General features: G+C 31.1%; 507 protein-coding genes, 25 tRNA genes, 3 rRNA genes, 1 other RNA gene, 2 pseudogenes, 1 riboswitch and 3 other annotated features (2 of these 542 only partly in view). Of the genes and pseudogenes, 475 read left to right on the top strand and 63 right to left on the bottom strand.

The window, feature by feature from the left end; genetic code table 11:
• From HYG84_RS10730 to HYG84_RS11085, 76 genes are all read left to right on the top strand, one after another.
• Positions 1 to 1602, top strand: the 3' portion of a protein-coding gene (locus HYG84_RS10730) for an insulinase family protein (protein WP_212376900.1). 1329 nt of this gene lie to the left of the window's left edge; the window shows 1602 of its 2931 coding nt (coding positions 1330-2931); its start codon lies off the left edge, out of view; the stop codon is at positions 1600 to 1602.
• 294 nt (positions 1603 to 1896) lie between these two features.
• Positions 1897 to 2850 carry an L-threonine 3-dehydrogenase gene (locus HYG84_RS10735; RefSeq protein ID WP_212376903.1) on the top strand — a complete coding sequence of 318 codons (954 nt, stop codon included), beginning with the start codon at positions 1897 to 1899 and terminating at the stop codon, positions 2848 to 2850.
• 188 nt (positions 2851 to 3038) lie between these two features.
• Positions 3039 to 3632 carry a 30S ribosomal protein S4 gene (gene rpsD / locus HYG84_RS10740; protein WP_212376906.1) on the top strand — a complete coding sequence of 198 codons (594 nt, stop codon included), beginning with the start codon at positions 3039 to 3041 and terminating at the stop codon, positions 3630 to 3632.
• A 69-nt stretch (positions 3633 to 3701) separates the two neighbouring features.
• Positions 3702 to 3899, top strand: a complete 198-nt coding sequence (locus HYG84_RS20875) for a relaxase/mobilization nuclease domain-containing protein (RefSeq protein WP_442860808.1) — start codon at positions 3702 to 3704, stop codon at positions 3897 to 3899.
• 132 nt (positions 3900 to 4031) lie between these two features.
• Complete coding sequence (locus tag HYG84_RS10750) at positions 4032 to 4208, top strand: aspartyl-phosphate phosphatase Spo0E family protein (RefSeq protein WP_212376912.1); 177 nt, start codon at positions 4032 to 4034, stop codon at positions 4206 to 4208.
• A 21-nt stretch (positions 4209 to 4229) separates the two neighbouring features.
• The gene (locus HYG84_RS10755) at positions 4230 to 4484 is read left to right on the top strand and encodes a hypothetical protein (protein WP_212376915.1); all 255 of its coding nucleotides are present in this window, start codon (positions 4230 to 4232) and stop codon (positions 4482 to 4484) included.
• A gap of 63 nt (positions 4485 to 4547) precedes the next feature.
• On the top strand, positions 4548 to 5084 hold the full coding sequence (locus HYG84_RS10760) for a helix-turn-helix domain-containing protein (RefSeq protein ID WP_212376916.1): 537 nt from the start codon (positions 4548 to 4550) through the stop codon (positions 5082 to 5084).
• 210 nt (positions 5085 to 5294) lie between these two features.
• Positions 5295 to 5441: a hypothetical protein gene (locus HYG84_RS10765; protein ID WP_212376919.1), complete on the top strand. Its 147-nt coding sequence runs from the start codon at positions 5295 to 5297 to the stop codon at positions 5439 to 5441.
• A 154-nt stretch (positions 5442 to 5595) separates the two neighbouring features.
• Entirely contained in the window at positions 5596 to 5967 is a 372-nt protein-coding gene (locus HYG84_RS10770; RefSeq protein WP_249168591.1) for a hypothetical protein, read from the top strand.
• Positions 5968 to 6106: 139 nt separating this feature from the next.
• Positions 6107 to 6196 carry a putative holin-like toxin gene (locus HYG84_RS20345; RefSeq protein WP_249168592.1) on the top strand — a complete coding sequence of 30 codons (90 nt, stop codon included), beginning with the start codon at positions 6107 to 6109 and terminating at the stop codon, positions 6194 to 6196.
• Between the two features lie 389 nt (positions 6197 to 6585).
• Positions 6586 to 7017: an N-acetyltransferase gene (locus HYG84_RS10775; RefSeq protein WP_330655434.1), complete on the top strand. Its 432-nt coding sequence runs from the start codon at positions 6586 to 6588 to the stop codon at positions 7015 to 7017.
• Between the two features lie 255 nt (positions 7018 to 7272).
• Entirely contained in the window at positions 7273 to 8079 is an 807-nt protein-coding gene (locus HYG84_RS10780; protein ID WP_212376922.1) for an MBL fold metallo-hydrolase, read from the top strand.
• A 363-nt stretch (positions 8080 to 8442) separates the two neighbouring features.
• The gene (locus HYG84_RS10785; RefSeq protein ID WP_212376925.1) at positions 8443 to 9255 is read left to right on the top strand and encodes an alpha/beta fold hydrolase; all 813 of its coding nucleotides are present in this window, start codon (positions 8443 to 8445) and stop codon (positions 9253 to 9255) included.
• 306 nt (positions 9256 to 9561) lie between these two features.
• The gene (locus HYG84_RS10790; protein ID WP_212376930.1) at positions 9562 to 9771 is read left to right on the top strand and encodes a hypothetical protein; all 210 of its coding nucleotides are present in this window, start codon (positions 9562 to 9564) and stop codon (positions 9769 to 9771) included.
• 74 nt (positions 9772 to 9845) lie between these two features.
• Positions 9846 to 10883, top strand: a complete 1038-nt coding sequence (locus tag HYG84_RS10795) for a S66 family peptidase (protein WP_212376933.1) — start codon at positions 9846 to 9848, stop codon at positions 10881 to 10883.
• 126 nt (positions 10884 to 11009) lie between these two features.
• On the top strand, positions 11010 to 11312 hold the full coding sequence (locus HYG84_RS10800; protein ID WP_212376938.1) for an LPS biosynthesis protein: 303 nt from the start codon (positions 11010 to 11012) through the stop codon (positions 11310 to 11312).
• A 414-nt stretch (positions 11313 to 11726) separates the two neighbouring features.
• Complete coding sequence (locus HYG84_RS10805) at positions 11727 to 12149, top strand: VOC family protein (protein WP_212376941.1); 423 nt, start codon at positions 11727 to 11729, stop codon at positions 12147 to 12149.
• A 116-nt stretch (positions 12150 to 12265) separates the two neighbouring features.
• Positions 12266 to 13189: an EamA family transporter gene (locus HYG84_RS10810; RefSeq protein ID WP_212376945.1), complete on the top strand. Its 924-nt coding sequence runs from the start codon at positions 12266 to 12268 to the stop codon at positions 13187 to 13189.
• 255 nt (positions 13190 to 13444) lie between these two features.
• Complete coding sequence (locus HYG84_RS10815) at positions 13445 to 14176, top strand: helix-turn-helix domain-containing protein (protein WP_212376965.1); 732 nt, start codon at positions 13445 to 13447, stop codon at positions 14174 to 14176.
• Positions 14177 to 14287: 111 nt separating this feature from the next.
• The gene (locus tag HYG84_RS10820; RefSeq protein ID WP_212376968.1) at positions 14288 to 14449 is read left to right on the top strand and encodes a hypothetical protein; all 162 of its coding nucleotides are present in this window, start codon (positions 14288 to 14290) and stop codon (positions 14447 to 14449) included.
• Between the two features lie 134 nt (positions 14450 to 14583).
• Positions 14584 to 14724 carry a hypothetical protein gene (locus HYG84_RS10825; RefSeq protein WP_212376971.1) on the top strand — a complete coding sequence of 47 codons (141 nt, stop codon included), beginning with the start codon at positions 14584 to 14586 and terminating at the stop codon, positions 14722 to 14724.
• Positions 14685 to 14909, top strand: coding sequence for a hypothetical protein (locus HYG84_RS10830; protein WP_330655435.1), 225 nt, complete (start codon positions 14685 to 14687; stop codon positions 14907 to 14909). Before HYG84_RS10825 ends, HYG84_RS10830 begins: the two co-directional genes overlap by 40 nt.
• A 464-nt stretch (positions 14910 to 15373) precedes the next feature.
• Positions 15374 to 16003 carry a hypothetical protein gene (locus HYG84_RS10835; RefSeq protein ID WP_212376974.1) on the top strand — a complete coding sequence of 210 codons (630 nt, stop codon included), beginning with the start codon at positions 15374 to 15376 and terminating at the stop codon, positions 16001 to 16003.
• Positions 16004 to 16711: 708 nt separating this feature from the next.
• Positions 16712 to 17104 (top strand): ArsR/SmtB family transcription factor, encoded by a 393-nt coding sequence (locus HYG84_RS10840; RefSeq protein WP_212376977.1) that lies wholly within the window; start codon positions 16712 to 16714, stop codon positions 17102 to 17104.
• Between the two features lie 13 nt (positions 17105 to 17117).
• Positions 17118 to 17909, top strand: a complete 792-nt coding sequence (gene arsM, locus HYG84_RS10845) for an arsenite methyltransferase (protein WP_442860795.1) — start codon at positions 17118 to 17120, stop codon at positions 17907 to 17909.
• A gap of 1043 nt (positions 17910 to 18952) precedes the next feature.
• A complete protein-coding gene (locus HYG84_RS10850) occupies positions 18953 to 19144 on the top strand; it encodes a hypothetical protein (protein ID WP_212376980.1) in 192 nt (63 codons plus the stop codon).
• A 171-nt stretch (positions 19145 to 19315) separates the two neighbouring features.
• Positions 19316 to 19780: a GNAT family N-acetyltransferase gene (locus HYG84_RS10855; RefSeq protein WP_212376983.1), complete on the top strand. Its 465-nt coding sequence runs from the start codon at positions 19316 to 19318 to the stop codon at positions 19778 to 19780.
• 120 nt (positions 19781 to 19900) lie between these two features.
• Positions 19901 to 20902, top strand: coding sequence for a phosphotransferase enzyme family protein (locus HYG84_RS10860; RefSeq protein WP_212376985.1), 1002 nt, complete (start codon positions 19901 to 19903; stop codon positions 20900 to 20902).
• A gap of 396 nt (positions 20903 to 21298) precedes the next feature.
• Positions 21299 to 21724 carry a hypothetical protein gene (locus HYG84_RS10865; protein ID WP_212376988.1) on the top strand — a complete coding sequence of 142 codons (426 nt, stop codon included), beginning with the start codon at positions 21299 to 21301 and terminating at the stop codon, positions 21722 to 21724.
• A gap of 68 nt (positions 21725 to 21792) precedes the next feature.
• Positions 21793 to 21972 (top strand): hypothetical protein, encoded by a 180-nt coding sequence (locus tag HYG84_RS10870; protein ID WP_212376991.1) that lies wholly within the window; start codon positions 21793 to 21795, stop codon positions 21970 to 21972.
• A 376-nt stretch (positions 21973 to 22348) separates the two neighbouring features.
• Complete coding sequence (locus tag HYG84_RS10875) at positions 22349 to 22531, top strand: hypothetical protein (protein WP_212376994.1); 183 nt, start codon at positions 22349 to 22351, stop codon at positions 22529 to 22531.
• Between the two features lie 33 nt (positions 22532 to 22564).
• On the top strand, positions 22565 to 22765 hold the full coding sequence (locus HYG84_RS10880; protein WP_212376998.1) for a hypothetical protein: 201 nt from the start codon (positions 22565 to 22567) through the stop codon (positions 22763 to 22765).
• Between the two features lie 131 nt (positions 22766 to 22896).
• The gene (locus tag HYG84_RS10885; RefSeq protein ID WP_212377001.1) at positions 22897 to 23055 is read left to right on the top strand and encodes a hypothetical protein; all 159 of its coding nucleotides are present in this window, start codon (positions 22897 to 22899) and stop codon (positions 23053 to 23055) included.
• 150 nt (positions 23056 to 23205) lie between these two features.
• Positions 23206 to 23772 (top strand): 2'-5' RNA ligase family protein, encoded by a 567-nt coding sequence (locus tag HYG84_RS10890; protein ID WP_212377004.1) that lies wholly within the window; start codon positions 23206 to 23208, stop codon positions 23770 to 23772.
• A 274-nt stretch (positions 23773 to 24046) separates the two neighbouring features.
• Complete coding sequence (locus HYG84_RS20660; protein ID WP_330655437.1) at positions 24047 to 24184, top strand: helix-turn-helix transcriptional regulator; 138 nt, start codon at positions 24047 to 24049, stop codon at positions 24182 to 24184.
• Entirely contained in the window at positions 24181 to 24402 is a 222-nt protein-coding gene (locus tag HYG84_RS20665) for a hypothetical protein (RefSeq protein ID WP_330655438.1), read from the top strand. The genes HYG84_RS20660 and HYG84_RS20665 overlap by 4 nt, the downstream gene beginning before the upstream one ends.
• Positions 24403 to 24752: 350 nt before the next feature.
• Positions 24753 to 24923: a hypothetical protein gene (locus HYG84_RS20880; RefSeq protein WP_442860809.1), complete on the top strand. Its 171-nt coding sequence runs from the start codon at positions 24753 to 24755 to the stop codon at positions 24921 to 24923.
• Positions 24924 to 25101: 178 nt separating this feature from the next.
• Positions 25102 to 25485, top strand: a complete 384-nt coding sequence (locus HYG84_RS10905) for a Rid family detoxifying hydrolase (RefSeq protein WP_212377007.1) — start codon at positions 25102 to 25104, stop codon at positions 25483 to 25485.
• A gap of 36 nt (positions 25486 to 25521) precedes the next feature.
• Positions 25522 to 25617 (top strand): GNAT family N-acetyltransferase, encoded by a 96-nt coding sequence (locus HYG84_RS20760; protein ID WP_249168759.1) that lies wholly within the window; start codon positions 25522 to 25524, stop codon positions 25615 to 25617.
• 1073 nt (positions 25618 to 26690) lie between these two features.
• On the top strand, positions 26691 to 28574 hold the full coding sequence (gene ltrA, locus HYG84_RS10915) for a group II intron reverse transcriptase/maturase (protein WP_212377011.1): 1884 nt from the start codon (positions 26691 to 26693) through the stop codon (positions 28572 to 28574).
• 280 nt (positions 28575 to 28854) lie between these two features.
• Positions 28855 to 29088, top strand: coding sequence for a hypothetical protein (locus HYG84_RS10920; protein WP_212377014.1), 234 nt, complete (start codon positions 28855 to 28857; stop codon positions 29086 to 29088).
• A gap of 97 nt (positions 29089 to 29185) precedes the next feature.
• Positions 29186 to 29539: a hypothetical protein gene (locus tag HYG84_RS10925; protein WP_212377017.1), complete on the top strand. Its 354-nt coding sequence runs from the start codon at positions 29186 to 29188 to the stop codon at positions 29537 to 29539.
• A 317-nt stretch (positions 29540 to 29856) separates the two neighbouring features.
• The gene (locus tag HYG84_RS10930) at positions 29857 to 30102 is read left to right on the top strand and encodes a hypothetical protein (protein WP_212377020.1); all 246 of its coding nucleotides are present in this window, start codon (positions 29857 to 29859) and stop codon (positions 30100 to 30102) included.
• Between the two features lie 944 nt (positions 30103 to 31046).
• The gene (locus tag HYG84_RS10935; protein WP_212377023.1) at positions 31047 to 31688 is read left to right on the top strand and encodes a lactate utilization protein; all 642 of its coding nucleotides are present in this window, start codon (positions 31047 to 31049) and stop codon (positions 31686 to 31688) included.
• A gap of 143 nt (positions 31689 to 31831) precedes the next feature.
• A complete protein-coding gene (locus HYG84_RS10940) occupies positions 31832 to 32299 on the top strand; it encodes a GNAT family N-acetyltransferase (protein ID WP_212377026.1) in 468 nt (155 codons plus the stop codon).
• Between the two features lie 141 nt (positions 32300 to 32440).
• Complete coding sequence (locus HYG84_RS10945) at positions 32441 to 32596, top strand: hypothetical protein (RefSeq protein WP_212377029.1); 156 nt, start codon at positions 32441 to 32443, stop codon at positions 32594 to 32596.
• A gap of 854 nt (positions 32597 to 33450) precedes the next feature.
• Entirely contained in the window at positions 33451 to 33939 is a 489-nt protein-coding gene (locus tag HYG84_RS10950) for a GNAT family N-acetyltransferase (protein ID WP_212377032.1), read from the top strand.
• 397 nt (positions 33940 to 34336) lie between these two features.
• Positions 34337 to 34627 carry a hypothetical protein gene (locus HYG84_RS10955; RefSeq protein ID WP_212377035.1) on the top strand — a complete coding sequence of 97 codons (291 nt, stop codon included), beginning with the start codon at positions 34337 to 34339 and terminating at the stop codon, positions 34625 to 34627.
• Between the two features lie 88 nt (positions 34628 to 34715).
• Positions 34716 to 35237, top strand: a complete 522-nt coding sequence (locus HYG84_RS10960; RefSeq protein ID WP_212377038.1) for a GNAT family N-acetyltransferase — start codon at positions 34716 to 34718, stop codon at positions 35235 to 35237.
• A gap of 49 nt (positions 35238 to 35286) precedes the next feature.
• Positions 35287 to 35919, top strand: a complete 633-nt coding sequence (locus HYG84_RS10965; protein ID WP_249168593.1) for a DUF998 domain-containing protein — start codon at positions 35287 to 35289, stop codon at positions 35917 to 35919.
• A 329-nt stretch (positions 35920 to 36248) separates the two neighbouring features.
• Positions 36249 to 37004 (top strand): hypothetical protein, encoded by a 756-nt coding sequence (locus HYG84_RS10970; protein ID WP_212377044.1) that lies wholly within the window; start codon positions 36249 to 36251, stop codon positions 37002 to 37004.
• Between the two features lie 343 nt (positions 37005 to 37347).
• Positions 37348 to 38349: a C45 family autoproteolytic acyltransferase/hydolase gene (locus HYG84_RS10975; protein WP_212377046.1), complete on the top strand. Its 1002-nt coding sequence runs from the start codon at positions 37348 to 37350 to the stop codon at positions 38347 to 38349.
• A gap of 305 nt (positions 38350 to 38654) precedes the next feature.
• Complete coding sequence (locus HYG84_RS20360; RefSeq protein WP_249168594.1) at positions 38655 to 38765, top strand: putative holin-like toxin; 111 nt, start codon at positions 38655 to 38657, stop codon at positions 38763 to 38765.
• A gap of 403 nt (positions 38766 to 39168) precedes the next feature.
• Entirely contained in the window at positions 39169 to 39372 is a 204-nt protein-coding gene (locus tag HYG84_RS10980) for a hypothetical protein (protein WP_212377049.1), read from the top strand.
• 1 nt (position 39373) lies between these two features.
• Positions 39374 to 39526, top strand: coding sequence for an ASCH domain-containing protein (locus tag HYG84_RS10985; protein ID WP_249168760.1), 153 nt, complete (start codon positions 39374 to 39376; stop codon positions 39524 to 39526).
• A gap of 930 nt (positions 39527 to 40456) precedes the next feature.
• The gene (gene ltrA / locus HYG84_RS10990; protein WP_212377011.1) at positions 40457 to 42340 is read left to right on the top strand and encodes a group II intron reverse transcriptase/maturase; all 1884 of its coding nucleotides are present in this window, start codon (positions 40457 to 40459) and stop codon (positions 42338 to 42340) included.
• A gap of 284 nt (positions 42341 to 42624) precedes the next feature.
• On the top strand, positions 42625 to 43107 hold the full coding sequence (locus tag HYG84_RS10995) for a GNAT family N-acetyltransferase (protein ID WP_212377052.1): 483 nt from the start codon (positions 42625 to 42627) through the stop codon (positions 43105 to 43107).
• A gap of 178 nt (positions 43108 to 43285) precedes the next feature.
• The gene (locus HYG84_RS11000) at positions 43286 to 43804 is read left to right on the top strand and encodes a hypothetical protein (RefSeq protein WP_212377056.1); all 519 of its coding nucleotides are present in this window, start codon (positions 43286 to 43288) and stop codon (positions 43802 to 43804) included.
• Between the two features lie 124 nt (positions 43805 to 43928).
• The gene (locus HYG84_RS11005; protein WP_212377059.1) at positions 43929 to 44135 is read left to right on the top strand and encodes a hypothetical protein; all 207 of its coding nucleotides are present in this window, start codon (positions 43929 to 43931) and stop codon (positions 44133 to 44135) included.
• A complete protein-coding gene (locus HYG84_RS11010; protein WP_212377062.1) occupies positions 44107 to 44349 on the top strand; it encodes a hypothetical protein in 243 nt (80 codons plus the stop codon). The genes HYG84_RS11005 and HYG84_RS11010 overlap by 29 nt, the downstream gene beginning before the upstream one ends.
• A gap of 210 nt (positions 44350 to 44559) precedes the next feature.
• The gene (locus tag HYG84_RS11015; RefSeq protein WP_212377065.1) at positions 44560 to 45015 is read left to right on the top strand and encodes an AraC family transcriptional regulator; all 456 of its coding nucleotides are present in this window, start codon (positions 44560 to 44562) and stop codon (positions 45013 to 45015) included.
• 420 nt (positions 45016 to 45435) lie between these two features.
• Positions 45436 to 46269, top strand: a complete 834-nt coding sequence (locus HYG84_RS11020; RefSeq protein WP_212377068.1) for a CPBP family intramembrane glutamic endopeptidase — start codon at positions 45436 to 45438, stop codon at positions 46267 to 46269.
• Between the two features lie 130 nt (positions 46270 to 46399).
• The gene (locus HYG84_RS11025; RefSeq protein WP_212377071.1) at positions 46400 to 46963 is read left to right on the top strand and encodes a histidine phosphatase family protein; all 564 of its coding nucleotides are present in this window, start codon (positions 46400 to 46402) and stop codon (positions 46961 to 46963) included.
• A gap of 323 nt (positions 46964 to 47286) precedes the next feature.
• The gene (locus HYG84_RS11030; RefSeq protein WP_212377073.1) at positions 47287 to 47760 is read left to right on the top strand and encodes an RNA polymerase sigma factor; all 474 of its coding nucleotides are present in this window, start codon (positions 47287 to 47289) and stop codon (positions 47758 to 47760) included.
• A complete protein-coding gene (locus tag HYG84_RS11035) occupies positions 47757 to 48944 on the top strand; it encodes an anti sigma factor C-terminal domain-containing protein (protein ID WP_212377076.1) in 1188 nt (395 codons plus the stop codon). The genes HYG84_RS11030 and HYG84_RS11035 overlap by 4 nt, the downstream gene beginning before the upstream one ends.
• A 556-nt stretch (positions 48945 to 49500) precedes the next feature.
• Positions 49501 to 50298 carry a hypothetical protein gene (locus HYG84_RS11040; protein WP_212377079.1) on the top strand — a complete coding sequence of 266 codons (798 nt, stop codon included), beginning with the start codon at positions 49501 to 49503 and terminating at the stop codon, positions 50296 to 50298.
• A gap of 674 nt (positions 50299 to 50972) precedes the next feature.
• Complete coding sequence (locus HYG84_RS11045; protein ID WP_249168595.1) at positions 50973 to 51524, top strand: type 1 glutamine amidotransferase family protein; 552 nt, start codon at positions 50973 to 50975, stop codon at positions 51522 to 51524.
• A gap of 381 nt (positions 51525 to 51905) precedes the next feature.
• On the top strand, positions 51906 to 52352 hold the full coding sequence (locus tag HYG84_RS11050; RefSeq protein WP_212377084.1) for a GNAT family N-acetyltransferase: 447 nt from the start codon (positions 51906 to 51908) through the stop codon (positions 52350 to 52352).
• 124 nt (positions 52353 to 52476) lie between these two features.
• Positions 52477 to 53328, top strand: coding sequence for a hypothetical protein (locus HYG84_RS11055; protein ID WP_212377087.1), 852 nt, complete (start codon positions 52477 to 52479; stop codon positions 53326 to 53328).
• A 302-nt stretch (positions 53329 to 53630) separates the two neighbouring features.
• Positions 53631 to 54110, top strand: coding sequence for a tetratricopeptide repeat protein (locus HYG84_RS11060; RefSeq protein ID WP_212377090.1), 480 nt, complete (start codon positions 53631 to 53633; stop codon positions 54108 to 54110).
• A gap of 81 nt (positions 54111 to 54191) precedes the next feature.
• Positions 54192 to 54380, top strand: coding sequence for a zeta toxin family protein (locus HYG84_RS20365; protein WP_249168596.1), 189 nt, complete (start codon positions 54192 to 54194; stop codon positions 54378 to 54380).
• A complete protein-coding gene (locus HYG84_RS11065; RefSeq protein WP_249168597.1) occupies positions 54371 to 54724 on the top strand; it encodes a hypothetical protein in 354 nt (117 codons plus the stop codon). The genes HYG84_RS20365 and HYG84_RS11065 overlap by 10 nt, the downstream gene beginning before the upstream one ends.
• Positions 54725 to 54813: 89 nt before the next feature.
• Positions 54814 to 55215, top strand: coding sequence for a hypothetical protein (locus HYG84_RS11070; protein WP_212377093.1), 402 nt, complete (start codon positions 54814 to 54816; stop codon positions 55213 to 55215).
• 74 nt (positions 55216 to 55289) lie between these two features.
• Positions 55290 to 56000, top strand: a complete 711-nt coding sequence (locus HYG84_RS11075; protein WP_212377096.1) for a 4Fe-4S double cluster binding domain-containing protein — start codon at positions 55290 to 55292, stop codon at positions 55998 to 56000.
• Between the two features lie 348 nt (positions 56001 to 56348).
• Positions 56349 to 56738, top strand: a complete 390-nt coding sequence (locus HYG84_RS11080; RefSeq protein ID WP_212377099.1) for a hypothetical protein — start codon at positions 56349 to 56351, stop codon at positions 56736 to 56738.
• Between the two features lie 79 nt (positions 56739 to 56817).
• Positions 56818 to 57201, top strand: a complete 384-nt coding sequence (locus HYG84_RS11085; protein WP_212377102.1) for a hypothetical protein — start codon at positions 56818 to 56820, stop codon at positions 57199 to 57201.
• Positions 57202 to 57289: 88 nt separating this feature from the next.
• Here HYG84_RS11085 and HYG84_RS11090 read toward each other — a convergent pair whose 3' ends face one another.
• Positions 57290 to 57526, bottom strand: a complete 237-nt coding sequence (locus HYG84_RS11090) for a superoxide dismutase family protein (RefSeq protein ID WP_330655626.1) — start codon at positions 57524 to 57526, stop codon at positions 57290 to 57292.
• Positions 57527 to 58083: 557 nt separating this feature from the next.
• Between HYG84_RS11090 and HYG84_RS11095 the strand changes: the two genes are divergently transcribed.
• From HYG84_RS11095 to HYG84_RS11210, 25 genes are all read left to right on the top strand, one after another.
• Positions 58084 to 60414: a restriction endonuclease gene (locus HYG84_RS11095; protein ID WP_212377105.1), complete on the top strand. Its 2331-nt coding sequence runs from the start codon at positions 58084 to 58086 to the stop codon at positions 60412 to 60414.
• 234 nt (positions 60415 to 60648) lie between these two features.
• Entirely contained in the window at positions 60649 to 61488 is an 840-nt protein-coding gene (locus tag HYG84_RS11100; protein ID WP_212377108.1) for a radical SAM protein, read from the top strand.
• A gap of 12 nt (positions 61489 to 61500) precedes the next feature.
• Positions 61501 to 61581: a hypothetical protein gene (locus HYG84_RS20885; protein WP_442860810.1), complete on the top strand. Its 81-nt coding sequence runs from the start codon at positions 61501 to 61503 to the stop codon at positions 61579 to 61581.
• A 225-nt stretch (positions 61582 to 61806) separates the two neighbouring features.
• On the top strand, positions 61807 to 62601 hold the full coding sequence (locus HYG84_RS11105) for a ParA family protein (RefSeq protein ID WP_212377111.1): 795 nt from the start codon (positions 61807 to 61809) through the stop codon (positions 62599 to 62601).
• Between the two features lie 2 nt (positions 62602 to 62603).
• Positions 62604 to 63593 carry a ParB/RepB/Spo0J family partition protein gene (locus HYG84_RS11110; protein WP_212377114.1) on the top strand — a complete coding sequence of 330 codons (990 nt, stop codon included), beginning with the start codon at positions 62604 to 62606 and terminating at the stop codon, positions 63591 to 63593.
• Positions 63594 to 63752: 159 nt separating this feature from the next.
• The gene (locus HYG84_RS11115; RefSeq protein ID WP_212377117.1) at positions 63753 to 64055 is read left to right on the top strand and encodes a hypothetical protein; all 303 of its coding nucleotides are present in this window, start codon (positions 63753 to 63755) and stop codon (positions 64053 to 64055) included.
• Between the two features lie 80 nt (positions 64056 to 64135).
• Positions 64136 to 64570 (top strand): DUF6075 family protein, encoded by a 435-nt coding sequence (locus tag HYG84_RS11120; protein WP_212377119.1) that lies wholly within the window; start codon positions 64136 to 64138, stop codon positions 64568 to 64570.
• An 81-nt stretch (positions 64571 to 64651) separates the two neighbouring features.
• Positions 64652 to 65638, top strand: a complete 987-nt coding sequence (locus HYG84_RS11125; protein ID WP_212377123.1) for a DUF3991 and toprim domain-containing protein — start codon at positions 64652 to 64654, stop codon at positions 65636 to 65638.
• A gap of 153 nt (positions 65639 to 65791) precedes the next feature.
• Positions 65792 to 66820, top strand: a complete 1029-nt coding sequence (locus HYG84_RS11130) for an ArdC family protein (protein WP_212377126.1) — start codon at positions 65792 to 65794, stop codon at positions 66818 to 66820.
• A gap of 42 nt (positions 66821 to 66862) precedes the next feature.
• Positions 66863 to 67027, top strand: a complete 165-nt coding sequence (locus HYG84_RS11135; RefSeq protein ID WP_212377129.1) for a hypothetical protein — start codon at positions 66863 to 66865, stop codon at positions 67025 to 67027.
• A 118-nt stretch (positions 67028 to 67145) separates the two neighbouring features.
• Positions 67146 to 67544, top strand: a complete 399-nt coding sequence (locus tag HYG84_RS11140) for a plasmid mobilization protein (RefSeq protein ID WP_249168598.1) — start codon at positions 67146 to 67148, stop codon at positions 67542 to 67544.
• Entirely contained in the window at positions 67493 to 68767 is a 1275-nt protein-coding gene (locus HYG84_RS11145) for a relaxase/mobilization nuclease domain-containing protein (RefSeq protein ID WP_212377132.1), read from the top strand. Before HYG84_RS11140 ends, HYG84_RS11145 begins: the two co-directional genes overlap by 52 nt.
• A complete protein-coding gene (locus HYG84_RS11150) occupies positions 68745 to 70466 on the top strand; it encodes a hypothetical protein (protein WP_212377136.1) in 1722 nt (573 codons plus the stop codon). Before HYG84_RS11145 ends, HYG84_RS11150 begins: the two co-directional genes overlap by 23 nt.
• The gene (locus HYG84_RS11155) at positions 70450 to 74205 is read left to right on the top strand and encodes a hypothetical protein (protein ID WP_212377139.1); all 3756 of its coding nucleotides are present in this window, start codon (positions 70450 to 70452) and stop codon (positions 74203 to 74205) included. The genes HYG84_RS11150 and HYG84_RS11155 overlap by 17 nt, the downstream gene beginning before the upstream one ends.
• 60 nt (positions 74206 to 74265) lie before the next feature.
• Entirely contained in the window at positions 74266 to 74787 is a 522-nt protein-coding gene (locus HYG84_RS11160) for a prepilin peptidase (protein ID WP_212377141.1), read from the top strand.
• Positions 74788 to 74885: 98 nt separating this feature from the next.
• Positions 74886 to 75242 carry a single-stranded DNA-binding protein gene (locus HYG84_RS11165; RefSeq protein WP_212377144.1) on the top strand — a complete coding sequence of 119 codons (357 nt, stop codon included), beginning with the start codon at positions 74886 to 74888 and terminating at the stop codon, positions 75240 to 75242.
• Between the two features lie 3 nt (positions 75243 to 75245).
• Positions 75246 to 75935 carry a hypothetical protein gene (locus HYG84_RS11170; protein WP_212377147.1) on the top strand — a complete coding sequence of 230 codons (690 nt, stop codon included), beginning with the start codon at positions 75246 to 75248 and terminating at the stop codon, positions 75933 to 75935.
• Positions 75935 to 77764 carry a VirB4 family type IV secretion system protein gene (locus tag HYG84_RS11175; protein ID WP_212377149.1) on the top strand — a complete coding sequence of 610 codons (1830 nt, stop codon included), beginning with the start codon at positions 75935 to 75937 and terminating at the stop codon, positions 77762 to 77764. Before HYG84_RS11170 ends, HYG84_RS11175 begins: the two co-directional genes overlap by 1 nt.
• A gap of 64 nt (positions 77765 to 77828) precedes the next feature.
• Positions 77829 to 79193, top strand: coding sequence for a hypothetical protein (locus HYG84_RS11180; protein ID WP_212377152.1), 1365 nt, complete (start codon positions 77829 to 77831; stop codon positions 79191 to 79193).
• A gap of 18 nt (positions 79194 to 79211) precedes the next feature.
• Positions 79212 to 79496 carry a hypothetical protein gene (locus tag HYG84_RS11185; protein WP_212377154.1) on the top strand — a complete coding sequence of 95 codons (285 nt, stop codon included), beginning with the start codon at positions 79212 to 79214 and terminating at the stop codon, positions 79494 to 79496.
• A 2-nt stretch (positions 79497 to 79498) separates the two neighbouring features.
• A complete protein-coding gene (locus HYG84_RS11190; protein ID WP_212377156.1) occupies positions 79499 to 79783 on the top strand; it encodes a hypothetical protein in 285 nt (94 codons plus the stop codon).
• Between the two features lie 231 nt (positions 79784 to 80014).
• On the top strand, positions 80015 to 81016 hold the full coding sequence (locus HYG84_RS11195) for a hypothetical protein (RefSeq protein WP_212377159.1): 1002 nt from the start codon (positions 80015 to 80017) through the stop codon (positions 81014 to 81016).
• 54 nt (positions 81017 to 81070) lie between these two features.
• The gene (locus HYG84_RS11200) at positions 81071 to 82300 is read left to right on the top strand and encodes a C39 family peptidase (protein WP_212377162.1); all 1230 of its coding nucleotides are present in this window, start codon (positions 81071 to 81073) and stop codon (positions 82298 to 82300) included.
• A gap of 142 nt (positions 82301 to 82442) precedes the next feature.
• Positions 82443 to 83576, top strand: a complete 1134-nt coding sequence (locus tag HYG84_RS11205) for a hypothetical protein (RefSeq protein WP_212377165.1) — start codon at positions 82443 to 82445, stop codon at positions 83574 to 83576.
• A gap of 5 nt (positions 83577 to 83581) precedes the next feature.
• Positions 83582 to 85303, top strand: a complete 1722-nt coding sequence (locus HYG84_RS11210; protein ID WP_212377168.1) for a hypothetical protein — start codon at positions 83582 to 83584, stop codon at positions 85301 to 85303.
• Between the two features lie 302 nt (positions 85304 to 85605).
• Here HYG84_RS11210 and HYG84_RS11215 read toward each other — a convergent pair whose 3' ends face one another.
• From HYG84_RS11215 to HYG84_RS11250, 8 genes are all read right to left on the bottom strand, one after another.
• A complete protein-coding gene (locus tag HYG84_RS11215; RefSeq protein ID WP_212377171.1) occupies positions 85606 to 86514 on the bottom strand; it encodes a hypothetical protein in 909 nt (302 codons plus the stop codon).
• 330 nt (positions 86515 to 86844) lie between these two features.
• Positions 86845 to 88593, bottom strand: a complete 1749-nt coding sequence (locus HYG84_RS11220; RefSeq protein WP_212377174.1) for an ATP-binding protein — start codon at positions 88591 to 88593, stop codon at positions 86845 to 86847.
• Positions 88586 to 89659 carry an SIR2 family protein gene (locus HYG84_RS11225; protein WP_212377176.1) on the bottom strand — a complete coding sequence of 358 codons (1074 nt, stop codon included), beginning with the start codon at positions 89657 to 89659 and terminating at the stop codon, positions 88586 to 88588. The genes HYG84_RS11220 and HYG84_RS11225 overlap by 8 nt, the downstream gene beginning before the upstream one ends.
• 128 nt (positions 89660 to 89787) lie before the next feature.
• Entirely contained in the window at positions 89788 to 90504 is a 717-nt protein-coding gene (locus HYG84_RS11230) for a hypothetical protein (protein WP_212377179.1), read from the bottom strand.
• A gap of 52 nt (positions 90505 to 90556) precedes the next feature.
• On the bottom strand, positions 90557 to 90673 hold the full coding sequence (locus tag HYG84_RS20890; RefSeq protein ID WP_212377181.1) for a hypothetical protein: 117 nt from the start codon (positions 90671 to 90673) through the stop codon (positions 90557 to 90559).
• A gap of 172 nt (positions 90674 to 90845) precedes the next feature.
• The gene (locus HYG84_RS11240; RefSeq protein WP_212377183.1) at positions 90846 to 91811 is read right to left on the bottom strand and encodes an FRG domain-containing protein; all 966 of its coding nucleotides are present in this window, start codon (positions 91809 to 91811) and stop codon (positions 90846 to 90848) included.
• Between the two features lie 84 nt (positions 91812 to 91895).
• Entirely contained in the window at positions 91896 to 93152 is a 1257-nt protein-coding gene (locus tag HYG84_RS11245; RefSeq protein ID WP_212377186.1) for a nuclease-related domain-containing protein, read from the bottom strand.
• 172 nt (positions 93153 to 93324) lie between these two features.
• On the bottom strand, positions 93325 to 93714 hold the full coding sequence (locus tag HYG84_RS11250) for a helix-turn-helix domain-containing protein (RefSeq protein ID WP_212377190.1): 390 nt from the start codon (positions 93712 to 93714) through the stop codon (positions 93325 to 93327).
• 205 nt (positions 93715 to 93919) lie between these two features.
• Between HYG84_RS11250 and HYG84_RS11255 the strand changes: the two genes are divergently transcribed.
• The 9 genes from HYG84_RS11255 to HYG84_RS11295 all read left to right on the top strand — a co-directional run bounded on the left by HYG84_RS11255 (position 93920) and on the right by HYG84_RS11295 (position 100481).
• Positions 93920 to 94093: a helix-turn-helix transcriptional regulator gene (locus HYG84_RS11255; RefSeq protein ID WP_212377193.1), complete on the top strand. Its 174-nt coding sequence runs from the start codon at positions 93920 to 93922 to the stop codon at positions 94091 to 94093.
• Between the two features lie 598 nt (positions 94094 to 94691).
• Positions 94692 to 94859, top strand: a complete 168-nt coding sequence (locus HYG84_RS11260) for an antitoxin VbhA family protein (protein ID WP_212377196.1) — start codon at positions 94692 to 94694, stop codon at positions 94857 to 94859.
• Positions 94860 to 94869: 10 nt separating this feature from the next.
• Positions 94870 to 95601, top strand: a complete 732-nt coding sequence (locus HYG84_RS11265; protein WP_212377198.1) for a Fic/DOC family protein — start codon at positions 94870 to 94872, stop codon at positions 95599 to 95601.
• Positions 95602 to 96051: 450 nt separating this feature from the next.
• Entirely contained in the window at positions 96052 to 96192 is a 141-nt protein-coding gene (locus tag HYG84_RS11270; RefSeq protein ID WP_212377201.1) for a hypothetical protein, read from the top strand.
• Positions 96179 to 97474: a group II intron reverse transcriptase/maturase gene (ltrA, locus tag HYG84_RS11275; RefSeq protein ID WP_212377204.1), complete on the top strand. Its 1296-nt coding sequence runs from the start codon at positions 96179 to 96181 to the stop codon at positions 97472 to 97474. The genes HYG84_RS11270 and ltrA (HYG84_RS11275) overlap by 14 nt, the downstream gene beginning before the upstream one ends.
• Positions 97475 to 97618: 144 nt before the next feature.
• On the top strand, positions 97619 to 98251 hold the full coding sequence (locus HYG84_RS11280) for a hypothetical protein (RefSeq protein WP_212377207.1): 633 nt from the start codon (positions 97619 to 97621) through the stop codon (positions 98249 to 98251).
• On the top strand, positions 98221 to 98451 hold the full coding sequence (locus HYG84_RS11285; RefSeq protein WP_212377210.1) for a hypothetical protein: 231 nt from the start codon (positions 98221 to 98223) through the stop codon (positions 98449 to 98451). The genes HYG84_RS11280 and HYG84_RS11285 overlap by 31 nt, the downstream gene beginning before the upstream one ends.
• 199 nt (positions 98452 to 98650) lie before the next feature.
• Positions 98651 to 98830 (top strand): hypothetical protein, encoded by a 180-nt coding sequence (locus HYG84_RS11290; RefSeq protein ID WP_212377213.1) that lies wholly within the window; start codon positions 98651 to 98653, stop codon positions 98828 to 98830.
• A gap of 61 nt (positions 98831 to 98891) precedes the next feature.
• Positions 98892 to 100481, top strand: coding sequence for a recombinase family protein (locus HYG84_RS11295; protein WP_212377216.1), 1590 nt, complete (start codon positions 98892 to 98894; stop codon positions 100479 to 100481).
• On the opposite strand, the gene HYG84_RS11300 is transcribed toward HYG84_RS11295, so the two are convergent.
• Positions 100458 to 100856, bottom strand: a complete 399-nt coding sequence (locus tag HYG84_RS11300) for a superoxide dismutase family protein (RefSeq protein WP_212377219.1) — start codon at positions 100854 to 100856, stop codon at positions 100458 to 100460. The genes HYG84_RS11295 and HYG84_RS11300 overlap by 24 nt on opposite strands.
• A gap of 237 nt (positions 100857 to 101093) precedes the next feature.
• Between HYG84_RS11300 and HYG84_RS11305 the strand changes: the two genes are divergently transcribed.
• From HYG84_RS11305 to HYG84_RS11365, 13 genes are all read left to right on the top strand, one after another.
• Positions 101094 to 101519 carry a nucleoside recognition domain-containing protein gene (locus HYG84_RS11305; RefSeq protein ID WP_212377222.1) on the top strand — a complete coding sequence of 142 codons (426 nt, stop codon included), beginning with the start codon at positions 101094 to 101096 and terminating at the stop codon, positions 101517 to 101519.
• On the top strand, positions 101516 to 101980 hold the full coding sequence (locus HYG84_RS11310; RefSeq protein WP_249168599.1) for a nucleoside recognition domain-containing protein: 465 nt from the start codon (positions 101516 to 101518) through the stop codon (positions 101978 to 101980). The genes HYG84_RS11305 and HYG84_RS11310 overlap by 4 nt, the downstream gene beginning before the upstream one ends.
• 141 nt (positions 101981 to 102121) lie before the next feature.
• Complete coding sequence (locus HYG84_RS11315; RefSeq protein ID WP_249168600.1) at positions 102122 to 102631, top strand: pyridoxamine 5'-phosphate oxidase family protein; 510 nt, start codon at positions 102122 to 102124, stop codon at positions 102629 to 102631.
• Between the two features lie 21 nt (positions 102632 to 102652).
• Positions 102653 to 103213 carry a rubrerythrin family protein gene (locus tag HYG84_RS11320; RefSeq protein ID WP_212377225.1) on the top strand — a complete coding sequence of 187 codons (561 nt, stop codon included), beginning with the start codon at positions 102653 to 102655 and terminating at the stop codon, positions 103211 to 103213.
• Between the two features lie 204 nt (positions 103214 to 103417).
• On the top strand, positions 103418 to 104656 hold the full coding sequence (locus HYG84_RS11325) for an NAD(P)/FAD-dependent oxidoreductase (RefSeq protein ID WP_330655440.1): 1239 nt from the start codon (positions 103418 to 103420) through the stop codon (positions 104654 to 104656).
• A gap of 35 nt (positions 104657 to 104691) precedes the next feature.
• A complete protein-coding gene (locus tag HYG84_RS11330; RefSeq protein WP_212377231.1) occupies positions 104692 to 106299 on the top strand; it encodes an NAD(P)/FAD-dependent oxidoreductase in 1608 nt (535 codons plus the stop codon).
• Positions 106300 to 106380: 81 nt separating this feature from the next.
• Positions 106381 to 107166: a L,D-transpeptidase family protein gene (locus HYG84_RS11335; protein ID WP_212377234.1), complete on the top strand. Its 786-nt coding sequence runs from the start codon at positions 106381 to 106383 to the stop codon at positions 107164 to 107166.
• A 187-nt stretch (positions 107167 to 107353) separates the two neighbouring features.
• Positions 107354 to 109162, top strand: a complete 1809-nt coding sequence (gene typA, locus HYG84_RS11340) for a translational GTPase TypA (RefSeq protein ID WP_212377237.1) — start codon at positions 107354 to 107356, stop codon at positions 109160 to 109162.
• A gap of 177 nt (positions 109163 to 109339) precedes the next feature.
• Positions 109340 to 109717, top strand: coding sequence for a hypothetical protein (locus HYG84_RS11345; RefSeq protein ID WP_212377239.1), 378 nt, complete (start codon positions 109340 to 109342; stop codon positions 109715 to 109717).
• Positions 109718 to 109972: 255 nt separating this feature from the next.
• Complete coding sequence (locus HYG84_RS11350; RefSeq protein WP_212377242.1) at positions 109973 to 112345, top strand: endonuclease MutS2; 2373 nt, start codon at positions 109973 to 109975, stop codon at positions 112343 to 112345.
• A gap of 26 nt (positions 112346 to 112371) precedes the next feature.
• Positions 112372 to 112833, top strand: a complete 462-nt coding sequence (locus HYG84_RS11355; RefSeq protein WP_212377244.1) for a DUF523 domain-containing protein — start codon at positions 112372 to 112374, stop codon at positions 112831 to 112833.
• A 163-nt stretch (positions 112834 to 112996) separates the two neighbouring features.
• Positions 112997 to 113210: a binding site (T-box leader), on the top strand.
• A 65-nt stretch (positions 113211 to 113275) separates the two neighbouring features.
• On the top strand, positions 113276 to 114976 hold the full coding sequence (argS, locus tag HYG84_RS11360; protein ID WP_305829044.1) for an arginine--tRNA ligase: 1701 nt from the start codon (positions 113276 to 113278) through the stop codon (positions 114974 to 114976).
• A gap of 114 nt (positions 114977 to 115090) precedes the next feature.
• Positions 115091 to 116248, top strand: coding sequence for a hypothetical protein (locus HYG84_RS11365; protein WP_212377247.1), 1158 nt, complete (start codon positions 115091 to 115093; stop codon positions 116246 to 116248).
• Between the two features lie 11 nt (positions 116249 to 116259).
• Here the strand turns inward: HYG84_RS11365 and HYG84_RS11370 are convergent, their stop codons facing one another.
• Both HYG84_RS11370 and HYG84_RS11375 read right to left on the bottom strand, forming a co-directional pair.
• On the bottom strand, positions 116260 to 116460 hold the full coding sequence (locus tag HYG84_RS11370) for a hypothetical protein (RefSeq protein WP_212377250.1): 201 nt from the start codon (positions 116458 to 116460) through the stop codon (positions 116260 to 116262).
• 179 nt (positions 116461 to 116639) lie between these two features.
• Positions 116640 to 117227, bottom strand: a complete 588-nt coding sequence (locus HYG84_RS11375) for a zinc dependent phospholipase C family protein (protein WP_212377253.1) — start codon at positions 117225 to 117227, stop codon at positions 116640 to 116642.
• 249 nt (positions 117228 to 117476) lie between these two features.
• On the opposite strand from HYG84_RS11375, the gene HYG84_RS11380 reads away from it, so the two are divergent.
• The 31 genes from HYG84_RS11380 to HYG84_RS11530 all read left to right on the top strand — a co-directional run bounded on the left by HYG84_RS11380 (position 117477) and on the right by HYG84_RS11530 (position 130420).
• Positions 117477 to 119246, top strand: coding sequence for a B12-binding domain-containing radical SAM protein (locus tag HYG84_RS11380; RefSeq protein ID WP_212377256.1), 1770 nt, complete (start codon positions 117477 to 117479; stop codon positions 119244 to 119246).
• Entirely contained in the window at positions 119239 to 120027 is a 789-nt protein-coding gene (locus HYG84_RS11385; protein ID WP_249168601.1) for a hypothetical protein, read from the top strand. The genes HYG84_RS11380 and HYG84_RS11385 overlap by 8 nt, the downstream gene beginning before the upstream one ends.
• Before the next feature lie 14 nt (positions 120028 to 120041).
• Positions 120042 to 121181 (top strand): tetratricopeptide repeat protein, encoded by a 1140-nt coding sequence (locus HYG84_RS11390; protein WP_212377259.1) that lies wholly within the window; start codon positions 120042 to 120044, stop codon positions 121179 to 121181.
• Positions 121182 to 121315: 134 nt separating this feature from the next.
• The gene (locus tag HYG84_RS11395) at positions 121316 to 122224 is read left to right on the top strand and encodes a bifunctional enoyl-CoA hydratase/phosphate acetyltransferase (protein WP_212377261.1); all 909 of its coding nucleotides are present in this window, start codon (positions 121316 to 121318) and stop codon (positions 122222 to 122224) included.
• 564 nt (positions 122225 to 122788) lie between these two features.
• Positions 122789 to 124415: ribosomal RNA gene (locus tag HYG84_RS11400) — 16S ribosomal RNA — on the top strand.
• Positions 124416 to 124483: 68 nt separating this feature from the next.
• A tRNA-Ala gene (locus HYG84_RS11405) sits at positions 124484 to 124559 on the top strand.
• A 221-nt stretch (positions 124560 to 124780) separates the two neighbouring features.
• Positions 124781 to 127717, top strand: a 23S ribosomal RNA gene (locus tag HYG84_RS11410).
• Between the two features lie 171 nt (positions 127718 to 127888).
• Positions 127889 to 128005 (top strand): 5S ribosomal RNA (rrf, locus tag HYG84_RS11415).
• Together the 16S, 23S and 5S rRNA genes with 24 tRNA genes alongside form the textbook arrangement of a ribosomal RNA operon.
• Before the next feature lie 5 nt (positions 128006 to 128010).
• A tRNA-Asn gene (locus HYG84_RS11420) sits at positions 128011 to 128085 on the top strand.
• A gap of 7 nt (positions 128086 to 128092) precedes the next feature.
• Positions 128093 to 128181 (top strand) — tRNA-Leu (locus tag HYG84_RS11425).
• A 75-nt stretch (positions 128182 to 128256) separates the two neighbouring features.
• Positions 128257 to 128332, top strand: a tRNA-Met gene (locus tag HYG84_RS11430).
• Between the two features lie 4 nt (positions 128333 to 128336).
• Positions 128337 to 128413: transfer RNA gene (locus HYG84_RS11435), tRNA-Met, on the top strand.
• 9 nt (positions 128414 to 128422) lie between these two features.
• Positions 128423 to 128497, top strand: a tRNA-Glu gene (locus tag HYG84_RS11440).
• 6 nt (positions 128498 to 128503) lie between these two features.
• Positions 128504 to 128579, top strand: a tRNA-Val gene (locus HYG84_RS11445).
• Between the two features lie 5 nt (positions 128580 to 128584).
• Positions 128585 to 128661, top strand: a tRNA-Asp gene (locus HYG84_RS11450).
• A gap of 84 nt (positions 128662 to 128745) precedes the next feature.
• Positions 128746 to 128822: transfer RNA gene (locus HYG84_RS11455), tRNA-Thr, on the top strand.
• A gap of 5 nt (positions 128823 to 128827) precedes the next feature.
• Positions 128828 to 128901 (top strand) — tRNA-Gly (locus HYG84_RS11460).
• Positions 128902 to 128920: 19 nt separating this feature from the next.
• A tRNA-Lys gene (locus HYG84_RS11465) sits at positions 128921 to 128996 on the top strand.
• A gap of 19 nt (positions 128997 to 129015) precedes the next feature.
• Positions 129016 to 129090 (top strand) — tRNA-Cys (locus tag HYG84_RS11470).
• 4 nt (positions 129091 to 129094) lie between these two features.
• A tRNA-Arg gene (locus tag HYG84_RS11475) sits at positions 129095 to 129171 on the top strand.
• A gap of 69 nt (positions 129172 to 129240) precedes the next feature.
• Positions 129241 to 129325, top strand: a tRNA-Tyr gene (locus tag HYG84_RS11480).
• A gap of 72 nt (positions 129326 to 129397) precedes the next feature.
• Positions 129398 to 129480 (top strand) — tRNA-Leu (locus HYG84_RS11485).
• 84 nt (positions 129481 to 129564) lie between these two features.
• Positions 129565 to 129639: transfer RNA gene (locus HYG84_RS11490), tRNA-Gly, on the top strand.
• 8 nt (positions 129640 to 129647) lie between these two features.
• A tRNA-His gene (locus tag HYG84_RS11495) sits at positions 129648 to 129723 on the top strand.
• A gap of 5 nt (positions 129724 to 129728) precedes the next feature.
• Positions 129729 to 129805: transfer RNA gene (locus tag HYG84_RS11500), tRNA-Gln, on the top strand.
• 4 nt (positions 129806 to 129809) lie between these two features.
• Positions 129810 to 129885: transfer RNA gene (locus tag HYG84_RS11505), tRNA-Lys, on the top strand.
• Positions 129886 to 129894: 9 nt separating this feature from the next.
• Positions 129895 to 129983, top strand: a tRNA-Ser gene (locus tag HYG84_RS11510).
• 51 nt (positions 129984 to 130034) lie between these two features.
• Positions 130035 to 130126, top strand: a tRNA-Ser gene (locus HYG84_RS11515).
• 8 nt (positions 130127 to 130134) lie between these two features.
• A tRNA-Pro gene (locus HYG84_RS11520) sits at positions 130135 to 130211 on the top strand.
• Positions 130212 to 130238: 27 nt separating this feature from the next.
• Positions 130239 to 130315 (top strand) — tRNA-Ile (locus tag HYG84_RS11525).
• A gap of 29 nt (positions 130316 to 130344) precedes the next feature.
• A tRNA-Phe gene (locus HYG84_RS11530) sits at positions 130345 to 130420 on the top strand.
• A 204-nt stretch (positions 130421 to 130624) separates the two neighbouring features.
• On the opposite strand, the gene HYG84_RS11535 is transcribed toward HYG84_RS11530, so the two are convergent.
• Positions 130625 to 131659 (bottom strand): ribonuclease H-like domain-containing protein, encoded by a 1035-nt coding sequence (locus HYG84_RS11535; RefSeq protein ID WP_212377264.1) that lies wholly within the window; start codon positions 131657 to 131659, stop codon positions 130625 to 130627.
• Positions 131660 to 131842: 183 nt separating this feature from the next.
• On the opposite strand from HYG84_RS11535, the gene HYG84_RS11540 reads away from it, so the two are divergent.
• Positions 131843 to 133252: an S-layer homology domain-containing protein gene (locus HYG84_RS11540; RefSeq protein ID WP_212377267.1), complete on the top strand. Its 1410-nt coding sequence runs from the start codon at positions 131843 to 131845 to the stop codon at positions 133250 to 133252.
• A gap of 67 nt (positions 133253 to 133319) precedes the next feature.
• Positions 133320 to 135356, top strand: coding sequence for an ATP-dependent helicase (locus HYG84_RS11545; protein ID WP_212377269.1), 2037 nt, complete (start codon positions 133320 to 133322; stop codon positions 135354 to 135356).
• A gap of 56 nt (positions 135357 to 135412) precedes the next feature.
• Here the strand turns inward: HYG84_RS11545 and HYG84_RS11550 are convergent, their stop codons facing one another.
• Complete coding sequence (locus HYG84_RS11550) at positions 135413 to 136405, bottom strand: asparaginase (protein WP_212377272.1); 993 nt, start codon at positions 136403 to 136405, stop codon at positions 135413 to 135415.
• A 364-nt stretch (positions 136406 to 136769) separates the two neighbouring features.
• On the opposite strand from HYG84_RS11550, the gene HYG84_RS11555 reads away from it, so the two are divergent.
• The 6 genes from HYG84_RS11555 to moaC all read left to right on the top strand — a co-directional run bounded on the left by HYG84_RS11555 (position 136770) and on the right by moaC (position 142890).
• Positions 136770 to 137381 carry a lactate utilization protein gene (locus HYG84_RS11555; RefSeq protein WP_212377275.1) on the top strand — a complete coding sequence of 204 codons (612 nt, stop codon included), beginning with the start codon at positions 136770 to 136772 and terminating at the stop codon, positions 137379 to 137381.
• Positions 137382 to 137558: 177 nt separating this feature from the next.
• Positions 137559 to 138377 carry a transporter substrate-binding domain-containing protein gene (locus tag HYG84_RS11560; RefSeq protein WP_212377278.1) on the top strand — a complete coding sequence of 273 codons (819 nt, stop codon included), beginning with the start codon at positions 137559 to 137561 and terminating at the stop codon, positions 138375 to 138377.
• A gap of 67 nt (positions 138378 to 138444) precedes the next feature.
• On the top strand, positions 138445 to 139788 hold the full coding sequence (locus tag HYG84_RS11565; RefSeq protein WP_212377281.1) for a cyclic 2,3-diphosphoglycerate synthase: 1344 nt from the start codon (positions 138445 to 138447) through the stop codon (positions 139786 to 139788).
• A 240-nt stretch (positions 139789 to 140028) separates the two neighbouring features.
• The gene (locus HYG84_RS11570; RefSeq protein WP_212377284.1) at positions 140029 to 141186 is read left to right on the top strand and encodes a cysteine desulfurase family protein; all 1158 of its coding nucleotides are present in this window, start codon (positions 140029 to 140031) and stop codon (positions 141184 to 141186) included.
• A gap of 7 nt (positions 141187 to 141193) precedes the next feature.
• Complete coding sequence (thiI, locus tag HYG84_RS11575) at positions 141194 to 142372, top strand: tRNA uracil 4-sulfurtransferase ThiI (protein ID WP_212377287.1); 1179 nt, start codon at positions 141194 to 141196, stop codon at positions 142370 to 142372.
• Between the two features lie 38 nt (positions 142373 to 142410).
• Positions 142411 to 142890 carry a cyclic pyranopterin monophosphate synthase MoaC gene (gene moaC / locus HYG84_RS11580; protein WP_212377290.1) on the top strand — a complete coding sequence of 160 codons (480 nt, stop codon included), beginning with the start codon at positions 142411 to 142413 and terminating at the stop codon, positions 142888 to 142890.
• Between the two features lie 64 nt (positions 142891 to 142954).
• Here moaC and HYG84_RS11585 read toward each other — a convergent pair whose 3' ends face one another.
• Positions 142955 to 143452 (bottom strand): MogA/MoaB family molybdenum cofactor biosynthesis protein, encoded by a 498-nt coding sequence (locus tag HYG84_RS11585; RefSeq protein WP_212377293.1) that lies wholly within the window; start codon positions 143450 to 143452, stop codon positions 142955 to 142957.
• A gap of 103 nt (positions 143453 to 143555) precedes the next feature.
• Here HYG84_RS11585 and HYG84_RS11590 point away from each other — a divergent pair, with 103 nt between their 5' ends.
• From HYG84_RS11590 to HYG84_RS11650, 13 genes are all read left to right on the top strand, one after another.
• A complete protein-coding gene (locus HYG84_RS11590) occupies positions 143556 to 143900 on the top strand; it encodes a phage holin family protein (RefSeq protein ID WP_212377296.1) in 345 nt (114 codons plus the stop codon).
• A 37-nt stretch (positions 143901 to 143937) separates the two neighbouring features.
• Complete coding sequence (locus HYG84_RS11595; protein WP_212377299.1) at positions 143938 to 144450, top strand: GNAT family N-acetyltransferase; 513 nt, start codon at positions 143938 to 143940, stop codon at positions 144448 to 144450.
• 210 nt (positions 144451 to 144660) lie between these two features.
• Entirely contained in the window at positions 144661 to 145218 is a 558-nt protein-coding gene (locus HYG84_RS11600; RefSeq protein ID WP_212377303.1) for a DNA-3-methyladenine glycosylase I, read from the top strand.
• A 288-nt stretch (positions 145219 to 145506) separates the two neighbouring features.
• A complete protein-coding gene (gene spoIIAA / locus HYG84_RS11605; RefSeq protein WP_212377306.1) occupies positions 145507 to 145842 on the top strand; it encodes an anti-sigma F factor antagonist in 336 nt (111 codons plus the stop codon).
• A gap of 14 nt (positions 145843 to 145856) precedes the next feature.
• Entirely contained in the window at positions 145857 to 146294 is a 438-nt protein-coding gene (spoIIAB, locus tag HYG84_RS11610) for an anti-sigma F factor (RefSeq protein ID WP_212377309.1), read from the top strand.
• A gap of 12 nt (positions 146295 to 146306) precedes the next feature.
• Positions 146307 to 147077 carry an RNA polymerase sporulation sigma factor SigF gene (sigF, locus tag HYG84_RS11615; protein WP_212377312.1) on the top strand — a complete coding sequence of 257 codons (771 nt, stop codon included), beginning with the start codon at positions 146307 to 146309 and terminating at the stop codon, positions 147075 to 147077.
• Positions 147078 to 147366: 289 nt separating this feature from the next.
• The gene (locus HYG84_RS11620) at positions 147367 to 147975 is read left to right on the top strand and encodes a stage V sporulation protein AA (RefSeq protein ID WP_212377315.1); all 609 of its coding nucleotides are present in this window, start codon (positions 147367 to 147369) and stop codon (positions 147973 to 147975) included.
• Positions 147976 to 147998: 23 nt separating this feature from the next.
• On the top strand, positions 147999 to 148412 hold the full coding sequence (locus tag HYG84_RS11625; protein WP_212377319.1) for a stage V sporulation protein AB: 414 nt from the start codon (positions 147999 to 148001) through the stop codon (positions 148410 to 148412).
• 14 nt (positions 148413 to 148426) lie between these two features.
• On the top strand, positions 148427 to 148585 hold the full coding sequence (locus HYG84_RS11630) for a hypothetical protein (RefSeq protein ID WP_212377322.1): 159 nt from the start codon (positions 148427 to 148429) through the stop codon (positions 148583 to 148585).
• 27 nt (positions 148586 to 148612) lie between these two features.
• On the top strand, positions 148613 to 149068 hold the full coding sequence (gene spoVAC / locus HYG84_RS11635; protein ID WP_212377325.1) for a stage V sporulation protein AC: 456 nt from the start codon (positions 148613 to 148615) through the stop codon (positions 149066 to 149068).
• A gap of 13 nt (positions 149069 to 149081) precedes the next feature.
• The gene (spoVAD, locus tag HYG84_RS11640; RefSeq protein ID WP_212377328.1) at positions 149082 to 150104 is read left to right on the top strand and encodes a stage V sporulation protein AD; all 1023 of its coding nucleotides are present in this window, start codon (positions 149082 to 149084) and stop codon (positions 150102 to 150104) included.
• 11 nt (positions 150105 to 150115) lie between these two features.
• On the top strand, positions 150116 to 150472 hold the full coding sequence (gene spoVAE / locus HYG84_RS11645; protein WP_212377331.1) for a stage V sporulation protein AE: 357 nt from the start codon (positions 150116 to 150118) through the stop codon (positions 150470 to 150472).
• An 11-nt stretch (positions 150473 to 150483) separates the two neighbouring features.
• Positions 150484 to 151080, top strand: coding sequence for a stage V sporulation protein AE (locus HYG84_RS11650; RefSeq protein ID WP_212377335.1), 597 nt, complete (start codon positions 150484 to 150486; stop codon positions 151078 to 151080).
• Between the two features lie 54 nt (positions 151081 to 151134).
• On the opposite strand, the gene HYG84_RS11655 is transcribed toward HYG84_RS11650, so the two are convergent.
• Entirely contained in the window at positions 151135 to 153717 is a 2583-nt protein-coding gene (locus HYG84_RS11655) for a transglycosylase domain-containing protein (RefSeq protein ID WP_212377338.1), read from the bottom strand.
• A gap of 296 nt (positions 153718 to 154013) precedes the next feature.
• On the opposite strand from HYG84_RS11655, the gene yunB reads away from it, so the two are divergent.
• From yunB to HYG84_RS11685, 6 genes are all read left to right on the top strand, one after another.
• Positions 154014 to 154691: a sporulation protein YunB gene (yunB, locus tag HYG84_RS11660; RefSeq protein WP_249168602.1), complete on the top strand. Its 678-nt coding sequence runs from the start codon at positions 154014 to 154016 to the stop codon at positions 154689 to 154691.
• A gap of 102 nt (positions 154692 to 154793) precedes the next feature.
• Positions 154794 to 156083 (top strand): GTPase HflX, encoded by a 1290-nt coding sequence (gene hflX, locus HYG84_RS11665; RefSeq protein WP_249168603.1) that lies wholly within the window; start codon positions 154794 to 154796, stop codon positions 156081 to 156083.
• 18 nt (positions 156084 to 156101) lie between these two features.
• A complete protein-coding gene (locus tag HYG84_RS11670; protein ID WP_212377344.1) occupies positions 156102 to 156779 on the top strand; it encodes a HEAT repeat domain-containing protein in 678 nt (225 codons plus the stop codon).
• Positions 156780 to 156908: 129 nt separating this feature from the next.
• On the top strand, positions 156909 to 157358 hold the full coding sequence (locus HYG84_RS11675) for an NUDIX hydrolase (protein ID WP_212377347.1): 450 nt from the start codon (positions 156909 to 156911) through the stop codon (positions 157356 to 157358).
• A 247-nt stretch (positions 157359 to 157605) separates the two neighbouring features.
• Entirely contained in the window at positions 157606 to 158256 is a 651-nt protein-coding gene (locus HYG84_RS11680) for a YigZ family protein (RefSeq protein ID WP_212377349.1), read from the top strand.
• A gap of 99 nt (positions 158257 to 158355) precedes the next feature.
• Positions 158356 to 158757, top strand: coding sequence for a CoA-binding protein (locus tag HYG84_RS11685; protein ID WP_212377352.1), 402 nt, complete (start codon positions 158356 to 158358; stop codon positions 158755 to 158757).
• 11 nt (positions 158758 to 158768) lie between these two features.
• Here HYG84_RS11685 and HYG84_RS11690 read toward each other — a convergent pair whose 3' ends face one another.
• A complete protein-coding gene (locus tag HYG84_RS11690; RefSeq protein WP_212377355.1) occupies positions 158769 to 159128 on the bottom strand; it encodes a sulfite exporter TauE/SafE family protein in 360 nt (119 codons plus the stop codon).
• Positions 159125 to 159490: a sulfite exporter TauE/SafE family protein gene (locus tag HYG84_RS11695; protein WP_212377358.1), complete on the bottom strand. Its 366-nt coding sequence runs from the start codon at positions 159488 to 159490 to the stop codon at positions 159125 to 159127. Before HYG84_RS11695 ends, HYG84_RS11690 begins: the two co-directional genes overlap by 4 nt.
• Before the next feature lie 242 nt (positions 159491 to 159732).
• Here HYG84_RS11695 and nadE point away from each other — a divergent pair, with 242 nt between their 5' ends.
• The 6 genes from nadE to HYG84_RS11725 all read left to right on the top strand — a co-directional run bounded on the left by nadE (position 159733) and on the right by HYG84_RS11725 (position 163020).
• Positions 159733 to 160488, top strand: a complete 756-nt coding sequence (gene nadE / locus HYG84_RS11700; protein WP_212377361.1) for an NAD(+) synthase — start codon at positions 159733 to 159735, stop codon at positions 160486 to 160488.
• Positions 160489 to 160586: 98 nt separating this feature from the next.
• Positions 160587 to 161306 (top strand): YebC/PmpR family DNA-binding transcriptional regulator, encoded by a 720-nt coding sequence (locus HYG84_RS11705; protein ID WP_212377364.1) that lies wholly within the window; start codon positions 160587 to 160589, stop codon positions 161304 to 161306.
• Positions 161307 to 161488: 182 nt separating this feature from the next.
• The gene (locus tag HYG84_RS11710; protein WP_212377366.1) at positions 161489 to 161644 is read left to right on the top strand and encodes a hypothetical protein; all 156 of its coding nucleotides are present in this window, start codon (positions 161489 to 161491) and stop codon (positions 161642 to 161644) included.
• Between the two features lie 161 nt (positions 161645 to 161805).
• Positions 161806 to 162252, top strand: a complete 447-nt coding sequence (locus tag HYG84_RS11715; RefSeq protein WP_212377368.1) for a GNAT family N-acetyltransferase — start codon at positions 161806 to 161808, stop codon at positions 162250 to 162252.
• A gap of 263 nt (positions 162253 to 162515) precedes the next feature.
• The gene (locus tag HYG84_RS11720) at positions 162516 to 162830 is read left to right on the top strand and encodes a hypothetical protein (protein WP_212377370.1); all 315 of its coding nucleotides are present in this window, start codon (positions 162516 to 162518) and stop codon (positions 162828 to 162830) included.
• Positions 162820 to 163020 (top strand): helix-turn-helix transcriptional regulator, encoded by a 201-nt coding sequence (locus HYG84_RS11725; RefSeq protein ID WP_305829045.1) that lies wholly within the window; start codon positions 162820 to 162822, stop codon positions 163018 to 163020. The genes HYG84_RS11720 and HYG84_RS11725 overlap by 11 nt, the downstream gene beginning before the upstream one ends.
• 193 nt (positions 163021 to 163213) lie before the next feature.
• Here HYG84_RS11725 and HYG84_RS11730 read toward each other — a convergent pair whose 3' ends face one another.
• Positions 163214 to 163495, bottom strand: coding sequence for a hypothetical protein (locus HYG84_RS11730; RefSeq protein WP_212377375.1), 282 nt, complete (start codon positions 163493 to 163495; stop codon positions 163214 to 163216).
• Positions 163496 to 163870: 375 nt separating this feature from the next.
• Here HYG84_RS11730 and HYG84_RS11735 point away from each other — a divergent pair, with 375 nt between their 5' ends.
• Both HYG84_RS11735 and HYG84_RS11740 read left to right on the top strand, forming a co-directional pair.
• On the top strand, positions 163871 to 164062 hold the full coding sequence (locus tag HYG84_RS11735; protein ID WP_249168604.1) for a YebC/PmpR family DNA-binding transcriptional regulator: 192 nt from the start codon (positions 163871 to 163873) through the stop codon (positions 164060 to 164062).
• A 207-nt stretch (positions 164063 to 164269) separates the two neighbouring features.
• Positions 164270 to 165391 carry a C40 family peptidase gene (locus HYG84_RS11740; RefSeq protein ID WP_212377377.1) on the top strand — a complete coding sequence of 374 codons (1122 nt, stop codon included), beginning with the start codon at positions 164270 to 164272 and terminating at the stop codon, positions 165389 to 165391.
• 88 nt (positions 165392 to 165479) lie between these two features.
• Here the strand turns inward: HYG84_RS11740 and HYG84_RS11745 are convergent, their stop codons facing one another.
• A complete protein-coding gene (locus tag HYG84_RS11745; protein ID WP_249168605.1) occupies positions 165480 to 166049 on the bottom strand; it encodes a lytic transglycosylase domain-containing protein in 570 nt (189 codons plus the stop codon).
• 162 nt (positions 166050 to 166211) lie between these two features.
• Here HYG84_RS11745 and HYG84_RS11750 point away from each other — a divergent pair, with 162 nt between their 5' ends.
• The 38 genes from HYG84_RS11750 to sdaAA all read left to right on the top strand — a co-directional run bounded on the left by HYG84_RS11750 (position 166212) and on the right by sdaAA (position 198403).
• Positions 166212 to 167114 carry a hypothetical protein gene (locus tag HYG84_RS11750; RefSeq protein WP_212377379.1) on the top strand — a complete coding sequence of 301 codons (903 nt, stop codon included), beginning with the start codon at positions 166212 to 166214 and terminating at the stop codon, positions 167112 to 167114.
• Positions 167115 to 167533: 419 nt separating this feature from the next.
• On the top strand, positions 167534 to 168862 hold the full coding sequence (gene rsxC, locus HYG84_RS11755) for an electron transport complex subunit RsxC (RefSeq protein ID WP_212377381.1): 1329 nt from the start codon (positions 167534 to 167536) through the stop codon (positions 168860 to 168862).
• 19 nt (positions 168863 to 168881) lie between these two features.
• Positions 168882 to 169823: an RnfABCDGE type electron transport complex subunit D gene (locus tag HYG84_RS11760; protein ID WP_212377383.1), complete on the top strand. Its 942-nt coding sequence runs from the start codon at positions 168882 to 168884 to the stop codon at positions 169821 to 169823.
• A gap of 3 nt (positions 169824 to 169826) precedes the next feature.
• Positions 169827 to 170369 carry an RnfABCDGE type electron transport complex subunit G gene (locus HYG84_RS11765; protein ID WP_212377385.1) on the top strand — a complete coding sequence of 181 codons (543 nt, stop codon included), beginning with the start codon at positions 169827 to 169829 and terminating at the stop codon, positions 170367 to 170369.
• Positions 170370 to 170404: 35 nt separating this feature from the next.
• Positions 170405 to 171004 carry an electron transport complex subunit RsxE gene (gene rsxE, locus HYG84_RS11770; RefSeq protein ID WP_212382231.1) on the top strand — a complete coding sequence of 200 codons (600 nt, stop codon included), beginning with the start codon at positions 170405 to 170407 and terminating at the stop codon, positions 171002 to 171004.
• A 16-nt stretch (positions 171005 to 171020) separates the two neighbouring features.
• Complete coding sequence (gene rsxA / locus HYG84_RS11775; protein WP_212377387.1) at positions 171021 to 171602, top strand: electron transport complex subunit RsxA; 582 nt, start codon at positions 171021 to 171023, stop codon at positions 171600 to 171602.
• A gap of 12 nt (positions 171603 to 171614) precedes the next feature.
• Positions 171615 to 172439, top strand: a complete 825-nt coding sequence (locus tag HYG84_RS11780; RefSeq protein WP_212377389.1) for an RnfABCDGE type electron transport complex subunit B — start codon at positions 171615 to 171617, stop codon at positions 172437 to 172439.
• 415 nt (positions 172440 to 172854) lie between these two features.
• Positions 172855 to 173376, top strand: a complete 522-nt coding sequence (locus HYG84_RS11785) for a Gx transporter family protein (protein WP_212377391.1) — start codon at positions 172855 to 172857, stop codon at positions 173374 to 173376.
• Between the two features lie 19 nt (positions 173377 to 173395).
• Positions 173396 to 173644 carry a DUF4321 domain-containing protein gene (locus HYG84_RS11790; RefSeq protein WP_212377393.1) on the top strand — a complete coding sequence of 83 codons (249 nt, stop codon included), beginning with the start codon at positions 173396 to 173398 and terminating at the stop codon, positions 173642 to 173644.
• Between the two features lie 8 nt (positions 173645 to 173652).
• Complete coding sequence (locus HYG84_RS11795) at positions 173653 to 174231, top strand: Maf family protein (RefSeq protein WP_212377395.1); 579 nt, start codon at positions 173653 to 173655, stop codon at positions 174229 to 174231.
• 58 nt (positions 174232 to 174289) lie between these two features.
• On the top strand, positions 174290 to 174952 hold the full coding sequence (radC, locus tag HYG84_RS11800) for a RadC family protein (RefSeq protein WP_212382234.1): 663 nt from the start codon (positions 174290 to 174292) through the stop codon (positions 174950 to 174952).
• A gap of 29 nt (positions 174953 to 174981) precedes the next feature.
• Positions 174982 to 176013 (top strand): rod shape-determining protein, encoded by a 1032-nt coding sequence (locus HYG84_RS11805; RefSeq protein ID WP_305829046.1) that lies wholly within the window; start codon positions 174982 to 174984, stop codon positions 176011 to 176013.
• A 14-nt stretch (positions 176014 to 176027) separates the two neighbouring features.
• Complete coding sequence (mreC, locus tag HYG84_RS11810; RefSeq protein ID WP_212377397.1) at positions 176028 to 176867, top strand: rod shape-determining protein MreC; 840 nt, start codon at positions 176028 to 176030, stop codon at positions 176865 to 176867.
• Positions 176868 to 176884: 17 nt separating this feature from the next.
• Positions 176885 to 177382, top strand: a complete 498-nt coding sequence (mreD, locus tag HYG84_RS11815) for a rod shape-determining protein MreD (RefSeq protein ID WP_212377399.1) — start codon at positions 176885 to 176887, stop codon at positions 177380 to 177382.
• Between the two features lie 15 nt (positions 177383 to 177397).
• Positions 177398 to 180202, top strand: a complete 2805-nt coding sequence (locus HYG84_RS11820) for a penicillin-binding transpeptidase domain-containing protein (protein WP_212377401.1) — start codon at positions 177398 to 177400, stop codon at positions 180200 to 180202.
• Between the two features lie 149 nt (positions 180203 to 180351).
• Entirely contained in the window at positions 180352 to 180990 is a 639-nt protein-coding gene (gene minC / locus HYG84_RS11825) for a septum site-determining protein MinC (protein ID WP_212377403.1), read from the top strand.
• Positions 180991 to 181041: 51 nt separating this feature from the next.
• Positions 181042 to 181839, top strand: coding sequence for a septum site-determining protein MinD (gene minD, locus HYG84_RS11830; RefSeq protein WP_212377405.1), 798 nt, complete (start codon positions 181042 to 181044; stop codon positions 181837 to 181839).
• Between the two features lie 23 nt (positions 181840 to 181862).
• The gene (gene minE / locus HYG84_RS11835) at positions 181863 to 182144 is read left to right on the top strand and encodes a cell division topological specificity factor MinE (RefSeq protein ID WP_212377407.1); all 282 of its coding nucleotides are present in this window, start codon (positions 181863 to 181865) and stop codon (positions 182142 to 182144) included.
• A gap of 392 nt (positions 182145 to 182536) precedes the next feature.
• On the top strand, positions 182537 to 183232 hold the full coding sequence (locus HYG84_RS11840) for a murein hydrolase activator EnvC family protein (protein ID WP_212377409.1): 696 nt from the start codon (positions 182537 to 182539) through the stop codon (positions 183230 to 183232).
• A 20-nt stretch (positions 183233 to 183252) separates the two neighbouring features.
• Positions 183253 to 184152, top strand: coding sequence for a site-2 protease family protein (locus HYG84_RS11845; RefSeq protein ID WP_212377411.1), 900 nt, complete (start codon positions 183253 to 183255; stop codon positions 184150 to 184152).
• Between the two features lie 82 nt (positions 184153 to 184234).
• Entirely contained in the window at positions 184235 to 186073 is a 1839-nt protein-coding gene (locus HYG84_RS11850; RefSeq protein WP_212377414.1) for a TIGR03960 family B12-binding radical SAM protein, read from the top strand.
• On the top strand, positions 186073 to 186813 hold the full coding sequence (locus HYG84_RS11855) for a TIGR03936 family radical SAM-associated protein (protein ID WP_212377416.1): 741 nt from the start codon (positions 186073 to 186075) through the stop codon (positions 186811 to 186813). Before HYG84_RS11850 ends, HYG84_RS11855 begins: the two co-directional genes overlap by 1 nt.
• Before the next feature lie 18 nt (positions 186814 to 186831).
• Positions 186832 to 188334, top strand: coding sequence for an Rne/Rng family ribonuclease (locus HYG84_RS11860; protein WP_212377418.1), 1503 nt, complete (start codon positions 186832 to 186834; stop codon positions 188332 to 188334).
• 117 nt (positions 188335 to 188451) lie between these two features.
• Positions 188452 to 188763 (top strand): 50S ribosomal protein L21, encoded by a 312-nt coding sequence (rplU, locus tag HYG84_RS11865; protein ID WP_212377420.1) that lies wholly within the window; start codon positions 188452 to 188454, stop codon positions 188761 to 188763.
• A gap of 13 nt (positions 188764 to 188776) precedes the next feature.
• Positions 188777 to 189109, top strand: a complete 333-nt coding sequence (locus HYG84_RS11870; protein WP_212377422.1) for a ribosomal-processing cysteine protease Prp — start codon at positions 188777 to 188779, stop codon at positions 189107 to 189109.
• A gap of 3 nt (positions 189110 to 189112) precedes the next feature.
• Complete coding sequence (gene rpmA / locus HYG84_RS11875) at positions 189113 to 189415, top strand: 50S ribosomal protein L27 (RefSeq protein WP_212377425.1); 303 nt, start codon at positions 189113 to 189115, stop codon at positions 189413 to 189415.
• Positions 189416 to 189651: 236 nt separating this feature from the next.
• On the top strand, positions 189652 to 190935 hold the full coding sequence (gene obgE, locus HYG84_RS11880; RefSeq protein WP_212377427.1) for a GTPase ObgE: 1284 nt from the start codon (positions 189652 to 189654) through the stop codon (positions 190933 to 190935).
• A 58-nt stretch (positions 190936 to 190993) separates the two neighbouring features.
• Positions 190994 to 191140, top strand: coding sequence for a hypothetical protein (locus HYG84_RS11885; RefSeq protein ID WP_249168606.1), 147 nt, complete (start codon positions 190994 to 190996; stop codon positions 191138 to 191140).
• A gap of 12 nt (positions 191141 to 191152) precedes the next feature.
• Positions 191153 to 191449, top strand: a complete 297-nt coding sequence (locus HYG84_RS11890; RefSeq protein WP_212377431.1) for a YhbY family RNA-binding protein — start codon at positions 191153 to 191155, stop codon at positions 191447 to 191449.
• Positions 191450 to 191507: 58 nt separating this feature from the next.
• Entirely contained in the window at positions 191508 to 192155 is a 648-nt protein-coding gene (nadD, locus tag HYG84_RS11895) for a nicotinate-nucleotide adenylyltransferase (protein ID WP_249168607.1), read from the top strand.
• A gap of 12 nt (positions 192156 to 192167) precedes the next feature.
• Positions 192168 to 192743, top strand: coding sequence for a bis(5'-nucleosyl)-tetraphosphatase (symmetrical) YqeK (yqeK, locus tag HYG84_RS11900; RefSeq protein ID WP_212377433.1), 576 nt, complete (start codon positions 192168 to 192170; stop codon positions 192741 to 192743).
• Positions 192744 to 192790: 47 nt separating this feature from the next.
• The gene (locus tag HYG84_RS11905) at positions 192791 to 193996 is read left to right on the top strand and encodes an LCP family protein (protein WP_212377435.1); all 1206 of its coding nucleotides are present in this window, start codon (positions 192791 to 192793) and stop codon (positions 193994 to 193996) included.
• Between the two features lie 181 nt (positions 193997 to 194177).
• Complete coding sequence (locus tag HYG84_RS11910) at positions 194178 to 195179, top strand: calcium/sodium antiporter (RefSeq protein WP_212377437.1); 1002 nt, start codon at positions 194178 to 194180, stop codon at positions 195177 to 195179.
• 21 nt (positions 195180 to 195200) lie between these two features.
• A complete protein-coding gene (gene rsfS, locus HYG84_RS11915; protein ID WP_212377438.1) occupies positions 195201 to 195554 on the top strand; it encodes a ribosome silencing factor in 354 nt (117 codons plus the stop codon).
• A 138-nt stretch (positions 195555 to 195692) separates the two neighbouring features.
• Entirely contained in the window at positions 195693 to 196340 is a 648-nt protein-coding gene (locus HYG84_RS11920) for a helix-turn-helix transcriptional regulator (protein WP_212377440.1), read from the top strand.
• 15 nt (positions 196341 to 196355) lie between these two features.
• The gene (locus HYG84_RS11925; protein WP_334301098.1) at positions 196356 to 196733 is read left to right on the top strand and encodes a RidA family protein; all 378 of its coding nucleotides are present in this window, start codon (positions 196356 to 196358) and stop codon (positions 196731 to 196733) included.
• Positions 196734 to 196834: 101 nt separating this feature from the next.
• The gene (gene sdaAB / locus HYG84_RS11930) at positions 196835 to 197506 is read left to right on the top strand and encodes an L-serine ammonia-lyase, iron-sulfur-dependent subunit beta (protein ID WP_212377444.1); all 672 of its coding nucleotides are present in this window, start codon (positions 196835 to 196837) and stop codon (positions 197504 to 197506) included.
• Positions 197507 to 197527: 21 nt separating this feature from the next.
• The gene (gene sdaAA, locus HYG84_RS11935) at positions 197528 to 198403 is read left to right on the top strand and encodes an L-serine ammonia-lyase, iron-sulfur-dependent, subunit alpha (RefSeq protein ID WP_212377446.1); all 876 of its coding nucleotides are present in this window, start codon (positions 197528 to 197530) and stop codon (positions 198401 to 198403) included.
• Positions 198404 to 198443: 40 nt separating this feature from the next.
• Here sdaAA and HYG84_RS11940 read toward each other — a convergent pair whose 3' ends face one another.
• Complete coding sequence (locus tag HYG84_RS11940; RefSeq protein ID WP_212377448.1) at positions 198444 to 199763, bottom strand: D-alanyl-D-alanine carboxypeptidase family protein; 1320 nt, start codon at positions 199761 to 199763, stop codon at positions 198444 to 198446.
• 180 nt (positions 199764 to 199943) lie between these two features.
• Here HYG84_RS11940 and HYG84_RS11945 point away from each other — a divergent pair, with 180 nt between their 5' ends.
• Both HYG84_RS11945 and selD read left to right on the top strand, forming a co-directional pair.
• A complete protein-coding gene (locus HYG84_RS11945; RefSeq protein ID WP_212377451.1) occupies positions 199944 to 200585 on the top strand; it encodes a helix-hairpin-helix domain-containing protein in 642 nt (213 codons plus the stop codon).
• 101 nt (positions 200586 to 200686) lie between these two features.
• Positions 200687 to 201727: a selenide, water dikinase SelD gene (gene selD / locus HYG84_RS11950; protein WP_212377452.1), complete on the top strand. Its 1041-nt coding sequence runs from the start codon at positions 200687 to 200689 to the stop codon at positions 201725 to 201727.
• A gap of 66 nt (positions 201728 to 201793) precedes the next feature.
• Here the strand turns inward: selD and HYG84_RS11955 are convergent, their stop codons facing one another.
• Positions 201794 to 203191 carry an alanine/glycine:cation symporter family protein gene (locus HYG84_RS11955; RefSeq protein ID WP_212377455.1) on the bottom strand — a complete coding sequence of 466 codons (1398 nt, stop codon included), beginning with the start codon at positions 203189 to 203191 and terminating at the stop codon, positions 201794 to 201796.
• A gap of 541 nt (positions 203192 to 203732) precedes the next feature.
• Here HYG84_RS11955 and selA point away from each other — a divergent pair.
• From selA to HYG84_RS12010, 11 genes are all read left to right on the top strand, one after another.
• Positions 203733 to 205136 carry an L-seryl-tRNA(Sec) selenium transferase gene (selA, locus tag HYG84_RS11960; protein WP_212377458.1) on the top strand — a complete coding sequence of 468 codons (1404 nt, stop codon included), beginning with the start codon at positions 203733 to 203735 and terminating at the stop codon, positions 205134 to 205136.
• A gap of 16 nt (positions 205137 to 205152) precedes the next feature.
• The gene (selB, locus tag HYG84_RS11965) at positions 205153 to 207048 is read left to right on the top strand and encodes a selenocysteine-specific translation elongation factor (protein ID WP_212377461.1); all 1896 of its coding nucleotides are present in this window, start codon (positions 205153 to 205155) and stop codon (positions 207046 to 207048) included.
• Positions 207049 to 207095: 47 nt separating this feature from the next.
• Positions 207096 to 207785 carry a response regulator transcription factor gene (locus tag HYG84_RS11970; protein WP_212377465.1) on the top strand — a complete coding sequence of 230 codons (690 nt, stop codon included), beginning with the start codon at positions 207096 to 207098 and terminating at the stop codon, positions 207783 to 207785.
• Positions 207760 to 209211: a sensor histidine kinase gene (locus tag HYG84_RS11975; protein ID WP_249168608.1), complete on the top strand. Its 1452-nt coding sequence runs from the start codon at positions 207760 to 207762 to the stop codon at positions 209209 to 209211. The genes HYG84_RS11970 and HYG84_RS11975 overlap by 26 nt, the downstream gene beginning before the upstream one ends.
• Before the next feature lie 13 nt (positions 209212 to 209224).
• Positions 209225 to 210130, top strand: a complete 906-nt coding sequence (locus HYG84_RS11980) for a GerMN domain-containing protein (RefSeq protein WP_212377468.1) — start codon at positions 209225 to 209227, stop codon at positions 210128 to 210130.
• 111 nt (positions 210131 to 210241) lie between these two features.
• The gene (gene rluF, locus HYG84_RS11985) at positions 210242 to 210931 is read left to right on the top strand and encodes a 23S rRNA pseudouridine(2604) synthase RluF (protein ID WP_212377471.1); all 690 of its coding nucleotides are present in this window, start codon (positions 210242 to 210244) and stop codon (positions 210929 to 210931) included.
• A gap of 161 nt (positions 210932 to 211092) precedes the next feature.
• The gene (locus HYG84_RS11990; RefSeq protein ID WP_212377474.1) at positions 211093 to 211644 is read left to right on the top strand and encodes a biotin transporter BioY; all 552 of its coding nucleotides are present in this window, start codon (positions 211093 to 211095) and stop codon (positions 211642 to 211644) included.
• Positions 211645 to 211763: 119 nt separating this feature from the next.
• A tRNA-Sec gene (locus tag HYG84_RS11995) sits at positions 211764 to 211860 on the top strand.
• 274 nt (positions 211861 to 212134) lie between these two features.
• Positions 212135 to 212602 (top strand): hypothetical protein, encoded by a 468-nt coding sequence (locus tag HYG84_RS12000; RefSeq protein ID WP_212377477.1) that lies wholly within the window; start codon positions 212135 to 212137, stop codon positions 212600 to 212602.
• Positions 212603 to 212692: 90 nt separating this feature from the next.
• Entirely contained in the window at positions 212693 to 212890 is a 198-nt protein-coding gene (locus tag HYG84_RS12005; RefSeq protein WP_212377479.1) for a hypothetical protein, read from the top strand.
• 312 nt (positions 212891 to 213202) lie between these two features.
• Positions 213203 to 213586 (top strand): DUF5050 domain-containing protein, encoded by a 384-nt coding sequence (locus tag HYG84_RS12010; RefSeq protein WP_249168761.1) that lies wholly within the window; start codon positions 213203 to 213205, stop codon positions 213584 to 213586.
• 771 nt (positions 213587 to 214357) lie between these two features.
• On the opposite strand, the gene HYG84_RS12015 is transcribed toward HYG84_RS12010, so the two are convergent.
• Positions 214358 to 214564 carry a DUF378 domain-containing protein gene (locus tag HYG84_RS12015; RefSeq protein WP_212377482.1) on the bottom strand — a complete coding sequence of 69 codons (207 nt, stop codon included), beginning with the start codon at positions 214562 to 214564 and terminating at the stop codon, positions 214358 to 214360.
• 169 nt (positions 214565 to 214733) lie between these two features.
• Here HYG84_RS12015 and HYG84_RS12020 point away from each other — a divergent pair, with 169 nt between their 5' ends.
• The 32 genes and pseudogenes from HYG84_RS12020 (at position 214734) to HYG84_RS12175 (ending at position 245416) form a co-directional block, all read left to right on the top strand.
• Complete coding sequence (locus HYG84_RS12020; protein WP_212377485.1) at positions 214734 to 215375, top strand: BofC C-terminal domain-containing protein; 642 nt, start codon at positions 214734 to 214736, stop codon at positions 215373 to 215375.
• 146 nt (positions 215376 to 215521) lie between these two features.
• On the top strand, positions 215522 to 216016 hold the full coding sequence (ruvC, locus tag HYG84_RS12025) for a crossover junction endodeoxyribonuclease RuvC (protein WP_212377488.1): 495 nt from the start codon (positions 215522 to 215524) through the stop codon (positions 216014 to 216016).
• 17 nt (positions 216017 to 216033) lie between these two features.
• Entirely contained in the window at positions 216034 to 216618 is a 585-nt protein-coding gene (gene ruvA, locus HYG84_RS12030) for a Holliday junction branch migration protein RuvA (protein WP_212377491.1), read from the top strand.
• Positions 216619 to 216638: 20 nt separating this feature from the next.
• Positions 216639 to 217649 carry a Holliday junction branch migration DNA helicase RuvB gene (gene ruvB, locus HYG84_RS12035; protein WP_212377494.1) on the top strand — a complete coding sequence of 337 codons (1011 nt, stop codon included), beginning with the start codon at positions 216639 to 216641 and terminating at the stop codon, positions 217647 to 217649.
• Positions 217650 to 217832: 183 nt separating this feature from the next.
• Complete coding sequence (locus tag HYG84_RS12040) at positions 217833 to 219506, top strand: SpoIID/LytB domain-containing protein (RefSeq protein ID WP_212377497.1); 1674 nt, start codon at positions 217833 to 217835, stop codon at positions 219504 to 219506.
• Between the two features lie 3 nt (positions 219507 to 219509).
• Positions 219510 to 220535, top strand: coding sequence for a tRNA preQ1(34) S-adenosylmethionine ribosyltransferase-isomerase QueA (queA, locus tag HYG84_RS12045; RefSeq protein WP_212377501.1), 1026 nt, complete (start codon positions 219510 to 219512; stop codon positions 220533 to 220535).
• An 18-nt stretch (positions 220536 to 220553) separates the two neighbouring features.
• Entirely contained in the window at positions 220554 to 221672 is a 1119-nt protein-coding gene (gene tgt / locus HYG84_RS12050) for a tRNA guanosine(34) transglycosylase Tgt (protein WP_212377504.1), read from the top strand.
• Positions 221673 to 221854: 182 nt separating this feature from the next.
• Entirely contained in the window at positions 221855 to 222133 is a 279-nt protein-coding gene (gene yajC, locus HYG84_RS12055) for a preprotein translocase subunit YajC (protein ID WP_212377507.1), read from the top strand.
• Positions 222134 to 222290: 157 nt separating this feature from the next.
• Positions 222291 to 222689, top strand: coding sequence for a TIGR04086 family membrane protein (locus HYG84_RS12060; RefSeq protein WP_212377510.1), 399 nt, complete (start codon positions 222291 to 222293; stop codon positions 222687 to 222689).
• Positions 222690 to 222761: 72 nt separating this feature from the next.
• Positions 222762 to 222902, top strand: a complete 141-nt coding sequence (gene scfA, locus HYG84_RS12065) for a six-cysteine ranthipeptide SCIFF (protein ID WP_212377514.1) — start codon at positions 222762 to 222764, stop codon at positions 222900 to 222902.
• 160 nt (positions 222903 to 223062) lie between these two features.
• Entirely contained in the window at positions 223063 to 224418 is a 1356-nt protein-coding gene (gene scfB / locus HYG84_RS12070) for a thioether cross-link-forming SCIFF peptide maturase (RefSeq protein ID WP_212377517.1), read from the top strand.
• Positions 224419 to 224420: 2 nt separating this feature from the next.
• The gene (locus HYG84_RS12075; RefSeq protein ID WP_212377521.1) at positions 224421 to 224933 is read left to right on the top strand and encodes a gamma carbonic anhydrase family protein; all 513 of its coding nucleotides are present in this window, start codon (positions 224421 to 224423) and stop codon (positions 224931 to 224933) included.
• Between the two features lie 171 nt (positions 224934 to 225104).
• Positions 225105 to 226358: a protein translocase subunit SecD gene (secD, locus tag HYG84_RS12080; RefSeq protein WP_212377524.1), complete on the top strand. Its 1254-nt coding sequence runs from the start codon at positions 225105 to 225107 to the stop codon at positions 226356 to 226358.
• Positions 226359 to 226373: 15 nt separating this feature from the next.
• Complete coding sequence (gene secF, locus HYG84_RS12085; RefSeq protein ID WP_212377529.1) at positions 226374 to 227243, top strand: protein translocase subunit SecF; 870 nt, start codon at positions 226374 to 226376, stop codon at positions 227241 to 227243.
• A 263-nt stretch (positions 227244 to 227506) separates the two neighbouring features.
• Positions 227507 to 230026 (top strand): single-stranded-DNA-specific exonuclease RecJ, encoded by a 2520-nt coding sequence (recJ, locus tag HYG84_RS12090; protein WP_212377532.1) that lies wholly within the window; start codon positions 227507 to 227509, stop codon positions 230024 to 230026.
• A 14-nt stretch (positions 230027 to 230040) separates the two neighbouring features.
• Entirely contained in the window at positions 230041 to 230559 is a 519-nt protein-coding gene (locus HYG84_RS12095; RefSeq protein WP_212377535.1) for an adenine phosphoribosyltransferase, read from the top strand.
• A gap of 115 nt (positions 230560 to 230674) precedes the next feature.
• The gene (locus tag HYG84_RS12100; RefSeq protein ID WP_212377538.1) at positions 230675 to 232846 is read left to right on the top strand and encodes a RelA/SpoT family protein; all 2172 of its coding nucleotides are present in this window, start codon (positions 230675 to 230677) and stop codon (positions 232844 to 232846) included.
• A gap of 13 nt (positions 232847 to 232859) precedes the next feature.
• A complete protein-coding gene (dtd, locus tag HYG84_RS12105; protein ID WP_212377542.1) occupies positions 232860 to 233309 on the top strand; it encodes a D-aminoacyl-tRNA deacylase in 450 nt (149 codons plus the stop codon).
• Between the two features lie 11 nt (positions 233310 to 233320).
• A complete protein-coding gene (locus tag HYG84_RS12110; RefSeq protein WP_212377545.1) occupies positions 233321 to 233941 on the top strand; it encodes an MBL fold metallo-hydrolase in 621 nt (206 codons plus the stop codon).
• A 10-nt stretch (positions 233942 to 233951) separates the two neighbouring features.
• Positions 233952 to 235454 carry a coproporphyrinogen dehydrogenase HemZ gene (gene hemZ / locus HYG84_RS12115; RefSeq protein WP_212382244.1) on the top strand — a complete coding sequence of 501 codons (1503 nt, stop codon included), beginning with the start codon at positions 233952 to 233954 and terminating at the stop codon, positions 235452 to 235454.
• A 31-nt stretch (positions 235455 to 235485) separates the two neighbouring features.
• Positions 235486 to 235693 (top strand) — a binding site (T-box leader).
• Between the two features lie 78 nt (positions 235694 to 235771).
• Positions 235772 to 237040, top strand: a complete 1269-nt coding sequence (hisS, locus tag HYG84_RS12120; protein WP_212377548.1) for a histidine--tRNA ligase — start codon at positions 235772 to 235774, stop codon at positions 237038 to 237040.
• 6 nt (positions 237041 to 237046) lie between these two features.
• Positions 237047 to 238813, top strand: coding sequence for an aspartate--tRNA ligase (gene aspS, locus HYG84_RS12125; protein ID WP_212377551.1), 1767 nt, complete (start codon positions 237047 to 237049; stop codon positions 238811 to 238813).
• Positions 238814 to 238937: 124 nt separating this feature from the next.
• A complete protein-coding gene (locus HYG84_RS12130; RefSeq protein ID WP_212377554.1) occupies positions 238938 to 239246 on the top strand; it encodes a DUF2325 domain-containing protein in 309 nt (102 codons plus the stop codon).
• Between the two features lie 60 nt (positions 239247 to 239306).
• Positions 239307 to 239487: non-coding RNA, 6S RNA (ssrS, locus tag HYG84_RS12135), on the top strand.
• A 141-nt stretch (positions 239488 to 239628) separates the two neighbouring features.
• The gene (locus tag HYG84_RS12140) at positions 239629 to 240384 is read left to right on the top strand and encodes a tRNA threonylcarbamoyladenosine dehydratase (protein ID WP_212377557.1); all 756 of its coding nucleotides are present in this window, start codon (positions 239629 to 239631) and stop codon (positions 240382 to 240384) included.
• A gap of 82 nt (positions 240385 to 240466) precedes the next feature.
• A complete protein-coding gene (locus HYG84_RS12145) occupies positions 240467 to 240895 on the top strand; it encodes a SoxR reducing system RseC family protein (RefSeq protein ID WP_212377560.1) in 429 nt (142 codons plus the stop codon).
• Positions 240896 to 241388: 493 nt separating this feature from the next.
• Positions 241389 to 241589, top strand: coding sequence for an N-6 DNA methylase (locus tag HYG84_RS20765; protein ID WP_334301099.1), 201 nt, complete (start codon positions 241389 to 241391; stop codon positions 241587 to 241589).
• A gap of 64 nt (positions 241590 to 241653) precedes the next feature.
• Entirely contained in the window at positions 241654 to 241851 is a 198-nt protein-coding gene (locus HYG84_RS12155; protein WP_212377564.1) for a hypothetical protein, read from the top strand.
• Positions 241844 to 242854 (top strand): caspase family protein, encoded by a 1011-nt coding sequence (locus HYG84_RS12160; RefSeq protein WP_212377567.1) that lies wholly within the window; start codon positions 241844 to 241846, stop codon positions 242852 to 242854. The genes HYG84_RS12155 and HYG84_RS12160 overlap by 8 nt, the downstream gene beginning before the upstream one ends.
• An 82-nt stretch (positions 242855 to 242936) precedes the next feature.
• Positions 242937 to 243008, top strand: a pseudogene (locus HYG84_RS20770) (SEC-C metal-binding domain-containing protein); the annotation flags it as partial.
• Between the two features lie 69 nt (positions 243009 to 243077).
• On the top strand, positions 243078 to 244052 hold the full coding sequence (locus HYG84_RS12170; RefSeq protein ID WP_212382384.1) for a hypothetical protein: 975 nt from the start codon (positions 243078 to 243080) through the stop codon (positions 244050 to 244052).
• A gap of 119 nt (positions 244053 to 244171) precedes the next feature.
• Positions 244172 to 245416: a hypothetical protein gene (locus tag HYG84_RS12175; RefSeq protein WP_212377570.1), complete on the top strand. Its 1245-nt coding sequence runs from the start codon at positions 244172 to 244174 to the stop codon at positions 245414 to 245416.
• Between the two features lie 127 nt (positions 245417 to 245543).
• Here HYG84_RS12175 and HYG84_RS20670 read toward each other — a convergent pair whose 3' ends face one another.
• The 5 genes from HYG84_RS20670 to HYG84_RS20685 form a co-directional block, all read right to left on the bottom strand.
• The gene (locus HYG84_RS20670; protein ID WP_330655446.1) at positions 245544 to 245858 is read right to left on the bottom strand and encodes a hypothetical protein; all 315 of its coding nucleotides are present in this window, start codon (positions 245856 to 245858) and stop codon (positions 245544 to 245546) included.
• A 138-nt stretch (positions 245859 to 245996) separates the two neighbouring features.
• The gene (locus HYG84_RS20675; protein ID WP_330655447.1) at positions 245997 to 246182 is read right to left on the bottom strand and encodes a hypothetical protein; all 186 of its coding nucleotides are present in this window, start codon (positions 246180 to 246182) and stop codon (positions 245997 to 245999) included.
• 112 nt (positions 246183 to 246294) lie between these two features.
• Positions 246295 to 247140 (bottom strand): recombinase family protein, encoded by an 846-nt coding sequence (locus HYG84_RS20680; RefSeq protein WP_330655448.1) that lies wholly within the window; start codon positions 247138 to 247140, stop codon positions 246295 to 246297.
• Entirely contained in the window at positions 247118 to 248482 is a 1365-nt protein-coding gene (locus tag HYG84_RS12185; RefSeq protein WP_212377573.1) for a recombinase family protein, read from the bottom strand. Before HYG84_RS12185 ends, HYG84_RS20680 begins: the two co-directional genes overlap by 23 nt.
• Positions 248483 to 248531: 49 nt before the next feature.
• On the bottom strand, positions 248532 to 248702 hold the full coding sequence (locus tag HYG84_RS20685) for an SHOCT domain-containing protein (protein WP_330655629.1): 171 nt from the start codon (positions 248700 to 248702) through the stop codon (positions 248532 to 248534).
• Positions 248703 to 248784: 82 nt separating this feature from the next.
• Between HYG84_RS20685 and HYG84_RS12195 the strand changes: the two genes are divergently transcribed.
• From HYG84_RS12195 to HYG84_RS12220, 6 genes are all read left to right on the top strand, one after another.
• Positions 248785 to 250695 (top strand): DEAD/DEAH box helicase family protein, encoded by a 1911-nt coding sequence (locus tag HYG84_RS12195; RefSeq protein WP_249168762.1) that lies wholly within the window; start codon positions 248785 to 248787, stop codon positions 250693 to 250695.
• Positions 250688 to 250960 carry a type I restriction-modification enzyme R subunit C-terminal domain-containing protein gene (locus HYG84_RS12200; protein WP_212382246.1) on the top strand — a complete coding sequence of 91 codons (273 nt, stop codon included), beginning with the start codon at positions 250688 to 250690 and terminating at the stop codon, positions 250958 to 250960. The genes HYG84_RS12195 and HYG84_RS12200 overlap by 8 nt, the downstream gene beginning before the upstream one ends.
• Positions 250961 to 251265: 305 nt before the next feature.
• Positions 251266 to 252687 (top strand): aminopeptidase, encoded by a 1422-nt coding sequence (locus HYG84_RS12205; protein WP_212377580.1) that lies wholly within the window; start codon positions 251266 to 251268, stop codon positions 252685 to 252687.
• 586 nt (positions 252688 to 253273) lie between these two features.
• Positions 253274 to 253708 carry an HNH endonuclease gene (locus tag HYG84_RS12210; protein WP_212377583.1) on the top strand — a complete coding sequence of 145 codons (435 nt, stop codon included), beginning with the start codon at positions 253274 to 253276 and terminating at the stop codon, positions 253706 to 253708.
• Positions 253709 to 254524: 816 nt separating this feature from the next.
• Positions 254525 to 254707 (top strand): hypothetical protein, encoded by a 183-nt coding sequence (locus tag HYG84_RS12215; RefSeq protein ID WP_212377586.1) that lies wholly within the window; start codon positions 254525 to 254527, stop codon positions 254705 to 254707.
• A gap of 87 nt (positions 254708 to 254794) precedes the next feature.
• The gene (locus tag HYG84_RS12220; protein ID WP_212377589.1) at positions 254795 to 255400 is read left to right on the top strand and encodes an HD domain-containing protein; all 606 of its coding nucleotides are present in this window, start codon (positions 254795 to 254797) and stop codon (positions 255398 to 255400) included.
• A gap of 452 nt (positions 255401 to 255852) precedes the next feature.
• Here HYG84_RS12220 and HYG84_RS12225 read toward each other — a convergent pair whose 3' ends face one another.
• The 3 genes from HYG84_RS12225 to HYG84_RS12235 are packed head-to-tail and all read right to left on the bottom strand — an operon-like array spanning position 255853 to position 256948.
• Positions 255853 to 256059, bottom strand: coding sequence for a cysteine-rich KTR domain-containing protein (locus HYG84_RS12225; protein WP_212377592.1), 207 nt, complete (start codon positions 256057 to 256059; stop codon positions 255853 to 255855).
• Between the two features lie 18 nt (positions 256060 to 256077).
• Positions 256078 to 256728, bottom strand: a complete 651-nt coding sequence (locus tag HYG84_RS12230; RefSeq protein ID WP_249168609.1) for a DUF998 domain-containing protein — start codon at positions 256726 to 256728, stop codon at positions 256078 to 256080.
• Complete coding sequence (locus HYG84_RS12235) at positions 256718 to 256948, bottom strand: AbrB/MazE/SpoVT family DNA-binding domain-containing protein (protein ID WP_212382250.1); 231 nt, start codon at positions 256946 to 256948, stop codon at positions 256718 to 256720. Before HYG84_RS12235 ends, HYG84_RS12230 begins: the two co-directional genes overlap by 11 nt.
• Positions 256949 to 257224: 276 nt before the next feature.
• Here HYG84_RS12235 and HYG84_RS12240 point away from each other — a divergent pair, with 276 nt between their 5' ends.
• Together HYG84_RS12240 and HYG84_RS12245 are read left to right on the top strand one after the other, a co-directional pair.
• Positions 257225 to 257800, top strand: coding sequence for a TetR/AcrR family transcriptional regulator (locus tag HYG84_RS12240; protein ID WP_212377595.1), 576 nt, complete (start codon positions 257225 to 257227; stop codon positions 257798 to 257800).
• An 18-nt stretch (positions 257801 to 257818) separates the two neighbouring features.
• On the top strand, positions 257819 to 258526 hold the full coding sequence (locus tag HYG84_RS12245; RefSeq protein ID WP_212377598.1) for a M23 family metallopeptidase: 708 nt from the start codon (positions 257819 to 257821) through the stop codon (positions 258524 to 258526).
• 66 nt (positions 258527 to 258592) lie between these two features.
• Here the strand turns inward: HYG84_RS12245 and HYG84_RS12250 are convergent, their stop codons facing one another.
• A complete protein-coding gene (locus HYG84_RS12250; RefSeq protein WP_249168610.1) occupies positions 258593 to 259036 on the bottom strand; it encodes a threonine/serine exporter family protein in 444 nt (147 codons plus the stop codon).
• Positions 259033 to 259839, bottom strand: coding sequence for a threonine/serine exporter family protein (locus HYG84_RS12255; RefSeq protein ID WP_212377602.1), 807 nt, complete (start codon positions 259837 to 259839; stop codon positions 259033 to 259035). The genes HYG84_RS12250 and HYG84_RS12255 overlap by 4 nt, the downstream gene beginning before the upstream one ends.
• Before the next feature lie 220 nt (positions 259840 to 260059).
• On the opposite strand from HYG84_RS12255, the gene glyA reads away from it, so the two are divergent.
• From glyA to HYG84_RS12300, 9 genes are all read left to right on the top strand, one after another.
• Positions 260060 to 261292, top strand: a complete 1233-nt coding sequence (glyA, locus tag HYG84_RS12260; protein WP_212377605.1) for a serine hydroxymethyltransferase — start codon at positions 260060 to 260062, stop codon at positions 261290 to 261292.
• A gap of 222 nt (positions 261293 to 261514) precedes the next feature.
• Positions 261515 to 262561: a 2,4-diaminopentanoate dehydrogenase gene (gene ord, locus HYG84_RS12265; RefSeq protein WP_212377608.1), complete on the top strand. Its 1047-nt coding sequence runs from the start codon at positions 261515 to 261517 to the stop codon at positions 262559 to 262561.
• A gap of 10 nt (positions 262562 to 262571) precedes the next feature.
• Complete coding sequence (gene ortA / locus HYG84_RS12270) at positions 262572 to 262880, top strand: 2-amino-4-oxopentanoate thiolase subunit OrtA (protein ID WP_212377611.1); 309 nt, start codon at positions 262572 to 262574, stop codon at positions 262878 to 262880.
• Positions 262873 to 264297: a 2-amino-4-oxopentanoate thiolase subunit OrtB gene (ortB, locus tag HYG84_RS12275; protein WP_212377614.1), complete on the top strand. Its 1425-nt coding sequence runs from the start codon at positions 262873 to 262875 to the stop codon at positions 264295 to 264297. The genes ortA and ortB overlap by 8 nt, the downstream gene beginning before the upstream one ends.
• A 25-nt stretch (positions 264298 to 264322) precedes the next feature.
• Positions 264323 to 264688, top strand: coding sequence for an ornithine aminomutase subunit alpha (locus tag HYG84_RS12280; RefSeq protein ID WP_212377617.1), 366 nt, complete (start codon positions 264323 to 264325; stop codon positions 264686 to 264688).
• Positions 264688 to 266895 (top strand): D-ornithine 4,5-aminomutase subunit OraE, encoded by a 2208-nt coding sequence (oraE, locus tag HYG84_RS12285; RefSeq protein WP_212377620.1) that lies wholly within the window; start codon positions 264688 to 264690, stop codon positions 266893 to 266895. The genes HYG84_RS12280 and oraE overlap by 1 nt, the downstream gene beginning before the upstream one ends.
• On the top strand, positions 266885 to 268243 hold the full coding sequence (locus HYG84_RS12290) for a GlmL-related ornithine degradation protein (RefSeq protein WP_212377623.1): 1359 nt from the start codon (positions 266885 to 266887) through the stop codon (positions 268241 to 268243). The genes oraE and HYG84_RS12290 overlap by 11 nt, the downstream gene beginning before the upstream one ends.
• Before the next feature lie 10 nt (positions 268244 to 268253).
• On the top strand, positions 268254 to 269321 hold the full coding sequence (gene orr / locus HYG84_RS12295; protein WP_212377628.1) for an ornithine racemase Orr: 1068 nt from the start codon (positions 268254 to 268256) through the stop codon (positions 269319 to 269321).
• A 179-nt stretch (positions 269322 to 269500) separates the two neighbouring features.
• Entirely contained in the window at positions 269501 to 270583 is a 1083-nt protein-coding gene (locus tag HYG84_RS12300) for a hypothetical protein (RefSeq protein ID WP_212377630.1), read from the top strand.
• 94 nt (positions 270584 to 270677) lie between these two features.
• Here HYG84_RS12300 and HYG84_RS12305 read toward each other — a convergent pair whose 3' ends face one another.
• Positions 270678 to 271088 (bottom strand): hypothetical protein, encoded by a 411-nt coding sequence (locus tag HYG84_RS12305; RefSeq protein WP_212377633.1) that lies wholly within the window; start codon positions 271086 to 271088, stop codon positions 270678 to 270680.
• Complete coding sequence (locus HYG84_RS12310; protein ID WP_212377636.1) at positions 271066 to 272124, bottom strand: hypothetical protein; 1059 nt, start codon at positions 272122 to 272124, stop codon at positions 271066 to 271068. Before HYG84_RS12310 ends, HYG84_RS12305 begins: the two co-directional genes overlap by 23 nt.
• 209 nt (positions 272125 to 272333) lie before the next feature.
• Between HYG84_RS12310 and HYG84_RS12315 the strand changes: the two genes are divergently transcribed.
• Positions 272334 to 273257, top strand: coding sequence for a hypothetical protein (locus HYG84_RS12315; RefSeq protein WP_212377639.1), 924 nt, complete (start codon positions 272334 to 272336; stop codon positions 273255 to 273257).
• A 49-nt stretch (positions 273258 to 273306) separates the two neighbouring features.
• Here HYG84_RS12315 and HYG84_RS12320 read toward each other — a convergent pair whose 3' ends face one another.
• The 3 genes from HYG84_RS12320 to HYG84_RS12330 all read right to left on the bottom strand — a co-directional run bounded on the left by HYG84_RS12320 (position 273307) and on the right by HYG84_RS12330 (position 275938).
• Positions 273307 to 274563 carry a replication-associated recombination protein A gene (locus tag HYG84_RS12320; RefSeq protein ID WP_212377642.1) on the bottom strand — a complete coding sequence of 419 codons (1257 nt, stop codon included), beginning with the start codon at positions 274561 to 274563 and terminating at the stop codon, positions 273307 to 273309.
• 42 nt (positions 274564 to 274605) lie between these two features.
• A complete protein-coding gene (locus tag HYG84_RS12325; RefSeq protein WP_212377646.1) occupies positions 274606 to 275583 on the bottom strand; it encodes a diaminopimelate dehydrogenase in 978 nt (325 codons plus the stop codon).
• A gap of 178 nt (positions 275584 to 275761) precedes the next feature.
• The gene (locus tag HYG84_RS12330; protein WP_212377649.1) at positions 275762 to 275938 is read right to left on the bottom strand and encodes an alpha/beta-type small acid-soluble spore protein; all 177 of its coding nucleotides are present in this window, start codon (positions 275936 to 275938) and stop codon (positions 275762 to 275764) included.
• A gap of 277 nt (positions 275939 to 276215) precedes the next feature.
• Between HYG84_RS12330 and HYG84_RS12335 the strand changes: the two genes are divergently transcribed.
• From HYG84_RS12335 to HYG84_RS12390, 12 genes are all read left to right on the top strand, one after another.
• Entirely contained in the window at positions 276216 to 276473 is a 258-nt protein-coding gene (locus HYG84_RS12335) for a hypothetical protein (RefSeq protein WP_212377652.1), read from the top strand.
• A 354-nt stretch (positions 276474 to 276827) separates the two neighbouring features.
• Positions 276828 to 277118, top strand: coding sequence for a hypothetical protein (locus tag HYG84_RS12340; protein WP_212377654.1), 291 nt, complete (start codon positions 276828 to 276830; stop codon positions 277116 to 277118).
• A 200-nt stretch (positions 277119 to 277318) separates the two neighbouring features.
• Complete coding sequence (locus HYG84_RS12345) at positions 277319 to 277861, top strand: hypothetical protein (RefSeq protein ID WP_212377657.1); 543 nt, start codon at positions 277319 to 277321, stop codon at positions 277859 to 277861.
• Positions 277862 to 278094: 233 nt separating this feature from the next.
• Positions 278095 to 278541: a GNAT family N-acetyltransferase gene (locus tag HYG84_RS12350; protein ID WP_212377660.1), complete on the top strand. Its 447-nt coding sequence runs from the start codon at positions 278095 to 278097 to the stop codon at positions 278539 to 278541.
• A gap of 733 nt (positions 278542 to 279274) precedes the next feature.
• Positions 279275 to 280123: an arginase family protein gene (locus HYG84_RS12355; protein ID WP_212377663.1), complete on the top strand. Its 849-nt coding sequence runs from the start codon at positions 279275 to 279277 to the stop codon at positions 280121 to 280123.
• Positions 280124 to 280616: 493 nt separating this feature from the next.
• On the top strand, positions 280617 to 280841 hold the full coding sequence (locus tag HYG84_RS12360; RefSeq protein WP_212377666.1) for a hypothetical protein: 225 nt from the start codon (positions 280617 to 280619) through the stop codon (positions 280839 to 280841).
• Between the two features lie 271 nt (positions 280842 to 281112).
• The gene (locus tag HYG84_RS12365; RefSeq protein WP_212377668.1) at positions 281113 to 281250 is read left to right on the top strand and encodes a hypothetical protein; all 138 of its coding nucleotides are present in this window, start codon (positions 281113 to 281115) and stop codon (positions 281248 to 281250) included.
• Positions 281251 to 281904: 654 nt separating this feature from the next.
• Positions 281905 to 282345 (top strand): hypothetical protein, encoded by a 441-nt coding sequence (locus HYG84_RS12370; RefSeq protein WP_212377670.1) that lies wholly within the window; start codon positions 281905 to 281907, stop codon positions 282343 to 282345.
• A 24-nt stretch (positions 282346 to 282369) separates the two neighbouring features.
• On the top strand, positions 282370 to 283161 hold the full coding sequence (locus HYG84_RS12375; protein WP_212377671.1) for a DUF6304 family protein: 792 nt from the start codon (positions 282370 to 282372) through the stop codon (positions 283159 to 283161).
• Between the two features lie 58 nt (positions 283162 to 283219).
• The gene (locus HYG84_RS12380) at positions 283220 to 283603 is read left to right on the top strand and encodes a hypothetical protein (RefSeq protein WP_212377673.1); all 384 of its coding nucleotides are present in this window, start codon (positions 283220 to 283222) and stop codon (positions 283601 to 283603) included.
• Between the two features lie 443 nt (positions 283604 to 284046).
• Positions 284047 to 286314 (top strand): ATP-binding cassette domain-containing protein, encoded by a 2268-nt coding sequence (locus tag HYG84_RS12385; protein WP_212377675.1) that lies wholly within the window; start codon positions 284047 to 284049, stop codon positions 286312 to 286314.
• Between the two features lie 11 nt (positions 286315 to 286325).
• Positions 286326 to 286745 carry a MarR family winged helix-turn-helix transcriptional regulator gene (locus HYG84_RS12390; RefSeq protein ID WP_212377677.1) on the top strand — a complete coding sequence of 140 codons (420 nt, stop codon included), beginning with the start codon at positions 286326 to 286328 and terminating at the stop codon, positions 286743 to 286745.
• A 311-nt stretch (positions 286746 to 287056) separates the two neighbouring features.
• On the opposite strand, the gene truA is transcribed toward HYG84_RS12390, so the two are convergent.
• Positions 287057 to 287794 carry a tRNA pseudouridine(38-40) synthase TruA gene (gene truA, locus HYG84_RS12395; RefSeq protein WP_212377679.1) on the bottom strand — a complete coding sequence of 246 codons (738 nt, stop codon included), beginning with the start codon at positions 287792 to 287794 and terminating at the stop codon, positions 287057 to 287059.
• 192 nt (positions 287795 to 287986) lie between these two features.
• Here truA and HYG84_RS12400 point away from each other — a divergent pair, with 192 nt between their 5' ends.
• The 4 genes from HYG84_RS12400 to HYG84_RS12415 all read left to right on the top strand — a co-directional run bounded on the left by HYG84_RS12400 (position 287987) and on the right by HYG84_RS12415 (position 291076).
• A complete protein-coding gene (locus HYG84_RS12400; protein ID WP_212377681.1) occupies positions 287987 to 288466 on the top strand; it encodes a DUF6530 family protein in 480 nt (159 codons plus the stop codon).
• A gap of 3 nt (positions 288467 to 288469) precedes the next feature.
• Complete coding sequence (locus HYG84_RS12405) at positions 288470 to 288820, top strand: GIY-YIG nuclease family protein (protein WP_212377683.1); 351 nt, start codon at positions 288470 to 288472, stop codon at positions 288818 to 288820.
• A 320-nt stretch (positions 288821 to 289140) separates the two neighbouring features.
• On the top strand, positions 289141 to 289524 hold the full coding sequence (locus HYG84_RS12410) for a BlaI/MecI/CopY family transcriptional regulator (protein ID WP_212377685.1): 384 nt from the start codon (positions 289141 to 289143) through the stop codon (positions 289522 to 289524).
• Entirely contained in the window at positions 289517 to 291076 is a 1560-nt protein-coding gene (locus HYG84_RS12415; RefSeq protein ID WP_212377687.1) for a M56 family metallopeptidase, read from the top strand. The genes HYG84_RS12410 and HYG84_RS12415 overlap by 8 nt, the downstream gene beginning before the upstream one ends.
• Positions 291077 to 291144: 68 nt before the next feature.
• On the opposite strand, the gene HYG84_RS12420 is transcribed toward HYG84_RS12415, so the two are convergent.
• Both HYG84_RS12420 and dinB read right to left on the bottom strand, forming a co-directional pair.
• Positions 291145 to 291330, bottom strand: coding sequence for a hypothetical protein (locus HYG84_RS12420; RefSeq protein WP_212377689.1), 186 nt, complete (start codon positions 291328 to 291330; stop codon positions 291145 to 291147).
• 199 nt (positions 291331 to 291529) lie between these two features.
• Complete coding sequence (dinB, locus tag HYG84_RS12425) at positions 291530 to 292702, bottom strand: DNA polymerase IV (RefSeq protein ID WP_212377691.1); 1173 nt, start codon at positions 292700 to 292702, stop codon at positions 291530 to 291532.
• A gap of 634 nt (positions 292703 to 293336) precedes the next feature.
• Here dinB and arsD point away from each other — a divergent pair.
• The 8 genes from arsD to HYG84_RS12465 all read left to right on the top strand — a co-directional run bounded on the left by arsD (position 293337) and on the right by HYG84_RS12465 (position 301227).
• On the top strand, positions 293337 to 293711 hold the full coding sequence (gene arsD / locus HYG84_RS12430; protein ID WP_212377693.1) for an arsenite efflux transporter metallochaperone ArsD: 375 nt from the start codon (positions 293337 to 293339) through the stop codon (positions 293709 to 293711).
• Positions 293712 to 293735: 24 nt separating this feature from the next.
• Positions 293736 to 295484, top strand: coding sequence for an arsenical pump-driving ATPase (gene arsA, locus HYG84_RS12435; protein ID WP_212377695.1), 1749 nt, complete (start codon positions 293736 to 293738; stop codon positions 295482 to 295484).
• Positions 295485 to 295661: 177 nt separating this feature from the next.
• Positions 295662 to 295979, top strand: coding sequence for an ArsR/SmtB family transcription factor (locus HYG84_RS12440; RefSeq protein WP_330655453.1), 318 nt, complete (start codon positions 295662 to 295664; stop codon positions 295977 to 295979).
• Between the two features lie 34 nt (positions 295980 to 296013).
• On the top strand, positions 296014 to 296415 hold the full coding sequence (locus HYG84_RS12445) for an arsenate reductase ArsC (RefSeq protein WP_212377697.1): 402 nt from the start codon (positions 296014 to 296016) through the stop codon (positions 296413 to 296415).
• Positions 296416 to 296484: 69 nt separating this feature from the next.
• Positions 296485 to 297558, top strand: a complete 1074-nt coding sequence (gene arsB, locus HYG84_RS12450) for an ACR3 family arsenite efflux transporter (protein WP_212377699.1) — start codon at positions 296485 to 296487, stop codon at positions 297556 to 297558.
• A 443-nt stretch (positions 297559 to 298001) separates the two neighbouring features.
• Complete coding sequence (locus tag HYG84_RS12455) at positions 298002 to 298688, top strand: helix-turn-helix domain-containing protein (RefSeq protein ID WP_212377701.1); 687 nt, start codon at positions 298002 to 298004, stop codon at positions 298686 to 298688.
• Positions 298689 to 298915: 227 nt separating this feature from the next.
• Entirely contained in the window at positions 298916 to 300796 is a 1881-nt protein-coding gene (gene htpG, locus HYG84_RS12460) for a molecular chaperone HtpG (RefSeq protein ID WP_212377703.1), read from the top strand.
• Between the two features lie 134 nt (positions 300797 to 300930).
• A complete protein-coding gene (locus tag HYG84_RS12465; RefSeq protein WP_212377705.1) occupies positions 300931 to 301227 on the top strand; it encodes a DUF3343 domain-containing protein in 297 nt (98 codons plus the stop codon).
• Between the two features lie 14 nt (positions 301228 to 301241).
• On the opposite strand, the gene HYG84_RS12470 is transcribed toward HYG84_RS12465, so the two are convergent.
• The gene (locus tag HYG84_RS12470; protein ID WP_212377707.1) at positions 301242 to 302669 is read right to left on the bottom strand and encodes a hypothetical protein; all 1428 of its coding nucleotides are present in this window, start codon (positions 302667 to 302669) and stop codon (positions 301242 to 301244) included.
• A 129-nt stretch (positions 302670 to 302798) separates the two neighbouring features.
• Here HYG84_RS12470 and HYG84_RS12475 point away from each other — a divergent pair, with 129 nt between their 5' ends.
• Entirely contained in the window at positions 302799 to 303464 is a 666-nt protein-coding gene (locus tag HYG84_RS12475; protein ID WP_212377709.1) for a hypothetical protein, read from the top strand.
• A gap of 60 nt (positions 303465 to 303524) precedes the next feature.
• Here the strand turns inward: HYG84_RS12475 and HYG84_RS12480 are convergent, their stop codons facing one another.
• Positions 303525 to 304295 carry a CAP domain-containing protein gene (locus tag HYG84_RS12480; RefSeq protein ID WP_212377711.1) on the bottom strand — a complete coding sequence of 257 codons (771 nt, stop codon included), beginning with the start codon at positions 304293 to 304295 and terminating at the stop codon, positions 303525 to 303527.
• Between the two features lie 178 nt (positions 304296 to 304473).
• Between HYG84_RS12480 and HYG84_RS12485 the strand changes: the two genes are divergently transcribed.
• The 25 genes from HYG84_RS12485 to HYG84_RS12605 all read left to right on the top strand — a co-directional run bounded on the left by HYG84_RS12485 (position 304474) and on the right by HYG84_RS12605 (position 328764).
• Positions 304474 to 305475 (top strand): glycosyltransferase family 4 protein, encoded by a 1002-nt coding sequence (locus tag HYG84_RS12485; RefSeq protein ID WP_212377713.1) that lies wholly within the window; start codon positions 304474 to 304476, stop codon positions 305473 to 305475.
• 123 nt (positions 305476 to 305598) lie between these two features.
• Positions 305599 to 306423, top strand: coding sequence for a dTDP-4-dehydrorhamnose reductase (gene rfbD / locus HYG84_RS12490; RefSeq protein WP_212377716.1), 825 nt, complete (start codon positions 305599 to 305601; stop codon positions 306421 to 306423).
• A gap of 90 nt (positions 306424 to 306513) precedes the next feature.
• Complete coding sequence (locus tag HYG84_RS12495; RefSeq protein ID WP_212377718.1) at positions 306514 to 306735, top strand: hypothetical protein; 222 nt, start codon at positions 306514 to 306516, stop codon at positions 306733 to 306735.
• Positions 306736 to 306936: 201 nt separating this feature from the next.
• Positions 306937 to 307386 (top strand): RrF2 family transcriptional regulator, encoded by a 450-nt coding sequence (locus tag HYG84_RS12500; RefSeq protein ID WP_212377721.1) that lies wholly within the window; start codon positions 306937 to 306939, stop codon positions 307384 to 307386.
• A gap of 70 nt (positions 307387 to 307456) precedes the next feature.
• Positions 307457 to 308638 carry a cysteine desulfurase NifS gene (gene nifS / locus HYG84_RS12505; protein WP_212377724.1) on the top strand — a complete coding sequence of 394 codons (1182 nt, stop codon included), beginning with the start codon at positions 307457 to 307459 and terminating at the stop codon, positions 308636 to 308638.
• Complete coding sequence (nifU, locus tag HYG84_RS12510; RefSeq protein WP_212382255.1) at positions 308635 to 309078, top strand: Fe-S cluster assembly scaffold protein NifU; 444 nt, start codon at positions 308635 to 308637, stop codon at positions 309076 to 309078. Before nifS ends, nifU begins: the two co-directional genes overlap by 4 nt.
• A 118-nt stretch (positions 309079 to 309196) precedes the next feature.
• Complete coding sequence (locus tag HYG84_RS12515) at positions 309197 to 309733, top strand: PRC-barrel domain-containing protein (RefSeq protein ID WP_212377727.1); 537 nt, start codon at positions 309197 to 309199, stop codon at positions 309731 to 309733.
• Between the two features lie 46 nt (positions 309734 to 309779).
• Positions 309780 to 309947: a YtxH domain-containing protein gene (locus tag HYG84_RS12520; RefSeq protein ID WP_212377730.1), complete on the top strand. Its 168-nt coding sequence runs from the start codon at positions 309780 to 309782 to the stop codon at positions 309945 to 309947.
• Positions 309948 to 310152: 205 nt separating this feature from the next.
• Positions 310153 to 311388 carry an AI-2E family transporter gene (locus tag HYG84_RS12525; RefSeq protein ID WP_212377733.1) on the top strand — a complete coding sequence of 412 codons (1236 nt, stop codon included), beginning with the start codon at positions 310153 to 310155 and terminating at the stop codon, positions 311386 to 311388.
• A 212-nt stretch (positions 311389 to 311600) separates the two neighbouring features.
• Complete coding sequence (locus tag HYG84_RS12530; RefSeq protein WP_249168611.1) at positions 311601 to 312140, top strand: ATP-dependent Clp protease proteolytic subunit; 540 nt, start codon at positions 311601 to 311603, stop codon at positions 312138 to 312140.
• A gap of 231 nt (positions 312141 to 312371) precedes the next feature.
• Positions 312372 to 312590 (top strand) — a binding site (T-box leader).
• Between the two features lie 79 nt (positions 312591 to 312669).
• On the top strand, positions 312670 to 315312 hold the full coding sequence (alaS, locus tag HYG84_RS12535; RefSeq protein WP_212377737.1) for an alanine--tRNA ligase: 2643 nt from the start codon (positions 312670 to 312672) through the stop codon (positions 315310 to 315312).
• A gap of 125 nt (positions 315313 to 315437) precedes the next feature.
• Positions 315438 to 315695, top strand: a complete 258-nt coding sequence (locus tag HYG84_RS12540; protein WP_212377739.1) for an IreB family regulatory phosphoprotein — start codon at positions 315438 to 315440, stop codon at positions 315693 to 315695.
• 11 nt (positions 315696 to 315706) lie between these two features.
• Positions 315707 to 317878, top strand: a complete 2172-nt coding sequence (locus HYG84_RS12545) for a hypothetical protein (RefSeq protein WP_212377741.1) — start codon at positions 315707 to 315709, stop codon at positions 317876 to 317878.
• A 39-nt stretch (positions 317879 to 317917) separates the two neighbouring features.
• Positions 317918 to 318877 carry an aldo/keto reductase gene (locus HYG84_RS12550; protein WP_330655457.1) on the top strand — a complete coding sequence of 320 codons (960 nt, stop codon included), beginning with the start codon at positions 317918 to 317920 and terminating at the stop codon, positions 318875 to 318877.
• A 14-nt stretch (positions 318878 to 318891) separates the two neighbouring features.
• Positions 318892 to 319311, top strand: a complete 420-nt coding sequence (gene ruvX / locus HYG84_RS12555) for a Holliday junction resolvase RuvX (protein ID WP_212377743.1) — start codon at positions 318892 to 318894, stop codon at positions 319309 to 319311.
• Positions 319312 to 319336: 25 nt separating this feature from the next.
• Positions 319337 to 319657 (top strand): DUF1292 domain-containing protein, encoded by a 321-nt coding sequence (locus HYG84_RS12560; protein ID WP_330655458.1) that lies wholly within the window; start codon positions 319337 to 319339, stop codon positions 319655 to 319657.
• 280 nt (positions 319658 to 319937) lie between these two features.
• Positions 319938 to 320372 carry a Fur family transcriptional regulator gene (locus HYG84_RS12565; protein WP_212382261.1) on the top strand — a complete coding sequence of 145 codons (435 nt, stop codon included), beginning with the start codon at positions 319938 to 319940 and terminating at the stop codon, positions 320370 to 320372.
• Between the two features lie 466 nt (positions 320373 to 320838).
• Positions 320839 to 322503 (top strand): ribonuclease J, encoded by a 1665-nt coding sequence (locus HYG84_RS12570; protein ID WP_305829048.1) that lies wholly within the window; start codon positions 320839 to 320841, stop codon positions 322501 to 322503.
• A gap of 108 nt (positions 322504 to 322611) precedes the next feature.
• Entirely contained in the window at positions 322612 to 322914 is a 303-nt protein-coding gene (locus tag HYG84_RS12575) for a DUF340 domain-containing protein (RefSeq protein WP_212377747.1), read from the top strand.
• Entirely contained in the window at positions 322904 to 323500 is a 597-nt protein-coding gene (locus tag HYG84_RS12580) for a lysine exporter LysO family protein (RefSeq protein WP_212377749.1), read from the top strand. Before HYG84_RS12575 ends, HYG84_RS12580 begins: the two co-directional genes overlap by 11 nt.
• Positions 323501 to 323847: 347 nt before the next feature.
• Positions 323848 to 324492, top strand: coding sequence for an O-methyltransferase (locus HYG84_RS12585; protein ID WP_212377751.1), 645 nt, complete (start codon positions 323848 to 323850; stop codon positions 324490 to 324492).
• Positions 324493 to 324512: 20 nt separating this feature from the next.
• Positions 324513 to 325751, top strand: a complete 1239-nt coding sequence (locus HYG84_RS12590; protein ID WP_212377753.1) for a peptidase U32 family protein — start codon at positions 324513 to 324515, stop codon at positions 325749 to 325751.
• Positions 325752 to 326411 (top strand): uridine kinase, encoded by a 660-nt coding sequence (gene udk / locus HYG84_RS12595; protein WP_212377755.1) that lies wholly within the window; start codon positions 325752 to 325754, stop codon positions 326409 to 326411.
• A gap of 79 nt (positions 326412 to 326490) precedes the next feature.
• Complete coding sequence (locus tag HYG84_RS12600) at positions 326491 to 328176, top strand: peptidoglycan D,D-transpeptidase FtsI family protein (RefSeq protein WP_212377757.1); 1686 nt, start codon at positions 326491 to 326493, stop codon at positions 328174 to 328176.
• A gap of 231 nt (positions 328177 to 328407) precedes the next feature.
• On the top strand, positions 328408 to 328764 hold the full coding sequence (locus tag HYG84_RS12605) for a sigma-70 family RNA polymerase sigma factor (protein WP_212377759.1): 357 nt from the start codon (positions 328408 to 328410) through the stop codon (positions 328762 to 328764).
• 8 nt (positions 328765 to 328772) lie between these two features.
• Here HYG84_RS12605 and HYG84_RS12610 read toward each other — a convergent pair whose 3' ends face one another.
• The gene (locus tag HYG84_RS12610) at positions 328773 to 330431 is read right to left on the bottom strand and encodes a recombinase family protein (protein WP_212377762.1); all 1659 of its coding nucleotides are present in this window, start codon (positions 330429 to 330431) and stop codon (positions 328773 to 328775) included.
• Positions 330432 to 330522: 91 nt separating this feature from the next.
• Positions 330523 to 331098 carry a DUF4878 domain-containing protein gene (locus HYG84_RS12615; RefSeq protein ID WP_212377764.1) on the bottom strand — a complete coding sequence of 192 codons (576 nt, stop codon included), beginning with the start codon at positions 331096 to 331098 and terminating at the stop codon, positions 330523 to 330525.
• A gap of 330 nt (positions 331099 to 331428) precedes the next feature.
• Here HYG84_RS12615 and HYG84_RS12620 point away from each other — a divergent pair, with 330 nt between their 5' ends.
• On the top strand, positions 331429 to 331632 hold the full coding sequence (locus HYG84_RS12620; RefSeq protein ID WP_212377766.1) for a hypothetical protein: 204 nt from the start codon (positions 331429 to 331431) through the stop codon (positions 331630 to 331632).
• 498 nt (positions 331633 to 332130) lie between these two features.
• Here HYG84_RS12620 and HYG84_RS12625 read toward each other — a convergent pair whose 3' ends face one another.
• Positions 332131 to 332643: an acetylglutamate kinase gene (locus HYG84_RS12625; RefSeq protein WP_249168612.1), complete on the bottom strand. Its 513-nt coding sequence runs from the start codon at positions 332641 to 332643 to the stop codon at positions 332131 to 332133.
• A 552-nt stretch (positions 332644 to 333195) separates the two neighbouring features.
• On the opposite strand from HYG84_RS12625, the gene HYG84_RS12630 reads away from it, so the two are divergent.
• The 4 genes from HYG84_RS12630 (at position 333196) to HYG84_RS12645 (ending at position 336282) form a co-directional block, all read left to right on the top strand.
• Positions 333196 to 334029, top strand: coding sequence for a CsxC family protein (locus HYG84_RS12630; RefSeq protein WP_212377768.1), 834 nt, complete (start codon positions 333196 to 333198; stop codon positions 334027 to 334029).
• 293 nt (positions 334030 to 334322) lie between these two features.
• Complete coding sequence (locus tag HYG84_RS12635) at positions 334323 to 334700, top strand: sigma-70 family RNA polymerase sigma factor (protein WP_256442532.1); 378 nt, start codon at positions 334323 to 334325, stop codon at positions 334698 to 334700.
• A 436-nt stretch (positions 334701 to 335136) separates the two neighbouring features.
• Entirely contained in the window at positions 335137 to 335442 is a 306-nt protein-coding gene (locus HYG84_RS12640; protein WP_334301100.1) for a GNAT family N-acetyltransferase, read from the top strand.
• Between the two features lie 246 nt (positions 335443 to 335688).
• On the top strand, positions 335689 to 336282 hold the full coding sequence (locus HYG84_RS12645) for a molybdenum cofactor guanylyltransferase (RefSeq protein WP_212377770.1): 594 nt from the start codon (positions 335689 to 335691) through the stop codon (positions 336280 to 336282).
• A 119-nt stretch (positions 336283 to 336401) separates the two neighbouring features.
• On the opposite strand, the gene HYG84_RS12650 is transcribed toward HYG84_RS12645, so the two are convergent.
• Together HYG84_RS12650 and HYG84_RS12660 are read right to left on the bottom strand one after the other, a co-directional pair.
• Entirely contained in the window at positions 336402 to 336569 is a 168-nt protein-coding gene (locus HYG84_RS12650; RefSeq protein WP_212377772.1) for a hypothetical protein, read from the bottom strand.
• A 232-nt stretch (positions 336570 to 336801) separates the two neighbouring features.
• A complete protein-coding gene (locus tag HYG84_RS12660) occupies positions 336802 to 336960 on the bottom strand; it encodes a hypothetical protein (RefSeq protein ID WP_212377774.1) in 159 nt (52 codons plus the stop codon).
• 271 nt (positions 336961 to 337231) lie between these two features.
• Between HYG84_RS12660 and HYG84_RS12665 the strand changes: the two genes are divergently transcribed.
• The 16 genes from HYG84_RS12665 to HYG84_RS12730 all read left to right on the top strand — a co-directional run bounded on the left by HYG84_RS12665 (position 337232) and on the right by HYG84_RS12730 (position 352371).
• The gene (locus HYG84_RS12665) at positions 337232 to 337951 is read left to right on the top strand and encodes a TorD/DmsD family molecular chaperone (protein ID WP_212377776.1); all 720 of its coding nucleotides are present in this window, start codon (positions 337232 to 337234) and stop codon (positions 337949 to 337951) included.
• The gene (locus HYG84_RS12670; protein ID WP_212377778.1) at positions 337948 to 340512 is read left to right on the top strand and encodes a molybdopterin-dependent oxidoreductase; all 2565 of its coding nucleotides are present in this window, start codon (positions 337948 to 337950) and stop codon (positions 340510 to 340512) included. The genes HYG84_RS12665 and HYG84_RS12670 overlap by 4 nt, the downstream gene beginning before the upstream one ends.
• A gap of 15 nt (positions 340513 to 340527) precedes the next feature.
• Positions 340528 to 341052 carry a 4Fe-4S dicluster domain-containing protein gene (locus tag HYG84_RS12675; protein ID WP_212377780.1) on the top strand — a complete coding sequence of 175 codons (525 nt, stop codon included), beginning with the start codon at positions 340528 to 340530 and terminating at the stop codon, positions 341050 to 341052.
• A 118-nt stretch (positions 341053 to 341170) separates the two neighbouring features.
• On the top strand, positions 341171 to 341440 hold the full coding sequence (locus tag HYG84_RS20370) for a molybdopterin-binding protein (RefSeq protein WP_249168614.1): 270 nt from the start codon (positions 341171 to 341173) through the stop codon (positions 341438 to 341440).
• An 83-nt stretch (positions 341441 to 341523) separates the two neighbouring features.
• Complete coding sequence (locus HYG84_RS20375; RefSeq protein ID WP_249168615.1) at positions 341524 to 341790, top strand: hypothetical protein; 267 nt, start codon at positions 341524 to 341526, stop codon at positions 341788 to 341790.
• Between the two features lie 74 nt (positions 341791 to 341864).
• On the top strand, positions 341865 to 341990 hold the full coding sequence (locus tag HYG84_RS20530; protein ID WP_256442534.1) for a hypothetical protein: 126 nt from the start codon (positions 341865 to 341867) through the stop codon (positions 341988 to 341990).
• Between the two features lie 233 nt (positions 341991 to 342223).
• On the top strand, positions 342224 to 344137 hold the full coding sequence (gene abc-f, locus HYG84_RS12685) for a ribosomal protection-like ABC-F family protein (RefSeq protein ID WP_212377782.1): 1914 nt from the start codon (positions 342224 to 342226) through the stop codon (positions 344135 to 344137).
• A 182-nt stretch (positions 344138 to 344319) separates the two neighbouring features.
• Positions 344320 to 344973, top strand: a complete 654-nt coding sequence (locus HYG84_RS12690; protein ID WP_212377784.1) for a M48 family metallopeptidase — start codon at positions 344320 to 344322, stop codon at positions 344971 to 344973.
• 108 nt (positions 344974 to 345081) lie between these two features.
• Positions 345082 to 345126: riboswitch (PreQ1 riboswitch) on the top strand.
• 157 nt (positions 345127 to 345283) lie between these two features.
• Positions 345284 to 346261 carry a nucleoside hydrolase gene (locus tag HYG84_RS12695; RefSeq protein ID WP_212377786.1) on the top strand — a complete coding sequence of 326 codons (978 nt, stop codon included), beginning with the start codon at positions 345284 to 345286 and terminating at the stop codon, positions 346259 to 346261.
• 11 nt (positions 346262 to 346272) lie between these two features.
• Positions 346273 to 346848, top strand: coding sequence for an ECF transporter S component (locus HYG84_RS12700; protein ID WP_212377788.1), 576 nt, complete (start codon positions 346273 to 346275; stop codon positions 346846 to 346848).
• Positions 346835 to 347524, top strand: a complete 690-nt coding sequence (locus tag HYG84_RS12705; protein ID WP_212377790.1) for a radical SAM protein — start codon at positions 346835 to 346837, stop codon at positions 347522 to 347524. The genes HYG84_RS12700 and HYG84_RS12705 overlap by 14 nt, the downstream gene beginning before the upstream one ends.
• Before the next feature lie 116 nt (positions 347525 to 347640).
• A complete protein-coding gene (locus HYG84_RS12710; RefSeq protein ID WP_212377792.1) occupies positions 347641 to 348075 on the top strand; it encodes a DUF2383 domain-containing protein in 435 nt (144 codons plus the stop codon).
• Between the two features lie 226 nt (positions 348076 to 348301).
• A complete protein-coding gene (locus HYG84_RS20380; protein ID WP_249168616.1) occupies positions 348302 to 350113 on the top strand; it encodes a Wadjet anti-phage system protein JetA family protein in 1812 nt (603 codons plus the stop codon).
• Between the two features lie 89 nt (positions 350114 to 350202).
• Complete coding sequence (locus tag HYG84_RS12720) at positions 350203 to 350853, top strand: hypothetical protein (RefSeq protein WP_212377794.1); 651 nt, start codon at positions 350203 to 350205, stop codon at positions 350851 to 350853.
• A 298-nt stretch (positions 350854 to 351151) separates the two neighbouring features.
• On the top strand, positions 351152 to 351793 hold the full coding sequence (locus tag HYG84_RS12725; protein WP_212377796.1) for a DUF4309 domain-containing protein: 642 nt from the start codon (positions 351152 to 351154) through the stop codon (positions 351791 to 351793).
• Positions 351794 to 352164: 371 nt separating this feature from the next.
• Positions 352165 to 352371, top strand: coding sequence for a hypothetical protein (locus tag HYG84_RS12730; RefSeq protein ID WP_212377798.1), 207 nt, complete (start codon positions 352165 to 352167; stop codon positions 352369 to 352371).
• Positions 352372 to 352615: 244 nt separating this feature from the next.
• On the opposite strand, the gene HYG84_RS12735 is transcribed toward HYG84_RS12730, so the two are convergent.
• A complete protein-coding gene (locus tag HYG84_RS12735) occupies positions 352616 to 352780 on the bottom strand; it encodes an alpha/beta-type small acid-soluble spore protein (RefSeq protein ID WP_249168617.1) in 165 nt (54 codons plus the stop codon).
• A gap of 479 nt (positions 352781 to 353259) precedes the next feature.
• On the opposite strand from HYG84_RS12735, the gene HYG84_RS12740 reads away from it, so the two are divergent.
• A complete protein-coding gene (locus HYG84_RS12740; RefSeq protein WP_212377803.1) occupies positions 353260 to 353472 on the top strand; it encodes a hypothetical protein in 213 nt (70 codons plus the stop codon).
• A 33-nt stretch (positions 353473 to 353505) separates the two neighbouring features.
• Entirely contained in the window at positions 353506 to 353925 is a 420-nt protein-coding gene (locus HYG84_RS12745; RefSeq protein WP_330655461.1) for a GyrI-like domain-containing protein, read from the top strand.
• A 540-nt stretch (positions 353926 to 354465) separates the two neighbouring features.
• Here HYG84_RS12745 and HYG84_RS12750 read toward each other — a convergent pair.
• The 5 genes and pseudogenes from HYG84_RS12750 to HYG84_RS12765 all read right to left on the bottom strand — a co-directional run bounded on the left by HYG84_RS12750 (position 354466) and on the right by HYG84_RS12765 (position 356235).
• Positions 354466 to 354711, bottom strand: coding sequence for a DUF5320 domain-containing protein (locus HYG84_RS12750; protein WP_212377805.1), 246 nt, complete (start codon positions 354709 to 354711; stop codon positions 354466 to 354468).
• Between the two features lie 155 nt (positions 354712 to 354866).
• Positions 354867 to 355190 (bottom strand): annotated as a pseudogene (locus tag HYG84_RS20690) (DUF421 domain-containing protein).
• Between the two features lie 98 nt (positions 355191 to 355288).
• Positions 355289 to 355738, bottom strand: coding sequence for an integrase core domain-containing protein (locus HYG84_RS12760; protein WP_249168620.1), 450 nt, complete (start codon positions 355736 to 355738; stop codon positions 355289 to 355291).
• A complete protein-coding gene (locus tag HYG84_RS20395; protein WP_249168621.1) occupies positions 355728 to 355880 on the bottom strand; it encodes a hypothetical protein in 153 nt (50 codons plus the stop codon). Before HYG84_RS20395 ends, HYG84_RS12760 begins: the two co-directional genes overlap by 11 nt.
• An 82-nt stretch (positions 355881 to 355962) precedes the next feature.
• Positions 355963 to 356235: a transposase gene (locus HYG84_RS12765; protein ID WP_212377807.1), complete on the bottom strand. Its 273-nt coding sequence runs from the start codon at positions 356233 to 356235 to the stop codon at positions 355963 to 355965.
• A 673-nt stretch (positions 356236 to 356908) separates the two neighbouring features.
• Between HYG84_RS12765 and HYG84_RS12775 the strand changes: the two genes are divergently transcribed.
• From HYG84_RS12775 to HYG84_RS12825, 11 genes are all read left to right on the top strand, one after another.
• Positions 356909 to 357286 (top strand): PH domain-containing protein, encoded by a 378-nt coding sequence (locus HYG84_RS12775; RefSeq protein WP_212377811.1) that lies wholly within the window; start codon positions 356909 to 356911, stop codon positions 357284 to 357286.
• 302 nt (positions 357287 to 357588) lie between these two features.
• A complete protein-coding gene (locus HYG84_RS12780; protein ID WP_212377813.1) occupies positions 357589 to 357894 on the top strand; it encodes a hypothetical protein in 306 nt (101 codons plus the stop codon).
• A 229-nt stretch (positions 357895 to 358123) separates the two neighbouring features.
• Positions 358124 to 359038: a S8 family serine peptidase gene (locus tag HYG84_RS12785; protein WP_212377816.1), complete on the top strand. Its 915-nt coding sequence runs from the start codon at positions 358124 to 358126 to the stop codon at positions 359036 to 359038.
• 34 nt (positions 359039 to 359072) lie between these two features.
• Entirely contained in the window at positions 359073 to 359507 is a 435-nt protein-coding gene (locus HYG84_RS12790; RefSeq protein ID WP_212377818.1) for a DNA polymerase beta superfamily protein, read from the top strand.
• A gap of 587 nt (positions 359508 to 360094) precedes the next feature.
• Complete coding sequence (locus HYG84_RS12795; RefSeq protein ID WP_212377820.1) at positions 360095 to 361006, top strand: reverse transcriptase domain-containing protein; 912 nt, start codon at positions 360095 to 360097, stop codon at positions 361004 to 361006.
• Positions 361007 to 361521: 515 nt separating this feature from the next.
• The gene (ltrA, locus tag HYG84_RS12800; RefSeq protein ID WP_212376060.1) at positions 361522 to 362766 is read left to right on the top strand and encodes a group II intron reverse transcriptase/maturase; all 1245 of its coding nucleotides are present in this window, start codon (positions 361522 to 361524) and stop codon (positions 362764 to 362766) included.
• 145 nt (positions 362767 to 362911) lie between these two features.
• Positions 362912 to 363403 carry a group II intron maturase-specific domain-containing protein gene (locus HYG84_RS12805; protein ID WP_249168622.1) on the top strand — a complete coding sequence of 164 codons (492 nt, stop codon included), beginning with the start codon at positions 362912 to 362914 and terminating at the stop codon, positions 363401 to 363403.
• A 115-nt stretch (positions 363404 to 363518) separates the two neighbouring features.
• Complete coding sequence (locus HYG84_RS12810; protein ID WP_212377822.1) at positions 363519 to 364379, top strand: group II intron reverse transcriptase; 861 nt, start codon at positions 363519 to 363521, stop codon at positions 364377 to 364379.
• Positions 364380 to 364561: 182 nt separating this feature from the next.
• Complete coding sequence (locus tag HYG84_RS12815) at positions 364562 to 364921, top strand: hypothetical protein (RefSeq protein ID WP_330655463.1); 360 nt, start codon at positions 364562 to 364564, stop codon at positions 364919 to 364921.
• Positions 364918 to 366252 (top strand): CCA tRNA nucleotidyltransferase, encoded by a 1335-nt coding sequence (locus HYG84_RS12820; RefSeq protein WP_212377824.1) that lies wholly within the window; start codon positions 364918 to 364920, stop codon positions 366250 to 366252. Before HYG84_RS12815 ends, HYG84_RS12820 begins: the two co-directional genes overlap by 4 nt.
• A 185-nt stretch (positions 366253 to 366437) precedes the next feature.
• Positions 366438 to 366719 carry an N-acetylmuramoyl-L-alanine amidase gene (locus HYG84_RS12825; RefSeq protein ID WP_212377826.1) on the top strand — a complete coding sequence of 94 codons (282 nt, stop codon included), beginning with the start codon at positions 366438 to 366440 and terminating at the stop codon, positions 366717 to 366719.
• 44 nt (positions 366720 to 366763) lie between these two features.
• Here HYG84_RS12825 and HYG84_RS12830 read toward each other — a convergent pair whose 3' ends face one another.
• On the bottom strand, positions 366764 to 367144 hold the full coding sequence (locus HYG84_RS12830; RefSeq protein WP_212377828.1) for a hypothetical protein: 381 nt from the start codon (positions 367142 to 367144) through the stop codon (positions 366764 to 366766).
• A gap of 269 nt (positions 367145 to 367413) precedes the next feature.
• On the opposite strand from HYG84_RS12830, the gene HYG84_RS12835 reads away from it, so the two are divergent.
• The 52 genes from HYG84_RS12835 (at position 367414) to spo0A (ending at position 409456) form a co-directional block, all read left to right on the top strand.
• Entirely contained in the window at positions 367414 to 367716 is a 303-nt protein-coding gene (locus tag HYG84_RS12835) for a hypothetical protein (protein ID WP_212382387.1), read from the top strand.
• A gap of 281 nt (positions 367717 to 367997) precedes the next feature.
• A complete protein-coding gene (locus tag HYG84_RS12840) occupies positions 367998 to 368357 on the top strand; it encodes a spore coat protein (RefSeq protein WP_212377830.1) in 360 nt (119 codons plus the stop codon).
• Between the two features lie 169 nt (positions 368358 to 368526).
• On the top strand, positions 368527 to 368772 hold the full coding sequence (locus HYG84_RS12845; RefSeq protein WP_212377832.1) for a hypothetical protein: 246 nt from the start codon (positions 368527 to 368529) through the stop codon (positions 368770 to 368772).
• Positions 368762 to 368875: a hypothetical protein gene (locus HYG84_RS20895; protein WP_212377834.1), complete on the top strand. Its 114-nt coding sequence runs from the start codon at positions 368762 to 368764 to the stop codon at positions 368873 to 368875. The genes HYG84_RS12845 and HYG84_RS20895 overlap by 11 nt, the downstream gene beginning before the upstream one ends.
• Positions 368876 to 369099: 224 nt before the next feature.
• On the top strand, positions 369100 to 369273 hold the full coding sequence (locus tag HYG84_RS20400; protein WP_249168623.1) for a sigma factor-like helix-turn-helix DNA-binding protein: 174 nt from the start codon (positions 369100 to 369102) through the stop codon (positions 369271 to 369273).
• 582 nt (positions 369274 to 369855) lie between these two features.
• On the top strand, positions 369856 to 370287 hold the full coding sequence (locus HYG84_RS12860) for a hypothetical protein (RefSeq protein ID WP_212377836.1): 432 nt from the start codon (positions 369856 to 369858) through the stop codon (positions 370285 to 370287).
• Between the two features lie 197 nt (positions 370288 to 370484).
• Positions 370485 to 370994 (top strand): YqeG family HAD IIIA-type phosphatase, encoded by a 510-nt coding sequence (locus HYG84_RS12865; RefSeq protein WP_212377838.1) that lies wholly within the window; start codon positions 370485 to 370487, stop codon positions 370992 to 370994.
• Positions 370995 to 371849, top strand: coding sequence for a shikimate dehydrogenase (gene aroE / locus HYG84_RS12870; protein WP_212377840.1), 855 nt, complete (start codon positions 370995 to 370997; stop codon positions 371847 to 371849).
• A 244-nt stretch (positions 371850 to 372093) separates the two neighbouring features.
• A complete protein-coding gene (locus HYG84_RS12875; protein WP_212377842.1) occupies positions 372094 to 373773 on the top strand; it encodes a GspE/PulE family protein in 1680 nt (559 codons plus the stop codon).
• A gap of 10 nt (positions 373774 to 373783) precedes the next feature.
• Entirely contained in the window at positions 373784 to 374839 is a 1056-nt protein-coding gene (locus HYG84_RS12880; RefSeq protein ID WP_212377844.1) for a type IV pilus twitching motility protein PilT, read from the top strand.
• A 42-nt stretch (positions 374840 to 374881) separates the two neighbouring features.
• Entirely contained in the window at positions 374882 to 376087 is a 1206-nt protein-coding gene (locus HYG84_RS12885) for a type II secretion system F family protein (RefSeq protein WP_212377846.1), read from the top strand.
• Positions 376088 to 376200: 113 nt separating this feature from the next.
• Positions 376201 to 376632, top strand: coding sequence for a type II secretion system protein (locus HYG84_RS20570; protein ID WP_305829049.1), 432 nt, complete (start codon positions 376201 to 376203; stop codon positions 376630 to 376632).
• A gap of 164 nt (positions 376633 to 376796) precedes the next feature.
• On the top strand, positions 376797 to 377231 hold the full coding sequence (locus HYG84_RS12895; RefSeq protein ID WP_212377848.1) for a pilus assembly PilX N-terminal domain-containing protein: 435 nt from the start codon (positions 376797 to 376799) through the stop codon (positions 377229 to 377231).
• A gap of 14 nt (positions 377232 to 377245) precedes the next feature.
• Entirely contained in the window at positions 377246 to 377584 is a 339-nt protein-coding gene (locus HYG84_RS12900) for a PilW family protein (RefSeq protein WP_212377850.1), read from the top strand.
• Positions 377585 to 377620: 36 nt separating this feature from the next.
• On the top strand, positions 377621 to 378892 hold the full coding sequence (locus tag HYG84_RS12905) for a prepilin-type N-terminal cleavage/methylation domain-containing protein (protein WP_212377852.1): 1272 nt from the start codon (positions 377621 to 377623) through the stop codon (positions 378890 to 378892).
• A 111-nt stretch (positions 378893 to 379003) separates the two neighbouring features.
• Entirely contained in the window at positions 379004 to 379759 is a 756-nt protein-coding gene (locus HYG84_RS12910; RefSeq protein WP_212377854.1) for a prepilin peptidase, read from the top strand.
• 24 nt (positions 379760 to 379783) lie between these two features.
• Positions 379784 to 380842 (top strand): type IV pilus assembly protein PilM, encoded by a 1059-nt coding sequence (gene pilM / locus HYG84_RS12915; protein ID WP_212377856.1) that lies wholly within the window; start codon positions 379784 to 379786, stop codon positions 380840 to 380842.
• Positions 380843 to 380854: 12 nt separating this feature from the next.
• Entirely contained in the window at positions 380855 to 381418 is a 564-nt protein-coding gene (locus tag HYG84_RS12920) for a PilN domain-containing protein (RefSeq protein WP_212377858.1), read from the top strand.
• Complete coding sequence (locus HYG84_RS12925) at positions 381405 to 382664, top strand: hypothetical protein (RefSeq protein ID WP_212377861.1); 1260 nt, start codon at positions 381405 to 381407, stop codon at positions 382662 to 382664. Before HYG84_RS12920 ends, HYG84_RS12925 begins: the two co-directional genes overlap by 14 nt.
• A 24-nt stretch (positions 382665 to 382688) precedes the next feature.
• On the top strand, positions 382689 to 382823 hold the full coding sequence (locus HYG84_RS12930) for a LysM peptidoglycan-binding domain-containing protein (RefSeq protein WP_212377863.1): 135 nt from the start codon (positions 382689 to 382691) through the stop codon (positions 382821 to 382823).
• A gap of 48 nt (positions 382824 to 382871) precedes the next feature.
• Entirely contained in the window at positions 382872 to 384626 is a 1755-nt protein-coding gene (locus tag HYG84_RS12935) for an S-layer homology domain-containing protein (RefSeq protein WP_212377865.1), read from the top strand.
• Positions 384627 to 384912: 286 nt separating this feature from the next.
• Positions 384913 to 385350 carry a type II secretion system protein gene (locus tag HYG84_RS12940; RefSeq protein ID WP_212377867.1) on the top strand — a complete coding sequence of 146 codons (438 nt, stop codon included), beginning with the start codon at positions 384913 to 384915 and terminating at the stop codon, positions 385348 to 385350.
• Between the two features lie 107 nt (positions 385351 to 385457).
• Entirely contained in the window at positions 385458 to 385805 is a 348-nt protein-coding gene (locus HYG84_RS12945; RefSeq protein WP_249168624.1) for a hypothetical protein, read from the top strand.
• Positions 385806 to 386033: 228 nt separating this feature from the next.
• Positions 386034 to 386375: a hypothetical protein gene (locus tag HYG84_RS12950; protein ID WP_249168625.1), complete on the top strand. Its 342-nt coding sequence runs from the start codon at positions 386034 to 386036 to the stop codon at positions 386373 to 386375.
• A 1-nt stretch (position 386376) separates the two neighbouring features.
• A complete protein-coding gene (locus tag HYG84_RS12955; protein WP_212377869.1) occupies positions 386377 to 386985 on the top strand; it encodes a hypothetical protein in 609 nt (202 codons plus the stop codon).
• 32 nt (positions 386986 to 387017) lie between these two features.
• Positions 387018 to 387299 (top strand): late competence development ComFB family protein, encoded by a 282-nt coding sequence (locus HYG84_RS12960; protein ID WP_249168626.1) that lies wholly within the window; start codon positions 387018 to 387020, stop codon positions 387297 to 387299.
• The gene (locus HYG84_RS12965; RefSeq protein WP_212377873.1) at positions 387299 to 387820 is read left to right on the top strand and encodes a shikimate kinase; all 522 of its coding nucleotides are present in this window, start codon (positions 387299 to 387301) and stop codon (positions 387818 to 387820) included. Before HYG84_RS12960 ends, HYG84_RS12965 begins: the two co-directional genes overlap by 1 nt.
• A 126-nt stretch (positions 387821 to 387946) precedes the next feature.
• Positions 387947 to 389014, top strand: coding sequence for a M24 family metallopeptidase (locus HYG84_RS12970; RefSeq protein ID WP_212377875.1), 1068 nt, complete (start codon positions 387947 to 387949; stop codon positions 389012 to 389014).
• 33 nt (positions 389015 to 389047) lie between these two features.
• On the top strand, positions 389048 to 389605 hold the full coding sequence (efp, locus tag HYG84_RS12975) for an elongation factor P (RefSeq protein ID WP_212377878.1): 558 nt from the start codon (positions 389048 to 389050) through the stop codon (positions 389603 to 389605).
• Positions 389606 to 389647: 42 nt separating this feature from the next.
• The gene (locus HYG84_RS12980; protein WP_212377880.1) at positions 389648 to 390076 is read left to right on the top strand and encodes a CD1247 N-terminal domain-containing protein; all 429 of its coding nucleotides are present in this window, start codon (positions 389648 to 389650) and stop codon (positions 390074 to 390076) included.
• A 120-nt stretch (positions 390077 to 390196) separates the two neighbouring features.
• Complete coding sequence (gene spoIIIAA / locus HYG84_RS12985) at positions 390197 to 391228, top strand: stage III sporulation protein AA (RefSeq protein WP_249168627.1); 1032 nt, start codon at positions 390197 to 390199, stop codon at positions 391226 to 391228.
• A 1-nt stretch (position 391229) separates the two neighbouring features.
• Positions 391230 to 391751: a stage III sporulation protein SpoIIIAB gene (gene spoIIIAB / locus HYG84_RS12990; RefSeq protein WP_212377882.1), complete on the top strand. Its 522-nt coding sequence runs from the start codon at positions 391230 to 391232 to the stop codon at positions 391749 to 391751.
• A 27-nt stretch (positions 391752 to 391778) separates the two neighbouring features.
• Positions 391779 to 391982 carry a stage III sporulation protein AC gene (spoIIIAC, locus tag HYG84_RS12995; protein WP_330655467.1) on the top strand — a complete coding sequence of 68 codons (204 nt, stop codon included), beginning with the start codon at positions 391779 to 391781 and terminating at the stop codon, positions 391980 to 391982.
• A gap of 12 nt (positions 391983 to 391994) precedes the next feature.
• On the top strand, positions 391995 to 392381 hold the full coding sequence (spoIIIAD, locus tag HYG84_RS13000; RefSeq protein WP_212377884.1) for a stage III sporulation protein AD: 387 nt from the start codon (positions 391995 to 391997) through the stop codon (positions 392379 to 392381).
• An 11-nt stretch (positions 392382 to 392392) separates the two neighbouring features.
• Positions 392393 to 393574: a stage III sporulation protein AE gene (gene spoIIIAE, locus HYG84_RS13005; protein WP_212377886.1), complete on the top strand. Its 1182-nt coding sequence runs from the start codon at positions 392393 to 392395 to the stop codon at positions 393572 to 393574.
• A gap of 8 nt (positions 393575 to 393582) precedes the next feature.
• Positions 393583 to 394212: a stage III sporulation protein AF gene (spoIIIAF, locus tag HYG84_RS13010; RefSeq protein WP_212377888.1), complete on the top strand. Its 630-nt coding sequence runs from the start codon at positions 393583 to 393585 to the stop codon at positions 394210 to 394212.
• Between the two features lie 20 nt (positions 394213 to 394232).
• Positions 394233 to 394823 carry a stage III sporulation protein AG gene (locus HYG84_RS13015; protein WP_212377890.1) on the top strand — a complete coding sequence of 197 codons (591 nt, stop codon included), beginning with the start codon at positions 394233 to 394235 and terminating at the stop codon, positions 394821 to 394823.
• Between the two features lie 65 nt (positions 394824 to 394888).
• Positions 394889 to 395650: a SpoIIIAH-like family protein gene (locus HYG84_RS13020; RefSeq protein ID WP_212377892.1), complete on the top strand. Its 762-nt coding sequence runs from the start codon at positions 394889 to 394891 to the stop codon at positions 395648 to 395650.
• A gap of 165 nt (positions 395651 to 395815) precedes the next feature.
• Positions 395816 to 396208 (top strand): Asp23/Gls24 family envelope stress response protein, encoded by a 393-nt coding sequence (locus HYG84_RS13025; protein ID WP_212377894.1) that lies wholly within the window; start codon positions 395816 to 395818, stop codon positions 396206 to 396208.
• 183 nt (positions 396209 to 396391) lie between these two features.
• Positions 396392 to 396808: a transcription antitermination factor NusB gene (gene nusB / locus HYG84_RS13030; protein WP_212377895.1), complete on the top strand. Its 417-nt coding sequence runs from the start codon at positions 396392 to 396394 to the stop codon at positions 396806 to 396808.
• The gene (locus HYG84_RS13035) at positions 396801 to 397772 is read left to right on the top strand and encodes a Kae1-like domain-containing protein (RefSeq protein WP_212377897.1); all 972 of its coding nucleotides are present in this window, start codon (positions 396801 to 396803) and stop codon (positions 397770 to 397772) included. The genes nusB and HYG84_RS13035 overlap by 8 nt, the downstream gene beginning before the upstream one ends.
• An 18-nt stretch (positions 397773 to 397790) precedes the next feature.
• Positions 397791 to 399017 (top strand): exodeoxyribonuclease VII large subunit, encoded by a 1227-nt coding sequence (gene xseA, locus HYG84_RS13040; RefSeq protein ID WP_212377899.1) that lies wholly within the window; start codon positions 397791 to 397793, stop codon positions 399015 to 399017.
• Complete coding sequence (locus tag HYG84_RS13045; RefSeq protein WP_212377900.1) at positions 399004 to 399234, top strand: exodeoxyribonuclease VII small subunit; 231 nt, start codon at positions 399004 to 399006, stop codon at positions 399232 to 399234. Before xseA ends, HYG84_RS13045 begins: the two co-directional genes overlap by 14 nt.
• On the top strand, positions 399235 to 400122 hold the full coding sequence (locus tag HYG84_RS13050; RefSeq protein WP_212377902.1) for a polyprenyl synthetase family protein: 888 nt from the start codon (positions 399235 to 399237) through the stop codon (positions 400120 to 400122).
• Between the two features lie 17 nt (positions 400123 to 400139).
• Complete coding sequence (locus HYG84_RS13055; RefSeq protein WP_212377904.1) at positions 400140 to 400589, top strand: divergent PAP2 family protein; 450 nt, start codon at positions 400140 to 400142, stop codon at positions 400587 to 400589.
• Positions 400590 to 401274: 685 nt separating this feature from the next.
• Positions 401275 to 401901 carry a hypothetical protein gene (locus tag HYG84_RS13060; protein ID WP_212377906.1) on the top strand — a complete coding sequence of 209 codons (627 nt, stop codon included), beginning with the start codon at positions 401275 to 401277 and terminating at the stop codon, positions 401899 to 401901.
• Positions 401902 to 401918: 17 nt separating this feature from the next.
• Positions 401919 to 403820, top strand: coding sequence for a 1-deoxy-D-xylulose-5-phosphate synthase (dxs, locus tag HYG84_RS13065; RefSeq protein WP_212377908.1), 1902 nt, complete (start codon positions 401919 to 401921; stop codon positions 403818 to 403820).
• Between the two features lie 14 nt (positions 403821 to 403834).
• Entirely contained in the window at positions 403835 to 404641 is an 807-nt protein-coding gene (locus HYG84_RS13070; RefSeq protein WP_212377910.1) for a TlyA family RNA methyltransferase, read from the top strand.
• A 188-nt stretch (positions 404642 to 404829) separates the two neighbouring features.
• Positions 404830 to 405279: an arginine repressor gene (locus tag HYG84_RS13075; protein WP_212377912.1), complete on the top strand. Its 450-nt coding sequence runs from the start codon at positions 404830 to 404832 to the stop codon at positions 405277 to 405279.
• Between the two features lie 14 nt (positions 405280 to 405293).
• Complete coding sequence (gene recN / locus HYG84_RS13080; protein WP_212377914.1) at positions 405294 to 407003, top strand: DNA repair protein RecN; 1710 nt, start codon at positions 405294 to 405296, stop codon at positions 407001 to 407003.
• Between the two features lie 160 nt (positions 407004 to 407163).
• On the top strand, positions 407164 to 408471 hold the full coding sequence (spoIVB, locus tag HYG84_RS13085) for a SpoIVB peptidase (protein ID WP_212377916.1): 1308 nt from the start codon (positions 407164 to 407166) through the stop codon (positions 408469 to 408471).
• Positions 408472 to 408646: 175 nt separating this feature from the next.
• Complete coding sequence (gene spo0A / locus HYG84_RS13090) at positions 408647 to 409456, top strand: sporulation transcription factor Spo0A (RefSeq protein ID WP_212377918.1); 810 nt, start codon at positions 408647 to 408649, stop codon at positions 409454 to 409456.
• Positions 409457 to 409977: 521 nt separating this feature from the next.
• Here spo0A and HYG84_RS13095 read toward each other — a convergent pair.
• Positions 409978 to 410787: an AraC family transcriptional regulator gene (locus HYG84_RS13095; RefSeq protein WP_212377920.1), complete on the bottom strand. Its 810-nt coding sequence runs from the start codon at positions 410785 to 410787 to the stop codon at positions 409978 to 409980.
• A gap of 615 nt (positions 410788 to 411402) precedes the next feature.
• On the opposite strand from HYG84_RS13095, the gene HYG84_RS13100 reads away from it, so the two are divergent.
• A complete protein-coding gene (locus HYG84_RS13100) occupies positions 411403 to 411948 on the top strand; it encodes a site-specific integrase (protein WP_212377922.1) in 546 nt (181 codons plus the stop codon).
• A gap of 200 nt (positions 411949 to 412148) precedes the next feature.
• Here the strand turns inward: HYG84_RS13100 and HYG84_RS13105 are convergent, their stop codons facing one another.
• Positions 412149 to 412979 carry a RecX family transcriptional regulator gene (locus HYG84_RS13105; protein ID WP_212377924.1) on the bottom strand — a complete coding sequence of 277 codons (831 nt, stop codon included), beginning with the start codon at positions 412977 to 412979 and terminating at the stop codon, positions 412149 to 412151.
• A gap of 242 nt (positions 412980 to 413221) precedes the next feature.
• Here HYG84_RS13105 and steA point away from each other — a divergent pair, with 242 nt between their 5' ends.
• The 16 genes from steA (at position 413222) to scpB (ending at position 428128) form a co-directional block, all read left to right on the top strand.
• A complete protein-coding gene (steA, locus tag HYG84_RS13110; protein ID WP_212377926.1) occupies positions 413222 to 414343 on the top strand; it encodes a putative cytokinetic ring protein SteA in 1122 nt (373 codons plus the stop codon).
• A 10-nt stretch (positions 414344 to 414353) separates the two neighbouring features.
• Entirely contained in the window at positions 414354 to 415253 is a 900-nt protein-coding gene (locus HYG84_RS13115; RefSeq protein ID WP_212377928.1) for a copper transporter, read from the top strand.
• Positions 415254 to 415264: 11 nt separating this feature from the next.
• On the top strand, positions 415265 to 415963 hold the full coding sequence (locus HYG84_RS13120) for a glycosyltransferase family 2 protein (RefSeq protein ID WP_212377930.1): 699 nt from the start codon (positions 415265 to 415267) through the stop codon (positions 415961 to 415963).
• Positions 415964 to 415967: 4 nt separating this feature from the next.
• The gene (locus HYG84_RS13125; protein ID WP_212377932.1) at positions 415968 to 416786 is read left to right on the top strand and encodes a glycosyltransferase; all 819 of its coding nucleotides are present in this window, start codon (positions 415968 to 415970) and stop codon (positions 416784 to 416786) included.
• Positions 416787 to 416831: 45 nt separating this feature from the next.
• Positions 416832 to 417911 carry a DUF3866 family protein gene (locus HYG84_RS13130; RefSeq protein ID WP_212377934.1) on the top strand — a complete coding sequence of 360 codons (1080 nt, stop codon included), beginning with the start codon at positions 416832 to 416834 and terminating at the stop codon, positions 417909 to 417911.
• A gap of 172 nt (positions 417912 to 418083) precedes the next feature.
• A complete protein-coding gene (locus HYG84_RS13135) occupies positions 418084 to 418623 on the top strand; it encodes an NUDIX hydrolase (RefSeq protein ID WP_212377936.1) in 540 nt (179 codons plus the stop codon).
• Between the two features lie 81 nt (positions 418624 to 418704).
• The gene (gene spoIIM / locus HYG84_RS13140; protein WP_249168628.1) at positions 418705 to 419370 is read left to right on the top strand and encodes a stage II sporulation protein M; all 666 of its coding nucleotides are present in this window, start codon (positions 418705 to 418707) and stop codon (positions 419368 to 419370) included.
• A gap of 106 nt (positions 419371 to 419476) precedes the next feature.
• Entirely contained in the window at positions 419477 to 420361 is an 885-nt protein-coding gene (gene xerD / locus HYG84_RS13145) for a site-specific tyrosine recombinase XerD (protein WP_212377938.1), read from the top strand.
• 200 nt (positions 420362 to 420561) lie between these two features.
• Positions 420562 to 421734 carry a phosphopentomutase gene (locus tag HYG84_RS13150; RefSeq protein ID WP_212377940.1) on the top strand — a complete coding sequence of 391 codons (1173 nt, stop codon included), beginning with the start codon at positions 420562 to 420564 and terminating at the stop codon, positions 421732 to 421734.
• A gap of 21 nt (positions 421735 to 421755) precedes the next feature.
• Positions 421756 to 422577 carry a purine-nucleoside phosphorylase gene (locus tag HYG84_RS13155; protein ID WP_212377942.1) on the top strand — a complete coding sequence of 274 codons (822 nt, stop codon included), beginning with the start codon at positions 421756 to 421758 and terminating at the stop codon, positions 422575 to 422577.
• A gap of 13 nt (positions 422578 to 422590) precedes the next feature.
• Positions 422591 to 423418 carry a purine-nucleoside phosphorylase gene (locus tag HYG84_RS13160; protein WP_249168629.1) on the top strand — a complete coding sequence of 276 codons (828 nt, stop codon included), beginning with the start codon at positions 422591 to 422593 and terminating at the stop codon, positions 423416 to 423418.
• Positions 423418 to 424743, top strand: coding sequence for a pyrimidine-nucleoside phosphorylase (locus HYG84_RS13165; protein WP_212377944.1), 1326 nt, complete (start codon positions 423418 to 423420; stop codon positions 424741 to 424743). Before HYG84_RS13160 ends, HYG84_RS13165 begins: the two co-directional genes overlap by 1 nt.
• Positions 424744 to 424847: 104 nt before the next feature.
• Positions 424848 to 426008, top strand: a complete 1161-nt coding sequence (locus tag HYG84_RS13170) for a D-alanyl-D-alanine carboxypeptidase family protein (RefSeq protein WP_212377946.1) — start codon at positions 424848 to 424850, stop codon at positions 426006 to 426008.
• A gap of 169 nt (positions 426009 to 426177) precedes the next feature.
• Positions 426178 to 426798: a site-2 protease family protein gene (locus tag HYG84_RS13175; protein WP_212377947.1), complete on the top strand. Its 621-nt coding sequence runs from the start codon at positions 426178 to 426180 to the stop codon at positions 426796 to 426798.
• 9 nt (positions 426799 to 426807) lie between these two features.
• The gene (locus tag HYG84_RS13180; protein WP_212377949.1) at positions 426808 to 427578 is read left to right on the top strand and encodes a segregation and condensation protein A; all 771 of its coding nucleotides are present in this window, start codon (positions 426808 to 426810) and stop codon (positions 427576 to 427578) included.
• On the top strand, positions 427571 to 428128 hold the full coding sequence (gene scpB / locus HYG84_RS13185) for an SMC-Scp complex subunit ScpB (protein ID WP_212377951.1): 558 nt from the start codon (positions 427571 to 427573) through the stop codon (positions 428126 to 428128). The genes HYG84_RS13180 and scpB overlap by 8 nt, the downstream gene beginning before the upstream one ends.
• Positions 428129 to 428189: 61 nt before the next feature.
• Here the strand turns inward: scpB and speB are convergent, their stop codons facing one another.
• The 4 genes from speB to HYG84_RS13205 form a co-directional block, all read right to left on the bottom strand.
• Positions 428190 to 429038, bottom strand: coding sequence for an agmatinase (gene speB, locus HYG84_RS13190; RefSeq protein WP_212377953.1), 849 nt, complete (start codon positions 429036 to 429038; stop codon positions 428190 to 428192).
• Positions 429025 to 429879, bottom strand: coding sequence for a polyamine aminopropyltransferase (speE, locus tag HYG84_RS13195; RefSeq protein WP_212377955.1), 855 nt, complete (start codon positions 429877 to 429879; stop codon positions 429025 to 429027). The genes speB and speE overlap by 14 nt, the downstream gene beginning before the upstream one ends.
• A 134-nt stretch (positions 429880 to 430013) precedes the next feature.
• Entirely contained in the window at positions 430014 to 430421 is a 408-nt protein-coding gene (gene speD / locus HYG84_RS13200; protein WP_212377957.1) for an adenosylmethionine decarboxylase, read from the bottom strand.
• A 17-nt stretch (positions 430422 to 430438) separates the two neighbouring features.
• The gene (locus HYG84_RS13205; protein WP_212377959.1) at positions 430439 to 430978 is read right to left on the bottom strand and encodes a helix-turn-helix domain-containing protein; all 540 of its coding nucleotides are present in this window, start codon (positions 430976 to 430978) and stop codon (positions 430439 to 430441) included.
• A gap of 251 nt (positions 430979 to 431229) precedes the next feature.
• Between HYG84_RS13205 and HYG84_RS13210 the strand changes: the two genes are divergently transcribed.
• The 10 genes from HYG84_RS13210 (at position 431230) to HYG84_RS13255 (ending at position 440035) form a co-directional block, all read left to right on the top strand.
• Entirely contained in the window at positions 431230 to 431868 is a 639-nt protein-coding gene (locus HYG84_RS13210) for a DUF2953 domain-containing protein (protein WP_212377961.1), read from the top strand.
• Positions 431861 to 432307 carry a GerW family sporulation protein gene (ytfJ, locus tag HYG84_RS13215; protein ID WP_212377963.1) on the top strand — a complete coding sequence of 149 codons (447 nt, stop codon included), beginning with the start codon at positions 431861 to 431863 and terminating at the stop codon, positions 432305 to 432307. The genes HYG84_RS13210 and ytfJ overlap by 8 nt, the downstream gene beginning before the upstream one ends.
• A 104-nt stretch (positions 432308 to 432411) precedes the next feature.
• Positions 432412 to 432810 (top strand): MazG nucleotide pyrophosphohydrolase domain-containing protein, encoded by a 399-nt coding sequence (locus HYG84_RS13220; protein WP_212377965.1) that lies wholly within the window; start codon positions 432412 to 432414, stop codon positions 432808 to 432810.
• 129 nt (positions 432811 to 432939) lie between these two features.
• Positions 432940 to 434055: a D-alanyl-D-alanine carboxypeptidase family protein gene (locus HYG84_RS13225; RefSeq protein ID WP_212377967.1), complete on the top strand. Its 1116-nt coding sequence runs from the start codon at positions 432940 to 432942 to the stop codon at positions 434053 to 434055.
• A 178-nt stretch (positions 434056 to 434233) separates the two neighbouring features.
• A complete protein-coding gene (locus tag HYG84_RS13230; protein ID WP_212377970.1) occupies positions 434234 to 435160 on the top strand; it encodes a sulfide/dihydroorotate dehydrogenase-like FAD/NAD-binding protein in 927 nt (308 codons plus the stop codon).
• Between the two features lie 19 nt (positions 435161 to 435179).
• Positions 435180 to 436460 (top strand): FAD-dependent oxidoreductase, encoded by a 1281-nt coding sequence (locus HYG84_RS13235; RefSeq protein WP_212377972.1) that lies wholly within the window; start codon positions 435180 to 435182, stop codon positions 436458 to 436460.
• A gap of 30 nt (positions 436461 to 436490) precedes the next feature.
• On the top strand, positions 436491 to 437195 hold the full coding sequence (locus HYG84_RS13240; RefSeq protein ID WP_212377974.1) for a pseudouridine synthase: 705 nt from the start codon (positions 436491 to 436493) through the stop codon (positions 437193 to 437195).
• 188 nt (positions 437196 to 437383) lie between these two features.
• Complete coding sequence (locus HYG84_RS13245; RefSeq protein ID WP_212377976.1) at positions 437384 to 437851, top strand: GNAT family N-acetyltransferase; 468 nt, start codon at positions 437384 to 437386, stop codon at positions 437849 to 437851.
• Between the two features lie 106 nt (positions 437852 to 437957).
• Positions 437958 to 438530, top strand: a complete 573-nt coding sequence (locus HYG84_RS13250; protein WP_212377978.1) for a class I SAM-dependent methyltransferase — start codon at positions 437958 to 437960, stop codon at positions 438528 to 438530.
• A 107-nt stretch (positions 438531 to 438637) separates the two neighbouring features.
• On the top strand, positions 438638 to 440035 hold the full coding sequence (locus HYG84_RS13255) for an oxaloacetate decarboxylase subunit alpha (protein WP_212377980.1): 1398 nt from the start codon (positions 438638 to 438640) through the stop codon (positions 440033 to 440035).
• Positions 440036 to 440195: 160 nt separating this feature from the next.
• Here the strand turns inward: HYG84_RS13255 and HYG84_RS13260 are convergent, their stop codons facing one another.
• Positions 440196 to 440837, bottom strand: coding sequence for a hypothetical protein (locus HYG84_RS13260; RefSeq protein WP_212377982.1), 642 nt, complete (start codon positions 440835 to 440837; stop codon positions 440196 to 440198).
• 163 nt (positions 440838 to 441000) lie between these two features.
• Here HYG84_RS13260 and surE point away from each other — a divergent pair, with 163 nt between their 5' ends.
• The 19 genes from surE (at position 441001) to HYG84_RS13355 (ending at position 456796) form a co-directional block, all read left to right on the top strand.
• On the top strand, positions 441001 to 441777 hold the full coding sequence (gene surE, locus HYG84_RS13265; protein ID WP_330655471.1) for a 5'/3'-nucleotidase SurE: 777 nt from the start codon (positions 441001 to 441003) through the stop codon (positions 441775 to 441777).
• Between the two features lie 189 nt (positions 441778 to 441966).
• Positions 441967 to 442182: a 4Fe-4S binding protein gene (locus HYG84_RS13270; RefSeq protein WP_212377983.1), complete on the top strand. Its 216-nt coding sequence runs from the start codon at positions 441967 to 441969 to the stop codon at positions 442180 to 442182.
• Positions 442172 to 443311 carry a 2-oxoacid:acceptor oxidoreductase subunit alpha gene (locus HYG84_RS13275; RefSeq protein ID WP_212377985.1) on the top strand — a complete coding sequence of 380 codons (1140 nt, stop codon included), beginning with the start codon at positions 442172 to 442174 and terminating at the stop codon, positions 443309 to 443311. Before HYG84_RS13270 ends, HYG84_RS13275 begins: the two co-directional genes overlap by 11 nt.
• 1 nt (position 443312) lies before the next feature.
• On the top strand, positions 443313 to 444134 hold the full coding sequence (locus tag HYG84_RS13280; protein WP_212377987.1) for a 2-oxoacid:ferredoxin oxidoreductase subunit beta: 822 nt from the start codon (positions 443313 to 443315) through the stop codon (positions 444132 to 444134).
• Position 444135: 1 nt separating this feature from the next.
• On the top strand, positions 444136 to 444669 hold the full coding sequence (locus HYG84_RS13285) for a 2-oxoacid:acceptor oxidoreductase family protein (protein WP_212377989.1): 534 nt from the start codon (positions 444136 to 444138) through the stop codon (positions 444667 to 444669).
• Between the two features lie 23 nt (positions 444670 to 444692).
• On the top strand, positions 444693 to 445568 hold the full coding sequence (locus HYG84_RS13290; protein ID WP_330655472.1) for a MurR/RpiR family transcriptional regulator: 876 nt from the start codon (positions 444693 to 444695) through the stop codon (positions 445566 to 445568).
• Between the two features lie 191 nt (positions 445569 to 445759).
• Positions 445760 to 446389: a histidine phosphatase family protein gene (locus HYG84_RS13295; RefSeq protein ID WP_249168630.1), complete on the top strand. Its 630-nt coding sequence runs from the start codon at positions 445760 to 445762 to the stop codon at positions 446387 to 446389.
• Between the two features lie 6 nt (positions 446390 to 446395).
• Positions 446396 to 447625 carry an NAD(P)/FAD-dependent oxidoreductase gene (locus tag HYG84_RS13300; RefSeq protein ID WP_212377991.1) on the top strand — a complete coding sequence of 410 codons (1230 nt, stop codon included), beginning with the start codon at positions 446396 to 446398 and terminating at the stop codon, positions 447623 to 447625.
• Between the two features lie 32 nt (positions 447626 to 447657).
• A complete protein-coding gene (locus HYG84_RS13305) occupies positions 447658 to 448110 on the top strand; it encodes a hypothetical protein (protein ID WP_212377993.1) in 453 nt (150 codons plus the stop codon).
• A gap of 66 nt (positions 448111 to 448176) precedes the next feature.
• The gene (gene aroH, locus HYG84_RS13310) at positions 448177 to 448545 is read left to right on the top strand and encodes a chorismate mutase (protein WP_212377995.1); all 369 of its coding nucleotides are present in this window, start codon (positions 448177 to 448179) and stop codon (positions 448543 to 448545) included.
• A 42-nt stretch (positions 448546 to 448587) separates the two neighbouring features.
• Positions 448588 to 449241: a (d)CMP kinase gene (gene cmk, locus HYG84_RS13315; RefSeq protein ID WP_212377997.1), complete on the top strand. Its 654-nt coding sequence runs from the start codon at positions 448588 to 448590 to the stop codon at positions 449239 to 449241.
• 7 nt (positions 449242 to 449248) lie between these two features.
• Positions 449249 to 449827: a lysophospholipid acyltransferase family protein gene (locus tag HYG84_RS13320; RefSeq protein ID WP_249168763.1), complete on the top strand. Its 579-nt coding sequence runs from the start codon at positions 449249 to 449251 to the stop codon at positions 449825 to 449827.
• A gap of 108 nt (positions 449828 to 449935) precedes the next feature.
• Complete coding sequence (locus tag HYG84_RS13325; protein WP_212378001.1) at positions 449936 to 450781, top strand: 4-hydroxy-3-methylbut-2-enyl diphosphate reductase; 846 nt, start codon at positions 449936 to 449938, stop codon at positions 450779 to 450781.
• Positions 450782 to 450805: 24 nt separating this feature from the next.
• The gene (gene rpsA, locus HYG84_RS13330) at positions 450806 to 451954 is read left to right on the top strand and encodes a 30S ribosomal protein S1 (RefSeq protein WP_212378003.1); all 1149 of its coding nucleotides are present in this window, start codon (positions 450806 to 450808) and stop codon (positions 451952 to 451954) included.
• Between the two features lie 94 nt (positions 451955 to 452048).
• The gene (locus HYG84_RS13335; RefSeq protein WP_212378005.1) at positions 452049 to 452831 is read left to right on the top strand and encodes a CheR family methyltransferase; all 783 of its coding nucleotides are present in this window, start codon (positions 452049 to 452051) and stop codon (positions 452829 to 452831) included.
• 110 nt (positions 452832 to 452941) lie between these two features.
• Positions 452942 to 453994, top strand: coding sequence for a M42 family metallopeptidase (locus HYG84_RS13340; RefSeq protein ID WP_212378007.1), 1053 nt, complete (start codon positions 452942 to 452944; stop codon positions 453992 to 453994).
• On the top strand, positions 453985 to 455007 hold the full coding sequence (locus HYG84_RS13345) for a M42 family metallopeptidase (protein ID WP_212378009.1): 1023 nt from the start codon (positions 453985 to 453987) through the stop codon (positions 455005 to 455007). Before HYG84_RS13340 ends, HYG84_RS13345 begins: the two co-directional genes overlap by 10 nt.
• Complete coding sequence (locus HYG84_RS13350) at positions 455007 to 456002, top strand: M42 family metallopeptidase (RefSeq protein ID WP_212378011.1); 996 nt, start codon at positions 455007 to 455009, stop codon at positions 456000 to 456002. Before HYG84_RS13345 ends, HYG84_RS13350 begins: the two co-directional genes overlap by 1 nt.
• Positions 456003 to 456184: 182 nt before the next feature.
• A complete protein-coding gene (locus tag HYG84_RS13355) occupies positions 456185 to 456796 on the top strand; it encodes a MerR family transcriptional regulator (protein WP_212378013.1) in 612 nt (203 codons plus the stop codon).
• 63 nt (positions 456797 to 456859) lie between these two features.
• Here HYG84_RS13355 and HYG84_RS13360 read toward each other — a convergent pair whose 3' ends face one another.
• A complete protein-coding gene (locus tag HYG84_RS13360) occupies positions 456860 to 458056 on the bottom strand; it encodes a pyridoxal phosphate-dependent aminotransferase (RefSeq protein ID WP_212378015.1) in 1197 nt (398 codons plus the stop codon).
• A 332-nt stretch (positions 458057 to 458388) separates the two neighbouring features.
• Between HYG84_RS13360 and HYG84_RS13365 the strand changes: the two genes are divergently transcribed.
• The 3 genes from HYG84_RS13365 to mutS all read left to right on the top strand — a co-directional run.
• The gene (locus HYG84_RS13365; protein ID WP_212378017.1) at positions 458389 to 459471 is read left to right on the top strand and encodes an HD-GYP domain-containing protein; all 1083 of its coding nucleotides are present in this window, start codon (positions 458389 to 458391) and stop codon (positions 459469 to 459471) included.
• Between the two features lie 50 nt (positions 459472 to 459521).
• Positions 459522 to 460934, top strand: a complete 1413-nt coding sequence (miaB, locus tag HYG84_RS13370) for a tRNA (N6-isopentenyl adenosine(37)-C2)-methylthiotransferase MiaB (RefSeq protein WP_212378019.1) — start codon at positions 459522 to 459524, stop codon at positions 460932 to 460934.
• A gap of 180 nt (positions 460935 to 461114) precedes the next feature.
• Positions 461115 to 461373 carry the start of a DNA mismatch repair protein MutS gene (gene mutS, locus HYG84_RS13375; RefSeq protein ID WP_442860811.1) on the top strand. Its footprint extends 2372 nt past the window's final position, so the window shows 259 of its 2631 coding nt (coding positions 1-259); it begins with the start codon at positions 461115 to 461117; the stop codon falls past the right edge of the window.

Below are 461373 nucleotides of genomic sequence, written 5' to 3' on the forward strand. Positions count from 1 at the left end.
AACTATTTTGAAAGACTAATAAAGGAGGATATACTTAACAACCTTCATACTAGTCTACTAATATTAAAGCCTAAAAAAGGACTTGCAAGTGAAAAGGATCAAAAAGAAGAAAAAAGACTACAAGAGTATAAGAAACAATTATCAGAAGATGAAGTTATTAAAATCGTAAAGCAGAAGGAAAACCTAGAAAAGTATCAGAATAGAATAGAAACAGATGAAGCATTAGCAACAATACCTCTACTGAGTAGAGAGGATATTAAAAGAGAAGTTGAAGATATACCTTTAATTAAGTTTGTTGAGAAGGATGTTAATATTTTACATCATTCAATTTTCACTAATGGTATTACATACGTCAATTTATTTTTTGATACAACATCGGTACCACAAGAATTAGTTCCATATACAGTGTTATTATCTAGTCTTTTAGGAAAGGTTAGAACAGAAAATCACGGCTATGAAGAACTATCAAACTTAATAAATATTAATACTGGCGGCATTTACGCTAAGGTAGAGACGTACTCGTTTAAATATAGTCATAAAGAATTTTTACCTAAATTTGTTCTTAGATCATCTGCATTAACTAGCAATATTAAAAGTTTATTTGTACTGTTAACTGAGCTTATAAATAGTACAAAATTTGATGAATCAAATAGAATTAAAGAAGTTATTGGTGAAACAAAGTCTCGATTAGAGATGGCTATTTTTGATCAAGGACATGTTATGGCAGCTAGAAGGGTTAATTCATATTTTTCTCCTATTGGCCAATATATAGAAAATACATATGGTATTTCTTATTACATGTTTATATCTAATTTAGATAGTGAGTTTGATGAAAAGCAAGAAGAAATATTGGAAAACTTAAAGAAAGTATATAATATGATTTTCAATAAGAATAATATGTTAATAAGTATTAGCTCAGACAAAGCAGACTTTGAAATTGTGAGAGAAGAAGCAGTATCCCTTATTGAAAGATTGCCTAATTGTAAATTTGAGAAATATAAATATTCTTTTGATTTTACTCCTAAAAATGAAGGTTTATTAACATCAAGCAAAGTACAATATGTAGCAAAAGGATATAATTTTAAAGAATTGGGATATGGATATTTAGGGCATATGCAAGTATTGAAAACAATAGTGAGTCTAGATTACCTTTGGAATAAAGTACGGGTAGCTGGTGGTGCTTATGGATCCTTAGCTAACTTTTCTAAAAGTGGAAATCTTATATTTAGTTCTTATCGAGATCCTAATTTAAAAGAGACACTTCATGTATACGATGATATGTCTAAGTACATAGAAGCTTTTGATGCAGATGAACGAGAAATGCGAAAATATATTATTGGTACAATCAGTAATATGGATACACCTTTAAGTCCATTTATGAAGGGAGATAAAGCTACTAGTTATTATATTAGTGGTATAACTTTAGATGAACTTCAAAGGGAGAGGGATGAAGTTTTAAATACAACTGTAGAAGATATAAGAAAATATTCTGCTTTATTAACGGATTCTATGAAGAAAAATTATTTGTGTGTTCTAGGAAATGAACGTAAGATAAAAGAGAGCAAAGAGCAATTTAATAATCTTGTTAAAGTGTTTCTATAATAAATAATGTAAATATTAATTATTGTTAATATTTTGACTAATGTACTTGTAAAAATTAGTATTTTAGGTTATTTTAAATATGTAGATCTTAATTTATAATATAAATGTAGTATAAGGTATTCTCACCATACTAATTATCATATTGTACAGTATAATTAACTTAATAGCTCACTATATTATGGGCATAATATTATATGCAATGCAAATTTTACTTGTGAATATCTTTCTATGTATTGTAGTGTATAAATTGGTAACAATTAATAATCTATTAATTAAATAATAGGAGGCGTTAGTATGAAAAAGATTTTAGTAACTGGAGCACTGGGACAAATAGGATCTGAACTAGTTATGAATTTAAGAGAAGCTTATGGTAATGATAATGTTATTGCCAGCGACATAAGCACGAAAGGCTCTCAAGAAGCTATAGAGTCTGGTCCTTTCGAAGTAATAGACGTTGTAGATGGGAAAAGAATCGATGAAGTAGTTAAAAAGTATAATGTAGATACAGTTTATCATTTAGCTGCACTTTTATCTGCAACAGGAGAAAAAAATCCTTCATTGGCATGGAATATTAACATGGGTGGACTATTCAATGTATTAGAAGTTGCAAGAGAAAATAATTGTGCAGTTTGTACACCAAGTTCAATTGCCGCTTTTGGACCATCTACACCAAAAGATAACACGCCTCAAGATACTTTAATGAGACCTACAACTATGTATGGAGTTACTAAAGTTGCAGGAGAGCTACTTTGTGATTACTACCATCAAAAATATAATATTGATACTAGAGGAGTTAGATTCCCAGGTTTAATTTCGTACAAGTCTTTACCTGGTGGTGGAACTACAGATTATGCAGTACATATATTCTATGAAGCAATAAAAAACAAAAAGTATGCATCTTTTATAGATAAAGGTACATTTATGGATATGATGTATATGCCAGATGCAATAGATGCATTAATTCAACTGATGGAAGCAGATCCATCTAAGTTAGTTCATAGAAATGCATTTAATATTACAGCAATGAGCTTTGATCCAGAAATGCTTGGTGCTGAAATTAAAAAGCATATTCCAGAATTTGTGCTAGAATATGATGTAAATCCTGATATACAAAAAATAGCAGATTCTTGGCCAAATTCATTAGATGATAGTGAAGCTCGTAAAGAATGGGGTTGGAATCCGAAGTATGATTTAGCAGCTATGACAAAGGATATGTTAGAGCAGCTTACTATTAAATTAAAAGGATAATATCTTAATTATAAGAAACTACCTTGGATAAGGTGGTTTCTTTGTTAGTTAAAGTAGAAAAATAAAAAACAATTAACATGATGATAATAATTATCATTTACAACATTTTATTTCTATGATACAATTTGTTTATACAAATTGTGTATTTACCGCGGCTAATTTAGGTATATATGCGAGGAGGAAATAATTTGGCAAAAATAATGGGACCAAGATTTAAACTAAGCAGAAGCTTAGGTGTAAATATTTATGGTCATCCAAAAGCAATGAATAGAGCAGGTAAAACACCTGGTAGAGCAAGTAGAAAACTTTCTAACTATGGACTACAATTATTAGAAAAACAAAAATTAAGAGCGTATTATGGTGTATTAGAAAAACAATTTATAAGATATGTAGATATGGCTATGAAGGCACCTGGTTTATCTGGAGAGGTTCTAATACAAAAGTTGGAATGTAGATTAGATAATATAGTGTATAGAATAGGACTGGCCAGTTCTATTAGAGAAGCAAGACAAATGGTAAATCATGGACACATTTTAGTTAACGGAAAGAAAGTGGATATACCATCATTTAGTATTAATCCTGAAGATATTATAGCTCTACGTGAAAAGTCACAAAAAATTGAAAAATATATAGAAAACATTCAAAATAGGAATTATGTAGTTGATTATGTAGAAGCAAATCCAGCTAGTTTTAGTGGAAAATTATTAAGATTACCAAATAGACAAGAAATACCTGTTGATGTTAATGAGCAACTAGTAATTGAATTTTACTCCAAAAGATAATTATATAAAAAAGAAGAATCTTCTTAATAGATTCTTCTTTTTTATATAATTAGTACTATTGATTGAATGATGGTTATTAAGAAAATATTTAATAGAGAAAAAGGAAGGCAATTTACAGATTTTGCACATTCATTTCATCGATGTGAAGACATAAGTCCTAGACTAGGTCACGAAATATCTTTTAAGCTTATAGAGAAAGGAAAATTCAAAAATTTTGAAATATTAGTCGCAACTCATATAGATAAAAATTATTTGTATACTCATTAAGCTGCTTTGAAGGTCAAGCTCTTAAAGAGAAAATTAAAGAAAAAGGCGAAGGTTTAGATTGGGAAAGATAGCTATTAACCAAATAGGCTAAAAAGTTAGTTCTTTTTTAGTTTTTATCAGGAGGGGATTTAAATGTCAGTAGAGGAAAGATTAGAAAATTTAAAAGAGGAGCTTAATTTAGCAATTGAAGATACGGAGCCTTTAACTAGCAAGGAAATAGTAAATCTAAGTCAGGAGCTAGATGAACTAATAGTTTTAGAATGTAGATTAAGGCTAGAGAAGTATAACTCTTCAAAAGAAGATATTTAAGAAAGAAGGTGATAGCATAATTTGCTATCAGGAGAAACTACTAATTTAAATATTCCAAAACTAAAAGATTGTGTAGAGAGCTTTATGTCTAGTAGACAGCGTTTAAAGCTCTTTTTATATTTTATAGCCTTTAATTTTCTAGTTAGTATAGGCTTTTATTTTTACAATGATAAGGCGTATCAAAGAAAATTTATTGAAGTAAAAAAACAGAATAGAATTTATATAATCAGCATAAAACAACGGATGCAACCAATGGTTGACAAAGTTCAAGCTTAAATTGGTAGACTGTAACCACTAAATTTACTATTATTATAAATATATTGAGAAGGAGATGGTAAAATGACGATAGGAGAAAAAATACAAATAAACAGAAAGTCATTGGGTCTTTCACAAGAGCAACTTGGAGAGAAGGTCGGAGTTTCAAGACAAGCCGTATCAAAATGGGAACAAGGTACTGCAATGCCAGAATTAGATAAAGTAATTACATTAAGTAAAGTGTTTTCCATTTCAACTGATGATTTATTGGGCAACACTGATGCTGAAACGGATAAGTACTCGAATAATGTATCTATTGAAAACAACGTAAATAACTCCGTTAATAATTTCAAAAATTTCTTAAGGAGAAACTGGTACCGCGGTGGATACTTATTTATAATTTGGGGTTGTTTAACTGTCGCAATGTCACTTGGAGTTGCCTCTTCATGGAGAAAAATGCACTTGCCTGGAATGATGCTTACTGGACAGGTAGTTGAAACAAATCTATTTTTTTATGCAATGAAACAACCACTTGTTCAGATTATTATACCTATTGGCATAATCGCTATTATTTTTGGTACAGTAGTTATAATTTATGGAACGATAAAAAATAAAAAGTAAATTAAAGTGTAAAATATATACTGTATGTTATGTGCATAACCCTTAGGATCAGTTAATACACATTGTTTGTAATATTATTAGCAAGAATAAGATTTTAAACCATCTATAATCTTCTACTATAAAATACGAATATTTTGTTTTAATACCGTATTATTCAGAAATGAATTTTACGGTATTTCTATGTTGCATTTCAAGTATTAAGCGAAAAAAGTGGAGGAACTTTCGGAAAATGCTATAGATAATCTTGAACAAGGTGAAATAATCTACTTAGATTGCTCTCACTACATCCATGCTATTGAATATAAGAAAATAGCGAAAGAATCAAAAAGATTTATAGAAAGTTTGAGATACGAATAAAGAGTTTGGTTTATTCTTAGATTTAATACATACCAATTAAGAAGGATTTAAGGAATTATGCAATTTAAGAATTATAGTTTTAAAGACATAATTTATGATATTTGGTATAATATCATAAATAGAGGGCGAGGGAATTAAAGGAGGTTTTTATAAAATGACTAATGAAGAGTTTCAAAAATTAATATTAGAGAAACTGGTGGGCATTGAAAAAGGACAAAGAAATCTTGAAAAAGTTCAGCTGGAAATCTCAGATAGAGTAATAGTACTAGAAGGAAATATTAATGCAATACAGGAACAAACTATAACTTTATCAGAATTTAGAGAAGAAACTAAAGAAAATTTTTCTGCTTTATTTAATAAAGTAGAAGGCATAGAAAATAAGTTAGATGATATTGAATCCAATAACGCAAATAGGCATTTAGATTTAGGAAGTGGTATGAATGCATTAAGAGAAGATTTAAATGCTATTGAAATAGTTACATCAAAAAATTGGAATGATATTGCAAAACTAAAAACAGTAAGATAATAACTAATTCTAGAAATCCAATTAGAATAAGATTATTGAAATAGAACCAATAGGTATGATATTATTAGGACAAGGTAATCGGAAAAGCAGGGTATGATTGCCACCTCATTTCATATAGAAAGAAAGGAGGTGGTGTGATATGGATACGTATCAAGCAATATCATTAATGATTGCGTTTGGAATGTTCGTTATATCACTTATCTCCTATTTAGATAGGGATAAAAAATAATCACCCTGCCCGCCAGCAGAGTGATTAAAGAAATAACTTAGTTTAGTTGTTTAAGGCAATCACATCTTTGCAGGTCCGATTACCTTATTAACATTATACCACAAACAATTTAAAAGTAAACATATACACTGTGTAATTTTACTTATATAATTAGATCTTTTTTATTAAACAGTTTTAAGCTGTTTTTTATTTTGCAAAAAACCAAATTTAGTTGCTTATATTTAAAAAATTATGACTCAATAATTACGCTTAAAGCAAAACAATGTTATTTAAAGATTAAGTAATAAGACTTAAAAATATTAATTACCAAAATTATGAAGTAGGTTGATATATATTTAATGAAATATGATATAATTCTTATTAAAGATAGTAAAAAGGGGTGATAAATAATGGAAATGATAAAAGAATTAGAAGTATCTAAAATAGATGATGTAATGAAAATTTGGCTTGAAGCAAATATTAAAGCTCATGATTTTATTTCAGAAAGTTACTGGATAGAAAATTATGATTTTGTAAAAAAAGCTTTGCCTCAATCCGAGGTTCTTGTTTATGAAGATGATGGAGAGATAAAGGGATTTATAGGTATTATAGACAAATCTTATATTGCAGGATTATTTATTTCAACTCAATATCAACATAGTGGAATAGGGAGTAAATTGATTGAAAAATGCAAGCAGTATTATCCAATTTTAAAATTAGATGTTTATGCTAAAAACTTGAAAGCTGTAAATTTTTATAAAAGGCATGGATTTAAAATAGAACAAGAAAACGAAAATTATGATACTAAGGAATCCGAGTATTCAATGGTATGGAAATTATAAAAACAATAGTAAAATTAAGGGTACTCGAAGACTTCTTAGTTTTTTAATATAGTGACTAATCATAAAAGGCGGATTTTACATTTACAATCTGAAGTAGGAATAATCTTCTTTGAAAACTGAATAATGCAGTATGATAAAATAGAAAATTGTTAAAGTAATATAGAAAATACTATATAATTTTCTTGTTAGATAAATTGGAGTAGTATTATTTTGTGAAGTTTATTCATATTAAGTATAGATAAAGGAGACAAAAAGATGAAGCTAAAAGTTTTAGTAGATAATAATACATACATTGACCAATACTACTGTGGCGAGCCTGCTGTTTCGTATTATATTGAAGATGATGATGTTAGCTTACTATTGGATGTAGGATATTCTGATTTATTTCTAAGAAACTCAACTGCATTAGGTGTAGATTTAGAAAATATAAGCACTATTGTTATTTCACATGGTCACGATGACCACACAAGAGGATTAAAATACTACTTTGAACAAAATAATAAAAATAATATTTCTATTATTGCTCATCCAGATGCATTTAAAGAAAAGTTAATAGATAATTTAAAAATTTGCTCTCCTATTTTAGAAGAAGAATTAAAAGAAAAATGCAATCTAATTCTTTCGAAAGAACCTATTAAAGTTAGCAAACATATAACTTTTTTAGGGGAAATACCTCAAATAAACGACTTCGAAAATAGAAAACCTATTGGTAAACAAATTGTTGGTGAAGCTCCAGTTGATGATTATGTAATAGATGATACAGCCCTTGTATATAAAAGTGAAAATGGCATTTATATTATTACAGGGTGTTCTCATAGTGGGATATGCAATATAATAGAATATGCAAAAGAAGTATGTAAAGATAATCGAGTATTAGGAGTTATAGGAGGATTTCATTTATTTGAAGTAACTGAACAGGTTAATAAAACTATCAATTATCTAAAACAGAACAATGTAAAGGAATTATATCCTTGCCATTGTACTTCATTTGCTGTTAGAGCAGAAATACATAAAACTTTGCCTGTAAAAGAAGTTGGGGTAGGTTTAGAAATAAACTGGTAAAAGTGTAAAAAATGAACCTATGTTATAGTTATATAATACATAATATTCTTATATAGGGAAATAGATTTATTAAATAAACAAACTAAGTATAATACTTAGTTTGTTTGATCTATATTCTTCATATAAGGCGTAATAACTGTAGAATCGAATAATTTCTTAAGATGCCGTATTATTCAGAAATGAATTTTACGGTATTTTTATGTCGTATTTCAAGTATGTTGGGTACTTTGGAGATATTGTGAAGTAAAGAATATTGTTTGAAAACTGAATAATACTGCATTTAAAAATCAGCTCAAGCATTCATAAACTTGTGTTTAGGTGAATAACATGTCAATATAGCTATTAATTATTGGGGGTATTTTGATGGGATACTATGTTAGAGTAGAGCCAGATGTAAAAATTTATGTAGAGGATCTTAATCCGGAGGGTCATAAGACAATTGTGTTTTTACATGGTTGGCCTGGAAGCCATAAATTATTTGAATATCAGTTTAATGAGCTCCCACAAAGTGGATATAGATGTATTGGAATAGATCAAAGAGGATTTGGTAAATCAGATAAGCCATGGAGAGGATATGGCTACAATCGGTTAGCTGACGATGTTAGATGTGTAGTTGAAGCGCTCAAATTACAAGATTTTATACTGGCAGGCCACTCAACAGGTGGGGCAATTGCTATTAGATATATGGCTAGGTATAATGGGTATGGGGTATCCAAACTTGCTCTTTTTGCAGCAGCAGCTCCTAGTCTTGTCAAACGTCCTAATTTTCCTTATGGCTTGGACAAGGAAACTGTAATCAAAATTATTGAGGGAACATACACTGATCGCCCTAAAATGTTGAGCGATTTTGGTGATATATTTTTCTTTCAGCATATAACAGAGCCATTCTCTGATTGGTTCTTACAATTGGGATTACAAGCAGCAGGGTGGTCAACAGCTGCTATTGCAAAGACTTGGTTACGTGAAGAACTATTTTGTGATTTAGGAACAATAAATGTTCCAACATTAATTATTCATGGCATTCACGACAAAGTTGTTCCATTCCAACTAGGTGAAATACAAAAACAAGGTATTAGAAATTCAAGGCTTATACCATTTCAATATAGTGGCCACGGATCGTTCTATGACCAGCGATGCAAATTTAATGAAGAATTGATGAATTTTATTAAGGAATAAAGTTTTTGCAATATAGAAGTTGCTAATAAAAATGTTAGAAACCAATAATTTATTTTAATACCGTATTATTCAGAAATGAATTTTACGGTATTTTTATGTCGCATTTCAAGTAAAGCACGGTATATGAAGAAAGCACGATGTAATTATTAAAATTTAAAATAAGAATAAGGTTCTTTGAAAACTGAATAATACAGGATTGAAAATTAGGAATCTGCTATAATAATGTAGAAAATATGGTATAATTTTCTTATTACATAAATCAGATTAGTGGATTATCTGCCACAAATATCATAGGAGGTGAATGTATTGAGAAATAATGGAATTGTAAAATTTTTAGTTATTTACTTTATTGCAAAAGCAATTAGTTTAATAACTGGCTTGTCCTACAATGTATTTAATGAAGAGTTTAATTTGATACGGCTTATAATGGACTTAACAATATGGTTAATTGCATACGTTGGAGTAAGTCTAGTTTTTTCTAAATTATTAAATAAACAAAAAAATGCAGTTGAGTAATATCGCATACTTTCTTTTTTAGACCCAACAGTAGGATATTGTGCAAAATTATTTATATTAGGGAGGTTAAATAAATGCTAAAACTAGTTAAACCACAAAGATTAAACCGAGGTGATAAGATAGCTACAGTAAGCCTATCATGGGGTGGTGCTGGTGATACAGATCTACTCTGGAGATATAATTTAGGGAAAAAGAGATTACAAGAGCAGTTTGGTTTAGAGGTTGTAGAAATGCCAAACACTTTAAAAGGGTCTGATTATTTATACTATCACCCAGAAAAGCGCGCGGAAGATTTAATGTCAGCTTTTTCTGACACATCTATAAAAGCAATTTTTTCCTGTATTGGTGGCAATGAAAGTATACGAATGTTGCCATATATTGATTTTGATATTATAAAAAATAATCCTAAAATATTTATAGGGTATTCTGATACAACTATTACACATTTTATGTGTCTTAAAGCAAATCTGTCAAGTTTCTATGGCGCATCTATTCTTGCAGAATTAGCGGAAAACATTAAAGTGTTTGACTATACTGCTTATTGGTTAGAAAAAGTTTTATTTGACCCTTCTCCAATTGGAGTAATACCAGCCACTAATGAATGGACTGGAGAAAGAATAGAATGGAGTGAAATCAATGCCTCCATCGCAAAAACTATGGTAAAAAATCAAGGATATGAATTTTTACAAGGCAACGGTGTGATTCAAGGGCATTTAATTGGTGGTTGCATTGAAGTAATGGAGATGATAAAAGGTACTTCGCTATGGCCATCCAATGATATATTTGAAGATGCTATTCTATTCTTTGAAACATCAGAAGAAATGCCAGAACCAAATTATATAGAATATTGGCTTAGAAATTATGGTAGCCAAGGTATATTGCAAAAATTAAAAGGAATAATTTTCGGGAAACCATATCAAGAAAGATATTATAAAGAATACAAGAATTCAATCATGAAGATTGTAACAGAATTAGGACTTTATAATTTACCCATTGTGTATAATATGTCCTTTGGTCATAACGAACCTATGATATGTTTACCCTATGGTGCAACGGCAGAAATTGATTGTGATAATAAAACTTTTTCCATACTTGAACCAGGGGTAGTATAGCTTATCGCTACTTATTCGTATTTTATTGAGAACAAGATAATCACTTATTTGAGGTTAATAAAGAGATGTTGTAAAATGTATTAAATGACTATGAATAAAAATTTATATTATACGGGGGGAGATATAATGATTATTGATAATAATCCAAAAGAAAAAGAAGCCATGGAGGCATTTCGCAGAGGCGAACGTTCACTTGGCTATAAACTTCAAGATGAATTTGTAGCAGAATTAAGAGAAAGTATAGGAAAAGTAGACCATTGCACCTGCCAGAAAGCATGTAAGTATCATGGAAAATGTATAGAATGTGTTGCTATACACAGAGCACACAGAGATCATCTTCCAAATTGCTTTAGAAGTTTGGTTAATGAAAGGATTGAAAAACTTTCTGAATTAACAGAACACAGCATTGTAGAACAAATAAAAAAATAGTGGATATAGAGAAAATAACATAATAGAAAGTCAATGTTAGCCACATTTTTCATATCATCTATAGTAAGAATAAAACATTAAATAACCTATAATTTTCTATTGTAAAATATAAAACACGAATATTTTACTTTAATGCCGTATTATTCAGAAATGAATTTTACGGCACTTTTATGTCATCTTTCAACAATATTGCGTATTTTAAGAAAAAGTGATGTAACTATTAAAAATTAAAGTAATAATGTTTTTTGAAAACTGAATTGCGATATTATAAAATAGAAATTTGCTATAACAACATAGGAAATATGGTATAATTTTCTTGTCAGACAAGTCGAATTAGTAAAATATTATGATGTAAAAATTGAAATAAAAATATGGATAGAATAAGAAAGTCCAAAATTAGGAGGAGTTGAGAAAATGGTTCAATCAATTATTCATATAGCCTTGGTTGTAAAAGATTATGATGAGGCAATAGAATTTTATACTAAGAAGCTTAATTTTACATTAATTGAAGATACTTATCAGCCGAAACAAGATAAACGTTGGGTAGTAGTATCTCCACCTGGTTCAGTCGGAACTACGATATTACTTGCAAAAGCCTCTAAACTTGAACAAGAGTCATTTATTGGTAACCAGTCAGGTGGTAGAGTTTTTCTATTTTTAAACACTGATGATTTTTGGAGAGATTATAATGAAATGATTTCAAGAGGAATAGAATTTGTGAGAGAGCCGAAAGACCAATCTTATGGAATAGTCGCAGTATTTAAGGATTTATATGGAAATCTATGGGACTTAGTAGAGTTGAAAGAAGGTCATCCAATTTTAGAACGAATTAAGTAGCTGGCTGAATAAATTCACAATAATTATAAAATATGTCTCATTCGTATTTTATTATGAATTATCAACGAGGTTATTAAGATATTACAGAAAGACATAGATAGAAGGGATGTAGATTTATGAATAGACGGGATTTAACACTTGCTTTATTAGTTGTAACAGTATGGGGAGCTAATTTCACAGTAATTAAGTTAGGGCTTAGTGGTATACCACCTATGTTGCTGGTTGCTTTACGATATACATTTGCTGCCATACCCGCAATAGCCTTTGTAAAACGTCCAGCAGTAGGGTGGCGTTACATTGTTGCTTATGGAATGACCGTTGGGGTTGGGCAATTTGCTTGTTTGTTCTATGCAATGAATATAGGAATGCCAGCTGGTGTTGCTTCCGTTGTCCTGCAATCTCAGGCTTTCTTTACACTTTTATTTGCTGCAATATTATTAAAGGAAACATTAAAAGGAATGCAAGTGATAGGTCTTTTAACAGCTGGACTTGGACTTTATTTTATAGGCGGAAATGTTGGGAGTAATAGATTATCCTCAATTCCTCTTGGACCATTTTTATTAACACTTCTTGGAGCTGCTTTTTGGGGGATTTCAAACATAATAGTAAGATATGCTTGGAAACAAAGTGAGTCCTGTGGGGAAAAGCTGGATATGTTGAGTCTGGTAGTATGGTCAAGTCTTGTACCTCCACTCCCCCTTATGGCTTTTGCTATGATGTTGGACACACCAAAAACATTATTGGATGCAGTGATTAATTTGAATGTCCTATCTGTATTTGCTGTGCTTTATCTGGCCTTTTGTGCAACATTATTTGGCTTTTACACATGGAGTATGCTGCTTGCAAAGTACCCTGCTGGCAAAGTAGCGCCACTTTCCCTTCTTGTTCCTATAACTGGACTTATTACATCACAGATTGTTCTTGGTGAACAACTTTCAAAAATGCAATGGTTAGGCGGTATTGTAATACTTCTGGGGTTAATAATATCTAATTTTGGAGGTTCGCTAATTCAGCGCATTTTTAAGACAAAAGGTGCATAATGTTTATATTATTTGTAGTAAAAATAAAACTTTAAACCACGTATAATCTTCTATTATAAACCGCGAGAATGTTGGTTATATCACTGAGCTCCTTTCAGAAAAGAGCAAAAAATACAGTTGCGCTTGATGTATTGGCAGATTGAAGAGTTGATATCGGGACATTATGGGTAAAAGATACCTAATATACAACAGTAAAGATGATTTTTATGTTATATTTAATTTAATGTATAGTCTATTATAGTAGGGAGTGGTATAATGGAAAATCTAAAAAATTTTCAATTTAGATATGCAGTATATGATAATGCTCTAAATATTCATAGCCATTCTTATGCACAGATGTTGTTTCCAATTGAGGGCAATCTTTATATAGAGACAGGAAAGCAGCGTATAAACCTGCAAGCGGAGGATATCTTTTTTTTACCACCTAATTGTCGACATATTTTTGCTGCTAATGGAGACAATACATTTTTAGTTCTGGATATCCCATTATATATGATTTATAGAGATGATATGAATAAGATAAATGGAGGAATACGTATTTTACCTAATGAAAAATGGAAGGCGATTAAATTCTTACTTTTAGATGAAATTAATGGAGAGAATGCTAGTCATCAATCCATTCTAGACTTATTTCGCTATTCTTACAACATGCTTTTAGTGGATACTCTTCCAAATTCAATTAGATATATACATGAACATTTTAATGAAATTATAAATTTAGATATTTTAGCTAAGATTGAAAATTACAGCATCGCTTACTACTGTGAATGGTTTAAGAAACAAACAGGGGTTACATTAACTAATTATATTAAGAAATTAAGAGTATCAAAGACAAAAGATTTATTATTAAATACAAATTATTCCATACTACAAATTGCTCAACAGGTTGGTTATGAGCATCATTCATCTTTAACAAGAGTATTTTTGGAATACGAGAAATTGACTCCTAAAGAATATAGGAAAAGTATCCAAAAACCTGTTAAGTAAATCCATAATTTAGGTAAAGAGTTAACTTTCTTAATACTATAGAATGACAGTATTAGGAAAGTTTTTTTATGCTCTATAGGGCTCAATCCTAAATTAGGGAGGTGATTGGAAATGAAAAAAGGAAATAAAGGTATGGGTATTGCTATAGTATTTATAATAGTTGTTATATTAATTATATTCATCTCGATTAATAGTATTAATAATCGAACAACACCAAATAATAACAGACCAATCCATGAGTTATGGGATACAAATAAACTTAATTCTTTATAAAATAATTTTGCTTTAATAACTAGAATAATAGAAATTTATTAAAAGTTTTTAGACACTGTAGTTGTAATTTAAATATTATTATTTATAATTTGTATTTAATACGTATATTAAAGCAGCTACATTAGGAGGAAAAAATGAAACTCACAAAAATAAATGATAAAGTATACTATATTCCAAATGCTACGAATATCGGCTGTATTTTAAATGGAGATGATGCTATTTTAATAGATACCGGTTGGAGGATCATACAGGAAGGAAAATATCTAATATTTTAGAAAAAGAAGGCATAATTGTAATAGGTGTTTTTCTGCCTTGCTATCTTGGTTATGAATTAGATAACTATGAAATTAACAATGGTTATATTACCGAAGCAATTCAAAAATGGATTGATATTATGTTTAACGAATTTGGGTACATAGAATTGAAGCCAATATTATGTCTAAAAATATACGCTCTTTAAGAGTGGTTGAAAAATTAGGATGTTATAACTAGGAATTAGCATATAAATAGTTATATAAAAAAGAAGAATCTATTAAGAAGATTCTTCTTTTTTATATGATTAGTACCATCTAATTACTCCACAAGCTAGCCTTTTACCTGAATTACTGGCAGGTTGTGTTCGATAATCATCGATATCAGGGAAACTCGATATTTTTTATTTTTAGATATGACATAACTCTACAAAATTTCTATGAAAGTTGATATATAATGTAGACTGACTCTAGCAGATACAAAGAAAGATTTAATTTATATGAATACAGCAAAGTGTTATAGCAGGGATTCAATCATGATGGCGAACCTCCTAAAACAGAGGAGCACATGCTTGATATAAAAAATAATTTTTCTGGACATCATGTAAATCTTAGATATAAGATAGCAGTTGTTGCACCGAATAGAGAATATGTTTCCTACTGGAGGTTGAAAATGAAACTTAAAATAAAAAAAGTTATGTTATATGGAAACAAAGAATTAAATATTTATATTCCTACTAAAGTTCCTAAACAATTGACAGCGGTAGATCCGATAGTTTGGGATAATGCTATATTAGGAAACTCAATTGCATATGAATTTTTAAAAAAGCTATTTGTTTTAGCGGCAAATCTTGAGTCAAAAGAAATAATATACATTCCAACACATTCTATGAAAATAAATGAATATAAAGATATATGGAAAGATGGAATATTTGATATGGATATAGTACTGTTAAATTATCATGCTACACAACTCAAAGCGAAAGAAATATTTAAAGCTATGAAAACAAAAAGTATCTTTACCGAACATATTAGAGAAGTGGTTATTGAAGATAATAATATAGTATATCCTGATTATTGGTTAACTGACAGAAAATTAAGTGCAAGACGTTTTAAAGACACCTTAATGATTTCCACTAATAGAGATGTATTTTTAATGCTTGCGTATGATGCTGGACGCATGACAGGCATAGAAGACACTGAAGAATATAATTTTGATTCTCATATTCATGAAGATTCAATAGGGACATCAGAAAATAATGGATTTAATTTTTTATATTATCATAAAAAAGATAATATATGACACTAGCTAACAACTTGGTTTTTACATTAGTTAATCTAAAATTAGAAATAAAAAACTGTTAAGAGAAATACTAAAGAATACAATATTAAACAAAAAAATAATCATCCTGATCGCAACAGGGTGATTTTATGCTAATTCGACTCTTCATCAAACAGAGAAAAGAGAAAAAGTATTTGTTTTCATATACATTTATAGCTATTTTTATAGGAGTGTTATATTTAAACACTTGGTTTGTTATAAAATGGTTATCTTGATAGTGGGGATAAACGCACTTATAATGTTGAAGACAAAATTCTATAGGAGTTCTATTATATGACACATTATAATACTGTTACACATAATATAAATTTAATGGAATACATGTTAAAATCGAATATTTTACTTTAATACCGTATTATTCAGAAATAAATATGCGGTATTTTTTATGTCGAATTACAAGAATTAGCTGCAACTAATGAAGATTAGACAAAGTAACAGGGGAAGGAATTATGTTTGAACAATTAAGTTATTTTCCTGATATGAGGCTATTATGAAGTGAATTATAAATAAAAAAGTATTCTTTGAAAATTGAATAATGTGGTGTTAGAAAATAAGAACATTTCATATGAATTATAAAATTGATTATTGACAATTTAAATTAATAATCATAGTATATGAGTATAAGTGAATATAATCATAAAAGCATATAAAATTATGAGGAGATAGGAAATGGATATAGTACAAGTGCTGAAAACATTAGGTGACGAAAATAGAATTAGAATATTAAACATATTAAAAGATGGACAATTATGTGTATGTGAAATTGAATATATATTAGGAATTACACAATCAAACGCTTCAAGACATCTCACTAAGTTAAGTATACTTAAGATTGTGGTATATGAGAAAAAAGCTCAATGGATATATTATAAATTAAATAAAGAAACTTTGGAGCAATTTCCATTTATAAAAGAACTTCTAGAGAATGAACTAAATAAAATAGACATATGTAAGCAAGATATAGAAAACTTAATTGAATATAAAAAGAGTGGAATGACTTGTGAAAATCTGAGAGATTATAAACATAATAGTGAAAATAGCTATAAATGTAAAAATAATTAAGGAGGTAAAAGAGATGAGCGATTTTAAAAAGGTAGATGTTAGAAATGTTGTTCGTAATAGTTATAGTAAAATAGCTATCGGAAATGTAAAAGAGGATGGCTGTTGTGGAGGAGGTATTAAGCTTAAGAAATCTTCAATAGAGATATCACGTAAAATTGGATATTCTAATGAAGAAATATCAACTGCTCCAGAGGAAGCTAATATGGGGTTAGGTTGTGGAAACCCCCAATTAATAGCTAATCTTAAAGAAGGCGAAACTGTTATAGATCTTGGAAGTGGAGGAGGATTTGACTGTTTTTTAGCTTCAAAAAAAGTTGGAATTAAGGGATATATTATTGGAGTCGACATGACTCCAGAGATGATTAATAAATCAAGAGCTATATCTAAAAAATATAGATATAGGAATGTAGACTTTAGACTAGGAGAAATTGAAAATCTTCCTATAGCAGATAATACTGCGGATATCATTATTTCAAACTGTGTTATAAATTTATCTCCAAATAAACAAAGGGTATATAATGAGGCTTATCGTGTATTAAAAAAGGGCGGTAGAGTTGCTATTTCTGATATAGTTCTTATCAGAGAATTAACAGAGGAAATGAAACAAGATGAGAACCTTTATTGTGGATGAGTTACTGGGGCATCTTCAGTTGAAGAATTAAAATTATATTTAGAAAAGGCTGGTTTTAGTGATATTAGCATTGAAACCCAAGAAGTATCAAAGGAATATGCTGAAAAATGGGCACATAATTTAAAAGTTGGAGAATATATTATGTCTGCATCAATAAAAGCAATAAAATTATAGAACTTATGTTATTATTTTATTTAGCATAATGACTAAAAACTGAATGATTTATTTGAACACCGCATTATTCATAAATTGAATTTTGGGGTGTTTTTTATGTCGCAATTTAAGAATTATAGGAGGTTTTTAGATATTATAAATTGGATTGCAGGTAGTAAAATTATGGGAATAGATTAGTAATTTGATATAATAATATAGAAAGTATGGTATAATTTTCTTGTTAAATAAATCATATTAGTAGAAAAATATGTAATCATATTTAAATTTAGGAGGTATTGTAATGATTAGTTTTCTTATGTTTGGTAGCTTGGTACTTGGCTTAATTGCGTGGATATTTCCTGCCATTAACCTCATGCAATTCAAAAAACATGAGAATAGGAATTTTACCCTATACGGAATACGCTTTCACATGTTGGATCAAAGCCCAAAATTCGGATGAACCTAAAACAATTTGATTTAATATCCTCGTTACTGACATCAAAGAAACATTTTCAAAGGCTATTAGTATGGGCTATACTGAGGTGCAATCGGTGACTGAAATGCCTGATTACGGAGTGTCAAATGCCATATTTAGCGACGCTTTCGGGTATCAATGGAGGTTGCATCAAATACATAAAGAAGTGAGCTTTGAAGAACGAACACGACTTTGGGAGGAAAAAAGGGATAACTAGCAATTGTCGTATGATAATCATAATATAAAGTAAATTTTTACTTATTCTCTATAATTTGTGAAAGAAGTAGATCGATGACTATTTTAGATTATCTTTTAGTACATAATAGATGAGTATTATGAAATATCAGCTTTGATACGCATAAGAAATAATTGAGAAGAAAAGGGGTGAGTTTTAGTGAGGGGTAGGCACTTATTATACTCTTTCACTAATTATAAGAAATGAAATTTGAACTATTGTGCATTGATATGTTTCAGACATTAGTAAATGTCAATACAAGAATACCATTTATCTGGAGAAGGATATTAAGAGACAAGTATAATGAAACATTAGCGCTTGAATGTGCCAAATCAGTTAATAAGAATGTAATTAATGAATTTTATCAAAATGGCCTCAAGCAATATAGAATTTATCAATTTAAAAACTATGTTTAGACCTTTTTTTAAGAATATACTTGAAGAAATGAATATATTATTTGATGCAGAAGAAGCAGTTAAAATATTTATGGATGAACATTCTAACGCAACACCTTATGATGATGTTGAAAGTTTTTTTCTTTATTAGGCAATATATTACCAATATGTTTAGTAACTGATGCAGATTGTGAAATGGTATTACCACTATTGAGAAAATATAATTTTAATGAAGTATTTATATCTGAAAGAGTAATGTCATACAAAAACGATCCCAATAGTAAAATTATATGCATTGATCTATTTAAGAGGAGGATTATATATGAGCAATTTTGAATTTATAAATGGGAATATAGAATTACTTGATTTAGTACAACCTTTATGGGAAAAATTAAATAAACATCATGAACTTACCTCAAATTATTTTTCTGATAAGTTCAGAAATTTGAATTTTGAAGTTAGAAAAAATAAGTTTGTTAACGATAAAACTTTAGAGATTAAAATAGATTTAATTAAAGATAAGAACAAGGAGTTATATATTGGTTATTGTATCAGTACAATAAATAAAGACTTAGTGGGAGAAGTTGACTCTCTTTTTATTGAGAAAGAATACCGGAAGTATGGTTTAGGTGATAAGTTAATGAATAGGGCATTAGAGTGGTTGGATAGCAATCAAGTAAAAACAAAAATAATAGGAGTAGCAGAAGGCAACGAGAATGTATTAGAATTTTATAAAAAGTATGGTTTTTATAAAAGAAAAGTAATTTTAGAACAGATAAATGAATAAATCTTATTGCACATTCTTCTTAAAATGCAACATAACTATTAAATAATTTTTTTGTTAGATAAATCGGATTAGCAGAAAATGTGAACTAAAAATATTTCAAAAAATGAGGTGAAAGTCTGAATGAAAACGATGGATCAATCTGTTAGACAAATATTAGAGAAAGCAGAAAGCATATACAATGCCAAAACTGTAAATAAAAATCCATTAGGAAACTCGGCTAATATGATATTTGAACTTTCAACGAAAGATAATCTAATTATTCTAAGAATTTCCGAGTGTTCAGAGTATAAGGAAAAACATATTGATTTTGAATTAAAGTGGTTAAAGTATCTTTCGGAGCAAATTGGAGAAGTCATAAATCCTATCTTAAGCAGAAACGGGAAGTTATACGAAATAGTCAGTATAGACGGAGAGTCGTACATATTATGTGCTTTTGATAAAGCGCCAGGACGACTTGTAAATCAGAATAATCTTGATGAATGGAATGAAACTCTATTTTATAAATTAGGTTCGATTATGGGTAATATCCACAAATGTTCAAAGCAGTATATACTTGATAGAAAACCAAAATTATGTTTTGAATGGAATGATGATTTTGCATTTTCAACTGAATTTAGTTCACTTGATGATGATGTACTTAAAATATGGGATGAGATAATTTTTGAACTTGAAAAATTGCCCAGAACGGTAGATTCATATGGTATAATACACAATGATCTGCACCAATTAAATTTCTTTATTGATGGTGATAAAGTAAAGGTATTTGATTTTGATGATTGTATTTGCAGCTGGTATTCGTTGGATATAGCTTTAACACTGTTTCAGTTTGTTTCTGCAATTTCATATAAAGAAACTCAAGCTCGAAATATTTTCGCTGAAAAATTTATTTATTCTTTTTTAAAAGGATATAGAACTCAAAACAGTATAGAAAGTTTTTGGATTGACAAATTTGATTTATTCTTAAAGTATCGTAGAATATGCACATATAAATTTATCAAAGAGATATTTTCAAAGAAAGATGTCAATCCTCATGCTGAATATTTAGCCTGGCTGAGAGAGGAAATTATTGATGATAAACCATTTATTAAAATTAGTTATCAAAAACTATCTGAAAGTTTATAGTATTTACCAATATTATTAGAGTAATATAAAATATTGTTTTATTTGCAAATTTTATATTAAACGTCATGATTATTAAAACTAAATATTTCATTGAGTTACCGTATTATTCAGAAATGAATTTGCGGTATTTTTTATGTCGTATTACAAGATTTAGCTGCAATCAATTAAGAAAATGTGACGTAACTATTAAAATCTAAAGCATTAATAATGATCTTCGAGAACTGAATAGTACGGTGTTAAAAAATAGAAAACTACTACAACAATATAGAAAATATGGTATAATCTTCTTGTTGGATAAGTTGGATTATATCTAAAAGGCTCAACAAGGTTTATATTAGTTGCATCGTACTTTTAAAAATAAGAGAACAAGATTATTTATAGAATTGGAGGAATAGTATGGATATTATAAAAGTTATGAAAGGAATGGCTTGTGGTGTCATTTATGTTTCATCGTTCTTTTGGACTATGGTTTTGACATTCATATATATTGATAACTCTTTTGGTATTATACTTTTATCGGCTATTTTAACAAATATTATAGTGGGTCTATTAATAGCATCAAAAAGTCATCTCTATGCATTTTATAAATGGTTAATTTCTTTACCGGTAGGAATAATAACTTTTTTGGTATATAGAGAAACAGATTTTGTATATTATTGGCTGAATAAAATAATGCGGGGGTACGGAAATTTATCAGCTGGTGGTAGTTTTGCTTTGTTATTCTATATGATATTTTATCTCTTGAGTTTTTTGATTGCAATTATTACGTCTGTTTACTTTACAAATCAAAGAATAAAAAAAACTTATTCAAATGAATTGTGAGAATAATCTTCATTATATTTATGTTGTATTCTCTTTTTTAGACACAACAAGTGAAAGGGGAGTTAATTATGAAATTGTTAGGGATTATTAATGAACTAATTCCAAAGAAATTAATGATAATAGGATTAATTCTAGGTGCAGTGATATTATTCATAGTAGGTCTAATATATGATCTTTATGCTGCAGTAGCTGCAGTAGCTATGATAATTGCTATATTTAAATATGAAATAATTGATAAATTAAAATAGTTCACTTTTTAAAGTCTGTTGCGCAACATCTTTTTTAGGCTAAACAGTTATAAAACGTGAAGGAAGGATTGCTTATATTAGTTAGCAGGAATTAAATATGCAAATTCATATATGGGGATTTTTATTGGGCATTACTTTCAAATTGGGAATAGATATTGTAAAGTGGATTAAACACAAAAATAAGTAAGCTATTGAATATTATTCTTAATTAAGTTATGTCGCATCAGTAAATATTACGTCTTATTATTACATAAAAAGCATTGAGAAAGGGGAAGAAGATTGAGAAAGAAAATTTTTTTTATGTTTCTGATTTGCATAGCACTTTTAATTGGTTGTTCAAAAGAAGAAACATTTGAGAAATTTTTTTCACACAACTATGGATGAAATGTATAAAGGAGAAGAGGATTATTTTTATTCACTTATTCATAAGGGAATGAATGTTGTGCATAAAGATGATGCTATTGCAATTTTTAAAGAGGAGAATTTGCAGAAAGAACAAATTTTTATCGCATATTTTGAAAAAGAAAACGATAAGTGGAAATGGAGACAAACAAGATGAGCAAAATGGGATTCACGTCATAAATGGTCTTCAATGAACCAAGTTCCATATATTTATTCAGGAGCAATTAGTAATAAAACTATTTCAGAAGTATATGTAGGTGAAGAACCAGCGAAAATTATCGAGGTTGAAGGTGACAAAGGGTTTTGGTATGCAATCAGTGATATCAAAGATGTACAAGTGAAGATTGTAAAAAATGGTGGTACCCAAGAAATAATAGAAGAATTTGAATAAAACCTTTAAGAGATTTGAATAAAATGAACTATTCATATTTTGCTACACAATATTTATATTAGACATGATAGATGGATTATGTACAGCTAGTACTGTTAATTAATTGATTCCTTGTAAAGGAGGACAAAATTATGGAATATATTCAATTGAATTTAGTAGTATTAGTGACATTATTTGTATATACAGCAGTTATAGGTATTTGGATGAAAGTTGCAAATTATGTAGGTGAAAAGCTAGGGATAGGAAGATTTTTTATAAACTTATGGATGAAAACAAGAAGATACAAATAGAGGTAGCTAAGCATCTACTATAGTTATTTAATTTTAAATATTTACATTAATTACATAAGGAAAAGACTCTAATATTTTAAGTGAAGATAAAAGGTAGGTAAGTTTTTGGAAAAATTATTATCAAAATACTTTAGTTTGGAGGTTTCATAAATGAAGGCATGTTTTGCTTTACTTGTTGATAACGAGATACACAACTATTCAAGAAAATTAGCATTTGATTTCGATATAAAATATAATACTGGTTTTATATCTGCTAGGCTTCCTCAACATATTACTTTAGGTCCAGTATTTGATGTTAAGAATCTTGAAGAAGTTGAGAAGTACTTTCATTATTTGGCAGAAAGCGTAAAACCATTTGAAGTTTTAATTAAAGATATCGAGTTAAAGATATTTGGTGACGCTGAGGTAGGTTTCCCTGTTTTATGGATGGCTATTGAAGAAGGTAAAGAATTAAGAGAGTTGCATAATGAAATTTATAAATATATTGCTGAAAATTCATGGGATACAGATAATAATGAAAAATACTACTTCCATTCAACAATAGCATTGGGTGAACAGCCTGCAAGTGTATATAAAGAAATATTCAAGAGCATTCCTGATAAAGAAATTAATCATAATTGTATTGTAAACGAGATAGCACTATTTTGTACTACAGATAGTGAAAGTAAAAAAGGAACCTATATTACTTACAAAATACTAAAATTAAAAAATAGCTAAGAAATAGTAAAGGGGAAAAGCATATGTTAGACAGTAAAGGCTTTGATAATTGGGCTGGAGATTATGATGAGTCCATAGCAAAATGATTTTATTGCTATATAAATCAAATAGGTGGAATAGTACTAGTAAAACATTATTTATCTAATTTCGGTACACATTAAAATGTTAAGTTTAGTTGACAAATTTCCAGCTCTACTTGATAGAAAAGGTTTTTAGTGTTTAGTATACTGTAGTTACAGGTTAACTTGAAATAGAGGAAAGGCTGGTTATAATTATGTCATTAGGCAAAAAATTATTATATTTGCGTAAACAGGCAGGTTTATCGCAGGAAGATGTTGCTGAAAAATTAGGTGTATCTCGACAAACAGTAAGTAAATGGGAAACAGATCAAACCTCACTAGTATTGAAATGATAGTTGATGAAATCGACTGGACAAGTGCATGGAGTAAAAAGTATCCGATTTTATCTGCATATCAAGGTATAAAAGGAATAGATACCTATAGTGAGAAGATATCTGAGTTATATGATGCTTTTAAAAATGAATTTGAATTTAACGATTCAGACACTGTTTTGGTTTTAAAGGATATTCTTTATCAAAAATATAAAATAGCAAAAAAGAAAACTAAGTAAAATGAGCATAATCTATGGTAATTTTACTTCGCAATTTTCATATTATTTGTAGTAATAATAAAACCTTAGATAACCTATAATTTTCTTTTAAACTTAGCTATGCTTTAAATGGAAGTTGAAAATCGATATATAGTTATAGAATAAGGTGATTATACACAAGGAGGGGAACAATGAAGTTCTCAAATCCATTGATAGTTGTTTCGAATATGGAAAAGTCAAAGTGATTTTACTATGAAGTGCTTGGTTTAGAAGTTGTTGTTGATTTTGGTGCAAATGTAACTTTAACAGGTGGTATTGCATTACAAACAAAAAATACTTGATCAACTTTTATTCAAAAACATGATAATGAAATTGTTTTTGGAGAAAATGTAGCAGAGTTATATTTTGAAGAAGATGATTTTGATGGTTTTATTCAAAAGATAAACGACATTGAAGGTATTAACTATGTGCATACCATGGTAGAACATTCTTGGGGACAACGCGTTGTTCGTTTCTATGATCCTGATAAGCATATTATTTAATTAAGGGAAGTTAAAACTGACTTCTCCTAAAATACATAACAATCAACACTATAGTTCATTAGCTCTTGTTAGATATCTTAAAAATTATAAATAAACTCTTCATTGACATGTTTAAGTATATTATGAGAAAATGGCTTTAATATACTACTTAAATAGTAATTTTAAGGGGGACAGTGTTATGTCAAAAAAACAAGTTATATCCACTAACGAATCTATGAAACCTACAGGTCCTTATTCTCAAGGTGTTGTATATGATTCTTTAGTTTTTGTGGCAGGTCAAACAGGGATTAATCCTTCAACAGGTCAGCTTGTAGAAGGAGGTATAGAAGCCGAAACTAGACAGACTTTGGCTAATGTAAAAGCCATTCTAGAATCTGGAGGCAGTTCATTGGATAAAGTACTTAAAGTTAATGTTTATTTAAAAGATATTAATGATTTTGATACAGTTAATAATATTTACAAAGAGTATTTTACAGAAGAATATCCAATTCGCACATGTCTTCAAGTTGTAGCAATGCCTAAAGGAGCTTGTATTGAAATTGAAGCAATTGCTCATAAATAGTTATATATAAACACTAAGAGAGTTACTGCTGAAATTATTTCGGTTGAAGAAAAATATCATGGAAAAGGATACGGGAGAGCTATATTGAATCATTTAATAGAAACTGTTTTTCAAAATTACAACATTGAATAGATAGAATTGATTGTTAACGGAGATAATAAAATTGCAATTTTATTTTGTTTATGTATATGAGCAGAATATGCAGGGTATAGGATTCTATAAGCATATGGGATTCGACATATTTAAAAAGTCAGAACTTGATGAATAAGGAAATCCATTTCCTATACTTCATATGAAATTAAAGTAAGTATATTGGAGTCATAATTTTCTTAGTAGATGCAATAATTATAAAACGAATAACTATTTAAAATACCGCATTATTCAGAAATGAATTTTCGGTATTTTTTATGTCACATTACAGGAATTAGCTGCAGCTAATGAAGATTATGCGAGTGCGTCCTGTTGTCTGACAATCTCCTAAGTAATTAGGAATAAAACAGGCGGAAATGGAACGAAGGAGTCCATAACTAACTGTACTGGTGATTATTCAAGGGTGAGATTCCTTTGACAAGTCTGGTGAGCTTGAAAAAGCCTAATACTCCGACTAGCATGGATTGATACCACATGAAATGTTAGTAGCTCGGTGAAGTCGCCCAAAATATTACCTAAGTCATTCTGATACGGAAATAGAAGTAGGCGGGGTGCTAGAAAATGAGTAGCGTTGAGAATGTTCCGAAGGAACTGACGAAATCTCGAATGTACGGGTCGTGAATTTTGAAATACAGAAATGTATTTAGTCCTTACGGGATATTTAGAAGTGGGAAGGTCATTTCGCATTGCCCAACCTGCATAACTCCTTTTGATAGGGTTGGAATACACGAGGAAATCACTAATATATACAATCGTGTATATGTCTAAACGGCTTAGAGAGAAAGACGAACCTCATAAATGAAAAGCTAATCAGTGTGGAACAGGAGAAACGAGAAAGAGTGCTTTAACGTTGGTATACGTACTCTAAGGATATAAGATAAGTTATCGAAATTCCTGTATTCTCGTGGCAGTAGGGGTATAGTACCTAAGAAACTATGATAATAAGTAGTGGAGGGAAGACCCCAAGTCTAACCAATAAATAAAAAATATAATTAACGGTTTTTGGAGCAGGTAAGCGAAAATGACGTAGTCACGTATTGTTAACCCTAAAGGAGATGACAAAACGGTTGATACAACAACAAAAACTACTGAAATCGGACAACGATCTGAGGGCAATGCAAGATCGCTTTTATGAAAAATCCAAGAATAATGAAAACTTTAAATTTCACTCATTAGTCGAAAAGGCAATGTCAATTCCAACGATTATGACTGCGATTCATAATCTTAAAGCTAACAAAGGAAGTAAAACAGCAGGAATTGATAAATATACTATCAGAAAATATCTTGAACAGGATTATGATAAAACAATATCGGAAGTACAACAAGCTTTCATGAACTACAAGGCACAAAGTGTAAGGCGAGTATGGATTCCAAAGGTAGGCAAAGATGAATTCAGACCGTTAGGAATTCCAACTATCATAGACCGAATTGTTCAAGAATGTATACGAATAGTGATAGAGCCAATATGTGAGGGAAGGTTTTTCGAACATAGTTATGGATTCAGACCTATGAGAAATACGCACCACGCATTGGAAAGACTAACAAGTCTGGTGCATAAAACAGGATACCATTGGATTGTCGAAGGGGATATATCAAAGTTCTTCGATAAGGTAAATCATCAAATTTTAATTAGAGAACTATACAACATGGGAATCGCTGATAAGAGACTATTGATGATAATTAAACAAATGCTTAAAGCAGGAATAATGAATGAAACAATGGTTAGTGAACTTGGCACACCACAAGGTGGGATATTATCTCCCCTACTAGCAAATGTTTACTTAAATAAATTTGATAGATTCATTGATAATAGCTGGAAAAAGTTCAAAACTAGACATCAGTATTGTTCAGACGGAAGTAAATTACGTCAGCTAAGAGATACTTGCAAACTAAAACCTGCATTTTTGGTGAGGTATGCCGATGACTGGTGTTTAATAACTGACAGTTATGAAAATGCAGTTAAGTGGAAATTTGCTATCGAAAAGTGGCTAAGAAAGCACCTTAAATTAGAGCTGTCTAAGGACAAAACTCTCATAACAAATGTTAGGAAAAAGAAAATATCATTTCTTGGATTTACATTCAAAGTTAAAAAGAGCGGAAATGCACGAAAGGGATTTGTAACTCATACTGAACCCGATAGGGTAAGAATTCAACTCAAGAGAAAAGAATTAATGAAAAAGGCAAAAGAGTTACGAAGTAGTAGAGATATAAACGACCTATTGAATAATATCAACATATACAACAGTACAATACGTGGAATAATCAACTACTACGCACCTGCCACACACGTATTCGTGGAGCTTAGAAAATTAACCTTTAACCTACATTATGCTTCATACAAATCGCTAAAGAGATTCGGAGGTAAATGGATTAGAGCTAGTGAAGTGTCTAACTTAAAATCGATACACGAAAATTATGATACAAAAATCCCTGCTGTTCGATATAAAGACAAATGGGTAGGGGTAACATCAACGAATTTTAGTAAATGGATTAAAACTAAATTGAAAAATCAAATTGAAACCCCCTATAGTCTTGAAGGTAGAAATCTTCATCACAAAATAACAGGGAAAAAGCCCCTTAAAACAAGGGCTGACGAATTACTTTCACTAACATTATCCGATTTAATAGCAAAAGGTTTAACAGGAATAAAGTATAACTTTGAGTATCACCTAAATAGACCCTATGTATTTAATGTAGACAAAGGTAAGTGTAGAATATGTAGAAATGACCTACACAAAGATAATGTACACATACATCATGTTAGACCGTACTTGCTACTTGACGAAATTAACAAAGTCAAAAATTTAGCTACAGTATGTGTATCTTGTCACAAGATGATTCACAATAACAATGACTATTCAGGAGTCATTAATACAAAACAACTCAGAAAGCTTAACGAATATAGGGAAAAATTAATTATATTACAAATAAATGATTAGATGGAACGCCGTATACGGTGATAAATCGTACGTACGGTGTGGAACGGGGGAAAAGGGAGTCTGACTGTTTATACAAATAAAAGATTACCCTTACCTATCGTTATCATAGCCATTAAGATTAAAAATATGGATAGTGTTCTTTGAAAACTGAATAATACGGTATTGAATATGAATAACTTTTATAACAATATAGAAAATATGGTATAATCTTCTTATGTGATAAGTCAGATTAGTAAAATAATATGTAGTAGAAAGATAAGGGTAGGAAGAGGTGGACAATATGCTCGAAAGGTTAAATATTATTTTAAATTCTGTAATTGGATCATTTATTGGCGTATTTATAGGTTATTGCATATATAGATATTTTGACTATACAAATCATCCTCATTTATATGAAATTGAGTCAGCACCTTGGTATACAAGCATTCAAATATATGGATTAGCTGTTGCATTGATTGTATTTATTGCTATTATTATCAAATTCTTAATAAAAAAGAAAATGCGAAGTATTTAGTCATGAGTTCATAAGCTTATACGACGCATCATTTAAAAATAAAGTCGCAGTCGTTTATTAGGATGAAATAAATACAATACAGGAGGAATTAATAAAAGTGAAAAAAACTATAGTTGGAATCATAGTTATTGCTATTGTTTTTGTTATAGGAATTTATTCGGATTTTGGTTATTCAGGGTCTATTAGAAGAAATATTACGTCTAAAGAAAGCGCAAATTCTGAAGTAACTTTTGATGGAAAAAAAGGAGATACTATTAAATTTGTCTGTAATTCTTCTATTAAAGAAGGTAATTTAAAATTAACATTAACTAATTCAAATGGTAAAGTAATAAAAAACTTTAGAACTAATAAAAATTACTCTGAACAAGTATCTTTAGATAAGGATGGAGAATATATACTTTCGGCAACTTATGATAATTTTATTGGAAATTTTCATATTAAATGTAGATAAATAATTTGCAATGTTTCTATTTAATACAACAACCAAAAATCAATGATTTACTTGAACACCGTGTAATTTGAAGCTGAATTTTACGGTGTTTTTACGTCGTAATCCAAGAATTATCTGCAACCAATGAAGAAAATCCGACATAACTATTAAAATTTAAAGTACTAACAATACTCTTTGAAAACTGAATAATACAGTATTAAAAAATTAGGAATTTGATATAGCAATATAGAAAATATGGTATAATTTTCTTGTTAGATAAATCAGATTAAATGCATAGGACGAAGTAATCATATATAAGGGGAAATGAGGTGGAGTATATGAACAAGTTATATAAAGGCATTATAGCAATGGTTGCTTTTTATATTTTTAACATGTTTATAATGCAAATAATAGGAAATTTTATTTTTATAGGAGATTCATTTACTATATCATATCATATGTTTACTTATACTGGCTTGATGACTTTATGTGGGGTAATCGTAGTATGTACTTATATAATAGTGGGAAAATTAAATGAAGTTAAAGACTTATTAGGTAAATCAGATAACCAAAAGGATGAATAAATCATTAAGCCTTATTCTAAAACTGTTAAACTATCATTTAATAAGGGTTATACTCCAAATGGTGTTGCTGAAAAAGTTTTTCATCTCCATGTTAGATTTTTGGGAGATTGGAATGAATTATATTTCAGAGATTATCTTTTAATTCATAAAAAATTGCTGAAGAATATGGAAAACTAAAGCAATAACTAAAAGAGAAATACATGCATGATAGAGATGGATACAATGATGATAAAACTGAATTCATTTTGAAATATACAAAGATAGCAAGAAAAGAGTTTGGCGATAGATATTTGCCAGGATTAAGAGATTAAACATTAGTTGTTTCACAATATTCTTATTGGATTAATAATACGCATTAGTATATTATTATGATAGTTATAAGCATATTAAAAGGGGGCATATTTGTGGATTTAACTCGTACTGGAGCTTTTTATGTGAGTTTTTTTATTATGATTTTTAATTGGTTAATAAGACTTGTTGCTATATATACGATGTATCTGGCTATAAAGGCTTTTAAAATCTACATAAAGAAAAATTCATAATATTTAAGCATAGTATGTTTTATTCTTGTTTATTATTTAATTTGTTATTTTTATTTTAGATGGAATAACGATAAAAATGGATAATTATTTAAAATACCGTATTATTCAAAACTGAATTTTCGGTATTTTTTATGTTGCAATTCAAGATTATAACGTAATTTAAATATTATACGACGTAACTATTAAAATCTAAGGACTAATAATGTTCTTTGAAAACCAGATGATACAGTATTGACTATCAAAACTATAAGGTGGATTAACATATATTTAGCGCAATATGATATAATTTTCTTTAAAAGATAATTCGTGATTGTAAAATTATGTGATACATAATTGATTTATTATTTGTTGGTAAGATAAAAGCATAAATTAAAATCTTAGGATAAAAGGAAGTGTATTTCAGTGGATAATAGTGTTTTGTGGTATATAGAAAAACAAATTGATAGAACAATAGATAATTTAAGAAAACGTAATATGAAAGGTTTCTTTGTAAAAAATGAGATTGAATTGATCGCACTGTTGAAAGAGCTTATTTCTGAAAACTCTGTAGTTGGTGTAGGAGATTCAATGACACTTTTTGAAGCAGGTGTAATAGATTTGCTTCGTAGTGGTAATTACATTTTTTTAGATAAATATAAAGATGGAATTACAAGCGAAGAAAAGAAACAAATTTATATTAAAAACTTTTCTGCTGATACTTTTCTTTGTAGTACAAATGCCTTAACTGAAAATGGTGAACTTTATAATATAGATGGTAACGGAAGTAGAGTTGCACCAATGATATATGGTCCTAAACAGGTTATTTTAGTAACTGGAATCAATAAGATTGTTAAGGATATAGAAGAAGCAGAAAAAAGGGTCAGAAATTACTCTGCTCCAATTGACGCAAAAAGATTAGGTAAAAACACTCCATGCACTACTTTGGGTTATTGTGTTGATTGTAAAAGCCCTAATCGAATTTGCAATGATTTTACAATTATTAGAGGACAGTTTATTAAGGATAGAATAAAGGTAATCATTGTAGGAAAAGAGTTAGGATATTAGTATTTTAATTTATATTTAAAAACTGAATAATATGGTATTTTAAAATAGACGGTTTTCTAATTATATAGAAAATATGGTATGGTTTTCTTGCTAGGTAGATTGGATTAGTAGTGTATTATGAGCATAGTAATGGAGGAATTAAAGTGTATATAGACTATTTATATAATCATCCCGAACATATTAATACCGTGGCAAATTGGATTTATAGTGAGTTTGTTGTGAAAGCAAGCGGTACTTTAAGTTTAGATAAAGTTCTTGAGTATCTTGCAAATACAAAATTAACGTCTTTTCCAATTACACTTATTGCAGTGATAGATGGTGAGTGTGCGGGGACAGTTTCTATATTTGAAAATGATTTAAAAACTCAAAGGGATTTAACTCCTTGGTTAGCTTCATTGTATGTAAATCCATATTATAGAGGCAAAGGGATAGCAAGGGAGTTAATTAATAAAGTTCAGCAAGTTGTAAAAGAGTTGGGGTTTAACGAACTATATTTAAGAACAGAGCATACTTCTGAATATTACAGAGGATTAGGTTGGGAGTTTGTTTATAAAACACATGATGAAAGAGGACAGGAAACCGAGGTTTTTAAGATATTTATAAATAATTAGGAACATGTTTTATATTGGGTTAGGAGGAAGTGTATTGATCATTTAACTTTAGGACTTATTATATTATCAGGATTTCTAGTATGGAACACAATTTCAGATTTAAAAAGAGAAAATAGGGAGCTAAAAAATCGATTAGATAGATTGGTAGATGCAGCAGGACACAAAGAATTATCTAGTAGTTTTGTCAATGAATCTTTGAAGTCTGAATTATTGGTATTGAAAAACAAAGGAGAAAATATCAGAGCAATTAAGTTGCTCAGATCTAATACGGGTATGGATTTATTAAATGCAAAATAATATATTGATGCTCTAGAGTAAAATAACAAGTATAATTTCTAGTTTGATAAGGATATATTCTTCTTATAGGACGTAAAAATTATATAATTAAATAATTTATTTATAATATTGTACTATTCAACGTGAATATGCGGTATTTTTGTTTTACAATTCGAGATTTAGCTGCAACTAATGAAGAGAATACGAAATAACTATTAAAATTTGAAATAAGAATAATGTTCTATCATTTGGAGTAGGAATCATCCAATGGGTATTTATGGGAAGGTAATTTGGTTGATTGCGTCTTCTATCATAATTGGTATAGGGCATTTAGGAATACACATTCAGCATTTATTGCTTATATTGAAGAAATAATAACATAGTTATCAAAATCTAAAGTAAGAATAGTGTTATTTGAAAACTAAATAGTACGTTATTATAAAACAGAACTTTATACAAGAATATAGGAAACATGGTATAATACTTTTGATAGATAAATCTGACTAGTAAAATATTGTGCCATAGTTCATTTACAAGGGAGAAGAACATAATGAAAAAAGATATAAATATAAAGAAATTATATTTGTTCACATTTCTATCTTTTATTTTAATCTTATTATTTCTTTGCTTATTTTCACAGACAGCTCCATATTTTTATACGGGATTCGATTACCATACAACACCAAATAGATTAAGCAACCTTGCAAACTTCACATTTTTACTTTTAATTCTGCTTAACTTTATATGCGTAATATTATCTGTTTTTTATTCAATAAAAACACTATTTAATAAAATCAAGTGATAGTCTAACTTAGATTGTTCTATATCAACTAATTCACAAAATTATTATTTTTAAACAAAAGGAGATTAGTGTAATGGATATTAAAATTAGAAGAATATCTATAGAAGACTTAGATGCGGTAGCAGAAGTGGAAGCAAGATGCTTTCCAGAGGAAGAGGCTGCTACGAAGGTATCATTCGAACAACGAATTAAGACATTTCCAGAAAGTTTTTTTGTAGCAGAAATTGAAGGAGAAATAATTGGGTTTATCAATGGGTGCATAATCAATGAAACTGCTATCTATGATGAACTATTTAATGATGCTACACTACATGTTCCAGATGGAGATTACCAGACTATTTTTGGACTTGATGTTATACCAGAGTATCGTAATCAAGGAATTGCTGCACAATTAATGAATCATATGATAGAAGCATCAAGATTAGAGGGGCGCAAAGGCGTTATTCTAACGTGTAAAGAGAAACTTATTCATTATTATACAAAGTTTGGGTACGTAAATAAAGGTATATCTAAGTCAGCACATGGCGGGTCTAAATGGTATGATATGATTTTAGTGTTTTAAATGTATATTTTATATAACAGCATATTATAATTAAAAATCATGAACAAATTGAATTTATAATTAAATAATTTATTTATAATACCGTACTATTCAACGTGAATATGCGGTATTTTTGTTTTATAATTCAAGATTTAGCTGCAACTAATGAAGAAAATATGATGTAACTATTAAAGTTTAAAGCCAGGATGATGTTTTTCGAAAATTGAATAATATAGTATTAAAGAATTAGAAATTTGATATAACAATGTAAAAAATATGGTATAATTTTCTTGTTAGATGAGTGGGACTAGATGGACAATTAAGGAATTAATTGAATTAGGTTATGGAAAATAGATTGATTTTTATTTTGGTTAGCTATAGAAGAAAAATTTTTATTAAATTTTGAGGTGAATAAGAATTGCAAAAAACGAAATTAACAAAAGTAATTAAGATCATTACTATTATTACTAGTATAGTAACTGTCTTGTATCTAGGATTTAGATTTTTGATACCGATATATTTGTCCTATAGATTAAATATAGAAGCAAATAAAGTAGATTCTATAGGAATTATGGGTGGTGCAGATGGGGCAACAACTATTTTTCTTACGAGTGTATCTTCTCCTGCAAATTCTATTATTATAATCTGTGCATTGTTTTCAATGGCTGGAATTGCATATTTGGTTTTTAATAGGAAAGTTATGAAATAGATCTAGCATGTAGAAAATACGGTATAACTTTCTTGTTAAATAAATCATATTAGTATTTTACCGCGAACTAACTATAGGGGGAATAAATATGAAACGAGTTGAAGAAAAGTCTAATTTAATAGTTTTAAGAAATACGCGAGAAGATGATTTGGATTTTGTAGTAAATTCTGAACAAGAACCTGTCAATGCTAAATATGTAAGTCAATGGACAAGAGAACAACATAGGAATGCCCTATACGAGGAAGATATTTTGCATTTAATTGTTGAAGATAGAACAAGCCAAAAGCCTGCTGGATATGTAATTATAGCAGGTGTAACGAATCTAAATAGAAATATTGAGTTTATGAGAGTTGTAATATCAAGCAAAGGTAAGGGTTTCGGAAGAGAAACTCTAAAATTAGTAAAGAAAATTACCTTTGAAAATTTAAATGCACATAGGCTGTGGCTTGATGTTAGATATAAAAATCAAATAGCGCAAAACCTTTATAAATCTGAGGGATTTATTGAAGAGGGTATCTTAAGAGAATGTATTTTGTATGATGGGAACTACGAATCTTTAATTGTGATGTCTATCTTAAAAAATGAGTATATTGGCAATCTTGATTCATAACATTAAGATTAGCCACAACAGTAGTATAATACGAATAAGGAGGGTATTTGTGAAACAAATCAAAGCCAGTTTCTCGCTTGGGATGGTAAGTGCTGTCGTGTACATGACACACGTTTTTTTAGGTCAGCTTTTATGGCATGAATATAATCCAATCACCACTGATATTAGTTCTCTCACTGCCGATGGTGCGCCCCACTCAAATTTTCTACGTGTGTTAACTACTATTTATGGAATATGTTTTTTAGTTTTTGTAGTATCTTTACTGCTCCATTCTATAAAACACTACCACATAATTACTAGCGTAGGATATGGAATCATGTCAGCTATGGCACTTTCAACAACAATAGGATATAGTTTGTTTCCACTTACAGCAGACAAAGCAGAAATGAATTTTCAAAATACCATGCATATCCTTGTGACAGTAGTAGTTGTATTTACGACAATTGCTTCTTTGTTTACACTTGCTTTGGGTTATTGGAAAAAAGAAAAACAGAAAAACTTAGGTTTATTCTGTTTGATTTTTGGAATTCTAATATTCATATTTGGTGCAACAAATCCTATTGGAATAGCTCTAAATCTTAACATTTTAGGTCTTACCGAAAGACTTGTCATATTCATACTACAAGCCTTTATATTTATTTGGTCATTCTTATATACGTTCAAAATTAAAATAGTATCGTAGTATTTTTAACTTACTCTCTTAGATGTAATGATTACAAAATCAAATAATTATTTAATATACTGTATTATTCAAAACTGAATTTTGCGGTGTTTTTATGCCGTAATTCAAGTAGAATAGGTCAATGAAATGATAGAAACAGAGAAACAGCAATCTGAGTAGTTAATATAGATATTAAGATTAAAAGTATGAAAAATGTTTTTCAAAGCTGAATAATATGGTATTAAAATCAGAAAATCACTACAATAACATAGAAAAAATAGTATAAATTTCTTGTTGGATAAATCAAATTAGATGAATATTCTGATTCAGAAAAAAGGGGGGGATGCCAAATGTTTACATTAGATCATTTTGTAATAAATATAGATGAGGGTTATCAGCGTAATCCTAAAATAATTGAACAAATCATAAATGCAGGATTTCCGTATAAGCCGAGTTGGGGGAAGGGAACAAAAGGGTTTAAGGCATCGAATTTATGGATTGGAAGTGAATATTTTGAGATGATAAACATCTTAAAGCATAATGGTGGAGGGTGGAAAGAGGATTGGGTTAAGCTATATAACCAAGGGCATAGAGGGTTGATTTGTCTGATGTTAGATACTGTGGATTTAGATAGAGTTTATGAACAATTAAAGAAAAAAGACATTGAAGTTACCGTTCCTGAATATCTAGAGTTTAAGTGGTTTTTTAATTTGTTTACTCGAACAATGCCATGGAGAAATAGTTATATTTCTTTTTTTAAAGGCATTCCTTTGCAAATTGGAATACAACAAATGAAGGATCAGAAATCTCGGGAATTTATGAACGAATACATGGTGCCCAATAGCAGGGAGAACAATATCATAGGAGTAAATAAAGTAGTGGTTAAGGGTAATCTTACTAAGGAAGATATAAAATTAATAAATTATATATTTGATGGGTATATTGTAGAGAACAACCCAATCACGATTAAGTTAAATAAAGGACAGACCTTAATATTCGAAGAAAATAAGACCTATCATGTAGAGGTCTTTACTCAATGTAGCAATGAAACTTTTAATAATAAAAATATAACTATAGAAAATGTGACTATATATAATGGGATTTGATATTAGAGTTTTTTGAGCTTCTTACATTATATTCATATTAGACATAATAACTACAAAATAGAATAATTATTTAAAATACTGTATTATTCAAAACTGAATTTTATGGTATTTTTTATATTGAAATACAAGTATATAACTCAATTTAAAGAAAATATTGCACAGATATTAAAATTTAAAATAAAAACAATGTTTCTCGAAAACTGAATAATACAGTATTAATAATCAATATTTAATTTAATATTTATTGGGTTAAAATGGAATAATAATATAGTTGTTGCATTAAAAATTTTATTCATTTACTATGGATGTATGAGGTGGTACCAACTCTTAGGAGAGTGACCTTATGTATCATTCAAGATGGAAAGGTTGTCACTATGAAGCAGGACTACGTTATGGCAATATGTTTTATAAAAATGGAGTAAATCCAATGAGTAGTATTTCAATAAGCAATGAAAGAAAAGAGTTTACGGTAAAATGTATTCCAATTTATGAGAAATTTTATCCAGAAATAGTTGAAGAAATAAAAGGAATGGCTGATGGACTAAAAATAAACTATATAGATGTCGCAAGTTTTATTTTTACTATGTATTGTTTTACATTCGATAATAAATGTTCATGTCTAGCTATTTCAAATGAAGGAAAAATATTCTTTGCTCGAAATAGTGACTTTATTGTGAGTATAGAAAAATTATGTGATAGTGCTTATTATAAACTTAATAATGCATATTCATTTATTGGAAATACAACTGCGTGGACAGAAATGGAAGATGGTATCAACGAACATGGACTAGCGGTTGGTTTAACTTTTATTTATCCTATAAAAATAAAACCTGGTCTTAATGCAGGGATGCTTGTTAGATATATTTTAGAGAAATGTAAAACAACAGATGAAGCAATATTGGTATTAAAAAAACTTCCGATTGCTTCACCTCAAACAATTACGCTAGCAGATAAGTTAGGTAATATTGTAGTTGTAGAATGTAATTGTGACAAAGTTATTGTCTTAGCTCCTCAACAAGGAAAAGATTATGTGTTTACAACAAATCATTTTGTATCTGAAGAAATGCAAGAATATCAATTTAATGGTGTTGACGATATATATTCTCATGAACGATATAAAACATTAGTAAATGCTTTTTCCAATACCCAAGAACGTTCGATAGATTTTATAAAAAATATTTTATCTGGGAATATGGGATTTATGTGTCAATATGATAGAAAAAAGGGAATTGATACAGTTTGGTCATCAATATATGATTTAACGGATGGTACAATTTTTAGAGTTGAAGGAAATCCTTCAAGAAAATTATTCAATCAGGATAAAAGGCTTGTGCTTAAAAAATAAGAGTTATATCTGATAAATTAATTTAAATGCCGTATTATTCAGAAATGAATTTGCGGTATTTTTTATGTCATATTTCAAGTAAAATACGTCAATAAAATGATAAAAATAGAGAAATAGCAATCTGAGTAGTTAATACAGATATTATAGATTATTTGGAAAAAATAAATAAGATTCGAGATAATAAAGATTAGAAATAGATCAGATTATTGATATAGTATAATTGTGTATGATATTATTAAAATAGGGTAATCAGGTAAAAGCAGGTGTGGTTGCCGCCTTACTTTCAGATGAAAGGAGGTGGAGCGATGGATACATATCAAGCTATATCTTTAATGATGATGTTTGGCATGCTATTGATATCGCTAATCTCCTTAATTGTTAGCCTAGTAAAGGACAACAACAAAGGAAAAAAATAATCACCCTGCGCGCCATGCAGAGTGATTAAAATAGATTAATCCCTGGGTGGTAATCGCATTATGCAAATCCGATTACCTTTTTTATTATTATACCACAAAGACTTTAAAAGTAAACACATACATTGTGTAAATGGCATCTATACAATTAGATTTTTTATTAAACAGCTTTAATGTTGTTTTTTATTTTGTAAAAAATTTTAATTGCTTACATTCAAGATAATGTGACACAAGGATTAAAATTTAATGAGAGAAATGTTCTTTAAAAACTGAATAATACAGTACTAAAATCAGAAAATCACCATAATAACACAGGAAACATGGTATAATTTTCTTGTTAGATAAATTAGATTAGTTTTATTATGTGAAGCAAGTATGATTTAGCTAATCTAAAGGAGGTGCAGGTATGAAGTATATACCAGGAAAAGATATTAATCTCGGTTTGATATTTACTGTATTATTTGGAATTACAATAGTTGGTGGATTTGTCAAATGGCCTTTATTTATTCTTGCTGGAATTTTTCTACTTTCCTATATTGTACTAGATAGGAACAGATTAAAATGTCCAAATTGCGGTAACAATTATTCCATTTTCAGATATTACTTATGATATTTGTAAGCGTGGGGGTGAAGATGATACATTGGAATCATGGCGTGCAGGACATATTAATTTCTTCAGGGAAGAAGGAAATAAACTTGGATATGAGTTTAGGAATGATATGCCAGTGATTTTTGAAGATTTTGAAGTAGTATATCAAGTATAGATTTTATAGGCAAAACAAACTAATCTGTAATATCATAGTTGAGACAGAACATTTATATTAAATGTCATGATTATAAAACTAAATATTCAAACAAAATACCGTATTATTCAGAAATGAATTTTACGGCATTTTTTATGCAGGATTACAAGATTATAACGTAACTTGAAGATAATGCGAGTGCGTCCTGTTGTCTGACAATCTCCTAAGTAATTAGGAATAAAACAGGCGGAAATGGAACGAAGGAGTCCATAACTAACTGTACTGGTGATTATTCAAGGGTGAGATTCCTTTGACAAGTCTGGTGAGCTTGAAAAAGCCTAATACTCCGACTAGCATGGATTGATACCACATGAAATGTTAGTAGCTCGGTGAAGTCGCCCAAAATATTACCTAAGTCATTCTGATACGGAAATAGAAGTAGGCGGGGTGCTAGAAAATGAGTAGCGTTGAGAATGTTCCGAAGGAACTGACGAAATCTCGAATGTACGGGTCGTGAATTTTGAAATACAGAAATGTATTTAGTCCTTACGGGATATTTAGAAGTGGGAAGGTCATTTCGCATTGCCCAACCTGCATAACTCCTTTTGATAGGGTTGGAATACACGAGGAAATCACTAATATATACAATCGTGTATATGTCTAAACGGCTTAGAGAGAAAGACGAACCTCATAAATGAAAAGCTAATCAGTGTGGAACAGGAGAAACGAGAAAGAGTGCTTTAACGTTGGTATACGTACTCTAAGGATATAAGATAAGTTATCGAAATTCCTGTATTCTCGTGGCAGTAGGGGTATAGTACCTAAGAAACTATGATAATAAGTAGTGGAGGGAAGACCCCAAGTCTAACCAATAAATAAAAAATATAATTAACGGTTTTTGGAGCAGGTAAGCGAAAATGACGTAGTCACGTATTGTTAACCCTAAAGGAGATGACAAAACGGTTGATACAACAACAAAAACTACTGAAATCGGACAACGATCTGAGGGCAATGCAAGATCGCTTTTATGAAAAATCCAAGAATAATGAAAACTTTAAATTTCACTCATTAGTCGAAAAGGCAATGTCAATTCCAACGATTATGACTGCGATTCATAATCTTAAAGCTAACAAAGGAAGTAAAACAGCAGGAATTGATAAATATACTATCAGAAAATATCTTGAACAGGATTATGATAAAACAATATCGGAAGTACAACAAGCTTTCATGAACTACAAGGCACAAAGTGTAAGGCGAGTATGGATTCCAAAGGTAGGCAAAGATGAATTCAGACCGTTAGGAATTCCAACTATCATAGACCGAATTGTTCAAGAATGTATACGAATAGTGATAGAGCCAATATGTGAGGGAAGGTTTTTCGAACATAGTTATGGATTCAGACCTATGAGAAATACGCACCACGCATTGGAAAGACTAACAAGTCTGGTGCATAAAACAGGATACCATTGGATTGTCGAAGGGGATATATCAAAGTTCTTCGATAAGGTAAATCATCAAATTTTAATTAGAGAACTATACAACATGGGAATCGCTGATAAGAGACTATTGATGATAATTAAACAAATGCTTAAAGCAGGAATAATGAATGAAACAATGGTTAGTGAACTTGGCACACCACAAGGTGGGATATTATCTCCCCTACTAGCAAATGTTTACTTAAATAAATTTGATAGATTCATTGATAATAGCTGGAAAAAGTTCAAAACTAGACATCAGTATTGTTCAGACGGAAGTAAATTACGTCAGCTAAGAGATACTTGCAAACTAAAACCTGCATTTTTGGTGAGGTATGCCGATGACTGGTGTTTAATAACTGACAGTTATGAAAATGCAGTTAAGTGGAAATTTGCTATCGAAAAGTGGCTAAGAAAGCACCTTAAATTAGAGCTGTCTAAGGACAAAACTCTCATAACAAATGTTAGGAAAAAGAAAATATCATTTCTTGGATTTACATTCAAAGTTAAAAAGAGCGGAAATGCACGAAAGGGATTTGTAACTCATACTGAACCCGATAGGGTAAGAATTCAACTCAAGAGAAAAGAATTAATGAAAAAGGCAAAAGAGTTACGAAGTAGTAGAGATATAAACGACCTATTGAATAATATCAACATATACAACAGTACAATACGTGGAATAATCAACTACTACGCACCTGCCACACACGTATTCGTGGAGCTTAGAAAATTAACCTTTAACCTACATTATGCTTCATACAAATCGCTAAAGAGATTCGGAGGTAAATGGATTAGAGCTAGTGAAGTGTCTAACTTAAAATCGATACACGAAAATTATGATACAAAAATCCCTGCTGTTCGATATAAAGACAAATGGGTAGGGGTAACATCAACGAATTTTAGTAAATGGATTAAAACTAAATTGAAAAATCAAATTGAAACCCCCTATAGTCTTGAAGGTAGAAATCTTCATCACAAAATAACAGGGAAAAAGCCCCTTAAAACAAGGGCTGACGAATTACTTTCACTAACATTATCCGATTTAATAGCAAAAGGTTTAACAGGAATAAAGTATAACTTTGAGTATCACCTAAATAGACCCTATGTATTTAATGTAGACAAAGGTAAGTGTAGAATATGTAGAAATGACCTACACAAAGATAATGTACACATACATCATGTTAGACCGTACTTGCTACTTGACGAAATTAACAAAGTCAAAAATTTAGCTACAGTATGTGTATCTTGTCACAAGATGATTCACAATAACAATGACTATTCAGGAGTCATTAATACAAAACAACTCAGAAAGCTTAACGAATATAGGGAAAAATTAATTATATTACAAATAAATGATTAGATGGAACGCCGTATACGGTGATAAATCGTACGTACGGTGTGGAACGGGGGAAAAGGGAGTCTGACTGTTTATACAAATAAAAGATTACCCTTACCTATCGTTATCGTAACTATTAAGATTAAAAATACGAGTAATGTTCTTTGAAAACTGAATAATACGGTATTGAAAAATTAAAAACTTACTATAATAATATAGAAAATATGGTATAGTTTACTTATTAAATCAGTCAGATTTGTAGAAAAGGGTGCACTAAAGTTATTTAGGTTGTTAAGGAGGATATAACGTTGGAAAATCTATTATTGAAAACACGTACAGTTGAACATGTAAAAATCTTTTGGGAAAAGTCCCAGGATAAAGAGTTAGAGAGGTTATTTCCATTTAATAGAGTTGCATTAGGGGATGCAATTAAATTATATGAGGAATCATTAAAACCTGGAGCAAGGAGCTTCGGTAAGATTATAGATATAGACGGTAGATATATAGGAGATGTTTGGTGCTATGGGATAGATGAAGCTAATGAAAAGCAGGCATTCGTAAGTATAGTCATATTTGATAAAAAATACTGGGGTAAGGAAATTGGCAAGCATGCGTTAGCACAATTCTGCCATCTTGTATTTGAAAAATATGCTATCAGTAAGTTATGTGCTTTTACTTATAAATCTAATAAAAAATCCATAGGTATGCTCGAAAGTGTAGGGTTTAAGAAGATTGAGGACTTCGAAGAAGATGGTGTGATTTCTTGTTATTATGAATTATTAAGGCTGTGAGAAAATCTATAAATAAAATGGAAAGTCTGCTGATTATTAAGAATATAACTTCGTAATTTTTATATTAAACGTCATGATCACAAAACTAAATATTCAAACAAGATACCGTATTATTTAGAAATGGATTTTACGGTATTTTTTATGTCGCATTACAAAAATATACGAAGAAGTGAAAAGAATGGATGATAAAGAAGTTAAAAAGTTAATTGCTGAAGCACCAGATGAACGTCCTATTAATGGATTACGAAAATGTACAAGTTATTTAATTGATGGCAATGTAGCTTACCTAACCAATCCTGCTTATGATGCATATACACTACCCGAATATGATGCTAAAACAGGTGAATTTTATAGGATTAAATATGATATGGATGATGACTTTAGAATGGATGATGAATGCTTGTGCAATATAGATGATTTAATATACAGAGAAGATTTTGAAGAAATTAAAAGATTTTATAATATACAGGATAAATTAGTAATCAAGCTAGAGGATGAACTTGGTATACATAGTTTATTAGTGAATAGAGATTGTGTTTGGAAATGTGAATCATGCGGTGAAGAAGTTAATGTTGGGGAGAAACATCTTAATGAGAATAGGAATGTAATTTCTCCAAATTGTCCTATGTGCAAGGAAAAAATGAGATTTAGATATTGGGTAGATAATCAAGAGCAGTTACACATCACAAGATCATAGTTGTAACTAATGAAAAAAGTAAGCTTTAGATATTAAATTTTAAAGCAAAAAGATGTTCTTTGAAAACTGAATAATACGAATTACTGATACTACCAAATAAATCTATCTAAAGGAGTGATATGTTGTGAGAAGTAATTACATTATCTTGGGTATTATCTTAATTATTTGCACTAGTTTCTTTTTTGTAGGGTGTAGTAATGAAGAAAATAAGGAATTAAGTTATGAAATAATTTCCTTTGAAAATGCCCCAAAAGAAGTTCAAGATAGGATGATGCTATCAGAGAATCATAATAAACATCTTAATGAAGACTATGATTCAGGTGGGGGGTGATTTAGGTAAGGAAAGATATGTATTTTTTATAACAAATGAAGGTAGTACACCTAAAATTCTAGGAATTGCCCCAGATAAAACTTATGGCAGAGGAATAATGATTAAATATACTATTGAAAACAAAGAAAATGCAAAATTCCCTGATACTTCAGCTATAATAAGGCTAAATAAATATTATGGCGAAATTACAAAAACCTATATAAGTCATCCATAAATTAACTCCTTCAAAATATTTAGACATTATTTATATCGCATTATCTTTTTTAGACGTAACAGTAAGACAATACAACATATGAGCAATGTAAATAACTCAATAAATTGAAATTTAAGAATTTTAAAAAATATATTGTTTTCTATTTTAAAGCGTAGTAATCTTGTAATGAAGAAATTATTTATTCTTTAAAGGAGGCAAAGAAAACAGATTATGAATATTATGATTGAGAAGATGCCAACATATCGAATTGCTTACATAAGGAAGAGTGGCCCTTATGGAACTAACAATGTACAAACAATGGAAGAATTAAAAGAATGGGCAAAATTTAACCATTTATTTAACGATGAATCCATAATTCTTGGAATTGCTCAGGATAATCCTGAAACTACTAAACCTGAAAACTGTCGTTATGATACTTGTATTGTTGTTTCAAACGACTATTCAGTAACTGACGGCTATGTAAGAGAAGGTAATATTGTTGGAGGAAAATATGCTATTTTTAAAATTAATCATACAGCAGAAGCAGTTCAGAAAGCATGGATTGATATTTTTCCAGAATTATCAAGGCAAGGATATCAATTTGATGAAACAAGACCAATCATCGAAAGGTATATAGTCCAAATGGTTAATAATCATCATTGCGAAATTTGTGTACCCATATATTAAAGTAGTAATTGGATAATTCAAATTTGTAAAGTTGAATTAACATAATTTTAAGTTCAGTTATGTCGTATCTTTCTTATTAGACGTAATAACTACAAAATCAAATAATTATTTAAGATATCGCATTATTCAGAAATGAATTTTACGGTATTTTTTATGTCGTAATACAAGAATTAGCTACAACTAATGAAGATTATGTAACGTAAGTATTGAAATTTAACGTAATAACTTAATGCTCTTTGAAAATTGAATAATATGGTATTATAAAATAGAAATTTAATATAACAATATAGAAAATATGGTATAATTTTCTTATTAGATAGACCAGATTAGAAGTGATAAACGACAGTAAAATTAGACATTATTATCGACTATGGTTAGATCTTAGTATTAATATTAGATTCTTGATATGGAGGGCTAATTATGAAGAATACCCAAGAAATAAATTTAAAAGCTTTAAATCGTGATCTAATATTTATTATATTTGGATATGTTTGTTTATATTTTTATAAGATGCATGAGCCAAGTTATAGTAGCCCTATGTTGATGTCAGGTGCTGTAGCTATTTTACTTATTATAATTCATATATTTTCTACAAGTGAGAAAGAAAATAAAAATATATATGAAAATAGAAAAGCAATTATTCCGTTTATTGCCATATATGTACTTTTGCTTACTGTAATTTTTACCTTTAATACTTTATTAAAATTAAACAATTTAACTGTACATAATTTTGATAGGAGCTATATTATACTCTTGGAAGTATGTATTTCATTAGCAATATTTATTTGTCATATTTTTAAGATAGGTCTTAAAAACTTTAATTGGAACATGTCAATTAAATTCTTTACTTTAGTAATTATATTATGCATAGTTTATGGTCTTATCTTGAATTATAATAGAATTTTTGATTACACAAGTTATACTAGAAATATCTTTAATATTGCTTTTATATTGGACTTTATCATTAAAACAATCAGAATGTCACTATATCCTGGTTTTTTTGAAGAAGTTTTATTTAGAGGTTTTTTAATTTCAGGACTAAAAGGATTTGGATTAAGTGATGATCGCTGTAATGTTTTTCAAGCTATAATTTTTGGGGTTGGCCATGTAATGAGTTGGGGAATGCCATCTTGGATATTTTTATTAGCCATGACTTGGCAATCAATGTTAGGTTACGTATTAGGAAAGCTATATTTTAAGACTAATTCTTTATTACCATGTATTTTATTTCATGGATTTTTAAATGCAATATAAAGTGTATAAATAGCTAGAAAAAATAAAAAAATTTTATGAAGGGTTTATTTCTATATATAGCAGATAAATTATGTGTAATAAATTTGTATTAAATGCTCAAAGAAAATAATGTATTTTTAGGAGGGCTACTATGGCAAAAGTATTTTTTGTGCGTCATGCAAAACCAGATTTTTCAATAAAGGATGATTTAATACGTCCACTTACTGAAGAAGGAACAAATGATTGTAAAAAGGTAACAGAGTTCTTATTAAATAAAAATATTACTAAGATCTTTTCGAGCCCATACAAAAGAGCTGTTGACACTATAAAAGATTTTGCAGAAACATTAGATTTGAAGATTAATATTATTGATGATTTTAGAGAAAGAAAAGTAGATAGTGCATGGATAGAAGACTTTGATAAATTTGCAAAAGAACAATGGGATAATTCTGATTATAAATTATCTGACGGAGAAAGTTTAAATGAGGTCCAAAAGAGGAATATAGCAGCCCTACGGTATGTATTAAAAGAACATAAAAATGAAAACATCGTCATAGGTACTCATGGTACAGCATTAAGTACAATTATAAATTATTACGATAAAAATTTTAATTACAATGAATTTGAGAGAATCAAGAACTTTATGCCTTTTATTGTGTGTATTAATTTTGATGGAGAAAATGCAATAAAAATAGAAGAATTTAGGATGAAATAAAATTATATAATAAGAATAGATTATTATGCATATATAGGTGTCCAAAGGTCACCTGCGATGCGATACATTGTCTTTTTTATGCAGAACAAATATATACACTGTTTTAGTAGTTAAAGCTAATGAAAAATAAAGTAAAAAATGTACTGTTATTAGAATTATAACAGTATATTTTTTATTGCAGTTATTAATGCATTTTATCTTTTTGTATTTCTCAAGTGAGCCCATTATAATTGTATGAGAATTTTTTTAGCTTTAAAAGTGTAACCTAAATCCTTATAATTCGTTTATATAGTGAAAGGGGTGTCAATGTGTTATATAACCAGATGGAAAAATTATATATTAAATACTATAGAGAACTTTATTTATATGCATTTTCACTGTGTAAGAACCATCATTTAGCACAGGATTTGACTAGTGACACTTTTTTCAAAGCTTATTTAGCTCTTGATGATGATGTAGAATACTTTAAGTATTGGATTTTTAGAGTTTGTAAAAATTTATATTTTGATTTTATTAGAAAAGAAAAAAAGTACAGCAGTGAAAATGAATTAGAAAATATTTTGATTAGCGAAGAAAGTTCATTAGATAAGATCATTGAGACAAATGAAAATAGAAGGCTGTACAATTTAATTCTAGATCTTCCTGAGTCCTATAGAGAAATTCTAATCCTTTATTATTATTGTGAGTTTTCACTTAAGGAAATAAGTATATCAAAAGATATGACAGAGGGAGCTGCAAAAACAATGCTCTTTAGGGCCAGAAGAAAGCTAAAAAATGCATTGGAGGGACAAAAATGAAATATAAAGAATTATTGAATCTGTATAAAGAAGGTTTAGTTAATGAAGAAGAAAAACATCATATTGAGCAAGAAATAGAAAAGTACGAAGCATTAGAAGAATATTTATCAGGGATTATAGAAGAGGAGTTTGATGAAGTAGTTAGATTACCTAGAAATGAAAAGTATGCTGAAGAAACTATTAAACTGAAGAAAAGTGTAAATAAAAGGCTGAGAAAAGTAATTTATACATCTGTAGCTGTAGTAATTGCTTTAGTAGTTAGTATATTTCTTATAATTTCACCATTAGTTGATTCTCTATATTATAATCCAAATAAAATTACGGTTAGCAAAGCAAGAAGTGATATTAATTTTGATGTACATGCTATTTTGGAGTTAAATATGCCTGGTTTAAGTCCGAGTACTGTGTTAGTCGACAAGCAAGGATTTGGTAAATATAACGTCGAGTATTCATATAGAAACTTGTTTACTGATGAAATTTATGATGTCAGTCATAAAATACAGCGTGGTGAGATAGTATCTAGTTACAAAGATCCTATTTTAAGCACAGGTATGTTTATAAACATTAGATATCCATACTCTAATGAGAATTATATTAAGGAGAAAAAACAGAATGTAATAAACCATCTTAAACAGCTAAATCCAATTTCTTATGTTTCATCGTCAATACTTTTTGAGAAGGATTTGACTATGGAAGAATTATTTAATCTAGAATCGAAGTATCCAAACATTGAATTTATCTGGGCTGGTATAAGAACAGCGTCACCAGATGAAGAAGTCCGTTCATTATTAGGGATACAATTAATGAAAAGCAATAGTGTTCTATTAGCTGATAAACATATAGGAAATAAATACCCTGCATTTTTTATATGGGATTGGCTTGTCAATCCTGTAGGCTTAGAAAATTCTAATTCTCGTATTGAAGCACAGGCATATAAACATCATTATATGAGTCTACTTCAATACGTTGTGGATAGAGAAGTTGCAGTAAATGTTCTAGAACATAGGACGGGAAAAGATAAATATTATCAGTCAGCCTTAGATTATGCAAAAGAAAATGGAGTAAAAACTTACGGTGTTCTTGTTTTTGCTGAGGCTAAGGATCTGCTCAATATGCTTGATAATGAAGAAATAAAAGGATTAGAATTCAACCAAGCGTTAGTCTCAAAGAAAAATATTTATTAGGTTTTATTATAAAAAAGCATGTTTTTATCCTATGCGGATAAGTTTTGTTATAGGGATGAAGGGCCAGGTACCTTATCCCTTTTAAATTTAGTTTTTTAATTAATAGAGATATTGAAGGTATTTTGTGTGATACAAAGAATTATTTATAATAGTAGTTAATAGGATTTTGAGGTGAGAAGGGTTAGATATAGGAACGTTATTAAATAAACATATTATGAATTGATTAAAGCGTCTATGTTGACGTATTTCAAAACAAAATTATTTAGTGTAGGGTGGTGAAATTATGCTTAAAGGCACTACAATTAAGGGATTTTTATTTGGATTGATATCTTATTTTGTAGTAACTACGATATTAAGTTTCTTTGGCAGAAATACACAAGTGATGAGATCTATAAGCTTTGTGACTATAATGCTGATAGCTTATTTTATCATTCCGTTTTACAAGAAGAATAGGTCGTAATATCTTTTTTAGGCGCAACAGATGAAAAATGCGAACTTAGTGTAAGTGACACAACTTTAAGTTAAAGCAAATAATAATCTAGGGAAGGAAGATAGGATGATTGGCAATATATTGGATGAAAAGATATATGAAAAATATGATGAAAAATTAAAACAAGTTTTTAAATTTCACAAGATAGTAAGGGTTATTGATAATTCATTAGAAAAACTGTATCCAGTAGCGATAGTTGAGGATAATAATTATATATTATTTGACCTAGATAAAGCTAAGAAGAAGTATATCTTTATCAAGGCCCATCCTATTAAAATGAAAGTACCTAAAGGTATAATAGCAGCTATGGATTTAGATTTCTATGACTACAAACTAGCGGCTGTCATATCATCTGAGGTATTAGATGATATTGAGGGATATGCATTGCTTTTTCACGAATTTGTACATTGTCACCAATTTTATAAATGTGAATTAGAGTTAAAAAAAGGCTTAAAAATATATGATGAAGCTATGAAGAAAAAGGATTATATGTGGGAATTAAATCATCCATTTCCATATACAGATCCATTCTTTGTTAAATATACTTTAGAAATAGACAAGCATTTCAAAATGAATGAATATCAAAAAGTAAAAGAGTATTATTTTCATATGAAGGATTATTTAAATAGGATTGATTTTGAATATATGATTTGGCAGCAATGGAAAGAAGGATTTGCAAGGTTTATTGAAAACAAAACAAGAGAGAACCTTAAACTAGTAACAAATTACCAGAATATAAAACAACCATTTAATCGGGTTAGTTTTTATGAAATTGGGAGTAGATACATAAATTTAATAAAATCTAATAGTGAAGAGCAGAAATATGATATAGAAGATTTATTTTATGAAATGTTAGCTAGATAGGCGTAAATTGACATCAGTTGTTAGTTAGATATTAGACTATATTTTTTGGAAATTAAAACTTGATACAACTTTAGTTCTACTATTTGCATTATTATAGGATTTGGATTTATAAAGTTGATATAGCACTCAAAAATAAATTTGAAGGTAAAAAAATGAGTCTAATCCTTAGATGTCATATGACAGATAATTCTTATATTGTTAAGAAGTAAAACTGATATTTATGTTGCATCATCCCTTTAAAGCGTAATAACTAAAAAATAAAATATTTTATTTTAATACCGCATTATTCAGAAATGGATAAGCGGTATTTTTTATGTCGCATTACAAGTATTATCTGCAACTAATGAAGAAAATGCGAATTAAAATGTTCTTTGAAAATTTAATAATGCGATATTTACAAAATATGTTATAATTGATTCATGATAGTAAGAGAAGGTTAAGTAAAGATTATTTATATGACATACAGATAAATAGGAATTTGGAACATAGATTAAAAAATGCTATTTCACAAGAATGTCTTGTGTATATATATCTTATTGTTAAGGAAGGAGATGATACATATGAAGTTATATAAAATTATACATCTTAAAAACATGAGGAGGGTGACTATATTTTAGCCTTCCTAAAGACAGGAGGATATGATGAATAATATTAAAAATGAAGTACTGATTGTATTGACAGAACGATGGAATGATTGGGAAGCAAGTTATGCCATTGCAGTTGCCAATTCTTTTTCAGATTATGTGGTTAAAACAATTGCAGTTGATGATGTTCCGAAGACATCAATGGGCGGCATCAATGCGTCTATTGACTACAATATAAATGATTATCAGAATTTCAATAACCTTGCCATGGTTATTCTCCCAGGTGGTCTTTCGTGGGAAGAAAATGATTATAGGGAAATTGCAGAGTTTATTAAGAAGCTCATGGAATTACACATTCCTATAGCCGCTATTTGTGGATCAACTACTTTCTTATGCAAGCATGGGTTACTTGATAATGTAAAGCATACAGGAGACAGCCTAGAATTATTTCAAAAACAAAAAGGATATAGGGGAGAAGCGTTTTATATCCATGCGCAGGTGGTTGTTGACAATAAAGTTATCACTGCAAATGAAACTGCTGCTGTTGAATTTGCTTATGAAATTTTTAAAATATTAGAGATTGACAGTGACGAAGAAATGGCGCAATGGTATGATAACTTTAAAAATGGTGCAATTCGCTAGAATGTGAGTAAAATCATATCGACAAATTCCAATTTATCTAAGAAATTAGATAAAATTTAATATGAATAATTTTAATATTTAACGTCGCAAGTGAAAAAATGAACAACTTATAAAAATGCCGTATTATTCAGAAATGGATTTTGCGGTATTTTTATGTCACATTTCAAGATTTAGCTGTAATTAATGAAGAAAATGTGACGTAATTAATAAGATTAAAAATGTGAATAATGTTCTTTGAAGACTGAATAATACGGTATTAAAATCAGAAAAATACTACAATAATATAGAAAATATGGTATAATTTCCTTGTCAGATAAATCGGATTAGATGAATTATGCTCAGCTAAGACTGTACATAAAACAATAAGGGGGGAGGTAACGAGTGGGATATAGTTTGCGGCCAATTACTGTTGACGATAAGAACTTTATTTATGATGTCAAAAAATCCTCTAATTATGAGTATATTAATCGCATATGGGGATGGGATGAGGATTATCAAAGAAGAGACTTTGATTCGGATTTCAATGACAATTTTAACGATTTTTGTATTATATGTGTTAATGGTTCTGATGTTGGATTTCTACAAACAAATACTACAATTAACAGTGTTAATATTACTGAAATACATATCATCCCCACATTTCAGGGAAAAAGAATAGGCAAAAATATTTTACAAGATATAATTTCAAAAGCATTATCAGAGGATAAGACCATAACGATAGGTTGTTTTAAAGAAAATGAAGGCGGTAAAAGATTATATCTACAATTAGGATTTAGTATAATAAAAACAACTGCTACTCATTATGAATTTCAGTACATAGAAAAATGAGGATTTTTTTATAATTTTAGTAGATTCGTACAATCTTTTTTAGACGCAACAGTAAAAAATTATGTACTAAATGCGAATAAACTAAACATAAATTTAAGGATTAATACCAAAGGAGATATAAACAATGATAAAAACAATTCAAAGATTAGATGAAGTAATGGATTTTGCATGGGAGTTGAGTCAGAATAAATTGCATGCCAGTTATCCGAGGTTAAATTCAATAGAGAGGATTAAAGAAGAGCTTGAAAAAGCCATCAATTTGGAGAACCGTAATATAATAGCCTATTATCATCAAGATGTACTATGCGGAGTTTGTTTTTATTTTTGGATAAGTGATGAAAAATATGCACAAACATCAGGATTTTTAATAAGGGAGAATTATGACCAAATTGCAGATGAGTTTATTAATCATATAAGTAAGCAGTTGCCAGGATATGAACTATTCATAGGTGTACCATTTACTAATAAAAATGCAAATGAATATTTTAAGGAAAAGAATATTGAGTGTGAAAATAGTCTTGTTACAAGAATATGTAATTTAGAGCCTCGTACAAATCAAAGATATGATTGTATAGAGGAAATTAACAAAAACAATTTTGAAGAATATGCTGTATTCCATGACAAATATGCCATCCCTACAGGGACATATTTTAATAGTAAAAATTTGCGAAAGGAAATAGAACGCTTTCGAATATTTGCCTTTAGACAAGATGGGGAGATACATGGTAGTATTTTTGTTAAAGCAGGTAAAGATATTTCGGATGTAATTGGATTATTTATTGATGAGGAATATAAAAATAAAGGTATTGAAAGTATCTTAATAAATGAAATGCTGACGCAATTATACAATGAATTTGGTGCAATAAAGGAAATTTTATATTTTATCGATGAAGATTCTACTGATGAATTTAATTTGGCATTAATTGCAGGCTTTGAGATTAAAGAAAAGTATAGATTGTATAAATGTATACTTTAGTTCGTAACTTTTATATTAGATGTAATAAGGATAAAAACACGAATAACTATTTAAAGTACCGTATTACTCAGAAATGAATTGTGCGGTATTTTTTATGTCGCATTTTAAGATTTAACTGCCACTAATGAAGAAAATACGACATAGATATTAAATTTTAACTGGAAGTAATGTTCTTTGAAAACTGAATAATACGGTATTATGAAGTGAAAATGTAATATAATAATACGGAAAATATGGTATAATTTTCTTGTTAGATAGATCAGATTAGTAGAATATTACGTAACACTAAGGGGCGATTAATTTTGAAGCAATTAGAAATAGCAATTGAATTAAGGAAAGAAGGAAAACTACAAGAATCAAATGAAATTTTAATAAATCTTGCAAATGCACATCCCAACGATTCAATAATTAACTATCAGTGTGCATGGAGTTTTGATGCTTTGGGTTTAGAGAAAAATGCAGTACTGTATTATGAAAAAGCTATTTCGATTGGACTGCCTGATAAGGAACTGCGGGATGCCTTTTTAGGTTTAGGAAGTACATATAGAGTACTAGGGCAATATAAAAAATCAAAAGAGGTATTTGAGAAAGGTTTGGCTAAGTTTACACAAGATAGAGCTATTAAAGTTTTCTATGCAATGACTTTATACAACTTAAATGAATATTCTAGAGCAATGGAAATTTTACTATATAATTTAGCTCAAACATCTTCAGACGATAACATAAAGAATTATAAAAAAGCAATAGAATTTTATTCTAATAAGCTAGATGAAATATGGTAATTTTAATAAACATTATATTTTTTAGACGTAACAGTAGAATATGACGAATTAGTGAATTACAAAACACTATGGAGGGTTGATATGGAAAAGGCAATATATGTAATTACTGGTGTTATGGCTTCTGGAAAATCAACTATTGCTGAAGCTTTGGCAAAAAGTCTAGACAAATGTGTTCATCTACGAGGCGATGTTTTTAGGAAGATGATTATTACTGGTAGAGAGGAATGTGTGAGTATCCAAATAAAGAGGCTTTACATCAATTGGATATGAGATATTCTATTACCGCAAAAGTAGCCATAGAGTATTATAATAATGGTTTTTCTGTTGTTGTACAGGGCAATTTCCTTGGAGAAAAGCTTTTATACTTTATAGAACTTTTAAAGGAGTACCCGGCTTATGTTATTGTATTAAATCCTGATATTAAATCTATTGAGCAACGTGAACAAAAGAGAGACAAAAAAGGATATGTCGGTTTTACAGTTGAAAGTCTATACAATATTTTCATTGAAGAAACACCTAAAATTGGTCTTTGGTTAGACACTACGAATATGTCTATAGAAGAAGCAGTTAATGAAATCCTAACAAGAGCTGATAATGAAGCGAAATATAAATAATTTATGCTTAGCTGCTACGTATTATTATTATATTGTTCATCAGTAAAATATAGTGAACAAGGATAAGTAAATAAAGGGTGGTGAGAGAAATGAAATTTGGTAACTTTGATATAGATTGTGATATTGTAGCTACACAAAAATATCGTGACTATTACAATGAAAAATGCGAATGCGAAGAATGTGGCTATTTTAGAAATAATTTTAATATATACTATCCTAAGATTGTTGAAATTCTTTCGTGGTTTGGTATTGATATTATGTATCCGTTGGAAATAATGGATTTGGGAATAGACAGAGATAAAAACAAAATAGAATATAGCGTATATTATTCGGTAAAAGGGAAACTTCCAATTGATAAGATTGAACATATAGATGATGAAGTATCTTTTATCTTAAGGAATTGGAATATAGCGAGTGAATCATATTCTAATACAGGAATGATAGCACCATATTTTATTGTGGAAGTGTCAAATATCTTTTTACCTTATTAATTCACATTATTGCAAATTAAGCGTCATAATTATTCAAATCCAATAATTAATTATAGATGAAATGGGGGATACGAGTGGATTACTTAAGCACAGAAATCAGAAAAAGGCTTATTGAAAAAGGTGCCTCAATGGTAGGATTTGCGGACTTAAAAGACATTCCTGAAAACCAAAGAGAGGGTTATAGGTATGGAATCTCAATTGCAGTAGCATTGGATCCATCTATAATTGCTGGAATAGGGAATGGACCAACAAAAGATTATTATGATGAATATATAAGGAAAAATAACCTTCTAGATGAACTTGATGAATATGCAGCGGAGATTATAAAATCCAATGGATTTAGAGCGATACCTAAGGTAAGGAAAAGTGTAACCACAGATGAAACAATCTTAAAAACTACTTTACCGCATAAAACAGTAGCAACTAGAGCAGGAATTGGATGGATTGGAAAGTGTGCTTTACTTGTTACAAAAGAGTTTGGTTCAGCTGTAAGGTTGTCCAGTGTGTTAACTGATGCAGAATTAGAGGTGGGATTACCAATAAATGAATCAAAATGCGGGGCTTGCAATATGTGTGAAAATTTATGTCCAGCTAATGCCGTGTTAGGAGTTAATTGGAATGTAAATATGGATAGAGATAACTATTTTAATGCTTTTAAGTGCAGAAATGAAGCGGGAAAAAGAAGTGATAAACTTGGAGTAACGGAAACAATTTGTGGAAAGTGCATATTGGTCTGTCCTTGGACACAGAGATATTTAAAGCTAAAAGAAAATAAATCAGTATAAAAAAATTAAGAATATATACATCATAGCAAACTTATTTATGAGTATAAAGGTTTTACTCTATGATTAGCTTAAAAACAATACTTATATTAAACTTCATGATTATAAAACTAAATATTCAAACAAAATACCGTATCATTCAGAACTGAATATGCGGTATTTTTTATGTCGCATTACAAGATTTAGATGCAACTAATGAAGATATCGTGAATTAAATAATGTTATTTGAAAACTGAATAATAAGGTATTTAAAAGCTAAGAATTTGCTATAGCAATGTAGAAAATATGGTATAATTTTCTTGCGAGATAAATCAGATTAAGTAGAAAAATTTCAAAATAGGAGGTTATTAATTGCTCAAGAATGGATTTTTTATAAAAATATCTATACTTATATTAACAATAATCTTATTCATTATTATGATTATGATATCAAATTTTATTGTTTTCTATCAGAGATACAGTGATAGTCAAAATTTAGCATCAATGTTATTTGGAGGTATATTAGGAACCCTTTTAGGATTGATTGTAAGAATTGGACTAACATTAATGTTTTGGTATCTGTATAAGATTAAGTATCCAGATGAGAAGTGTAACCAAAGAATCGGGAAAAAGATAGTAGCTTCTTTCTTATTTTTAAGTATTACGTCAGCAGTGTATTTGAGTGCTGGAATGCCATTAATATTCATTATTTGTACTCTAGTAATGATAATAAGAGAACAAAAAAAGTGCTATGTAGCGTAGAAAAAAGAGATAAGAATATTATACGTCGTTTGATATAATGTTTGTAGAAAAAAATGAAATATTTTAGGAGGTGAAAATATTGCTTAAAATCAAACTAGAAGACTTCATAAAGATATTAAGTAGTGATGTTTTAAAAAGTAATTCTTGTATTGAAATGAACTTTTGCATTGATAATGCTGTAGAGTATGAAGATTGCTGGATGGGCAAAATGCCGGATAATGATACTATCAATAAAGAAATATATTGGTATGGGTTGGTTGAAGATGGCTCACAATCGTATAATTATGCTTGCTTTGAAGAGATTTTAAATGCAAAAGTATTTAATAATAAGAGCATATGCGATATTTGGGAAAGAGTTACATGGTACTCATTAGATGGATGTAATATAGAAGAAATGCTACAATATTACATTGATGATGATTTGGGAAGACCAATAAGGTCTGCACCTAAAGGTATTAAGTAGAAATAAGTAAACTACTTCTAGTATTGCATTAAAGAAATAATTTCTTTGATGCAATACTAGAAGTAATAGATTCTTCTTTTTTATATAATTAGTACCATCTAATTACTCCACAAGCCAATCTTTTACCCGAATTACCAGCAGGCTGTGTCCGATAGTCATCGGGACTTTCGTGAATTATAACTGTTTTTCCTACAACATCTGCTACATTAAATTTATTAGTATAAAACCACATTCTTGCTACCCCATCATTGGAAAATAAGACTGGGAAGTCTCCTGCATGATTTCCATGAGGGAGTGTATACTCATTGGAGGATATATTATATATATTTACTTAGAGTTTTAATATCGAGGAGATTCGGTATTTTTTATTTTATGATATCGCATAATTCGACAAAATATATATGGAAATTGATGTATAATGTAGGTAATTTAAGAACTTTGTTGTGTAATATTTAATAATATAAAAACAATCTAATACTCAAAATGTAAACACAGATAACTAAGAAATTAATTTTATAATATATTTTAGAATGATGAAAAAGTATTATATTAATCTACAATATAAGTAAATATTTAGAAATTTGGGTTTGTGAGTAGTAACAAATATTATATATAAAGTGAACTTGGTGTCGGTAATGAAATGTTAGGTGTCATATCAATATGAGTAGGGATCTGGAGTTTTAGTTCGTTATAATTATAAATTACAAACTATTGAAGTAAAGCATAATAATCAGAATATCAAACTGCAGAGTATAGCAATAATGATAAGCTAAAATCTATTTTTCGCCCTAGCATTTTATTAAAAATTAAAGAATCAGAAGAAAAATACATCATGATAATGGTACATAGAATTGGGGGGGCAGAATGTATAATTATTATAATTTGAATGACGTAGAATTTGAAGCCCTATGTAAAGATGTGATGGAAAAAAAACTGTCAACAAATTTGCGCTTATTTGCTAAAGGTCGCGATGGCGGCATTGATCTTACTAATAATGCAATTACGCATGACTTTATTATTCAGGTAAAACACTATATAGGAAGTAAATTTTCCAATCTTAGGATTACTTTAAAAAACGAAATTAACAATGTCCAAAAATGGAAACCAAAACAATATTATGTTTGCTGTGGCATGCACCTTACTGATGCCAATATTAGTGAAATCTATAATATGTTTTCTGAATTTATGGATTCAGACAAAAATATTATTTCCCTAAGAGAAATAGATGAATTCCTACAAAAGCCCGAAAATATTGACGTTGTAAGAAAGCATTATAAGTTGTGGTTATATGCTTCAAATATATTGAATGAAATATTTAACCAAAACATTTTTATTGATTGTGAAGCACTTTTTAATGACATTGAGGAAGAAAGTAAATATTTTGTGCAAACTGAAATATATAATCAATGCTTGGAGCACTTGGATAAAAATGGACTATTAATGATAACGGGCGGCCCTGGCGTTGGAAAAACCACTACCTCAAAAATGTTGGTTTTATATTTTTCTGTACAAGGGTACAGAGTAAGATACACCACTAATGGAGATATGACCGACATTAAAAATTCTTTGTCAAGTGATAAAGATTCCAAAGAAATTGTCTTGCTAGATGATTGCCTAGGCCAGCATTATTTTAATATGAAAAATACCCAAGAGGGTGAATTGCTTTCATTGATAAAGTTCGTAAAATTATTTAAAAATAAGAAAATAATATTAAACTCAAGAATTACAATTTTTAATGAAGCTAAAGATAGATCTTATGAGTTTAAGATGTTTTTTCAAGAGAAAAAAATTAGAAATCATACTATTAATATGGAGGATATAACTCCTCTAGAAAAAGCAAAAATTTTCTATAATCATTTAATTTATAAACGTATACCAAAGGAATATTATGAGGCTATCAAAAGAAACAAAAAATATTTTAAAATAGTGCATCACAGTAATTATACTCCACGAATAATAGAGCATGTCACTTATAGAACTAATTATTTAAAAGTGGCTCCAGAGAGCTATTTTGACTACATATTCGAAAGTTTATCCCACCCGCATGATATATGGAAAAATGAATTTGAGAGACGGCTTAAAGAAGTGGATAGGGCATTTATTTCTACATTGTATTCTTTGACCGACACCACAGTTCAATATAGTGTACTAAAAGAATGCTTTGATGAACGCTTATTAAAAATGAAGAATGTAGATTATACAATAAATAATTATGAATCTATATTGACCCGTTTAAACCAATCAATAATAAACCTAGTTGACAATAAAAGAACAATGCATGTAGGCGTAATTAATCCTTCTGTAAATGATTATATGAAGACTGTATTTAGCGATAATATGCTGGAACTAAATGAAGTGAGGGATTCAATTAAACACTTTAGTCAATTTGAACGTTGCTATGCAAAAGAGGATTTACCTAACATTTTCTTTCAGCTTATAGCCAGTGAAGAAATATTTAGCATTGAGTTCTTCTCTCAAGATGAGAAGAACTATTTTATAGTAGCAAATATTTGCCAATATGAAATAAGGCAACAGCACTATAAACAAACCATTATTGATTATTTAAATAATGCATATGGATATTACTATCTGCCATCTAGTGAATGGTTACCGCATATTAAAACTTTAGAAATTTTACTTAATGATAATCTATATTCGTATTACTCATTGTCTTCATTTATTTCAGATGAATGCTGCATTAACAATCTTTTTATGGATTTAGACCTAAATGAATTAATTGCTACCATAAATCTTTTGTCCCAATGCTATCGAAGAAATGATATTGAAGTTTCGTGGTTTAAACCGTTATGCAAAATAGCAATAACTAATGCTATTGCTTCACAGGTGGAGAATGTAGATGCTAGTGAATACTGTGAAAATTATGACATTCAAGATTTGGTTAACGAAAATACTAAAATGTACTATTACGGAGATCACGAAGATATGGAAATTGATAGAGATGCAATCACACAGACATTGGAAAAATGGGTAGCGGAAGATATAGAAAATGAAATAATAGAAAAGCTTTCGGAATTAGACGAAACAATTTCCATTCATACAGATAAACTGATTAAAAAAAATCTTAGTTTGGATGGGTTTGATAGTATTATAGATTCTTGCTTTGAACCTGATTACGATTACGATGAATATCATGGTAGCGATGGAACTGGACAGGAATATATTTCTGATATTGAGGCAGTATTTGAAAGATAACTGGAACTGAAGTGGCTAGTTGGGAACCTAGTATCATTTGACATACTAATAATCAAATCCGACATTCATGTATCAAGTAATAGGTTTTTAAAATATATATACAATATATGTATTATATGTGATATTTTATAAATTATGTTATAATGAGTGTTATCTGAAAGCTATATCAAAATGAGATGAAAAAATTATTTATATTTGATGTACAGAACTATTATAAGCATGAGGGGAGAATAAATGGATATAAAAGAGAAAATTATACAAGTTAAGGACTTTCTAACAAAATCCAATTTACCTGCAAGTGATTATGTTATCAATCCTTATATTGGGTGTCCACATGCTTGTAAATACTGCTATGCTTGTTTTATGAAGCGATTTACAGGGCATATGGAAAAATGGGGAACATTTGTTGATATTAAACAGTGTGATAAGCCCATAAGTCTGAAAAAGTTGCAAAATAAATCTGTTTTTCTTTCTTCTGTGACAGATTGCTATAATTGTTTTGAAGAAAAATATTTAGTTACGAGAAAAATATTAGAACAATTAATACATATAGAATGCTCCATTGGAATTGCTACAAAATCCCAACTTATTCTAAGAGATATTGATTTGTTAAAAAAGTGCAAAGATTTAAAGGTGTCTATCTCTATAAATACATTGGATGAAAATTTTAAAGATGATATGGATAATGCAAGTAGCATTAGCGACAGGCTTCACACATTAAAAGAATTACATAATCAAGGAATTTATACAGTATTATTTATGTCACCAATCTTTCCGTATATTACAGATTTTAAAAGGATTATAGAAAAAACCCATACTTATGTTGATGAATATTGGTTTGAAAATCTAAACCTGAGAGGGGAATATAAGCAAAAAATATTAGACTATATTGATGTAAACTATCCAAACCTATATAGTGAATATGAAAAAATATATATTAAGAGTGAGAAAAAATACTGGAGAGATTTATCTATAGAAATAGAAAATTATTGCAATAAAAATGGCATAAAATACATTAATTATTTTTATCATGAAGAATTAGTTAAAGAGAAGCTACATAATCAACGTGCATAATATAATGAGTATATTGAATCATGGTATAACAGAAAAAGGATTCATAGTTCACTAAATTATTTGACTCCAGAAGCAGTACATAGTGTTGCTTAAGTGGATCAAAAAAAGTTAAACTTTTTGTGTCTATGATATTGACCTAAGTCCACGGAACTGTCTCAAAACGAATATTTATAAATTTTAAATGAATAAAAACCATATATAAAAGAAGAGTTAAACTTCTTTTATATATGGTTTTTATATAAACAGGCTGTCTTATGCATTAGGAGATAGCCCCTTTTTTATTTATTGAAATACAGATTACAAAAGGAGGAAATCAAATTGAAAAACAAAATAACTGCAATAGTAAACCAGAAGGGCGGAGTTGGAAAAACAACTACCGCCCTTAATTTATCGTATGCACTATCAGAAGAAGGAAAGAAAGTACTGCTTATAGATTTTGATCCACAAGCTAGTTTAACAGTAGCATTAGGGCATAACGGAGAAAATATCTGTAATATACAAACTTTGATGGCAGGAGAAATCGAAGAATCTAAGGTTGAAGGGGAGTATGTTATAAAAATCAAAGATAACTTAGATCTTATTCCAGGAACTTTAGATTTAGCAGGAATAGAAATATCTTTAGTAAATGTAATGAGCAGAGAAATGATTTTAAAACAAGTAATTAAGAAGATAGAAAATGATTACGATTATATTATAATAGATTGTTCTCCTAGCCTTGGTATGCTTACTATAAATGCGCTGGCAGCTTGCAACAGTATTATTATACCAGTAACTCCTGAATATCTTTCAGCCAAAGGATTGGGGCTTCTGATCAGCAGTATAAACAAAATCAAAAAAAGAATTAATACTAATATAGAAATAGATGGAATTCTAATCACAATGATGAATGAAAGAACCAACTTATCAAAAGAGATGATAAAAGCATTGAATGAATCTGTTGAATTCGTAAAAAGCAAGTTTAATTTAAATATGAAAATATTTGAAAGTAAAATACCTGTATCAGTTAAAACTGGTGAAGCAATACTTAACAGAAAAAGTATAATAGAATATGAACCTAAAAATAAGGTGTCAGAGGCATATCAATATTTTGCATGGGAATGGAGTGAAAACTAAAAATGGCAAAGCCTAATGTAATAAATTTGAATGACTTATTTGGGACTGATGAAGGTGATATACTAGAGAGCTCAGATGTTGGAATAAAGGAGGTTTACTTATATAAGCTGATCCCTTTTAGAAATCATCCGTTTAAACTATATGAAGGACAACGTTTACAAGATATGATTGAAAGTATTAAGGAGCATGGAGTAATAACACCTATTATAGTAAGACCTATGGCTGTACAAGAAGAGCAGTATGAAATACTTTCAGGACATAATAGGGCAAATGCTGCTAAGATTGTAGGATTAGAAAAAATACCGGCGGTAATTAAAGAAGGATTAACTGATGAAGAAGCTATGCTCATAGTTACAGAAACCAATTTAATACAAAGATCCTTTGCTGATTTATCTCATTCTGAAAGAGCTAGGGTATTAGTTGAACATTATAATGCGATCAAACATCAAGGGAAGAAAATAGATTTAATAAATGAAATTGAAACATTATCAAACACTGATAATTTCAATGAAAACTCAGATTCGTCGCAACTTGCGACGAAAGGTAGGACAGATGCAAAAGTAGGTGAAAATTATAACCTTTCAAAAGATACAGTGGCACGATATTTAAAAATTGATGCTTTGATTAAGGAATTAAAATCTAGATTAGACAAGGAAGAAATTCCTTTTATAGCAGCGGTAAACTTATCATTTCTTAAAGTAGACGAGCAGAATATTATAGAAGAAATATTGAAGGAGAAAAATTTCAAGGTAGATATGAAAAAGGCTGAGATATTAAAATCATTTTCACAAGGTAGAAATCTTAATTATGATAAAGCCCATGAAGTTCTATCAGGAAAATATTTTGATAAGCCTAAAAAGGCAAAGTCTTTTAAATTAAAACCTAAGTTGGTAAGTAAATATTTTAATGAAAATCAGACTCAAAAAGAAATTGAAGAAATTATAGAAAATGCTTTGGAAATATACTTTTCAAAAAAAGATGAGATTGAGTAAGTATTTTTGCAAATGAAATGAAGTTAGAACAATAAAAAATAATAGGGAGTAATAAATATGGATAGCTACATTTTGGCTATCTATTTTTTATTGTCTAAACAGACAGAGGATCGACATAAGAATAGTCAAAGTAAACAATTTTATTTTGGAGGGATTTGCATGAAAAATAATATATTAAGTAAAGGAGACATTATAAAAACATCTCTTTCTGACTCTACTATGGTACTAAAAGTTCACGAGGATGAAGCCATATTATTCAGTGGGAGGCAATTTGTGGTAGCCCATGGAATAGAGATAGAAAATGGGAAACTTTTTTGGCGTCAAGGAGATTATTATGATGAACTTGATGAGCTGTTGAGCAGTAGATTTAAGAAGAATCAAGAAGGAGAAAATGAAAAAAGGCAGCATGATATTGATATTAATGAAGAACTAGAAAATGATGAAGATGAATTGGAGTTTTAAACAGGTCCAATCTGAGCAGGTAGACAAATTTTGTTTACTTGTTCTTTTTTTAAAATTAAAATAGAAATGGAGGAATAAAAATGAAATTTTCAAGCAGAAAACACGCTTCAAATTTTAATGAGTTAATAAAAGAAGATAATACACACCCAAAGGACAGAGAAAGACAAGCTCTGTTTTATATTGTAGCTGGAAATGATGATTTATACAAAAAAAGAAATGCCATTTATGATTTTAGAGAGAATAGTATAGAACCTGAATGTTTGACCAATGGGAAAATAGATTTTTCCACAAGCTCCAAAGCATTAATACGCTTAGGTTTTAACTTATACAATGGTTATAACGATAATGCCATCTCTCCAATAGATATTTTCTATAGCTTAGATAAAGAAAATTACAACTTAGCAATGTGTGCAGTTGATCTTAGATTTGGAAAGGACATTGTTAGAATGGAATATGATTCGGAGTTCAAACACGAAGAAGAGCTAGAGAACGATGAAGATGAGCTTGAACTATAAATAGCTCCCATTTGAGCAGGTAGACTAATTTTGTTTACTTGCTCTTTTTTTATAAAAATATTAGTAATTGGAGGTATATTAATGGCATATGAAAAGCGTAGATTTACAGAAGATCAGATTCAGCTTGCTAGCGACACTAATTTACTTGAATATGCAAAACAATTTTTTGAAGTTAAGAAAGTTGGAAACAACTCATATAAAATAGATGGCTTTGGTGGACTTCATATAAATCCAGAGGAAAATAAATGGAACTGTTTTTCTCAGGGCAAAGGAGGTGGAGCAATACAATTTGTAATGTTCACAGAGAATAAATCATGGGTGGAAGCAGTGAAGCAGCTTTTAGGAATCTCTTCTGATTTAAAAAATATCCGTATGAGGAATCATAACATTGAAATAAAAGATAGGCCAAAAGAAAAGATTTTACTTCCCAAGAAAAATAATACTTACAAACATATGATGGCGTATCTTATTAAAACAAGAAAAATAGATAAAGGTATCGTCTATAAATTGATAAAAGAAAAGAAATTATATGAAGATCAGTATAAAAATTGTGTTTTTGTAGGTCATGATAATAAAGGAGCAGTAAAATATGCCAGTATACGAGGAACAAATACCAATATGGATAGATTCAGAGGTGATGTAAAAAATTCTGATAAAGCCTATAGTTTTTCTATTGAAGGTGGCGAAGGTGATGATAAAATATTTGTTTTTGAATCACCGATAGATGCTATGAGTTATTTAACCATTCATAAAGTGAAGAGTAATAATCAAGAGTTTAGAGGACATGTATTATCCTTAGGTGGATTATCGGATAAAGCATTGGAAAGATATTTAAATCAATATTCTGATATAAAAGAGATCAATCTATGCCTAGATAATGATAGTGAAGGAATTGTAGTTGCGAATCGATTAAGAGAAGAATATAAAAGTAAATTTACCGTGAACATACAGTACCCTACAGGAAAAGATTATAATGATGATCTGCGAAGCTTAGCTACACCAAATAAAAAAATAAAAAAAGAATTTGGAGAGAGAGATACAGAGGAGGAAGAGGAGCTAGAACTATAGCACTTCTTCTTTTTTTATCAATAAAAATCAATCGGAATGGAGGTTAATAGTTTGATACCAAATAAAGAGAAGGAAAATGAAACTCTGATTATATTCATTGATATAGAAACGATTTCTGAAGAAGAAGTAATGGAAGATGTGGAGGATTAGGATATGAATAAAAAAGTAAAGGAACATCGTGAAAAATTAGCGGATACATTTATCAAATCTTTGGAAGAAAATCAGTTGGATTGGAAAAAAGAGTGGAAAGGACCATCCATGATTCCAGAGAATGGTGCCAGTAATAAGAAGTATAAGGGTATTAATAAATTTTGGTTAGCTATGGTAGCAATGAATAAGGGATTTCATGACCCAAGATGGTGTACATTCAAGCAGATACAAGATAAAGGCTGGAAATTAAATAAAGGGGCAAAAGGTGAAAAGGTAGAGTATTGGATGCCATTTGATAGGGCAGCAAAAAAGAGTATTACATGGGATGAATTTAGAAAACGAAAAATAGCAAAGGATCAAAGTGTTGTTTTATCAACAAAATATTATACTGTATTCAACGGACAAGATATTAAAGGAATACCACCAGTACCCCTACTCAAAATTAATGATATTACACCGGATGAAATCATAGCTAAATTATCTCAAAACATGGGAGTAGAAATCATGAATGATGGTAATGATCGGGCATTTTATAGACCAGGTGAAGATAAAATCCACCTACCAAAACCAGAATACTTTGAAACGGATTATGCATATAATGCTACAGCTTTGCATGAATTAGCTCATTCTACAGGAGCAGCACATAGATTAGACAGAAATATTATGAACATGTTTGGTTCAAGTGATTATGCATATGAAGAATTGATAGCAGAAATCACATCCTGCTTCATGAGTATAAATTTGCAAGCAGAACAAGATGATACTCGTATAGACAACCATAAAGCCTATGTGCAAAGCTGGATCAAAGCAATCAAGGAAAAACCGGATACCTTAATTAAAGCCATACGAGAAGCTGAGAAAACAGCGAGTTATATGGAATATAAAGCAGAATTAATCAGTGAAAAAGAGTACTTAGTGGTGCAGAACAGCTCCATGGAAGTTAAAGAAATGGATGTAGTTAAAGACCGAAAAGAATCATCAAATGATTTTAGTATAGAAGACATGTATGAAGAAGATGAACTTGAGCTATAGATAGCTAAAAGATTTAAAAATAACCATTGAGGAGGCGAAGAAATGTATGTAAGAGAAGTGAATTTTAGGGGTGCTTTCTCTTTAATTATTTTTCTTTTTCAATATCCCAATACTTCTCTTTTAGAGAAGGCGAGATTCCTATTTGTCGGACTTCGCCCTCCAAATAGCCCGCAAGAATGGGATATTCATCCTATTCTTGCTTATTAAATATTCGGGAAGTATCCCGAACCCTCTAAAATATTGAAGGAGGTTTTTATTATAAAGGAGTTGGAACTATTAAAAATAAATGTTGAGTGTAAAAATTGCCGGTGGTCTATAAATAATAATGGTAAATGCACAGGCAGAGTTAATTGGAAGATCCCATGTGCTGTATTTAAAAATTCTAAATGAGGTGATGGTTATTGAAAATAAAACGATAAGAATAAGTTTCAGAGTATCTGAAAGAGAGCATACGAAAATAGTGAATAAAGTAAATCGATCGAATTTAAGCTTAAGTCAGTATTTAAGGTCCAGTTCTTTAGATAAAAATATAGTCGTAATAGAAGATTTTAAGAATTTTTCAAAGGAGCTTAAGGCTATTGGCAATAATTTGAATCAGCTAAATGTACTTTGTCATCAAGGGAAGATTACTTGCCCAGATATATCTATAACTAGGAAAAAGGTAGAAGAAATATGGGAATTGTTAAATTTATTAATGGATCAAACAAAAAAATCCAAGGATTAGTTAGAGCGATAGATTACATCGTTGATGAAAATAAAACCGAAATATTTATACTTAAAAATCTAAATGAAAATGACAGACAAAATATGGAGCTAAACAATACAAAGGGCACTTGGCAATATAATCTATTTACTACAGTAAAAGAGAATATGGAAGTATCAAGAAGCAGAGAAGAATTTATTAAGAATATGAATGCATTAGGATATAAAGTTAAATGGGATAGTAGCCATAAATATATAACATTCACAACACCTGATGGACATATGCGTAGAAACAATAAACTGTACCCTGTCGAGGCTTTTACTAAAGATGCGATGCAGAGAAAATTCAGCATAAACAAAAGTAATTTTGAGAAGGGTATAGAATTTGAACGGAATGAGAATGAATCTAAAAATATACCTAAGTTAGATAAAGAAATGATATTTGTAGAGAAATTAATATCTGAAGATAAAGGTAATAGGGCAATAAATTATATCACAAGAGATGATAAGACCAGTGCAAAATTAATAACAGGTATAAATTGTAGTCCAGAGTCAGCGCTTAATGAAATGATGCTTACTAAGAAAATGTTTAATAAAACAGAAGGGAGACAGTTCATACATTTCGTACATTCATTTCATGATCACGAGGATATCAGCCCTGAATTAGCACATGAGATTTCTCTAAAACTTATAGCACAAGAAAAATTTAAAGGATTTGAAATATTAGCTGCAACCCATACAGATGAAGATCATTTGCATACTCATTTTATTTTAAATACCGTAAATAGTGAAACAGGTATGAAATGGCAGCAGAGCATTAAGGAAGTAAAAGAGTTAATAAAATTCTCCAATAGACTGTGTGAGGAATATGGACTTAAATATAGTTATTCTAATAAGAAGAAAAAATCTTATACAAAATTAGAAACAATTGGAGAACGTAAAGCTAAGGAAGAAGGGAGGAGCTGGAAACAGGAACTTCAGCTTGCTGCTAAAAGTGTGCTTAAGTATTCAACTAGTAAGGAAGAATTTATTAGAAACATGAATCAACTAGGGTATGAGGTTAAGTGGGATAGTACTGATGATAGAATTACATTTATTACTTCGAATGGAAGGCCCTGCAGGAATACAAACTTATATCCACCAAAAACTTTTAGTAAAGAAGCTATGGAGCAAAGGTTTAGTATCAATAAACAATTCGAAAACAGCAAACAAGAACTTCAGCATGAAGGAAAGCGTAAGTTTTAAGGTTAAGGAAATTAAACCACCAGTAATTGACGTTTCAGGAGATATAAAAGATTCCAACATCAATATTATTCATCTAGGAGATCCAGTTGAGATTAAAACAGATGTATATGATATCAACGACCCTTCAGAGGAGCACCCAAATGGTTTTGATGTAGTAGAAGAAAGTTGGAAGTTTATTAAGAAATCTACTGGACAAGTTGTTATGTCAGGAACAGGGGCTTTGAATGAAGATGAATTTATATTTAAAAAAGGCGTGTTCCAAACTGAAGAATACTATACACTAAGAACTACAGCATATAATGAGTTCAGGCCAATACGAAGAACCGAAAAGGATGTTGAAATATATGTAGAGAACCTGCCACCACAAGTCGAGCTTAAAATTATAAGTGAAGATGGGGAAGCTCCTACATTTGCGAAAGAAGAATTTGATGTAGTTGTAGATGCGAAAGACGGTGATGGCTGGATTAGCTTTGTTAGCTTAGAGCCACTAGAAAATTATCCTGGTCTTAACTTTTTGGGACAAACAACAGTAATTCCTTTATGGAACGAAACCTATCAAGCTAAGTACAGATATGTAAGTGATCTACCAAATATATTAACTTTTAGAGCAACTGCAATTGATGATAAAGGGCTTGAAACGGTACTTGATTTTAAAGAAGTAATTGCAGAACCAACACTTTATGCAGATATTCAAATTATTGATGAATATAACATACAGAAAAAAGTCTATAGATATATAAATCTTGATTTTACAGGCAGCTATAGTGATGCACCTTTCCCATTAGATCACACTAAGAGTAAGATTAAATATAGATTTAATGATGGAGAATGGAAGAATATCGACAACATAGGAAATTATAACGATGATAATATAAGAATCCACTACCCTAAATATCCTGTTAAAGATGGCTTAGAAATGTATGCTAAGAAAGACGGTAAATTTGAGTTTGCATTACAGGTCTTTGATACAAAAGGCTTTGACAGCGATGAAGTATATAAGAGTATAGAGATCATTCCCGATGAAGCACCTGTTATTAATTACGAGATTGAGAGTATGCAGCATAGAATAACAGAAAATGATGTTAGGGACTATAAAGATAGGTCTAAAGCGATAACAGCAAAAAACATCGATAAGGGCTATATAAAAGTAATAGACAAATCTAAATCCAACGATGGAGATAAATTAAGAGGAAAAGTATTCTACCTTGTATACGATGTAGCCAATGATGGAACCGACAACGATTTAGAACATATGGTAATCGTTACGGAAGATCCTGTTAATGGCCATGATTCAGAAACGGAAATCGTTCTTAACTTAGAAGAAAGTAATATCGTGAAGGTTAAGGATATAAACAATGTAATACTAACGTTTTTAACGCAAGTAGACGGTTTAGGAGAGTATTATATAAAAGCAAAGGTACAGGAAGAAATAACACAGTTACCGTCAACAAGTTCACCATTATACAATGAAATATTAGAGCATGAACTTTCAACTATTAGTGATTATTCCAATGTTTTCATTGACAACTTAATACCAACGATTACTTTTGAGATCGGTATAGACAGAGAAATTAATGTTATTGTGCATTACGACGATTATATTCCTACTGACATGCAGAATAAAATCAATGAGCTAGTGGCAAACCTTGAAAGCAGAGGGCTGAAGGTGAGGTTGACAAAATATGAAAACAAATACTAAGAAAAAATTAAGTATAAAGCTATTAACAATGTTATTGATATTTCAAATCGTTTTCGCAGTTAATATAAATTCAGTTTATGCTGGAAGTGTATATGGCTATAGTGATTATTACAACAAAAAAACTGGTATGGGGGAATGGTCTGAAGGCTATAGAGCCACTCATTACGGTAGTTTGGGAACTATGAATCAGTTGGGTTTTTCCTTCCGTCCAACGTCAACATCTGCCCCAGGTCTTGGGCGGTATAAAATAACCAAAGTTGTGATAGATTTAGGAATAGGGTCATCAGATGCTTCGTATCAACTTTCAACGGATTGGGGGACATTCAATTTACGAAAAGCGACAAGCAGGGATGAAGAAAATTATAGTGCTACAGTTACACTTAATAAGATTGTAGATTTTGTTGACAGAAGGGATGAAGCATATTTCAGCCTGAGAGCATATGGGTCATCGAATAATCCATTTGGAGATTCAGTATATGGTACTGTACACTATGAATATTTAGGCCCAGCCGAGGAACCAAACACACCACCTGTAGTTTCAATCATTCAGCCTAGTAATGGACAAAGCTTTTTAAAATATCAAAAACCGACTTTGAAGTATAATTCCTATGACATTGATGGTAACACAATGACAGGTACAACTTCCGTTTATTTCAATGGGGGTTCACAAACCATAGACGTTACAACAGGAATACGAAATGCCCAAACAACAACGGTTGATATATCCGACTCCGTTTGGAAAAGCTTACCTTCAAATACAGACTTGAATTTTAGAGTTATGCTGAACGATGGAAAAGACATCGATCTACAGAGTATTAGTATACAAAAGCTTAATAATCTACCTAGTGTTACCATCACAGATCCAACACAAGCTCTAACACTTAGAACGGATCAGCCACCTACAATTAAGGCTAGGGTAAGCGATTCCGATGGTGACGTATTAAGTGCAACGCTTCAATATTTAGACGGAAGTACATGGAGGGATGCAGTAACAAATAGTAACCTTGCAAGTGGTCAAACCACATCACTTCTGATACCTAATTCGGTATGGCAAAGCCTTAGTTTTAATCGAGAATATCAGTTTAGGGTGAAGGTGAATGATGGAGATTCTGATAGTTATTCGGACAATGTGGCTAGAGCAACAAAAACCAATACAGCACCAAACGTGGCCATATTAAAGCCAGTACAGAATGAAAAGATGTTTTGGGGTTACTTGCCTTTCAGTTGGCAAATAAGCGACATAGACAACGACAACATAAGCCTTAAAATATGGACAGATACACCTAATATTGTTAATAATGGGGTGCTATATAGCGGATCGATTGGTAAGATGCCATACACAAACAATTATCTAAGTAGAGCATACCTACCTTTAGGAAAGCACAACATATTTTTTGAGTTTAAAGACGGATTCCATACGGTAGAAAGAAGTGTCCCTATCAATATCGAGGATATTGCCAATATCCATATTAACGACAATGATACGTTCTATATCCCTATATTCAATATGGAGAAAAGCGATATATACTACCGAAGAATAAACAATGCCTTAGATGCGAAGAAATATATATTCAATGTGCTAGAGCTTCCTGTTAATCAAAACTTTGTTAGAAATATTCAGGGAGTAGAAAACGTGACAGGAGATAGCGATTATACCAATAATGGAAACAGACTATTTACGTTAGACGCATTAAACGTACAAAAAGTAGCCGATTGGATTTACAGTAAGGTTAATTCTGCTGATAATCCACTTATTAAGGTAGTAGAAACAGGTAACACAATCACACTTAAAAATATAGAGTTTAGCGATGAAGAAAACGACTATACAACTACAGTTCCAGTTCCGAGGGGCAAAGATAGACAGTTCAAGTTTGAACATTATCCCCAGGTTTACGAAAACGCTGATAGTGAAATAACTTTCAACGGACAGTGGCTCATGGACGATACCTTCACCATATTTGACAGAAATCCAGTTACAAGGGATGGCGAAGATATTACGATAACTCTAAGCAAATCAGGAAGATACATAGTATCGGCTAAAGAGAAAGATCATATATTAAATCCTGCGGGACTTGATTTTTCAAAGGAAAGTAAGCCTAAAGATGTAGAATTGTATGCACACCGTAGACCTGTGGCCAAGATCTCCTACATAGACAATGGAAATGACACATTAAATCTTGAAAGTAAGAGCTACGACCTAGATTTTGAAACTAGAGCAGATAAGGGTATACAACAGGAAATATGGCAGTATAGATATGTAGCTTACGATGATACTATAGTTCAAGATTGGCGACCTATTACAAGCCTTAAAAACTTTGCACCGAATATCCTGTACAAGACCGATATTCGATTAACTGTGAAGGACTATGGAGCTAGATTGGATTTAGTAAATGATGGGGAGCTAACGGACACAGATATCATCACAATCGATGCAATGGGGAAACCTCCAATCGCAGAATTTGAGTATAAAGTAGGTACGACTTTAGCGAACTCTGTAATGGCTGATGGTGAGGTTTACAAGGGGAATGTAGGCCATGAAACCCTACAGCTTGATCCAAGCTACACCATATGGAATGACTTCTTTGGAAAAGTAACGACACGATTAATTACCTGGACAAAAAATCAAGCTCAATTAAATACTGAAATTCCAACCAGTAATTTCTTAACTACTAGGCTAACAGTAAGGAATAAGTATAATTTAACAGACTCAATTACAAAGTCTGTAAATGTGAAAGATATAAAGATTAATAATAGTTCCCAAGTCGTTAATAACAACAAGCATTTTAACGTATCAATTAACTTAGCATCAACTTCTAGCATGGACAAATGGGGTAATTTTAGGATTGTCGTAACATCCAATGACTTAGACAATACCAATTTTGAATTGAATAATGTATTTTCTAATAAGTACACCAGGGATGGAATAATTGTTAATGACAGAAATAAGGATCAGAAGTTAGATTATACAGTTAGCGTTTATAGCAGAAGGACGGGAGAACTTCTATCTAGAGAAAATTACTCGATGATACTTAACAGGCCACCGACAGTAGATATAAGTATAAGCCCAAGCAAGCTATATGAAGGAGACAGTGGAAGGGTTGGAATATTAGCTGAAGATCCGGATTTAGATAATCTACATTTAGAGGTAAGACATAGGGTGAATAATGGCCAGTGGAAAACTATATGGACTAAGAGTGATGTTCCTTCGGGAAAAGAGGAGAGCTTCAACATTGATAAATTAGTAGAAGGATATAATGAACTAATGGTAATAGCAACAGACCCTCATAGTGCCACTGGAACAGACTCAATTGGATTTAATGTACTTCCAATAAGAGTATATGGAAACTTAAGACCTAATCCGGCCATGGCTGGAGATAAGGTTTATTTTTCTATCACTACAGAAGGTTATGTAGATAGTATAGAAATTGTAGTGCCTAATGATATAGTTTCTAAAGATAATCGATCGTCTATGGGATATTCCTCAGTTAAGTATCCATTAAGGTATAATGTTAACGGTTCTTTAGAAATTAAAGAGGATATATTTGATTATATCGTTTGGATAAGTACAGATCTTACTTTAGATAAAAATAATAACAGGATAAGGGAACCGTATAGATTTATAGTTCGGGCCTATAAAGAAGACATTATGAGAGAAACAGAGCTAGAATTAGATATAAAAGGCGATGTTAGAGAGCTGCTGAAGCCAGGAATAAAAAATAAGTATGGTAATAAAAAATAAATATATTAAGAATATGCTCCTTGTTTAACAAGGGGCATATTGTCTTATATAGGAAATGGTATGAGAGAATTATATAGGGATTACTTAAAACCTTTAAGTATTAGGTGGAAGATACTTTTAATTGTTCTATTGATTATGGTTAATATGGCTAATTTACTTATAAGGGCTTCTTTAGACAAAATACTAATATGCAATGTTTTGGTTGTAATTACGATACTGGATATTAGGTATTTGAAAATACCTAATGCTTTAATTGTATTTTTACTGGGATTATCAGTGTCAAGCATTGCTATTGTAGGAGACATTAATTCTATTATTTCTAGAATTTTAGCTTTCTTTTCAATATCTGTATTGATGGTAATTTACTCTCTAGTCAGTGGAATAGGAGGTGGGGATGTTAAGTTAATTTCTGTTTTAAGTCTCATATTTGGTTTTAAAGAAACATTTCTTATATTTGCTTTATCTACAATTCTAGGAGCTGTAGCAAGTTTATTTTTAATCTTAATCAAGAAAGTAAAATTAAATACAAAGGTACCTTTAAGTCCATTTATTGTAGTTGTAACTATGTTTTTTCTACATTGACTGATGGTGGAAGGTAATACAAGAAAAGGAGCTGGAAATTTAGCTTCTTTTTTCATTTTTAATAATGATAATTATAAAAAAACAAGGAGGACGTTAGTATGAACAAAGTCATGTTATTAGGAAGGTTAGTAAAAGATGTAGAGCTGAGATACTCACAGGGTGGGAATCCTGTCGCTGTAGGTAAGTATACCTTAGCTGTCAATCGTCAATTTAAAAAGGAAGGTGAACCGGAGGCAGACTTTATAAACATCATTGTTTTTGGTAAAGCTGCAGAGTTTGCAGAAAAGTACTTTAAAAAAGGTCAGAAGATTGTTGTAGTGGGTAGATTGCAGGTTAGGAATTATGAAAATGAAGAAGGTAGAAAAAATTTCTTTACTGAGGTTATCGTAGATGAACAATATTTCGCGGGAAATAAAAAAGATAAATCTTCTGATGATGGAACTGAGGTGAAGTAGAGAATGGTTCTTCCGATAATAATACTTATTTTAACTTTAATAGGTGGCGGGGTTGGGTTTTTCCTATTTAAAAGAGAGAACAAGAAAAAAGATGAAGAGATTAATGAAAATTTGAGAATTGCCCAAGAATTTATGAATGTACAGGATATTAAGGGTAATTTCTTATATTCCGAAGATGGATATATATTTGCCTATATAAAAATTAATCCAATATCGATAGATCTTTTGAGTAGAAGAGAGAAAGAGAATATAAGTAAGGATTTAACTGCTGAACTTTCAGCTGAGCAAAAGACTTTCAGGTTTTTAGCTGTATCTAGGCCTATAGATATTACACCACTCATCCAGGAGTATTCTAATATCATATTAAATACGGATAATCTGAAGCAAAAGGAAATATTAAGGCATGAGATGCTCGTCATGAGCAACTATGCCATGAGTGGAGAAGTAGTAGAAAGGCAATTTTATCTAAGGATTTATGAAAAATTTGAAGATGGCATAGAAAGGGAACTTATTAAAAAAGCTACTGAATTAGCTTCAAAATTTGAGGGAAGAAATATCGGCTGCGAAATATTAAGCGAACAAGGAATAACTAGACTTTGTAATTTGATTAATAATCCAGCATATTCTCACATAGAAGATGCAGATTTTGAAGCTGCTATACCGTTTATTGCTAGATTGGAGGAGAACGCTTAATGGCAAAGAAAAAAGAAATATCAAAAGTAAATAATTCGTTATTAAATATAATTACGCCTGTAGGACTTAAATTTAGAAAAAATACCTTTGATTTGGGAGAGAGCACATCAAGGGCTTATGGGATCATAAAGTACCCACAAAGCCCAGACTATGGCTGGTTATCTAGGATTACGAATATACCAAGTACAATTGTATCAATCGACTTTACACCGATTGATAATAGTACTTTTGTAAATTCTCTCTCTAATTTAATAAAGCAGCAGAAGGGAGTAGCTGACAGTACGAGAGATCCACTTACTGCATCAAGAGCTGAAAAAATAGCATTGGATGCTGAGAAAACTATGGTAGATATCGATGGAGATAAAGAAATTGTAGGGCTTTTAAGTACAGTTATAGTACCAATTTCAAGGGATGAGCAAGTATTTGAGAAAATTTGTAGGAAAGTGGAGAGTAGTGTTTCGGTTTTAAAATGTAAATTAAGAACTATGTCAAATCTACAGAAAGAGGGATTTAAGCAGATATCTCCTTTTTATGTGGAGGATGAAGATATCAGTAATATTACACAAAGGGTAGTACCACTGAGTACGTTTATAGGAGGGTTCCCTTTTGCTTCTAGCGGTTACAACGATGGAACCGGTTATTATTATGCTAAGGATAGTGGTGGTGGCTTAGTAGTGATAGACCCTTGGAAGCGTGGAGGGGATAGAACCAATAGCTTTTTTGTAATAATGGGAGTACCAGGCGTAGGAAAATCTACTGTAGTAAAACATATAGCTCTATCTGAATATATGAAGGGTACAAAGATCATTTTTATTGATCCACATAGAGAATATAAAGAATTATGTAAAAATCTCAATGGTGATTGGATTAATGCTGGTGGAGGATCTAAGGGGAAAATAAATCCACTGCAAATAAGGATTATTCCGAAAGACGATGATGAAGAAAGTGATAACGAGAAGCTATATGTAGATGAAGGCTACGGCATGGGAGATATGGCACTGTATATTAAGAATCTAGAAATATTTTTTAAATTGTATATTCCATCTCTTACGGATCGATTTATAGCCATATTAAAAAGTGAGCTGATAGAGCTTTATAATAACTTTAATATATTCTGGGATACAGATATATCAAAATTATCGAATACGGATTTTCCTATAATTTTAGATCTATATCATCAAGTTCTAAATAAGTCCAAAGATAAATCATTATCTTATCAAAAGGATTATGAAGATTTAGCATTACTGCTGAAAGATATGGCTTTAGGGAGTGATTCATTTCTTTGGAATGGACACACTACCATTCAAGCGGATTCTAAGTGTATCTGCATCGATACGAAGGATTTACAAAATACTTCGGAAAATATATTGAGTACACAATATTTTAATCTTCTTCAGTGGGCCTGGGAAGAGATTATAAAAGATCCAACAGAGAAGGTAATGCTATTCTGTGATGAGGCTTATTTAATGATAGATCCTAGGGTTCCTCAAAGTCTTATTTTCCTTAGAAACCTTATCAAAGGAGCTAGAAAATATGAAGGTGGCGGTGCAATCATCTCTCACATTGTGGGAGATTTTTTAGATCCTAAGATTAAAATGTATGGCCAAGCAATTTTAGATTTACCTACTTTTAAAGTGTTAATGGGAACTGACGGTAAAAATCTAGAAGAAACGAAGGACTTATATAGCTTAACTGAGGCTGAAGAGGAGTTACTGGCTTCTAAGCAAAGGGGAAGGGCTTTATTTATGGCAGGATCTAAACGGTTTAAAATAAACTTTGAAATACCTGAATACAAACTTAGGTATATGGGTAGCTCCGGCGGAAGATAGAAGTTAGATGGTTAGAGATCTCAGGAGTTCAATAGAATTTTATAAGGGAGAAAGGATGATATTTATGGAAAAGCCAAATAAAGGATTGGGTATAATGCATACGCTTAAGAAGATTATGGTGTATTTTGATAATCGATACGACAGACTGCAGAAAGAAGAAATTATTTTAGGATTAGATAAAGGGCTGGATACTTATTTTTATAAAAATCCTAATTTTGATTGGAAGCAGATGAGGGAAATTAGATTAGGGCTAGAAAAAGGCCTGGAAGTTTCTGTTTATGCCAAGGAAGAATTCAATGTCGAACAGATGGAAGAAATACGTTTAGGGCAGGAAAAGAACCTAGATGTATCATTTTATAGCAAGCCTGAATTTGATTGGAAGCAGATGAGAGAGATAAAGCTAGGTTTGAATAAGGAGCTAGATGTAAGCACTTTTGCAAAATCCAGTTTAGATATAGAGCAAATGGAGGAAATTAGAATAGGACTAGAAAAAGGGCTAGATATTTCATTCTATAATAAAAATGATTTTAACTGGAAACAGATGAGGGAAATAAGATTAGGATTAGAAAGAGGTATCGATGTTTCAAACTATTCCAAGGATCATTTAAGTGTTGATCAAATGGAAAAAATCAGAGTGAAATTAGAAAAACAAACTCCTAGAATGAATCAAATTAGTATGAATAATAGAAATGAAAATAATAGGGCGCAGCAAGTAAAGGATAAAGAAAGTTCTCAAGAAAAGAAAGCTACTGAGCAAGAGCGCAAAAATGGATCAAAAGAAGCATCCAAAACAAATAGTGAGAGTGCAGAAGGTGTGAAAACTACTGGTGAAAGTATAAAAAATAGCGAAAGGGATATTGAAAATAAAAATAAAGAAAAACCTTTTAAATTCTCTAGATATGATGCTAATGTAGTATTTCCTATGATTAAAAGAGCCCCTTCTACAGAACAGTTTCAGAAGCTTTTTGAGCAGCGTTATAGAAATGAGGAGGAAGGCAATCGTCAAAGTGAAATACTCCAAGGGAGAGTAAGAAAGCTTGTAGAACACGGATATTTAGAAGAAAAAGATGGTACTTATGACATTACAGAGAAAGGAGCACAAGCAGCGAAAGAAATAGATAGAAGTTTCGAATTTACTTCTTATGATGCGAATGTGGTCTTTGGTTTTATCAAGTCGGCAGATGGCGCATTGAGTTTAGGGAAACTATATAGCCAATTAGAGGAGAAGTATAGCGATCCAGCGGAAGTAGAAAAACAATTTACTTATTTGAAAAATAGATTGGAAAAGAATTTAAACTCTGGATATGTGTTAAGGGATGAGAAAGGTGCATATTCCATTACTGAAATTGGTGCAATGAAAGCAGAGCAGGTTTTATCCAGAGGAGAAATTGACACGATACAGGAAATAGAAGAAGAAATAGAATTCTAGTAAAGGGAGGAATCGTTTATGGATTGGAATAAAATCGTTTGGATATGGATTTACTTTTTTATTGGCGCTGGTGGGGCTATAGGAACAATAAAACTAACAGAAAGTTACATAGGTAAGCTTTTTCATATTCTTGAAAGAACTATAAAGATAAGGAGTAGTGAACTTAAAAATCTTTATGATGAGAATGCAGCCCTAGAGAGTAATATTAATAAGCTTAAGGAAAAGAGGTCCAGTTTAGAGAGTAGGAACCATGAGCTAGAAGAAATATTATTTGAAAGAATAAAACAGGAAGGAGCTATATAAATATGGGGAAATTGCTACAAGAATTTATTTTATTGCTATTTGGGTATGTATTTGTACTACTTCTGTCAGGTGGATTTTTTATAGTAAATAATTTTCACAATTTATATAGAGAGGAAGATCGTACTGTAATTAGTATTAAAGAATGGAAGGATATCCAGGTCAAGAATAGCTCTCTAAAAAAGGAGAAGGAGATATTAGAAATAGAGAATCAGAAGGTTGAAAAGCTAAATAATGATATTGCGGAAGACTTGAAGTATTATAACAGCCAAGGAAGAGATATAGATTAACGATTTAAAAAATATGTAAATTGTAAATTGAAAAAATCAAGAAGAAGATTAGGGTGAAAATATGTGCTTTAATCTTCTTTTTCAATACCCCATTATAATTTTTATATAGATAGGATGGTGTTTCATGGATAACAGAAACGGTTCTTTTAAGTTTATTGAATTGATCTTATGGTTTATAGCCTTTATATCTGCTATTGTAATATTTTTTATTAATAGATAGGAGCTGGTCCAGTGATACTTTATTTAGGGAGTAATGAAAATATAGGCATCTTAGATTTGTTGCAGGATAAGAAGAATCTGATTATTAAAAAGCTTTCCGGTGAATTTTATTTAAAAAAGTTTATAATTCATGATATGAAAAGCTTAGATCATTATACATACGTTGTCGTAGATATAGAGTGTTTAAAGGATGATGAAGATGATATTATAGAGGCAATTGAAGCATTTAGAACAATATATAACCCAAAACTTATTATAATTGCTAAAAATATAGAAAATGCTTTATTCAGTAGAATTGTAAATGAGGCTAAGGTTTATAATGTTATAGCTTCAACAGAAATAGAAAAGATTCAGGAAGATATTATAAGGTGCTTAGATAATGAAGAAAAATTTAAGGAGGAAATAGTAAAACACGTTAAGCGGTTTAATTTAAGGTACTCTTTTACTAACGACAATACTAAAATCTTTGCTGCAGGAGTTAGAAGTAAATTCTCAGCCACTAAAACTGCAATTAATTTAGCTACATTTCTAGCAGATATAGGCGCCAGAGTATCTTATACAGAAGCAAATGAAAGTGGATATCTTGGTAAAATAGCATCCTATTATGACTTTAAGGATTCTTCTTATAAATATGTAGACTATTATTATAATGGCAATATTCCTTTGGATTGTAGCTTCAACATAATAGATATTGGGTTATTGAACGAGAAAAAGTTAAAGATATTTAACTCCTCAGATATAGCTGATATCAAGATTATCTGTGGAACTTCAAAGCAGTCTGAGTATGAACCTTTGGTGAATATTTTAGAGGCTGCCGGTGAAGATTTAAATGTTGTGCTAAGTAGAAGCTCTGAAAAGGAAAGAAATACTATGAAAAAGCTTTTAAAAAATAATAAGAATAAAATATACTTTACTGATGATTCAGCAGAATTATTTAATACTAAAGATACTGATATTTTTATGCAAATCTTAAGTGAACGTATCGTTGAAAATAAAACAATGAAAAATAGCTAGAATTAAACCTTATTTAGGGCGGTGATCAAAATTAGCGCAATAGCTGCAGCGATAATGAAAAAAATATTAACTCAAAGTATTTTTGATGAAGAGATAAGAAATAAAATATTGATAGGCATAATATCTATTTTTCTTTTAATTTTAGTATTGCTCCTAGCACTTGTTAGTTTTCCTTCCATATTGATCAATATATTGTTTAGTAGTCCAGCGGAAAACTTAGATTTATCAGAAGACATAGCTAAGGTGGCAGTATATCAAGATACTGTATTTAAGGTAGACAATCTTAATAAAGAGTGGATAGAAAAAACTAAGAAAGAAAATAGTTATTGTGATGAAATTATTGTTGAATATACCTATGATCTAACATGGCAGGCTTTAATCTCTATCGATTCTGTATTATTGAACCAAGAATTTGACAATTTAGATGAGAAGAGGATACAGGAAATCGCTTTGAAATTTATTGAAAGGGGCGTTGAAATATCAGAAGAAGAATATGAGGAAGAGTATGAAGTAGATATCATTGATAGCAATGGAAATCCTAAAACTATTACAGAAACTCAAACAGTGAAAATTAAAGTAGCCATTATAACAGTGAATACTAGAAGTTTCGAAGATGTTCTCTTTGATGTAGGGATTACTACTGAGGAGAACATTTTTATTGCTACAAACATATTGCATAATATCGCATCCATAGATGTAGAAAATAGTTTGAATATTTACGATGGATATCAGATAGATTTTAGCCAGCTTAAGGAGTATCCGGAAGGGTATGCAAATATTCCTTATTATAACCAAACAGATAAGAGATGGGGAAGTCTTCCTTATGGAAGCAGCACAATATTAAGTGCAGGCTGTGGTCCAACTTCCTTGGCCATGGTTGTATCTGGATTAGTAGACAACAAAGTAACACCGGATATAGTAGCAGATTGGAGTTATAGAAATGGACATAGAGCAGAAGGGACAGGGAGCTATTGGTCCCTAATGACGGATGGAGGAAAATATTATGGACTTAATGTCGAAGCGATCAGCAGGAGAAATCCGAATGATATACTTAAGGCCCTTAGTGATGGGTATCCGGTAATCGTTGCTATGGGAAAAGGTCAATTTACAAATGGCGGCCATTTTATAGTTCTAAGAGGCGTTACAGAAGAAGGAAAGATATTAGTACATGATTCAGCTAGTGTTGAAAGAAGTAACAAGGAATGGGATTTATCTATTATTATGAATGAGAGCAGTAAAATTGCAGGAGTAAATGGCAGTCCATTTTGGATATTCAGACCATAATTCTAGAGAATTTATACTCGAAATCAAAATTAAAAATTTTATAGGCTGAGAATTTAAAATCTATAAGAAATATAAAACACTCGAAAGGGTGTTTTTCTTTTTCTAACTTCTAAAATTATACTTTAAAAATGGGGGAATCGTAATGAATGAATTAAAGCGTAGTGCAAAGAGGACTAGAGAGCAATTGACATTTAGTGATACGTACCTGGTATTGGATAATTTAAGGGAATACGATTTTGATTTAGTTAGTTTTTATGTAACATTCAATCAATACATTGATCGGCGAAACTATGAAGGTAAGGCAGAGAATAGTTTAATATTTGCAAATAATGAAGCTCTATTTAAAGCTTTTAACGTATCTAGGAATCGATTCTACAGATTATTAAAACTAGCTTATGAATGTGGGCTTATTGATATAGAAAAAGGCAGCAATAATAGAAACATATACATTTTAAATGATACCATCCCATTTGAGCCGTTGGAGAAAATTAGAGATTGGAAAATTAGAAATGGCCATGAAGAAGATGGAAATATGGAAGAAGTATGCGCTGCTCCTGATAAAGATGTAAAGACAAATGAAGAGGGTAACATAGAAGAGCCCATGGACCTTAAGAGTTATCCTAAAAAGGGACAACCCGATTTAGGACAGCCACTTGTCCCGTTTCGAGATAACCAGTCATCCCGAAAAAGGATAACCACTTATCCCGAAAAGGGACAACAAAATCAGCATCAAGATGGCATGGATTCTAGCATCAATACTGGTCCTAATATTTCTAATGTTTTTAATAGATCTAAAGGTTTTAATATTTCTAAGTCTATCAGTCAGTCTATAGATAGATATGATCATAAGAATAATGGATTTAAAATGAATATCATAGATAAATTAAATAACTTGACTGACGGACAGGACGGATCCACACAACAGATGGAAAAAATTGACTTAATATTAGAACAATGTGAGGTTCATCTTGTTGATAAGGATTATAGAGATGCTGTGATCCATGCATTAAGGCTGTTGTTATTGGATATTGAAAATAAAAAAGTTATAAAGATTGGTGATAATCTGGTGCCAACAGATATGATTAAGCGAGATATGGATAAGCTTGATTTTTTAGTGATTGATCATGCTATATCCAAATTTAAAAAAGCGAGTAGGGAAAAAGAGATAAAAAATACAGTGGTTTATTTGAAGAGTTGTATTTATAATTCGATTTATGAGATGAGGTTAGATGTGGAGAGTGAGATGAAGTTACTTTTTTTAAGGGAAATCTTTTAGATTTAGTGCTAAATGATATTTATGAAGAATTATTAGAAAAATTGTATTCAAATAATGATAAAATCATGTGGGAAGAATATAAGAGTACTATTTTGCTTTATATAAAAAAAGGTAGTCAAGAAGCTTTTGCAAAGCTACCTTGCATAGATGATAATAAAATAATAAGGGAGCTTTTTATATCGTATAGAAAATATTATTATAATAAACATTATTTTAAGTACCCTAAATGGGATAAAGTATGTATTACAACTTTATTCACTTTTTATTGGGATATAACAATTGATACTATTAATTTTGTAAAAAAAATATGTAAATCGCCGAATGATGTAATGGTTGGAGGAATAATGGCATCGTTACTACATGACTATGTGGAAAAAGAAACTGGAATTAAGCCATATATAGGGGCGTTGAATAAACCTGGAATTCTAGATGACAATGATATTATTATAGATACGTTACCATTAGATTACTCTATACTTGATGAAGTTGATTATAAATATCCTGCTAATAATGCTTATTTTGCTTACATGACTAGAGGTTGTGTAAACAAATGTAGCTTTTGTGCAGTTCCAAGATTAGAGCCAGAGTATAAAAACTTCATTGGATTGAAAGAACAAATTGAATTAACTAACAATAGATTTGGTGAAAAAAAAGATTTGTTATTGTTAGATAATAATGTACTAGCTTCTTGCAGATTTGACGAAATTATAGATGAAATAAAAGATTGTGGCTTTGCTAAAAATAACAAATTTGTACCACCTAATAAATTTGAAATAGCAATTCAAAATCTTAGAAATGGGTATAATGATAAAGCTTATATACGAGAAATTGTTGACCAATATAAAATATTGGTCAATAAATTTGAGTCAAAAGAAATTCAAGATATATATAATTTATTAGATGAAAAAAAAGTGTTAAATATTGATACAGCAAATAAAGAAAATATACTTTTTTGTTATGACGATGTTAAGGATGTATTTGCAAAGCTATATAACACTAAACCTAGAAAGAGAATAGTTGACTTCAATCAAGGAGTAGATGCAAGGCTAATTACAGATGATAACATGAAAAAATTATCGGAGATAGCAATAGAGCCACTTAGAATAGCTTTTGACAGTTGGAAATTAAAGGATATATATGAGAATGCTGTAATATTAGCAGCTAAAAATGGCATAAAAAATTTATCAAATTATTTATTATATAATCATAAAGAAAAACCAATAGATTTGTATAGAAGATTAAAGCTAAATATAGAGTTATGTGATAGATTAAATGTAAATATATATTCATTTCCTATGAAGTATCATCCAATTGAAGATCCTCAATATTTTAGAAATAGAGACTTTATTGGGCCATATTGGAATAGAAAATTTATTAGAGCAATACAGGCTATTCTAAATTCTACTAAAGGAAAAGTTGGAAAAGGAAGAGAGTTTTTTGAAGAAGCATTTGGTAAAGATGAAGAGGAATTTTATAAGCTACTATATATGCCAGAAGCATTTATAATCTATAGAAGGCACTTTAAGCATAATGGTTTGACTGGAATGTGGTGGGAAGATTTTAAATCATTACCCCTAGAAAAAGGTTTAATACTAAAAAAAATTGTAGAGGAAAATAAATTTAAAGAAATAGAGAGTCTGACAGAAGATAAAGAAATTTATAATGTGTTAGAGTATTATACAATTACAAGAGAAGACGCAGAACGAAAGATAAAAGAAGCTGAGTAATTAAAGATTTATAATTCTTAAAAATTAAACATAGCTATTTTAAAATTTTTCAAATAATTTTTTATTGGGTCATTTGAAATATTTTATTTTAATATATTTTAAAGATTCCATATAAATAATGCGTAATGAACACTAAAGGGCGGACATATTCAAATCAATTTTTTAGTGTTCATGTTGTATTATTAAAAAGTAGTAAGTATATTTTAAAATAAATCTAAAACATATTGACCTACTTCACTTTTTAAGAATAAGCGGAATGTCAACTAGGTATTTATTTAATTCTATTAAAAATCTATCTGCTCCTAGAATTTTTTTACGATTTTAGAAGATATTTCTTTGTGGGTTTTATAATATGTGTCAAATAAAAACACTATAGTAATAGCATATAATAACATAGAATCAAAAATATTGAGCATATAAGAAAACATGGTCATAATAACCAGATAAAAGTAATTATTATTTTCACGAAATTCAACTAAAACATCCAAATTGTCTACATCAAATTTATATTTATCAAAATATATAAAAATCCTCAAATAAAGCCATTTACCCACACATTTTAAATATATAAAGATGTTAGCAACATTGAAAAATATGAAATTCATACCAAGATAAGCATCGTTAAACTGGTTTAATATGTAGATATATGCCATTAAAGTAAAAAACGATAGTATGTGGCCCAACAGATATATTGAATTATTGGCAAATTTATCCACATACATAAATAGTTTTTCAATAGGTAGATAAATTATACTGTGTAGTTTATCTAATTTTAAATATTTTAGTAATGGCTCTAAATAAAATAATATAAGTGCAACTAAAAGAGCTGTTATGGTAAAAATTCTATTCTGTGCTATTAGAGATTCTATTGATATAAAATTTAAAAACATATTTATAATTAGAATAATTAAAAATAATGCATACAATATACCTGTCAAAATGTAAAATATTAGTCGGATTAATATATTAACAATAATATTAGTTTTTTGTATTCGATTAGATTCTTCTATATCTACTTTTTCTAAATAATCAACAATATAACTTCGCATATTAGGGATTGCCTTTAAAATTCCAAGAAGATTTAAATTACTAAGATATGTAAAAACTTTGCTTGTTTCTGAATCTAACTTGTTTAGCAAGTCTAGAATATAAAATAACTGAATAATTGGAGCTATTATTATAATAATTGGGCAGATGGTTGAAATAAACATTCTATATTTCCTCCTTATGGTTAAAGTTTAGTGAATAATATCTCCACTGATAAAATTACATTTGAAATCTTTTACAAATTTATGCTCATCATTTTCTGCAATAAATTCTTTTGTTTCTGTAGTTTTACTATCATATATAATAATTTTTTTATCGCGATAAAACTCAATATAAGAATCTTTAAAGACTCAATTAGTATCATAGATGCAAAAAATAGCTATAAGGACTGTATTTATGTAGCAATTAAATTTGAATATAATTTATAAATTTATATTGATATGGAAATGAGGTGGTAGAGTCCTACCACCTAGAATTTTTTATCAATATACTTTTTAATTATCCAACCTAGATTGAGCTCTTAAATTTCTGATTGCTTTGTGAATTTCACCTTCGCTTGGTTTAGATTCATTCCATTCCTTCCAAAATGCAATAGTATTACTTTCAGGTTTTAGATTAGGTTCTTGTAACTTAATTCTATTAGGCAATAATATACAATCACCTAAGATTAGAGCTTCTCCTACATCTAAAATAGGTAAGCAATCAATGACACCTTTTAAAGAATCTGGAATTAGGTTTTTTACTACATTTTGATCACGATCATTGGTTAATCTTAATACAATAAAATTATTACATTGACTTAAAATAGTCTTGCTAACATCGGATGGTCTTTGGCTAACTACAAGCAATGAAACGCCATATTTACGCCCTTCTTTAGCAATTCTTTCAAAATTATATAGAGCCTGTTTTTGAACTGAATCTGCATCATCTTTTACTGGTAAATATAAATGAGCCTCGTCGCAAAGTAATGTAAAAGGAGTCCTTTTTTCACTATCTGTCCAAAATTGAACATCATATAATATTCGCGCTAAGGTTCCAGTAATTACAGGTAGTATATCTGAAGGTACTTCAGAAAAATCTATTATTTTAATTCCTTTACCATTTTCTTTTATACATAATAAGCTTGAAATAAAAGTATTAATCCAGTTATAGTTATTACATTCTTTCTTAGGCCTATATAAAAATGCATATCTTTTGTCTTCTAGTTTAGTTTCTAATCTGGAAATAAATCTTGTGAGTTTTCCATTCCAATCTCCTTTTTTATCACCCCTTGATCCTGGAATCATTTCTGTATCATCTTTTTTTAATAAATTAATTAAATCATCTATTGAATAGGGAATAGGAGAATCTACTGTAAATGACCTTTTTATATCTTCATCATTGTTACTATCTAAAGTTGCTGTTTTTAAGTCCTTTAAATGTACTGTAAATCTGGATGCCTGATTGGGAGCATTATTATCACTTCGATCTAATATTGTCGATAATATTTCTTCACGATTTAACAGCCAAAATGGCAGAAAAATTAAATTATCGGACTTTTTGTCTAAATCACCAGGACCAGCAATTTTATATAATTCTGCAATCGGTTTTTCACCTCTGGTTAGAGAGGTGTATTCCCCATGCATATCAAAAACAATAATATTTGGATACTTTAATTCATTAGCTTTTTCCAAAATAGTAGCTACACACCAACTTTTTCCAGAACCTGTACTTCCAAGAATGCTTGCATGTCTTTGAAATAATTTATTACCATCTAGGATTGCTTTAGAATTTGTATCATTAGCAAAGGTTCCAATTATAAGCTGTTGCCTTTGCTCAATATCATTTCCCAATAAGCCCATAAAGCGTTGTAAATTCTCACCATTAACTAGAAAACATTCACTATCTATGTTAGGAAAGATATTTGCTCCTCTTCTAAATACATTATGTTTTAAACCATCTATACTTTTGAAAGTTCCAATGATAGCCACTCTTATTAAATCATTAGCATTAAACTCAATAGGAAAGTCATCTTCGAAGCCGTCTATTTGAAGAGATTCATTTTGTTTTCTGGAAACTTTTTCAATTATACATATTAATAGTTCATGTTCATAAATACTTTTAACGGCTACAATATGTCCAATACTGATACATCCCATAATTTCGAAATTAGATACACTAATAATAATATTAGATGTATCTACGCTAATTACTTGTCCGATTTTTGAGTCTTCTTTAAAATCAAATATTGTTGTTTTATTCATAACCGAATACCCCCTCTATTAAATTTTCTATATCCCACCAGTGTTTATCGGGAATTTTGTAGATAGTATTATCAAAAAACACTTCAGAACCTGAATTTACATCTTCTTTAAAATACGAAATTGATATAACGTTTTCTTTTCCCTTTATAATATTCCTAGTATTTTGACTTAGGCTTCTAGTCAATATTAATGTTGGAATACCACTAATAATACGTTGCTTTAAATATGTTTCTAAATGATCATCATTAAATCCGTATCCTATTATAATGAATTTTGAAGCATTAGAAATAGCTGAATTTGCTTTTGTTCTATGTATATCGAAAGGAGTATTATATCCTAATTTATATTTATTACCTCCAGGAGTAACAACTAATCTATCTAAATTTAGATCAAAGTTTGAATGAATTGGATTACCATTATACAGATACCAACTCAAACATCCATGAGGTTTATAAATTACAATTTTTTTAGCTAAGGATAGTTTAATTGATTTTCCATGGTTAATAATTTTCTCACAGAAACTCATTTTACTTTTGCTTTCATTCAATACAGAAATATTTTTACCATAAAATAAATTATCTACAGGTATTCCTTCTATTTCACATGCAATTTCTATTAGCCTGTCATAATTAGTAGTTATTATAGTTAATCCATTTTCAGACAAACTAAATCTTTTAATGAAATTTGAAAACTTTAAATTTCTTTCTCCCTTGACTACTTTCTGAATAACTTGCTGTTCTTCTCTTTTTATTAGATCCGTAGTTATATTTCGGATTATATTTTCAATATCTTCATTTGGTGAAAATTTAAGTAATGTTGCTTCGAGATTTACATCATCTCTAATTATAGAATTTTCATCTATTAAATCACCTTTTATTTTATACCATAAATCTTGACTATCATTTTTAATTTGGCTAGGTACTTTCTTTAATAATTCTTTTGCTAAATTCCCCATGCCTGAAATTCCTTCGGCGCAAGATAGACCAGACCCAACTATTAAAACAGTATTCGGGTTAAAAAAAGATTGAATCTGCCTAAAAAAAATATCTAGTTGTTTTTCAACCATACAATCCCCCTCATTTATTTTAATACAATATTTTAGATACATATATTTAAGGTAGGCTAACTAAAATTTTGTATAAGAATATAAGTGTGCTTAAGTTAAATTTTTTAGTGCTTAAAAATTTTTTCTAATTATTTTGGTATTATTTTAAAAACTGATGTTGCTATAGATACTATTTGTTCACTAAAAATAGGTAAAAGCAAACCTATAATTGAGGTGATAAACTCTATTACTGTTTTTGTTCCGCTGCCATTACGTGATTTATCTATAAAATCATTTTTTTCAATTAACATATCTGTAAAATAACTTAGGTATAATTTTAAGAAAGTTTCTTGTTCATATGAATAGTTTTCCTTTTTTATATGCTCATCCAAATTATTTAGTAACCGCCATTCATTCTTTTTTAAATTGCCTTGGTGTAAATTACTAGTCAGTTCATATAAAAGAGTATTTATTTTATCATGCCACTTAATAGTAGTTTTAGTTTCATCATTTATATGTATATTGAATTTTTTAAACTCGCATAGAAGAATATAAAGGTCGTTACTATTTCCAATCGTTATATTAGCTAAATAATATAAATCATTTAGCTGTATAGATTCTTTGCCTCTGTCTTCAAACCATTTAAACAGAGTTTGCAAAAACTCATCTTTTTCTTTAGGAAAGTTCTTCTTATTACGATAATGATCTATTTGGTAGGATAAATCATTTGCAAAAGCAAATAAAATAAATATATAAATAATTATTTTAAAAACATAAGGGGTATTAGGTATAGACTCCGCTAATACAAAGAGAATAATAAGTATAAGGGGATTACTGTTAATTAAATTATTTATGAAATTGTTCAATCTATCAATCATTGCATTCACACTCGATTCTAATATAAAGTAATAAGTATAGCTACATAAGTCCTGAAACACTTTCATACAGCTTAGAGTATTCATTAAGTACATAGCTATCAGTCATTCCACTGATATGATCAGCAATACATCTAGTTAAAATTTTTCGTTTTTTCATATATTCATTGCAGGAGAGAAAAATATTTTATTGAATGTCTCCAACTTTATCGCTGGAGTAGAAATATATATTATCCAAATGCCAACCCACACTACCTGTCCATTAGCCTTATAAATATAATTGGAAATTTAAATTTCGCACAAGTTGGTATTTATATGGAATTGTTTAGCCATTATGCCTTTGAGTTACTATTTCTAATAATAGTAATATTTCTATTGAAAATTTCATTTTCATATATGCCAATTGCTTCGGCTGCATATTCTTTGGCATCAAATCCATTATAAATAAAGTCTCTATTAATCCCCAAAGTTTCTAAATACATCTTAATATCATATCTCAATTCTGATGGAATAAGTATTTTGGTTAAATTATTTCTAAATACAGTATAATAATCTATTGGCCAAATATTTAAACCATGTATAGTAAAATTCCCTTTTTGATTACGTAATCGAACATCAATATCTTTTCCCTTTATACACAACGGTAAATAAGGGCGTTCTCCTGTATTTAAAAATGTTTTCATTAAATCATAATATTTATCTACATCAATTGGATCATTTACATTTTTAAAATCTATACTCATTTTATTTATTTTACATGGATTTATTATATAAATAGCGGATAAGTCTCTGGAAAATTCATATATTCTTAGATCATTAAGTGGATTAAACATAGAATCTTCTTTTAATTGATCTGCAAATGACATCATATCTTGAGATTCTTCTGTAGCAAACCATAGCGCAACAAGGAAATCAGTTGTCCAATCTAATAACGGCGTAGGTAATCCATAATGTTGAGCTATAAAAAGCCAATCAAAATCTGTGATAGCATTATTAATTTCCTTCTTTGATACTACTTGCTTGAATACATCCAACATCTTCATAAAATTTGGAAATAAGTACTGATCACCACTATCATTAGATCTTATATTTCTTGGCTCTACATATCTTCCAAATTGATCTGATATGACTTCTGCATTTCTTATAACTTTTGGCACCAATCGATAGCTTGCTCTTGAAACACCTCTAAACCACATTAAAGATTGTCTACTTTCTGATAATTTCTGCAAATCATCAAGGCTTTCTATTAAAATAATTTCCTTTAGGTCATCTGAGCATTCATATTTTTTTCTTATCATAGTCTAATAGTTCCTTCTTTCAATTTTATAGTCTTGGGTAACAAATTCGATTTTGTTTATGTAGAATATAGGGAATATAATATTTCAATTAACTATCTTATTATCAATAAAATTATACTTAAAATTTTTCACAAACTTATGCTCGATACCATTCAAATAAATTTTTGTATAGGCATTGCCAACTTCCAATTTTATTACATCGTTTTCTGCAATAAATTCTTTTGTTTCCGAAGTTTTGCTGTTATATATAATGATTTTTCTATCGTTATAAAATTCAATATAAGAATCTTTAGGGAAAGTCTTACTAGATATATAATTTTTACCGTCCTGTATAAGTATATAAGTCCCTTTGCCATAAGGATTATTTTGAACTTTTAAAATCATTGTAGGAGGAAACAAATCAATATTTTCCTCAGAATTTTTGCCTAATACATTAATATTTGAGTTGAAAAGAGAACCAATGTATTCAGAAATACTTTTACCCTGATATTCATAACTTTCTACTATTTTATGTAAGTATGGAAGGCTAGCAAGAAATGTCAAGACAAAGAGTGAAAAAATTATTTTTTTAAATGGAAATTTCCTTTTATGGTTTAGATATTCAAGCATAACTTCTTCTTTAACGTCTCCTGTAACATCTGTAGAAGAAGTGTAACTTTCGACCAGGTCATTTTCAACATCATAACCGGCATCTATTATTTTAGTATCAAGTTCAGTATAAAAAATGGAATCTCTAAATAAAACCTTCCTTACTAATGACATATCATCTAAAGATAAAGGTTCAAAATAGAAACTCTTTTCAGGCACAAACATAGCTTTAAGTTTTTTGATTAACTGTTCAGGAGTTTTTATGTTTTGTATATCGTTTTTAAATAGAATAAATTCACTATCTATAGAATTCCGATGGGTACTACTCTCAAAATCAATTCTGTTTATATTAGTAAAAACAACTCCTGAAGCCCTGCTAAATTTAATCCTATTTTTATAAATTCCATCTTGTTGTAGTAGACCTATTTCTTCACATAGCGCTTCTTCTACTTTTTCTCTAAATGTTTCTGCTTTTTCATAAGGATTAATTTCAGAAACGCCATATGGTTTGAAGTAATATTTTTTTAAGTCAGATCGAGATATTGTGCCTAAAGCCCAATCTTTTACTTCTAATACCACCAAGCCTAAATCTGGTCCTACTATTATAAAGTCAGGTTTTCTTTTGTTAACTCTTATATTCCAAAAAACATAATAGTTGTCAGGTAACCTAAGCTTAAGAAAGGAAAAGAATTCTATTTCACTATGATGTTCTTCTTGAAACCCTTCTATAGTAGGTGGGAACATTTGTGCCATTCAATCACTCCTAATTTACAAATTTCGACAAAATACAACAAACATATTCCATATTCACCAATATTTTCCGAACAGTAGTTAAAAAAATATATCCCTTTCGGAATAATATTTTATTTGCCTTTCAATTGTCTTATTAAGTCGTATTTAGTTTTAATAATTTGTTTACTTAGTCTTATTTGGTTAATTCATCAGAAATCTCGTCGTTACGCTTCTGCATATCTCTTATTTTATAAAGCTCTATTAACTTTTTTAACTCTTCTTGGCTTTCAGGAGATAAGTTCTCGATATCTTCAAATATTTCATTAGATTTTTTACATTTATCAGGTTCTTCTTCTATTGATATTCGTACAGTAGGGTTCCTGTCATGAGTTCTTCCAAGAAGATAATCAATAGAAACATCAAAAAAGTCAGCAATAAATTTTAATGTTTCATAATCTGGTTGTTTTCTCTCAGTTTCATATCCTGCAATAGTAGAACGAGTTTTATTAAGTTTCTGTGCTAGTTCTTCTTGCGTAAGATTCAAATCTTTTCTAAGTGATCGTAATCTTTCTGAAAAATTCAAGGTACCACACCTCCCATTGCTATAATTTTACATGATAATGTCTCTAAAATAAACATATTGAAAACAATGTCCCCAAAAGAAATAATTATAATAAAATTTGCTTGACAATGTTTCTAAATGGGACTATTATTTAGTTAATAAGAATGTTTCTAAATGGGACAATAGGAGAAGAGTTATGAGAGCAAATTAAAAAAAACAAAGAAAAATGCGTGGATTCACACATGCAGAATTATCAAAAAAGATTGATATAGCAAGGACATCTTATACTAATATTGAAAATGGAAAAAAGAACCCTTCACTAGCTGTAGCTATAAGAATAAAAAACATTCTTAAATATAAAAATGATAATATTTTCAATAATGAAAATATAAGCAAGTAGTCTTGTAATTACCTTGATTTATATATGAAGAGCTTCTAAACTCTCATATTTAAATATATAAATTTTCAATTTTGAAGTAATCAATAGATCTTTGAAAAATTAATAAGGTAGTATTACAGGTACATTATTCTTGTGGCTGGAGGACAGAAAGCGAGCGGGTGGACGGTTAATTTTTTATTTCAATAACCCATTACAACACCAAAATTAGCGGTGGTTATGCTAAATCGCCATGATCCACAAGAAGAAAATAATGATACTTCCATTTAGTCCTAGGAGATCCCTTGGAGAGTGGCCTGCATATTGTGGAGGAGTACTGTGATGTTTCTGTGAAAAGGGCATATGCAGTATTATGATATCTACTAACCATAGATAGCCTGTAGTACTAAATTTTATAAAGATAATAAATGAATTAGAGCTGGAATCTAGAGTATTTATTATCTTTATAGGAAGCACTTATTTTAACAAATAGGTAGGGCTAATAATTTGCAATAACAAATATCAGAAAAGTAAGATGTTTTAAGGAAGTTTTTTTACATATAAGTTACCATGTAATATGGTATAATATAATTAAGAGGTTATTCAAAGGAGTGTGTTGTATTTGAAGGATATAGAGCAAATAATTAAAGAAGTCAATGGAACGATGGCCATGGAAGGGATGCCCTTAACTGAAGAAGATAAAGAAAGGCTTAAACTATGTTTATCGAATAAAGTTAGTTTTGAAGAAATGAAAAAAAGAATTATTAAAAAGCATACTAGAAATATATAGGTACAAGATTATGAATGAAAACTATAGTTATAGCTATGAATGGGACAGTAAGTATTGTTATGCCAATTCATTTGTATTAAAAAATAAATTTAATATAACTAATAACGAGCAGCTGGAAATAGCCGAGAGGGAATATACGGCTTTATCTATAGCTGAAATAAAGCATACACCGGTTAAAGGGAATTTAGACTTGAAACACCTACAATCTATTCATAAGCAGATTTTTAATGATATTTATGATTGGGCTGGAGAATTGAGAACAGTAAATATCTCAAAAGGCAATTCATTCTATAATCATATGTATATTTTAGAAGGTGCTGAAGAAATATTTTCTAAATTAAAGCGTGAAAATTATTTAATTGGGATATCACAGCCTGATATTCATGATAAACTTGCTTATTATTTGGGTGAAATTAATGTATTGCATCCATTTAGGGAAGGAAACGGAAGAGCACAAAGGATTTTTATAGAATACTTAGCACAAGTCGCAGGGTATAGCATTGACTTCTCTAATATAACAGATATTGAAATGATAGAAGCAAGTGTAGAAGCTTTTAATTGCAATTATAATAAGATGACTGAAATATTTAAAAAGGCTACGAAAACGAATTCTAGGGAAGAACAGGTTAATTTTATTAACAGTATTGCGCTTAAGAATAGTTCCATAGTGAAAACATATGAAAAGTTATATGGAGAAATAGAAGATGTATTACTGGAAGATGATTGGGACCTAGAAAGATGAGATTAATATGTTAAATACAGAGGCTAAAATTTAGCTTCTTTTTTTATGCTGTGCGTCCAGCAAAGCTGGATCACACTTGCTGGTGAAAGTCCAGTACGGGTAATTGCCAAGGAGCCCGTTAGCTAATCCCAGTGCTCCGCAGTAATGTGGGGTGCCAAGCGGGAGGATAAAGTACCTGTTTAATAACAGGGCAAGCAAAAGTGCAGGTTGTAACATAAAGTGAATTCTGCCGCATCGTCAAAAAAGGTCTCTGTGGTACAGAGGTAAAAAGGGAAGTCGAGCCTTGGGCATATGGGCGAAGACCATGGAAGATGGGTAGAACTTGGAGAGCACCATCGAAGAATCCCTCGGTGTAAAGGAAACGACATGTACTGAAAGTGTGGTTCGGAACTGGAGAGACCCTACTTTGCACAGTGAAAACTGTAAAGAAGCTACATATAAGCCGATGAGGTGAAGTTGAATGCTTGTAAAGAGGGAGTCGGAGGAGTTCATAGTACCAAAGATTTTACAGACAACAAAACTGTAAATAGGAAAGGAACTCTACTTTATTCAAGCTATCCAAAGGAGGTAAGAGCGAGTGAATGCCATTAAGGCTAACAACACCAAAGAAAAAGTTCGAAAACTTCAAAGGAAGCTATACCTTGCAGCCAAATTAAACAGCAAGCGAAGATTCCATGCCTTATACGATAAAGTATATGGAGAAGATATACTTATGGAGGCATGGAAAAGAGTAAAATCTAATGGTGGAATAGGTGGAATTGACCAAATTACAATAGCAGATGTAGAAAAATATGGAGTAGATAAATTTCTGATAGAAATACAAACAGAATTAAAACAAGGGAAATACCATCCTAAACCTGTGAAAAGAACCTATATCCCGAAGGGTAAAGACCAAAGGAGACCTCTAGGGATACCAGTGATTAGAGATAGGGTTATACAAATGGCGGTTAAAATAGCTATTGAACCTGTATTTGAGGCTGATTTTAAAGACTGTTCCTACGGCTTTAGACCTAAGAGGAATGCTCACCAAGCCTTAGATAGAATACGAAAAGATACAGCAAACAAGGGATGGTGGGTAGTATATGCTGATATTAAAGGATATTTTGATAACATTAATCATGAAAAGTTAATGTTATTGGTAAAACAGAGAATATCAGATAGAAGAATTCTTAAAATGATTTGGAAATGGTTAAGGGCTGGAGTCATGGAAAAGGGAGAGATATATAACAGTACAATTGGAAGCCCGCAGGGCGGAGTAATTTCTCCATTATTGTCAAATATCTACCTTCATTATCTGGATACAAAATGGGAAAAACACTGTAGCCACCTTGGAAAACTCATAAGATATTGTGATGATTTTGTAATAATCAGTAGAACAAAGAAAGAAGCAGAACATGCCTTAAAAGCCGTGAAATATATTATGGGAAAGCTGGAATTAGGACTGCATCCTGAGAAAACGAAGCTAGTCAATATGTGGGATGGAAAAGATGGGTTTGATTTTCTTGGATTTCACCATCGGAGGAAAACTACAGAAACCTCTAAAGGACAGAGATTTCAAGAAACTCACCAGTTTCCATCACAAAAAGCTATGCAGAAGATGAGGGACAATATCAAAGGTGTATTTGCCAGCAGGTCAACGTTGTTGCTGGAGGTACAAGATATGATTAGAATCTTAAATCCTAAAATAATTGGTATGAGAAACTATTACGGATTGAAGAATGCAGGGAAACAGCTGAATAAAATGGATTGGTATATCATAAAGAAATTTACTTTATGGTATAACTACAAAACCCAAAATAATAGGAGATATGCTGGAATCTCAAAGGTTCGACAGACTATTTATAAAAATGGGCTCAGAAAACTTGCTGGTTGATGAATGCTGAAGGAAGAAGAATATCGGAAAGCCGTGTGCGGGAAAATCGCATGCACGGTTTGATGAGGGGGGAATGATATTTCATTCCCCTACTCTACTTTCTTTAGCGAACATGAAATTTAGGCGACACAAGGGAGGTGCAAAATGGCAGAAACAGAATTAACGAAACAAATTAAACGGTGCATATCTTGGTATAGACCAGCACTTAATAGTAATTTAAGAACTATTAGATATGCTGAGGAAGTAGATGTTGGCACTGGATATGTCGATGTAATTAGATTTGAGGATTATGTTGAAGAAAATAAAAGTTTCTGTTCTAAAGAATTAGAAGGGCTTTCATGTAAAATACAAGGGGAAAAGTTCCCTTGTAAAAAGTGCATAGGATGTGTTTATAAAAAGAATCGGTATATGCTAGGAATATTAACAACTTGCTTTGAGATCAAAATTTCTAAATCAGATTTCAAATCTAAAAATGGTCATAACTTTGTAGGAAATCATAATTATTATGTGGTACCTACAGAATTATACCCTAAAATAATAGATTTAGTTCCTGATGATATAGGTGTAATCACTTATAATAAGAACGGTAATTTTAGAAAGAAAAAAGAATGTATTTTTAAAGACGTATCGGCAGAAGATCTTAATCGATTTTTATTTAATGCACTCAAAAAATGGGTTGATAAAGAAAAAACAGGTCTATTGGTTAAGCTTCAACACAAGATAAATATGCAATATGGAGTGATTAGATGGATGCAAGGAGTAGAAAAGAATTGTTAGATGCTTTGGCTATTAATTACTTATGTGAAAAAGAAAATAACACAGTGTTTGAGAGGGAAAACAGCCAAGGATACTCATTAGCTTTAGGTAAATTTCAAGGTGCTTGTATGGCACTTAATTTAGATTTTGAGGAAAGTGAAAACGGCATTGTGATAGTTACGCAAGGAGCGAGAAAAGTTATCTCAGCAATAAAAAAATAGTTACATATTTCAAGATGACAATGCATAATTGTAGTTTTTTTATTTTATTAACTTTAAGGGCTCCAAAGGGTTATTGAAAAAGAAAATAAACTACATAAGACTTGATTCAAAGGTGAATTAGACAATCTTCAAGATTCATATAGTTAGTAAGAGTTTCAATTTAAGTAATATAACAATACTTTAAAAGGGGATGAGATAAATGAAACAGGAGCAGGAGGTAAGGTTAAAGAACAACAATAAAGGATTGGTTATAAAAGATAAAAATAAATATAAAAACATTGCTGAAATTACTCATACTTTTCACGGCAGCACTACAATAGAAGATGCAATTAAGGATATGATTTTATCTAAATTAAGGGAAGATAAAATTATTAATTAGTATCTAATAGTTTGTGAATTCTACTACTGTATATTATTGATTGTAATTTGGGGGAGTGAGAATGAAAGTATATGGGTATTCCAGAATATCTAGGGATGAAGATAAGGAAAATTACGATGCCATTATTACACAGAATAAAATAATCAATGAATACTCAGTTAATGAAATTGGACTTAGGCCTATAAAGATATTTGAGGATGATAATATATCGGGATACACATTTAATCGGCCAGGACTAAATGAGTTAAAGGCTTTAATTGAAGCTGGACAAGTAGATATATTAATAATGAAGGATTTATCTAGACTTGGAAGGCATAATGCTAAAACATTATTATTTTTAGAATATCTGGAAGAGTACGATGTTAGACTCATACTAATAAATGATAATTATGATAGCTCTACAGACGATGACGATATCATAGGTATAAAAACATGGTATAACGAAAGGTATATAAAGGATATATCTCGGAAGATAAAATCTAATTTAAAAATGAAGCAAAAAACAGATGGTTTAATAACAAAGGTCTATTTTGGCTATGAGAGAGATCCTGACAATAAACATGGGCTTATAATTGATGAAGAAGCAGCAAGTATAGTAAAAAAAATATTTCAATTATATATTGTTGGTAATGGTGGAAGAATTATTGCTAATATATTACAAGATGAAGGAATACCTACACCGTCTAGGTATCAATATAATAAAACTGGAAAAATGATCTCTGGTAGCATTGCTGATACATGGACGGGTACTCATGTAATGAGGATAATAAAAAATGATGTATATATAGGGATTCTTCGTTGCGGGAAGACGGAACGAAAGAAAATCAATGGTAAAACAGAACGTTTAAAAGAAGAATTACATATAGTTCATAAAGAACACCATGATCCAATAATATCAAAGAAGGATTTTTTATTAGCACAGAAAATATTGAATAATAGGTTAGATAATAGCGTAAGAGGCACTAGTAAGGGCATCAACTTATTTATAGGTTTTTTAAAATGTGGAGACTGTGGTGGTGGATTTATGAAAGTAAACAAGAAGAAAAGTCCACCTAGTTATATATGTACCAATAATCATCTTCATGGAGCTAGCTTCTGTAGTAGTCATAAGATCCATGAAGAGCAGCTGAAGATTATAATCCTGGATAAATTAAAATTAATGAAGAGTTATATTGAAAATACTACAGATGAATTAGATAAGGAAATAAATAGTATGGTCCATCTAAAAGTAAATCATGAGCAATCTATTAAGCAGTATAACATGAAAATCAAAGATAAAAAGGAAGAGATTAAGAACTATTCTAAGCAATTGGCCAAAGGAATTATATCAGAAGAGATCGCTGCTGAGGTAATTAAAGAAGCTAATAGAGAATTGATGAGATTAGAATCTCAGCTAAATGAGATGATTAAAATAAAAGAAGATAGTTCTAATATGAAGGAAAAAGTATTTAAGTCTTTAGACATTATAAATGATATAATAGAAAGTGGAGATATAACAAGGCGTAATCTTGAAAAACTCATCAGAAAAATTACGATTAAACAGTTAAACAAGTCAAGTCCAGGAGTAAAACCTCTCTTAAACATTGATATAGAATGGGATGTATTCATAAGTTCTATATACGATGACCTAAACATACAAAACCACCAATGAGTATACACTACCATGAGGCTGATTAGTCGGATTCCAATGTCCTCCTGCTGCTTGGAAAGGATCTGTAGGATCACCTACCTCACAAGTGCCATTTTGGTGTATATGAAATCCATGGGGGCCAATAGGATTACCATTACCAATAGCTGGTCTATAAGGTGGAAGACCAGAAACCTCAACATATACGTTTGTTCCTCCAGCAGCGCTTATAAAGTATACAGTCCCTCTGATGTTTGGGGCAAGAGGGCCTCCTTGTATAGTAGCAATGGCTATGTTTCTGCATCCACTTCCTGGATAATATTCATTTGCAGGATTAACGTCGTATGACCAGTAGTATACTGGTTGATTGCTATTTGTATATTGATGATAATAATTCATTACTATCAACTCCTTAATTAATATCTAATTCTATACATATACATATTAAATAATTGACTTTACTTAAGAATATTTAAGAAAGTAAACATACCATCTTCTAATTTCATAATATGTAAGTATACATATAAAGGTTAGCTTTTTTAAAATAATAAAGATTTAGTATGAAGGATTTTAAAATTATTTATAGAAAATATATTATCTAGTAATTTAACATAAAATTATACGAAGGGTGATTAAATGCTACTAAGTTCTATCAAGACAGGCATTAGAAAAGGAATAGAAACTACATGGTTGTTAGCTAAAACTATAGTTCCTGTATATATTTTTGTAACAATATTAAATAATACACCAATAATAGATTGGATTACTACTTTATTTGAACCTTTAATGGGAGTTTTTAATTTGCCTGGAGAGGCCGCTATTGTACTGGTGGTTGGTAATGTACTTAACCTATATGCTGCAATCGGCGCAATTAAAGCTATTGAGTTGACTGCTATGCAAGTTACAATTTTGGCAATAATGCTTTCTTTTTCCCATTCTTTATTAGTAGAAACTGCGGTTACAAGAAAACTAGGATTTAAAGTTTCTCATGCTCTGATAATTAGAATGGGCTTGGCCATTATTTCCGGTATAATTGTAGGAAGGATGGGTGTATTTCTGTGATTGACATTTTAAAAGAGGGTGTAATGGGTAGCTTTAATTCTATTTATTCTATAGCTAAAATTGTTATACCTTTGATGATCATACTTCAAGTAGCTAAGGACTATAAAGTGTTAGATAAAATATCTAAGTTTTTCGAATTTCTAACGAAATTTTTTGGTATGTCAAAAGAATCTACTTTGCCATTATTAGTAGGAATTATTTTTGGGATATCTTATGGCGCAGGAGTAATTATACAAAGCGCTAAAGATGGGAATCTTTCTACAAAAGATACATTTTTAATTTCAGTTTTTCTAGTTACTTGTCATGCTATTGTAGAAGATACTCTGATCTTTGTTGCAGTAGGTGCTAATGGATATATATTACTGAGCCTAAGGGTATTTGCCGCCGCTGTTATGACATTTGTATTATCAAAACGACTAAAAGTTAATGAAAATACTTTAAAACAAGATCTAAACCAGTGAGGTCTTTAAACAAATATATTGAAAATCTCTCTTTGAATAGTAAAAGAGGGATTTTTTTATATAGAAAAATATATTATGAATATTTTTTTAAATAAACTAAATAATAACAGTGAAAATGATTAACTATAACTAAATAAGGAGATGATAAAGTTGAACACGCATGGTAGAGAAATGTCCCCAATGGAGCTGAGAGACCATATTATTTCTTTTTTAAAAGAACATAAAAGTGGCTCACTGGCAACTTATCTAGATGGGCGCCCAAGATGTAGTCCAATACAATATTTTGTTGGTAATGAAATGGACATTTACATATTGTCTGCTGGAGGCGACAAATTTAAAGCAATTGAAGAGAATCCTGATGTTTGTCTTCTAGTTAATACAGAATATATTAACTTTAGAAAAATTAAAGGAGTTCAAGTGTTTGGAAAAGCTACTACTAGTATTGAAAATAGAACTCTTTTTGAAGAAGCTTTAAAATATTCTCCAGATCCTCATTTAATTGAAATGAATAGGGAATCTTTAAAGGTAATTAAAATTGTACCACATGAGGTAGTATATCTAGACTCTCTAGAAGATGGAGATAGAACAAAGCAAATATTAGAACATAATCGTGTAACTCTTAAAGAGGACGAACTGACACCAGTTCATTAATATAAAAAGGAGGTTTCACATATGTCAGTAAATAATGCAATGACTGCAGATTTCTTGCGCTCTGCCTACGGTGGAGAAAGTATGGCCCATATGAGATATTTAATTTGGGGCGATGTAGCAGATAAGGAAGGTATGCCTAATATTGGTAGACTTTTTAGGGCGATTGCATATGCCGAATATGCTCATGCGGACAATCATTTTAGAGTATTGGACGATCAAAAAGGCGATTATACAGTACCAGCTGGAGCTGTATTTGGTATAGGTACAACAGTAGAAAATTTGCAAGGTGGAATCGATGGAGAGCTTCATGAAATTGAACAAATGTATCCAGTATATTTAGAAACAGCGCGTTTTCAAAATGAAAAAGGAGCTGAAAGAGCATTTCATTATGCCTTAGAAGCAGAAAAGATCCATGCAAAGTTATTTCAAGATGCTCAAGACATGGCAAGACAGGGTAAGGATATGGATATCGGAACCATTTATGTTTGTCCTATTTGTGGACATACTGTAGCTGAGCATCTACCAGAAAAATGTCCAGTTTGTGGCGCTAAACAGGAAATGTATAAGGATTTTCCAGCTTAATAGTAGATACGCTATATACAATAAAAAATTACATTTAACAAGTATGATGGCTTTGAATAAAACGGTTATCATACTTGTTTCTTTTGTTATAGATAATATGTCATTAAACATACAGTTGAAGTAAATAATATTATTATATATAATTAGCACAAATAGAAAATCTTAAATTAATATGTTTAGATATAGTAAAGGGGTTTAATGTTTATGCAAAGAGAAGTTGCAATTATCGGTGGAGGCGCTGCTGGTATGATGGCAGCAATAGTAGCTTCAAGAAATGGGGCTAAGGTAGTAATATATGAAAGAATGAATAGAATTGGTAAAAAGTTATTAGCAACAGGCAATGGGAGATGTAATCTTACAAATGTTGGATTAAGCGAAAGTAATCTAAAGTGTATTCATAGCAGTAATAAAAAGTTTGCCAGTAGTATCTTGAAAAGATTCACTGTGGATGAAACTATAAACTTCTTTGAAATCTTAGGAATTGCTCATAAGATTGAGAACGATGGAAAGGTATTTCCTATGTCAGATCAAGCCTCAAGTGTTTTAGATGTATTAAGATATGAGTTAGATAAACTAAGTATAGAAGTAATATGTGATATTGAAATAGATAAAATTAAACAATCAAAACAGGAATTTATTCTTATAGATAGTAATGGAGTAGAATATAAAGCAGATAAAGTTATTATAGCAACCGGAGGAATGTCTAGTCCTAATTTAGGCTCAAATGGTAGTGGCTATAAATTAGCAAAAAGTTTGGGTCATAATATTGTTAATCCTTTTCCGGCTTTAGTGCAATTAAAGTTAGAGGCACCTTTTTTAAAATCTATTAAAGGCATAAAATTTAATGGTGCAGCTTCTGTTATTTTAGATGGTAATATTTTAAGAAGGGAAGAAGGTGAACTATTATTTACTGAATATGGTATTTCAGGTCCTCCGATACTACAGCTTAGCAGGAATGCTGTAGAAGCTCTTGAAAATAAACAACAGCCTATAATTGAAATAGATATGTTTCCTAACTTTACTTATGAAGAACTTTTAAATTTAATAAGTCTTAGATTATCTTATCAGTACGACCGTCCTCTTGATTTTAGCTTTATAGGGCTAATAAATAAAAGGCTTATTCCTATGATTTTAAAGGTATCAAATATTTATGATCTAAATAGAACTTGTTCGGAGATATCTAACAAGGAAATAGAAAAAATTGTTTCTTTATTGAAAGCATGGCAATTTGATATTATAGGATCACAATCTTGGATGCATTCTCAGGTAACTGCTGGTGGTGTATCCTTAAAAGAAATTTGTCCAAATACTCTACAATCAAAGATTGTTCCGGGGATATATTTTGCTGGTGAACTTTTGGATGTAGATGGGGATTGTGGAGGATTTAACTTGCAATGGGCATGGTCTTCCGGCTATGTGGCTGGAAACGAAGCTTCGATGTAATAGTGCAACTTAAGTTATAGGAAGGAAGAATACATATGTTACGTGTAGCAGGAATCAAAATTACAATTAATCAAAATGAGACAGATTTAAAAAAGGCATTGCTGAAAAAGTTAAATATTAGTGAGGCTGACCTGATAGATTACAGAATTTATAAAGAATCAGTTGATGCTAGAAAACGAGATCAACTTTATTTTGTATATACAATAGATGTAACTATAAAAAATGAGGATAAAATAATTAAAAATTCTAAGTCTAAAGATATAACAATTACTCCTAGTATGGATTATAAATATGTGCATAAAGGAAATGATAAACTTACAAATCCACCTATAATAATCGGATCTGGGCCCGCTGGATTATTTGCGGCACTTATATTGGCAGAGATGGGTTATTGCCCTATTGTGTTAGAACGAGGAAAAGATGTAGAAGAAAGGGCAAAGGATGTAAATCAGTTTTGGACAACAGGAAACTTTATTAAGGATTCCAATGTTCAGTTTGGTGAAGGTGGGGCAGGTACATTTTCAGATGGTAAATTAACAACTCAAATTAAGGATCCAAGGTGTAGAAAAGTACTGGAAGAATTTATCGAAGCTGGTGCACCAAAAGAAATTTTATATTCTAGCAAGCCCCATGTTGGAACGGATATTTTACAATATGTTGTTAAAAACATTAGAAAAAAGATAATTTCTCTAGGAGGAGAAGTGCGTTTTGAAAGTAAGGTTACAGATTTTATAATAGAAGATGAGAGAATTACAGGGGTAAAGGTTAACAATGAGAGTATAATTAAGGGAGAAGCAGTTGTATTAGCTATTGGTCATAGTGCAAGAGATACATTTGAAATGGTATATGAAAATGGATTAGAAATTCATCAAAAACCATTTTCCATAGGTGTACGTATAGAACATCCTCAGAAAATGATTAATGAAAGTCAATATGGTACATTTGCTAGTCATCCTCGCTTAGGTGCTGCAGATTATAAACTTGTTCATCATTGTAAAAATGAGAGATCTGTGTATACATTTTGTATGTGTCCAGGAGGTACTGTAGTGGCTGCAGCATCAGAAGAAGGCGGTGTTGTTACTAATGGAATGAGCGAGCATGCAAGAAATAAGGAAAATGCTAATAGTGCATTGCTTGTAGGTATAGGACCAGAGGATTTTGAAAGTGAACACCCTTTAGCCGGAATGTATTATCAGCGAAAGTGGGAGCAGAGCGCTTTTAAAGAAGGGGGAAGTAACTATTGTGCTCCAGCTCAGCTGGTGGGGGACTTTTTAGAGGGCATACCATCAACATCATTGGGGAAAGTAAATCCATCCTATACACCTGGAATTAATCTTACGGATTTAAGAAATTGTCTACCAACATATGTAGTAGAGGCCTTTAAAGAAGCCTTACTAGAACTAGATAAAAGGTTAAATGGTTTCGGGATGAAGGATGCAATTCTGACTGGAATTGAAACCAGAAGCTCATCTCCAATCAGAATTGTTAGAGGTATAGATCTTGAGAGTAATATTAAGGGAATATATCCTTCCGGTGAAGGAGCAGGATATGCTGGGGGCATTATTTCTGCCGCAGTAGATGGTATAAAAGTAGCAGAAGCTATATCTGAAAAATATGCTTCAATAGAAAACCTATCTTTTTAATAAAGATAGGTTTTTTTTATTATAAGTAATCATAAAAATGACCAAAAAGATATATTAATAGATATAGCAGGAGGTGATTTTATGCTTAAGTCTATTATATCAGGCTTAATTCTATCTACTATAATGGTAACACCAAATACGCCCAAGATAGATGTAAATATTATAAATAATGCTGTCAAAACTCATATACAGAAAGTGATAAGCTTAGAAATCGATTATAGTGAGGCATTAAAAAAATTAGGATTTAACAAAGGAGAATATAAGAATGCTCAGTTGGACAATAGAAATGCTATATTAAGATTTCAAAGTGAACACAATCTAATTGTAGATGGTTCTATTGGTAGGCAAACTAAAAGTGCAATGCGAAAGAGGATGTTAGAGAGTGCCTATAAATACACAGATACAGTAACAAATCCACCTTCCAATAAGCACTGGATAACAGTGAATAAAACTAAAAGGATATTAACCTTGTATAAAGGAAAAGATGTTATAAAAAAATATCCAATTGCACAAGGTAAAGATTCTGGGCTCACCCCTGAGGGTAAGTTTACTATAGTGAGAAAAACTATCAATCCTTCGTGGAACTATAAAGAGAAATCTGCAAAAGGTGGTGCTCCAGATAATCCGCTAGGTAAAAGGTGGATAGGTATTTCTTATGGCGGAGGAGGTATGTATGGTATCCATGGAAATAATGCTCCATATTCTATTGGAACTAATGTTTCTTTAGGTTGTATACGTATGATAAATGCCGATGTTGAGGAATTATTTGAAATTATTCAGATTAATATTCCAATTTGGATAGGTACAGATATAAAGCTGAAAGATTGGGGAGTAAATCAAGAAAGTTATCTTAAAACCGCTCAATAATTTGAGTGGTTTTTTACTTTTACTAACTATAGTTTTGTGTAAATATGGGCAAGTTAATATAAAGTTGATTGCAGTATAGTTTTATTTATGATAAAATTTTTTTTATGGTTATTTTTTAGGTAAATAAGATATAAATTCATTATGGAATATACCATACTATACTCATATAGGAAGAAGTTGAAATAAGATGAAAAGAAATGATATTAGAAATATTGCAATTATTGCACACGTTGATCATGGTAAGACTACTTTAGTAGATCAAATGCTAAAGAAAAGTGGAACTTTTCGTAGCAATGAAGTTGTAGAGGAAAGGGTAATGGATTCTAACACCTTAGAAAGAGAGAGGGGGATCACTATCCTTTCTAAAAATACTGCAATCCATTATAAAGATGTAAAAATTAATATTGTAGATACACCGGGCCATGCTGATTTTGGTGGAGAAGTAGAACGTATTATGAACATGGTTGATGGAGTACTTCTGCTTGTAGATGCATCTGAAGGTCCTATGCCGCAAACTAGATTTGTACTGCAAAAAGCTTTAAAAACAGGCTTAAGGCCGATAGTTGTAGTAAATAAAATAGATAGACCCGAAGCTAGACCTACAGAAGTTATTGATGAAGTTTTAGATCTATTTATAGAGTTGGAAGCGGACGATGATCAGTTAGAATTTCCAGTAGTATATGCTTCAGGAAAAAGTGGGTATGCAAAATTAAATATTGAGGATGAAGGAGAGAACATGATCCCACTATTCGACAGTATTTTAGAACATATTCCTTGTCCTGAAGGAGACGAAAATGGCGGACTTCAACTTTTAATAACATCTATTGATTATGATAAGTATATTGGTAGAATAGGAATTGGTAAGATAACTAGAGGAACAATTAATAGAGGGCAAGGTGCCGTTTTAGTTAGGTCAAATGATAAGCAAGTTAACGTTAAAATTAGTAATTTATACACATATGAAGGTTTAAATAGAGTTGAGTCCGAGAAAGCTACTGTTGGAGAGATTATAGCAGTATCTGGTATTACTGATATAAATATAGGAGAGACTCTTTGCTCTACAGATAAAGTAGAAGCTTTACCTTCAGTTAAAATTGATGATCCAACGATTTCCATGAACATTATGGTAAATGATAGCCCATTTGCAGGTAGAGAAGGAGATTATGTAACAAGCAGACATCTAAAAGATAGACTTGAAAGAGAACTATTATCAAATGTCGCTATGAAAATGGAGGAAATTTCTTCAGATTGCTTTAAGATTCTTGGTAGAGGAGAATTGCATATATCAATTTTAATTGAAACTATGCGTAGAGAAGGTTATGAATTCGCAGTTTCAAGACCGGAAGTAATTATGAAGAAAACGGAAGAAGGACTATTAGAGCCGATAGAAATATTATATGTCGAGGTTCCAGAGGAGTCTTCAAGTGTTGTTATTGAAAAAATAAGTATAAGAAAAGGTGAAATGTTAAACATGGAGCCAACGGGTACAGGTATAATGAAGCTTCAATTCAGAATCCCTGCTAGAGGTTTAATTGGATATAGATCAGAGTTCTTAACAGATACAAAGGGATATGGAATCTTCCATCATTTATTTGATGGCTATGATAAATATAAAGGGGAAATTCGTGCTAGAAATAGAGGATCTCTTATTGCTTTTGAAAGTGGAACAGCTGCAGGATATGGTATTAGCGGTGCTCAGGAAAGAGGGAAGATGTTTATTAGTCCTGGTACAGATGTATATGAAGGTATGATAGTTGGGGAAAGCTCAAGACTAGAAGATATAGCGGTAAATGTATGCAAGAAAAAGCAATTAACTAATATGCGTGCATCAGGTTCAGAAGACTCATTAAGACTTACACCACCTATTATATTTTCATTAGAGCAATCCTTAGAATTTATTGCTGACGATGAATTAGTAGAAATTACTCCTAAAAGTATTAGACTTCGTAAAAAAATCTTAGACAAAAACTCACGACAAAAGTCTCAAAAGAAATAATAATAAAAAACTATTAATTGAAATCTGTATAAAAAATGAATCCTATTCATAGGGTTCGTTTTTTATTTTTAGTAACATAGAATAATAGCAGTTTAAATTCCAAAAGCTATACATACATATTAAAATCCTATTTAATTAAATATTTTTATTAATATAGAAATGTTAGGAGGAATCTGTATGAAAATTGAAGGTTATTTTGATAACTTAAAAAATGCAAATGAGGCAGTTAATTTGCTTAAAGAATCAGGTTTAAACAATGCTTCTTTAGATTTAAATGATAATTTCCCTGATAGAAATGTAGAAAGAAATATTGCTGGAACAGAAACAGCACCAAATCTTTCAAATTTAGTCTTAGGCTCAGGAAATTTAGGATTTACAGATAGCACAAAAGCCCCGTTACTTGCAGCTAGTCCTATGGTAAGTGGTATGGCAGGATTCGAAGAGATTGCCGGTTACAATTATAAAGTGGTTGCAGAAATCAGTGATGAAGAAGTAGAACAGGCAAAAAAAATATTCCATCAGTTTGGAGGCAGTATTACGGGTATTAATAATTAGTAAGTAGTATATAAAGGTGCCATTAATCATAGTAGGCACCTTTTATATGTAAATTTTCAACTAAGATTTATCTAATTTCAGACGATTATTGAGAAAAAATCAATAATATCAATAGGTTTATATGGAAAATAGTTGAATAAAATATAAAAATATAATATGATACAATGAAAAAGATTAATTAATTTTAACTAATATTAACAATAATTTTAATGTTAATAATAAAAAATTCATTTTAAAAGTAACGAGGTGGATCTAATGAATGAAAGAAGTTTGAGGGTTTTGGAATACACAAAGATAATTGAAGGACTTGAAGAAAAATGTACTTCTACTTTAGGAAAAGAAAAGGTACAAGAACTTCGACCTATAGTGGATTTTAATAAAATTATAAAATGGCAAAATGAGACCAGTGAGGCACAAAGCATATTAATACAGCGCGGTAACGTGCCTTTAGGAGGAATAAACGATGTTTTGCAATATGTTAGAAGGACAGAAATTGGTTCCTATTTGGACCCTGGCCAACTATTGCATTTAAAGGATACTTTAGCTGTAGCTAGGAGACTTAAAACATTTTTGAAGGAAGATAATAGAGAGATTAAATATCCTATTATTCAAGGATTAGCACAAAGTCTTACTTCATTAAAGGAAATTGAAGATAAAATAGAGTTATGCATTGTTAGTGATGTAGAAATATCAGACAATGCAAGTTCTGAACTTAAATATATACGTAGACAAATTGCTTCTAAAAATGATGCGGTTAGAAATAAACTAAATAGTATTATCACTTCATCATCTAACCAAAAATATTTACAGGATGCTATTATTACAATGAGGCAGGACCGTTATGTAGTACCTGTAAAGCAGGAGCATAGAGGAAGTATACCTGGACTAGTTCATGATCAATCCTCCAGTGGAGCTACATTATTTATTGAACCTATGGCTGTGGTGGAGCTTAACAATCAGTTAAAGGAATTAAAAATTAAAGAACGGGTTGAAATAGAAAGAATTTTAATGGAAATTGCTGCAATGATAGCTGAAAGAGCTGAGGATATAAGGTCTAATCAAAACATTTTAAAAGAACTAGACTTTATTTTTGCTAAAGGTAAACTTTCTATTGAGATGAAGGCCGTTGAACCTGAATTAAATACAAATGGGGAAATAATGATAAAAAATGGTAGACATCCTTTGCTAAAGGCTAGCGAAGTAGTGCCTAATAGTATTTGGCTTGGAGAGGACTTCCATATACTTGTTATTACTGGACCCAATACAGGGGGAAAGACAGTAACTTTGAAAACATTAGGATTACTAACTCTAATGGCACAAAGTGGATTACATGTTCCAGCGGATTATGGTACTAAGCTAGCTATTTTTGAACAGGTTTTTGCTGATATTGGAGATGAGCAAAGTATAGAACAAAGCTTAAGTACATTTTCCTCTCATATGACTAATATTGTTGGCATAATGGAAAATGTGACCAGAAATTCTCTAGTGCTATTTGACGAGTTAGGTGCAGGTACAGACCCAACGGAAGGTGCCGCCCTTGCTATGGCAATTTTGAATCATTTAAGAGAAATGAGAGCAACTGCAGTAGCTACTACCCACTATAGTGAATTAAAGCAATATGCTTTATCCAACGAAGGAGTAGAAAATGCTTCTGTTGAATTTGACGTTGAAACTTTGAGTCCAACATATAAGCTTTTAATAGGGGTACCGGGAAAATCTAATGCATTTGAGATCTCAAGGAAACTTGGACTTTCAGATTTCTTAATTGATAGGGCAAAGGAATTATTGACTGGGGAGGATATTCACTTCGAAGATTTATTACAAAATATTGAGAGGAATAGAACCACCGCAGAAAGAGAAAAGGATGAAGCTACAAGACTTAGAATGGAAACTCAAAAGTTAAGAGAAGAGTTTTTTGATAAAAAACAACAACTTCAAATACAGAGAGAACAGGTTATTAAAGAAGCTAAAAAAGAGGCATATAAAATTATTAAACAAGCAAAACTTGATGCAGATGAGATTGTGGACAATTTAAAATCCTTACGTATAGAGTTAGAAGAAAAAGAAATGAATCGAAGAATTGAGGAAGCAAAGAAAGGCATTTCTGGTAAAATGAATAAGCTTGCAGAGGATATGGGTGAGCAGCTAATAGTTAAAACTAATAAGAAGCCACCTAAAAATTTAAAGGTTGGAGAAATGGTTAGTATATTATCTTTAAATCAAACAGGATACATTATTTCACCAGAAGATGAAAATGGTGAAGTTCAAGTTCAAGTAGGAATTATGAAGGTTAATATGCATGTATCTAATCTAGAGAGAACTAAAGAGGAAAAAGAAACAAGGAAAACAGGCACTGGTAAAATAGTTAAGTCAAAGGCAGAAAATATAAAGACAGAATTAGACGTAAGGGGACAAAATCTTGAAGAAGCAATGCTTGAGGTAGATAAGTATTTAGATGATAGCTATATTGCAGGTTTAACCCATGTTACAATAATTCATGGTGTTGGTACTGGGGTACTAAGTGCGGGACTTAAACAAATGTTTAAAAAACATAAGCATGTTAAAAGCTATAGAGAAGGTGCTTATGGTGAAGGTGGAGCTGGAGTAACAATTGTGCAGCTTAAATAAGTGCACTAAAAGAAGAGGTGAATATCATGATATTAATTAGTGCTTGTTTATTGGGAGCCAATTGCAAATATAATGGTAAAAATAATTCTAAAGATGAAATAATTAGGTATTTTAATGGTAAAGGTATTGTTCCTGTTTGTCCTGAACAGTTGGGAGGTCTTTCAACTCCCCGTCTTCCAGCGGAAATTCAAGGGGGAGATGGAAAAGATGTACTTAATGGACGTGCCAAGGTAATACAAAATGATAGTATAGATGTAACTGAGGATTTTGTTAAAGGAGCCTATGAAACTTTAAAAATTGCTAAGAGCTTGGGAATCACAAAGGCAATTTTACAATCCAGAAGCCCTTCCTGTGGTGTAGGAAAAATTTACGATGGGACCTTTACTGGCACTTTAACCGAGGGTGATGGAGTAACAACGGCCCTACTAAAGACAGAGGGAATAGAAGTCTATAGCGATGAAGATTTTTTGGAAAATCTTCATCAATAGCGCTTATAGGGAATTTTAAAAGGAACTTACTTATCTAGTGAAGGATATTTTAAATTAAATAAAAGTACAGGAAGTATCACATTAAATAAAAAATAGAATAGATTAATGAATAAACCCATTGTAACAGGAAAAGATATATGATATATTAATTTGAAAAGAAAGAGAAATTTCTATGATAAGGAAAGTAAATGTAAGGATTGTTTAAGCGAGTCAGAGTTGGTGGAAGTCTGATACTTACTTACATTGAAGCGCACCTTTGAGAATCTGCCTGAAATTAGTAGGGCATGACGGCTTTCCACCGTTAGAGGGAGCAAAAGAGGGCATTTTATTTGATGCCAATAAGAGTGGTAACACGGGAATACTCTCTCGTCTCTATAGTTATAGGGGCGGGAGTTTTTGTTTTTGTAATTTTGTAATAAAGAGATTTAAAGGAGGATTTTTAATGATTGATTTTAAGAAGAAACTAAGTGAAGTATTAGGAAAAAATATTCCAGAACTTAATGAAGAAGAAATTTTAACAATGATAGAGATTCCACCAAACTCTGAAATGGGTGATTTTGCATTTCCTTGCTTTAGATTGGCAAAGGTTTTCAGAAAAGCCCCAAATGTTATAGCCGATGATATTGCTCAAAATTTAGATAAAGAAGAATTTATAAAAAGTGTTGAAGCTGCTGGAGGCTATTTAAACTTTTTTATAGATAAACAATGTTTCATAAAGGCTGTTATTGAGGAAGTTTTACTTAAAAAGGAGACCTATGGTAGTAGTTTAATGGGTAATGGTAAAAATGTTATTGTAGAATTTTCTTCACCAAACATAGCGAAGCCTTTCCATATAGGTCATATTAGAACAACTGTAATAGGTAATTCCTTATATAAAATATACAAATTTTTAGGATTCAATACTATTACAATTAACCATTTAGGAGATTATGGAACTCAATTTGGAAAGTTAATTGTGGCCTTTAAAAATTGGGGAGACGAAGAAGAAGTAAAAGCTAAGCCAATACCTGCACTTCTTAAATTATATGTTCGATTCCATGAAGAGGCAGAGAAAAATCCGCAACTTGAGGATGAAAGTAGAGAATGGTTTAAGAAACTGGAAGATGGAGACGAAGAAGCTACAAAACTTTGGGAATGGTTTAGAGAAGTAAGCCTAGAAGAGTTTAGTAGAGTTTACAATATGTTAAACATTGCTTTTGATTCATATGCAGGAGAGAGTTTCTATTCAGATAAAATGCCAGGTGTAGTAAAAACCATGGAAGAAAAAGATATTCTGCAAAAATCTAACGGCGCTGATATAGTAGATCTAGAAGGGTTTGGAATGCCTCCTGCTTTAATTAGAAAGAGAGATGGTTCTACTTTATATATTACTAGAGACCTTGCAGCAGCAATTTATCGAAAAGAAACCTATGATTTCTATAAAAACATATATGTTGTTGGTTCGCAACAAAACCTTCACTTCCAGCAATGGAAAAAGATATTGGAGCTTATGGGATACGAGTGGGCGGATGATTGTGTACATGTACCATTTGGTATGGTAAGTCTTGAAGAAGGAACTATGTCTACAAGAAAAGGTAGAGTAGTGTTTTTAGAGGATGTACTAAATAAGGCAGTTGAACAAACTAGAGAAATTATAAATGAGAAGAATCCTAATATAGATAATCTTGATGAAATAGCTGCACAAGTAGGAATAGGGGCTGTTGTATTCCAAGAGTTATCCAATAATAGAATAAAAGACTATACATTTACTTGGGATAAAGTTTTAAACTTTGAAGGTGAAACTGGTCCATATGTGCAATATACCCATGCTAGAGCATCCAGTGTATTAAGAAGAGCAGAGATTAATGTAGATAATAACTTTAAATCAGAACTGCTAGTTGATGATATAACTTTAGAAGTGTTAAAAAAGGTTCAGCAATTCCCAGAGGTTATTAAAGATGCTCAAAGAAAAAATGAGCCATCTATTATCACAAGACATATTATTGATGTGGCACAAGCCTTTAATCGTTTCTATCATGATCATCCAATTTTAGTAGAAGATGAAGAATTAAAGAAAGCAAGATTGGCAGTAGTTTTTGTAGTTAAAGAAGTATTGAGTATAGGATTAGGTTTATTAGGAATTAAAGCACCAGAAAGAATGTAGTTAACAGGAGCAGTCAACTCATTAATGAGATTGGCTGCTTTACTAATTATAAGCCTTGTATATATTTTTCAAATTAGATACTATGTCTATAGGTAGCTTTTAGGAGGGGATGAGTTGGAAGCAAATAATAAAAATATTGATATACTCGCTTATATGGCTTATGGAGATGCTGTAGGATTTTTAAAAGAAAATGATATTAATACTAATAATGATGGCTTACATCCATTTAGTTATTCATATAGTGAAGATTTAAAATTAAAAGCTGATACAGGAGAATGGAGCTATATTACCCAATTAATGCTAATTAATTGTAAATGTCTTGTAGATAATAAAGATAACAGACATGTTTTAGTAGATTATAAAAGGATGATGGAAGAAATTAAGCTGTGGAAATATTACAGATGTGGTGCACCTTTAAATTACATATACAAATTAAAATTGGGAAAGCGGTATTATGAAGATGATTTTTACTGGAATGATAAAAGGGGTGAGGCTTTTTCGAGAATTATTCCAATAGCCTTAGCCAATAAAAACTTTAATGCAGCTCAAGAGGAAGTTTATAAAAACATCATTTATATAAACAGGCATCCACAAGTAGTATTAACAGGACTCCTATTGCTTAGGACAATCTTTTTTTTAATTAAGAACAAATTGATTGAAAAGGAACAATTAATTGATGAGCTTAAAAATTATTTGATACATCTACAACTGCTAGAGCTAGAAGAGTATGTTAATGGACAAATACCAAGTAACTATAAGATTAGGTTTGAACAAGAAAAGATAAATTATTTGATTGATTTAGACAGGTTAAAAGATAGTAATACTTATAGTTTTAATACTTATGATAGCAAGAATATATTAATTACATCTCTAAATAATCTTATAAATGTACATACAGATATAGGATATATGTCTAATCTCTCGAAATGCAAGGAAAAAGAAGTGTATGCCATTACATATGGACTTTTAGCATTAACAAAACAGACAGATAAAATAGTAATTAATCAAATAAAAGATATTAGTTTTATTAGAAGCATGGGAGAATATGTATGTAAATTAAGAGAATATGAAGTTGGTAGAACACTTTTTGAAAAGAAGGGCAATGAAATAGATCTATTTAGCTTAAATAAAGGAGCAATATTAAAGCATCCTCTTTTAAATAATATTAGAATTAAGGATAAAGTACAATTTAGTAATTATATTGAGTTAACTGTGGAGAGTAAAAGTGGTGAGTATAAATTTATTATTCAAAAAAATCAAGACAGTTTTTAACTGTCTTGATTTTATCTAAATTCTTGTAAATACTCAAGGAATTCTTCTTCTGTAGAATTAGCCAATGTACTTAATTGCTTTACTATACTATCTTTTAATTCAATAAAAGAAGGAATTTTTGTATTTTCTCCAGTATATTCTAGGGCTTTAATTATTATTAACATATCTCTTTTAGAGATTTCCTGAAATGATATTTTGGAAAATTCCTCCATAATAGATTCCCCTTTCTGTTAAGCAATATAGTGTGTATAGTTATTGTATTGTCTCTAATTACTTTATTCTACAAAAATAATGAAAAACCTTCAAGTTTCTACAGAAAATTAAGCCTTTTAGAGCAGTATTAATATCAATATATAAAAAAAGCAGCAAAGCTGCTTTCATTACGAAATCCTTATGCTACTTTAATCATCCTATTATTTAATGCATTATAGACTATGAAAAGTCCAACTATGGATGAAACATGTATGGAACTTTTTGTATCATTTAAAAGACTTTCACCTCTTCTCTGGTATTGTCCATGTAGATTATCAATAAGCGTTTTGATAGAATCAGCACAATCATTACTTATGTTAAAATAGTCCTTTGATATTTCAATTTTTTCATCGAAGGTTTTAAACAATTTGTGAAGTTGATTTTCGTATTTTACATGATTAATAAAATTATTTTTATAGGTTGCACGATCATTATGAGGAACACAAAAAAAGTCAGAAATAAAATGCGTTGTTATGCCTATACGAGTTGAAAGTAGCTTTATAAAGTCCTTATTAGATTGGAAATCATAATTTGATAATTCATTGATTTCATTACAAACAAAATTAAAGGACTGTGGTTTAAAATGATCCATTTTAGCCAAACTATATGCGATATCTGGCTTTATACTTCCGTAAATTAAACTGAGTTTATTTAAATCCACACCAAGCACCTCTTTAATATTTTGATGAACATGCTCGGAAATAATTTTGTGCGTTTGAGCAAGCAATATAGGACCACCTTTCATTATTCTGATGTTATTATTATAATGAAAATGCTTATCAAATACAATGGAATTGTCAATAATACTATAATTATTACAAAAAATTAACTTGTTTTTCTGTTGATTATAGAGACTTTATGTTTATGTAAAAAAATGAAATATATGCTATAATTAAAAACAGAAAATATCATTGACAGAAAAATAGATTATTTATATAGTAAATAGATTATATTGGTATAGGAAAGAAGGTAGAAAATGAAAGTATTACTAACAGCACTAAATGCTAAGTATATTCATACAAACTTAGCTGTACGTTATTTAGAAAAGTCAGTAATTGATATAATAGACACTGATGATATTAAAATAAAGGAGTTTACCATTAATAATAGTAAGGATTACATTATAAGAGAGATTTATAATTATAGTCCAGATATCCTCTGTTTCTCATGTTATATATGGAATATGGACATGATTGACTACATAACTAGACATATAAAAAAGATTATGCCAGAAGTAATGATAGTTTTAGGTGGGCCCGAGGTTTCTTTTGATACTGCTATCTTAATGGAAGAAAACGATGCAATTGATATTGTTGTTATTGGAGAAGGAGAGGATACATTTAGACAACTTATGTTAGCATTAAAGAATAATGATGATTATTCTTTAGTGGAAGGTATCGCTTTCAGAGCAAAAGGACAGATTGTGTTTACAGAGTCGAAAAAAACTCTACCTTCAATGGAAAGTTTACCATTTCCTTATACTGGAGAAAGTTTAGATGCAGATAAGATTGTTTATTATGAAAGCTCAAGAGGTTGCCCTTTTAACTGTCAGTATTGTCTATCATCATCCATCTCGGGGGTTAGATTTTTACCTATAGAACGAGTAAAAAATGAAATTAAATATTTTATTGATCAAGGAGTAAGACAAGTAAAATTTGTTGATAGAACATTCAATGCTAAAAAATCCTATGCAATGGAGATTATGAATTTCATTTTAGAATATCATAGAGGAAAAACAAATTTCCATTTTGAAGTTACTGCGGATCTTCTAGATGATGATATATTGACTTTTTTAAGCACAGTACCTGTAGGATTATTCCAGTTTGAAATAGGAGTACAATCTACTAATGAGAAGACACTTAATATTATCGATCGACATGTGGACTTTGGAAGGCTAAGTGAGGTTGTTAGAAGAATTTCACAAAGTAAAAACATACATCAGCACTTAGATTTAATAGTAGGGCTTCCTGAAGAAGATTATTTCTCTTTTAGAAAGTCATTTGATGATGTGTTCGCACTTAGACCTGAAAAACTTCAAATTGGATTTTTAAAATTACTTAAGGGTTCTGGTTTGAGAAACAGGGCTGGGGAATATGGATACGTCTATTCAGATTATCCACCATACGAGGTAATGGAAACCTCTTGGCTTTCATATGGTGATATAATTAGATTAAAGGGATTAGAAGAAATGGTGGAGATATATTGGAATTCAGGTATATTTAATAATAGTATAGAGCTTATTATTAACAATTTTTATTCAAGTAGCTTTAAATTTTTTGAGGAACTATGGAAGTACTGGCAAGCCCAAGGACATCATCATATTTCTCACAGTAAAAATAAATTATATGAAATACTTGCTCAATTTTATAGTTGGAACAAGTTTAATGGAGTTGAAGTATTTAAGGAGGTTCTAAAACTAGATTTCTTAAAAAATACAAAATCCTCTTTCTTGCCTTCTATATTTAACAGAGTAGAGATAGATGGATTCAAAAATAAATGTCATGAGTTTTTACAAAGTACTAAAAATGTAAAGACATACTTACCGCTTTATGAAGATATACCTGCTAAGCAGATTATAAAACAAGTGCATTTTGAGCCATTTAATGTGGATGTTACAATAATAGATAGGGTTAAATACAAAATTGACAGCATAGAAGAAAAACAGGTAATTGTTTTATTTGATTATCAGATAGAAAGCAAGGCATTGGAAGATTGTAAGTACTATAAAATAAAATTTGATGAATAAGGATGGTGATATACAAATGGAAATATTAAGAGATCTTTTTTATACTAATCGTAGTATTTCAAAAAAGGCTTTAATGAGCATGGCTAAAAATTGGCCCATAATTTTTACCGGATTATTTTACTCTATTGCTACTATTATTTTATTAATGAGCTTAGGCAGTTTTTGGATATTAGGTGGGTTAGTGTGGATTATTGCTACTAGCGCATTAATTTCAAATTATCTATACCTTTTAAATACCATATTGAATAGAGGATACTTTAATTTTCAAGATTTTAAAGATGGATTTACACCGTATTTAAGGAAGGTTTGGTCTATTTTGTTTATAAGCTATGTAGCAAATCTAATTATAGGTTTTATTTCACCAATGATTGTAAGCAGCATAGGTCCGAATGCTTTTAGTCTAATTATTGTGTTTTTAACATTTATATTTTTTAATCCAATACCTGAAACTACCTATCAGAAATATTATGGGCCGTGGGAGACAGTTACTTATACAATTAATTTTGTAAGAGATAATTGGATAGAGTGGTTTGTTCCAAATATAATTTTATTAGTGATTTTTTACTTTATTACAGGTGGATATATAAATATATTTGGAATTATATCCAATGTGTTCAACTATTTTATATCGTTTAGCACAATGTTTACTTCAATTAGAGGTCTACTTGCATACTTCATAGGACAAGTTTGGTTTTCTTATTTTATGATTTATAGGGCTTACTTATTTGAAACATTAAGTGCTAGTAATAGGAGAAAAAGACTATTTATGAGAGAGTTTTAGAAAAGAGGGGTATAATGAAATTTTTAATAGAGCCATATATTCACAAAAGAACTGAGGATTTATCCTTTGTTCAATTGAGTTCTGAGGCAATACAAGTAAAAGATTATGTAGTTCCTGACGAAGGTCTATTCGTTCCATTATTAACTACAGAACTTGCGAATAATATAAAAACCAAGGAAGAAGATAAAGTTATTACAGCTAATGGAATAGTAAGAGGTATGGTCTATTTGCTTGGTGTAGATTCTGATTTTAAATATAGGGATGAATATATTAAATTTCTATATGCAGTTAATTCAGATATTGAAGATTATATTAATTTTGAAGCTATTAAATTTGCAGATGAAGGTAAAATGATAGAGAGTATTATATTTTTGAAAGCCCTACTTCTGTTAAATGATAAAAATATATACTATATATTTAACTATGGGCTTACTTTACTTAAATATTCTAGTGAGCATCTTAATAATAAGCCTAAAGTACAAAGTGTTTTTAAAAAGGAGTCTACTATATGCTTCGAAACAATTTTAGATATTGATGAAAATTTTTCACTAGCTTATTATCATTTAGGATTCTTATATTCTGATAATAAACAATTTAATAAAGCAAAGCTATACTGGGAAAGATACTTAAAACTTGATACAAATGTAGATCTTAGTAATGAAGTAAATCAAATGCTTTTAGAAATAGAAGATCAGGCTAAATATGAAAGAGGATACGAAGCAGTTTTAAGTGGAAGGCCCCAGGAAGGACTTACTTTATTACTAGAACTAGAAGAAAGATATTCAAACTGGTGGAATCTCCTATTCTTTATTGGTTTAGCTTATAGACAATTGTTAAAGTATGAAGATGCTATTGGGTACTTTGATAAAGTTCTTCAATTGGAAGAAAATCAATTAGATACTATAGCTGAGTTAGGACTATGTTATGGAAGCATAGGGTACCACAGTCAGTCTATAGAATACTTTGAAAGAGCTTTACATATTGGTGGACAAAATAGTGAGATATTATGTAATCTAGCTATGGTCCATATGGAAATAGGAAACTTAGCGAAGGCGAAGGAATATTTAGATACTTCTTTAGCCCTAAATAATGAAGATGAAATTACAAAGGCATGTAGTGAACAATTAAATGCTTTACTAAAAAATAATCGCTAAAATTAGCGATTATTTTTATTGTGAGCAAAGTGTTTAAATTTTTTGAAAAAGCAGGAAAAGGGTAAGGTTTGTAGAATTAATTTATCGAATATGCTTAAGATGTATTTTAAATTATTAAATTATGGGGTGATACGATGATTAATAAATTAGAACAATTAATTAAACAGGCGAAAAGCCAGAATAAAATGAAGATAGCAGTTGCAGCGGCTCAAGATAAAGATGTATTGAAGGCGGTTGAAGAAGCACGTAAGCTTAATTTGGTAGATGTTATATTGGTTGGAGATGAGCCTAAAATAAAAGAAATTGCTAGAGAGTTAAACATAAAAATTGATTTATTTACAATAATTCATAAAGAAGATTTAATGGAGGCTGCCCTAGAAACCGTTAAATTAGTTTCTACTGGAAAAGCTGATTTTGTTATGAAGGGTATATTAGATACATCAATTTTACTAAAAGCTGTACTGAATAAGGAAGTTGGACTAAGAACCAATAATTTATTAAGCCATGTAATGGTATACGAGCTGCCAGCTTATCATAAGTTACTTCTACTTACAGACGGAGGAATGAATATTGAACCGTCTCTAGAAGATAAAAAAGGTATACTAGATAATGCTATACTAGTATCTAAGGCGTTAGGTAATAAAGATACAAAAGTAGCTTGTTTATCTGCGAAGGAAAAAGTAAATGAAAAGATGCCTTCTACTGTTGATGGTGCTAAGTTAAAAGCAATGGCTCAAGAAGGAATATTTGGAGAAGAAGTTTATGTAGAAGGACCTATAGCGTTTGATTTGGCAGTATCTAAAGAAGCTGCTACTACTAAAGGTTTTGAAAGTCCAGTGACCGGTGAAACTGACATATTACTAGTACCAACAATTGAGGTTGGCAATGGAATTGGAAAGGCCTTAACCTATATGGCAGATGGAAAATCAGCAGGTATTATTATGGGAGCAAAGGCTCCAGTAGTTTTAGTTTCTAGAGCTGATTCTGCCGAAACAAAGTTATACTCAATAGCTTTAGGTAGCGTTATTGCAGCCAATCAATAGGAAACAGGGGTTAGACAATACAGCTAGATATTATAGTCTAGCTGTATCTTTTTTAAAATATAATATATTTTTATTTATATATATGTATAAAATATGATTTTTTTTATAAACTATATTAGTGAACTATTAAAACTAACCATCCCAAACCCTTATTAGTAAAATGCATAAAACAAATTGACATAAATAAAAATATATGATATATTATCTTAAGTCATCACTTAATTCAGGTGATACAAGATAGTTAAAAAACAAATTCAAAAAACATATTGACATTATGAAGTGGAAATGATATGCTATAAAAGCTGTTTTCGACAATTTGAAGTTTTGAAACAATGAAAATTAAAAAACAAAAAAGTTGTTGACATAATGTTTCAGGTGTGCTATATTAAATAAGTCGCCGCAACAAGGCGATAGGGCATAAGCTCTTAAAGAGGTCTTTGAAAACTAAACAGTATAGATTAAGCCAGCATAAAGCAAATTGCTAAAATCATTGATTTTATGCAAAGAGCAAAATTAGCGAAAGCTAAAAAATCATTTTAGTTTACTAAGATGAACCCAGAAATTTTATTTAAGAGTTTGATCCTGGCTCAGGATGAACGCTGGCGGCGTGCCTAACACATGCAAGTCGAGCGGGCCAAATATTCAACACTGAGTACTTAACATAGCTGAACAAATATAGTCAGCGTCTAGGACGGAAGAATGGAGTCCTACACGCGTTTATAAAGTGTGACTAACAGTTATAGTAAGAGTATTGAGTGTTGGATATTTGGCTAGCGGCGGACGGGTGAGTAACGCGTGGGCAACCTACCCTGTACAGGGGAATAACAATGGGAAACCATTGCTAATACCCCATAATACCTTTTAGGGGCATCCCTAAAAGGTCAAAGAATTTCGGTATAGGATGGGCCCGCGTCTGATTAGCTAGTTGGTGAGGTAATGGCTCACCAAGGCGACGATCAGTAGCCGGCCTGAGAGGGTGAACGGCCACACTGGAACTGAGACACGGTCCAGACTCCTACGGGAGGCAGCAGTGGGGAATATTGCACAATGGGGGAAACCCTGATGCAGCAACGTCGCGTGAGCGATGAAGGCTTTCGAGTCGTAAAGCTCTGTCCTAAGGGAAGATAATGACGGTACCTTAGGAGGAAGCCCCGGCTAACTACGTGCCAGCAGCCGCGGTAATACGTAGGGGGCAAGCGTTATCCGGAATCATTGGGCGTAAAGGGTGCGTAGGCGGCCCTATGGGTCAGAGGTTAAAGGCTACGGCTCAACCGTAGTAAGCCTTTGAAACTGTAGGGCTTGAGTGCAGGAGAGGAGAGTGGAATTCCTAGTGTAGCGGTGAAATGCGTAGATATTAGGAGGAACACCAGTGGCGAAGGCGACTCTCTGGACTGCAACTGACGCTGAGGCACGAAAGCGTGGGTAGCGAACAGGATTAGATACCCTGGTAGTCCACGCCGTAAACGATGAGTGCTAGGTGTTGGGGGTCAAACCTCGGTGCCGCAGTTAACGCATTAAGCACTCCGCCTGGGGAGTACGTTCGCAAGAATGAAACTCAAAGGAATTGACGGGGACCCGCACAAGCAGCGGAGCATGTGGTTTAATTCGAAGCAACGCGAAGAACCTTACCTGGACTTGACATCCCTCGGACAGCTTTTTAATCGAAGCCTTCCCTTCGGGGACTGAGGTGACAGGTGGTGCATGGTTGTCGTCAGCTCGTGTCGTGAGATGTTGGGTTAAGTCCCGCAACGAGCGCAACCCTTGTCTTTAGTTGCCAGCAGTTCGGCTGGGCACTCTAGAGAGACTGCCGGGGATAACTCGGAGGAAGGTGGGGATGACGTCAAATCATCATGCCCCTTATGTTCAGGGCTACACACGTGCTACAATGGCCGATACAACGGGCAGCCAAGGAGTAATCCGGAGCGAATCCTACAAAATCGGTCCCAGTTCGGATTGTGGGCTGAAACTCGCCCACATGAAGTCGGAGTTGCTAGTAATCGCGGATCAGAATGTCGCGGTGAATGCGTTCCCGGGTCTTGTACACACCGCCCGTCACACCACGGGAGTCGGAAGCACCCGAAGCCAGCTATCCAACCTTTATTGGAGGAAGCTGTCGAAGGTGAAGCCAATGACTGGGGTGAAGTCGTAACAAGGTAGCCGTATCGGAAGGTGCGGCTGGATCACCTCCTTTCTAAGGAGAATTGGCAATCTATACTGTCTAGTTTTGAGGGACCTTTTGTCTTTCAAATTGAAGCATATGGGGGCGTAGCTCAGTTGGGAGAGCACCTGCCTTGCAAGCAGGGGGTCAGGAGTTCGACTCTCCTCGTCTCCACCATAGAATACCAATTTAAAAGGTTGACATAAAACATTTTATTTGGTATTGTATTATTCCGTCTTAAAGACGGTTAAATAGTTCCTTGAAAACTACACAATGTTAGATTATGACCTAACCCGATTTGCTTTGCAAATCGAAGGTAGGTCAAACGCAATGAGCATCAAATTTGTGCGACCGTAAGGGAGTAAACAAATTTGTAATGCGAAACTGCGAATAGCTTTGGTCAAGCTAATAAGGGCAGAAGGCGGATGCCTTGGCACCAGGAGTCGATGAAGGACGTGGTAAGCTGCGATAAGCCTCGGGGAGATGCAAGCAATCTTTGATCCGGGGATTTCCGAATGGGGAAACCTACTTAGGTTAATACCTAAGTATCTATTACTCAATCAATAGGTAATAGAAGACATACCAGGGGAACTGAAACATCTAAGTACCCTGAGGAAGAGAAAGAAAAATCGATTCCCTAAGTAGCGGCGAGCGAAAGGGGATAAGCCCAAACCGATAGGGTTTTCTCTATCGGGGTTGCGGACCGGTCATATATGATGACTCATCGTAATAGAAGAGGTTTGGAAAGACTCACCATAGAAGGTAATAGTCCTGTACATGAAACGATGATATTCTAGACCGTGATCCAGAGTACCACGAGGCACGTGAAACCTTGTGGGAAGCAGGGGGGACCACCCCCCAAGGCTAAATACTACCTGGTGACCGATAGCGCATAGTACCGTGAGGGAAAGGTGAAAAGAACCCCGGAAGGGGAGTGAAATAGAACCTGAAACCTTCTGCTTACAAACTGTGGGAGCACTTTTTATGTGTGACCGCGTACTTTTTGTAGAACGGGCCAACGAGTTACGGTATGGAGCAAGGTTAAGCACCTATGGTGCGAAGCCGTAGGGAAACCGAGTCTTAATAGGGCGTCTAGTTTCATGCCGTAGACCCGAAACCGGGCGACCTACCCATGGTCAGGATGAAGCGGAAGTAAAATTTCGTGGAGGTCCGAACCGATTGACGTTGAAAAGTCACCGGATGAACTGTGGGTAGCGGTGAAATTCCAATCGAGCCCGGAGATAGCTGGTTCTCGCCGAAATAGCTTTAGGGCTAGCCTCGAGGTTAAGAGATACGGAGGTAGAGCACTGAATGGTCTAGGGGCCTTCACCGGTTACCAAAACCTATCAAACTCCGAATGCCGTTATCTTTTACTCGGGAGTCAGACTGCGAGTGATAAGATCCGTAGTCAAGAGGGAAAGAGCCCAGACCATCAGCTAAGGTCCCAAAGTATACGTTAAGTGGAAAAGGATGTGGAGTTGCATAGACAACCAGGATGTTGGCTTAGAAGCAGCCATTCATTCAAAGAGTGCGTAATAGCTCACTGGTCGAGTGATTCTGCGCCGAAAATGTCCGGGGCTCAAACGTATCACCGAAGCTATGGATCCGTAAGGATGGTAGGCGAGCGTTCTATATAGGTTGAAGCTGTACCGGAAGGAGCAGTGGACTGTATAGAAGTGAGAATGTTGGCATGAGTAACGAGAGGCAGGTGAGAATCCTGCCCGTCGAAAACCTAAGGTTTCCTGAGGAAGGCTCGTCCGCTCAGGGTTAGTCGGGACCTAAGCCCAGGCCGAAAGGCGTAGGCGATGGACAACAGGTTGAAATTCCTGTACCACCTAAAATCGTTTGAGAGATGGAGTGACACAGTAGGATAGGCTCAGCGCACCGTTGGTTGTGTGCGTCTAAGCTGGTAGGGAGTTAGAAGAGGCAAATCCCTTTTAACATTAATCCTGAGAAGTGATGGGGAGCGAAATTTAAGTAGCGAACTGGCTGATTCCACACTGTCGAGAAAAGCTTCTATCGAGATTTCTAGGTGCCCGTACCGCAAACCGACACAGGTAGGTGAGGAGAGAATCCTAAGACGATCGGGAGAACTATTGTTAAGGAACTCGGCAAAATGACCCCGTAACTTCGGGATAAGGGGAGCCGGTTTTGGTTAAAGATTTACTCTGTAAGCCTCAACCGGCCGCAGAGAATAGGCCCAAGCGACTGTTTACCATAAACATAGGTCTCTGCTAAGTCGAAAGACGACGTATAGGGGCTGACGCCTGCCCGGTGCTGGAAGGTTAAGGGGAATTGTTAGCATCTGCGAAGCAATGAACTTAAGCCCCAGTAAACGGCGGCCGTAACTATAACGGTCCTAAGGTAGCGAAATTCCTTGTCGGGTAAGTTCCGACCCGCACGAAAGGCGTAACGATTTGGGCGCTGTCTCAACAATAGACCCGGTGAAATTGTAATACCAGTGAAGATGCTGGTTACCCGCGACAGGACGGAAAGACCCCGTGGAGCTTTACTGCAACTTGACATTGGATTTCGGTGCTACATGTACAGCATAGGTGGGAGACTTAGAAGCTGGGACGCCAGTCTCAGTGGAGTCATCGTTGGGATACCACTCTTGTAGTACTGAAGTTCTAACCATAGACTGTGAATCCAGTCTTGGGACACTGTCAGGTGGGCAGTTTGACTGGGGCGGTCGCCTCCCAAAAAGTAACGGAGGCGCCCAAAGGTTCCCTCAGCACGGTCGGAAATCGTGCGTAGAGTGTAAAGGCAAAAGGGAGCTTGATTGCGAGACATACAGGTCGAGCAAGGACGAAAGTCGGGCTTAGTGATCCGGTGGTTCCGAGTGGAAGGGCCATCGCTCAACGGATAAAAGCTACCCCGGGGATAACAGGCTTATCTCCCCCAAGAGTCCACATCGACGGGGAGGTTTGGCACCTCGATGTCGGCTCATCACATCCTGGGGCTGTAGTAGGTCCCAAGGGTTGGGCTGTTCGCCCATTAAAGTGGTACGCGAGCTGGGTTCAGAACGTCGTGAGACAGTTCGGTCCCTATCCGTCGCGGGCGCAGGAAATTTGAGAGGAGCTGTCCTTAGTACGAGAGGACCGGGATGGACGCACCTCTGGTGTACCAGTTGTTCTGCCAAGAGCATCGCTGGGTAGCTAAGTGCGGAAGGGATAAGTGCTGAAGGCATCTAAGCACGAAGCCCCCCTCAAGATAAGATTTCCCACTCCGTAAGGAGGTAAGACCCCAAGAAGACTACTTGGTTGATAGGCCTAGGGTGTAAGTGCAGCAATGTACTTAGCTGATAGGTACTAATAGGTCGAGGGCTTGACCAAATATATTCTAACATTGTATAGTTTTGAGGGAATAATTTTCTCTTGACATATTACTTATTAAAGTGGTATGATTAAAATCCAGTTGAAATACAACTTGATTTTAATTTGAAGGAAACTCGGCTAACGCTGAGTACTCCATTCACACCAAATTAAAGATTTGGGTGATTACAATATCGTGGCAATAGCGAAGGGGTCACACCTGTTCCCATACCGAACACAGTAGTTAAGCCCTTCAGCGCTGATGGTACTTGGCGGGAAGCTGCCTGGGAGAGTAGGTCGCTGCGATATTATGTTCCAGAGTAGCTCAATGGTGGAGCACCCGGCTGTTAACCGGTAGGTTGGAGGTTCGAGTCCTCTCTCTGGAGCCATAAGTGCGCCGAAGTGGCGGAACTGGCAGACGCACAGGACTTAAAATCCTGCGGTCCTTCAAGATCGTACCGGTTCGATTCCGGTCTTCGGCACCATTTTTAAAATGAAACTCAGCTAATGCTGAGTATTCCAATCAAACTAAATCAAAGATTTAGATGATTGAAACATATCGCGGGGTGGAGCAGTTGGTAGCTCGTCGGGCTCATAACCCGAAGGTCACAGGTTCAAGTCCTGTCCCCGCAACCAATTTGGCGGCATAGCTTAGTTGGCTAGAGCGTTCGGTTCATACCCGAAAGGTCACAGGTTCGACTCCTGTTGCCGCTACCAATTAATATTGGCCCCTTGGTCAAGCGGTCAAGACACCGCCCTTTCACGGCGGTAACAGGGGTTCGATTCCCCTAGGGGTCACCAAATTTTGGGCGCATAGCTCAGCTGGGAGAGCACCTGCCTTACAAGCAGGGGGTCACAGGTTCAAGTCCTGTTGCGCCCACCAAAATTGGCCTGGTAGTTCAGATGGTTAGAATGCCAGCCTGTCACGCTGGAGGTCGAGGGTTCGAGTCCCTTCCAGGTCGCCAATTTTAATATATTTTTAAAAGGTAACTCAGCATTTGCTGAGTACTGTAATCACACCAAATCAAAGATTTGGGTAATTACAGCATGCTGGTGTAGCTCAGTTGGCCAGAGCAGCTGATTTGTAATCAGCAGGTCGCGGGTTCGAATCCCATCACCAGCTCCATATATGCGGGTGTAGTTCAATGGTAGAACGTCAGCCTTCCAAGCTGATCGCGAGGGTTCGATTCCCTTCACCCGCTCCATTTAATTCGAAAATAACAGGGTCCATTAGCTCAGTCGGTAGAGCACCTGACTTTTAATCAGGGTGTCCCGCGTTCGAGTCGCGGATGGATCACCATGATTAAGTAATTTAAGATGGCGACATAGCCAAGTGGTAAGGCAGAGGTCTGCAAAACCTTTATTCCCCAGTTCAAATCTGGGTGTCGCCTCCAAAATGCGCTCATAGCTCAGCTGGATAGAGTGTCTGACTACGAATCAGAAGGTCGGGAGTTCGAATCTCTCTGGGCGCACCATCTGTTTGTTGATGTAGATTGATTGTATAAACAAATTGAGATTTATGATTAACGATACAATATAAATATGGAGGGGTTCCCGAGCGGCCAAAGGGGGCAGACTGTAAATCTGTTGTCAGCGACTTCGAAGGTTCGAATCCTTCTCCCTCCACCATTTTAAAAAGAAACTCAGTGAATGCTGAGGACTCTAATTACATCAAATCAAGGATTTTAGTAATTGAAATATGCGGGTGTGGCGGAATTGGCAGACGCACTAGACTTAGGATCTAGCGGGAAACCGTGGGGGTTCGACTCCCTTCACCCGCACCATTATTGTAAAACGTTTCAAGGAAACTCAGCTAATGCTGGGTATTCAACTCACACCAAATTTAAAAAATTGGGTGATTGAAGCATGCGGAAGTGGCTCAGTGGTAGAGCATCGCCTTGCCAAGGCGAGGGTCGCGGGTTCGAGTCCCGTCTTCCGCTCCATTATTATGGTGGATGTAGTCAAGTGGTTAAGACACAGGATTGTGGCTCCTGCACTCGTGGGTTCGACTCCCATCATCCACCCCAAGTTTTGGGATATAGCCAAGTCGGTAAGGCAACGGACTTTGACTCCGTCATTCCGCAGGTTCGAGTCCTGCTATCCCAGCCATTTTGACCCATTAGCTCAGTCGGTAGAGCACCTGACTTTTAATCAGGGTGTCCCGCGTTCGAGTCGCGGATGGGTCACCAACTAATAATGGAGAGGTGTCCGAGTGGTTTAAGGAGCTGGTCTTGAAAACCAGTGACTCCGCAAGGGGCCGTGGGTTCGAATCCCACCCTCTCCGCCATTATTATTGCATTATATATTAAATGAGTGTATAATGTAGATATCCTAAAATGGAGAAGTACTCAAGTAGGCTGAAGAGGACGGTTTGCTAAACCGTTAGGTCGCGTAAGTGGCGCGCGGGTTCGAATCCCGCCTTCTCCGCCATTTTAAATCCGGGTGTAGCGCAGTTTGGTAGCGCACATGGTTTGGGACCATGGGGCCGGGGGTTCGAATCCCTCCACCCGGACCAGGTACAATTATATACTCATAAAAGTGAGGGCCTTTAGCTCAGTTGGTCAGAGCGTCCGGCTCATAACCGGCAGGTCCGGGGTTCGAGTCCCTGAAGGCCCACCATTTTCATTGTACAAGAAAGTACAAAACAAGCCCAGATAGCTCAGTCGGTAGAGCAGGGGACTGAAAATCCCCGTGTCGGTGGTTCGATTCCGCCTCTGGGCACCAGAAAAAGAACTGATATTTTATGTATCAGTTCTTTTTATTATTGTTTAATGAGGCTCTTTGTCAATAGTTGGGGTAGGATTATCAGTAATCCTGCTCCATTATTGCATTTGAGCCTATTTTAATATGAGCATAGGGTTCTACATGTTTTTGGGTACACTAAATAAACCTAACTAAAATATAGGAACTTTATGGTATTTATATTTATTATTTAGGGAATATAGATTTTAAAATAATAGAAAGCAGTTCTCCTATTAAGTGAATGTTAAGATGTCCGCCGAGCTTTAAAATCATCAGTCTATTGGGAAAGTATTTTTCGCTATAATAATCACTTTTATTAAATAGTGATTTAGATAAATTAAAATTTTCTAAATTAATATAACTACATTTTTCTCCAGTAGATAGATAACCTTCAAATAATGGAATTTCAATATTGAACTCGCCATTATAGGGATGCCATTCGAAATTAAAGTTAGATCCATAATATATAACATCTAGTATATCTTTAAAGCTTTCAGTAAGTCCTTTTATATGTAAAAAACCCTTCTTAATTAATATATTTTTAGGATATACATTGAAATTAATTTTTTTAGAATTATAATTTACAATTATCTCTTTTCCTATAATGTCGTATTTTTCAATGGAAATACTATCAAAAACAGTAAGTAGCTTATTTAAATAATAAATATCTTCATAATTATGAAGTAATATTGTTTTTTCAACACTAGGTGAAGGATTTTTAACATATTCCTTGTATAACAGCACACTATCTTTTCCGCTAATAGTATCCTTTCTATTAATTCCTACAAAACGCTCAACAGTTTTTAGTTTAAAATTTTCTAATGGAAGTTGCTTTTTTTCCTTTCTAAGACACTGCAGTATATCAATATGTTTAATATTATCAAAATTCCATTCTAACTTATTAAACATAAAACGTTCTTTTAGAAAAGGTATATCAAATGTCGCGCCATTATAGGTAATAACATAGGGGAAATTTGTAAAAATATTGGAGAATTCTAGTAAAATACTAATTTCCTCATTAGGATTTTCTGCAAAAAATTGTTTTAATATAATAGTATCGTTTACATTATATAAAATCCCAATCAAAATAACTTGATGATACTTTCTACTAAGTCCTGTTGTTTCAATATCTATTACACAATACTCAGTTGTATTAAATATTTCTCCTAAGTTCTTTGGTAATATAGTTCTATCCTCTACTTCAAATGTTTTAATTTTCATGATTACCTCCTAACTTCTCTTTACTAAATATAATATCAAAAACTAGTAAGCCAATCAAAAACTAAATGATATTTAGACTTTTTTATGGGTAATAGAAATGTAATATAGCTGTAATGTTATTGGTAGAGGTTATATGATAATATTAATAATGGAATATTTTACAATATTAAGGATGGTGATTTTATGAAGAGAATTGTTATGTTATTAATAGTAGCTTTAATATTGTTATCTAGCTTTCAAACGGCTATGGCATATACATATTATATTGATATTTTAGAGCATTGGGCAGAGCCCTATATTGAATGGGCAACTAATGATGTGGCTTTATTTAAAGGTTATAAAGATGGTACATTTAAGCCAGATAATAGCATTACACGTGCTGAATTCATGTCTATATTAAATAGACTGTTACAAATACAAAAATCAAATAATACTAATGTAGCTACCAAATTTTATTTAGATTATGATGATTTAAGTAAAAATTTTTGGGCATATGATGATATTTATGAACTTGCATATTACTTGGAAAATAAAGCTCGACAAAAAGTAGACTTAAAGTCAATTTTCCCTGGAAATAATTTTAGACCAAATGATCCTATTACTCGTTATGAGGCTGGAGTGTTAACTAGCTTAATTATACCACCACCTATTGAAATATTAAATAAAAGCTATACGGATCTAACTAGTAATGTGAGCTTCTACAAGGAAATAATGGAATTAGCAAGTAATGGTATTGTTAAAGGATATAATGATGGAACATTTAGACCTTGGCAAAAGATTATACGGGCTGAGGCAGCAACAATTATTAATAATGCATATGGTGAGTTAGAATACTTAAAAAACAATGAATTGCGTATGAGAGATTTAAAGAAATTCAATCTAAATAAAAAGAAACCATTATTTGAATATGGTGCTAATAATATAACTCAAAATAATCTTGATAAAAATTTCATTAATGCTATTACTACTTTAGATTACCTGTCCTTTGTTGGATACATACCATATTCTGAAAGACATCTATATGATCCTAATCCGATAGATAGTTTATGGCAGCTAAAAAATGATGATTACTATAATGTAATAGGTGTAAACTATTATTTATTGTATTATGATAAAAATCTTGTAAAGGACAGAAAAGTTGAACTTATAAAAGAAGCATTTGAACATTATGAAAGTATAAATAAAGTAAATAATGTTGATGGAATGGTAGAATTAGTGAAAATAGCTAAAAATATAGTCGGTCCTCAAGAACTTATTTTGTTTTTAGAGAAATATTTTTACTCAACAAAAGACAATAACGATAAAATTTTAGCAGGCACATTATTAGTTGAACAGTATTTAAATAATTATCAATATAAAAAAGCATTAGAAATACATAAAGAAATGTTGAATTTAAGTAAAGATATTGAACTAAAAAGTCACTTGATATTAAATAATGGTTACTTAGTTTATAAAAATAGTGGAACTAAGGTAGCAATAGATTATTTAAATAAATCATGGAATAATTTAAAAACAGATAGTCGATATAGAATATATAAGGATGAATATGACTTTTTATTTACCAGCATGATTAAGCAATTAATGATGAAATGATTTAAATTGACTTAAGTTTTGCTATAATAGTATAAGTACTATTATAATATAAATTTTGAGGTGTGTTATGATCGAGCAGTACTTAGAAGAATTAAACAAACAACAGTTAGAGGCAGTTAAGCATTACAATGGTCCTTGTATGGTATATGCAGGACCAGGGTCTGGAAAAACAACAGTAATTACTCATAGAGTAGGGTACCTAATCCAACATTATAAAGTAGATCCCAATAAAATTTTAGTAATATCTTTTACAAAGGCAGCAGCGGATGAAATGAGATTACGGTTTGAATCGAGTTATGATTGGTTATTGCATGGAAAGCAACATGTTAATTTTGGAACTTTTCATTCTGTATTTTTTAGAATTTTGAGATCCTATTATCGATACGATTTAAGTAACATTTTAAATGAAGGAGAGAAGTTTGGTGTAATTAAGAACATTGTAAGAACCCTTGGAGTTGGAAATAAGTTAGATGATGAATTGATAAAGGATGTAATATTAGATATCGGGCTGTTTAAAAGTAATATATTAAATATAGATGATTTTTCTCCCAATTCAATGTCTAAAGATGATTTCAATAGGGTGGTATTTTCTTATGAGAATTATAAAAATGATTGCCATAAGATTGACTTTGATGATATGCTTACAAAATGTTATGAACTATTAATTAGTCAACCTACAATCTTACAAGCTATACGAAATATGTACGAATATATATTGATAGATGAATTTCAAGACATTAATAGTGTACAATTTGAAATAATTAAATTGTTATCTAGCCCTAAGGAAAACTTGTTTGTTGTTGGAGATGATGATCAGTCTATTTATAGCTTTAGGGGAGCTAAGCCAAATTTCATATTAGAATTTGATAAAATATATAAAAATACAATAAGAATTATACTTAACTTAAACTACAGATCCCAAGAGAATATAATTAGTACTGCCAATAAGCTTATAAGCAATAATGATTTAAGAATAAAAAAAAGTATGCTATCCACTAAGGAACCCGGAGTAGACATACAGTTGTTCAGACCTAAAACTCGAGAGTTAGAGAACAAAGAGTTAAGCGATTTGATAAACAGTTTAATTAAAGAAGGGTATAGTTATAGTGATATAGCAGTAATATATAGGACTAATATATTATCAAGCTCTATAGTGGACTCTTTATTAGACAGTAATATTCCCTTTGCTTCTAGAGAAAATATATATAATATTTACGAGCATTGGATGGCTAAAGACTTAGTTGCCTATTTAAGGTCAGCATTAGATATAAATGATAGAGAAGCAGTAAAAAGGATTATTAATCGTCCAACAAGATATATAACAAATAAGGCAATGAATGAAGCTGATGGATACCATAAGGATTTTATTACGTCCCTAAAGGTTAAAGGTAACCTAATGCCTTATCAAATCTCTTACTTAGATAGATTAGAAGTAGATATAAAAACTCTCAGCCATTTAGAAACAAGAAAGGCAATTAGCTATATTAGAAAAGAAATTGGATACGATGAGTATATTCATAATTATTCTATGGAAAAACAAATCAGTACTGATGGATTGATAGAAGTTTTAGACGAACTGGAAGAAACGTCTGCTAAGCATAGTAGTATTATACAATTTATTAATCATATAAAAGAATTTAAAGAATCTTTATATGATAATAAACGAAACTATTCTTCTAAAGATAATCAAGTAGAGCTTTTAACGATGCATAGTGCAAAAGGGTTAGAATTTAAAGTAGTCATTATAGTTGAAGCTGTAGAAGATATTATTCCCCACAGTAAAAGCAAAGATGAGGAAAGTATTGAGGAAGAAAGAAGGCTATTTTATGTTGCTATAACTAGAGCTAAGGAACGCTTATATATTTATGCGCCACTAAATAAATATGATAAAAAAGCTGAAATATCACGTTTTATAAATGAGATGGAAATTTTAAACGAAAAGAAAAGCAAATTTAAAAAAGGTCAAGAGATTATCCATAGGGTATTTGGTAAAGGATTTATTGAAAGTATTAATAAAAGTATGATTAAAGTAAAGTTCTGTAATAATAATGAAACTAAGGAATTAGATATTGCTACATGTCTTGAAAATAATTTGATTTATTAAAGAAAAAGACCTTGATGGTAAGAGTTGTTTGTAAACTCACTGTCAAGGTCTTCTTGCTATTTATATTGATTATTTTCGATTATTTCCTTTAATGTATTTAAATCTTCAGTTACAGTTAGAGCTAGCATAAGTTTAATTCTAGCTTTTTGGCCTGGTAGATCTCCGCCTAATATTACACCCATATTTCGGAGAGTTCTTCCAGCTCCCTCATAGCCATATGTATCAAGAACTCTACCAGTAGGGCAGCGTGACACCATTACAATAGCAACATTATTTTTAATAGCATATTCAATACCATCTAGCATAGTTGGAGGTACATTACCTCTTCCTAAAGCTTCAATAACTATACCCCTAGCACCAGTGTCAACAGAATACTTAAGGAATCTAGAATCCATGCCAGCAACGCACTTGATTAAATCTACTTTTGTTTCAATGGATTGGGTAGGGATATGTTGACGATTTATAATTTGTCTATGATAGATTACCTCATCATTGTCCACGATCCCAAGAGGACCAAATTCTAAGGACTTAAATGTATCTAGACTTAATGTATTACTTTTAGTAGCTTCACTAGCTGCATTAACCTCATTGTTCATTACTACAAGTACACCTTTATTTTTAGAATCAGGTGAAATTGCTGTACAAACAGCAGCGGCTAAGTTACTAGGACCATCGTAGCCAAGCTCTGAGCTATTTCTCATAGCCCCTACCACGACTACACACTTTGAAGAATTAATTGTTAAATCTAACAAGTAAGCGGTTTCCTCTAAAGTATCAGTTCCATGAGTAATTATAACACCATCTACATCATCTCTTTCCAAGTTTTCAACTACTAGTTTTTGTAGATCCATCATTAATGGAATATCTATATGTGGACCAGGGAGTTTAGAAAATGTAATTGATTCTGTTTCTGCATATTTATCAATGTTTGTAACCAATGACATAATCTCTTCACTTGATAAAGAAGGTATAGCAGCTCCAATCCGTGGATCTACTGTCATTGAAATTGTACCACCAGTAAATATTATTACAACTTTAGGCTTACGCATGATAAACCTCCTTATATTTAAAAATTAATTGAATACCACAATATCATTATATAATATGTGCACAGAATTTGAAAATATCAAAATATAAATTTGCAGAAAAAAAAGCCAGGTCCACGAGACCTGACTTCACGTCCATAAGACGTGATTTCCGTTCAAAAGGGGTATTGGGAATAGAGATTATATTATCGAGGTTACCAGGGGGATAACCACATACTTATTGTAACAAATTACGACAAAAAGGTCAATGGTTTGACAAAAACTTTTTGTCATTTTGTCTATATAGTAATTTTGCTTATATAGAAATTGGTATATAATAGAATTGTATGCATTTCTATTTAATTAATTTTAATTAGGGGGTAATGATGTGGATCAGGTAGTTGAAAAGGTTTTAAAAAATTTAGAGAAAAGAAAAATAAAGGCTAAATATTTTGAAACAAAGGAAGAGGCTAGAAATACAATTTTAGAAGAAGTAAAATCAAATATGACTGTCGGTATTGGAGGGTCAATGACTGTAAAAGAAATGAAGCTACATGAAGATTTAATAAAAGCTGGTAATACTATCTATTGGCATTGGTTAGTTGAGCCAGCACAAATGTCAGATGTAAGAAAAAAGGCGTCTATAGCAGATGTATATTTAACTAGTACAAATGCACTAACTGAAGATGGAGAATTAATAAATATAGATGGAGTTGGAAATAGAGTTGCTAGTATGTTCTATGGGCCTAAAAAGGTTATAGTGGTATGTGGTGTAAATAAAATCTGCTCAGATTTAATTTCAGGCATCGATCGTATTAAAGCTCAAGCCTGTACTAAGAACGCTATAAGATTAAATCGTAAAACACCTTGTGCAGCAACTGGCCAATGTAATGACTGTCAAAGTCCAGATAGAATGTGTAATGTAACTACTATTATTAGTGGAAAGCCTGAGGAAGTAGATTTGAATGTTTATATTGTAGGAGAAGAATTAGGATTCTAAGAGAAGAAAGGTTATTTAACCTTTCTTTTTTTGTAATAATAAAAAAATAATATATCAATAACTAATTTTTTTTAAAAACTATTGCATATTTATACTTAAAAATGTATAATATCTCACAGAGGATAATTATACAAATAAATGTATAGTTATTAATTAGTTAATCAAGGAGGAATCAGAATGAAGAAGTTTTCGAAAATAGCTATTATTTTAGGAGTAGTTACTTTATTTACTGCCTGTACTAACGGTGTTGCTAGTAATAATACAGAGGAGGCCTTATCTAAGTTAGATAAAATTAAAAAAGCTGGAAAGATAGTTCTTGGTACTAATGCATACTATCCTCCATACGAGTTTCATAAGGAAATTAACGGCAAAGATGAAATTGTAGGGTTTGATATTGACATTGCAAAGAAGATTGCAGAAAATTTAGGTGTAGAGCTTGAAATAAAGGATATGGATTTTGACGGATTATTATTAGCATTAAATGCAGATAAAGTTGATTTTGTAATAGCTGGGATGACTCCAACTCCTGAGAGAGCCAAAGCCGTGAACTTTTCTAAAGTATACTATAAAGCTATTCATGGAGTAATTATTAATGTGGATAATAAAGATGTGTTTAATACATTAAATGATTTAACTGGTAAAAAAATAGGAGCTCAAAAATCTACTGTACAAGAGGAAGTTGCAAAGGCAGAGATAACAGATATCCAATTAAAATCATTAGCAAAGATACCAGATTTAATCCTTGAAGTAAAAAATAATAAAATTGATGGCTTAGTTATAGAAAAGCCAGTAGCTGTTGCATATACATATCGCAACAAAGACTTAATGTTAATGGATATTACGTTCGAAGATGCAGAAGGCGGATCTGCAGTTGCAGTTAAAAAGGAAAATACGGATTTACTCGATGAAATAAATAAAACATTGGATACTCTAATGAGCAATGGAGATATAGAGGAATTTATAACAGAAGCTACAAAAATTGTAGATGACTTATAATGGGAGAGGTAGGCTATAAAACTTTGACTTATAGGTAACTAAACATATTATACAGGGAGTGATTGAAATGCATAGAAAAAATGTTATTATTATAGGAGCAGCAGGGCGAGATTTTCATAACTTCAATACATATTACCGTAACAATGATAATTATAGAGTTGTAGCTTTTACAGCAGCTCAAATACCTGATATCGATAATCGAAGATATCCTACTGAACTAGCAGGGAGTATGTATCCTGAAGGAATTCCTATATATTCTCAAGATCGATTAGGTGAATTAATTAAAGAATTTCAAGTAGATGAATGTGTTTTTGCATATAGTGATGTAAAATATGAAGATGTAATGGGTATAAGTGCAATTGTTAATGCAGCAGGTGCTGACTTTACGCTTCTTGGCTCTAAAAACACTATGCTAAAAAGTAGCAAACCTGTAATATCAATTTGTGCTGTTCGAACAGGTTGTGGAAAGAGCCAAACATCACGTAAAATTATTGAGATATTGATGGAATATAATCTTAAAGTAGTTGCAGTTAGACATCCAATGCCGTATGGTGATTTGGCTACACAAAGAATACAAAGATTTGCTACCGTAGAAGATTTAAAGAAGCATAATTGTACTGTTGAGGAAATGGAAGAATATGAACCCCATGTTGAACGTGGAAACATTATTTATGCTGGTGTAGATTATGAAAATATTTTAAGAGCAGCTGAAAATGATCCTGATGGCTGCGATGTCATTATATGGGATGGAGGAAATAATGATTTTTCATTTTACCAATCTGATTTATCAGTTGTAGTGTTAGATCCACACCGTCCAGGACACGAATTAAACTATTACCCAGGAGAAGTTAGTCTAAGAACTTCAGATATAGCAATTATTAATAAAATCGATAGTGCTGATTTAATGGCAATAAAGCAAGTGGAAGAAAATATTAAACGTGTTAATCCAAATGCTACTATTATTAAAGCAGAATCTAAAATTACTGTAAATAATCCAGATATAATTAAGGGAAAACGAGTTCTGGTTGTTGAAGATGGTCCTACTTTAACTCATGGAGAAATGAAACTGGGGGCTGGAATAATTGCAGCACAAAGATTTGAAGCAAAAGAATTAGTAGACCCTCGTCCATATGCAGTAGGAAAACTAATTGAAACCTTTAATAGCTATACACATATTGACACACTTCTTCCCGCAATGGGTTACGGTGAACAACAATTAAAAGACCTTGAAGAAACAATCAATAAAGCTGATAGTGATTCTATTATTATAGGTACACCAATTGATTTAAGCAGAGTCATTAATATTAATAAGCCTTATACACGTGTACATTACGAACTAGAAGAAGTAGGAAGTCCAAATCTTAAATCAATATTAAATGGCTTTATCAAAGATTATAAACTTGGAAAATAGAGAGCGTATAAATATTCTTGTGCAAACTGATTTAAAAATCTCCACCTTGGATAACGATCTAAGGGGAGATTTTAAATTTATGTACACCTAGCGGAGCAGATAAATATAGTCTGCTCGATTAATACCACATTGGTTGTTTTACTGAAATACGGGAAATACTAAAGTAGGTTAATGAAAGCTTTACAAAAAAGCATTATTTAGATATTATAATACCTGTAATATGAAAATGAGGGTGAAATTATGGAAGTTTACTTAGATAATGCAGCTACTACAAAACCAAGAAAAGAAGTAGTAGAAAGCATATTAAAATCATTGGAGGAGCAATATGCTAATCCTTCATCTTTACACAAAAAAGGAGTAGAAGTAGAAAAGGAAATAAAAAGAATAAGAAGAATAGTAGCTAAAGCATTAGGTTGTACAGATCAGGAGATAATTTTCACCTCTAGTGGTACAGAAGCAAATAATTTAGCTATTAGAGGAATAACGGATGCTTACAAAAGAAGTGGTAACCATATTATTACTTCGAAAATAGAGCATAAATCTGTTTTAAACACATTTAATGAGTTGGAAAGAAAAGGTTTTAAGGTTACGTATTTAGATGTAGATGAAAAAGGATTTATATCTACTGAACAGTTAAAAGATGCAATTAATAATAGCACAATTTTGGTTAGTATAATGTATGTTAACAGTGAGATTGGAAGTATTCAGCCAATAGAAGAAATAGGTAAAATTATTAAAAGTATAAATCCAAAAACATTATTTCATGTAGATGGAGTACAGGCCTTTGGAAAAATTAAGTTTAACATAAAGGATATTAAGATTGATAGTTTTTCAATAAGCGGACATAAGATTCATGGGCCAAAGGGAATAGGCGCCTTATATATTAAAAAAGGAACTAAAATTAATCCAATATTAACTGGTGGAAGTCAGGAAATGGGTATTCGTTCAGGAACTGAAAATGTACCAGGTATATATGGATTAGGTGAGGCTGTTAAATTATCTATGGAAGATCAGGATAAGAACATCGAACACTTAAAGAAACTTAGAGATTACTTTATAGATACATTTAAAAGTCAAGTTGAAGGTATACATATAACATCTGAAAAGAATGATAATTTTGCACCACATATTATTAATGTTAGTTTTCCTGGAGTTAGAAGTGAAATTATGCTTCATAGCTTAGAGCAAGATGGAATTTATGTGTCGTCTGGTTCTGCCTGTTCATCTAAAAGAAAAGGATATAGCCATGTGCTAGAAGCAATAAATATGAGAGATGACTTAATTGATAGCGCACTTAGATTTAGCTTGTCTTATATAACTACCAAAAGCGAAATAGATTATGCAATAGAAAAGACGAAGGAACATTTTATTAACTTGAAAAGAATTATTAAGAGGTGATTATATAGTGGAAAATGTAGTAGTAATTCGTTATGGAGAAATAATGCTAAAGGGAAAAAACAAAAGATTTTTTGAAGATAAATTAGTAAGTCAAATTCGACATGCATTGTCAGATTTAGGAAAGCTTAGGGTATATAAAGCGCATAGTAGAATTTATATAGATGTAGAAGGCTACAATGTAAATGATATTACGGATAGAGCTAAAAGGGTATTCGGTGTTGTTTCCCTTAGCGTTGCCAAAAGATTTGAAGTAGATATGGATAAAATTAAAGAAATAGCACTTGATGAGCTTAAGGATAGAATATCCGAAAACAATAATATTAAAACATTTAAAGTAGAAAGTAAAAGAGGAGATAAGAGATTTCCTATGCAGTCTTTAGAGATAAGCAGAGAAGTAGGAGGATACTTACTTGAAAATATAGAGAATATATCCGTTGATGTACATAATCCTGATGTGAGTATTCAAGTAGAAGTAAGAGATAAGGCCTTTGTTTTCAGCAATAAAATCAATGGTTTTGGAGGATTGCCTCTAGGAACTAATGGTAAGGCCCTACTACTTCTTTCTGGGGGAATAGACAGCCCAGTGGCAGGTTGGCTTGTTGGAAAAAGAGGAGTAGATATAGAAGCAATTCACTTCCATAGTTACCCTTTCACCAGTGACAGGGCTAAGGAAAAGGTAATAGATCTTGCAAAAATACTTTCTAGCTATTGTGGTAAGTTTAAGTTATATTCTATAAATTTATTACCTATTCAAAAAGAAATAAATGAGAAATGCCCAGAGGAAGAAATGACTATTCTTTCAAGAAGGTTTATGATGAAAATAGCAGAGAGAGTAGGAGTAGCAAATAACTGTGATGCCCTAGTAACGGGAGAAAGTATTGGACAAGTAGCAAGTCAAACTGTAAAGAGTCTTTATGTAACTAATGAATCTGTTGTAATGCCAGTATTTAGACCTTTAATAGCTATGGATAAGGTAGATATTATTGATTTAGCATATAAAATTGGAACATACGAAACATCAATACTACCATTTGAAGATTGCTGTACTGTATTTCTTCCAAAGCATCCAGTTACACAGCCTAAATTAGAAAAAATTATCAAATCTGAAAGTAAATTAGATGTAGAAGAGCTTATTAATGCAGCAATAGAAGATATGGAAGTAGAAATAATTACTATAGAAGATTAAAAAAAATATATAGACAGTTAAAAGGGAGGAGAATTTTTATGGATTCATTGACTCATTTTAATGAAGAAGGAAGAGCTAAAATGGTTGAAGTAGGGGATAAACTGAATACTAAAAGAGAAGCTGTAGCTAGAGGCAGTGTATATATGATGCCTGAAACATTAAAGAGAATTATAGATTATGATATAAAGAAAGGCGATGTTTTAGCTGTTTCGCAAGTAGCTGGTATAATGGCTGCTAAGAAAACAAGTGATCTTATTCCAATGTGCCATAATATTATTTTAACTGGTGCAGATATTAATTTCCATATAGATGAGGAAAATAGTAAAATAGACATTGAAGCTGTAGTTAGAACAACTGGAAAAACTGGTGTAGAAATTGAGGCATTAACCGCTGTATCTGTAACTGGGCTTACAATTTATGATATGTGTAAAGCTATAGATAAAAAAATGAAATTGACAGATGTAAGGCTAGTTAGGAAAACAGGTGGCAAATCTGGGGACTTTATTATAGAGAACTAAAACGAAAACCTAGGGTATATGTCTATGTATAGGCAATTATCCTAGGTTTTTATAAAATATATGATTATTTTACATCATGTCCACATTCACTATCTATGCCTTTTAAAATGCCAATGCCATGAGAAAGTACAGGTAAAATAACCTCTAAACATTCCTTTACTCCCTTTGGGCTACCAGGTAAGTTTATTATTAAAGTTTGTTTTCTTATTCCGGATACAGCTCTAGAAAGCATGGCCTTAGGAGTAACACTAAGACTTTTCATTCTAATAGCTTCTGAAATGCCAGGGGTTAATCTCTCCACAACATCTAAGGTTGCTTCTGGGGTAACATCCCTAGGGGAAAAGCCTGTACCACCTGTTGTAAAAACGATATCAAGTTTTGCTCCATCACACATATAAATTAATCCTTCAGCTAACTTCTCCCTTTCATCAGGAACAATCATATATTCTTTTACTACTCCTCCAATAGGTTCAAGCATTTCACCAATTAACGGACCACTTTTATCTGTTCGTTCTCCCTTAGAGCCTTTATCGCTAGCTGTAATAATACCAACTGTAATCAAATTGTACTCCTCCACTTCATATATAATATTTTTATAAAACATTGTTGTATCTATATTAGTTATCATATAATATAAGTATAACATAGAAATGGAGGTGAGTAGAATGAGGTTTTTAGCAAGATGGTTTATAAGTGCTATTTCGATTTATATAATAGCTAATTTATCTTTAGGGGTTACTGCATCAAGCTTTAAGGCAACTTTAGTCGCCGCAGCTATTTTGGGTATTGTAAATACAATTATTAAACCTATTTTAGTAATTCTCACTTTACCAATTAACATAATGACCTTAGGATTATTTACATTTATTATTAATGGTATTACATTAATGATAACATCCAGCATTGTTGGAGGCTTTGAAGTGAAAAATATCTTTGCAGCGGTTGTAGCATCTGTACTTATTAGTATAGTTAATATGATATTAACAAGCTTAGTAGGAGTTAAAAAATAACAAAAGTTATAGTGTGATGGGGGAGAACATAAATAACATGGAGAATATGATTGATACAAAACTAGATAATTTTAAGCTAAGATTTGCAAATGAGAAGGACGTTCCTTTAATTTTGCAGTTTATTAAAGAATTGGCTGATTATGAAAAGTTATTGCATGAAGTGGTTGCAACAGAAGAAATATTAATGGATTCTTTATTTAAACAAAAATCAGCAGAAGTTGTTATTGGTGAATATGAAAATAAACCTGTAAGTTTTGCATTGTTTTTTCACAACTTCTCAACATTTTTAGGTCGATCAGGAATCTACTTAGAAGATTTATATGTAAAGCCTGAAATGCGGGGAAAGGGAATAGGGAAGATAATGTTATCATTCCTAGGAAAGCTTGCCATTCAAAGAGGTTGTGGAAGATTAGAATGGTGGTGTCTTGATTGGAATAAGTCATCAATTGAATTTTATAAAAATATGGGAGCTATTCCAATGGATGAATGGACAGTATATAGAGTTTGTGATGAAGCACTGGTTAATTTAGCAAATGGATATGATAGTTAACTAATAAAACTGAATATTATTTTTTAAAAAGGGGCAATGGTTTTTATCAATGCCTTTTTCCTATGTGGATTTATAGAGAAAGATTGCAAGGTAAGACTAATACGTATAATATGAGGTGGTAAATATGAGGATAGAAAGAAATGGACAAATAAGTGCATGGTTATATGAACTAACAAAGTAAAATAACAGTGGAAAGGAGAAATCTTTATTGTGAAAAGATGTCCTTGGTGTGAAAAAGATGAAATGTACATAAAGTATCATGATGAAGAATGGGGAGTGCCTATTCATGAAGATAATAGACATTTTGAGTTTTTAATATTGGAGGCTGCTCAGGCAGGCTTAAGTTGGCTTACTGTTTTAAGAAAGAGAGATAACTATAGAAAAGCGTATGATAACTTTGATCCAGTAAAGGTAGCTAAATATGATGAAGAAAAAATTAATGAATTAATAAATAACCCAGGAATTATTAGAAACCGTAGGAAAATTGAGGCTTCAGTTAATAATGCACAAAGATTTTTAGAAATTCAAAGGGAGTTTGGAAGCTTTAATAATTATTTATGGGGATTTGTAAACAATGAAACAATAAAAAATGAATGGGATGATATTTCACAAGTACCTGCTAATACAAATCTATCAAGTAAAATAAGTAAGGACTTAAAAAAACGCGGTTTTAGATTTGTAGGCTCAACAGTAATTTATTCCTATTTACAGGCGGCAGGATTGGTAAATGATCATATTAAAGATTGTTTTAGATATAATGATATATAAGATAAAAAAATCGACAAATATAGTCGATTTTTTATTTTTTTAGAAGAAATAATCTTTAAATTGTTGATAGTTTCTAAAGATGTATAAAATCAGCAATACCTTGAGTACTTGAAAATTTAGAATAAATTTTAAGTACGACAGGAGTCGATGCGATAGCATCAGACGACTTTTTTTTATTTTATATTAAATATAACTCTCAAAATGTTACAAAACAAGTGTTTTTTCACTGAAGGACTTGTCCTACATTTATAGAAATAGTATATATCACGTAAATAGGAGGGGTAAAAGTTGCAATTACAATATGAAATGGTAGACAACATACTAATTGTTAAATTTGATGGTGAATTAGATCATCATGTTGCTGAAAACATTAGAACAGATCTAGATGATACAATTAGTCAACATAGGATTAAAAACCTAGTTTTTGATCTAAGTGGCATGGGATTTATGGATAGCTCTGGAATAGGGGTTATTATTGGACGATATAAAAATATATCTAAACTAGGGGGAAAGGTATCGGTTATCCATGTAACTGATCAGATAGATAAAATATTTAGTCTAGCAGGTTTATACAGCATTATAAGTAAGCATAACAACAAAAGCGAAGCCCTCAATTGTATGTAAAGGAGTGTAATTAGATGGAATACAAAAACTATATGAAAATAGAATTTGACAGTAAATCTCAAAATGAGGCTTTTGCTAGAGTGGTAGTCGCTGCTTTTGCCTCACAGTTAGATCCTACAATAGAAGAAATTACAGATATAAAAACCGCTGTTTCCGAAGCAGTAACCAATGCTATTATTCATGGATATGAGAGTAATATGGGTATAGTTACTGTAACATGTAGAATAAATGGTAATGAGTTAGAGATTATTATAGAAGATAAGGGACAAGGGATTGATAATGTTGAACAAGCAAGAGAACCTCTTTTTACTTCTAAACCACAATTAGAGCGTTCAGGTATGGGCTTTACTGTGATGGAGACCTTTATGGACGAAATTGAAGTATATTCTGAGCTAGAAAAGGGAACAACAATAAGAATGGTAAAAAAGTTCAAAAGCCTGAATGTAGAGTAAGGGGTAGATAAAATGAATTTTCCAGCATTCTCAGGGGAACAAGTTGAAATATTAGAGCACGAAAAAACTATAGAATTAATATTAGAGGCACAAAAAGGAAGCCTACAAGCTCAAGAAATATTAGTAAGTCATAATTTAGGGCTAGTTAGGAGTGTAATAAGGCGTTTTGCTAATAGGGGATATGATAGAGAAGATTTATTTCAATTAGGCTGTATCGGATTAATTAAAGCAATCAAAAAGTTTGATATTAGTTTTGATGTAAGATTTTCTACCTATGCAGTACCTATGATTATTGGAGAGATAAAACGATTTTTAAGGGATGATGGAATAATTAAAGTATCCAGATCTCTAAAGCAGACAGCAGCTAGGGTTAAAATGACAAAGGAGAAATTGCAAAAGGAACAAGGTAGAGAACCGACTTTACAGGAAATTGCTGATGACATGGATGTAACAAAGGAAGAAATTGTAATGGCATTAGATTCTAGTGCACATCCAGAGTATTTATACGATGTTATTCATCATGATGATGGTTCACCAATACATCTTATAGATAAAATTAGTGAAACTGATAGTTTAGAGGATAGTGAGGTAATTGATAGGATAATGCTTCAAGAAGCTATTGCAAAATTAGAACCAAGAGAAAGACAGATTATATTTTTAAGATATTTTAAAGATCAAACACAAACCGAAATTGCTCAAGTTTTAGGTATTTCTCAGGTTCAAGTTTCAAGAATCGAAAAAAAGGTATTGCAAAATATGAAAGATTTAATGAAGAAGGCTTAAATATAAGTCTTCTTTTTCTATTTAAATAAAATATCCATAGTAATTATTTAGTTAATAACTATGGAATATAATAAAGGAATTAAAAAATGAAAATAGCAAATAATAAATGTGAAGGATGGTGAAAACATGACATATATATTGAGAAAATATAAAAACATATTTTTTATAACACTTATTTTGGTACTTTCCTTTAGTGCATGGTACATTTTTACAAGTAATAATATCAATAAAATACCTGAAAAAGCAGATTTAGTTTTGAACCATACCAGCATTTTGAGGAGTAGGGCAAATGATTAATAATAGTCAAGTTTTTTTGAGAGCAAATGGAAAGGTTTCACTTCCAAAAAGCAAATCTGTTTTGCTAAAGGATTTAGTAGAGATTTCTGCTGACAGAGAAATAAAGAAAAAATTAGAAAATTTAAGTTATCCAGTTAATATAAAAGGTAATAGTAACGCTTTAATTTCAGTTATATCACTTATAACCTTTATAAAAGAAAATATAGCTAATGTTGACTTAGTGGTTATAGGTGAAACCGATATTTTAATTAGCTTTCAAGATGATAATATAAATACAGATAAATACAAAAAATTGAGAGTTTTAGTAGTATGTCTGCTGCTATTTATGGGATCTATTACGGCTATTATTAATTTTCACTCTGATGTGGATATGAAAACGGCCCATACTGTTATATATAAGATGATTACAGGTGTAGAAGTCGATAGACCATTATTACTGCAAATACCGTATTCCTTAGGAATAGGAGTAGGGATGGCCGTGTTTTTTAATCATATATTTAAGAAAAAAATTAATAATGAACCTACCCCACTTGAAATGGAGATATATTCTTATCAACAAAGCGTAGATGAATATATAAAAAACAACAATAATGGAGAGTAATAGAGGTGCTTAAGGTGATAAGAATGAAATATACAATTATACCTCTTTTAGGATTTTCAAATGGGATTATTGTAGGAAGTGGGATTGTTGCCTTACTTTCACTTTTAGATATTATTCCAAGACTAGCCCAATTAACAAAAACTTATAATAGTATTAAACTTTATGAAAGTGTAATTGTAGGCGCTGCTGTTTTGGCATCGATTACTTCTCTTACAGGTGTTGGAATAAATTTAGGCAAGTTCACAGTGATAATTGTTGGATTTAGTATGGGTATATTTATTGGGCTACTAGCATCTGCATTAGCCGAAGTATTAAATGTCATGCCTGTATTAATAAGAAGATTTAGATTAGATGGATATATAATATATATAGTTTATTCATTAATACTTGGAAAAGTGTTAGGATCATTATTAAATTGGACGCTATATTTTAAATAGAGAGGAAATTACACATGAATAAATATAAATCATATTATTTACCAAATCAATTTGATATACACAAATTTGAAAATATAGAGGATAAAAAAATTATCCATCAATTTGAAGACAAAAATATAACTGTAAATATAGAAAAGCTAACAGATAAATATATATTAAATCAGCTAAGATAAATAAATACTAAATATGGAGTGATATGAATGTCAAAAAATCAAGCGAATAAAAATAAGGCTTATCAAAATTATGTGGATACAAAAATTCCAAAACCTCATTTACTTAAAAATTGCATATGGGCTTTTTTTGTTGGGGGAACTATATGTACAATTGGAGAAGTAATTCATCGTGTAATAGAATCACACTATAAGTACTCTCATTTAGATGTAAGTGATATAACTACTTTAATAATGGTTTTTATTGGAGCATTTTTAACAGGAATAGGTATATACGATATTATTGGTAAAAGAGCAGGAGCAGGGTCTCTTATTCCAATTACAGGATTTGCGAACTCTATAGTTGCTCCTGCAATGGAGTTTAAACGAGAAGGATTTATAATGGGAGTTGCAGCAAAGATGTTTGTTTTAGCAGGTCCAGTACTAGTATATGGAATAGGCTCTTCAGTAATAGTTGGCATTTTATACTATATTTTTAAAAAATAGGAGGGAGTTAATTATGGCTATAAAAAAACTAGGAAGTCAGACTATAAGATTATTAAATCCTCCATCAATTATTTCTACAGGTACAGTTGTAGGTCCTAAAGAAGGAGAGGGTCCCCTAGCACAATACTTCGATACAATATTAGATGATGATTTATTTGGAGAAGATAGTTGGGAAAAAGCTGAAAGTAAGTTAACTAAAGAGTCAGTGAAGTCTGCCTTAAGTAAAGCTAGATTAAATATGACAGATATGGAATATATGTTTGGTGGAGATTTACTTAATCAACTTATGTCAACATCATTTGCTGCTAGAGATTTGCAAATTCCTTTCTTTGGACTATATGGAGCCTGTTCTACTATGACAGAATCTCTTAGCTTAGCATCTATGATAATAGATGGGGGATATGCAGACAATGTAGTGGCAACAACATCAAGCCATTTTTCGGCTGCAGAAAGACAGTATAGGTTTCCATTAGAGTCTGGAAATCAACGTCCGGTAACATCACAGTGGACAGTAACAGGTTCTGGATCTGCAATATTATCAGCAAAAGGTGAAGGTCCATACATTACTTATGTTACAACAGGGAAGGTAATAGACTTTGGTATTAAAGATGCAACAAATATGGGTGCAGCTATGGCTCCAGCAGCAGTAGATACTATAAGAATGCATTTAGCTGATACAGGATTTAAACCAGATGACTATGATCTTATTATTACAGGTGATTTAGGAAAAATTGGTCACCAAATAGCATTAGAGCTATTAGAAAAAGAAGGTTACGATCTATCAAAGGTTTTAAAGGATTGTGGAATAGAAGTATTTGATAATGAAAAACAAGATACACATTCAGGTGGTAGTGGATGTGGTTGCTCTGCTGTAGTGTTTTGTGGATATTTATACGACCAACTAAAGTCAAAAAACTTAGATAAAATATTGCTAGTTTCTACAGGGGCATTATTATCACCTACAAGCTCATTACAAGGAGAGTCTATTCCTAGTATAGCTCACGCAGTTACAATAGAAAGCAAATTAGTAAATTAGGAGATGATAATATGCAGTATGTAAATGCATTTATAGTAGGTGGAATAATTTGTGTAATTGGACAAATTATAATTAATAAAACGAAGCTTACGCCTGCACATGTTTTAGTTTTATTTGTAACATTAGGAGTTGTGCTGGGTGCTATTGGTTTATATGAACCTATAGTAAAATTTGGTTGTGCAGGAGCAACAGTTCCTATTCCAGGGTTTGGATATGCCTTAGCTAAAGGAGCAATGAAAGCGGTTGATGAAAATGGCATATTAGGCGCCTTTACTGGAGGAATATCGTCTACTGCTGGAGGAATTACAGCCGCCATAGTTTTTGGGTATCTAATGGCAGTACTATTTACTCCCAAAACCAAACCATAGGATGTGCAAAAATGAATAATATAAATACAGAAAGAAGAAAAATTATATTAGTAACAGATGGAGATTCTTGTGCTCAAAAGACATTAGAAATAGCAGTTTCAAATATAGGGGGAAGATGTATCTCAAGGTCAGGAGGTAATCCTACCCCTATTACATCTTCCGAAATAGTTGAGCTAGTAAAACAAGCTAAAAATGATCCAGTAGTAGTTATGGTTGATGATAGAGGAAACACTGGTATAGGTAAAGGCGAGCAAGCTATGTTTGAAATTATAAATCATCCTGAAATAGAAGTACTTGGAATTGTTGCCGTAGCTTCAAACACTAAAGGAGTAAGAGGAGTAAAAGTAGATTATTCTATAGATAATAATGGTAACATGATTAATGCTCCTGTAGACAAACATGGAAATATAAGCGATAAAAAGGTACTATATGGGGATACAGTAGATATTATTAATAATTGCAATGTTCCTATCGTTATTGGCGTAGGTGATATTGGGAAGATGGAAGGAAAGGATGTAGTAGAAATAGGAGCTCCTATAATTACAAAAGCATTAGAAGAGATAATTACTAGAAACTCTACTCAAAATAAAAAAGGTTATAGATATTAGTTTAATCTATAACCTTTTTTATTTAATTTATTTTAAATAGTAATTTTAAAAAGATTAATTACTATTTAGAGAATCTATAGTATCATCATCTATATCTTCTGTTTCTTCTTCATTAGGTCCTCCCTCAGTTTCTGTTCCATCTGGAGAACCACCTGGAAAAGGGATGCCTAATCCATCTACTAATGGGTCATAGTACCCACTAGGAAGTTCGTAAATATAGTCTAATGGTGTAATACCACCATGTTCTGCTGGATAATAAGGAATTGGTCTTTGTACAAATACTTTAGATTGTACTTGCCAAGGTGGAGTTAAATCTGTAGCTAACTTACCAGATGGTACATGAATATCCGCACGTACGTGAACATCACATCCCGCAGTAGGCTGAGTACCCTTAATAAATATCTCAGATCTAACTGTACTACCTCTAGGGTCTAGTGCACAAAGTTCTGTAGGAAGTTTACCAGAAATAGTACATATATTAACCCTAACTATATCACTTGGCATTTCAAAATCCTTAACTGAGTGACCCTCATGAACCCTTTTCATAACTTTGCTCCATAAAGATGCAGCAGCAGGACTACCTGAAGTTAATTTTACAGGTTGATCAGATCCAATCCAAACAGATGCTGAATAGTAAGGAGTATAACCTACAAACCATGCATCTTTTTGACTATCTGTTGTACCAGTTTTACCAGCTACAGGCATACTTCCAATATTAGCTCCTTTACCAGTACCTCTAGGAGATGAAACAACTCCACGAAGCATATCAGTTACAATATATGCGGATTGTTCTGTTATTACTCTATGCTGCTGAGGCTTATTTTCTAAAATAAGATTTCCGTGTCTATCATGTACTGTAGTAAAGGTAGTTGGGCTAGTGTAAAGTCCTTTATTAGCTAATACATTGAAGGCAGTATTCATTTCTAATGGACTAACGCCTCTAGTCATACCACCTAAAGCAGTAGCTAATGTTTCGTCAGTATATTTTTTACCATTAATAGTTAATGGGTTTTCTCCAGTATGAACTGTAGTTATACCCATATTTTTCATAGAATCTAGCATAGTATTTATTGAAGAATTTTGATCACCACTAAGCATACTAGCTAGCTTAACTGCAAATATGTTACCAGAACGTTCCACACCTTCACGTAGAGTAATTAATCCACGATAGCTTTTATCAAAGTTTCTAGGCCAAGGTGTATCAGGTGTAGATTTATTGAAGTAGTGAGGAACATCATCTACTATACTTCCTGCAGTAAAACCATGCTCAATAGCCGGAGCATATACTGCTATTGGTTTAATGGACGATCCCGGCTGTCTAGGAGTCAAAGCTCTGTTTAGTATTCTTTGGCCCGAGGTCATACGTCCCCCAACAATAGCCTTAATTTCTCCAGTTCGATGATCACTAATAACCATAGCAGATTGAGGCTGAATTTGGCCTTCGCTATCTCTTATATTTTTTTCAGCATCTTCAGTAAAGCCTTCTTTGGCTAATAGTGTTGCTCTATCTGCATTATTTATTTTAGGAAAGTTATTTGAATTAGCATATTCTTCATCTAATATTTTTTGAATTCTTGTATCTAAAGTACTATTAATTCTAAGACCACCAGAGTAAAGCATATCAATAGCTTCATCTTCTGAGTAGCCACTATCTTTTAATGCCTGTATAACATCTTTTTTTACCAAATCTCCAAAAAATGAGGAGATATTTTCGGCTATTTGTCGATTAGGTTTTAAGTGAGATTTAACATCTTCTTCTAATGCTTGGTTATACTCAGTTTCTGTAATATAGCCTAATCTTTTCATTGCATTGAGTACCAATTTTTGTCTACTAATAACATACTCATCAATTTTATCATTCATTATTACGGTATATACTGGATCTGAATCATCCAATACAACATGATGCTCTTGTACATCTTTTTTTTCCAATGTGATAATTGGTGTATTTCTTGAAGGATATTTTGTTATTCCAGCAATTAATGCAGATTCTGCAATAGTTAAATCTTTAGCATCCTTAGAAAAATACACTTGGGCAGCTGCCTGTACACCATGAGCTCCACTTCCTAAATAAATAGTATTTAGATACGCTTCTAAAATTTGTTCCTTTGATAGCTGGTTGTTTAGCATAATACCATAATAAGCATCTTTGATTTTTCTGCTATAGCTTTTATCGGAACGACTTAAATATAGGTTTACAGCTAACTGTTGGTTAATTGTACTGGCACCTTGTCTAGAGCCTGTACTAAGGTTTGTCCAAAGTGCACCAAAAATACGCTTTATATCTACTCCTTTGTGAGTCCAAAAACGCTCATCTTCAATTGAAACAAAAGCACTCGTTAAATGCTCAGGCATTTCAGAATAATCTACTACAACTCTAAAGTTGTTAGATTCTATTTTTTCAATTACTTGGCCCTCAGAATCTAAAATAAAGGAGCTCTCATCAAGCATTTCGTATATATTTGAAGCATCAATAGGCTCCGCGTTTTTAATGATGCTCATTACAATTCCTGCCACAGCACCAGCACCAATAAAACCAATTAATATGATTGTAACTAATATTACTCTAAAAATACTTAGCTTTCTTTTTTTATTATTGTCCTTGTCAGTTTGTCTGCTTAGTTTTTTATCTGACATGTTTAACACCTCCATAAAGAGTAAATCTAATAGGTTTAGGAGAATAGACCAAAGATATTATACCATATTACCAATAATGCTATTATATAAATATAGCATATAGGCATTAATATTACAATTATATCATACTTTATGTAAAGTATACATTGTATCTTTACATAAAACTCTATTATATAATAAAAAAATATTTGTATAATATAAGCAGGATAAGTCTGTTGTTCTAGAATCAAATAATAGCAATATAGTTGTGATCATTATATAATGTAAGTACATATAATAGCATAGGGGTGATGTCCTTGGGCATTATTAAATTAGGTAAGAAAAAATATTTAAAGTTTAAAATCATAACTATCCTAATTCTAATTGTTATAATACTAACTATGTGTTTTTTATACATAGATAGAGAAATTACACCTACTGTACAAGCTATTGGAGAATTAAAAGCACAGGAAATCACTACAAGGGCTATTAATGAATCTGTAAGTTTAGTATTAAAACAAGATATACAATATCAAGATTTGATTTCTGTAAAGGAAGATGATGAAGGTAACATAACTATGATGCAAGCTAATACTTTTTTGATGAACAAAGTAGCTTCAGATGTAGCTTTGACTATTCAAGACCATCTTAAACAAATAAAAACAACTTCTGATCGAATACCATTAGGTAATGCTTTAGGAAGTCAACTTTTAGCCCAATATGGTCCTAAAATGAAGCTTACTGTAACCCCATTAGGAATGGTTGATGTAAATTTTGGAACAGAATTCGAACAATCTGGCATAAATCAGACAAGACATAGGATTTATTTGATTATTAATACCAGTGTTAGAGTAATAGTGCCATTTAGTTCTAATACCATACATGTAACAACGTATTTTCCAGTGGCAGAAACAGTTATTGTTGGAAAGGTTCCGATGAACTATATAAATGTTCCAAAAGATGACTTTCTAGACGTAACACCTATATACAAATAATAGTGTTATATATTCCAATTATAGGATATAATGTTGATAGATAAATTTTAATATTAAGTTTAGATAGCATGTTCTAGCTTATACTAAGGAGTGAAATATTCTGTGGAAATAGAAAATATATATGAAAGAAAATCTAAAGCAATATTAGTAGGATTAAATAATACAGGAAAAAAAGAAAGTATTGACATAGAGGTTTCTATGAATGAATTAGGTGAGTTGACTAAGGCTGCAGGAGCGGACGTCTTATCTATTGCAATACAAAATAGGCCAGCAGTCGATGTTACATACTTTATTGGTAAAGGAAAAGTAGATGAAATTAAACAATTGTGTGAAACTCTTGAAGCGGATATGGTCATATTTAATGATGAATTGTCAGGTTCTCAAATAAGAAACTTAGAAGAAGCTCTTGGTGTTGATGTTATTGATCGTACTGCACTTATACTAGATATTTTTGCTCAAAGGGCACGAACAAAGGAAGGGAAATTGCAAGTAGAACTGGCTCAGTTAAAATATAGAATGCCAAGGCTCATAGGCTTAGGCAGACAACTTTCACAGCAAGGTGCTGGAATAGGTACTAGAGGACCTGGGGAAAAGAAGTTAGAGACTGATCGCAGGCACATATTAAAGAGGATCGATGATATAGAACAAGAGCTGAAAGAAGTTAAAAAGAATAGAGAAGTACAAAGAGGTAAGAGGAGTAAATCAGAGCTTCCTATTGTGGCTTTAGTAGGCTATACAAATGCTGGAAAGTCTACATTAATGAATTCTCTTTTAAAAATAAGCGATCAATACGATGAGGCTAGAGAAGTGTATGCAGAAGACATGCTGTTTGCGACCTTAGATGTATCTTTACGTAGATTGTCTTTTCCTAATAAATTAGACTTTATATTAACAGATACTGTTGGGTTTGTAAGTAAATTGCCGCATGCTTTAGTAAACGCGTTTAAGGCTACATTAGAAGAAGTAAAGTATGCGGATTTACTTATACATGTTATAGATGCTTCAAATGAAGAATATAATTTGCAGAAACAAACTACATTAAATGTATTAAGGGAACTAGGTGTTGAAAATAAAAATATTATTAATGTATATAATAAGGTAGATAAAATTCTAGATGAAACACTGCTTCCTAAAGAAGAAAATGCACTATGTATTTCTGCAAGGGCAAATAAAAATTTAGATACGCTAATAGAACATATCAGGAATCAAATTGGACCGGATATTATTGATGTTCATTTGTTAATTCCTTATGATAAAGGTAACCTTATTTCGAGCTTACATAATGACGGCGTGGTACTTGGGTCGGAATATGTTGAGGAAGGAATTGAAGTAAAGGCAAGGGTTGAAAAAATGTATTACCATAAATATGAAAGTTTCAATTTAGATAAGTAATTAATTTGGGGGATAGGCATGAAACAAAAGCAAATAGATTATTCCTTATTATCATGGGACAAGATAGAGGAGAAAGAAGACTTTATTATTACCTATTTATTATACGATGAAGGAAAATCAATTAATTTAATATCAAGAATTAGAAATCTTAATAAAGAAACAGTTGAAAATCACATTATTCAATACAAGTCTCTTCATAATTTAAAAAAATATAGTATAGACGATGATTTTTTTATTAATTTATTAGCGAGTACAAAGGAAGAACGAGTCAAAGCTATAGATTTATTAAGTGAATATGAGAAAATAGAGTTAGTAAAGTATTTAATAAAAAAAATTCCATTAATAGAAAATGCAGAAGACAAGATGATTGCATTATGGATTGCAGGAGAATTGAAAGATAATAGATTATTACCTGTTATCCATAATGAAATTACCCATAAGCATGGAGGAGTACGCCGAATGGTGTGCTCTGCCCTTGGTAAAATCAGTTCTACAGACAGTATAGATTTGCTACACAGATGTTTGCAAGATGCAAAGCCGCAAGTACGACAATATGCATCAAAGGCATTAAAAGTAATTGGAAATGATAAAACTTTACGAAGGTTGAAGAGTTTATTAAATAATCCCAATGAATTACCATATGTACGCAGAAGCTATAAAGAAACTATTGATATAATTGAGGACAGATTAAAATGAGGCTAATAAGCCTCTTTTACATAATAAGAAAGAAAAAACAAAAAAGCTAAAAGATTCTGAAAAGTGGTTGTAAAATTCTATTATTTGGTATATGATAATAGTAAGATAAAAGGAAGGAGGATTCGTCCAATGATTTTTAGAAACTGCGCAGGCGGTGTTGTGTTTTATGCGAATCAGGTATTTATCTTCAAAAATGAAAAAAATGAATGGGTTTTACCAAAAGGTATAATTCGTAACAAGGATCTCTCGAGAGATGTAGCTTTGTGCCGAGTCAAAATTGAGGCTGGCATTGATGCTGAAATTCTTTCAACAGCGGGAGGCACTAGTTACGAATTTTATTCTGTTACGAGAAAACAACCAGTATGTAATCAGATAACATGGTACATTATGCATGCAAAAACAAAGACATATGAAATAAATAAAGAATTAGGCTTTAAAGACGGAGGGTTCTATACTATCGATAAGGCACTAGAAATGATTACCTATAGTCAGGATAAATCCTTAGTTAATCTATCTTATAAAAAATATAAAGACATGATGAAGAAAGAATCAGCACAAGCAGCACAAGCAGCAGTGTAGATTTGCATAATATAAAATAACATAAATAAATAATTAAAGAAGCAGTCCATACTGCTTCTTTATATTGTCTAAATATTGAGTAAAAGAGTATGGATTTTTTAATAGCTGAGTGTTTTTAAATAAGTAGAAGACTGGTAATATCTCAAGTGAGTTACAGGCTAATGCGATAACGTCAGATGAAATTTTCAACTATTTGTTATGTATATGATATAATATATATATCATAATAAAAAAGGATTGGTAGTATATGTTAAAAGAGTATAAAACATTATTAGCATATGGTGAAGGTGAAATAATTATTGAAAAATCTAAATTTATAGGATATGCAACTCCTATTAAAAGTGAAGAAGAAGCCATTGCTTTTATAGAAAACATAAGGACTAAACATTGGAATGCAACACACAATGTTCCAGCTTATATAGTTGGTGAAAACAATGAAATACAGCGATATAGTGATGACAGAGAACCATCAGGTACCGCAGGAATTCCAATATTAGAAGTAATTAAGAAAGAGGACTTAAGAAATGTTGCAGTAGTTGTAACAAGATATTTTGGCGGAGTTAAGCTTGGTACTGGCGGCTTAGTAAGAGCCTATACTAAAGGAGCTAAAATCGGGCTAGAAGCTGCCAAAATAGTAACTAAAAGATTATACGAACTTGTTCATGTAAAGATAGATTATACTATGTTGGGAAAAATTCAAAATGAAATTTTGCAGAACGGATATTTGATTAAGGAAACACAATATGATGATGCGGTTCATTTTTATTTATATATAAAGGTCGATTCTTTGAATTACTTTGAAAAACAAATTATTGAATGGACCAATGGTAGAGCTACTTTAGACTTTACTGGACAAGAGTATCTAACCGAGATTGATGGTAAAGTTGCTATGCCATAGGCTAAGTTTGTAATTTTGATTAGCTAAATAAATATTTTTAATATATATGCATAAAATATATGGGTATATACTTTGAATATATATGAGGGAGGATTATATATGGATAAAATAGAACAGGTAAAAAAAGAAATGCTAAGTAAAAAGGTATGGGCAGTTGTAGGAGCTACTCCCGATTCAGAAAAGTTTGGCTATAAAATCTATAAAAAATTAAAAGACCATGGATATACAGTATATGGCGTAAATCCAAAATATGAAAGCTTAGATGGAGATAAGCTATATAGTAGTTTAAAAGACTTGCCAGAAAAACCTGAATGTATAGATATGGTTGTAAACCCTAAAGTAACTAAGTCTACACTTACAGAAATAAAAGAGCTTGGAATTGAGTATGTATGGTTTCAACCTGGTACCTTTGATGAAGATATTATAGACATGGCAGAGGAAGATGGCCTACAAATTGTATATTATGATTGTGTGTTAGTTGCTTTAGGAAATGGCCACTAAAAACAGTGGCTTCATTCCTTTTTTTTACCTTTATAGAAAACTTCGTAAATTCCCATAATTAATAAAAAAACTCCGAACCATTTTCTTAATAACGTGGATGAAAGAGTTAGTGCTAGTTTTGATCCTATGAAAGTACCAAATATCCCAAAAAAAATAAGAGGATAACTAAGTTTTAACAATATATTTTTATTACGATAGTGAACAACTAATGCGACAATCGCTACAGGTATAAACGAAATTAAATTTATGCTTTGAACCGTTTGTTGGTTTAAGTTTGTTAAAAGTATTATACTAGGAATTAAAATGGTTCCTCCGCCAATTCCCATACCACCAATTGCGCCAGTTATTAATCCTAACAAAAAAAATATCATAAAAACACCATCCTTATAGCAGCAACTATTATAAAAAAGCCAAAAATTTTTCTAAGATAGTTTGCAGGAATTTTGTTTAACGCATTGGAGCCTATGTAACTCCCAATAATTCCTCCTAAGGCTACTTTAAGAGTTATATCTATTGTGGTAAAGCCATTTTTATAATAAATAAAACCACTAATTAATGAAAGAGGAAGAATTATAGATATTGCAGTGGCTTGAGCTTTATGTTGGCTTATCCCAAAGATAAGTGTAAGAGCTAAAACCGCAACAGTTCCGCCCCCGGCCCCAAATAAGCCATTTATAATACCCGAAAAGAAACCAATTAAAGCAATTTTAAGCCAATATATAAATTTTTCCATATTATTTCTCCTATGTATAAATAAAATTGTAAGGTAACAAAATTAGTAACTGAGTCTTAGTTTAACCAAATAGAACCAAGATATTCTGTATAGTAACAGACTTTGATATAAAATATAAAAGTATAAATAGAGGTTGAATCACCTATATAGCTATAGGTGTTTTTTTATGTACACAGTGGATAAAAAGCGTATAACTTATGATATAATAATACAAATAAGCTGGTAATGAAAGGAGACTCTTTATGGATCAACAAATACATAAAAAAATTGATGAAGTTACATTATGGTTAAGAGAACAGGTAAATAATGCTGGGGCTAAAGGACTTGCTGTTGGAATTTCTGGGGGAATAGATTCAGCTGTTGTTGCTTGCTTAATCAAAAAAGCTTTCCCTAACAATTCTTTAGGAATAATACTGCCTATTAAGAGTGATAAAAAAGATATAGAAGATGGAATTTTAAGCGCGAAGGCTTGTAATATTGATTATTTTGAAGTTGATTTAGAAGAAGAACATAATGGAATTATGGCTAAGGTAACAGAACAATTAAACGGTAAAGGTAAATTTAACAACGGTACCAAAAGGGCAACGGATTCTAATTTAAGAGCAAGGCTAAGGATGAGTACCCTTTATGCAATTGCTAATAATTTAAATTACTTAGTAGTAGGTACAGACAATGCAGCAGAGTTATATACAGGATATTTTACTAAGTATGGGGATGGTGGTGTAGATCTTCTGCCTATAGCTTCATTGAAAAAGTATGAAGTATATGAATGGGCTAAAGCACTAGGTGTTCCTAAGGAAGTTATTGAAAAGCAACCATCAGCTGGATTATGGGAAGGGCAAACCGATGAGCAGGAAATGGGCACAACATATGAACATATTGATTCTTTTTTAGATGGTAAATCTATACCAGAAAAAGACTTAGTAATTATTGAAAGACTACATAAAAATTCTGATCATAAAAGAACAACTCCGCCATCGCCGAACTTGGATAAATAAATTGCATACTTCACCAAGTTATGCTAAAATTTTTTTAGAAATCATATATTAAATGAAGCAGTATTGCTTCACCACAGCTTAATTAAGGAGATGGAATTATGGGAAGAATCGGTAACATTATCGATAGAAAATCAAAGCAAGATGCTAAGAAGGCAAAAATATATACTAAACTAGCACGGTTAATTACTGTAGCTGCTCGTGAAGGTGGCGGAGATATAGAGTATAATGCAGCTTTGAAAAATGCTATTGATAAGGCAAAGCTTCAAAATATGCCTAACGATAATATTGATAGAGCTATAAAAAAGGGCACTGGAGAACTAGGTTCAGATCAATATGAAGAGTTTATTTACGAAGGATATGGACCAGGTGGTGTAGCTGTTATAGTTGAAGTACTTACTGATAATAGAAATAGAACTGCAGGAGAAGTAAGACATGCCTTTGACAAAAATGGTGGAAATTTAGGATCACCAGGTTGTGTTTCCTTTATGTTTGATAGAAAAGGTCAAATAATTATTGAAAAAAATGATAATATAGATGAGGAAACACTGATGATGACAGCATTAGAAGCTGGTGCAGAAGACTTTGTATCTGAAGAAGATGCCTATGAAATTATTACAAGGATTGAAGATTTTAACAGTGTGAAGGAAGGTCTTGAAAAAGAAAATTACACATTTATAGAAGCTAAAATTGCATATCTACCACAGACCTTAGCACAATTACAAAGTGAAGAAGACATAAAAAAAATGAATAGGTTAATAGATATGCTTGAAGACAATGATGATGTTCAAGAAGTGCACTACAATTGGGAACAGGCATAAAACTATTTAAATTTGAATAGTTGTTAACTTTTGTGCAGACTACTGAATAGTGATGTACATGCGGATTTTGATTAAGTAATGATGTATACTGTTGATTACTCGGTTGGATTGTGGATGTACAAGTGGAACACCTTCTTATATGAATGTTTATTATTAAATATTTATGTAGGAGGGTGTTTTTTATGTTATTAGAAGATTGTTTAAAAGAATTTATATTTGAGCGTCAGATAAGAAAGTTATTACCAAGAACAATCAAGAGTTATACGAATAATACTGCATTATTTATAAAATGCGAATTAAGAGCTTCGCATGAGTTTCTTTATAAAACTAACCCCTGAATATATCTTGTATACTCAGGTAACTTGATAGTCATATATAAATATTCCATGAAAAGCAATTAACTTAAGCAGGATTATTAAACTGTTAAGAGAACTATTTTACATATATAAACATATTTATAAACATATTTTATTTCTATCACAAAAATTGGAGGAAAAACATGTTTGAGGTTAGAAGAATTAAGCCAGAAATGACTTACAGTATTAGACATAGTGTTCTACGTCCACACCAGGCAATTGAAGACTGTAAATATGATACAGACAATGAAGACAACGCATTTCATGTTGGAGCATTCTATCAAGGAAAGCTGATAAGTGTTGCATCATTTTGTATCGAAAAGCATCCTAATTTTCCTATTGAAAAACAATATCGATTAAGAGCGATGGCAACTCTGGATGATTTTCGAAAGTTAGGAGCTGGAAGGTTAGTGGTTAACTACGCTGAAAATTTAATAAAAGAACAGGGCGTTAACTTTTTATGGTGCAAAGGAAGGACTACTGTGCAAGAATATTATAGTAAATTAGGTTTTAAAGTACACGGTGAAGTATTTGATTATCCGCCTATTGGACCCCATATCATTATGTATAAAAAAATTAGGCTTTATTAAATAAAACTGTTGAAACTGATGTAATTTGTATATAAGTTAGCTCTCATTCTTCTTAAATTGCGATAACTAAACAAGAATGTCGAAGCTTGTCTGGAAAGTAAATATTACACTATAAATAGAGACTATTTTCCTAACGATTGTTGTTCTTAGTAAAGACGAAAAAATCTCTTTAAAAAATAAAATGTAAAATATATTTGACAAAAAACGAATGCAATTATATACTGTAATTGTAAAAGATGTTTTACATTATAGGAGGTGTTTTTATGGATTGGTTTTTCATAATATTTTCAGGCATTATTCTATGCCTGTTAATAACAATTGGATTACTGATACTATCTTTATCTAAACAAGGAGATGAAAGAAACAGTTTTATCAAATCAAAGTCAATGTCTCAAACGTTCCTAATTATGGTAGGTTTCTTAATAATAAAGATTGGCGAATCTTTATATGTTACATTTGTAAGTGGGGGTAAAGTAGAGGGTATTAATCCGTTTATTATTTTAGCGGTAATATCTGTCGTATTCCTCATTTCTTTAATACTCAACAAAAAGAAATATGGTGATTGGAGTGCAAAATAGAATTCAAGAACTAAGAAAAGTAAAGAAGTTGACTCAAGATGAAATTGCTAAACTATGCAATGTTTCAAGACAGACAATTAATGCGATAGAAAATAATAAATACGACCCTTCATTATCTCTTGCATTTGATTTAGCAAGAAGTTTAGGTACAACTGTTGATGAGTTGTTCAACGGAGGGAAAACTGATTAAAGTAAAATAGCAGGGAATATTCTTAAATTAGGATAAATAAGGTAGTCCAATTAGACTACCCTATTTAGTGTACAAAATTAACAATTAAGTCTAACAGAACCAAAAATAAAAAGCCCCTGAGGGCTTTAACTATTATTTTTTCATTTTAATTAGTTACGAATTACACACATATTGTCGTTGTAAGGGTCTAGATTTACTTAGATAACTTAAAAGAATTAAAGAAGTTGTCATAGTGATCTAAATATTCGTCAGTATCAGCATTCATGATTTGAAGCTGGAATAATCGATTATCAACTAAAAAAATCTTGTGATAAATTGTAAGTTCCATGCCATCTTGTGAACCAGAGTATTTTAACTCCTTACCAGGGTATCCTTCAAAGGTATAGTCCTTTTCTTCAATCAGCGTACCATCAGCAGCAGCTACAGCGCTAGATACACTTTTATTTAAAAATGATGCAGAGTCCGTTGCTTCCATTACGACATAAAAATACTGTAAAATTCAGTTTTGAGTAATACGATATTTTAAATAATTATTCAATTTCGTAGTCATTACATCTAAGAAAGATGATACCTCCTTGTTAATTTAGTTCTATTCTTCTGATTAAATCTTTAAAACACAATCCAATTTCAAGAATCCGTTCATCACTCAATTCAATCACTTCATTGCTATATTCGACAAACTCTAATTTTCCTAATTCAGTATAATTTGGAGCAGACTTAAATGTCTTATTAATAATTTTATTTGTGACAAGATTTATTTGAGAATACGCACGAGGACCGTCAAGAGCGCCTGTGACAGAACCAGTAGATTTAGTCGTGGAGAAAGTAAAAACATTCCTATCTGAATTTATTGAAACATAAACCTCATTTAAAAGAAAAGGAAAATTGCACATTTATAGAAGCTAAAGTTGCCTATCTAGCACAGATTTTAACACAATTACAAAATGAAGAAGATATAAAGAAAATGAATAAGTTAATAGATATGCTTGAAGACAATAATGATGTTCAAGAAGTGCACTACAATTTGGAAACAAATGAATAGTTATTAAATAATTTACACACCTTTTTGTAGATAAAATATCTTGCACAAAAAGGTGCTTTGTTCTATAAATAATGAAAAATATTTTTGTAATAAATTTGTAAGAAAAATAATAAAAAAGCAGGACAATTTTAATATATATAGAATAGTTTATATTACTAAAGAAGAACTAAAGAAGATGACTTACTTATGGGGGAGATGGTTTACATTTTGAAAAACAAAAATAAATATATTATGTGTATGGCATTAGCATCCGCATTATTATCAACTACAGTTGTATCTGGTTTGGACTATAAAGCTACAATAATTGCACCTGAAACAATTGTTAGACAAGAAAAGGTTTTTGACAGCGAAGAGCTGGACAAGTTAAATATAGGAACACAAATTACTGTTAAGGAAATATTGGACAACTGGTATCGTGTAGAGTTACCAGATGGAAAAAGTGAGGGGTGGATTTCTTCTGAAGAAGCTACTATTAATGACAGGTCTTATACTAAGAGTAGCCTGAAAAAAGGAGAAGTAACAGCTAGTGTGCTTAATGTAAGAATAGGACCATCTACTGATAATAGTATAATTAATAAGATTTATAACGGAAATATTGTTACTATTATTAATACATCGAATGGATGGTATGAAGTTGTTCTAGATAATAATATGAAGGGATGGGTGCATTCAGACTATATTAAATTAACCTATAACCTTCCTAGTGGAAAAATAAATACTAACGCTGTTGTATTAAAAGAGCAGGCCAATAATATTTCAGCTAATGTTATATCGCTAAAAAAGGAAGAAGTAGTTTACATTAAAGGTTATAGTGATAATTGGTATAATGTGATTACATCTAGTGATAAAGAAGGCTGGATAGAAAGTAAGTATATTACAGTTTTACTTACTGAAAAAACAAATGTAAATAGATCTGGGTCATCTAGAGAAGTATTTGATAATATAGAGTCTATTACAGAAAAATATTTAGGTAAAAAATATGTTTATGGTGCAGGTGGACCAAATAGCTTTGATTGTTCTGGTTTTTCATCATACATACTGAAAACATATTATAGTGAATATCTAAATGCAAAGGGAATTAATCAACTTCCAAGAACAGCTAGCGGTCAAGCAACAATAGGAACATCAGTCAGCAGAGCAGATTTACAGAAGGGTGATCTTGTATTCTTCGATACTTCTGGAAAAATAGGTGACAACATAACTCATGTAGGGATATATATAGGTAATGGGCAAATTATTCATGCATCTACATCAAAACGTCAAATTGTTAAAGACTCATTATCCGATCGTTATTATAGCAGTCGATTTATGAAAGCTGTTAGGTTATAAACAAAAGGAACTCCTATACAAAATTTGTATAGGAGTTCCTTTTGTTTAACTGGGTGATAAAAAATATTTTCTATTCTAAATAATATAACTATATAACAGTAAACTTAGAAATATTATTTAATACTTTATCTACATAACTTTCCGTTTCTTTGAATGGAGGTATGCCATTGTACTTTTCTATATTTCCAGGACCAGCATTATATGCTGCTAAAGCTAGCTTTATATTTCCGTCATATCGGTCCATTAGTTCTCTTAGATATTTTGTTCCGCCTTCTATATTTTGTTTAGGATTCCATACATTTTTAACGCCGAGATGTTCTGCTGTTAATGGCATAAGCTGCATTAAACCTTTAGCACCAGCCGATGATATACTATTGGGATTAAAGCTAGATTCTACTGAAATAACAGATTTAATAAGGGCTTGAGGAATGTTAAATTTAGTAGATGCTTCACTGATTATATGATCAAAACTATTTGAGTCATTTAAATTACTGTAGTCATTCAGGTTACCTATCTTTTCTGTCGGATTCATTTCTGTATTTAACACTTCATTAAATGAAGGTGTGTTTATTTCAAGTACATTTAGTTTTACTGGAATCTTATTTTGAATACTCATTACTTTCTCATAAAAAATTTGATTAACCATACCTTTTAACATAATCTATCTTCCTCCAAGGAATAATTTAATAATTTTATTATATATATATTAAGACAAGTATTCAATAGACCAAAGTACCATTTATGTAGAGTACTGAAATCTAAAATAAGTAAAAGAAGGACAATCTATTCATTAAATATTAATAATATAGGAGGGATTATTGTGAGAAAATCTAGAATTGGTATACGAAAAAGGCAAAGGAGAATTAATATAGGGGTAGCTATATTCTTTCTAGTTATTTTACCTATAACAGCTGTGGCAATTGGATCGAGGATTACTGAATGGCTGGTTATTCCTACAATTAATACTGATAATATACTAAAACCACCGAGTGATATTCTTTTAGAAGAGAATGGAGAAGTAGAGGATGATAGTATAGAAAAAGACGTAAAGGACACAGAGGATGTAACTGAAGTTTCGGGTAAACAAGAAATAAATACAGAGACAATTAATCAAAATTCGTTATCTGCATATATGGTACAAATAGCCAGCATATCTGATAATAAAAATATAGAATCATTAATTGAACAATTAAATAATTATAGTTTTCCACATATCATATACAAATTAGATAACGTATATAAAGTATATACATTTGGATCTACTAAAAAAGAAGATATAGAAAAAAAATTAGACAATGTAAGAGAAGTATATGCTGATGCTTATATAGGGCAAATATATATTCCACAAAAACAAATTCGTTACTCAAGTATAGAAAATAATGGGACAAAGGAAGTTATAGATGATATGAATTTGTTAATAGAAATATTAAATCAATCTTCAGAGACTTTGTATAAAACTATTAATGCAGAAGGTACATTGGAAGAGTATAAGGAAATATTAATTAATCATCAAAAACTTTTAGTACAAATGTCTGAAAAAGTTAATAATGTTAAATTACCTAAGGAATTTGCTAATGTAGAGGATATAAAGAAAATGATTGAATATCAAGAGAAAAATATTTTGGAGTCCTTAAAAATAATAGAAGAGGAAAGGGACACATATAAGTTGCAAAATCATTTTTTAGATAGTTTATTTAGAACAATAGAAGTAATTAAGAAATGATTTAAATAAGTATGTTATATTTTTAAACCTTTTCTTAAGTTTAAAAGGGTTTAAAAATGTCGATTTATACAATAAGAAAGAAGTTTAAATAAAAGAATATATAAAAGATGGACTAGAAATGCTTGTTAAATCTTAAATTTTATACTAATATAGTAATGTAGAATAATTATTCCATAATAACAGATAAGTGATTATAGACTATAAATAATTGAAATTAAACACAACTAGGGATATTTATGCTGTATTTTATATAAGAACTACAGTATACAATATTCCATTTTGATGACATGATGAAAATAATGTTATATTAATTAAATTTCGTGGTTAATTAATTAACATGGAAAAACATGTCGAATTGTGACTTGAAATGGAAATTGTTTAAGCTATAATCAAATAATATTTAAGGGGTGAAATATGTAATGAAGTTTTTAACCTTTAGGGGTGGTATTCATCCTCCCGGTTATAAAGAAGCAACAGCTAATCTTAAAATAGAAAAAGCTGTTGAACCAAGTGTTGTATACATTCCACTACAACAACACATCGGAGCACCTTGTCAACCGTTAGTAAAGGTAGGAGACCGTGTTACTGTAGGTGAGAGAATAGGAGAGCCTCAAGGTTTTGTTTCGTCTCCAGTACACTCAAGTGTATCTGGTACTGTTAAGGCAATTACTATGATACCTAATGTTATCGGTGGAGAAGTTCAAGCAGTAGTAATTGAATCTGATGGTTTAAATGAAGTACATCCTTCTATTAAGCCAATAGGAAGTATCGAATCATTAAAGCCAGAAGAAATTATTGCTGCAATTAAAGATGCAGGAATAGTTGGAATGGGTGGAGCTACTTTCCCAACCCATGTAAAATTATCGGTTCCTCCAGATAAGAAAGTTGAAAACTTTATTTTAAATGGAGCTGAGTGTGAACCTTTCTTAACAGCAGATCATCGTTTAATGCTTGAAAATCCAGATGACGTTATATATGGATTATTAGCTATGATGAAGGCTGTAAATGTTGAAAATGGATTTATTGGTATTGAGGATAATAAACCAGATGCTATTGAATCTATGAAAAAAGCAGCAGAAAAATATCCAAATATTAAAGTTGTAGCACTACACACAAAATATCCTCAAGGTGCGGAGAAACAATTAATTTATGCTTGTACAGGTAGAGAAGTACCTTCTGGTGGATTGCCAGCAGATGCAGGTGCAATCGTAAATAACGTTGGAACAGCAGCTCAAGTTGCTAAAACATTAAAAACAGGTATGCCATTAATTGATAGAATTACTACAGTTACAGGAAGCGCAATAGCAAATCCTAAGAATCTATTAATGAAAATAGGGGTACCTATTAAAGAAGTAATCGAGCAATGTGGAGGTTATGCTAAAACTCCAGGAAAAATTATAATGGGTGGGCCTATGATGGGGTTTGCTCAGCATTCAGACGATGTTGTAATTGCAAAAGGTGCTTCTGGAGTATTAGTATTCGATGAAGAAGAAGCAAGAATTCCAGATCCTCAACAGTGTATACGTTGCGGTAAGTGCGTTGAAATTTGTCCTGCAAACCTTCAACCAATACAAATCAGTGCATACTCTTTAAATAACATGATGGAGCATGCAGAAAAATATAGAGCTTTAGATTGTATCGAATGTGGTTCTTGCTCATTTATATGTCCATCGAAGAGACCTTTATTACAATCTATTAGAGTAGCAAAAAGAGAAATAGTCGCAAAAAAAAGAAAGCAAAGTAATTAGTTGATGGGAGGGAAGATTGATGGAAGGAAAATTATTTGTATCTTCTTCACCCCATATTAGGGTTGAAAACACGATACAGAAAGTAATGCTAGATGTAATAATCGCATTATTACCTGCAGCATTAGGGGCATTATACTATTTTAGAATGAATGCAGCAAAAGTTATATTACTATCAGTATTAACAGCTGTTATTTCAGAAGCTATATTTCAAAAAATAACTAAAAAACCTATAACAATCAATGATTTAAGTGCAGTAGTAACAGGATTATTATTAGCCTTTAATATACCAGCTTCTGCACCATGGTGGATTCCTGTTTTAGGTTCTGTTATTGCAATCTTAGTTGTAAAACAGTTTTTCGGTGGTGTAGGTCATAACTTTATGAACCCTGCTTTAGCTGCCAGAATTATGCTTATGATTTCATACACAGGTCGTATGACAGCTTGGGTAAAGCCAGGTGCTGATGCTGTATCAGGAGCTACACCTTTAAGCTTTGTAAAGGGTGTTTCTGAAGTACCAAGCAATGCTCCAAAGTTATTTGATATGTTATTAGGGAATACAGGAGGTTCTTTAGGAGAGACGTCTGCAATTCTTTTAATATTAGGTGGGATATACTTAATATATAGAGGCGTTATTTCATGGCACATTCCTGCAATTTATGTTGGTACAGTTGCAGCAATTACTTTAGTATACGGTGGATTTAATCCAACTTTCATGCTGTATCACTTATTAGCTGGAGGTTTAATGCTAGGAGCAATATATATGGCTACCGACTATGCATCTGCACCAGTTACACCTAAAGGAAGAATTTTCTTTGCACTTGGATGTGGTATTTTAACTTCTGTATTTAGACTTTACGGTGGTTATCCAGAAGGTGTAGGCTTCTCTATTCTTCTTATGAATATTGCAGCTCCTCTAATTGAGAAGTATACAGCTCCTAGAGTATTTGGGGAGGTGAAGTAATCTATGAAACAAATGGTTAGATTAGGATTAATATTATTAGTTATAACTGCTGTATCGGCTGGATTACTTAGTGTTGTAAATGATGTTACTAAAGTCGTTATTCAAGAAAAAGCTATGGAAGCCAATCTTGTATACATGAAAGAATTATTGCCAGATGCCGATGAGTTTAAAGTAGTGGAGAATCCTGCCATTGGCGATGTAGAGGGTGTTCAAGAAGCCTATGAAGCATTAAAAGGTGGAAGCACCAGCGGTTATGTTGTTAAAACACTAACTAAGGGATATGGTGGAGATGTTGTAATGCTAACTGGTATTAATATCGATGGAACTGTAGCCGGAATAAGAGTTGCATCACAAAGTGAAACACCAGGGCTTGGATCAAAAATTGCAGAGGTAGATTTCCAATCACAATTTGCAGGAAAATCAGCAGCAGAAGAACTTAGTGTGGGTCCTGATATACAAGCAATTTCAGGTGCTACTGTTTCATCAAAAGCTGCAATTGCAGGAGTAAATGCATCAATAAAATTATTTCAAACTGTATTAAAATAATATATAACCGATAGCTTTGGAGGTGAGTTTATATGATGAGTACTAGAAAGGTATTTACAAATGGATTGATTTTTAATAATCCAACTTTTGTGCAAGTACTAGGAATGTGTCCTACACTTGCAACAACGACTTCAGCAACAAATGGTTTAGGTATGGGACTTGCTACAACTGCGGTATTACTTGGTTCTAACATAGTAATTTCTATGCTTAGAAAAGTTATACCAGATCAAATTAGGATACCTGCATTTGTTGTTGTAATCGCAACATTCGTAACTATAATAGAAATGCTTTTACAAGCTTATGTAACTCCATTATATGAATCTTTAGGTATATTTTTACCATTAATAGTTGTTAACTGCATTATTTTAGCTAGAGCGGAGGCTTTTGCATCTAAAAACTCAATTTTTAGTTCAGCAATAGATGGTTTAGGAAATGGGTTAGGTTTTGCGGTTGCTTTAACAATATTAGGTTCTATAAGAGAATTAATAGGAGCAGGATCAATTTTTGGTAAGCAAGTAATGTGGAGTAGTTTTGAGCCAATGTCTATTATGACTCAAGCTCCAGGTGCTTTCTTAGTTTTAGGTTTACTTCTTGCACTATTCGGAAGTCTTGCAGCTAAAAAACATAATGCGTAATTAGGAGGTGTAATTCGTGACATTTGGATCATTATTTGTTATACTAGTAAGTGGTATATTAGTAAATAACTATGTTTTGTCTAGAAACTTAGGGATATGTCCATTTTTAGGTGTTTCTAAACAGGTAGAAACTGCTTTTGGTATGGGAATGGCGGTTACTTTCGTTATGACATTAGCAGGAACAATTACCTACTTGGTACAAACTTTTATTTTAAATAACTTAGGATTAGCATATATGCAAACAGTTTCTTTTATTTTAGTAATAGCTGCACTAGTTCAATTTGTAGAAATGGTTATACAGAAAAGTAGCCCTACTTTATATCAATCATTAGGAGTATACTTACCGCTTATTACTACTAACTGTGCAGTACTAGGGGTAGCAATTTTGAATATTCAACAAGAATACAATTTAATTGAAACTATTATAAACTCGGCAGCATCTGCTATTGGATTCTCTTTAGCGATTGTACTGTTTGCTGGTATTAGAGAGCGTTTGGAATTATCTGATATTCCTGAAGCCTTCAAAGGATTTCCAATTGCATTATTTACTGCAAGTTTAATGTCAATGGCATTCATGGGCTTTGCTGGATTGGTATAAAGGAGTGATAAAATGAATCTTCAAACAATTATATATCCTGTAGTAAGTCTTGGAGGTATGGGTCTAGTATTCGGTGCAGGTTTAGCATATGCATCTCAAAAATTTGCTGTAGAAGTTGATCCAAAATCCATTGCTATTAGAGATGTACTTCCAGGAGCAAACTGCGGTGGATGTGGTTTCCCAGGATGCGATAACTTTGCAAAGGCTGTTGCAGCAGGTGAAGCACCAGTAAACGGCTGTCCTGTTGGTGGTGCTGATATTGCGGCTAAAGTTGCTGGAATTATGGGAGTAGAAGCTGGCGACGGAGGAAGAAAAGTAGCTAAGGTTATATGTAACGGAGATACTACAAAATGCGGTGAAAAATTTGAATACGATGGTATTCAAGATTGTGTTGCGGCATCAATGGTTCAAGGTGGAAGTAAATCTTGCCAATATGGATGTCTAGGATATGGTACATGTGTAAAAGCTTGTGCTTTCGATGCAATCGAAATAGTAGATGGAAGAATTGCAAAGATTGATCCTGAAAAATGTACTGCTTGTGGTAAATGTCTAGAGGTATGTCCAAAGAGCGTAATCGCATGGGCTCCTTATGAGCAAAGTGTTGTTATTACATGTAATAACAAAGAACCAGGAAAAGTAGTTAGACAAAAATGCAGTGTTGGATGTATTGGATGTCAAATTTGCGTTAAAAACTGTCCAACACAAGCGATTGATTTTAAAGATAATTTAGCATCTATTAACTATGATAAGTGTACTAATTGCTTTGTATGTGTTGAAAAGTGTCCTACAAAGGCAATTGAAGGAGATTTAGAAAGAAAGCAAAAATTTAATTTATAATAATATATTTATTAATAATAGAAGAGCCGCTAGCGGCTCTTCTATTATTTTCCAATTATCTAATAAAGTAAAAGGTTTTTATTACTGGTGTTTTTTTAAGAAGCAGAAAGCTAGTGGTATCTTAAATACTAGAAAGTTTAGAACAAATTTTCTAGTGTTCTATGAGTAGATGTAATAGTATCAGATGGACTTTAATTAATAAGCTCTAGAAATACAATTATTTACTACTTGTATATTAAAACTGTTAATGGTAAACTTTTAATGTGTTTACTTTCAATTTATATATTAGATTTTAAAACTATATCTTAACTAAATGCTTGCTTAAATTGGTATTGTTGTTAAAATATTAATATCGTAAGATTCTTTCATTTAAAAAATTAAATTTAATCTATTATTTAGAAAGTGTGATGACTATATGAATACAAGAAAAATGGTACACTTGGCCATGTTGACCTCTGTTGGATTAGCACTTCATATTATTGAGTCCATGATCCCTAATCCTTTTACAGCCTTTGCACCAGGTGCAAAATTAGGACTAGCTAATATTGTTGGACTTATTACTCTAGCGATATATGGAATTAAATATGCATTAGCCGTTAATATACTGAGGAGTTTTATAGGTGGATTAGCCTCAGGAGCTGTAATTTCCATGATGTATAGTATGGCAGGTGCTCTTGTTAGTACAATCATAATGTGGGCTATGTATAAGTTTTTTAGGAAGTATTTTAGTTTAATAGGTGTAAGTATTTTTGGGGCACTAGGACATAATATGGCCCAGTTGACAGTAGCCAGTATAATTATTAAAAATCCTAAAATATTTGCTTATTTGCCGATATTAATGTTGACCAGTATTTTCACGGGAATATTTATTGGAATTACTGCAAATTATACTTTAAGCAAAACTAAAGCGAGCATTGATTATATAGTAAGACCTTAAGTGTAAATGGGGGATAATTATGGGGAAACTTAGAAATTCTTGGTTATTAATATTGTTTGTTATTACTGGAGTAATTTTAGGAAGTTTAATCGGTAGCTTTTTTCAAAAAACACTTCCTTTTTTAAACTATGGCCCAGAACCATTAGGCTTAAAAAATATTGAAATTAATTTAGGTATTATTTACTTTCAAATAACTTTATTGATTAAAATTAATATTGCTAGTTTAATTGGACTTTTATTAGCAGTAATTGTATTTAATAGACTGTAGGTGAAATTATGAAACAAATAGTTTTAGCCTCTACTTCGCCAAGAAGAAAAGAAATTCTTGAAGGACTGGGAGTTGAGTTCAAAGTAGTAGGGAGCAATATTGAGGAAAAAGTGAATGAAAATCTTTCACCCCCAGAAATTGCCAAACAGTTAGCATACCTAAAAGCAAAGGATATTTCGAATAAAATAAATGGAGATTATGTTGTTATTGGGGCTGATACTATAGTAGAATATAATAAGATACTAGGAAAACCTAGAAATATAGACGAAGCATATAGTATGCTTAAGCTTCTTTCTGGTCAAGTTCATAGGGTTATTACTGGATTCGCAGTTATCGACTGTTTAACCCAGAAAGAGTTCATTGATTATGAGTGTACAAATGTATATTTCAATCATCTTACGGATAATCAAATACAAAAGTACATTTCTACTGGTGAACCTATGGATAAAGCAGGAGCTTATGGAATTCAAGGGAAAGCCTCTTTATTTGTATCCAAGATAGAAGGGGATTATTTTAATGTGGTTGGTTTGCCAATATTTAAGTTAGGCGTAGCATTGCATAATCATTTTGACATCAGCCTCCTTTAAAATTTTTTAGGGGTGATTGGTAGTGAATAATTATTGTGAGTATACTACTATTAAAAAGATGCCTGAAAGTGAACGACCAAGGGAGAAGATGTTAGCCTATGGTTGTCAAAGTTTATCAAATGCAGAATTATTAGCAATTATTTTGTCTACAGGTACAAGGGATAAGACTGCAATTGATTTGGCAAGTGGAATACTAAATATGTCTAACGAAGGACTGAGGTCTCTTAGAGATTGTACTATTGAGGAGTTAAAGCAGATAAAAGGTGTTGGATTGGCAAAGGCATCTCAAATTATAGCCGCCGTGGAGCTCGGAAAGCGTATAGCTTTAACAACAAAGGGAAATAATTACAAGATAAAGAGCCCTGATGATGTAAGTAATTTATTAATGGAAGAGATGAGATATTTAAATAAGGAAATATTTAATATTTTATTATTGAATACTAAGCATGATGTAATCGCTATAGAGAACATCTCTGTAGGTAGTTTAAATTCTTCTATTGTTCATCCTAGAGAGGTTTTTAATAGAGCAATTAAGAGAAGTAGTTCTGCCATTATATTGGCACATAATCATCCAAGTGGAGATCCCAAACCTAGTGGTGAAGATATTAATATAACAAAAAGACTTATTGAAGCAGGCACTATTATCGGGATAAATGTATTAGATCATATAATTATTGGAGATGGAATTTACTTTAGTATGAAGGAGCAAGAATTGATATAATCGTTATGTAAAAGGAAGGAGCATTATTGATGGGGATGTTTAAATTTTTCTCACGTGACATGGGAATTGACTTAGGAACAGCAAATACATTAGTTTATGTAAGAGGAAAGGGAATTGTACTTAATGAACCTTCAGTAGTAGCAATTCAAAATGATACTAAAACAGTTTTATCTGTAGGTGAAGATGCAAAAAAAATGATTGGTAGAACTCCAGGAAACATAGTGGCTATTAGACCTATGAAAGATGGAGTAATTGCAGATTTTGATGTAACACAAAGCATGTTAAAATATTTTATTAAAAAGGCTTATTCTAAAAAAACAATAATACAACCAAGAGTAGTTGTATGCGTTCCTTCAGGAGTTACTGAAGTAGAAAAGAGAGCTGTAGAAGAGGCTGCATTGCAAGCAGGCGCAAGAGAGGCTTATTTAATAGAAGAACCTATGGCAGCAGCTATAGGTGCCGGCTTACCTGTTGAAGAACCTGCTGGAAGCATGGTTGTAGATATTGGCGGAGGTACAACGGAGGTTGCAATTATTTCACTAGGAGGTATTGTAACAGCTAAATCTATTAGGGTTGGCGGAGATGAATTAGATGAATCAATTGTTCAATATATAAAAAGAGAATATAGTCTAATGATTGGTGAGAGAACTGCTGAAGAAGTAAAGGTAACCGTTGGATCCGCATTTCCTAAATCTAAGGAAGAAAAGATGCTAGTTAGAGGTAGAGATTTAGTTTCTGGATTGCCTAAAACCTTAGAGATAACATCAAGTGAAATAATGGATGCTTTAAAGGAGCCTGTAGGACAAATTATTGAAGCAATTAAATATACATTAGAGAAGACACCACCGGAACTTGCTGCTGATATTATGGAAATGGGTATTATGCTTACAGGCGGGGGAGCATTACTAGATGGATTAGATAAATTAGTACGAAAAGAGACTGGAATGCCTGTTCAGATTGCTGAAGAACCTTTAGATTGTGTAGTAATGGGTACTGGTAAAACAATAGAAGAAATCGATACTCTAAAGAGAGTTTTAATAGCACCGAAGAAATTAGGATAAGCTGGGTGATATGAGTGGCTAAAAAAAGGTCAAAAAATGGTTCAGCAATGATAGTGGCAATTGTCGCTATCATTCTCATTATAATATCGGGTATTACCGCTAAACAAAGAGAAAATATTACAGTGGTAGAAAAGTGGATTGGGAATTTAATTACTCCTGTTCAAAGTGTTATTAATACTGGAGTTAGTAGTTTGGGAGAGAATATTAGCTCAATAGCTAGACTAACTAAGCTTAAAACAGAAAACGAAGAACTAAAAAAAGAAGTAGAAGCACTAGAAAAAGAGGTTTTAAATTTATCAATGTCGAAAAGTGAACTTGAAGAGTTAAAAGGTTTAAAGTATGCATTGAACTATATTGAGGATACTGAAAAATACGATACTATTACTGCAAGTATAGTAGGAAAAAGTCCAGGTAATTGGTTTAATATATTTACAATTGACGTTGGAGAAAATCAAGGAATAAAAAAAGATAGTATAGTATTAGACTCTAATGGACTTGTTGGTAGAGTATATGAGGTTGGAGGTACTTGGGCAAAGGTTATTTCAATTATAGATAATAATAGTTCTGTTAGCTTTCAAATAATGAGAGATAGTAGTTTGCAAGGCATAGTTACTGGAAGTATTACTAATGAAGTAACGGGATATTTATTTGACCCTCTAGCAGATGTAATTGTAGGTGATAAAATAGTTACTTCAGGGCTTGGAATTTATCCAAAAGGAATTACAATAGGAGAAATTGTCGAAATAGACAAATCTGGCGATCATCTATTAAAAACAATTAAGGTAGAACCATCAGTAAACTTCAAGAGAATAACTAAGGTATTGGTAATGGGACCAAGAGAAATTGATTATTAATAAAGGGGAAACTAATAGTGAAGCCGATTATAATTAGCTTAATTGTTATATTAAATTTAATATTGCAATCTACCGTCTTTCAGTGGTTAAAAATATACGGAGTATTGCCTAATACAGCTTTAATACTCGTAATATCCTTTGCCATATACAGTGGTAAAAATAAAGGAGCTATGATTGGATTCTTTGTAGGCATTTTGCATGATATTGTTTTCGGTCGTACAATCGGCTTAAATGCTCTTGTATTTATGATTACAGGATATTTAGTTGGACTTATGGATCAAAAAATTTTCAAGGACAATCTAATTATTCCTTTCACGCTAACAGCTTTAGCAACAGTTTTTTATGAAACAATAAATCTTCTCTTAATATTTTTGTTAGGATATCGGATTGAGTTATTTAATGTAATAAAAAAAATGTTAATAGTAGAAGTAATATATAACTCTATTCTCTCCCTGATTATTTATTTTTATGTATCTAAATTATTTAAATCTAGTTTAATGAAAAAAAGATATTAATTAAAGGTGATGGAAATGTTTTTAAAAAAATTAAAAGATCGTTATAATATAATTATTTTGGTATTCGCTATTATTATTGCTGTTATAATTTTAAGATTAGCAACTTTAATGATAGTAGAAGGACAGTATTATCGTGAACAAGCAGAAAATAGAATTTTTAAAAACATTCCTTTAAGTGCTCCAAGGGGCGAAATTAGGGATAAATATGGTAGATTATTGGCTGGGAATAGGCCTAGTTTTACTGTGCAAATTATGAGAAATGAAATAGATAGTAATAAAATAAATCAGGTGTCATTGGATTTAGTAAATATATTAGAGAAAAATGATGATAAATATACAGATGAATTTCCAATTGTAATAACAGAAGCCGGGGAGTATACCTTTACTTATGATATAGATTTAGCTAGTTGGAAGGAAACTTATGGGTTGGTAGGAGTTAAAGACGGAGAAGAAGCTTTCAAAATTTTAAAGGAAAGATATGGTATTGAGGTAGAAGATCCTTATGAGGCACAACTAAAGCTCCTAGAAATTCCAGATTTAACTGTACCTATATCTATAAAAGAGGCAACTAGATGGAGGTATACAGATGAATTAAAAAAAGAAGATTGGCTTAAAAGCTATGGATTTGAAGATTTAGATATAAGTGCTATAGATGCATTTAATAAGATTAAGAAAAACTATGAAATACCTGATGAATATTCTTTTGAAGATGCAAGAAAAATTATGGTTATTCGCCAACAAATAAGAAGTAATGGATACTTGCAGTATAACCCTGTAAAGATAGCTCAAGATATCTCATCACGTTCTGTGGCACAAATTGAAGAGAATATTTTAGATTTACCAGGGATAAGTGTGGTAATTGAGTCAATTAGATATTATCCTGAAGGAGAATTGGCCGCTCATTTAATAGGGTCTTTAGGGAAGATTGCGCAACAACATGAAATAGATAAATATATTAAAGAATTAAACTATTTACCGGGGGATATTATAGGGAAAACAGGCCTTGAGCATAAATTTGAAGAAATATTAAAAGGGCAAGATGGTTACCAAAAAGTAATTGTAGATTCTAGAGGAAGACTTGTTGAAGTTTTAGAAAGAAAGGACCCAATTCCTGGAGATACATTATATTTATCAATGGATATTAACTTGCAAAAAAGAACAGAAGAAGTTCTAGAAGAAGTTCTAAAAGCAATTCAAACTGGAGGAACTTATGAAACTAAGTGGGGGAAAAGCAACTTTTTAGGTACAAGTGGAATTAGGGCAAATGCTAAGTCGGGTGCTGTTGTAGTAACAGATGTTAAAACTGGTGATGTTCTAGCTCTAGCAAGCTATCCATCTTATGATCCTAATCTTTTTGCTACAGGCATAAGCACAGCAGATTGGCAAAGTTTAATGCCAGAAAATGAAAGAGATCTTTTAGCTCCTAGGCCTTTATTAAATATGGCTTTAAGTACAGCAGTACAGCCTGGTTCTACTTTTAAAATGCTTGTTGGCTTAGCGGGTTTGGAGCAAGGACTTAGTCCTAATTATAAAATTTTAGACAAAGGATATATTAAAGTTGGAGGACACTCATTCGGTAACTGGCTATGGAATCAAAATAGAAGAACCATGGGTTATCAAAATTTAGCAGAGGCTATTAGAGATTCTAATAACTATTATTTTTACTCTTTAGCTAATGGATATGATTATGGTGCTGGAAAACCTCTTCCAATTAAAATGAGTCCAGAAATATTAATTGACTATACTAAAAGATTTGGACTAAATGATCGTACAGGTATAGAAATTGATATACCAAGGGAAAAATCTGGGGGAGTTCCTAGCATTGAAAGAAAATTAACAACAGTTAAGGCTATGCTTAATAACTATTTAAATAGACAAATGAAATTAGAAGATCTAGACCCAAATAAAGTTACACCGAATGCTGATAATCTAGAAACAATTATACAAGAAATTGTAAGTTGGGCAGATGAAAATCCATCCAGAGGAACTGTTGAGAAAAGGATGATTGAGTTAGGAGTAAAAAAAGAAAAAGCTAGTATATACACAGATGTTGCAAAGTATAATTATTTTAACCAAGCAAAATGGAGTGTAGCTGATACTATGAACTTTTCAATTGGGCAAGGAGAACATGCATACACACCTATTCAAATGGCAAACTTTATGGCCATGCTGGCTAATGATGGGTATAAATATAAAGTAAGTGTTGTTGATAAAATTAAATCAATTGAGAATGGAAATATCGAAGAGTATCCTACTGAGCTAATAGAAAGAATTGAATTAAATGATTACAACAACTTAGATGAAATAAGACGTGGAATGCATGAAGTTACAGCAACAGGTTCAGTTAGATCTCATTTCAATAATTTTCCAATTGATGTTGCTGCTAAAACAGGTACTGCTCAAAAATCTGGTAAGATTCCACCAGTGGATGAAGTTGAATATTTAAAAACTCATCTATCAAAATTTGGTGTTTCTTTGCAGCAAGTAGAGGCAAGAATGCTTGAACTAAAGAGCAAAAATAAAGATAGTGCCAAATATATGGACGATGCTTTTGTTATGAGAGAAGCTATTAAGCAACTAAATCCTAAAATTAGGGATAAAGATATTGATCAATTTAAACCTAATTATGATAACTACACTTGGTTTACTGGATTTGCTCCTTATGATAATCCTCAAATTGCAATTTCAATTCTTATTCCACAAGGTGGCTCAGGAGGATACGGTGCTCCTATTTTTAGAGAGATTGTAGCAGAATATATGGGTTTAAATGCAACTGATGATAATGAGAATCTTAATATTGAAAACAGGTTGCTTAAATAAACGCAACATGGGATTCTTTAACGAAAGCAGCTTAGCTGCTTTTTTTCTAGGCATTTAGACTTATTAAGTTTTTTGTATATCAAAGAAGGATTTATCTAATTTGTGGAGAATTTAGTAGTATAGGCAATATGTTGGTGGAGGTAATACCAATGATTCAGGAAAATGTGATAGAGTTTAAAGGAACCAGAAAAGGGATTTTAATTTGTATTAAGCCACAATATGATTTTGAAGTTATAAAAGAGCATTTAATTAACAAAATAGAAAAAACACAATCATTTTTTAAGGGTGCTAAAATTTTCGATATATATTGTGATACTTTGACAACTGAAGAGAAGGAAGAATTACAAATGTTGATGGCGACAAGATATAAAATACATGTTTTAAAGCCAGAAGAAAGAGAGGCTTTAAATAAAGCTGAGTCTACTGAAGAAATTTTTGCAGGGGTCATTGAAGGAAAAACAAAGTTTATTCAAGGTACTTTAAGATCAGGACAAAATATAAGCTATAAAGGAAATGTGGTTGTATTAGGAGATGTTAATCCAGGTGCTCAAATAACTGCATACGGAAATATTATTGTTATGGGTAGTTTGCGTGGAGTGGCCCATGCTGGAGCAAATGGCAACATGGATGCCTGTGTAGCTGCTTTTCATTTAGATCCTACTCAACTCCGAATTTCAGATGTTATAACTAGGGCGCCAGATGGTGATTATGAAAAACCAAAAATTCCAGAATTAGCCAGAGTAAAAGGAAATATGGTATATATTGAACCTTATTTAAACAAAAAATAATATTAAATTTATAAAGACTATTAAAATATACATAAGATAGGGGGAAAGGTTATGGGTGAAGTCATTGTAATAACCTCTGGAAAAGGAGGGGTAGGAAAAACAACTACTACAGCTAATTTAGGTACTGGATTGGCACAGTTAGGGTATAAGGTTGTAGTAGTGGATGCTGATATTGGATTAAGAAACCTAGATGTAGTAATGGGCTTAGAAAATCGAATAGTTTATGACATTGTCGATGTAGTTGACGGTGTTTGTAGATTAAAACAGGGCCTAATAAAGGATAAGAGATACGAAGGACTACATTTACTACCAGCAGCACAAACTAAGGATAAAAACTCTATTAGTACAGAACAAATGCAAAAGCTCACATTAGAACTAAAAGAGAACTTTGATTATGTTTTAATTGATTGCCCAGCAGGAATAGAACAAGGTTTTAAAAATGCGATTGCAGGTGCAGATCGTGCTGTCGTTGTAACAACTCCAGAAATATCAGCAGTAAGGGATGCAGATAGAATTATTGGGTTGCTTGAAGCATCTGAAATAAGGGATCCTCTACTAATTATTAACCGTATTAGAATTGATATGGTTAAGAGAGGAGATATGATGAATATTGATGATATGATTGATATTCTAGCTATTGATTTGCTTGGAGTAATACCTGATGATGAGACGATTGTCATTTCTACTAATAAAGGTGAACCTGTAGTTACAGATTCAAATTCATTAGCTGGACAGGCATATAGAAATATAACTAGAAGAATTACAGGGGAAAATGTTTCTTTTATAAATATGGAAAGTGAAGAGGGATTTATGAGCAAGCTAAAGAAAATATTTGGTTTAGCTAAATAAATATTTGGGAGAGGAGAAAAAACATGGATTTATGGAAATTTTTTAGTCGGGACTCTGAAACAAGTAAAAATGTAGCCAAAGAAAGATTGAAATTAGTTTTAGTTCATGATAGAACAAACTGCTCTCCTCACTTTCTAGATATGGTTAAGGGAGACATAATTAAGGTTATTTCTGATTATATGGAAATTGATGAGGATGGGCTGGATATTAAGTTAACTAAAACTAAAAGAGACTATGATGATTCAAGTGTTCCAGCGTTAGTTGCAAATATCCCCATTAAGAAGATGAAAGATCGTAGCCGTTAGGTTTTATAAAAACTAATATACAACATATTTAAAAAGACTATTTAATTTTTAGATAGTCTTTTTATAATATATAGGAGAATTATGCACCTATTAAAATTGTTCATAAGCCATAATTTTAGTTATGTATTTAAACAAAGTTAATCTATGAGTTTTTCAAAAGAAAAATTTGTTCAATTTGATACAACTTTAATATAGAATTTACTTAAGTGAGGAAATTGCATAATTCAAAGTCTGAAATTAAAACAACTATATATTGTATGTTGATCGCTTTAAATATACAGTATATATAAAATTTTTTATAAAAAGTTAAATATGCAATTTCCTCAAGTAATAAAATTACTATGTAATCAATATATTATACTAAAGCAGAAGCAAAGGAGTGAGTATAGTATATGGTTACAGGAAAAAACAGAGCAAATTCTTCTAACAATTTATTTGTAAAAAGAAAACTATGTATCAACTCTACAAGCTATCATAATTGGCTTAGGAAAACATTTACTAGAACTATTATTTCGATTATATTGATTATGTTAGTATTAATTATTCAAATGTTAAATTTTCAAGCACCAAAAAATGCATTAAATTTTGTAGAGGAAAAATTAGAACATAATGCAAGCCTAAATACTTATATAGCAGGGACAAAGAAATTATATGCACATGTTAAGCTATTTGGAGGCAAAGCATTAGAAACAATGAAGCTAGAAGGTAAAGTAGAAAACAAATTTATATTACCAGTAGATGGAGAGATAATTTCTTATTTTAATGAAAATATTGGTAGGACATCAAATGTATCAAAAGGTTTAATTTTTTCTAGTGATACAGGAAAAAATATTTATTCTGTTGATGATGGTGTTATTATTGATATTGGAGCAAATAAATTTATTGGCAACTATATTATTATAAAGCATAAAGGAGAATTGTTATCTGTATATAAATATCTTGATACTAACCATGTAGAGTTAAATCAAAGGGTAGAAAAGGGTCAAGTAATAGGAACTTCATCTGAAAAGCTTTTGTTAGAAGTATGGTATCGAAATGAGGCTATTGATCCTATTAAATATATAGATTTAAGTATGAAACAATTATAATATATGGAGCTAAAAATAAAATGAATTTATTTAAAATATTTAATATAGAAATAAAAATTAGTTATTTGATTTTTTTCATACTGATTTTCAGTATGTTTTTTAATTATTTTATTGAACTGCTAATATTAATTATAATTGTTTTAATACACGAATTAGCTCATTGCTGTTTATGTATTTACTATGATATAGAAGTATCCGAGGTGAAGTTGTTTGCTTTCGGTGGAGTGGCTAAATTTCGAGGTGATATTGAGACTGATTCCAAACGTGAAATTGTTATTGCACTAGCAGGACCTCTATCTAATTTTATACTCAGTATTACTTTAATTTTTATAGTAAATATATTTAATATTGAAATGAATAATATAATACATTTTTGCCTAGTAGCTAACTTAACTATAGGTACATTTAACCTTATTCCTACACTGCCATTAGATGGTGGAAGGATTATAAGAGGAATTATCGGATACTATGTTGGGATTAAGAAGGCTACGTATATTGTAGTAAGGTTAGGCTATATTGTCTGTATATTATTGTTTGGGATTGGAATATATTTAACATTGGTTTATAATATAGAATATATTTTTTTTAATATGCTATCTATTTATATATTTGTATCTAATAGAAAAGAGAAAAATAGGATTGATTTTATCTTTGTTAAAAATCTTGTTTTGAAAAAAAAATCCCTATTTAGTGAAGGAATTATGGATGCTAAATATGTAATAGCTATGGAATTTATCGACATAAAAAAAATATTTGATGAATTTACGCTTGAAAAATACCATATTATAACAGTTATAAATACAAAAGGTAAAGTTATAGGAAGTTTATCAGAAAGTGAGATTATAGATGCTATTATTAATCAGGATAACAATATCACTTTAGGATATCTAATAGATATTTATAAACAAAGACTAAGTTAATAAATATTTTCTAATTGTTTATGTTATCATATAACTAAAAGAGTTTTAAAAACCAAGGATGAACTTTGAAGGGAGAAAAATAATGCACAAGTTACAAATCGATGATTTATTATATAATGTAGAAAAACCGGCTAGGTATTTAGGGAATGAGTTAAATAGTGTACATAAAATAGTTGATGAAAATATGATTAGATTTGCTTTTTGTTTTCCAGATGTTTATGAGGTAGGGATGAGTCACCTTGGAATGCAGATTTTATATAATTTACTAAATAGACAAGAAAGCATTTTCTGCGAAAGGGTTTTTACACCAGCCATAGATATGGAGGAGGAAATGAATAAGAATAATATTCCTCTATTTGCCTTAGAGAGCAGACAGCCTATTAGAAATTTTGATTTCGTAGGATTTACGCTGCAATACGAACTAAGCTATACTAACATATTAAATATGTTAAAACTAGCAGGCATCCCTATTTATAGTGGAGATAGAAAAGACGAAGACCCTATTATAATTGTAGGTGGGCCTTGTGTGTACAATTGTGAGCCAATAGCAGATTTTATTGATATAGCAGTATTAGGAGAAGCAGAAGAAGTAATTTTAGAGATTACAGATCTGTATAATAAATTGAAAAAGGGTAATTATAATAGACTTGAATTCTTAAAGCAAGCTGCTTTAATAGAAGGAGTGTATATTCCTTCACTTTATGATGTAAATTATAATGAGGATGGAACTATTAATGGAGTCATTCCAAAGTTTGAGGGAATACCAAAGATAATACGCAAAAGAATAATTGAAAATTTAGATGATGTATTTTATCCTGAGGAAATTATTGTGCCATATTTAAACATTGTTCATGATAGAATCATGATGGAAGTTTTTAGAGGATGTATTAGGGGCTGTCGTTTTTGCCAAGCAGGTATTATATATAGACCTGTAAGAGAAAAATCTTTTGATAGGTTACAGGAGATAACAAAGAATCTTGTTTCAAGCACAGGATATGATGAAATTTCACTAGCATCTTTAAGTACCAGTGATTATTCACAATTGGAAGATTTAGTTAGACATTTAATAGATGAATATGGCAGCAAAAAAATAGGTATATCATTACCTTCTTTAAGATTAGATAATTTTTCTCTTCAATTAATTGAAGAAATTCAAAAGGTTAGAAAAACTGGGCTAACATTTGCACCAGAAGCCGGAAGTCAAAGGCTTCGAGATGTTATTAATAAAGGAATAACAGAAGAAGACCTAATTAATGCTACTGAAAATGCATTTAATTCTGGTTGGAGTAGTGTAAAATTATATTTTATGATTGGCTTGCCTACCGAAACAGATACGGATATTATAGGAATTAAAGATCTGGCCTTTAAGGTAGTCGATGCTTATTACAAAACTCCGAAGGAACAAAGGGGAAAAGGATTGAATGTTACAGTAAGTGCTTCTACTTTTGTACCAAAACCATTTACACCTTTCCAATGGGAACCACAATCTACATTAGATGAAATATATGCAAAACAGAAATTGTTAGTATCAGAGCTTAAGCATAAAAATATTACATTTAACTATCACGATTCTAAAACAAGTTTACTAGAAGCCGTATTTGCTAAGGGAGATAGGCGACTTTCAAAGGTGCTTGAAATTGCATTAGAAGAAGGTTGTAAATTTGATGGTTGGATAGAACATTTTAATTTTGATAAGTGGATGGCTATATTCGATAAGGCAAATATTGATCCAGCTTTTTATGCTAATAGACGTAGAGAATATGACGAAATATTGCCATGGGATCATATTGATGTAGGAGTTAGCAAGCAATTTTTAATAAGAGAAAGTGAAAATGCTAAAAATGAAAAGGTGACAGCTAATTGTAGGACAAGTTGTGCTGGCTGTGGAGTTAATCAAATTTTTACAGGAGGAATATGCTAATGATAACCATACGATCTAGATTTTATAAAAAGGGAGACATGGTGTTTATTTCGCATCTAGACCTAGTAAGAGTTTTTGAGAGGGCAGTTAGGAGGGCTAATATACCTGTTGCTTATACACAAGGATTTAACCCTAGGCCTATTATGGCATTTGCTACTGCCTTAGGTGTTGGAGTAGTTAGCGAGGGGGAATATATTGACATACAGTTAAGTGAAAAGTTAGATTCTAATTCATTTACAGAGAAGTTAAACAATGTATTGCCAGAAGGATTAAAAATAATTAAAAGTTTAGCAATTAGCAATAAAGAACAATCATTAATGTCTATTATTTCGAGTTCTACTTACTTGGTAAAATTACAAACAAAAGATATATTATTTAAAGAGAATATTGAAGGATATATAAAGGAATTTTTACATTATGAATCAATAATAGAACTAAAGGAAAAAAAGAAAAAACCTCACCATAAAAATAGAAAACCAGAGTTTAGAGAGGTTAATATTAGACCATTAATTAAAGAGGTTGAACTATTCTGTATAGATAACCATGAAGTCATTCTAAAAATGCATTTAGCAGCTGGCAGTGAAGCTAATCTTAAGCCAGATATAGTTATTAGTAAATTAAAAGAAATTACTAATCTAGAAATAGTAGAAGATAAAACGAGGGTTCAGAGATTAGACCTATTTAAGGAGGAAAATGGAGAGTACATAACTCCTTTGGATAAAGTGGATATTATGGAGTAAAATTAGGGAGTTGATTATATGAACCAAATTATAGTTGATGTTGGGATTAATGAGAATAGACTAGCACTAGTGGAAGATGAAGAGCTAGTTGAACTATATATAGAAAGACAAAATAATAAACGTATAGTTGGCAATATTTATAAAGGTAGAGTGGTTAATGTTCTTCCAGGAATGCAAGCCGCCTTTGTTGATATTGGATTAGAAAAAAATTGTTTTCTTTATGTTAAAGATGCTCTAGGCCAAGAATTTTTTAATAAGGATGAAGATCAATATAATGACATATCGATAAAAGATGTTGTTAAGCAGGGTCAAGAAATAATAGTACAGGTAATTAAAGAGCCAATTGCTAGCAAAGGTGCTAGAGTAACTACAAATATAACATTACCTGGAAGATATCTAGTTTTAATGCCACATACTACATATGTTGGTGTATCTAGAAAAATAAGTTGTTCAGACGAACGAAGCCGATTAAAGGAAGAAATTGAAGAATTGAAACCAGATAATATGGGCATAATTGTTAGAACTGTGGCTGAAGGAAAAAACAAAGATGATTTTAAGGAAGATATAAAGTTTTTACTAAAACTATGGCAGAAGATTGAGAAAGAAAAAAAATTAGGTTTTGCTCCAAGAGTGATATATAAGGATTTTGATTTGATAAATAAAACGATCCGTGACACCTTTAGTAAGAATATAGATAAATTTATTATAAATGATCCTGATGAATATAAAAGTGCTATGGAACTAGTTGAACTATTATCGCCACATTTGAAGGATAGAATTTCTTATTTCGACGAAACTACTGACATATTCGGATATTATAAGATAGAGTCTCAGGTTAACAAGTCATTAAATAGAACAATATGGCTAAAAAGTGGTGGTTATATTGTGCTGGATAGCACGGAAGCTCTTACAGTTATAGATGTAAATACAGGTAAGTATGTAGGGAGTATTGATTTAGAGGATACAGTTTTGAATACTAATCTAGAGGCAGCTATTGAAATTGCTAAACAATTAAGATTGCGGGATATAGGTGGAATTATCATAATTGACTTTATAGATATGACAAATGAAGAAGATGATCAAAAGGTATTGGATGCCCTAGAAAAAGCTTTAAATAAAGATCGGACTAAAAGTAAGGTTTTAGGAATGACAGAATTAGGATTAGTCGAAATGACAAGAAAAAAGGTTAGGCAAAGACTAGAATCATTATTACAAAAAAAATGTCCATGTTGTGATGGAACAGGTAGATTATTAAATGAATACACATTATTACATAAGTTTGAAAAGGAAATGACTAGAATTAGCGTACACACTAATTCTCAAGCTGTTGTATTTGAAGTTCATCCAACGGTTTCACAGATTTTCAAACAGGAAGATGGAGTAGTAAAAGAAATAGAAAACAAAACTGATTTAAAATCATTTGTACTTTCTAACCCATTTTTACACTACAATGACATAGTAGTAAAGGCCATGGGGAACATTCAAACTATAAATAAGCTAATAGATGAAATTGACAGCTAAATAGTTGACACTGCAATAACAATATGATAATATATATATCTGTAAGTAGCCGCACGAATCGGGTTTTAAACGTTAGTACCTAGTATTCGGCGAGTTTGGGTCAGGGAGGTGTAATTTATGTACGCAATTATTGAAACAGGTGGAAAACAATACAGAGTTCAAGAAGGAGATACACTATTTGTTGAAAAATTAGAGGCTAATCAAGGTGATGTAGTTACTATTGATAGTGTATTAGCAGTTTCAAAAGACGGTAAATTAACTGTTGGTAGTCCAGTAGTTAATGGCGCTAAAGTTGAAGCTAAGGTTGTTGAACAAGGAAAAGGTAAGAAGATCATCGTTTTCAAATATAAGCCAAAGAAGGACTATAGAAGAAAACAAGGTCATCGTCAACCTTACACAAAATTAGTGATTGAAAAAATTAATGCTTAGGATATAATAATTTATGATTTCAATCTCTATTTATCGTAATGCTAAAAAAAATATTGAGCAATTTATAGTACAAGGACATGCCTATGCGGCTGACCCAGGTCAGGATATTGTTTGTGCAGCTGTTTCTGTATTAAGTCAAACTACAGTATTAGCACTTCATGAAATAGCCCATGTAGCTATTGAATATGAAATTGAAAATGGTTACCTAAAATGTAAGTTGCCAATGAATTTAATGGAAAAAGAGCTATACGAGACAAAGCTTTTAATTGATACAATGCTTTTAGGATTAAATAATATCCGAGAAAGCTATCCACAATATGTTGAGATTCATGACAAGGAGGTGTAAGTCATGCTATTTAGAATAGACCTTCAGTTATTCGCGAGTAAAAAAGGGGTAGGTAGCTCCAAAAACGGTCGTGATAGTATTGCAAAAAGACTAGGTGTAAAAAGAGCAGATGGACAGTTCGTTACAGCTGGTAATATTTTAGTAAGACAAAGAGGAACAAAAATTCATCCTGGTATTAATGTAGGCAAAGGATCAGATGATACTCTTTTTGCAATGGTAGATGGTGTTGTTAAGTTCGAAAGAAAAGGTAAAGATAAAAAACAGGTAAGTATTTATCCAAGAGAAAATACTGTAGCTGCTAACTAGTAGAAAACCGCCAAGGGCGGTTTTTTTATTGATCTATATTATAGTATATACCAGCAGTAAAAAGAAAATTTATGTGTTTTGTTTAATTGCTAGCTGGTTATACTAAATGTAGTTGACATCAGTATTAATACTGATATAATAAAATGGTAAAATAGTGAAAAGTGTGTGTAATTATATGTTGCTATAATCATAGTATTTTATAAAAACATGTTATAGCAATAATTAAGGGTGATTATATGTTTATTGATAAAGCTAAAATATATTTAAAGGCAGGTAAAGGCGGAGATGGTGCTGTTGCCTTTAGAAGAGAAATCTATGTTCCAGCAGGTGGTCCTGCAGGTGGAGATGGTGGTAAAGGTGGAGATATTATATTTAAAGTTGATGAGGGCATGAGAACCTTAATGGACTTTAGATATCAGAAACACTACACTGCAACCAATGGTGAAGACGGCAAGAATAAAAATATGTATGGTAAAGATGGAGAAGATCTAATACTTATGGTACCGCCTGGTACCATTGTTAGAGAAGAAAAAACTGGAGAAGTTATTGCAGATTTAACTATAAACAATGATGAAGTAGTTGTAGCAAGAGGAGGAAAAGGTGGGAAGGGTAATAGCCACTTTAAAACAGCAGTTAGACAAGCGCCTAGGTTTGCTATAGGAGGAGAGCGTGGGCAAGAATTTACAGTAATATTGGAATTAAAGTTAATAGCAGATGTAGGACTTGTAGGGTTTCCAAATGTAGGTAAGTCCACGTTTTTATCTGTAGTAACTAGCGCGAAGCCTAAAATAGCTAATTACCATTTTACAACTCTTACACCTAACCTTGGGGTAGTTAGAACTAAATATGGTGATAGTTTTGTTTTAGCTGATATTCCAGGATTAATAGAAGGCGCACATGAAGGTACTGGATTGGGACATGAATTTTTAAGGCATGTTGAGCGTACAAAACTTCTTATTCATGTACTTGATGTAGCAGGTTTAGAAGATAGAGACCCACTAGAAGATTTTGAAAAGATTAATCAAGAACTTTATTTGTACAATGAAAAACTTGCAGAAAAGCCACAAGTTGTGGCAGCTAATAAGACTGATATTCCAGGTGCTGATATTAATTTTGAAAAATTAAAATCTACTCTTAATGAACGTGGTATAGAAGTATTTCCTATTTCAGCGGCTACTAGCCGAGGTCTAGATGAGCTTTTAAACTATGTTTCTAAGAGATTAAAAGAACTAGAGTTATTACAAGAAGAAACAGTTGTAGAAGAAGAAAAAGTATATAGGTATCAAGAGATGGAGGATAAATATCACTTTACAGTTACTAAAGATGATGATGTATATGTTGTAGAAGGTAGGTTTATTGAAAGACTAGTTAACTCTACTAATTTTGACGACATAGACTCTTTAAGCTATTTCCAAAAAGTATTAAGAAATAGGGGAGTTATTGATAAATTAAAAGATGCAGGAGTTTCTGAAGGTGATTTAGTAAAAATGTATAGTGTTGAATTTGAGTATTTTGATTAGAGACGGGGGTCTATAGGGTAGTATGAACTGTATAAACTGTGAAAATTGTAAACAAGGCATGACAACATACTTTTGTTTAGCTAAAAATGATTTTGTAATTAGCACTGATATTAAAGCAGTTGAAAAAGTTCGTTCTGGATGGAAGAAAGGTAATAAGGAGTACGAGGTCCATCGCAGAAAAATAAAACAAGAAGTCGAAGTATAAAGGAGTAGAATGATGCTAACAGGAAAACAAAGAAGTTATTTAAGGAGTATGGCTAATGGAATCAAGCCTATTACTCAAATAGGAAAATCTGGATTAACAGATGCTTTTCTAGAACAACTAGATCTTGCTTTAGATGCAAGGGAGATTGTGAAAGTTACTATTTTGGAAACGAGCTTACTAGATGCTAAGGATACAGCTAATGAAGTAGCACAGAGTGTAAGGGCCGAGTTTGTGCAAGCAATTGGAAATAAGTTTGTTATTTATCGTAAAAATCACAAAAATCCTAAAATAGAGTTACCAAAAGGCTAGTGCTTGTCACTGGCTTTTTTCTTAACCAATTAAATAATAGTATAGGGAGAGTAATAAATTGATTAAAGAATCAAGTTTTAAACCCCCAGTTTTAAAAAAAAATAAAATAGGAATAATGGGAGGAACATTTGATCCGATTCACTTTGGTCATTTATTTATTGCTCAAACAGCTTTAAATAGACTTGAGTTAAATAAGATCATATTTATACCAACTGGAAAACCTCCGCATAAACAACAAAGGTTAATAACAGATAGCTATAATCGTATTGATATGTTAAATTTAGCAACTAAAAGTAATCCCAAATTCGAGATTTCATCTATAGAAATAAATAGAGAGAAAACATCCTATACGATTGATACAATTAAAGAACTACAGCTGTATTATGGAAAGAATACAGATATTTATTTTATTACAGGAACTGATGCATTTATTGGTATAGAGTCCTGGAAGGAATATAAAGAGCTTCTAAGTATAGCTAAGTTTATTGTTATGACTAGGCAAGTATTAAACAGTGAACTATTAGATGAAAAGATTGAACTATTTATTAAGGAATATGGGGCTAATATTACTAAAATAGAAATACCAACTTTAGATATTTCATCAACAGATATTAGGAGAAGAATAAAAGAAGGAAATTCCATAAAATATCTATTGCCTGAAAGCGTAGAAAAGTATATATTAAAAAATAGGTTATATATTGATTAGCGAGGTGTGATAATGGAAGTACATACAATTGAAGAAATTCACCATAAATTAAGACAGAATGTATCTTCACATAGATACACACATACTTTAGGCGTAATAGATGCAGCTATTTATTTAGCAAACAAATATGGTGAAAATGAAGAAGCTGCATATATGGCAGCATTATTACATGATTATGCTAAGGATTTTTCAAAGGAACAATTGGAAGAATATATACGTCAAAATAATTTAGAAGTTGATGAGATTATGGCTAATGCATACCAATTAATTCATGGAAAAGTCGCTGCACATATTGCTAAATGCGAATTTAATATTTACGATGAAAATATATTAAATGCAATAGAGTATCATACAACTGGCAGAAAAAAAATGAGTAAATTAGAGAAAATTATTTACCTAGCGGATTTTATTGAGTTAGGCAGGAATTATATAGGAGTAGAAGAATTAAGAATGATTGCTGAGGAAAACTTAGATGCCGCAGTTTTACAGGCTATAAATAATACTATAAATTACGTTCTATCTATGGGAGGTCTATTGCATACCAATACAGTTGAAGCCAGAAATTCATTATTGTATAGGAATAAATAGCATTAGAGGACTTTTATTGATACAAAGTTAAATAGAAGAGGTGAATTATGGGAAAAAGAAGAAAGCAAAAGCGGAAAATTTTACCGATGGTTATAACTATTGCTATAGTACTACTTATTGGTAGCTTTATTAATATATATCGTGCAAATCCTTTTAATACTAATGGTGATAACGGTGGATGGGGAAATCCACTGCAGTTACTTAGAGGTAAAAAGGAAAGAACTAATATACTTGTTTTTGGAGTAGATTCTTCAAATAAACAAAAAAGTGATACATCCCGATCAGATAGTATTATGCTTGTTACTATAGATCCTAATAAGGAAAAGCCTACAATTATTTCAATCCCAAGAGATACTCGTGTTCAAATTCCTGGCAGAAAAAATTCAGATAAAATAAATCATGCCCATGCCTATGGCGGGCCAGATCTGTTAGTAAAAACTGTGGAACAATTTCTTAATATAAACATTAATTATTATGTGAGGATAAATTACAATGCAGTTATTGAGGTTGTAGATGCTTTGGGTGGTGTTGAAATTGATGTACCAATTAATATGAAGTATAGCGATCCATACGATAATCCACCATTAAAGATAGATATTAAAAAGGGTTTACAAGTACTAGATGGTCAACAGGCAGTACATTTCATGCGTTTTAGAAAAGGATATGTTAATCAAGATTTAGGCAGAATAGAGGCACAGCAGCAATTTGTAAAGGCATTAGTAGATAAGGTGATTTCACCGACAACAATTTTAAAAATTCCTCAACTTGTAGATATTGCATACAAGAATATTGAAACTGATATACCAAAAAGTAAGATGCTTTCTTTAGGAGCTATGGCTTCTTCTATTAATGTTGATAATTTAAATAAAGTTACTTTGCATGGAGTTCCTAAAACAATTAATGGAACATCTTATTATGTAGTGAATGATGAGGACATAATTGAACTAAAAAATACCTATTTAACAGATGAGCAAAGCAGTTCTTCTATAGCTACAGTGGAGGTTTTAAATGGATGTGGAGTTACTGGTATTGCTGGACAATATGCAGATACAGTTAAAGAATATGGATTTGATGTTTCTAGAGTTGATAACTACGAAAAAAACACAATTGATGTATCTTTTATTGAATATGCAAAAGCTTATAAAAAAGAGGCCGAAAATATAAAATCTGAACTTGGTATTAATACATTGATTGAGAAAGATAATGATGAAGCTAATATACGAATTATTATAGGAAAAGACTTAGCTAGATAGTTAAGAGTTTCAAATATTCATTGAAAATATTTAATATTAAACAATATAGTTATTGTTATGATACACGTCTATGGCTTCCTTTAAAACAAAAGGGAGTCATATCTTTCAATCTAGCAAATATATTATTACAGAAGCTTTTTAGAATGTATAGATATGTAAAATGCTAGGGAGGAACATTTCGATGAATATTATTATTGTTTTTTTTATGTTTATTGTAAGTTTGGTAATTATAATTAAAGGGGGAGATTGGTTTGTAGAATCTGCGGTATGGGTAGCTAAGGCAACCGGAATTCCTAATGTGTTAATAGGAGCTACTATAGTAAGTGTTGCAACAACTCTTCCGGAATTATTAGTTTCTTCGATTGCTACATATAATGAATACTACGATATTGCTATAGGAAATGTCGTTGGATCAACAATATGCAATATAGGGTTGATATTAGGATTAGTGGCAGTTTTAACACCTATTAAAATAGAAAGAAAAGGTTTTTTTATAAAAGGAAGCTTCATGTTATTTAGTGCTGCAGTTTTGCTTTTCCTATTAAAGGATACAATAATTACGAGAAAAGAAGGTAGTATACTATTAATCTTATTAGCCATATATATCATATTTAATATAATAGAGCTCAAAATTGAGTCGAAAAATCAATTTGTAACTAATAGAACTAATATAACAAAAAAGAATGAGGCTTTTAAAGTCATAATTAAGTTTGTTGCTGGAGCTATATTAATTGTTATAGGTGCAAAAATATTAGTAGAAAGTGGTTCGGAGATAGCAAGATTTTTAAAAATACCAGAACAGGTTATCAGTCTAACTTTAATTGCTATTGGTACTTCTTTACCTGAACTCATTACAGCTATTAGCTCAATGTTAAAAGGAGAACAGGGAATCTCTGTAGGTAATATTTTAGGGGCGAATACTCTGAACATGTTAATGGTACTTGGGGTTTCTTCTAAAATAGGGAGCAAAGGAATTGTTACTAGCTATCAAAATATTATGCTAGGAGCTAAAATTTACAATATTCCACAAACATTGTATCTAGATATGCCTATGTCTCTTTTAGTGATGTTGATATTGGTCGCTGGAGGTTTATTTTCGAAAAAAATAGGAAGAGCATTAGGGCTATCATTGGTAGTCAGTTATATAATGTATTTAACTGTTTTAGCAAAACTTTTTATGTAATAGTAATATAGGAGGATTTAAATGAAAAAACAACTAATGAGTATTATTTTAAAAATTATGAGTAGCATAGATGATAAATTAGGAGAAAATTCAACAGTTTTAGATCTTAGCAATATTACATCAATATGTGATTATTTTGTTATAGCTAGTGCATCATCTTCGAGACAAGTAAAGGCAATAGTAGATGCGATTGAAGATAAATTATCAAAGGAAGGTTTAACATTAACCCATAAAGAAGGTTATGAATCAGGAAGATGGGTATTATTAGACTATGGTGATATAGTGATACATATTTTTCATGAAGAAGATAGAGAGTTTTATAATTTAGATGGAATTTGGAAAGATGCAAATGAAGTAAATATTGACATCGTCTAAATATTAGAATAGAGTATATAATATACAATAAAAGTGTTATTAATATTTCAATAAAAATTATCTTCAGAGATTTAAGAAAATTTCAACACATGATGAAACTTAGATAATCTATATGAAGAAATAGTTATGGAGGAGATTATGGAAAAAGAAATACATCCAATATTAAAAGGTATTATTCCTCTAATTGATGGTATAGCTGCAACCTTTGGGAAGAACTGTGAAGTAGTTCTGCATGAGATAAATGGTTCTAAAAAATCTATTGTTGCAATACATAATGGACATGTGACTGGTAGGTCCCTAGGTAGTCCAATGCTAGATATAGGAATAAAGGCATTAACTAAAGATGATAATGTAAGTAATATTTTAAATTATAGTAATAAAAGCTCTAATGGGCATATTTTAAAATCATCTACTATGTTTATTAAGGATGGAAATAATAATATTATTGGTTGTTTATGCATTAATATTGATATTTCACAGTTTGTAGTTGCACAAAAAGCATTAGAAGAATTAGTACACACTAACTTAGATGCAGAGGTAAGCCTAGAAGATACTGTTTCAAATAATATAAATGATGTTCTTACAAATATTGTAGCACAAACCTTGGAGGCTACAGGAAAACCTGTTGTTTATATGAATAAGGAAGAAAAGGTAAGTGTTGTGAAAAAATTAAATGATCAAGGTGCATTTTTAATTAAAGGAGCAATTGATTATGTTGCTAAAATTCTCTGTGTATCTAGATATACAGTGTATAATTACCTTGATGAAATAAGAATAAATGAATAGGGAGGAATACAAATGATGAAAATGATAAATACTGATAAGGCACCAGCTGCAATTGGTCCTTATTCCCAAGGGGTAAGAGTGGATAATTTGCTTTTTATCTCTGGACAAATGCCACTAGACCCAAATACAATGGATATTGTACCTGGAACAATTAAAGAGCAGACAGCAAGAGTAATTGAAAATTTAAAGGCAATTTTAGAAGAAGCTGGACTTACCCTCAATAATGTAGTAAAAACTACAGTATTTATTAAAGATATGAATGATTTTGCTAATATCAATGAAGTATATGCTAGCTATTTTACTGAAAATAAACCTGCTAGAGCATGTGTTGAGGTTGCTAGATTACCTAAAGATGTAGGTGTAGAAATAGAAGCTATTGCTGTAATTAAATAGTAAATTCAAAAGTGGTCATACATTGTATGACCACTTAATTGTGTGGATATAATTTTGGATGAAAGAGGAAATATATTATATATTTGTTAGGGGAGAAAGATATGAAAGAGTTTAGTATATTTGATGTTGTAGGACCAAATATGATAGGACCTTCTAGTTCTCATACTGCTGGTGCATGTAGAATAGGAAAGGCAGCCTATAAAATGGCAGGAGAAGATATTAAAAAGGTAACGTTTCTATTACATGGTTCTTTTGCAAAAACTTATCGTGGACATGGAACTGATAAGGCCTTGGTAGGAGGAATATTAGGTTTTGATCCGGTTGATGAGCGAATAAAGTATTCCTTTGACTTAGCTAGAGAAAAAGGGATAGAATTTATATTTCAGGAGGCAGATTTGGGAGAAGTGCATTCTAATACTGTCAAAGTTATTGTTGAGAAAAATGACGGCGAAATAATCGAGCTAATGGGATCTTCAATTGGTGGAGGAAATATTGTAGTAACAGAAATTAATGGTTTGGAAATAGAATTTACTGGAGAATATGATACATTGATTATTTCTCATGTAGACAAACCGGGGGTTATAGCAAAGGTTACTGCAGTTTTAGCACTTTATGATATTAATATTGCTTTTATGAGGGTATATCGTTATAGTAAAGGGCAAAACGCATTTATGATTATAGAAACCGACAATGAGATCAGTCCTGAAATAGTTTCTTACATTAAAAAAACAATACCAGAAGTTCCACAGGCTTATTTAGTGAATATAAAATAGAATAAGGATAGGTGAAACTGAATGAACTTTACAAATGGAAAAGAGTTACTGGATCTATGTAATAAACATAATAAGAAGATTTATGAAGTGATGCTAGCTAAGGAAGTAGAATTATCAGGGTTAAGTGAAGAAGAAATTCGTGACAAAATGAGAGAAAGTCTAGAAATAATGAAATCAGCAGTTAATAGTGGACTTAATGAAGAAGTAAAGTCTCTAAGTGGATTAATAGGTGGAGAAGGTAAAAAGATTAAAAAAAGAAGAGATACTCATAAACCTGTATGTGGATTAGTTATGTCAAAGGCTATTAGTAGTGCTATGGCAGTACTTGAGGTAAATGCAGCAATGGGAAGAATTGTGGCTGCTCCTACAGCGGGATCATGTGGTATAATACCAGGAACCTTAATTACTATGCAGGAGGAATTTGGTTTAGAAGACGAAGATATAATTAATGCACTTATTACAGCAAGTGCCATCGGAATGATAATAACCAAAAATGCCACAGTGGCTGGTGCTGAAGGTGGTTGTCAGGCTGAAACTGGGTCAGCAGCTGGTATGGCAGCTGGAGCAGTTGTAGAGCTTATGGGTGGAACTCCAGAGGCAAGCTTGTCCGCTGCATCTATGTGCATTAAAAATATTTTAGGGCTAGTTTGCGATCCAATAGCAGGACTTGTAGAAGTGCCTTGTCAGACGAGAAATGCAATGGGCGCAGCTAATGCTCTAATATGTGCAGAAATAGCATTGTCTGGAGTATCTAGTATTATTCCTTTTGATGAAGTTGTTGATACTATGTACAAAGTAGGTAGGTCTATTCCTTTTGAATTAAGGGAGACGGCTTTAGGAGGTTTAGCTGACACACCAACTGGTAGAAAAATACAAAAACAGGTATTAGGAGAATAGTAATAAACACCAAGGTATGAAAACTACATACCTTGGTGTTTTATTTAAATATATTTTTATTAAAGCTATATATAGGAGATCTTTTCTTATATGAAAATCTTTTTCTATTTCTTTTTTTAATTCGCAAATATGCAATAAATATTTGCCATAAAACAAATGCACTAATAAATATAACAAAAAACTTGGAAGGTTTTAAAAGTCTAAGTAATATAGGTTGTTCTTCTATGGACTCTTTAGCAATCAAATCTATTTCGCCTATAACTTCGTTGTCTAAAGAGTAGCTGAGTTTTCCTAGCACTTTACCTTGAGTAATCGGTGCTTTAATATCTTCATTTATTGAAATACTTTCTGTAATATTACTTAAGTTTGTATTATTTGGTATTATAGAAAGTTTATCATTTGCAATGGCAATGTTAACATAGTTATCTTTACCATTTTTTACAGGAACTTTAAGTTGGTCAGAATTGTTTCCTGTTAGTGATACTAACTTAAAGTTTGTATGCCCATAGTCAATTAAAGTTCTAGAATCACTATAGACATCTACACCTTCTGCTCCAAGTATAACGGAAATTACACGATGATCTTCTTTAACTCCAGAGCTTATAAGACATTGCTTAGCTGCACCTGTATACCCTGTTTTAATTCCATCGATAATATCATATTTAATATTTATGTACTTTCCATTGTAAAGCATTTGATTTCCAGCACCGGTACCCCATAAAAACTTATTTGTATTGCGATAATATCTAGTTTCTGGTGTTTGTTCTGTCGGCTCAAATGTTAGCATAGGAGTATTTACAATTTCTCTAAAAAGGTCAAAACTCATAGCATGCTTTGCAATCATTGCTAAGTCATAAGCTGTGGTCACGTGGCTCGTATCTGGTAAACCGTGTGGATTGGAGAAATTAGTATTTAAGGCACCAAGTTCTTTGGCACGTTGATTCATCATCTCGACAAACTTTTCTACAGAGCCAGCTACATGAATAGCTAGTGCCTCCGCAGTGTCGTTGGCAGAACGAATCAATAGGGCATGCAAAAGTTCTTTAACTGTAAATGATTCTCCCCTTAGAAGATACATGCTAGAACCATCTACATAAAGATCGTAATCAATAGTAACCCTATCATCTAAGTTGGCATTCTCTAATACTAAAACGGCTGTCATTACCTTAGTAGTACTTGCTGGATAAGCTTGCTGATGAGCATTTTTATCGAACAAAATCTTTCCTGTTTCGTAGTCTATTAGTACCCCATTCGGAGCAGTAATAGCAGGAGCTTCTTGAGCAAAAGTAATATTTGATATAGATGTAACAATAAAAGCTACTAAAGTAAAAATTAATAAGTATCTCCACTTATATTTCATAGTCCCCCTACCCTTCATATAATAAAACTGATTATCTAATATAGTATACCAGAAATTATAAAGAAAATTAAGGAAAAATTATTATTAATAAAAGGGAAAGTTGTAAATAGATAGAAATATAATAACTAAACTCTTATTTTCTGACAATATAATAATTAAATTATTGAAAAGAGGGATTATATGAATTTAGGTAAAAAGCAAAATCTAATAATAGTTATTGCAATTATAGTTATAGTGTTAGGTTTCTCAATTTCTAACTATATAAAGCAGCAAAAAGTCTACGTACTAAGCCGTGAGGAAAAAAAAGATATTTTACATGAGAGTAGTACAGAAAGTGGTAAAGATAGTAGTAGCAATAGAGATGAGATCAATAGTGAGAAGATAGTAGTACATATAGAAGGTGAGGTTGTCAGCCCTGGCGTATATGAATTAGATAAAGACACGAGGGTTTTTGATGTTATTGAAGCAGCTGGAGGATTATTAGAAACAGCAAATCGGAAAAAAATTAATTTAGCTAAAAAAATAGTGGATGAAGAATATATATATATCCCTAGTGAAGGTGATGAAAATGTAGAAATTCCAAATATAACTAATGCACCTATAACGACTAATATTAATAAAAATGAAAGTCTTATAAATATTAACAATGCTAGTATGGCAGAATTAAATAGTCTACCAGGTATAGGAGAAGTATTAGCTAACAGAATAGTAGAATACAGAAGTGAAAAAGGAGATTTTAAATCTGTAGAAGAATTGAAAAACGTAAGTGGAATAGGCGATAAAAAATTTAGCGAAATAAAGGATAAGGTAACTGTAAAATGATAACAGGTTTAAGTATAACAATAAATGATGTATAATATATATGATTTATTATATTATGTAGTTTAGCGATTATGATAGGTATATTAATAAGGAGGATTAGGATGACAAACCCTCAAAGACTTACACAAATGACTGCAAGCTCAGGCTGAGCGGCTAAAATAGGACCAGATGTCCTTGCGCAGGTTCTGTGCAATTTACCAAAAGTAGAAGATAAAAAGCTAATTGTAAGCCTAGATACTTCTGATGACGCAGCTGTATATGAACTTAATGAAGACACAGCTCTAATTCAAACTCTGGACTTTTTTACACCAGTTGTAGATGATCCATATACATATGGACAAATAGCAGCAGCCAACTCATTAAGCGATGTATATGCTATGGGAGGAAAACCACTTATGGCAATGAATATTGTATGTTTTCCAAGCTGCTTAGACCCTAAAGTCCTACAAGAGGTACTGAAAGGTGGGGCAGATAAAATAGTAGAAGCTGGGGCATTATTAGTTGGAGGCCACACTGTTGAGGATAATGAGCCTAAATATGGGCTTTCTGTTACTGGAGTTGTTCATCCTAAAAAAGTATTAGCTAACAGTACGGCTCGAGTGGGAGATTATTTAATACTTACAAAGCCCATTGGTTTAGGAGTACTAAATACAGCTATAAAAGCAGATATTGCTTCTAAAGAGCAATATGATATAGCTGTAAAAGCTATGGTTACATTGAACAAATATGCTTTTGAGGCAATTGAACATGTAAATATTTCTTCCTGTACAGATATTACAGGATTTGGTTTTCTTGGACATGCTTACGAGATGGCAAAGGGGAGTGGAGTATCCTTAGAGATTTACTCAGATAAGATTCCTATATTAAAAGGAGCAAAAGATCTTGCCAGTATGGGTATTATACCGGCTGGTATGTATTCTAACAAAAAGCATATTGAAAAAGATGTAAGAATAGTAGAAAATATAGAAGATGTGATGGAAGATTTACTATATGATCCCCAAACATCTGGAGGATTATTGGTAGCAGTACATGAAGCCGATGTAGAAAAGGCCCTTGAAAGTTTATCTATAAATACAGATATTAACTTTTCTGTTGTCGGAAGAGTTATTTCAAAGAGCGAATATGCTATTTATTTAAAGTAAATAAAAATAATAAAAAAGCGGGTACATTTTATATTAATGTATACCCGTTTTTTATTAGATATAATATTATTTATTAGGAGATTTTGCAAGTGATTTATCAGCAAAGAACTCTTTTGTTAACTTAAACACTACTCCACTTAATCCTAATAGACCTATTAAGTTAGGAATTGCCATTAATCCGTTCATGGTATCAGCTATTTTCCAAATAAGGTCTAAGTTAGCAACAGTTCCAACGAATACTAGTGGTATCCAAAGTATTCTATAGAACTTCTTAACCTTTGGTCCAAATAAATACTCGGCACATTTTTCTCCGTAGTATGCCCAACCTAAAATAGTAGAGAAAGCAAATAGTAAAATACCAATTGCTACTATAATTCCACCAGGTCCAGGAAGACCTTTGTTAAATGCTGCAGTTGTTAATGCGGCACCTGTTAATTGTTCTCCACCAGTATTTGCTGGTAGCCATACGCCAGTAGATAATATAGCTAAAGCAGTTACAGTACAAATAAGGATTGTATCAACAAACACTTCAAAGATTCCCCATAGACCTTGACGTACAGGATGGTCAGTTTTTGCAGCAGCATGGGCGATTGGAGCAGAACCAAGACCGGCTTCATTAGTAAACACTCCACGAGCAATCCCATATCTCATAGCCATCATAACTGCTGCACCTGCAAAACCACCAGTAGCAGCTCTAGCTGAAAATGCATGGCTGAAGATTTCTGCAAAAGCACCTGGAATACCACTTGCATTGAATATAAGAATTAATACACCACCAACTATATAGAACAAAGCCATTAGAGGTACTAATTTTTCAGTAACGGAAGCAATACGGCTTATTCCACCAAGTATAACAAGTGCAGCACCTACTGCTAATACAATACCTGTAACATAGTGAGGAATATTAAAAGTAGCATTAATCGCCTCAGCAACGGAGTTAGATTGAACCATATTACCAATACCAAATGCAGCAAAAGCTCCTAGTATTGCGAATAATGTAGCTAACCATTTTAAATTAAGTCCGTTTCTAATATAGTACATTGGACCTCCTGACCAACTACCATCAGCATTTTTTTCACGATATTGTACAGCTAATACTACTTCAGAAAACTTTGTCATCATACCGAAGAATGCGGAAATCCACATCCAAAATACAGCACCAGGTCCACCAAGGGCAATAGCTGTAGCAACTCCAGCAATATTACCTGTTCCAACTGTAGCAGCTAAAGCCGTTGATACAGCTTGAAAAGGAGTAATATCTCCATCTTCGCCACCTTCTGATTTAACAAAAATTTTCATTAGAGTTTCTTGCATAGCATAGATAAATTTTCTAACTTGGAAAAAATTAGTTTTAAATGTAAAGAAAATACCTGTTCCTACTAATAATACTAGCATATAAGGACCCCAAACTAGTTCATTAAGAAAATCGTTGATTTGCTTTATTGTGCTTAAAAATGCAAACATACACAATCCCCCTCTAAAGTATTTAGATTAATTATTAAAAATGTAAAATAATTATTGAATAGTTTCTTATGAAATATTGTTGAGTATTAAATTTAAGAGATAATATCAATTAATAATAAAAAAATAAATACATAATTAATTAAATATTCAACCAATTAATTGAATATTCTAAAAATAAACACGCCTCCTCAATTCGCATATTTCAATGAAGTTGATAAAAAAATAACAATAACCACATAGGAAACTATTGCAAAATTGCCAGTACATTTTTAATTAGGTATATATTATCACAATAATAAGAAAATTAAAATAGATTTTTACAAAAATTATAATCATTATTATAAAATTGCTTTTTTATTACTTAATTGTTACTTAATAATATGTTATTATGTATTAAATATCGGTGCATACTCTATCTTGATCTTTAAAATAGTATACTAGTATGTAAAATATGTTATAATCTATATATCTATATATCTTATAGAAAGAACATGATAGAAGTAAAAAATCATAAATTTATCATTTTAGGAGTGAATTAGTTATGAGTAAAGGGAAAATACTTAGCACACTACCTTCAGTGGACGAGCTATTAAATCATAAAGAGATTTTAACTTTAGTGCAGGAGGTTCCTCGTAGAGTAGTTGTAAATGAAATACGTAGTAGCATAGAAAATTATAGAAAAAAAATATTACAAATAGATGAAACATCACTAAACACTTTTAAAATAGATATAGAAGAAATTATTTATAATATAATTAGTAATAGTCATAAATTTATGAGAATGAACTTAAGAGAGGTCATAAATGGCACAGGAACCGTATTGCATACTAACTTAGGAAGATCTCTTTTAAGCAATACTATTAAAGATGAAATATGGGATGTAGCTTCTGGATATTCTACACTAGAGATAGATGTTTCAACAGGAAAAAGAGGAAGTCGTTATAGTCATGTTACTGAAATTATAAGATTTTTAACTGGGGCAGAAGATGCCCTAGTTGTTAATAATAACGCAGCAGCGGTCATGCTTGTACTTGGTACAATGGCTAAAAACAAAGAAGTAATTGTATCAAGAGGAGAATTGGTTGAGATAGGAGGATCCTTTAGAGTTCCAGATGTAATGGAGCAAAGTGGTGCTAAACTTGTAGATATTGGGACAACCAATAAAACACATTTATGGGATTATGAAAATGCTATAGGTGAAAATACCGCCGCATTTTTAAAAGTACATACTAGCAATTATAAAATACTAGGGTTTACAGATAGCGTAAATGTTAAAGATTTAGTAGATTTGGGCAAAGAAAATAATGTACCTATAATTGAAGACCTAGGTAGTGGTGTATTAGTAGATTTGCAAAAATATGGTCTAACTCATGAACCTACCGTTCAAGAAAGTGTTGCTGCTGGTGCCGATATAGTTACTTTTAGTGGAGATAAATTATTAGGAGGTCCACAGGCAGGTATAATTGTAGGTAAGAAATGTTTTATTGATAAAATGAAGAAAAACCCATTAACTAGGGCATTTAGAATTGATAAATTGACTATGGCAGCATTAGAGGCAACTTTAAAGCTTTACTTAGATGAAGAAAATGCTATAAAAAATATACCTACTTTAAGAATGCTAACAGAATCACTTGATTCTATTAAAGAAAGGACTAACATATTATATGAAATGATTTCATCTAAAGGATTAGATCTGGAAGTTAATATTAGTGATGATTATTCAGAGGTTGGGGGAGGTTCTTTGCCTATAGAGAAACTACCAACATGTACATTGACACTTAAATCTAAAAGCATTTCAGTGTCGCAGTTAGAAAACAGACTTAGAAAATATAGCAGACCTATTTTTACAAGAGTACAAGATGATAGAGTAATAATTGATTTACGTACAATAAAACAAGAACAATATGAGGCAATAGTACAAGCATTAGTGGAAGTTATGAAATAGGGGGCTTTGGACATAGATGAAAAATGTTGTAATTGGAACTTCAGGACATATTGATCATGGAAAAACTACTTTAATAAGAGCATTAACAGGCCATGAAACAGATCGTTTAAATGAAGAGAAAAAGAGAGGCATATCTATAGAATTAGGTTTTACATATTTTGACTTACCTAGTGGGAAAAGGGCAGGTATTATTGATGTACCCGGACACGAAAAGTTTATTCGAAATATGCTCACTGGAGTTGGAGGCATGGATATTGTTATGTTAGTTGTTGCTGCAGATGAAGGTGTAATGCCCCAAACTAAAGAGCATCTAGATATTCTATCCCTACTTAAAATTAAAAAAGGAATAATTGTAATTACAAAATCAACCTTAGTTGATGATGAATGGCTAGAATTAATTAAAGAAGATATTAAAGAAAAGGTTAAAGGGACCTTTTTAGAGAATGCGGAAATGATAGCCGTAGATTCTGTTAAAGGAGTAGGCATTGATGATTTGGTTAAGAAAATCGATGTACTAACAGATGAAACGGAAAGTAGGGATATTAACGCACCCGTTAGAATGCCTATAGATAGAATATTTACCATTACTGGTTTTGGTACTGTAGTAACTGGAACATTAATGGAAGGGAAAATTTCAGTTGAAGATACATTGGAAATTTTACCGGATAAGATCAAGGTTCGCATACGAAACATACAGGTTCATGGAAAATCCGTTGATATTGCTTATGCTGGACAGAGAGTAGCTATTAATTTAGCTAATACTAAGAAAGAAGATATTGAAAGAGGTCAAATATTGGCTCAAATAAATTCAATGGAACCTACCATGATGATAGATGCGAAGCTAAGCCTATTAAAAGACCTATCAAAACCCATTAAAAACCGTGATCGGATAAGAATATATCACGGCGCTTCTGAAATTCTTGCTAGAGTTACATTGCTGAACCAGGAAGAAGCAAGTGTAGAGGAAAATATTTACGTTCAATTTAGGTTAGAAGAACCAACTACTGTAAAAAAAGGAGATCATTTAGTTATTAGATATTATTCTCCTATGGAGACCTTAGGTGGAGCAGTAGTAATAGATGCTAATCCTAAAAAACATAAGAGGTTCGATGAGGATGTGCTAAAAGATCTAGCTATAAGGGAAGAGGGAAGCCCTCAGGAAATTGTGGAAAAACAAATAGATATCCATAGCAGTGAGTTTCCAGACCTGGCACTTATAGCCAAGTTAACATCCCAGCAAGTAAATAACGTAAAAGAAATACTATCCAACTTAATTAACGAAAATAAAGTATTTATGCTAGGAAATGATAATGTTATTCATACAAAATATTATGAAAAGGTCAAAGAAGAGTTAACATCTATACTTAAATCCTATCATAATAATAATCCTCTTAAGCCAGGTATGTTAAAAGAAGAAGTTAGAAGTAAACTATTTCCTAAAATAAAGAGTAAAATTGTAGATACTTTAATTGATACATTTGTTAAAAATCAAGTTATAAAAATTCAAGGAAAGTTCATGTCATTATATGAGTTTAATATTATATTTACGCCAACTCATGAAAAAATCAAAGCTCAACTTGAGGAAATATATCTAAGGGAACCTTATTCAACACCACGTTTTGAGGATATTATACAAAATATGCAATTTAAAAAAGTAGATATCGAGCAGGTTTTTGATGCTATACTTGGGGATACTTTAGTTAAATTGAACCAAGAAATTGTACTGCATGTTAAGGCATACGAAGATGCTAAATTAAAGTTGGCAGACTATATTAACAAAAATAGTAGCATTACTCTTTCAGAATTTAGAGATATGTTAAATACTAGTAGAAAGTATGCTGTTGCATTGCTTGAGTATTTTGATAACGAAAAATTTACAAAAAGAATAGATGAAAAAAGGATTTTGTATTAATTAAAATAGCAATTATTATTCCAATTAATTAGGAATGGGGTGAAAAAATGGGATATAAAATTTTAATTGTAGATGATGAGCCTCTTTTGGTAAAAGGGTTAAAATATAGTTTGGAACAAGATGGATATGAAATATTTACAGCATTTGACGGTGAAGAAGCATTAGGAAAAGTGAAGGAACAAAAGGTAGATTTAATTTTATTAGATCTAATGCTTCCTAAAATAGATGGTTTGCAAGTATGCCAGCAAATACGATTAAGCTCTCAGATTCCTATTATTATGCTAACTGCTAAGGGTGAAGACATGAGTAAAATATTAGGTTTAGAATATGGTGCAGATGACTATTTAACTAAACCATTTAATATTTTAGAGTTAAAAGCTAGAATAAAGGCTGTTTTAAGAAGATACCAAAGTATAGATCAACCAATTGAGGAGAGAATTATTAGAATTGATGATTTTAAAATTAATACTTTAGGTAGAAAAGTAAGTTTGAATGGAGCAGATATAAATCTAACAGCTAAGGAATTTGATTTATTGCTATTGCTAGCATCAAATCCAGGGAAGATTTATAGCAGAGAAGAATTATTAGAAATAATTTGGGGTTACGAATATTTCGGAGACTTACGAACAGTAGACGTGCATATTAGACGTCTAAGAGAAAAAATCGAACTTAACTCTAGTAACCCAGGATATATATTGACAAAGTGGGGAGTTGGGTACTATTTTAGGAATAAATAATAATTTTGATGGAATTAGGTGGAAGCTAATATCCACATATTTATTATTAATAGTAGTTGCTTTGTTAGTCATAAATATTTTTGTATACGAAACTATAAAAACTGATTTTTTAAAAGAGCAGAAAAAAGATGCCTTAATAAAGGCTAACATTATTTCAGATAGTATATCCGTTACTTTAAACAAAGAAGATGTTGAATTAACTGATATCAACTTAGATATTCAATTAAAGGAAATATCTACAAAGCTTGATGGAAGAGTATTGATAATTGATTCTAAAAAAAAAGTAATTTACGATTCCTTTAATGATTTAAGAGATGCTGTAATTGATCAAAAAGAAGTAGTTAGAGCTTTGGATGGAGAGGCTATGGTGAGTGAATACATATTAGATAAGCATAAAAACACTTTATATACAAGTGTGCCACTTACTAAGAATGGAAAAATTGCAGGGGTAGTTTTATTATCCGTATCCCTACTACAACATTATTTTACAATAAATTCAATTAGAAATAGTCTAATATTAATTTCTTTAATTGTACTTATACTAATTACTTCTATAACCCTTAAAATTGCGACTGCTATATCAGAACCTATTAAACGACTAACCCAAGCTATGCAAAACGCTGCCCACGGAAAGTTAAATGAAAACGTACCTATAACAGGTAGTGATGAGATTAGTCAGCTAGCTAAGGCTTATAATTTTATGAATACCAAACTAAGCCAAATTGAAAAGCAGAGAAGAGAGTTTGTGGCTAATGTTTCTCATGAATTAAAAACTCCCCTAAGTTCTATGAAGCTTTTATCAGAGTCACTGTTGATTCAGCCTAATGTAGAGGTTGAAATATATAAGGATTTTTTGATGGATATAGACTCCGAAATGGATCGTTTAAATAAAATCATAGAAAATTTATTAAATATGGTGGACATGGACGAAGAAAAGTTACATCTTGATTATAAATTAACCTATGTGAATTATTTGCTAGAAAAGGTTGTAAATTCCATTAAGCCTTTAGCGAATGAAAAAAATATAAAAATTATTTTGAACCAATGGGAAAAAATACAGATTTATTTAGATCAAGATAAAATACATCAAGCATTAACTAATATAATTCATAATGCAGTAAAGTATACAGAAGATAGTGGGAAAGTAGAAGTAAGCTTATTTAGAAGAGGACAATATGCTATAATTAAAATAAGTGATAATGGAATAGGTATAGCAGAAGAAAATACCCCCTATATTTTTGAACGGTTTTATCGGGTAGACAGTGCAAGGTCTAGACAGACAGGTGGAAGCGGATTAGGACTAGCTATCTCACATCAAATTATAAGTCTACATCAAGGAACGATAGAGGTAGAGAGTAAGATAAATGAAGGAACAACATTTTACATTAAATTACCTATGGAATATATGCTAGGCGATAAGGATTAATTAGGAGGTTTATATGAAAAAAATTCTGATATATTTACTTCTTATAGTCGTTCTAGTCATTTCATTTAATAGAATTATGTTAAATAAGGATAATAATATTAATGAAGAATTAAAGGTAGAAATAGCACCAATACCTGAAAAGACAGTTGAACTTATAACTCTATATTTTCCTGATGGAGGAAAACAATATTTAACTAGGGAAAATAGAGTTATTGAACATACAGTGGAACAACGAGAAAGAATAATTTTAGAGGAATTGATTAAAGGAACTATTGATAAAGAAAAAATAGCTGTAATTCCTGCAACTACTAAACTGTACTCTGTAGTAACTAAAAATGGTACTGCTTATATTAATTTATCTAATGAATTTAAGTCAGACATGCAATTTGGTGGTAATAATGAGATACTGGCCATATATTCAATAGTAAATTCATTAACTGAGCTTAAAACTATTAAAAGTGTACAAATATCAGTGGATGGACAAAAAGAAGGAGTTTTGCAAAAGTATATGCCTTTGGACTATGCATATAAGCAAAATCTAAGTTTAGTTAATAATCCTATTAGAACTCCTATAGAAATAGTAAAAGATTATTTTAATTTTATAAAAAATGAAGATTATCGGAATGCTTTTGATCTTTTATATAATCCGTCTAACGTAAATATTGATTATTCTATGTACTATCATTTCCAAAAAGAACGAGGAGTTAGAGAATATAATATTTATTCTTATGAAATGACCGGATACAATGAGTTTATAGTAGTTAAATTTGACTATAGTGAAAAAACTTGGACTGGTGATGAGTTTCATTACAAAAATAAAGATTTTAAATTTACAAATCATTATGGAGAGTGGAAAATAGTTATTGAAGATTTACCAAGGTTTTTTAACAATAGTATAAAGTTCAATAATTCTCCGTAAGCTCTAGAGACTGTATAACAAAGTTAGAAAGCTGGATAATTCTATATTGAAGTTGAAATATTAAGTATGATTCTAAGATACAATTTCATAAAATAAGAAAGGGACTTATACATGAGGATTAATAAATATATTAGTGAAACTGGGATTTGTTCTAGAAGAGAAGCTGATCAATGGATTGAAGCAAACAGGGTTACTATAAATGGCATTATCGCACAGCTTGGAACTACAGTTGAGCCAGGGGATGATGTTCGAATTGATGGTAAGCCTATAGGGAATAAAAGAAAACCGGTGTATATTGCATTAAACAAACCAGTAGGTATAACTTGTACTACTGAAAAACATATAAAAGGTAATATAGTTGATTTTGTTAAGCATCCAGAAAGAATATTTCATATTGGAAGATTAGACAAGGATTCCCAGGGGCTAATATTACTAACAAATGATGGTGATATAGTAAATAGAATTTTGCGCGCAGAAAATAATAATGAAAAAGAATATATAGTAACGGTAAACAAATCTATTACACCTTCATTTCTACAAGGAATGTCAAGTGGGGTAAGAATACTTGGTACAAAAACTAAGCCTTGTGAAGTAACTCAAATAAGCGATAAGGTATTTCGGATTATTTTAACTCAAGGACTTAATCGTCAAATCAGGCGAATGTGTCAGAAATTTGGATATGCAGTAACTAAGTTAGAAAGAATACGAATAATGAATATAAAGCTAGATGGCTTAGAGATAGGGCAGTGGCGTAATCTTACCAAAAAAGAATTTAATGGATTAATGAAAAATTTACAATGAAAAGATCACGAATATAGTGGTCTTTTTATTTTGGTACAATTATTTATAATTTGGTTAACCTTAAAATGAAAATAGGTTGACTAATTGTATTAACTTCGGTTATACTTATTTTGTCTAGATGATTAATATATTAAAATAACTTGGCGAAAGGAAGTATAATTATGGAGGAAAAAACAAATATAAATAAAGCGACGAAAATATCTATAAGTGAAATGACAAAAATATCCTTATGTACAGCATTACTTTGTATATCATCATATATTTTACTTCCATTACCATTTACCCCTATAATGATTACTGCACAAACTATAGTAGTCAATTTAATAGCTTTAATTTTAAAGCCTATACATAGTTTTATATCTATTTTAATATTTATATTATTAGGTGCCATCGGGTTACCTGTATTTGCAGGTGGAATTGGTGGGTTAGGGGCATTATTTGGTCCAACGGGTGGCTTTATAATTGGATTTCTATTTGCAGCTATTGCAATAAGTTATCTAAAAGGAAAGAAAATAAATTTAGTCAGATATTTATTAGTAACTATTTTGATAGGTATGCCTATTACTTACTTATTTGGGGCAACATATATGAGTTATGTACTAAATATGGGATATATGAAAACTCTGCAAGTTGCTGTAATTCCTTTTATAGTGGGGGATGTAATTAAGGCTACACTAGCATCAATAATTGCATTAAAATTAAATAATATTTAAGGAATAAGTAAATGTATTAAATTTATTTAATGGAGAACATTGTAGAAAAATGTAAAAACATATTGAAGTTAAAAAATATGTATGTTATAATCTATTGGTGTCAATAATCAGTTATAAATGGGAGTAGATGGGTGCTGGTGTGCCCTCTGGTCTTCAAAATCAGCGCGAGGGGTTAGTAGCCTCTTGGGTGGGTTCGATTCCCACGTACTCCCGCCAAATTTGAAAAAATCAACGGTTACAACGTTTTATGTTGTAGCCGTTTTTATTTTTCAATATTCAACACATTAATGTACATAACAAATTTAAAATAGCTTTAATGGTATTATAGCTAAATATGCTTATACAAGGATACTGATTTTAAAGAAAAAGAAAGAGAGCAGATATTTGTTTAGGGATATACAATATTTTGAAATTAATGTTATAATTAACATATCGTAAGAAAATGATTTGATACATACTTGTAAAATAATATGAAAGAGTAAAAATATATTTGAAAGATGGTGATTTTGTGAGTGAAAATAATTGGAATATAGGCATAAGATTAAAATTTTTTTTCATAACTTTCTCAATGGGATTAATTCTTTATGTCATTTTAGGAGGAATGTTTTTAGGGTTTGATGGGCTTAGTGAGCTTAATATTGATTGGAAATTTATAGTGATAATTTCTCTTCTAAATAGCGTTTTTAGTGTTAGCAAATATAAGAAAATCAAAATTGAAATACCAATAGAAGATAAAGTTAGTTTTACAATACTTTTCAGGGACTGCTTAGAATATACCAGATTAAAAATTATCAATGAGAATAATGATGTTTTCATAGTAAAGCCAAAGCTTAGTTGGGCAGATATATGGCTATGGAAGGAAAAAGTTTCTGTAACTGTAGATGAAAATCAAGCAATATTAACAGGTCCCAGTGTTTATGTAGAGAAAATAAAAATAATGTTAAATACTTTCTCATAGCGTAGTGACGCAATATTTATAGAAAACTTAAATTAATGTCTATAAATTTTGTACAGATTTACTATAATTCTAAAGAAAGGAGTTGAATATTTGATAGCTATATTATTGATAATATTAGCATCGTTAATTTACTCTGCATGTAGAGTGATAATTAATAAAAAGTATAATTTAAATATACCAATTTTACCTGAGAGATATTATGATAACATACCACTAACAATTATTCAGGCACTATTAAGCATATTTAGTATCGCATTAGCAATAGCTTTGCTAGAATTGATTCAATAGTATTTGATGTAAAATATGAAGGCTTTAAATTAATACTTAATATTATTTTGAAAGTATGGAATTATATGGAGGCGCCATCAATAATCTTACCTGCTTTAATTTCGGTTTCGGTATTATATCTACTTAATAAGACATTTAACTACAAAGATAAATTAGTCAACAATTTTGGAACTATTAAATATAAGGTAACTCTACTTAATTATAACACTTATTGTATTTTTTATTATTACATACAAATATGATATAAGTTTTTTGATTAAATAATACGATGATAAGTATATTTATATTTATTTAAATAATGGATTATATAAAATTGATAAGCAAAGTGGCGAGAGAAAACTACTCTATAATGGTGAATTAAAATATTTAAACATAAAGGATGACTTCATTTATTTTGTAAGTAATAGGGAGCTTTATAAGATTTTTAGGGATGAGGTAAATGAAGAGGTCTTTAAATGTCTTGAAGATGTGGAAGAAATTTTTATTGTTGCTGACTGGATTTATTGTTCCGACAGCTGGGCAGAGAATATAGTCAGGTATAATATTAATAATTTTAAGCTAGATAATTCATTTAAAGTCGATACTGTACATTTAAGTATGGCAATAGATAACAATAATATATATTTTAGTGATGAGCAAAGAGGGATGCTCGAAACTTTTTCTTTGTTAACGCCTGCAAATTCAACAAAAACTTAGGTATTTTCAAAGCCTTGGACTAAGCTTTGAAGAAGTCAATGAGCGTATGAACGAATATGACAATGGGATATTAATACAGTCTAATCCTCGGAAATTATTTAGAATTAAAAAAGATGGAACGAGTAATGAAGAAGTAAAGATTAACTTATAAAATAGGGAATCGATATAGTTGAAGAAAATGGATACTAAAAACGAAACCTTGTGGGGAATTAGTATGATTGAGTTACTAGGTATCTCATATTGGCTATGCCATAAATGCTATACCTTTAATAAAACATTTGTCTTGGTATGAATGCTAAAACTATATTATGTGTAAAATGCATCTTAATCATGATAATTTCTTCTCCAACAATATGAATATATTGACTATAAAACTCAGGATTAGGAATTTCATATCTGCAAATTTCTTCTACAGTATTAGTTTTAACCTCATAACTGCTAATGTAACATAATACTAATCTGATTTATCTAACAAGAAAATTATACCATATCTCCTATATTACTATAATAAACTCCTAATTTTTCAATACCGTATTATTCAGTTTTCAAAGAACATTGTTAACTTCATAATTCAACACGATAACTGTATTCTATAATTTCTTTTGAAAAAAGAATTGTATAAAATTGCTAACTTGAGAGCTTTATGCCCTTGGAAGCTAAACAATTGAGCGAGTTTTAGCAACGCTAAAGAGCTTCTTGATAATTTAAAAATCAAGAAGCTCTTTGTCAACATTCTGAACAAAGCATGATTTCTATCATCCTTTGTTTTGTTTATTCTCTAGTAGTATCTCTATCTCTCTCTCTAAAGAGTAGACTAATACAATAAATACCTGCCAGACCAACCAAAGAGTAGATAATTCTACTAAGTAAAGCTTCTTGTCCTCCAAATAATGATGCAACTAAGTCAAATCGAAATAATCCAATTAAACCCCAATTTAATGCACCAATAATAACAAGCAATAAAGCTAGTCTATCCATAATAATACCACTCCTAATTAAAGATTAATTTCTATATTAGTATTGGTTATTTTTTAATAATAATACATTTGTTTGCTTAAATTTTTTAAAAACTCTTAAGAGGTATAAATTTCAAAAAAATGGTTAGAATAATCTCCTAGATAAGCTAGTAAGTTAGGAGGTTTTTTTAATGAGAAGAAAAAAAATGTGGCCACTAATACTTTCAATTTTAACATTAGCCTTGGTTTTTAGTTCAATTGGATTTACAGTTGGATACTATAGATATTCGAGTCAAATATCACAAGAAAAGCTTGAAAGACAAAAGGAACAAGAGCGATTAAATGCGTTAATTAAAGCCCAAGAAGATAGTTTGTATAATATTAATAAAGATAATGAAATGTCAGTTACAAAATATGGGGATACGATTAGTAACGAGACTACATTAGTATATAAAACATTATATACACAATGCCAAAGTGTTATAGAAAAAATGGAGCAGCCTTCTTTAGACTTAATAGGATTAAATGAAAAGGGATTTGAAGAATACTTAAAGCAAAATCATCCAAATTGGGAAATAGAAAGCTTTTCTAAAAAAGACATTATTGTAATTAGGCGAGAAAATAAGATTTGTCCAAATCATTATGTAATTTCTGTAGACAAAGGTTATATAGCTATATATAAGTATGATGAAGATGGAATAAAAAGTTTAGTTGATCAAACAGAGATTCCTATAAACCTCCTGCCAACGGTTGATCAAGAAAAATTACAGAGAGGTATTCTTGTAGAAACTATGGAAGATGTTAATCAGTTATTAGAGGATTATAGTAGTTAATATTTTAAATATCAAAAAAGCAGTTATCTGAAAAATAGATAGCTGCTTTTTAAATTGGCCTTTTGAATGAGAATATGCTAAACTAAAAAATAGCAAATTTAATAGAAACTCTAAATATAAAGCAAAGGGTAGGTGGAGGATTAGAAATGATTATATTAGGAATTGATCCAGGACTTGCAATAATGGGATATGGTATAATACACTATGAGGGGAATCGATTTCGACCTATAGATTATGGAGCTATTACAACACCTAGCACAATGCCTACACCTATGAGACTTAAAAAGATTTATGAGGATTTAAATAAAATTATGATTAAACATAATCCAGATGCTGTAGCAATTGAAGAATTATTTTTTAATACTAATGTTAAAACTGCATTGTTAGTAGGTCATGCGAGAGGTGTAGCAGTGCTATCTGCTGCTAATAACGATAAAGAAATATTTGAATATACTCCTTTGCAGGTTAAGCAGGGAGTAGTTGGTTATGGTAGGGCAGACAAAGGGCAGGTGCAGCAAATGATTAAGACACTGCTAAATCTTCCTAATGTACCTAAGCCCGACGATGTTGCTGATGCTCTAGCAGTAGCGATATGTCATGCTCATTCGGGAAATTTTAAAGATATGTTCAAAATCAAATAGGCTCTGGAGGAATATGTATGTTTGAATATTTAAAGGGAATGGTTGTTGATATTATTTTAGATAAAATAATAATCGAGGTTAATGGGATCGGATATAGAATTAATAGTACTACAAATAGTGTCTCTAAAGTTAAAAGGGGTGATCAGACTATTGTTTATACACATTTAGTAGTTCGGGAAGATGAGTTAAGCTTGTATGGTTTTACTTCTACTGATGAGCTAGCAATGTTTCAGAAACTAACTTCTGTTTCTAAAATAGGTCCAAAAGTTGCTAGTGGAATACTATCTACCTACACTCCAAGTAAATTGGGGGCTTACATATTAAGTAATGATATTGCTTCAATAGCTAAATCACCAGGAGTAGGAAAGAAAACCGCAGAGCGCATTGTGTTAGAATTAAAGGATAAAATCGATAAGACAAATGTAGATTACGATTACACCTTATTTAATGATGATAATAAGGATGACAATGAAGCAGTTCAGGCTCTTATTGCCTTAGGATATACTAAAGTAGAAGGAGAAAAGGCAGTTCAGGCTGTTAAGGATACAAGCTATGCAACAGAGGAAATTATAAAAAATGCACTTAGATGGCTAATGAAATAGATTAAGAGGAGGGAGTGAACATGATATCCGAGTTTGAAGAGAGGATCGTGTCAAATAAAATAAAACCTGAGGATCAAGAAATTGAAGGTGGATTACGTCCTAAGTTTTTAAATGATTATATTGGACAAGACAAAGTAAAAGAAAAATTAAAAATATTTATAGAGGCTGCACAACACAGAAAAGAAGCTTTAGACCATGTTCTACTATATGGGCCTCCTGGTTTAGGTAAGACTACATTATCTAACATTATAGCTAATGAGATGAATGTAAATATTAGGATTACATCTGGTCCAGCAATAGAAAGACCTGGTGATTTGGCTGCTATATTAACAAATCTATCAGAAAATGATGTTTTGTTTATAGATGAAATCCATAGGATTAATAGAACAGTTGAAGAAATACTGTACCCTGCAATGGAGGATTTTGCGCTAGATATTATTATAGGTAAGGGGCCAAGTGCGAGATCTATAAGACTAGATTTATCTAAGTTCACCTTAATAGGAGCTACTACAAGGGCTGGACTGTTAACTTCTCCACTAAGAGATAGATTTGGGGTAATAGCCAAATTGGAATTATATGATATTAAAGAGCTAAAGGAGATTGTAAAACGATCAGCTTATATTTTAAATGTTTATATAGATGATGATGGAGCGGCAGAAATTGCTTCAAGGTCAAGGGGTACTCCTCGTATAGCTAATAGACTTTTAAAAAGGGTTAGAGATTTTGCTCAGGTTAGAGGCGATGGACGTATTACTTTAGATACTGCACAAGATGCATTAGCTCTACTTGAAATTGACTCTTTAGGTTTAGACAACACTGATAAAAAGATGATTGAAGTTATGATTAATAACTTTGGAGGAGGACCAGTAGGCCTAGATACCCTAGCTGCTTCAACAGGAGAAGAAAGAAATACAATAGAAGATGTTTATGAGCCTTACTTATTACAAATAGGATTTATTAATCGTACACCAAGGGGTAGAGTAGTAATGAAAAAGGCATACGAACATTTTAATATCCCTTTTAAAGAATAACAATAGTATGTACTAGAAGAATCTAATAATGGGCTTTGAAATAAGGCTTCTATAGGAGGTCTTATTTTTTTCTGAGTGGATTAGTGTTTATTTTACAAATTCATTACATTAAAAAATATAAAGGGTTTAAGGAGATTTTGTCGAATTATAAAGTTATTCTATTTTACCTGGGAGGATTATTTAATGAGAAGGATAAAAATTATTATAGTTCCAATGCTTATTGCACTAATTGTTCTTATGAATGTGCCTACTACATTTTCTTATGATAAGTCCACGATACCTTACAATATAAAAATTGGGCTCTTTTTCGATAGGACAGCAAAATCAACATTATTATTAGAAAGTCAATCTAGCTTTAGAGTAGGATTTTTTCAGCAGGATGAATTCATTAACTTATTTGATTTAGATGAAAATAAAATTTTATTAAGAAAAGATAAATTCTATATAGGGCAAGGGATTAGCTTTACGGAGTATACAGGAGCTATAAATGAACAAGTTAATATATCAAATATAGAAGGTCCTTACCATATTCAAATTGGACAAAGTTTTACCAGTTACTCAGAAGCTTATAATTTTTTGAATTCACTTAATATAGGGAATGTAAATAGCTACTTATCTTATGAAAAAGAATGGAAGGTTTTTTCAGGTTTATATTTAACTGAATCGAGCGCTAATGAAGAAGCAAACAAAATAAATGCAAACTACGGCTACGATGCTAAAGTAATACAACCATCTACTACTAGGGTCCAAGTTATTAATGAAAAAGGAAATACTATATTTATGTATGATTCAGCAGATGAAATTTATTTTACTGGCAAAGATTATAGAGGTACTACACCTATAGTAAATGTAGAGGGTACTAACTATAGGGGAGCTATTACTGCAAAAAGGTTGTCAAATAGTGATATGACAATAATCAATAAACTACCTTTGGAGGAGTATTTGTATGGAGTTGTGCCAGGAGAAATGCCAGCATCGTGGCCAATAGAAGCTTTAAAAGCCCAAGCTGTGGCAGCAAGAGGATTTGCCCTTACTAATTTTAATAAATACAAACAATTTGATTTTAATTTGTGCTCTACTACAAATTCTCAGGTATACAAGGGTTATACTGGAGAGCATCCTAATACAAATGTGGCAGTAGACGAAACTAGATCTAAGGTTATAACTTATAATGGTACATTGGTAGAGCCTTATTATCATTCTAATAGTGGTGGTCATACTGAAGATAGCGAAAATATTTGGGCAGGTCAACTTTCTTATATTAGAGGAGTAGAGGATAACTTCTCTTTAGATGCGCCAAATAGCACTTGGTCTGTATCATTTACAAAAGACGAAATAAAAAACCGTTTAGCTAACCATAATATATTTATAGGAGATATTTTAGATATGAAGATTACTTCTATTTCTAATAATGGAAGAGTTTTATCTTTAGTTGTATATGGAACAGAAGGACAAGAGATTATGGAAAAACAAAAAAGTAGAACTGTTCTGGAGTTAAAAAGTAGTTGGTTTTCTATTAATTCTAATAATGACACTAACAATGAATCTCAACTGATGGTTATAAATGGAAGTGCATCTAAAGAGGAATCCATTAACTTAACGAGTAAACATGTAATTACGGCTGATGGAATATATGAAATCAGCAATTCGCAGGGACTCTCTATATTTAACGGAAAGGAGTATAGGAGTATAGACGAAGAAGTAATTGAAAATATTTCGGATACTTTTGTACTGCACGGAAAGGGATTTGGACATGGTTTAGGCATGAGCCAGTATGGAGCAAAGAAAATGGCCGAATTGAACTATAAATACGATGAAATACTAACTCATTATTATACGGGTGTAAAGGTGGAATAAAAAATGGAAACAAAAGACTTTGATTTTTACTTACCAGAGGAATTAATTGCACAAACACCTTTGGAAAATAGAGATAATTCAAGATTGATGGTTTTGGATAGGGAGACTGGAAAAATTGAACATAAGCATTTTTATGATATTGTAGAATTTTTAAACCCTGGAGATTGTTTAGTATTAAATGACACTAGAGTATTACCTGCAAGATTAATTGGTGAAAAAGAAGTAACTAGGGGTAAAATAGAATTTCTATTATTAAAAAGAATAGAATTAGACACGTGGGAAGCATTAGTCAAGCCAGGAAAAAAAGCAAAGATTGGTAGTAGATTTGTTTTTGGTGATGGACTACTGCATACAGAAGTTGTAGGTATGGGAGAAGAAGGCTCTAGAATTATAAAGTTTGAATATGATGGTGTATTTGAAGAAATATTAGATAGACTAGGGCAAATGCCATTACCACCATATATTACAGAAGCGCTGGAGGATAAGGAACGATACCAAACAGTATACTCTAAAAATCAGGGTTCTGCAGCTGCACCTACAGCTGGCCTACACTTCACTAAGGAGTTATTGCAAAAAATAGAAAATAAAGGAATAAAAGTTGTATATATTACTTTGCATGTTGGCTTAGGTACATTTCGCCCTGTAAAGGTGGAAAAAATAGAAGAACATAAGATGCACTCGGAATTTTATATTCTAGATGATAAAACTGCTAGTATTATTAATAATGCTAAAAAACAAGGAAATAAAGTAGTTGCTGTGGGCACTACTAGTTGTAGAACTTTAGAGTCAGTAGCATATACATATGGACAAATAAAGCCTAGTAGTGGATGGACGGATATTTTTATTTATCCCGGATATAGTTTTAAAATAGTGGATAATTTAATTACTAATTTTCATTTACCAGAATCAACATTAATTATGTTGGTTAGTGCTTTAGCAGGTCAGGATAGAACCTTAAATGCCTATGAGACCGCAGTAAAAGAAAGATATAGATTTTTTAGTTTTGGAGATGCTATGTTCATAAAATAAGGATGGTGAAGATTTAAAATGGCAATTAAGTATGAGCTAATCAAGACATGTAAACAAAGTGGAGCAAGGTTAGGCAGACTACATACACCACATGGTATAATAGAAACACCTATTTTTATGCCGGTGGGGACACAGGCAACGGTTAAGGCAATGACACCAGAGGAACTGAAAGAGATTAATTCACAAATAATTTTAAGTAATACATATCATTTATATTTAAGGCCAGGACACAAATTAATTGAAAAAGCAGGCGGATTACATAAATTTATGAATTGGGACGGACCGATTTTAACTGATAGTGGAGGATTCCAAGTATTTAGTTTAGGCCCACTCAGAAAAATAAGTGAAGAAGGAGTAGAATTTAGATCTCATTTAGATGGATCGAAGCATTTTATTAGTCCAGAGAAGGCTGTTGAAATACAAAACTCTCTAGGTTCTGATATTATGATGGCGTTTGATGAGTGTGCTCCATATCCAGCTGATTATGAATACGTTAAAAACTCACTTGAAAGAACTACAAGGTGGGCAAAAAGGTGTAAGGATGCTCATAAAAATACTGAAAAGCAAGCTTTATTTGGAATAATTCAAGGAGGTATGTATGAAGATCTAAGAAGGCAAAGTGCTGAGGAGATAATAGGCTTAGATTTTCCAGGATATTCAATAGGCGGACTAAGTGTAGGTGAACCTAAACACTTAATGTATGAGGTACTAGATTACACCACACCATTAATGCCGAAGGACAAACCAAGGTATTTAATGGGTGTAGGAAGTCCAGATGATTTAATAGAAGGTGTAATTAGAGGAGTAGACATGTTTGACTGTGTATTACCTTCAAGAATTGGTAGAAATGGCACTGCAATGACTAGTCGTGGTAAAGTTGTAATTAAAAATGCTAGTCATACGGAAAGTTTTGAGCCCTTGGATCCTGAGTGTGACTGTTACACATGTAAAAATTATTCAAGAGCCTATTTACGTCATTTATTTAAGGCAAACGAAATTTTAGGATTAAGACTGCTTACAAACCATAATTTATATTTCCTTTTAAAATTAATGGAAGAAATAAGACAAGCTATTAGAGAAGATCGACTATTAGATTATAGAAAAGATTTTTTTCAAAAATATGGATATGAATTATAGGTGTTAATTGGTTATAAATATAATAAGTTTTAACACATTAGCATACTAATTTATTAAAAGCTTTTTAGAATTTTTCTACACACAAATTAATTTTATTTGTTTTTAAAGGAAATTTGCTTTATTTGTTGAATTTGTTTATGTAAGATAATAGATTATGACATTGTAAAGGGGGGAATATGCGTATGCCAGCACAGATTGCAAGTTTAGCATTACCATTAGGTGTATTTGTAGTTTTTTATTTTTTATTAATAAGACCACAACAAAAAAAGGATAAAAAAATTAAAGAAATGAGAAACAATCTAAAGGTTGGGGACCAAATAATAACTATCGGTGGTATTCATGGTAAGGTTATCAAAATAAAAGATGATGCTATTACTATTGAAGTTGGATCAGATAAATTAAAGCTAACGATGGCCAAGTGGTCCGTTGGAACAGTAGTTTCACAGGATAAAAGTTTATAAAATAAAAAAGCGGCTATGCTGCTTTTTTTATTTTATAAGAGTGAAATTAGTAATAATTTTTATATTAAGAGTCATATGTATAAATAAGACTAATCTCAGATAGGGTTCTAAAATTGTTAACCATAGAGTTAAATAAAAGAATGCTGGGGGTGTTATGATGAAGGGTGGAAAAAAAACTACAGTAAAGACAGGACCTCTTAATATAAAAATCTATGGACGTGGGCTGATTAGGGGATATATAATATCGCTATTGCTTTTTCTTATAGTAGCAGTGCTAATAACATATACAAGTATAGGAGAAAATATTATTCCGTTAATTACGTCTATTATTATGATAGTTGGTATTGTTTTTGCGGCGATTTATGCTTCTGTAAATTTGAGAAACAAAGGTTGGCTCCATGGTGGAATTATAGGATTAGTTTTTATTTTGATATTAATTGGTTTAAGTAAAATATTTATAGCAGATTATTCAGTTGACAGGATTGCTTTATATAAAATTGGATTAAGTATGGGAGCAGGAATAATAGGGGGCATGCTAGGGGTAAACATTAAATAATAAGCTTTTTTTTCCTTTTTCTTTGTGGTATAATGCAATAGTATTAGGATTTTATAGGAAAGGAGCTTTCATATGAAACATATTAAAACATTGAGCGGCGCAACTCTTGTAAAAAGTGCTGTTAAGGGAGGATGTGGCGAGTGTCAGACTTCTTGCCAATCAGCCTGCAAAACTTCTTGTACAGTAGCTAACCAAGAGTGTGAAAACAGATAATTACATAAAGGTTAAGCAGCAGTGTAAATTCACTGCTGTTTTTTCTTTAAGTGGATAATATTATACGACTTTTTTCTTGAATGTTTCTATTATATTTTATACAATGAGTTTATGCTTATTTTTTATTACTTAAGTGGCTTAATGAAAGGAGCTTTATATAATGATTCATAAATTTTATCAAGATAATACCTATATGGTGATGGATGTTAACAGCGGAGCTGTTCATGTTATTGACAAGTTAGCCTATGATGTTTTAGATTTTTATTCAGATAAAGAAACAGAAGACATTGTAGAATTGCTTAAGAACAAATATTCTAGCGTAGAGATAAGAGAAGCTATTAAAGAGTTAGACTCTATAAAAGAAGAAGGACTTTTATTTGCAGACGATCGTTACTTTAATCATGAAGGCTTTAAGAACAAAAAGCCTATTGTTAAAGCTTTATGTCTACATATAGCTCATGATTGCAATATACGGTGTAAATATTGCTTTGCGTCTCAAGGAGATTTTAAAGGAGATCGAAGCTTAATGAGCGCTGAGATTGGTAAAAAATCTATAGACTTTTTGCTTAAAAATTCTGGAGGTCGTCATAATTTAGAAGTAGACTTCTTTGGTGGCGAGCCATTAATGAACTTTGAAACCGTTAAAGAAATAGTTGATTATGGAAGAGAGCAAGAGAAAAAATATAATAAAAATATTAGGTTTACTATGACCACTAATGGTGTGCTTCTTAATGAAGAAAATATGAAATATATTAATGAAAATATGTACAACGTGGTTCTTAGTATTGATGGGCGCAAAGAAGTTAATGATACTATGAGATATTCTATTAATGGACAAGGTACATATGATATAATAGTACCTAAGTTTTTAAAAATGGTAGAGATGAGAGAACATCGTAACTATTATGTTAGGGGAACTTTTACTAGAGAAAACTTAGATTTTGCAAAAGATGTGTTGCATCTTGCAGATTTAGGATTTAAAAGTACGTCTATGGAACCAGTAGTAGCTGAGCCGCATCATGACTATGCTATTAAAGAAGAAGACTTATCAACTGTATTTGAGCAATATGAAGCTTTAGCTAGAGAATATGTTAAAAGAATTAAAGAAGGAAAAGGATTTGATTTTTTCCACTTTATGATAGACTTAAATCAAGGGCCATGTGTAATTAAACGGGTTTCTGGATGTGGTGCTGGTGCTGAATATTTAGCTATTACTCCTGAAGGAGAGATTTACCCATGCCATCAATTTGTTGGTAATGAAGATTTTAAAATTGGAAATATCATGGAAGAAACTCTGAATACTTCTTTATACAACGAATTTAGTAATGCTCATATTTATAATAAAGATAAATGTGGTAAGTGTTGGGCGAAGTTTTATTGCAGTGGTGGATGTCATGCTAATGCTTATAATTTTAACAAAAATATTTATGAGCCTTATGATATTGGATGCGAAATGGAGAAGAAGAGAATTGAGTGTGCCTTAACAATTCAAGCAAAATTAGCAGAGGAGGATTAATAGTGATTAAGTCAATCAAAGGCAAAAAACCTGCTATCGATAATAGTTGCTTTATTGCAGAAACAGCAAATATAGTTGGAGATGTAACTATAGCAGCAAATTCTAGTATTTGGTACAATGTAGTTATACGAGCAGATGAGAATTATGTAAAGATTGGAGAAAATACCAATATTCAAGACAACTCTGTTATTCATAACAGCATAGAATTTCCTACTATCATTGGTGATAATGTTACTGTAGGTCATAATGCGATTGTTCATGCTTGCACAGTTGGGAATGATTGTCTAATTGGAATGGGTGCTATTATATTAAATGGTGCAGAAATTGGGGATGAAACAATTGTCGGTGCTGGTGCCCTTGTTGCCCAAGGAAAGAAAATACCTTCTGGAGTATTAGCCCTAGGTTCACCTGCAAAGGTAATTAGAGAACTAACAGAACAAGAAAAAGAAGGGTTAAGGGATTCTGCTAGACATTATATAAATACGGCCAATGACCATATGAATAATGAAAAATAATAATACCTAAGGTATTAAATAGATATGTCATCCGGTGGAGTATAAGCTCCATCGGAATTAAATTTTATGCTATTGGAATTTTATGTAATGTTGTATGGTTTTATTGACGATTATTTATCATATGTATATAATTAAACTGATTATGTTATATATAGAGAGGAAGTGGATAATATGAAAGCAAAGAGTGGTATTATATTTATAATTATTATTGCCATTTTGGGATTAGCAATATTTACAGCTTTCAATGGGCTAGAAATTGGCAACTATAAAATAAGGCCCGTAAAGGATTCAGTTCGACAAGGACTTGATTTAAAAGGTGGAGTTTATGTTCTTTATGAAGCCCAAACGGATAAAACTGGTAGAGAATTAGACGAATTAATAGAGCAGGTTATAGAAGTATTTAGTAGACGTGTAGATAGTATGGGACTTACAGAACCATTGATTATTCGAGAAGGTGAAAAGAGAATTCGTGTTGAATTGCCAGGAGCAAAAAATGCTCAAGAAGCTATAGATATGATTGGTAAAACAGCACAGCTGAAATTTGTTACTGCTGATGATGAAGTTGTGGTTACAGGTAGTAATGTAGTTAGAGCTCAAGCAACCTTAGGAGAAGGAAATTCACCACATGTAAGCTTAGAATTTGATAGTGAAGGAGCTAAAAAGTTTGCTGATGCAACTGGTAGATTAGCTGAGCTACAAAATAGTATGGATAAAATAATTTATATTATATTAGACGATGAGGTAATTTCAAGTCCAGTAGTTAACAGCAAAATTCCAGATGGACATGCATCTATTTCTGGTGGATTTACAATAGAAACAGCATCTAATTTAGCTGCTTTAATTAGGGCAGGGGCTTTACCTGTAAACTTAGAAGAAGTACAAACATCAACAATTACTGCTACTTTAGGTGAAAATGCCTTAAACAGAAGCTTACAGGCAGCTAAAGTAGGTATTATACTTGTGTTTCTTTTTATGCTCATTTATTATAGAATACCTGGTTTAGTTGCAAGTATTGCATTGTCCATATATATATTACTTGTAATAGGAACAATGATAACTTTAAAAGCAACATTTACATTGCCTAGTATCGCTGCTTTAATTCTTTCTGTAGGTATGGCAGTAGATGCTAACGTTATTATTTTTGAAAGAATTAAAGAGGAAATTAAAGCTGGTAAAACAGTTAGAGCTGCAATCGACTCAGGATTTAAGAGAGCATTTACATCAATTCTAGACTCTAATATTACTACCCTTATATCAGGAATTGTTTTATATCAATTTGGTACAGGCCCTATTAAAGGATTTGCAGTTATGCTAATAATTGGTATTGCTGCAAGTATGTTTACAGCTGTTGTAGTTACCAAATTCTTATTAAAATTATTTGTAGGAATGAATCTAACTAAAAATAGCAAACTTTACGGAGCGTAAAAAGGGGGGAGACTTATGAATATTGTACAAAGACGAAAAATATGGTTTTCTATTTCTGTAGCAATTATGTTACTAGGTTTAGTTTTAGGACTTGTAAGAGGGCTCAATTTTGGAATTGACTTTACTGGCGGAACCTTATTGGAAATTGAACTTCATAAATATGTAGCTACGGAAGAAATAAGAGAAATTACTGATAAATATGACTCTAGCTCAAGTATAAATATGTTAGGTGAGGAAAAGACAACAGTTCAGATTAGAATGAACGAAGACTTTGATAATGAAAAGCGTACAGAGATTTTTGAAGAATTTAGGGAAAAATATAATTTAACTGAAGAAGACTTTTTAAGAGCAGATCAATTTGGACCATCAGTAGGAAAAGAAATTCAGGGTAAAGCACTACTTTCAATGCTTATCGCTGCTGTTGGAATGTTAATATATATTACAATTAGATTTGAGTTTAGCTTTGCTATTTCAGCTATTATAGCATTAACTCATGACGTTTTAATTGTATTAGCAATGTACTCTATACTTCGAGTACCCGTTAATAGCCCTTTTGTAGCTGCCATTTTAACTATTCTAGGATATTCTATTAATGATACAATTGTTATATTTGATAGAATAAGAGAAAACATTAAATTTATGAAAAAGTCTGACTACACACAGGTAGCTAATGATAGTATTTCACAAACAATCACTCGTTCAATAAATACTTCATTAACAACATTAGTTACTATTTTAGCCCTATATATTTTAGGAGTAGATCAAATTAGGGAATTTGCACTGCCACTAATGATAGGTGTTATAACTGGAACCTATTCCTCTGTATTCATTGCAAGCCCATTATGGGTTATGATTAAACAAAGACAAAGGGCAAAACATATCTAATAAATTTAGTATGTCATAGGAGTGGTAATAATATTAATAAAGTATTGTTACCACTTTATCTATTTTTACTAGATATTTGACGAAAAAAATATAAATTATAAAGAAGGTTTTTATTAGATTTTGTTGAATATGTGCTATGGGCAGCGGTAGCTGCTTTTATTGTGAATACAACAAGGCTCCCGGGACCCATCGGCAATCTTTAATTGCGTTGATGGGTGGGGTTCTTATTATAAAAAAATTTACATGCAGTAGGTGAATTGAATATGATACATAAGAAGTATTGGACATATAACAAGTTGGATAATATAAAGGTTGAAGAATTATCAAACAGTCTTGGAATTACATCAACTATTTCGAGAGTTTTATTAAATAGAGGAATAGCAAATCGTGATGAAGCAAAGAAGTTTTTATATTCAAGTTTAACTCAGCTGCACGATCCATTTCTTCTTAAAGATATGGGTAAGGTTGTCGATCGAATTAAGGAAGCCATAAGAAATAATGAAAAAATATGTATTTATGGTGATTATGATGTTGATGGGATATCAAGTACATCGATTATGATTAAATATTTTAATTCAATCAACCACCCTGTCAGCTATTATATACCTAGTAGAATGGAAGAAGGTTATGGATTAAATAAAGATGCCATTGAGAAAATATTTATTAATGGAACTAGATTAATCATTACAGTGGATTGTGGTATTACATCTGTAGAGGAAGTAAAATTTGCGAATAGTTTGGGAATAGATATGATAATAACCGATCACCATGAATGTCAAAACGTGTTACCTGATGCTTACGGTATTATTAATCCAAAACAAAAGGATTGCTCATATCCTTTTGATAAAATCTGTGGATGTGGATTAGTCTTTAAATTAATTCAGGCATTGACACCGGCGGAGGTTTTTAAAACATCTATATACGATTACTTAGATATTGCTGCAATAGCCACAGTAGCCGATGTAGTTTCTTTAACAGATGAAAACCGGGTTATAGTTAAAAATGGTCTTGAATACATTTCTGAAAGTATAAATCCTGGTATTCAGGCTTTATTGAAGGTTTGTGGGTTTGAAGATAGAAGATTAAATGCAGGAAATATAGCTTTTGGCCTTGCTCCTAGAATTAATGCTGCAGGTAGAATTAGTTCTGCAGATGCTGGTGTCCAACTACTTACAGCTACAGATGTTAATCATGCTAATAAAATTGCACAATTACTAAATGAAGAGAATAGATATAGACAAGAAATTGAAATGAATATTTTAAATGAAGCTATAGATATTATTGAAAGAAATTCTGGGTATGCTAGTGATAATATTTTGATTATTTATAATGAAGGATGGCATCCTGGGGTGATTGGAATTGTTGCATCTCGGATTGTTGAAAAATATTACAAGCCAACGGTAATTTTAGGAGTAGAAGAAGGTATAGCTAAAGGATCAGCTAGGAGCATACCTGGATTTGACCTATTTGATGCTATGAATAAATGTAAGGATTTATTTATAAAATTTGGTGGGCACGAACAAGCTGCAGGATTATCTATTAATGTAGAAAATATAGAAGCATTTAGACAACAAATTAATTTAATTGCAAAACAAACCTTAACAGAAGAAGATTTTATTCCTAAGGTTTTTTATGATGATATACTAAAAATTGAAGACATTAGTGAACAGCTTATAGATGAGATTCAACAATTAGAACCATTTGGAATGGGGAATCCGGCACCAAAGTTTATTTCTCAAAATTTACGTACAGTAGATATAAGAGGAATAGGAATTGATAAAAAACATATAAAATTTAAATTAGAATCTAATGGAAATTACATTGATGGTATTGGTTTTGGACTAGGAGATTTTCAACAATTAATAGAATTAGATGATGAGATTGATATTGTATTTTCTCCAGAATATAATGTATACAATGGAAATCGCAAGCTACAGTTTAATATAAAAGATATTAAGATTAAACATAGCCTAAATTATAGAAAACATCCTGTATTAAAAGAATATTATCAGAATTTTTTAATGAGCAAATATGAAACTGATAAAAGACTTATTGATATTCCGCTAAAAATACTAAAGGGAGAAAAAGATAAGATAGTACGCGAAAAGGTTGAAGGTGCAAGCAAAATAAAACCTATTCTTATACTAGCAAATACACTAAATCATGCCTATAGACTACTATCTCTCCTAGAATATAAAAAAAGCTCCAGCTTAAATAGTATATCAATTGGTTTTAATCAACCTAATACTGACAATTTAGACTATGAAGTTTACGTAGTTATTAACCCTGTTGTTGATAAAATACAGTATAAAAGATATAATAATATTATTCTTTATGATATGTTTTATTCTCTAGGTCAATTGAAAGCTTTTGTAAATCAAAATCATATAGAAAGAACTATTTTTTTATACGAAGATGGAGATGAGGAGTCTAATCTTAGTATTTTGAAAAGTATAATACCAACTAGGGAACAGTTGGTAGCTATATACAAATACCTAAAAGATAACAAATCTAAGAGAATATCCCATTCATTTGAAAAAATATATGATGATATAAAGTGTAGGCATAATTTAATAATAAACGAAGCATTATTTAATAATGCTCTAGCCATATTTGTGGAAGGAAGTTTATTAACTTATAATTTTGAAAATAATGCTTATAACATACATATGTTAGAACCTACTTGTAAGGTGGATTTAAATAAATTAAAATATACTCAGTATCTGGAGACGATAAAGTACCAGTATAATGATTTTAAAAATATATGGCTACAATTGCTATAGGGAGGAAAAATTTAATGGACTTAAAAAGCAAAATAAGAGTAATCGAAGATTTTCCTAAGAAAGGCATAAGTTTTAAAGATATTACTACTCTTTTAAAAGATGGAGAAGCTTATAAATATTTAGTAAGAGAGTTATCAGATCAGCTTAAGAACTTAAATGTTGATGTAATAGTGGGCCCAGAGGCTAGAGGGTTTTTAATTGGAACTCCAGTTGCATACGATTTAGGAGTTGGATTTGTACCTATAAGAAAACCTGGAAAACTGCCAGCTGAAACAATTAGTTATGAATATGAACTTGAATATGGTACAGATTTACTACAAATACATAAAGATGCAATTAAGCCCGGACAAAGGGTAGCTATATTAGATGATTTATTGGCTACTGGTGGAACTGTACTGGCTACGGCCAAACTAATTGAGCAGCTTGGAGGACAAGTAGTTTCAATTAACTTTTTAATTGAGCTTAATTTCCTACAGGGAAGAGATGTATTAAATGGCTACGAAGTACATTCATTAGTTCAATACGAGGATTAAAAAATTAAGTGCTATAGTGAGCACCATTTTATATAGGTGATTATTATAAGGTTTACTTTGAAAAGCTATAATTTTTCTATTGCATATAAGCTACTGAAGAGGGTGATTTTATATTATGTTGGAAAATTTAATAAGTAAAATTGAAGAATATAATCCACAATGTGATGTTGAGCTTATTATTAGAGCTTATAATTTTGCGGAAAATGCACATCAAGGTCAATATAGGAAATCAGGTGAAAGATATTTTATTCATCCTGTAGAAGTAGCTAAAATTTTAATAGAGTTACAAATGGATAGCAGTACAATAGCTGCAGGATTGCTTCATGATGTAATAGAGGATACAAATTATGGATATGAAAAAATCAAGAAGGAGTTTGGTGTAGAGATAGCTGATTTAGTAGAAGGCGTAACCAAGCTAACACGGTTATCATTTAATTCTAAGGAGGAAAGGCAAGCTGAAAACCTTAGAAAAATGGTACTAGCTATGGCAAAAGATATACGGGTTATTTTGATTAAATTAGCCGATCGTCTTCATAATATGAGAACCCTTAGATATCATAATGATGAAAAACGAAAGGAAACAGCTATAGAAACTTTAGAAATTTTTGCACCAATTGCTCACAGGTTAGGTATTTCTAGAATCAAATGGGAATTAGAGGACTTATGTTTAAGATATATTGATCCTGAAGGATATTATGAGCTAGTAGAAAAAGTAGCTAAAAAAAGACGTGACCGTGAAGAATTTATAAGAGATGTAATAGCAAATTTAAAAGATAAATTAGATGAATTTGATATTGAAAATGAAATTACTGGTAGGCCAAAGCACTTTTATAGCATATATAGAAAGATGGAATATCAGGGCAAGTCTTTTGATGAAATATTTGATTTTTTAGCTGTTAGAGTAATAGTAAACAGTGTTAAAGATTGCTATGGAGTTTTAGGAGTTGTTCATACAATATGGAAACCAATACCTGGACGTTTTAAAGATTACATTGCAATGCCTAAGCCTAATATGTATCAGTCTTTGCATACTACGGTAATTGGTCCTCAAGGAGAGCCTTTCGAAATTCAAATTAGAACTATGGAAATGCATCAAATTGCTGAATATGGTATTGCAGCCCACTGGAAATATAAAGAAGGTAAAACAGATACTGTCGAACAACAAACGGATGTAAAATTAGCATGGTTAAGACAAATGCTAGAGTGGGAAAAGGAAGTAAAAGATCCTAAGGAGTTTATGGAATCCTTAAAGATTGACCTATTTACTAACGAGGTATTTGTATTTACACCTAAAGGAGAAGTTATTAATCTTCCAACAGGATCAACACCAATCGATTTTGCATACAAAATTCATTCTGGGGTTGGTAATAAATGTGTAGGCGCCAAAGTAGATGGACGTATAGTTCCCATTGATTACAAATTAAAGAATGGCAATATAGTACAAATTCTAACCTCTTCTAATAGCGTGGGACCTAGCAGAGACTGGTTAAAAATCGTTAAAAGTTCGCAGGCTAAAACCAAAATAAAACAATGGTTTAAAAAAGAACGCAGAGAAGAAAATATTGATAAGGGACAGGAAATAATAGATAAGGAAATAAGACGGCTAGGGCTTAATATACCCCCGGCACAACTACAGAAATTATTGATAAGTATGGCTAGAAAGCTTGGCTTTTCCAATGAAGAAGATCTATATGCTGCAATTGGATACGGTGGTATTGCATTAACTCAGGTAATGCCTAAGATTAAAGAAGCTGCAAGAAAGGAAACTGCTCAAGAACATGTAGTAGAAAAAGAAGTTCAACCTGTACCTAAGGAAAACGATAAGAAGAAAAAAGAAGATGGTCAAGGTGTTAGAGTTAAAGGAATAGATAATATAATGGTTCGCTTTTCAAGATGTTGTAATCCTGTTCCTGGAGATAATATTGTAGGATATATTACAAGGGGACGAGGAGTTTCAATTCATCGTAAAGACTGTCCAAATATAGTTGATAATATAGAAATTATGGATCGTTTTATAGAAGTTGAATGGAATATTGATAAAGCAATCTCCTTCCAAGTGGAAATACAGATTAAAGCAACTGATCGCAAAGGTCTTTTATCTGAATTAACCATTGTTTTATCGGAAGCTAGGATTCCGATAAATGGATTAAATGCTCGAATAACTAAGGAGCGTACGGCTATATTTAATATGGTCTTAGAAATTAATGATATAGAACATTTAGATAAATTAATGCAAAAACTAAAAAACTTAAAAGGCGTTATAGATATATTTAGAGTAACCACTTAGATAGGAGGTAAATATGAGGGCTGTAGTTCAAAGAATATCACAAGGAAAGGTAGTAGTAGAGGATCAAGTTACTGGTGCTATCGATAAAGGTTTGTTAGTTTTTTTAGGAGTAACAAATGAAGATAATATTCAAGATGTAAAATATATGGCTGAAAAAATTGTAAACTTAAGAATATTTGAAGACGATAATGAGAAAATGAATTTATCTGTTATAGATGTAGAAGGTAAAATTCTTGCAGTATCTCAATTTACACTTTTAGGGGACTGTAGAAAAGGAAGACGTCCTAATTTTACAGAGGCAGCTAGACCGGAAATGGCTGATGAACTATATAAATCCTTTATAGAAGAATGCCAAAAACTAGGGATAAATGTTGAAACAGGCGTATTCCAAGCCCATATGATGGTACACCTAATCAATGATGGTCCAGTAACTATACTTATCGATAGTAAAAAAACATTTTAAGGAGGAATTTTATGTTTTTAGAAAGAATTCCAGCAGGAGTATACGCGGTTAATTGCTATGTTGTAGGTGATGATAAAACAGGTAAATCTGCTGTAATAGATCCAGGTGGTGATGTTGATAAAATAATTGAAGTATTAGAAAACAATGAGTTTAAATTAGAATATATTATATTGACCCATGCTCATGGAGACCATATAGGTGGTTTAGAGGAATTACGGGAAAAAACTGGAGCTCCTGTATATATGCATAAAAATGATCTACACATGTTAAAGAATAGTAAAATTAATCATTCTGTTGCAATAGGTGGTGTTAAAGTTGAAACAGAAGCAGACGCTTTCGTAGAAGATGGAGATACATTGGAATTGGGAGAGTTAAAACTTTCTGTTATTCATACGCCGGGACATACTCAAGGTGGAATATGTATACAAGTTGAAAATGTACTATTAAGTGGAGATACATTATTCGCAAACTCTATTGGCAGAAGCGACTTAGAGGGTGGAGATCAAGAACAGCTAATAGACTCTATTAAAAATAAACTTTTTGTACTCAATGAAGATTTAACAGTTTTACCTGGACATGGTCCTGCCACCACTATTAGAATTGAAAAAACTACAAATCCTTATGTAAGGTAAATTGAAAAAAATGATTAAAGTTATATGCATAGGACATAATTATGAATATGAAATAAGAGAATTACTAAAACTATTTTACAAGCAAAGTGAAATAGAAATTAGCTGTGTTAGCTTTGGAGAGTATGTTGAAGAAGATTTTAATAGACAAATTATTTCTAAAGAAACATTATTAACTAGTATGCTAGTTGTTAAAGAAAATAAAGCTATTGCTACTTCTAAGTTAAATGGTGAAGAGAAAATAATAGAAGAACAATTAGATAATAAGACTGAGTTAGAGATAAAGAAAACAATTAAGAGATTAATTAAAAAAAGCCTTTTTAAGCTCCTTCAAAAAAGTAAAAATATTGAGGTGCCTTGGGGTATTTTAACAGGAATTAGGCCTACTAAAATTGTTCATGAGCTATTAGAAAATGGTTTTAGTGAAGAAAATATTATGTATACTTTAATAAATGAATATTGTATAGATACTAGTAAAGCCAAACTATTGTTAGATGTAGCTAAAACAGAGTATAGATATGTATATCCTATTGATGAATCAAAAATTAGTTTATATATAAGCATACCTTTTTGTCCAACTAGATGTCTATACTGCTCGTTTCCTTCTAATCCATTAAATCAATCTGCACATTTAGTAGATAGTTATGTGGATGCCCTGTGCAGGGAGATAGAAGGTGTGGCAAAGCTAATTAAAGAAGTGGGGAAAAAGGTTCAAACAATTTATGTTGGTGGAGGAACACCAACTACTCTTTCGGTTACACAATTTACCCGTATATTCGATACAATTAAAGCTAGTATAGATTTGGACTATCTTGAAGAATTCACAGTAGAGGCTGGAAGGCCAGATACAATTGATTATGATAAGTTAATGTATCTAAAGGGAGCAGATATTACTAGATTAAGTATTAATCCACAAACTATGAACAATTGTACTTTAAAGGAAATAGGAAGAGAACATACCGTTGACGAGCTAGTTAAATCTTACAAAATGGCTTTGGAAATCGGGTTTGAAAATATTAATATGGATATTATAATTGGACTTCCAGGTGAAGATACAAAAATGGTAGAACACACTATGAATGAAATTAAAAAGCTCTCTCCCATTAATTTAACAGTGCATACATTAGCAATTAAAAGAGCTTCTAGATTGAAAGATCAAGAAGAAGAATATAGTCTTGCTGAGCAACAAGAAGTGATGGATATGCTCGAAATTACACAGAATTATGCTGAAGTTATGGGATTAAAACCATATTATATGTATAGACAAAAGCATATGGTAGGTAACCTTGAAAATATAGGATATTCAAACCCAGGTTATGAATGTATATATAACATTCAAATTATGGAGGAAAAGCAGACTATACTTGCATTGGGAGCAGGAGCTGTCTCTAAGATTACATTTCCTAGTGAAAATCGACTAGAAAGGGTACCAAATATTAAAAACTTAGAGCAATATATTGAACGCGTAGATGAAATGATCGAAAGAAAAAGAAAGTTTTTTATTGACAATATTTAGAAAATATCATATAATAGATAGAATCAATAAGGATATTACAATGATTAGGAATAGTAGTCAAATATCATGTTTTAGCGAGTCGGGGATGGTGAAAGCTCGATACAATAGAGTTTGGTGAAGACACCTATGAGTAGATTTTCTGAAATTTAGTAGGAAAATCCGTGAACCTGCGTTAATGGTAAAGTGGGATTTAATCCAACTAGGGTGGTACCGCGGGAAATCAACCTCTCGTCCCTTCAATTTATATTTAGGGATGTAGAGGTTTTTGTGTATTCAAATTTAATTTTAGTTATTTATATAGAATGGAGGTAATTAAATTGCTAACAAAAGGACCAAGGGGTACAAAGGATGTATTACCTAGTGAGGCCTATAAGTGGCATTATGTTGAAGGTGTAGTAAAGGAAGTAGCTAAGCGCTTTGGGTTTGAAGAGATAAGAACCCCTATCTTTGAGCATACAGAGCTTTTTGAACGTGGTGTAGGTGATACTACAGATGTTGTTGAAAAAGAAATGTATACATTTACTGATCGTGGAGACAGAAGCATTACATTAAAGCCAGAAGGTACAGCTCCAGTGGCGAGATCATTTATTGAAAATAAACTTTACGCAGATACTCAACCTACAAAACTATTTTATATTACACCAGTTTTTAGATATGAAAGACCTCAAGCAGGAAGGTTAAGAGAACATCATCAATTTGGTGTTGAGGTTTTTGGCGCAGCTAGCCCTTCTGTAGATGCAGAGGTTATTAACTTAGCTATGGCGGTTTATGAAACCTTCGGAATTAAAAAATTAGAGCTTAGAATAAACAGTATTGGCTGTCCAAAGTGTAGAGCTGAATATCATAAAGTACTTAAGGAATACTTACAAAATAAATTAGATAAGCTATGCACAACTTGCCAAGGAAGATTTGATCGAAATCCTCTTAGAATAATTGACTGTAAATCTGATACATGTCAAGCTGAGCTAACAGAAGTTCCACTTATGCTAGATCATATTTGTGATGAATGTAAGGATCATTTTGATACCTTAAAGAAATATTTAGAAGCATCTGGACTTAATTATATAGTTGATCCAAGAATTGTTCGTGGATTAGATTACTATACCAAAACTGCATTTGAAATTATTACAGATGAAGCAGGTAAAAAAGGAACAATATGTGGCGGTGGAAGATATGACAAACTTGTAGAAGATTGTGGAGGTCCGAGTACGCCAGGTGTAGGCTTTGGAATGGGATTAGAAAGAACTATATTAACATTAGAAAGCCAAGGCATAGAAATTCCTAAACCAGAAGGATTAGATGTATTTATAGTAACAATGGGTGAGGGAGCATCCTATGAAGGATTCAAATTACTAAATCAACTTAGAAAAGCAGGTTTAACTGCAGATAAAGATCACTTAGATCGTAGTGTAAAGGCCCAATTTAAATATGCTAATAAGGTACTTGCAAATTACACAATTGTAATAGGTGATGATGAGCTATCTAAAGGAATAGCAAAGCTAAAAAATATGATTGATGGAGAAGAGACAGAAGTTAATTTAATTGATGTAGCTAATATACTTCAACAAAATTTAAATAGGAGGTAATATATTATGAACTTAAAAAGAACCCATATGTGTGGAACTTTAAATAGAGAAAATATAGGTGATGTAGTAACATTATCAGGATGGGTACAAAAAAGAAGGGATCTAGGAGGTTTAATATTTGTTGATTTAAGAGATAGATCTGGACTTATGCAAATTGTATTTGATAATGAAGTATCTGAGAAGGCTTTTAAAGATGCTGAAAAATTAGGTTCAGAATATGTAATTACTATAAAAGGAAAGATTTATGAAAGACAATCTAAAAATCCAAATATGCCAACGGGTGATATCGAAGTCTTTGCAGAAGAAATAGAAATTTTAAACGAATCCCAAACACCACCTATTTACATTAAAGATGATGATGATGTTTCAGAGAATCTTAGACTTAAATATAGATATTTAGATTTAAGAAAACCTACAATGCAAAGTAATTTAATACTAAGACATAAGGTAGCCCAAGTTGTAAGAAACTTTTTAAGCAATGAAGGATTTTTAGAAATGGAAACTCCTATGCTTACAAAGACAACTCCAGAAGGGGCAAGAGATTATTTGGTACCAAGTAGAGTAAACCCAGGTAAGTTTTTTGCTTTACCTCAGTCTCCACAAATGTTTAAACAACTTTTAATGGTATCAGGCATGGAAAGATATTTTCAAATTGTAAAATGTTTTAGAGATGAGGATTTAAGAGCAGATAGACAACCTGAGTTTACTCAAATAGACTGCGAAATGTCATTTGTTGATGTAGAAGATATAATAGCAATTAATGAGAGATTGTTGCAAATGGTATTTAAAGAAGTAATGAATGTAGATATACAATTACCTATTCCTAGAATGAGCTATAAAGAGGCAATGGATCGTTTTGGATCTGACAAACCAGATATTAGATTTGGCTTTGAACTAGTTGATTTAGGTGAAATAGTGAAAAACTGTGGATTTAAAGTATTTACATCTGCTATTGAAAATGGTGGAGCTGTTAAGGCAATCAACATTAAGGGACATGGAGATCAGTTTAGTAGAAAAGATATTACAAAGTTAGAGGACTATGTAAAGACTTATGGTGCTAAAGGATTAGCTTGGATTAAAGTAACAGATGAAGGAGTTACTTCACCAATAGCTAAGTTCTTTACAGATGAAGAAATGCAAGCAGTATTGAAGGCTACAGATGCAGCAGTAGGAGATTTAATATTATTTGTTGCTGATAAAATGCAAGTAACATATGATGCTCTAGGACATTTAAGGGTTGAAGTTGCTAAAATATTAAACTTAATTAACAAAGATGAATTTAAGTTACTTTGGGTTACAGAATTTCCACTATTTGAATACGATGAAGAAGAAGATCGTTATGCAGCTAAGCATCATCCATTTACTTCTCCTATGGATGAAGATATTGAGCTTATGGTATCAAATCCAGAAATGGCTAGAGCTAAGGCTTATGATATTGTATTAAATGGCTATGAAATTGGTGGAGGAAGTATAAGAATTCACTCATCAGAACTTCAACAAAAAATGTTCAAAGCTTTAGGTTTTAGCGAAGAAGAAGCTTGGGATAAGTTTGGTTTCCTTTTAGAAGCATTTAAATATGGAACACCACCTCATGGAGGTATTGCTTTTGGCTTAGATAGATTGGTAATGATTTTAGCAAAGGAAGATAATATTAGACAGGTAATAGCATTCCCTAAAACTCAAAATGCTACTTGTCCATTAACAAATGCACCAACCTTTGCAGATGATAAGCAGTTAAAAGAATTAAGTATAAAAGTTCAAATTGAAGAATAATATAAAAAATCGCAGATTATTTAATTTGCGATTTTTTTTATATGTTAGTTGACAAGGAGACTAGGGTATACTATAATAAAGTAAATGATAATCGTTATCAATACATGAAAGAGGTGAATGAAAAATGAAAGCTTTATTAGTAGGAGCGGATAGATTAGGTAATATTCCAGATACATTACAAAGCTTTGGTATAAAGGATTTCATACATTGGGATGGACGTAAAAAAGGCATGAGAAAGCTAGAAATTCCAGGGGAAGTTGATATGGTAATAGTGTTTTATGACTTTATAGAACACAATATAACAGAAATAGTTAAGGAAAAAGCAAAACAAAGTCAAATACCTTGTGTGTTTTCTAGAAGGGCCTGTAGTGACTTGGCAAAAAGATTGAATAATTGTAAGAATTGTAACTTGTGTACTGCAAAAGCTAATTAAAAATTTTTAAAATATCAAAAAATATTTGAAATATTACGAAGATTGTGGTATTATTACATCAACACCCTGCTGTGTGCGTATAATCGACTAAGTTTTGAGCCAACACAATGACATTGGGAATTTGGAGTTTATTTATTAAGTAAATGCCCTACAATCTGTAAGGACTTACGCAATAAGTAACAGAATACCCACCTGCGAGAGCAGGTTTCAAAACATTCGACCACGGCATGGCGGGGAAAACCTAAATAATACTAATCGATGAAAAAACATACTAAAAGTAATCAGCTCCTATATAGGAGTTTTTTTGATGTTTAAACCCAGTTGACATAATAAAAAAAATTAGATAATATTAAATTTAGTGGAAAAGTAGAGGAGGTAAGAGATGGCGCTACATTCTTTTTCTAGAACAGAATTGTTAATTGGAACTGATGGACTTGAAAAGCTTAAAAATAGTAAAGTAGCTGTATTTGGTATAGGAGGAGTAGGGACATTTGCTGTAGAAGCCCTAGCAAGAAGTGGTGTAGGTAAATTTGTTTTAGTTGATCACGATGATATATGTTTAACTAATATTAATAGACAAATCCACGCTCTTCGTAGCACTGTAGGTAAAGCAAAAGTAGAAGTTATGAAAGAGCGTATTTTAGATATTAACCCTAAAGCCGAAGTAACTGTATATAGAGAGCTTTATAATAGTGAAAGTGCAGAAAAATTAATAGCTGACGATTATGATTATGTTGTAGATGCAATCGATATGGTTACATCAAAATTAGATTTAATTGAAAGATGTAAAAAAAGAGGTATTTCTATTATTAGCTGTATGGGTGCTGCTAATAAGCTGGACCCTACTAGATTAGAGGTATCTGATATATATAAAACATCTATTTGTCCTTTAGCAAAAGTAATGCGCAAAGAGCTTAGAAAAAGAGGCATTAAAGACTTAAAAGTGATATACTCAAAAGAAGAGCCTATAACACCATTAGAAATAGAAGGTAATAGCTGTAAAACTAATTGCATATGTACTAATAAAGAAACGGCTACATGTACTGCAAGAAGGCAAATTCCTGGTAGTGTGTCTTTCGTACCTTCTGTTGCTGGATTAATTATAGCTTCACAAATAGTTAAAGATATTATTAAATAGAAGATTAAAAATGTGATTAATTAAATTTAATTAGTATAAATATAGAATATAGTTACTTTTAAATTAGAAAGGAGGACGTTTTATGAGACAATGTGGAGTTGTTATGTCTACCGATGGAGATAGAGCTAAGGTAGTAATGCAAAGACAATCTAGCTGTGGCGATTGTAAGGGTTGCAGGCTAGGTAGTGATGATATGAGTATGGAAATAGAGGCTATTAACTCTATTAATGCTAAAATTGGTGATCGTGTTGAAATAGATATGGAGCACCAAAATGTTTTAGCTGCTGCTTTTATTGCATATATGATTCCCTTGATTACTTTAATTGCAGGAGTATTTATTGGAAGTGTACTTTTAGATAAAATCGGATTAGCTCAGTATAAAGAAGTTGGATCAGCTATATTTGGGCTTGTATTGACTGGAATAAGCTTTGCTGTTATTAGATTAAAAGAGAGTTCAATTAGAGCGAATAAAAACTTTGTTCCAATTATTACAGAGATTGCAGATAAATAAAACTAATGTAATTAAATAATTTTAACCAAACTATCAAGAGTTAGGGTAGAGAGTTAGCTCAATGACCCTATACCAACCTGCTTTTACAAGTAAGGTGGTTCTGCTAACAACGATGATGAGGTGAAATATGCGATCGTAATGATGTATGATCCTTCTTAACAATGTTAGGGAGGATTTTTTACTGCATAAAAACTAATTTAAGAGGACGATCAAAATGAAAGATACAGAGATGTAACATTAGAAGAAGCTATTAAACAGATGAATGACGAAGAATTAGAAAGATTAAAAAGATGTTAGAAGTTTATTAAATCTTTGATGGGATTAAACATAGTATCACTTGAAGAATATAGACAAAGATTACAAGAATAAGTTATGCAGTCAGAGGAATATGGGAAAAATTGAAGCCGATATTGGAATATAGTATAGTACTTGTTATAATAGAAAGCAAGAAAGTATTTTATTAGTTTTGTAAACGCAAAGGATTAAAAGAAGAATTAAAGATGCTAATGGGGATTTATATGAATATTTACTTTCAAAGGTAGCTACAGCCGGAACAAATGGACAGTTTAGAACCCCAAGACACATTATTAAAATGATGGTAGAGCTTATGAAGCCTACACCTACTGATATTATTATAGATATAATCTTGCAGAGATTGATACAATTTAATTATCCTAAAAGCTGCTATGTTTAGGGGTGTGCAAACTCAAAAAGGTATGTGCATTAATTTAAATTATTAAAATGAAAGGGCGGATAATGTGAATAAGTACCAAATAGAAATTAAAATCTTGCAGGAATCAGAAACTTTCCTTCCTAAAATCGGTAATATGCCTTTTGACAAAGCTTTACCTATACTTAGAAGAGAAGCCTGGAGACTAGCAGATAAATATGATACAGATGGTGCCAATGTAATAAATATTATGCTTAAAAGATTTGGGGAAATTAAACATGAATAGTGCGAAGAAAGGTTTAGCTTTAGTAATATCAAATGCAAATTATCAAACTCAGCCTAAACTATTGTCCTGTAAAAAGGATGGAATAGATATGGTAAATATGTTACAGTATTTAAATTTTGATGTGTTATCAGCTACTGATACCACAAGGGAAATGCTTTTTAATAGCCTTGGAGAGTTTTTGGAAATTGCAGATCTATATTCTGTTCTTTTGGTCTACTACGCTGGGCATGGTGTTCAGATAGACGGAGAGAACTATTTTGTACCGATTGACTGTGGATACAATGCATCTAAAGCAATATTTATTGGAAATTCCTTAGTTAATGTAAATGTTGTTACAGAGTATATGAATTCTCATCCTGAAAAAACAAACATCATTATTATGGATGCATGTAGAACAGCTCCGAACTTTTCACGTGATTTAATAGGAACTGGATTAGCAGAAATACGAGCAGGGAGTGGTACCATTGTTGCGTTTGCAACATCGCCAAATGAAGCGGCATATGGGGCAGTAGATGAAAATGGAAATGGATATTATACAAAATGCTTATTAAACCATATTGCTCGTCCCAATATTAAAATTGAAGACATGTTCAAAGAAGTTAGAAAAAATGTTATTGAAATGTCTGATAATACGCAGATACCTTGGGAGAGTACATCTCTCAATTCTGATTTTTATTTTAATACAATGACTCAAGATGAAATTTATGAAAAAATATATCAGGGTATGAGAAATCAATACGGAGCAAATATGCTAATTGCTTTAAGTAAAACTTATAATTACTCAATATCTGATATCATGCGAATATATGAAAAACAAAAAAGCGAAAAGCCGGGAGGAATTTATATAAATTCTAAAAAGGATTTTGAGCATTATATTTTAGAAAGAATTCTCGATTTAGGATTTAGATATGAAAATTACCGATGGGTATATGGTAAAAAGCCTGTTTTTATGGGAGAGTTTTTTCATGATCCCTATAAAAATATGAATTCGAATATGGTATAGAATAAAGAGATGTACTGGGGATGGTTGGCGGTGCATAAAGATTGGTACAATTTAATTATACTAAATGTTATTGTGCCTAGGTATGTGCAAAGTCAAAAGGAGGTGTATAGTTATAAAAATAGGAAGAAATGAGCCTTGCCCATGTGGTAGTGGTAAAAAATATAAAAAATGTTGTCTCAATAAAACTGAGGAGCAACGTTTAGCAGATGCTATTATGTATTCTATGAAATCAATAAAAAACGATGCTCGTATTAAAAAATGTCTCCATCCAAAACAAGAGGAATGTGACCAAAAAATAATAAAGGCACATGCAATACAAAATAATCGAATATTAAATAAATTGGGAGAGAATGGCCTCGTTATTACAATGGATGGAACATCAAATATGATTTTTCAAGGGTCACAAAAAAAGGGTCGCAAGATAGCAACTACTTTTACAGGTTTTTGTAAACATCACGATAAATTATTGTTTCAAGAAATTGAGGATAGTGAGTTTATAGCATCTCAAAAACAAATTTTTCTTTTTACTTATAGAACTATGGCATGGCACTATCATAAAAAGCAAGAACAGTTAAATGCACAGACTATACGGTATAAGAGGATGTATGAACAAGGGTATGATATGTCATCATCTGAAGATTTTAGATTATTTGAAAAAGGCCTCAAATTAGGGATTAAGGATAATGAAAATGAAAAGTTAATTTTTGATGAATTACTACTTGATGAAATTTATGATAAAGTAAATTATTGTATTTGGGAATTACCATATGAAGTTGAATTTGCTGTTTCTATGATGCACGAACTTGAGCATGATATTTTAGGACAGGCAATAAATAATCTTGAGACAGATGTTAATCTAAGGAAATTGTATCTAAATATTTTTCCTGCAGATTCAAAATCTTTTTGTATATGGTCCTGGCTTAAAGAAAATGACGATGCATATATAGACTTTTCAAAACAATTTATGAAATTAAATATTAATGATAGAGAAAATTATTTTAATAATAACTTACCTAGATGGACTGATTCAATAATTATTTCACCAAGATTATGGAATAGGTGGGGAGATGGAATCCAGGAAGCACTAATAACTCACGCAAATTTTGATATATTATACAGGGTTATGGAAGAAGAAACATCAGATTATAAATATAGTTATATGGATACACCATGGAATTTCTTTGAGAAAACGATATGATATGAAGAATCCCTCGGTTATTTAGATGGTATGATGGGTCAAAATATATTATTTCAAGAAAATGAGCTTTGTGAAAGGGTGAAAAAATGGTAAGATACAATTCGCATTCCTATCCCAAAATGGGAGAAAGAATTGGTGTTTGGGATAAAGAGTCAAAGTATATAATCAAGATCCCCGCACCTAATGATATTTGTGTGGCTTTTAATAAATATGCTTTAGATTTTTATGATGCTGCTCATAAGATTGCAAGTCTTTTATTGGAAACAAACCATACTGATATTTCAAAGATGGATACCTATTTTTTTCCGCTAGCTTTTTTATATAGACATAGTATTGAATTAAAATTAAAAGCAATCGCTTTTCAAACTATTACGACCGACAACAATCGTGGTAATTTTGTAAAAGAAACATTTCATAACTTAGCAGAACTACTAAGCGCAATAGAAACCATGTCACCTACTTCCCGTCCAGAGGAGGAAGTGCAATGGTTAAAAAATTATTTCTTAGATATTTCAAAGGTTGATAAAGAATCAGACTCATTCCGCTATCCATTTCACGTTATAAGGAATAAATCATTTGATTTTAAACAATTTGCTATTGAACGAATATTTAAGGAACAAACACATATTGATTTGGTTAAGTTTGCCAACAAGTTTGAAGCTTCTTATGAGATACTTGATAAATGGTATAGGAAAAGTCTAGATGGGGCCATGGAATGGAAAGGACTTGCGCCTTTTTTTATTGAGGAAGGTGGTTATTATTACAGTCAATCAGTTGTAGGTTATGGATATTCAAGAGATGATTTCTATCCATATACATTTGCATATTTAGAAACAGCGAGTTACCTACGGCAATATATGAAAGAACAGATAGATTTGGGAAATTATGATAAAGTTAGCGGTTTATTTATACCTATGTGTTATCTTTATCGAAATTGCGTGGAGTTGAACTTGAAGACAATATGGTTCGAAGAAACAGGAGAAGACTTTCAAAAACGTTGTAAAAGTATGATTGCTAAAAAACATAGCATCATTGGAATGTGGAATCTTATAAAACCATATGCCGAGAGCTGTGGTATGGGGAGTGATGATAGAGAATACATTGAAACTTTAGAAAATTATTGTAATCAATTACACAACATAGATTCTGATTCAAGTAAGTTTAGATACCCAGTAAAAAAGGACATGACACCATATTTTAAAAAGAATAGGCGGTTTGATTTTATGCATACTGGCATTTTTCTAGAATCTCTTAATAATGGGCTAGATAGCATTGGTAGTGCACTTAGTGCCATGAATGAATATAAGGCTGAAATGGAATATGAATATCGTTCAGAAATGCAGTTCAACTATGATTATTACTGAATCTGGATTCTAGTGATATAAATTGAAAAATCTGTATTGTTTATGTCACTCTCAATTCTTGAGAGTGACATAAAAGAATGGCTTCCACATAAAAAATTATAATTGAGGAGAGACCATCATCCATATATTATTTTACAGCTATTGTGATTCCGCTATTAAAATTTATTTCAACTTTTTGTTTTTCAAATACCGTTGCATAATCCACTAAGCTATTCCATAAAAGTGGGTCAAATTTAGTAATCAAATTACCTTGATTTTTTAATTCACCCAGAAAGATTTCAAGATTTCTATGCCTAGTGATTTTATCTTTAATCTGTTCAGTTGTAAGTTCTAGATCAGCCTTAGTTGTATCAAACCTTTCTACAAGGCTATCATATCTTCTTTGATATTCTTCTTGATCTAGAGCAGTATAGGCATTTTGATTTATAATATTTTGAATCAAATCAGCTACAACTTCCAGCTCATTTTGTAAAGAGGCTTTTTTTGTTTTCTAGCTCATCGGTGTTAAAGGTCGTTGATTCTAGAATTTCAAAGTTAGCTATTATTTCATCCTTATCTGAAAGCAGTTTATTTGTAGCTTTTATAAATATAAGTTTGATGTTTTCTTCATCAAGGTGGGGTGTTTTGCATTTTTCATCCCCATCAAACTTATGGTTACATTGCTAAACTGTACGGCGGTACTTACTGTTAGAATGCCATACTTTAGAGCCATACCAGCTGCTACATTCTCCGCATTTAATTTTTCCAGAGAAGATATGAGTGCCACTGTGCCTATTGCGGCCTGCTTGCCTTCTCTCTAGTTCCCTTTGCACCATATCAAATACAGCAGGGTCAATAATAGCTTCATGGTTATTTTCAACATAATATTGAGGAATTTCTCATTCATTAACTTTCTTTTTCTTGGAGAGGAAGTCAACAGTATAGCTTTTTTGTAGAAGAGCGTCTCCTTTATATTTCTCATTTGCTAATATGCTCTTAACTGTACCAGCACTCCATTTTTGTTTTTTACCTGGAGTAAGAATACCATCAGCAGTAAGCTGTTTTGCAATCCCATAAGGGGTCATACCTTGAAGAAACATTCCATATATTCTTTTTACAACAACTGCTTCTTTTTCATTTATTACAAGATTTCCATCTTCACCTTTATCGTATCCAAGGAATTTTCCAAAAGGAACAGTAACTTTTCCATCGGCGAAACGCTTCCTTTGTCCCCAAGTAACATTCTCTGAAATGCTACGGCTTTCTTCCTGTGCAAGGGAGGACATTATTGTAATTAATAATTCACCCTTAGAATCTAATGTCCAGATATTTTCTTTTTCAAAATATATCTCAATTCCTTTCTCTTTAAGCTGTCTAACTGTAGTAAGGCTATCTACAGTGTTTCTAGCAAATCTACTTACTGATTTGGTAATGATTAAATCTATCTTTCCATCAAGGGCATCGGCAATCATGCGTCTAAAACCTTCACGGTGTTTAGTATTTGTGGCAGAAATACCTTCATCAGTATAAATGTCTATAAACTCCCAGTCGTCTCGGCTTTTAATGTAGTTGGTATAATAGTCTACCTGTGCTTCATAACTAGTAAGTTGTTCTTCAGTATCTGTTGATACACGAGCATAAGCAGCAGTTCTTCGTTTCCTAATTTCATTAATGGGAGCAGAGGTGAATCTACTAATTGTGGCTGGTATAGTAGTTACATTTCTAGTTGCTGTCGCCCTTGTCATCTTTTAGCCACCTACCTTTGTGCCCAACAGCATGTTTATTACCCGTCTGGTATTCACCCCAAGCTTCACGCCTTTCCTCTGACCAGCAGTCAGTCCTTGCTGTTGATTTCCATTTTTGAGTCAATATCTGTCCATCATGGAAATGAAATATTAGCTCATCTTGTCCTTTAACTACTATCTTTTCTATTTCTTCAAGAAATACCTCTTCGTCAAATTCTTCTAAACCAAGAACTTCAGCACTATACTTTTGAAGCATTTTTTCTGGGACATCTTTAGATTGGCACTCAGATATGCCTTTTTCACTTTTAGTTCTACAAGTCCAAATGTAGTAGACTTCAGAAGAGTCTTTTCTTTGCCTTTTGCCACTACGCCTATAGCTACAGCCACAATTGTCACATTTAATTCTGCTGGTAAAGCAGGTGGTCTTTATAGACCAGTTAGCAAAGACCCCAAGTTCTCTCCGCCTTGCAAGTTCTACTTGCACCTTATCAAAAGTTTCTTGGTCTATAATGGAAGGGTGAGTATTCTCTGCATAATACATTGGCAGCTCTCCACGGTTAATCTTAGTCCTTTTAGTAATATGATTTTCTACATAGGTTTTTTGTAATAGTATATTCCCCGTATATCTTTCTTGTCTTAAAATGGCTCTTATTGATGAAGCAGGAAAGTCTATACCTGTATATGATTTAATTCCCATTTCCTTAAGTTGTTTTTCTGTATGTTCTGCGGAGTAGCCATTAAGAAAGTTCTCATAAATAAGTCTTATAACTTCAGCTTCTTCGGGAACTATATTAAACTGTTTTCCATCCCAATGGTATCCATAAATGTTGAAAGAGTTAGTTATTCCTTTTTGAAACCCCTTACGAATTGCCCACTTTACATTCTCACTAATGGAGCGGCTTTCTTCTTGGGAGAAAGAGGCTAGAAGAGTAAGCATGAGTTCTACGTCATCACTTAAGGAATTAATATTTTCTTTCTCAAATCGGACCTCAATTCCAAGTTCCTTAAAGTATCTTACTGTTTCAAGGAGGTCTACTGTGTTACGAGCAAATCTTGATATAGATTTAGTTAGAATAATATCTATTTTACCTTCCTTGCAGTCATTAATCATTCTTTGAAATTCAGCTCGATTGTCTGTTGTACCTGTGACTCCTTCATCTGCATAAACCCCTGCATATTCCCATTCCTTATTTTTTTGGATGTAGGAGCTATAATAACTTATCTGAGCAGACATGGAGTGAAAGGTACGACCTTTTTCTATTGAAATCCTGGCATAGGCTGCTACCTTTTTTCTTGTAGGTAAAGTAGGTAGCTTTGCTTCAATTTTCTTTATTTTTCTCATTAGATCACTTCCTTTCCCTTACTATACATCACTCAGAAAGCCCATAAAGTCAAGGAATAGAGGCAATTAATGTGCTAAATATTGGGTTGTATTTTTTAAGCATTTCTTTATCAATTATCTTGTACTCTTCATAGGTGATAAGATTCTTATTCAGCATAGCTTTTGCAATAGCCATTGTTATTCCATAAAGTTTCTCATTATTGAATATCTTTTCATCCATGGTTTTCACCTCCAAAGCGGTAGGTGATATAACAGGTATGTGAACAATAACAAGAACTGCAATTTCTATAGTAGATGTTCTAATAAGTAGAGGGTGGGTTAAAAATGCTTTATTTTTAGCTGATAGGACAGCTCTTGTAAAGCAGGCTAAGAAAAACTTTAAAAATTTACTTCCAGAACTATCTTTATGTAATTTATTAGATGGCAAAGATAATCCAGAAAGTAGAATGGTTTTTTCAACTTATCCAACTATGATGAATGCTATAGATGATGTAAAAAGTAAGGACGGTAAAAAGCTTTATACAAGAGGACATTTTGATTTAATTATTATAGATGAAAGCCATAGAAGTATCTATAAAAAATATCAAGCTATATTTAACTATTTTGATGCAGCTCTTCTAGGGCTTACAGCAACTCCTAGAAGTGATATAGATAAAAATACATATGAAATTTTTGAACTAGAAAACAACGTTCCTACTTTTGCTTATGAACTAGATGAAGCAATCGGTGATAGATATTTAGTACCTTATCATACAATAGAAACAACTATGAAGTTTATGGAAAAGGGAGTTAATTACGATGATCTAAGTGAAGAAGAAAAGGAAATCTTTGAAGAAACATTTGAAGATGGAGTAAAGGAAATTAGTAGTTCTGAACTTAATTCATTTTTATTTAATAGTGATACTGTAGACCAAGTTTTAAAAGATTTAATGGATAAGGGATTAAAGGTTGAAGGCGGAGATAAACTGGGTAAAACCATTATTTTTGCAAAAAATAAAAATCATGCAGATTTTATTATAAAAAGATTTAACATTCTATATCCAGAATATAAAGGAGAGTTTGCAAAGCCAGTTTATACAGGTATAAATTATGTAGATAGTACAATAGAACACTTTGAAATTAAAGAAAAGCTTCCACAAATTGCAGTATCTGTAGATATGCTAGATACAGGTATTGATATTCCTGAGGTTTTAAACCTTGTATTCTTTAAAAAGGTTAGATCTAAAACAAAATTTTGGCAGATGATCGGTAGAGGAACTAGGCTTTGTGAGAACTTATTTGGACCAGGTTTAGATAAAGAAGAGTTTAGAATCTTTGATTATTGTCAAAACTTCGAGTATTTTAGAACTGAAAAGAATGGTAAGGAAGCTAAATTAGAAAAGTCTTTAACAGAAAAACTTTTTAATATTAAATTAGGAATTGTTAAAGAACTTCAGAATTTAGACTATCAAATAGATGGGTATGAAAACTATAGGAAAGAACTTAATAAAGACATTTTGGAAGAAATTTTGAGGATTGATGAAAATAAGTTTAATGCTCGAATGAAGTTAAAGTATCTCCATAAGTTTAATAAAGAAAAGGCATTCGAGAATCTAACTGATGGAGATTTGAGGGAGTTGGAAGAACATATTGCCCCGTTAATTTCTTCCTTAGACGAGGATGAAATGGCTAAAAGATTTGACTTTTTAATGTATACCATTGTATATGCTGAGCTTAAAGGCTTAGAATCATCAAGACCTAAAAACAGGGTAATTACAACAGCTGAAAAACTTTCGGAAAAGGGTACAATTGAAAAGGTTAAGAGACAGGAAGAGCTGATTTTAAAAGTTCAAACCCAAGAATTTTGGGAAGAGGCCAATATTTTAGATTATGAAAAAGTAAGGGAAGCCTTTAGAGATTTAATTAGATTTATTGAGGAAGAATCAAAACAAATTTACTACACAAATTTTACAGACGAGATTCTTACAGTTAAAGAAAATCCTGGGGAATATAGTGTAAATAATATGGAAAGCTATAGGAAAAAAGTTAACCAGTATTTAAAGCAAAACCAAGATGATTTTGTTGTGTATAAGCTAAGGAATAACAAGAAACTTGGAATAGATGATATAAAGCATTTAGAAAAAGTATTATGGCAGGACCTTGGCACTAAAGAAGATTATAAAAAAGAGTTTGGAGATGAGCCTTTATTAAAACTGGTTAGTAAAACTGGTTAGTAAAACTGTAGGACTAGATTCAAAGGCTGCTAATGAGGCTTTTTCAGAGTTTTTATCTGATGAAAACTTAAATGTGAATCAAATGGAATTTGTAAGACGAATAGTAAATCATATTATAAAAAATGGAAGTTTAGATAAAAAAGTTTTAAATGAACATCCATTTAATAAATCGGGTAATGTAATTAAACTGTTTGATGGGAAAATTGATACCGCAAAGAAAATTATTAGTATTATTGATAAATTAAATGGTAGGTTAACTATATAGATTTTTTCTGAAGGAGATTAATCATGGCATACCAAAATATCATGAATTTATGAAACCTTTATTATAGTTTATCAAATATCAAGACCATAAAAAAGATGAAGGAAATGCTATTTCTATTTAGATAGTAGCATAATCCTTTATCTTTTTTAAGAATGCATAGTCATTTAACTAGAACGTAGTCTACAAATAAATCTAATTGACCGATATAGTTTATCCACTTGTTGACAATAAAAAAGAGTAAAGGTATCATAAAAGAAATATGTAAAAATTTTCTGATATTCAATAATAATAAAGGGGTGAATTTTATGGCAGAGGAAACGATAGATAAAAAATTACAGCAACAGTTAACTAAAAAGTTTCATAATGCTTGGGAACAACTGAAGGATGGAGAGCTAGAGCAGGTTTTTGAATTTGGTGAAGCCTATAAATATTTTATGGACCGAGGGAAAACTGAAAGAGAATGCGTTGATGAAATCATTAAACAAGCAAAAACTAATGGATTTGTTTCTTTGGATGAAGTAATGGATAGAGGAGTTGTTAAGCCTGGAGATAAGATTTATGCAGAAAATAAAGGTAAGGCCGTTGTCTTATTTGTGATTGGAACTGAAGGAATAGAAAAGGGTATGAGAATAGTAGGAAGTCATCTAGATGCCCCAAGGCTAGATTTAAAGGCTTATCCTCTCTATGAGGATGGTGGACTGGCGCTTTTAAAAACCCACTACTATGGTGGCATAAAAAAATATCAGTGGGTAGCTACACCACTGGCATTACATGGTGTGATGATTAAGAAAAATGGAGAGAAGATTTCAATTGTTATTGGGGAAGATGACAAAGACCCGGTTCTTTATATTTCTGATCTACTTCCGCATTTAGCAAAAGATCAAATGTCTAAAAACATGGGAGAAGGTATTACGGGAGAAGGGCTTAATGTGATTATCGGTAATATTCCCTATCAAGGTGATGATATTGATGAAAAGGTAAAATTAAATATATTAAGACTATTAAATGAAAAGTATGGGATAGACGAGGATGACTTTACAGTGGCTGAGATTGAAATTGTACCAGCTGGAAAGTCTAGAGATGTAGGACTTGATAGAAGCATGATTGCAGCCCATGGACATGACGATCGTGTTTGTTCATTTGCTGCATATCAGGCTGTATTTGAAATTGAAAATCCTAAAAATACAATTGTTGGACTCTTTGTAGACAAAGAAGAAGTTGGGAGCATGGGGAATACAGGAATGGAATCTATGTTCTTTGAAAATACTGTTGCAGAGTTATTAAATTTACAAGGAATAACAAGCTATCTAGGTTTACGTAGGTCTATGAGCAATTCAAAGGTATTATCAGGTGATGTGACAGCTGGATTTGACCCTAACTTTCCTGATGTATTAGATAAGCGCAATGCCTCCTTCATTGGTAAAGGTGTAACCCTTACAAAATACACCGGTGTAAGGGGAAAAGCAGGATCTAATGATGCCAATGCTGAATTTTTAGCTGAAGTTAGAGGAATATTTAATAATAGTGATGTTACATGGCAGGTTGGAGAGCTAGGAAAGGTTGACCAAGGTGGTGGCGGTACCATTGCCTATATATTGGCTAATAAGGGAGCAGAGGTTGTAGATTGTGGCACACCAATGCTAAGCATGCATGCACCTATTGAATTAATCAGTAAGGTGGATCTCTATATGACCTACAAAGCTTATAAGGCTTTTTATCAGGGATAAAATTTAAATTCAAACTCTTATCAGAGCCTATGGGCTAGATATTAGAAAATACAATTAACTTAATAAACTACCAAGTACCAAATAGTATGCTTGGTGGCGGAGATGGAGGTGAGTAAAATAATTACTCACCTCCATCTTTATTATAGAATTAATACTATATGCTGGTAAAACAGGACTATTGTACTATAAGCATAAAAAGTCTATATTAAGCAACTATAAAATATTGAAATTTACAAGTTTATAGGGCTTTTAAATTTACAGAATATTTTAAAAAATGTCGAAATATAGAATGCTGCGTCGAAGCCTTAGCATAGAAATTTGTATAATTATGTATTAAACTTGTCAATATAGTAAGTTATTTAATGAATCTATGCTTACTCATAGCTTAGAAAATAATTACAGAGTGGTGATGCTATGAAAATATTAAACAGGTTAATTGCTGTATCTATCATGTTTACCTGTATTTGATTCTATCTATGAAATGAATTTAGACCCTCAAGACTATTCAAAGTTACGAAGTACTCATTTTGATAGAGCTGGTAAGGATTTATTTTATGAAGCTTAAAAAGATTCAAAACTGAAAGATTTGTTTACATCTGAAGATTTAGATTTATTTAAAGAAGGACTGGTTCCAGAAAGGTTTACGTGGTATCATCATCAAGATCCTGGAAGAATGCAATTGGTTGATTATATTACCCATAGAAAAACAGGGCATACTGGTGGATATCCTATACCTAATATGATAAAAATTGAAGGCAGAGAAGAAAAAATTAATAGCTTTCTTAGTTTCAATGAAGATGATATTAGTTATGTAGTGGAGCATTACAAGGATGTAAAAAAATATATGCCAAGCGGTGTATATCCATTTGCAAGAGATGCAGCAGATAATCTTATATGTTTTGATTTTTTAAATAATAATGTGGTAGTATTTTGGGATTATGAAATTCCATATAATGACAAGCTACTTTCATGTATATTTATAGCAAATTCATTTACGGAATTTATTAATAAAATAGAATAAATAATAAGAGATTTTTCCCAGTAGAAGTCTATAGGGATTTATGTCAATAGAAAGGGTGGGTATTTTTAGAAATACCCACCCTTTCTGCGTTTTGATAGAAAATTTGACTAGCATCCTTTGATATATGAATTTTACATAAACGTCAAAGAAAATCTTTTTAAGGTTATTTGAAAAAATTCTTTAAAAATTAAAGTATAGTATTCAAGTTAAGATATATTCATTTTCTTAAAAGATAAAATTATAGGTTTCAAGTACCATTGAAAATGACCTTTTGACACTTACTGAATTGCTATTAACATTGAGTGTATAGGTATAAATCTGCCTATGCCCCCCCGAAGGGAGAGAATAAATCAAAACTCCCTACACCCATATGTCCCGAAGGGAAAGAACAAAGTAGAAACCCTCAGTGTAAAAAACTAATAGAATTGCACCAAACCCAAGGAACATCAATCTTTACATACGATAGCTAAGGGAATATAATAGAAGAAAAAGGACCAGAAGGAATAACAAGGTATGAATATAACCCACTAAATCAGCAAACAAAGGTAATAACCCATCAAGGACATATACAAGTTAACCGATACGATGCAGAAGGATTAAGAGCAGAAATAGAAGAAAATGAAAGACTAACGAAGTTTATCTTCCGCAAAGAAAATGTTCTAGTAGAGACGGACAAGGAAGACAATGTTATAACAAGACTAATTAGAGGATATGAAGTAGTAGCAAGCGATATATACCAATTCTTTAGATCAAAACAAAATATGGAGCATTATTACATGAATATACGCATTAGATGGAGATGAATGTTATGACAACTTGGAACTGTTACACCAAAGTTGTCAACTACAACATCAAATATTACTTGAAAAATATGGTGGAGATAAAGATTTATCTAAGGTAAGAACCTTCTTTAATAGTAATCATGTAGAACCTAATTCTAAGGACGGATATAGATTAATGAAAGAAGCTGAAAAGCTTCCTACCTACTCGACTATTTGATGTACTTTACGAACTAATCTAATTTAGTTTGATCGCCACAGAATATGTATATAAGGTATTAAATTAATATTAGGAGTGAATTTTGATATGAAAGATTATTTAGATTTTCTTATAACTGGTAACTTAGCTACGGATATACAAAGATATTTCTTAAAATATGATAACTTAGGTACATATGAGCATACAATAGATGTCATTAATGAATTATCTTATATCAAGAAACATTTTGGACATATCCAATCAGGTAGTTTAATAGCTTGTTATTGTCACGATTTAGGAAGAGTTGTTAGGAGCGATGAAATACTTGAATTTTGTTTGCAAAATAACATAATGGTTTCTGATGAAGAGAAAATATTACCTTCAATTTTACATCAAAAAATATCATGTTTTATAGCAGAAAATGTATTTAAAGTGAATGATACAACTATACTAAACGCAGTCAAATATCACACAACACTAAGAAAGAATCCTAGTATGACTGAAATAGAGGTATTTTTAGCTGACAAAATGAGCTGGAAGGAAGAAGAGTATAGAGAGCTAGCACAAAGAATCAAAGAAACTTTAAAGGAAGGAAAAGAAAAGGCTATATACTATTATTTATGTGACTTACACGATAAAAAGGAGAAGCTAAAACTATATCATTCTGATTCAAAAGAAGCATTCCAGTATTTTAACCAAAACCATATTTTATAAATAGTATTAAAGGGTTAAGTTGTTTGAATAGAGTTTAAATTAGTACGCATTTTTTTATGAGATGTAATAACTATAACTAACTATAAAAACTAATAATTTCTTAAGATACTGTATTATTCAGAAATGAATTTTACGGTATTTTTTATGTCACATTTAAAAGTTTATGTACAGGTGAATTTAAAAGGAGGTATGACTCATGTTAGGAATAAAAACATATAAGGATCTACAATTAGAGAAGGAAATAATTAGGGATAGGATAGAACAATTAAAGCAAAATCAAAAGCTTTTAGCCAAGGAACTAAGGGGTCCTGTAGATATAACAGCTATAGATTATTCTAAAGATAAAGGAGTAGGGATAACTCCAAGACCATTAGAAGATGTACTGGCAGAAACAATGCAAATAGACAGCATGATTTTGTTAGAAGAAGAAAGATTAAAAAATATTGTTAGGATTATACAAAAGATTGATGAAACATTACAACAGCTAGAAGGATTGCATTATAAAGTCGCATATATGAGAGAAGTAGAAAAGAAGTCATTATGGTTTCCTGCTTGCACTTCGGACAAAATAGAGGAAAGTTTTCAAGTATTGTATCTTCTCTAATTTTCAACCGCGTCTTATTTTGACAAACTGGGCACATTACCCATTCATCAGTCATAGGGCCACCTCATTTCACTTAAATTAACTGTCTGATAGATAATACTGTAAATGGGAGATACACAAATAGCAGGCATAGTCTTTGCCATATTCCCTCGTTTTCTATAAACGTACCTAAAAATCTTGTTTTATCGGCCATTATAAAGAGGGCAAAACTTCCTACCGCAAGAAAAAAGCATAATAACGCAATTACAGCAAATGTTACATCACGCATCTTAAACAGCATACAAGAAAGAATGAGCGGCGCAAAAAGCAAAACGAAAAAGCCAATTACAGAGCCATAGCCATGAATTTTTTCCGGCATTGTCACTAATTCTTTTGTTATTCCAACAGAAAATAACCCAGACAAAATACATGCACCAATGGCATAAACTGCGAGTGATACTGTTAAACAGATAGTAAGTGTTTTCGATACAGGGGCAAATAGTATATATAGGTTTACTGCACTAAGTAAAAATAAAATCCCAGCTAACACAAGCCAAATATTATAGATAATGTGTAGAGGATAATTCTTATTACCTAATAGGCTCATTACCATTTTACTTGGATTATATCCTGTGTAAAAAGGAGCAAGAAGAAAGGGTAATAGTAAATCGCCTACCGTTGCAATCAACAAAAATATATAAACTTTTGAACAATCCATACTGGCTATAAAAGCTCTATTTATCATCGTTTTTTTTCCCTCCCAAACCATTTAAGATTTTGAGGGCAACTTCTTTCATCACATCTGCTTTACTAATAGCAATACCTTGTTCTTCATCGCCTAAAACAAGCAAAGTATCACCGGGTTTGATATTAAATAATTCTCTTGCTTCCTTTGGAATTACAATTTGTCCTCTCTCGCCAACTTTCACTGTACCAAAAATATATTTACCTTTAGGTAGGCTCACAACAATCACTCCGATCATATAAATATGAAATTCATACTTTTCATATTTATCGTATATTATCTACGCATCAATGTCAAGAAGTATCTTATTACTAAAGTGTTGAGATAGGGTTAAGTGAGAGTAAAATTTATTAATTGACCTTTTAGGTAAATGGCGGTATAATGATATTGACCTAATAGGTAAATATCAAGTGAAATTGTCAAGGGAGTATTAAATATGCCTACAAAATTATTGGATTTAGAGCATCAAAGACGCGACGCTATTTTGAATGCGGCGTTGAAAGAATTTGTGTTAAGAGGATTTGACAATGCTTCAACAAATGTAATTGCGAAGGAAGCGGGGATCTCTAAAGCCCTGATGTTTCATTATGTAAACAATAAACAGGAACTTTTTCTGCTTGTGTATGACTACTTCACCGAACTTCTTAATAAAGAATACTTTATGCGAATGGATTTTACCGAAAAAGATATTTTTGATAAGCTACGTCAATCGTATCTTCTTCAAATTGAATTGATAAAACAGTATCCTTGGATTTTTGAGTTTAACAAACTTTCTATTGCAACTAACTCTGAGGAAATAAACAAAGAACTTGAGGAAAGAGCTAGCAAAAAGCAATCTTCATGCGGTACTGAAATATTTGACATGATAGATGAATCTAAATTTAGAGCAGGGTTGAATATTGAAAAGTGCAAACAATTTATCTATTGGGCTAATGTTGGATTTACTAATGAAATATTGGATGATATTAGAAATTCTGAAGCTTCAAATCTGGATTATGAGCGTATCGTTTCAACACTTGACGAATACTTTGACGAACTTAGGAAAATTTTCTATACGTCAAGCAATGAATGAGGGGATGGGAGCAATGGGATGATTGAAGCGCGTGAGCCGATAATTGTAGAGTTTCCTTTGAGGGGAGAATGGCTCTCTCCTAACACCCCAGGGACAAAAATTCCAAGCCACGGAACAGATCAGTTAGGAACAAGATATGCTTATGATTTTATACAAGTGGATTGGGAAAGAACGGGTTGGCCTGCCTATCGCGTTAGCTTGCCGCAATATCTTCTTTTTGGGGTTCTCTTAAGTGATTATTACTGTTGGGGCCAAGATATATATGCACCTTGCGACGGGATCGTTGTCCAAGCAGAGGATGGTTATAAAGAACGAGCACGAACGAATTTGCTTTCAGATATGTCTAACGCCTATAAAAATGCTCATTATTTCGATCCAGAAAAAGATGACGTACAATCAGTTGCTGGCAACTACATCATTATGGAATGTGGCGACAATGTATATGCTGCCTTGGTCCATCTTCAAACAGGGTCTATTCAGGTTACGGTTGGTCAGAGTGTAAAAAAAGGTGAGGTTATTGGTAGAGTGGGACATTCCGGTAATTCTTTTGCCCCGCATTTGCATTTTCAGCTTATGGATAGCAGCGACATAGCTACTGCAAACGGATTGCCCTGTGCTTTTGAACAATATGAAGTATTCCAAGATGGTGAATGGCAGGAAGTAGTGAATGGTATTCCAACAGATAAAGATAGGATAAGGTTTTATGTTGAGTTAGCAAAATGGTAACAAGTTATAAATTGGTAAAGTCAAGCAACTTCGGGCCAAGTTGGCCCGAAGTCCGCTACAACTCGATTATTGCTTTAGTCTTTGCCTTTGTCTTCTGTAAGAATTTATTGAAAGTACTATTACCAAGGCACCAGCAATTGATACAGATATTAAAAGCGCTTCAGTACCGTGATTAGCAGCTAGGTCAAATCTTCTATCTACAATGGAACGCATTGTGTTATATAGACCAAATCCAGGGACCAATGGAATAATTCCTGGAATTATATACACAGTAATAGGATTTTTATCTATAATTGCGAATATCTCACCTATTATTGCTATTACTAGGGAAGCTACAAAAGTAGCTCCAACAATAGATCCAGATAGGTTTTTAGTAAAGATATAAATAACCCAACTTAATCCACCAACAAATCCAGATTTAATAAATGAAGACTTAGGAACATTAAACAATACTGCAAAGCCTATAGTAGAAAGATAAGCATATATAAAGTTTGTTATATATTCCATCATAATAAACTACCTCCAAGTACAATTTGCCAAAGCTTTAAAATAAAACCCACTCCAACAGCAATTGAAGTAGCAATAATTATTGCCTCTGCTGCTCTAGCAAGACCTGATACAAGATCGCCAGCAATTGAGTCTCGCACTGCATTTGTAATAGCAACTCCAGGAACCATTACCATAATAGCGCCTGTTATTACTATATCTACATCTAAATTTACATTTATTAAAGGACTAATATAAGAAAGTATAATAGCCACTAAAGCTGCTACAGAACCTCCACAAATGTTTGATAAAAATGGTGGAAACTCAGTTTTCGCCAAATCAGATAAAGTATAGCTTACAATACTACCAGCTATAAAAGCACCTAAGAATGCTGGTAGGTTCCCACCGAATAGTAGTGCAAAAAACGCTCCAGATAATCCCCCACCTAGTAGGGCGTCCACATGCTGTGAGAAAGGTTTTAAATTATCAATTGCCTTTAATGTTGCAAATGCTTCATCTAGGGGCATATTGCTTTCAACAAAACGTCTTGAAAAGTTATTTACTTCAGCAACTTTATTTAAATTAATCCCCCTAGACTTTATACGTTTAATATAGGTTACAATTTCATCCTGAGATTCTCCTTTACTATCTACGGATACAAAAATACCTGTAGGAGTAACGTAAGCCTCCACGTATGGAAAATTTCTTGATTTACATAATCTAGTTATTGTATCCTCTACTCTATATGTTTCAGCTCCACTTTTAAGCATTATTTCTCCAGCATATAGAGCCATTATTAATGTTTTTTTGCGATTAACAGAAACCATAACGTCACCTCCAAGAGCATCATTATACCAGATTGTATTTGAAAATGTAAGGGTAATATTGCTAAATAAAAGATTATTAATTATTGCGAAAAAGGACAATATTATAATAGTAAAATATATAAAGTAAATTAAGTATTAGAATATCTTGTAAATTATATGTAAAAAAATTATAATAGGAAGTGTAATTAGGAATATTTCAAAAACGAAAGGAGAAGGACTAATGAATTTTAACATGTTAAAAGTCAGTGATCCAGAAATTTATGAGGTAATTCAAAAAGAAACGGAAAGACAAAGAAACAACATAGAATTAATTGCATCAGAGAACTTTGTTACAGAAGCAGTAATGGAAGCGATGGGAAGTCAGTTAACAAATAAATATGCAGAGGGATATCCAGCAAAAAGATACTATGGTGGTTGTGAGGAAGTAGACGTTGCTGAAGATTTAGCAAGAGATAGACTGAAAAAACTATTTAATGCGGAACATGCTAACGTACAACCTCATTCAGGAGCTAATGCCAATATCGGTGTATATTTTGCTATACTAAAACCTGGTGATACAGTTTTAGGTATGAATCTATCCCATGGTGGACACTTAACTCATGGTAGTCCAGTTAATATTTCTGGTACATATTATAACTTCGTTGATTACGGAGTTGATGAAAAAACTCATTTAATTAATTATGATGAGGTAAGAAGAATTGCTAATGAAATTAAGCCAAAGCTTATTGTAGCTGGTGCTAGTGCGTATCCTAGAAAGATTGATTTCAAGAAATTTAGAGAGATTGCTGATGAAGTAGGAGCATATCTAATGGTAGATATGGCTCATATTGCAGGTTTAGTTGCTGCTGGATTACATGAAAATCCTTGTGAATACGCGGATTTTGTTACTACAACTACACATAAAACTTTAAGAGGCCCAAGAGGTGGAGCTATTTTATGTAAAGAAGAACATGCTAAGATGATTGATAAAGCAATTTTCCCAGGTCTACAAGGTGGTCCACTAATGCATGTTATAGCTGCCAAAGCCGTTGCTTTTAAAGAAGCATTATCTCCAGAGTTTAACGAATATCAACAACAAGTTATTAAAAATGCTAATAAACTTGCAGAAGAATTGATGAAGAGAGGATTTAATCTTGTATCTGGCGGTACAGATAATCATTTACTATTACTTGACTTAAGAAATAAAAACATTACTGGTAAAGATGCTGAAAAGTTATTAGATGAAGTAGGTGTTACAGTTAATAAAAATACTATACCATACGATCCTCAAAGTCCATTTGTAACAAGTGGTGTTCGTATTGGAACCCCTGCTGTTACTACAAGAGGAATGAAAGAAGAAGATATGGCAACTATTGCAGACATTATAGGTACTATTATAGACAATCCAGAAAAAATAGCCGAAGTTTCTCAAATGGTAAAAAATCTTTGCCAAAGATTTAAATTATACGAGTAAACTTAAAAAAATTAATACATAGACTTATTATATAACTAAGCGCAAATATATTTGCATATACTGCAAGGATATTTGCGCTTTTTTAAAAATCATGTTATAAGGATAAAATAAATATACTGCAAGATTGTTGAAAAATGCAGATTGATGTTTTTAATTTAAAATTGGCTCGTATTTTGCATATATTTAAAGTTGACTAATAATTCGAAAAATGGAGGGATCATTTTGGAAAATATCAAAGTAATAATTTGGGGCTTTGGAGCAATGGGAAGTGGTATGGCTAAAATGTTAGTAAATAAAAAAGGTGTAGAAATTGTAGGAGTATGCGATAAAGCTGAACATAGAGTAGGAAAAGATATGTATGAAGTTATTGGTGTTAAAAGTGAAGGGGATAAGCCTGTAATTATTAAAGATAATATTGAAGAAATAGTTAAAAATACAAAAGCCGATGTTGCATTACTTGCAACTGACTCTTTCACAAGAGGTGCTTTCGATAAGATAAAATTTATTCTAGAAAATAAAATTAATGTAATATCTACAGCAGAAGAAATGGCATATCCTGAGGCACAAGAACCAGAGCTTGCCAAAGAACTAGATAGAATTGCTAAGGAAAATGGAGTAACAGTTTTAGGTACTGGTATTAATCCTGGATTTGTATTAGACTTATTGATTTTGGCATTAACGGGAACATGTGAAAATGTTGAACATATTAAAGCAGCTAGAGTCAACGACTTATCTCCATTTGGGCATGCCGTAATGGTAGAGCAAGGTGTTGGTTTAACAGTTAAGGACTTTGAAGAAGGTGTAAAAAACAGCAAAGTAGCTGGGCACGTTGGTTTTCCAGAATCTATTAGAATGGTAGCTGATGGTATTGGCTGGAAAGTAGAAAAAATCGATCAAACAAGAGAAGCTATAGTATCAAATGTTTACCGTGAGACACCTTATGCAAAGGTAGAGCCAGGAAATGTAGCAGGGTGCCGCCAATGTGGATATGCTTATGTTGATGGAGAGATGAAAATTGAAATGGAGCATCCACAACAAATCTTACCTGAAAAAGAAAACCTAGAAACAGGAGATTATATTTGGATTAAAGGTACACCTAATATATCTATGGAAATTAAACCGGAAATCCCTGGTGGTATTGGTACTATATCTATGTGTGTAAATATGATTCCGCATGTAATTAATGCAAGACCTGGACTTAAAACAATGTTAGATTTACCTGTTCCAAGAGCTATAATGGGTGACATGAGAGATCTTATAGAAAGGTAGGAGTTTTTTTATGGTAGTAAAAAAAGGAGCTTGGGTAAGAATACACGATATTGTTCTTATGCCTAATGATAGAGCAACAAACTTACCTGAAGATACAAAAGAAGTACCACTAGAAATGTGGACTAAGGGTTTTCTAATGGAAGATGGAGAAATAGGAAAAACTGTAGAAATTAAAACTATAACAGGTCGTTACGTTAAAGGTACTTTAATAGAAGTAAATCCACACTATGACCATGATTTTGGGAAGTTTGTACCTGAAATTCTGCAAATAGGACTCCAATTAAAAGAAGTACTTTGGGGAGGTGCAGATAATGAGTAAAGATATGAGTTACGAAGCAGTTATGTCTAGACGTAGTGAAATTATGAAAAAATCTGTAGGGATAGATTATGCTACTTTTGAATCTGGTGGAATAGCCTTTGATTATGAGAAAATGATGAAAGAAACAGGATATACCCTTGAAGAGATGCAAGAAATTCAAGGAAGCACTGGAGTAGGTAATACCCCTTTACTAGAACTTAAAAATTTAACAGCCCTTGCTAGAAAATTTGCTCCTAAAGGAAATGGTGCAAGAATTTTTATTAAAGACGAGGCTTCTAATCCTTCAGGTAGCTTTAAAGCTAGAAGAGCAGCTAATGCTGTATATCATGCTAAAAAATTAGGATACAAGGGTGTAATCGCGGCAACCAGCGGTAATTATGGTGCTGCAGTTGCAAGTCAAGCTGCAATGCATGGCTTAAAATGTATTATAGTTCAAGAATGCTATGATAGTACCGGAAAAGGACAACCTGAAATTATTGAAAAAGCAAGAAAATGTGAAGCATATGGAGCAGAAGTAGTACAGCTAACTGTAGGTCCAGAACTTTTTTATACATTCTTAAAGCTACTTGAAGAAACAGGTTATTTTAATGCATCATTATACACTCCTTTTGGAATTGCAGGGGTAGAAACTTTAGGATATGAGCTAGCAATGCAATTTAGACAAAGAGAAGGACGTGACCCTGATGTGGTAGTTTGTACTAATGCTGGGGGCGGAAACTTAACTGGTACTGCAAGAGGATTAATAAAGGCAGGAGCTGAAAAAACACAAGTAGTGGGAGCAAGTGTTAATTTGAAAGGACTTCATATGGCAAGTGATCAGTTATTTAATAAAAAATCTTTTACGACTGGTCATACAGGCTTTGGAATACCTTTTTCAACATGGCCGGATCGTTCTGATGTTCCTCGTTCTGCTGCAAGACCTTTAAGGTATATGGATAGATATGTTCTTGTAAACCAAGGAGAAGTATTTTACATGACAGAAGCATTAGCACAACTAGAGGGGCTCGAAAGAGGACCAGCAGGTAATACTTCTTTAGTCGCTGCATTTAGTCTAGCCCAAGAGCTAAAAGAAGATCAAATTATTGTAGTACAAGAGACTGAATATACAGGAGCTGGAAAACATATTCAGCCACAATTATCATTTGCAAGAGAAAATGGAATAGAGATTTTCTTTGGCAACCCACAGGATGAGGTACAAGGTGAGAATATAATTTTACCATCTCATCCATCACAAATTAAAGCTAATGAAGTTGATTTAAATAAACTAAAAACTTCTTATATTAGAAATTGTATAGATCAAAAGCAAGTTAAAGAAATTAGCGGTGAAGATATTAAATTCATTATGGAAGACTGTAAGGCTTCCAAAGAGTTTGTAGAAAAGACACTTAATAATCTTGGAGTAAATATAAAAGAGTAGTTAAATTTTGGAGGTGCAATAATTAATGAAAAGAGCTGATGATTTTAAGGTGCGTAGTGCACATTTAAAAGATTTAACAGATGAGCAACTAGAGCAAAAATTTTGGCAGTTGGCAGAACAAATAGTAGATCCATTAATCGACCTTGCTACAAAGAACACATCCCCGTCAATTGAAAGATCTGTTTTACTAAGAATGGGATTTTCAAGTATAGAAGCCAAAGCTATTGTTGAAGGAGTTATAGATAGAGGACTAATAGGAAAAGGTGCAGGACATGTTGTATATAAGGTAGCAAAAAATAAAAATATAGATATAAGAGAAGCAGGTCTTGCTTTAGCAGAAGGTAAATACTGGGATGATGCTGTTAATCTTTTTAAAGGGGGGGATAAATAATGGAATTAAAGCCAAATGAAAAATTAGATATTAAAAATATACTTAAAGATTTAGATAAATATACACCTAAAAGACGTGGATGGGTTTGGAGAAAAAAAGAAAAAGATTTACAAATGGGTCCTTTCACATTTAATGATGCATCTACTCCATTAAAAAACAGTATTCCCCTTCCATCAGCAAAATACTTTGGAGATATAGATCCTCAGCCAAATAATGTTATTACCACTGAAATTGCTTCAGGTAGATTTGAAGACGATATAAGAAGAATGAGAATGGCGGCTTGGCATGGTGCAGACCATATAATGGTAATTAGAACTGCAGGACAAAGTCACTTCGATGGGTTAGTTGAAGGAACACCTCAAGGCATTGGTGGTATTCCAATTACTAGAAAACAAGTTAGGGCTCAAAGAAAGGCATTAGATTTTATTGAAGAAGAAGTTGGAAGACCGATTAATTACCATTCATATATTAGTGGTGTAGCAGGACCTGAAATTGCTGTTATGTTTGCAGAAGAAGGGGTAAATGGTGCTCACCAGGACCCTCAATACAACGTGCTTTACAGAAATGTTAACATGATAAGATCTTTTGTTGATGCTGCTGAAGCTAAAAGATTAATGGTTTGGGCTGATATTGCACAAATTGACGGCGCTCACAATGCTAACGCTACAGCAAGAGAAGCTTGGAAGGTTATGCCAGAGTTAATGGTTCAACACGCATTAAACTCTATGTACTCTGCAAAGGTAGGAATGAAAAAAGAAAATATTTGTCTATCTACAGTACCTCCTACTGCACCTCCAGCAAATTGCTTAAAACTAGACCTACCTTATGCTGTTGCATTAAGGGAAGTATTTAAAGATTATAAGATGAGAGCTCAAATGAATACAAAGTATATGGAATCTTCTACAAGAGAAGCTACAGTAACCCATGTACTTAACCTTTTAATTTCAAGACTTACAAGAGCTGAAATTCAATCTACAATCACCCCTGATGAAGGTAGAAATGTTCCGTGGCATATTTACAATATGGAAGCAATAGATACAGCTAAACAAGCATTAGTTGGTATGGATGGATTAATGGAAATGATTGAATTAAAAGATGAAGGCTTCTTACGAGATAAAGTTAGGGAGCTAAAGGAAAGAGCAGTTCTATTTATGGAAGAAGTATTAGAAGTAGGTGGATTCTTTAAAGCTGTTGAAGAAGGCTTCTTTGTAGATTCTGGCCAATATCCAGAGAGAAATGGAGATGGAATAGCTAGAAAGATCGATGGAGGAGTTGGTGCTGGTACAGTATTTGAAAGAGATGAAGATTACTTTGCTCCAGTTACAGCTCACTTTGGATATAATAATGTGGAGCAATACAGTGGGGATAAAGAAAATCCATCTAAATTAATAGGTGGAAGTACCTTAGAAGTACCTGAAAAAATTGTATATATAGATGAGCTGGATGAGACAGACAATGTTAATGTTAGATTAGAAGAAACTAAAGCATTAAGAGAGACAACTGAAATTAAACCAGAAGTAGAGTGGGCAGGGGATGGCTATATTATGATGAACCTATTTATGCCTACTACTAGAAGAGTTGCTGAGTTTGCTGCTATTGAAATGGCTAAAAAAATGGGACTTGAAGATGTAGAAGTTATTCATAAAGAAGTTATGCATCCGGCCGAAGGGACAAGGATAGAACTAAAGGGTAGAGTACCATTTACTATTGATACAGCTTCTTTAGTTATTCCTCCAGAGCCAGAAATTATGTCAGATGAACAAATAAGAGAAGATATAGAAAAGAAACCTATGAAAATAGTTGCAGGGACAGTAGGGGAAGATGAGCACTCTGTAGGACTTAGAGAAATAATAGATATTAAACATGGTGGTATCGAAAAATATGGTATTGAATGTGAATATCTTGGAACTTCTGTACCGATCGAAAAGCTAGTGGATGCTGCTATAGAATTAAATGCAGATGCTATTTTAGCTTCAACTATAATTAGTCATGATGAAATTCACTATAAAAACATGAGACGTATTCATGAACTATGCATAGAAAAAGGAATCCGTGATAGAATAATGATACTTTGTGGAGGTACTCAAGTTACTCCAGAGCTTGCTGTAAAACAAGGTGTAGATGCTGGATTTGGAAGGGGCTCAAAAGGTATTCACGTTGCTACATTCTTGGTAAAGAAAAGAAGTGAGATGGAAAATGAAGATTAATGTATTAGTAGCTGAAATAGGTAGTACTACTACTGTTGTTAATGGATTTGAAAATATAAATACATCCTGCCCAAGGTTTGCTGGGCAGGGTCAAGCTCCAACTTCAGTTTTAGAAGGAGATGTTAATATTGGTCTTCAGGAAGCCATTGAAGACTTAAGAAAAAACCTAAATGTAGATAATATTGAATATGATGAAATGTTAGCTACTAGCAGTGCAGCTGGCGGATTAAAGATGACTGTCCATGGATTAGTTTATGACATGACTGTTCGTGCTGCTAGGGAAGCTGCATTAGGTGCAGGTGCTAATATTCATTTGGTCACCGGAGGAAGGTTAAAAAGGACAGATCTAAAAAAAATAAAAGAAGTTAACCCAAATATTATTCTAATTGCTGGTGGGGTAGACTATGGAGAAAGAGATACAGCTCTTTATAATGCAGAATTAATTGCAGATTTAGATTTGGATGTGCCAGTAATATATGCAGGCAATATAGAAAATCAAGAAGAGATAAAAGAAATTTTCTCAGATAAAAGAAATAAGCTGTATATAGTGGAAAATGTATATCCTAAAATTGATCAATTAAATATTGAACCTACGAGAAGGGTAATACAAGATGTATTTGAGGAGCATATTGTTCATGCGCCTGGAATGCAGAAGGTAAGAAGTATGATAACAGGACCTATAATTCCTACTCCAGGGGCGGTAATGGAAGCATCTATGCTGTTTAAAGAAAATTTAGGAGACTCAATTACTTTTGATGTTGGCGGTGCTACTACAGATTTACACTCCGTAACTGAGGGAAGCGAGGAAATAAACCGTATTTTGCTTAGTCCAGAACCAATTGCCAAAAGAACAGTTGAAGGAGATCTGGGAGTTTACGTAAATATGGACAATATTGTAGAAAAGATTGGAAAAGATAAGCTATCTAATGAATTAGGAATTGATATAGAAAAACTACTAATAGACAAAAAACCTATTCCTAGAACGGCTGATGAAATTAAATTTGTTGAAAGATTAACTTTAGAAGCGGTATTAGTTGCGCTAGAAAGACATGTAGGAAAGCTGAGAAACTTATATGGACCAGGTGGAAAAACCATTGTAGCAGAGGGGAAAGATCTTTCAAATGTAAGGTGTGTTGTAGGAACTGGTGGTGCTTTAACCCGACTACCAAATGGAATAAACATATTAAAAGAGGCTATCAGAAGAAACAGTTCTCAACTATTATTACCCAAAGAAGAGGTTGACATTTTTATAGATAACCATTATATTATGGCCTCCTTAGGTGTGCTTTCAAAACGATATCCAGATGCAGCCCTTTGCTTAATGAAGCAGAGTATGGATATTAAATAGGAGTGATTATATGAATCCAAGGATAGATATATCTTTAAATAAGCTTAAACATAATACGAAAGTAATTTCTGATATGTGTAAAGAAAAAGGGATTCAAATTGCGGCAGTTACAAAGGCATTTTGTGGTGTACCAGAAATTGCCCAAGTATTTATAGATGGTGGTGCAAAATATTTAGCGGATTCACGAATAGAGAATTTAAGAAAGCTAAACAACATACCTGTGGAAAAAATAATGCTTAGACTGCCTATGATTAGTCAAGCAAAAGAAACAGCTGAATACGCAGATATTAGTTTGAACTCTGAGATTGAAACAATTATAGCTTTAAATGATGCTGCTGAAAAACTAAATAAAGTACATAGAATTATTCTAATGGTAGATTTAGGCGATTTAAGGGAAGGTATTTTTGATAATAAAGAGCTTGAGGGCGCATTATTGAAATTAAAAGATCTTAAAAACATTAAAGTTGTAGGTATAGGATCTAACTTAACTTGCTATGGTGGAGTTATCCCTAATGAAACTAATTTAGGAAAACTTGTTGAATATGGGGAAACTATCGAGCGAGTGTTGGATACCACTCTTGAGATTATTAGTGGAGGTAATTCTAGTAGTATTTACCTATTGGAGGAAGATAGAATACCTGAAAAAATTAATAATTTGCGATTAGGAGAATCCTTATTATTAGGTAGAGAAAGTGCCTATGGTAATTTTATTACTAATACGTATAATGATGTTTTTAGATTAGTGGCAGAGATCATAGAGATTAAAAATAAGCCATCTATGCCAATAGGAGAGATAGGTATGGATGCATTTGGAAATACACCTATCTTTGAAGATAAAGGTACAAGAAAAAGAGCTATTTTAGCAATAGGAAGACAAGATATAGGAAGCAATAACATTGAGCCTGTAGATGAAAAAATTGAAGTAATAGGGGCAAGTAGCGATCACTTGATTATTGATATTACTGATTGTAATATCGGGTATAAGGTTGGAGATGAAATAACCTTTAATATTGGGTATGGAGCACTTCTATCCTTAATGACAAGTGAGTATGTTCATAAAAATATAATCTCCTATTAAAATAAAAAACATAAGTATATCTAAATGATATGCTTATGTTTTTTATTTGTTTATTTTTTAATCCTTAAGACTTTAAAATAAGTAGTAGTTTAGAAATATTTCAGGTGCAGTAGTCTCAGACGACTTTTATGTAATAAAAGTAATTATCTTTAAATACTATTGTAGAAAGGGGGGAGAGTATGATAAAAAATATAGAGATTCAAGTAAAAGATGAAACTTATGAAAGGTTGAACAGAGAGTCTATTAACCATGATATGGACTTACAAAGCTATATATCAATGCTTATTGAACAAGATTACCATAACATAAGGCAGAACCACAATTATATCGAAGAAAAAGTAAAAAAACCACTTCAGAAAATACTTACTGATCTAGAAACTTCAAATACTTATAATAAAGAAAACAGTAACTTATTTAACAAAGTACTACTACTTCCTTTGAGAAAATATAATAAAGCTTTATCAAAAGAATTTAGTAGAATAATTGAGTATTATAAGAGTAGAGATTTGTATGATGAGGAAAATTTTTATTTAATTACAGATGGAAAACGCATTTTAGGATATATGGGTCTAAATATTAGTGAAGAAGATGCTCCATATGGTAGATATATATTTATTTATGCTTTAAGCTTATATAGAGAATATCAAAGTATAGGTAATCTTAAATATATTATAAATTTTGTTCAATCAATTGGAAGACAGAGCCAGTGTTATAGTATAGATATTTTGCTTGAAAATTCTAATGTTACCTATAATCAATTAAATGATTTAGGATTTTTACTTTTTACATCTACAGATATAATAAAAATTAAAGTAGAAACTGGTAAAGCTGGAGTTAGTATTTGCAATTTAAAAACAGATGATACGAATATTGAAGATATAGGGAACTTTTTACCTATATGCAGAACAGAACCTTTAAAAGCAATGATTAGCCAATGGATATCAAAAAAAGAAATGATAGAAGTGCATAGAGCTATTTATGAGGATGAAGAAGAAATAGAATTTATATATGTTAAGGAAGATAAAAGTTTTAATAAAACTATGTATAGTTGCTTTACATTACTTGTTAGACCTAAATATTTGTATGATGATAAATATATACATAAAGTTTTATCCGTCTTAGAATTAATTATTTCTGAAAATATAAATAAATATACTAGATCTATAGTTGTGATTCCAAGAACTCTTAATAAAAATGCATCTATTTATAATGAGGATGATGTATTAGATACATTAAATTGGTTAAGAAAAAATAATAGTTAAAACAATAAAGATGAAAAATTAACCGTAAAGGTAGAAATAGGTTAATTTTTCATCTTTTTACTCGAAAATATTTTAAATATTAGCAAGGATTTTTCTATATGATAACTAGTATCATCATTAAAATATAAAGTAGCTGAGCGTGCTCTTTTTGTGCGGTAAGCTGCTCTTGTAATTTAATATTTTCTTCTTGGATTTTAATTATATTATTATTTAGTGTTTCTATCTGAGTACAGTCACTTTTATTTTTTTTATCCTTAAGATCCTTAATTTCTTCTTCAAGGGTAACAATAAGATTGTCATAAGAATGAATTTCTTGTGTTTTCGATTCTATTTTTTTTTCTAATTCATTTATTTTATTTTTATATTCATCAATTTTTGATAATAATTCTTCATTTTCTTTCGAAGTTATCAAGTTAGCTTCTAGAGCCACCTGCTTATTTAAATATGGTTGTTCATCTTTAGATTTAGGTAGAAATGTACTATTAACTTGTTGGTATGTCATCATCAGTCTCACCTCCAAATCCTAAAAACTTTATATTTGGATATAGACTTCCAAAAACAACATCGCATAATATACTTTCTAGATCATTACTGGAATTTGATATATATCGATAACGCTTAAAATTAAGTTTTCTACTATCTTCATGGATAAAAGACTCAGACCAATTTTTCCCCATATCAATAGAATAACAGGAAACTATTTTACCCACCTCTGTCCAAATAGCCCATAAGATTTCTTTATAATAAACTAATGCTGGAAATGAGCAACTTGATTGATTTGATAATGAAATAGGATTCAAGTCCTCTGATTTAATGTCTAATTTATTTGTATCTATGTTTAGATATTGAACAACTAAATGTTCTTCGTCATATTTACTCCAAATAATATGCAAGGTATTATTATTATCTAATAATCCGTCTATATATATTTTTTTATCTTTAGAATGTGAGAGAATTATAGAATTATCCAACTTCCCAGTTGAAATATTTAGTTTAGTTATAAATATTTGGTCAACACCATTCACTACAGACCCATATAATATAAGGATTTCATCATCTTTGCTAAAAATTTTAAAAGGATTAAGATAAGAGTGTGAATATACTGTAGTAATATGGTTAGTTTTATAATTTTTATTATCAAAGCTTAGATGAAGCAAATATGCTTTATTCTTTTCCTTTGTATATAATAAATAATAAAATATATGAATTTGATTATTTACATACTTAATCGTTGGATACAAAATTACTTGCTCTGATACTGGATATTGTGAAATTAAATGATTTTGCCACTGTTTGTTATTATACTGACTGTAATATAAATTACCATTACTATGGAAGCTAATAATATGTATATTATCATTATCATCTATCTCTACATAAAAATTCTCGGTTAATTCTGTAATAACTACATATTTTTCTTTCCACTTACCTTTATTATCAGACACTATATATTCAATATGCTTTTGTTCATTTAAATAAAAATCAAAAATTATTCCAAGTTTATTTTTAATTATAAATTCATAACCTGGCATAAAAGCCATAATATCACTTCCTTTAAAATTTTTATTTCAATAGTATAAAAGATAAAATACCACATACATAAAGACTTTTTCATTAAAATATATGCCAAATTACAATAAAAATTACTGTTTACTAGCACCTAAATTAATCATCCTTCATATTGTACATTAAGTAGGAATTTAAATGTTTTATTTGTTCTTATGAATAATAAGTAAAAGGAGTGAAGATAATGGCAAACAATGAAGATTTAAATATTGGTGTATTACAGATAGATGAACCATGCTGTATTGCCAATACAGGTTGCTTCTTTGACGGTAATCTAGATGATGTAGTTGGCGAATGTATATTTGTAGATAAGGTATATGATTCAGCAACATTTAATTTACAAGGATTACAGGCTGGAAACAGAATACCATTTGGAACATTACCAACATCAAAATGTGGTCCAAAATCTAGAATTATAAGAGTAAGAGCTATAAGAGCTAAAAAATTTTTTAACCCTGATAATATTAATGATCCTAAAAATTTAACTATTACTCCTACAACAACCTTATCAGGTGCTCAGTTTGTTACTGATGAAAAAGGAGATCCTGTTGTTGTTCCAGGTCCTGCTGGATTACTACAGTTTCTAATTTTTGCTGATACCTCTGAGTGTGATGAAATAACTAGAGGTACTCCTGTATTCGGTTCACAGGAAATATTTATTAGAGGTACAATTGCAGTAGAAATAGATGTTGATTTTATTGACAATCAAGGAAATACACAAACTACAACCCTTAGGGGGAGAGTACCGGTAAATCAAACAGTAACTAATTTCTTTGAATTATGTATGCCTTCAGTATTTGATTCAGCGTTCTTACCTCAATTTGCGGAGTTCTGTAACATTGCATTTACTCCTAGATTAGCAACTCAAAGTATATCTAGGGATATTACGTTTAATCCACAAACAGGTGAAGTTCTTGTTAACTTAATTATTGCTTTATGTATTACTTGCGAGAAGAAGATTAAAGTTCCAGTACAATTATGCGTACTAAGTACAGGTTTCTGCGAGCAAAGCGTTAGTCCAAGACAAATTTGCCCAGATTTTCCACCATTATTCCCACCACAAGTAAACGTACCATTTATAGAGCTACGTGAAGGTGAACTACAATAAAAGAAGATATAGTCTGTTGAGAACTCAACAGACTATGATTTTTAAATATTTAACCTTTAATATTGTTCCAATAGGATTTCATGGATTGTTCAAATTTATTATTTCCGTGCTTATAATAAGTTTTATTCTCAATATTTTCAGGCATATATTGTTGTTTTACATAACTATTGGGATAATCATGTGGGTATAGATATACAGCTTTATTTTTTATAGAAGAATTTGAATGACTATCACATAGATGATAAGGTATACTTCCTACATCAAATCTATCTAAATCATCTAATGCAGCATTAATTGCTTTATAGGCAGTATTGGACTTAGGAAGAGATGCAAGCAGTATTGTAGCTTGGGATAATGGTATTCTAGCTTCTGGTAAACCCAGCTGTAGAGCGGCATCAGTGCAAGACTTTACTATAGAAATTGCCTGTGGATAAGCAAGTCCTATATCTTCAGATGCAATAACTAAAAGTCTTCTACAAATAGAAGTCAAATCTCCACTTTTAATTAATCTAGCAAGGGCATGCACACTAGCTTGTTCATCTGATCCCCTTATGCTTTTTTGAAAAAAACTAAGTAGATTATAATGCCCATCTCCATTTCTGTCATAATTAGTAATTTTACTTTGAGAGCATTCCACTGCCTTCTGTATATCTATATGTATCTCTTCAGGATTATAAATAGCATATGTATTTATTATTAGTTCTAATGTATTTAAAGATCTTCTTAGATCTCCGCCGGATACCTCTGCAATATAGTCTATTGCATTATCTTCATATGCAATTTTGATATCTAGTCGTGTTTCTTCTAGAGAAATGGCTCTTTTTAATCCTTCGATTAAATCGTAAGTATTTAATGCTTTAAATTCGATAGTAGTGCATCTACTTAGTAGAGCATTAAATATGGAAAAATTAACATTTTCGGTAGTGCTTCCAATAAGAGTTATATCTCCATTCTCTATATATTCAAGTATAGACTGTTGTTGACGTTTAGTTAAATAATGTAACTCATCAATGTATAGTAAAATGCCATTCATAGTATGTAGTGTGCCAATTTGAGATATTACATGCTTGATATCATCTATATTAGCATTAGTACCATTGATTTTGTAAAATTTTTTGTTGGAACTATTTGCTATTATATTTGCTATTGTAGTTTTACCTGTTCCAGATGGTCCAAAAAAAATCATATTAGGAATTATTTTTGACTGGACTATTCTATTTAATAATTTACCATCACCTATAATGTGATTTTGTCCTACTATTTCATTTAATTCTACAGGTCGTACTCTATCTGCTAAAGGTTTCATGGTCAACCCTCCTAAAATTTTGTAATATAATCTATTATATCATTATAATAGATTCCTTCTTAATTCTTCCCCGCTCATAGGAGATAAGTATCCTAACGGTACATCAAATACAGATATAGCACCGGTCTTGCCTTCTTGCCACAGCTTAAACACTGCTCTAGCATAGGCAACTGAAATTGATGAAGTAAATTCCGGGTTACTGTCGAGAGTAAGGCTAAACTCCATTTTTTGCTTGCTGCCTTCTCCAGTAGTTCCAGTTCGAATAACTAATCCACCATGTGGCATTTTACTATGATTTTCTTTTAATTCTTCTTCGGATATGAAAAATACAGATGTATCATAGCCATAAAAATAATTAGGCATAGTTTTAATTTCATTCTCAATTCTAGCTAAATCTGCATTCTCTTCACAACATACATAGCAGACTCGTTTATGTCCCTTATTAGTCGGTATATCTATATTTTCATAATTCATGACTTTATCTAATGCCTCCCTAATAGGTATAGTATATTGAACCCCATTTTTCACACCTTTTATTCTTTTAATTGCATCAGAATGACCTTGACTTAATCCTTCTCCCCAGAAAGTATAGCTTTTACCATGGGGTAAAATGGAGATACCTAGTAGTTTATTAAGGGAAAACAGTCCTGGGTCCCAACCTACAGATATAAGTCCTAATTTTCCTGATGATTTTGCTGATTGATTTATCTTTTCAAAGTATTCAGGAATTCTTTGATGATTATCAAAACTATCTATCGTGTTGAAGTGAGAAACTATCATAGGTCCTTGCTCATCTAGGTCCTTTGCAGAACCACCACATAGTATCATTACATCAATTTTATCCTTAAAATCTAATACTTGTGATATATGTACTACATTAGGTTTTGAATCTAGCAAATTTGGGTCTCTTCTTGTAAATATAGCAACAAGTTTCATATCAGGATTTTGGGATATTGCCAGTTCTGTCCCACGACCGAGATTTCCATAACCTACTATACCAATTCGAATTTTATTATCCATAAGACCCTCCCATAATAAATTATAATAAGTACTTTAATACTAGAATTATATCACTTTAATAGCTATTTATAATATTTTATGAATAAAAAATGCAGAAAATTGATGATGTTTTAATATATTTAAAAAAATTAGTAAGAGCATTAGAGAAATTACCCTAATGCCCTTTGACATATACAAACTATTTTTTGTTTATAAGTTGTTTTTCACCCATTTCTACTAAATCTCTTACTATTAAACCTGTATGCTTTGAAGCTAGGTGCCTAGGATCGTTTACTCCAAATTCATTTGCAATTTCCATCTTGAATTCTTCTAAAGCATGTCTAGCTTCTGGAACAAGTAGTCTCTTCTTAGACATTAAGATCATCTCCTTTGAATTTAAATACCCCTTTAAATAGTATTCGAAAACAGTGTAAGGTTATCCGTATCTAGAGAATCCAAATCATGTCAGTTAAATTAAAAATAATCCTAAAAATAATACTTTATAAAATAAAACGTCCTTAAAATGAGACGTTCTTTGTATATATAAATAGTAATGCTTCTTTCCGGAAATAAAAATTAACTAATATTATACATATATCATGAGGGTTCATCCATATTAGCCTATACTATTACTAATCTTATTTGGGTATACGATGAGGTATTTTGTTTATTCTGTACAAGGTGTTATTAAGCCTGGCCTTAATTCTAGCGCTTTATGGGAAGGCTTTATTAGCTCTCCTAATGAAACTATATTATTTCATGGGGTTGCAGTGTTTTTAACTGGATTTATTATTTATAGGGGAGTAAAAGGTGGATTAGAAGCAATTGCAAAAATAACAATACCAACTTTATTTATTTCACTTATAATTGCAGTTATATGGGCAATCTCTCAAAAAGGATCTTCTTTGTGAATATAATAATCTAATTGTTAGGGTTGCAGGATATAGTGACTACTTTAATAATTTGGATAAAGCATTACAGGATGAAATTATTGCTAGAACAGAACACTCTAATTTTTAATTAATATTCTAAGTAGACTAGATAAGTATTACGATTATAATAAATATATTATATTTTTCCTCATACGGGTCATGTTGAGACAATAGTGATGATATTAAGGGTGGAGAAATAGAGGGTTGGAAAAGCCTTATTTCAAGCTACTTGAGCGTTTCAATGATTATGATAAATGAAAAATAATATTCATCAAGGAACCCAACGGAAACATATATACAAAGGGTGCCTTGATAGTTTAGACTACAGGCTTGATGTCCGGAAAAATGATTGTTTTGGGAGCTGGTGCAAGTTGTGCAGCCATACCTAATGGTGATAAGAATGGAAAAAAGATATCTGCAATGAGTGGGTTTATTGAAAAATTAGGACTCTCTGATATCTTGTCAGAGGTTGCCATACAAACTGATTTGGATAATCTTGAAGATATTTATATGGAACTAGATAATCGCAGTAAAAAAGATACAGTATTTTGGGTCTGCTCTTGCAACAGAAAATGCTATTACTTTTCCAAATATATAAAATCTGAAGGAGTAACATTTTTTTAAAATGTTATGGAAGAATTTAGAGATAAATTGAATGATAGATGGTTAAGAAATTAAATTGTCGGATAATATGCAAACTGGTTAAATGGATATTATATTTAAACTGTAGAAAAGAAATATTTGGCATGATATACTAATTTTAGAATTTAACGAACAAATTTTATATTATCTTGTGATGGATATTAAAGAGGAGGGTATATGAAATGAAAACTATGCTGAAAATTATGGGAATGCGTAAAAACGGAATTCATGATGATACATTGCATTTGTTTCAGCACATTGTTCAAACATATAAAGGAGAAGAATGCGAAGAAAAATTTATAAAAGCGATGGAAGAACAGCTCACCAAGGAGCAACGCTTCCGGTTATACGAGCAAAATGGAAGTTGTAGAGGTACTGGGTACGATAAAGAACGCAAAGTCTTCGCACTTGAACACGCTGACAAGCCCCTTGCTGAAAGGCTTGAACTATTTTCAAATGCCTTTGGCAGAACGGCTGTTTTGAATGATGATAATACAATCACAGTCACTTTTGCCTGTAACCATGGATACTACAAGCATGCGCCAAAAGGAATGTTTCGATTTCCGGCATCAATTGAAACATATTTTGAAAGATGCGCAGGTGGGCGTTTGTATGAATACCAAAAAGCATTGGGAATAAAACTGAAGATTAAGTCAGTTGATGTGTCTCCCCTTAGCGATAATATTGTAAACCCCGTTGTATTTACTTTTGAGGTAGTGGATTAACAACACACTTACCGAACAAGCATATTAAAGTTTATCCTACCACATAGAGCAAACCAATTTCTTGAAATACTATTTATTAATTGTGATAATCAACTCAACGAAATTAATTGATTCGAGGTGAAAAATCATGTTTCACATCAGATATCCTTGTTAATTTGCAATTAATGCGAAGGCACGAAGTCCTCCCGGCTTATTTGATTCTATAATAAAATCAAAAATTTGGAGGAGATTAAATGCAAATTATAAATATGACTCAAGTAAATAAAACACAGATAATGCAAGCAGCACAAATATCAACTGACAGCCTTCCAATTGGTTGGGGCGGCATACTTGCTCCAGTGTATAACGGAAATGTCTTCGAATTACATCCCTTGGCTGTTCGAAGCAATCATCGAAATCAAGGTATTGGTAGAGCAATCGTGACAGCTCTTGAGGATGAAGCAAGAAATCAAGGTGGCTTGACAATATATTTGGGTGCTGATGATGAAATAGGCGATGGCGAAACATCCTTTGCAAATGTTGATTTATTTGATAATTTACCAGGAAAAACAAACGATTTTACTGCTGGTACTCATCAATCCGGTTTTTACTTAAAGCTCGGATATAAAATTATTGGGGTTATGCCTAATGCAAACGGAATAGGAAAATTGGATATTTATTTTGGAAAAGGACTACGATAAAGAAAAGGGGCTGTCTCAAAATGGTTTTTAAACCATTTTGAGACAGCCCCTTCCTTAATATATTGTTCCATCAAGGGGGATTCAGATCATAATGACATCTTTATTATCCTCTCAAGGCATGTATAATGATAACGCATTGTGGCCAAAACGATAAATAGAGCACTTTGAACACAATATGTTATGGTTTCAGGGGTGAAAATGGGTTAGAATTAGATTGAAAATGTCATCTGTTTAGGGTTGAAAAACAGCTAAAACATAGATGACATAGGGGTGATTTATGGAAGTCGGGGTTTTGAGAGCCTAAAAATGAATTATTACTCCTCTGTGCTTAGTGAAGAAAATCTATTTCTAGAGGAGGTTATTATGATCGGAAAATTTGAAATAAGAGATTAAGATTTAAAATATGAACAATGCTCTTTTAAAACTGAATAATACGGTATTAAAACAGAAATTCCTTATGATAATATAGAAAATATGGTATAATTTTCTTGTCAGGTAAATGGAATTAGTAGATTTATATGTAATAAAATTGATGTAACTAAGGATAATTGAATGAAAACAGCTAATGTACTTTAAAATAAGAAGATTAGTGTAATTGAAATCTTAAAATGGAAAACATTTAAGGGAAAAAATGAAAGATAACTCTACAAATCATATAAGCCCTAAAGAAAAAGAGAAAATTTATCTATGATAGATGTTGAAATTCAATAATTAGGATGAAAGGATGATATTATTGAAGATAAAGTTAGCTGGGGTACCTAGTAATTCTGGAGGATTATACACAGGAACAGAAATGACTCCTAAAATTCTTAGACAAGCAGGTATAATTGAATTATTCGAGAAACAGGGAATTGAAGTTTTAGATCTTGGGGATGTGAATATCCCTAGCTATATGCCAAGACATAATATTCCGCCTATTAGAAATTGGCCGGGACCACGTATTGTATGGGGAGAAATATATAAACAGTCAGAAAATTGGTTTGAGAATGATGACTTAGTTCTGATTTTAGGTGGCGATTGCAGTATTGTAGCAGGTACAATGCAAAGCGTATATAGGAGATATGGGGATAAAACTCACCTAGTTGTAATTGATGCTCATATTGATGTATACAAACCATCGTCAGACCGATGTATAGGCGCTGCAGGTTCTGGGTTATGGTTTCTTTTAGAATCTAATCATTTTTTTAATACGTTGAATGGATTTAGTGGTAGGAACGTTACAATTTTAGGTTATCAACAAGAGATTGAAATTAATAAAGATGTTACTATGCATAGTCTATGGGAAATTAGGGAGAAAGGAATAGAGTCAATAGCAAAAAAAGTACTTGATAGTATTCCTGAGGATAGTAGTATATTAATACACTTGGATTTAGATGCTATTGCAAAAAAAGAAATGTATGCTGTTTACTCACCTAGTGAAGAAGGTCTTTCTATTGAAGAAGTAAAGACCCTTTTAAGAGAAATTCTTGCTGATTCTAGGGTAGTGGGAATAGAGATTACTGAATTTTTTGGTTTATATGATATTGATGGGAGTCAGGCTTTAAAGTTAATTGAGTTAATTGCAGATACAATAAGAAATTAATAGTTCTGCCAAGGGACTAGTGTATTTACACGACATCTTTATTGTCACCTCAAGGCACGTTGAGAGTATAATTCATTCTGATGAGGTATTGTGGTTAAAAGGGAGAATAAGACGATTTAACCATAATATGTTATGGTTTTTGGGTAAAAAACGAGTAAAAAACACATTTTTTGGTCCTGTTTTTTAGGGGTTTTTATAGATGACATTCGGTATTTTTAAAGATGACGCCCTAAAAATGCAGATTACACAGATAGAATCTAAAGGCATCGGGGTGAAAAAATTCTGGTGCCTTTTAGCTTGGCACGACAAATTTTATTATAATAATGAAAAATAGGGTTATTAGTAGCATTCCATAGTGAAAGCTTTAGACAAAGAACAGAATTGATAAGATAAAGCGTGAATAAATTTTGTTGGTCAGATAAACAAGAATTTATCGAGCACTTTTAGGCTAAAGGTTATTTATATAATCCCATATAAAGATAAATCAGAAGTTGTGGAGGAGAAAATAAGAAACAATATAAAACCAACCAAAACGGAAAGTTATATAAGTCCGGAAGAAAAGGTGCTGTTTGATGAAATAGAAAAGGAGCTTTTTCATGAAGTAAGCCCTGGCCTTTTCATAGAAAAGAAGAACTGCCAACCATATATCCGAATGAAGCGTGCTATAAAGCCATCGCTGTTTATGTTTATGGTTTTCAATAATATGCCGAAAAGATAGGGGATGCCACAGACATTAACTATGTAAGGCGCAGTTCCACAAAAGTATGCTCTATGAAAGCATTTTAACAAACAACAAATTTGATATTGCCATTGACCTCATCCAGCGTAGCATAGATGCGGATATTCAAGATTACAATGGCATTACAGCACTCCATTATCTTGCAGGTAATATACACCAACCGAGAGCTTGCCAAGTGTTTCGTCTCATTTTAGAACAAAATCCCAACGTAAACCTTTAGAACAAAATGGGATGCTCTATCCTTTGCCTTTTGGTAGCTTATGTTGGAACAAATTCCATGGATGAAGACTGGTCTTTGGTTAAGAAGTTAGTAGAAATGAGGGCGGATAGAAGTGTTTTGCCAGAAGTTTTTCAAGAAAAATTAGAACTGATTTTAGACATGAAATAAAAATGCAAAATTCCAGTTTATTGGTGAGATTATGAGCATAATGAGAAGCTGAAATTCCAATTAATGAAGCCACAGGAAATGGATATAATCTACAGTTCATAAATGAAGATAATGCGTTGATAAATTGGAACAAGGAAATGGCAAATATGAATTTATTTGACTTAAAGACACTAAATAATATTTGTTCTTATGAAAAATCAGAAGAATAAGGGATGCAAAGCTGTTATATGAATGGATATGTATTAATAAAGATTGTATACTTTCTGTAAATTATAATGAGATTTTGCACAAATATTATAATCTCAAAATACTCAATAATTATAACTAAAAATATTAGCCATTGACATTGAGCCTCTACATATATAGTTCTAAAGCCTTACACCCAAGCCTTATAAATAAGGCTATGCCTGTGTTTGAGGCTACTATATATGCCCCTCAATGTAAATGGTTCACTTCGTCTAATATTTTACATTGTAAAATCTGTACATTTTTTATTAAGCACTCAAAATATAGTAATTGTACATTTTCAAATTATAATTTACATTTGGTACGGATAATGAACATTTAGATATATCAAGGGAACGGCATCGTGTCGATGAATTTCCCGATGACTTACATTTTTCATTCCTCAAAAAGCCAGAAAATGACGAATACATGGATGCACTGATTGGGGGTACTTTAGGAAAGGTGCTTAACGATAACTACCATAATCTGTATGAAGCTATACAAAAAACAGATAAATGCGCCGTAATCCGAGGCGAAGTTCAAAAAGACTCCGATCTACACTACATACGAAATGCGATTGGCTTTGTTCAGGCTCTTGTAGAGAAAGGTGTGATCGTCGTGCTTGATTTACAGACTTTTACGTTGTATACGCCATCAGAATGGACAAGTAAAATATTTGACCCGAAATTTGACCCGTATACTCATGTCGTGATTCTCACTTCTGAAATGGAAGATGGTTCTATTTGGCTTCATACACAAGTAATACCATCAATGGCAGCATTGGAATGTGCACTGCAATTTTTTCACTCTCAAGAAAGACCGTCATGTATTGAATGGGAGGAACTATATTTTTGTAGAGATTATGAGTAGTTACGGGAAAGGAAATGGTAAAGTATGGAACAGTGGCAGGCCCATTATTGTGATGGCAAACATAATTTGGATTGTATAATTGAAAATCATTACGGTGAGAATGACACAGAGCATCCTCTTAAAATGTGCATTGATGGCGTTACTTTCTATGGGATGGATTTTGACGATTGGGAGTTGCCTGAGAATGAAAGTGCCGCCAATATAGACAGGGCGTCACAAAAATTCTTGTTTTTCCAATATGGAAGTAAGGAGAAGGGATATAGGTATATGCTCCAATCTTATAGCTTAAGCATAAAAATACCAACATATAGTTATTCCTTGAAAAATCAGTGCAGAATTTATGCGGAATTGGAGGTTGTTTTTTCAATAGAAAGAAATGCAGAACAAACAGGTTCTTATTATCTTTTGGATGGAGAAAGGGTCCGCTCCGATAAAACTGTTTGTAGATCATTTCGCTTATTAATAGGGTCCGAAATATTTGAAGCAGAAAGCCCATCTACATTTTTTGAAACATCTTTTCTTTCCGTATGCAAACAACTAGGTGGAAAGTATTACCTATGTAATTGCTTTGGATGCTTATATTCTGATTATTCTCCTTACGGACAAAGTAATATGGGAACAATGTTATGCTTTTTTGATGTTGCAGAAAAGTATCTTAAGGTGAATGGAAAATATGGAGAGTATTTAAATGAGAACGAATGTACCATTTGGGATGTAATAGATCAGGGGCGGATTTGTCAGGAAGTTGGACTTTGCGACAAATTTGTTCCACGTGTCAACTGCTTAGGAGGATACCGCGGTTTGATATACGCATAAGCATTCGCTTCTATAGGCGAATTAAAACAAAGCTATATGAATTTGTAGGGGAGTCTATATGAATCAGCGAATGGAAAAAATTTTAGAAAGCATTAAGGAATCTACTAAGAAAATAAATATTTTGCCTGTTGATAAAAATGTTTTGAGTAATAATTTAAATTCTTTTGAAATAAATAAAGAGGGTTTACCGAAATTTGACTTGCCTGAAAGCATAGTTAATAGATACGGAAGTTTCCCCGCCGATTGCACGGAGTTCATTTCTAATATAGATAGTTTAGTAAATCAGGCTGAAACAGTTTGGTTTCTATGTTCTAAAGACTATAAAGAGCAAGACGAAGATTATTTTCGTTGGAATGTCACCAAGGAAGCACCAGTTTTCTACGACATCATTATTGTACTCTCAAGGCGTGTGGAGACGGTGGTGTTGATAGAGAGACAATAGGTTGAAATCAAAGGCTTTATAGGATTTTATGTAAAAATTGAAGTGTGTTCTATGTTCCCCTAGACTTAGGTTTGGGGGGATTTTTAATAGGGCGGTCTATTATGTACGCAAAGTTATACTTTTACACAGAAATAAATAGTATGTCAATACTTCGGTTTAATATGAATTGAAAAAAGCGGAAAAACTCTATTTTTCAATTTTGAATTTGAAAAATGGAATAAGGCCTTTTCTCTTTTTCGTGGGAGGTAAAGTCTTTCTCGAGAGATTTACAATGTTTTGCTAAGTGATATCCGCCTCTATAATGACAAATACATCCGAACTATCAGTTTCAAAATTGTTTTGCAAATAAAAAAGAAAAGTAGTAAAATTAGTTAACCAGGTTATATATTTACTAGGTTATGTAATTCTGTTTTAAGATATTAACTTTTTTGGAAGGTGATTTTATGGATAAGAAAAATAATGAAGGATATATACACGTAGTTGGAGCTAGAGAGAGAAATCTTAAAAATATTGATGTGAAAATCCCAAAGAAAAAAATAACTGTCTTTACCGGGGTTTCAGGCTCAGGGAAATCATCTCTAGTATTTGATACAATAGCTGCAGAATCACAAAGGCAACTAAATGAAACTTATTCAAGTTTTATTCGTCATCGTTTACCTCACTATGGTCAACCGAAGGTGGATGCTATTGAAAATTTATCTGTTGCAATTATTATTGATCAAAAACGTATTGGAGGAAATGCAAGATCGACTGTTGGAACAATCACAGATATATATTCATTGCTAAGGTTATTGTTTTCTCGTATAGGGAAACCATTTGTTGGTTATTCCGATATTTTTTCATTTAATAATCCTTCGGGAATGTGCTCAAAATGTGAGGGGTTAGGAAGAGTTGATATGATAGATATTGAAATGTTGTTGGATAGAAATAAATCTCTTAATGAGGGTGCAATTTTATTTCCAACTTTTGAGCCGGGAGGATGGAGGTTAAAAAGATATATTCATTCGGGATTTTTTGATAATAATAAGAAGATAAAAGATTTTACAGATGACGAACTGGAATTGCTTTTATACAAATCAGATATTAAAGTAACTACCTCTGATCCAGAATGGCCCAAAACTTCACTCTATGAAGGTCTTATTCCGAGAATTGAAAGAAGCTTCCTAAAAAAGGAAGAGGGAGAATCAGTCAAATATAAAAAAGAAATAGATAGGATTGTTGGTAAAGAAACATGTCCTGCCTGTGGTGGTACTCGATTAAATCAAACCGTTTTGCAGTGTAAAATAAACAATAAAAATATAGCAGATTGCAGTGAAATGCAAATTACTGATTTAGTAGATTTTATTCGTGCTATTAAAGACCCAAAAGCTACGACTATGGTCGTGGCTATAACCAATCGATTAGAACATTTAGTTTCAATTGGTTTAGGTTATTTAAGTTTAAATCGTGAAACATCAACTCTTTCAGGTGGTGAATCACAACGAATAAAAATGGTTCGACAGTTAGGAAGTAGTTTAACAGATATTACTTATATTTTCGACGAACCGAGCATTGGATTACATCCTCATGATGTGAATAAGATTAATGCTCTATTAAAACTTTTACGTGATAAGGGGAATACAGTTCTGATAGTCGAGCATGATCCAGATGTAATCAAAATTGCAGACTATATCATTGATATTGGACCGCAAGCTGGAATAAATGGTGGCAAAATCATGTATCAAGGTGTTTTAAATGGTTTGGCGGAATCAGACACAATTACTGGAAAATATCTATGCACTCAAACACAGTTAAAAAAGAATATCAGAAACCCAGTTGAATGGTTATCTCTGAAAGATGCAAATTTGCATAACCTAAAAAATATTAATGTAATCATCCCTAAAGGAGTTATGACGGTGGTAACTGGAGTTGCAGGTTCAGGGAAAAGTACATTAATCAATCATGTGTTACCTAAATTTTATCCTGAAACGATTTTTATTGATCAGAAGCCAATTCAAACCTCAAAGCGCTCTAATATTGCTACTTTTACGGGAATGTTTGATATAATAAGGGGGCTATTTTCAAAAGCAAATAATGTAAAACCTGCTCTATTTAGCTTTAATTCACAAGGAGCCTGTCCAAACTGTAAAGGGTTGGGAGTAACATATACAGATTTAGCATTTATGGATACGATAGTAAATACATGTGAGGTTTGTCAAGGTGATAGATTTATAGATGAAGCATTAAGTTATAAATTACGTGATAAAAATATAAGTGAAGTTTTAAACATGACAGTTGACGAAGCATTAGATTTTTTCTATGAAAAAGAAATATCAACAACATTAAAAAGGCTGGCAGATGTAGGAATAACTTATATTACACTTGGACAGCCATTAAATACTTTATCTGGTGGTGAACTGCAAAGAGTAAAGCTTGCCGATGAGGTTGAGAGTAATGGGAACATCTATGTGTTAGACGAACCGACTACGGGACTTCATATGTCAGACACATCCCAGCTTCTTAAAATTTTGGATCGTCTTGTTGAACAAGGCAGTACCGTAATTGTGATAGAACATAATTTAGATGTTATTAGTCAAGCAGATTGGATCATTGATTTAGGACCTTTTGCGGGACAGAATGGTGGTAAAGTTATGTTTGAGGGATTACCAAAGGATTTAATAAATTGCAATTCCTCTATTACAGGACAATATTTAAAGAAATATATTAAGTAAGGAGAATCTTTATGGCTAAAAAAGAATTAGAGGATTACTATATCCCTTTTCAATGTATGATTATAAGTAATATTAATCGCTTTAATATTGAGGGAATGACAACAGCCCAATATAATGTATTGGATATTTTAGATAAGCAAGGCTCTAAAACTACTAAAGAGTTAGCAGAGATTCGTGGGATTTCACAGGCTGGAATGTCTAAGTTAACAAAAAGGCTTTTGGAGAAAAAATATATTATACAAAAACGGAAGGAAGCTGATCGGCGAGCTTATGATATTCTCATTACTCCTGCTGGTAAGGATTTTCTTATAAGATCAGAAAAATTCAGAAATGAAATCATGGATTTAATTGAAGATACGTTGACAGAAGAAGAACTGTATTGCTTTATAAAACTATGCAAGAAAATTACAGATTCATATGTGGAGAAGTAATTATATGAATTTGATGACTTTAACTATCCTATATACTTTTTGGATTAGCCCATTTCTTTTGTGGTAGCACCCATCAATAATTAAATCTTTTTAATTGGAGAATAGAGGGGTACTGATGCGTAAAAATCTCTGTTTTGCATGCTAGAATTATTTTCTTACTCCAACCCATGTAGAGTGTGTATTTCAAAGGTCATTAAGTGTTGAAAAATTAGAAGCTTAAAGGGTAGCAAACTATAATAAATAATGGCTACCCCGTCAGCTTTGATTTTAATTTCTTCTATTAGTTGAGAGAATGCTTGTAAAAAGTTATTTTAGTAGTATACCTCTTCTAAAAACAAGCCATGAGGTGGAAGTGTTTTACCAGCAATTGATCTGGTTTTGGTTTTTAGTATTTCATCAATATAGGAAATTTCTTTTTCTCTTATACCGATTTCTATCAAACTGCCCATTATAATACGAATCATATTATATAGGAATCCATCTCCAATAAAGCTAAATTTCAACATATTTCCTTCTTTAACAATAGTTATTTCTTCAATGGTCCGAATAGTGGATTTATTGGTCTTTTTAACTGAAGAAAAGCCAATAAAATCATGAGTTCCAACTAGCTTTTTTGATGCCTCCTCCATTAATCCAATGTCTAGAGTTTCAATGAATTGATAACTATATTTTCGTTGAAAAGGTGATGGAATCCAATGATTCCAAATGTAATAAGTATATTTTTTGCTTTTTGCATTATATCTACTATGAAATCTTTCTGGTGCTTCTATTACTTTACTTACTACAATATCCTGTGGTAAATAATGATTAATGTATTTGTGCATTTCTTTTGTTGTCATATTAGATTTAGTTTTAAAGTTAGCTACTTGCCCTCTAGCATGGACACCTGCATCGGTTCGTCCTGACCCAATAATTTCAACGGATGAGGATACCATCTCACTGATAACACTTTCCAATTTTCCTTGAATTGTTTGATCAGAATTCTTTAACCTTTGCCAACCGCTATACTTGCTACCATCATATTCTATTATTAGCTTAATATTTCTCATAAGATCACTCCCTATTTATATATCATAACATGCTAAGGTGGATATACACCATTATATAAACTTTATTCTGTAATAAAAAGTATAATCTTATTTATACATTATTGACATAATATATAAATAAGATTATACTATAATTAGTAATCTACTAATTTACTAAATTACTAATTAGTAAAGGAAATAGGAGGAAAAGTAATGAAAATACCAACTAATTTAAAGCATAAACCAGTCATTGTATCTGATAACTATGAAAATGTTGATGGTAGGTATTCATATAATACAGATGCAAAGGGACTTTCTTTAGGATTAGCTCAATGGAATGATAGAGGTAAGGTAGATATTTCAGCTAAAGTATGGAGACATACAGGAGAAAAATGGTCAAGACAGTCTGAAGAATTACCATTACATCGAGTGCTTGACCTTGCAATTCTTGTTTGTAGAACTAAACTTCATTTTCAGGATGCCTATAGATATGAAAAATTATATGATACAGAGAACCCTGTTATAGATAGAGTAGGATTGCAGGGGGATGCCATGACAGTGGCTGTATGCACTGATAATGAAAAAATTGATGAAGATATTAAACTATTCGGCCAGGCACTCAGTGATGATGGTGAGCTTATTGGAGAACGTTTGCGTACCTTGTCAAGAATATTAAAGGATATGGGGTATTAATCCATGGACAGAAGAAAAGAATTAAAGGAACAATACAAGCAGATGAAATCAGATATGGGTATATTTATTATACGTTCTAACTCCGATCAAAAGTGTTATATCCAAACAACTCAAGATTTGAAAGGAACTATCAATGGCACCAAATTTAAATTGTCAGCTGGTAATCATCCTAACCGAGAGTTACAAAATGAATGGAATAAGTATGGTGAAGGGAACTTCACTATCGAGATACTTGAGAATCTCGAATACGAAAAAGATGAATCTAAAACCGATTATAGGGAAGATTTAGCTTTGCTACGAATGATTTGGGAAGAAAAATTATCACAAAAAAACATCGAGTTTTATAAAAAATAGAGATGTTATATTGTGCAAAAGAATGTAAATGACTGTAGATGGGTTTGTGTAAATTCGCAAACTTACTACAGTTTTTACTTTTTATTGAAGAATAGAATTCTATTGAATTGCCAAGATGACTAGGAATATTTCTATCATGCCTATTGTACATTACGTTATATGATTTAATAAAATAGAGAAGGATTAGAGAATGGAATTTAAAATAGCTTCTTGTGCAATTTAATAAAATTTCAATATCAAAAAATAATTATTGACATGTATAGGTTACAAGTGTAGACTAAAATTAAGACTACACTTGTAACCTATAAGGAGAGATTAATATGGAATCATTAGTTTCAAAGATAACAGATTCAGAAGTTGAAGTAATGCGTGTATTATGGGAAGCTGGCTGTGAACTACCTATTGCAGATATTAGAAAACCGCTTGAAAAATCAAGTGGCTGGGAAAGCTCTACTATTAAAACTCTACTTCGTAGACTTTGTAATAAGGGTGTAGTTCTATCGACTAAAAGAGATGTGTTTTATTATAAGCCTTTAGTTAGTGAGGCAGAATATAATGAATATACCACGCAAAATTTAATTGATCGTTTGTATGATGGAAGTGCAAAAAACCTTGTGGCATCTCTATTAGGAAGAAAAAAGCTGGATGATGCCGATATTGAAGAGTTATGCGCTCTATTTAAAGTTGGTGAGAGTAATGAATGAAACAATTAAGCTAATATTATCATTATCTTTATCAGGTAGTATTCTGGCAGGATTAATATTTGCTATTAAGCCCTTTATAAAGCATAAGTTATCAAAGTCTATACAGTACTACATATGGATAGTAGTGTTATTAAGACTTGTACTTCCGTTTTCATTTGAAAATAGTATTATGAACAAAGTGTTTTATAACAATCAAACTTCTGCTGTAATAAGTTCCCAAGGTGAATATGATGAAGAACCTAGTATAAGTCAAAATATAAGCAATGTATCTAGTTTGTCTAATATTAAAGAAGATGTTGTTAATAGAATTTATGATGGTGATGTTGACCATAGTAGATTTTATAGGGATTCATTTAATAAGTATATCTTTTATATTTGGTTACTTGGCGCTATTTTCATGATTTTATCCAACTTAACTAGTTATGTAAGATTCACAAAAAAAATAAAATTGACTAATAAGTTAACTACTGATGAAGAAAATAGAGTGTTAAATGATTTGTTAGATGGACGACATAATGTGGTGCTGTCGCGTAATGTTTGGGCTCCCACACCAATGCTAATTGGAATCTTAAGACCAGCTATTATAATTCCAGACATTAGCTTTGATGAAAATCAGCTTAAATATATTTTGCTCCATGAGCTTACACATTTTAAACGTTTTGATATTGCAATAAAATGGTTAATAATGCTAGTTACATCATTACACTGGTTTAATCCATTTATGTATTTTATAAAAAAAGAAATTAATCATGCTTGTGAATTAGCTTGTGATGAAACAGTTATTAAAAACCTTAATTCGCTAGAAAAACAAGCTTATGGTGATACATTAATATCTATAGTATCTAAGAAAAAATATTCTGTAGGAATATTGCAGGCTACTATGAGTGAAGATAAGAGTATTCTTAAGGAAAGGTTGATATCGATTATGAAGTATAGCAAAAAGTCAAAAACTATTATAGTCACATCTGTAATACTATTTGTAGGTATTATAAGTAGCTCTATAATATTAGGAGCAGGTGTTGGACCTAGTAAAGAAAAGGTCAGATCAGAACTATATACACAAAATGCACAAAAAAAATCATCATATAATTTAGCTGAGATTTCAAGATATAAGACACCCTATGTAGGAGATAATAGCAAGGTTTATGCTATTGTAAATCATCTGCCTGTGCCCGATAATTATTTCAATCAAAAGTATATTTCTATGAAAACTAGTGAAAAACCTTATAATCTTACTTTATACTACGAATCAGGATCAGATATTGAATATAAAGGAGAGTGGCCAGTTACCAAACCAGATTCTGCTATCGAACTAAATTCTGAGAAAAATGCGTTAGTACTGTTTTCTATGATTGATAATCTTGACGAGGTAACTTTTGCATATCGTATTTCTCAATCTAGCGGAGAACTGGATTTTTCCAAATATGATACTACTTTTACATTCAAAAGAGCTCATTTTGAGGAGAAGTATGGTAATCTTTCTGCATTTGGAAAGGACTTAGATTTATTCAAAGATGTATTGGCAGAAAAAATATCTACAATGTCTGAATAACCAGAAAAGACATTTCTTGATGATAAAGTAAAAAGGACGTGATATATTACGTCCTTTATATTTCCATATTATATGGTACAACTCAAATAATGATATTTGGCTCGAGCTGCATCTATATTCGCTGTAGCTTCTGTAATTAGTAGCTCTTGCTTAAGGCTAGACACTGGCTTATTTTTTATTTTAGTCATGTCTTTTTTAATACTAATATTTATATTAAAATGGCTAAAGTTCATTGAAAAGTTCAGCATTGACATGTTTTCCAACCTCCTTTAATAAAAACTATATTTATTAGGCTTACTAATAGTTTATATTAAAGGGTTATGTCTATATCAATAGGAATTTACGTGTTTTTTATATGAAAAATTATAAGAATCGGGAGTTAACACTATATTAAAAAAATCTATAAAATACTATTTATGTTTCTAATGATACCTATTCTTTTAACTGAACTTTTTACTTTCTTATTAAAGATGCCCTGCTTATTTTCTCGAAGCCATATTTGCTCCTTATTTTGTCCATTACTTCATCAATTTTCTCATGTCTATCATCTTTATCTATATTGAAGAGAGATATTTGCTCTGACGAATAGTTCTCTTCAAATCCTCCAAGACTAATGCCTATTAATCGTACGGCTTTATAAGTATGTATATTCTTTTTAAGTAAATTATAACCAGCGTTGTATATGTCATTTGTAAAGCAAGTAGGAGATACTGTAGTTTGTCTAGTAATAACTTCGAAGTCTGAAAATTTTAATATAATCTGAACAATGCGACCTTTTTTATTATGCTTCCTTGCTGTCATTCCAACATCTTCAGATAATTCCATAAGAATATACTTTAACTTGTCTATATCAACTAGATCTTCAGGAAGGGTTGTAGATCGTCCGATAGACTTTACATCATCTCGAACTTCTAATCTAACGGGTGAAAAATCTAGACCATTAGCATATTGATGAAGCTCAATGCCAGATTTGCCAAGTACTTCTTGAATATAATTTTTATCAAATTTAGCTAGGTCACCTATTGTTTTGATTCCTAAGCTATTAAGCCTATCAGAAGTTTTTCCTCCTACTCTATACATAGCTCTGACTGGAAGTGGCCATAATTTATGTTCAATGTCCCTTTGCCAGAGTTCTGTGATACCTAGTGGTTTTTTCATATTAGAGGCCATTTTAGAAAGAAACTTATTTTCAGATATTCCTATAGAACACCAAAGATTAAGATTTACTTTAATATCTTCCATAATCCTGCTTGCAGCTTCAAAAGGGGTTCCGAATAATCCTTCAGTTCCAGTCATATCAAGCCAAGCTTCATCAATGCTGTTTTTCTCCACAATAGGACTATAGTTAAATAATAGATTCATAACTTCATTTGATTTCTTCTGATAGAAATTATGATCTGGCGGAACCAAAATCATATCAGGGCAGAGTTTTAAAGCCTTATGTAGAATCATGGCAGTTTTCACACCAAACTTCCTAGCTTCATAGTTAGCTGCTAGAACAATTCCTGTGCGTTTTTGTGGGTCTCCTGCTACCGCTGCTGGTTTTCCAAGAAGATTGGGGTTTCTTGTCATCTCACAAGATATAAAAAAAGCATTCATATCAACAAGAAATATAACTTTCTGCACTGTAATCGTTCCTTTCATACTTTTACTTGTTAATTATTAATGGTGATATTTAATAAAGTCGTATACTGTTTAATAAACTTGCCAACTATTGCTGCAATTGTTGATGTGGAATAAAGTTAGAAAATAAAATTTATCGTCACAAAATCAAATTTAAAAACTCTTCACTGTAAAATAATAACATAAGCGATAGTTTATATCAATTCAGATGATTATATAAAAAGTTCATATTAAGATAAACAGCCAAAATTATTTTATAACTTGATAGAGAAAATTAGTCTTAATCAGTAAAAATAACAATGTTAAAAAAATCCACGCCATGTGGATTTTTTTATGAGATTATAATTATAATTCCATTTAGAATATAGAGGAATTTTAGTACCATTGAAGGAAGATGAAAAATTAATTGAATAAATAGATCATGTCTTTATAGACACAGAGCAATACAGTGTCCATAAAGGATAGGTATATATTTTTAGAAAAATATAATAATAAAATCATTGGATTATATTGACAACACATAGATGATCATCTATACTATACATAGATGATCATCTATGTGAATAAAAAAATTATATAAAAATTGGCTATTTAAAAAACTAAAGGCCAATAAAATAAAAAATAGGAGTGATTGTGCATGAAAAAAATGATAATTTTTGAACCAGCTATGTGTTGTTCTACAGGAGTTTGCGGCCCATCTGTTGATAAGGAGCTATTAAGAGTTTCTACTGTAATTAGTAATTTAAAGAATAATGGAGTAATAGTCGAAAGACATAATCTAACTAGTAATCCTTTAATATTTGTTCAAAATCAAGAAATAAATAATATGTTAGATAGAGAAGGCATAGAAATCCTGCCAGTTATAATGGTTGACGGAGTTGTTGTAAAAACTAAAAGCTACCCAAGCAATGAAGAATTTTGTTCTTTATTAGATGTTACAGAAGATTATTTAAAAGCACCAAATAAAAATGAATCTAAAGGATGCTGTGACCCTAATAGTGGATGCTGCTAATAACCTAGGAAAAGAGGGATTTATATGTCATTTAAAAATTTTGATATGGAAGATATAAACTTAACTAAATATTTATTTTTCACAGGAAAAGGTGGAGTTGGTAAAACTTCAACAGCATGCGCTATTGCAGTAGCTTTAGCTGATAAAGGTAAAAAAATAATGCTTATAAGTACTGATCCAGCTTCAAATCTTCAAGATGTATTTAGTACAGAATTAAATAACAAAGGTGTTCCTATAAAGGAAGTACCAAACTTAGTAGTAGCAAATTTTGAACCAGAAAAAGCAGCAGCAGAATATAAGGAAAGTGTAATAGCTCCATACAGAGGAAAGCTTCCAGAAGCAGTACTTACAAATATGGAAGAACAGCTTTCAGGGTCATGTACAGTTGAAATAGCAGCTTTTAATGAATTCTCTGGTTTTATAACTGATGAAAAAGCTGCAAAGGAATACGATCATATTATATTTGATACTGCGCCTACTGGTCATACATTAAGAATGCTTCAACTTCCTTCAGCATGGACTAATTTTATTAGTGAAAACACTCATGGTGCGTCATGTTTAGGACAGCTATCAGGACTTGAGGATAAAAAAGAAGTTTATAAAAATGCAGTAGAAAATCTAGCTGATGGAGAAAAAACTACACTTATATTAATATCTCGCCCTGAAGTAGCAGCTCTGAAAGAAGCTGAAAGAGCTTCTATAGAACTTCAGGATATAGGAGTAAATAATCAACTTTTAGTAGTTAATGGAGTATTAAAACAGCACGATGATGAACTTTCGACATCTATTTATACAAAACAAAAAGCTGCATTAGATAATATGCCAGAAGGGCTTAAAACAATAGAAACTTTTGAAATTCCACTAAGACCATATAATGTAACTGGCATTGAAAATGTTAGAGCCTTTTTCAAGAGTGATAATATTAAACATAGTACTGAGACATTAAATGTTAGTAGCATTCCTAATTTGAATGATGTAATAGAAGATTTGTATAAATCTAATAAGAAAGTTATATTTACTATGGGTAAGGGTGGAGTAGGTAAAACTACCATAGCAGCTACAGTTGCACTAGAACTTGCAAAAAAAGGTAAAAAAGTACATTTAACAACAACTGATCCAGCGGCACACTTAAAGTTTGTCTTAGAGGAAAGCTATGGTATTACTCTAAGTAATATTGACGAGAAAAAAGAGCTAGAAAAGTATAAAGAAGAAGTATTAAGTAAAGCAAGAGAGACAATGAGTGATGATGATTTAGCCTATGTTGAAGAGGATTTAAGATCTCCATGTACTCAAGAAATTGCAGTATTTAGAGCATTTGCTGAAATAGTTGAAAGGTCAGAAAATGAAGTTGTAGTTATTGATACTGCACCTACAGGACATACACTCTTGTTACTAGATTCAACTCAAAGTTATCACAAAGAAATCCAAAGATCTCAAGGAGATATACCAGAGTCTGTTAAGAAGCTATTACCTAAATTAAGAGATGAGAAGCACACTGAAGTTATAATTGTTACACTTGCTGAAGCTACTCCAGTTTATGAAGCTATGAGACTGGAAGAAGACTTAAATAGAGCAGGTATTAATGTTAAGTGGTGGGTTATTAATTCAAGTTTTTATGCAACTAATACAACAAATGATATCTTAAAGGTAAAAGCAAGTAATGAAGTAGAGTGGATTAACAAGGTAAACGAAATATCAAAAGGTAATTTTGCAGTTATAGAATGGATTCCAGAAGAAGTAAAAGGTGAAAATCTAAGTAAGCTCTTAAAATAGAGCTTACTTAGATAAATATTAATATTAAGAAAAATAGAAGGAAAGCCTGGTTTTCGGGCAAGGTTGATAATTATAAAACATACCGAATCTTAAAAAGAATATAAAATTTTCTCATTTAATATAAGTCATCGATGTTATGGCAAGTGATGGCTTATCTCATTAGTTATATATAGGAAGGTGATTACAATAGAAGATAAAGTAGAATTACTAAAAGCCTTAGCTGATAAAAATAGATTGCTTATTTTAGATATGCTTTCATGTGGAGAACTTTGTGCTTGTAATATTATGGATGGTTTAAACTTAACCCAACCAACTATTTCTCATCATATGAAAATCTTACAACAATGCGAACTTGTAAAGGCAAGAAAAGAAGGAAAGTGGGTATTTTATTCAATTAATCAGGAAAAGGTAGATGAATTTCAACAGTTTATTAGGGAGCTAACTTCCTTTAAAGAGGGCTGTATATGTGAAGGATATAATAAAGACTGCACTTAAATTGATTTAAATTAAGGCGAGAGGTGGAATTAATATGAAGAAAAAAGTAGCATTTGTATGTGTCCACAACTCATGCAGATCTCAAATGGCAGAGGCTTGGGCAAAAAAATTAGGAAGTCATGTACTAGAAGTATATTCAGCTGGAACAGAAAACTATCACGAAGTAAAGCCTGGAGCTGTTAAGGTAATGGAAGAAGCAGGTATTGATATGAGTGAGCATTATCCTAAGCTTTTAACTGATATTCTAGAAGAAGCAGATATACTTATTACAATGGGTTGTAATGTAGTTTGTCCATTTGTACCATGTAGTCATACTGAGGATTGGGGGCTTGAAGATCCATCAGGCGGTCCTATTGAAGGATTTAGAAATACGAGAGATCTAATTAAAACTAAAGTAGAAGACCTTATTAAAAGAGTAGAAAATAAGGAACTGTAGATTATTAATACAGTTCCTAATAATAAGGAACAATGCAATTATAAATTTTATTGAACAGGGGGTTGTGTAATGACTAATAAAAGCATTGAACAAAAAGGAAAGGGCTTAGGGTTTTTTGAAACTTATTTAACAGTATGGGTAGCAGCTTGCATTGTAATTGGGGTAGTAATAGGACAGTTTTTACCAATAGTTCCTCAAGTATTAAATAAGTTTACCTATTATGAAATCTCTATTCCAATTGCAATTTTAATCTGGTTAATGATTTACCCAATGATGCTAAAAATTGATTTTACTAGTATTGTAGAAGCTACAAAAAAACCAAAGGGACTAATTGTAACTTGCGCTACAAACTGGTTAATTAAGCCTTTTACTATGTATGCAATAGCAGCATTTTTCTTAAAAGTAGTATTTAGTGCTTTAATTCCTGAAGCTCTAGCAAATGAATATTTAGCAGGTGCAGTAATACTAGGAGCAGCTCCTTGTACAGCAATGGTATTTGTATGGGGACATTTAACTAAAGGAGATCCTGCATATACTCTAGTACAAGTAGCAGTAAATGATCTTATTCTTTTATTTGCGTTTACTCCTATTGTAGCTATTTTACTAGGAGTAACAGATGTAGTTGTACCCTATGGAACCTTATTTTTATCTGTAATTCTATTTATTGTTATTCCATTAGCTGGTGGATACTTCTCTAGAAAATACATTGTAAAAAATAAGGGAATAGAATATTTTGAAAATGTATTTTTGAAGAAGTTTGATAATGTAACTATTATAGGACTATTATTAACACTAATTATTATATTTACCTTCCAAGGCGATGTTATTTTAAGTAATCCTCTACACATTGCATTAATTGCTGTGCCCCTAACGATTCAAACTTTCTTTATATTTATTGTTGCCTATGGATGGGCAAAAGCTTGGAAATTGCCTCATAGTATAGCAGCACCTGCTGGAATGATAGGAGCAAGTAACTTTTTTGAACTTGCAGTAGCAGTAGCAATATCACTATTTGGATTGAATTCTGGCGCAACCTTAGCTACAGTAGTTGGAGTATTAGTAGAAGTGCCAGTAATGCTTGCATTGGTTAAGATAGCTAATAGTACAAGGCATTGGTTTCCAGAAGTGGGTAAGGGAAACTAATATAAAATAGGAACAAATAAAAATGGGCTGACTTAGGTGGTTTTATATGACTTGAGTCAGCTTTTTATTTTAAATTTTTCCTGAAGAAAACAAAAAAGACAAAAATGGAAAGTCCCTTAAAGATGAGAGAAAATCAAGAAATAAATAGTTTAATACTTAATTGACTACATCTATAAAAGGTGTAGTTTTTGCTTTTGCGAAATGATATTAAAAATAGATAGTTTTAAATAAATATCTTCCCAACTTTATAAAAAAGCAATTTAAAATATAAGTAGCAAGTAACTGTGTTGTAAGTAAAAAGTTCTGTGCGACTATTTTTTACGACAACAATAGCACATTAATGGATCATATATATGTTCTGCTTGTTTTAAGTCTATATTAGCAATATAATTATTATTAATAGGATGCTTCCAATAATTATAAAGTATGAAAGAGGTGTCGATATGAGTCGTATTGCTGCAAAAATAAAAGAGGCAAGAATTAAAGCAAAAATTACAGAAAAAGAATTAGCAAAGAAGTGTGGTTTAACAGCAAGTTATATTATTCAAATAGAATCAGGCAAAAAAGTGGTTAATGAAAAAGTAGCTGAAAATATTTTAGAAGCATTAGGAGAGAAATTGGAGTTTATGTATCAAGAAGATAAAAAGGAAGAAAAGCCGGTTAATTCTATTGAAAAAAAACGTAAAAATAATAATAAAGATGAGTTTTATACTGTGGAGCCTACAGATCAGTGGTCTGATGCTTTGTCCAATATTATTAAGAAATTTCCTATACATGAAATAAATAATAATAAAATAGTAGGCTATAAAGAATTGCCTGTTTTAGGGAAAAAAATAGATGGCCATAGCTGGGATAAAGTACTGTTTATTAAATCACCAGATAATAAGATGGAAGTATTCCGTATAAAAAAAGATGATGTTATTACAATTCATTTGACAAGTGAAATACAAAATAATTGCATTTATTTATTTGAAATTAACAATAAAAAGATGATTAGGCAACTGCGAAAAGAATCAAATAATAAAATAATCATTTCTACTGGAGTTAAAGGAGAGGATCCAGATACTACAGAGTTAAGCAGAATTAAAGTAATTGGAAAATGTGTAAAGGTAGAGTTTGAGTTAGTATAGAAAATGATGATTAAACATAGTAGATTGTTATAACCAATACCACTAATTAAGATAATAATTTTTTATTTTAGTAGGTTTGCTGTTGACAAGAAAAATGTAATATGATATATAAAGATTAAGAGTTAGCACTCGGTGATTGAGAGTGCTAATAAAATATAATGTTATACTACTTTTTTATTATAGTCAAAATTTTATTTGTAGTTTTTATTGAGAGAGGAGAGATTTATTTGGAAACAAAACAGTTTAGGGCTGAATCCAAAAGGTTATTAGACTTAATGATTAACTCAATCTACACTCATAGGGAAATATTTTTGAGAGAACTAATTTCCAATGCTAGTGATGCTATTGATAAAATATACTATAGAGCATTAACTGATGATACCTTAGAATTTGATAAAGATGATTATTACATAAAGATTATTTTAGATGAAAGAAACAGAGTATTAAAAATCATCGATACTGGTATAGGGATGACAAAAGAAGAATTAGAAGATAATTTGGGAACTATTGCAAAGAGCGGATCTCTAGCATTTAAAAAGGAAAATGAATTAAAAGATGGATATGATATAATCGGACAGTTTGGAGTTGGTTTCTATTCAGCATTTATGGTAGCTGAAACAGTTACCGTAATTAGCAAAGCTCTTGATAGTGAAGGAGCATACAAATGGGAGTCACAAGGAATAGATGGATATACTATTGAACCATGGGAAAAAGATACAGTTGGAACAGAAATTATTCTAAAAATAAAAGAGAATACAGAAGATGAAAAATATGATGAGTATTTAGAAGAATATAGATTAAAGGATATAATCAAAAAGTACTCAGACTTTATAAGATATCCAATTAAAATGGATGTTACTATAAAGAAATTCAAAGAGGGTAGCGAAAATGAATACGAAGACTATTTAGAAGAGCAAACAATTAATAGTATGGTACCAATTTGGAGAAAAAACAAAAACGAACTTACTGAAGAAGATTATGATAATTTCTATTCTGAAAAACGCTATGGATTTGATAAGCCTGTAAAACATATCCATATAAGTGCTGATGGTGCTGTAAGGTATAATGCAATTTTATTTATTCCTGAAAGAATACCTTTTGATTACTACACAAAGGAATATGAGAAGGGATTAGAGTTATATTCTAATGGTGTACTTATTATGAATAAGTGCTCGGACTTACTTCCAGATTATTTTAGCTTTGTAAAAGGAATGGTAGATTCGGAGGATTTATCTTTAAATATTTCTAGAGAAATGTTACAACACGATAGACAGCTTAAATTAATTTCAAAAAACATTAAAAATAAAATAAAAAATGAATTGTTAGCTTTATTAAAGGATGATAGAGATAAATATGAAGAGTTCTATAAGTCTTTCGGCAGACAATTAAAATATGGAGTATACAGTGACTTTGGAAGCAATAAGGACATGCTACAGGACCTATTAATGTTCTATTCATCAAAAGCAAAGAAACTTGTAACTTTAAATGAGTATATTTCGGGAATGGCTGACGATCAGAAATATATTTATTATGCTACAGGTGAATCTAATGAAAGAATAGAGAAATTGCCTCAAACTGAGTTGGTAACAGAAAAAGGATTTGAAATTCTTTATCTGACAGAGGAAATTGATGAATTTGTATTAAAAGTTCTAATGGCTTATAAGGAAAAAGAGTTTAAATCTGTATCTGCTGGCGACTTAGGTATTGAAGATCAAGAGAATGAAAATGCTTCAGGTACTGAAGATACAGCCAATAAGGAATTATTTGAAAAAATGAAAACTATATTATCTGATAAGGTAAAGGATGTAAGAATATCGAAGAGATTAAAATCTCACCCAGTATGTTTGACTAATGATGGAGAAATTTCAATAGAGATGGAAAAAATATTAAATACAATGCCAAACAATCAAAATATTAAAGCAGATAAGATATTGGAAATTAATATAAATCACAATGTATTTGAAGCACTAAAGGACTCCTACGAAAAAGATCAAGAAAAATTTAGTTTATTTACTAGTTTACTTTATAATCAAGCTCTACTTATCGAAGGACTACAAATTAATGATCCAGTAGAGTTTACTAATGATATTTGCAAATTAATGATTTAGCAAAAAGCCACATTCAAGAGAATTGCCCTTGAATGTGGCTTTTAAAATAAAAAAGACGATACGGTTAAATAACTGTATCATCCAAACAAAAAAATACATACATTATATTAACTAAGTGTATAGGAGGAAACACTATGGAGCGTAGATATATGAAAGATAAATATTATATTGCTGTGTTCGAATCAAGAAACCACGCCATACAATTATATCAGTATTTAAGTAGACAACATTATAGCCAATATGAGTTAGTATCGACGCCATGTAAAATAAAGGCGGGTTGTAGTTACTCTATTAAGTTTACAGATTTAAAGGATTATGAGTTTTTGAAGAATCTAGCCGATAAATCCGCTAGGAACATATTGAATATGTATGAAATTAGTCGACAAAATGGAAAAAGAATCTTAAGTAAGTTAGATTTAAAAGAAATATAGTATATAGATTAAATCTATTTAAAAAAGTTTACAAAACGTTGAAACATGCTATTATTAGTAGGAAGATTATTTAGTTTATCTTGTAATATTAACATATGTTTTTTATAATCTACTATTTTTTCTTCTAATAAATTTAAATCTATTTCACAATCAGCAATATTTTTCACAAACTCTTGTTTTTTCCCTTCTATTTCAGAGAGCTGCTTTTCTAAAGTTTTATAATTAGATAGTAGCTCTTTTATTATTTCAGTAGATTGATCATTTTCATTTTTTATTGTATAAAAATCATTTGTGGGCGATGAATTTAAAACTGGATTTTTTGGCTCATATTCTTCGGTTTCTTTTATAGTACTTATAATAGGATCTTGAGGTTTTAAAACTTCAGGTTCTATATATGTCTCATTCTCTGTGCTATTAAATAAATCTATACCAACAATCTCAATTGTATCTGTAATATTTCCATAAAGGTGTTTAATAAAAAAGTTTTCATCTATTTCAGGGCTATTAGAGTATCTAATAATCCTAGAGTCTTCTACTTTATATAGATTATTACCTACTGACCCCCAAGAATGTCCGAAGTCTTTTGATATAATTTCAATAATTTGGTTATTTTGTTTGCAGTAAATTTTCAATATATCTGACTCTTGAATTAATATAGGAGAATGGTTATTTGAATTTTTATTAGACAAGATTTGTGTATTAGACCACTTTGATCTAGAGTCAATTACATTAGTCTTTTTTTTGTATTTTAATATAAAGTTATTTTGCTGTATAGTACACCAAACCAAATGAAGATTATCATTTTTGTCTATGAATATATAAGGATGAGAATGGTCTTCCTGTGAATTGGTTATTAACTCACTAATACTCCATTTTTTAGTAGATAGATTAAATCTATTATAGTATAGTTGATGATTATTTTTATAATATACTTTGTATACTAAATGAAGATTTTTCAAGCTATCTATAGAAACTTGAAGAGGACTAGGATATTTTCCGTGGATGTAATTTCCAACTACAAGTCTATCTATACCGGTTTCATTCCAATATATATGTTCAACATAAGATAACATAGGGGTAAGTAAATTTGTTTTTGTGTAGATAATGTGTGTATAATTACCATTAACATATAACATTAAATATCTATATATATTGGACTTGATATCGAACTTTGAAATCGTTTTATAATTCCACTTATCATTTTGATTTATATAGTATAATAAATCTCCTTCTTTAGTGACACAAATAAGATGAATTTTTTCGCGTCTATCAATTGTTACTGAAAAATCTACAATTGAGCTGACTAATAGATTATTTTCTAAGAGAGTATTGTTGTTAGCATATATACTATAATGCAATGACTTATCATTACTTAAGAAAAAATGGTAGGTTAAATTTTTATTAGTTCTAACTAAATATTGTTGATCAGCAGTCAGTTGCATATAACTCACATCCTTTTTAAAAAAAATTTTTTTTAAATAATCACAAATATTAACTTACTCCATATTATGATATTACAAGTAAAATTATTAATATATTGAGATTTAAAATAAAATGAGGGGGGAAAACCTATGCCGTTAAATCTTGATTCTAACTTATTACAACAAAGTCCATGCGATCCATACTTTCCAGAATTTGTTACTGCATGTGTAATAGTTGACAAAGTATACTTCCAATGTCAACAAAGAGAGTGCATTGAAAATGTGCGAGTTAGACTGCCACATGATTGCGCATCTAAATTTGAATTTTTAGATGTTGTATTTAACCCAGGAGAAATTATAAATGGAACACTAATAATTACAGATATACCAAGTAGACCAAATTTTAGAAGAGTAAGATTTAAAGTAAAAGTTACTTTTACAGCAAGAATTCGAAATACAACAACAGGAGCTATTGAAAATATTGCTGGTGAATTACCACCAATCCAAAAAGATATAGTTTTATTCATTCCTGACGCAAGAGATGAATTCACGTTTAAGATTGTAGTTGAAACTCTATCACAATCATTAACTGAGCCTATATTTGATGATGGTGTCTTAATATTTACTATCGGAGTATTTATGATTATTAAAGTAGTTGGTAAAGTACAATTACTTATTCCAGAGTTTGGATTCTGTCCTGCACCACCTGAGTGTGAAGAATTCTTACCAACAGATATATGCGATGAATTCGAAATGGAAGACTTCCCACCTTTCTTCCCACCACAGTTGGAAGATATACCTCTTGGATTTATGTAAATAACAATAAAAAGCTACCGTAATGGTAGCTTTTTATTAAAAATATAGTATTTAAATTAATTATTTTCTAATAAACATTTGAGTGTAATGTCCATTATGAATACCAACCCCAATATGAGTATAAGTAGGATTTAAAATGTTTTCTTTATGACCTTGTGATCTCATAAGTGCATTGTGGGCGGCTTCAACACTACTATTTTTTGCTATGTTTTCAGCTGCACCACGATATTTAATTCCAAATTTAGTCATCATGTCAAATGGAGATCCATATGTTGGGGAATCATGAGAAAAATACTTGTTATCACTCATATCTTGAGATTTTAATCTAGCAACATATGATAGATCAACGTCTATTTGTAATGGTTGTAACCCAGCATCTTGTCTTGCTTTGTTTACATATTCAATCATCTGAATTTCTGATGCAGTTAATGAATGCTTTCCATTAGAAGTAGATCCTGTGTCAGATCCAGTATTAGTATCAGTATCTGGTTGTGGTTCCTGTGGTTTAGGCTTAACATTTTCTTCTGGTTTTTCTACTGGCTTAGTTGTGTTGTCTGACGGTACTTCTGCAGGTTTATTAGTATTAGTTCCAGGTTTAGGATACTTTCCTATGGATACAATATCACAATCTTTTGTTGTTTGATCTGGTTTACTTACAACCTTAAAGTATCCGTTGTTTTGTCGTATAGTTGCACTATTTGAATAAGTAGTTCCTGCAACATTAGATAAATTAATGTATTTTGTGTAAGCACTAGATGTCACAGGCATAGAAACTAATAGACCCGCCATAACTGTAGGTAATACTAACCTCTTACAATTTTTAAGTTTCATTATATTTCCTCCCTTTAATTTAGGCTTGTCATCATAATACAGTAACAAAGTTAAGATTTCAACACAATTCGACAATTTTTTTATGGTAATTTATTGAACATAAGTTAAATCTAGTAAGTTAATAAAGTGATTCAGAAGCTTTATCTATACTGAAATTACAGTTATGAGGAGAATATATATGAAAGTATTAGCTTATATAAGAAATGACTATAAAAGTAATATAGGGGGAGATTCAATTCAATTTACTAAAACTGTAGAATATTTAAAAAGAAAAGGTATTGATGTTGTAATTTCCAGTAATCAACACGAAGATTTAAGGCCCTATGACTTAGTCCATATTTTTAATACTATTCGTATTGGAGATACATATCGGTATTATAAACGGAGTAAAGATTTTAAAAAGAAGATTGTTTTGTCTCCTATATATTGGAACTATGGTATATATTTATATAAAAACTTTAATAAAGCAAAGTTTATAAATCGTTGGAATATGGATAATGTATTAAGAAAAGAAGTTATGCAAAATGTAGATCTGATTTTACCAAGTTCAAAGATTGAGTTAGATATTATAAAGAAAGATTTCAATACTAGAAGACCGTGTAAAATTGTATACAATGGTGTAGATGCTTGTTTTTCTGAAGGAAAATCCGAAAAATTTTTAGATAGATATAAGATTAATAATGAAGATTTTGTTTTATCTGTTGGTAGAATCTGCCCGCATAAAAATCAACTAACACTTGCAAAAATATGTCAAAGTATAGATATACCTTTTGTAATGATAGGTCCAGTAAATGATATAGAATACTTTAACAAGTGTAAATATGCAAATCCATTTTTAATACATATAAATGGATTAAATCATGAAGAGTTAGCTTCAGCCTATAGAGCAGCTAAGGTCCACTGCCTTGTTAGCTGGTATGAAACTCCGGGTCTGGTTAATTTAGAAGCTGGAATTGCTGGATGTAATATACTTACAACACCAGAAGGAAGTACCAAGGAGTACTTTAAAGATTATGTAGAGTATTCATCATGGGATGATGATCGCAATATATTAGAAAAAATAGTGGCATTATTAAGTAAGAATAAAGATTATAATTTAAAAAATCATATTGTAAATAATTTTCTGTGGGAGGATATAGCTGATTCTATAATAGATGCCTATAGAACTTTATTAAATTAGAAAATATAATACCCTTTTAAAGATTACACCCAACAAAGCTATTAGAAAGTATTACTAAGTAGTAAGTATTTTACATATAATTATCCAATAAATAAAGAAAATTAAACTGATGAGGTGAAGTTAATGAAGATTTGTATATTAGGTGGATCTGGACAGTTAGGGTATGAACTAAGTAAAGATTTAGAAAAACTTGATTTTGATATTGTATCTTTAAGAAGAAAAGATTTAGATATAACTAATTTAGATTCTTGTTATGAGATTTTAAATAGCATTAGACCTGAATTTGTTATACATGCTGCCGCTTATACGGATATAGATGGATGTGAAAAGACACCAGATTTAGCTTATAGTGTTAATACTAGTGGTACAGAAAATATTACAAAAGCAGTTGAAAAAATAGGCGCAAAATTAGTATATGTCAGTACAGATCATGTTTTTGACGGAGTTAAGGGATCACCTTACGATGAGTATGATACACCAAATCCTATTAATGTTTATGGTATGTCTAAATATAATGGCGAGTTGATTGTGAAAAAAAATTTAGAAAAATATTTTATAGTAAGAACATCATCTATATTTGGGCATAGAAGTAAAAATCTTATAAAAGCAATTACAAATTTAACAAACACTAATACAATTTTAAATATTATAAGTGATCAAAAAAGAAGTCCTACTTATTCAGCAGACTTTTCCACAGCATTGATTCAGCTTTTAAACAACGAAGATTATGGAATATATCATTTAGTGAACAAGGGAAGCTGCTCTTGGTACGAATTTGTTCAATATATATTCAAAATAAAAGAAATGGAAGTAAAAGTTGTTCCTATAGATTCTAGAGATCTGCAGTTGATTGCTAAAAGACCCGAAAATGTTAGTTTAAATAATAGTTCATATATTAGATTAAAATCATGGGAAGAAGCGGTAGAAGAATATCTGACTTTTACGTAGTTGCATGTGAATTTTGATGTTAGCAATATAATTTATTGAGCATATAATAAATAAGGTATTTACTTAAATGTGTTTAAAGGGGGTTTAATAGTGAAGGTTTATGCAAAAAAACCAATCCGTATTGAATATTATCCAAAAACAAAAGAAAATATAGATAGTAATGAAAATGTAGATAGCATTGAATACATACAAGTAGACGAGGTTTTAATTAAATCTTTAGATGAGGAAATTACAGTAGAACCTATAGTGGAAGAGGAAAAGCTTATATATCAAGAGGATAATTTAATGAGAAATGAGGAAATTATAGAATAAGAATTAGAAATTTAAATAAAATAGTAGAATGATAAGAGAGGCAAAGTCTCTCTTTAATTCTGCAATTAAGTTAAATAGAACATTATATAATCACTAAAAAATTTAATAAAAATTACCAATGAATGTTGACAAAAATAGTAGGGTATAATATAATTATTGAAGAATTCCAATCATTTCACTTGGAATTAGAGGAGGGGCGAAATGAAACTTTCTACTAAGGGGAGATATGGCTTAAAGGCAATGTTTGATTTAGCAATACATTATGGAGATGGACCAATTTCTCTTAAGAGTGTTGCAGAAAGACAGTTAATTTCAGATCATTACTTGGAGCAATTAATTGCAAGTCTTAGAAAATCAGGATTAGTTAAAAGTGTTAGAGGTGCTCAAGGTGGATATATGTTAGCTGATAGCCCATCTAAAATAACAGTTGGTGATATTATTAGAGTCTTAGAGGGCCCTCTTGGTCCGTCGGATTGTGTCCTAGAGGATGAACCATCAGCATGCGATAGAGCTGATTGTTGTGTAACTAGAATAGTATGGGAAAAAATACGATTAAGTATTAGTGAGGTTATTGATTCTATTACACTTCAAGATATGTTAGATGATTATGAGAGAATAGGAAATAAAGATAATTATATGTATTATATATAATTGTATGCTAAAAAATTTAAATAAATAATTTCAATTAATATGTCAATATACGCTATGAGGAGAGGGTTACATGAACAAACGAGTTTACTTTGATTACGCTGCAACTACACCCATGAAAAAAGAGGTATTAGAAGAAATGCTTCCATTTTTCAATATTGAATTTGGTAATCCATCAAGCATACATTCCTTTGGTAGACAAGGAAAAAGTGTACTGGATACTGCAAGAGATAAGGTAGCAAAAACATTAAATGCAAAATCTGATGAGATTTTCTTTACAGGTGGCGGATCTGAAGCTGACAACTGGGCTATTAAAGGAGTTGCATTTGCAAACAAAGCTAAAGGAAATCATATTATAACTACTAAAATCGAACACCATGCAGTGCTGCATACATGCGAATATTTAGAAAAAGAAGGTTTTGAAGTAACTTACTTAGATGTAGATCAATATGGATTAGTTGATGTAGATGATGTAAAAAATGCTATTAAAGATAATACTATTTTAATTACTATTATATATGCTAATAATGAGATTGGAACAATACAACCTATAAAAGAAATTGCTCAGGTAGCTAAAGAAAAAGGAGTTATTTTTCATACAGATGCTGTACAAGCCTATGGTAACGAAATTATAGATGTTGTTGACCTCGGCGTTGATCTAATGTCTATTTCTGCTCATAAAGTTTATGGACCAAAGGGTGTAGGAGCACTATATATAAAAAGGGGTACAAAAATTCATCAGCTTATTCATGGTGGAGCCCAAGAAAAAAGAAGAAGGGCAGGCACTGAAAATATACCTGGAATAGTAGGCTTTGGGAAAGCATCAGAAATGGCCTATGAAAATATAGAAGACCATATTAATAAGTTAATTAGATTAAGAGATAAAATGATTAATGAGCTTATGGAGAAAATACCGTATACACGATTAAATGGGCATCCTACAAAAAGGTTACCTGGAAATGTAAATCTCTCTTTTGAGTTTATAGAAGGTGAGTCACTTTTATTAAGTCTGGATATGGTAGGAATTTCTGGATCAAGTGGATCAGCTTGTACATCGGGCTCATTAGATCCATCTCATGTGCTAATGGGAATTGGTCTATCCCATGAAGTAGCCCATGGATCTTTAAGGTTAACAATAGGTGACTTCACTACAGAAGAAGACGTAGACTATGTTATTGAAAAATTACCACCAATTGTTGATAGATTAAGACAAATGTCACCTTTGTATGAAAAGGTAAAGGGAGGAAACAAATAATGTATAGTGAAAAAGTAATGGATCATTTTATGAACCCTAGAAATGTTGGGGAGATAGAAAATGCTGAGGCAGTAGGCCAAGTTGGGAATGCAAAATGTGGAGATATTATGAAAATGTATTTAAAGATTGACAATGATGTTATTACAGATGTGAAATTTAAAACCTTTGGATGTGGATCTGCTATTGCAACATCAAGTATGGCAACTGAAATGATTAAAGGTAAAACGGTAAAAGAAGCATTAAAATTAACTAATAAGGCTGTTGCAGAAGCTCTTGATGGACTTCCTCCCGTAAAAATGCATTGCTCTGTATTGGCAGAACAAGCAGTAAAAGCAGCTATATATAACTATGCAAAGGAAAGAAATTTAGTTTATGAAGAATTAGATGGATTTAATCCAGATGAAGATCATGACCACCATGACCATGGAGAAGAAGAATAATTTTGGATTTGGAAACTTTAATTGATCATTCATATTTTATCTAAAAAATGCAGGTATTGCCTGCATTTTTTTATTTTTTTAGGCAAAAATAGTAAATAGAGAAGAAAAGAGGGATACAATGATTAAGGAAACCGATTTTATTAGATTACCTATTTTAAAAGAGGATCATGAGCCCTTAAGCTATGAAATAAAAGATATAATCTATTGTTTTAAGGATTTTCGTATATTGGGGCTTTATTTACAACAAATAAATTCAATAAAATATACAAAAATTCTTCCTTACACAAAAATAAAAAACATTACAGAAGAAGGCATTTTAATATACTCAATAAATGATATTGTAGATGTAGATGAAATAGCAGAAATAAAAGATGCAATTAATAATAAATCGGTAATTGGATATGAGATATATTCAAATACTGGCGGGATAATTGGAGTAGTAAAGGATGCATTATTACAAATAAGAAGTGGAAAAGTTTTAGGATTTATTATGAGTGAAGGGTTATTTGATGACCTAGTAAACGGATATTCATTTTTACCTTTAGTTGAAGGAATTAACTTTTATGAGTATAAAATAATGTTAAATAATGAGGAACAATTAAAAATTTTACCTCAGCAAGGTGGATTGAAAAAAATGCTTGGTATAGATCGATAAAACTAACAAAACATATAAATAATAATATAGAAAAGGAGTGAAATATATGCATAGAAATATGACAAGAGGACTTATTGCAATAGGAATTGCTGGCGCGGCAGTAGGTATGTATGCAGCATCAAATATGAAACCTAGAGAAAGAAAACGAATGATGAAAAATGGTAGAAGAGCTCTAGGTGCTTTAGGTATTATGAAAGGACTGGATATGTTTTAGCGAATGCATTAAATATTAGTAAAGCCTCTACCCTTATGATAGAGGCTTTACTAAATTAAAAGTATTCCATTAATTTCTTATTGGGTGAGAAAGTATAAATTTTAAAGTAGCCCATAAATCTATGAGCTAAAATCAGAAAATTTTTTTATAAAACGTGATTATATATTTATCAAATATTACATATTAAACATAAAGGGGTGAAAAAATGGAAAACAGCAAAGCAATACAGGTCATTTCTAAAAGTTTTAAAAATTTAGCCGAAAATAATGGATTTACAAATATTTTGCAATTTTTTATGCAGCTTTTAATTATTGTGCTATTATTTTTTATCATTTATTTTCTTGTACATATTGGTAATCAACATATAGATTCTAAAAAAAGAATTAATATTGGAAAACGTCAAATTGTTTATTTTATACTATCATTTATATTGATCATTGCAATTGTTGTAATATTTCAGTCTGGAAGTTTAATGTATGAAATATTATCACCATTTTTGTTTGCAATTGTATTGGCGTATACTTTAAATCCACTCGTTAGTTATATAGAGAAAAAAGGTATAAAAAGATTTTGGTCAGTATTTATTGTTTATTTTGTAATAGCTACAATTATTTTTATATTCTCTATTACTTTAGTACCTAAAATGACTTTTGAAGTTAAAAAATTATTAGAGGCATTACCGAAGCTAGGAAATGAAAGCTATGGATATATATATAATAAATATATAAAATATAACAATAGTATAGAAAATTTACCAGAAGAATTTAACGCAGTAAAAGAAGCGTTAAAATTTAATGGAAATAGACTTGAAGATTTTATATTAAAAATTATATCTTCTGTAACAAATTTAACGCTTAAATTTCTTTCAAAGATAGCAAATATAGTGTTGACTCCAATATTGGCATTTTACTTTTTAAAAGATGCAGATAAGTTTAAAAACATGCTAATTTTAAGTATACCTAGATTTTTGAGAAAAGGAGTAATTGATGTTGCCAAAGACATTGACGAAGTTCTTGGTGGATTTATAAGGGGACAGTTGATTGTTGCAGGAATAGTAGGACTTTTAACCACTATATCTCTTTTAATTTTGAAAGTAGACTTTGCAGTGTTAGTAGGTATGATTGCGGGAATAGCAGATATAATTCCTTATTTTGGGCCGATAGTTGGGATAATACCTGCACTAGTTTTTGCATCCTTAGGAGGAGTAAATAAGGTAATATGGGTAGTAGTTGCATTTATAATTATACAGCAAGTTGAAAGTGCTATTATATCACCAAAAATTATTTCTGATAAAGTTGGTATTCATCCTATTATTGTTATTCTATCTCTAATTATTGCAGGAAAATTTTTTGGTTTATTTGGACTTTTAATTGCAGTGCCTATAGCTGGAGTAATTAAAGTGGTTGGAAAGCATTTTATAAATTATATTGCAAAGTTTTGATATGCTCATTGGTACTTTGATTATGCTTAAATTTAAAGGTGATATTTTTATCTTATGATTAACAATTTTTAGTTAATTATGTTATAATTAGTTAAATTTAAAATAGTTGATAATAATATATTATTATCATTAAATTTAAATATATTAATTGATAGGAGAATGATACCATGAACAATCAAGAGCAGAAACAAGAAAAAGAAACTTCAAGTTTAGTGCTAGAGAAACTATTGCAATCTAGATCAATCATAATTTCTGGAGAGATCAATCAAGCTTTAGCAGAGAAAATAACTACACAGCTCTTAATTCTACAAGAAATGGGAGATCAACCAATAAAATTATTTATCAACAGTCAGGGTGGTCATGTAGAAGCTGGCGATACAATTCATGATATTATTAAGTTTATTAAACCACGTGTTATTGTAATTGGTACTGGTTGGGTTGCAAGTGCTGCTATCACAATTTACCTTGCAGCTGAAAAACAAGATCGTTATTCTTTACCAAACACAAGGTATATGATACATCAGCCATTAGGTGGTTTAAATGGCCAAGCTGCAGATATTGCTATTGAAGCAAAAGAGATATTGAGAGTACGTAAGAGGATTAATAACATAATCAGTGAAGCCACTGGCCAACCATTGGAAAAAATAGAAAAAGACACAGATAGAAATTATTGGTTAAATGCTTATGAAGCAATTGATTATGGCATAGTAAATCAAGTTATTTCAAAATATGAGGAACTAACGAATCTATAATTTATTAGTATACTGCCGATGAGAACTTGGTAGGAATGTATATAGTAATTAGTATTATCAGATACTTTCTGGATTGTCAATTGTATTTAAGCTGATAAATTGTTCTATATTGTAATAAACTCTGTCAAAGTTGTAAAACATAGTAATGTATATTCCAAATTATATTGCAAAGTTTTAGTTATATATTGACAAAATATAGTATGTTATATATAATTCATATAAAATATATTGTTAAAAGTGATGAAGAGAAGTAGTAATATGGATTAACTCTTACAGAGAGGAGGTTCTAGGCTGAAAAACCTCTAGATAGACCATTTGAAGCAGTCTCTGAACAATAATCTTGAAACTAAGTAGAGATTATCGGCAAAGCCGTTATACTTTATTTCCTAGAGTGATCGTTATTTTTAGCGATAATTAGGGTGGTACCGCGAGAATACTCTCGTCCCTACAGTTTTATTATGTATGGATGAGAGTTTTTATTTTTATATTTTTTAAACTACAGGAAAAATTATGAAGGAGGATTATTTTTATGAAGAAATTAGGCGTGAATGAAATTAGAAAAGAATTTCTAGAGTTTTTTAAAACTAAAGGTCATATAATACAACCTAGTTTTCCTTTAGTACCTCAAAAGGATAAGAGTTTATTGTTAATAAACTCTGGAATGGCACCATTAAAACATTATTTTGCAGGGATAGAAGAGCCACCAGGAAAAAGAATGGCTACGTGTCAAAAATGTATTCGTACAGGTGATATTGAAAATGTAGGAAAAACAGCAAGACATGCTACTTTTTTTGAAATGTTAGGTAACTTTTCATTTGGTGACTATTTCAAAAAAGAGTCTATTCAGTGGGGATGGGAGTTTGTAACAAAGAATCTAGAGTTACCAGTTGATAAGCTTTGGGCTACTGTATATTTAGAAGATGATGAGGCTTTTGAAATCTGGAGTAAGCAAGTTGGTTTGCCAGAAGATAGGATTGTTAGGTTAGGTAAGGCTGACAACTTTTGGGAGATCGGTATAGGACCATGCGGACCATGTTCAGAAATTTATTTTGATCGTGGACAAAAGTACGGCTGTGGAAGTAAAGACTGCAAACCAGGCTGCGAATGTGACAGATATGTTGAATTTTGGAATCATGTATTTACACAATTTGATAGAGATGAAGATGGAAATTATAATCCTCTTCCAAACCCCAATATAGATACAGGTATGGGACTAGAGAGAATGGCTTGTATTATGCAAGGTGTAGACTCTATTTTTGATATAGACACAATGCAATATATATTAAATGGAGTATGTGAAATTACTAATGCACAGTATAATAAGGATGAAAAAACTGATGTGTCCATTAGAATTATAACTGATCATGTACGCTCTATATCTTTAATGATTGGTGATGGAATACTGCCAAGTAACGAAGGCAGGGGTTATGTTTTAAGAAGATTATTAAGAAGAGCTGCACGTCATGGAAAATTATTAGGAGTAAATAGAGCATTCTTGTACGAGTTAGTAGATAGAGTGGTTAAGAACTATGGTGAAACCTATACCGAGCTAATTGAAAAGAAGGATTATATTAAAAAGGTAATACAAGTTGAAGAAGAGCGATTTATGGAAACTATAGATCAAGGTATGGAGATTTTAAACCAATATATAGAAGAATTATTAGGTGCAAGTGAAAATGTATTAAGTGGAACAAACGCATTTAAGTTATATGATACTTATGGATTCCCATTTGATTTAACTAAAGAAATATTAGATGAAAAAGGACTATCTGTAGATGAAAAGAATTTTGAAAGTGAAATGGAAAAACAAAGGCAAAGGGCTCGGGAGGCAAGGCTAGGTATTGATACTGAGGCTTGGAAAGACGATGTTTTTGCAGGACTAAACAAAGATATCAGTACAGTTTTTAAAGGATATAATAATTTAGAACTAGAAGGAAAAGTACTAGCTATTATAAATAATGGTGAAGTTGTTGAACAAAGTACTATAGGAGATGAAGCTACTGTCATACTAGATGAAACTGTTTTCTATGGTGAAGGTGGAGGACAGGTAGGCGATATTGGTGCTTTATACAATGAAACAACAAAATTAACTGTATTAGATACTAAAAAGGGACCACATAATCAAATTCATCATATTGTCAAAATAGAAGATGGATTACTTCATGTTGGTGATACTATTAAAGCTAAAGTAGATGTTACTACTAGAATGAATACTGCTCGTAACCATACTGCTACTCATTTATTGCACAAAGCTTTAAAAGATGTAGTAGGTGAGCATGTTAATCAGGCAGGGTCTCTTGTGACTCCTGAAAGGCTAAGATTTGACTTTACTCATTTCGAAGGATTAACAAAGGAGCAAGTAGCTAAAATTGAAGAAAATGTTAATAAACAAATATTAGGTGGACTAAATGTAAACATCTTTGAAACATCTATAGATGAAGCTAGAAAGATAGGTGCTCAAGCTTTATTTGGTGAAAAGTATGGTGATATAGTTAGAGTAGTTAAGGTTGGAGATTATAGCACTGAACTTTGTGGAGGAACCCATGTAAATAATAGTGGTGAAATAGGAATTTTAATTATATTAAGTGAGACAGGGGTTGCTGCTGGTGTAAGAAGAATTGAGGCTATTACAGGTATTGAAGCATATAAATATGTACAAAAAAATCAAGAAACAATACAAAAAATAGCAGAAACATTAAAGACGCAAACACAAAATGTAATTGGGCGTGTAGATGAATTAGTACAAGAAGTAAAGGAAAAAGATAAAGAAATAGATAAGCTTAAAAGTCAGTTAGCAAGCAATTCCACTGGGGATTTTTTAAATAATGCAGAAAGTATTAATGGAGTAAACATAATTGTTGAGTCTATAGATAATCAAGATATGGACGATTTAAGAAAAATTGGAGATGCATTAAAAGAAAAGATTGGAACAGGAGTAATTGTTTTAGCGTCTGACAACAATGATAAGGCTAATTTTGTCGCTATGGCTACAAAAGATGCAGTTTCAAAAGGAGTACATTCTGGTAATTTAGTTAAGGAAGCTGCTAAAATTGCTGGTGGAGGTGGCGGTGGAAGACCAGACATGGCACAAGCAGGTGGAAAAAATCCTGAAAAAATAGAAGAAGCTTTAGCTATTGTAAAGGATCTATTAAAAATTCAATTAAATGGGTAATTTAATAAGTAAGAGCATGGATATCCATGCTCCTACTTATTTCAATAATTTCATATGATATTCCTTAGTATATAAGGGTATAATATGGTAAAATAATATTAATCTAATACGAGAGGGGAATAACTATGTCAGAAAAACTTAATTTTACTATGAAGTTTGACCTAGATAAAGAAAAGGAAACAAAGGCAAAGGATATAATTCTAACTGTATATAAAGCCTTAGAAGAAAAGGGGTACAACCCTACAAATCAATTTGTTGGATATATTTTATCCGGAGATCCTACTTATATTACAAGCTACAATAATGCTAGAAGCTTAATAAGACAAATAGAAAGAGATGAATTATTAGAAGAGCTATTGAAGACATATTTAGATAAAAAGTAGGTGATTTGAAATTGAATATAAGAGTAATTCGATTTGTTGCAGCATTACTTTTAGTAGTGACAATAGTAATAGGAATATCTTATGGAGCAGAAAATAACATACATGACTATGATAATGTTAAGGTAGTAATGGTTATAATTAATCGAATTGATTTTAGTGATTTAGAGAAAATGCCTTATGTAAGACAATTAATAGACAAAAGTTCTATTGCCCTAATGAACACTAAGGCTTCTGGATCAAATAATGAATTTAAGTCGTATGCTACTATAGGATGGGGGATACGATCAGAGGCTTCACATAATACCTCTTTATTTTATAATCTAGATAAAGATACTGAATCAATCTATGAGAGGCGTACTGGGAATGAGGTATCTGAAAAAGGTATTATTAATTTAGATATTAGTAAATTAATTATCCAAAATCAAAGAAGTGAGTATGGTTCCACACCCGGCTCGTTGGGACAAGTATTAAGAGAACATGGATATAAGACTTCGCTAATAGGCAATAGCGATACTGATGATACTGAAATTAGATCTGCGGGTTTAATAGCTATGGACTTCAATGGATTTATCGACTCTGGAAACGTAAGTAGCGATCTAATAAAAGAAGATATAACAAGACCCTTTGGTATTAAAACTAATTTTGGGTTGTTACTAGAAGAATTTGAAAAAGCATATTTAGATTCAAATTTAATAGTAATTGAAACTGGAGATACTACAAGGCTAGAAAGATATAAAGAAAATCTATATCCTGAAGCCTATGAAAACCATAAAACAAATATATTAAATGAAATAGATGAGTTTATTTCTAACATCGTTGAAAACTTTAATGAAGAAAATACTAAACTTATGATTGTTACTCCATATCCGTCTAATGCAGCGGCAAGTAAGGGAGAAAGATTAACTCCTGTTGTTATCCATGAGGGAGGAAATGATGGACATATTCTATATTCACCAACTACAAGAAGAGATGGAATTATAGGCAATGTAGATATTGGACCAACAATTTTATCTTATTTTAATTTAAGCTCGGATAAAATGACGGGGAGAGCATTAATATCATATCAACATGAGGATAACTTAAATTATATTAATAATTTAAACAAAAGAGTAGTTAATACATCTACACAAAGGTATAGGGTTTTATATAGCTTTGCTATATATGAAATAATTACTTCACTTTTATCTTTAATATTAATAATGTTTAGAAACAGTATATCAACTAGATGGTATAAGTATATGTCTCTAGCATTGGTTGGAAATATGGTTGCACCTTTCACTCTATTACTAATACCTTTATTTGGGGTAACAAATATTACAATCACATATTTATTACTTTTAGGTATTACAATAGGTATAGTATTTTTAATTTACTTATTAGCTAATGGCAATCCATTAAATTTAATTTTATATTCTATGGTTCTGTTAGTTGGTGGTCTATTGATTGATACTATCGCTGGACAAAATTTAATCAAAAATTCTCTATTAGGTTATGATCCTATAATAGGTGCAAGATATTATGGAATAGGTAATGAATACATGGGTATACTTATTGGGGCTGTTTTAGTATTAACTACTGTTTTATCGGAAAAATATTCAATTAATAAATACATGCTTATAATAATTTATGGATTTGTTACTATTATTATAGGATTTCCTAGACTTGGAGCAAATGTAGGTGGTACAATTACAGCAGTATTTGCTTTTGTGTTTGTATTTATTAGACTACTGGACCAAAAAATTAATATTAAGAAACTAATTTATATTGCTTTGGCTGTAATAGGGGCAGTAGGTATAATGGCTATAATTGACTTGTTTATCCTAGAAAGTCAGTCTCATTTAGCAGGAGCAATAAAACAAATTATTTCAAGTGGACCTATTGTAATATATCAAATTATAGTTAGAAAAATCTCTATGAATTTAAGAATTATGGGTGTAACCATTTGGAGTAAGGTACTTTTAAGCGCAATTGTTGTTTTAGGTATACTTTTTTATAAACCTATTGGATTTATAAAACAAATATCATTGAAGTATCCTAAAATAGCTATAGGCTGGAGTGGGATAATCGTTGCTTGTATTATTGGCTTTGCGGTTAATGATTCTGGTGTAGTAGCAGCAGCTACAAGCGTAATATTTTTAACATCAACAATACTGTATTTAATAATTGATGATTTAGGTCATTAAAGCCGGCGTAGCCGGCTAGAATTTTTTACTAGTACTGGAGTGGTTATTATAGAAAAAAGAAAATTAGGAAATACAAATATTGGAGTTTCGAGACTTTGCTTCGGAAGCTTAACTATGGGTCCACTGCAGACAAATCAAAGTCCAAAACAAGGTGGAGATTTATTATTATATGGGTTTGAAAATGGAATTAATTTTATTGATGCAGCAGAGCTATATGAAACTTACAAACATATAGGACATGCCTTAAAGTATTGGGATAGAAGTAAGGTTATAGTAGCTACAAAATCTTATGCTTATTCTAAGGAAACAGCTGAAAGCAGCTTAAAGAAAGCACTAGATGAAATGGATACAGATTATGTAGATTTCTTTATGCTACATGAACAGGAAAGTGAACATACTATACGCGGACACTATGAAGCTATTGAGTACTTTTTAAAGATGAAAGAAAAAGGATATGTTAGAGGTGTTGGATTATCTACTCATACGGTCGAGGCAGTAAGAGGAAGCCTAAAATATAAAGAGATAGAAGTAATACACCCTATTGTAAATATTAATGGGTTAGGCATACAGGATGGTACCATTGATGACATGCTTTTAGCACTTAAAGATGCCCATGATTTAGGAAAAGGAATATATGGTATGAAACCCCTAGGGGGAGGTAATTTGTTGAGAAATTTTCAGCAATGCTTTGATTTTGTGTTAGATCTTCCCGTGCTTGATTCTATTGCTGTTGGAATGCAAAGCAAGGAAGAAATAGATGTTAATGTATCCATATTCGAGGGAAGGGAAATAAATAAATTATCATTAGATAAAATTAAAAGCAAAGAAAGAAAGTTGAGCATTTCTAATTGGTGTGAAAGATGTGGTAAATGTGTAGAGGCTTGTAGTCATAATGCTTTGCAAATAATTGATGATAAGGTTGTAGTGGATCATAACAAGTGTGTACTATGTAGCTATTGTTCTAAATATTGTCCCGAATTTTGTATAAAAGTTATCTAATTAGGAGGTAGAAAATGCCGAGAATAATGGGTTTAGATGTAGGAGATAAAACTATAGGAGTAGCTTTGAGCGATCTGCTAGGATGGACTGCACAAGGATTAGAAACTATACGTAGAATTGGAATAAAAAAAGATCTTCAAAGACTTGAGGAGATTATTAAAGAATATGAGGTAAATAAAATTGTTGTAGGCTTACCTAAAAACATGAATGGAACTATTGGACCTCAAGGAGAAAAGGTATTAGAATTTAATGAACGATTAGGAAAAAGATTTAATAATATAGAAATTGTTCCATGGGATGAACGCTTAACTACCGTAGCAGCTGAAAGATCACTAATAGAGGCAGATGTTAGTAGAAAAAAACGAAAAGAAGTAATAGATAAAATTGCTGCTATTTATATTTTACAGGGATACTTAGATAGTTTAAGTAAATAATAAAATAAAAATAGTATTTTTTTATATGGATTTAGTATATAATACAACTATGGTAGTGATAGCCATAGGAAAGGAGAATATATCAATGGAAGAAAGAGACGATATAATAACACTAGTAGATGAAGATGGAAAAGAGCAAGATTTTGAAGTGATAATGACCCTTGAGGTAGAAGATAATGAATATGCGATTTTAGCACCTGTAGGATCAGATGATGAAGAAGACGCTTATGTTTTTAAAATCGTATATGATAATGAAGAAGAATTCTCGCTTGTTGCTATCGAAGATGATGAAGAATATGAAAATGTAGTAGCTACATATGAAACATTAATGGATGAAGAAATGTAAATAAAAAAGAGATGAACTTTAAAGGGTCCATCTCTTTTTATATAATGGATAGTAAAGAATATGTTTTCCTAATATAAACTTTACTTTAAACACATTTCAGCCATGCTTATCTGACTTAAAAAGATTTTGGTAGAAAATCTTTGTTATATTTATTACTTCAAATGAACATAATAATGTACAGTTAGTAGGATCAAAAGATATTAAACGATTGACAAACTTGGAATCCTTTACTATAATATTACTTGAAAAGCATTATTATTTGAGAAATGAAGGTGGGAAAATGGACAACCTGATTGATTCATTAAAAGAAAGACTAAAGGAGAAAGGTTATAAATTAACTCCTCAGCGAAGAGCTACATTAGATACTATTATTGAAAATCAAGGGAAACATTTAAATACCGAGGAGATTTATGATCTTGTAAAAGAGAAGTGTCCTGAAATAGGACTTGCAACTGTGTATCGAACTTTACAACTATTAGATGAGATGTCAGTTCTTTCAAAGCTAAATTTAGACGATGGATGTATTCGTTATGAACTAAATACTCATGAAGATGACCATCAACATCATCATTTAATTTGTCAAAGCTGTAATGATGTAATAGAAGTGGAGCTAGATCTATTAGAGCATTTAGAAGAAGAAATAGAAAAAAAATATCATTTTACTATTAGGGATCATACTGTTAAATTTTTTGGTATCTGTTCTAAATGCCAGTAGTCTTGCAGAACTTCTGCAAGACTTTTCTACATATATACTAGATATTTTTTTATTGTTTAAGAAGGCATAATTTTTTAATTATTGATGAATTTTAAAGAAGTAGACGATTAGTAGCATTTTAAGTATTTTAAAGTTTAAAATAGATTTCATGTGGATATAAAATATTGCGATAGTATGAGACGAATTTTTTAAATATAATTTTATGTTATTTAGGAAAATATATATATAAGATAAACAAATTTTAGTTATTTTAATTAAATATGATAAAATCTATATTTATTTGAGGAAATTGGATATATATTTAATAATATATAGTATGATATATCCTTATTAAATAATATAGTTTCTATATAAATGGAATATGTGGTAAAATATATTAGACGAAATGAGTCCGGGTAATTAGTACTACTGTATTAATAATAAAAACAACAAACGGAGAAACGATATGACAAAAGGAGAGATAATAGTGGCTAGAAAAGCAACAAAAATTAAAATTATTCCACTAGGAGGGCTAAGTGAAATTGGAAGAAATATGACCGCATTTGAATATAAAGATGAGATCTTGATTATTGATTGTGGACTAAGTTTTCCAGAGGACGATATGTTAGGGATTGACATTGTTATTCCAGATATAACATATTTAATGAAGAATAAGGATAAGGTTAAAGGAATAGTATTGACCCATGGACATGAAGACCATATTGGAGCATTACCTTATATTCTTAAAAAATTAAATGTTCCAGTATATGGTACAAGGCTTACATTAGGGTTAGTAGAAATTAAAATTAAAGAACATAAGCTTAATAACGTACATTTACAAAGAGTAGATGCTGGTCAAACCGTCAAACTCGGAGAATTCGAAGTAGAGTTTATTCGTACTAGTCATAGTATACCAGACTCCTGTGCTATAGCTATACATACCTCTTTAGGTGTAATTTTCCACACAGGGGATTTTAAAGTAGATTACACACCTATTGATGGTCAACTAATTGACTTACATCGTATAGCAGAACTAGGTAAAAAAGGCGTGTTAGTAATGATGGCTGATAGTACAAATGTGGAGAGACCAGGATCTACACTGTCGGAACGTAGTGTAGGATCAACATTTGAAAATATTTTTAGAAATACTAGAAAGCGAATTATTGTTGCTACTTTTGCATCGAATGTACATAGAGTACAGCAGGTGTTAGATTCAGCATATAAATACAATAGAAGGGTAGTAATCTCTGGTAGAAGCATGGTAAATGTAATATCAGTAGCTCAGGAACTAGGGGCTTTAAATGTGCCAGAAGGATTAATTATTGATATAAACGAAATGGATCAATATGACGATAACAGAATTGTTATTTTAACAACTGGAAGTCAGGGCGAACCTATGGCTGCTTTATCAAGGATGGCAAGTTCTGAACATAGAAAATTAGATATTCAGCCTGGAGATTTAGTTGTTTTTTCGTCTAGTCCAATTCCAGGAAATGAAAAATCAGTTACTCGTGTAATCAATCAGTTATTTGAAAAGGGTGCCGAAGTTATTTATGAAAGTTTAGATGAAGTCCACGTTTCAGGTCATGCTTGTCAAGAAGAGTTAAAGTTAATGCATAGATTAGCTATGCCACAATATTTTATACCAGTTCATGGAGAATATAGACATTTAAGACAACATGGAAAGTTGGCTGAAAGCCTAGGTATGCCTAAAGAGAATATATTTATTGGCCAAAATGGTACTGTTTTTGAATTTGGTAAGGACTATGGGAAAATAAGTGGTAGCATACAGTCAGGTAGAGTATTAGTAGATGGATTGGGTGTAGGGGATGTAGGTAATATTGTTCTTAGAGATCGTAAACATTTAGCAGAAGACGGATTAATGGTAGTAGTAGTTACAATTGCTAGAGAAAATGGTAAGGTTGCAGCAGGACCAGATATTATTTCAAGAGGTTTCGTTTACGTAAGAGAATCTGAAGATCTAATGGATGAAGCTAGAAAAGTTGTTCGAAGTGTGTTAGATAGTTGTGAACAGCAAAATATTAGGGAATGGTCATCGCTAAAAAGTGCTATAAGAGATAGCCTAAAGGATTTTCTATATGAAAAAACTAAGCGTAGACCAATGATTCTACCAGTAATAATGGAAGTTTAAGACTAAACCGCCTTGGTAATTTTACTCCAGGGCGGTTTTTATTATTTATTCCGGTGAGAAGTTAAATATTAGGTATGATAATATTAATAATAGAACTGGGGGGATAGTATGAACATATTTTTATATTTAATAATCTTAGGATTAGGTGCATACATAGGCAACAAAAAGCTACTAAAAGATTCTATAATGAAAAAACTAGATTATATTCAAAGTCTTTCACTTTTATTACTTTTATTTATTATGGGTGTCAGTATAGGTATGGATAAAGATGTAATTACCTCTTTTGCTGCAATTGGCATGCAGGCTATAGTTTTAGCAGTATTTTCAGTGGCATTTAGTATTTTAGGTGTTAAGATTATATCCAAAAAGGTACTTACCTTGGAAGAAAAGAGGGGAAAAAGTGACTGTTAAAATATTATTAGCTGTTGGTTTTGGCATATTATTCGGATTGTTTATTTTTCCTGTAAATATGGCTACGTATATGAGTACATTTATTAGTATAGGACTTTGTATACTGTTGTTTTTTGTTGGTATAGATATAGGAAGACAAGAAAATATAGCTAAAAAAGTAAAGGAATTAGGCTTGAAAGTTCTTTTAGTTCCTTTAATGGTTGCATTAGGTAGTATTATGGGTTCTATGTTAGGTGGAGCTATACTAGGTATGCCAATTAACCAGGCAGGAGCAATTGGAGCAGGGTTTGGTTGGTATAGTTTATCGGCTATTGAATTAGCAAAACATAGTGCTCAGCTTGGAACATTGGCATTTATCACAAATGTTTGTAGAGAAATTATTGCAATAATTATAATTCCTATAATTGCTAAGTATATAGGTAAATTAGAAAGTATTGCACCAGCAGGGGCTACAGCGATGGATACCACATTACCTATTATTTCAAAGGCTACAGATGGAAACGTAGCTGTTATTTCATTTATTACAGGTGTATCATTGTCGTTATTAGTACCAATTTTAGTACCATTTTTTATGATTTTACAATAAATTTATTTAAAGACTTATTTTCGATAAAAAATAACATGATAATGATATTATTGTTGAAATTTCACTATTTCCACGGAAATTAATATTTCAAATAGAATATTTTAAATTTAGAGATATAATACAAGGCTTCGGCTGACTAATAATAAGGGATATGTGAAAAACTATTAGCAATGGACAATAATTCTTGTAAAAGTATACACACAATAATATAATATTAAGTGATTATTAGATATGTTATTTTTAATTTTATATATCTTGATTCTTCTATCTTAATTAAAAGCATGAAAAGGATAAATTGATACGTGGTATAACCCACGTATTAATTTATGATAAAGGAGTTGTTTACCTTGAGCAATATAACATTACCATTTGTAGAGGAATATATTAGAGGAATTTTACCGAGCAATGAAGGACTTTTTCGAGAGATGGAGCTATATGCTGATGAAAACCATGTACCTATAGTTCATAAAGAAGTAGGTGTTTTATTGCAAGTAATTACAAAATCTATTAGGGCAACAAAAGTATTAGAAGTGGGGACCGCTATTGCCTATTCCACTCTACTATTTTGCGAGGCTATGGGAGATAATGGGCACATAACTACAATTGAAAGAAATGCAAAGAGGATTTGCTTAGCTAGAGAAAATATTAAAAAAGCAAATAAAACCAATAATATTCATCTGCTAGAGGGCGATGCAACGGAAATTTTAAAAAGTTTAGAAGGCAAGTATGATTTAATTTTTTTAGATGGAGCAAAAGGACACTATAAGGATTTTTTAAATGATTGTATTAATCTATTAAATCCTGGTGGTTTGTTGATTTCAGATAATATTTTATATAAGGGCATGGTTGCAACAGATGAGTTAGTAGTGCGTAGACAACGAACAATTGTAAATAGAATGCGAGAATATTTACAATACATATGCAATCATCCACAATTAGATACTAGCATTATACCTATAGGAGATGGACTAGCTATTAGTTATAAAAAGTAGAAATAGTAGGAGGAATGAAAATGAAGAAGGTAGAATTATTAGCACCCGCAGGGGATTTAGAGAGATTAAAAGTTGCAATTATGTATGGAGCAGATGCAGTATATTTAGGGGGACAAATATTTGGTCTAAGAGCTGCCGCTAAAAATTTTAGCTATGAAGATTTAACAGAAGGAGTACGCTTTGCACATGAAAGGGGAGTAAAGGTATATGTTACAGCTAATATTATTCCTCATAACGAAGATTTAGAAGGATTCCCGGAGTATTTGGAACAAATCTATAAAATAGGAGTAGATGCCGTAATTGTTTCAGATCCAGGTACATTTTCCATAGTAAAAGAAACGGTTCCTAACATGGAAGTTCATATAAGTACACAAGCAAATAATACAAATCACATGACTGCAAAATTTTGGGCAAGTCTTGGAGCTAGTAGAGTTGTATTAGCTCGTGAGCTTAACTTTAAAGAGATTAAAGAAATTAGAGATAATATACCAGAAGATCTTGAACTTGAAGCATTCGTTCATGGTGCTATGTGTATGTCATACTCTGGTAGATGCCTGCTTAGCAATTATATGGCAAATCGTGATGCTAATAGAGGCGAATGTGCTCAGCCATGCAGATGGAAATACAATTTAGTTGAAGAAAAAAGACCAGGAGAATATATACAAGTAATCGAAGATGAAAAGGGAACATACTTTATGAACTCTAAAGACCTATGTATGATTGAATACATTCCAGAAATAATTGAATCAGGTATAACAAGCTTGAAGATTGAAGGTCGAATGAAAACTACCTACTATGTAGCTATGGTTGTTAAGGCATATAGAGCGGCAATAGATAGCTATTATGATAATCCTAATAACTGGCAGTTTAATCCTAAGTGGATGGAGGAGCTAAAAAAAGCAAGCCATAGAGACTTTACAACAGGATTTTATTTGAATAAACCAGGACACACTGAGCACCATTATGATAATACATCATATGTAAGAGACTATAGTTTTATTGGTATTGTTAAAGATTATGATGAAACAAATAAAATTGCAACAATAGAGCAGAGAAATCGATTCTTCCTAGGTGATCAAATTGAAATTACTGGGCCTAAAGAAGATGTAGCTATGACTATTGCAGAAATGTGGGATGAAGATATGAATCCAATTGATGTAGCACCTCATCCACAACAGATTATAAAAATTAGAGTAGAACTACCTGTAGCAGAAAACTATATTTTACGAAAAGAAATAAAGGCTGGGGAGAATGAGTAAATGAGTAGTAGACCTATTTTGATTGGTATTATTGGTGGAACTGGTTCTGGAAAAAGCACAGTTGCTAGGGCTATTTTTCAAAGTTTACCAGAAAAAAATATAGCAATTATTCAACAAGATTCATATTATAAAGATCAAAGTCATTTAACTTTCGAAGAAAGAACAAAAACAAATTATGACCATCCACTAGCTTTTGATGCCACCTTATTGAAACAACACTTAAGTGAGTTATTAAATAATAACTCTATTCAAAAGCCTATTTATGACTTTGAACAGCATACAAGAAAAAAAGAAACAGAAACAATATATCCTAAGGATATAATTATTTTAGAGGGTATTATGATCTTGGATGACTCAGAGTTAAGGAAGATGCTGGATATTAAAATCTTTGTAGATACAGATGCAGATGTTCGTATTATTAGAAGGATATTGCGAGATATGAGAGAACGTGGGAGAACGTTAGAATCTGTAATAGATCAATATTTAACAACTGTAAGGCCAGCGCATTTGCAATTTGTTGAACCTAATAAAAAATATGCAGATGTAATTATTCCAGAGGGTGGATACAATCAAGTAGCTATTGATATAATGGTAGCTAAAATTAAATCAATTATTGAAAATAAACAAAAACTAAATTCAAATAGAGTTAAGAATAGCTAGGTATTAAATAAAATATAGTATAAGTATAACCCCCTATACGATTGGTGATAATATTTAAAAAAGTATAGGGGGGATTTCTATGTCAAGAATAAAGCGTAAAAGAAATGAATGCAGCATGGTTAACATAAAAAGATTATTGTTTATCAGAGCCATATCCTTTTGTATTTTTATAGGACTAATTGTGCGTTTATTTTATATACAGGTGATAAAATATGATTTTTATAATGCAGAAGTAATTAAACAAAGACAGATTAGTATTCCAGTTGATAGTGGTAGGGGATTAATACTCGATAGAAACTTTATTCCTTTAACTGATAGAATAGAGCAAAAGGTAGCCATTATTTTTCCTCAACATTTTGTTGCAAACACAAGTAACATTTTATTTTTACAGGAGATTACAGGTAAAGAATATGAAGAACTATTTAATAAAGTAAAAAATTCTAAATATACTTTAGAGTTCTCAGTAAAAGATGATCTAAACTGGAATGATAGAAGATTTATAAATACTAAGGGATTATTTATTGTTAGTAAAAGAATGCGCCACGATAGTAATGGATTTTTAAATCATGTAATTGGATATATAAACCAGGTAGATCTTAGAGGTATGTCAGGTATTGAAGGAGCGATGGATGGGGTGCTCAGTGGAAATACAGGTAAGTCTTTAATAGCAACATTAGATGGGCGAAAAAAATTTCTGCCTGGAGAAGGATATGCGGTAGCTAGTACCAATAATAAAAGCCAAAATCTTAGGTTAACCATCGATTATCACATACAGAGAATAGCTGAAGAAGTTATAGACGAAAGTAGTATGCCAGGTTCAGTTATAGTTTCAGACATACAAACTGGTGAAATACTAGGTATGGTAAGTAGGCCTAATTTTGATCCTAGCAACATATCATATCATCTTAAAAGCAAAGGCGATGAATTATATAATAAGGCTATTCAAATGGCATTTCCACCAGGATCTATATTTAAAATAGTAGTAGCTATAGAAGCATTAAGGCAGAATCCTCTATATGCAGATGAAATATTTGAATGTTTAGGTTATGAGGCTGTAGGGGAAATAGAGATTAAATGTTCATCCTATGAAAAAGGAGGACATGGACAAATAACAATGGATAGAGCATTTGCTGAGTCTTGTAACTGTGTATTTATTCAGTTGGCTCAAAAAATAGGGACAGGAAATATTATTAATATGGCAGAACAGTTGGGTTTTAATAACATAGTAGATATAGGTTTAATGGAAGAAAATTCAGGGAATCTTCCTAGTGGAAATGATTTGTTAGGACCAGCCTATGGAAATATAGCTATTGGCCAGGGACAAATATTAGCAACTCCACTTCAAGTCAATCAATTAACTCAGTTGATAGCAAATAATGGATTAAAGAAATTCTTATATATTATGGAAGATATTGTTGATAATGACTATGTTACTTTAAAAAAATCAAATATAGCAAAGGAGCAGCAAGTACTAGATTCAGAATTAGCTAAAAAGCTAAAGCTATGGATGAAAAAAGTAACGCTAGAAGGGAGTGGCCGTCAGGTTGAGGGGTTGTCTAACATTACTGCTGGTAAAACAGGATCGGCAGAATCGGTAGAAAATGGAGAAGAAGTAGTTCATGCTTGGTTTACAGGATACTATCCAACAAATAGCCCTAAGTATGCGGTTACTATTTTTATACAAAATGGAAGATCTGGAGGTGGTGTTGCAGTTCCGATTTTCAGAAAAATAGTAGAAAAAATGATGAATTTAGGGTATAAATAGCAAATATGAACAAAATTCTCCCTACCAAGATTTCAAAGTTGATTTTATTGAAACTCTCTATGGCATAAACCCTCTATCTAAAGAATAGAGGGTTTATGCCATCCTTATTATAAATAATATAAATATAATATAGCTTATACAATTATATAAGTACATGCACATATATAGACTTCAGAACATATTATTTAAAGTGACATACTATTTAGGTTTTTAAGGGAGGAGATGATCTACATGTGGCCGATATTACTAAGTTTATTTCCCGTTACACTAAAGCCAATATTATTTTTAGTATCTTACGTTTCTAGCAGTACATCTTTTCCACAGCCATTAACACCAGAAGAAGAAGCAATGTATTTAGAACAATACGAGCAAGGTAATGAAGAAGCTAGAAATATATTAGTGGAAAGGAATTTACGGCTTGTGGCCCATATTGTAAAGAAGTATTCTAATATTGGCCGAGATATGGATGATTTAATTTCTATAGGTACTATTGGATTAATTAAAGGAATTACTACCTTTGATAGATCAAAGGGAACAAGACTTGCAACTTATGCTGCAAGGTGTATTGAAAATGCTATACACTCCTAACGGAAACATTATTCTGTTTCCCATGGTGGAACTTGCTTTTTTTCTGAAATACTACCGAACATAATTATTTCTGCATTTTTACCATTCCAGATTATTTTATCAACTATAATTTTAAGGAATGCTCTTTTATCTTCTATATCCATTAAGTCAACACTATGATTAAAATTCGAGAGTATACCTTTCATAACATCAAGACTATTTTCTTTAGCTTGATTTTTTTCTTGTACTTCTTTAAGTCTTAGAAGTCTATCTTTAATTTGGGTAGTTTCTTTATCTAATCCTTCAATCTGATCAATAATATATTTTGCAGCTGTACTGTTTTGATTTTGTGATAGGGAACTAACTAGATTGCCTATAGATTGCCCATTATTTTTAATATTAGATTCTAGCATGGATATTTCATTTTCAATAGCATTTTGGGCTGTCTGAAGGCTAATTTTATCATTTTCAATACTATCCTGTACATCTGAATTTGACATAGCTAAATTTTTAATTCTATCAATAATCAAGTGATCAAGTTCATTACCTTTTATATTTTTAATATTACAACGAGTTCTTTTACTTTTTTCCTTCATTTCGCACATATAATAAAAGATTTGTTCACCATCTTTATTTTTTCTTCCCATTTTAGGACGCATATAACTTCCACAGTTGCAATAAAGAACTCCAGATAGTAAACTATTAGTATTTTTAACTCTCCTATATCCCTTAGATTTATTCTTATACAATAGATTTTGTGCTTTAATCCAGGTAGTACTTTCAATGATTCCTTTATGTGCTCCAATGGCTACTATCCACTCTGACACGTCTCTAAACCTAATAGAACTTTTACTATCTTGGTTAGTTTTATTATACGCCATTATTCCATGTTTGCCGGTAAATTCACTTTCGTGAGAGTAAACTTCATATCCATTATCTATTATGTAATCATACATAGCCTTATCTGCTACTGCATAAACAGGATTAGCAAGAATAGATCTGATAGAGTACCTGGTAAAATCAACGTCATTTTTACTTTTAATATTATTCATAATTAGGTATTGTTCAACTTTTGTTAAAGATTTAAATTCTAAATATTTATCGAATATCAATCTAACTATTTCTAATTCATTATCAACAGTAGATAGTTTAAACATTTTTCTCTCCTTTCCGGAAGGGTCCGTATAAATAATTTGTTTAGAAGAATATCCTGTAGGAGTTATTCCACCAAGCCATCTTCCGGTCTTAGCTAGTTGAAGCATATTATCCCTTATACGTTCAGCAGCAGTTTCACGTTCTAATTGTGCAAACACAGAAGATATATATAGCATAGCTTTACCCATAGGTGTAGAAGTATCAAATTGTTCTTTAATAGACACAAAACCTACTCCATTACTTTCTAATGTTTCAAAGGTGTTAGAAAAGTCCATAACACTCCTACTAATACGGTCCAGTCTGTAGCAAATAAGAATATCAAACTTTTTCTTTTTAGCATCTTTCATAAGTAGCTGAAATTGAGGTCTATCAGTATTTCCTCCAGAAAAACCTTCATCTTCATAAATATAAAAATCATCATCTTTTATACCAAAGTGAGTAGTAGCATAGTTTTTACATAGCTGTATCTGATTTTCTATACTATCACCTTTACCAGTAAATTTTGATTTTCTTGAATAAATTGCTACTTTCATTAAATTCACCCCTTAGATATATTATAAAGTATTTTATAAAAACAAAAAGCCCTTTAATGGGCTTCTCATATAAAAAACATATAATAAAGATTTATTCAAACAGTTTTGACATATCAGCTAAATTACCAGTTATAGCGTTAGTAAAATCGTCACTAGGATTTATTATCCAGTTGTTATTTTCTTTAACTAAATCTATTTTAACTGTTTTCTTTACCATAGGCATATCATCACTATTCACTTTATCCAAAAGCATTGTATTCATTAAATCATCTATATTATCTTCGGATTTATCTTCCTTAAATGCAGCTGCAAAGGCTAAAGGTAATGCTTCTTGAATTAGTTCAGTCATAATTTTACCTAAGTTAGGGCCATTTATTTCAGTTTCTACTGTAGCAGTATCTCCATTTACTTCTGAACTTAATATCTTATAATTCAGTTTACTATATGCCTTTAAAAATGCTTCCTCATTCATTTTATTTTCATTATTGAATACCTCTTTTACTTGGTCTTCGGAATCAGACTTTATATATTTATTCATTCCTTCTATATTGCCAGATTTTAATGCATCTAAATATCCACTAACACTAGCTTTTGGGTCTGATTTTGCACAAGCAGTCATACTAAAAACTAACGCAATAATAAGTAATGCAGATAAAAATTTCTTCATAAAAAAATACATTCCTTTCGATTTAAAATGTTCTGCTAAATTTTAGTATATTAATACTAGCTACATTATATATGGACTCTATTGAAAAAAACATCAAACTTTGTCGAAAGAAAAAATGTTTATATTATAAATGAAGAAGGCCATAAGGTCTTAAATGAAATGAAGAAAGATACTAAACAGAATCTAACTAAGCTATATTGATTTCTTTAAAATTAGTATTAATATACTTGGTACATTTTCATTTGAAATTTTCAGAGTTAATTATAGCTTAATTTTTGAATAGGACAAAATGCATAAAACATAAGATTTATTATTAAGGGGGGTGGCAAAATGGCGAAGGAGCCTGCTATAAGCATAACAGTAAAAGGACTAGAGACAAAAGAAGATAGAGAGTATTTTAGTAAAAAGTGTGCTGAATTTTGGATGGAGATTATATCTAAAAAAATTAGTGAGTTGCCAATAAGCCACGAAAACAAAGTAGAATTTGCTAAAGAGGTAGTTGAAGAAATACATAAAAAATCAAAGAAGATTTAAGTTACCATGAGAAGAAGGTTCAACCAACCTACAGACAAGGTAAAATTTACATGTTAAGGTGTAAGAAAAGCTAGATAGTTCTCCCATTAGAGACTGTGAAAAAATTCTATTAGGTGTGGAACATACTAGGGCTTTTATGTTGGATAATATTATTTATTTTATATACATATAAACCAAATTTACAGTAAGATTGCATAAAAAGTAATCAAAAAGACATCAAAAAGTAACTGAAATGTAAATTAAGCTTAGTATAATGACATTATAGAGATTGATAGCTTAGAAAGAAAATGTTTCATCCCCTTTATTTAACCTCACCGGGACTTACTCGGTGGGGATTTTTTTATTACTCAAAACTAGATAAAATTATGAAATACGCAATAAATTGTTTAGCAATGGCTATTATCAAAAAAACAATTATTATAGTATATACTTGCAAACAGTATTAAAAGGAAAGACTCTATAGTGTTTTTTTATAGAGTCTTTTTCCTTAAGAGAGTTTTAAAACTGCTCTGTACAATTATTTAGGAATTGTTTAACTATACCTTTTGCCATCACATCAGCCATTTGTAAAGCTTGTTTTTCAATCTTGTCGTATACTGTAATGCTATCTTCATACCTTTTTGTAAGCATATAAACAGCTTCAGATTTAGTCAGTGCCAAGTGTTCATATAGCATTGTTCTCCAGTCTTCCTCAGACCAATATGGGTTGATACTACCAAGGAAAGCGGCAATTTCATCTGCGTTTGCATACCATCTTTTTTCAGTCTCAGCTACTGCTTCTGTATTACCTGCCTTAGCTTCTTTGACAAGTTGCGCAGCGATGACAAGATGACTTGTAAGTAAATCGGCAAATTGGGAGGCGATTTTATCTCCATAAAAAGGCTTTAGAGCTGACTCAAAGTCTTTAGGATTTCTGAGAAGACGATTAATCACAAAGTCTACATCTGGTAAATCAAAAACAATACTAACAATGGCCAGCCTGGTCCAAACAACGTGTTGTACCCAAAGCATACGCAATTGCATAAATGGTAGTATGGTATCTTTGAGCTAATATCCATAATGTGTCATATGGCTGAATTGTATAAGGAAATGTTTTTGTTGGATATTGGCACATATTTAATCACCACTTTCGTAATTTCTATATATTACTGTATGATTATGTAAATAAAAAAATGCTATTCTAACTACCTTTATATTTGAAAAGGTGATAAATTTGGAAAACTAACTAAAGAGTAATTAATAGAATTGGTATTAAGGTTACATAAGTCACTGGCCATTAAATTACATCAATGTAGTACTAAGTAAAAAAAGAAAAAGAAAATGAGTACTAAATTAATCATCATTAGGGTTGAGCCTTTCTAAAACATCAGATTTGAAGAATAATCCATTATTAGAGAAAACCTTAATTAGAATCAATTTATCTCGTTTAACTAGACCATCTATATTTTGATTTCAAAAAATTTTAAATAAAATTCACCAAAATACAATTATAGAATATTATGTACTAGGCAAAAGGACAATGAGATTGTAGACATCATAAAAGACTGATAGGAGGAAATAAAATTGGATAATAGAGAAGTTTTCATAAATAAAAGAGATGTAGAGTGTCATAATAATAAATTTGAAAATGCTGTGGTACACAAAAAACCTGAAAGTAAGACATCTTGCGTTGAAGTTAAAGCTGAAACTCTAGGAGATTGTGAAAATAATCCAGTAAGATTAAACCCAATTACAGCAGGTGTTGTAGCGAAAATACCAGTAGTTTTAGCTGAGTTAACAGTTCGGTTCAATGTTAATGCAAAAATTGATCTGCCTGAGCCGGCTATTGAAATTAAAAGGATTAAGAAAAAGGTAAAAATAGTTCAATGTATGCTTATACAAGATACCGACATTTTATTTATTAAAGGATTTGTTCGTAAAAACATTGAATTTGCTACAAAAGAATGCTCACATCATCACGGAATGTGTGGAGATATTCGCCATTGCACAGTAGATGTTCCATTTGAATGTACAACTGTTGTTAAATTTAATGGTACACGTCCAGCACCTCTTATTACTAATACATCAAATGAGTTTGAATTTTTTACATCAAAAGAATTATCAAATGATTTTGCTGAAAAAGATAGACTATTATCAGGAGATCTATCAGAATTTAATCAAATCAGCACAGAGTTTTTCAATGAACTAACATTTTGTGAATTAATAAGTGCTAAAATTGTTGAATTTGATGAGTTTTTACATCGTGAACGTCCGAAACATACAGATCTACCTGTAGGAGAAAAACTATTCACAAAAATTGAAGAAAAAATGGTTATAGCTATTACACTTAAAATTTTACAAAACAGACAGGTTGCAATTGGTCGAACTAGTAGAGAGTGCCTGACAGAGCAAGAATAATATTTTACTAATAGGGTATGTAAAACTACATGCCCTATTCTATTATTATATAGAAAAGAACACTAGATAAAAATATATTGTACTTCCATACTATGTTGCGTATAAAAATGTGTGAATGATTTGTTGAAAATATATTAAAAAACAAAAAATAAAACTTTTTCCTATTATGATCCATATAATACTTATAATAAAAACGAATTAAGGTATAATTTTATTTTACCACCAACGGTTGATAAATTTGATATACTTTTTAATATATCCATAGTTTGAGTATAGTAATATGTTTCCGTAATGTGAGTATAGCAAATGAAATATTGATGACCATTAGATCGAACAAGAAAATTAAAACTGAAGTATCGCTACAAGATCCTATTGGAGTAGATAAAGAGGGCAATGAAATATCGTTAATTGATATATTAGGAACCGACCCAGATGAAGTAGTAGATGAGGTAGAACTAAAAATGCAAATTAAAAAGCTATATTCTAAGATGGCTAGTGTATTAAAGTCAAGAGAACGGGTAGTGATAGAACTCAGATATGGAATATGCAATGGTGGGTCTAAAACGCAACGTGAAATTGCCAAGATGCTAGGTATTTCAAGATCCTATGTTTCTAGAATTGAAAAAAGAGCAATAAAAAAGTTAAACAAAGCATTGAATGGAAATAATTAAAGGTCAAAGATGGCCTTTAATTTTTGTTTTTAACATAAAATATAGAACAATTTATATGTGATTTCATAACAAATATATATTATAATAACAACTACTAACTTAAGAACAGAAAAAGATTTATTTGTGAAAATTTTATCTAAAATATATCAGAATACATTCTTAATAGTTATATTTTAGAGTTAGATATGGAAGAATTATATAATAAGTCATTAGAAAAATTAAAAATTGTAGATGATTTTTCTGATAGTAGCATATATTATGCTTTCAAATATGAATATATCATATAATTTTACAATTTTAAATATAAACAGAAAGAGCACTTACCTATGCAAGTGCTTTTGTTATGGGATGAATTAAATTATAAAGGCAAATTGTATCAAATAACGGATTTCAAGCAGGCATATGGTATAGGGGAGATCTAGCTGGGATAATAGGCCTGCATAGTATGGACTCTACAAACAAATCAACGAGTATAGGTTACTGGCTAGGTGAAGGGCACCAAGGTAAAGGGATAATGACAAAAGTAACTAAGGCATTGGTAGAGTATATATTTACAGAATTAAATCTAAATAGAGTAGAGATCAGATGTGCTGAAAATAATTACAAGAGTAGAGCTATTCCTGAAAGATTAGGATTTACTAAAGAGGGGACTTTAAGAGAAACAGAATGGCTTTATGACCATTATGTAAATCATATTGTTTATGGTATGGTAGCTAGTCAGTGGAAAGGTCATAAAAGATAGAAAATATAATGGGAGGAGGGACTTGCCCCTAGGTCCGCAGAAAAATTAAATAAAGCCTTAAATGAAAGAAAAATCTATACAAAGCTCATAGCTCTGTATAGATTTTTTAATAAAAATATGGCAGCCAAGTTATTGTTGATTTATTATCAGATAGAAAATATAATTATCTTTCAAGCTAAGCTATATTAGAAGTATATGAATAAGAATTTTCGTGATTATAGCATAATAAAATGCGAGGTGATAAATATGGGTGCTAAAAAAGTAACAGCATTAGTATTAGCAGGTGGCAATAGTACTAGAATGGGACAAAATAAAGCTCTTCTTAAGATAGGCTCTAAGTCACTAATAGAAATAGTAGTTGAAAAGCTTCAAAACCTATTTGATGAGATCATTGTAGTTACAAATAGCCCTGAAAACTACCCTATGTTAAAAAATATCCGATTTGAGAAGGATTGTATTGTGACACCGGTTAAAAATTCTCTAGTAGGGATATATACTGGTTTATTGAAATCATCTAATGATCATGTTTTTGTTGTTGCCTGCGATATGCCATTTTTGAATATGGATTTGGTACAACATATGTTAAGTGAATTAGGCAATGAAGATGTACTTGTTCCTTTTCTAGAAGGACATTATGAACCACTTCATGCAATATATAATAAAAGATGTTTGTATAACATAAAACATATGATAGATATAGGAAATTATAAGATTATTAACTTATACGATGATGTCAAAACAATTAAAGTAAATGAAAAGAAAATAAGAAGGCTAGATCCTCAGCTGAAAAGTTTTATGAATATAAACACTAAAGATATTTTTGGTAGTTTAGGCAAATAATTTTTTTTGAAAGAAGTACTTGTACAACGATTATAGTGATGGTATAATTGCAATAGTTAATTAATTAACAATTGTTATTTGTTAACTAATTATATAGATAAACAAGTTCGAAATTTAAATTATTTATAATAAGATCTACCATCAGCAAGAGATTTGGATTTATTAGAATTCATATGATTAGAGTAATCGATAATAAAATCTTTAATCTTATCAATAGAAGGTCTTGCTTTATATTCATATAAAAAAGATTTAAGCTTATTCCACACATTTTCTTGAGGATTTAACATAGATCCCAAATTATAAATATCTTCTTATCTTTGTTTACGTCTAGTATATTTTTTGAAAACTCAATAATTTCAACAGAAGTAGTTCTTTCATCAGAACAATATATATTCACAACAGAATCATAATTTTTACTAATTTCAGTGGCTCCAATGATATTAACGCCCTTTCGGGCACCATTCCTTTCTATTATAGGGGGTTGCCCGATAGGGTTCCAACTACGGTAGTTATTGGATTCTACTCTGATTTTAATTTCATCTTGAACATATAATACCTCATAATCACGGCACGAAGTAAAGATTTTAAAAATTTCTTTTGATGTTTCTCTTCAATAGCAATTAGTTCGTCTATTGTGAATCCGTGTAGCGTTGTTACTTCTAATAGTTTTCGTCCCATTTTGATATCTCCTTTTTATAATTTAGATTTACCTTAGTTTTTGGAAATATCAAAATGAAATACATTTATTATTTTTTAATTATTCGGTTGTTTATCTATAATAATAGGAATTATTATTTACGCTACACTCTGAATATAGAGAACAATTTAAAATGTTTAGAATAGATCTTATTATTTATTAAAAAGTATTGTTTGTCGTAAATAAAACATACTGGTAAAATTTAACTTACTTTTTAAATTTGTGAAAGTCCAAACAAAGGAGTTGATAAAAGTGGAGAACAAGCTCGATGATTTAGTATATACTATAGCCGACAGAGCATATGGGTATACTTTCTTAAAAAATTTATTTTGTGTAGAGCCTGAAAAAGCTTATTTACAAGGTCTCTTAAAAGAAGGTCATATTAGCGATTTTCCCTATTCTGGATATAATGAGAAGATTAAGGAAGGCTTGGATGGACTAAAAAAATCCCTGGAAGATATTGATTTAGATAATGAGAATGTAATTAGCAAATTAAGATGGGATTATACTAGGATGTTCATAGGTCCAGATAGTTTACCAGCACCACCTTGGGAATCTTCTTATGTAAATAAAGATAAACTTCTATTTCAAGAAGAAACTCTACAAGTTAGAAGGTCATATCTAAAGTACAATTTTGTTGGAAGTAATTATCCTCATGAAGCAGATGATCATATAGCTTTAGAATTAGACTTCATGTCTAAATTATCCGTTAAAGCCATAGAGTCAATAGAGGCAAATAAGGAAGTAGAAAATATTTTAGAGATATTAGTAGATCAAAAAAACTTTTTAGAGGAACATTTAGAAAAATGGATCTTTGAATTTGCAAAGAAAATAAAAGAAAGTGCAGAGACCGATTATTTTATATTTATATCAGACATTTTAATGGGATTTATAAAAGAAGACCATAAATCACTAGAGGAGAATATCTCTACCATAAGAAAACTTAAATTATATTGGGAGGGGAAAGAATGAAAGTTTTATCAAAAGATTCATTAAAAACTAAATTTAAAAGAAGGACTTTTTTAAAACTTACTGCTATTACATCCTTGGGATTAGGCCTATTAGGCTGTAAAAATGAATTGGAAGAAGTTAGTAAAGAAACTTCTACAGAAATAATAGAAAAAGAAGGAGAATGGATAACAGCTGCTTGTTGGCATAATTGTGGAGGTAGATGTTTAAATAAGGCATATGTAGTTGATGGAGTGGTATTAAAGCAAAAAACAGATGATATAAATGAGGACACTCCAGATTTTCCACAACAAAGAGCTTGTGCAAGAGGTAGATCTCAAAGAAAACAAGTTTTCTCAGCAGATAGAATTAAATACCCTATGAAGAGAAAAAACTGGGAACCAGGTGGTGGAAAGAAAGAATTAAGAGGTATGGATGAGTGGGAGAGAATCTCTTGGGATGAAGCATTGGATATAGTAGCTGGAGAAATAAAGAGAATCAAAGAAACTCATGGTCCAGATTCAATACTTTCTTGGGGTAGTGAAATTGAAAGAACGCTTAATCTTTATGGAGGAACTGTTACTGCATGGGGAAGTACTTCATGGGGAACTTGGTTTCATACAGGACCAGATATGGGTGTAGGTGATGGTTGGTCTGTTAGACCAATCAATGATAGATTTGACATGAGAAATAGTGACTTAATAGTTATGTGGGGAGCAAATCCAGCTTGGAGTAGTGGAAATAATGGAATTTATAATTATATTCAAGCCAAAAATGCTGGAGCTAAATTTATTTTTATAGATCCTTTTTACAATGATAGTGCTAGAGTTTTGGCAGATCAATGGATACCAATTAGACCAGCAACAGATCATGCCTTTGCCTTGGCAGTTGCGTATACTCTACTAGATGAAGACAGAAAAGACAATCCACTAATTGACTGGAACTTCTTAAAAAAATATACTGTTGGCTTTGACAAAGAAACTATGCCAGAAGGCAAAGAAAACGAAGAAAACTTTAAAGATTATGTTTTAGGTAAATACGATGGAACTCCTAAGACTCCTGAGTGGGCTTATGAAATTTGTGGTGTTAAGCCAGAGGTAATTAGAGAATTTGCTCGTGAATATGCTACTGCTGAAAAGGCAGCTTTAATAACTGGGTGGGCACCAGCAAGAGTGAATAATTATGATTCTTGGCCACAAGCTTTTATGACTTTAGGATTTATGACAGGAAACTTTGGAGCACCAGGAAAGATGACAGGAATTAGTTGTCACTTTGTAGCAGGAAATGGTGGACCAGAGTTAATTACCATAGGACCTAGTGGATTGCCAAGCATTCCTAATCCATCAAAGGTAACAATTAACAATAGTGAGATTTGGGAGGCAATACTAACTAAGAAATATGTAGCAAGAAAAGATGAAATTAATGATTGTAATATAGAAATGATTTATCATGGAGGAGCGTCAAGACTTAACCAACTGTGTGGAGCAACTAAAGGAATTGAAGCCCATAGAGCTGTAGAATTTGTTGTATCTAATCATTATACTCTAAATACTAATGCTAAGTATTCAGATATAGTACTTCCTATTACTACTCAATGGGAAAGATACGGATATTACAAACAAAACCAAGAGGCTATATTCTACGCAAGACAAGTAGTAGAACCACTATATGAAGCTAAAGATGATATGTGGATAGCCTGTGAAATAGCTAAAAGATTAGGAATTGATCCAAAAGAGGAAATAGAACCAATTCCATTAAAGCAACAAATATTTAACCAGACAGCTGGAGCTAAGGTTATGAAAGAAGATGGCAAGACATGGGAAAATTTAGTGGAAATCACTAAAAAAGACATTGATGCTTTAGGAGTAGAAGGAGAGCCACAAGAAGGAAGAATACCTTATAAAAAATTTGAAGAAGATGGAGCATATCAAGTTAAGAGAACTCCAGGAGACAATTTCACTTATATACATTTAAAAGATTTCATAGATGACCCAGTGAATAATGCTTTAGATACAGATACTGGCAAGCTTGAAATATACTGTGAAAGAATTGCAAATAGAGTAAGAGATGTTGGATTTACAGAAATGAGTCCAATACCAAAATACACTAGACCTATAGAAGGGTATGAGGATACTTACTCAAATTGGGAAAATAAAGTTAAGGGCGAATACCCACTACAGCTTTACACTATTCATCATCAGAGAAGATCCCACTCAGTATTTGATAATGTTGGTTGGCTAAGGGAAGCGTTCCCACACGAGTTAATAATGAACCCAGAGGATGGAAATACATTAGGCCTTAAAGAAGGAGATATTGTAAAAGTAGAAAGTAAACACGGAGCAGTAATTAGACCTGTAATATTTACAGAAAGAATGAAACCAGGTGTTATTACGCTAGGGCAAGGTGCTTGGATTGAAATGGATGAAAAATTAGGAGTAGATATCGGTGGTAATACCAATATTCTAAACGGTGGAATTCCAACGGGACAAGGTCATATGGGATGGAATTCATGTAATGTTAAGGTTGAAAAAGTAGATTATGATCTATTAAAAGACCATGAATGGCCAACAAGAGAAGTCTTATAGAAGGAGGATTAAATCATGGGTCAAAAAGGATTTTACTACAATAAAAATAATTGCATAGGCTGTAAAGTATGTCAAGTAGCCTGTAAGGATATTAATAGTCTAGAGGTAGGAACAGACTTTAGATGTGTCGAATATATAGAAAATGGAAAATATCCAAATCCAAAATTCTATTATATTTCTATATCTTGTAATCACTGCGAAAGTCCTGCTTGTGTACCAGTATGCCCAGTACATGCTTTAGTTAAGGATGAAGAAACAGGATTAGTTTTACACGATGAAAAAACTTGCATAGGATGCAGAGCTTGTGAAAATGCCTGTCCATATGGATCAATTAAATATATAGAAGCAAAAGGAAAAATAGGAAAATGCAATGGATGTTATCAACTTGTTAAAAAAGGCGAAGAACCATCCTGCGTAGCAGGCTGTTTAACTAGAACTTTGCATTTTGGAGATATAGATAAACTTGAAAAAGAATACAAAAATGCTAAGCCCTTTGAAAATATGGGTGGCACAAATCCATCATTTTTAATAGAGGAATAAAAAAACAAGTTAATAGATTGGGTGAAACCAATCTATTAACTTATTTTCATATTATAGAGTATTTTTAATAGATAGCTTAGATAGTATTTTAGCAGAAGATATTATATCAGATATCAATATGCCTCCTTTCGATAAGTCACCCCTAGACGGATTTGCAGTTCGGTTGGAAGACATTAAAGGTACATCAAAGGAAAATCCAATTGATGCATTAGGTTGGGCAGATTTAGTAATTACCACTGGTGGAGTATCAGTTGGTGATTGTGATTTGGTTAAAGAAGCTTTTCAACAAGCTGGTGCTGAAATGTTATTCTGGAGAGTTAGAATGAAGCCGGGTACACCTATTGCAGTTGCTAAATTTAAAAATAAATTAATATTTGGATTATCGTGAAATCCTGCCGCAGCTTACATTACCTTTGAGCAATTTGTAAGACCAGTAATTTTAAAAATGAGGGAAGACAAAAGTTTAACTTAATGAAGGTCAAAGCCATACTAGAGTCTGACTTTAAAAAGATAAGTGGACAAAATAGATTTGTTAGGGCAAATACTTATTATAAAGACGGTTCGTATTATACTCACTTACCATATAAACATAGTTCTGGAGTATTATCAAGTTTATCTGGAACTAACTCACTTTTTTATATACCAAGTAATACAGGTCCTTATTTAGCAGGTCAGAATATAGAAGTTCAATTATTAGATCATAATGGTTTAAAGATTCAATTTGTAGAATCTAAATAGGAAATTATGTATTGAATATTTGAAATATTTATGATATATTATATAGTAGCATATATAAGGTGGTGAAAATAGGTATGACAACTTTAGTTAACAATATTTTAGATAAATTAGACCATACTAGAACAATGGCGGGATTTAACAATTTAGGCCAAGGGATAGGTGCGTCTAAATTTAATATTGAGTTAACTAAAGGAAAGTAATTATTTTACCGCTAATATAATAACATTGATAAAACAATGAGCCTAGGTAAAAATTTACTTACCTAGGTTTTTAAATTATATTGATATGGATTGATTTAAGTACAACACTATAATAAATTTACTATAATGTTGTATTGATATCATATCTGAAAAATATATATTACATCTTTAATCATTTAAAACCTAGGTAAAACTTTCTTACCTAGGTTTATTTTTTGAAGGGAGAATAAAAAATGATTGAAGTATCTTTGAATGGTGTTCAAAAATATTATGGAGCAAATCAAGTGTTAAATGACATAACTTTTCAGATTCTAAAGGGGGATCGAGCTGGAATAGTTGGTAGAAATGGAACTGGAAAAACTACTGTATTTAAAATCATCTCAGATATAGAAAAATGTGATAGTGGAACCTTTTCTATTAGAAAGGATGCTAAGGTAGGGTGCTTAGAGCAGATTCCTAATTATCCTAGTGAATATAAAGTTATAGATGTATTAAATATAGCATTTCAAAATGAATTAAATATTCAATCCTCAATAAGAAAGCTAGAAGAAAAAATGTCTTCTGTAAAAGGAGAAGAGTTAAATGCCATAATGAAAAGGTATGGAGAGCTTCAGGATTCCTTTGAAAGACAAGGTGGATATGATATCGATGAAAAACTAAGTAAGATATGTGATGGTCTAGGAATAGATGAAAAATTTAAAAATATGTACTTTAAGGATTTAAGTGGTGGGGAAAAAACCTCCGTACTTTTAGGGAAGGTTTTACTTGAAGAACCAGATATTTTGCTTTTAGATGAGCCTACGAACCATCTGGATATGGATTCCACTGAATGGCTAGAATCCTTTTTATTGGAGTATAAAGGCACTGTGATTATTATATCTCATGATAGATATTTTTTAGATAGAGTATCTAACAAGATAATAGAGATAGAAAGGGGAAAATCTAGTACCTATTTAGGAAACTATTCAGCCTATATGGAAGAAAAACAAGAAATATATTTAGAAGAACTGAAGCATTATGAAAATCAACAAAAGAAAATAAAATCAATGGAGGAATCCATAAAAAGGCTAAAGGATTGGGCGAATAGAGGGGATAATGCAAAGCTTTATAAAAAAGCATTTAGTATGGAGAAAAGAATAGAAAAAATGGATAAAGTAGATAGACCTATAGTTGATAATAATAAAATGAAATTAGACCTTACTAGCCAAGGAAGATCAGGTCAAGACGTTATATCTATTGAAGGATTATATAAAAAAATAGATGAAAAAATTTTATTTGAAGATTTAAGCTTACATCTTAAATATGAAGAAAAGGTAGCTTTAATAGGAGCCAACGGAAGTGGCAAATCAACCTTAATAAAAACAATATTAGGTGAAAGTCCTTTAGATAAAGGAAAAATTACAGTTGGATCTAATGTAAAAATAGGATATCTGCAGCAGGAAGTATATTTTAATGATGAAGAAAAGACTATTATAGAAGCCTTTAAAGAAAAACATGTATGTACAGAAGGAGAAGCTAGGGGAATATTAGCTAGGTTTTTATTTTACAGTGAAGATGTTTTTAAGAAGGTTAAGAATCTATCCGGTGGTGAAAGAAGTAGGCTCCGCCTTTGTCAGTTAATGCACGAGGATATTAATACCTTAATATTAGATGAGCCAACTAATCATTTAGATATTATGGGACGTGAGATGCTTGAGGAAGCACTGTTGGAGTTCCAAGGAACAATGATTTTTATATCTCATGATAGATATTTTATTAATAGACTAGCAAGTAAAGTTTTAGAACTTTCCAATAAAAGTTTAATAATATATTTAGGAGACTATGATTATTATAAAGAGAAAAAACTAATAAAAAAGCAAGATGATTTATTAAAGTCCAAAACTAAGGAGAAAGATAAGAAACCAGATAATAGGTATAAAGGAAGTACTAAAAATGCATCTGAAAAGTCAAATGAAAAAAAGCTAAAAGTAGTAGAGGAAGAAATTAATAGATATGAAAATTTAATTTCTGAAAAGGAAGAAGAAATAAATTTAAATGGAGCGGACTTTAATAAATTAAACGATTTATATAATGAAAAAAGCAGCCTTGAAAATCATTTAAATCAGCTTCTAGATGAATGGATTTGTTTATCCACTATACAAAGATAATCCAGAAAAAATAAAATTAGAGGTATACAAAAGGATATTTATTTTAAAGAAGCAGAAAGGTTTATTATGATGATAAAAAATGAATTTAAAGATTAATGGTCCTTTCAATCTGCTATAACAAAGTATAGCTAAATAAATGGTAAAATAAATAAAAAATATAATTGTAATATAGGATGGTAGTTATGAGAATTGAAATTGATGGTAATGAGATAGAATGTGATGTTCAATATGGAAAACGTAAGAAATTATTAATTCAAATAGATTCAATAGGACTTATAACAGTTAAGGCACCTAAAAATACAAGTGAGGAAATAATAAAAAATGCTATTATAAATAATTGGAAACAGATAAAAGAAAGATTAGATGAGATTATAAAACTTAAAGAAAAGCCTATGGTAAAGTCCTATGGTGGTCAAGGAAAATTTATGTATCTAGGAAAAGAATACTTTCTTCACGAACTAATAGGTACTAGTGAATTATCGGAAGATGAGTTAAAAACTAAACTAAAGAAATTCTATATATTAAGCTGCAAAAAAATTATAGACCAGAGAATAAAGATATATCAAGAGCAGTTAAAAGTAAAACCAAAAGTTATTGAAATAGTAGAATCTAAAAATCATTGGGGAAGCTGCAATTCAAACAAAAAAATAACCTTTAACTATAGATTAGCAATGGCTCCAGTTGAAGTTATAGATTATGTAGTAGTGCATGAATTATGCCATATTCTACATATGAATCATGATAGATCATTTTGGAGACGTGTTGGAAGTATACTTCCAGATTATAAGGAAAGACAAAAGTACTTAGAAAGATATGGATATGATATGACACTTTAAAGATTAAGCAGATGATACGCAAACAATAAGCATTAAATCTTCAATTGCATAGTTAACATAATTTTGTTATACTATGATATGTAAATTTAAAAAAACAAGGTAAATAGCCTTGGACTGGTTCGAGATCCTCCCAGGATAAAAAACTAAGGAATGAATTGCAGACCGTAAAGCACAAAGTATATTTGTGTCTTATTTGCGTTGTATCCTTTAGGATATGACGTTTTTTTGTTTTTTGAAAAACTGCATGTCTTTTCTTAGATTAAGTAGGGATAATAACTACTAAAGCTATTATAAGAAAAGGAGATTAAAAATGGAAGAAAAAAGAAAGGTTATAATTGACTGTGACCCTGGAATTGATGATTCATTAGCTATAATGCTTGCACTTTCTTCACGGGAGCTTGAAGTTTTAGGAATAACAATAGTATATGGCAATGTTCCAACTAAGTTAGGAGCAGAAAATGCATTAAAGGTATTAAAGTTTATGGATAGATTAGATATTCCTGTATATCTAGGGCAGGATAAGCCTCTTTCTAGGGAGTATATAAGTGCACAGGATACTCATGGTATGGATGGACTTGGAGAAACAAATTATCCTTTAGTTAAGGACATAAGACCAAAGGATGGTGCAGTAGATTTTATTATAGAAACACTTAATAAAAATAAAGATGTTTCAATCATTGCCCTAGGGCCTTTAGGAAATATAGCAAGAGCCATTGAAAAAGATAAGAATGTTTTTAATAATCTAGATGAATTTGTAACTATGGGAGGAAGTTTTAAAAGTCATGGAAACTGCTCACCAGTAGCAGAGTATAACTATTGGTGCGATCCTCATGCAGCAAAATTTGTTTATGAAAATCTAGGAAAAACAATTCATATGGTTGGACTTGATGTAACAAGAAGTATTGTTCTTTCGCCAAATATAGTAGAGTATATTCAAAACCTTGACCAAAAGAAAGGTAAATTTATAAAAGATATAACTAGATTTTACTTTGATTTTCACTGGGAATATGAAAAAGTCATTGGCTGCGTTGTAAATGATCCTTTAGCTGTAGCATACTTTATAAATCGAAAGTTATGTAGTGGCTTTAGTACTTTTACTACAGTTGAAACAGAAGGCATTAGTATTGGACAGACTGTAGTAGATTCTATGAACTTTTGGAAGAGGGAAAGCAATAGCTATGTATTAACAGAAGTTGACCATATTAAGTTTATGAATATGTTTTTAAGCCGCATATTTTGCGTTAATGAAGATGAAATTAAGCCGGTTTTAGATCAAATAATGAAATAGGGGGAAAAATCATGAAAAAGATTAAAACTTTAGAGTTATGTATAATTGCGCTAGGAATTGCTACAAATTTTATAGGAGGGGCTACTGCTTTAGCTTTAAAACTGCCTATATATTTAGATACAATTGGAACGATTATGATAGGTGCACTACTTGGCCCAATTTATGGAATGATAGCTGGACTTTTAAGCGGACTTATTAGCGGTATAACAACCGATATATACGCATTATATTTTTCACCAGTACAAATAATAACAGGTCTTATGGCAGGACTATTATTTAGAACAAACCTTATTAGGAAATGGAAAATGCCAATAGGAGCATTATTAGTTACAATTCCAGGTACTATTGTAAGCTCAGTTATTGCAGCAATTATATTTGGAGGAGTTACATCATCTGGATCATCTATAATTGTTCAGGTTTTAAATAAACTAGGATTAAATATGGCACTGAGTATATTTATGGTACAAGTAGTAACAGATTATTTAGATAGATTCATAGGCATAATTTTAACATATGCAGTACTTGCAGGTCTGCCAAGTAGCATTAAAAATCTTGTAAGGAGAAAAGAGGCAAATGGAGAGATATAACAAAATTACTAAGAAAAAGCCTAGAGAAATCGTTTTACTAAAAGCATTTCCTTGTGCTTGGGGAAAGTGCAGCTTTTGTGATTATATAGAGGACAACTCGAAGAACTTAGAGGAAATGATAAAGCTTAACAAAGAAGTTTTGTCAAAGGTAAGTGGAGAATTTAAAGTTTTAGAAGTAATTAACTCTGGAAGCTGCTTTGAACTTCCTAAGGAAACCTTAAGCTTAATTCGAGATATTGTTAAGAAAAAAAATATTAAAAGACTAATGCTTGAAAGCCATTGGATTTATCGTAATAAGCTAGAAGAAATGAAGGATTTTATGGGAGTTCCTATTACCTTTAAAATTGGAGTTGAAACCTTTGATAATGATTTCCGTGAGGAAATATTAAACAAACACGCAGACTTTAAAACGCCAGGGGAAGTTAGTAAATACTTTGATTCTCCTTGTTTAATGGTTGGAATTAAAGGACAAACAAAAGAAATGATAGATAATGATATAAGTATATTAAAAAAATACTTTAAGTGCGGAACTATAAATATATATACTAATAACACTACGAATATAAAAAAAGATGAGAAATTAGTTAACTGGTTTATGGAAAAATATAAGTATTTAGAAGATGACCCTTCAGTTGAAGTTTTATATGTAAATACAGACTTTGGAGTTGGGGATTAAAAGTTTAAGGTGATGTTTTAAAGAAAATATTTAAGTCTGCACAGTGAATTAAATTGTAACTAAGTGGTAAGATAATAATGTTTAATTATAAACTTATCACGAAAGAAGGTAATAATATGAATAATAACTCAGAGACAATAGATTCACTTAATCGGCTTTTACAAGGAGAGTATATGGCGGTTGAAAGTTTTAATAATTTTATATCAAAGGTAGAAGATGAGAATGCAAAGAACTCTTTAAAGGAAGTTCAGAAACAACATAGAGAAAATATTAATACATTGGCATCTTATATTCAAGATATAGGTGGACAACCACACGAAAATCTTGGTATGAAGGGAAAAGTGGCTGAAATTAAGGTTAATATGGACCTAGGTTTGAAGTATGATACTAATGACGTTATTGAAAAAGCTATAGAAGGCGAAACCCAAGGAGTAAATATGGCTGAAAAGGTTTTAAGAGGTAATTTAGATGATAAATCAAGAAACATTGCAGGTAAAATACTACAAAATGACAGGAGATCTATTGAAACACTAAAAGGTTTGATTAAATAAATTAAGAAATAAATATATATGCTTTAATATTAGCAATATATTTATTTCTTAATTTTTTTATAGTCTTTTTTATTTATTTCTAATTTATGATAAAAATATATAAATATGTAAAATAAGAAGGGATTTTGCATATTTATATGGAATATTTACGAAATACAAATTAAAATGAGAATATTTAAACTATAAGATAGATGTATTGAGATAAATGCTATTGGAGGATCATCCATTGAAACTATTTGAAATTATACCAGATAAGTTTCTTAGTATTTTAGCATCTAAAGATAAAGAAGTATATAGCGATTGTTTGTTTATACTATTTAACCAATATAGAGGAAATACATCCTTTGGTATAGATAGAGAAATTGTAGTACATGTTTTTACAGACTACTTTGAGGAACTAGGAGAAGTAGATTTATTTGAAGATGAGGATGCTAGCATTAAATCATCTCGTGACGAGGCTAATTTTATTATTAGAAAACTGAAGGATTGTGGTTGGATTGACATTGAAACCACAACTAGTTATAGGGAAATTATTAACCTTACAGACTATACTATAAGCATTCTTGGGACCTTGGAAAAGATAGTTAAAAACGAAAGCTTAGAGTACCAAGGATATGTCTATACAATTTACTCTATTTTGTTTGGAAGTGAAAATAATCAGTATAATGTAATACTATATCAAGTCTTTGAAAATACAATGAAGCTGATGAATGGTCTTAAAACTCTAAACTCCAATATTAAAAAATATATCGGAAAAATAACAGAACAAAAAACGTCAGAAGAGATTATGAAGCATCACTTTCAAGACTATGCACAGGATGTAATTGACAAAGGATATCATAGATTAAAGACTTCAGATAATGTTAGTAAATTTAGACCTAAGATTCTTGAAAGACTTGAGGAGATTAAAAGAGATAAAGATTACCTTCAAAGGGCCAGTCAGCAGGAAGTAGATATAGAAAGAGCAGATAACTTAGATGTTGCAAAGGAAAAAATTATGGGTCAATTAAATGAAATAATCTATGTATTTGAAAACATGGATGAGATTATTAGTGAAATTGATAGAAAGAATACCCAATACATTAGGGCTTCTTTAACTAGAGTGAAGTATCTACTTAATAGCTCAAATGATATTGAAGGCCAAATTAATGAAATACTTAAATATACAGTAGAGAAAATTGAAGAAAATGAAGTTGACTTAAGAATAGATACATTAGAGGAGATTAATAGTATATTTGGATTTTATCCTCAGAGATTTATAGATCATAAATCCTTATATATAGCAACTGAGGGTAAGAAAAGCTTTGAACCACAAAAACTTAATGAAGATGATACAATTTCAGAAGAAGAAAGAGAAAGACGCATTAAGGAAATTCAAGAAAAGAAGAAAATCCTAAGTAGAGGAAATAAGATGAGTATAATAGAGCGTTATAATTATCTAAATAGTAAGCAAAAAGATGAATTTGCAAGAATTACAAACAAACTATTATATACTGGTTTTTTAACTAAGAAGAAAGAAGATAATAAGAAGGATTATTATTTCGTTGAAAATCACAAGGATATATTTATAAATTATTTCAAAATATCAGGCTGGGAGTTAGAAATAGACGATGCATATGGGGTTATTCATCTTGTTAACCAATATGATCAAAATCGTCATCATTTTAAGCTTTATGAAAGCATTATTTTATTGATATTAAGACTTTTATATTATGAAAAAATGCAGGAGTTATCTTTAGCTGAAAATGTAATTGTAAATATGGATGATATACATCGAAAATTTTTAGCTCTTAAGCTTAGGGATAAGCCAATAGATAAAATAACTTTAAGAAGCGCCATAAGCTTATTTAAGAAATTCAACTTAATCGATTTAATTGATTCAGATATTAATTTAGGAGATTCTAGAATGATTATTTACCCTACTATTTTATTAGCTGTTAGAGTAGAAGATATTCGAAAGGTATATGAGAAGTTAGATACATATAGAAGTGGGGAGGTGGTAGATGATGAAGAAGCTAACGAAGATGAAAATGATTAATTGGCACTATCTTACTAACGTAACTGTTGATATTCATGATGACTGTCTGATAACAGGGGATAGAAGATAAGCTATTTTTAAATGGCAATGTGCCAAAAAATATAAATCAGTTTAAGGTATCTATTAAGTCCACGAAATATAAAATACTACTGACTCAAACTGCTACTAGGGAAGCTATTAATCATCATCTAGGCTCTATTGGATATAGATTTTTTGACTTGTTAACGAAAGCTTTAGCTTTTAAGCCTATTGAAAATGTTAAGGACTTTGTTTATTCATATATTTTAGATGAAAAGGAAGTTAATATTGATTATTTAAAGGAAAATGTCCGTACATACATGGACTTTGAAAAAATTCTTGAGTCAATTAAGAAAAAACTAGGATGTTTAGAGGAGATTCAAAAACAATACGAAGAAGTATTGCGTGTTGATGAGAATATTAAAATCCATGATTATATTATTTTATTGTCTCAAAGGGATATGAATCATGAAAGGTTAAAATCAAAAAACATTTTACTAAATAAGCATGAGGAAGAACTACAGAGGGAAAAGAAGACAGAAATTCAATATTTAGATCAGGTAGATCAGCTAAAGAAAAAAGAAAGTGAGATTCGAAATAGTATATTAACTAACGATACATATCAGTTAATGAATAGTTTACAGCAAACTATCAAAGACCTTGAGCTCATAAAACGAGAGTTATGTAATGAGGAAGACAAGTTTAATAAGGAATGCAGTTAGAACTTAACAAAATAAAAAAGCTTTACGATTTAGATATTGAACTAAAAGGACTGAAAGAATTTGTAGGGCTTAGTAATAGCCTACTGTACCTAATAATTGACTGATTAGCATGGAAGTGCTATATGATATTGATAAATCTTATCGAATAAAATATTAATATGTAAATAATTATTTTATTATATTATGTCGAATTCTACCAAAATCATGGTAAAGCTGATAAAATAGGATTTGAAAAGGTAGATGATAAAGTATAGTGCCTATTACTAATCAATAAAATTTATAAAGGAGCTGACGTAATATGAAGAAAATATTTATAGCATTAATAATGATTAGCGTTTTGGTGAGTTTTTCAGCATGTAAAAATGCTAAAACATCTAATGAAATGCAGGGCAACGATACGAATGTAGAGAAAACCAATAAAAATGAGCAAAATATAGACAAGGATTCATTAAAGGATACCCATAAAGATGATAGTAATGATGTATCTAATCAAGATGATAAAAAAAGCCAGTTGTTAAAATCAGCATATGAGGGGAAAATAGATGGTGTTGAATTTGGTATAGGAGATGTAGGTACTGATATAATAAAGAAATTGGGAGAACCAGATCAAGAAGACTATATTTTAGGAGGATTATATTTTCAGTATGGAGAGATTACATTCCTTACTAATGGCTTTGATGAAAGTGGAGAAGTAGTAAGTATATTATTTTCTGATGGAACTACTGAAGTGTTTGGTATAAATCTAGGTATGACTGTAAAAGAAATTGAGGAAGTCCTAGGCATGCCAGATAGAACTTTATCATTAAAAGATAATGAAGAAAATGAACTTTATGAAGGTAATTGTGCGACTGTTTATGATTTAGGAAAATATAAGCTAGCATTTATTCATGAAGGTCAAGATATTCCGACCAAGTGGTTTGAATTATCATTAAAGAAATAGACAGTATATATTATAACGTAGAGCACTAAACTTTTTCATAGTTTTAATATTCTTTGAATAAGCTTACATATTGTAATAATAACTAGCTGATGTATTAAAGATATATTCTAATGCATTAGCTAGTTATTTTATTTAACCCAAACACTCCCTAGATATTAGTAACTCCAAGATTAAGACATTAGACAACTTTGGGGAACCGAATACATGAGCTATAACATGAGGTTTCAATGTACAAAATGGTTTGAATTAATTTCAAATTATTTAATCAAATATCAATGTTTTGATAGCTATACATTACAAGAATAAAGCGAACTTATACAAGCAAAAATCATACATTATTATTAAGAATAGTATGTTGGGGGGGAAGCAACATGACATGTAGAAATTGCGAGAATATGATTTGTTCGCATGCACTGCGTGAAGGAAAATGCAAAATATGTGGTAAAACAATTCTAACACCACATTCTCCATGCTGGCAGTATTGTGAAGAGTGCGCTAATGAAAGACACTTATGCAAACAATGTGGATGTGAAGATCATAGCAATACAAAAAAATCTATAAAGTGTGAATATGTATAATATAATGCAAGAAAAATTAGATGAAATTACTAAGCAGGTTATTTTTATTAATAACCTGCAGAAAATTATAGGACAACCTAAGAAAAATACATGGGTGTTGTAGAACGTAGAATGGGGTAAAATGGGAAGAAAATCAACAAGCCGTATTATAAAAGAAATGACCAGTTGGAATAAAAATTGAAATTAGAGCAAATGAAGAGGCATAGATGAAAAAAAGGAGCTTTATATAACTCCTTTAACTCTATTAATTGTTTTTATTGTTATCTATTAGTTGCTGCTCACCCATTTCAACTAGTTTTCTTACGATATATCCAGTATGATTTGAAGCTAGAGATCGGGGATCATCTACACCAAATTCTTGAGCAACTTCAATTTTAAATTGTTCTAAAGCTTGGCGTGCTTCAGGCATAACGAGTTTATTATTAGCCAATGTTCTCCACTCCTTTTAATAATTTAGTACAAGCTCTGTAGTAAATAGGATGTGTAAAAGATAAAATAAATATGCTAAGTATAAATTACGGTTAGATACTGTTATTAAGAAATTATAAAGATCGAAATCATATAAAAGAGAAAGAAAATATTTTATAAATAATTCAGTAGTAGGGATAGATAAGAGAAAAATTACTATGATATTATGATGATGTAAATTATTTAGACTAGAGACAAAAGAAATGCCATATTGGTCGAAAATAAAAAAATATAGAAATAACTTAACATGGTATAGATTTATATAAATAACAATTTGGAATGTGCAAGGAGGAGGCAATTGAAAAACTTAGATATGGCAAGTAAGTGAGTACTATTTAAAAAAAGAAGTGCAGATGGTAAATAAACAATATAAAGATCAGCGATATGTTTCGTCTTCAAGCTGTTAAGTAGGTGGGTCGGATGCTTAGATGCAGAAAATGCAAAAGAAAAGTTAAGCATACAACACTGATAGTAATTGGAGATGGAACTTACTGCAGTAGATGCTTATTTAGAATAAAAAGCACTGGTGAAGTAGAAAGATATTACACAAGTGTAAGAGGTCGGGTATTTGTAAGTTTCAAATATATTGAAGGACTTGAAGTTAGGAGTATTTACCATATGAAATCATCGTAGGAGTGAATTTGCACAAATGATGCCTTCAATATTGTGCCGCAGATTTGGGATACTGCATGGAAAAATGGCACAATGGATTGTATGACAGAACTTTTTATGAAAGCGGACTATCGCCCAGCTGGATTTCTTGGAATAAGTGCTGGGGGTAGATGGGGAAATTCGGAGGAAATGGATTATTACCTTGCCGTGACAACATATGTTGATGTTCCTGAATGTAAAAGAGTTGAACCATTTGATGGTATGGACATGTTTGAGTTTCCACAGGCTACATGGGTAATATTTGAAGCAAATGGAGAATTACCAGATGCTGTTCAGCAGGTTTATAAAAAGTTTTATGCAGAATGGCTGCCTAATTCTGGTTATGAGCTGGATAATCTGCCTGTTATTGAAAGTTATATGCAAAATAACAGGCAGGAAGTATGGATTGCCATAGTTAAATCCAGTAACAGTTAAAATATAAAAATTATAGGTAAAAGGATTAAGGTATAGTTTTATTACTCAAGCAACAATCTGTGTTTATGGAATAAAGCATGCTGGGAGGATAATATATTTATCAAAAAATAACAATCAGCTTCCGAAACTATGTATTTTAGCTATGAAGTTTCCATATGAATCAATATACAGAAAATGAGTGTAATGTATAGTTTTATTTATTACAGATCATAAAGAATATTAGTAGTAAGAATAAGATTTCAAACTATTTATACTCTTCTACTATAAACTATAAAATGCGAATATTTTATTCTAATACCGTATTATTCAGAAATGAATTTTACGGTATTTTTGCGTCGCAATACAAAAATTATGTAAAATAAAAAAGGGGACATAGACGAATATATAAAAAACATGTAATATAAACATTCCCATGCAATATTCGATATGTTGGAAGATGAGGACAAATATTGCAGGGGAATTGTTTTTGGTATGAAAGAATTGTAATAAGTTGCGCTACAAGGATATTGTCTACTACTGATATGGATGATGATCTTTTATTTAGCATAATTGTCTTTTAAGCTTTTTAAGCTGTTGCTCCATATCTGCTATCTGATTTTTAAGTTCTTCTTTAGATTCTAAACTCGTTTGCTGGGCAGCCTTAGTAAGTAAACTAGCTCCAATTTGTGTAAAAACATTTCCTAGTACATTAAGTTCATCAGTGCTCAAATTTTGTGACAATAAAACAGAAAGGAAAGAAACTATAAGTACTAATGTATCTGGATTTATATTTGAAAAATCTGACATGTATACCACCTCATAAGTATTATATGCATTTTAAGAGGAAATGGCACAACGCAATTGTTGGATGTATGCACAATATTAGTGTATTTCGACATTGCAATAGACGCGTGCAAAAATTGAGTGGTAATACGTATCACAAGAATATTATAAAGAAGAAATTAATTTCTATCTATAAATAAAGTACCATCACTTTGAACTTCGGCGTAAAAAACATCTTCTATATTAGCAATATTATTTTGTTTAAGTTTAGTTGTAGGCCATTCTTCATTTAAATTTAATTCTTTTAAATTATGTTTTATTATTTTTCCATCAACAATTATCTCAAATGGAATGTAATTTAAAGTGTTAACAGGAATATTCATATCTTCCTAAGTTATTTGTTGTTGTTGAGGTTTTTTCATTACACTTAACTTACCATCTGGTTCTAATATTGCATATTCAACTTCTGTAATTGAAAATATGCTGTGTTCTCTAAGCATCATTGATAAATCATCCACTTCAAAATAAAATCAAGTGAAAGAGAGATGTGGTCTTCTGTCAACAAAACGGACAATAAAAACTTGATATATTCTTGAATCGGCTAACCAATAGATCTATCCTCAAAATCATATGGTGAAGACATTTCACAATGACTGTGAATTCTCTGAGTATTGTAAAATGCTTCGATATATTCAAAAATAAGTTCATGAGCATGACTAATATGCCTTATGACGAACCTGTTGAGCCACTCTCTCTTTATTAGAGCATGAAAAGACTCAATGACAGCATTGTCCCAAGGGGTTCCCTTTTGTGAATAGTTTCTAATAAATTTGCCTGCTGGTGTTGCCTCAATGTACGCTTTTGATACATATTGCACACCTCTGTCGCTGTGAATAATTATCGGAGCATCTGTTTTTCTAGATGTTTTTGCCTTGTTGATGGCTCTTAGTACTCCTTCCGCCCCAAGAGTATCTGAAAGTGCCAACCTATGACTTTTCGTGAGAATAGATCCATTACTGTTGTTAAGTAAACGAATCCGCTTACTGTCCATACATAGGTAATATCTGTTTGAATTCATTGTAAATCTCTACAATTTCTTGTTTAACTTGTTTTTTTCTAATTTTTTGATTTGAATCTTTTCGTTTCAAATAATCATAGTATCCGGAGGATGAAACGACTAGTAGTTTAAGCACACTGCTAACTGAAATTCGGCGCTTCTTAGATGACTTTTCTACTTCTGTGTAGATCGCTTCAGTTAATCTTTGTTCAGTATGCCTATGGCCTTTTTAATATTTCAAGTGCATCTTCTTTATCTCTTAGTTCCTTTTTTAGCCTTGCAATTTCTTTTTCTGCATCTGATGAATAATTGCCAGAGCCTCTATGATTTACTACACCATCATTTTTCTTGGCATTTTGAATCCAGTTATTAAGACCTGTAGTACTGATTTTCAGATCCTCTGCTGCTTCTTTTATTGATTTACCAGATGAATAATAATAATTAACTGCATCTTGTTTAAATTCTGCGCTGTATTGTTTTTTTGTTCCCATAAATAATCTCTCCTTGTCTGATAAATTTATTATATCAGATTCAAGGACATACCACGTTTATGTTCTACGTTTTTTATTCTATCACCAATGGTTAAATGAATATAGGGGAAATTATGTTACTTATTCTATATCAAAAGATCTAGGACTAGGGGAAGGTATGGAGAGGCGATGATAACTAATTATTAGAAATGAATATTGTTACTAATATATTTTGGAGTATTAGCAGTAGAAGAGAAAAAATATAAATATTATAATTACGTACTGAATAAGTTCGTTAAGATAAAGTAAACGTATACGTTTAAAAAACGAATTAAATTTAGAATATAATGATATATTAAAGTAAATAATAAATCTCAATTAAAGAATCTAGCATAGTACCGATGCTTAAGACTTCAGGACTACTTAAACTAAAATTTGAATGGCTTATTAATTGAAATATACATTTCTTAAAAATTTCTATTTGGTTAATTAATAATATTAAAAATTCTTTCTTCACAAAAACAACTCCTTTTAAATAAAGTCATAGAGAATATTATAGTATACTTGATATAAAAAATTTGTCGAAATTTGCGTATTTATTGCGGTAATTGAATTATTTTTATCAATCTTATAGAGGATATTAAGATTTCATGAAGAATTAAAAAATATATAATTTTATTAGTGGAGGGGTATTATGGGCTTATTAGGTGGAATAATGGGAAATGCATCTGAGGTAAATATTAAAGATGTAAACAAGGAATATGCTAATATTTTAGCTGAAAATGAGACTATAGAAAAGTCGTATAAGTTAATAAGAGATATGTTTATATTCACTAATAAGAGATTGATATTGGTGGATAAGCAAGGAGTGACAGGTAAGAAAATCGAATATCATTCAATTCCATATAAGAGTATAACTCATTTTAGCATTGAAACAGCAGGACATTTTGATTTAGATGCTGAGTTGAAGATATGGATTTCTGGAACATCGGCACCAATTGAGAAACAATTTAATAAGAGTCTTAACATATATGAGCTGCAGTCTGTATTAGCTACTTATATATTAAGATAGTCAAATTAATTATAGAGCCATCGGCTCTTTTTTCATTCAATAAAACAAACAAATAGCAACCAAATATATTTTTAGACAACTAAAAAGCCATGGGGTTGGAGTAAAATATACCCCTGGACATTTTTTATTGTTAAAAAAATATAGTCAATAATGAACACAATGATAGATAAAGAAGTATAGTGACATTATAGGATATTATAAAGTAAGGTCAATGAATCCTGATAGGCATATTATACTATGTGTGTATGCTTCTACTTTAATTAATAAATTATAAATATTAGATTAGTAAAAGGGGGACTACTATGAAAACAACATTTTGTGATAGATGTACAAAGGAATTCATAATAGAGATTCAAGTACAGAAATTAGAGAACAATATCGAGAAATTTTATTTCACTTGTCCTCACTGTGACACACAATACACAAGCTATTATAGCAGTATACTAATTAAGAGAAAACAAGAGAAAATGAGGATACTACAAGATAAATATAACAATATAAGAAGCAGGGATATTAAACAAGCGCAGAAACTAATTAAACAGATAGAAAAGCTTAAAAAGGAAATAGATAAAGATATTAAAGCTTTAAAAAGAAAATTTGATAATTAGCATCTAAATAGGTGCTTTTATTTCGCCATTTTTAGTATTGTTAGGGAATGAAGAAAGAATTCCTCAGTTGTAGCCGGCCAGCATAAGGGGCAAGTAAGAAATAAGAAAGGAGAATAAAAAGTGAAAAGCCAGTAGTAGAAGAAAGCTATAGAACAGCAGTAGAGATATATCTAGCAACAGGTGAGATTTCAGTGTAAAGTAATAATATACGAAAGGTGGGATTTTATAAGTGATTAAATATTTACAGAAGCAAAACAAGGAACGGTTAGATAAATTTAATTTACCTAGTTTTACAGGCAAAACAAAGGTCATGGTTATGGAAAAAGATATACCATATGATTTAGGTTTCCTAGGTATTAAGGAAGTAGTTAAAGTAGGTAGCTATGCTATGCATGCTTCATGGACAGCACAGGTGATTAAGCTTATTAATCCTGAAGCAGAGATATACGCATCAAAAATAGATTTCCCCCAAGTTGTAGACTACTGCATAAAAAATGATATAAAAATAATTAATGCTTCATTTACATGCATGAATAATTCTAGTAGACGAGAAGCCTTAAAAAAATTCTATGATTGGGGAGGTATTTTTGTAGCTGCAAGTGGAAACGAATCGAATAGAGATGTACAATTTCCAGCTAACTCAGAGCATACAATTGCAGTTGCAGGAACAAATGTAGAATCTTCCGTATCACAAGAGTTAGATGTATATACCGAAGGAAATATCTATGTTAGAAATAAAGATGAAGGATTTTTCCACTATTATAATGGTACATCAAGTTGTGCACCTGTAATTGCAGGATGTATCTCACTAATACTAAGTGAGTATCCTAGCTGGAATTGTGAGGATATTAGGAAGTTCTTAAAGCAGAATTCTAAGTCATATGACGAATTCGCTGGTGTTTTTAGTTTTCCAGATAGCTTTGAGATAGAAATAGATAATCCAAAGAATGAAGATGATAATATGTCAGAAGAAATAAAATTCAAAGATATCAAAGGACATTGGGCAGAAAAGGAAATAAAAGAAGGTACTGAAAAGGGAATCCTAAAAGGTTATCCAGACGGTACATTTAAACCAGACAAGCCCTTAACACGTGCAGAGTATATCGTAGCCGAACTTAGAAAGATTATAAAGAGAAAAGAGTAGTTTGTTCTGGCTGTAAGAAAAAGGGGGAAAACAAATGAATATAGAGAATATAAAAAACAAACTAGAATCAAAAGAATATGATTTCTTAAGGAATAATGAACATCTTGGAGATAGGATTATATTACTAACAACGGGAGGTTCATATGCATATGGTACTAACATAGAAACAAGTGATTTAGATATTAGAGGAATTGCAATTGAAGGGGAAAAAGAAGTTTTAGGATTATCCAATTTTGAACAATTTGAGGATGTTTCTACTGATACTACAATTTATGGACTTAAAAAAGTAATTGGATTATTATTAAATTGTAACCCCAATACTGTTGAAATGCTAGGTACAAAAGATGAACATGTATTTATATTGTCAGAAGAAGGAAGGCTTATAAGGGAGAATATAGATTTATTTTTATCGAAAAGAGCAATACACAGCTTTGGTGGATATGCAACTGCTCGTGCGACTTGTAAGTAACTACTTCCAATTCGTCAGTCCTTCCAAATAAGGAAGGTATCATAGTTATCATGATATTCCCACTCGAAACTGCTTACCGAGTAATTGGTATGTTGGGTTGCATGAGAGAAACGCCTAATTGTGTAGTAATTCCAATGAAACATGGGCAAGGGAAAGAATAATATGGTTAACGATAAGTGAATATCTATAAGCATCATAAGCGTAGATAGAGGAAATGGAATTGATACCTCTAATGAGAGTTAAGAAAAAGAACATGGGCTGGTTCTTGTGTGATAACCAATGTTGAGAAATCAACAAGCTCTCTGGTGTATTGGATAAACCTAACCTATTCGTATCTGACAGTAGTTAAACAAGGTAAGTCCTATAAGGTCATAAGAAATTATGTAGGTCAACCGTAAGGAAGATACAATCCCTTAGAGGATAAAGGATTTCTAAAAAAGCTAACGCCAGTATGTCGAAAGACAAAGGGAATGGAAATAACCTACTGGATAGTATCATTTGATACAACTCGAAAGAGTGCTGACTTTAGAATGGTTCACACCATTAATAAAACGGAAAGAAGATAATCTATAAAGGAGGAGTAAGTGATGAATACTTCGGTGAAAAACTTAAATAAAATCAGCAGAAAGTCCACGACTTCTCTAATATCGGATATATCGCAAGTCGAATGGACTAAGATAGAAAGATATGTGGAGAAGCTTCAACAACGGATATTTAATGCTGAAAGTCAAAGAAATCATAGAAAAGTAAGGGAGCTACAAAGACTTCTTATGAGAAGTAAATCTGCTCTATTACTATCTATAAAACAGGTAACTCAAATTAATAAAGGCAAAAGAACAGCAGGAGTAGATGGATACAAAGCTTTAACACCAAAAGATAGAACTAATCTATATAATAAAATGGTAGTTCAAGACATAAATTTACACAATCCAAAACCTGCTAAACGTATCTATATTGAAAAGAAAAATGGTAAATTAAGACCATTAGGTATTCCAGTAATTAAAGATAGAGTGTACCAAAACATTATCAAAATGGCATTAGAGCCACAATGGGAATGTAGATTTGAACCAACATCATATGGGTTCAGACCAAAAAGAAGTACACATGATGCCATTGAAGCAATCTTTAATAAATTAGCACCTAAAAAGAAGCAATGGATATTTGAAGGAGATTTCAAAGGTTGCTTTGACAACTTAAATCACGATTATATCATTGAACAATTAGGTAACTTCCCTGCAAAAGACTTAGTTATTAAATGGTTAAAAGCAGGTTATATAGATAATAAAGTATTCAATACTACGGAACAAGGAACACCTCAAGGTGGTATAATATCTCCCTTACTTGCAAATATAGCTTTACATGGCTTAGAAAAAGCAGTAGGAGTAAAATACTATGAATATAAAAGAAAAGGTATTAAAGAAATAGAAAACAGAGGTAGTATTAGTGTAGTAAGATATGCAGATGACTGTGCGCCACGAAGGCGTGTCCAAGTAGCGTAGCTACTTGAAGACAGCTATGCTGTGCAGATGATGGCGGTAGGCCCGCCGAAATCGCCATACAGGTGGAGGTTTCAAACTACCTTAAGGTGCTGTGGTCAAAAGCCATGGTATTGAGCGTTAAGGAAAAGGCAGTATCTAAACTGTCAAGTGCGTATTAAGGAGATGAACGAGCAAGTGAACCACTTACGAAAATGTCGAAAGCGTAGAGATTCCATCAAAACCAGGGGGTTGTCGTTAATCTGGGATAAGTCTAGGGGAAACCTGTTTACTGCCTAGATGGTGGGCGGCATAAAGGTGGCATGAACTTAATACAGGCGTCTGTACGGAACGTGGGAACCCACGGACTGATGTCAAGGGAGTATATCAAGCGGAAGAACCGCAAGATAAGAGTACCAATGCAGTCATGGGGGCAGATTGGGTTGTAGTAGTGAGGAAGTTTCTGTAATGGGAATGGAGTGAAGAACCCGAGTTATTCAGTTTCAAGAATAAGTCAACTTTGAAAGGAGGAGGAGCTTATGCAAGAAACAAAGCCATATAATATTTCAAAATGGAAAGTGAAAGAAGCCTACGAAAAGGTGAAAGCAAACAAGGGAACATACGGAGTCGATGAACAATCAATTGAAGATTTTGAGAAGAATCTAAATAATAATCTATACAAAATCTGGAATAGGATGTCATCAGGGAGTTACTTCCCCAAACCTGTAAGGGCAGTAGCAATACCTAAGAAAAATGGAGGGACTCGTATCTTAGGAATACCAACAGTAGAAGATAGGGTTGCACAAATGGTGGCTAAAATGTACTTTGAACCCTGTGTAGAACCAATATTCTATGAGGATTCCTATGGATATAGACCGAATAAATCAGCGATACAAGCATTGGAGATCACAAGAGAAAGATGTTGGAGAAAAGATTGGGTGTTAGAATTTGATATTAAAGGTCTTTTCGATAATATACGGCATGATTACCTAATAGAAATGGTAAGTCGGCATACAGAAGAAGCATGGATAATTATGTATATTAAACGCTGGCTGGTTGTACCATTTCAAATGGAGGATGGAACAGTCATCGAAAGAACTTCTGGTACACCACAAGGTGGGGTAATCAGTCCAGTACTCTCAAACTTGTTTCTACACTATGTATTTGATGACTTTATGACAAAACAGTTTCCAACAATACCTTGGGCAAGATACGCAGATGATGGAATAGCACATTGCGTATCTTTAAAGCAGGCGAAGTATCTTCAACGAAGATTAGAAGAGCGATTTCTGATGTTTGGACTTGGATTGAACTTAGAAAAGACAAGAACCGTGTATTGTAAAGATGAAGACCGAAAGGGGAATCATGAATATACATCTTTTGACTTTTTAGGGTATACATTCAGACCAAGACATGCAAAGAATAAGTATGGAAAATTCTTTACAAACTTTCTTCCAGCTATTGGCGAGAAAGCAAAGAAATCTATACGGAAAGAAGTCCGAAGTTGGAAATTGCAACTGAAACCTGACAAAGATTTATGGGATATAGCAAATATGTTCAATAGTAAGATACAGGGTTGGATTAATTATTACACGCATTTCTACAAATCAGAGATATACGATGTATTAAGGTATATCAATGGATGTCTTGTTAACTGGGTTCGTAGAAAATATAAGAAGCGAGGGTCAAGGCGACGTGCTGAGTATTGGCTTGGTATAATAGCAAGGCGTGATAAGAATCTGTTTGCACACTGGAGGTTTGGAATATTACCATCGGCTGGATAATGGGAGCCGTATGAGCTGAGAGGTTCACGTACGGTTCTGAGAGGGACTTAAGGGGAGGTTCCTTAGGTCTACTCACTGAATAGCACATTGCGTATCTTTAAAGCAGGCGAAGTATCTTCAACGAAGATTAGAAGAGCGATTTCTGATGTTTGGACTTGGATTGAACTTAGAAAAGACAAGAACCGTGTATTGTAAAGATGAAGACCGAAAGGGGAATCATGAATATACATCTTTTGACTTTTTAGGGTATACATTCAGACCAAGACATGCAAAGAATAAGTATGGAAAATTCTTTACAAACTTTCTTCCAGCTATTGGCGAGAAAGCAAAGAAATCTATACGGAAAGAAGTCCGAAGTTGGAAATTGCAACTGAAACCTGACAAAGATTTATGGGATATAGCAAATATGTTCAATAGTAAGATACAGGGTTGGATTAATTATTACACGCATTTCTACAAATCAGAGATATACGATGTATTAAGGTATATCAATGGATGTCTTGTTAACTGGGTTCGTAGAAAATATAAGAAGCGAGGGTCAAGGCGACGTGCTGAGTATTGGCTTGGTATAATAGCAAGGCGTGATAAGAATCTGTTTGCACACTGGAGGTTTGGAATATTACCATCGGCTGGATAATGGGAGCCGTATGAGCTGAGAGGTTCACGTACGGTTCTGAGAGGGACTTAAGGGGAGGTTCCTTAGGTCTACTCACTTTGTTATCATATGTGAAAAAGAAGAAGAAGCTAAGAGTATGTACGATAAATTAACGCCTTACTTAAATAAAAGAGGATTAGAATTAGCCGATGATAAAACAAGGATAGTTCATATCACAGAAGGTTTCGATTTCTTAGGATTTAATGTTAGAAGTTACAATGACCATAATAAAACAAAATTATTAATTAAACCATCTAAGGAGAGCATAAAGAAATTCAAAGCTAAAATATATGATGTGTTTGAACATAATAAGGGTAAAAATGCTAACTATCTAATAAATAAGTTAAATCCACTAATAAGAGGTACTGCTAACTACTGGAAATCTACTTGTTCAAGCGAGATTTTCTCTTCAATGGATAACTATATATTTGGAAAGATAGTGAAGTTTTTAAAAAGACTACACCCTACAAAAAGTTGGAAATGGAAGTGTGAAAGATACTTTAAACCGGATAAAACTGGTCAAAGTAAAAATAAATGGATATTAACCGACCCAGATAAAGGTATACAATTATACCAAATGGGATGGACTTCTATAATAAGACACACTTTAATAAAGATGAATAATTCGCCATATGATGCTAACCTCAAAGAATATTTCCATAAAAGGAATATTAAAGAGTTTAATAGACAAAATGTTGATATAAAACAGAAAATGGCAAAATTCCAGAACTATAAATGTTATCTATGTGGTAACTCATTAGTTGACGATAAGGAAGGAACTGAAATTCATCATAAAAAGCCAATATCTAAGGGTGGAAAGAATACAATAAAGAATATGGTATTAACTCACATATCTTGCCATACTGAATTTCATAGAACGTATCCAATCAAAGGAGAAATCCCAGATACGAAAGAAATTCTAAAATATAAAAAAGCCTTGAATAATAAAAGAGTATAGACTTTTAGAAAAAAGTGGGCTTGAGCCGTATGTGGTGAAAGTCACAAGTACGGTTCTTAGGGGGGAAGGAAGTAGTAATACTTCTGCCCTACCCGACAATTGAGAAGGCTCCAAAATGCTTTAGCAAGAGATAATTATCCACAATCTATCCACTACGAGATTTCAAAAATATCTATTCTGAGATGGGGAATGTAATTAAAGACTATAGTAAGCTTAACCATAGAAATAGAAAGAAAGATGATTTACATTTAAACAAACATGCAATGCATTTAGTAAGATTATTAGCTATGGGAACAGAATTGCTAGAAGGGAAAGGTATAAATACCTATAGGGAGAATGATCGTGAACTCTTATTAGAAATTAGGGATGGTAAGTATCAGAATGAAGATGGTTCGTTTAAAGAAGAATTCTTTGAATTAGTAAATCAATATGAGGTAAAATTGAAGTATGCTGCTGATAATTCACCATTACCATTTAAGCCCAACTTTAATAAAGTCGAGGAATTATTGATTGAAATCAACAGAAGGAGACTTTTAAAATGAAAATTCAAATGCCACAAGAAGTACATAGGATATTAGGTATATTAAGTTTTTATGGTTATGATGGATATATTGTTGGCGGATGTGTGAGGGACAGCATTCTAAATAAGATACCTAATGACTGGGATATATGCACTAACTGCACTCCAGAAAAAATGTTAGAGGTATTTAGTTGTTTTAAAGTCATACCTACTGGACTAAAGCATGGAACTCTCACTGTAGTTATTAATGAAGAAAATTACGAAGTAACCACATATAGGATTGATGGAGAATATACAGATGGTAGACATCCAGAAGAAGTTGAGTTTACAAATAACTTAAAAGAAGATCTAAAAAGAAGGGATTTTACAATTAATGCAATGGCCTACAATAATAAAGAAGGATTAATTGATTACTATGGTGGAATTGCAGATATCTTTAACGAAAAAATAAGATGCGTAGGTGATCCTTCTGAAAGATTTAGTGAAGATTATTTACGTATGCTAAGAGCAATAAGGTTTTCTGCACAGCTGGGGTATAGTTTAGATGTAGAGACATTAAAGGAAATAAAAAAGCTATCTAAAAATGTTATAGATATTAGTGAAGAAAGAATTAGAGAAGAATTGAATAAAATCCTAATGACAGATATGCCAGCAAGAGGTTTAAAGCTGCTGAGTAGTGCTGATCTGTTGAAATATATCATACCAGAGTTAGAAATATGCGTTGGATTTCAGCAGCACAACCCAAACCATGACAAAGATGTTTTTAGTCATATTTTAAGTGTAGTTGACAATACTGAGAAAGATCTAATATTAAGGTTGGCGGCATTATTTCACGATATAGGAAAGCCAGAAACATTCAGTCTAGGCGAAGATGGTGTAGGTCATTTCTATAAACATCATTTAAAAAGTTCAGACATTGCAGAGGAAGTAATGAAGAGACTAAAGTATGATAATAAATCCATTGAACAAGTTATAATTTTGGTTAGGGAGCACATGTCTAGATATAAGAACTTAAGAGTTAAGAACACTAAAAAATTTATTAATAGAGTGGGAATTGACAATATTGAAAGGCTATTTAAACTTCAGATTGCAGACATAAATGGTTCAACTAAAAAGGACGGTGTAAGTAATATATTTGAGTTAAAGAATGAAGTTGAACGAATTTTAAATGAGAAACAACCATTATCTATAAAAGATTTAGAAATTAATGGGCATGATTTAATTCAATTAGGGATACCACAGGGAAAGCAGGTTGGTACGGTTCTAAATGAGTTAATGGAAATAATATTAGAGAACTCAGAACTAAATAGAAGAGATATTCTTACAGAAATCGTGATTCAGAAGTGGATTTAAATAACATAGAAATAGATGATTTTATAGAAAAATATATTGAATTGAATGTAAATATACAAAAAATTTAACAATTGATATTAAGAAGATTGGAACTTTGTTATGTCCTTTTCTTACTCCTATTAGTTACAGTTTAGAGGTTGTGTTAAAATAAGCTAAGGTGGTTTTATTAACAGGAGGAATTAGTAATGAATAGTAGCGTAAAACCACTTAATTCCATAATTGATAGACATGCTAAAGCTTTAATATTAGGATCAGTGCCTGGAAAAGAATCATTAGAGAAACAACATTTAACTTCAAGCAGCCCGGCAAACACCATTTCAATTGAAAGAAAAACCATGGAATGGAAGATCATTAAAGAATATTTAACAAGAGTTGAAATTGCAAATAGTTCTAGGGCAGATTATTTTGTGTCTATTCATATTAATAGCGCTAATAATCCTAAAGCCACAAAGTCAAAAAGGGATTAGACTAGGTGAGAGACTCTCTCCTAGTCTTTGTCTTTTTTATTCTATTAGTGTTTTTCGTCAATTCCTATTTCATGATTAAGGATTTCTTGGATTCTGATTACAATCTTATCTAAATCGAGGTTAGCTTCTTTTTTTATACTTTTTTTAAGCATTGGTCCAATTTGTTGAATATCATCTAGTATATCTTGCAAAAGTTCTAATGCAGCTGTTGCTTCTATAATTTCTTTAGGAGTTTCAACTATGTTAGCTAAAATTGATGTTTCTGTACGAGAAGCAATCAAAGGACTATCGATTTCTTCAATATAAACATAAGTTCTTTTCCCAGGACCTCGATCATTCTCAATAGGTTCAAGCGCAATAATCTTATCGGACCTAATAAACTTACCATACCCTAAGGGGACGATAATATTTTTCCTTACTTCCATTAAACGTCATCCTTTCTATCTAAAGACATAAATATATTTTGTACGTTATAACTGCTAATATACTAAGATGATGAATATGAATACTTGAAAGTTAATAAATGGATATATGGTAATATTGAGAATATAACTTTTTTATTTTTAAAGTAAAAATATAGAACAGTTTATATGTAATTTCATAGTATATATTACAACTACTAATAGTTTTGGAACGGAAAGAAAAAAAGTGTGTACTTTGCAGTACTTAAAATTAAAAAAGGTAGGTGTAATATATGAGCGAAATTATTGAAAATTGTGGAGAGTGTGGTGAAAGTTTAGTCCAAAATATTGAAAAAAGTGGAGTTTGCGATGAAAATTTAGTAGGAAATATTGAAAATAATAGGGGTTGCGATGGAGGTATTGGCGGTATTGGCGGTATTTTTGGAAAGAATAGAAATAGTTTGCTTTTCTTTTTCTTGCTATTAGTTATCATTTTCTGCAACTGTGGTATTTTTAGAGAATCAGGAGAAAGTATGCTGTTCTTCTTCTTATTACTTGTTGTACTATTTTGCAGACGTGGACTTTTCGGATGTTAAAAAGATATATAAAACAGAGCAATGGGGTAGCTTAGGCTATCCTGCTTTTTATTCTGCACAAATAAAAAAATTGGTTGAGACTATATACATTGTGTGCTCTAGAAAAAAATTATATTAATAGTTTGATCTATACAAAGATTCTTAACATAGAGTCGAACTAGAGATATACCTTTTAAAAAAATTTTATAGTAACACTTTTGCCAGTACGCAATATACTTGTATTGGGAAAGAAGCAAAGCAGTGAGCGACTTTTCTAATATAAAAAAAGGAAGGCGAAAATAATGGATTATAATCAAGAAATTAATACACAAAGGTGCAACAATCCTTGCAATGATCCAATTAGTGTAGGTGCAACATGTGTAGCTCAGATAGACGGAAGGTTCTTCTTGCTTATAGAAATTGAAATAGAAGTTATGGGTATCGAGAGGCAAGAAGTGATTATAATAGAGATAACAGCAGCTCAAGCAGCGGCGTTAATAGCGGCAGGAGTTATGCGTTGTCAAATAGTTACCACAATTCCTCCAAGAGGAAACCTTATTTGTGCATTTGTAGTAGGTCAAAATGTATTCTTAGTATTTAATGTTGAAAATGCAACTGATCGTCTAGTTCTAGTCAGAGTACCTTTATGCACAATTATTTAATCAAAACTTATTAGATAATTATATGATTTGTAGAGTTTTAGAGTATTAGGGTAGAGCTTAGGCTGTACCCTCTTTTTATATCCATTTAACCTCATTTTACCTTTTACTCTTTACACCGAACATATATTCTGGTAATATAATATCAAGAACACATGTTTGGAGTGATAATATGGTAAATCAATCATTAAAATACTCTTTAGTTAATCACAAAGTAATAACCATTATGTATATGAAGGGTTTAGAAATAACTCAAAGAAGAATTCAGGTATTAAAGATGGATAATGAAATTATAAAAACGCTAGATATAGATAAAGGGCAACTTAGAACCTTTAAGATAGAGAACATACTATCAGCAATGGATACAAAGTTGATTGATAGTAATGAAGAAATAAGGGGTAATTATCATGCTAACTAAAATAGATAAAGAAATTCTAAAGGCAATAAATTCTTATGTGAATGCCAATGGCATAAGCCCTACGGTAAGGAATATCTGTGACCTGGTTGAATTGAAATCTTGACGCTGTTTGGAAAGTGGGAAGTGATTTCTCTCGACTCTACTGACTGAGAGTCCGACTCAAAATTAAATTCTTTTTATTCAGGCTCTTGCGACGAGTCATGCGCCGGATGGCTGTATTGAGTTATTAAACTAATTAGTTGACAACATATAGGTGATAACGAAATATCATTAATTGATATATTAGTAACTGATCCAGATGAAGTAGTAGATGAACTAGAATTGAAAATGCAAATTAAAAAGCTATATTCTAAGATGGCCAGTGTATTGAAGTCAAGAGAGAGGATAGTGATAGAACTCAGATATGGAATATGCAATGGTGGATCTAAAATACAACGTGAAATTGCTAAGATGTTAGGTATTTCAAGATCCTATGTTTCTAGAATTGAAAAAGAGCAATAAAAAAATTAAATAAAGCATTGAATGGAAATAATTAAAGGTCAGAATAAAGGCCTTTAATTATTTTATTATTATCATAATTAATGTTATCATAAATGATAAAGCTAACAACTATTATATAAAATATAAAAGAATTCTTACGACAAAAGACGAACCTATACATATGGTAAGAAATAGGATATATTCTATTCGAAAGAAATAAAAATTATTAATATATAACAATTTAAAAAATCAAATAGGGGGTATATATTGTATTAATATTTATATATAATAGACAACTCGAAAAGGAGGGAGAGGGATAGCAGCATGAGTATTAAAGAAAGAACTATGTGGGTTGGAATGCTAATTATAATTGGTGAAAAAATTACTTGGAAGGTCATAGATTCTTATTTGTATTAAGCAATAATCTATTTAATAGAATAATCCGATAATATATACATAGGATATGGTATAAATAATAGGTGAAACTATATTTTAAAATTAATGGGAGTTTATTACTATTTTATTCTGCCTGTTATAATGATATCTTAATTATTATAGGGATATATTAGAAGTTTATAAATTTTTAAAGGAAGTGAAAATAAGATGGGAAAATTAAGTAGAAGATTGAAGACATGTAAACGATGCAAGACACCTATTCATGAAAATTCACTTCGGGAGTATTGTTCTAGATGTTATGGAGTTGTAGAAGAGGTTTTCGATAAAATTAGAGAATATTTAAGAGAATATCCGGGAGCTACTGCCTATGAAATGGAACAAAGATTGGGAATTCCTATCCATGTAATTAACAACTTTATTAAGGATGGGAGACTAGTTGAAATTCCTAATGAGCATTTAAATATTCAATGTTTGCGATGTAACTGCCTATTATTATCTGCATATCATAAGTATTGTCCTATTTGTGAAACAGAAATGAAGAATGGTATTCAAAAAGCTAAGGAAGAATTATCGGGTACACTTGCCAGTTCAAAAGAAACAGGAAAAATGCACTTGAATTATTATTTAAGAAAAAAATAGAAGTATAAATTAAACTACAATTTAGATAGAGTAGAGATTATATCTAAGTTGTAGTTTAATTTATTAATCAATTTTAGTTCTCATAACATATTAATTTATATATATAGGATATAATACTTAATATAATAAATGCTTTGGTTTAGTGGGAATATATGCTAAACTAATATCTGAATATGTTAATGAGGTGATATACGGACATGGTAAATTTATTGACTCCTGATTTATATGTAGAATCGGTTTTAAAGTTAAATTTAGAAAAACTTAAGCAAAAAAATATTAAAGGGCTAATAATAGATATTGATAATACATTAGTATCTTGGGAAATTAAATATGCTAGTGAAAAAACGAAAGAATGGTTATTAAACCTTGAAAAGGAAGGTTTTAAAGTGTGCTTAGTTTCTAACAACACAGAAGACCGGGTTGTTACTTTCAATGAAGAATTAAAGTTACCTGCAATACATAGGGCATCAAAACCAAGAGTAGGTGCTTTTAAAAGGGCTATGGAGGTTATGGGTACAAAAATAGAAAATACTGCTGTAATTGGAGATCAAATTTTCACAGATGTATTAGGTGGAAATCGTATGAGATTATTTACAGTGTTAGTAGTACCTATAGAAGGTAAAGAATTTTGGTGGACAACCTTTGTAAGAAAGATTGAAAGACATGTATTGAGGGTGGTTTTAAAGGATCATAGGGGGGATAAATAGATGATTACAATCAGCGGTAAAACAAAAACTGTTGCTCTTATTGGAGATCCTGTAGAGCACAGTTTTTCTCCATTTATACACAACTATGGATTTCAAACTCATAAATTAAATATGATATATGTTAATCATATAGTAAAAAAGCATTATTTAAAAGAGGCAATTGAGGGTATTAGAGCCTTAGAATATGTAGGTGTAAATGTAACATACCCTCATAAAATAGAAGTAATAAATTATTTAGATGAGGTATCTAAAGAAGCAAGGCTTATTGGAGCTGTAAATACAATAAAAAATGAAAATGGAAAATTGATTGGTTACAATACTGATGGGTCAGGATTTATTTATGGACTGGCTCAAGATGGAATAGAAATAAAAAATAAGACTATTTGTCTATTTGGTGCTGGTGGGTCGGCAAAAAGTATAGCTATTTCTCTTTGTTTAAAAGCCGATTGCGAGGTTATTATTTGTAATAGAAATATTGAGAAGGCAGAAGAGATTCTTTATATAGTTAACAATAATAATAAAAATTTTTTAGGAAAAGTAACACAAGTTGTTACTCCTAATGATCTTAAATTAGAAAATGTAGATATATTGGTAAATTGTACACCTGTAGGAATGGGTAAGTTAAAAGGATTGGTTCCATTTGAAGATAAATTAAAACTTCATAAAAATATGATAGTATATGATTTAATATATAATCCATATGAAACCCCACTTTTGAAAGTGGCCAGAAGCCAAGGCTTAACTACTTATAATGGATTAAATATGCTGGTCGGCCAAGCAATTCTAGCTTTTGAAATATGGACAGGAAAAATATTGAATTTTGATGAAATAAAAAGAATCATTCAAAAACTTTAAATATAATATAATTCAAATATAATTATATTGCAGGAATTTTTAAAATTAGATAGAATAAATATAATTAGTGCAAAAGCCCTATTGCAATTATGAAATAACACAATCAAATAACATGAACAGAAGAAATACAGATATAGATGGACGCTTATGCTGTATGGATGTAGTGGCGTAACCGGCTAACTTTATATTTATTTAATATATAGTTAGTTTTTTTATACAATATTTTTCAAATGAGGGGTTCTATATGAGTGGGAAAACTAAACGTTTAGGGGATTTATTAATAGAAGCCGGACTAATTGAGCAGGAGCAGCTTGAAAAAGCATTAGAGCTCCAGAAGGTTACTTTTAAAAAACTTGGTGAGCTCCTAATTGATGAAGGTTTTGTTAAAGAAAGTCAAATTATTGAGGTGCTAGAATTTCAATTAGGGATTCCTCACTTAGATTTGGAGAAGTATTTTATTAATCCAGAGATGCCTAGACTAATTAGCGAAAAATTAGCAAGACGACATATGTTAATTCCTGTAAAAAAAGAGCGAGGTAATTTAATAGTAGCTATGTCAGACCCTTTAAATATTTTTGCTGTAGACGATATTAAAATAGCTACTGGATTAGAAGTTATACCTGCCATCTCAACAAGACAAAACATTGAAAATGCTATTAATAGATATTATGGTAGCGAAAGTGCAGAAAATGCGATAGAGGAGTTTAAAAGAGAATATAAAATGCCAGATTTAGATGATCTAGAAGCACAGGACACCCTAGATATTAGCAATGCACCAATGGTTAGGCTGGTTAACTCCTTTATTAAGCAAGCTGTTAGACTAAATGCTAGTGATATCCACTTAGAACCTTATGAGAAAACATTAAGACTTCGTTTTAGAATAGATGGAGACTTGCAAGAAATCATGTCTATTGCTAAATCAGCCCATCAGGCAATAATATCAAGAATAAAAATACTTGGTAGGATGGATATTGCAGAAAAAAGGATTCCGCAAGATGGTAGAGTTGAAATGGTAATTGATGGTAGAGATATTGATATGCGTATTTCGATATTGCCAACAGTGTACGGGGAGAAGGCTGTAATACGTCTATTAGATAGAAGCAGTGTTGTTATTTCTAAGGAGCAACTTGGATTTACACAAGATAATTTTAAAATATTTGATGAAATTATTAAAAGTCCACATGGTATTATTTTGGTTACAGGCCCAACTGGTAGTGGGAAAACAACAACTTTATATGCTGCTTTAAAAGAATTAAATAATGTGGCTCGTAATATTATTACAATAGAAGATCCGGTTGAGTATAGGTTGGAAGGGGTTAATCAAGTGCAGGTCAGCAATAAAGCAGGATTAACCTTTGCTAGTGGACTTAAGGCAATTTTAAGACAAGATCCTGATATTGTTATGGTCGGAGAAATTAGAGATGGAGAGACAGCTCATATTGCAGTGAGGGCTGCCATCACAGGTCATCTTGTACTAAGCACAATGCATACTAATGATACAGCCTCAACTGTGACAAGATTTACTGACATGGGTATTGAATCATACCTTGTTTCTTCCTCGGTTATTGGGGTCGTAGCGCAAAGATTAATAAAAAAAATATGTCCTTATTGTAGAGAATCTTATCATTCAACATCAGTGGATAAAAAAATACTAGATATAGAAGAAAATGTATTACTACATAGGGGAAAGGGATGTAATGTTTGTAATTACACAGGCTACAAAGGAAGACAGGCGGTTCAAGAAATTATGCGTGTCGATGAAGCAATACGAGCATTAATTGATGAAAGATCAAGTATAGATAAGATTAGAAAGAAGGCATTAGAAAATGGGATGACTTCTTTAAAAGAAAATTGCAAACAGCTTATATTCCAGGGTATAACAACTGTTGAAGAACTTGCTCGTATAGCCTATGGTTTAGAATAGGAGAAATACTATGGATATTATTAACCTACTAAAAATAGCAATTGATTTAAAGGCTTCAGACTTACACATTACTGTAGCTGTACCTCCGATAGTTAGAGTGAATGGGAAACTACAAAAGATAGATAATCAACCAATAACTCCTGAAATATCTGCTAAATTAATAAAGGATGTACTGACACAAGAGGAACTGAATAAATTAGATGCTAAGGGAGAGCTGGATCTATCCTTCGCCTATTCTGGGTTAGGTAGATTTAGAGTAAATGCTTTTAAACAAAGAGGGAGTTACAGTATGGCATTGAGGGTAGTGGCTCTTAATATACCAACCATAGAAGAGTTAGGCTTACCTATAATAACTAAGGAGTTAGCAAGAAAGCAGAGGGGACTAATATTAGTTACAGGACCAACGGGTAGTGGAAAATCTACCACTTTAGCCGCTATGGTTGATCTTATCAATGATGAAAGAAACTGCCATATACTAACATTAGAAGATCCAATAGAATACTTACATAAACATAAAAAAAGTATAGTTAATCAGAGGGAAATTGGAAATGATTCAATTAGTTTTGCTAATGCCCTGCGTTCAGCCTTAAGACAGGATCCGGACGTAATTTTAGTTGGGGAGATGCGGGACTTAGAAACAATCAGTACAGCTATTACGGCAGCTGAAACAGGACATCTAGTTTTGTCTACACTTCACACTTTAGGAGCTGCAAAAACTGTTGATAGAATTATAGATGTATTTCCACCTCATCAGCAACAACAGATTAAGATTCAGTTATCTTCTGTTTTAGAAGGGGTAATATCACAACAATTAATTCCTAGAGCAGATGGAACAGGACGTATAGGAGCTTACGAAGTGATGGCAACTACACCAGCTATAAGGAATTTAATTCGTGAGGGTAAGAGTCATCAAATCCAGACCTCAATACAAACTGGGGTTAAATTTGGTATGCGAGCTATGGATCAATCTATTACAGAGTTATATAAAAAAGGGTTAGTATCAAAAGAATGGGCATTTGCTAGTGCAGTAGATCAAGATTTTATTACAAGATCCATAGGACTTTAAGTGTACTATCAATATATAACTTTAATTTAAGGGAGTGGCAATATGCCCCTATATGAATACAAAGCAATAACGGATAAAGGTGAGAGTCTAAGTGGTACATATGAAGCCGTTAACGAAAATGAAGTAATAGCGATGCTAAGACAAAGTAGACATTATCCGGTAAAAGTTAAAGAAACTGTTGAGAAAAACAGTATATTAGATAGTTCTATATTTAAAAGTGTAAAGACTAAAGATTTAGCTATTCTTTGTAGACAGTTTTACACGATGCTAAATGCTGGTATACCTATAATAAACTGTCTAGAAGTTTTAAAAGTTCAAACAGAAAATAAAAAGCTAAAAAATACACTAGACGATGTATATGATGATATCCAAAAAGGTGCTGCCTTTTCTACTTCCTTAAAAAATCATAAAAAGGTTTTTCCAGATCTTCTTATAAATATGATTGAAGCTGGAGAGTTAAGTGGTAATTTAGATGCAATTTTAGAAAGAATGTCGATTCATTATGAGAAGGAAAATAAAATTACTAATAAAATTAAAGGTGCTATGGCATACCCATTGATGCTATCTACAGTATCAATTTTAGTAGTAATATTTTTATTAGTATTTGTTATGCCAACTTTTTTAAGTATGTTTGAAAGAACAACACTACCAGCTCCTACAAGGGCATTACTTTTTGTTAGTTACTCATTAACTAGCTATTGGTATGTGTATACTATTGCACTTATATTATTTATTTTAGGATTTAGCCAACTGTATGAGAGTGAAAGAGGAAAACTATTTTTTGACAGACTAAAGTTTAAAATACCAGTGGTTAAAGGCGCTACACAAAAAGTAGTAACGTCACGTTTTACTAGAACCCTATCAACTTTGTTATCCAGTGGTATCCCTTTAATTCAAGCCTTAGAAAGCACCGCTAAAGTATCCGGTAATAAGGTAGTGGAATTAGGAATGAGGCAAGTGATTGATGAAATTTCTATGGGAGCTACATTGACTAATTCTATTGAAAAGATGGGTGTATTTCCACCAATGGTTATTTCTATGATTCAAATCGGCGAGGACTCTGGACAATTAGATGACATATTGGATAAAACAGCTAACTTCTATGATGAAGAAACGGAAAGTGCATTGCGAAAAATGACAACGTTGATTGAGCCTTTAATGATTATTGTTATGGCTATTATTATAGGCCTAATTGTAATAGCAATGATTTTACCTATGTTTGATATGATAAATACAATATCTTTCTAAGGATAAAATCATTATTAATAAGAGAAGACTTTTTAGGGAGTGATGCTAGAAAAGATATAGCGAATCTAATAATGAGAGATTTAAACCATAAAATTATAAAGGGGGAGAAAAGGATGATTAGAATGTTTAGTAAAAGGATGAAAAATCAGAAAGGATTTACACTAGTTGAACTAATAGTTGTTATCGCCATTTTAGGTATTTTAGGGGCTATAGCGGTTCCGAAGTTTGGTGGATTTAAAGAAACAGCAGCAGAAAAAGCTGACGAGGCTACTATGGATGTAATTAGAAATGCTGTGATGATTGCCCTTGCTAATGGAGATATAGAAGTAACAGGAGAAGCAGACGGCACTATTACTATAAATACTACAGAAGATCCGATAACATTTAAAGAAGTCAATATTACCACTGCTAATGGTAATAAACTTGAAGATATTATGACAGATTTACTTGGTACTAAATTAAAAGCACAAGTAACTAGTAAAACTGGGTTTACTGTTACTATCACGAAAATAGGGGATGTAGAAGTAGAGTCTAATCCTTTGTAAGTCAGATATTATATACTAATATATCAAGATATTAATGCATTTTTTAATGGTTAAATTATCAGCTGTCAACCTATAAAGTTATTAAAACTATAATTAATACAGGGCATTTTTCTAATGAAATTTGCCCTCTTGCTATATTAATTTAATCATCAAGGAGAATACCTATGCATCTAAACAATCAAAATGGTTCCTCACTTTCTCTCATATTAGTTATAATGCTTGTTCTAACTATTTTAGGTTCAACGCTTTTATTTTTAAATACTTCTGAAGTCCGTCAAGTATCTAGGGAAGAAAAGAAAGTGCAAGCCTACTATATTGCAAAGTCAGGAGCAGAAGCTATTGCAGAATATATTATTGATGGTTCAAATAACTTAGATGAAGATGAGTTTGAGAGTTTGGTTCTAGATTTAATTAGATCAGAAAAATCGAATCCTGTCAGCTTCGGAAATGGTATTGTAGAAATAGATATTTCTGGAGAAATATCAGAGCTCAATATTGTATCTATAGGAAAAATAGATAGTGTTACTAATGCTATAACAATAACATTAAAAAAAGTAGGAACAAATTATTATAAAATTTTTTCAGAGTATAAAAATTAGTGGAGAGATAAAAAATGAAAGAATTAAGTAACCAAAAAGGATTTACATTAGTAGAACTTATAATTACCCTAGCAGTTATAGGTTTAGTTATTGTTATATTGTCTGCTCTTTATGTGAATAGTTATAAACTAATTGTTTATTCAGGAGAAAAGGTTCAGGTTATATGTGATTTACAAAAACAAGTGGAAGACATCATAGGTGATCAAAGTTATGATGTGGGTGAAAGCAAAACACTACACATAAGCTTTCCAAATATATCAAGGACTATTTCAATTGATGGCAAAGAAGTAAAATTTGAAAAAGAATATGGGAATAAAAAAATTGCCTTATTTTATTTTATACCATATAAATGATAACTATATTTTTATTTTTACAAAAGGGGATTTAGTATGGCAAATAATAAAATGGAATATAGTAGGCTATATAATTTAAACTTAATAAAAAACAATAAAGGGTACACATTTATTGAATTATTGCTGGTTTTAGCATTGCTAGGAATTTTTATGCTGATAATTAATTCTTTGAACATACTAGGGCTTAAAACTTTCAATTTTGCGTCATACCAAGGAAATCTACAACAAAATCTTCGACTAGCTACTAATTTTATAACAAAAGAAACTCGATTTGCTTCAGATGTTCAAATACTTAATTTAAGCTTACCAGCGCTTATAACTGAAATGGAAAAAACAGATAATGAATACCATTATATTTATTTAGAAAACAATGTCTTAAAATATAGATATAAGGATAAATCTAATTATGTTGCAGATGAAATAAAAGAACTGTATTTTAACAAAAGTACTAAAAATATTTTGAAATTTGATATGCTAGGTGAGAATAGTGCTCCTAATTATAAATTAGGAACGGAAGTTGTAATTTTGAATATGCCTCGAAATAAAGAAATTTTAAATTCAGATGGTGTTGCAATTCGATACAAAAAAGTGATTCCTGATTTTCCTATAGATGAGGACCCTAGTAAATGGGATCAATGTGTAATTTTTACAAATACTATTAAACTTACAAATGGTAGTGCAAGTGTTATCGGAGAGAATGCATCTATTATTATTAATGGAGAAAATAACAACACTGTAAGCCTAGGAGGCAATACCAATATTTCTGTAAAGGAACTTTATATCAAAGGTAACTTAGTTATGGAAGGAAGTGCAAGTATTGGAAGTACTGCTATGGGAGGAACAACTTATATAGATGGAAACATAACACTGGATGGAAACCCTATAGTCTATGATCAGCTATATTATACTAAAAATTTAAATACACAACACTGGATTGATATTCCAGCTATTAAAACAGATGAAATCAAATTTCCAGATGTAAGTATGCCAAAGTTTAAAGATAAAGAATGGTATATAGAAAAAGGTTACTCAAACAATACTACCCATCAAAATGGTATGAGATATTATGGTAGCACATATTTATTTCCTACTTGGAACAGTTATTCTGATGTTGTTATAGTTAGTAGTGGAGACATAATTCTATCAGGAAATGTTTCGGTAAGTGGAATACTTTTTGCTCCAAATGGTAAGGTCATTACTGGAGGATCTGCCAATTTCTCAGGAATAATAATAGCTGAAGAAGTTGTTCTAGGAAGTTCAGCTCCCATAATTTTTAAATCTTTTAATACAGAAGATTTACCTTTTTAACTAGATACCAGTTTAAATTTAGATTTAAACTAAGTTTGTACTTATAGAGCATAATAAGTAGTGCTATAATATGAAGGTTTTAAAAATATAAATGGTATAGGGGGAGAGTATATGCTTATTGTAACTTTATTGTTAGGCACTATAATAGGATCCTTTCTAAATGTTTGTATTTATAGAATACCATTAAAAAAGTCTATAGTATTTCCATCTTCTCATTGCTCGAAGTGTAATACTAGTTTAAGGGCCTTGGACCTAGTCCCTGTATTTAGTTTTTTATTTATAAAGGGCAAGTGTAGATACTGTGGTGAAAAAATATCTTATCAATATCCTTTAATTGAAATGCTTAACGGGTTACTTTATTTAGGCGTATATTTGAAATTTGGACTTACTCTAGAGTTTTTAGCATACTCAATTTTATGTAGCATATTGATTGTTGTAGGTATTATAGATTATTATCACCAAATTATTCCTGATACTATAAATATATTCGGATTCGTTTGTGGGTTTATTTTTCACGCTATTAATTTTAGTAGTTTTTTAAATTTCCTTCAATATTTGTTTGGATTTTTAGTTGGAGGAGGATTTTTGTTACTAATCGCTGTTGCTACTAAAGGAGCAATGGGTGGAGGAGATATAAAACTTATGGCCATGCTAGGATTTTGGTTAGGATGGAAATTTACTCTGCTTAACTTATTTCTATCATTTATACTTGGAGGTTTTATTTCAATTATACTTATTTTACTTAAGTTTAAGGATATAAAGGATATGATTCCCTTTGGACCATTTATTGTATTGGCAACTATAATAACGCTATTTTATGGGAATGGTATAATCAGTTATTATATTATGACATTTGTTGCTCATTAAAAGAAAATGAGGTGAGAAAGTGTAATGTTTAATAAAAATGTAATATCAATCGATATTGGAGCATATACAACAAAATTAGTTGTAGGTAGTTACAGAGGTAACAAGGTGGATATCTTACATATAGACTCTTTAAATACTCCTTCAAATTCTATAAATGATGGACAAGTTATAGATTTAAATAAAGTAAAATCTGCGATTAAGGAATGTATCAATAATATGAAGATAAAACCTAAAAAAGTAATATTTACTTTAGATAGCACTGCTATTATAACTAGAGAATTATCTCTGCCATGTGTTAAAAATGAAGAATTAGAACAAATATTGCTCTTTGAAGTACAACAACACTTTCCTACCGATCTAAGTGAGTATGTAATACAGTCTAAAAAGCTAGAAGACTTTGAGGAAGATGGAGTTAAAAAATCTAAGATTGTGGTTGCTGCACTTCCTAAAGTAATTGTTAAAACCTATTTAGAATTAGCGAATGCTTTAGAATTAGAACCAATTGCTTTAGATGTACACTTTAATGGGATAGCAAAGCTTTTTGAAAATAATTTTAATATCAACAGTCAACCCAAAAATCAAGATCAGACTATTGCAATAATTGATCTAGGTTATGATAATATTAATGTTAATATTATTGATAAAAATATTTCAAGATTTAATAGGCTACTAACAATAGGTGGAAAAGAAATTGATTTAAATATAGCCAATAACTTTAATTTTTCTTTAGAAGAAGCACAAAGAATAAAATTAGAGCAGAGCACATTTAAAGATGATAGTACTTCATCTTTATACATTGCAATAGAAGAAGTTATCAGTGGCTGCATAGATAATTGGTTAGATGAAATACAAAGAATTTTCAAGTTTTATACTAGTAGAAGTCCAGAAAACAAAATTAGTAAAATATACCTATATGGTGGGCATGCTAATTTAAAAAATATTACTAAATACTTTGAGTTATTTTTTGATATTCCTACAGAAAGCATAGATGATATAAGCTATATATATATTAAAAATAATGATATCAAAAATATTTCAATAACTACATTTCTTAATGCAATAGGTGCAATAATTAGAAAGTAAGCAGGTGTAAATATGAGAGATTTCAACTTTTTTGAGCCATATTTAACAAAACAAAATCGGCTGTTAAAGAGTCAATTAGTTATATATATTCCTATTTTTATTGTTATTCTTGCTTTGGTTATTACACCAATAGTTAACCAATTAATTATAAAAAGAATGAAAGATCAAACTATGCTTATAAGTGCTATAGTAAATTCTGAAGAGCTCCAAGAAGAAATGAAAAAAATTAGCAATGAGAAAAAACAAATACAAGAACTCGAGGATTACTATAAAACTTTAGAGTCTATAGATAGTGAAATGGTAAAAATTGATATAATAAATGATCTATTTTTACAAACAATTACCGATAGAGTACCTGAAGAGATGTTTTTTCAAAATATTAATATTAGTCAAAGCTCCATACAAATTACTGGCATTGCAAAAAACAATGCGTCTATAGCAGAGTTTGAACATAATCTAAGAGAACTTACTTATTTTGAGAATATATTTGTTTCTAATATTTCTACAAATACTGGAGGTTATGTATTTACAATCTCTTTTCAAATAAAAGGTGGGATTGACGATGAAACTAACTAAAAGAGAAAAAAATATGCTCGTAGTTCTAGTAGGTGTACTATTGATTTATGGGTATATAAATTTCATTATTAATCCTCAAATTTTTAAAATCAAGGATCTGAAAAGTAGAATTAAAGACTATGAATCGATAATTGCTGAAGACAATCACGCTACAGATGCATTAAGCGATTTGAAGAACATATATGAAAAACATTTAAAAAATGTAGAAGGTTATTCTAAAGGTTACTTTACATCTTTGGAACAATCTACTCTTATACTTTTATTAGATAGTTTTATCAATAATACGGAATTAGAAATAGCAGGTGTTGGATTTTCAGATTACAGGATTGAGCAATTAGGAAGTACTGAATTAAATGCAATATCTGCGTCAATACCATTTAGTGGGTACTATGAGTCTTTATTAGATTTTTTAAGGCAGATAAGAAAAAATAATAAAAAGATATTGATTAAAGATATTAATATTTTAAATAATGGTGGAGGCCAAGTATCAGGAAATGTAGTACTAGACTTTTACAGTATTCCTTCTTTAGGTGTAAAAAAATTAAGCAGTAGTATAATTGAGAAAAACTCATATTCAAAGCAAAATCCATTTGATCCTTTTGAAGGTTATATTAATGAATTATTTGATTACTTAGGCAATGATGAGATTAATGCTCAACTAAATTATAATCAAGATCAAGATATGTTTAACCATCAAGATAATATAGCTATAGAAGATATTAAGAAAACTCTTTTAGAAGGTTTCGAAAGTTTGGATATGTTCTTTGTAGGTAATCCAAGGGAAATTGAAGGAAATATTAGTAGAGATACCAATAAAAAACAGGGCAATTATTCTATTAAGCTGGAATATGATTTTTTAATGCAAAGAGGAAATAATATTGCAAATGTTGTTTTTGATAATATAAAACCATCAATATCTATACAGCCAGAGTATATTTCTATTTCAGTTTATTCTTACGAAAAAAATGACCATAAAATGGGTTTTGTTCTAAAGGATGCATTAGGAAAGGAATATAATATTTTATTAGCAGATAAAATTGATTGGATATATTGGAGTACTTTAGAAGCTAAGCTGCCGGAAGAAGTAACTTATCCTGCTCAAATACAACGTATATATGTACAAAGTAATAATCCTGAAAGTAAGATCAATGGAGTATTCTTATTAGATAATATGGAAGTTGCTTATAGAAATACATTGCATCACAGTTATGAAAATGATAATTATATTAATTCTAATTCTAATTAATACATTGAATATTACGTAAAAAGGATGATACAACTTTTAAAAAATATAAGTAAAGGTTTTTATGATGATTATAGTAAAGGATTTATTATGAAGCATAACGACATTAAGAATCCTAATCAAATTAAAATTGGGCAAAAGTTACTAGTATCTAAAATTTAATGTTAATAGAAGACTGACTACTTATGATAAGTATAAAGGGGGATTCCTTTGAAAAAAACTAAAGTGATATTAATTGTTTTAGTTATGATTTTAATTCAATCCATAACTACTTCAATAGATGTCCAAGCTATAACTTTAGAAGATAGGGCGTACAATGAAGGGAAAGTTGTTGGAAGATCCAGTGGGCAGATATATGGACAGAAGGACTATATTAATGGAAAAAAGAATAATTGGCAAAAAGCACATGCTGAAGAAGAAAAAATAGTTATAGATGATTATAATTTAAAGCAAGAAACTGCAATATACCGATTTAATTTTCTTAGGGGATTTAGGGAAGAATTTAAATTGGGTTATGAAAATGGTTATAAAAATTTTAATGGTAATGCAAAGAAAGCTACATATGATATAGGATTAGAACATGGTAGGATATTTGGAATTATAGATGGTGAAATTTATGGTAAGAAGGATTATTATGAAGGCAAAATTAATGATTGGCGAAATCAAATACCATCAGAAGCATCTATTAGAAGAGAACACTCATTAAATAATGATGCAGATAAATATGCAGAAGGTTTCTTATTAGGCTATAAAATTGCCTTTGAAGAATCCTACACTAATACCTATAGAGAAACAAATATAGATAATAGTAAAGCTCCAAAGGAAAATGGAATTTTACACGGAACAGAAATGGGGTTTAAGCTTGGTAGTACACTTGGCCAAATAGATTTTGCAGATAAAAAAAGTAACAATTGGGAAAAGGCACTACCATCTAACTTAGATATTATGATTAAATATAATCTTAATAGAGAAGTTCAGGAATATAGGGAGGGTTTTTTAGTAGGATTTAAAGATGGATTTCGTGATGGATATATAGAATATTTTCAGCAACAAAACATAAACCTAGGAAAAGAAAATATTAATTACAAATCTATATCAATGCTTGGAGGAGATCTTACTAGTACTGATGGAATTATGAAACTGAAAATAGAACCAGGTACAATTTATGAAGAAAAATACCTATCTATACAGAAAGGCGATTTTCCAATCTTATATAATACTAATTCATATATTCCTGTTACAAATACTTACTTCATTAGAATAGAAAATCAATTCAAAACTATTGGTTTACATAATCCTATTATGTTAACCTTTAAATATTATGGATCCGAACGAGGTGGAATATATCAATTAGTTGACGATAAATGGAGATACTTATATAGTAATATAAAAGATGGAGAAATTTCTACAAAGCTAGATTCTAGGTTCTACATTGGAGGAGTATATGCAGTAATTATAGATGACAGCTATACCGAGTTAAAAGATGTTCATAGTAATTGGGCTGGTCAGGAAATATATACATTTATAAGAAGAGATTATATAACTGGGTATAGTGATAAAACATTTAGGCCTGAGGCGAGTATAACTAGGGCAGAATTTATTACTTTATTAGGTAGAGTAATGGAATGGGATAATGATGTGAATCATGATCAGATAAAGAAGTTTAGCGATTATAATACATTTGGATATTATGGAGATGTTATAGCTAAGGCAACATCTTTGAAGCTAATCAATGGTTATGCTGATAACACATTCAAACCAACTAAACCAATTAATTACAAAGAAATTGAATTCATTTTACAGAGGATACCAAATAATAATAAATTTAAATGGAGTGAAATTGAAGATAAGATGATGTACGAAAGGTATACTCGTTCAAAGAGTATATTGAGTAAAGAAAATAACATTACAAAGGCAGAGGTAGTATATATGCTATATCATCTGCAAAATGAAGGTAAAATATAATAGTATTAATTTCTATGAAACAACTAGACTATAGTAATTGCTCTAGTTGTTTTTATAATATGTAGAAAAGTATATACTTATAAAATTTTAGGTAAGTCATAATTTTTGTAGTGTGTTTCAATAAAATCAGCCATTAAATCTTATAAAGGAAAATTTTGTTTTCTTTTTCATATTTTTTAAAAAATTAAGAAGGAAAGGTAAATTTTGTATAGAATACATATGAATATTAAGAAAATTCTGCACTAAATTACATTTATTGATCTAAGTTTACAAGAGAGGTGAAAAAATGACAGATAATGAAAAAGGATTCACATTATTAGAAGTATTAGTTGGTTTATCATTATTTGGCATATTAGGCTTAATTACTATCAGTATACCTAATAGATTATATGATAGAACAGTATTAACATCTGCTGCTATGGAGGTGAAAAGCGCACTCCATTTATCTCAACAACTAAGTCTAGATGAATCAAGAGAATATTGTGTAGAATTTATAGGAGATACATTTAGGGTAAGGGAGTATGTAGTTAGAGGAAGAGTTGTACTTTCAAGAAAGTTTGACAAAAATATTTCTGTATATAAGGCATCACAAAGTAGAATTTCATATAATAGACATGGTGAAACCCAATATGGAAAATTTATATTAGTAAATAAGAAAGGGAAAAAAATTGATATTGATACCTTAATCGGCACTGGGAAAATACGAATATCGGATATATATTAATAGGAGATGATAGTATGTGAAAAAATAAAGGACTAACCCTTGTTGAAGTCTTATTAGCATTATTCATTCTATCAATAGTAATATTAGTATTTAATTCATTCTACTATTTGATTCATAGGTTAATATTTATAGATACAGTAAATCAACAAATGGGCGAAATAGCTAAGACTAAGATGGAAGAACTTAAATCCAATCGTATCTATATAGAAGGGGAAGAATATTCTATTTTAGAATTGCAGAATGAACTTATTAGCTTTAAAGAAAAAGGTTATAAAATTGATATTTCTATTATATCTTTACATGATAATGCAAATATTTGCTATATAAATTTGAAGATAGCTAATGAAACAGGCGATGCTTTCTATAACTTGATTCGATATATTAATTTCTATAAAAGTACTTTCCAAAATATTTATGAAGAGCTTACTATAGATTCAAGTCAATTTAGTTATTAGAATTACAACTGAATTCAATGTTTATTGCAAGTTCAATAGAGAGGGTGAATCATAATTCATACTAATGCTAAAAAACAAGAAAATGGGTATATTTTAATTGAATTAATAGTATCTATTTCGCTTATTTCTATAATTTTAATCAGCATTTCTATGTTATTTTATTTCACTTTTAATACCTATAAAACCCATACTGAATTTTTAGAGGCGAAAAATGATGCACAAATTGTTTTGAAATATATAGAAAAAAGGTTGATGGAATGTAATCAAAAATCTATTATATATTATGGAGAAGAAAAGATATTTCAAGGTAGGGACTATAATAATAAAATAGCCTGGATAGATCTGAGTGGTAAAGTATCAAGAAAACAGAATACATTAATAAATTTTTATAAGGATAAAAATGAAATCCGAGTAAATAAAAATAATGAAAACAATGTGTTGAGTAATAATATAAAAAATGTTATTGTAAATGAACTAGTAGAGGGGAAATTAGTAGAAATTGAAGTTATAACAAGTAAATCTAAATACTCTAGTAAAATAAAATTTAAATTAGAGTACACTAAAATTTAGTATGAGGTCTTTGTTAAATAATCAAAATGGTATAATATATGTAAGCATTATTTTTATTGCTTTGATTATTTTTGTAATTTTAACCTCACTCGTATATATAATGAGCACTAATATTGAAGTTATTAATTCTAATAATGATAGTTACAGAGCTAATTATATTTCAGAATCCATCTTAGAATTAAAGATAATGCAAATAATGGAATTATCAGATAGAGTTATAATAGAGTATTTATTAGATTTGCAGAAATATAAGAAAGAATACATCAAAGATATAAATAACAATCCATCTGTTAAATATGATCCTCCAAAGTTTTCTATTTATGTTGAGCAAAAAATTATTCCCAACATAAAAAAATTAGGTAGTAATGAAAATAATCCCTTCGAGGAATATGAAGATGATCATTACTACAAAATAGATATTGAGTATGACTCTGGAGAAAAAGTTATTAATATTACATCTACAGGAATATACAATAGAGCTAGAAGGTTCATTAAAGCTAAATTAGAATTACCTAAGATTATTGAAAATGGGTTTGATGAATATAATCTTCCGAAAGTTAGTATTTTGCCTGTGAGTATAGTAGAATATTATCAAACTATTGGTTTATAGAATGGAATTTTTAGATTTAGAGGGGGATGAAATTGAAAGTACACAACTATATGGAGGACGTTGTAGACCTAGTGTTTCAACGTATATTAATGGAGGATAAATACAGAAGTCAATGTGTTTGCGAGCAGTGTATAAATGATATTAAAGCCATTGCATTAAATAATCTTAAACCTAGGTATATAGCCACAGAAAAAGGCTCTGTTTTATCTAAGGCTAATATGTTTACAGTGCAATCAGAGATTGATGTTACTAAAGCGTTAGTAGAGGCTATGAAGAAAGTAAGCAAACTACCTAAGCATAGGGTGATAGAGTAGTGGGAAATAATAATATTGTTCTAGTAGGATTTATGGCTACAGGTAAAACTACGATAGGTAAGATGTTAGCACAGACATTAGATCTTGATTTTATTGACATGGATCAATTAATAGAAGAAATAGAAGGGGCAACTGTTAACAATATCTTCACTTTAAATGGAGAGGCTTATTTTAGAGAAAAAGAACATGAAGCATTGGACTTATTTAAAAAATTAGAAAACAAAGTAATATCTACTGGAGGAGGTATTATAATTTCAGCAGATAATCGTAGAAAGTTAAGGGATATCGGTAAGGTTGTTTACTTAGAATCTAGTCCTCAATGGATTTTAACTAATTTAAATAGAAGTGAGACTATTAGACCTTTATTAAATGAAACAAATCCTATTGACAAAATAGTAGAACTCCTTGACGAAAGAAGAAAGTACTATGAAGAGGTAGCTGAGTTTAAAGTGGTAGTAGATGGAAAATCACTTAGTGAAATAGTTAATAATATTATTTCTATAATTCCGCCTGCTCAGTAACATAAAATCTATTCAAAGATAAAAAAGTATGATATTATAATATAGGAATTTATTAGTAAGGAAGTGTATTACAAAGCTGGGAAAGTAATTTAAAATAAAAGTTTGCTTTGATAGGGGGAATTCTTTATGAGTAAAAGAATTAATAATCTAAGGACACTTCTAAAAGACAAAGGGCTAGATGGGATATTATTATATAAACCTGAAAATAGAAGATATGCATCAGGTTTTACAGGTAGTACTGGCTATGCATTAATTACTAAAAATGATGCTAAATTTATTACAGACTTTAGATATTTGGATCAGGCTTCTACTCAATGTAATGGATATGAGATAGTAGAAATTAATAATCAAAAAACAATTACAGATGTTTTAAATAGACTTGATCTAGGAAAGCTTGGAATTGAAGAGGACTTTATGACCTATGGACAATATAGTGATTTTTCAAACAGACTAGTCAAAACTGAATTAATTCCTTTAGAGGGTGCTCTTGTAGATTTAAGATCTGTAAAAACCTTAGATGAAGTTGAATACATAGAAAAAGCTGCTTCTATAGCAGATGAAGCTTTTAATCATATACTAAACTTTGTAAAACTAGGAATGACTGAATTAGATATTGCTTTAGAATTAGAATTTTTTATGAAAAAAAGAGGAGCTAATAAACTGAGTTTTGAATCTATTGTTGCATCAGGCAAAAGATCTTCTCTACCTCATGGTGTTGCTACTAGTAAAATCCTTGAAGCTGGAGACCTGATTACATTGGATTTTGGTTGTGTATATAATGGATATTGTTCTGACATGACTAGAACTTTTGTTTTAGGAAAAGCTAATAATAAACAAAAAGAAATTTATAATATCGTATTAGAAGCACAAAGAACATCATTAGAGGCAGTAAAGCCAGGTATAACTGGTGAGGAATTAGATGGTATTGCAAGAAAAATAATTAGTGACAAAGGGTATGGTCAGTATTTTGGACATGGCTTAGGCCATGGAGTTGGACTTGAAGTCCATGAACTACCTCATATAAATGTACGGGGTAAAGTACCAATGGAGCCAGGTATGATAATAACTATTGAACCGGGCATATATATTTCTGACTTTGGTGGTGTAAGAATTGAAGATTTAGTTTTAGTTACAGGTGATGGTTATAAAGTTCTATCAAAATCTACAAAAGACCTTATAGAACTTGAAATATAATATACAATTGACAAATTAATATGGAGGGATACTATGATTTCAGCAAGTGATTTTAGAAAAGGCGTAACTTTTGAGATGAATGGGGAACCTTATGTGGTTTTAGATTTTCAACACGTAAAGCCAGGTAAAGGAGCTGCCTTTGTTAGAACAAAATATAAAAATTTAAAAAATGGTGGTACTAGAGAAGAAGCATTTAACCCAAGTGATAAATTCCCAAGGGCTCATATAGAAACAAAAGAAATGCAATACTTATATAATGATGGTGAATTATATTACTTTATGGATAATGAAACTTTTGAGCAAAGCCCATTAACATATGAAGAAGTTGAAGATGCAATTAAATTTTTAAAAGAAAATGCAAATGCTACTATTAAGTTTTACCATGGAAAGCCATTCCAAGTAGATCCTCCAAACTTTGTTGAGCTACAAATAGTTGAAACAGAACCTGGAGTAAAGGGAGATACTGCAAGTAACGTAACAAAATCTGCCACAGTTGAAACTGGAGCTGTAATCCATGTGCCTTTATTTGTTAATGAAGGAGATACTGTTAGAATCGATACTCGAACTGGAGAGTATATGTCAAGAATATAGGGAAATAATACAAATGTTAAAATAAAAAAGGAGGTAACAAATATGGAATTTTTATACGAAAAAGTAGCTTATTTAAAAGGATTAGCTGATGGTCTTAACATCGAAGAAACAACTAAGGAAGGAAGACTTTTAGTTAGTATTATTGATGTTTTAGAAGATTTTGCTGATTCAATTGTAGAATTAAACGAGGATGCAGATGAAATGGCTGAATATATAGAAGCTATGGATGAAGACTTAACAAATATTGAAGAGGATTTATATGAAGATGATGAGGACGAAGACGATGATGACATCGATTTTGTTGAAGTAGAATGCCCTAATTGTCATGAAGAAGTATATATAGATGAGGACCTATTATATGAAGATGATATTGATGTGGTATGTCCAAGATGCAATGAAAAAGTAGAATTCGAAGAGGTAGACGGTTGCTGCTGTAACCATGATTTTGATGATTTTGACGATGAAGAATAGAAAATAATACTAAGTACTATAAAATCCAAGGATTAATCCTTGGATTTTATTTTTTTGTAAAATAAGCATAATTAGTCAAGTATGCAAATATTAATTATATATAAAAAGGAGGGACATGTTGTGGAAAAACGTATGAACTTAATAAACCAAAGTAAAGGTGAAGCATCTGTTGTTTCAAATCTAGAGTTTTATCTATGCCCAGATGTTAGAAAAATTATAAAAAAAATACCTGATGATTTTAAATTAATTTTAGAAGAAATACGATTAAGGGTTAACAAGCCTTTAATGGTATTTGGAGGACAGAAAGACTATTTTGTTGATTTGAATGGAAATCTTACATTAACTCCTAATAATAGTTATTACATAAATAGAGAAAACATTGAAAAAACATTACAGTTTGCCTCTGATTACTCTATATATTCAGTTGAAGATGAGCTGAAGAACGGATATATAACTATACAGGGTGGACATAGAATTGGAATAGTAGGGAAAGTATTAATGGATAGTAAAGGCATAAGAACGCTGAAAAATTTTAGTGGTTTAAATATTAGAATATCTAGAGAGAAGTTAGGTGTGGCAGCTACTGTATTGCCTCATATCATTACTTCTAATGGAGAATTTTTAAATACATTAATTGTTTCGCCACCGCAATGTGGAAAGACGACATTACTAAGAGATATTATCCGCATGATAAGTCAAGGGGTACCACATATGAATTTTAGAGGTATAAAGGTTGGTGTAGTTGATGAAAGATCAGAAATAGGGGCTTGCTTTCAAGGCGTCCCACAAAATGATTTAGGACCTAGAACAGATATACTAGACTCTTGTCCAAAGGCTGAAGGGATGATGATGTTAATTAGAGCTATGTCCCCACAAGTAATTGCTACAGACGAAATTGGTAGGGAAGAGGATAGTATATCTATAGAAGAGGCTATGATGGCGGGAATAAAGTTAATTACTACAGTACACGGAAGATCATTGGAAAATATATTAAATAAAAAGATTGTTGGTAAATTAGTTAAGGATGGAGTATTTGAAAGGATAGTATTTTTATCAAATAGCAATGGAGTAGGTACTGTAGATAGTATTGTTGACGGATTTAATCTAACCTATCTATACCAAAATACAAAGCAGAATAGGTTGTGTATTTAGCATGTTACTAAAGGTGGTATATTCTATTGTTATTGTCTGCTGTAGTTCATTACTAGGCTTTATTTTTGCCAATACATATATAGAAAGAACAAAGCTTCTTAATAGTCTTTTATCTACAATACAAATGCTAGAAACAGAAATAGTATATGGTGCAACACCAATACCTATTCTTTTAGAAAAGGTAGGAAATAAAAGCAGAAAAGAAATAGGGAGTATTTTTTTTACCGCCGCTGATTTATTAAGTAAAAAGCAAGGGCAAACATTTGAAGAAATCTGGCATATCTCAGTAAGTAAGGAGACGGAAGGTACTTGCTTTAATAAGGATGATATAGAAATATTATTATCTCTTGGTAAAAATCTAGGAATATCTAATTGTGAGGATCAGACGAAGCATATTCGCCTAGTACAAGAAGATTTAAAAAGGCACTATGAGCTTTCGATATTGGAGCAAGGTAGAAATGTTAAATTATTTAAAAATTTAGGGTTCTTATTAGGATTATCAATAATAATAATACTATATTAAAACAGCTCAAAGCTAGGGGGTTAAATTATGATTATGAATGTTGACGTCATATTTAAAATAGCTGCAATTGGAATAGTAATTACTGTACTTAATCAAGTATTAATTAAAGCTGGTAGAGAAGAACAGGCTACTTTTATAACTTTAGTTGGTGTTGTTGTAGTGCTTACTATGGTTATTAACTTAGTAACAAATCTATTTGATACAGTTAGAACAATGTTTCAGTTATATTAAGGATGTGATGAAATGGAGATCTTTCAAATAGTTGCTATTGGTTTGGTCGCTACTATATTATCTGTATTAATAAAAAATGAAAAGCCAGAAATTGGATTGTATATTAGCCTCGTAGCAGGTGTAATTATATTTTTATTTATAGCGACTAGGCTTCAATCGGTTATTGAAATACTTAGTCAGTTAGCAAATAAAATAAATATTGATTCTATTTATTTATCTACAATTTTAAAAATAGTTGGTATAGCATACATAGCAGAGTTTGGGGCCCAAATTTGCAAGGATGCAGGTGAAGGAGTAATGGCATCTAAAATTGAATTTGCAGGAAAGATTCTTATTATGGTAATGGCAGTACCGATTCTAGTCTCTTTAATGGATTTGATTATCAATATGGTACCTTAGGATGTGAAAAAATGAAAAAAATTAAAAATATCTTAGTTTTAACTATGATATTACTTATTGCTTTTGCTGGGGTGTCTTGGGCTAATGAAGATGCTGTTACCCCGGAAAGTATAATTGCCGATCAACTAGACAAGCTTAACATTAATGATTTACAGCAAATAATTGATTCTATGAATGATGATTTAGAAGAATATATCCCTAAAATTGAAATAAAGCCTGTTATAACTAAAATACTTAAGGGAGAAGGTATTATATCGTTGCAAGATATAATAAATGGAACTATAAAATATTTTTTTAAGGAGGTTGTAGCTAACTGGAAAATATTAGGACAGATAATAGTTTTATCCGCTATATATGCTATATTAAGTAATCTGCAGAGTGCATTTGAAAATGATGCTGTAGGGAAATTAGCATATACTGTATGTTATTTAGTTATTATTACGATTACTATTAAAAGTTTTATGATAGCTATCAACTTAGGTAAAGAAACTATCGATACAATGGTTACGTTTATGCAGGCACTACTACCAATTTTACTTGCAATATTAATTGCAATGGGAGGACTAAAAACTTCGGCTTTTTTTCATCCAGTTTTACTAGGATCAATTGGTTTTATAGGAACAATAATAAAATCTGTAGTATTACCATTAATACTATTTTCTGCAGTTTTAGCGATAGTCAACAATCTTTCGTCTAAAGTGCAAGTAACAAAACTGGCTAGCTTATTAAAGCAATCGGCAGTAGTTATATTAGGTTTTGTTTTAACCGCGTTTATTGGAATAATATCTATACAGGGAATAACGGCATCAACTGTAGATGGTATTACAATAAGGACGGCTAAATTTGCAGTAGATAAGTTTATACCTATTGTAGGAGGATTTTTATCTGATGCTATGGACACAGTAATTGGATATTCACTGCTACTTAAAAATAGTATTGGTGTAATAGGTTTGATTGCGATTTTTATTATTTGCTTAATCCCTATGGTTAAAATCATTGCATTGATAACTATATATAAAATATGCTCTGCTATTGTAGAGCCAATTTCACAAAGCCAGCTGGCAGATTGTTTAAATCATATGAGTAACTCATTAGTCCTAATATTTGCAACAGTATCTTCAGTAGCAATTATGTTTTTTATCACGATAACTATTATAGTTGGCGCAGGTAATATTACAGTAATGATGAGGTAGGTGATATAGTGGAACTTCTGAGAGAGTGGATTATTACAATAATATCAGTCATTATATTTGTAGCATTTGTAGAAATATTGATACCTAATTCAAATCATAAAAGGTATATAAATGTGGTGGTTGGATTCTTGCTTATGATAGTTATATTAAATCCAATAACAAATCTTATAGGTGGTGAAATTGATTTTCAGGAGGGAGTTATTAAGACATCTAATCAATTAGAGTTAGCAACAGCTAAAAATCGAATAAATAACATTCAAACTAGTAATAACGAAGCTGTTGTTAAATTATACAAAAATGAAATTAGCAAGCAACTCAAAAGTCGTATTGAAGAAAACACAGAATATATTGTTAAAGAGATACTAGTCGAAATCGAAGATGACAGTAAAAGTTCCAACTTTGGTTTAATTGATAGTTTTAGCATTACATTAAAGGAAACTAATAAATACAAAGAGCCTCCAAAGACGAAAATTGAGCCAGTACAAATAAATGTATCTTTAGGAAGAAAAAATAATAATACTGTAGAGGCTCATAGCATATTGATTAATAATGAGAGTGATCTACTAAAGGACGATATTAGTAATTTTTACAATGTATCAAAGGATAACATAAATATTTATGTACTTAAGAGTAATTAACTAAGTTAGGGGGAAGGACTATGAGGATAAAGGAAATTAAGGATCTATTAAAGGAATTAATATCAAAGAAACATGTAGCTAATATTATTGTAATTCTTGCAGTAGCCATAATTGCTTTAATATTTTCAAGTGATTTTCTAGTTAAAGATTCAAGTGCGAAAAACAATATTAAAGAAACTGTAGGAGACACATTTGTTAAACAAGAAGAAGTATTTAAAACAGAGGAAGAAATAGTAGAGGTGAGATTAAAGAAGATACTTGAGAGGATAAAAGGTTCTGGTGAGGTAGAGGTTATGGTTACATTTGAAATGGGTTCAGAAATTATTCCAGCATCTAATACTGTTGAAACTAAAGATACTACAGAAGAGAAGGATTCTAATGGTGGCATTAGGACCGTTACATCTCAAAATCTTACAGAAAATATTGTTACTACAAATGATAACACTGGGAATAAACCTCTAGTAATAAAAGAAATTAAACCTCGGGTAAAGGGTGTAATTGTTGTAGCCGAAGGAGCTGACGATATAGAAGTAAAAATGCAGTTATATGATGCGGTAAAAACTGTGCTGCAAGTCTCGGGGGATCGAGTTCAGGTTTATACTAGAAACTAAATAATAGTAATAAACATTGATTATAAATAAATTAATTCATAAAATATTTTTAGGGGGTAATTTATATGAAATTTTCAGTTAAAGCAAGAAAAAACTTTGTTATCTTCTCATTAGTGCTAATGTTAGGTGTCATAAGTTATGTTAATTATAGCTTAAATCAGCAAGCGCTTCTTGAAACTTCTAGCGAACTTGAGAAATATGAATTAGCAATGATGGAAGAACATGGTATATTAGATGACTTGTTAGATGAAGAAGCTGTGTTTAAAGAAAATGAAGAAGTGGAAGTTGCAGAGGAAGCTCCTCCTGTTGGAGATGAATTAGCAGTGGAAGATAAAGAAGAAATAGAGAAGATAGAGAAGAAAGAAATTACAAATGCAGTAATTGTTGACAGTGCAGATACTAATGAGCTAACAGAATTAGCGCAAGCTACCGATATCGAAATCTCTGAAACAGTGACAAGTAAAAAATTGATGAAAAGTAACACTTATTTTATTGAGAGTAAATTAGAAAGAGATAAGAAAAGAAGTGAAATGATTAGTAATCTAAATGATATTATAAATGGACAAAATACTAGTGAGGAGATAAGAGATCAAGCTGTAAGTATGAAGCTAAGTACAATTACAAGTACCGAGAAAGAAGTATTTATAGAAAATATGATTATGGCAAAGGGCTTTAATGATGTGATTGTATATTTAAGTGATCAGTCAATTAATATTGTTGTAAGTAGTGACAACTTAACAGAAAAGGATGTTGCCAAAATAGTTGATATAGTAAACAGAGAAACCGACATTGCAATGGATAATATTATTATTATGAGTAAGAAATAGAACTGTTTGTCAATGAAGGCTAGATTTGGTATAATGAATTTATCTTTGATGTATTGCTAATGCTCCTCTTTCAATCAACTGGAGGGCGAGCACTACATCCTCGAAATAACAATCGTCCGATGTTACGGCATCGGTTTATAAAATTGACATTCAGGGGGTGAAAGAATGGATACAATTGAAAATCTAGAGTATGGCGAAGTTAAGATTGTAGATGATGTTGTAGCAACAATTGCTGGATTGGCCGCTACTGAAGTTAAAGGAGTAGCTGGAATGAGTGGAGGATTTGTAGGAGATATTGCAGAAATTCTAGGAAAGAAAAGTCTTTCTAAAGGTGTAAAAGTAGAGGTAAAAGAGAAGGTCGCTAACATTGATCTATATATTATTGTTGAATATGGAACAAAAATTCCTGATGTAGCTTGGGAAATTCAAGAAAATGTAAAAAAAACTATAGAAACAATGACTGGCATAGAAGTTAATGAAGTAAATATACACGTACAAGGAGTAAATTTTACTAATGAAAGTGTAGAGCAAGAAGGACAATTACAACAGTCAAAATAACTATAAGCTAAACTAACCCTCTAAAAATAGAGGGTTAGTTTAGCTTACAATAGTGTTACTATACGGTAAAATGAAAATTAAAATTTAATTTTGTCTCCAAGGAGTTTAAAATTGCTAGTTACATAGAACAATATATAATATATAATAATGCCATATACTACGTAATATAATAGGAGGAAAAAAATGAGCAGAAAATTAGCTAGAGAACTTAGCATGAAAGTATTATTTGAGATGCATATAAATAATGACTTTGACTTGAAAAAGGCAGAGCATCATATTTTTGAGGGGAGTATTGAGGAAAAACAAAAGGATTATATATACGATGTATTAAATGAAGTTATTGTTAATCTAACTGATATAGATAGAGTTATAGAGGAGTATTCTAAGGGGTGGAAACTGAATCGTATTGCTAACGTTGATTTAGCAATCTTAAGATTAGCTTTTGCGGAAATCCTCTATATAGAGGATATTCCATACAGAGTATCTATTAATGAAGCTGTCGAATTAGCAAAATTATATGGTTCTGATGAAACACCATCTTTTATTAATGGTATTTTAGGTAAATATGTAGAAAAAGCAGGACTAAAAGAAGATGAGTAATGAAGCTATATTAGGCTTAGATACTTCTAATTATACTACTTCGATGACATTAATGACATTAGATGGTCAGGTAATATATGATGCTAGAAAATTACTACCTGTGGATAAAGGTAAAAAGGGTTTAAGACAATCGGATGCACTTTTTCATCATATTAAACATATACCTATTTTAGCTGATGAGATAACAAAAAGTAGCAAGACTTTTAGCATCGTTGCAATTAGTGCATCAACAAGACCTAGGCCGGTTGAGGATTCGTACATGCCAGTCTTTTTAGCATCAAAATCTTATGGTGAAACTATGAGCAAGCTATGGCATATTCCTTTTTTTGAATTTAGTCATCAAGAGGGACACATTGCGGCTGGATTATGGTCCGAACAATTAGATTTTAAGGAGGATTTTATAGCTCTTCATATATCAGGAGGTACCACAGAAATATTAAAGGTTAAACCACTTGATGTAGGGTATGAAATTAAAATAATTGGTGGAAGTAGCGATATAAGTGCAGGGCAGTTAATAGATCGGATTGGAACTAAGATGGGACTACCTTTTCCATCAGGATCTCACCTAGAAAAGATAAGTAAAAATATTAAAAGTGTAGATTTTAATGCGCCTTTTTCTGTAGCAAATAATACAGTTAGCTTTTCTGGTCCTGAAACGTATTTTTCAAGACTTATAAATGATGGTACTATAAAATATGATGAAATTTCCTATGCTACATTTGACTGTATAGCTAAGTCTCTTGTTTTATTAATTAAAGGGGTAATAAAACAATATAACCTTAAAAAAGTATTAATCGTAGGCGGCGTAGCCTCTAATGGTCAAATTCGTTCACATTTATCGGACAAACTTTCAAAGGAAAATATTAATATTTATTTTGCTAATTCTAAATATTGTACAGATAATGCTGTAGGAGTAGCGGCTCTTGGATTATTTCAATATTTAAAGCAAAATTATACAATTTAGAGGAGGTATATTTATAAGATGCAAATTAAAGCCCTCTCTATCTCTGAAGTTAATCAATATATTAAAAGAATTTTAGTTAGCGATCCGATTTTAGGTCATATTCATGTAAAAGGTGAAGTTTCAAACTATAAATTTCATAGTAGCGGCCATATGTATTTTACTTTAAAAGACCAAAATAGCAGAATTAATTGTGTTATGTTTAAATCTAATTGTGAAAAATTGAAGTTTCTTCCAAATGAGGGAATGAGCCTAATTTGCAAGGGATATGTATCTATATATGAAAGAGATGGACAGTATCAATTATATGTTACTGATATGGAACCTCTAGGTCTTGGTTCACTTCACCTGGCCTATCAACAATTGAAAGACAGATTAGATAAGGAAGGTATTTTTGATATTAAATATAAAAAACAACTTCCTTATATCCCTAGAAAAATTGCAATTATTACATCCCCCACTGGGGCGGCTATTAGAGATATTATTTCAGTCATATTCCGAAGATTCCCAAAGGTAGAGCTATATGTTTTTCCTGTTTTAGTACAGGGAGAAGCAGCATCAACATCTATTGCTAATGCTATAGACTTATGTAATAGATTTTCAGACATTGATATTGCTATTATTGGACGTGGTGGCGGTTCTATGGAAGAACTATGGGCATTTAATGAAGAAAAGGTAGCTAGAGCTATATTTAATAGTCATGTTCCTATAGTGTCAGCTGTTGGTCATGAAACAGATTTTACAATTGCAGATTTTGTTGCTGATTTAAGAGCACCTACTCCGTCTGCAGCTGCAGAGCTAGTTGTACCAGATATACTTAATATAAAAGACTATATGAACTCAGCTAAAAAAAGATTACTTTATTTTATGAACATTAAAATTAAGGAGTTAGAACAAAGATTATATTTAATTGAAAATAACTATTTCTTTAAGTATCCTTTAAATCAAATATATGATAAGCAACAATATATAGATGAATTATTACAGAGGCTCAATAAATATTTAAGGACTAAAATAGAATTTAATGAGAGACATTTAATGTACTTAGGTGAACGACTAAATGGACTAAGTCCTCTATCAGTATTTTCAAGGGGGTACTCAATAGTAAGGGATGAAAAAAATCAAATAATTAAATCTGTAGATCAAGTTAGAATGGATAGAATATTAAGTATTGATTTAATAGATGGTGAAATTAGCTGTAGAGTCATTAAATGTATAAAGGAGGAAAAGGCCTTTGTCAAATCTTAATTTTGAAGAAGCGCTAACTAAATTAGAGGAAGCTGTTAATAAGTTAGAGAAAGAGCAATTATCTTTAGATGATTCCTTAAAAATATTTGAGGAAGGAATAAATTTATATCGTTTATGTAGCAAAGAGCTTAATGAAGTTGAGAAAAAGATAAATACAATCGTAGAAGAAAATGGTGAGTTTAAAGAAGTGCCATTTGAATACGAGGAGGGTGAGTAAATGATTTTCAAGGATCAATTAAATAACTATATTGAGTTAATTAATGCCCAACTTTCTAGTTATCTTGACTATGAAAAGGGACATAACAATAAATTAATAGAATCTATGAAGTATAGTTTATTGGCAGGCGGTAAAAGATTAAGACCAATTCTTGCATTAGCTTCCTATGATTTGTTTGGAGAGGATATTCAAGAGGTTATGCCGTATGCATGTGCATTAGAAATGATACATACCTATTCTTTAATTCATGATGATTTGCCAGCTATGGATAATGATGACTATAGAAGGGGTAAATTAACTAATCATAAAATATATGGAGAAGGAATTGCAATCCTTGCTGGTGATGGTTTGCTAAACTACTCTTTTGAGATTATGTTAGATAATGCTCTAAAGCATAAAGATATGTATTCACATATTAGAAGTATTAAAGAAATTGCTAATAGTGCTGGAATTAATGGAATGATTGGTGGACAAATAGTTGACCTCGAAAGTGAAAATAAAGCTGTAAAACAAGAAACTCTTAACTACATACATATGAATAAAACTGCTGCACTGATTATTGCTCCTTTAAAAGTAGGAGCTATTATTGGCGGTGCTAGAGAGGAAGATATTAAATGTATGGAAGAAATAGGCTCAAATTTGGGACTAGCATTTCAAATCACGGATGACATACTAGATGTTATAGGCGATGAAAGCAAGCTAGGAAAAAGTATTGGGAGTGATATGGAAAAACACAAGTCTACATACGCATCTTTGTTTGGTATAGAATCTTCTATTGAGCGTGTAAAAGAGCTAACTGATAATGTAAACTCTCTACTTAAACCATATAGTGACAAGTCGAATTTTCTTTTAGAGCTGAGTAATTATCTAATGAAAAGAGAGTTCTAATTTAAGGAGGAACATCAGTGAATTTTGTTAAATTAATTGGTGAAAATAAGATTTTGTGGGTGGCGTTTTTATCTTGGTTTATAGCGCAGGCAATAAAGGTAGTTCATACATTTATTAAAAGCAGACGAATCGATTTTACCAGGTTTGTGGGTTCTGGAGGGATGCCAAGTTCTCATGCTTCATTCGTAATGGGACTTACAACAGCTGTAGGACTGACACATGGATGGGATTCCGCCTATTTTGCTATTTGCTTATGTTTTTCACTTGTAATTATGTATGATGCCGCAGGTGTAAGAAGAGCAGTAGGCAAACAGGCAATTATATTAAATAAAATGATTGAAGATATGCATCATAAAAAGGAGAAAAGATTGACTGAAAAGAGACTAAAGGAGTTAATTGGTCATACACCAGTAGAAGTGTTTGCAGGTGCTATTTTAGGTATATTATTGGCTAATTTAATGATTTGATTACAATAAGTTTCTATGCTATAATGTTCTATGATTAATTTGTAGTGATGCAGTATTCTAGTCAATTAAATTAACCTCGAAGGCGGGGCTAAAAATCCGTTGAAGGGCATATCGATGAAGTTCCTAGTTTCGGCCGCTGACGCCCAGTTGGGGGTCGGTTCTGGGAGTAAGAGGTGGGGGCGATCCGCAATGGCATGCGGGCGTTGACCCTTGCCTCGTGGAGACCGACTTCAGTTATGTGAAGAGGGGGAACCTGCAATTTTGTATGAAAGTGCGATTGAGCAGTGTAGCCTGCCTTGAGTGATATAGGCAGATAAGTAGATCAGTTTCCAGAAGCCAGGGCCCGGTGAAAGGATCCATCGCTACTTGAAACCTATGTTGCAAAAGAGGCTAAGGGTTAATTTAATTGTTGAGGAAAACTCCTAGACTGTTCATATTGAGGTATATTAAGGATTACAGTGCGGACTAAGTGGCAATCCAGTCTTACTATTGGTGACAAAGTAGATATCGGTTTAAAGGGAAACCGCTGCAATGGTGACAGGCAGTACTGATTTGGGAAATCCAACTGGACCTAAGCCGTAAAATTTACTTACTATACTATCACTGCTTATGGAGCTGGTAGCATATGCTATCAGCTTTATATTTATATAATGTAATGTTATATATAAAACATGGAGGGATAATTTTGTTCAAATGGAATAAAAACGCCAAAGTATCTAGTGGTGAATTAACAAATCTATGGAAAAAATATAATTTTAGATGGGTTATTACGATTACTATTTGGACATTTTTTCTAGCAATGGGAATTAGTGTTTTCTCTGAAGCAGTTTTAAGTAATGCTGAAGTTTATTTTGCTTTTATTATACTTTTAATTATTATTTCTATTGGAGTATTTACCGATATTATAGGAATTTCGGTAACATCTGCATCTGAAAAACCTTTTCATGCTATGGCAGCAAATAAGGTAGAAGGAGCAAAGTTTGCTATTAAGCTTTTAAAGAATGCAGGTCCAGTATCAAATTTTTGCAATGATGTTATTGGGGATATTTGTGGTATTTTAAGTGGTGTAGCAGGAGCAAGTATCATTATAAACTTGAAAACTCTACCTTTATCTATGTCTCGACCTTTATTAACTACTATTTTAAGTGGTCTAGTCGCAGCCCTCACTGTTGGTGGTAAGGCTATTGGAAAAGGTATTGCTATAAATAATGCTCATATTATTGTTTTTAATACAGCTCGATTTTTAAATTTTATACACAAAAAAACCGGAATAGATATAATTCCTTCACCAAAAATAAAAGATAAAAGATAGGAAGGAGAGATTATAGAATGTATCAATATTTGTCTAAGGTTGATTCTACTGATGATTTAAAAAGACTAAATAGTAGAGAGATACAAATACTGGCCGATGAAATTAGAAGTTTTTTGATAGATTCGGTTTCTAAAACAGGGGGACATTTAGCGTCTAACTTAGGTGTAGTAGAATTAACCTTGGCTTTACACACTGTATTTAATAGTCCCGATGATAAGATTATATGGGATGTTGGACATCAAGCATATGTTCATAAAATATTGACTGGAAGAAGAGAACAATTTTCTACCCTAAGACAATATAAAGGGTTGAGTGGTTTCCCAAAGCGATATGAAAGTGAACACGATCATTTTGATACAGGTCATAGTAGTACATCTATATCTGCGGCTATGGGGCTGGCTACTGCACGGGACTTAAATAACGATAATCATCATGTTATAGCAGTTATTGGTGATGGAGCAATGACAGGTGGTTTGGCTTTTGAGGCATTAAATCATATAGGTCAGAGTGAAAAAGATATTATCGTTGTTTTAAATGACAACGAGATGTCTATATCTCCAAATGTAGGTGGACTATCTAATTATTTAAATAAAATAAGAACTGCACCGATTTATTCCAGAGTTAAGGATGATGTAGAAAACATAATTAGTAATATTCCAGCAATAGGCAAAACAGTTATGAAAACTGCAGAAAAGGCAAAGGATAGTATAAAATACTTTTTTGTACCTGGAGTACTATTTGAGGAGTTAGGTTTCACCTATATAGGCCCTATTGATGGACATAATTATAATGCACTATATGAAGTAATGAATCGTACTAAAAACATTAAAGGACCAGTTTTATTGCATGTAATAACTAAAAAAGGTAAAGGATATTCTTTAGCTGAGAAGTCACCAGATAAATTCCATGGAGTAAATCCTTTTAAAGTAGAAACAGGAAAACCAGTTTACAATAAATCCACTTTATCTTATTCTGAGATTGCAGGGAAAACTTTGGTAGAATGTGCAGACAAGGATGAGAAAATCGTTGCTATTACTGCCGCTATGCCATCGGGAACTGGACTTAGTGATTTTGCTAATAAATATCCAAATAGGTTTTTTGATGTTGGAATTGCCGAGCAACATGCAGCTACGTTTGCGGCTGGAATGGCTGCTGGAGGATATAAGCCAGTTTTTGCTGTTTATTCGACTTTCCTTCAAAGAGCGTATGATCAAGTGATTCATGATGCTTGTATTCAAAACTTGCCTGTTACTTATTTGATTGATCGTGCTGGTTTAGTAGGGAATGATGGAGAAACACATCATGGGTCTTTGGATGTATCCTTCTTATCTTGTATTCCAAACTTAACTTTTTTAGCACCTAAAGATGGTCTGGAGTTGAGAGAGATGGTTAAATTTGCCATGGATCATAATGGGCCTATAGCGATTCGCTATCCTAGGGGAGCGGTTGAATTAGAAAATGAAGAATTGCTTAATCCTATACAAGTTGGTAAGGGAGAAGTTATTTATGAGAAAGGCTACGATGCTTTAATAATCGCCTTAGGAACTGTTAATCAAATGGCATTAGATATATGTAGAGAACTAGAAGCAAATAATATTTTTGCTACTTTAGTTAATCCTAGATTTATTAAGCCAATTGATAAGGAACTTATTACTAACCTAGCGAAAAAACATAAGCGAATTTATACTATTGAGGATAATGCAAAGATCGGAGGATTTGGAAGTCAAGTTCAAGCCTTGCTAAATGACTATAAAATATTAAAAGAGGTCAAAGTATTTGCCTTGCCTGATGAATTTATTGAACATGGTGATGTTGATATTTTATATAATAAATTGGGATTAAACTGTAATAGTATAATTAAGGAAATTAAAAGTGACTTTAACTATGATGCTCTTAGTAATGTTGCAATAACAAAATAATTAGGAGAAATGCTATGGATGATAAAGAAAGATTAGATGTTCTATTAGTTGAAAGAGGTTTTTTTGAAAGTAGAGAAAAAGCAAAAGGAGCTATAATGGCCGGGCTTGTTTTTATTGATAATCAGAAAGTTGATAAACCAGGTACAAAGGTTAGTAAAAGTGGAGATGTATTACTAAAAGGAAGCTCAATTCCTTATGTTAGTAGAGGTGGGCTGAAGTTAGAAAAAGCAATGAAGGAATTTAATATAGACTTAAACAACAAGACTTGTTTAGATATTGGTGCTTCAACAGGTGGATTTACTGATTGTATGCTTCAAAATGGGGCTTTAAAGGTATATTCTATTGATGTAGGTTATGGTCAACTAGACTGGAAATTAAGACAGGATCCACGGGTTGTTCCTATGGAAAGAACAAATATTAGGTATGTTACTTTGGATAATTTGGGGGATATGGCAGATTTTGCATCTATAGATGTTTCTTTTATTTCTTTAAGATTAGTATTACCTGTACTAAAACAACTTCTTAAAATAGATGGTGAAATAGTTGCTCTTGTTAAACCACAATTTGAGGCAGGTAGAGAAAATGTTGGTAAAAAAGGAGTGGTAAGAGATATATCGGTTCATAAGAGTGTAGCATTGAATGTTATTAAATTTGCTATGGAACTTGGACTTCAAATAATTGATTTTGCATATTCTCCTATTAAAGGTCCAGAAGGAAACATAGAATACTTATTATATATGAAAAATGTAGAATCTTGCAATATGTCTATAGATATGGATTATATAGAAAATATAATAGACCAATCACATCAGTGTTTATAATAAATGAATACATATAGAATAAAACTTGTTCATATTAGAGTATGCACTAATACTAAATGTTTTTTATTTAATTATTTATATTATTGAAGGATTGTTTCGTTTTACAGAGAATATTAAATATACAAATTATTAATTCGTTTTAAATTAATAATTTAGTGATATTAGTACTTATTTTAAGGAGGAATCCTATGAAGTATACAAGACATGCAAAGATGTTAGAGATAATAGAAAGTAAGGAAATTGAAACACAAGAAGAGTTATCAGAGGAGTTAAGAAAACTGGGCTTAAATGTAACTCAAGCCACGGTGTCTAGGGATATTAAAGAGCTTAGGTTAATTAAAGTTTTAACAAAAAACGGAAAATACAAATATGCAACATTGCAAAGTCAAGAAAATGTTTTATCAGATCGTCTAGTAAAGATATTTAAAAATTCTATTGTATCGATTGATTATGCTGGTAATATTATAGTAATGAAAACTTTAACTGGATCTGCACAAGCTGCAGCTGCAGCTATAGATGCAGTTAACTTAGATGATGCTGTGGGGACAATTGCGGGGGATGATACTATCTTTATAGTAATTAGAGATGCAAGCAAGATGGAAGAAAATATAGAGCATTTTAGAAAACTGATGAAATAGGGTGGGGGTTCTGTATGCTTCTAGAGTTAGAGATTAGGAATTTTGCATTAATAGATGAGTTGAATATTGCTTTTCATAAAGGACTTAATATTTTAACAGGAGAGACAGGCGCTGGAAAGTCAATTATAATTGATGCTGTTAATATGGCAATTGGAGAAAGAGCTGATAGAAGCTTTGTTCGTTCTGGATCAGATAAATGTATGGTGCAAGCAATATTTTCAGCAAATGACTTAGATGATTTTGATGATATATTAGAGCAATATGGTATTGAGATTGATAGTGAAAATATATTAGTTGTTACTAGAGATATACATTCAAACGGAAGAAGCACTTGTAGAATAAATGGAATCATTGTAACTCAAGCAGTTTTAAAAATGATTACTCAAAGATTAATCGATATTCATGGGCAACATGAGCATCAATCACTTTTAAATTCAAGTTTTCATATAGATATGTTAGATTCATATGGTGGTAAAGAAATTTTAGACCTAGTTGATTCTGTATCAAAGAAATATAATGAACTTCAGACTTTAGAAAGAGAACTAAGTTCTATTTGCTTTGATGAAATGGAAAGAGAGAGAAAAATTGATTTGATGAAATTTCAAATAGAGGAAATTGAATCAGCCAACTTAATAACTGATGAAGAAGAAGAATTAGGAAAACAAAGAAATATTCTATCAAATAGTGAAAAAATTTATCAGACTCTTTCAAATGCCTATGAAACTATTTGTGGTGAGAATTTAGATACATCAGTTTTAGATAAGCTATCTAATATCGTACATTCTATGTACGGCATTGTTTCATTGGAGGAAAAATTTTTAGATTTTAACAATATTTTAGAAGAAGCAAAATATAAATTAGAAGATGTAGCAAGAGATATAAGAGATTATAAAGATCAAATTGACTTTGAACCTAAGGTTCTTGAACATATTGAAATGAGGTTAGATTTGATTAATAGTTTAAAACGGAAATATGGAAGTTCTATACAGGAAATGTTACAATATAAAGCAAGGCTTGAAGCTGATTTGTGGGAATTTGAAAATAATGAAGAAGAAATTAGAAGAATAAAAAAAGAAATAGATTCTAAATCTAAAGAACTGAAAAATTTATCTATAGAATTAAGTTTACTCCGGAGAGCTATTGCTTCTGATTTTGAAAAAAAGATAACGGGTATATTACTTACATTAAATATGGGTAAAGTCCAATTTAAGGTATCTTTTGATAATAAAGAAAATGATTATTCAGACATTAAGTTTACTTCTAAGGGAATTGATCAAATAGAATTTACAATATCTACAAATTTAGGTGAGCCATTAAAACCACTTTCTAAAATTGCATCTGGCGGAGAAATGTCAAGAATTATGTTAGCCTTTAAAACTATATTAGCCGATGTTGATAATATACCTACATTAATATTTGATGAAATTGATACTGGTATAAGTGGACGTACGTCTCAAATTATTGGCGAAAGGCTCTATGATATATCTAATCATCATCAAATTATTTGTATAACTCATTTACCACAAATAGCTTCCATGGCTAATCATCATTATTTAATCGAAAAAGTAGAAAAAGAGAATAATATGAAGACAATGGTAAAAAAATTAAACAGAGAAAAACAAATTAAAGAATTGGGACGATTATTAGGCGGAGAACTAACAGATATTACAATTAAACATGCAGAAGAAATGATTGATCAAGCTCATTTAAGAAAAAGCAATTAAGCTTTTCTAAAATGAGTTTTTTGATTATATAACCATAAAAGGATTATAATTACAACTTTAATATATTTTATATATTATAAAGCTGCCTCCAAAAAGCCAATCTAATCATAGTAGACAAAATTATGTTTTGCTAGATTAAGATGGCGGGAGAGTGACACAAATGAAGAACTATAGAAAACTTAAACCAATTTCGGCAATAAGTTTATCTATTTTTTTTATATTTTTTGTATGCACATTGGCATTTGGAATTGTTAGGAGTATACCTTCAGAGTATAATATACCAGTAGGTGATGAATATTCATTACAAACTCGGTTTCCTTTAAGTTTTTCCATGAATTCTGATGACATAAACAGTATATTAGAAATAAATCAGGCAAAGGATATTAGCAGTACATTATTAACTAAGAAAAGTATTTTTCAGCTTAAAACTCTTAAAAAAGGTACTGCTGATCTTCAGTTAAAGATACTGGGACTAATACCATATAAAACAGTAAAAGTTAATGTTGTATCTAAAATCCAAGTTGTTCCTGGAGGGGAATCTGTAGGTGTTAAATTAAATACAGATGGTGTATTGGTTGTTGGAGTAAGTGAGATTACAGATGATAATGGTAGAAGCTATAACTTAGCGTCTAATTCGGGAATAAAAATAGGAGATACATTAGTTGCAATTAATGATATAAAGATAAATAATGCATCACATGTTAGTGAAATTGTAAAAGCAAGTAAAGGAAAAGAACTTAATCTTACAATGAAAAGAGATAAAAGAGAGTTTAAGGCTAATATTTCTCCTGTCAAGGCAGAGCAGGATGGACAATATAAACTTGGATTATGGGTAAGAGATAAGACAGCTGGTGTTGGAACATTAAGTTTTTTTCATCCTATTAGTGGAAAATTTGGAGCATTGGGACATGCGATTACAGACGTAGACACAGGAGCATTGTTGTCGGTAAAAGATGGAGAGATTATAAAATCTAGGGTTGTATCTATTGAACAAGGTAAGAGAGGAAAACCTGGAGAAATAAGGGGAGTATTTTATGAGACTAGTAATCCAGTAGGAAAAATAGAAAAGAATACCCAGTTAGGTGTATATGGAGAACTGTTTGCAGATATAGCAGGGATTAATAATAAAAATACAATGCCTATTGCATATCAACATGAAATACAAGAGGGACCTGCATATATATTAACTACATTAGATAATAATAAAATAGAAAAATTTGATATAGAGATAACAAAAATAAATTTTCAAACAAAGCCAGAGGGGAAAAGTATGGTGATTAAAGTAACTGACAAAACATTATTAGAAAAAACAGGGGGAATTGTTCAAGGCATGAGTGGAAGTCCAATTATTCAAAATGGAAAAGTGATAGGAGCTGTTACTCATGTTTTGGTTAATGACCCCGCAAAAGGATATGGAATATTTATAGAATGGATGATTTCGGAATCGGGAATAAACGATAAAAATTGATAAAATAATTTAAAAAAAGTATAAATTTAAAGAAAAACTTAGAAAAATGTATTAATATTTTTAAAAAGAATTAGTTCATACTAGAAGGAAATAAACTCCATATGTCGAATATGTTAAAAGTCGCATATTTATAGATAAAATATATGTAGATTAAGGTTCAAGGGGGAGAATTTTGATGAATAATAAAAAGGTTAGAGTTTTAATTGCTGATGATAATAAAGATTTTTGTGATATTTTAAGTGAGTATTTGGAAAAGGAGGATGATATTGAAATAGTAGGGGTTGCTAATAATGGTAAGGAAGCTATAGAACTAATACCACAAAAACTACCTGATTTAGTTATACTAGATATTATAATGCCACATCTAGATGGATTAGGCGTACTTGAGAAAGTTAATGTAATGAATTTAAGTAAGTTTCCTAAGTTTATAATATTGTCAGCAGTTGGACAAGATAAAATTACACAAAGAGCAATTAACTTAGGAGCAGATTACTATGTTATTAAACCTTTTGATTTTGAAATATTTATTGAAAGAATTAGACAAATGACGGGAGAAGTTAATCCTTCTAAAAATAATTTGGAACAGAAACGGCAAAATGTACAAAATCGCCCATCCTTAGTTACAAATAATCGTAGTTTAGAGGCAGAAATTACTAATATAATTCACGAGATTGGAGTTCCTGCACATATTAAAGGATATCTTTATTTGAGAGAAGCTATTACAATGGTAGTTGAAAATATAGAACTATTAAGTGCTGTTACAAAGGAACTGTATCCATCGATAGCCAAGAAGTTCAATACAACATCAAGTAGAGTTGAAAGAGCAATAAGACATGCTATAGAAGTAGCATGGAGTCGTGGAAAGGTAGATACAATAAACAATCTGTTCGGATATACTGTTCATAATGATAAAGGGAAACCAACTAACTCAGAGTTTATCGCCATGGTTGCAGATAAATTAAGATTAGAACAACAAGTAGGTTAAAGGAAGTGATTTTAAGGATTGCATTGCTTGGTAATTAATTACAATCACTTTCTAAAAACCTATAAATTCTCTTTTAGACCTATAAACATTCAAATAACAAACCTATAAACACCTCATATTTATTGGATTACGAAACCAATACTAATGGAGGTGTTTATTTTTATGAGAATAACAGATTGATGGGAAATCTCTAGTAAAGTTAATTGATACAGCTTTAGGAGAAGATAAATTTTCCCATATAAACAAGGAAACTAATCCTATTTTAATGATTGAAAACTTTTTGAATAAGTAGACTTATTGAAAGTTATAAATAACTAAATCTATAAAAGAGTAGCTTTCTTATGAAATGCTACTCTTTTATAGATAAAATTAAATTAAAAAATTTATAAAAATAGGTAATTACTATAACTTTCAACAACTAACTTCTCACCAGAATTGGTAATTCTAAACCTTTTTTAGTATTATGGTTAACATACTTTTTGGTTTGCTGAATTAACTGCTTAGAGGTTAGTTTATCTAGATTATTTAAATCCTTGAAAGAATGAACAAACAGATCCATTGAACTTTTTGAAGAAGTTGGAAAAGTGGCTCTGGTCGGTAAAGCCTGTCTGTAAAGCCACATCTATTGGCAAAACACCTTGTTCCAGCATTTTCTTTGATTTGTAAATTCGTATCGTTTCCAAGTAGCTATAAGGAGAAATTCCCTTTTGCTTGGTAAAAGAGCGAAGCAGATAGTATTTGCTTAATCCCGTCAGTTTGCATAGGTCATCTAGTGCAATGTTTTCCATGTAGTGATTTTCTAAAAATTCACAGATTACTCTTGCTTCCGTGCTTTGTTCCGCATTCCCAGTAGGTACTGTCTGTTCCGTATATTCTTCAATCAACTGTTCCAAAAGGAAAAAGAAGATTTCTTCTTTTCTAAAATCTGTTTCCTCATCCATAATTATCTGATGTAATTCCCGCAGTACAGCAGCCAATTCACTACGAAAAACTACTTGGGGCGTAAAATAGGGTAGATACTCTTTCCCTGTTATTTCAAAGATTGCTTTGCTCATAGTTTCTGGTTGTATATTGATACAACGATAATCCAGAGTTTTACCGTCGATTTGTTCGCAAGCATGATTATCACGCGGATTAAATAGTAATAAATCTCCCAGCTCTATGGTATATTCCTTGTTCTTGCAAGATAAAAGCCGCTGTCCTTTTTCAATAAAACCAATTACATAATACTCGTGAAAATGATTGGGGAACTTCTGCATAATTCCCTGAAAATGATAGGCTTCCACTTTCAATTCGGTATCATATTTTACTGTTCGTATCTCTCGTTTCATAAACTTGTCCTCCTTTCTTGATTATCTGATATTTAGTGTACCATAAAAGGCAATAGCATTCTTGTATGATATTGCCCTATTGATTTGTTAATCAAATATATATAGAAAGTATCTCTAAAGCGCTAATCTGCAAGCATGGCAAGTTTTTAGACCTATAAACTTTATAATAATAAACTTTTATGAACACCTCATATTTATTAGATTATATAGCCAATATTAATATTATAGAGATGTTTAGTTTATTCTTATAAAAATATTATAAGAAAGCTCCTTATTAAAATTTCTATTTAGATTTTTAATAAGGTTTTTTTGTTGGCTTGCATATTTCGATTGTAAGCGTTTTTTTGCTGTGGTAAGGGGATAGGTATACCCTATTAATTTATGCTTATAGGATAGTCGTAATATATAGGATTTTATTTTAAACAAAGTTTAGATTTTCTTATTGATAGTTAATGTAACAAAATAGTTATTGTGTTACATTTAGCAAATAACTCAAAGTATTGGAATTTACACTTCTAAAAAAGAATCGACTTTATTAAGTAACATATCGTATTGGAATATAACTTTAAATGTAATATAATATTTATTAGTATATTTGAGATAAGGAGGACAAAAATGAATACAGTACAGCCCATTCGTGATAAGAATAAAATAGAAGATATGAAAAATGAATTGTTAAAGTTAGGGTACAAGAATTATATACTATTTATTGTAGGGATTAATACAGGGCTAAGAATAAGTGATATATTAAATCTTAAGGTATATGATGTAAGAGATAGGTCTCATATCGCTATAAAAGAAAAAAAGACTGGAAAAGAGAAACGATTTTTAATTAATAGCCAGTTAAGGAAGGATATAGAGAAATTTATCTCTGGTATGAATAATGAAGAATATATATTTCAAAGTAGGAAGGGAAAGAATAGACCTATTTCTCGAGTGCAGGCTTATAGGATTCTTAATCAAGCAGCTGTTAAGGTAGGTATTAAGGAGGTTGGAACTCATACTTTGAGAAAGACATTTGGATATTGGCATTATCACATATATAAAGATGTAGCAATTCTTCAAGATATTTTTAATCACTCGGCTCCAAGTATAACTTTACGATACATAGGTATTAACCAAGATATTAAAGATAAAACAATAGAAGATTTTTATTTATAAATAGATATACCATAATTATATTATGTATACTTGTAGGTAAAATAATATAGTATAGGCTATTGAATAATTTTAAAATAATAAGATAAGTGCAACTTATTATCCAGGTCATAAGTAAAAACTCTATTTGCAATGTTTATATATAAATTAGGATTAGAGCGGTATGTAGTATAAAAAGTAATAGATAGCAAAATTAATCTTTGCTATCTATTACTTTTTACACTTTCAAATGCAACATCTATTATATCTATACCATAACCTTTTTGATACAATGTATGTTTAACTTTTTTCTCTAGTAAATAAGAGTTACTTTCTTTTTTGCTATACTTATCAAAGTATTTTTTAGCTAATTTGATGGCCTGTAATTGGTATTGTTCCTTATTAGAATCTATAGTGGATTGAACTTCGCTATTTTGATCTAAGTCATTCAAGCACGCATCTATAACTTCCCAAGTAAAGCCTTTGCGCACCAATAGTTGGGATAATTTGATTTTCAATTGTTTTAACGGTAAATTTGATTTTTGATAAAAATATTTGTTGCTAATTTCTTTGGCAATTTTTATATTAACATCAGAGGAAAATAACTTTATACAGTCTTCGATTATTTCCAGAGGGATTCCTTTACTTATTAATTTTGATTTGACAGTATTTGAACTTTTCTTTCCTTCTGCTATAGCACTAGAAATATAATTTAGTGCATATTGCTTATCATCTATATATCCATAGTAAATTAATTTCTCTAATACTTTATTTATAATCTTATCTTCATAATCTTTTTTAGACAAATACATAGTAATTTCATAATGAGTGCGTGGCTTAAAGGATAGATAGTGTAGTGCAATTTGAAAAGCGCGTTTTTCATTACTTTCTTCAATTAACTCTACTAAATCCTTTTCATCTACATTTAGACCTTCCTTTAATTTATATTTTAATATAATTTCTGCATCACAAGAAAAAGAATAAACATCATCAATGTACACATTAGCTCTACTTTTATTTTTGCTTTGCAATTGAATCTTAGATATTTTATGCATTATTTCACCTCACTTAAAGCTACTTACGACATTATATTATATATCATAATTTTAAGTATTTAAAGCATTTGTATTTTTATAAGATTTGAAATTGTGCAAAATTACTATTATGGCAGTTTTTATGATATAATCATGTGTAATTTATAATTAAAGTTATAGATTCAAGTGGATTTATACACATAACAAGAATGTTTATATTAAATATACAAATACTATATGTAGAAACTATTGGAGGGAAGTCTATGCAAATTAAAGCTCCCGTAAGATTGGATAAAAAAACAAAAAGTTTAGTTAATAGATTAGAAGCAGGAGATATAGCGATAATTGACCATGATGATTTAGATGAGGTTGCTGCAAATTCTCTTGTGAGCAAAAAAATTTCAGCTATTATTAACTGTGGAAAGTCAATTAGCGGTAGATATCCTAATTTAGGCCCGGGTATAATATGTAAAGCTAACATACCTATTTTTGATGTAATTACGGGTGATTTATTCAGTGTTTTGGAAGAAGGAAATATTATTGAAATAATAGATAATGAAATTTTTTTTGAAGGAAGACTAATTAGTAAGATTGAATTTTTATCTGAAGATAAAATTAATGCATCACTTATGCTAGCAGAAGAAAATATAGAGATAGAATTAGAAAAGTTTATTGAAAATACTCTAGTGTATGCAGATAAAGAAAAGGACTTTATTTTAGGTAATTTGAAAATTCCAAGGATTAAGACTGAAATTAGAGGAAGACATGTCTTAGTAGTTGTTAGAGGGCAAAATTATAGAGAAGACTTAAGTGCTATATTATCCTATATAAATGAAGTTAATCCTATTTTGATAGGTGTGGATGGTGGTGGAGATGCATTATTGGAATTTGGTTTAACTCCTCATATAATAGTTGGAGATATGGATAGTGTTAGTGACGAATGTTTAAAAAAATGCAATGAAATAATTGTACATGCTTATCCTAACGGAAAAGCACCAGGTATGGACAGAGTAAAAAGCCTAGGATTAGAGGCAGTATCTTTTCCGGCTCCTGGTACTAGTGAGGATATAGCTATGTTACTATCTTATGATAAGGGAGCAGATTTGATTGTAGCTGTAGGTACACATTCGAACATGATTGACTTTCTTGAAAAGGGAAGAAAGGGTATGGCTAGTACTTTTTTAGTTAGAATGAAAGTAGGGTCTAAGTTAGTTGATGCTCGAGGGGTTAACAAGTTATATAAAAGCAGTATTAAGCCTAAGTATATTATTTGGCTTGTTATTGCTGCATTTATTCCAATAATTATGATAATGCTTATATCTAACCCAATTCAAAATTTATTTAAGTTAATGATTATAAGATTAAGAATGATATTCGGACTGTAGGGGGGATTTCATGGGTATTAATATTAAATATTATATTATCTCTATTGCAGCTATATTTATTTCATTAGGAATAGGTATATTTATAGGATTTAATATGAATGGACAAGAGTTATACTTAAAACAGCAACAAATTTTGGTTGATAGCTTGGAAAATAGGTTTAGCGAATTTAAAAAAGAAAAAGAAACATTAGAGCAAAAAATTCAAAGCTTAAGTACTGAAAAGGAAAAGCAAAATACTTTTATTGAAAATGTGTTTTACGAGGTTATTCATGATAAATTATCTGAGCTAAGCATTGCTATTATTGAAACTACGAATCATTATTTTTACGATGATATTGATGAAACATTAAGACTGTCAGGTGCTGATGTTCCTTTACACATAAAGTATACTGATAAAATATATACTGTTACAGAAGAACAATTAAAAGAAATTAATGATTTAATAGGAATTGACCTGAAAAAAAATGATGATTTTATTAATCTTATAAATAATGAAGTAACCAACCTCTTTATTCATAAAGATATGACAGATATTTTGAAGTTTTTAATTGATAATAAATATATTCTCTATAGCTTTGATTATAATAAAATAGATCAATTAAATATAGATAATGTTATTATTGCCGGAGGAAGTACAACAAATCGGGAAAATAAAACAGAACAGCTAGATATAAATTTAGTAAAGAATTTACAGGATAAAGGTTTAAATGTAATAGGAGTAGAGAGATTGGATGTTGAATTATCGAATATTCCTGAACTTAAAAAATTAGACATTCCAACGGTGGATAATATTAATACCAAAATAGGTAAAATTTCTTTAGTATATGTGCTTAGAGGCGCTGAAGGTCATTATGGAGAAAAATCAACAGCTGAATCATTGGCACCATTTATTGTTACAGATCCTAGTTAGGAGTGAATATTATGAATAAAATAGTTTCAGTTATTGTACCCGCATATAATGAAGAAAATCGAATTAAGAGTACACTTTTAGCTTTAAAGGAGATTGATCACATTCAGCATATTTATGTAATTGATGATGGGTCTACAGATAGTACGTATATAAGTGCAAGTAGTGTTTCAGATGTGAATGTAGTGCGTCAACCTTTAAATAAGGGAAAGGGTCAGGCGCTATATGAAGGATTAAGACTTGCACTAAATAATTCTGATATTATTGTATTTGCTGATGCTGATCTACAGGAGAGTGCAAAAGATGTTGAGAAATTAATACTTCCTATTCTAGAAAACAAAGCTGATGTTACAGTAGCTAAGTTTCCATCTGCCAAACGAAAAGGTGGATTTGGTTTTGTAAAGAAGCTAGCTAGAAAGGGTGTTTATATAAATACTGGTGTAAAAATAGATACTGTACTTTCAGGACAAAGAGCGTTTAAAAGAGAGGTTCTAGAACAGGTTAATTATCCCTATACGGGATATGGTGTAGAATTAGGCATGACAATAGATATACTAAATAAAGGTTATAATATTATGGAAGTGGATGTAAATATGTACCATAATGAGACAGGTAGAGATTTGTCAGGATTTATACATCGTGGAAAACAATTTTGGCAAATATTAATGGTTTTAGTACCTAAAACTATTACAACAAAGCTGAAAAGAAGGTGATTTTTTGGAAGTTATTATTTTTATAATTAGTTTGTTAACTACATTAATGACAATTCCATTTGTTAAGGAAATGCTTTTGACGGCAAACATAACTGGAAGTAATTATAAGGGAGATAAGATTCCAGTTGGTATGGGAATTACATTTGTTCCAGTTGTTATTATCAATGGTATTTTGTTTAATTACTTTATTGGCAATAATGCTAATATGCAACAGTTATTATTAGTTTTTTTGATAGGTATTATGACCATGGCCGTAATAGGCTTAATTGATGACTTAATAGGAAATAGGAATACATTAGGCTTTAAGGGACATATTAAATCTTTATTGAAAGGAAAGTTAACTACTGGTGGATTAAAAGCTATAGTTGGTGGGTTAATTTCAATATTGATAGGTAGTTTATTTTCTTTTCACATAATAGAAATTGTGGTCAATTCCTTGATTATTGCATTATTTACAAATTTAATAAATTTGCTAGATTTAAGACCAGGTAGAGCAATAAAAGGCTTTTTAACTATAGCTATATTATTCATAATTATTGGGTTATCAAAAGAAACTAGAATTATACTAGGTTCCATTATAGCCTATGCTATAGGATATTTCCCACAGGATATAAAGGCAAAAAGTATGATGGGAGATATTGGATCAAATACCTTGGGTATTACGTTAGGAATTGTAGCTGTAATTAGCTATACTATGACTGTGAAATATATTATATTGGCTCTGCTAGTTTTGATTCAGATTATTGCAGAGAAATATTCTATAACTGAAATTATTAAAAAGAATTCTATTTTAAATTTTCTCGATGAGTTAGGTCGTTATTAATATATTGTCTTAGATTAATTAAGCTCTATGAAGAGAGGAATACATATGATTAGTATAAAACGTGGTAAAGTGACAAAAATTATAAAAAAATTAGAAGGTCGCACTGATATTTTAGTAAATATAGATAATAAAGATGAAAATGCAATTAACTATGATTACTTAACTGGATGTATAGCAGTAGGTGATGAAGTAATTTTAAATACAACTGCTGTAGAATTAAATTTAGGTACTGGAGGATATCATTTTGTAATATGTAACTTAAATGTCAGTAATCAAAGTATAGATACAAAAGGGCATATTATGAAACTTAGATACACTCCATTTCAGCTTAAAACATATGCAGTAGAAGAACAAGAAAGCCCTTATCATAAACTATTTCATGAATTTAAATCTTTAAATGATATGCCTGTGCTTGTAGGAACATTACATAGTATGCTAGTTCCAATTTCATCTACATTAAAGTACTTAAACAATAATATAAAAATCGCATTTATTATGACTGATGGCGCAGCTCTTCCTTTGTATTTAAGTAATGCTATATACGAATTAAAAGAAAAAAATATTATTTATAAAACTATTACACTTGGGCATGCTTTTGGTGGTGACTACGAAGTTGTAAATATATACAATGCCTTAATTGCCGCAAAAGAAATTGCTAAATGCGATATTGCAATTGTAACTATGGGGCCTGGTATTGTGGGTACGGGGACACCATACGGCTTTACCGGAGTTGAACAAGGACATATAGCTGATGCTGTAAATGACTTAGGTGGTATTTCTATTACTGTTCCTAGAATTACATTTAAAGATGAAAGAGAAAGGCATTATGGATTCAGTCACCATAGTTTAACTGTTTTAAGCAAGATAATGAAAACAAGGTCTAATATTGCACTTCCTAATTTTTCATTGGAACATGAAACTATTATTATGAAGCAAATTAAAGAAAATAATCTAATGCAAAAGCATAATATATTTAAGATTGAAAAAAATATACTAGAACAAGCTTTAGACCAATATGGACTTGAAGTTAAATCTATGGGAAGGGATCTAAAGAATGATCCAGAGTTTTTTGCTACTTGTAGTGCAGCAGCTATATACGCTGTTTCTCTGCTAAATAATCAATAATAAACTCTTGTAATGTAGATTCACAGCCTGAAATATTAAGCAGTCGCGGTAGAAGATCTTTAATTTTTCCAATATAGATTATTTTGTTATTAGTTATTTTAATCATATGAATGAACACCCCTTAATTTTTACTATTAGGTATGTCTTATTTTATTCACTAGGAGGAGAAAATATGACCATGGAAGAAAAGACTATGAAATGTGAGAGGGTTTACGAAGGAAGAATTATCAATGTTAGGGTAGATACTGTAGAATTGCCCGATAAGAAATATTCTAAAAGAGAAATAGTGGAACATCCTGGAGCGGTAGGAATAATTCCAATAACATCAGATAAAAAAATTATTTTAGTTAAGCAATTTCGCAAACCAGTAGAAGATATTTTACTTGAAATTCCAGCAGGAAAAATTGAACCTAAGGAAGAACCGTATGTATGTGCTCTTAGGGAACTTGAAGAAGAAACTGGCTTTAAAACTGATACTGTAGAAAAGCTTTTAGAGTTTTATACAACACCAGGATTTTCAAATGAAATAATACATATTTATTTAGCTGAAAATCTTAAAGAAGGCATTGCTAATCCAGATGAAGATGAAAATATAGATGTTGTTGAATTGTCAATAGAAGAAGCTATGGAAAAAATAAATATAGGTGAAATAAAAGATGCTAAGACAATAGTTGCAATACTTACCTATTTCAACTTATATAATTATAAATAATCATAATATCAGTTCTTTTTATTAAAATTAATATATGGACAAGATAGGCATAAAACTTCTTAACCTAGCATAATGTTTTATATGAGTTTACTGAAGAAAGGAAGTCTGTTTATGCCTATATCTATTATGGATTCATTTAAAAAACATATAAAAAGTAATTTTATTATTTATTTTTTAATTATATTATGTCTTTTAATAGGTATATCTGTTGGAGGATTTACTGTAAAGGTTATTAGTTCAAGTCATAAACAAGAATTAGTTGCTTACTTAAAAGGATTTTTTCAGCTTTTTCATAATGAAGAAATCAGAAATGTTGATATATTTCTACAATCATTAATTAATAACCTTCAACTACTGAGTTTAAGCTGGATATTTGGTATATTAGTAGTAGCTATTCCAGGAATAATTTTTATAATATGTTTTAAAGGCTTTGTAATTGGGTTTACTGTGGGTCTACTAATTGAACAGTTCAAATTTAAGGGTATACTCTTATTTTTATTAGGAGTATTACCTCAAAACTTAATTATTATTCCTATATTTATTACAGCCTCTACCATCTCTTTGTCCTTTGCTCTGATGTTAATTAAAAATAAATTAAATAAATCAAAACAAATTAATTTTTATAAACAATTCTTAATATATACTACATCATATGTGGTACTTGCTTTATTGATTTTAATAGCTGTTTCTATTGAAACTTTTATCTCTCCCATTTTTATGAAAATTATCAGTGGATATATTCAATAAAATAATATATAGAATAATAAAAATCTTTGCAGGAATTTTATATATTTTGTTGAATAATTGATAGTATGTACATAATACGATGTTGCAAATAAAGGGAGTTATTAAAATGAAACAGTTAATATCGAGTTTTACTGTTTATTTAGACAAAGAAAAAAAATTATCACAAAATACCTTAGAATCATATAAACGTGATATAACCCAATATTTAACATACCTTAACAATAATGGAATTCTTGATATTTCTTTAAGCAATACAACCACTGTAATTACATATTTATTATATTTACAGAAAACCGGAAAATCTACATCTACTATTTCTAGAAATTTAGCTTCAATTAGAAGTTTTTATAAATTTTTGTTGTTGAATAAACAAATTGAAAGTGATCCTACTATTAATTTGGAAACACCAAAGACAGAAAGACGGCAACCTAATATCCTAACGTTACAAGAAGTCGATACCTTGTTAACACAACCACTAGAACATACAGACAAAGGTATTAGGGATAAAGCAATGCTTGAACTTTTATATGCTACAGGTATAAGGGTAACTGAGTTAATTTCATTAAATATTGAAGATGTTAACTTGGATTTAGGTTTTATTAAATGTAGCAGTGGAGCTAAAGAACGAGTTATACCCATTGGTTCTATAGCATTAAATTCTCTAACTAAATATATTAATAATAATAGAATAAACTTTATAAAAAATCAGGATGAAGAATCTCTTTTTCTAAATTATTATGGAAATCGTTTGACTAGACAAGGATTTTGGAAGATCATTAAGGCATATACAGAACAAGCTAAAATAGGAAAAACTATTACGCCTCATACACTAAGGCATTCATTTGCAACCCATTTAATACAAAATGGGGCGGACTTAAGATCTGTTCAGGAAATGTTAGGACACTCTGACATATCAACGACACAAGTATATGCTCATTTGATGAAAAATAGAATAAAAGAGGTTTATAATAAAACTCACCCTAGGGCCTGATTACAGGTCCTATTTTATAGTGTAAGAAAATTTAATTAAAGATATTTTGCCCAATATACTATGAAAATAGTAAAGTTTTTATTAATATAGAAAGATATACTGTACTATAAAAAATAAGCATTGCAATAGGAAGATTTATATAATAAATCATTTTAAAATAAACTAAAAGGGTATAATAGTTAAAAAAGAGGAGGGAAATTATGATTAATAGAGTAATTTTATTTATAATGGATAGTGTAGGTATAGGAGCTTTACCTGATGCTAAAAATTTTGGTGATGTTGGTGCAAATACATTAGGTAACATTGCTATAAATGAAGGTGGAATCAATTTACCTAATTTACAAAGACTTGGGTTAGGAAATATTGATCATATTGTTGGAGTGGAATCAATTGAATCTCCTTTAGGTGCTTTTGGTAGATCACTAGAGGTTTCTAATGGTAAGGATACTACAACAGGGCATTGGGAATTAGCAGGCTTACACTTAACTGAACCTTTCAAAACCTTTCCAAAAGGATTTTCAAAGGATATAATAGATACATTAGAAAATAAAATCGGGAGAAAAATTTTAGGAAATAAGCCTGCCTCTGGTACAGCAATATTAGATGAACTTGGCGAAGAACATATGAGTACAGGACATCCAATTGTTTATACTTCAGCTGATAGTGTATTGCAGATTGCTGCTCACGAAGAAATCATTCCTCTAGAGGAGCTATATGAAATATGTAAAATTGCAAGAGAAATTATGATGGGGGATAATGCAGTTGCAAGAATTATTGCTAGACCATTTATTGGGACCCCAGGAAGCTTTACTAGAACTCATAATAGAAGAGATTATTCCCTAAATCCTACAAGGGACACAGTATTAGATATTGTGAAAAAAGAAGGCTTAGATGTAGTTGCAATAGGAAAGATAGAAGATATATTTAATGGAAAAGGTATTACAGAGGCTGCACATACAATAGATAATATGGATGGAATCGATAAAACAATTGAGTATATACAAAAAAGTAGTAAAGGTATTATATTCACAAATTTAGTTGACTTCGACTCTAAATATGGACACAGAAGAGATTCAAAAGGCTACAAAGAGGCTTTAGAAAGTTTGGATATGAGGGTTCCGGAAATATTGGATAGTATGAATGATGATGATATTATAATTTTTACTGCAGACCATGGAAATGACCCAACTTATAAAGGAAGTGATCATACTAGGGAATACATTCCTATTGTTATTTATGGAAATAAAATTAAACAAAATGTTAATATTGGAACAAGAAAATCCTTTGCTGACATTGCTGCAACAATTTCTGATATTTTTGAAATACAATCAACAGGTAATGGAGAGAGCTTCAAAGATATAATCATTAAATAATATTTAATAGGAGTGTTATATATGAAAGAATATTCTCAAAAAATTTTGGAAGCAAAGTCTTATATAGAAAATAAAATAAATTTAAAGCCAGCGATAGGATTAATTCTTGGATCTGGACTAGGTATATTAGCAGATGAAATCAAAAATTCGCACATTATCTCATATAAGGATATACCTAATTTTCCTATTTCAACAGTAGAAGGGCATGCTGGTGAATTAGTTATTGGGGAACTTATGGGAAAACAGGTAATTGCACTAAAGGGCCGATTTCACTACTATGAAGGCTATAGTATGGATAAGGTTACATTTCCAGTAAGAGTTATGATTGCTTTAGGTGTTAAGCAAATAATTGTTACTAATGCTGCAGGTGGAGTAAATAAAAACTTCACTCCCGGAGACTTAATGATAATTGAAGACCATATTAACTTTGCATTCGATAATCCATTAATTGGGCCTAATGATAATAAATTAGGAGTACGGTTCCCAGATATGTCTCAAGCCTATAATTTGGAATTAATAGATATAGCGAAAAGAGTTGCTAGAGAAAATAACATTGATATTAAAACAGGTGTATATGCATTTCTAACAGGTCCTACCTATGAAACACCTGCTGAGGTAAAGATGATGAGTATTTTAGGGGCTGACGCTGTAGGAATGTCTACAGTACCTGAAGTAATAGCTGCTGTTCATGGCGGTATTGATGTTTTAGGGATTTCTTGTATTACAAATATGGCTTCTGGTATTTTAGATCAGCCATTAAGCCATGATGAGGTTATAGAAACAACTCAGAAAGTAAAGAAAACATTTATTACATATATTGAAGGAATTATAGAAAGCATTTAAGGGAGAGATATGTTTGGAAAATTTATTAATGAAGCTTGAAAGTACAAAAAAATTTTTACTAGACTCGATAGATGAAAGTCCTAAAGTAGGATTAATTCTTGGATCAGGCTTAGGTACATTAGCTGATGAAATAGAGAATCCTATTGTTATTGATTATAAGGATATACCTAACTTCCCAGTTTCAACAGTAGAGGGGCATGCGGGACAATTAGTGATTGGAAAGCTAATGGGCAAACAGGTTATTGCAATGAAAGGTAGATTCCATTACTATGAAGGTTATAGCATGGATAAGGTTACATTTCCAGTAAGAGTAATGAAAGCTATAGGTGTGGAATTAGTATTAATAACAAATGCTTGTGGAGGGCTAAATCCAAATCTATATCCAGGATCATTAATGATTATTAATGATCATATAAATATGACAGGAGATAATCCATTAATTGGTCCAAATTACTCAGAATTAGGACCAAGGTTCCCTGATATGTCTAATGCATACGATAAGGATCTAATTGAGCTAGTGCATAAAGTTAGCAAAAAAATTAATGTACAAACTCACGAAGGAGTATATGTTTCTATTAGTGGACCAAATTATTTATCGAAGGCTGAGTTAAGGATGATGCAAAAATTAGGTGCAGATACTGTTGGAATGTCTACTGTTCCAGAGGTAATTGTTGCAAAACATAGTGGAATGAAGGTAATAGGTATATCCTGTGTGACTGACATGGCTATTCCAGATGAATTAGAATCAATAAGTCATGAGCAAGTAATGGAGGTTGCCAATAAAACTAGACCTAAATTTATTAACCTGGTTAAAGAAGTCATTAATGGGGTGACTGTATAATGAGGATGTACGACTTAATATTAAAAAAGCGTAATGGTGGTATTTTATCCAAGGAAGAAATAAATTATTTTATTAAAGGATATACTGGTGGCGACATTCCAGACTATCAGGCATCAGCTCTATTGATGGCTATATATTTCCAAAAAATGAATGAATGTGAAACTGCTGATTTGACAGAAGCAATGATGAACTCTGGAGATATCATTGATTTAACTGCTATTAATGGAATTAAAGTAGATAAACATAGCACTGGTGGTGTTGGTGATAAAACAACTATTGCGTTAGCGCCTATAGTGGCTGCTTGTGGTGTACCAGTAGCTAAAATGTCAGGGAGAGGTTTAGGTCATACAGGTGGAACTCTTGATAAGTTAGAATCTATTCCTGGATTTAGCGTAGATATGACTATAGATAAATTTATAAATAATGTTAATAATTTTAAAATTGCTGTTGCAGGCCAAACAGCTAATTTAGCACCTGCAGATAAAATAATATACGCATTAAGGGATGTTACAGCTACAGTAGATAATATTTCATTAATAGCAAGCAGTATAATGTGTAAAAAACTTGCATCTGGAGCAGACTCTATAGTACTGGATGTAAAAACTGGTAGTGGTGCATTTATGCAAAATACCGATGATGCTTTTGAATTAGCTCAGGAAATGGTTAAAATAGGGAACAATATGGGTCGTGATACTATTGCTCTAGTAACAAATATGGATCAACCTTTAGGTAATGCAGTTGGAAATAGTCTTGAGATTAAGGAAGCAATAGAAACTTTAAAAGGTGGCGGACCGGAAGACTTTAAAGAACTATGTATAACTTTAGGCTCTTATATGCTTCTATTAGCTAGATGTGTAGAAACCGTGGAAGAAGGAAGACGAAAAGTAAAGAATGTTATTTCTACTGGAAAAGCCTTTGATGTATTTAAAACATTTGTTATAGAGCAAGGTGGAGATGTAAGCTATGTAGAAAATATAGATTTATTTCCAAAAGCTAAGGGAGTGTATGAGCTAAAGTCCGAAGCAACTGGTTATGTTAATAAAATAGAGGCAGATGTTGTAGGATTAGCTGCATTAACATTAGGTGCAGGTAGAGAGACTAAAGAAAGTGTTATAGATCTTGCAGTGGGAATTGTATTAAATAAAAAAGTTGGAGATTATGTACAAGCTGGAGAAACACTGGCATATATACACTATAATAATGATGATAAGATAAAAGATGCAACAAAAAAATTAAAATCAGCATATTTAATTGAAGAAGCAAGTAGATCAAAGTCACCTTTATTGTTTGGTATAGTTACTTGTGATGGAATAAAGAGGTTATAAAACTACCTCTTTATTCTTTTTTTTTATTTACTTTTTTACTTACTGCATAACAAAATAGCTGGCTGGAAACCCTAACATTAAATACGTAATAAGGAGGATAATAAATGAGGAAAAAATTTAATATGTTTTTGTGTATATTGGTGATAATTTCTTTACTTTTGCCAGCCTATAATGTTAGCGGAGAGGCACAACCCTTCGATATAAATAGTAAGTCGGCATTATTAATGGATGTGGGTACTGGAACAATCTTATACGAAAAGAATATACATGAACAACTACCTCCAGCGAGTGTAACTAAAATTATGACCATGCTTTTAGTAATGGAAGCTATTGATAATAATAAGATTACCCTTAATGATAAGGTTGTTGTTAGTGAACGAGCTTCTAAAATGGGTGGTACTCAACTTTATTTAGAGCCAGGAGAAAATAAAACAGTAGAAGAACTAATGAAAGGTGTAGCAATACGATCAGCTAATGATGCTTCTTTGGCATTGGGTGAATATATAGCTGGTACTGAAGAACTATTTATACAACAAATGAACAATCGTGCTAAAGAATTAGGAATGAAAAATACAACATTTATTAATACAAATGGATTACCAGCAGAAGGTCATGTGACAACAGCATATGATATAGCCTTAATGTCCAGGGAGTTGTTAAAACATAAGGACATTCATAAATGGCTTACAACTTGGATGGATACGGTAGTAGTTGGTAAAAGGCAATCTCCACAGTCATTGGTTAATACAAATAAACTAATTAATACCTACAAAGGAGCCAATGGTATTAAGACTGGATATACAAGTGAAGCATTACATTGCATATCTGCATCAGCAACCAGAGGAAATGCTACATTTATTGCTGTAATTATGGCTGCTCCAACTTCGCAGGTTCGTTTTTCTGAAGCATCAAAGTTATTAGATTATGGTTTTGCTAATTATAACAATGTGGAAGTTGTTAAAAAGGATAGTATTATAGGAAGTGTCATGTTAAGCAAAGGTAAAAAAATACAGGTAGATGCAGTTGCAAAAGATGAGTTGAATGCTTTAGTAAAAAAAGGTGATGAAGCTAATGTTCAAAAGGAAATAATACTTCCTCCATCTATTACTGCTCCAGTATCACAAGGTGATAAATTAGGAGAAATTATAGCTAAAATAGATGGAAAAGAAATAGGTAGGGTAGATATTGTATCAAAAGAAAGTATAGAGAAAGCCTCAATAGTGAATATATTAGGAAAAATGTTTAGTAAAATGATGGGAAAGTAAAGTAGAGTAGTACATTTGTACTACTCTACTTTTTATAGCATTATATGTATGATATAATTATGTAGTATAGCCAAAAGTGATATATTAGGGAGTATATAATTTTAGCAATAGGAACTTATATTTTAACTTTTTAAAATTGAAGGGGCGAAAAAGGTGGGGAAAGAATAACATGTTTAGTTTTGATTTAAGTCGTATTCTATTAAATTTGCCTATAATATTGATTGCTATAACATTACATGAATTTGCTCATGCTTATAGCGCGTTTTTATTGGGAGATCCAACAGCAAAGCATTATGGAAGGCTAACATTAAATCCAATATCACATATTGATATTACAGGCTTTTTATTATTAGCATTTTCTGGCTTTGGCTGGGCAAAACCAGTACCAATTAATCCTAATAATTTTAAAAATAGAAAGCTAGGATATTTTATTGTATCTATAGCAGGCCCAATATCTAATATTTTGTTAGCTATTATATTTACGATTTTACTTGGGATTCAAATTAGATTTATTGATAGTGTAATTATTAATAATATAATTAGTTATGGTATTATAATTAATATTGTATTAGCTATATTTAACTTATTTCCAATTCCACCTTTAGATGGTTCAAAACTACTATTGATACTACTTCCTAGTAGATTTGAAGAAAAATATTACCATATTCAAAAATATAGTTATATATTTTTGTTTATATTAATTTATTTTAGAGCAATTGATAAGGTCCTATATCCAATAGTGGATTATTTGCTTGGTTTATTATCCCATGTAGTAATGATTATAGTATAGGAGGATATTATGGCTTATAATGTGAAAATTGAGGTTTTTGAAGGACCTTTTGATTTACTGTTTCACTTAATAGAGAAAAACCAAATAGATATTTATGATATACCTATGACAGAAATTACTGAACAATATATTTCCTACATAGAAAAACTAGAGGAATTAAATTTAGATATTACTAGTGAATTTTTAGTAATGGCTGCTACTCTTATTGAAATAAAATCAAGAATGCTATTACCTATACAAATAACTGAAGACAAACAACTTGAGATTGAAGATTTAGATCCTAGGGACGAACTTGTAAGAAGGTTATTAGAGTATAAAAAATATAAAGGCGCAGCTGAAGAATTAAAAGATAAAGAACAACGATATCAAAGGATGTACTTTAAGCCTAAAGAAGAATTCATTTTTGATGAAGCAGATCAATCGCAATTTGTAATGGATTCTATTGGAATAACCGATCTTTTATCGGCTCTAAATAGATTTATTGAAAAAAAATTAAAAACAATATCACCTGAAAAAACAATAAGAGAGATGCAAAGAGATGTAATTACAATTGAGGATAAGATCAATGAACTTATTTGTTTATTAAATAAAAAAAAGCAAATTCGGTTTCAAGATATGTTTTCAAATTTATCAAGTAAAATGGAAATAATAACTACTTTTTTAGCCCTTCTTGAACTGATTAGGTTAAAACAAGTGGTTGCAAAACAAAATATTGCTTATACAGATATTGTTATTGAGCTAAGAAACAAAGAAGAACAGGGAGTGCAAACTAATGGATAAAGATGAACTAAAGTCAGCAATTGAAGCTATTTTATTTGCTTGGGCAGATCCGTTATCAGCTAAAGATTTAAGCGATATTTTAGGTATTGGAACCAAAGAAATAGTAAGTATTCTCAAAGAGATGATAGATGAATTTAACTATAATAAGAGAGGTATTCAAATATTACAAATGAACGATCACTATCAGCTATCAACAAGACCAGAGCACCATGAACATTTACAAAAACTCTTTGTTCCTAGGCAGAATAGAGGTCTTACCCAAGCAGCCTTAGAAACATTAGCAATTATTGCCTATAAACAACCAATTACTAAAACAGAGATTGAAGAAATTAGAGGTGTAAAGAGCGATAAGGCAATAGGAACCTTGCTAGAAAAAGAATTGATAGAAGAGCAAGGACGATTAGAAAAAACAGGAAGACCTATTTTATATGGTACAACAATTAATTTTTTAAAGGTATTCAGCATAAAGTCTCTAAAAGAATTACCAAGTATTAATGATTTTGATTTATCTACGAATGAAGATTTAGTGAGAGATATATATGATAAATAAAAAAAACAAATAGTAAGGATTATAATCCTTACTATTTCCATTTATAATGTATGTTGTTGATTTATAGTATTAATAGCATTTCGCGAATAATTTTAGATGCTACAGCTGTAGAAACTCCAGTAGAATCATAGTCAGGTGCTAGTTCTACAACATCTGCTCCAATAATATTTAAAGTAGATAGTTTTTTAATAATTGTCATCATATCTGTAAAGGAGATACCTCCAGGTTCAGGAGTTCCTGTTCCAGGAAAGATAGATGGATCTAGTATATCTAAATCGATTGTTACATAAACAGGCTTATGTTTTATTATATTAATAACTTGATCCAGCATCTCATATCCAAATTTATTTAATGTAGTATGACCTGATTCTGCCCATTCAAACTCTTCTTTTAAACCCGAACGGATTCCAAATTGATAGATTCTATTATCTCCAAGAATTTCCCAAACTCTTTTAATAACAGTAGCATGTGAAAGCTTTTCACCCATATAATCTTCTCTTAAATCTGTGTGGGCATCAAAATGCAGAATAACTAAATCTTCAAACTTTTCATGTAGCGCTTCAACTACAGGAAGCGTAACTAAATGCTCTCCACCAATCATTAAAGGCTTCTTATTTTCTTCTATAAGTTTAGTAGCAAATTCTCTAATATTATTTAGTACCAAATCTCGATTACCAAAGACAAAATCTAGGTCACCTGCATCATGAACATGTCTGATTAGAAGATCTCTATCTAGATAAGGGCTATATGTTTCTAAACCATAAGAATCAATTCGGATTCTACTAGCTGCAAATCTTGAGCCAGGTCTAAAAGAACTTGTTCCATCGTAAGGAGCTCCAAAAATTACAATATCTGATTTCTCATAATCTGCATCACAACCGATAAATGAATAATTATTAAACATTTCCATTTTCGATTTTCTCCTTAACATAATTAGGTAGAGCGAATGCACCTAAATGGAGATCTGTATTATAATACTTTGTTTTTAGCCCAAGATTATTCCAATCATCAGCTTTTAGATCTTTTAATGGATCTAGGGTTTTAGAGGCAAAGCCAAATAACCAATATCCTGAAGGATATGTTGGGATTTGCGCTTGATATACTTTAACAATTGGAAATATTTTTTTTAATTTTTGATTTGCTCTTACTGCTTCCTTAGCAAACTGATCGTAGACTGGGCTTTCATTTTGATTAATTAAAATGCCATCTTTAGTTAATGCTTTAAAGCAATCTGAATAAAATTCTGTAGTAAATAATCCTTCACCAGGACCAATAGGATCAGTTGAATCAATAATTATTAAATCATAAATATTTTCCTTGTTTTTCATAAATGCAACGCCATCTTCATAGTATAATGAAAGTCTATGATTACTTAATTCAGATGAAATTGCGGGAAAGAACTCCCTAGATATATCACATACAAGTTTGTCGATTTCAACCATATCTACGTGCTCAATATTTTTATATTTCATTATTTCTCTTGCAGTGCCACCATCACCGCCACCAATAATTAAAGCTGTTTTAATATTAGTATTAACTGCCATAGAAGTATGCACAATCATATCGTGGTAAACAAACTCATCTTTTTCTGTAACCATAACTAGTCCATCAATAGTCATTAATCTGCCATATTCATATGTATCTAACACATCAACAGTTTGGAAATCACTTTTTGCAGAGAATAAATGTTCTTTTACTTTTAATGATAATCTAACATGTTCAGTTTGTTCCTCTGTATACCATAATTCCATAATAATTTCCTCCTATCATTAAATAAGTTATTAATAGTATTGGCAAAATAAATAGTATCAAACATTAAAATATCAAGAAAGCATAGGGCCTTCTTGATATTAGCATGAAACATTCAATATAAAATAAGTAAGAGTTAAACAGATACTTTGTATTTTATATCTTTATATTTGTTGTTAGAATATTTTCTAATGTTATCAATAATACCTCTAGGTACTTCTTCTGTATCTGTTTGTTCTGCCTCAAGTTTATCTTTTAAGTATTCAAATGCTAACCATGGGTCTACATCTCCACCACAAGTAAACACATCTATAGAAGCATAACCATATTCTGGCCATGTATGAATAGTAAGATGAGATTCTTGTATTACAACAACACCACTTACTCCCCAAGGGTTAAACATATGGAAATTACTGGTTACAACCGTCGCATTTGCTGTCTCAGCTGCTTCAATCATGTATTTTTCAATTAACTTATGATCATTTAAAGTATCTGGATTGCAGTTGTAGAACTCTGCTAATATGTGTGTTCCTAGTTTTTCCATCTTAATAAAACTCCTCTCTAAAATGAAGGTGGACTTGCAACCCAAAGCACTACAGCTGGTTTGTTAGTCTGATTCTCAATATAATGTAATTGACTAGATTTAAAATAAAAGCTCTCGCCTTTTTTTACTTTAATTTTTTTACTTCCAAGATATAAATTAATAGTTCCCTTTAAGACGTATCCAAATTCTTCACCTTTATGAGGTTCTTCAATATTACTAGTACCATAAGGATCTAATTCTATTAGAATAGGCTCCATTGCATTTTTCTGAGCATTCGGTATAAGCCAAGAAACTCTATTTAGTAATTCTTCATTTATGGATTCGTATATATCCTCTTTGGTAAATACAATTTTATCTTGGACATCTTCATTAAAAAACTTTTTTACATCTGTTCCTAGTGCTTCTAGAAGATCCATTAAAGTGGCAATAGAAGGTGATGTAATATTACGTTCTATTTTTGAAATAAAGCCCTTGGTTAAATCACATCGTTGAGCCAGTTCATCTTGTGTTAGTTCATTTAAAAGGCGTAAACGTCTAATTTTCTCACCTATATCCAACTCTATCACCTCGCTTACTTGGCTAAAATCAACTAAGTTAAATTACTATAGAATACTTCCTAAAAGTAAACTTTTTGTTTACATATATTAAATATAAATGTTTTTTCAAAAATGTCAATAGATTTTATAATTTTTTTATTTATACATAAACAATAAAAGGATAGTATAACTAATCATTATTTAACATTAATAGGTCTATTATTTAAAAAAGTGGAAAAAATAGGACTATAAAATAGATAAGGTGGCTAGATATGATGGGCATTTTAATAATAATCGGTATTTTTTTATTTATAATATTATATTCAAATTTAAAAATAGCTATTAACTTTACGCGGTATCATGAAGATGATGTTATAACTATGGATTTTACAGCTCTTTATGGTATATTTAAGTATACAACAAAAATTCCTTTTATAGACTTGGTTAAAGGTCATAATGAAATACCTGCATTAGAAGTAAAAACTGAGGTTGAGTTAGGGAAAAATGAAAGACATATAGGTGACAATAAATCAATAGTAAATATACACGAAATAGAAAATATAATAAAAAAATATAAAAGGCTATATATTAGATATAAGACATTAATAACGCATATTAGAGAAAAACTTATCATTAGCAATATATCCTGGGTTACAGAATTTGGAACAGGTGATGCTGCCGAAACTGCTATTATTACCGGTGTCATATGGACAATAAAACCAGGTTTAATTTCTCTTGTGTGTAATAGGTATAATTCATTAGATATATTTGTAAATGTAGTACCAAACTATAATATTAAAACTTTTGAAACATCTATAGATTGTATATTTAGGATCAAATTAGGCCATATTATTAATGCAGGATTAAAAACATTATTAGTTAAAATAAAGGATGGTGTAAAAAATGAGTGAGCATCCGATAGAAGCACTAATGAAGACTACAATGGAAAGCATTAAAGAAATGGTGGATGTTAATACTATTGTTGGGGATGCAGTGGAGACACCTGACGGTACAGTAATAATACCTATTTCAAGAGTTTCCTTTGGTTTCGCATCAGGTGGCGGAGAGTATATAAACATAAAAAATAGAAAAAGTGAAGAAGACAGTCAGAAAATGACAAAGGATCAGTTTCCATTTGCAGGTGGTGCTGGCGCTGGTGTATCTGTACAACCAGTGGCTTTCATGGTAGTAGGAAATGGTCAAATGAAGTTAATGTCTGTAGATCAAAATGCAAATCTAATTGACAATATTATTAACTCGACACCTAAAATGATAAATAGCTTACAATCTGTATTCAGTAAAAATAATAAGAACAACAATGGAGAAAATGAAATTATTAGTTTTCAATAGAGGACATAGATTATGTCCTCTTTGTTTTTTAATAATGCTAGTTTGAAAGTATGTATGCAAAAGGGTATAATATATATAGATATTTGTTACAAGGGGGAAAAATAATGGACATAAGAAAAGCAATAGAAAGTATATGGGAAAACAGGAAATATACTACAAATGATCCTAAGACGGCTATCAGTCATTTAAATGAAGAAATCGCTGAATCGCTAAAGGCATTAATGAAAGGTGATGTAGACAAAGCTAAACGTGAGCTTCAGGATGCCATGTCTTGTTTATTTATCGCAATGAAGGTTATGGATGTAGATCCTATAGAAGCAGTTAATAATCAAGTAGAACAAATGCAAAAAAGAAATGAGAAGATAATGATACTTAAAAATGATAAGGTAGAAATATACGTTAATGGAATTTTAAAGGGCGGCTGGTCAATCTGGGGTAAGGAGGATATAAAAGAAGCCGAAAAGTTAGCAAAAGAGTTTGGGTGTGAAATACAATATGAATAATTTAATCTAATTCATAAAAAAATAAGTAAATTTTACTTATTTTTTTTATGAAAAGAATTATTATTATTTTATTGTAAATACTAATAATGTTTAAGTGGCTTAATCAAATTAGGGTTTGAGGTGAAATATATGTATAAAAGAGGAATTTGTATTATATTAGCTTGTATTATGATGACCCTTACTTTATCTTATGGAAATGAGGATTTGAAAAATATCCAAATAGGTGGAGAATCAGCTATTGTTATAGATGTAGAAACTGGTCGAGTTTTATATGAGAAAAATATATATAAAAAGCTTCCTATGGCTAGTACCACAAAAATTATAACAGCTCTATTAGCAATTGAAAATATTTCATTAGATAAAAAGGTAAAAATTAATACACAAGCCGAAGGTGTTGAAGGCTCTTCTATTTATTTAAGAGCAGGTGAGGAAGTTAAAGCAATTGATTTAATATATGGATTAATGTTAAGGTCTGGTAATGATTCTGCTGCAGCTATTGCATATGAGGTATCTGGATCTATTGAGGATTTTGCTGAACTAATGAATAAAAGAGCAAAGGAAATTGGAGCTAAAAATACAAACTTTGTAAATCCCCATGGTTTACATGATGATAACCATTACACAACAGCTTATGATTTAGGTCTCATTACAAGAGAAGCTCTAAAAAATCCAGTATTCAGAGAAGTAGTAAAAACTAAGTTTTGGACAGCTGACAAAGATGGATATAAACATTTTGCAAATAAAAACGATATTTTAGATATATGCGATGGCGGAGACGGAGTAAAAACTGGGTATACAAGAAGATCTGGTAGATGTTTAGTAGCATCAGCAACCAGAAATGATATGCAGTTAATTGCTATTACATTTAATGACTATGATTGGTTTAATACTACTAAAAGGTTATTGGATGAGAGTTTTAATATATATAAACCATATACACTATTTGACGAAAAACAAATAATTACTAAGGCTAGAGTTTTGGATGGTAAGAAGAAGGAAGTATCGTTAAAGCCATTTAAAAGTTCTATTATACCGATGGATAAGGAAGAAGATAAGAAATTACTAACTGTTATTGATATGCCTAAAGTTTTACACGCTCCAATAGAAAAAGGGCAAAGAATAGGAAAAATGACTACTTATCTATATGGAAAAATAATTAATACAACCTATCTTGTTGCTAATGAATCTATAGAAAAACAAAGTTTTAAAGATAAAATTAAAGATTTTTTTGGAATAGGGCAATAGAATATTAAATAAAAAATCTCTAATCAAATATATTTGATTAGAGATTTTTTGTGGTAGAAATTAGTAACATAATTTTTTTGAAAAAATATGCTAGTAATATGGTAAAACTTAAATGTTGATTTGCAATTATGTACAATTAGATAGAATATGTTTCTATTTAATCTAAAGGAGGGGTTATATGGACTTTAAACAATGGCAATGCGTTGATGCTGGTAGTGAATATTGTCCCTGCTATTTAGCAGAAGAAAATGATTGCATTACATGCACACAATTACAAGGGAAAAGTTATTGTGATTGTAATTGGAGAGGAGTATGTATTTACAATGATTTTTATTTTTCGGAAAATAAAAGAAAGGACACTAGGACGGCTCAAGAATTTCCAATATTGGATGGCAAAGTTGTAAATGATATTATAATTCTATCTATTCAAGTCACAAAATATATGGCTAGGGTTTTGAAACAGCCAGGTTCGTATGTTTTTGTAAGAGATAAAAATAATGACTATTTTTTTGATGTCCCAATATCAATCATGGATTCTGATGAAGAGAAATCATTGATTAAAATAGCTATAGAAGTTCGAGGAGTAAAGACTAAAAAACTAATGGGTTATGGCGACACTATAATGATTCGAGGACCTTATTGGAACGGAATATTTGGATTGGATTATCTTAAAACAACAAAGAATGATAGATGTTTAGTTTTAGCGAGAGGGATAGCTCAAGCACCTGCAATATTAGTTATAAAGCAACTATTAAAAAATAATAATAATGTAGATATAATCGTAAATAAAAGAGCTAATGAATATAATTTCGTTAATGAATATTTTAATTTAGATTCAATACAAGAAGTAGATATGGGGTCTAATGATGTAGCTATTTTGTGTAAACGATTGATGGAAGAAAATAATTATAAGTTAATATTTATAGGGGGTTCAGATTCTTTACAAGGAAAAATAATTAGAAGTATAGAAGAATTAAATCAAGCTAAGTTTGTTACAACAAATAACAATGCAATATGTTGTGGCGAAGGAATTTGTGGAGCTTGTGCGAAGATGAATGAGGATGGAATATGGATAAAAACTTGTAAGGTTCAAAGAGTAGATTAAATCTAAAGGGGGATTCGGAATGGCTAAAATTGTAATTGTAGGCGCTGGGTGGGCAGGATGTGCCGCAGCTATAACTGCTAAGAAGGCAGGAGGGGATGTTCATCTTTTTGAAAGAACAGATATGCTCTTAGGGTTAGGAAATGCAGGAGGAATTATGCGAAACAATGGAAGATATACTGCTGCTGAGGAAACCATATTATTAGGAGCACCAGAACTGCTTGAAGTAACCGACCGTTGTTCGCGACATAAAAACTTGGACTTTCCAGGACATAAGCATTCTAGCTTATATGATGTAGCAATTATAGAATCTCAAGTTAGAAAGCTAATTGAGTCTATGGGGATTAAATTGTATCTTCAGCATCGAGTAACTGATATAATTAAGGATGGTGATAAGATTACAGCAATTAAACTTCATAACGACATTACATTTGAAGGGGATATATTTATAGAAGCTACAGGTTCCACAGGACCTATGGGTAACTGTATAAAGCATGGAAATGGTTGTGCTATGTGTGTATTAAGGTGTCCTTCATTTGGGCCAAGGATAAGCTTAAGTCAAAGAGCTGGTGTAGAAGATATTTTAGGACAAAGAGCAAACGGAGAGTTTGGTGCATTTAGTGGTTCTTGTAAACTTAATAAAGATTCATTATCAAAAGAAATTGTTAATGAATTAAATATAAATGGAGTAGTTGTTGTTCCAGTTCCTAAAGAAGATATTAATATGGGTAAGCTTGATATGAAAGTTTGTCAGCAATATGCATTAAGAGAATATGCAGAAAACATAATATTACTTGATACAGGTCATGCTAAACTTATGGCTCCATTCTATCCATTAGAAAAGCTTAGAAAACTTAAGGGATTTGAAAATGCAAAATATGAAGATCCTTATTCAGGTGGAATAGGAAATTCGGTACGTTACTTATCTATGGCACCTAGAGAAAATAATATGAATGTAAAGGGAATAAAAAATCTACTTTGCGCAGGAGAAAAATCAGGACTTTTTGTAGGGCATACAGAAGCTATTGTAACAGGAAGCTTAGCAGGGCATAATAGTATTAGAGCATTTTTAGGAATTCCACTTTTACAGTTACCAAGAGACATTGCATCTGGTGATTTGATAGCTTATGCAAATGATAGAATCTCTACTTCAGAAGGGTTAAAAGAAAGATTTACATTTGCCGGATCAGATTATTTTAAACGCATGAAGGATCTTAATTTATATACTGTAGATACAGAAGTTATAAAAAATAAATTAGAAAGATTAAACCTATTGAATATTTACTCTGAAAGATTAAAATAGAATTAGCAGACAAAAGATGGGGTGAAATAGATGAGACTACAGAAATTTTTGGCCACATGTGGTGTTGCATCCAGAAGAAAAAGTGAAGAACTAATTATTAGTGGTAGAGTAAAAGTTAATGGTAATATAATTACTGAGATGGGATTTAAGGTAAATCCTGATATTGATAATGTATTTGTAGATGATAAAAATGTAGTTTTAGAGGAGCGGAAGGTTTATATTATGCTGAACAAACCTACAGGATATGTAACTACAGTAGCAGAACAATTTAATAGAAAAAAAGTTACGGATTTAGTCGATGTACCTTATCGCATATTTCCAGTTGGACGGCTAGATTATAATACTTCAGGATTACTTATATTAACAAATGATGGCGAGCTAACTTTTAGATTAACTCATCCAAAGTTTAAAGTTGAAAAAGTATATGTTGCAAAAATTAAGGGTGTTCCTACTAAAGATGAATTAACTGCTTTTGAGAATGGATTAGAAATTGAAAATTATATTACGGCACCCTCAAAAATAAAAATATTAAAAGAGTTAAACGGTAATTGTGTTGTTGAAATAACAATTCGAGAAGGAAGAAATCGTCAAGTTAGAAAAATGTGTGACACAATAGGTCACCCGGTGTTAGAGTTAAAAAGAATTAAGATGGGCAGAATACATCTTGGAAACTTAGAAGTAGGAAATTGGAGATACTTTACTGAAAGAGAAATTGATTATTTAAAACAACTTTAATTTTATTATATTATTTGATTAACAAGACAAGTAATTAAATCAAGGTGTAATTTCAACCTCGTATCAGAGATAATTCGTGCAAAGGCAAATTTAATATATCCTTCTATATAAAAGTTTCCTTTGCACGAACTATATTTTAAGATAGTAATATTTTTCTAAGAACAAATCAGAAAGGTAGAAAATTTAATATGATAACTATTAGAAGAATTAATACTAGTGATGTTTATGACTTAATAACCTGTGCTGAAATAGATATTAGTTTAGAAAAACAATATAATGGTAATAACAGAATAGAATTTTTTATTGTGACTGATGGGAAAAGGCTTTTAGGACATGCTTCAGCTATTTTATTTTCAAGCATTTCAACTGCTCAAATCAATGAAATATATATTCTACCAGAAGAAAGAAATAACGGGTTAGGAGATGCATTATTAAGAGCAGTATTTCACTATTTACGTATTAATTCCTGTGTTTGGGCTATTATAAAAAGTCATACAAATTTAGATAAGTTTTTAATAAATAGAGGTATAGAACAAATAGACTACAGCAAATCATCATACCAAATTAAAAGTCACTTTGGAAAAGAGGATTTGCATGAATATCATATATGCAATATTGAAGAATTTTTTAAAGAAAAATGTAAGGGAAGTCAGTAAAATTCACACAATCTAAAAGTATAAGATGAGTATATGACTTATTATGCATAATAGCTAAACAATTGGGTATTGAATACTATAAGATATATACAAGAAAGGAATTGTTATGTTGAATTCAATCAAAAGGGCGACATCTTTTGTACAATACATATTAAGAGAAAAAATTAAAGAAGGAAATGTAGTAATTGATGCAACTATGGGTAATGGAAATGATACATTATTTTTAGCTGAACTTGTTGGCTTAAAAGGGATAGTTTTTGCCTTTGATATCCAATCAGTAGCATTAGAAAGTACTAAAAATAAAATTAGTAGCAATAAATTAGATAGTTATAATATTAAACTTATTAATGATAGTCACGAAAATATAGACAAATATATAATGTGTACTGTGGATGCAGCAATGTTTAATCTGGGATATTTACCTAAGGGAGATCATTCTATTATAACAAAAGCTAGCTCTACTATTAAAAGTATTTCATCTATATTAAGTATACTTAAGCCTGGAGGGATTATATCCATAATCATATACTACGGACATGATGGAGGTAAAGAGGAGAAGGATGAGGTGTTGAATTTTTTACAAAAACTCTCTCAACAAGATGTTACTGTAATGCAATGTAACTATACGAATCATGACAATAACCCACCGATTATTATTTTTATTGAAAAAAACAAATAAAGGGTTTTTGAGTTTGATATAGAATAGTATGGCTGAGATTGATAATTTTATATCATTAAATATTTATGTTATTTTAGCATTATATATTAGATATAGGAGGGGAAAGAATGACTAAGTTAAAAATTACCGAAACAGTGTTAAGAGATGCACATCAATCTTTATTTGCAACAAGAATGAAGACGGAAGAAATGCTTCCTATTGCTGAAAAACTAGATCAAGTAGGTTATCATTCACTGGAAATGTGGGGTGGAGCTACATTTGACGCTAGTTTGAGATTTTTAAATGAAGATCCTTGGGAAAGATTGCGTAGTATAAGGAAGGTTGTTAAAAATACAAAACTTCAAATGCTTTTAAGGGGGCAAAATTTATTAGGATATAAGCATTATGCTGATGATGTTGTATCAGAATTTGTTAAAAAATCGATTTATAATGGAATTGATATTATACGAATCTTTGATGCTTTAAATGATATTAGAAACTTAGAAACAGCAGTCAAGGCAACACTAGAAGAAGGTGGACATGCACAATGTGCTCTATCTTATACTATTAGTCCAGCACATAATATAGAATATTATGTAAATAAAGCAAAAAATATGGAGAGCTTAGGGGCTAGTTCTATTTGTATTAAGGATATGTCAGGAATTTTGACACCTTATGCAGCATTTGAATTAGTTACAGAATTAAAAAAGACAGTTAATATTCCGCTTCAAATACACACTCATTATACTAGTGGAATTGCATCAATGACATATCTAAAGGCTATAGAAGCTGGTATTGATGTAGTTGATACAGCAATTTCTCCATTAGCATTAGGAACATCTCAGCCACCAACTGAGCCTTTAGTAGCAGCTTTAAAAGATACTAAGTATGACACTGGTTTAGATTTGGAACTACTTAATGAAGTTGCAGAATACTTTAGACCAATAAAAGAACAATACTTAAAGTCAGGTTTAATCGATCCTAAGGTTTTAGGTGTAGATGCAAAAACATTAGTATATCAAGTTCCTGGTGGAATGTTATCCAACTTAATATCGCAGTTAAAATCTCAAAATAAGTTAGATAAATTTGAAGAAGTACTTCAAGAAGTACCAAGAGTTAGGGAAGAACTAGGATACCCTCCATTAGTGACTCCTATGAGTCAGATGGTAGGTACACAGGCGGTATTTAATGTTATTACTGGTGAGAGATATAAAATGGTTCCTAAAGAAATAAAAGATTATGTTAAAGGTTTATATGGACAAACAACAGTACCTATTAAAGATGATATTAAAGAAAAAATTATTGGTAATGAGGAGGCCATCACCTGTCGACCAGCTGATCTTATACAACCTCAACTAGAAATTCTTAAAGAGGAAATGAAAGAATACAGTGAACAAGAAGAAGATGTGCTTTCTTACGCACTGTTTCCACAGATTGCGGAGAGTTTTTTTAAAGAGAGATGGGCTAAGAAATATAAAATAGAAACTACTTTGTACGATGAGGAGGCAAAGACTCATCCAGTGTAAAATAAAACATATTAAAGAAGTATACATATAAAAAGCACCTGTAAAATAGTAGTCTTTTATAATAACTATGGCATTCATTCTCTACTCTATATCGTAGATGATGAATGCCATACAAATTTTTAAAAAGATTGACCGATAGATTTTCTAAAGAAAAATTTTGTTATATGCAATTACTATGCAGAAAAACTTTGTTTGGTCGATCGCTATGGTATTTTTTTACTTTTGCAACGGAGTTTTGCTGTATAGGTTTATTGCATTTAAAACATATTAAATTAATATTTTTTACTTTTTCTTCAGCTATTTCAATGGGTAAATTACCGTATTTTTGCCAACTTTTCCAACCTGTTTTACAAAGTAGACTACGGTTTTCATAATCTGCATATACCCATTTTAATATACGATGAAAGTGGAATGGATACTTTGTATATGTAATAAAGTTTCGTGGTAGACCTAAATCAATTGTATAGTTTTCAAATGTTGCCTCCACAAGACTTTGTAAGGGATCATTTATTTGTGTACATACATAACTATAGTTATTGTTTTCCAACCATATTTTTAATTTATCAAACATATATCCTCTACAAACTTCAATTTTTTCTTTGTGAGTAACATTTAAATCATTAAAAAGTTTTTTTACTATCGTAACTACGTGGTTAATATACTCTTTATTTTCAAAGAAACTATTTCGATAATATTTTAAAGGAATAATATCGAATGCATATTCTTTTGTTTCTACCCTTGTTATGCCAATTACTGTGCCACCAAGTAAACTGCCACTTCCCGCATCATCTATTTGAATCAAAATATCACCTCAAGCAATCAATATATTTTTAAAATTTACGTTAATAACAACAGTATAAATTAAATGATATTTTTATTATGCTTATAACTATTTAAATATATGTGTAACATATTATGTACTACTAATAAAAAAGTTGTAAACAAATAAATAAATTATAGGGAGGATGAGAAAATATATGCGCATTTTAGTTACTAATGACGATGGTATTTTTGCAGAAGGTATATATAAACTAGCAAAGCATATGCAATCTAATGGGGAAGTAATTGTAGTTGCTCCAGATAGTGAAAGAAGTGCTAGTGGACATGCAATCACTATGCATAGTCCATTAACAGTTAAGAAGGTGAACTTTTTTAATACAGAAATTGAAGCTTATTCGGTAAATGGAACACCAGCAGACTGTGTAAAAATAGGAGTAGAAGTGTTATGCAAAACTCAAAAACCAGATTTGGTTATTTCAGGGATTAATAATGGACCTAATTTAGGAACCGATGTAATATACTCTGGTACTGTTTCAGCAGCTGTAGAATCAGCTATTTTGGATATTCCATCAATTGCAGTTTCAATGGGAAGTTATGAGTCAAGCCAATTTGATGATGCAGCACAATTTATTTCATCAATATTAAAAAAAATGATTGAAAGTAGTAGTCTGCATAATATTATTATTAATGTTAATTATCCAGCTAAACCTAAGAGTGAAATAAAAGGCGTTAAAATAACTACATTAGGCACAAGAAGGTATGACAATGCATTTATTGAAAGAAAAGATCCTTGGGGAAACTCATATTATTGGATTTCAGGCACGGTAAGAGATATTAAGCAGGATGTGGAAAGTGATATTGCAGCAATTAATAAAAATTATATTTCTATTACACCAATACATTTTGATTTAACACACTTCAAACACTTCGAAGAACTGAAAAAATGGGACTTTCATATATAGTCTAGTTAATTCAAACTAGGCTATTTTTTTGTTTTAATTAAGTAAAAATGCAAAAAATGAATTTAATCTTGCAAAACATAAAAAACTTTTAGAAAGATGAAATAAAAATTGCAATACTCAGTTAAATCTGATATGATTTGATTAGTAAGAATTGTTAGAAAGTCACTTTGTCGAAAGGGAGAGAGAGGCGTGGAAAATAACAAAGTAAATAAAGAGTTAAAAATCAAAACGGAATGGTGTAAAGGGTGTGAAATTTGTGTTAATTTTTGCCCTAAAAATGTACTTGATATAAAAAACGACAAAATTAACATAAAGGATATAGATAGCTGTATTAAATGCGGTCAGTGTGAATTAAGATGTCCAGACTATGCTATTTATTTGGAGGTGGTAGGTAATGAAAAATAGAGCAATTAAATTAATGCAAGGAAACGAGGCTTGTGTTGAGGGAGCACTTACAGCCGGAATGCGCTTTTACGCAGGTTATCCTATTACTCCATCTACTGAAATTGCAGAAATATGTGCACAGAAATTACCTCTAGTAGGAGGTAAGTTTATTCAAATGGAAGATGAAATAGCTGGAATGGCAGCAACAATTGGAGGATCTTTAGCTGGATTAAAATCTATGACAGCAACTAGTGGACCAGGATTTTCACTTAAACAAGAGAATATCGGATATGCGGCATTAACAGAAATACCATGTGTTATCGTAAATGTTCAAAGATATGGTCCAAGTACAGGATTACCAACTGCTCCTGCACAAGGAGATGTTATGCAAGCTAAATGGGGGACTCATGGAGATCATCCAGTAATCGCTTTAAGTCCAACCTCTGTAAGGGAAACTTATGACTTAACGATTAAAGCATTTAACTTAGCAGAAAAATACAGAACGCCAGTATTGTTAATGCTTGATGAAATAGTAGGACATATGAGAGAAAAAATAGAAATACCTAATATAGAAGATATTGAAATATATAATAGATTAAAACCAGAAAAAGGCGACTCTGATTATAGAGCTTATAAAGTAAAGGAAAATGAAACTGTTCCAAGAATGGCTGCTTTTGGTGAAGGATTTAAATTTCATGTGACTGGTTTAATGCATGATGAATTTGGATTTCCAACTAATAACCCTGGAATATCAGATAACTTACTTAGAAGAATTATAAATAAGGTTAGTGACAATGTAGATGATATTGTTATGTATGATGAAGAATATATGGATGACGCTGAGATTGTCGTGTTAGCTTATGGTGGTACATACAGATCTGCAAGAAGCGCAGTAAAACAGGCAAGGAAATTAGGCTACAAAGTAGGATTGTTTAAACCTATAACAATATGGCCGGCTCCAGAGAAACAAATTAAAGAAATAAGTAAGAAGATAGATAAAATATTAGTTCCTGAACTGAATTTAGGCCAATATTGTTTAGAGGTGGAAAGAATTGTATCAGGACAAAGTACTATTTATAGTTTATGTAAGGTAACTGGCGAAGCAATAACTCCTGAAGAAATACTGACAAAAATTAGGGAGGTCTTATAATATGGCTAGTGAGTTAATTCATAATAATTTTAGGATGGATAGATTACCGCATATTTGGTGTCCAGGTTGTGGACATGGAATTATTATGCGAGCTTTGGCTAAGGCTATAGATAACCTAAAATTAGATAAAGATAATGTGTGTATAGTATCTGGTATAGGTTGTTCCTCAAGAGCTACTGGTTATATGGATTTTAATACGCTTCACACTACCCATGGTAGAGCATTAGCCTTTGCAACAGGTATTAAATTGGCTAATCCAGAGCTAGAGGTTATTGTAATAACTGGAGATGGTGACTGCTCAGCTATTGGAGGAAACCACTTAATACATGCTAGTAGAAGAAATATTGGTATTACTACTATTGTTTTTAATAATAATATTTATGGTATGACAGGAGGGCAATACTCTCCAACTACTCCTAACCAAGCCTATGGAACTACTGCCCCATTTGGCAATATAGATAAACCATTTGATATTTGTAAATTGGTTGATGCCGCTGGAGCAACATATGTAGCTCGTGGAACTGCATACCATGCTAATCAACTTATTAAACTAATCGAAAAAGCTATTGAGAATAAAGGTTTTTCTGTAGTTGATGCTATAAGTGTTTGCCCAACCTATTATGGACGTAAAAATAAAAAAGGGTCTTCTGTAGATATGTTAAGTGAGCTTAGGGATTCAACTATAGATGTAAAGGTTGCAGAAAAATTACCTTTAGACAAACAAAAAGGCAAGCTGCTAATTGGTGAGTTTAAAAGTGCTATAGAACCTGAATATACAGACGAATATGGAAAAATTATCGATAAATTTAAAAAGGAGAGATAATATGGAGGGGCAAAAAGAAATAAGACTTAGTGGATCAGGGGGTCAAGGTTTAATTCTAGCTGGAATTATTTTAGCTGAGGCTGCAATACTTGATGGAAAGAATGTTATCCAATCTCAGTCATATGGCCCTGAAGCAAGAGGAGGAGCTAGTAAAGCCGAAGTTATTATTAGCAATGATGAAATAGATTATCCAAAGGTGGAACAAGCAGATCTTTTGTTGTCACTAACTCAAGTTTCTTGTGATAAATATATAGATACTCTTAAGGAAGGTGGTATATTAGTTATAGATTCTAGTATTGAGGTACTTGATGATCTACCTTTTAATATAATTAAAATTCCAATATTAAATACTGCTATTGAAAAAATAAAAAAGCCTATGGTTGCTAACATAATTGCATTAGGAGCGATTCAGGCAATAACAGATGTTGTATCTAAAAGTTCTTTAGAAGCTTCGGTATTAAAAAGAGTTCCCAAGGGAACAGAACAATTAAACAGGGACGCCTTGATGGAAGGCTATAATTTGATTAAAAGATAAAATAAAAAATAGGATGATTAACTATGATAGATGAAAGTAAAAGAGACTTAATTAACCAAATACAAAAAAAGTTTCCTAAATTAAGTAAAGGACAAAAGCTAATTGCTCAATACATTATTGAGAACTATGATAAAGCTGCATTTATGACAGCATCTAAACTGGCTAACAAAGTTGGAGTAAGTGAATCAACAGTTGTTAGATTTGCTAATGCTCTAGGATTTGAGGGTTATCCACAGCTTCAGAAGGGGTTAGAAGAGATTATAAAAACAAAACTAACAACTGTCCAACGTGTTGAAATGGCAAGTGAGTATTCAAATGAAGGAGCAATATTAAAAAAAGTATTAAAATCTGATATGGATAATATTAGAGCTACTTTAGAAAAAATAGATTATGACGTTTTTCAACAAGTAATAGATAAGATATGTAGTGCTGAAAAAATATATATAGTTGGTTTAAGAAGTTCTACCGCACTAGCTGATTATTTTGGCTTCTATTTAAATTTAATTTTGGATAATGTAAAAATAGTTAGTTATGGTATTAGTAATATTTTTGAGCAGATGTTGAGAATATCCGAACGAGATTTAGTTATCGGTATTGGATTTCCTAGATACTCTATCCAAACTGTTGATGCATTAACCTATGCAAAGGAACAAGGAGCAACAATTGTAGGAATTACTGATAGTCTACTGTCACCTCTTGCAAGTATAGCAGATTATCCTTTAACTGCAAAAAGTAATATGGCTTCTTTTGTTGATTCTTTAGTAGCTCCTTTAAGTTTAATAAATGCACTAATTGTTGCTGTTGGAATGCGAGAAAAAGATGAAATAACTGAGTATTTTAACAGGTTGGAAGGAATTTGGGAAAAGTATAATGTTTATGAGAGAAAAGATCAAAGCTAAAATAAACAAATAATTTCATTTAAATAAACAAAGCGATCCGTAAGATCGCTTTGTTTATTATAGTTTGAGAAAATATATGTATATATGCAATAAATGTGAAATTTAAAAGAATAAATATTTATTTTATGGATTATGTACTAATTTAATTTGTTATTTGTTAAAATACTATATACAGGCTAATTAATAAGGAGTTGATTAAAATTAAAAGATTATATTTAGTTAGACATGGACAAACATCATGGAATTTGGAAGGAAGAACTCAAGGCAATAAGGATTCTAATTTAACTCCTCTTGGTCTAGAGCAAGCGGAACTTTTGGGACAACGATTGAGCAAAGTACAACTAGATGCAATTTATTGTAGTCCATTAAAACGAGCATACTCAACAGCGCAAATTATTGCTAATATGCAAAATCTTGATTGTACACTAGACAATAGATTAATGGAAATGAGCTTTGGTGAGTGGGAAGGACTAACCCATGCGGAAATTGAACAAAATTACCCAGAGAACTTTAAATCTTGGAGGAAAGAACCTCATATTGCAAAGATACCAAAGGGTGAAACCATAGAAATTGCTCAAAAACGTATGGTTGAGTTTGTCAACGATAGGATTATAGAATCTAATAATAATACGTTTTTAATAGTTAGCCATGGTACAACAATACGGTTACTTTTACTTCATCTTCTTTCTATGGATCTAATGCATTATTATAAGTTAAAGCAGGATAATTGTGCAATTAACTTAATAGAATTTAGACATCATGGTCCCGTATTATTAAAGTATAATGATACATGTCATCTGGACATAATGATAGAAAGGTGAAATTAAATGAAGAAGAAGGTAGTTGTAATTGGTGCAGGACCAGCTGGAATTATGGCAGCTATATCGGCAGCAGAGCATAATAAAGAAGTAGTTTTAATTGATAAAAATGATCAAATTGGTAGAAAATTAAGAATAACTGGTGGTGGAAGATGTAATATTACAAATAACTGTAGTATTAATGAAATAATTGAAAAAACCTTAAGTAATGGAAAGTTTTTATATAATAGCTTAAATAAATTTAGTAACATAAATTTAATTAACTTTATTGAAAGTAATGGTTGTAAACTAAAAGTTGAACATAAGGGGAAAGTTTTTCCTGTTAGTGATAAATCAGATGATATTATTAATGTATTTTCAAAAGTATTAAATAATAACGAAGTTGTTTTAAAGATGAATTGCGAAGTAAAGGAAGTTTTAGTTTCTGATGATAAGGTCAGTGGTGTTAGATTACAGGATAACAATATTATAAGATGTGATGGGGTTGTAATTTCAACTGGAGGAATGTCCTATCCTCATCTAGGTAGTACGGGTGATGGGTATCGTTTTGCAAGTAACTTAGAACATAATATTGTTAAAATTAGACCGAGTTTAGTACCAATTACTATTAAGGAAAAGTGGATAAAGGATTTAATGGGAATCTCTTTAAATTCTGTTAAGATAACAACTAAAATTAGCAATAAAAAGAAAATATCTTCTAAAGGTGATTTGTTATTCACTCATTATGGTATATCTGGTCCAGCGGTATTAGAACACAGTGCATATTTAAGTCAATACTCTGAAGTATTAGAATCTACAATACATCTAGACCTACTACCTAATTATAGCCAAGAAGAATTAGAACAAATTTTCCATCAAGAATCTCAATTTAATGGAAGTAAGTTAGTTAAAACTGTTTTAACAAATTTGTTACCTAAAAACCTTTGCAGTAAATTACTAGATTTGTTAAATATTGATGAGTATATTAAGTTAGGCCAATTATCAAAAAAGGATAGAAATAGGATTATAAATACAATAAAGACTTTAACATTGACAACAAGTGGATTTAGACCTATAAAAGAAGCAATTGTTACATCTGGAGGGATTTCAGTTAAAGAAATTGACAGCAAAACAATGGAATCTAAACTTGTGAAGGGATTATATTTTGCTGGTGAAGTAATAGATATTGATGCTCTTACAGGAGGATATAATTTGCAAATTGCTTTTTCTACAGGCTATGTTGCGGGAATAAATGTATAGTATATATAAATTATTAAGGAGAGGTGTGATTAATGAATGATCGAAGAAACAACGTAAATTACTTTGGAATAGACAACTGTATTGCTATTATTGTTATGTTTATGATCATTTTATTAATAGGACTTAATATTTTAAGAATATGTAGAGACTACATAATAGTGCAGCATTCTGAAACTAAAACCGTCCATGACTTCGAAAGTATTTTATTTCCAAGTGGAACCCTAACTCTTATAATCGAATCAAATGAAGTATATCCATTGTTAGAGATAATTGTTAATGGCGAATTAGTTGATAAGTTCGGTGAAAATAATGAAGTAACAATAAATGTTACTGATAGAGATATTGTACAGATAAATGGTTCTATGTATAATGATGATGTTATAGTTAGTATAAAAGATATATCTTCAAATATTATTGATTACTTAAGCAATAGAAAAGTAGTTGTGAAAAGAAATATAAGCACTTTAGCTATAATAAGGATGTAGATATACTTGAGGAATATTATAATTTGATGTATAATTTCTTTAAGTAAGTTAAAGTGAGGGATATATATGAATGTCAGAGGTATTAGAGGAGCCATAACGGTTAAAGAAAATACGGCTCAGCAAATAGAGGATGCTACATATGAAATGATGAATGAAATCATTAATTTAAATTCAATTAATGAAAACGACGTCATAAGTATTATATTTACAGCAACTAAAGACTTGAATCAGCAATATCCTTCTACTATTATTAGAAGTCATTTTAATTGGAGAGACACTCCTATTTTAAACTTTGAAGAAAAGGACGTAGTTAATAGCTTAGAGAAATGCATTCGGGTGCTAATATACATACATACTGATAAAGAAAAAAAGGATATGGTTCATGTGTATTTAAGAGAGGCTAAAAATTTAAGACCTGATCTTTGTTTGAAATAACCACCATAACTGGTGGTTAAATCTATTCTAAGGAGGTATTATATGGAATATATTCAAATTGCAATAGATGGACCTGCTGGAGCAGGTAAAAGTACAATTGCAAAAAAAATAGCTAAATGCTTAGATATAACGTACATAGATACAGGTGCAATGTACAGAGCTCTTACTTATAAAGTTTTAGTTAATAATGTAGATATTTATAATGAGGAGGAAATAATTAGATTAGCCAGAGAAAGTGATATAAAATTTTTTCAAGAAAATATTTACCTAGATAATGAGAAAGTTAATGAAGAAATTAGAAGTATTGAAGTAAATAAAAATGTTTCTTATATAGCTAAAATTAGGGAAGTAAGACTAGTTTTAGTTAATTTACAGAGAAAAATTGCACTAGATCAAGATGTAATAATGGATGGTAGAGATATAGGAACCCATGTATTGCCTAATGCTAGATTGAAAATCTTTTTAACTGCATCTGTTGAAGAACGAGCTACTAGAAGATATACTGAGCTCAAAGGAAAGTGTAATGATATAAGCTTTAATGAAATAAAAAAAGATATCATAAATAGGGATAAAATTGATAGTGAAAGAGAATCTGCGCCATTGCTTAAAGCAGAAGATGCTATTGTTATTGATACAACAGGTTTATCGATAGATGATGTTGTAGAAAAAATAGTAGATCTTCTAAGGGGGGAATAATGAAGTGATGTTTTACAAAGTAGTAAAAAATTCAATTAGATTCATACTCTCATTAATTTATAGAGTTGAAATTCAAGGTAAAGAAAACATACCCATGGAAGGCAAATCTATCGTTTGTTCAAATCACTTTAATTTATTAGATCCGGTTTTTATTGGAACTTGTTTACCAAGAAAGATTAATTATATGGCAAAGGAAGAACTGTTTTCAAATAAGATTTTTGCTTTGATTTTAAATAAATTAGGAGTGTTTCCTGTGAAGAGAGGTGGTGCTGATATTAGTGCCATCAAAACCGCATTAAAAATTTTAAAGAATGAAGAGGTATTTGGAATATTTCCAGAAGGCACTAGAAGTAAAACTGGTGAAATGCTAGAAGCTAAGCCAGGTCTTGCTATGATAGCAATTAAATCACAAAGTTCTATTATTCCTGTGGCTATTATAGGAAATTATAAACCTTTCAGTAAAATAAAGATAATAATTGATAAACCAATAAATTTTTCAGATTATTATGATCAAAAAATTTCTATTGAAGAATATCAACAATTAAGTCAAAGTGTGTTAGAGCATATTAAAAAATTAATGAATTAAAAAAATATGGAAATACTGATTATTAAAGAAGGATTTTTATATATTATGTAGAAATTCTATAAAGTTATGTATTTAATTTTACATTATAAAATCCACAGGAGGATAATAATGAAAGTAATTGTGGCAAATCATTCTGGTTTTTGCTTTGGTGTGGAAAAAGCTATACATACTGCTTTCGATGAGGTGAATAATAATAGTAATATTAAAAGAGATATCTATACACTAGGACCTCTTATTCATAACCAACAAGCTGTAAATAAATTAGAAAGTGATGGAATAAAGGTAATCGGCCATCTGGATGAAGTCTCAGATGGTACTGTAATTATTCGTTCCCATGGGGTTTCTAAAAATATATATGATATAGCTTATGAAAAAAAAATAAACCTAGTTGATGCAACTTGTCCCTTTGTTAGAAAAATTCAAAATATCGTCAAAGAATATAAGGAAAAGGGATATAATATTGTTATTATAGGGAATCCTGACCATCCAGAGGTAGTAGGAATTAATGGATGGTGTAATAATGAAGCTTATGTTGTAAAAACAGAAGATGACATTGAAAAAATTCCTTTTTTAGATAAGATGTGTATAGTTGTTCAAACAACTATGTCTACGTCTCTATATCTTAAACTTACTGATATGCTAGAAAAGAAAGCTATTGATGTTGTAAAGTTTAATACCATTTGTTCTGCTACTAGAGATAGACAAGAATCTGCTAGAGATCTAGCTAAAGCAGTGGATGTAATGATAGTAGTAGGTGGATACCATAGTTCTAACACCCAAAAACTTGTAGAAATCTGCAAGGAAGAAAAACCAAACACAACTTTTCATATTGAAACAGCAAGTGAATTACCAATTAATTTACTAGGGAGATATGAAACTGTAGGTGTTACGGCAGGAGCATCTACCCCAAAATGGATTATTGATGAAGTAATAGAGAAAATTAATAGTTTATAATAACTTATTTTAGGAGGTCTTAATATGACTAACGATATGCAAAATTTAATGGAAGAAATAGAAAAAACGATGGTAAGACTACGAAGAGGAGAAATTGTTACAGGTAAAGTAATTAATGTTACTCATAATGAAATTATAGTAAATTTAGGATATAAATCAGATGGAGTTATACCAAAGAATGAGATATCAAATGATACAACAATAAATCCTATTGAAGTAGCAAAAGAAGGAGATGAAATTAAGGTTTATGTATTAAGTCTAGACGATGGAGAAGGTAATGTTCTATTATCTAAAAAAAGAGTAGATATGGTAAAAGGATGGGATGATTTAGAAAAAATAAAAGATGCTCAATCCTTAGTTGAGACAAAGATAATTGAGGCAGTAAGAGGCGGAGTGGTAGCTGTAGCTCGTGGTATTCGATGCTTTATACCAGCAAGTCAGTTATCTGATCGTTATGTAGACGATCTAAAGTCTTTTGAAGGTAAAAATTTTAATACTAAAGTAATTGAAATTGATCGTAGGAAAAACAAAGTAGTTTTATCAAGGAAACTTGTACTAGAAGAAGAAAACAAAAACAAAAAACTAGAATTATTCTCTAATCTAGAAAAGGGCACACGCATTAAAGGGGAAGTTAAACGTATTACTGATTTTGGCGCATTTGTAGATATTGGTGGAGTTGACGGCCTTATCCATATTTCAGAGTTATCTTGGGGGAGAATAAAGCATCCAACAGAGGTAGTAAAGGTAGGAGATATTGTAGAGGTAGAAGTGTTAGATTTTGAAAAAGCAAAGGGAAAAGTCGCTTTGGGATTAAAACAAACGCAGCAACAACCATGGGAAGCTGCATTAGAAAAATATCCTATAGGAAGTGTAGTTGAGGGAAAAGTTGTTAGACTAGTAGACTTTGGTGCCTTTGTTGAATTAGAATTGGGATTAGATGGATTAGTTCATATTTCACAAATTAGTGAAAAACATATTTCAAAGCCATCAGAAGAACTTCATATTGGCCAAAAAATCGATGTGAAAGTATTAGATATTAAGCCAGATGAAAAACGTATTAGCCTAAGTATTACAGCAGTTGATGAAGAAAGTGAAACAGAAGAAATCGAATATATTGATGCTAACAATACAACAACAATTGGAGAAATTTTAGAAAATGATCATAAAAAATAAAGAGTCTTTGACTCTTTATTTTTTATGATATACTTGAGTAAATAACTTTTATAATAAGGTACTATTCTTTATTTAAATTTAAGGGGGAAATTTTATGGAAGGATATGAAATTTTTAAAGATAAAGTTTATAAAAAAACAGGAATAAACTTAAACAGTTATAAGGAACGTCAAATGAAACGTAGGATAGAGTCTTTAATTACACGTAATAATTTTACCTCTTATGATTCTTATTTTAATGCTATAAATAAAGATTTAAAATTGTTAGATGAATTTATTAATTACTTAACTATAAATGTATCAGAATTTTATCGTAATCCTCAACAATGGGAGGTATTAGAAAGTACGGTAATACCCTACTTACTAAAAAATAAATCTAAATTAAAGATTTGGAGTTCTGCTTGCTCTACTGGAGAAGAGCCATATTCATTAGTAATGTTACTTTCTAAGTTTTTTCCTCTTAGTCAAATTAGTGTATTAGCTACAGATATTGATGAAGGAGCAATTAGCAAAGCTAACAAAGGCATTTATTCTCCTAAAAGTTTAGAAAACTTACCTAAAGAGTTTATAAATTCATTTTTTGAGAAACATAACGAGGAGTATAAAATAAAAGAAGAAATAAAAAAACAAGTGACTTTTAAGCAATTCAATTTACTTGAAGATGAATATCCAAAACAATGTGATTTAATTTTATGTAGAAATGTGATGATTTATTTCACTGAAGAAGCTAAAAATGATATGTATAAAAATTTTCATGATTCACTAAGTAATGAGGGAGTTTTATTTGTAGGTAGTACTGAACAAATAATTTTACCAAATAGGTACAACTTAACTCCATTGAAAACATTTTTTTATAAAAAGACTAAGCCAATTATATAATTTTCGAAGTTAAGTATAGAATTTTCGAAAAATAATATGTATCTATATTATTTTTAAACTAACAAGTGGTATAATAGTATAGTGGGTTAAAAATGGAAAGGAGGACACTTATGAATTTAGAGAAAATATTAAAACAAATATCAGAAGCTTCTGGAGTTTCTGGATATGAACAAGAGGCAGCTCAAATAGTTAAAGAGCACTTTCAAAAGTATTGTGACGAAATTATGGAAGACCCTTTAGGAAACATTATTGGATTAAAAAAGGGCAGAGGAGTTAACAATAAAAAGATTATGTTAGCTGCTCACGTAGATGAGATAGGTCTAATGGTAAAGAATATTGATGATAATGGATTCATACAATTTACTAATATTGGGGGAGTAGACCAAAGGACACTTCTATGTCAAGAAGTGATTATTCATGGTAAGGAAAAGACTTATGGGATAATAGGGGCTAAACCTCCACATATAACAAATGAAGAAGAAAGACGGAAAGCTTTAAGCATAGATGATCTAGCGATTGATACAGGATTTACAAAGAATGAACTTACATCTAGGGTTAATATTGGAGATGTAATTACAATTAAAAGGAATATGATAACTCTACAGAATGATTGGGTAGCAGGCAAGGCAATGGATGATAGGGCTGGTATTGCCTCACTGTTAGTATGTTTAAAAGAACTGCAGCATTGTAACCATGAGGTTGACATCTACTTTGTTGCTACTGTTCAAGAAGAAGTTGGAGCAAGAGGTGCAACTACATCAGCTTACTCAATTAATCCTGATATAGGGATAGCTGTTGATGTTGGATTTGGTAAAACACCTGAACTAAGTCAATATGAAACAATTGAAATGGGCAATGGTCCTGCTATTACTGTTGGTCCAAATATCCATTCAAACATATTTGACAAAATAAAACAGGTTGCGATTCAAAATTATATTGATTATCAAATTGAAGTAGCTCCAGGACACTCTGGTACAGATGCTTGGCCAATGCAAGTAAGCCGATCAGGCATTGCTACAGGAGTATTATCTATTCCATTAAGATATATGCACACATCTGTAGAAACTCTCAGTTTATCTGACATTAAAAAAACAGGAAAACTACTTGCCAATTTTATTGTAAGTTTGAATGAAATTGATATGGAGGAATTATTATGTTATTAAAAAGATTAACTGATGCTTTGGGTGTTTCTGGAAATGAAAAAGAAATTCGAGAGATTATAATTGATGAAATCAAAAACTATGTTGATAATATTAAAATTGACACAATGGGTAATGTAATTGTTTATAAGAAGGGTAAAAGAGAGGATATTAATGTTGCTGTAACAGCCCATATGGATGAGGTAGGCTTTATAGTCAAAGGTATTGATGATAGTGGTTTGATTAAGTTTGCATCAATTGGAGGTATGGATGCCAGAGTATTAGTATCCAAACAAGTTATTATTGGTAGGAATAAAATTAATGGAGTTATTGGTGCCAAGGCAATTCATATGCAAAAACCAGATGAAAGAAAGCAAGCAATATCTATAAACGAATTATATATAGATATCGGATGTAAAACTAAGACTGAAACAGAAAAGTTAGTACAGGTGGGAGATTATATTGCCTTCTATAGTGAATATGTTGAATTTGGTAGAAATCGTATTAAAGCGAAAGCATTAGATAATAGAGTAGGATGTGCAATATTAATAGAATTGTTAAAAAGTGAAACGCCGCTTAGTATTACAGGGGTATTTTCAGTACAAGAGGAAGTAGGGCTTAGGGGTGCGGAAGTAGTAGCTAATCAAATTGATATTGATCTTGCAATTGTTTTAGAAGGCACAACTTGTTCTGATATACCAAGTATAGACCCTCACTTGCAAGTGACAGAGCTGGATAAAGGTCCAGCCATATCATTGATGGATAGAACTTCAATATATAATAGAAAGTTCGTAGATATGCTGGTTAAAACTGCTACAGAATCTGAAATTCCTTGGCAATACCGAAGGTCATCATTCGGTGGAAATGATGCAGGAAAATTTCATACAGCAAAAGGAGGAACACCTTGTGTATCCTTAGCAGTTCCTTGTAGATATATACACTCACCTGTATCTGTATTAAGCAAAGATGATTACTATAATTGTAAAAATCTTTTATTTAAATTCGTTGATAGAATTAGCGAAAGGGGATTATTGTAATGAGAAATTTGAATTTAGATTTATTAAAAAGAATAGTAGCTACTTATTCTCCATCTGGAAATGAAACTAGAGTTTGTGAATTAATTAAAGAAGAAGTTAAAGATTATGCAGATGAAGTTTATACCGATCCTCTTGGGAACCTTATTGTAAGAAAAAAAGGACAAGGTAAAAAAGTTCTTTTAGCTGGACATATGGACCAAATAGGACTTATGGTTACATATATTGACGATAAAGGATTTATTAGATTTACTAATGTTGGGGGAATATCTCCAGCAGTTACCTTTTCCCAAAGAGTTATATTTGAAAATGGTACCATTGGTGTAGTAGGATGTGAAAAAATAGATAATTTGAAGGATTTAACCTTGGATAAGCTGTTTATAGACATAGGGGCTTCATCAAAGGAAGAAGCGGAAGAAAAGATCTCTATAGGAGATATATGCGTATACTATAGTGAAGTAATTATGGATGATAAAAATATTATTGCGCCAGCATTAGATGATCGTATAGGCTGTTTTATTATGATTGAAATCTTAAAGGCACTTAAGGCTTCTGAAAATGACATTTATTTTGTTTTCACGGTGCAAGAGGAAGTAGGAACTAGAGGAGCTAAGACGGCAGGTTATGCTATAGAGCCAGATATTGCAATATCTTATGATGTTACAGCTACTGGTGATACACCAAAGTCTAAGTCTATGGCTGTTAAATTAGGTCATGGTCCTGCAGTTAAAATTAAAGATAATTCTATTTTATGCCATCCTAAGGTAAAGAATCTAATGATTGAACAAGCTGAAAAGAATTCAATACCATATCAATTAGAAGTGTTAGAATTTGGTGGTACAGACTCTGGAGCAATTCATCTAACTAGGGCTGGAGTTCCTTCAGGTGTATTATCAATTCCTTCAAGATATATTCATAGTGATTGTGAAATGGTATCATTAATCGATGTATCAAATGCGGTTGAGTTATCATTGAGAATACTAGAAGAAGAAATTTAATATATTATACAAAAGAAATATACATTACTATAATTATGTATATTTCTTTTGTATTTCGACTTTAATTATAATATTATATAAAATTTTATATAATATTGATGTAATTTGTTTAACGATTCTTATATAAATTAAAAGGAAATTGCTATTCTTTTATTGAAAATATTAATCGGAGGTGGAAACTAATGATTAATAATAAAAGCACTTATTCAATAAGCGAGGTATCAGATCGTACAGGATTTAAACCTCATGTGATTCGTTTTTATGAAAAGGAATTTAATCTTAATATACCTAGAGAAGATAATAATAGGAGATATTTTACAAATAGGGAGATAGATCAGTTATTGTATATCAAAGAGCTACAAAGTGGTGGATCTAATAATAAGCAAATAAAGGAGATACTACAAAGCAAAGAAAACATAGAAAATGAAATCGATTTTAGTAATGATGTAGCTGTTAGTATATTAGATGATTCATGCAATTTAACAAATGTATTAAAAAATACTGATAATATTACTGTGCAGTTTAAAAATGAAATATCGACAATTTTAGAAAAATATGACTATAAAAATGATATAAATGAATTAAAACAAAAAATTGAAGAACTAACACAGCAATTAAATAATGAAGAGAAAAATAAAGATAAAGACGTATTAATTTGTGAAAATGCTAAGTTAAAATTAAAAGTAAAAGAAAAATCATATGAAATAGCAGAATTAAAAGATAAGTTAAAAAGGCAAGAGTACCAAAAAACGTCCATATTTCAAAGAATATTAAAAATAAAAAGTGCTACATAATTGTGAAAAAGCCCAGCTTATCTGGGCTTTAATATTTATAATATAAGAATTATATCAGTTTAATTAGATTGTTCTATTTGGATATTTCTCAAGAGCAATTTTTAATATTTCCATTGCTTTTGTCAAATCATCTTCATTTAATATATAGGCTATTCTAGCTTCATCTTTTCCTAGTCCAGGGGTAGCATAGAAACCTTCTGCCGGAGCCATCATTACAGTTTCACCATTAACATCAAATTCACTTAATAGCCAAACAACAAATTTTTCAGCATCATCTACGGGTAGTTTTGCTACTACATAGAAAGCGCCTGTAGGTCTTTTACATAATACACCAGGCATAGTTTGGAGTGCTTCATATACAATTTTTCTACGCTTATCGTATTCCTGATTAACAGCATTAAAATATGTATCTGGAGTTTTATATAGCTCAACAGCACCTACTTGCTCCAGAGTTGGCACACAAAGTCTTCCTTGGCATAATTTAAGTATTTGCTTCATTAGATCTTTGTTTTTACTTGCAATTGAACCAATTCTAGCACCACAAGCACTATAACGTTTAGAAATACTATCTACTATAATAACTCTATCTTCAATCTCCTTAATTTCACCAAAGCTTGTAAACTCAAGTCCATCATATACAAACTCTCTGTATACCTCATCAGCTATAATGAATAAGTTATATTCCTTTGCTAATTGAGCCAACATTTGGATTTCTTCTTTTGTATATACTACACCTGTAGGATTACCAGGATTAGATAATAAGATAGCCTTTGTTTTTGTATTAATAACTTCTTCAATAGCTTTTTTGCTTGGTAAGTGGAAACCATCTTCAGCTTTACATGTAATAGGAGATACATTTACATTTACAGCTGAGCTAAATCCATTATAATTTGTATAGAAAGGTTCCGGTACTAATATTTCGTCTCCTGGATCTGCTATCGCTATAATTGCAAATAAAATTGCTTCTGAACCTCCATTAGTAATTAAAATTTCATCATTTCCAAAGTTCATACCATGTTTTGCATAGTATTGTCTTATTCCATCAATTAATTCTGGAGAACCTTGAGATAAAGCATAAGATAAAACTTTTTCATCGAAATTTCTTACTGCTTCCATAAATGAACTTGGAGTTTCGATATCAGGCTGTCCAATATTTAAGTGATATACTTTTTTACCTTGCGCTTTTGCAGCCTGTGCAAATGGTACAAGTTTTCTAATTGGAGATTCTTGCATTGCAGTGATTCGTTTTGATAAAATCATTCTTAAATACCTCCTGTATAACTATTTTTAAATTAATCTACAATACTATAATAGCATAAATTATAAATTAGTAACATACATAATTTTTCGAAAATATATAATTATTTAAGTTTATTGTTTTTTATATGCAAATTCATGCTATATACAGAAAAACAAGTGAATTTCATTACAAATAACTTATTAAAGTCTATCCAAAAGATAGGATAAGGCTTTAAATATAGAAGTTATTAATGTATAATTATGTATAGTTAATTAAAGTTGTTATAAAATAGTATATAGTTGCTGTATTATAAATAGGTTTATCGGAATTAGAAACTTAGGGGGATAATTAATTGAGACTAGTACCTATTGAATATGCAAGAGAAGGAAATTTTTTGGCGCAGTCTTTATTTAATGATAATGGACAAATTCTTTTGTCTAAAGGAGTTATGTTAAATAACAGATTAATTTTAAAAATAAAAGAAGCTGGATTTCTATATATATATATAAATGATAATAAAAATGAAGAAGTTATAAATGATGTTATTAAACCAGAGATTAGACAGAAGGCAATTGCGTCTATAAAAAAAATCTATAGTGATATAGAGCAAGAAAATGGTATAAGCTCACAAAAACGATTTGATTATACGGTTACTGATTTGAAGAATGTGATAGAGGGTATAGTGGATGATATGTTTGCTGAAAAAGAAATAATGATTCAACTAGTAGATATTAGAAATTTAGATAATTACACCTATTCTCATTCAGTAAATGTGGCTATTTTATCTTTAGTTATTGGTATATCTTATGGTTTAAATAAAAATGATCTTTATGATTTAACATTAGGAGCTCTTCTTCATGACATAGGTAAAATGTTTATACCAGAAAATTTATTAAAAAAGCCTGGTGCATTAACTACAGATGAATTCAATATCGTACAAGAGCATAGCTTAAGAGGATTTAATTATATGAAAGATGAGTTAAACATAAATGCTAGGTCTAGAATAATATCATTACAGCATCATGAAAAGGTAGATGGAACAGGATATCCATATAAATTAAAGGATAAGGAAATTAATTTATTTTCTAAAATTGTATCTATTGCCGATGTATATGATGGATTAACTTCTGATAGAATTTATAGAAAAGCAATTCCAGTACATGAGGCTCTAGAATATATTATGGGTGGCTGTGGAAGGTTATTTGACTTTAACTTGGTACAGGCCTTTGTAAAGAAAGTTGTACCATATCCCATAGGTACTATTATAAAATTAAGCAATGATGTTATAGGTATAGTTGAGAATGTAAATTTAGATTTCCCATTGCGACCAACTGTTAAAATAATTAGGGAAAAAGGAAAAATCTGTTCTGAATATATTATTGATCTAACTAAGGAAAATACTATAGTTGTTGAAGATATAGTATATAATATATAATTATATATTATAGGTATTGTAAAATAGAATGTAATTGCAGGAGGATAAAAATGAGCAAAAGAGAAAAAATAACTGTCTCACCAGAAGAAATAAAAAAACAACAAGATATTGTTGAAGAACTTAAAATATATAATAGTGGTAAAAATAAGAAGTACATTATTACTACTTACGGTTGTCAGATGAATGAGCACGATTCAGAAACCCTATCAGGAATGCTTGAAAAGATGGGTTATACAGCTACAACTGACAAAGAAGAAGCAAACTTAATTATATATAATACCTGTTGCGTAAGGGAAAATGCAGAATTAAAAGTATATGGAAATTTAGGAGCATTAAAGAATCTTAAACAAAAAAGAGATGATCTTACTATAGCTGTATGTGGTTGCATGATGCAACAGCCTCAAGTAGTAAAGGAAATAAAAAAGAAATATAAACATGTTGATTTAGTTTTTGGAACCCATAACCTATTTAGATTTCCAGAGCTTTTGTTAAAATCCACAGAGTCTGAAGGTATGTTTATTGAAGTATGGGACCAAGAAGGAGACATAGTAGAAGGATTACCTGCTAATCGTAAATATGGATTAAAAGCATTTATTAATATTATGTATGGATGTAATAACTTCTGTACCTATTGCATAGTTCCATATACTAGAGGCAGAGAAAGAAGTAGGGAGGTTGAAGATATAGTAAGGGAAGCAACCGACCTTGCTAAAAATGGTACAAAAGAAATTACCCTACTCGGACAAAATGTGAACTCATATGGAAAAACACTAGATAAAAGCACTGATTTTGCTGATTTACTAAGAGAGTTGAATAAGATTGATGGGATTGAGCGTATTAGATTTATGACTTCACATCCTAAAGATTTATCAGATAGATTAATTGATGCGATGGCAGAATGTGATAAGGTTTGTGAACACTTCCATCTACCGTTTCAATCAGGAAGTGACCGCATTTTAAAGATTATGAACAGAAATTACACAAAAGAAAGATACCTAAGTTTAATTAAAAAATTAAAAGATAAAATGCCTAATATAGGATTAACTACAGATATTATTGTTGGTTTTCCTGGAGAAAGCGAAGAAGATTTCCAGCATACACTTGATATAGTGGAAGAAGCTAGATATGATTCTGCGTTTACATTTCTATACTCTATTCGTGAAGGCACTCCAGCGGCAAAGATGGAGGAGCAAATAGATGAAAAAACAAAACAAGAAAGGTTCAATCGTCTAGTTGATAAAGTAAATGAAATAAGTGCAGAGATTAATCAAAGTTATTTAAATAAGGTTGTAGAAGTACTAGTTGAAGGACCAAGTAAAACCGATGCAACTAGACTAATGGGTAGAACAAGAGAGAATAAACTGGTTAATTTTGATGGCGACGAAACTTTAATTGGAAAGTTAGTTAATATAAAAATTATAGAACCTAGAACATTTTCTTTAAATGGAGAAGTTATCGAATAAATGAATGTAGACAATTAAAATAGAATGCTAACAGCATTCTATTTTAATTGTTGTATAACATTTTGAGTTCTTTTTAGAATAAAAAGAACTATATACTAAAATTTAATCTAACTATTTGATATAATTAATAAATAGACTAAAAAGATAAAGGGAGGAATAAATTTGAGTAAGTTAACTCCTATGATGCAACAGTATATGGAAATAAAACAAAAACATAAAGATTGTTTAATGCTTTTTAGATTGGGAGACTTCTATGAATTATTTTTTGAAGATGCAGAAGTAGCTTCTAGAGAGCTTGAGATCACTTTAACTGCTAGAGATTGTGGACTAGAAAATAGAGCTCCTATGTGTGGTGTTCCATACCATGCTGCTAATGGCTATATAGATAGATTAGTTTCAAAAGGATATAAGGTTGCAATATGCGAACAGGTAGAAGATG

Source organism: Alkaliphilus sp. B6464 (assembly GCF_018141165.1).
In the GTDB taxonomy this organism is placed as follows: Bacteria; Bacillota; Clostridia; order Peptostreptococcales; family Natronincolaceae; genus Alkaliphilus_B.

Coding starts and splice junctions, on each gene's coding strand:
- HYG84_RS12840 (WP_212377830.1), top strand. CDS start 367,998: ATGGATTATAATCAAGAAATTAATACACAAAGGTGCAACAATCCTTGC.
- HYG84_RS11320 (WP_212377225.1), top strand. CDS start 102,653: ATGTCAGTAAATAATGCAATGACTGCAGATTTCTTGCGCTCTGCCTAC.
- steA (WP_212377926.1), top strand. CDS start 413,222: ATGCAAATTAAAGCTCCCGTAAGATTGGATAAAAAAACAAAAAGTTTA.
- HYG84_RS12735 (WP_249168617.1), bottom strand. CDS start 352,780: ATGCCTGAAGCACGCCAAGCTTTAGAACAATTTAAAATTGAAGTTGCT.
- obgE (WP_212377427.1), top strand. CDS start 189,652: ATGTTTATTGATAAAGCTAAAATATATTTAAAGGCAGGTAAAGGCGGA.
- HYG84_RS11180 (WP_212377152.1), top strand. CDS start 77,829: ATGGAAAAGCCAAATAAAGGATTGGGTATAATGCATACGCTTAAGAAG.
- HYG84_RS13050 (WP_212377902.1), top strand. CDS start 399,235: ATGATTTTCAAGGATCAATTAAATAACTATATTGAGTTAATTAATGCC.
- truA (WP_212377679.1), bottom strand. CDS start 287,794: ATGAGAAATATTAAGCTAATAATAGAATATGATGGTAGCAAGTATAGC.
- HYG84_RS13305 (WP_212377993.1), top strand. CDS start 447,658: ATGAATGATCGAAGAAACAACGTAAATTACTTTGGAATAGACAACTGT.
- HYG84_RS12300 (WP_212377630.1), top strand. CDS start 269,501: ATGATAAAAAATATAGAGATTCAAGTAAAAGATGAAACTTATGAAAGG.
- HYG84_RS11115 (WP_212377117.1), top strand. CDS start 63,753: ATGAAAAATAATATATTAAGTAAAGGAGACATTATAAAAACATCTCTT.
- HYG84_RS12645 (WP_212377770.1), top strand. CDS start 335,689: ATGGGTGCTAAAAAAGTAACAGCATTAGTATTAGCAGGTGGCAATAGT.
- HYG84_RS12410 (WP_212377685.1), top strand. CDS start 289,141: ATGGAATCATTAGTTTCAAAGATAACAGATTCAGAAGTTGAAGTAATG.
- HYG84_RS12650 (WP_212377772.1), bottom strand. CDS start 336,569: ATGTTAAATCCTCAAGAAAATGTGTGGAATAAGCTTAAATCTTTTTTA.
- HYG84_RS12465 (WP_212377705.1), top strand. CDS start 300,931: ATGGAGCGTAGATATATGAAAGATAAATATTATATTGCTGTGTTCGAA.
- selA (WP_212377458.1), top strand. CDS start 203,733: ATGAGTAAAGGGAAAATACTTAGCACACTACCTTCAGTGGACGAGCTA.
- HYG84_RS12780 (WP_212377813.1), top strand. CDS start 357,589: ATGAAAACAACATTTTGTGATAGATGTACAAAGGAATTCATAATAGAG.
- HYG84_RS12765 (WP_212377807.1), bottom strand. CDS start 356,235: ATGGGAACAAAAAAACAATACAGCGCAGAATTTAAACAAGATGCAGTT.
- ruvX (WP_212377743.1), top strand. CDS start 318,892: ATGCCGAGAATAATGGGTTTAGATGTAGGAGATAAAACTATAGGAGTA.
- HYG84_RS12790 (WP_212377818.1), top strand. CDS start 359,073: ATGAATATAGAGAATATAAAAAACAAACTAGAATCAAAAGAATATGAT.
- spoIIAB (WP_212377309.1), top strand. CDS start 145,857: ATGGAATACAAAAACTATATGAAAATAGAATTTGACAGTAAATCTCAA.
- secD (WP_212377524.1), top strand. CDS start 225,105: ATGAAAGCAAAGAGTGGTATTATATTTATAATTATTATTGCCATTTTG.
- oraE (WP_212377620.1), top strand. CDS start 264,688: ATGGAATTAAAGCCAAATGAAAAATTAGATATTAAAAATATACTTAAA.
- HYG84_RS12700 (WP_212377788.1), top strand. CDS start 346,273: ATGAAAAAGATTAAAACTTTAGAGTTATGTATAATTGCGCTAGGAATT.
- HYG84_RS11325 (WP_330655440.1), top strand. CDS start 103,418: ATGCAAAGAGAAGTTGCAATTATCGGTGGAGGCGCTGCTGGTATGATG.
- moaC (WP_212377290.1), top strand. CDS start 142,411: ATGGATTCATTGACTCATTTTAATGAAGAAGGAAGAGCTAAAATGGTT.
- yqeK (WP_212377433.1), top strand. CDS start 192,168: ATGGAAGTACATACAATTGAAGAAATTCACCATAAATTAAGACAGAAT.
- HYG84_RS11945 (WP_212377451.1), top strand. CDS start 199,944: ATGAATTTAGGTAAAAAGCAAAATCTAATAATAGTTATTGCAATTATA.
- HYG84_RS11165 (WP_212377144.1), top strand. CDS start 74,886: ATGAACAAAGTCATGTTATTAGGAAGGTTAGTAAAAGATGTAGAGCTG.
- HYG84_RS12920 (WP_212377858.1), top strand. CDS start 380,855: ATGAGAGATTTCAACTTTTTTGAGCCATATTTAACAAAACAAAATCGG.
- HYG84_RS12290 (WP_212377623.1), top strand. CDS start 266,885: ATGAAGATTAATGTATTAGTAGCTGAAATAGGTAGTACTACTACTGTT.
- HYG84_RS10880 (WP_212376998.1), top strand. CDS start 22,565: ATGAACCAAGTTCCATATATTTATTCAGGAGCAATTAGTAATAAAACT.
- HYG84_RS11590 (WP_212377296.1), top strand. CDS start 143,556: ATGAGGTTTTTAGCAAGATGGTTTATAAGTGCTATTTCGATTTATATA.
- radC (WP_212382234.1), top strand. CDS start 174,290: ATGCCTGAAAGTGAACGACCAAGGGAGAAGATGTTAGCCTATGGTTGT.
- HYG84_RS12325 (WP_212377646.1), bottom strand. CDS start 275,583: ATGGATAATAAAATTCGAATTGGTATAGTAGGTTATGGAAATCTCGGT.
- spoIIM (WP_249168628.1), top strand. CDS start 418,705: ATGAGTTTACTGAAGAAAGGAAGTCTGTTTATGCCTATATCTATTATG.
- HYG84_RS11335 (WP_212377234.1), top strand. CDS start 106,381: ATGCTTAAGTCTATTATATCAGGCTTAATTCTATCTACTATAATGGTA.
- HYG84_RS12220 (WP_212377589.1), top strand. CDS start 254,795: ATGAAAGATTATTTAGATTTTCTTATAACTGGTAACTTAGCTACGGAT.
- HYG84_RS12420 (WP_212377689.1), bottom strand. CDS start 291,330: ATGTCAATGCTGAACTTTTCAATGAACTTTAGCCATTTTAATATAAAT.
- HYG84_RS10865 (WP_212376988.1), top strand. CDS start 21,299: ATGGATATTATAAAAGTTATGAAAGGAATGGCTTGTGGTGTCATTTAT.
- HYG84_RS13210 (WP_212377961.1), top strand. CDS start 431,230: ATGATGGGCATTTTAATAATAATCGGTATTTTTTTATTTATAATATTA.
- HYG84_RS11295 (WP_212377216.1), top strand. CDS start 98,892: ATGAAAGTATATGGGTATTCCAGAATATCTAGGGATGAAGATAAGGAA.
- rluF (WP_212377471.1), top strand. CDS start 210,242: ATGAGGATTAATAAATATATTAGTGAAACTGGGATTTGTTCTAGAAGA.
- HYG84_RS13340 (WP_212378007.1), top strand. CDS start 452,942: ATGAATTTAGAGAAAATATTAAAACAAATATCAGAAGCTTCTGGAGTT.
- typA (WP_212377237.1), top strand. CDS start 107,354: ATGAAAAGAAATGATATTAGAAATATTGCAATTATTGCACACGTTGAT.
- recJ (WP_212377532.1), top strand. CDS start 227,507: ATGATACATAAGAAGTATTGGACATATAACAAGTTGGATAATATAAAG.
- HYG84_RS13350 (WP_212378011.1), top strand. CDS start 455,007: ATGAGAAATTTGAATTTAGATTTATTAAAAAGAATAGTAGCTACTTAT.
- HYG84_RS20895 (WP_212377834.1), top strand. CDS start 368,762: ATGCTAACTAAAATAGATAAAGAAATTCTAAAGGCAATAAATTCTTAT.
- HYG84_RS12830 (WP_212377828.1), bottom strand. CDS start 367,144: ATGGAAGTAAGGAAAAATATTATCGTCCCCTTAGGGTATGGTAAGTTT.
- HYG84_RS12370 (WP_212377670.1), top strand. CDS start 281,905: ATGGATGCACTGATTGGGGGTACTTTAGGAAAGGTGCTTAACGATAAC.
- HYG84_RS11245 (WP_212377186.1), bottom strand. CDS start 93,152: ATGGCACAAATGTTCCCACCTACTATAGAAGGGTTTCAAGAAGAACAT.
- HYG84_RS12315 (WP_212377639.1), top strand. CDS start 272,334: ATGGCAAACAATGAAGATTTAAATATTGGTGTATTACAGATAGATGAA.
- HYG84_RS13230 (WP_212377970.1), top strand. CDS start 434,234: ATGGACTTTAAACAATGGCAATGCGTTGATGCTGGTAGTGAATATTGT.
- HYG84_RS11690 (WP_212377355.1), bottom strand. CDS start 159,128: ATGATATTTTTTTTGTTAGGATTAATAACTGGCGCAATTGGTGGTATG.
- HYG84_RS12565 (WP_212382261.1), top strand. CDS start 319,938: ATGGACAACCTGATTGATTCATTAAAAGAAAGACTAAAGGAGAAAGGT.
- scpB (WP_212377951.1), top strand. CDS start 427,571: ATGGATAAAGATGAACTAAAGTCAGCAATTGAAGCTATTTTATTTGCT.
- HYG84_RS12880 (WP_212377844.1), top strand. CDS start 373,784: ATGGATATTATTAACCTACTAAAAATAGCAATTGATTTAAAGGCTTCA.
- HYG84_RS13290 (WP_330655472.1), top strand. CDS start 444,693: ATGATAGATGAAAGTAAAAGAGACTTAATTAACCAAATACAAAAAAAG.
- HYG84_RS11200 (WP_212377162.1), top strand. CDS start 81,071: ATGAAAAAAATATTAACTCAAAGTATTTTTGATGAAGAGATAAGAAAT.
- HYG84_RS13285 (WP_212377989.1), top strand. CDS start 444,136: ATGGAGGGGCAAAAAGAAATAAGACTTAGTGGATCAGGGGGTCAAGGT.
- HYG84_RS13170 (WP_212377946.1), top strand. CDS start 424,848: ATGAGGAAAAAATTTAATATGTTTTTGTGTATATTGGTGATAATTTCT.
- HYG84_RS11145 (WP_212377132.1), top strand. CDS start 67,493: ATGGGAATTGTTAAATTTATTAATGGATCAAACAAAAAAATCCAAGGA.
- nifS (WP_212377724.1), top strand. CDS start 307,457: ATGAACAAACGAGTTTACTTTGATTACGCTGCAACTACACCCATGAAA.
- HYG84_RS12445 (WP_212377697.1), top strand. CDS start 296,014: ATGAAGAAAAAAGTAGCATTTGTATGTGTCCACAACTCATGCAGATCT.
- HYG84_RS11140 (WP_249168598.1), top strand. CDS start 67,146: ATGGTAAATGCACAGGCAGAGTTAATTGGAAGATCCCATGTGCTGTAT.
- HYG84_RS13220 (WP_212377965.1), top strand. CDS start 432,412: ATGGACATAAGAAAAGCAATAGAAAGTATATGGGAAAACAGGAAATAT.
- HYG84_RS20660 (WP_330655437.1), top strand. CDS start 24,047: ATGTCATTAGGCAAAAAATTATTATATTTGCGTAAACAGGCAGGTTTA.
- HYG84_RS11885 (WP_249168606.1), top strand. CDS start 190,994: ATGACAACATACTTTTGTTTAGCTAAAAATGATTTTGTAATTAGCACT.
- HYG84_RS11120 (WP_212377119.1), top strand. CDS start 64,136: ATGAAATTTTCAAGCAGAAAACACGCTTCAAATTTTAATGAGTTAATA.
- HYG84_RS11170 (WP_212377147.1), top strand. CDS start 75,246: ATGGTTCTTCCGATAATAATACTTATTTTAACTTTAATAGGTGGCGGG.
- HYG84_RS11240 (WP_212377183.1), bottom strand. CDS start 91,811: ATGATAAGAAAAAAATATGAATGCTCAGATGACCTAAAGGAAATTATT.
- HYG84_RS13175 (WP_212377947.1), top strand. CDS start 426,178: ATGTTTAGTTTTGATTTAAGTCGTATTCTATTAAATTTGCCTATAATA.
- HYG84_RS11560 (WP_212377278.1), top strand. CDS start 137,559: ATGAAGAAGTTTTCGAAAATAGCTATTATTTTAGGAGTAGTTACTTTA.
- HYG84_RS13345 (WP_212378009.1), top strand. CDS start 453,985: ATGTTATTAAAAAGATTAACTGATGCTTTGGGTGTTTCTGGAAATGAA.
- HYG84_RS13250 (WP_212377978.1), top strand. CDS start 437,958: ATGTTGAATTCAATCAAAAGGGCGACATCTTTTGTACAATACATATTA.
- HYG84_RS11135 (WP_212377129.1), top strand. CDS start 66,863: ATGTATGTAAGAGAAGTGAATTTTAGGGGTGCTTTCTCTTTAATTATT.
- HYG84_RS12385 (WP_212377675.1), top strand. CDS start 284,047: ATGGATAAGAAAAATAATGAAGGATATATACACGTAGTTGGAGCTAGA.
- alaS (WP_212377737.1), top strand. CDS start 312,670: ATGAAGAAATTAGGCGTGAATGAAATTAGAAAAGAATTTCTAGAGTTT.
- HYG84_RS10815 (WP_212376965.1), top strand. CDS start 13,445: ATGGAAAATCTAAAAAATTTTCAATTTAGATATGCAGTATATGATAAT.
- HYG84_RS11355 (WP_212377244.1), top strand. CDS start 112,372: ATGATATTAATTAGTGCTTGTTTATTGGGAGCCAATTGCAAATATAAT.
- spoVAC (WP_212377325.1), top strand. CDS start 148,613: ATGTCAAAAAATCAAGCGAATAAAAATAAGGCTTATCAAAATTATGTG.
- speD (WP_212377957.1), bottom strand. CDS start 430,421: ATGGAAAAACTAGGAACACACATATTAGCAGAGTTCTACAACTGCAAT.
- HYG84_RS12455 (WP_212377701.1), top strand. CDS start 298,002: ATGAGTCGTATTGCTGCAAAAATAAAAGAGGCAAGAATTAAAGCAAAA.
- selB (WP_212377461.1), top strand. CDS start 205,153: ATGAAAAATGTTGTAATTGGAACTTCAGGACATATTGATCATGGAAAA.
- HYG84_RS12730 (WP_212377798.1), top strand. CDS start 352,165: ATGACATGTAGAAATTGCGAGAATATGATTTGTTCGCATGCACTGCGT.
- HYG84_RS11620 (WP_212377315.1), top strand. CDS start 147,367: ATGATTAATAATAGTCAAGTTTTTTTGAGAGCAAATGGAAAGGTTTCA.
- HYG84_RS12515 (WP_212377727.1), top strand. CDS start 309,197: ATGATTAAGGAAACCGATTTTATTAGATTACCTATTTTAAAAGAGGAT.
- pilM (WP_212377856.1), top strand. CDS start 379,784: ATGTTTAATAAAAATGTAATATCAATCGATATTGGAGCATATACAACA.
- HYG84_RS13035 (WP_212377897.1), top strand. CDS start 396,801: ATGAGTAATGAAGCTATATTAGGCTTAGATACTTCTAATTATACTACT.
- HYG84_RS11155 (WP_212377139.1), top strand. CDS start 70,450: ATGAAAACAAATACTAAGAAAAAATTAAGTATAAAGCTATTAACAATG.
- HYG84_RS20875 (WP_442860808.1), top strand. CDS start 3,702: ATGGTTATTAAGAAAATATTTAATAGAGAAAAAGGAAGGCAATTTACA.
- HYG84_RS20530 (WP_256442534.1), top strand. CDS start 341,865: ATGACAACTTTAGTTAACAATATTTTAGATAAATTAGACCATACTAGA.
- spoIIIAD (WP_212377884.1), top strand. CDS start 391,995: ATGGAGATCTTTCAAATAGTTGCTATTGGTTTGGTCGCTACTATATTA.
- HYG84_RS13300 (WP_212377991.1), top strand. CDS start 446,396: ATGAAGAAGAAGGTAGTTGTAATTGGTGCAGGACCAGCTGGAATTATG.
- HYG84_RS13355 (WP_212378013.1), top strand. CDS start 456,185: ATGATTAATAATAAAAGCACTTATTCAATAAGCGAGGTATCAGATCGT.
- HYG84_RS12810 (WP_212377822.1), top strand. CDS start 363,519: ATGTACGATAAATTAACGCCTTACTTAAATAAAAGAGGATTAGAATTA.
- spoVAD (WP_212377328.1), top strand. CDS start 149,082: ATGGCTATAAAAAAACTAGGAAGTCAGACTATAAGATTATTAAATCCT.
- HYG84_RS12875 (WP_212377842.1), top strand. CDS start 372,094: ATGAGTGGGAAAACTAAACGTTTAGGGGATTTATTAATAGAAGCCGGA.
- ortB (WP_212377614.1), top strand. CDS start 262,873: ATGAGTAAAGATATGAGTTACGAAGCAGTTATGTCTAGACGTAGTGAA.
- HYG84_RS11330 (WP_212377231.1), top strand. CDS start 104,692: ATGTTACGTGTAGCAGGAATCAAAATTACAATTAATCAAAATGAGACA.
- HYG84_RS12245 (WP_212377598.1), top strand. CDS start 257,819: ATGATTGAAGCGCGTGAGCCGATAATTGTAGAGTTTCCTTTGAGGGGA.
- HYG84_RS12485 (WP_212377713.1), top strand. CDS start 304,474: ATGAAAGTATTAGCTTATATAAGAAATGACTATAAAAGTAATATAGGG.
- HYG84_RS12605 (WP_212377759.1), top strand. CDS start 328,408: ATGTGGCCGATATTACTAAGTTTATTTCCCGTTACACTAAAGCCAATA.
- HYG84_RS12980 (WP_212377880.1), top strand. CDS start 389,648: ATGGAATTTTTATACGAAAAAGTAGCTTATTTAAAAGGATTAGCTGAT.
- minC (WP_212377403.1), top strand. CDS start 180,352: ATGATTCAGGAAAATGTGATAGAGTTTAAAGGAACCAGAAAAGGGATT.
- HYG84_RS12310 (WP_212377636.1), bottom strand. CDS start 272,124: ATGGCTTTTATGCCAGGTTATGAATTTATAATTAAAAATAAACTTGGA.
- HYG84_RS12250 (WP_249168610.1), bottom strand. CDS start 259,036: ATGATGGAATATATAACAAACTTTATATATGCTTATCTTTCTACTATA.
- HYG84_RS11705 (WP_212377364.1), top strand. CDS start 160,587: ATGGGAAGAATCGGTAACATTATCGATAGAAAATCAAAGCAAGATGCT.
- HYG84_RS12835 (WP_212382387.1), top strand. CDS start 367,414: ATGAGCGAAATTATTGAAAATTGTGGAGAGTGTGGTGAAAGTTTAGTC.
- HYG84_RS10840 (WP_212376977.1), top strand. CDS start 16,712: ATGGATATAGTACAAGTGCTGAAAACATTAGGTGACGAAAATAGAATT.
- HYG84_RS12725 (WP_212377796.1), top strand. CDS start 351,152: ATGAAGAAAATATTTATAGCATTAATAATGATTAGCGTTTTGGTGAGT.
- HYG84_RS10950 (WP_212377032.1), top strand. CDS start 33,451: ATGGATATTAAAATTAGAAGAATATCTATAGAAGACTTAGATGCGGTA.
- HYG84_RS10905 (WP_212377007.1), top strand. CDS start 25,102: ATGTCAAAAAAACAAGTTATATCCACTAACGAATCTATGAAACCTACA.
- HYG84_RS12415 (WP_212377687.1), top strand. CDS start 289,517: ATGAATGAAACAATTAAGCTAATATTATCATTATCTTTATCAGGTAGT.
- HYG84_RS12015 (WP_212377482.1), bottom strand. CDS start 214,564: ATGGATAGACTAGCTTTATTGCTTGTTATTATTGGTGCATTAAATTGG.
- HYG84_RS11290 (WP_212377213.1), top strand. CDS start 98,651: ATGAAACAGGAGCAGGAGGTAAGGTTAAAGAACAACAATAAAGGATTG.
- HYG84_RS11345 (WP_212377239.1), top strand. CDS start 109,340: ATGAAAATTGAAGGTTATTTTGATAACTTAAAAAATGCAAATGAGGCA.
- HYG84_RS11215 (WP_212377171.1), bottom strand. CDS start 86,514: ATGTTTATTTCAACCATCTGCCCAATTATTATAATAATAGCTCCAATT.
- HYG84_RS12170 (WP_212382384.1), top strand. CDS start 243,078: ATGAAATCAATAAAAAACGATGCTCGTATTAAAAAATGTCTCCATCCA.
- HYG84_RS20685 (WP_330655629.1), bottom strand. CDS start 248,702: ATGGATGAAAAGATATTCAATAATGAGAAACTTTATGGAATAACAATG.
- HYG84_RS11795 (WP_212377395.1), top strand. CDS start 173,653: ATGAAACAAATAGTTTTAGCCTCTACTTCGCCAAGAAGAAAAGAAATT.
- spoVAE (WP_212377331.1), top strand. CDS start 150,116: ATGCAGTATGTAAATGCATTTATAGTAGGTGGAATAATTTGTGTAATT.
- aroE (WP_212377840.1), top strand. CDS start 370,995: ATGATTACAATCAGCGGTAAAACAAAAACTGTTGCTCTTATTGGAGAT.
- HYG84_RS11125 (WP_212377123.1), top strand. CDS start 64,652: ATGGCATATGAAAAGCGTAGATTTACAGAAGATCAGATTCAGCTTGCT.
- HYG84_RS10930 (WP_212377020.1), top strand. CDS start 29,857: ATGAACAAGTTATATAAAGGCATTATAGCAATGGTTGCTTTTTATATT.
- HYG84_RS12145 (WP_212377560.1), top strand. CDS start 240,467: ATGAGACAATGTGGAGTTGTTATGTCTACCGATGGAGATAGAGCTAAG.
- HYG84_RS12480 (WP_212377711.1), bottom strand. CDS start 304,295: ATGAAACTTAAAAATTGTAAGAGGTTAGTATTACCTACAGTTATGGCG.
- HYG84_RS11685 (WP_212377352.1), top strand. CDS start 158,356: ATGGATAAAATAGAACAGGTAAAAAAAGAAATGCTAAGTAAAAAGGTA.
- HYG84_RS11850 (WP_212377414.1), top strand. CDS start 184,235: ATGCACAAGTTACAAATCGATGATTTATTATATAATGTAGAAAAACCG.
- HYG84_RS12390 (WP_212377677.1), top strand. CDS start 286,326: ATGGCTAAAAAAGAATTAGAGGATTACTATATCCCTTTTCAATGTATG.
- HYG84_RS11160 (WP_212377141.1), top strand. CDS start 74,266: ATGAGAGAATTATATAGGGATTACTTAAAACCTTTAAGTATTAGGTGG.
- arsD (WP_212377693.1), top strand. CDS start 293,337: ATGAAAAAAATGATAATTTTTGAACCAGCTATGTGTTGTTCTACAGGA.
- HYG84_RS11350 (WP_212377242.1), top strand. CDS start 109,973: ATGAATGAAAGAAGTTTGAGGGTTTTGGAATACACAAAGATAATTGAA.
- HYG84_RS12750 (WP_212377805.1), bottom strand. CDS start 354,711: ATGTCAGATTTTTCAAATATAAATCCAGATACATTAGTACTTATAGTT.
- HYG84_RS20570 (WP_305829049.1), top strand. CDS start 376,201: ATGATTAGAATGTTTAGTAAAAGGATGAAAAATCAGAAAGGATTTACA.
- HYG84_RS12175 (WP_212377570.1), top strand. CDS start 244,172: ATGGGAGAAAGAATTGGTGTTTGGGATAAAGAGTCAAAGTATATAATC.
- speE (WP_212377955.1), bottom strand. CDS start 429,879: ATGGAATTATGGTATACAGAGGAACAAACTGAACATGTTAGATTATCA.
- HYG84_RS11720 (WP_212377370.1), top strand. CDS start 162,516: ATGGATTGGTTTTTCATAATATTTTCAGGCATTATTCTATGCCTGTTA.
- HYG84_RS11010 (WP_212377062.1), top strand. CDS start 44,107: ATGAAGACTATGATTCAGGTGGGGGGTGATTTAGGTAAGGAAAGATAT.
- HYG84_RS12815 (WP_330655463.1), top strand. CDS start 364,562: ATGGGGAATGTAATTAAAGACTATAGTAAGCTTAACCATAGAAATAGA.
- yajC (WP_212377507.1), top strand. CDS start 221,855: ATGCCAGCACAGATTGCAAGTTTAGCATTACCATTAGGTGTATTTGTA.
- HYG84_RS11655 (WP_212377338.1), bottom strand. CDS start 153,717: ATGTCAGATAAAAAACTAAGCAGACAAACTGACAAGGACAATAATAAA.
- rsxC (WP_212377381.1), top strand. CDS start 167,534: ATGAAGTTTTTAACCTTTAGGGGTGGTATTCATCCTCCCGGTTATAAA.
- HYG84_RS11030 (WP_212377073.1), top strand. CDS start 47,287: ATGGAAAAATTATATATTAAATACTATAGAGAACTTTATTTATATGCA.
- HYG84_RS12185 (WP_212377573.1), bottom strand. CDS start 248,482: ATGAGAAAAATAAAGAAAATTGAAGCAAAGCTACCTACTTTACCTACA.
- HYG84_RS12910 (WP_212377854.1), top strand. CDS start 379,004: ATGCTTATTGTAACTTTATTGTTAGGCACTATAATAGGATCCTTTCTA.
- rplU (WP_212377420.1), top strand. CDS start 188,452: ATGTACGCAATTATTGAAACAGGTGGAAAACAATACAGAGTTCAAGAA.
- HYG84_RS11205 (WP_212377165.1), top strand. CDS start 82,443: ATGAATGAATTAAAGCGTAGTGCAAAGAGGACTAGAGAGCAATTGACA.
- HYG84_RS20370 (WP_249168614.1), top strand. CDS start 341,171: ATGCCTCCTTTCGATAAGTCACCCCTAGACGGATTTGCAGTTCGGTTG.
- HYG84_RS12330 (WP_212377649.1), bottom strand. CDS start 275,938: ATGTCTAAGAAGAGACTACTTGTTCCAGAAGCTAGACATGCTTTAGAA.
- HYG84_RS11675 (WP_212377347.1), top strand. CDS start 156,909: ATGATTTTTAGAAACTGCGCAGGCGGTGTTGTGTTTTATGCGAATCAG.
- HYG84_RS12600 (WP_212377757.1), top strand. CDS start 326,491: ATGTCAAGAATAAAGCGTAAAAGAAATGAATGCAGCATGGTTAACATA.
- HYG84_RS12825 (WP_212377826.1), top strand. CDS start 366,438: ATGAATAGTAGCGTAAAACCACTTAATTCCATAATTGATAGACATGCT.
- nusB (WP_212377895.1), top strand. CDS start 396,392: ATGAGCAGAAAATTAGCTAGAGAACTTAGCATGAAAGTATTATTTGAG.
- arsB (WP_212377699.1), top strand. CDS start 296,485: ATGACTAATAAAAGCATTGAACAAAAAGGAAAGGGCTTAGGGTTTTTT.
- HYG84_RS12020 (WP_212377485.1), top strand. CDS start 214,734: ATGAGAAGAAAAAAAATGTGGCCACTAATACTTTCAATTTTAACATTA.
- recN (WP_212377914.1), top strand. CDS start 405,294: ATGCTTCTAGAGTTAGAGATTAGGAATTTTGCATTAATAGATGAGTTG.
- HYG84_RS12900 (WP_212377850.1), top strand. CDS start 377,246: ATGAAAGAATTAAGTAACCAAAAAGGATTTACATTAGTAGAACTTATA.
- HYG84_RS11285 (WP_212377210.1), top strand. CDS start 98,221: ATGGATGCAAGGAGTAGAAAAGAATTGTTAGATGCTTTGGCTATTAAT.
- HYG84_RS12475 (WP_212377709.1), top strand. CDS start 302,799: ATGCCGTTAAATCTTGATTCTAACTTATTACAACAAAGTCCATGCGAT.
- HYG84_RS10970 (WP_212377044.1), top strand. CDS start 36,249: ATGTTTACATTAGATCATTTTGTAATAAATATAGATGAGGGTTATCAG.
- HYG84_RS13155 (WP_212377942.1), top strand. CDS start 421,756: ATGAAAGAATATTCTCAAAAAATTTTGGAAGCAAAGTCTTATATAGAA.
- HYG84_RS12590 (WP_212377753.1), top strand. CDS start 324,513: ATGAAGAAGGTAGAATTATTAGCACCCGCAGGGGATTTAGAGAGATTA.
- HYG84_RS10775 (WP_330655434.1), top strand. CDS start 6,586: ATGGAAATGATAAAAGAATTAGAAGTATCTAAAATAGATGATGTAATG.
- HYG84_RS12140 (WP_212377557.1), top strand. CDS start 239,629: ATGGCGCTACATTCTTTTTCTAGAACAGAATTGTTAATTGGAACTGAT.
- ltrA (WP_212377011.1), top strand. CDS start 26,691: ATGACAAAACGGTTGATACAACAACAAAAACTACTGAAATCGGACAAC.
- HYG84_RS13015 (WP_212377890.1), top strand. CDS start 394,233: ATGAGGATAAAGGAAATTAAGGATCTATTAAAGGAATTAATATCAAAG.
- HYG84_RS13325 (WP_212378001.1), top strand. CDS start 449,936: ATGAAAGTAATTGTGGCAAATCATTCTGGTTTTTGCTTTGGTGTGGAA.
- spoIIIAE (WP_212377886.1), top strand. CDS start 392,393: ATGAAAAAAATTAAAAATATCTTAGTTTTAACTATGATATTACTTATT.
- HYG84_RS20345 (WP_249168592.1), top strand. CDS start 6,107: ATGGATACGTATCAAGCAATATCATTAATGATTGCGTTTGGAATGTTC.
- HYG84_RS11870 (WP_212377422.1), top strand. CDS start 188,777: ATGATTTCAATCTCTATTTATCGTAATGCTAAAAAAAATATTGAGCAA.
- HYG84_RS11710 (WP_212377366.1), top strand. CDS start 161,489: ATGTTATTAGAAGATTGTTTAAAAGAATTTATATTTGAGCGTCAGATA.
- argS (WP_305829044.1), top strand. CDS start 113,276: ATGATTGATTTTAAGAAGAAACTAAGTGAAGTATTAGGAAAAAATATT.
- HYG84_RS13180 (WP_212377949.1), top strand. CDS start 426,808: ATGGCTTATAATGTGAAAATTGAGGTTTTTGAAGGACCTTTTGATTTA.
- HYG84_RS12405 (WP_212377683.1), top strand. CDS start 288,470: ATGGACAGAAGAAAAGAATTAAAGGAACAATACAAGCAGATGAAATCA.
- HYG84_RS11925 (WP_334301098.1), top strand. CDS start 196,356: ATGAAAATGATAAATACTGATAAGGCACCAGCTGCAATTGGTCCTTAT.
- HYG84_RS20365 (WP_249168596.1), top strand. CDS start 54,192: ATGGAAAAGGCAATATATGTAATTACTGGTGTTATGGCTTCTGGAAAA.
- HYG84_RS11905 (WP_212377435.1), top strand. CDS start 192,791: ATGGGAAAAAGAAGAAAGCAAAAGCGGAAAATTTTACCGATGGTTATA.
- scfA (WP_212377514.1), top strand. CDS start 222,762: ATGAAACATATTAAAACATTGAGCGGCGCAACTCTTGTAAAAAGTGCT.
- HYG84_RS11550 (WP_212377272.1), bottom strand. CDS start 136,405: ATGCGTAAGCCTAAAGTTGTAATAATATTTACTGGTGGTACAATTTCA.
- HYG84_RS13025 (WP_212377894.1), top strand. CDS start 395,816: ATGGATACAATTGAAAATCTAGAGTATGGCGAAGTTAAGATTGTAGAT.
- HYG84_RS11845 (WP_212377411.1), top strand. CDS start 183,253: ATGAATTTATTTAAAATATTTAATATAGAAATAAAAATTAGTTATTTG.
- HYG84_RS12560 (WP_330655458.1), top strand. CDS start 319,337: ATGGATTTAGTATATAATACAACTATGGTAGTGATAGCCATAGGAAAG.
- HYG84_RS11025 (WP_212377071.1), top strand. CDS start 46,400: ATGGCAAAAGTATTTTTTGTGCGTCATGCAAAACCAGATTTTTCAATA.
- HYG84_RS12110 (WP_212377545.1), top strand. CDS start 233,321: ATGTTTTTAGAAAGAATTCCAGCAGGAGTATACGCGGTTAATTGCTAT.
- HYG84_RS11840 (WP_212377409.1), top strand. CDS start 182,537: ATGGTTACAGGAAAAAACAGAGCAAATTCTTCTAACAATTTATTTGTA.
- orr (WP_212377628.1), top strand. CDS start 268,254: ATGAATCCAAGGATAGATATATCTTTAAATAAGCTTAAACATAATACG.
- HYG84_RS10860 (WP_212376985.1), top strand. CDS start 19,901: ATGAAAACGATGGATCAATCTGTTAGACAAATATTAGAGAAAGCAGAA.
- ortA (WP_212377611.1), top strand. CDS start 262,572: ATGGTAGTAAAAAAAGGAGCTTGGGTAAGAATACACGATATTGTTCTT.
- HYG84_RS12670 (WP_212377778.1), top strand. CDS start 337,948: ATGAAAGTTTTATCAAAAGATTCATTAAAAACTAAATTTAAAAGAAGG.
- HYG84_RS10805 (WP_212376941.1), top strand. CDS start 11,727: ATGGTTCAATCAATTATTCATATAGCCTTGGTTGTAAAAGATTATGAT.
- dtd (WP_212377542.1), top strand. CDS start 232,860: ATGAGGGCTGTAGTTCAAAGAATATCACAAGGAAAGGTAGTAGTAGAG.
- HYG84_RS11745 (WP_249168605.1), bottom strand. CDS start 166,049: ATGTTAAAAGGTATGGTTAATCAAATTTTTTATGAGAAAGTAATGAGT.
- HYG84_RS11920 (WP_212377440.1), top strand. CDS start 195,693: ATGGAAAAAGAAATACATCCAATATTAAAAGGTATTATTCCTCTAATT.
- HYG84_RS12230 (WP_249168609.1), bottom strand. CDS start 256,728: ATGATAAATAGAGCTTTTATAGCCAGTATGGATTGTTCAAAAGTTTAT.
- HYG84_RS13275 (WP_212377985.1), top strand. CDS start 442,172: ATGAAAAATAGAGCAATTAAATTAATGCAAGGAAACGAGGCTTGTGTT.
- nadE (WP_212377361.1), top strand. CDS start 159,733: ATGGATCAACAAATACATAAAAAAATTGATGAAGTTACATTATGGTTA.
- HYG84_RS12805 (WP_249168622.1), top strand. CDS start 362,912: ATGTTTGGACTTGGATTGAACTTAGAAAAGACAAGAACCGTGTATTGT.
- HYG84_RS13070 (WP_212377910.1), top strand. CDS start 403,835: ATGGATGATAAAGAAAGATTAGATGTTCTATTAGTTGAAAGAGGTTTT.
- HYG84_RS10735 (WP_212376903.1), top strand. CDS start 1,897: ATGAAAAAGATTTTAGTAACTGGAGCACTGGGACAAATAGGATCTGAA.
- HYG84_RS12305 (WP_212377633.1), bottom strand. CDS start 271,088: ATGATGACATACCAACAAGTTAATAGTACATTTCTACCTAAATCTAAA.
- HYG84_RS12470 (WP_212377707.1), bottom strand. CDS start 302,669: ATGCAACTGACTGCTGATCAACAATATTTAGTTAGAACTAATAAAAAT.
- HYG84_RS12940 (WP_212377867.1), top strand. CDS start 384,913: ATGACAGATAATGAAAAAGGATTCACATTATTAGAAGTATTAGTTGGT.
- spoIVB (WP_212377916.1), top strand. CDS start 407,164: ATGAAGAACTATAGAAAACTTAAACCAATTTCGGCAATAAGTTTATCT.
- HYG84_RS11545 (WP_212377269.1), top strand. CDS start 133,320: ATGATCGAGCAGTACTTAGAAGAATTAAACAAACAACAGTTAGAGGCA.
- HYG84_RS12100 (WP_212377538.1), top strand. CDS start 230,675: ATGTTGGAAAATTTAATAAGTAAAATTGAAGAATATAATCCACAATGT.
- HYG84_RS11300 (WP_212377219.1), bottom strand. CDS start 100,856: ATGAATTATTATCATCAATATACAAATAGCAATCAACCAGTATACTAC.
- HYG84_RS11110 (WP_212377114.1), top strand. CDS start 62,604: ATGGCAAAGCCTAATGTAATAAATTTGAATGACTTATTTGGGACTGAT.
- HYG84_RS10760 (WP_212376916.1), top strand. CDS start 4,548: ATGACGATAGGAGAAAAAATACAAATAAACAGAAAGTCATTGGGTCTT.
- HYG84_RS20680 (WP_330655448.1), bottom strand. CDS start 247,140: ATGACAAGGGCGACAGCAACTAGAAATGTAACTACTATACCAGCCACA.
- HYG84_RS10800 (WP_212376938.1), top strand. CDS start 11,010: ATGATTATTGATAATAATCCAAAAGAAAAAGAAGCCATGGAGGCATTT.
- ytfJ (WP_212377963.1), top strand. CDS start 431,861: ATGAGTGAGCATCCGATAGAAGCACTAATGAAGACTACAATGGAAAGC.
- HYG84_RS12690 (WP_212377784.1), top strand. CDS start 344,320: ATGAGAATTGAAATTGATGGTAATGAGATAGAATGTGATGTTCAATAT.
- rpsA (WP_212378003.1), top strand. CDS start 450,806: ATGACTAACGATATGCAAAATTTAATGGAAGAAATAGAAAAAACGATG.
- HYG84_RS13105 (WP_212377924.1), bottom strand. CDS start 412,979: ATGCATAAAATATCTAAGATTCAATTGCAAAGCAAAAATAAAAGTAGA.
- HYG84_RS11255 (WP_212377193.1), top strand. CDS start 93,920: ATGCGTGGATTCACACATGCAGAATTATCAAAAAAGATTGATATAGCA.
- HYG84_RS12205 (WP_212377580.1), top strand. CDS start 251,266: ATGGCAGAGGAAACGATAGATAAAAAATTACAGCAACAGTTAACTAAA.
- HYG84_RS11280 (WP_212377207.1), top strand. CDS start 97,619: ATGGCAGAAACAGAATTAACGAAACAAATTAAACGGTGCATATCTTGG.
- HYG84_RS11805 (WP_305829046.1), top strand. CDS start 174,982: ATGGGGATGTTTAAATTTTTCTCACGTGACATGGGAATTGACTTAGGA.
- HYG84_RS11980 (WP_212377468.1), top strand. CDS start 209,225: ATGAAAAAAATTCTGATATATTTACTTCTTATAGTCGTTCTAGTCATT.
- HYG84_RS12350 (WP_212377660.1), top strand. CDS start 278,095: ATGCAAATTATAAATATGACTCAAGTAAATAAAACACAGATAATGCAA.
- rpmA (WP_212377425.1), top strand. CDS start 189,113: ATGCTATTTAGAATAGACCTTCAGTTATTCGCGAGTAAAAAAGGGGTA.
- HYG84_RS20360 (WP_249168594.1), top strand. CDS start 38,655: ATGGATACATATCAAGCTATATCTTTAATGATGATGTTTGGCATGCTA.
- HYG84_RS11890 (WP_212377431.1), top strand. CDS start 191,153: ATGCTAACAGGAAAACAAAGAAGTTATTTAAGGAGTATGGCTAATGGA.
- HYG84_RS11860 (WP_212377418.1), top strand. CDS start 186,832: ATGAACCAAATTATAGTTGATGTTGGGATTAATGAGAATAGACTAGCA.
- HYG84_RS11820 (WP_212377401.1), top strand. CDS start 177,398: ATGTTTTTAAAAAAATTAAAAGATCGTTATAATATAATTATTTTGGTA.
- HYG84_RS10835 (WP_212376974.1), top strand. CDS start 15,374: ATGAAACTTAAAATAAAAAAAGTTATGTTATATGGAAACAAAGAATTA.
- HYG84_RS10810 (WP_212376945.1), top strand. CDS start 12,266: ATGAATAGACGGGATTTAACACTTGCTTTATTAGTTGTAACAGTATGG.
- HYG84_RS10770 (WP_249168591.1), top strand. CDS start 5,596: ATGACTAATGAAGAGTTTCAAAAATTAATATTAGAGAAACTGGTGGGC.
- HYG84_RS12340 (WP_212377654.1), top strand. CDS start 276,828: ATGTCCGGAAAAATGATTGTTTTGGGAGCTGGTGCAAGTTGTGCAGCC.
- HYG84_RS12955 (WP_212377869.1), top strand. CDS start 386,377: ATGAGGTCTTTGTTAAATAATCAAAATGGTATAATATATGTAAGCATT.
- HYG84_RS11855 (WP_212377416.1), top strand. CDS start 186,073: ATGATAACCATACGATCTAGATTTTATAAAAAGGGAGACATGGTGTTT.
- HYG84_RS11670 (WP_212377344.1), top strand. CDS start 156,102: ATGAAACAAAAGCAAATAGATTATTCCTTATTATCATGGGACAAGATA.
- HYG84_RS11315 (WP_249168600.1), top strand. CDS start 102,122: ATGATAAAGTTGAACACGCATGGTAGAGAAATGTCCCCAATGGAGCTG.
- HYG84_RS10795 (WP_212376933.1), top strand. CDS start 9,846: ATGCTAAAACTAGTTAAACCACAAAGATTAAACCGAGGTGATAAGATA.
- HYG84_RS13130 (WP_212377934.1), top strand. CDS start 416,832: ATGATTAGTATAAAACGTGGTAAAGTGACAAAAATTATAAAAAAATTA.
- HYG84_RS11695 (WP_212377358.1), bottom strand. CDS start 159,490: ATGGAAAAATTTATATATTGGCTTAAAATTGCTTTAATTGGTTTCTTT.
- HYG84_RS12040 (WP_212377497.1), top strand. CDS start 217,833: ATGAGAAGGATAAAAATTATTATAGTTCCAATGCTTATTGCACTAATT.
- tgt (WP_212377504.1), top strand. CDS start 220,554: ATGGCAATTAAGTATGAGCTAATCAAGACATGTAAACAAAGTGGAGCA.
- minD (WP_212377405.1), top strand. CDS start 181,042: ATGGGTGAAGTCATTGTAATAACCTCTGGAAAAGGAGGGGTAGGAAAA.
- HYG84_RS10820 (WP_212376968.1), top strand. CDS start 14,288: ATGAAAAAAGGAAATAAAGGTATGGGTATTGCTATAGTATTTATAATA.
- HYG84_RS11130 (WP_212377126.1), top strand. CDS start 65,792: ATGAATAAAAAAGTAAAGGAACATCGTGAAAAATTAGCGGATACATTT.
- HYG84_RS11070 (WP_212377093.1), top strand. CDS start 54,814: ATGAAATTTGGTAACTTTGATATAGATTGTGATATTGTAGCTACACAA.
- xerD (WP_212377938.1), top strand. CDS start 419,477: ATGAAACAGTTAATATCGAGTTTTACTGTTTATTTAGACAAAGAAAAA.
- HYG84_RS10920 (WP_212377014.1), top strand. CDS start 28,855: ATGCTCGAAAGGTTAAATATTATTTTAAATTCTGTAATTGGATCATTT.
- HYG84_RS13225 (WP_212377967.1), top strand. CDS start 432,940: ATGTATAAAAGAGGAATTTGTATTATATTAGCTTGTATTATGATGACC.
- sigF (WP_212377312.1), top strand. CDS start 146,307: ATGAATTTTCCAGCATTCTCAGGGGAACAAGTTGAAATATTAGAGCAC.
- HYG84_RS11650 (WP_212377335.1), top strand. CDS start 150,484: ATGAATAATATAAATACAGAAAGAAGAAAAATTATATTAGTAACAGAT.
- HYG84_RS12865 (WP_212377838.1), top strand. CDS start 370,485: ATGGTAAATTTATTGACTCCTGATTTATATGTAGAATCGGTTTTAAAG.
- surE (WP_330655471.1), top strand. CDS start 441,001: ATGAGAAAATATATGCGCATTTTAGTTACTAATGACGATGGTATTTTT.
- HYG84_RS12705 (WP_212377790.1), top strand. CDS start 346,835: ATGGAGAGATATAACAAAATTACTAAGAAAAAGCCTAGAGAAATCGTT.
- HYG84_RS12610 (WP_212377762.1), bottom strand. CDS start 330,431: ATGAAAGTAGCAATTTATTCAAGAAAATCAAAATTTACTGGTAAAGGT.
- HYG84_RS12525 (WP_212377733.1), top strand. CDS start 310,153: ATGGAAAACAGCAAAGCAATACAGGTCATTTCTAAAAGTTTTAAAAAT.
- HYG84_RS12500 (WP_212377721.1), top strand. CDS start 306,937: ATGAAACTTTCTACTAAGGGGAGATATGGCTTAAAGGCAATGTTTGAT.
- arsA (WP_212377695.1), top strand. CDS start 293,736: ATGTCATTTAAAAATTTTGATATGGAAGATATAAACTTAACTAAATAT.
- HYG84_RS11175 (WP_212377149.1), top strand. CDS start 75,935: ATGGCAAAGAAAAAAGAAATATCAAAAGTAAATAATTCGTTATTAAAT.
- HYG84_RS12795 (WP_212377820.1), top strand. CDS start 360,095: ATGAATACTTCGGTGAAAAACTTAAATAAAATCAGCAGAAAGTCCACG.
- HYG84_RS11630 (WP_212377322.1), top strand. CDS start 148,427: ATGAATAAATATAAATCATATTATTTACCAAATCAATTTGATATACAC.
- HYG84_RS12860 (WP_212377836.1), top strand. CDS start 369,856: ATGGGAAAATTAAGTAGAAGATTGAAGACATGTAAACGATGCAAGACA.
- cmk (WP_212377997.1), top strand. CDS start 448,588: ATGGAATATATTCAAATTGCAATAGATGGACCTGCTGGAGCAGGTAAA.
- HYG84_RS10870 (WP_212376991.1), top strand. CDS start 21,793: ATGAAATTGTTAGGGATTATTAATGAACTAATTCCAAAGAAATTAATG.
- HYG84_RS11100 (WP_212377108.1), top strand. CDS start 60,649: ATGGATATAAAAGAGAAAATTATACAAGTTAAGGACTTTCTAACAAAA.
- HYG84_RS13335 (WP_212378005.1), top strand. CDS start 452,049: ATGGAAGGATATGAAATTTTTAAAGATAAAGTTTATAAAAAAACAGGA.
- HYG84_RS12375 (WP_212377671.1), top strand. CDS start 282,370: ATGGAACAGTGGCAGGCCCATTATTGTGATGGCAAACATAATTTGGAT.
- HYG84_RS12095 (WP_212377535.1), top strand. CDS start 230,041: ATGGACTTAAAAAGCAAAATAAGAGTAATCGAAGATTTTCCTAAGAAA.
- HYG84_RS12380 (WP_212377673.1), top strand. CDS start 283,220: ATGAATCAGCGAATGGAAAAAATTTTAGAAAGCATTAAGGAATCTACT.
- HYG84_RS11790 (WP_212377393.1), top strand. CDS start 173,396: ATGGGGAAACTTAGAAATTCTTGGTTATTAATATTGTTTGTTATTACT.
- secF (WP_212377529.1), top strand. CDS start 226,374: ATGAATATTGTACAAAGACGAAAAATATGGTTTTCTATTTCTGTAGCA.
- queA (WP_212377501.1), top strand. CDS start 219,510: ATGGAAACAAAAGACTTTGATTTTTACTTACCAGAGGAATTAATTGCA.
- HYG84_RS11055 (WP_212377087.1), top strand. CDS start 52,477: ATGATAAAAACAATTCAAAGATTAGATGAAGTAATGGATTTTGCATGG.
- hemZ (WP_212382244.1), top strand. CDS start 233,952: ATGATTAAAGTTATATGCATAGGACATAATTATGAATATGAAATAAGA.
- HYG84_RS12740 (WP_212377803.1), top strand. CDS start 353,260: ATGCTTAGATGCAGAAAATGCAAAAGAAAAGTTAAGCATACAACACTG.
- HYG84_RS12345 (WP_212377657.1), top strand. CDS start 277,319: ATGAAAACTATGCTGAAAATTATGGGAATGCGTAAAAACGGAATTCAT.
- HYG84_RS12970 (WP_212377875.1), top strand. CDS start 387,947: ATGAGTAAAAGAATTAATAATCTAAGGACACTTCTAAAAGACAAAGGG.
- HYG84_RS13360 (WP_212378015.1), bottom strand. CDS start 458,056: ATGATTTTATCAAAACGAATCACTGCAATGCAAGAATCTCCAATTAGA.
- HYG84_RS10960 (WP_212377038.1), top strand. CDS start 34,716: ATGAAACGAGTTGAAGAAAAGTCTAATTTAATAGTTTTAAGAAATACG.
- speB (WP_212377953.1), bottom strand. CDS start 429,038: ATGGAAATGTTTAATAATTATTCATTTATCGGTTGTGATGCAGATTAT.
- HYG84_RS10780 (WP_212376922.1), top strand. CDS start 7,273: ATGAAGCTAAAAGTTTTAGTAGATAATAATACATACATTGACCAATAC.
- HYG84_RS10875 (WP_212376994.1), top strand. CDS start 22,349: ATGGATGAAATGTATAAAGGAGAAGAGGATTATTTTTATTCACTTATT.
- rsxE (WP_212382231.1), top strand. CDS start 170,405: ATGAGTACTAGAAAGGTATTTACAAATGGATTGATTTTTAATAATCCA.
- HYG84_RS10855 (WP_212376983.1), top strand. CDS start 19,316: ATGAGCAATTTTGAATTTATAAATGGGAATATAGAATTACTTGATTTA.
- ruvC (WP_212377488.1), top strand. CDS start 215,522: ATGATTATATTAGGAATTGATCCAGGACTTGCAATAATGGGATATGGT.
- HYG84_RS12885 (WP_212377846.1), top strand. CDS start 374,882: ATGCCCCTATATGAATACAAAGCAATAACGGATAAAGGTGAGAGTCTA.
- HYG84_RS11910 (WP_212377437.1), top strand. CDS start 194,178: ATGAATATTATTATTGTTTTTTTTATGTTTATTGTAAGTTTGGTAATT.
- HYG84_RS10785 (WP_212376925.1), top strand. CDS start 8,443: ATGGGATACTATGTTAGAGTAGAGCCAGATGTAAAAATTTATGTAGAG.
- HYG84_RS11015 (WP_212377065.1), top strand. CDS start 44,560: ATGAATATTATGATTGAGAAGATGCCAACATATCGAATTGCTTACATA.
- HYG84_RS11040 (WP_212377079.1), top strand. CDS start 49,501: ATGATTGGCAATATATTGGATGAAAAGATATATGAAAAATATGATGAA.
- HYG84_RS13255 (WP_212377980.1), top strand. CDS start 438,638: ATGACTAAGTTAAAAATTACCGAAACAGTGTTAAGAGATGCACATCAA.
- HYG84_RS11780 (WP_212377389.1), top strand. CDS start 171,615: ATGAATCTTCAAACAATTATATATCCTGTAGTAAGTCTTGGAGGTATG.
- HYG84_RS13240 (WP_212377974.1), top strand. CDS start 436,491: ATGAGACTACAGAAATTTTTGGCCACATGTGGTGTTGCATCCAGAAGA.
- rfbD (WP_212377716.1), top strand. CDS start 305,599: ATGAAGATTTGTATATTAGGTGGATCTGGACAGTTAGGGTATGAACTA.
- HYG84_RS11535 (WP_212377264.1), bottom strand. CDS start 131,659: ATGAAAATTAAAACATTTGAAGTAGAGGATAGAACTATATTACCAAAG.
- HYG84_RS11395 (WP_212377261.1), top strand. CDS start 121,316: ATGATTAATAAATTAGAACAATTAATTAAACAGGCGAAAAGCCAGAAT.
- ltrA (WP_212377011.1), top strand. CDS start 40,457: ATGACAAAACGGTTGATACAACAACAAAAACTACTGAAATCGGACAAC.
- HYG84_RS20890 (WP_212377181.1), bottom strand. CDS start 90,673: ATGAAAAAACGAAAAATTTTAACTAGATGTATTGCTGATCATATCAGT.
- HYG84_RS11990 (WP_212377474.1), top strand. CDS start 211,093: ATGGAGGAAAAAACAAATATAAATAAAGCGACGAAAATATCTATAAGT.
- HYG84_RS12675 (WP_212377780.1), top strand. CDS start 340,528: ATGGGTCAAAAAGGATTTTACTACAATAAAAATAATTGCATAGGCTGT.
- aroH (WP_212377995.1), top strand. CDS start 448,177: ATGAATGTCAGAGGTATTAGAGGAGCCATAACGGTTAAAGAAAATACG.
- HYG84_RS12320 (WP_212377642.1), bottom strand. CDS start 274,563: ATGAAACCTTTAGCAGATAGAGTACGACCTGTAGAATTAAATGAAATA.
- HYG84_RS11540 (WP_212377267.1), top strand. CDS start 131,843: ATGAAGAGAATTGTTATGTTATTAATAGTAGCTTTAATATTGTTATCT.
- HYG84_RS13135 (WP_212377936.1), top strand. CDS start 418,084: ATGACCATGGAAGAAAAGACTATGAAATGTGAGAGGGTTTACGAAGGA.
- HYG84_RS10885 (WP_212377001.1), top strand. CDS start 22,897: ATGGAATATATTCAATTGAATTTAGTAGTATTAGTGACATTATTTGTA.
- HYG84_RS13320 (WP_249168763.1), top strand. CDS start 449,249: ATGTTTTACAAAGTAGTAAAAAATTCAATTAGATTCATACTCTCATTA.
- HYG84_RS11785 (WP_212377391.1), top strand. CDS start 172,855: ATGAATACAAGAAAAATGGTACACTTGGCCATGTTGACCTCTGTTGGA.
- HYG84_RS20400 (WP_249168623.1), top strand. CDS start 369,100: ATGCAAATTAAAAAGCTATATTCTAAGATGGCCAGTGTATTGAAGTCA.
- HYG84_RS11765 (WP_212377385.1), top strand. CDS start 169,827: ATGAAACAAATGGTTAGATTAGGATTAATATTATTAGTTATAACTGCT.
- HYG84_RS11000 (WP_212377056.1), top strand. CDS start 43,286: ATGGATGATAAAGAAGTTAAAAAGTTAATTGCTGAAGCACCAGATGAA.
- HYG84_RS12280 (WP_212377617.1), top strand. CDS start 264,323: ATGAAAAGAGCTGATGATTTTAAGGTGCGTAGTGCACATTTAAAAGAT.
- HYG84_RS10850 (WP_212376980.1), top strand. CDS start 18,953: ATGAATTTTATCAAAATGGCCTCAAGCAATATAGAATTTATCAATTTA.
- HYG84_RS12400 (WP_212377681.1), top strand. CDS start 287,987: ATGAAAATACCAACTAATTTAAAGCATAAACCAGTCATTGTATCTGAT.
- HYG84_RS11150 (WP_212377136.1), top strand. CDS start 68,745: ATGAAGGAAAGCGTAAGTTTTAAGGTTAAGGAAATTAAACCACCAGTA.
- HYG84_RS12160 (WP_212377567.1), top strand. CDS start 241,844: ATGAATAGTGCGAAGAAAGGTTTAGCTTTAGTAATATCAAATGCAAAT.
- HYG84_RS12255 (WP_212377602.1), bottom strand. CDS start 259,839: ATGGTTTCTGTTAATCGCAAAAAAACATTAATAATGGCTCTATATGCT.
- HYG84_RS11715 (WP_212377368.1), top strand. CDS start 161,806: ATGTTTGAGGTTAGAAGAATTAAGCCAGAAATGACTTACAGTATTAGA.
- HYG84_RS20665 (WP_330655438.1), top strand. CDS start 24,181: ATGATAGTTGATGAAATCGACTGGACAAGTGCATGGAGTAAAAAGTAT.
- HYG84_RS11370 (WP_212377250.1), bottom strand. CDS start 116,460: ATGGAGGAATTTTCCAAAATATCATTTCAGGAAATCTCTAAAAGAGAT.
- HYG84_RS11265 (WP_212377198.1), top strand. CDS start 94,870: ATGAATGAAAACTATAGTTATAGCTATGAATGGGACAGTAAGTATTGT.
- rsfS (WP_212377438.1), top strand. CDS start 195,201: ATGAAAAAACAACTAATGAGTATTATTTTAAAAATTATGAGTAGCATA.
- HYG84_RS11035 (WP_212377076.1), top strand. CDS start 47,757: ATGAAATATAAAGAATTATTGAATCTGTATAAAGAAGGTTTAGTTAAT.
- spoIIIAB (WP_212377882.1), top strand. CDS start 391,230: ATGTTACTAAAGGTGGTATATTCTATTGTTATTGTCTGCTGTAGTTCA.
- HYG84_RS13165 (WP_212377944.1), top strand. CDS start 423,418: ATGAGGATGTACGACTTAATATTAAAAAAGCGTAATGGTGGTATTTTA.
- HYG84_RS11680 (WP_212377349.1), top strand. CDS start 157,606: ATGTTAAAAGAGTATAAAACATTATTAGCATATGGTGAAGGTGAAATA.
- HYG84_RS13120 (WP_212377930.1), top strand. CDS start 415,265: ATGAATAAAATAGTTTCAGTTATTGTACCCGCATATAATGAAGAAAAT.
- HYG84_RS11190 (WP_212377156.1), top strand. CDS start 79,499: ATGGGGAAATTGCTACAAGAATTTATTTTATTGCTATTTGGGTATGTA.
- HYG84_RS11225 (WP_212377176.1), bottom strand. CDS start 89,659: ATGGTTGAAAAACAACTAGATATTTTTTTTAGGCAGATTCAATCTTTT.
- HYG84_RS11595 (WP_212377299.1), top strand. CDS start 143,938: ATGGAGAATATGATTGATACAAAACTAGATAATTTTAAGCTAAGATTT.
- HYG84_RS12520 (WP_212377730.1), top strand. CDS start 309,780: ATGCATAGAAATATGACAAGAGGACTTATTGCAATAGGAATTGCTGGC.
- HYG84_RS11385 (WP_249168601.1), top strand. CDS start 119,239: ATGAATAAGGATGGTGATATACAAATGGAAATATTAAGAGATCTTTTT.
- HYG84_RS10975 (WP_212377046.1), top strand. CDS start 37,348: ATGTATCATTCAAGATGGAAAGGTTGTCACTATGAAGCAGGACTACGT.
- dxs (WP_212377908.1), top strand. CDS start 401,919: ATGTATCAATATTTGTCTAAGGTTGATTCTACTGATGATTTAAAAAGA.
- ruvB (WP_212377494.1), top strand. CDS start 216,639: ATGATATCCGAGTTTGAAGAGAGGATCGTGTCAAATAAAATAAAACCT.
- HYG84_RS10980 (WP_212377049.1), top strand. CDS start 39,169: ATGAAGTATATACCAGGAAAAGATATTAATCTCGGTTTGATATTTACT.
- HYG84_RS11020 (WP_212377068.1), top strand. CDS start 45,436: ATGAAGAATACCCAAGAAATAAATTTAAAAGCTTTAAATCGTGATCTA.
- HYG84_RS13020 (WP_212377892.1), top strand. CDS start 394,889: ATGAAATTTTCAGTTAAAGCAAGAAAAAACTTTGTTATCTTCTCATTA.
- ltrA (WP_212376060.1), top strand. CDS start 361,522: ATGCAAGAAACAAAGCCATATAATATTTCAAAATGGAAAGTGAAAGAA.
- HYG84_RS13235 (WP_212377972.1), top strand. CDS start 435,180: ATGGCTAAAATTGTAATTGTAGGCGCTGGGTGGGCAGGATGTGCCGCA.
- HYG84_RS11305 (WP_212377222.1), top strand. CDS start 101,094: ATGCTACTAAGTTCTATCAAGACAGGCATTAGAAAAGGAATAGAAACT.
- HYG84_RS11760 (WP_212377383.1), top strand. CDS start 168,882: ATGGAAGGAAAATTATTTGTATCTTCTTCACCCCATATTAGGGTTGAA.
- HYG84_RS12775 (WP_212377811.1), top strand. CDS start 356,909: ATGGGCTTATTAGGTGGAATAATGGGAAATGCATCTGAGGTAAATATT.
- sdaAB (WP_212377444.1), top strand. CDS start 196,835: ATGAAAGAGTTTAGTATATTTGATGTTGTAGGACCAAATATGATAGGA.
- HYG84_RS11570 (WP_212377284.1), top strand. CDS start 140,029: ATGGAAGTTTACTTAGATAATGCAGCTACTACAAAACCAAGAAAAGAA.
- HYG84_RS10890 (WP_212377004.1), top strand. CDS start 23,206: ATGAAGGCATGTTTTGCTTTACTTGTTGATAACGAGATACACAACTAT.
- HYG84_RS12540 (WP_212377739.1), top strand. CDS start 315,438: ATGTCAGAAAAACTTAATTTTACTATGAAGTTTGACCTAGATAAAGAA.
- HYG84_RS12225 (WP_212377592.1), bottom strand. CDS start 256,059: ATGACTGATGAATGGGTAATGTGCCCAGTTTGTCAAAATAAGACGCGG.
- HYG84_RS12660 (WP_212377774.1), bottom strand. CDS start 336,960: ATGGGACGAAAACTATTAGAAGTAACAACGCTACACGGATTCACAATA.
- HYG84_RS11730 (WP_212377375.1), bottom strand. CDS start 163,495: ATGGAAGCAACGGACTCTGCATCATTTTTAAATAAAAGTGTATCTAGC.
- scfB (WP_212377517.1), top strand. CDS start 223,063: ATGATTCATAAATTTTATCAAGATAATACCTATATGGTGATGGATGTT.
- HYG84_RS11390 (WP_212377259.1), top strand. CDS start 120,042: ATGAAATTTTTAATAGAGCCATATATTCACAAAAGAACTGAGGATTTA.
- HYG84_RS12845 (WP_212377832.1), top strand. CDS start 368,527: ATGGTAAATCAATCATTAAAATACTCTTTAGTTAATCACAAAGTAATA.
- HYG84_RS12895 (WP_212377848.1), top strand. CDS start 376,797: ATGCATCTAAACAATCAAAATGGTTCCTCACTTTCTCTCATATTAGTT.
- spo0A (WP_212377918.1), top strand. CDS start 408,647: ATGAATAATAAAAAGGTTAGAGTTTTAATTGCTGATGATAATAAAGAT.
- HYG84_RS12620 (WP_212377766.1), top strand. CDS start 331,429: ATGGCGAAGGAGCCTGCTATAAGCATAACAGTAAAAGGACTAGAGACA.
- HYG84_RS13100 (WP_212377922.1), top strand. CDS start 411,403: ATGAATACAGTACAGCCCATTCGTGATAAGAATAAAATAGAAGATATG.
- aspS (WP_212377551.1), top strand. CDS start 237,047: ATGAACTTAAAAAGAACCCATATGTGTGGAACTTTAAATAGAGAAAAT.
- HYG84_RS12130 (WP_212377554.1), top strand. CDS start 238,938: ATGAAAGCTTTATTAGTAGGAGCGGATAGATTAGGTAATATTCCAGAT.
- HYG84_RS10750 (WP_212376912.1), top strand. CDS start 4,032: ATGTCAGTAGAGGAAAGATTAGAAAATTTAAAAGAGGAGCTTAATTTA.
- HYG84_RS13280 (WP_212377987.1), top strand. CDS start 443,313: ATGGCTAGTGAGTTAATTCATAATAATTTTAGGATGGATAGATTACCG.
- HYG84_RS11955 (WP_212377455.1), bottom strand. CDS start 203,191: ATGTTTGCATTTTTAAGCACAATAAAGCAAATCAACGATTTTCTTAAT.
- HYG84_RS13075 (WP_212377912.1), top strand. CDS start 404,830: ATGAAGTATACAAGACATGCAAAGATGTTAGAGATAATAGAAAGTAAG.
- HYG84_RS12575 (WP_212377747.1), top strand. CDS start 322,612: ATGAACATATTTTTATATTTAATAATCTTAGGATTAGGTGCATACATA.
- HYG84_RS11625 (WP_212377319.1), top strand. CDS start 147,999: ATGAAATATACAATTATACCTCTTTTAGGATTTTCAAATGGGATTATT.
- HYG84_RS12925 (WP_212377861.1), top strand. CDS start 381,405: ATGAAACTAACTAAAAGAGAAAAAAATATGCTCGTAGTTCTAGTAGGT.
- glyA (WP_212377605.1), top strand. CDS start 260,060: ATGAATTTTAACATGTTAAAAGTCAGTGATCCAGAAATTTATGAGGTA.
- HYG84_RS12820 (WP_212377824.1), top strand. CDS start 364,918: ATGAAAATTCAAATGCCACAAGAAGTACATAGGATATTAGGTATATTA.
- miaB (WP_212378019.1), top strand. CDS start 459,522: ATGAGCAAAAGAGAAAAAATAACTGTCTCACCAGAAGAAATAAAAAAA.
- HYG84_RS11565 (WP_212377281.1), top strand. CDS start 138,445: ATGCATAGAAAAAATGTTATTATTATAGGAGCAGCAGGGCGAGATTTT.
- HYG84_RS11185 (WP_212377154.1), top strand. CDS start 79,212: ATGGATTGGAATAAAATCGTTTGGATATGGATTTACTTTTTTATTGGC.
- HYG84_RS10825 (WP_212376971.1), top strand. CDS start 14,584: ATGAAACTCACAAAAATAAATGATAAAGTATACTATATTCCAAATGCT.
- HYG84_RS13150 (WP_212377940.1), top strand. CDS start 420,562: ATGATTAATAGAGTAATTTTATTTATAATGGATAGTGTAGGTATAGGA.
- HYG84_RS11970 (WP_212377465.1), top strand. CDS start 207,096: ATGGGATATAAAATTTTAATTGTAGATGATGAGCCTCTTTTGGTAAAA.
- HYG84_RS13095 (WP_212377920.1), bottom strand. CDS start 410,787: ATGAAACGAGAGATACGAACAGTAAAATATGATACCGAATTGAAAGTG.
- HYG84_RS12930 (WP_212377863.1), top strand. CDS start 382,689: ATGATACAACTTTTAAAAAATATAAGTAAAGGTTTTTATGATGATTAT.
- udk (WP_212377755.1), top strand. CDS start 325,752: ATGAGTAGTAGACCTATTTTGATTGGTATTATTGGTGGAACTGGTTCT.
- HYG84_RS11220 (WP_212377174.1), bottom strand. CDS start 88,593: ATGAATAAAACAACAATATTTGATTTTAAAGAAGACTCAAAAATCGGA.
- HYG84_RS12625 (WP_249168612.1), bottom strand. CDS start 332,643: ATGCTTTGGGTACAACACGTTGTTTGGACCAGGCTGGCCATTGTTAGT.
- HYG84_RS12060 (WP_212377510.1), top strand. CDS start 222,291: ATGAAGGGTGGAAAAAAAACTACAGTAAAGACAGGACCTCTTAATATA.
- abc-f (WP_212377782.1), top strand. CDS start 342,224: ATGATTGAAGTATCTTTGAATGGTGTTCAAAAATATTATGGAGCAAAT.
- ruvA (WP_212377491.1), top strand. CDS start 216,034: ATGTTTGAATATTTAAAGGGAATGGTTGTTGATATTATTTTAGATAAA.
- xseA (WP_212377899.1), top strand. CDS start 397,791: ATGCAAATTAAAGCCCTCTCTATCTCTGAAGTTAATCAATATATTAAA.
- HYG84_RS12615 (WP_212377764.1), bottom strand. CDS start 331,098: ATGAAGAAATTTTTATCTGCATTACTTATTATTGCGTTAGTTTTTAGT.
- minE (WP_212377407.1), top strand. CDS start 181,863: ATGGATTTATGGAAATTTTTTAGTCGGGACTCTGAAACAAGTAAAAAT.
- HYG84_RS20375 (WP_249168615.1), top strand. CDS start 341,524: ATGAAGGTCAAAGCCATACTAGAGTCTGACTTTAAAAAGATAAGTGGA.
- HYG84_RS12335 (WP_212377652.1), top strand. CDS start 276,216: ATGAGGTATTTTGTTTATTCTGTACAAGGTGTTATTAAGCCTGGCCTT.
- HYG84_RS13245 (WP_212377976.1), top strand. CDS start 437,384: ATGATAACTATTAGAAGAATTAATACTAGTGATGTTTATGACTTAATA.
- spoIIIAC (WP_330655467.1), top strand. CDS start 391,779: ATGATTATGAATGTTGACGTCATATTTAAAATAGCTGCAATTGGAATA.
- HYG84_RS11380 (WP_212377256.1), top strand. CDS start 117,477: ATGAAAGTATTACTAACAGCACTAAATGCTAAGTATATTCATACAAAC.
- HYG84_RS12760 (WP_249168620.1), bottom strand. CDS start 355,738: ATGGACAGTAAGCGGATTCGTTTACTTAACAACAGTAATGGATCTATT.
- HYG84_RS12905 (WP_212377852.1), top strand. CDS start 377,621: ATGGCAAATAATAAAATGGAATATAGTAGGCTATATAATTTAAACTTA.
- efp (WP_212377878.1), top strand. CDS start 389,048: ATGATTTCAGCAAGTGATTTTAGAAAAGGCGTAACTTTTGAGATGAAT.
- HYG84_RS12695 (WP_212377786.1), top strand. CDS start 345,284: ATGGAAGAAAAAAGAAAGGTTATAATTGACTGTGACCCTGGAATTGAT.
- HYG84_RS13115 (WP_212377928.1), top strand. CDS start 414,354: ATGGGTATTAATATTAAATATTATATTATCTCTATTGCAGCTATATTT.
- sdaAA (WP_212377446.1), top strand. CDS start 197,528: ATGAACTTTACAAATGGAAAAGAGTTACTGGATCTATGTAATAAACAT.
- HYG84_RS12710 (WP_212377792.1), top strand. CDS start 347,641: ATGAATAATAACTCAGAGACAATAGATTCACTTAATCGGCTTTTACAA.
- HYG84_RS11940 (WP_212377448.1), bottom strand. CDS start 199,763: ATGAAATATAAGTGGAGATACTTATTAATTTTTACTTTAGTAGCTTTT.